Here is a 461,373-nt window from a genome sequence, read left to right as displayed (position 1 = left end):
CTGACCAAATAATCCTCGTCACGGCATTTTTGTTCGTCCATGTTCAGAACAGTATCCAACTGTTCAAGCCAAAGACGATCCCCTTTTTTATCATAAAGATGGAAAGGTTTGTCCACACTAGGAACGACATGAACGATTTCCTGCTTGGTTTCCTGTACAGCAATGAAGTAGCGCAGCAGTTCGACAAACTCTTGGTATTGCTTGTCTTCCAGATATTCATCAATGCCCGTTTCCACGAGTTCGAACAGCTCGTTCCAATGCTCCTGCAGTCGAAAGCGGATGAAACCCAATACGTTGATCGTTCTCTCCCACTCCAGATAGGTGAAGACATTGCGATATACGTTTGCCTTACGTGTCGTAGCCGTTAACAGTTCCCCGCCATCCAGCTCGACTTCTTGGCACATGCGTTGAATATAAGGAAAAATCTCAGTCCACTCGCTTTCCATCTGTTCGGCAGCGAGTAAGTCTGCGGCCATTTCTTCCATAATTTTCGGTTCCTTCACCTGAATGACCCATTCGGCTAATGTAAGAGCAACGAAGGCTCTTGCCCAATCGATGGTCTGCGCGTCATATTCACTCTCACACCAGCTTTGAAAGTAGAACAAGAGGTATCCATTCTCTTCTTGCTCCCTGTATGTAATGCGCACCGGTGCAGTGTTGACCCGCTCCGTCATCTCATTTACGATAGCCCGATACGTGTCACAATGCTCAGGGACATTCTCCAGCAATACGCGAAACGTCTGCATAACCATCCCCCCAACCCGCCATTGTAGTTACAGTATATGTCCCGTCAGGAGCGATATACTTTTAAACGGTTGGAAACTCAGGGAAGGTTGCAGGTAAAAAGTTCCTGATTAAAATACAAAAAAACGCTTCCCTGCCGGTTTCCCTTTGTTAACAGGGGACAGAGAAGCGTTTTTTGGATGTATTTTTTTTTAGTTTTGCATGACAAAATCACGTTCTGCCATCTCGCCGTCTTTGAAAACGCGCAGGATGTCATATTGTGTGTTGCGCTGTGCTGGAATTTTGCCTGCGCCACGAATGAGGTCCAAAATTTGGTTCGTGTTGACCTTGTACGTACATGCTGCTGCGGAAACAACATTTTCTTCCATCATCGTTTGGCCGAAATCGTTCGCTCCATAAGAGAGAGAAAGCTGACCGTAATGCGGACCCATTGTCACCCAAGAAGATTGGAAGTTTTCGATATTATCCAGTATAAGGCGGCTGATTGCCAGTGTTTTTAAGTATTCCTCCGGCGTGTTGTTGACAGCCTTCATGTTGGTGTTGTCCGGTTGGAAGGTCCAGACGATGAACGCTTTGAATCCGCCTGTCTCATCTTGTGCATCGCGGATGCGCAACAGAGAAAGTACGCGCTCTTCCATCTCTTCTCCAAAACCAATAACCATGGTAGCTGTACCAGGCAAGCCTGCACGGTGTGCGGCTTTTTGGGTATCAATCCACTCAGTCCAAGAGCCCTTCAAACGGGAAATCTTCCGACGTGTACGATCATCGAGAATTTCGCCACCCGCTCCCGGCAAGGAATCGAGACCTGCTGCCTTCAGCTCTTTCAGCACTTCCTCGACAGACATGTTGGAAACTTCCGCGATTTTCATCACTTCCGCCACAGACAGAGAGTGCATCGTAATCTGCGGGAAGCGCTCTTTGATCGCACGCAAGAGGTCGGTGTAATAATCCAGCTTTAGATCAGGATTGGTGCCACCTTGCATCAAGATTTCTGTACCGCCTACATCAACGGTCTCCTGAATCTTTTCGAAAATAGTCTCTCTGGGAAGAACGTATCCTTCAGAAGAGCCTGGGGGACGGTAAAAGGCACAAAAACGGCAATACGTGTCACATACGTTCGTGTAATTGACGTTGCGACTAATGACAAAAGTCGCAATCGGATCTGGATGATGCTTCTGCATAACCAGATTAGCGTAATGTCCGATCTTTTCGATTTCATTGCTCGCAAACAAAGCCAGACCGTCTTCGAGACCCAGGCGTTCACCTGCGAGAGCACGTTCCAATATAGAATCGATCATAAGGATCACTCCTTGTACCATACGTAAATTCCATCCCACATCATAACACAATACCCGGACATCGGCTATAGCCCGAGGTGCTGGCAGATACACCACCATACGCGAAAAAACCCTGCAAGAGACAGGGCTTGGAATCGCAAAGATTCTTATTCTTCTTCATATCCAATCTGTTCGTACACTTCTGGCTCCCAGTAAATCACGGTTTGCGCTAATGGCAAATTCGTTTCGCGCGCTCCGTTTGGTTTTCCATTAAAATAGATGATTTCTGTTATGGATACCCGATCACCACGTACGTCAATTTCCCCTGATACTTGCAAGTTAGTCCCGTTTGGTGCATAGAAAACGACTTTTCCCGAACCCAATGTTTTCATTGGTTCCTCCCATGATGTTTGTCCTGTTTCCCTACATTTTAGTGGATAATCTTTCCTAGCGTCAATGAAAAAGCAAGGACTTCATTACCAATATTCGACCTAGAGCTTTTGGAATGTGATAGCTGCCAATCGCCCTATTTCCTCGTTTTTCCTCACGTCATCTCACTTCCGTTGTGGTCTTTCTTTGGACAAAGTGGCATAAGATGGCTACAATAGAAAAAACCCCGTAAGGAGATGCTCATGCTCGAACATATCACACAGCTATTCATGCAATATGGGATGTGGGGACTCGCGGCCATGGCATTTTTGGACTCATTTATCAGTCCAATTCCTCCGTTTTTTATGCAAATTGCGATGAGTCTGCTGAATCCAGGCTCAGCGATTCAGTTTGCGACAGTAGCCTTTACTGCTTCCGTCCTCGGCGCTCCCATCGGATTTTTGTTGGGGAGATGGCTGGGAAAACCACTTTTGCACAAGATTCTCCCTGAAAAATGGGTTATCGTAGCGACGGAAAAATTCGCAAAAAACGGGGATGCTGCCGTACTGATTGGAGCTTTTACCCCCATTCCTTTCAAGGTTTTCACTGTGCTCTCAGGTGTATTCAATTACTCGCTGACCAAGCTCATGTTTTATGCGATCATCGGGCGGGGATTGAAGTTTTTCTTGATTGGCACCTTGTTTTATTTATACGGAAATCACGCAAAGGTTCTGATCGATGAATACTTCGAGATCACGCTGCTAGCGGTAGCAGCAGTGGTTGCTGCGGCCTGGTTTATTTGGAGCATGCGCCGCAAGCGGTACGCATAAAAATCAAAAGCGCCTTTGCCACCTCAACAAGTGGACAAAAGGCGCTTTTTGATTATTGGGTCGGAACAATAGCGGACTGTTGGGCCCACTCTTCTACGCTGACAAACTGATACTCCATCAGTTGGGTAAAGAACTGAACATCCAGCAAAGAATCGCCTTGAATCCCCCGCTTTTTTCGTGAAGGGAAATGCTTTTCGGCATACAGCTTTGCCAAAATGTACTTGCGCGCATTTCCCTCACGCGTCACCTGATCCTCTGCTTCACTGACGATGCATGATAAGGTGTACAAATCTACCATATGGTCTGCGAGCGCTTTTAATTTGTACGTTACATAATCGTGGGTCTGTTGCATGAGATAGGCGATATTTTCCTCCAGGATGGCCAGTTCTGTTCGAATCAGCTCGGCGTACGGCTGTGAAAAGGCATGCTTCCAGCCAGCTATGCGCTCCCGAAGCATTCTGCTAAACACTTCGTGGCTGTTTTCTTTTTGCATCACACGCAAAATATCGAGTGCCAGTATATTCGAGGTGCCTTCCCATACGGTCAAAACTTGCGCGTCACGCAACAGACGCGGCGTCACGTATTCCTCGATATAGCCGTTACCGCCATGAATTTCAATCGCGGTATGGGTTGATTTGACAGCTTCTTCCCCTGTACGGTATTTCAGCAAAGGAATCAGTAGGCGAGCAAGCGCGTTATCCTCTTTGCTCGCGGAATGAGACTGCAAGCGATCATAGACAGCAATCATATCAAACACTGCACCCGTACTGACCTCTGTATCCAATAAGAGGCTCACCAGCATTTCTTTTACCATCGGGTACTGATCAATTGGCTTCCCGAATGCACGGCGTTGCTCGGCATAATACCTCGCTTCGTAAAAAGCTCGACGCATAATCCCAATCGAAGCAATCGCGTTGCAAATGCGCGAGAGGTTCAGGGCTTCTGCCATGTATTTGAAGCCGTTCTGTGGCTCCCCGATTAAATAACCCTCTGCCCCGTTCAACAGTATCTCCGCAGATGGTACGGCGTTGACGCCCAGCTTTTCCTTTAAGCGGCGGACCTGGATGTGATTGCGTTCGTTGTCAGGCTTTACCCAAGGCACCAAAAACAGTCCGAGCCCTTTTGTTCCCGGTTTCTTCTCATCGATTCTTGCCAAAACAGTCACAACAAATGCTCCTGCATTGCTCGCAAAAAACTTTTCTCCTGTCAATCGGTACACTCCGGGCCGACCTGCTACTGGCTCTGCAACGGTCAAATTCGCACCGACATCCGACCCGCCCTGTCGCTCGGTCAGCCAAGTAGCCCCTTCATACAAGCGAGTGCGGTCACGAGAGGTCAGTCCTGTCAGGTACTGCTCCTTCTGCTCTTCGCTGCCGTAACGATCAAGTAAATAAGCGGCTGACATCGACAAGGTGACAGGGCAATAAAATCCCGGCTCAGACTGGCTTACGAGATAGCCCATGAAAAAGGAATAGCTGTACGGCGCTTTTCTCCCCAACTCAGGGATGTCTTGATACAAATAGCTGACGATGCCTGCTCCGTAAACCTCTGCTACTGTTTCCTTGTAGCCTTCATTGGTAATAATCTCGGAAATATCCTCGCCCAGCCGATTGTACTTGCGCAATCTTGGCTTGCCTTCTCTGTCTGTATAAGCGGCACGCTCATCGATGGGTCCTGCCACTTGCGCACCTAACCAGCTCAACTGCTGTTTGGCCCATTCATGCATGGAAGCAGGGAGATAACGTACCAGCAAGTAATTGAGATTGGGATCTGCTTTGAAAAAGTTTTCCTCCTGTGGCATACGCGGGTGCGGGATGTTGTCACTGTAAGTTCGCTGATCGATGCTCGTTTGCAAATCACTCATCGCAGCTCCACTTCCTTTTGGGAACTGACATCACGCAATACATGCTTCAGGACTTTTCCACTCGTATTCCGCGGCAGCGCAGGGACAATATGGACCTGTCTCGGGAGCTTGTAATCGGCGAGATGACCGCGCAAAAAGCTTTGGATTTCCTCTAGCCAATCTCCATTGTTATCAACTCCTGATTTTAGCACCACATAGGCCGTAACCGTCTCGCCCCACTCCACATGTGGCAAACCTACAACCACTACCTCTCCAATCAACGGATGACGCTCCAACAACTGCTCGATTTCCTTGGGGTAAACGTTAACCCCACCCGTGATCATCACGTCTTTTTTGCGATCCATCATCCATAGAAATCCATCCTCATCTACCCGTGCAATATCGCCCGTATACACCCAACCATCTCGTATCGATTCTGCTGTAGCCTCTGGATTGTTGTAGTATCCTTTCATTGTCCCTTCCCCACGTAAGCGAATTTCGCCCACTTCGCCACTGGCGCATCGCTCTCCTCGCTCGTCTACGACCTCCATTTCGACGAACAATACACCACGATTGCCTATACTGCCGATTTTATTTGGATGCTCTCTATGCAAAAGACACATTCCGGTCGGCCCTGCCTCCGTCAATCCGTAGACGCACGCCAGTTTATCGCGTCCGTAAGCTTCTTCCATGAGCGCAGCCATCTCTTTGGACAGAGGAGCCCCGCCATACATCCAATATTCGATGGAAGACAAATCGTACGCCGCAAACTCTGGATGCTTCATCGTCAGCAAATACGCCACGGGCGCCCCGAAGAAATGCGTAATCCGATGCTGCTGCACCAAGTCCAAAAGAAGCTGCGGCGAGAAGGTCAGAGCCATTACCTGAGTGGCGCCAAGCATGAGCCCTGCAATGAAAAAGAGATGGAGCGGAGCCGAATGACTCAGCGGCATCAAATGTAAAATTCGAGAACGATGTGTCATCGTCAGTTCAATCGACATCATTTTCGCGACAGTCAATACGTTTCTATGTGTATAAAGCACCCCTTTAGGGCGTCCTGTCGTTCCAGATGTATAGAGGATACTGATCTCGCTATCTTCGTTCATGTTCACCAAATAGGGCTGTAGAGAAAGCGCATTCATTTCATTAAAAGACACGTCAGTGGCATCCCAATCAGCAATGCCCTGCCAATTCCCTTGGCTCGTTCCTGTTTTGATTGCCACAAGCTGCGACGTTTGAAGGACCCACTCATTCACGATCGGCACGAGGGCATCGTGAACAAGAAGTGCCTTTGCTCCGGCATGTTCACATATATGTCGTACTTCTTCTTGAGTTGAGCGCGCGTTGATCGGCACGACGAGTGCACCAGTGCGAATGACGGCGACGTAAAAAATGGCAAACTCCGGACAATTGGGCATCAGCATGACGACCCGATCCCCTTGCTGGATGCCAAGCTCTCGCAAATAGAAAGCCCACTGTGTAGAGCGTGTATCCCACTGGGAATAGGTGACCTGTACATCTCCTGCAACCAGAGCGGGCTTGTCAGGGTATTTCCTTCCGTTTGCTGCGAGCAGAGCTGATACGTTCATCGTTTCTCCTCCTCATTTTCTTCAAGCAATTTTTGTTCAAAGTTTTGCTTGTAGACGAGAATGTCTTCTCTCAGTTGTCGGAGTTCCATGATTTTCTCGTCGATCTCACCCAGCTTTTGGTTGCCGTACTCAATCGTTCGCAAAAGCTGCGCCCGACCTGTACGATCCTCGTCGAACAACTCAATCATCTCGCGAATCTGATCCAACGAAAATCCAAAGCGCTTCCCTCGCAAAATGAGTCGCAGCCTGGCACGATCCTTGCGGTTGTAGTGCCTGCTGCCCTTCTCTGTCCGACTGGGGAAAATCAAGCCTAGCTCTTCGTAGTACCGAATCGTTCTGGTGCTGACATCTATTTGTTGAGCAAAATCAGAGATGGTCCACGATTCTTCCTTCTGTATTCCTTCTCTGTTCATGTCCAGCGCCCCTCACTTACATTTATAAAATTCAGAATTCACCGAACAAAATGATTGTAACTGCCGTTTACGTAAACGTCAACTTGATGAAAAATTTATAGGGCCAATCACCAATCTATTATTCGCCCATATATTGTTATTGTGATTTTTGGGGAAGGAGGTGAAGCAATGGCCGTCATCAAAGCGAACTCCAAAGATGTCGATATGCTTGCCAGACTGATTCGAGCTGAGGCTGAGGGTGAAGGTGAGTTGGGCATGTTGATGGTTGGCAACGTTGGGGTAAATCGGATTTTAGGTAACTGCCTTGACTTCAAAAACATTCGCAGCATGCGTGACATGGTCTATCAATCTCCGGGAGGATTCGAAGCGGTCCAGAAGCCGTATTTCTATCAACGGACCAGGGATAAAGAAAGACGATTGGCGCAGCGCGCAGTCAATGGCGAAAAGACCCGTCCGGCTAGCAACGCATTATGGTTCTACCGGCCTTCCGGAAACTGTCCAGCTACTTGGTGGGATCAACAAAACTCCGGTCGCTATAAGGCACACTGCTTCTTCGTTCCAACACCTGCAGATTGTCCACGCGTCTATTAAAAGGAATAGATAGATAAAGGAGCGAGTTCATCATGAGTCAACAAATGCCTTACACTGGTTATCCTCAACAACAATACGGCTACGACATGTACCCATCCGCACAGTATCCATACGGCATACCTCAGCAACAGCAGCAGATGATTCAGCAACAGCAACCTCAACTGGTTCCGATGCAACCAAGCGGGTCCTTGATTCCCGGAATGCCCATTACTCCTGGGCAAGTGCTGGAAGAATCGTACATCGAAAACATCCTTCGCCTGAATCGAGGCAAAGTCATTACGGTGTACCAAACGTTTGAAAACAACAGCCAATGGAACGCCAAAATTTTCCGCGGTGTCCTCGAAACTGCTGGCCGCGACCACATTATTCTCAGTGATCCGCAAACCGGCAAACGCTATTTGCTCCTCATGGTCCACACGGATTACATCACCGCAGACGAAGAATTGAATTACATCCCGCCTCAGCTTCCTACAGGAGTTCGGTAGCAAACCAAGTACAAAAAGACAGTTTCCTTCGGCTATCCCCGGGGAGAACTGTCTTTTTGACGTATCTATCATTCCATGCTATTAATGAGGGAGATACACTTTGCAAAGGATGAGGAAGAGTGGCATTTGGGATTACACGAGACGAACTAAACCGTTGGAAGCAAGCCGTTAGTCAAGGTGAATTGGCATTTCTTACCCACTATTGGCTGGACCCCCGGTTTCCTGGAATCAAAACCGTTACAAAAGTAGGCTGTGCCAATTATTCGTTACTGACAGACTGGTGCCTTGCCAACGGACTCGATCCTGCCTACATTCATAATCGTGCGCCCTTCCCGCATTTTGATTTATTTGGCGAAAAACAAGTCCATATCTTACAAAAGGAAGGTCTGTGGGATCACTTGGAGCGCTTCCGCATGCTCGAAGGTGGACGAGACTAGGACGGATCTTTTTGCACGTGATAGCCTCGATCACCATATGGCGTCAGCTTTTTCATCCATTTATCTTCGAGTTTTTCCAATGCATCCTTCAAATCAAAATACGGGTGGTCTTTCTTTTCAACCTTCTCTAGCACTTTGATTTCAAAAGCGTCCGGACCGTATTTATCCCAGTCTTTTTGCAGCTGTCGATTAGGATGCGAGCCATGCTGAAGCATGAACTTTCTACCATTGATCGTTTTTAGGTTATTCGTGCTAGCGATGAAGACTTTGTCATTTTGCTTGTTCTTTATTTGATAAACACCTGCATCGGTTTCAACTTCCTTGTACATCTGCTTGAGCTCTTGCTTGCGATTCATCTGCTGCGCCCCCCGTTGCTCTCCTTCGTTTTCCACAGCGATCCGCCAATATTGACTGCCGTCCGCCTGTCTATCCATCAATCCTGCATCGACTAAATATCTCCGCAAGGTCACATAATCATCGTAGAGACCTTCGAGAATCTCATTCACTTCCCACTCGGTGTAGAAACGATCAAGCTCGAACTTTTTAGAAATCTCTTCGAGTAGGATGAGTTTATGCTTTTGCTTGCGTGGGAAGCGCTCTAATCGACCTGATAGTCCATTCGGAAGGAATTTCTTTACGACCGCGGCATATTCTGTGGCATCGCCATCTTTCGAGGTGTTCTTTTGCTTGCTTGATTTGGCATCGTTGGACGATTGCTGTTTATCCGCTTCATGCAATAACTCCATCATTACCAGGAACACCTTGGCCTGACGTTCTTTCTCCTTGAGTGCAAAGCGGTGATTACGGATCGTCGATGCACTGCCGATCCCCATTTCATTTTGAACCTCGGCGTCTGTCTTTCCTTGGTAAAAAAGGCGAAGTAAATTAACTTGATGATCAGACAAGCCCGTCAATCGTTTATCCAACTGGCTCAGGTGGGTAAAGACAGAACCGTGCGTAACCTCGATATGATGGCGGATAAAGCGGGACGCTTCGTACAGGACACCCTCCACTGGATAAATGATTCCTTTCTCCACCTGTTCCCCGCAGAGCAAACACATAAAGTGTTCGTCTTGTTCGATGTAACCTTGCTTCCATTCTTGAAGAGAAGCGCTCCAAAATGCTTCGTGAAGACTCATATATAAACACAACCTTTATTCGTTTGAGTTATTATAGATAACTTATCATCGTGTTTATTCCGTGTCAAACAAAAAAGCTCTCCGTTGTATTCGCACAACAGAAAGCCTTTTTATCTATACTTCACTGGCTCGCATCGAAAGGCTTGCTTGAGCCAACTCTTTTAAAAATGTCAAACGGTCACCTTTGTAGAAACGTCCTTCTGTTGCTGTACGTTTCTGCCGATAGCGGATGGCCAATCGGTTTACCATGCGATTAATCTCCAGATGTTGTTCCTCTTCCATCGTAAACCGTACAGCGTATTCATAATAGTCCGTTTCCCACGGAATCGTACGAACTACGTGGCCGTACATTTTCAGAGCCTGTCCGCACAATTCCGTCGCAAACTGCAGAACGAGCTGGTCATTTGCTGGCATTTTGAGATGAGAAAGAAAACGAAGTCCACCTGCCCCAATATCCTCGATCAATACCTGCGTGCTCCCAATCTCCATGGTTTTCCCTTTGACCAGCACAATGGTCATGTCTGCACAGAGGGCGTATTCTAGACGTAAGCGAAAAAATTCACGTTGATGCCCCTCTGATCTACCTGGCATTGTTTTCTCCTTCTTTCTCATCTCATAGTGGGTAACACGCAAAAGAAAGAGCGCCTGTCATCTTGGCGCCTTTCTTTTTATTTTTTGGGCTTTCGGTATCTGATCTCCTGCTCCTTCACTTGAAAACGATTCCATAATTCCCTCTCATCATGTGTGATGGAATCATGCTTTTCCAGCCGGAAGAGGAGTCTAACGACCACCCAAACAATCAAAAGAAATGCAAAAAAGATAACCAGTGTTAGAAAGATCATAAACCCTACCTCCTCCCATTTACTAACAACATATGGGAGGAAGCAAAATAAGATAACCAAATGTGTCAAAAACGTGACGAACCTTCTTTTTCTAAAAGGTTGTCACACTTCTTGGCTTCTCGGAAACAGCAAACAGTCTATCCAAAATGGGGAGCTTTTCTGGTGCATCCAGCTCCAACTGGCCGTATTGATACAGCTTGCGGGCCGTTACTACCCCCATCACGAGTGAAGAAAAATCCGAAATATCTAGCTCCACCGAAACGTCAGACTCCGCTGCCTCTCCTACTTCCGGACGTCCATCGACAAACTTGATGAGCCATGTTCCTTCATTCTCAGGCAGGAACGAATCATGGATCGTCAGCTTTACATTCACTGTTTCCGAACCAAATCGGTGGTGGGACAGCTGACGGAAAAATCCTGGTACATCAATAATCCGATACATCAGACCGACTCCAGATACATGGCTCTCATGATAAATGCTCCATAAAATCGAATCCGTTCCATTGCCCGGGTCGGATAGCAACAAGTGAAAATCTTCGTCCGGCGTCGTGAACTCGATTCGCTGAATCTGATCGGCCTGGCTCCGTAGGAAAGAGAGCAGTTGTGCAAGTGCTTCGCGGTTCTCATATTGAAGCTCTCTTACTTCTATGTTGTTGACGAGTTTGTTTTTTTCATGAGCGCTCTGGAACTGGAAAGCGAGATAGCCGGCGAATCTCCCTTCCTTTTTGTAACCGACGACAATCATTTCAGGGACGTCGAGGAGTCTGTCCCACTCACGGTCTGTTCGCTTGATCATGCCATGGGTTTGACGGGCGATGCGATGATAGCAAGCAGACAGTTCTTCTTTGTCCTCTTTTCTTATATAAACGATTTTGTCCTTGCCTACAAACGGCAGGCTGAACGGCTTGAACTTGTATTGATGAACCTTGGTCCCTATTCCAAAACCCATTTGCTTGTAGAAATCAACACGAAACGGATAGAGAGAGACCAGCGAGATTCCCCGTTCCCGATAGCTGGAAAGAAAACCTTGAAGCATCGACATGGCGACCTTTTCCTTTTTATGCAAAAGGTCTACGGCGACCAGCCCAATTCCGCCAGTCAAAAGCGGTGTACCAAGAACATTCATAGGAAAATCGTACCATTTCATTATACCCGCTAATTGTCCATCACGGTAGCAGCCGTGGTAGCTGACATGTGGGTCGTTTTCGATCGTCTCCCTTACGCGTTCGGCAAATCGCTGTCTGCTCTCTGCACCCAGTAGATTGCTTCCTGGGTAGCTCAGCGCTGCAATTCTCACGACCTCATCGATATCGTCAATGGAAACCGGGCGAATCTCCTCCATCATCTCATGCACTCCTGTCTGCAAGAAATTGGGCATCTAGGAAAATAGTATCGATGTATGTAACGGCTGGCAATATGAAGTTTGCATTTTTTGGAAAACTGTAACCAAATATCGAAAAACGCCCGCACGCGGCGGACGTCTTCGAATTAGTGTGTCTGCTTGACTCGGTTTCCTTTTGCGATCAAAAGGGTCAGAATAAAGCTGCCTATCGCAAGCACGAAGGTGCCTGTGAAGACCACATGAACACCACTAGCCAATAAGTCTCGGATCTGTGCCAGCTGGGCTACCGGGATCGATCCGTGTTCAAACGAGGCCCCTAAATTCGTATGGCCACTTGCTACAGTCACCATGTTGAACAACATTCCAAATACTGCTGCCCCGAAGGTTTGGCTAAATGTACCCGTGAATGTATTGAGGGCAATGGCAGTCCCCCTCTTGTCGACTGCAACAGACGATTGAATTTTTACCATAACGATTGGGGAAATGAGTCCCATTCCCAAACCAATTGAGCCCACAGCCACATAAATGAGGTATCCCGCTGAGTGAATGGATAGGAAGCTCAACAATGTTGTCGCTACCGTCAGAACGGCTGTCCCTGCGATAAATAACTGTTCCGCTCGCAGCTTTCCTAACAAGTTCCCCGCAAGGATAGAGCCAATCGTCCAGCAAACTGGCATCGGTGTCAGGACAAAGCCTGCCATCGTCGCGCTTTCGCCCAAGACCCCCTGGCTCCAGATCGGCAAGTAAACCACCATGCTGATTACAATTCCATTGGTCAAGAGCGTCAGCAGATTGATCATGGTTACATTTCGATTGGTGAAAAGCGAAAGCGGAATCAGCGGCTCAGGCGATTTCTTCTCCACCGATACAAAGACCAGATAGGTCACCAAAGCAAATACGATCAAGGAAATCGTCACTGGACTGGTCCAGGATTGATTCTGGCTACCTGTTAACAAGGCATACAACAAGGCGATGGTCCCGACCGAAAAAATAAGCGCGCCCGGATAATCGATATGGCGCTTTTCTTTGACGGCAAGCTTTTCCTTGTACAAAAGAATGAGCATGAAAAACGATACAAGTCCAAAAGGCAAGTTAAGAAAAAAGATATAACGCCACGTCAGTGTATCGACCAAAAATCCTCCGACCAACGGACCTGCCACACCGGAAAGTCCCCATACAGCACTAATCCAGCCCTGCGCTTTTGCCCGGGCAGTCTGCTCCGTATACAAATCACCGATAATGGTCATCGTAATCGGCATGACGGAACCAGCACCTAAGCCTTGAATGGCACGGAAAACAATGAGCTGCCACATTGACGTCGCCACTCCACAAAGCGTAGAACCTAACAAAAAGATGCCGATCCCGATTAACAACACATTTTTTCGGCCAAATAAATCAGCTAGTTTGCCGTAAATGGGAGCAGATACGGCAGTGGCAAGCATGTAGATGGCGTATACCCAGCTCACCTGTTCAAAGCCTGCCAAATCGCTCGTAATGCGCGGTACGGCTGTACTCACAATCGTTCCTTCCATCGCAGCAAGGAATGTCGAGAGCATAAGGGCAATCATAATCTGTAGTCTCATCTCGATCTCCTCTCTCTATGTACGCATGATCGCGAGTAGCGAAAAAGCATTGTTTAGTATACCACATGAAAAAACAGTCTTTCTCGACCAACGAAAAACCTCGTCTTGTCAAATAACAAGCGAGGCATTGTTTTTCCGTTCAGGGTTATCGATTGGCTGCATTTGCTGCGCGTCGTTTCACTGCTTCAAACACCTGCTGGTAATAATGCACTTCATGCGATACGAAGTCGGCCTTGGCTGCGATCATTGCTATATCCTTTGGTTCACCATTTTCCGTTAGCAAAAATCCATTCACCGTCATCTGTCCGATCTCGCCCGCAAACAACCGCTCTAACTCAAGCAGACTGACCCAAAACAGCCCCGTGACTTCTTCTTCCTGTATACGGTACTCGCGTAACGGTTGACCGCATTCATACAAAAATGTATGGCACATTTCCTTATCAATGATAGAGGGGGCAACCATTACATCACGAATCACGCCTAACGGGTCCAATGCCTCAAAGCTCACGGACAAGCCCAGCTCCTCCTCCAATTCCCGCACGCCGTCAAATGGCTGTTCCGCGGCGAGAAGATGACCGGCAGAGGTAATGTCGAGCAGATCTGGAAAAGTATCTTTTTGTGGATGTCTTTTTTGGAACAACATTTCGATCTGGTCATCTACTACACGATAAATCCAGCAGTGAAAGGTTTGATGCCACAGCCCCAAGCGGTGCACTTCGCTACGCGCTTCTACCCCGATATGCTGTCCTGCTTCGTCAAATATGTCTAGCTGCTCTTCCTGCATGTTTTCCACCCCATGACTTGTCTCTTGAGCATTTCTCTTCCCCAAGTTACATTCCCGGTCCAGAACGTGAATTCCTCTATTGACGAAAAAAGGGACAGCGACAAGCGCCATCCCTTCTATCACCTTTAGTTGATCGATACATCATCCAGCATCAAGTAGCCAACAGGGCTCAGCCAGAAGCCATTTACATTCTTGGATGTAACCGCCACATGATCAATCGTACGAATTGGAAGAATCGGTACTTCCTTTAGCTCGATTTCTTGCAACTTTGCGTAAATTTCATTGCGTTTTTGCGCATCTTTTTCGCGACGTCCTTCTTCAATCAGCTTGTCTACCTCTGGATTGTTGTAGAACGCCATGTTACCTGCGCTGCCTTTCGAAGTGCTGTGGAAGACGTTGTACTGGTTGTAGTCGCCATCCCCTGTTGCATTGCCCCAGCCCCCGATGAACATCGCATGCTCACCATTGTCTGCGTACTCCAGATACGCACCGTATTCCATTACTTTGATCTCCAAATCAATGCCGATGCCTTTCAACTGTGACTGGATGACTTCTGCTACGTTCATGCGCTCTTTACGGTCATCTGTCACGATGGTTGTCTTGAAGCCGTTTGGGTAACCTGCTTCTGCGAGCAGTGCTTTTGCTGTATTGACGTCATACGCGTAATCCTGGAGATTCGGGTTGTAGCCGATGACTTTTGGTGACAGCGAGGAAACAGCCTGTGTTCCTACATTGTTGTATACCCCTTGTACAATGGCTTGCTTTTCGATAGCATGTGCGACAGCTTGACGTACACGTACATCATCAAATGGCTTCTTCTGCACGTTAAAGCCGATGTAATCCACACCCAAGCCTTCTGCACGCACCATGTTCATCCCAGGAGATGCCTGTGCACGCTCTACTTCCGTCACGGGAAGCTGGTCGCCGATGTGCGCTTCGCCTGCTTCGATCATCGCTACACGCGTCGTATCTTCTGGAACAACCTTATACAATACTTCATCTACCTTTGGCTTTTCACCCCAGTAGGTATCATTTTTTGCGAGTTTCATTTCTTGACCCGGCGTCCAGGATATAAATTTGAAAGCTCCGGTTCCCACAGGCTGCTTCGCCAATGTATCGGAATGCTCGGCGATTGCTTTCGGGCTGATGATGCTTCCTTCTGAGCTAGCCAAGATGGAGAGCAGCGGTGCAAAAGGATACTCCAGTACGAAATGTACAGTCTTGTCATCCACGACCTTGATTTCCTTGATCATCGAGAAGTTGGATGCACGCGGTGATGCAACCTTTGGATCGCGTACTCGTTCGAACGTCTTTTTCACAGCGTCTGCTGTAAAGGGTGTACCATCATGGAACGTAACGCCCTCACGGAGCTTAAACTCCCATGTCAAGTCATCGAGCTGTTTCCATTCAGTAGCTAGAGTAGGCTTGTACTCGCCGTTTTTATCGCGAGAAACCAAGCTCTCATACACTTTTCCATACACATAGTTTGCTGAAGGAATATTGGAGATGAAATGCGGGTCCAAATTGTTGGCGTCTGCCTTGCGAGCGACAATCAGGGTTCCCCCTTCTTTCGGAGCTTCAGCAGCAGTTGTATTCGTCGAACCGGATTGCTTCGAGCTCGCACCACCACATCCAGTCAGCGCAACACTAACCGTCAATGTCAGAGCCAACAAGGAACCGACCATGCGCGTTTTCTTCATTTGTGTCTACCCCCTGTAGAATACTGTCGAAAATTCTGAATGTATTTCTTATTTGCATTATACGGTAGATTCCCAACCGAACCTTTCAGCATCTTTACATCAATTTATAATATTTTTACTTTTATTTAATTTTGTGCAGATTAAAAAGTGTGAAAATATACTTGATACCGTTGCTTCGGTGGAGAAGCGTGTTTCCAGTCTTCGCTTCGGCCTCCGCCCAGCAAGGGGGTGAAGACTGTCCGCTCCGGTATGAATGACGGGAGCCGCTTCAAAAGTGGTTGCCTCGACGAAGTATTCGCACGTTGAAGCTAAAAACACTCCCATCATTCATCCCTCCGCTCGGTCGGGCTCCAGAGGCGCTTTGACTGGAAACACGCTTCTTTGGTGTAGTTTGCTGATTTTCCGATCTGTATATGAAAGGCCATAAGAAAATGATTGAGGGTTCTTGATGATTGTCCGCATTTTAATGAATGGATTTGTTTTAAAATCCTTTATAGTTAGTTAAGTAATCTTTTATCATCTTGTATTGCCTGGCTTTCAAGATATTACAAAAGCTACGTTGGAAGAAGTGCATTTCCAGTCCAAGCGCCTCTGGAGCCCGTCCCAGCGTAGGAATGAATGGCGGGGAATTTCAGCTTCACCTATGAGATACTTCCTGAAATTATCTACGTTTGAAGCGCTCCCGCCATTCATTCCGAAGCGGACAGTCGATCCCCCCTTGCGGGGCGGAGGCCGAAGCGTAGACTGGAAATGCACTTCTTCCTCACTACGGCCACATTTATAACATGAAAAATCCGACCTTCTGGAGAAGATCGGATTGCGCTTACTATCTTTATGATTGTTTCTGCCAAACCATCTTGCCCGAGAAAACCACCGCTTCCTTCGGAGATTGTCTAGCCACAGCCTCAGCGGAGCATTTGGCACGGACAAAAACCGCATTTGCCTCATCTCCGACTTTCGGCCAAACCTGATTTCCAGCTTGATCCAGTGGAGTCACGCCACCAGTAACGAATCCCAGTGCACGCGATAGAGATCGCTCATCGATCCACCGGAACCGTTCAGCCAGACGGTTTGCTTTTTGTAACATATCTCCGGTTCCAAATGGGTCCCAATGATCAGTAATGTTGTCATTGTCCAATCCAACATGGACGCCTTTGGCATGAAGCAACGGAATTGGGATGGTTGGCATATCAATGGGAACAGCTGACATGACAGCGATTTGCTGCTCGGCGAAAAGCTCCGCGACCTCTTCGGCCACCGCAGTCGGTACCTCTCCTAGCCCGTAAGCATGGCTGACAGTGACTCGACCTTGCCAACCCGCATCCTTCGTCATTGCAGCCAATTTTTTCATAATATAAACACCCAAATGACCAGGCTCGTGCAGGTGAATGTCCACATCCGCATTCGCTTCAACCGCTATATCCATCATCGTATCAAGTGATTTCTCGATATCATCGTCAAACGTAGCAGGATCGACACCACCGACGAGACCGGCTCCATTCTTCATCGCCTCACGAATGAGGGAAACAGAATCACTGCGCAGCAAGCCATGTTGGGGAAACGCGACAATTTCCCAGGAAAGTTTTTCACGGTAAGCTGCCAATGCCTCCAATGTGGCTTCCAGATTTTTCAGCCCAATGACCGGGTCAATGTTGCAATGCGTCCGCACGTGAGTAGCGCCGTGCGATTGCACTAACTCCAGCAGCTTTTCTGCACGCTCACGGGCGACAGGAAGCTGGCGAGGCAGCAGTTCCTGCTCTTGCTCGATTCGAAAAAAACGATTGGGAGCAGGAAGAACAGCTTGCCACGGACCTCCATAAAATGTTTTGTCTAAATGAATGTGCATTTCCCGGAAAGAGGGAAGCATCAGTAGGCCTTGTGCATCCCATACAGATACCCCGTCAGGTATATCTGACAAAGCAGGTACGATTTTCTCAACGCGACCGTCCGTGAGCAGGACGTGGAAACGCTCCGTCTTTGTTCCCGTCACGATGCCATTCTCCTCTATATAGCCACATTCCAGACTCGCATTTTTGATCCACAAGCTTGCTTTCATGCTTCGTCTCCCATCCTTTTCTCTCTAAATGTTTGCGTTATTCGATCGTAATGCCTTTGATCATCATATACCCAGAAGGGCTGGTCCAGAAGCCTTTGATGTTTTTGCTGACTGCAGCGACATGTTCAAGATTGCGGATCGGGACGATTGGTGCTTCTTGCTTTTCGATCTCCAACACCTTCGCATAAATTTGCTTGCGTTTTTCCGTATCCTGCTCACGGCGCCCCTCTTCAATCAGCTTGTCCACTTCTTTATTCACGTAGAATGTTGTGTTACCGCCTTTGCCCAAAGAGCTGGAATGGAACAGATTGTACTGGTTGTAGTCAGCGTCTCCAGTGGCATTGCCCCAGCCGCTGATGAACAGCTCTGTTTCACCGTTGTCTTCTGCATCCAAATAGGCTCCATACTCAAGCACTTTTACCTCTACTTCAATGCCGATTCCTTTTAACTGGGACTGAATGACTTCCGCAGCATTAATCCGTTCCTTGCGATCGCCTGTCCACAGGGTTGTCTTGAAGCCGTCTGGATAGCCTGCTTCTTTCAACAGGGCCTTCGCCTTGTTTGGATCGAACTCGTATCCTTTTAACGCCCCATCGTATCCAAGAACCTTCGGACTTACTGCGGAATTCGCTTTCGTTCCGACATCGTTGTACACACCTTTGATGATCGCATCGGTCTCAATCGCATAGTTGATCGCCTGACGAACACGGATGTCGTCAAACGGCTTCTTCTTGGTATTGAACCCGATGAAATCTGTCCCCAAGCCCTCTGTTCGGTACAAGCTCATATGAGGGGAATTACTGACGCGGTCAATTTCCGTTACCGGCAATGGTTCAGCGATGTGCGCCTCTCCCGTCTCTACCATGGCTACGCGGGTCGTGTCCTCCGGTACGACTTTGAAGACGGCCTTCTTGAATTTTACCTTCTCTCCCCAGTAATTGTCATTTTTTACAAGTACAATCTCTTGGCCAGGTGTCCACGATTCAAATACGAACGGTCCTGTACCGACGGGATGTTTGCTCAGGTCCTTGCCATATTGCTCTATTGCTTTTGGACTGATGATGCTGCCTTCGTGGTTGGCGAGGATCGACAGCAATGGGGAGTACGGGTAAGCTAACTTGAATTGCACGGTGTAATCATCCACTACTTTTATTTCCGAAAGCATCTTAAACTGAGACGCACGTGGAGAAGCGACTTTTTCATCGCGTACGCGTGCGAATGTTGCTTTCACCGCTTCGGCGTTAAATGGCGTACCATCGTGGAAGCTGACTCCCTGACGTAGCTTGAACTCCCAGGTGACATCGTCCAACTGCTTCCATTCCGTGGCTAGCATTGGTTTGAACGCCATGTTATCATCCCGCTGGACAAGACCTTCGTACACATTGTGATGGACCACACTCGCTGCATTGATCGCTGAAATAAAGTGCGGATCCAGATTGTTTGCGTCAGACTGCCTTGCAATCACCAGCGTCTGATCTGTTGCCGGAGCTTCCTTCGCAGTCGGAGTCCCTGCCGTACCTTGCTCTGTACCCGATGAACAGCCTGTAAGCACGAGGCCAACGCTCAGGATACCTACCAGCATTGAACCTAGCATCTTCTGTTTTTTCACTAGACTCGCCCCCATTTTATTCTTTCTGTGTATAATCAATCAGCATAGCTCGTTCCCAATGGGCGAAGCTATGCTGATCGTGAAGCACTTTTTTGCTGAAATTATGGCATGGTTACATCGTCGATCTCAATGTGTCCTGCTGGGCTGATCCAAACTCCTTCTACGCCTTTTTGAATCGCTGCGAGGTTTTCTGAGAAGCGATATGGTACCATTGCCGCTTCGTCCATTTCGATTTGCTGTGCTTTTTCGTAGATTTGCTTCCGTTTTTCTTCGTCTTTCTCTTTGCGACCCTCATCAATCAGCTTGTCCACTTCCGGATTGCTGTAGAAAGCATGGTTGCCAGCTGCCCCTTGCGACTTCGTGTGGAACAGATTGTATTGGTTGTAGTCTGCATCACCTGTGGCATTTCCCCAACCGCTGAGGAACAATTCTGTTTCGCCTTTGTTGGCTGCTTCAATATAAGCACCGAACTCTAGCACTTTGACTTCCAAATCGATATTGATTTGTTTCAGCTGTTGCTGAAGCACCTCTGCCAAGCTTACTCGTGCCTTGTTATCATTCAAGTAAATGGTTGCTTTGAAGCCGCTTCCGTATCCAGCTTCCGCCAACAGCTTTTTGGATTTTTCCAGATCGTAAGGCAAGTCTTTTACATTCGGGCTGTAACCAACCATGGACGGGGTAATGGAGGAATGGGCAACCGTCCCGACATCGTTGTAGACCCCTTGAAGGATGGTTTTCTTATCGATCGCATGTGCAATCGCTTGACGAACGCGTACATCATCGAATGGCTTCTTCGAGTTGTTAATCCCGATATGATCGCTAGCGAAAGCAGGGTAACGACCAAGTGTCATACTCGGAGAATTTTTCACCCGCTCGACTTCTGTCACTGGCAATTGCTCAGCTACATTCGCTTCTCCTGTCTCGACCATCGCGAGTCTGGTCGTATCCTCTGGAACGGTCTTGAAGACGACTTTGTCCAGCTTCGGTTTTTCGCCCCAATAGCTGTCGTTTTTCACCAGGACGACTTCTTGACCAGGTGTCCATGATTCGAATTTATAAGGCCCTGTTCCCGTTGGATGCTTGGTCAAATCTTTCCCATACTGTTCAATCGCTTTTGGTGATAAAATTCCCCCCTCTGCACTGGCGAGCACTGACAGGAGTGGTGCGTATGGATAGTGCAGGATGAATCGAACCGTAGTATCATCCACGACCTTTACTTCCTTAATGGCTTCAAACAAATTGGCGCGGTTAGACCCTACTGCCGGGTCTTGAACACGTGCAATCGTCTTTTTCACAGCTTCCGCATTGAATGGCGTGCCATCGTGGAATGTCACACCAGAGCGAAGCTTGAATTCCCATGTCACATCATCGAGCTGCTTCCATTCAGAAGCGAGTGAGCCTACATATTTGCTTTCTTTGTCCATCCGAACGAGACCCTCGTATACCTTGTGATGAATGATGGCGGCGGAATTGATTTGCGTTAGAAAATGTGGGTCAAGGTTGTTCGCATCAGACAAGCGGGCGATGACGAGTGTCCCGCCTTCTTTACCAGCTGGTGATGAAGCATTGGTTTGCCCTGAAGAATGGGAAGTCCCTGCTGCTCCAGGTGCTTGTGAGCAGCCTGCCAACGCTGTAGAAACCGCAACGGTCATGGCAAGCAGCGTCTGGAAAAAGCGCGTCTTTTTTTTCATGTAGTTATCCCCCTCTTTTGTGAAAAACGTCTCGTTGTTTTTCATCCATGTTGATGTGACCGCTTGCGGTCAAAAAAACGGTCGTGAACGCTTTTTGCGCCAGATGCACTTGAATATTTTGACCATTCGCGCATATCTCATTTTACCCACTATTCTGTCGCTTTATTTTCACTCTCTTTACTTGTATTTTTACTTTCTTTACTCTTTTTTTCACTTTTTCTACTTTTATGCGAATGATGCAATAAAAATAGACTTGGAGTATATGTTGCTGTAGTGGTGGGGAGGAAACAGGAGAAAACGCTCAGATTCTAGGGCCACCCCTTGGGGGATTGACTGCACGACTCCATGCAAAAAGCGAAACCGCGTCCAAAGTAGTCGATTCAGGAGGTTTTTCAGAGGTGGACGCTTAAGAGCGTGTTTCGCTTTTTGCATTCCGTCTCGGTCGGTGTCCCTAAGATCTTCGCTTATTTCTCCTGTTTCCTCTACGAGCTTTCCGTACTTAAACGGGTTTTTAAACAATTAAAGATTGAATAAGATCATCAGTTACGCCAGAGAAGAATATTTCCAGACGTAGCGACTTGTGGAGTCCTACCAAGCGGAGAAGGGATTTGCGGGCAAAAGAAACGCAACCGTGCCCGCGCGACGAAGCGGCTACCACTTTTGCGTTTCCCCGCAAATCCCTTCGGAGCGGACAGTCTTATCCCTCAGCAGGACGGAGCCTGGAGCCTAGACTGGAAATATTCTTCTCCCCACCGCAGCCACAATACTGGCTTCGCCAAGATTTTTGGTGAAGCCTTCGTACCCAAAGGGCAAAAGTCATCCATGTCGATATGAATTTTTATAAATTCTTATCTACTAAAAAAAGACCCTCTCCATTTGGTGGAGAAGGTCTCTAGCTCCTGCTATTGAATCGTGACTTGGCTCACATCAATGTACCCTGATGGACTGATGTACACACCTTGTACATTTTTTGCAATGGCTGCGAGGTTTTCACTGCTGCGGAATGGCAGCAACGGCACCTCCTCCATCTCGATTTGCTGCGCCTCTGCGTAGATTTCCTTGCGCTTCTCTGGATCTTTTTCCTTACGCCCCGCCTCGATCAGCGCATCGACTTTCGGATTATTGTAGAAGGAATGGTTGCCTGGCACACCTGCTGACGTGCTGTGGAAGAGGTTGTACTGGTTGTAATCGGCATCCCCGGTCGCATTGCCCCAGCCACTAATGAACATTTGCGCTTCCCCTTTTGCCGCCAATTCCAAATACGCGCCGAACTCCATCACTTGAATCTGCAAGTCGATGCCAATTCCCTTCAGCTGGGATTGCAGCACTTCTGCCACATTGATCCGTGCCTTGTTGTCATTGAGATAGATGGTTGCCTTGAATCCGTTGGCGTAGCCTGCTTCGGTGAGCAATTGCTTCGCTTTGTTCAAATCGTATTCTGGCGTTTTAATATTCGGGCTGTAGCCGATGACTTTTGGCCCTAATGACGAGATCGCTACTTTTCCGACATTGTTATAAACCCCTTTAATAATTGCTTCCTTATCAATCGCATGGGCGATGGCCTGACGAACCCGAACATCGTCAAAAGGCTTCTGCTTGACGTTCATCCCGATATGGTCAACCGCGAATGATTCGAACCGCCCCAAAGACATGCTCTGCGAGTTCTGTACCCTTTCCAGTTCAGTGACCGGTAGCTGTTCTGCGACATGAGCTTCCCCTGTCTCCACCATGGCTACACGTGTCGCATCCTCAGGAATGGTCTTGAAAACAACTTTTTCCAGCTTCGGCTTGTTTCCCCAATACTTCTCGTTTCTCACCAAGACGATTTCTTGTCCAGGTGTCCATGATTCAAAGATGAACGGCCCCGTCCCTACCGGTTTCTTGGACAACTCTTTGCCAAATTCCTTCATCGCCTTCGGACTAATGATGCCACCCTCGGCACTCGCCAGAACGGACAGGAGCCCTGCGAACGGATAATGTAAAATAATCTCTACTTTCAGTGGGTCAATGACCTTCACTTCTTTAATCATGCCAAACATGTTTGCTTTGGGAGTCGGATTGTCTTTGTCCAAAATTCGGTCGATCGTCTTTTTCACCGCTTCCGCATTAAAAGGCTCCCCATCGTGGAAGGTAACACCGTCACGCAGTGTGAACTCCCAGGTGACATCGTCTTTTTGTTTCCATTCTTTTGCCAAAAGAGGTTTGTACTCGCTATTCCGATCCATCATGACCAGACCTTCATAGAGCTTGTGCTGCGTCACTGCCATGGAGTTAATCTGGGTACTAAAATGCGGGTCCAGATTATTCGCATCGGACAGGCGGGCAATAATCAGGGTACCACCTCCACCCGTTGCGGCCGATGAAGACGCGGGGCTAGTCGAAGCTTGATTGGAGTTGGGCGCGGAATTCGTCCCACTGGATGTCTGACTGCCACCACAGCCTGCCAAGACTGTGGAAACCAAGACGGACAGGGCGAGAATGGATCGTAGCATGTGCTTCTTCTTCACTGTGAATGCCCCCTTATTCTGGATGATAGAATGAAAAGAATATGACATGACTAAATATTACTAATTTTCTCACTATTAATCTTTTCATTATCTTTACCTTTCTTTTCACTTTCTTTACTATGTCGTTTTTGAATGTTCAAAATAACTCTATTGAAGGTGCCTACATAGTGGAGGAGAAGAAAAAGCACAGTTCTCTTCGACTCTGACAGGCCCGCAAGGGGGATTCACTGGACGTCTCCACTTAAAAAAGGGGACCGTCGAGCCAAAGCCACCCTACGGGCGGACGTTTCTCGAGGAAGAAGTGTTCGACAAGCGTGGTCCCCTTTTTGAAGTTCCGACTGGGTAGGCTTTGTCAAGGTCTGAACTACTCCCCTAGAAATAGACAGTATTTAAAAAGAGCCTGTTGCAAATTAAGCAGCAATGAGATGATTTCTGGTTTCATCAGGAGTCATCTTTTTTAATGTCCACTGATAACGCTCTGAATTGTAATAGGTTACATATTCGTTGACGCGTTGACGCAACTCTTGAAGTGAAACACAGTCCTTATATTCGAGTTCGTCTTTCATATGACCGAAGAACGATTCCATTGAAGCGTTGTCCCAGCAGTTACCTTTGCGAGACATCGACTGCTTAAAACCAGCCTCAGCAATAAGGCGCCTCGTTGTAAGATGAGTGTAGTGCATTCCTTGATCCGAATGAAAAATAGCATCAGGATGGACGTTACCGTCCAATCGTTTGATTAATAAGTCTAGTGTCCGTTTCACTAGTGATAACTCCAATGTCGAAGACAGATAGTGTGCCAAAATCTGTTTGGTCGCCCCATCTTTTACGCAAGACAAATATGCCCATTGACCAGTACCATAGCGCAAATAAGTAATGTCAGTAAGTAGAACCTTCTCGGGTATACCTTGATCAAACTGACGTTTAAGTAGGTTTGGGCATGTGCGGTGTTCCTGAGTAGCCTTGGCCATTTTTCGATACGGATTCGCTTTCCGAATAAGAGTGACTAGCTTAAACTTTTGCATAAGACGACGAATCTTTTTATGATTCATCACGACACCGTTCATTCGCTCCAATCTCATTTTAATGACCAGCACTCCTGCTCTCCCTTTTCGAGTTTCGAAATGCTCCTTGATGAGCAGGAAGTCTCGTTCGTCGGCTTCTTCTCGAATTTGTCGCTGTTCCTCAGCACTACACCAGCGATAATAGCCACTTGAGCTCACTTCAGCAATCTGGCATAGATAACGGGTTACACGCTTCAAGCCATGTTTACGAAGAACTATGCTAATAAGCTGAAAGCGCTCGGGAGACGATAACGTCTTATTGGTTTGTCTTTCGAGCGCTTCTAGCTTTTTTAAAAGTTCGTTCTCTGCTTCCAGAAGCCTAATTCGTGCTTCAGCACGTCTCAGTTTTTCTTTTGCTGATAATTCTCCCTCTGACTTTCTACCGGTGCTCCCCTTGCCTCTGCGCTCCTCAATTAATCCAGCTTCACCAAAAGTCGTACATACTTTTCTCCATCGATGTAAGCATTTTTTTGGTGTATGACGACCCATTATTTCTAAGGGGAAACCTGCCTGAAGAAATATCTCAATCGGCGTTTGTCCCTCTCGATATGCCTGTACAGCGGTAAATTTGAACATAGGAGAATACGTGATGTTTTTCCCTGTTACTCGAAGTACATTTTGATTTTTTTCTAACATATGTATCTCATGTTCCGTAAAACTTATTCTGTTTTTACTCATCTAACATATCCCCACTCATTTCTCGTTAATGATGATTAAAACACAAAAAACCGTTAGACGGTCACTTTTTTCAAAGTGTCCATCTAACGGGTAGTAGTTCAGGTCTGCGAGCCCTGTGCTTTTTCTTCTCACTAGCTTTAGCGTTTATCGATAGCTACTAAATCTTAGAAAAAAAAACATCCCTCAAAAAAGGGATGGCCATGCAAAAGATTTCAAAATATGCCATTTACAGTTCAACATCTTTATCCCACCGTCTTTCCAGATCCCTCACGGTCGAACTTTTCTCGACATCCTGTTCATTCTTGTAAGTTCCCAGCATGACGTCAAAAACAGGGCTGGTAACACCGTACCAATAATGTTCATTTTTGAAGTGATGCCATAGATGGAGCTTTTTCATCCAGCGCCCCCATGGAGACATGGGTTGAACCGGGCGGTGGGCGATATAATGCGTCCATTCATAAAATAGCAGAAAACCGATCACGCCTGTAACAAAGGCATTGGTCACAATTACGTCAGAAGTGAGCAGATAACAAATGGCTCCGGTTCCTGCAATGAGCGGCAAGCTGTACCACACGGGCAAGAACAACAGGTGCAAGTTGTTGGGATCGGCGTGATGATCATAATGGAGGCGCTTTAACAAATGGAGCAAAAATGGATTTCGAGGCGGTTTGAGATGAAAGAGAAATCGGTGAATCAAGTATTCGCTTGCCGCATATCCAATCATCCCCGCCACGAGTGCCACCCATGTTTTCCACATGTACCATTCAGAAAGAGTGAAAGACAAACTAATTAGGAATAGAATGCTCATGATGAGGATATCCGGAAACGTAAAGAATTCCTTCAGAAACTTTGCCTTCATCAGAACGCCCTCCTCTTGTATTCCTTCACTTGTCTAGTTCCAACACGGTTCGGGTTCTCCACAGCTCCAAACTTTTTTCCATTGCCTTTCTGGCTACACGCTCTGCTTCGATGTAATCTCCTTGTAAAGCGACGTTCAAAAGTTCATGGTAGTAGTGCCAAGATGCCTCGCGGTGTTCCGGGATGGAAAAATACTTTCGCGCCATTTTTAGATAAAAGGAATCAAAACTGTTTACAATCAGTAAATAGACAGGATTTGGGGAAAGCCTCGTCAGATTTTTCTGCAGCTCCCAGTCAAAGGCTGCATAAGAATCAGCATCAGGTTTCAGTTGATCGAGATTGGCAAGCAATGCGACCACCTTCGGCTGATGAGCAGCAACCGCGTTACGAATGTAAACAGGCGCCAACGATATCCGCAGTTCCAGCAAGTACGAAATAAACTCATCCGTAACATCTTCGTGGTTTTGAATGATATGGACAAGGGTCATTATATTGCCTTGATGCCAATAATCATTAACAATTGCCGGATGTCCTTTCCGCACAGTGATCCAGCCATCTCTTTCCAAGCGTTGCAGTGCTTCTCTAACGGTTGGCCTGCCTACCCCGTAGTACGCTGCCAACTCCCGTTCCGGCCGCAGCGTACTTCCTGCAGGATACTCTCGGGTCAAAATTGCTTTGATTAATTTTTTCTCAATTTGATCCGACGACCGTTCTTTCTTTCCCCCTTTTTTCTCCATTGTCATGATCGCCTCCCTGCGTTGCTGGTCCTATAACAAATATTTGTGGTATTACCACAAAAGGTAATATTTTACACAACCCCCTGTCAAGAGGTGAAATACTTGGACTTACCAGTACCCACGCGAAATTTAGTGTCCCTTCTCCAGCATAAAAAAGGCATAGCCCTCTCCCGAAAAAGAGAAGGCTATGCCTCTTATGCTGCTGGCGTGACTATTCTGTCACTTTTACCGACCAGCCAAACTTGTCTTCACGCTCACCGTACTGGATTCCTGTCATCTCGTCGTACAGTTTCATCGTCAATTCCCCTGTTTTTTCACCGTTAATGATCATCTGATGTCCGTTCCAGTTCAGATCACCGACCGGGGAAATAACAGCAGCTGTTCCGGTGCCGAATGCTTCTTCCAGCTCACCATTGACGTAAGCGGTATGCAGGTCTTCCATGGAAATCCGCTTCTCTACGACTGGAATTCCCCAGTCCTTGAGCAATTGGATGGTCGAATCTCTCGTGATCCCCTCCAGGATGCTACCGTTTAATGCTGGGGTCCACACTTCCCCTTTTACCTTGAAGAACACGTTCATGCTGCCTACTTCTTCAATATATTTGTTCTCTACACCATCAAGCCATAGCACTTGCTCATAGCCTTTTTCTTTTGCTTCCACTTGTGCTTTCAGACCGCCTGCGTAGTTACCTGCCACTTTTGCGTTTCCTGTTCCGCCTCTTACCGCACGAACGTAGTTGTTTTCTACGTAAATTTTCACGGGCTTCATGCCACCCGCATAGTACGCTCCAACTGGAGAAAGAACGATCACCAATTTGTACGTATGCGAAGCGCGCACACCAAAGCATGGCTCTGTCGCGATTACGAAGGGACGAATGTAGAGAGACTGTCCGCTTTCTGTTGGAATCCATTCTTTATCTACTGCCACCAGCTGTTTTAATGCCTCGACCATGAATTCCTCGTCGATCAGCGGCATGCTCATACGCTCCAATGAACGGTTCATACGCTTGAAGTTTTGATCAGGACGGAACAAGCGAACCTTGCCCTCTTGATTGCGATAAGCTTTCAAGCCCTCAAAGACAGCTTGTCCGTAATGGAACACCATTGCTGCCGGGTCCAATGTCAGCGGAGAGTAAGGGACAATTTGTGGATCATGCCATCCTTTACCTTCAGTATAATCCATGGTGAACATATGATCGGTAAAATGCACACCGAATCCCAGCTTGTCAGAAGCTGGTTTCTCCTTTTTCTGTTCTGTCCGGGTAATTGTTAACTGACACTCCATCTTCTACATCTCCCTTAGTATGAAAACCACGATTTGAAACTTGCTATATATACAAAATAGCAACAATTTTGCATGATTTCCAGCGTAAGTTTGTCCTACCCCTACAATTTCTGGTTATTTAGCGAAAACTTCGCAAAAATTTCGTGATATTTTTTTCTTCGCAGGCAGGATGAAAGGAATAGGTATCCCGAAAAGAATGGATAGTGACAGAATGAGGAGGGATATGTATGACCACGCACCTTCGCTTGCACGGAAAAATTGCCATAGTAACAGGAGCCAGCCGCCTTCAAGGGATTGGGGCTGCTATTTGTAAAATGCTTGCCTCCCACGGTGTCGATATTTTCCATACATATTGGACTGCCTACGACCAATCCATGGCCTATAGGATGCAAAAGGATGAACCCGCCATCTTGCAGGAAGAGATCAGACGCTACGGAGTCAGATGCGCCGGGATCGAGATTGACCTGTCACAGCCTGATGCCTACAAGGAGGTGCTCGACGCAGCTACAGCACAATTGGGCGCTCCAAGCATTCTCGTCAACAACGCTTGCCATTCAACAAATGACGGCTTCGAAGCGCTGGATATCGCCAGTTTGGATGCACATTATGCCATCAATGTGCGGGCAACCACAATGCTCAGTGTGGAATTTGCACGTCGCTTCTCCCAACAACGCGGAGGCCGAATCATCAACATGACATCTGGTCAGTCCAAAGGCCCGATGGTCGGCGAGATCGCGTATGCGGCAACAAAAGGAGCCGTGGATGCCCTGACGACGACACTGGCTGCCGAAGTAGCCACGAGAGGGATTACGGTCAACGCTGTAAATCCAGGCCCCACCGATACAGGCTGGATGAACGACGAAATCAAGCATTACCTTTTGCAGCAATCTCCATCCGGACGGATCGGACAGCCCGAGGATGCAGCGCGTCTTGTCGCTTTTACTGGCAAGTGACGAAGCGGAGTGGATTACGGGACAAATCATGCATTCCGAAGGCGGGTTCATCCGGTAAGTGAAAAAGCACAATCCGCCGTTTCTAGCAGATTGTGCTTCTTCTAATTATTCAAGCTATGGTTTGCTCACGATTGGAAAAGATGGCTTGAACAACTCTTTTTCGCCTAGCTGTTGATAGTCGCGCTCGACGTAGCCTAGACGCATTTTGTCAAAGTAACGCTGTCCTTTCGCTCTGATCTCTTCCAGATCAACTCCTGGCAGGAGGCGGTCTTTCATCACGGTGCGCCCAGCGATGATGGAGAGCTTCACATCACGGCCTGAGCCACACGTGATGATCGTACGGATTGGATCATCAACCGCACCCATGTGGAAACCGTCCAGATCGATGGCAATGATATCTGCTTTTGCCCCCGGTGCCAATCGTCCCAAATCATCTCTGCCAAGGAAACGTGCACCGCCCAATGTCGCTGCGCGGTAAATGTCTGCGTAGCTGGAATCCGCGACATCGCCTTCCACTAAACGGGACAGCATGCTGGCTGTGCGAATGTTTTGGATGAAGTCAGGCGGGAACGTATCGGTTCCAATCGCGATGTTGACGCCGCGACGCTTGTAACGAGCAAATGATTCGAGTGCCTCACCGTGGCGGCCTACTACGAGCGGGCAGTGAATCACAGTCGTACCTGTCTCTTGCAGGATCGCCAAATCGTCTCCCTCACCGAATTTCGCTTTACTAAAGCCTGGAATGAAATGTGCGTGGGGAATTGCTGTTTTCTTTCCGAGGAAGCCGATCTCATTCAGGAACTGAATCGGTGATTTGTTGTGACGACGATGGATTTCCGTGTATTCATAGAGACTTTGTGCAGCGTGCAGACGGATCGGACATCCGAGCTCATCGCTGTAGCGCTTTGTGTTGATCAGGTTCTCTACAGACTGTGACTCGATTCGCTCTGGTGCCAGCATTCCTCGGATGAGTCCGTCGTGAGCCCCATCGAAATCTTTGACAAATTGGACAGCCCGCTCCAGCCCTGCTTGTCCCTCCGCTTCGTTCCACAGTACTTCGATCTCTCCGTTTGCCTTCACGACACGCATGCCGGACTGATAGCTTGGCCCCATGTACATACGCAATCCCAAGCGTCCTGCATGATCGGCTGCGGCTGCCAGCTCCTCATACGTTTCCGCCCAGCGCTTATAGAATACGGATGTAATCGGCATCGCTGTCGTTACTCCATTTAGAATCAATTGACTATAGGCGTAAAGGGATTTGAATGCCTCTTCCTCAGGCGTCATTACCTCATGGTAGCCTTTACGGTAGTAGTCTTCCGACCAGAGCATGTTTTTGTTTCGAGCAGAGGCTTGCTCCAAATGTACGATGTCGTGATCAATATCACCCAACGCATTCAGGTCAATGAAGCCTGGACTGACTACTGCATTGCCCGCATCGATCACTTCATCTACCTCGCCATCAAAATGATGCCCCACATACAAAATGGTGTCATTCTCGTAAACGACTTCCCCATCTTTGATAATCACATGATCTTCGCCGTCAAAACCGATGACATATTTTGCGGTTATTTTCTTTTTCATGATGATCCTCCCTACTCTTTCTCGTTCCGGCCTTTCCACTCCGTTGTATCTTTCGTTATTATAGGAAATATTCTGTAAAATTTGTTTCAAAACCTTTACGTGTATTTGCACAATCTTTACTCCTTTTCGAAAACAGGCAAGATTCCATACAATACGTAAAGATCATGCAAAAACTAGTAAAAAAGATGAACAACCTTGTTCGAAATATTCACTACAATTAATAAAGACAGCTAGACTGGACTCTCATCCACTACTTGCAAGATAGAGAAAGGGCTGATTTCTAGTGATACAAGCTTTTTGGTTAACCAACGTCCGTCTCGATAAAGGATTTGAAACAGGAGACGACGGCGTCTTTCACACAATCTCGGAGATCTGTCATTTGAAGATCGAAGACGGCAAAATCGCAGAGATCGTAACCGCGAACGAACCACTCGACACCCCTTTACCGCAAGAAGATGCAAAAGGTTTATTGGCCCTCCCCTCTTTTGTTGAAAAGCATAATCATCTGGATAAAACGTATGCAGGCGCAACCTGGAAATCCTGCCTCCCTCCGAAAAAACTGATCGATCGCTTGGAGTTCGAAGCAAAAGAAATGCCGCTGATAACGGGGACGACCAAAGAACGCGCACAAGCGATGCTCCAGCTCCATATCAAAGGCGGTGCCACACATGTCCGCACACACGTGAACATCGATCCATACATCGGGCTGAAAAACCTGGAGGGTGTGCGTGCAGCACTGGAAGAGTACAGCGATCGTCTGACGTATGAAATCGTTGCTTTCCCGCAGCAGGGGCTCCTGCGCACACAAGCAAGCTCCTTGATGAGACAAGCGATGAAGGAAGGCGCTACACTGGTTGGAGGTTTGGACCCGGCTGGGATTGATAATGAATTGGAAGGCTCCTTGCGTGAGATGATGGACATTGCGGTGGAAGCAGATGCGGATGTCGATATTCACCTGCATGATCCGGGGACACTCGGCTTTTATACGATCAAAAGACTGCTTGATCTAACCGAGGAAGCTGGCTGGCAGAACCGGATGGCAATCAGTCATGCCTTTGCCCTCGGAGATGTGTCGATGGAGGAGTGCTCCGACATGGCAGATCGATTGTTCCAGCTAGGAACGATGATCATGACAACCGTTCCGATTAATCGGGCAATGCCACCTGTCCCGATGCTTCATGCCAAAGGCGTACAAGTCGCACTTGGTTATGATGGGTTCTACGATTCGTGGTCGCCATATGGTACAGGCGATATGCTGGATAAGCTAAACCGTCTGGTTGAACGTTACCGTTGGGTCGATGAGAAATCATTGGTGCAATCGTTGTACTTCATCACCGGAGGAAAAACAACGCTCGATAAAGATGGCAACCGTGCATGGCCAAAGGTTGGTGACGAGGCGAGCATCGTGTTTGCAGAAAGCTCCTGCTCTGCGGAAGCGATTGCGAGAAAATCTCGTCGGGCTGCTGTTATGTTTAAAGGGAAAATTGTGCATGGTGCTTTGGAGAGAACGGAAGAAACAAAGTAGCCAGATAGACCACGGAGGCATCGCTGATTTTTCAGGGAAGCCTTTTTTCTTTGGGTTTAAATCCAGCCTTTGGTGGTGGGGAGAAAAAAGAAGAAAACGCTCAAGTTCTTGGGCTACCTGCTAGGGGTTATCCCTGCCCAGCTCCATGGAAAAAAAGAAACCCGCGTCCAAAGTCGCGCCTCTGCGAAGTAATTCAGAGGTGGACGCTAAAGGCAGGTTTCTTTTTTTCCATTGCGCTTCGGTTGGTATCCCAAAGACTTTCGCTTATTTCTTCTTTTTTCTCTTACCAGCTTGGGTGTTTGTTCGCGACTAAAAGCTTGAGCTATTGAACCCGTCATTTTGTAACCAAGCCATTTTTAAAAGCTTCACACCAAGCTGGATTTCATCAGTTGATAAATTACTGAACCCAAGTCTGACGATTGGGTGATCCGTTTTGTTTTTAATGAAGAAGAGTGAAGTCGGATAGACTTTAACTCCCTGAAGGGAAGCCTGTTGAATGAGCCATTCTTCTGAACGCTCCAGGTGTACTTTGACTAAAACGTACAGACCAGACTGCTCCCCGATGATTGAAATATGGTGTTTGAAATGCTTCCTTAATTCATAGACGAAGTGCTGCATTTTTCGTTTATAAACAAGACGCATGCGTTTAATATGGCGATTCCATTCCCCTTCTTCCATAAATTTCGCCATGGCGAATTGGCTAAGGAGTGAAGTGGTGCTCTCGAAATGTGCGAATTGATTTTTATAACAGTTGATCAGTGGCTGTGGCAATACCATATAACTTAAACGAATTCCTGGCAGAAAGCACTTCGAGAAGTTTCCGAGATAAATAACCCTCGTTGAATCGATGGAAGCGAGAGCCGGAAATGGCTGTTGGGTATAGCGATATTCACTATCATAATCGTCTTCGATAATATAGCCTTGCCTATTTTTTGCCCAATGGATGAGCGCATGCCTTTGCTGAATGGGCATACTTACCCCATATGGACTGTGATGGGACGGCGCTACATAAATCAATCGTGATTTCATTTGTTCCAGATGTGAAAAATCAGCACCTGTCTCATAAACGGGTAACGTTTCCAGTGTAAAACGATTTAATTGAAAAGCTTTCCTAGCACCATCATAACCAGGGTCCTCCACAATCACGCTAGAAAAATCATGTTTCAGGACAAGACCGAGATACACCAGCATTTGTTGGGTACTACTGCCGATAATGATGGCATCTGGTTCTGTTCTCACCCCACGAGACTGGAGTAAATAGGCTGCAATCTGCTCACGCAGGCCCCATTCACCAAAAGGTTCTCCGTACCGAAAGCTGTCCTTTTCCATCAATACCTGATTCGAAATCCTCCGCCACGTTTTTAAAGGGAAATGCGATTGATCGACAACGTCTGCGCGAAAATCAATGCGAACAGAGGGTACCGGCTCTGCTTGCTTGTGAGTAGAAAAGCGACGAGCCTCATGAAATAAAACGGGCTCTAACTCATTGACAATATAACCTTTGCGGCCTTCTCCACGAATATACCCTTCCGCAACAAGCTGCTCATACGCCATTAATGTTGTATTACGGCTTACATGTAAGGAATCTGCGAGTTGACGAATGGAGGGCAATGGCTCATCCGCCTTTATGTCGCCTTGTTCAATAAATGATTTAAATTTCTCATAGATTTGTTTGTATTTAGGAGAGCTATCCTTGAATGTAAAAATGGTATTTTTCATTTGCCCCCTCCTGACATGTATATTTGTTTGTTATTGTATCTTTTTTTATGTCAGTTTGTATCATAAGCTTGGTTCAAATACAAGTTGAAAGGATGGTTCCTATGTACATTCCTAAGCTATATCGTATGGAACATGGTGAGGCCGTTCAAATGATGAAGGCTAACCCGTTTGCCCTATTGATTACGGTTGATGAACATCGCCCGTTGGCTACACATATCCCGTTGGAAATTCGTGAAGAGGAAGGGAAAATCTATGCGACTGGGCACATCGCATACGGAAACATGCAGAAAAAAACGTTGGATAACAATCAGGATGTTTTGCTGATTTTTCAAGGACCGCACGCTTATATTTCGTCAAGCTGGTATGAGAGTGAACAGGTTCCCACATGGGACTATCTCGCTGTACATGCGTATGGGACAGCGCGTATCCTCACGAAGGAGGAACTCAAGTCGGCTTTGGATACGATGCTGACACACTATGAATCTCACCGAGAAAATGGTCGGCTCTGGGAGACATTTGATCCTGAATTGCTTGAGAGAGAAATGAAAGGAATCGTTGGTTTTGAAATTGAAATCACCTCTATCCAAGGGGCAGCCAAAATGAGCCAAAATCGCAACAACACCGATTATCAATCAATTGTGACAGAGCTTGAAAAATCAAAGGATCAAGAGGAAATTCAGGTTGCTCAGTGGATGCGTGAGCAACGAAAAGAGTTATTTAAGTGATCAGCCTATAGATACAACAAGGAGTTGCTTCTTATGGAGTTTTCAACTATTTGGCTATTTGTCGTTGCCGCTTCTACATTGTTAATCATACCTGGACCAGCTGTGCTCTATATTATGGCAAGAAGTATTGATCAAGGAAAGAAAGCAGGTCTAGTATCAGTTCTAGGAGTGTCTCTTGGTGGTTCTGTTCACGTTTTAGCTGGAGCAATCGGAGTTTCTGCGATCCTTATGACATCAGCAACAGCCTTCCATATCGTGAAATACTTGGGCGCTGTTTACCTTATCTATTTGGGGTGCAAGACATTATTTTCAAAATCTGATAGCACAGCTTCCGAAATTCCAAAAGCCCCTCGCAAAAAATTACGAAAGATTTTTTTAGAATCAGCGCTTGTGGAGGTAATGAACCCCAAGACAGCACTCTTCTTTTTAGCCTTCTTTCCGCAATTTATCGCACCTACTGCCGGGTCAGTCACCGTTCAATTTTTGCTGTTAGGAACGATATTTATTATCCTCGCTTTTATTAGCGATGGTCTGTATGCCGTTCTCGCAGCAAGTATGAGAAAGCGGATTGTGGGTAGTACAGCGAGTTCAAAGGTAATGAATCGGATCACTGGTTATTTCTATATAGCTCTGGGGATTTTCTCCGCCTTTGCGAGCCCCTCCAAAACATAATCAACGAAATGAAACGGAGAGATAGGTTATGTCCAGATTTATCATAGAAGATGATTTTTGGTCGTTATTTCCGCATGCAAAAATAGGCATCGTGATATGTCAGGGGATCGATAATTCAAATAGGGACGTTGAAAAATACGAGAAGCTACTGCGGGAGGCAGAAAAAGAAGCACACAAATTTTTACACCTGGAGGAATTCAGCAGTAATCCTGTCATTTCCGTTTGGCGAGAAGCTTTTCAGAAATTCAAGACCAAGAAAGGGGCAAGATGTTCCATTGAAGCTTTATTAAAAAGAGTGAAAAATGGCCATCCGATCGGAACCATAAACCCGCTTGTTGACATCTATAATTCCATTTCCTTGCGTTATGGATTTCCCTGTGGTGGAGAAGATATCGACACTTTTGTAGGCGATGTTCGGCTAACGCAAGCAAATGGCAACGAACCGTTTCTCCCATTGGGACAGGATGAAAATGCTTCGCCCTATGAAGGGGAAATTGTTTATAAAGATGATGAAGGTGCCATATGCAGATGCTGGAATTGGCGGGAAGCTCAAAGGACGATGCTAACAGAAAACACGAAAAATGCATTCCTCTGCATGGAATTAGTAGATGAAACAAGAATCGATGAATTCCATATGGCACTAAAAGAATTGTCTGATCTCGTACCACAACATCTAGGTGGTATGGTGAAAATGGAAGTGCTGGATATCTATCATAGGGTTTCCCACCCGACAACATGAGCTGACCTCTGGCTATAGTCCTGCTGCCTTAGCTGCGCGTGTTGCATTGAAGTCCCTCATATACTCAAAAACAAAAAGCCGCTGTTTATCAGTCAGGTCGTCTGCTTCGACTTCCACAACTGCTGGCGGCTTGTATCACTCGTTCCTTTATTGGAGCATTCCGTATTTTTCGCTCCGTTCCGTTCTTTTAATTAGAACATTCCATTTGCTTGCTCATCCCACTAGTCCTGATCTTCCTGTTCCTTCCGAGCTGTTCAGCAATGTCCTTTAGCTCCATTTCATTATTTGATTGCTTCTACATCTCTAAAGCCTTAATACGATTCGGGTCTTTCGCTCTCGCCACTACATGATCACCACCACCATTGTTTGAGTTCTTTAGCCAAAGAAAAAGTATCTTAGTCTTACCAAAACAGAAGCTCACTGAACGGAGTGCAAGAAATTAATGTCTACATTGCGCTACATTTCTGAGAGTCTTTCCTCAGGTAATAATGGCTCAATGTGTCTCTAAAAAAATTGACCCTCCGTAGAGGGTCTTATTTTTCTATTCTCAATTGTGGTTATAATTTTATTGTGGATGGAAAATTCTCAATCTCATACTGCCTGAATCGTTAGTCGTTTTTCCGGATACTTTGATATAATAAGGTTGACCTGCAAACATCTCCATTTCAACGACACCATCTACATCATTATAACCTAGTTGACTATAATTTGTATTATAAACGTGGACAGCACCATTGAAATTAAACGGTGCAAATGTGTAAATACCGGTTACTGTAGGCTGAAATCGAAAATGGATACCGTAGCCCCCAGAAGGAATAACTCCTGTGACAGATATTGCGTCACTTGGAACAATAATTGCGTCTGAGGTTAACTTACCTTTGTACGATAATGGATTTACCCAGGGAGCTACTACCAACCCATAACCGTGTTGTTTATCAACCCCATCTAAGCCTAAGTCCTCCGTATTTCCTTCAATCATCTCTCTTAATTGAAATGCTGTCTTGTTAGGGTACATTTGTTTATACAATACAGCTAAACCTGTTACATGTGGAGCTGCACACGATGTTCCTCCGAAGGTGGAGTAAACTGACCCAATTGAATTATAGTCAACCCCATTAATATTATTTTCATGTGGTTGTGTTGTCATAACATTTGATGGAGCAACTACACTCAAATTACCTCCACGTGAAGACTCTCTGTTTAAATATTTTGTCGGAGTAACAGCACCTACCGCTAAAACAAAAGGATATTTAGCAGGAGATTTAAGAATTGAATTATTAACATCAATTCCTTCAACGTTCCCCAAGTTACCGGCACTAACAATGAACAAAACGTTATGTTTAGTATACGCATCGAGATAAGCATTATATCTTGCAATTGAATCCTCTGAATCTCCAAAACTACAATTGATGATCTGCACACCTTGAGAGACTAACCAGTGAATTGCTTCAATTTCCGCCTCTACCCCCCATAGCCCTGTATTATTATCTACTTTTACTCCGTACAGTAGACAATCTGGTGCAACTCCTACATACCCTTTGTCGTTTTTCCGCATTCCGATGATCCCTGCAGCTTTTGTTCCATGCATTTGTTTATCAGCCGTTGGCGGTAAGGTGCTGTTGGGGTAAGAATTATAACGTCCCGCCCACACCAAGTCCTCGTGATTAGCACATCCAGTATCGATGACCCCAACTTTTATACCTCTTCCTGTATAACCACGAGAGTGAAATTGTTCAACTCCAATCATGCGGTGTGACCATTCTGGTGGCTGTTGAGCCATGTCCAACGTAGTCGTTTCTCTACTTTCTTCGACAGCAAGTACATCTGGATCTTTTCTTAAGTCATTAAGTAAGTCTTCCCCTGCATCCTCAATGATAAATACCCTAGGCAGGTGACTTAACTCATTTTTCATTTTGCACTTTTTGTACTTAAAATTTTGTGCATACCTCATCAGATGTCGATTAAGCTTCTCTTTGTTTTTCTGATGATCCTGCTCTCTGAATGTGATTAGATGTTTACTATTCAATATAATTCTCCCCTTTTAAAAGTGCTAAGCAACAGAAAAGCCACCCGGCGTCCCGAGTGGCACAGTTCCTATTTGCTTGTCTCCATTTTATCAGGGAGTCCTGTTCTCTCGCTGAAATCGCCTGGAGTGTAAACTTCTGTAATTAACTGTAAGGTGAATAAACTTATCCAATTGAGTTTGTTTTGCAAAAGAAAAAGCACCTCTATAGGTGCTTCAATCTGGTTTGGTTAACTTTATATCTAATTCCATTTTTTCTTTCTCGCCTATCACTTCCGCAGTCACAACATTATCCATGTTTATGGCTTTCCCATCAACCATAAACCACTTCTTGTTGTCTTGTACCACCATAATAAGTTTTTGCCTAGCATCCACATTGTACTCTCTACCACTATCGATTTCTTCAGTCTCACCAGTTACGTAATGAAACCTATACCTTGCATTACTCATTACCATCCCTCCTCTAGTCAAATTTCGACACAAGGAAAATTTTCCCTGCACATGAAACCTTAAGGAAAGCCTTGTTATTTACTGTGATCGCCCATTTCTGAGCGGCTTCACTCGACCGGGATATCCCCGATCCCTTGTTTACTGGGCCACTTCCAGATGATCCATTTCCTGATAATTACATAACACTTGATTTTTTCGGCCCAAAAGTGCCATCTTAGTGCCAATTTAACGCCATTCGAGCTTTTCTGGTATCGCCCATATGATTTCTTCTCTCCACCTAAAAGCTTGTCTTCGACTTACTTTCAACTCAACAGCGATTCCATCCCATGTAAGTAGCTGAGGTTTCTTCCATTAGCGAAGATAAATAAATCTCTTTTTATCCTCAGGCAACCTTTCGTGTACCGATTCAATTACCTCAGCAATCTATTCTATAAAGAAATGACAATCTACAGTTAAACAAACGGCAGCCAAATGCACTGGCTGCCGATCTTTGTGTTTATGAAATGAACCATGCCCATTTGCTCAACAATCATATCCTGACTTTAGAACATTCCATTCTCATTGGGGGAATCAGCCGGTATAGGTTGGCCTACATCCCACAATTCAACGATTTGGTCGTTATGGAAACGGAAGATATGAACCACAGCTCCCCCAAGATCTTCTTGGTTTTGCTTCACATGAGAATGAACGGCAACGATATCCCCCTCTTCGATGGCACGTTTCACTTCGAGAACCTTATGCGGATTCTTTGCGGCGTTCTCTTCCATTGCGAGCATGAGAGAATGAGCATCGCCACGGAAAAAGGGATTATGGTGACGGAAATTCGGACTAGCGTATCTTTGGTATGCTTCTCGCACATTCCCCGACGCTACCAGTTGCAAAAACGACACCGCATTCTCTTTGGAAGAAGTCTTCATAACCAATCATCCTTTCTTGATAAAGATACCCGTTCGTACAACACGTCTATCTATGCCCAACTTTTTGCACTTTTTAACACTCCTCGTCACTTGCTATGCTTTCAATCTTGCCATACGTATTTACTATTTCTTCTGTATACCTAATTAACCTTTTTCCCCACATCCGTTACTCCTCTATTCTGTCATTACCATTTTCTAGAGGAAACCGCTCATCTTGCCTGCTATGGTGAGGTATAATAGTCAAAGCAAAGGGGGCGGGAAGCTGTGGCATGGTTAATCGGTCTGGCCTGTAGCGCTGGGATTGCGGGGGCGGCTTATGTAAAACGGTCGCTGTCTGGTTCCGGCTTTTTGGCGGCGGTGATATTGGGCACCGTGATGTACGCACTCGGAAGCTCTATCTGGTTCGGTTCCCTCATCGCTTTTTTTGTCTCGTCCACCTTATTATCCAAGTGGAAAAAGCATAAAAAAGAAGAGGCAGAGAGTGGTTATGAGAAAACAGGGAGACGCGATGCTGGCCAGGTGCTCGCAAACGGCGGGCTCGGGTTGCTGTTATGCATAGTTAATTGGGCGTGGCCACATCCGCTTTGGTGGTACGCGTTCCTCGGCGTGATGGCAGCGGTCACAGCCGATACATGGGCGACAGAGATCGGCGGCTTAAGCCGGAAGCCTCCGCGATCGATCAAGACGGGGCAGCGTGTTCCGCCTGGTACTTCTGGCGGTGTTTCTAGTTTGGGCATGGGTGCTTCGCTTGCCGGTGGATTATATATCGGCGGCGTAGCGTGGTTGCTGCTTGCGGCAGCCGGTCAACCCGCGCCGGATGTGATCACACCTGCCCTTAGACTGGCAGCTTGGATTGGTATAGCAGGACTGGCTGGCTTGGTAGGGTCACTGGTCGATTCATGGATCGGTGCAACTTGGCAGCAAATGTACCGTTGCAGCGTTTGCGGTCGTGAAATCGAACAGGCCCGTCACTGCGGCAAGCCAGCCATGCGAATCCTCGGTCGCGCTGGTTGGAACAACGATGCCGTCAATGTCGCTGGCTCACTTGCAGGTGGTGCTTTCGCCGTCTTACTGGCGCTGGCAATCGGCTTACTGTTTGACCTATAAAAAAACGGAAAGACTTCGTATCACGAAACGATACTGAGTTTTTCCGTTTCTTTATGTTGAGGCACAAGTCTAGGCGATTTTCGCCACTTTCTTCGCGTTCTGTACCATTTTTGAAACGCACGCCCAAAGTATAAAGCCAATCAGGAGAAAGCCGACATTCATGCTGATGACGCCTCCCCATCCGTATGCGGACCAAAACATTCCTCCGATTGTTCCTCCTACACTTGAACCCGTGTAGTAGAAAAATAAATACAAAGAAGAGGCCTGTGCTTTGTTCTGTAAAGCAAGCTGTCCTACCCAGCTGCTTGCAACGGCATGCGCTCCGAAAAATCCAAAAGTAAAAAATCCAAGTCCTACGATCTTCATCAGGAGATTCGCTTCCCACGTGAAACAGACACCGATCAATGCAAGGAATAAGCTCGTGAATAACAGCCTCTGCTTACCGTGACGATCTATTAATTTTCCTGTCCAGACGGAGCTGAACATCCCGATGATCATAATTAAAAATGTCCAGCTTATATGTGATTGGCTGAGTGAATAGGGCTTCTCGAGCAATACATAAGCAATGTAATTGAACAACGCTACATTACTCCCTAAAAGGATAAAGCCGATGACAAATAGACAAATGAGACTTGGAGCCTTTAGGTGGTCCATTAAAGACAGACCTAACTTTCTCATTACGAATGGGCGTGCCTTGAAATTTTGTGAAGGTGGTAAGGTGTTCCAAAAAACCAGTGTGGCAGCCAAACTGATGAGGCCAATCCCCCCTATCGCGATCTGCCAGCCGAAGTAGTCACTCATCATGCCTGAGAAAACCCTGCCAAACACAGCACCAATTGAATTGCCGCATATATAGAGACCCATAGCCGCTCCCAAACTTTTGGATTCGATTTCTTCTCCAAGATAGGCCATTGCTATAGAGGGTAAACCCGCCAATGAAATACCTTCAATCGTTCGCAATACCAGGAGAACATGAAAATTCGAACTGAATGCTGTAAGAATACAAAACACAGACGAAGCGAGCATAGAAACGATCATGATTGGCTTGCGTCCCCATACTTCAGACAACGAACCAAAAATGAGCATACTGACGGCAAGAACCATTGTCGTAATAGAGAGGGAAAGGCTTGCAGTCGTTGGACTAACCGCAAATTCCTTTGAAAATTCTGGCATCAAAGGTTGTACGCAGTAAAGAATCGCAAACGTATTGAAACCAGCGGCAAAAAAAGCAAAGCTTGTCTTGCGGAAGAGTGATGTGCCTTGTTGTATCATATGATCACCATATCATTTCAGGATGATTATGGTTTCATGGTACCACCATTTATTTATGATGTATAATTCATTATAATCATATTTTTCATGCGTTTATGTAATAGGAAATCCGAACGGAAAGTGGTGCTTTCGAATGGAATGGCAACAGTTCGAATATTTTCAAACCCTGGCAAGAATTCAACATGTGACACATGCTGCCGAAGCTCTTTCGATTTCCCAACCTGCCCTCAGTCGTTCGATTGCCCGATTTGAGGATGAAATAGGGGTGCCTCTGTTTGACCGTCAGGGACGTTCGATTCGGCTCAATAAATATGGTCAGCTCTTTTTAAAGCGAGTCGAAAATATGATGAAGGAATTTCATGAAGGAAAACAAGAAATCATGGATTTACTTGATCCAGATAAGGGAGAGGTGTCTCTTGGATTTCTGCACACGTTAAGTACGAGTCGTATCCCTGATTTACTGGCTTCTTTTCGCTCCCACTACCCAAATATTCATTTTCGACTCGGACAAGGTCCCTCTCATACGCTTATGAATCAGTTGCAAGGAGGAGAATTTGATCTTTGTCTACTTGCTCCTATGGATATGAAATCTCCCTTTGTATGGAACCCGCTTTGGAATGAAGAGCTTTTTGTGATTGTCCCCAAAGACCATAAATATGCAAATCGTACCTCCATTACTTTAGAAGAGATTGCAGATGAATCCTTTATCCATTTAAAAGAAGGATACTCCCTTCGTATCACTGTCGAGCAACTGTTTCAAGAAGCGGGAATTACACCTCCCATTACATTTGAAGGAGAGGAAGCAGATACCGTTGCAGGGCTGGTCGCTGCTGGACTGGGAATCTCCCTTTTGCCCAATTTAAAGGGAACGGACCAGAGTAAGATCACACAAATCCCTGTCAAAAGCCCGAAGTGCCAACGAACAATTGGAATTGCTTGGGTAGAAGGGAGATATTTATCACCTGCCACTGAAAAATTTCAACAATTTGTTATGGATCATGCCTGCGATTTTGAATAAGGGATGGGTGGATCTACGACTCCCCCGCTTGCCTTGATTCCCGTCGCCAACTCATGAGTACCAAAGACAATGAGATTGTCGTGAGGATCATGCCAAGCACTTGCAATCCCTCGGCACTAAACGTATCTCCCATTACAATGCCGATCAATAATGAGGAGAGAATGGTTCCCAGGTATCTCGATGTATTAAATAATCCGGATGAGACGCCAATGATTTCTTTTGGAGAGCTTTTGAACAAGGCTGCTTGCATTCCGACGTTATTTAACCCGTTGCTAATGCCGAATGCCGCTAACGCCACACAAACACTGGCGACAGGTGAATCTTGGTTGAACATCACAAGCCACAATGACCCAAATGTCATCAGTATGGCGGATGCGAACAATGCTGGCCGAGGTCCTGAGTGATCAATCCATCGTCCCGCTAGTGGAGACACAATGAGGGAGCATAAGCCTAAGCTGAGCATGAGCATTCCTGTATGGAACTCGCTGACATGACGAACCAGTTGCAGGTAGGATGGAAGGCCGAAAAAAAGCGAATAAAAAAGGACGTTAACGAGCATGAATTCGATATTGACCCACGTCATCGCAGGGTACTTCGCGAATGTCCGCAAAGGAATAAACGAAGACGTCGTTATTAACTCATGTCGTACGAAAGCCCCCAGTGTAACGAGGCCGATCCCTCCAACCATGATATGCCACCATGAGACATGCCCAGATGATTTTGCTGACAGTAATCCAACGAGCAGTGCAACCAGACCGACCGCGAAGAGCACAATCCCTGTTGCATCAATCAGCTCCAACCATTTTCGAAAGGACATCTTATGTGCAACGGATGCTGCCGATCCATCCTTTGGAATCATCCTCCAGGCTAACAGGAAGCTAGCCACCACGAACGGAATATTAATGAGAAAGATCGCAGACCAGTCCCAATAATGAAGCAATACCCCGCCAATAAAAGGTCCAATCGCTGCTGCTCCTGATAGGAATATGGACAGTACGGAAAGCGCAGTCGCTTGCTTCTCGGTAATATGAATTCGTACAAGGGCCATTCCAACGGCAACCATCATGCTAGTTCCGATCGATTGCACAATTCGGAATACAATGAGCCACCCGAAGTTTGGGGATAATGGAGCCAATATGGAAGCAACGAAAGATACGACAAGCCCGGTAAGAAATATCTTCTTGCGGCCGAACAAATCACTTGCCTTTCCCATGACAGGTTGAGCGATAGCACTCGCAATGTAGAACGAGAAAATAATCCACGAAACAACCGTGAAATCAAGACGGTACACATTTTGCAGCCTTGCAATTGCAACAGAAATCATCGAAGAATTTAATGGGTTCAACAATATCCCTAGTCCAACGGCAATCATCAACCACCTGTTGTGAGCCCCCATTTCCAGCCCTCCTTAAAAGCGTTTTGATGATATCGTACTGGAAATCATACATTTACTCCAACGCATTTCATGTTATGATTTCATGGATTGAAAGGAATGAATGGAGGAGCTACATGGAACTTCTTCAACTGCAATACTTTCTTACCGTAGCTCGTATGGAGCATGTAACCGAAGCTGCACGAAGTCTGCATGTGACCCAATCGTCTCTAAGCAAAACGATTCAACGATTAGAAGAGGATCTGGGAGTCCCTCTCTTTGATCGTACAGGGAGAAAGCTACGACTGAATGAGTTCGGAAGCAAATTCCTTTGCCGGGTGGAAAGAGCTTTGTTTGAATTGGAACAAGGGAAACTGGAGCTTCACGATTTGTCCAACCCAGAGCATGGCACGCTTGAATTAGCGGTGACTACGGCAAGCACCCTGCCCAATATCCTTCGCGAATTTCGCAAAAAGCGTCCCGATATCCAATTCCATGTACAAATGCTCTCCACGCAGGAAATGGTTACGCTTCTTCATAGAGGAGAGATCGATTTTTGCTTGTCCTCCCCTCCTATCCAAGACGATGACATTGAATGTGAAATCGTGTTCATTGACCCTATTCTCGTAGCTGTTCCAAGGGGACATCGACTGGCAGACCGAAGTATCGTATCTTTGACAGAACTGAAGGATGAATCGTTTGTCGGTGTAAAAAAAGGGTACGGTACACGCGATTTGGTAGACTCTATATGCAAGTCGGTTGGCTTTGTACCTACCTATGTGTATGAGGGAGATGAACCTGCAAGGCTAATCCAGCTGGTGGAAGCAGAAATTGGCATAGCCTTCATCCCAAGCACAGCAAGAGATTCTCGTGAACAAATCACGTATCTAAGAGTCGAGAATGACGAATTGGTACGGGAAATCGCATTATTATGGCACAAGAGTCGGTACATTTCGCGAGCTGCCCAAGAATTCCGTGAGGTCGTTGTCGATTATTTTGGGGATGTTTGCAAACTTGAGAGGTGATGAATCATGAAATTTCACGATTGTCCTACTTGTAATACCAACAGTCAAGAATGTATGATCGTCATCGAGAATGCGTTGCACCCTACAGCAGAGAGATTAACGTGCAGGAAATGTTCCTGGAGCGGAAAGTGGTCGGACATGAAAGTGCGCGAGATTCCAGACGAACCAATCCCGGGTGTCGAACCGATTACCGACTATGGTGTGCTACATTCCGATCAAATTCGACTTCGCTATACAGGTGGTTGTTGCCCTCATTGTGGGGGAGATGATCCTTTATGCTGGTGCCATGCATTTTAGGTGCAGGCAAATGAACACAAAAACAGACACGTCACAATCGCGTGTCTGTTTTTGTTATAGATTTCCTTTCGATTTTACAAAGCCCCAGAAACGACATTCCCGCGGAACATCACAGCTTGGCGCTTCGCACGGCGTGCAACTGCTTCTGCTGCCGAGGATGCATGAACGAATACAATATCCGCTTCGTCGCCAACATTTGGCCACAGGCGGTTGCCCTCTTTATCCAGCGGCGTTTTCCCACCTGTAATGAAGCCTAGAGCTTGGGACAGGGAACGCTCGTCCTGCATGCGGAATCGCTCTGCCAAGCGGCCTGCTTTTTCCAAGCTGTCTCCTTGACCAAAAGGCGACCAGTGATCGGTAATACTGTCGTCTCCGAGAGACACAGAGACACCTTTTTCATGCAGCAATGGGATTGGAATTGTTCCTCTGTTCACTGGTACAGTGGAAGTGATCGAAATGCCCAAGCCAGCTAGCATTTCTGCTACTTCCCCTGCTTCTTCCAGGCTGATGTCAGCAAGGGAGTTGGCATGGCTGATAGTAACGCGACCTTGCCACCCTGCTTCTTCGGTCATTTTAGCCAGACGTTTGAATGTAAACACCCCGAGATGATCTGGATCATGCAAGTGAACGTCGATAGGTGCATTCGCTTCGACTGCCAGCTCAAAAATGGTAGCGAGCGATTTCTCGATGTTTTGATCCACTGTCGCCGGGTCTACACCACCAACGTAGGTCGCGCCCATCTTCAAGGCTTGGCGGATGTTTTCCACTTGGTTGCTTCGCAAAAGACCTTGTTGCGGAAAGGCCACGACCTCGCACTGCAATCTGCCGCTGAAGGTTTCCAGTGCTGCCATGGTCGCTTCCAGGTTTTTGAGTCCGATGTACGGATCGATATTACAATGGGAGCGAATATGGGTGGAGCCTGCGGACAGCAGCAATTCCAGCATTTTTTCTGCGCGCTCCTGTGCTGTTGGCAAAAGCTTCGGCATGAGCTGGCTCTCTTCTTCCAGTCGACCCAGGATGCTTTTTACTGGCGTCACGGCTTTCCAAGGGCCACCATAGTACGTTTTATCGATGTGGATGTGCATATCCCTGAATGACGGCAGTGCCAATAGACCGCTGGCATCCTTCGTTGGCAGCTCGGTTTGTGGAGCGGCTCCACTCACGATCTGTGCAATTCGTCCGTCTTCGATTAATAGATGCGCCACTTCAGTATCTGTAGCAACCACCTTGTCATTTTCTTTGCGGTATCCGCTCTCCAAGCGGACGTTGGTAATCCAATAGGCTGTAGACATCTATCCATGACATCCTTTCTATTTAAAAGTAGTACTACCACTCACCCGCGACCCGGTTGCCTTGGAAAAGAACGACCTTGCGCTTCGCACGTCTCGCAACAGCTTCTGCTGAACATGTCGCTTCGACAGCCATCAGGCTCGCCTCATCGCCAACCAATGGCCACAGGCGATTCCCGGTTTCATCGAGAGTGATCCGCCCCTCTGTCACAAAGCCGAGTGCTACGCCTAACGATCTTTCATCCGTCAAGCGGAAGCGTTCAGCCAGTCGTCCTGCTTTTTCCAACAAGTCTCCACTGCCAAAGGGGGTCCAGTTGTCTGTCAGGCTATCGTTGCCGAGCATGACGGCTACGCCTTCTTGATGCAGCAACGGAATCGGAATGGTCGGGCGATTGATCGGAACGGTCGATGCGATGGAAATGCCAAGCGAGGCGAGTCGTTGCGCCAACTCTCTGGCTTCTTCCTGCGAAACATCGCCCAATCCCATCGCGTGACTAATCGTGACACGTCCCTGCCAACCTGCCTCTTCCGTCAGAACAGCAAGACGCTTCATCGTAAATACTCCGAGATGTCCTGGATCATGTAAATGCATGTCAATGTCGGCATCCGCTTCTACAGCCAGCTCTAGCATCGTTTGCAGGGAACGCTCGATGTCGCCATCTACTCCACCCGGATCGACGCCGCCTACATGAGTGGCGCCTTGACGCAGTGCCTCTCGTACCATGTCGCGTGCTTGTGTACGGAGCATGCCATAATGCGGGAAAGCAACGATTGCGTAGGAGACGCGGTCTGCATACGTCTCAAACGCACTCTTCATTCCTTCCAAAAACCCTAGCCCAACCTGTGGGTCCACATGACAATGCGTTCTTACATGCGTAACGCCTGTTTCCACCAGCAGCGAGAGAATTTTTTCTGCTCCTGTCTGTGCCTGCTTGAGATACATCGGCAACAGCCCTCTGTCCTCAGCATGGCGTTCGAACAAGTTTTTTACGGGAGTTGTTGCCTTCCATGGGCCGCCGTAATACGTTTTTTCCAGATGAATGTGCTTCTCCGCCATAGACGGCAAAATCAGTAAGCCCTTCGCGTCCTTTTTAGGCAGCCCATCCTCCAAAATTTCACTGGAAGGGACAATGCGTGTGATTTTTCCATGCTCAATGAGCAAATCGCACAGCTCTGTCCGCGTTCCACTGATCACGCCTTCTTCCCACTCATACCCGATTTCCACTCGAGCGTTGACGATCCAATAAGGAGAAGATTTCACCGGCTTTTCCCCCCTCTTAAACGTTCACTTCTTCCACTTGACCAGAAGCGAGATTGCCTTTGAAGAATACAGCGCGTCGATCCGCACGGCGCGCGATCGCTTCTGCCGAGCAGGTCGCATCCACGAGAATCAGGCTCGCGTCTTCCCCTTGTACAGGCCACAGCTGTGTTCCGTTAGCATCCAGCGTCGTTTTGCCACCTGTGATAAAACGCAGGGATTGAGACAGAGACAGCTCGTCTAGCCAACGATTGCGTTCTGCCAGTCGCCAGAGGCGCTCCAGTACATCGCCATTTCCGTATGGCTGCCACGTGTCAAAAATGTTATCGCAGCCGACCGCAACGTCTACGCCATTTTGGTGCAGTAGCTGAACAGGTGGGATCACGCGGCTAAATGGCACGCTGGTGATAATCGTAATGCCTGCTTCCCGCAGGATCGTCGCCATCTCTTCAGCTTCTTGCACTGAGATGTCTCCGAGCGCAAACGCATGGCTGACTGCCACGCGGCCTTGCCAGCCAGCGTCTACGGTCATTGCTGCCAGTCGCTTCATCGTGTAGGTTCCCAAATGGCCTGGGTCATGCAAATGCAAGTCCACACCTGCGTTTGCTTCTACTGCCAGCTCCATCATTTGATGCAAGGATTCTTCTATATCGCCATCTACATTAGCTGGGTCTACACCCCCGACATGAGTCGCACCTTGGCGCAACGCCTCACGCAAGAGTGCTTTTGCATCTGTACGCAACAAGCCATGCTGCGGGAATGCCACGATCTCGTGGGTGACTCGATCCGCGTAGGTTGCTAATGCTGCTTTTACTGATTCCAAATTGGAGATTCCCACTTCCGGGTAAATGTCCACATGTGTACGTACGTGTGTCGAGCCATAGGACAAGAGGATCTCCAACAGATTCTCCGCACGCTCTTGTGTCGTTGTCGGCAATCCCGGCAGTGTACGCTTTTCAATTTCGCAGCGTTCAATGATATTAGATACAGGAATGACAGCCCGCCATTGCTCTCCCTGAAGCGTCTTGTCCAAATGAACATGCTTCTCTACAAAAGATGGGAGTGCCAATAAGCCTTTTGCATCCTTTTGCAAAATACCGTCTGTAAGCTTCTCTGTCGCTGATACAATACGCGTGAATTTTCCGTCTTTAACCAAAATGTGAAACAAGGATGCCTCTGTCCCCGTGACGACACCATTTTCCCGACGGTAGCCCGTCTCCAAACGAACATTGGTCAACCAATAGGTAACGCCCATCCATTATCCACCCTCTCTTTGTCTCTCTCCATTCCTTTCTCCCCCATTATCTAGGAAGCCGAAAGACTTGATTTGCACAATCTTTACGTCTATTTTCACTATTTTTACGACTTGTTCAAATTGCCTTTACTTCGTACATTTTTCTGATAACTTTGACGTAAGCAAAGGAGGGGTTACACCATGAAGGTTGAGATCGCACCAACCAATCAAGCTCTTCCGCCGAAAGCAGCGGCTACACGCCCTAGCAGATGGCGGACTTTTTACAGGAAACTACGAAAAAACAAACTCGCCATGGTAGGCGGCTGTATCGTAATTTTTTACATCGCGATTGCCCTGCTGGCACCTTTTATCGCGCCCCACGATCCATATGAGATTGACTTGGTTAACAAGTTGAAGCCACCATCTTCTGAACACTGGATGGGTACCGATGACAAAGGTCGGGATGTACTGAGCCGTCTTTTATACGGAACACAGCTCTCGATGTCCGTCGGATTTGTCGCCGTCTTTATTGGTGCATTTTTCGGAATTATTCTCGGCTTATTATCCGGTTACTACGGCGGCTGGGTAGATACGATCATCTCCCGTATCATCGATGTCCTCCTCGCCTTCCCGGGAATCCTGCTTTCTCTAGCCATTGTCAGTGCCTTAGGGCCGAGTCTCTTTAACGTTATGATCGCCGTTGGTATCTTCTCGATTCCTGTATTTGCACGGATCGTCCGCGGCTCTACTTTGACGGTGAAAAAACTGGAGTACATCGATGCGATCCGCTCACTCGGTGCCAATGACTTCACGATTATCTTTCGACACATTTTTCCAAACATTTTGTCTCCAATTATCGTACAGGCAACGATGCGCCTTGCTACCGCGATTCTTTCCGCCGCTGGCCTTTCGTTCCTCGGACTGGGAGCACAGCCTCCTCTGCCGGAGTGGGGCGCCATGCTCAGTAACGGACGCGACTTCTTGTTTACCGCTCCGCATCTGGCCATGTTCCCTGGTTTCGCTATTGCAACTCTTGTTCTCGGCTTCAACATCTTTGGGGACGGCCTCAGGGACGCTCTCGATCCACGAATGAAACAATAGGAGGGAATGCTACATGTTTGTTTACATTACTCGTCGCCTGCTGCAAATGATTCCCGTCCTGCTCGGTGTCGTTCTGGTCGTCTTTTTGATCATGCAAATGGTTCCTGGCGACCCGGCAGTATTGCTTGCTGGTGAAGGCGCTTCTGCAGAAACGATTGCGAAAATGCGTACACAGCTCGGCTTGGATCAGCCGATTATGGTTCAATACGCACAATATGTCGTCAACGTGTTCCAAGGCGATCTTGGGACATCACTTCGCTCCAACCTCCCCGTGTGGGATGAGATCATGGCACGCTTGCCTGCTACTATTGAGCTCGCCGTTGCCAGTATTTTTGTAACGGTTGTCCTCGGAATGATCGCAGGGATCATCTCTGCTACCAAGCAATACTCTGCTGCTGATATTACGATCATGGTTATTGCCTTGCTTGGTGTATCCTTGCCAAGCTTTTGGCTCGGTTTGAGCTTGATCTACACGTTCTCCGTCAAGCTGCAACTCTTCCCGGTCGCAGGCTGGGGCACCTGGAAGCACATGGTTTTGCCAGCGATCACACTCGGTACCGCCGGAGCTGCTATCGTTGCTCGTATGACCCGCTCCAGTATGCTCGACGTCGTACGTCAAGACTACATCCGCACAGCAAAAGCAAAAGGCTTGCGTGAAACAGTCATCATTTACAAGCATGCTTTGAAAAACGCCTTGATCCCGATTATTACCGTCGTTGGCTTGCAGTTCGGTTTCCTTTTGGGCGGTACGGTTCTCGTAGAATCTGTCTTTGCCATCAACGGCTTGGGTCGTCTGATCGTCGATGCGATCCGCATGCGTGATTTGCCTGTCGTACAAGGCGGCGTACTGATCGCTTCCATTATCTTCGTGTTCGTGAACCTGCTCGTCGATGTATTGTATCGCTACTTCAATAAACGAATTGATCTGAACTAAGGAGGGATCACCATGGCGGAACAACAAGATATCATCCTGGACGTTCGCAATCTGCAAACGCATTTTTTCACAGAAGATGGCGTCAGTAAAGCAGTGGACGGCGTTGATTTCTCGCTAAATAGAGGAGAGACACTCGGGCTGGTAGGAGAATCGGGCTGTGGAAAAAGTATCACTTCCCTCTCGATCCTGCGTTTGATTGCCAGTCCTCCGGGAAAAATTGTAGGAGGAGAAATCCTTTTCAAAGGGCAAGACCTGACGAAAAAATCAGAAGCAGACATGCGCGCGATCCGCGGTAACGAGATTTCGATGATTTTCCAAGAGCCAATGACCTCGCTGAATCCGGTTTATTCGGTTGGGGAGCAAATCGCAGAGGTATTGCGCCTGCACCAAAACATGGGACGGAAGGAAGCTTGGGACAAAGCAGTAGACATGCTGCGCCTGGTCGGTATTCCTTCCCCGGAAAAGCGCGCGACTCAAGAGCCGCATGAATTGTCTGGGGGTATGCGCCAGCGTGTCATGATCGCGATGGCTCTCGCCTGCCGCCCGGAGATTTTGATCGCGGATGAACCGACGACCGCTTTGGACGTTACCATTCAGGCTCAGATTCTCGAGCTGATGAAAAAGCTGCAAGTCGAAATGGGCATGAGCATTATCATGATTACCCACGATCTTGGCGTCGTTGCAGAAACATGCGATCGGGTCGCGGTCATGTACGCAGGAAAAGTCGTAGAGTACACGACTGCACAAAACCTGTTCGCAAATCCACGACATCCATATACAGTAGGGCTGATGAACTCCCTCCCCCGTTTGGATGAGGACGTAGAAGAGCTGCAAGCTATTAAAGGGAATGTACCAAGTCCGTTCAATATGCCAGTTGGCTGCCGATTCGCTCCACGTTGCCCGCATGCAACAGAGCTGTGCCATACAAAGCTTCCTGAACTCTTGGAGTATACAGACGGAAGCAAAGTACGCTGCTGGATGTATACGTCTGAGTGGGACGGCGACACCAAGACTGCTACGGAAGTGGGGGTATGACCATGATGACGACACAAGCGAATCCAACGAAAAAGCCACTGCTGGAAGTAAAAAATCTCAAGCAGCACTTCCCGATCAAAGGCGGCTTATTGGGTCGTACCGTCAACCACGTAAAAGCCGTGGATGACATCAGCTTCACGATCCATGAAGGAGAAACACTGAGTATTGTAGGCGAATCCGGTTGTGGCAAATCCACTACTGGTCGTGCCATCCTCCGTCTGGATGAACCGACGAGCGGAACGGTACTATTCGAGGGACAAGATCTGCTGGCCATGTCCAAGAAGCAAATGCGCGATATGCGCAAGCATTTGCAGGTCATTTTCCAGGACCCGTTTGCTTCGCTCAACCCGCGCCAATCTGTATCCGCTATTCTCGGGGAAGCGTTGGCGATCCAAAATATCGTACCGGCGCATCAACGCCGCGAGCGCATTATCGAGCTGCTCGGCTATGTAGGCTTGCGTCCGGATCAAATTGACCGTTTCCCGCATGAGTTCAGTGGTGGTCAACGCCAACGGATCGGGATTGCCCGTGCCCTCGCAATGCAGCCGAAGCTGATCATTTGTGACGAAGCCGTATCGGCACTCGACGTATCCATTCAGGCTCAAGTGCTGAATCTCCTGAAATCGTTGCAGAAGCAATTCAAGCTGACGTATTTGTTCATCTCCCATGACCTCGGCGTCGTTCGTCACATCTCGGATCGCGTCATGGTGATGTACCTCGGTAAAGTGGTAGAGATCGCGGATAAAAAGTCGCTGTTCGACAACCCGCAGCATCCTTACACACAGGCACTTTTGTCTGCGATCCCGGTGCCGGACATCAATAAAAAGCAGGAACGGATCATTCTGCGCGGAGATGTACCTTCTCCGATCAATCCTCCGCAGGGCTGCCGCTTCCATACGCGTTGCCCGTATGCGATTGATCGCTGCAAAACAGAAGTACCTGGACTGACAAGTCTGCACGATACGCACCAAGTCGCCTGCCACCTTGCCCAAGTCTAATCATAGAGAGATTAAAATTTTCTAAAAACACAAGAGATCAAGAAGCAGCATGATATGATGGTAACTGCAAAATCTCTCCATACAGAAGGGATCTCATGATAAGCTTCGAAGGCTTCACTTTACTCATTCTGCTGTTTATTTTGGCTCCTATCATAGGAGCTATTGCTTTATTGTTTCTGTTCATTTTCGAGAAGCGGATTGATCTGTTAGAAAACAAGAATCTGAAGATCGAGCTGGAAAAAGAGTTGCAGCAAGCACTCTACAATCAATTGAATCAACAAATCCAGCCTCACTTCTTGTTTAATACGTTAAATGTCATTCTGAGTCTGGCGCGACTGAACCGAACGAAGGAACTGGTGAGAGCGCTCGAAGTCCTCTCCCAGTTTCTCAAATTCAAATACAAATCCACCGAGCCGTTGATTTCATTGGCGCGGGAGATTACGTACACGGAGCAGTATTTGGAGATTCAAAAGCTGCGCTTCGGCGATCGGCTCCGAATTCAGCTCGATTGTGCAGATGATCTCATGCAAGCATCCATTCCGCCATTCGTCTTGCAAACGCTCGTGGAAAATGCATTTAAGCATGGATTGGAACGAAAAATGGGCGAAGCTACCATAGACATCCGCATAAGCCGACAAGATGACGATGTCCTGCTTACAGTCATCGACAACGGTTCTTCCGGACTCACAGCATTCCAAAATGAAAGTGAGATCGAAACTGAACAGCCACATGAGGAGAGCGGTCACGGGTTGGACAACATCCGCAGGCGGCTCCACCTTTGTTTTGGTGATCATGCACATCTGGAGCTTGCTCCGATAACTGAAGGAGGAACTCTTGTGTCTGTCAGGTGGCCCTGTACGTATGAACAAATCGATCTGAGGTGAGAAGATGAACGTACTACTCGTGGATGACGAACCATTGGAGCTGGACCAACTCGAGTATTTGATTCAGCCCATGTTCCCCTTGTGGAAATTCTACAAGGCCGCAGATGGCAGCAAGGCCATGGCGATCAGCCAGAAGGTTCCTCTTCATCTCGCCTTTCTGGACATTAATCTTCCTGGGAAATCCGGGCTAGTGCTTGGCGAAGAGCTGAGAGCCCAGCACAAAGACATCGAGCTCATCATTGTAACGGCTTATCAAGATTTTCATTATGCCAAGCAATCGATCCGCCTGGGTGTCGTGGATTACATCACGAAGCCCGTCATTGAGAGCGAGCTGGTCGACATTCTGAAAAAATATCAGAAGAGCCCTGCCCTCTCTGCTTACACCCGAATTATTTCTGATGCGATGAACATCATTCATCAAAAATTCGCGGAGAAGCTGAATTTGGCTGATCTTGCCGCAGAAGTCCATATCAATCCTACCTATTTGAGCCGCCGTTTTCATGAAGAAGTAGGCGTCTCATTCTCTGAGTATTTAATGCAGTACCGCATTCAAATGTCGAAGAAGTTCCTGATTGCTCATCCTGATTGGAGCATATCGACGGTTGCGGAGCGGACTGGCTTCAACAGCCAGCACTATTTCAGCACCATTTTTCGCAAGGTAGTGGGGAAAACCCCGAAAGAATACCGGGATAAGGGGAATGGATCTTGACCTACTTATCGTTTCGCGAATATGTGGTCGGTGCAGCAAAAATCGGCATTGGGCTTGGAGTCGTCTCGATCCTCGCCCGCTGGGTGACCGGAAACACGATCTTCGGTTCACCGGAAGCACTCGTCAAATACGGAATATTTGGCGGGATCGGCTTCGCTTTGATGGGAGCATTTGCCCTCAGTATGTTTGGACTGCTTGGGCGAAAGGTCCGCCGTGAGTTATCAGAAGGGATGACCATCGGGGATTACATGCGGGACAAGCTGCATCCGTTTGGTTACTGGCTGATGATTATCATCCTTTTGATTACGACGATTGAAGCGATGTTCGTCCAGGGAATGGCTGGGGGCGTATTGCTGAACATCTTGTTTGGCTTGCCGATCCCGCTCGGCTTGCTCTGCTTTTTCGGATTTTGTGTGCTGTTTGCAGGCATCGGGGGAATCCGCTCGATCCATCGTTTTGCCATCGTGCAAATAGTCATTACGTTTGCGGCCGTCATCCTGATTCCCGTCTACTTTTTCGTCGGAAAAGGTGTCGAGCACGTCTATAACGGACTGCGCCTTTACCATCCTTACCTTCTGGTGCTCAACAACAACGAGGGTCTTTTTTTTATCATTACCGGGCTGTTGATTGGGTTTGGTCAAGTATTTGTCGATCAGGCATCGTGGCAGCGGCTCTATATGATGGAAGAGAAAAAGATCGTCCCTACCTTTCTGGTGTCCGGACTCATTTTTGCTACCGTACCACTGGCGTTTTCCTCGCTCATCATCATCGTCCTTTTTACGGGCGGCTTTGATGATATTTACTCGCTGTTGTTTGATCTCGTACGCAAGATTGACACGATGATCTTACTTGTATTATTTGTCCTCTGTGCCTTTGGTGCGATCATGTCCGCTTTCGGTGCGGGGCTTCATTCCATGATCAGCCTGATGGTCAACAACGTCTATCAGCTGTTCCGCCCAGACGCTTCTGAACGGCAAAAAATACGTTTGGGCTACATCCTTGCCATCGCTATCGGTGCGCTTTCTTATGGTTTGACGATCTACTTCCATCCGACCTTGCTGGATTTGCTGTTCTTCTTTGGCATTATGTATGCCTCGCTGTTTTTGCCTATCGTCGTCATCGTGTTGACGAAGGGAAAAGCACCTACTTTCATTTTGATCAGCGCAGTAATGGGATTCGTCGCAGGCTATAGCAGCCGGATGTACGTCGATCCGATGATGGCAATCTGGATTGCCTCCTTATGTACAGCTCTGGTCTTAACCGCCTACTTGTGCATGACCTGGCTATGGAAACGGTACATCCGAACGCCGGATCACACTCGCTGACCCACAGGAAGGAACGAATCCTATGCTACGCTCCTACTTGCTGCTCATTTTTTGCGTAACCGCTTGGGGCAGCAATTTCGTCTTCGGGAAAATGCTCGTCGCTGAGTTTTCTCCACTCTTTTTATCGGCTATGCGTCTCTTGTTTATCGTGTTGTTTCTGCTCATCTGGTCCAGAGGGCGGCTGAAAATGCCAAAGCTCTCTCGAACGGACTGGCTCTTGCTCGCGGTATTGGGAGTTATCGGTGTATTCATCAACCAGTGGTCCTTCTACAAAGGGCTCGTTACAGCTGATCCGACCACCTCTGCCCTGATCCTTGCACTGACGCCGATTACAACCGCTCTCTTGGCTGCCTTGTTCTTGAAAGAGTCGTTGACTGGTCGCATGGCAATCGGTTCGGTAATCGGTACATCAGGGGTTATATTCGTCATTTATACAGGGGCAGAGCTGCATTTTGATGTCGGTATCCTCTGGATTGTATTGACGATGCTGACGTTCGCTACCTCGATCATCCTCGTCAGGTTGTTGGGACATCGACTCCCTCCACTCGTGACGACGCTCGTATCCAATTTGATCGGCTTCGGATCGATGCTGCCTTTTGTCCTGATCAGCATCCCTACGGCCACGGTAAGCACCAGCCTTTCATCCTGGCTTCTCTTGTTTGTCACCGCTGTCGTCATGCACGGCATTGTGACCTTAATCTGGAACAGCCAGCTACAGAAGGTAGGCGCTGCCAAAGCCGCGATGTTTGCCAACCTGGAACCGTTTATTGCCATGCTTTTCGGATTGTTATTGCTGGCAAAGCCTGTAACAGGCGTACAGTTTTTCGGTGCGATTCTCATCATCGCGGGCGTGACCTTGACCACAACCTCCAAGGAGTCGCGTAAAAAGAAGAACCCCTCCTCGCTTTCATCCTGAGCAGAACAGCTCGCTGCACTTTTCATAGTAAAACAGTCGGAATTGTAGTTGAGAAGTACAATTTCATTGTTTTATACTAGGAGAAAGGCTGGCGATGTCTGTGCCGTTACATCGTGAAAAGAGGAGGGACAGTCCATGTCTACCGTAAAGCTATCCCAGTGGGAAACGATGCTGTTAGAGGCAGCCCGTGCCCATGGATTCGTCGATGAAGAAATCATCCACAAGCTGAGAACAGGTGACCCTGCGCCTTTTTCGGACGTGGAGGGCGGCAAGTACGATTACACCCCTCTGTTTGAACTGTCCAAAAATGATCCCCTTACGCTGGAAGCTGCGATTCGCGAAGGCTACCAGATCAAGTTCACCACTTTTAACGGGATCAAGTTTTTGCTAAACAAACGCTACAACATCCAAGCGGAGCATGACTATCAAGTCGAGGAGACAGCACTGCACCACGTTCGCCTACCAGACGATGCATTGGCGTGGATGCGCAGGACAATCTCCCCTAACTGGCGAATTGTTGAACTAGAAAAGCTCGCAAACACCAAAGAAACGCTCGTCAGATTTGAACTGGCAGCATCGTAAATACGAAAGAGCACTTTCCTCAGGGGAGAGTGCTCTTTTTTCGAAATGCGGGGTATTGGAAGGAGAATCATGATGACAACGACAACGCAAACGTATATCCAACACATTCAAGCAACGTATCCAGAGTTGACCATCACTTCCGCCTACTTTAACGAAATGGGCCAAAACAATGATGTGCTCATCGTCAATGACGCGTACGTGTTTCGCTTTCCGAAGTACAGCTCCGGAATCGAGCAACTGAAGGTCGAAACGAGCATTTTACGCACGGTAAAACCATATCTCTCCCTGCCGATTCCGGCTCCGATCTATTTGTCCTTTGCTGAAGAAACACCTGGGCGGGTGTTTGCCGGATATCCGCTACTCGAAGGCGAGCCTTTTACCCGAGAAGCTTTTCAAGCAGCCTCGCGTCAAAATTCCGTACCGACTGTCGCTGCCCAGCTGGCACAATTTCTTCATGAGCTGCATCAGCTTCCCGTCTCCTCCTTGCTCCCGGAGCTTATCCCCGGCGATTTTGACATGGCCAAGCAGTTGACTGAGCTGTATGAACAGATTGCTTCGAAGTTGTTCCCTGCCATGCGTGAGCAAGCGAAAAAGGATGTGGCAGAGAGCTTTGAAGCATACCTGGCAGACCCTGCCCACTTTGATTTTCAGCCCTGCTTGACCCACGGAGATTTTGGCACAGGAAATATCTTGTACTCCCCCACAAAACAACGCATCACAGGAATCATCGACTTTGGCGGCTCTGGTGTAGGCGATCCGGCATACGACCTTGCAGGGCTATGTGCGAGCTACGGGGAAGCGTTTTTGCAGTATTTCACCCCGGTTTACATCCAGCTTGAGCAGGTGCTTACACGGATGAGATTTTACCGCAGTACTTTTGCCTTGGAGGAAGCGTTGTTTGGTTTGGAAAACAACGATGAAGCAGCGTACCAAGCAGGCATGCGAAACTACCTCTAGCCTTTTACAGCACCCTGTGTGAGCCCTTCCACCAAGTACTTTTGGCAAAAGGCAAACAATAGCATCGTCGGGATGACTGACAGCACAGTAGCTGCCGACATCGCTCCCCATTCGATATCGTATTTTTTGATAAAGGCGTTCATCGCGACGGGAATCGTTTTGACCGACTCTTCATCAATGAACAGAACAGCCATAATCAGCTCGTTCCAGCATTGAACGAAGGCGAAAATAAACGTTGCCGCAATTCCGGGGAGCATGATCGGCACGATGACGCGAAACAGGGCGCTCAATCGGGAGCAGCCGTCCATCATCGCTGCTTCCTCCAAGGCATTGGGTATCCGTTGGAAAAAGCCCGACATGATGATCGTACAAAAGGGAATCAGCATGACCGTGTAGATGAGCATCAACGAAAACAGACTGTTTAAGATGTGCATTTTGGACATCATCACGTACAACGGCGTCATGCCAATGAACATTGGAATCATTTGAGTGACGAGAAATCCGAACATCACCTGACGCTTTCCTTTAAACGAAAAGCGAGCCAACACGTAACCGCCGAGCATCGCGATGAACACGACCATTGCCGAAGCGACCAAGGAAACGAGAAAGCTGTTCCAGATGTACACCTGGAAGTGGGAAATCTGAAAGATCTCCAGGTAATTGTTCAACGTCACCTGTTGTGGCCAATATTGAATCGGGAGCGAAAAGATTTCCTTTTGACCTTTGAGCGACGTAATGATAATCCAATACAGCGGGAAAATCGCAAAAGCAAGAAACAAGGTCAAGACAATCGCTCTGCCAGTCCTCCACCCTAAATGTTCACGATGCATCAGAAGTCCCCTCCCTTCTCTACTTTGGTCGCTTTCACGTAGAAGATCGTGAATAACATCAAAATCACCACGATGATGACACCCACAGCCGAGGCTTGCCCGTAGTCTTGTCCAAAGATGACTTTATCGATCATGTAGGTAGCGAATATATGGGTGGAGCCTGCAGGAGCTCCATTCGTCATCGCGTAAATAATGTCCGGAAAGTTAAGAATCCAGATAACCCGTAACAGGATCGTCACCAGCATCGTAGGCATGATATACGGCAGTGTCACCCGCCAAAACTGCTGAATCCTCCCCGCTCCATCCATCGCCGCCGCTTCGTACAGCTCCTCTGGGATCGATTGAAGGGCAGCCAGAATCATGATGGCAAAAAACGCGACACCATACCAAATATTCGCGATAATGACGGCAGCCATCGCCCAAGTTCCGTCCGCCAAAAAGGAGATCGGCGCATCGATCAGACCCGTTTTCAAGAGCAAATCGTTAATAACGCCAAACTGGGCATTGAACATCCACCGCCAAATCAGCCCAATCAGAAAGCCGGACATCGCCCACGGAAAAAAGATAAATGCCTGATAAATCCCTCTCCCGCGAAATTTTTTACGCATCATAAGGGCCAGCATGAAGCCAAACAGCAATTGAAAGACAAGGGAGAAAAACACCCAGTAAAAGCTGTTCATAGCAACACGCGGGAAGTCTGGGCTTGTCAGTACATTCACAAAATTGTCCAGCCCGATGAACTGAATATTCATTAAATCAAAAAGCGTGTAGCTCTGAAAAGACATGATGATTCCACGCACGAGTGGATAATACGTAAAGACCGAAACAAACAAAATGGCGGGCAAGAGGCACAAAAATATAAAGCGACCTTCTTTGGAAATCCGGAACGATTTCTTCCCTTCCGGCACAACCTGCTTCGTCATCATGACGATGGGTTTTTGTGTATCCAAGCTACCATCCCCCCACGTCTACTTTCGCTCGGCTTTTTCTTTGGTCCAGTATTGATCCCATTTTTTCAACAGGTCCTCTGCGGTGAGCTGATCGAGCAAAAAGCTCTGGATGTCTTTATCCGCCGTGCTTTGCCAAGCTCCCCAGCCTTTGTAGTCCACAGGACGTGAAACATCGAGGAACTTCGTCGGCTGCTGGCTCATCTCCATAAACGGTTGGAAGTAACCTGTCTTGTAAAATTCATCTTCGGCCGCGCTTTTCACGACAGGAATTGTGGAAGTCTTTTTCGCAAAATGAGTACTCTGTTCAGGATCAGAGAGGAATGCCAATCAGCTTCCACGCCTCTTCCTTGTGCTTCGAATACGCAGTCATCCCCCACCCCGGTCCACCGACTACTTGTTGAGCGACACCCGAAGGACCAAGCGGAATCGGAGCGGTTGCCCACGTCCCTTCCTGCATCTTCTCCTTGGCTCCATCAATGACGTCAGGGTCTTGAATCAGCATGGCAGTCGAACCCGCTACAAAGCCCTGTACCATCTCCTGAAAACCCCAGCTCACGGAATCTTTTGGAGAGCCTTCCTTGTAAAGCTGTTTGTAATACTGCATCGCTTCCAATGATTGCGGCGTGGAGAAGAGCGTGCGTCCATCCTTCATGAAAAAGGCAGAGTCAGGGTCGACCTCCGTCCCGTTATAGGCCCACATCGTGATCAGCGCGTAATCCCACCCGGTCGCTCCTCCCCGGAAGCTGTACCCGTAGCGGTTTTTGGAAGGGTCCGTCAGCTTTTTGGCTGCGAGCAAGAGCTCATCCCACGTCTTCGGCACCTCGATCCCTGCTTCCTTAAACCAATCCGTCCGATAATACAAGACGCGCTGGTACAGTCCATTCGGAATGTAATAAGGAGTCTTGTCCACCCAAGTGGCACGCCGTTTGGCGACGTCCGTCAGCTGATCGTAATTTTTCCATTTGTCTGTGTAGGGCTTCAAATTTTCAATGAAGCCGTTCATCGAAAACTGCTTGGCATTGAATTCGCGAACTTCTAGCACGTCCAGCTCTTCTTTTGCCATCAGCATCTGTGTGATCTTCTGATCTGCTCCTTCGAATGGAGGTGAAATCAGATCGACTTTGATCCCCGGATTCTTCGCTTCAAACTGGGCTAGCATGTCTTTTAACAGCGCAGTTCGTTGTGGGCTAGTAATGCTCTCGACCATTTTTAGCGTGACGCCATTCGCACCTGACGGCGATGTTGAGTCAAGAGTGGCCGCCGGTTGACTACAGCCTACAAGCAATGCTGTCGCCATCGTTAATTGGAGCGCCACAGAAATCCAGGAACGAAATCCCATACACGAACCCCCTCATGTTCTTTTTATTGGATAGTTTGTATTATATTAAATATTCTGAATTATAAGTTTTAATATCTTTACCCGTTTTTTCGTTTTCTTTACTCTTTTTCAGTGAGGCTTTCCCGGCACTCTTTATTTGACTAACGGGAACAAATACGCTATCACCTTATATGCTATAGCATATAAATAAAGGGGTTTGGATTCTCTATGGAATTATTCAATCTAACCGGATTTCTTCTTCACCGTACAGATATGAAAATGACGAACTATTTTAAGAAGAGGTTAAAGCAATTGGAGATCACGTCAGAGCAATGGGGCATTCTCAGTGTCATGGATGGAGAAAGAGCGATCACACAAAAGGAACTTTCGGATGCGATTGACCGCGATCAGACCACCGTCGTCAGAATGATTTACTCGCTTGAAAAAAAGGGAATCGTCATTCGTACTTTAAATGACGCGGATCGACGCTCACATAACTTGTTACTGAGTGACAAAGGGATGGAGCTAAAATCAAAGCTTCTACCCGTCGTTACCGACGCGCATAACCATGTAACGCAAAACCTTACCGATGGAGAGATTGCGGAATTGCATGCTTTGCTCGACAAACTCTATCAAGTCGTAAAAGATGAATAAATAGAGGTCTGATACTTTCTCCACCAAATACATGCTATAGCATACATTTAGCTTGATACAAAATAACGAAAGTGAGGAAGCTATCATGGTTATGGCCCTAATCGTTTTGCAAGTCATTGTTGCGATCTTCTTTATGTTTACAGGTACAAAAATTATTTCCGGTAAAATGGCGAATGAATTTGACCGCTTTGGACTCCCACCCATCTTTAACTTCTTAACTGGCTTTATCGAGATCATCAGTTCCATTGGCTTGATTGTTGGAATATGCTTTTCAATCGCGGCATTATTATCTGGATTGCTTTTAGGCGTGACCATGTTGATAGCTGCCTTCATTCTACTCGTAATTGCTAGAGATCCTTTTCCGAAAGCAATACCGGCACTCGTTCTTTGCATTCTCTCCTTTTTCGTCTCGACGTATCATTATTTAGCCTAGACAGGGGAATCTCAATACAATCATAACAGCGGCGAGTTGAAGACTTTATGATCAAGTCTTCGATCGCCGCTGCTTCATTTATGGAGTCCGTCTAGAACTTGTCTCCGCTCCTACAGAGCATCCTCAGCCCCATGAGGACCGCCCATGCTTGCTGCTGTTTTTTGAAAAAGAAACGGAGCGGTTGACCATTTTGTACATCGATCAGCGTATCGTGGCTGCTGGCCCGTAACGCGTACTCCATACCAGCAACCTCTGCTACAGGAGCATCCTCTCGAAGGAAGAGCCGCAATCTTCCGCCTTCTCTTGACGTGTACGTCCCGACGAGCTTTTCTAGCTCTTCTCTCGTTGGCGTATAGAGCGGGGCTTCGTCTTCTTTGTGTGTAAGCGGTAAACCAAGGGCAGCATTTACAGCAGCCAGCCAGACGTCCCGAATCGGCACATTTTCCAGATTGGAAAGAACGGTGACGACTAGCCCTTTTTCCGGAACGAATCCGAAGTTCGATGACACCCCGGGCTGTCCGCCACCATGCTCAACTAGCGTTATTCCTGCATAACCAGGCGTTGTTTTGAGCGCATAGCCATACCAGGTGTCTTTTGTCAGTCGATGAACTGGCTGCCACATGGCTCTAAGCGAGGCCCCATCTACTACCTGCTTCTCTTGATAGCGCCCGGCATTGACATAGAGCTGACCGTATTTCAGCAAATCAACGACGCAGGAGCGGATGCCTCCCCCCACTTCATAGTTACCAAGCGTGGGCCACGACACTCTTTTCAGTTGCTGCTCCTCCCCTTTGACATAAGGGACGGAGACATCGGCGAAGCGAGCCACTTCTTCCAGGTTATAGGTCGAGCGATTCATTTCGAGCGGCGCTAGCAGGCGTTCTGTTACATAGGAACGGTAGCGCTGCCCAGTGACACGTTCGATAATAGCTCCCAGCAGGAGAAACATGTCGTTACTGTAACTGATATACTCACCCGGCATACCAAGGGGTTCAAATTGGACTTCGTTCAAATAGACAATATGCTCGGGCAGTCTCGTCAGTTCTTCACGGCGTAGCAGCGGTGGAACACCTGAAGTATGAGAGAACAAATGATGGATCGTGATTTTGTCCGTATGTATGTCTCCCTTTCCTTGTAAATCAGGCAAATAGTTGCGAATCAGGTCGTCAACAGACAGCTTGCCTTCTGCCACGAGCTGCATGATAGCGGCAGCGGTAAACGATTTGGTAACCGAAGCAATGCCGAAAATGGTCTCGGGTGTTACGGGCTGATTCGTCCCCAGATCTGTAACACCAAAGCCTTTTTGATAGATGGTCTCACCATCCCGAGAGATGCCAATGGAGAGCCCCGGCACCTTTTCCTTCTCTATGAACTGTTGTATAAATACTTCCAGAGCTGAAACGCTTGCGTGGTCCATTTCATTCCCCTGCCTTTGGTTGAAAGATTCTAGCTAGCAAAAAGAGTGTTCCAAAAGTCATTCGACCTCTTCCCACTCAAAAGAATAGGCCAACACATCGATACAAGAGTCATGCGCGCATAATACCCAATGCTTGACTCTAGGGGACGTAAATCCAAATGCTTCTTTTACTGTCGACTCCATAACTTCGTAAAATCCCGGATTTGGGCAAACATCCGTTTTATCCCATTCATCACGCAAAGATACTCTCCCATCATAGTACTGATCGAGCATGCTGAAATCATATCGCTCGTAGCCCTGCATTTTACCGTACATCGTAAAAAGACAAATTGGCCGGAAAGTAATTTTGATGATAGCACTGCCCGCCTTATTGTATTCGTCGTCTGGGATGTCCTCCCCATATTGCTCTTGCAGCTCAGACAAAACTTCATCGTAGCGCTTTTTATTATATCCACACAACACTTCCACGCTTACTTCCCGCTCCTCATAACCAGTAAAACCGACGAAATCATGTGAGGGGCTGATCATCCAGGGAACTTCGACAGGTACAACTTTCATTTGACTCATTGATTTACCCCTGCTTCAAAGAACACCCTTTCATCAAATGTCATCCCAAGATAGCTGTACTTTACATGCACTCTGTCTATTGCTTCATGATGAACGACACTTAGTCCATAAATTTCATCGTTTTTCGTAGCAGTACCCTCATCCATTTTTTTAAAATAAGCAGAAGGAGATGTGCCAGCTTTTATCGCTACATCCTCTAGATTCTGAAATCCATACGGCTTGGAGCCCGGATTATCAAAATCATCCGTTATGATGAACCCTTGCAAAGCATTACTAACCTGCACTTTTGTTATTGATGGTGTTTCATCGTTATTCACTGAAACATCTATGATTTTTACTTCACCAAAGCCCTTATTACCCATGCCCACAACAACAGATTTATGATCTTCGCTTGAAGCACGGGTGCCAATTTCCAATGGCGGATTACCTTTTACAAGAGAATAAAAACCTCCCACAACGATTGCTAGAAGTAGTATAGAAATCCACAATCTTTTCTTCAATTTTCCCATCCTTACTCGTTGTTTTTTCCAGTGCTATTGAAAACTATAATTTGGTAAGTTCTATCAGAAACAGCCGATATCCTGCACGTAAGGCAGAGAATCGGCTGTCAGTTCCCTTACGAATTATGATTGAATAAACGCCATCAGCTTCTTATTAAAGTCATCCGCCTGACATATCGGCAAGCCGTGTCCACTATTATCAAACGAAAACAGCGTAGACCCTTTGATTTGCTGCTGAGTGAGCTCGGCGCTTTTGAATGGAATCAATTGATCGTGAATCCCATGAAAAATTCCGGTCGGCACGCGGATTTGACCCAAGTCATTGATGACATTCTCTCTCACTGCTGCTTGCATGATTTTGATGAGCGCATAGGAAGCGGAATTCAGCCCCATTTTGACAAACCACTGGAGCGTAGCAGTCCCTAAATTTCGATTGAAAAACTGCAAAGACACTGTGTTTAATAACTCAGGCAAATTGGCGTACATCTGACTGATCAGCCCCTCCGCTTGCTCCTTCGTGACGCCGTATGGAGAACCCGGCATTTTTACAAAGGAAGGAGAAACCGCATCCACTAACGCTAGCTTGGAAATATGCCGCCCCTCATAACGAGACATATACCGAATCGAAATGGCACCGCCCACCGAAAAACCTAGCAAGACAGCATCCCTAATCTGTAAGGCTTCCAAAACGACATAGATGTCATCTGCTAAGCGATCATACGTATAGCCGCTCCATGGTTTGTCCGATTGGCCGTTGCCGCGTATGTCCATGGCAACACAGCGGAAACCGTGCTGGGGAAGTACGTTGAATTGGTAGGAAAACATGTTATGGTTGAGCGGCCAGCCGTGAACGAAAAAAATCGTTTTGCTATTCGGGCCAGGATTGAGGTCTTCAACGAAAACCGTGACACCCTTTTCGACTTCAATGTACATAACCCTACCTCCTGTATCACACCATGCACCTCTTTACACTCAAGGTATGTCACCAGTTGTAGGGTTATGTTACTACTGTCCTAAGCCCTGACTTGGATACGCATGAACGATGCGTCCTTTTCTTCCCTTGGTCGTGACTGCTTGCGCCAGTGAATGGTAAATGGCTTCCTCTGTCGCTTCTGCCGCAGCAACAAACAGTTCGTTCATGATCGGATGATCCTCACGTAGTTGCACGCGCGTTTCCGTAATGGTTGTTGTCTGATGGGGGATTTTTTGTGCTGTGGAAAAAGCGATGACGATGTCGCCGCTTCCATGCCCAAAATGGCTGCCCGTTCGTCCCAAGCCGATTCCTGCGCGCTTTGCTACTCGAAGCAGTTGTCGATCGCTGAGCGGCGCATCTGTCGCCAGTACGATGATAATGGAGCCATCCTCAGACTTCTCCACTGCGTTTTCATTGCTTTTGCAGCTTGTGAACAGATTTGCTCCCAAGAAATCATTTTTGTTGCCAAAGTTACTGAGTACCAAAGTCCCCAATGTATAGGTCTGCTCCTCAGCCACTACGATACGAGAAGACGAGCCGATACCACCTTTATAGCCAAAGGCAATCATCCCCGTCCCTGCCCCGACAGCTCCTTCTTCTACGGCCTCGTCCGTTGCGTTCTGAATCGCTTCTCTAGCATCTTCCGGGCGCACGACACAGCGACGAATGGAATTGAGATGACCATCGTTGCATTCGCCCACGACAATGTTGATCGTCCCTGTCGTGTCCCCGATCTCTTCATTGGTATCCAGCATGTATTGCAGAGTCCCTTGTGTAACCGCAGGGACGGAAAACGTATTGGTGAGCATGATCGGCGATTCCAAAACCCCCAGCTCATTTACTTGCACGAGTCCCGTCGTTTTGCCGAAGCCGTTGATCACATAGCTGGCTGCGGTTACCTTTTCCCGAAACAAGCTGCCGCCATGTGGCAAAATGGCTGTCACTCCTGTACATGCATAGTCGTCGTTGTCCAGCTCATGCTGTATCGTCACATGTCCAACTCGGACTCCGGCTACATCCGTAATGTCATTTTTCTCACCAACCGGCAGTCTCCCAATTGTCGCACTAAGCTGCCGCATTTTTTTCGTCATACATTCCATTCCTTTCGTGCATCTATGCCGATTGCTTACACGGGACGATTGCGCAGAAAGTTTTCATAGGCAAACCCGCGCACTTCTTCTTCCTTATAATGCTTGAGCAGCTCGTTAATCAGGTTTTGGCTCTGCCCCGCATGCTCCAAGCCCACGACCTTTGCGGTAATGCCGTCAAAGTCAGAGCCGAGCCCGATATGACGCACGCCACCGAGTGAACAAAAATGCTCGATGTGCTTAATTAGATCATCTATCGTGGTTGGTGTCGTTTCATTGATAAACTGGGTGCAGTAAACGACATGTACATTCGCGCCTTTGGCAAATAACGCTTTTGCCTGTTCATCCGTCAGATTGCGTGGATGGTCGCAGATCGCTCGTGCATTTGAATGACTCGCGATCGGATATGTAGCGAGCTCAATTGTATCCCAGAAGCTGCCCTCTCCTAGATGTGAGACGTCCGTCAACATTTTATGCTCATTGTGGAACTGAATGATTTCCTTGCCAAAGGTCGTCAGTCCGGCATTCCTCGGTTCCAGCGCACCATCTGCAGCGAGATTCGCGAAGTTCCAGGTGAGGCCCACAGAACGAACCCCTAGCTGATAAAAAATGTGCAGCTTTTTCAAATCGTTACCGATTGGCTCTACCCCTTCCAGCGTCAGCAACGCTCCGATTTCTCCTTCTTGCAAACGGTCGAGATCGCTCCAATCACGGATTTGTTTCATTTCTGGATGTTTTCCGAGAACCTCTGTATAAAAGTAATGAATTTGATCTAAAGCTTTTTGAAAACGTTGCTCCGTGGACAATTCAGGTGATGTCCAGATCGCATAGCACTGCAGCTTCACCCCGCCATCGTGTAGCCGTTTCCTGTTGACGTCCAGCTCGTCCGCATCTGCAAAGGACAGAGCCCCATTTTTCTCCCAAATTTTCAGAAGTGCATCACAGTGCAAATCGATAATCGGCATTCTGGCCATTTTCATCCATCCCTTGGGCTATTTTCTTTTGATAACTCTACCTATTCTGCTAATTTTACGTTAATGTAATTTTATAAGCGATTCCAATTAAAATTTGCAATAGGCCACTTTAAAAATTCACATAATGGAGCCACTACTTATGAATATGGAGCAAATGGAAGCATTCATCTTTGTCGCCCTGACCGGGAGCTTCAGCAAAACGGCTGATTTGCTCTATCTGTCACAGCCCACGGTTAGCATGCGAATCAAGGCACTCGAAACAACTATGGGCTGTAAGCTGTTTCAACGTACGGGTCATACGATTTCTCTTACAAAGGAAGGCGATCTGTTCCTTCCCTATGCCAAAAACATCATGCATATGCTACAAGAGGGACAGCAAGCCATTCAGCGATCGCAAGGCGATGTAGAGGGAGAATTGACCATCTCCACCGTTTTTGTCTCCGCCTTTTACATTTTGCCTGACCTCGTCCAGCAGTTCCAGCAGTTGTACCCCAAAATCAAGCTGACGATCCTCACCGGACATTCTCATCAGGTGCTCGATATGGTTCTAAACCATGAGGTGTCGTTCGGAATTGCTCGTGCCGTTACCCACCCACAGATTAACCGGATTCAACTGATGCCGGATGACATGGTCTTAGCGATTTATCCCGACCATCCGTTTGGATTCCGTCAACGGGTTTCCATTGAAGAAGTCGCACGTGAACGATTGATCTTGTTCAATCGGGGCTCGCTCGACTGGAAGCTGATCAACAATGCGTTCAGCCATTTTCAGCTGCAAAACAACGTCATCATGGAGGCTGACAATATCGAGGTCGTGAAGCGGATGGTCAAACAACGGCTGGGCATCGCCTTTTTGCCTCGGTTTGCCATCTCCAAAGACTTGGACGAAGGGGAACTCCAGGAAGTAGACGTCTTGAATCTGCCGCAAATCAACCGGAACTTCGAGCTGATTTACCTCAAGGATACACCTGTTCACGGGATTATGCGTACGTTTATCGACTTTTTGATGCAGAGCAAAGCCTTGCAGCAGTAGGAAAGGCCATCGGTTTACTCCCTAAAAAAGCTTCGCATCTGAACCAATGGAGTTGGTTGATGCGAAGCTTTTTTAAGGAAGCGCTGCGTCTCTCTCATACTTTTTTCCGTGCTCGCAATTTTGTACGAATGATGATCTCCGCCGTCACGACAAGTCCAATCAGGGCGGCATATACACCGATTGTGTAGCTAAGCTCATACGGCAAACCTATTACCTTCTCTACGATCAGCTTCATGAGATGAATCAGCATGTTGGTAAATAAGAAAACAAAACTCCGGACCATCCATTCCTTATGCTTCATGACTTGGCGCTTTTTTATTTTGACGAGCGCCGTAATAGTGATGGCCGGCCAGATAATGTTCAACAGGTGGAAGGGCCAACTCGCCACTTTTCCGCCCGTTACATAAGGAGCCATATACCCCGATGTGACTACCACAACCAACACACTAAAAAGATAAACGTACCCTGTTACTTTATGTAGCTTGCGGTTCTGGGCGAGCAGCTTGTCCGAAAAGTTAGCCACCCCACAGATTAGGGCAATCAGGGCGAAAAACAAATGGACGTACATGACCGTAAGCCAGATCGATGTGTTCATTCGCTCTTTGTTGAAATCAGACTTATGACTGAGAAAGCCTTTTGCTTCTGGGTCGATGATAAAGTTTTGCACGAGTGCATACGTGATGGCTATACAAGCGACGAAAATGACAATCGAATATGGTTTGATACGGTTCACCTGTCACACAACCCTTTGTTCGATTTTTTTGATACCGAACGGTTCGGTCTCTTTTTGATTTTACATGATTGCCTTCTTTCGTACACAAGAGAAATGTTACAATAACTTGGACGAATATAGACCGTGTTGGCCGGAATGAAAGGACTATCGCGATGCGAAAAGGCGAAAAAACAAAGCTGCATATTATCCAGAAGTCAGCAGAGCTCTTTAATCAAAACGGATATACAGGAACCTCCATGCAAGACATCATGGATGCCACGGGACTTACCAAAGGTGCCCTCTACAGAGGTTTTGCCAGTAAAGATGAAATAGCAATAGAGGCCTTCAAATATGCGGGTGAAGTGTTACAGGAACATTTTGCGGCAGCGCTGGAAAAACAGGACACGGCCACTGCAAAAATCGTAGCCATGGCAACGGTGTATTCTGATGCGGTAAACAATCCCCCGCTCCAAGGTGGCTGCCCGCTTCTCAACACAGCCGTCGAAAGTGACCATTCGTTCCCTGTTCTTCGCGATTATGCTGTCACCGCTTACCAAGAGGTCGTTTCGTTCATGCAGGGATTGCTGGAAGAAGGAATTGCCCAGGGAGAATTTCGTTCTGACATGGACGCAGAAGCCGTCGCTTCGTTTATCTTTTCTTCCATTGAAGGAGCCATCATGGCAAGCAGACTCACACACGATAACAAGCATGTCCATTTTGCCAGCAAGCATATTGAGCAGCTTTTACAGACATACAAGCCCTAGCAAAAAGAAAAGAGCAGTCGCCCAGGATGTGCTACCCCTGCCTACCTGCTCTTTTTTCGTGGACTTTTCCTGCTACTTTTTATTTGATGTAATGTACTTTTTCATGTCCGAGCAATGCTTCCAGCACTTGCTGTACTTTCACGCCTGTTTCAAATGTAACCAGTCTGGCATCGCCACCGTTTATCGCAATGGACAGCTCATCCAACAACAGGGAGAGACGGTCTTGCTGCGGAACTTCAGCCGGAACGAGCGCTTCGCCGTGTCCACCCACAAACAGATTGCTCCAGTTCACGACACTCAGCGTTCCTTTTGAACCGTACACACGATAATCCAAATGCTCCTCATTCGCGATACCCGCCAAGCCATTGATCGTAACCGGGGTACCATCTGTCAGACGCAGAATGGCCGATACACCTGTCTCACATAGCACAGGATCTGCTGGATAGTCTACCTCTGAGTGGACTACATGCAGGTCTCCGAAGAGCGCGTAAGTCAGGTGAGTGAAATGAGGCAGCACTTCACGGATGAAACCGCCTTGCTCACGACCAGCCAGCCAAGGTGTTTGCTGCCATGGACGCGGCCACTGGTGAAAATGCGTTAGGATATCGATACGACGGACATCTCCAATTGTTTCGAGTCTGCGGGATAGTTCAGGAAAAACACCTTGATAGTAGAGCGGGAAGTTCATTGCATGGACAACCCCTGCGTTATTTGCTGCTTCCAACATTTCTTGCGCTTCTGTCAAGGAATTAGCCAACGGCTTTTCACAGAGCAAATGCTTTTTGTGCGCCAGCACATCCAAGGCAATCGCGTGATGGAATTTCGGAGGAACCGCCAAATAGATGACGTCCAGCTCTACCTTTTTCAATAATTCCTTATAATCTGTGTACCAAGGCACATCGCCGGACTTTTGCGCGGCTTCCTGTGCTCTTTCCGGAGATACATCACTGACTGCGGCTACTCGAAATTTTTCGTGGGTACGGATCGCGTTCATCATGCGCTCGCCCATGACGCCTGCGCCAATAACTCCAACGTTCCATTTCACTTGGTCCATCTGCATTTCCTCACTTCCTGGTGAATGTTCGTCTTCGTGCCTCTACCCCTTTCTCCATTGATCTGAACATTCCTTCTGAAAAGCTCAGATTGTCAGCTGCTTCTGCGCTTCCTTTTTTACCCGCTTTTTCTCCTTCTGGATGGCTATGACTGTATAGAGAGAAGGAACGACAATCAGCGTAAGTAGCATCGAGAACAGTAAGCCAGAAATGATCGTAATGGCGAGCGGCTGAAACAGCACGCTTCCCGTAATCGCCATCGGTGACAGACCGGCTACTGCGGCAAAGGTCGTCAGTAAAATCGGGCGCAACCTTGCTTTCCCCGCCCTGATGACTGCATCGTTCAGAGAGACTCCTTGATGCCTCGCTTCCTCAATAAACTCGATTAGTACGATCCCGTTGCGAACGACGATACCCGCCAATGCGATAAAGCCTGCTACTGTCATGAATCCAATCGGTGTGGAAGTGATAAATAGCCCGATCAAGCTGCCCGCGATGGCGAGGTAGACTGTACTCATGACCAAGACAGGAATAGACAACGAGTTAAACTGCAGCACGATCAGCAAAAAGATGAGAAAGACCGCCACAATCGCAAGCACACCCAAATCGAGCAAAACTTCCGATTCCTCCTCTGTTTCACCTGTTACATTCCAGCCATACCCGTCTGGCAATTCCAATTGCTCCATTTTCGCTGTTATTTCGCTCATCACGTCTGCAGCCGTCCGATCTCGGACATCACTCGTGATCGTGACACTACGGGACATATTGTAACGAGGAATACTCTGCATCGATAAATCCGGCTTCATTTCTGTAATTTGCGAAACCGGAATAAGCTGCCCACGTGCATTCGGAACCGTGAGTTGCGCGAAGACTTGCTCTGTCGTCATTCCCGGCTGATCGGCTACCAGCGTAATATCGATCAAGTTTCTCCCATTGTCAAATTGTCCCATTGGAATGCCTTGGCTGATCAAACGCAACGTTCTGGTCAAATCCGCTTCGTTGATCAGCTCCTTGTCCATCTTTTCTTGATTCACATGGAATTGAAGGGAGTACTGTTCATTTCCGAGCGTGTCGTTGATGTTGTACGTTCCTTTTGACTCCATGATGAGCTGCTTGATTTGCTCAGAGATCGCGTACAGCTGTTGCAGATCATCCCCATACACCCGAATTCCAACCGGGTTACCAGAATACATCCCCGCCTTTACGCTGTACGGAATGATGTTCGCTTCTGGATACATCCTCTTAAACTGCTCCGACCACGGCGCCAGCACCTTTCGCGCATCCATTTTGTGATTGTCAAAGGTAACGATCAATTGCGCTACATGTTCACCTGTACCAACCGGCGGTGCTGAGGGCATCATCTGTGGCGCATTGCCACCTACGAAAGATGAAACCTTTTGAATGTGTGCCTGTTTCGCAATCCATTGGGAAACACCCAGGGCAATTCGATCCGTTTCCTGTAAATTGCCGCCAATCGGCGTCGTTATATTCACAACCATCTGTGGCCTGTCATCATCAGGGAAAAGCTGAACAGGAACAACCGCAGCGAGTCCGTAGATAGCAGTGGCAATCAGTACTCCGCTCACTCCTGTTTTCAGCGGATGTTTCAACATGGCTTTCAGGACACGATCGCCATACCAATTCGTCAATGCATCGATTTGTTTGCCTAATAAGCCCGCTGGCTTACGGTAGTCCGTCTCTGCTTTGCTCCGTTTCTTGTTCCTTCGCTCGTTCCATTCCCGGTAAATCGGAATGATCGTAAGTGACATGAACATCGAGGCCGCCATCGTAAAAATGATAATGAGCGGTACCGGAAAAATAAACTGACCAGCATCACCAGGCAGAAACATGATCGGCCCAAACGCAGATATGGTAGCAAGGGTAGCAGTGACAATGGAGATGGCCACTTCCTTCGTCCCGGTTACAGCAGCCGTGTACGGATCCTCGCCCAAAACAGATAATCTGCGCTCGATGTTGTCATTTACCACCACTGCGTCGTCTACCAAAATCCCGAGAACAATGATGAGCCCGAATACGGTCATTTGATTGAGCGTAATGCCAAAGAAGGGCAGAACCACCATCCCAGCTGCCAAAGAGATGGGGATCGCCAATGCAACCATCAAGGATGTCGTTACATTCAATCCAAGGATGCAAATAAAAAGTACGGCTATGATCGCAATGATCATTTCCAGATACAATTCGGAAAAAATACTGCCGATTCGATCCACTTGCAAAAACACAGGCTCTTTTTTCGCCCACGCTGGGAGACTCTTTTCCAACGTGGCAAGCTTCGTATCCACCGCTTTTTGCACAGCTGGAACATCGCTTCCCAGCTCAGCGTTGATGCTAATGGTCGCAGCAGGCTTCCCGTTGTAATAGGTTCGATACTCCACCCGTTTGGTACTGTCGGAAATGGTGGCAATATCCTTCAAATAGACGGGCATTCCTTCCTGCGTACGTGTCACGACTACCTTTTCAAAAGTCGCTACTTCATAGCTGACTGGTAATGTGAGCTGATATTTTCGCGTATCAATATTGACATCACCTAGGGGTGTTGTTTCGTTTTTCGTTTGGACAGCATGGATGACTTGCGCCCAGGAAATGCCGTATTGTTGCAGCTTCTGTGCATCGACCGCGACCTTTACTTCCTGCTCCGGCAATCCTTGGATCGAAACATCGGATACGCCTGGCACGGTTCGAAGCTGATCCTTCCATAGATCAAGCATATCGCGTAATTGGAGGATTTCTTCAAAAGAGTTGGCTGTGATTTGAAAGGTCTGGATGAAAGTCCGGCTCATGTCATCATTGATGATGGGCTGCTCTGCTTCATCGGGTAAATCGGCCTCGGCATCCTTTACCTTTTTCCGTACATCTTCAAACACCGTTTTTGGTTCAACGTCATTCTCTGTTCGCACGTTGATAATGGATACACCGGATCGGGACTCCGAACTAATGGATTTGATTCCTTGCACCTCGTTGATTTTTTCTTCCAGCTTCTTCGTGACTGTCTGCTCCACCTTTTCAGGAGTCGCTCCCGGATACACGGTGGTAATGGTAGCCATGCTGACGATAATGTCTGGTTGCTCTTGCTTCGGAAGCGTAACTGAGATGAACATACCAATCAGCACGAGCATCGAAAAGAAAACGAGGGTGATTTTGCGCTTGTTGATGAAAAACTCGATCATGGCTGATTGCCTCCTTTCACAGTGACAGAGTCCCCGCCAAGCAAACGATCAGCACCTTTCGTAATCAACATGTCGCCTGCTTGCAAGCCAGCAGTAATTTCCAAATGATTGTCAACATACTGACCAATCGTGACAGTGGTCTTGATCGCTTTTCCATCCGCTAGCAAAAAAACGTAAGGCTCAGAACCACGGCTAAAAACGGTTTTGGCAGGGACAAAAATGCCTTTCTTTTGAGACAAGGTTCGCTTTGCGCTGATGACTTGCCCTGCAAACCAATCTTTTTTGGTGTTATCAATGACGACTTCCACGCTAATCGTGCCCGTCTGCTCGTTCGTCGCAGGATAAATCGTCGTAACCTTTCCGATTCGTTTGTCTTCATACAAACGAATCTCGACCTCATCTCCCACCTTCCACGCTGAGATGTCCTTGTCCGGTACAGGCAAGACTGTTTTCAATTGTTGGATGTTGCCGATTCGATAGACAGGAGCCCCTGAACTTGCGAGTTGCCCAACATCAGCCATTTTCGCTAGCACTGTTCCTTGAATAGGTGCTTTCACTTCCGTTTTTGCCAAAGTAGCTGCAGCCTGATCGCGAGTGACCATCGCCCCTTGGTAGCTGGCATTTGTCGCGCTGATATCCTCAGTCCGAGCGCCTTCTATCACTAGCGAATACGTCTCTTGCGCTTCTGCATAATCTTTATCTGCTAGTTCAAAGGCATTCTTGGCACTTTCAAATTCGGTTTCGGAGATCGCCCCATTTTTATAGAGCTGTTCCATTCGCTGATAGTCTTTCTGTGCTTGATCCCGAGAGATTTTCTTCGCTTCGGCCGCTACTTTCGCTTGCTGAACTTCTTGTTCCCGGGCTCCGTTTTTTACTTTGGAAAGCTCGGCACTCGCACCATGCATCTCAGCGTTTGCCAATGCCAGCTGGAGAGAGTAGTCTGTAGCATTGAGGCGGGCAAGCACTTCTCCCTTTTTGACAACATCTCCTTCTTTGTACGGCAACGACTTGATTTCCCCGGCTACTTCAAAAGAAACAGTCGTCTCTTCGATAGGGGCAAGTGTCCCTGACAGTTCACTGCTCGATTGGAAGCTTTTCAGCTCGATCGGCTCCGCTTCCACAATTTTGGCCTCGGCTTGGACTTCGCTTTCCGTTGACTGCTTCATCTGATTGCAAGCCGTCCCAATCACTGCAAGGGAGATGACCAGCAACATCCCCACCACTTTTCTTCCCGTCTTAGTCATGTAGGCCTCACTCCTATTGCTTTATAGAAAAGTATTCCGGAATGAATTTTCATTCCGTTTTGTTCAAAAGAAGGATCAGAATTAATGAATTCTGATCGCATCCCAGCAAGCTTCCTCTACACCGGCAAGCAATTCCGGGGTTTCTTCGATTTCGCCAGCCTTGATGCACTTGTTCAATGCGATGAATGCCCCGTCCATAATCGCAATCAATGCATCCGCTGGCAATGGACGGATAACCTTATTTTTTTGTCCCCGTTCAATGAATTCGCATAAAAATGTTCGCAGCTTCATGTATGCTTCGCGGCTGGCTTCGTCCAGGTAGTGACCGTTTGTATGGGAATCCAGAAACAGCAAGGCATTCAAATTCTTTTTGGCGTAGCGAATCACCTGATTCGCAATATGCCGAAATTGCTCGCGTAAGTCATCAGATGTGCGAGGATAACCATCATTGATTGTCTCAAGCAGTTCCCCCACACATTCTTGAAACAGCGTATTGACGAGCGCTTCTTTGTTTTCGAAATAACGATAGATGGTACCTGCACCGACCCCTGCCTTTTCGGAGATCATCGGAACGGTCGTCCCATCAAAACCGCGATCTACAAACAAAACGAGCGCTGCATCCAAGATTAATTCGCGCTTGGTTTCAGACAAGTTCATGACTCCTCTCGTGCGGAATGAATTTTCATTCTGGAGGAAATTATAGTATACATATTGCTTGGGTGTCAAATGGCACTCGTTCAGATGTAAAATAGACAAAGCAACATGATTGGTAAAGGGGACCGATACACGTTGAACATATCGACGAATGGGCTCCCCTATATAAAAATATCTTGGATTACCTGTTGGCTGGAGATTTTTAGTTGCGGGCGATTATGAGGATGTTTGGTTTGACCCAGAGTTATTACAAAACAGCTAGGGAACCGGTGTACCAACCATGTTCCCTAGCTGTTTCTTTATCCAACCGCTTTGTTACCCGATGTGCAAGCCAAATGTTTTATCTCTAAACGAAACGGTCTCCCTATCTGCTATTTTCGCAAAAGTCACACCCGAAACGAGTACACTTTCACGCAAAACATGATCAAAACGCTCCAATGCTGCTCGTAGCTCATCGTCTACATCCAGTGTAAGCTGGACACGTTTATCGATGGGCAAATCCAGCTTTTTGCGTGCATCCTGAATGACACGGATGACTTCACGAACCAAGCCTTCTTGCTCAAGCTCTTCTGTCAGTGTCGTATTCAGTGCCACATGGAGCTGATAGCCGGATGCAGAAGCGAAGCCTTGCTTCCCTTGCTTTTCCACGAGCAGCTCATCTAGCGTAATCCGCATACTCTCGCCTGCGACCTCCACATCCAAGTAGCCATTGTCCACTGCCTTCTGTGTATCGGCTGCGTTCAATTCTTTTAGATACCCTTGGATGGGCCCAACGAGCTTGCCGTATTTTTTCCCAGCTACCTGCAGGTTGAGCTTGAAATGATATGTCACGAAGCTGCTGTCGCTTTGCTCTACCCGAATGTTTTTGACATTGATCTCGTCTTGGATAATGCCGGCAAATCGCTCGAGGTTAAATGGCTGCTCCATCGATACGATCAGCTCGGACAAAGGCTGTCTGGTCTTGAGTCCAGTTTCGTTGCGAACATTTCGGGCCAGCTCCACGATGTGTCGAGCCGTTTCCATGTCCCGCTCAAGGGTTTCGTCGATTGCTTCTGTGTTTACCTTCGGATAGTCAGTCAAATGAACGCTGCCTTCTCCCCCCAGATTGCCATACATATCTTCTGCGATCAGCGGCGCGTATGGTGCGATCATCTTCGCCAGTGTCAGCAACACTTCTCGCAGGGTCTGGTAAGCAGATACTTTATCAGGCGTCATCCCGTTGCTCCAAAAACGATCCCGTGAACGACGGATGTACCAGTTGCTCAACTCGTCGACGAACGCTTCGATATGCCCCGCCGGATTCATGAAATCGTAGGTTTCCAGACCTTTTACCACGTGCTGCAAGGTGGTATTCAAGCGGGAAAGTATCCAACGATCCAGCTCGTTCACAGGTGGTTGCGATGGATACTCTTCTGGCTTGAATGCATCGATCAAGGCGTATAACGAATAAAAAGCATGCGTGTTATGGATCGTATCGATCACTTTGTACTTCGCCTCGGCGACGATCCGCTTGGAGAATCGTTTGCTGCTCCACGGCGCACTGTCAGACAAAAGCGCCCACCGGAACGCATCCGCACCGAACTCCTCGATTACCTCCCACGGATCGATCCCGTTTCCTTTGCTTTTAGACATCTTCTGACCATGTTCATCCAAAACGTGACCGGTAGAGATGACCGCCTTGTAAGGGGCTTTTCCGTTATACAGGGTAGAGACTGCCAACAAGCTGAAGAACCAGCCCCGCGTCTGATCGATTCCTTCCGAAATGATGTCGGCAGGGTACTGCTCCTCGAACACCTTTTCGTCTCCGAATGGATGATGGTATTGAGCAAACGGCATCGAACCGCTGTCGAACCACACATCGATGACCTCAGGTGTCCGCTCCATCGTACCACCGCAAGAGCAGCGCAGCTTCACCTCATCCACAAACGGCTTATGCAGCTCCAGCTTCTCGTCGATTGGTGCCACAGATTTCTCACGCAACTCTTTTACACTGCCTGGTGCATATTCACTGCCACAATCCTGACAAAGCCATAGATTGAGCGGCGTCCCCCAATACCGGTTGCGGCTAATATTCCAGTCTACAAGCTCTTCGAGGAATTTCCCGAAGCGCCCTTCGCGCAAGTGGCCCGGATACCAGTCGATCTTGCTATTGTTTTCGATCAGCTGATCCTTGATCGCTGTCGTTTTGATGAACCAGCTCTCCATCGCGTAGTAGAGCAGTGGCGATTTGCAGCGCCAGCAGAACGGATAGCTATGCTCGTAGCGCTCCTTGGAAAACAGCAGACCGCGATGTGACAAGTCTTTAACGATATCGACGTCGCAATCCTTCACGAACCTACCTGCGAAATCTGAGATTTGATCCGTATAGCGACCAGCCAAATTCACGACGTTCACGAAATCAAGTTCATGCTGACGGGTCGTGCGATAGTCATCCTCCCCATGCGCTGGCGCAGTATGCACGATGCCCGTTCCGCTCGTGTCACTGACATAGTCTGCATCGACGACGAAATGCCCATGGTTTACCTTGATATAGTCAAAAGGCGGCTCATACGTAGTACCGACCCATTCTGCGCCTTTGTGCGTGGATAAAACCTCGTAGTCTTCCTTGAAGACTTTCTCCGCGAGATTTTTTGCTACGACGTACACTTCATCCTTGTGCTTCACCCGCACGTAATCGAGCTCTTTGTTAACAGCCAAAGCCACGTTGGCTGGAAGTGTCCATGGCGTCGTCGTCCACGCGAGGAAGATGTCATCGCTTGTCTTGCTTTTGAATTTGACCGTCGCACTCAAGTCCTTCACGTCTTCATAGCCTTGCGCCACTTCATGGGAGCTGAGCGTCGTCTGGCAATCCGGGCAATACGGACTGACACGATGGCCTTTGTACAACAGTTCTTTTTTATGGATGTCGGAAAGAATGTGCCAGACACTTTCGATGTAGTCGTTGGTCAGCGTCACATATGGATGCTCCATATCCGTCCAATAGGCGATTCCTTCCGTCAGCTCACGCCATTGCTTTTCGTACTCGAATACGCTGTTTTTGCACTCTTCGACGAACTTGGCCACCCCGTAGTTTTCGATCTCCTGCTTGCCGGAAATGCCAAGTCGCTTTTCCACCCCAAGCTCTACTGGAAGACCATGTGTATCCCAGCCTGCTTTGCGGACGACACGGTAGCCGGACATCGTTTTGTAGCGTCCGATAAAGTCCTTGATGACCCGTCCGAGCACGTGACCGATATGCGGCTGTCCGTTGGCGGTCGGAGGACCTTCATAAAAGACGAAGTTTGGCTTTCCCAGCCGATTGTCCATTGACTTGCGGAATGTATCGTCTTTCCTCCACTGATCCAAAACGCGTAACTCTCGTGTCCTTGCTTTTTCTTTTACGTCTACTTTCCTCATCATGTACACTCCTTCTTCTGTCGTTTGCGTAGAAGTGTAGGTTCATAGAACGCAAAAAAATCCCGCCCCCTAAGGGACGAGATTTGATCTCGCGATACCACCCTTGTTCCGAAATCTTCATGCAAGCATGTCATTTCGGCACCTCTACTACGTACCATCATACGCGTCCCTTGTAACGGTGGGATTCCGGGTCAGCTTACTCCAAATGCTTCGGCTTTCCTTCTCGGAGAGGATTTTCGGCTAAGTCTTGAACGTTGGCTTTCAGCACTAGGGCCAACTCTCTGGGGAACAAGGGGATTAGCTTACTCTTTCTCGTCAATGAATTTGTTGGTGTTATTTTTGTTACTTTCCTTTTTACACGGTTTTCTAAAAACTGTCAAGGGTTAGGCCACGACGCGCTTCACGCTGCGACGGCTTTCCACCTGCGACAAGAACAAGCTGAGAACCAGGATAATCGCGCCGAACAAATACGGTGCGTTCAAATGCACCCCGTACAACGTACCTGCCACTGCTGGGCCAAAAATATTCCCCAGACTCATATACGCATTGTTCATCCCCGCTACGAAGCCCTGTTCATCCCCCGCACGCTTGGAGATCAGCGTGTTGATTGCTGGACGCATAATCGACGTCAGGGTAAAGAAGAGAACCGTCATAATTAGCATATACCAGAAGTTACCGGACAATAGCATCATCACCATCGCAACAGCAGACAAGAAGAACGTCACGTTAATGAGTTTTTTCTCGCCAAAACGAGTAATGAGCTTGCCGATCAGTGCTGCCTGCACAATTGTACCGGCAAGTGCTCCCACTGTGATAATGATGGAAATATCACGTGGAGTATAAGCGAACTTTGCATCGACGAACAGCGGGAAGATAACTTCGAAGTTCGCCAAGCCAAACGTCATCGTAAAGACCAGTACCAGCATGATGAAGTACGACGATTGAAACGACTTGCCGAGCTGTACAAAGATGTTTTCCTGTTTGTCTTTGGCGTTTCGTGACGCGAGCTGCTTCTCTTTCGGAAGAGATTCTGACAAGAAGAAGATGGAACCGAGTGTAGCTACCGCACCAACTGCCGCAGAAATGTAGAACGGCATACGCAAGCCAAGCTCTGCCAAAAATCCGCCAATACCAGGTCCGATAACAAATCCGAGAGACATGGCGGCTCCGAGCATCCCCAGTCCTTTTCCACGTTTATCCTCGGTCGTAATGTCCGCTATATACGCCAGCATGGACGGAATCATCGCTGCTGCCCCGATCCCGCCGATCAGACGAGAAAGGTAGAGCACCCATGTCTGTTCAGCCAAGGCAAAAACCAGATTAGAGATCGTAAACAGGACGAGTCCCAAAACAATCATGATTTTTCTACCGTACTTATCTGACCATTCCCCGGCAATCGGAGAAAAAAGAAATTGAGTTACACCAAAAGCCGCCACCAAGTATCCAGCCGTCTCCCCACCCGCGCCGAACTCTTTGAGAAATTCGGGCAAAATCGGAATAATCAAGCCAATTCCCAGCATGGCGATAAACATGTTGATCATTAGGAAGAGAATCGGTCGCTGACTATTCTCTTGTTTACTCATATTCATTTATCCATTCCTATCCATTTAGATTTTCTTTTTAGCCTTGCAGCTTCGCTTTTACGCTTTCAATCACCGTACGCCAAATGGCAGGGTCTGTAGATATCTTTTGCTTGAAGTTGCGGTACAACTCCTTTTGCTTTTCCTCAAAATCTGGAGCGTCTGCAGCCGGCAATCCTGCACGGGCAGTCGTAATTATTTCCTGCACCTCTGGCGAACGCGGACCCCAAACTCTTGCCTCGTATCCATCCTGGTCGAGGAAAATAAAGATCGGAATCGCACGTGCTGTGCCATTGGTCAGGTATTGGTCCATCAACTCCAAATTTTCGTCGCGGATGAGAAAGCGCAATTCGATGTTGCTTTCCTCGGCAATTCGCTGAATGACAGGAACACACAAGGAAGCATCCCCACACCAGTCTGCGGTCAGCACGACCCCTTTCCAATTACGCTGGGAGAGATCCTTCCAGACAGCCAGATCCTCGTCAGTAAATGTGAGCTGATCGTACACGCGGGACAGCTCTTCTTTATTGACGTTCATGCTTTCTTTGTACGCCGTAAAGCTCATTCCTTTTTCAAACCAACTGTTATGATTCACAACAGACATACTCCGTACTCCTCCTGTATAGTGAAAAATTATTGCTCCCAAATAGCAGAAGTCCCCAAGCGGTTGCGAATGGAAGAGCTTCTTGTTTTGCGGGCTTCTTTCCCTGACTGTTTCATGGTGCTTGCCTTGGCAGTCAGGTCCATAAACCACTCTCTATCTTTGGTTGCGAGGGCGAGGTCGATCAAATCATGCATATGCTCTTCATCATCAAAAGAGCCTACTGGAATGCGATCCATCCACTGTCTCGGAATCACCACCAGCTTGCCGATCGTCTCTTCGTTGTCGCATTGAACCACATATACTTTTGCGGTACCTCGCAATGAATCATCTGTTTCGACGAAGCCTTGAACTAACTCGCCGAATTTGGTTTTGCCCAATACCCATTCTCCGACTTCCAATAACTCATCTCGATTCATTCTGGTGCACCTCCCAATTGTAACGGAAATCATTACAGTTTCCATGTTAAAAATTTGTAAGGTTACTGTTGCGAACTCTCCTGACATCCATGACGGACTTTATCTAATACGGTTTGGATCGTGATTTGTTCCAAATATTTTGTAAAGTACATCTCTGCTTCGGTAAAAATCTGATCCATAACTCCGTGCATATTCGCAGAAACCTGACACGCTTCTTGCGGATCTCCCGAACACCAATGCGGCTTCAGCGTACCATTCGAGATCGAACGATATATCTCGGCCAAGGTTACCTCATTCGGGTCGCTTGCGAGTATATAACCGCCGCCAATTCCCTCTTTTGTCTTCACAAATCCGTTCTTACGCAGAATGCTCATGATTTTGCGAATTCTGGCTGGATTCGTACATACATTTTTTGCGATGAGCTCACTGCTTGCCATATGCTCCGGGATATGAGCCAACAAAGCCAAGCTGTGAACAGCAATGGTAAATTCACTATTCACGTCACAGACGGCCTCCTTGCGAAGAGTACTGTAATATTAATTCGTACAGTTACGAATGTCAACAATTGTGTGGGGGCAAACTTTTTAAAAGGCTTTCATTCTGCGGTGGTCGGGGGGAAGCGAAGGCACATGTTTTCCAGTCGCCTTTTTCCTCTCTACGTTCGGGCGGTCTCCTTCCAAACATGTACCTTCGCTTTTCGTACAACAGTTATTTCTGCGTGGCTTTTTTAAAAGAGGTTTTTAATAAAAAGGATTTCATCGCGGATTGGGATGCCATTGTCTGCGGTAAGGGGGATTTCTGGTTTGATTTGCCGGGCCTTGTCCACAGCATGGATGTACAGCTTCTGAAACTGATAGCCTCTTTTTTGGTAAAAGCCCATGGCGTGCAGGTTATCGTTGGTGGTGACGAGCTTCATGCGGTGGCAGCCTTTTTCTTTGGCGGTCTGCTCTACTTGATTGAGAAGGGCGGTCCCGATTCCTTTGTTTTCGATCACACTGTCCAAGGAAATGATTTCACATTCCTGATCTTCGAGCACATAGGAAATAAATCCGTTGATTGTACCCTCTTCATCCATTACTGCGTAGCCGTCCAGCGCATCGCATTGGAAAACGCCACTGGAGATGACCATTTGCGGACTTCCCCAATGTTTGATGAAAAATTCAGTGATGACGTTTTTGTCCAGTTCACTTGTTGAAATCATCTGCATAGCATTCACCTCTCAAAATAATAGAGAATAAGCCCTCGCTTTTGAGTCAGCAAGGGCTCCACATCGTTACGAACGCACATCCAGCAGTACTTTTCCCGTACTCGCCCTACTCTCTACCAACGCATGAGCACTTGCTGCTTCTTCCAATGCAAAATGCTTGCCGATCTTGATGTCCAGCTGTCCATTCGCCAAATAGTCCAAAACTTGCTTCGCAGTATCCTGTAACAAGTGTGGACGCAGCTTACGTGTCGTACCAAAGCTGAAGCCTAATACAGAGCGGCAGCTTGCGTGCAAATCGATTGTCTTGATCTGACCGATTTCGCCGCTGGCATTGCCAAAATGGACGAGTCGGCCGTACCAAGCGAGGCACTCGAGACTACGCTCGCTCACCGTTCCGGAAATCGAGTCCAAAATCACATCGGCTCCCGTACCATCCGTCAGCGCGTGTACACTCTCCACAAAATCTTCGCGATCATTGCAAATCACATAGTCGGCACCAGCTGACAAGGCAATTTCCGCCTTTGCTTCATTACCGACTGTGCCGATGACACGACCTGCTCCCCAGCTTGGCTAATTGAATCGCCGTCGTCCCGATTCCGCCTGCCGCAGCGTGTATCAATACGGTTTCCCCTTTGGCAATGCGGGCAACCTTCGCCAGTAGCTGATACGAAGTAAATGACACGACTGGGCAAGCGGCTGCTGTTTCCGTGCTGATTTGATCTGGCAGTGCAAAAGTCAAACACTCATCCGCCACGATATACTCGGCGTATGATCCGTTGGCCGGAAACGCAATGACTCGTTGTCCCACCTTCAGGCTTTGCACCTCTGCCCCTACCTGTTCGATCACGCCAGTCGCATCGAGTCCCGGGATAAACGGCAGCTTGGCTGCTCCCTTTTTTCCATACCTGGATTTGATATCGGCAAAATTGACACTGGTCATCTCGACGCGGATCAGGACTTGTGTAGATGACATGGTCGGCATCTCGACTTCCGCATATTTCATCGTCTCCGGCCCGCCTAATTCCGTTACCAGGATCGCTTTCATGAGAACCCTCCAGACAAGCGTAAAATGGAATGTTAGTCTTGCAGAATCGTCATGATCGCAGCTTTTTTCGCTGCGAACTCCTCGTCGGAAAGCACAGGCGTAAACGTAGCTCGCGGTATCTCCACCAATAGATCATGCCACGATTTGCAGCCCTGATAAGCGACGTCAATCGGAATTTCTACCGGCTGCTCTAATCGATACATCCGCACGAACAAAATGTGCAGCGGCTGTTTTTTCTTCCAATGCAAGCGCACATCTGCGAAATTATCCGTCCAGATGTGGAAGGGCGATAGCGCGCGTAGCTTGGCTTCATCCATGAGTTCTAAATCGTTGGTTACTTCAGCAAAATATTTGATCGTCACGGTCTTCTTGTCCATTGTCCAGCCTTCGAGGGTCGCGTCAAACAGGTGCTGGTAGTCTGCCTTTACCATGTCTCGCTTCTGGTGCTCATAGGTCGGATACAAATAAAATTGATTGTTTTCCAAGCGGAATTCTCGTGTTTCTTCGTATAACCCACCCTTGCGGATCGTGATGATCTGCTCACCTTCTCCAAGCGCTTTGACGGCGACTGCCCATTCCTTCAAGCTAAGGGGGGATAGCGGCTGTACGATCGACTGCATGCAGCACGGCTCCCTTCTACTGTCAGAATCGTTTGATGACTTTAGTCTAGCCCAATTCCAGCTCGTTGAGAAGTCGTCTTCAACAGTTGATCGACATGTAGCATAGCTCCTTGCAGTCTTTCGGCATAATTTCCTCGCAATGTCACGTACGTAATTCCCCGCTCGTCCAGCATCTGACGCAGCTTTTCGTGATTGCGCAGGCGCACTTGCTCTTCTCCGTGCACACGCAGTCCATCATCTACCCATGCGACATCTGACTCCATCAATAGCCACAAATCATACGCTTGCTCTTCGGCAATCTGGTCAAGAACAGAGAAGGTTTGCCCCGTGTACAGTTCAGAGTAAAACTGGGTAACAATCGCTTCGGTATCGATGAACAAGAGCTTGTTGGCTTGCTGGAGCGCTTTGTATTCTTGCATTTTGTGACCATACGCGATGTGCGGGAAATACTCCGGTGTCAAAATCGTATCGCAGCCCCCAACCTCTTCGCAGATTGTACGCCCGTACTCCTCGACAAACACGGTGTTGTAGATTTTCGCAAGATAACGGGTCAAGGTCGATTTTCCGCAGCTTTCTGTTCCTACCACGACCACCTTTTTGACGAAATAGGGCTGAACAATAGCCGGGATGTGCTGCCAATGAGCGAAGACCCCTTCGTTGCGAATCTGGGTAGCGGAGATCGGTACTTGGCTGCGCGATTCATCGAGAATGATGTGCGCTGCCTCCGGGTATAAACGGCGAAAAATCGGATCATAGGCGGACTCAGAGCTGAAAACCAGATCGATTTTTTTCCCGATCTTGCGCTTGATGTCCGCTGCTCCTGCCTCCCAATCATAGCTCTCATCGCTATCCGCACGATCTTCGACTGCAAGCACACGGACATTTTCCATGTCCTTGACCAGCGTGGACAGCCATCTCAACCGTACTTCATAGGGAATGGGCTTGATTCCTGCCTCCTCACACAGCTTTCGGTCGCGAGTCGGGCTGTGCGAGAGAACGACAAACAGCTCATCGCAGCGGCAGGCCGCCTGTGTAATTGCGTATACATGTCCTTGATGCAGTGGCAAAAATTTGCCGCCAATGAAGCCTACGCTCCCCATGTTTGCTCCTCCCTTTGCTTGCGATACTGTCTTACCCAGTTCATCAAGCCGTAGATGGCATTCACCAAATAAGCGGACCACATGACCAGCATCGAGACATCGCTTCCGTCCTTCAAAAACGCTGCCAGCCACATGTAGATCGTGAACAAATCAATGATGATCCAGACCACCCACTGCTCGACCAAGCGCTTCACCATGAAAAGCATCGCGATGACCGAGAGAACAGCCGTCAAGGAATCAACAAAAGGCAAGGCCCCGCCCATTTGCTTCAATACAAACCCGTAGGCAATTGTTGCGATGATGCTCAAGATGGTCCACCAGATGCGTGCTCGGTTGGACAAAATCGCAATTTTGACGTCATTTTGTTTGACTTCGGACACGCGGTTTTTACGCCACAGGTAGAGTCCTATGAATTGCATCGGCAAAAAATAGAGAAGATTCAGCATGACTTCGCCATAGTACTTTTGCCCATAGGCGACGAACGCGTACAAAACCACATTGACGATACCCGGGTAGTAACTCCACGTCTTTCCTTTGGCGACGAGCACGACACTCAGCATCCCTGTTAAGGAGGCAATCAAGCCGATTAATGTATCATCAAGTGCGAAATACAAATAGATAGTTACGAGTGTAAATGAGATGAGCCAAATTTTTTCAAACCAATTCCAGTCAGCTAAAAAGCCGGTGCTTTTCGCATTCATGCGAATCTCTCCTTGAACGCTCGCAGGTTTTCCTGGCGCGCAGAATTGTCGTAGATGGCAAAAACGATGTGGTCAAAAAGCTGTGCATACTGTTCCTCGATCAAAACAGTCGCAAAGTAATCTGCTACGTCCTCCGCTTTGTTGCGGAATACTCCGCAGCCATAGGCCCCCAAAATGATCGTCCGATGGTTGTGAATGGCTGCTGCCCGCAAAATTTTCCGGATGCGCTCCATCATAACAGGACCAATCTTAGCGATATTTTCAGGCTCTCGCTCACGAACAACCCCCGCATTCACAGCAGGCGCTGTAACGAAAGACAAGAGATATGGATCAGGCAAAAGCTGATCGCTTTGATCGCGGAGCACGGGGACCCGCGGTGAATAAATCATGTAGTCGGAATAAAAGCAGGTTTTCAACTGGCGATGATAGGTGTACATTTCCTGCATTTGCACGATGCAAGGATACAGACCAGAGGAACGCGCCAAGCTCTCTTCCTGCGCCTGACTTCCCCCTAGAAATCCTCCGCCCGGATTTTTGGCGGAAGCAAAATTCAAGCATACGGCATCTGCTCGTTTCTCAGAAACGACAAGGCGCTTGGCTGCATCCAGGCTGGATTCCGAGGTAACCTCGATCTTGGCACGCAGTTGTGCAGCTGTTATTTGATGCGATGGCAGTTGTACTGTATCTGCAGCCAAATCATTTGGACGATACAAGACCGACTGGCTGATGGCAGCAGCGAGATCCTCCCTAATGCTCTTCTTTTCTCCCGCTTTGTTTACGTAGTAGCCCTGATCTGTGATTTGCAGCGTCTCTTGCGCGATTCGTACGCGTACGCTTCGATTGTGTCCCTGATTCATTGTGATTTCCTCCCTGGTACGAGGCTACGTCTGATCCATCCATTCCGGGTTAAAGCGGAAATACTTGGATGGACGGTGCCCGGCATGTTTTCGATATTGATTCGTTTCCAGCACTTTGTCGGCTACCTTCCTTCGAAACGCCGCTGCCAACAGCTCACGTCCCAAAATCACTTCGTACACCTGTTGCAGATCGCTTAATGTGAACAGCTCCGGCATTAAGGCAAAGGCGATATCCGTATATTCAATTTTGTTGCGCAATCGCTCCAGTGCGTATTGAATGATTTTGGCGTGATCAAATGCAAGATTGTTCGTCTCTACAATTTCGCGGGTCTCACGTACAGTTCGGCCCGTTACTGTTTTGGTAATTTTAATCGTGGCAGACAGTTGCTCTCTCTCATGTACAAGTCGCAGCTCCAGCCATTTTTCAGTAATGGAGCCGTCAATCGTCGCCGTCTTCGTTTCTTTTAGCCACCTGTCCTCGATGCGGTACCACTCCGCTTCCTCTGCATCATCGCCTGCCTGCAACTGTAAAGACGAGCTGTCTACCAAGGCCATGTACGACGTGCTAATGACCCATGTCCGTGGATCTCTGCCCGTATCGCCCCAGGTGTAGAGCTGCTCCAAGTAAATGTCATCTACGTTTGTTTCCGTACGCAGCTCGCGTCTGGCTGCCTCCTCCAGACTCTCCCCAGGTGTAACAAACCCACCTGGCAGCGCCCATTGGCCGATATACGGATGCTCACCACGCTTCACCAGCAATATTTTCAACGACTTGGGCGAGAGCTTGCGGTAATTCTCTTCCAGCTCATCCATCACGGTGAATACCAGCATATCGACTGTCACAGACGGTCGCTCGAATTGGCTGACATCATAAGCTTCCAAGTACTCCTGTTCGGTTTGACCTTGTTTATTGACAGATGGTTTATCTTTCATCCAATCGCCTCTTTTTGCTGCTGAATTGTTGTTGTCTTTTTGTTATTAACAAAATGTTATTATCAAGTTGTTGGTATCATATTACTCTTTCCTGTTTTTGGTGTCAACTAAAAAAGTTTGAACTGGGTAATTAGCAGAAATGCGCTTCTTCCTTCCACTTCAGCCACTCTATCCACGCAAAACAAAAAGCCCCCTGCCAGCTAAATTCACTGACAGGAGGCTTCTTCAAACTATTAATAGCTTAGATTAAGCAGCACTTCGATCGGCTTTTACTGCCTGAACATAATCGTCTGCTTTCTTTTTGTCGAACTGACCTTCCCAACGAGAGATCACGATTGCTGCCAACGCATTACCTACTACGTTAACAACTGTACGAGCCATATCCATCAAACGGTCTACACCGGCGATGAAAGCAAGACCTTCTACTGGGAGACCTACAGAGCCGAGGGTAGCCAACAGTACTACGAACGATACTCCCGGTACACCAGCGATCCCTTTGGACGTAACCATCAGTACGAGCATCAGCGTGATCTGTGTGCTAATTGGCATGTGAATACCATACATTTGCGCAATGAACAGAGCAGCCAGTGCCTGGTACAGTGTGGAGCCATCCAGGTTGAAGGAGTAGCCTGTCGGAATAACAAAGGACGCGATCGCCTTCGGACAGCCCATCTTCTCCATTTTTTCCATAATTTTAGGCAGTACAGTCTCGGAGCTGGAAGTTGAATAAGCCAACAACAGCTCGTCCTTCAGTACACGCAGAAGGGAAGTAATTTTGATTCCGCTGATACGCGCGATGATGCCCAATACCACCAAGATGAAGAACACCATGGCAACGTGAACCAAAATAACCAGTTTCCCCAATGGAATCAAGGATGACAAACCGAATTTGGAAACGGTAACACCAATCAGTGCAAAAACACCAAACGGAGCGAAACGCATGATGGTGTTCACAACCCAGAACATGGCGTCCGCGACTCCATTGAAAAAGTTGAGAACCGGCCTTCCCTTCTCACCTGCTGCTGCGACACCGAGTCCAAACAGGACGGAGAAGAAAATAATTGCTAACATATCACCACGAGCAAGCGAATCAAAGATATTCGTTGGTACAATCTTAACGAATGTTTCCACCATACCGTGGCTTTGTGTTGCTTCTGCCGTGTCTACATACTTGTGGATATCAGTCTTGGTAAGGACTGTTCGATCCACACCGACACCCGGTTGAAAGATATTGGCCGCCAAAAGACCAACGATAATGGCAATCGTGGTAACGATTTCAAAATACAAAATTGTCTTACCACCGATTTTGCCGAGCTTTTTCATGTCACCTACGCCTGCTACGCCCACAATAAGCGTGGCAACAACGATCGGAACGACAATCATTTTAATCAACCGGAGAAAAATATCACCGATAGGCTGTAAATAGGTCGCCACTGCCGGGTTGCCGTAAAAAATGGCACCCACCAGGATACCCAGAATGAGACCGACGACAATCTGCATCGCTAATCCAAACCGCTTCATTCCGACACCTCGCTATGAAAGAATAAGATGTGACTCTCAAGACGATATGCTTACACGCATCAAACTTGAGTGGTATATAGATGAGCATCATATCATGACTTTTTGTGTTTTCCCCTTTTTTGTATTCTTTTCAATTCTTTGTTTTTTCTGATATTCTCTATCAATTTCGCGATATGATTGGGCTCATTGTATTCATTTCTGGAAAAATGATAAAATAAGGGAATCAATTTTCAGCGACTTTTTACTCAGAATGGAGCGCAGTCATGACGATTCGGAAAATGATCATCCTGCTACTAGTTCTAGCAGTCGGGTTGTTTCTTTTGCCTTACTCCGTCCCCTTTTTGCTAGCACTGTTAACTGCAATTCTGGTTGAGCCGCTCGTCTTGTTTCTTATCAAGAGACTACGAATGAATCGGATGAGTGCGGTAATCACAGCCTTTTTCCTGTTCCTCATTTCTTTTGGGATTGTACTGTACTGGATCGGTACGCAGATTGTGATTCAGGGAATGGATTTGGCTCAGCGATTACCGGCTTATTCACAGCATATTTTTGAGTTGGTCGAGTCCTATTTGATGAGCTGGGAAACTTACTATGCGTCGTTACCTGCTGAAACCGTATCGGAAATCCAGAGTGTCTTCGCTGGGCTGAAAAGCTGGGCGCTTACTTCAGCCTCTACGGTTGCCAAAGGGATTCTCGGTGTGGCAGCCATCATTCCGGGCTTTTTGATCTCCACGATTATTTACCTGGTTGCCTTGTTTTTGATCAGTCTCGATTTCCCGAAGTTGCGTGCTGGGTTCATGAGAATGTTCACCGTATCTGCTCGTGAAAAGGTCGAGGTGGTTATCTCTCAATTGAACCGTGCCACCCTTGGTTTTTTACGTGCCCAAATCATCTTGAGTCTGATGACGTTCGCGCTGTCCTTATTGGGATTGCTTATTTTGCAGGTCAAGTATGCAGCCGTCATTTCGCTCATGATCGTTTTCGTCGATATTCTCCCCATCTTAGGCACAGGCTCGTTCCTCGTCCCATGGGCTATTTACACCTTCTTGATGGGTAACTCTTCTTTGGCAATCGGCCTGATTGTCATCTTCCTCGTGATTACGGTCGTCCGCCGCATTATTGAACCAAAGATACTCGCATCTAATCTGGGAATAAGCGCTCTGGCCGCTCTTGTCAGCATGTTCCTCGGATTTCAGGTGCTGGGATTTTTCGGGCTGATACTTGGCCCAGCGCTCGTCATTATCTACGAGGCGCTGAGAAAAGCTGGATTCTTGAATTTCAAAATCGATTTTTGATGGGCACAAAAGTATAGGTAGTGCTACCGCCGTTTTTCCGATAATGGGATCGGAAAAGCGGCCGTTGATATAGAAAGATCTGGGGGAGAGCTTATGTGTGCATACAAAGAACTGACCACCTCACACCGGACAATCATGACGCCAGGGCCCGTCGAGGCCGAGCCTAGTGTTCTCCGCGTGATGGGGTCACCCATTTTGGGACAATTCGATCCAGAATTCACAGACATCATGAACGAAACAATGGAAATGCTTCGGAAATTGTTTCAGACATCCAATCATTGGGCATTCCCTATAGATGGAACTTCCCGAGCGGGCATCGAGGCCGTTTTGTGTAGCATAATTGAACCAGGAGATCGGGTGCTTGTACCCATTTATGGACGATTCGGGCACTTGCTCACGGAGATTGCGGAAAGGTACGGCGCAGATGTGATAACGATGGAAACGCGCTGGGGAAGTGTCTTTGAACCGCAGGACGTCATTGCCGAAATCGAGCGAGTTCAGCCCAAAATCGTAGCAATGGTTCACGGCGAAACATCCACTGGCTGTGTTCAGCCCTTGAAAGAAATCGGAGAAGCTTGCCGCCGGATGGATGTTCTGTTTGTCGTTGATGCTGTCGCTTCGATCGGCGGGACAGAAGTGAAGGTAGACGATTGGTATATCGACGCCTGTATTGGCGGCACGCAAAAATGCTTGTCGGTCCCCTCTGGAATGGCTCCGCTCACGTTTAATTCTCGTATAGAAGCACTCTTGCTCCAACGGAAAAAGATTGAGCGTGGACTGGCTGATCCCTCTGCTCCGAAATCTGCTCAAACTCGACCGATCCGTAGCAACTATTTTGACTTGAGCCAGCTCATGGATTACTGGGGACCCGCACGGCTGAACCACCATACGGAGGCGACAACGATGCTGTACGCCTTGCGCGAAGGAGTGCGCATCGCCCTCACGGAAGGTCTGGAGGCGAGATTTGCCAGACATCGCTTGCATGAACAAGCCTTGGTCGCTGGTGTGTTGGCGATGGGATTGCAGCTCTATGGCGATCCGGCTTGCAAGCTTCCCGTCGTGACCTGTATTAAAATTCCTGATGAGCTCGACGGAGAGTCAGTCCGTGCTATGCTGCTCGAAGATTTTCATATTGAAATTGCCAGTTCCTTTGGGCCGCTAAAAGGAACAATCTGGCGGATTGGCACAATGGGCTACAGCTGCCGGAAGAAAAACATTTTGCATGTACTAGGGGCGTTGGAAGCCGTTCTCATTCGGCATGGAGCCCGTGTACACGCTGGGCGCGCTGTTCAGGCTGCATTGGATATCTACGATCAGGAAAAAGGACAAAACAGCTAGCCCCTCTTAAGCAGAAAAAGCCTTTGTCATCCCCACTCACTCAGGGGGCGACAAGGGCTTTTGTTCCTGCTTCACACGTGCCAATAAATCGACGATGTGCACGGCTTCCATCTTTTCTTCTAGTCCTGCTCGATGAATGCCTGCTTTCATTTGCAGCAGACAGCCCGGATTCGACGTCACAAGAATGTCTGCTTGGGTAGCCGCTACATGACCCATTTTTTCGTCTAAAAGACTCCCGGCCATCTCAGGCTGCACCAGGTTGTAAATGCCAGCCGAACCGCAGCAGCGATCTCCTTCGCGAAGCTGTACGTATGTAGCTCCCGGAATGGCTTGCAAAAGGCTCACTGGCTCTTTGGTCACCTTCATCCCGTTGCGCAGGTGACAGGAGGATTGATAGGTGATTCGTTGCGGCAATGACTGCCATTCTTTTGGCTCGACGAGGAGTGTAACTACCTCGCTAATATCCTTCACGCGTGAAGCGAACCATTTTGCTTTCTCCTGCCACAGGGCATCTTTTGCCAGCAAGTGGTCGTATTCTAGAAGCATCGCCCCGCAACCACCTGCATTGGATACAATGAAATCCACGTCAGCCTTGTGAAAAGCAGCTACATTTTTTCGCGCCAAATGGCGAGCCTGTTCACGTTCACCGCTATGTGCATGGAGAGCGCCGCAGCAAACCTGGTCTGGAGCGATGATGACCTCACAGCCTGCCTCACTCAAAAGCCGAACGGTATTGCGATTCGTCTCATTGAACAGGACATCCATGATGCAGCCGTGAAACATCCCAACACGATACTTGCGCTCTCCAACGGCCGGAATGACAGTGCCGCCAAAGTAGTCCACAATGCCTTTACTGCTTGCTTCTGGCATGATCGCTTCCATTTCCCGCATTTGCTTTGGCAGGATGGACAGCACCCCCAGCTTGCGAACGACTTTTTGCACACCTGAGCGTTGATAGAAGCGCATGAGTCCGCCGAGCTGGTACATGCGCTTCTGATGAGGAAACAGGTGGAAAAACGCGAGCTTGCGGACGGCTTTGACCCACCATGGATGCTCCTGCGCCTCTTCGATCGCTTCTCGCGTCTGCTCGATCAGCTGACCGTACGGCACACCTGCTGGACATACCGGCTCACATGCCCGGCAGCCTAGACACAGATTCATTTGATCGACGAAATCCTTGTCCGGCTCCATGACACCGTCTGCTACGGCTTTCATCAAGGCGATGCGACCGCGTGGAGAAGCCGCCTCATAGCCAGTTTCCCGAAAGGTCGGACAGGCTGGCTGACAGAAGCCACAGCGCATACAGTTGGACAGTTCATCGTAATCGAGTTTCTTTACCAAGGCTTCTTTAAGCACGCTGGACCACCACTCTGTTCCGGGACTGTTTCGCAAACATCTTGTCAGGATTCAGTAGATTGTGAGGATCGAAAGCGTGCTTGATGCCTTTCATGATCTCCATACCTGCGGCCCCTACTTTCCACTCCAAATACGGTGCCTTGACGATCCCTACGCCATGCTCTCCCGTAATCGTACCGCCCAAATCGATTGCCGCCGCGAATATTTCCTCGAAGGCATGCTCGACACGCTCGATCTCTTCCGTGTTGCGAGCGTCTGTCATACAGGTCGGATGCAAATTGCCGTCTCCTGCATGGCCAAAGGTGCAAATTTGCAGCCCGTAACGCTCTGTAATCTCTTGGATCGCGGCGACCATGGGCGCAATCGCGGCACGAGGAACGGTTGCGTCCTCCAATATGGTCGTTGGACGCATCCGGGACAATGCGGCGAGTGCACTGCGTCTGGCAGTCATCACCTCATCAGCTTCCTCCGCTGTCGTCGCTACCTTGATTTGCACGGCTGCATTCTTTTTGCAAATAGCAGCGATCTGCTCCATATCCCGATCAACCGTCTGTGGCTCTCCGTCCTGACCGATCAGGAGGATCGCCGCCACATCTGTTGGAAGCCCGATCTGTTTGAAATCCTCGACAACACGGATCGTGCCCTGGTCGAGAAATTCCAGCGTTCCAGGAATAATACGGTTGGCAATAATATCCGAAACAGACCTCGCCGCCTGTGCCATATCTGCGAACATCGCGAGCATAACTCGCTGTGTCTGTGGCTTCGGAATCAGCTTGAGAATCGCCTCCGTAATGATCGCCAATGTACCCTCGCTACCAACCAAAAGCTTGGTCAGATCATAGCCCGCTACATCCTTCATCAGCTTGCCTCCGGTACGGATGATCTCTCCGTTCGGCAACACAGCCTCAAGCCCCAGCACGTAATCCTTGGTGGTTCCGTACTTCAACCCGCGCAGTCCACCCGAATTGAGCGCAATATTCCCACCAATCGTGGAGATGACCATGCTGCCTGGATCTGGTGGATAAAACAAACCGAGTGCCTCTACCGCCTGATGGATGTCGACTGTTCGAACCCCCGGCTGCACCGTAATCGTCAAATTTTGCTCGTCAATCTCTACGATCTGATTCATCCGGCTCAACACCAAAACAATTCCGCCACCGACTGGTATCGTGCCTCCACATAGATTGGAGCCTGCTCCACGCGTCACAATCGGGATGTGATGTCGTGCGGCGACTCGCATGACCTGTTGGATTTCGGCTGTGCTCTTCGGCATGACGACCACATCCGGCAATGCTTGCTGCATCGGCGTCGCGTCATATGAATAGGCGATTAATGCTTCCTGTTTGTCGAGACAGTTTTTCGCTCCGACGATAGCACGCAGCTCTTCGCGAATAGATTCTGGCAACATGGAATCTCTTCACCCTTTCCCATGAACTTAGTCCAACTGCGAAATTGCTTCCCTGATTCTTCCATTGGTAACATTCAACAAACGAGTGGCTTCTTCCCTGCTCGATCCGGTTAGCTTCATGATAATGGCTGTCTTCGCATCACCGTCTGCCTGATCAGCCAGTTGCTCCGCTTCCTCGTAACTCGCTCCGGTTATTTCCATGATGATCCGCTTTACTCGTTCTTTTAGCTTGAGGTTGGTCGCTTGCACGCTGACCATCAAATTTCCGTACACTTTGCCCAAGCGAATCATCGTCGCTGTCGTCAGCATGTTCAGCACCAGCTTTTGGGCCGTTCCTGCCTTGAGCCTCGTCGATCCGGTCAATACTTCCGGTCCTACGACGACATTAATTGCTACATCTACGCCTTCATTGATGTACGAAGACTTGTTGCAAGCGACAGCAATCGTCTTGGCTTTGATCTTCTGTGCCTCCGCCAATACACCGAGAACATACGGAGTCCGTCCGCTGGCTGCGATCCCTACGACCACATCATTTTTGGTCACACCGTATTTATGCACATCTTCTTGACCCAGTTCAAAGGAATCCTCTGCGCCCTCTACCGCGCGTACCATTGCGGATGGCCCGCCTGCTATCACGCCTTGAACGAGCTCAGGGTGGGTACCAAAGGTGGGCGGGCACTCGGACGCATCCAAAATTCCTAAGCGTCCACTCGTTCCAGCACCAAAGTAAAACAGTCTTCCGCCCTTTTCCAGTGCGTGTGTGATAACCTCTACCGCATCAGATACTTGATCGAGGACGCGCTCTACCGCATATGGAACTTTCTTGTCTTCATCGTTCATCATTTGTACGATGCCTCGGGCACTCAATTGATCCAAATCACTGCTGCCCTCGTTTTTTCCTTCAGTCGTCAATGCTTGCAAGTTCTCCAGATTCATGCTCTATCGAACCTCCTTTTCAATCTTACTGCCCCATGTTCACTTCATGACTGATCCAAATGGCAAGTGACAAAGTGCCCTGTTGAAACCTCGCTAGCCACAGGAGCAACCGTTTTGCAAATGTCCATACAGTGGCGGCAACGCGGATGGAATGTGCAGCCAGACGGCGGATTCGCTGGACTCGGCAGGTCGCCCTCCAAAATGATCCGCTGGGTCGTCAAATGGGGATTTGGTACAGGCACCGCTGATAACAGTGCTTGTGTATAGGGATGCGTGGGTTTCTCGTACAACGATTGTTTATCCGCTACCTCCACCACTTTTCCTAGATACATAACCGCTACCCGATCAGAAATATGGCGGACGACACTCAAATCATGCGAGATAAACAAATACGTCAGATTGAACTCCTTTTGCAAATCTTGCATCAGGTTCAAAATTTGTGCCTGAATCGACACGTCCAGTGCAGACACAGGCTCATCAGCCACAATCAGCTTCGGGCGCAAAATCAGCGCCCTTGCTATGCCAATCCGCTGGCGCTGACCACCAGAAAATTCATGCGGAAAGCGATCCAGCTGCTGCTTGGAGAGGCCGACGATCTGGATCATCTCCTCGACTTGCTTGCGGCGTTCTGCTATATTGCCGATGCCGTGGATGATGAGTGGGTCCTCCAAAAGCTGTCCGATTGTTTTACGCGGGTTCAGCGAAGCAAACGGGTCTTGAAAAACGAGCTGCATGTTGCGTCTGGCTCTACGCAGCTCTGATTCATTGAGCTTGCGGATATCCTGTCCTTCAAAAAAGACTTCTCCATCAGTCGGTTCAATCAAGCGCAGGATGCATCGTCCTGTCGTGGACTTCCCACACCCCGATTCGCCAACGATGCTGACAGTCTCGCCAGGATAAACAGCAAGGTTGACTCCATCGACGGCACGAACGACTTTTTCCTTGCTGAAGAATCCTTGCTTGCTCGTGAAATGCTTGGTCAATGATTTGACTTCCAATAGTGGTTGCCTCATTGCACGTCCTCCTCGCGATACAGCCAGCAGCGGCACTTTTGGTTGTCTGCGACAGGCGTAAGCTCTGGATTTTTCTCGCGGCAAATATCCATGACTTGTGAACAGCGCGGTGCAAAACGACAACCCGCAGGCATTTCGCTCAAAAGGGGCACCGAGCCCGGAATCGCATCCAAACGCACTTGGTTGACACTGACAGAAGGCATTGATTTCAAAAGCCCTCTCGTATACGGATGCTTCGGCTCGTCAAACAGTTGCTTGACGTCGGCTTCCTCTACGATTTGACCTGCATACATGACGATGACGCGATGACACATCTCCGCCACGACTCCCAGGTCATGTGTGATAAGCAGGATGGAAGTGCCTTGCTCTTGACGGACTTTTTTCATGAGTTCCAATATTTGCGCCTGAATCGTCACGTCCAAAGCCGTCGTTGGCTCGTCGGCAATCAAGAGCTTGGGCGCACAAGACATCGCCATCGCAATCATCACACGTTGACGCATCCCGCCTGACAATTGGTGCGGATAGTCGGAAATGATTTCATCGGCACGCGGAATCCCGACTTCTTTCAAAAGCTCGATCGTCCGTCGCTTGGCTTCCTGTTTGGACAGTCCGAGATGCCGACGCAAGGGCTCGCTGATCTGTTTGCCGATCGAATGCAATGGGTTTAGCGAAGTCATCGGCTCCTGAAAAATCATCGCGATCTGATTGCCGCGAATCGCTTGCATTTGTTTTTCCGTGAGTAAGAGCAGCTCCTTGTCTTGAAAACGGATGCTCCCGGTCATCTCTACATTCCGTCCCAAGAGCTGCATGATGGACATGCTGGTCACGCTTTTTCCACATCCGGATTCACCGACCACACCGACGGTTTCACCAGGCTCTACAGAGAGGCTGACACCCTCGATCACGGTCAGCTTTTTGCCTGCTTGGATAAAAGAAGTTCGCAAATCATCAATCGTAAGCATTGCTGCCATGAGTACTCCCCCTTTTCATCAGGATGTGTGGTCAGGTTTGATTACAGAAAATAATCGGTTATGGTGAGCGGTCCGCCACGCCCCGATCAACGGGCTCGCGACAAGATGCACGCGGTTTGTCAATGTAATCAGCGTTACGTCTCTCTCCGGGTCCGACCAGATCGACGTTCCTGTAAAACCGGTATGCCCAAAGGCGCGTTCCGAAACAAGGTCTCCCCCACTACAGCCTGCGGCAAGTTGTTCCAAGGAACCGCCTGTCGGGGAAATGATCCACCCCAAACCTCTGCGATGAATCGAATGGTCTGTGAGTGAGCGAGTAGCCAAGGAACACAGCGTCGGATCAAGCTGTACGGAAGCCTTCCCACTCGTCCATATGTGGATGTAGCGCTCTGTATCAGCCAAGGTGGAAAAAAGTCCGGCGTGCCCGCTGACACCTTCCAAGCCATAGTGGGCGTTGCAATCGTGAACAGTGCCACTAATAACTCCTTCTCGCCAACCGTATTCGGTCAAAGCTTGCTGCCACTCCAGCGCCAAAGGATGTCTAGCTTCTGCTAACTCTGATAAAAAAGTCACCGCCATTTTTTGTTCAAAGGCATTGCCCTTCTCCGTAGCAGCAATGTCCATTCCTTGCAGACGTGGTTGTTCCAGCGGCAAGTAGCTTGTATGAAACATTCGGCTCGGTTGAAAAATCAGTCGCTTCGAAAGCGCGTCCAGTTCCTCCTCCCAGATGCGCTCCAGTACAAAGCCCAACAGCATGAATCCCAGATCGCTGTACACAACATTACGCCCCGGGGCATCCAGCATCGACTCGTTTGCGATGAGCCGCAAATAGTCCTCCCGATTTTTCCCTAGCAAAAAGTACGGACGCCATGCAGGAAGACCCGATGTATGTGTGAGCAGATGAATAATTTTAATCTGCCCTTTGCGTTCCTGATCGTGAGCGCTCGCTAATTCAGGCAAGTAGGTCGTCGCCGAGTCATTCAACGACAGCTTGCCTTCCTGCACACTGATGAGGATGAGCGGCAAGGTCACCATTACCTTGGTCAAGGAGGCCATATCATACAGCGTTTGACAATGAACCGGCCTTCCATCTTGTCCATAGCTTGTTTTTCCCATGCAGACCATCACAGCAGGCGCGCCTTTTCGCAGCATGCTGACAGCGCCTCCCGGAAAAATGCCCTGATGAATCCCTTGCGTCAGACTAGACTCCATTCGTTCTCTGATCTGTTGCACATTCATTCGTTCTCACCTCAGCCTATCGTTCCTATTTCCCACGATGACGCGGGTCGAGAATATCACGGACGGCATCCCCAAACATGTTGCAAGCAAGAATCGTCACCGTCATGGCAAGACATGGCCAGATGATCATGCCCGGAGCCAACTCCATGTAGCGGCGCGCCTCTGAAATCATCCCGCCCCATGACGGGTCTGGCGGCTGAATCCCCAAGCCCAAAAAGCTGAGGGCCGATTCTGTCAGGATCGCACCTGAAATCGCCAGAGAGGATTGAACCAGCAGCGGTGCCGTTACATTCGGAAAAATTTCTTGAAATAAGATACGCGGTGTACTCGCACCGATGGCACGAGCGCTTTCTACGTACTCCAGATTTTTGATAGAGAGAACCGCTCCCCTCACCGTCCGGGTGAAGATCGGGATGTTCACAATTCCGATGGCCATGATCGTGTTGAAGGTTCCCGGCCCTAATGCGGCGACAATCGCCAGCGCCAGCAAAATTTCCGGAAAAGCAAACAGAACATCCATACAGCGCATGATAAAACCGTCAATCCAGCGCCCGAAGTAGCCAGCGATCAAGCCAAACAGCGTACCGAAAACGACGCTGACAAGAACGGCAGAAAGCCCAACCACCAGCGATACGCGCGCACCGTAGATAATGCGGCTCAAAAGATCACGACCAAATTGGTCCGTACCTAGCAAAAACTCACCCGAGCTGCCTTCCATCCGATGATCCTGAAACATTTGTGTCGGGTCATGCGGAGCCAACACCGGAGCCAGCACTGCCGTCAAACAGAGCAACGCCAGCAAAATGGAGCAGAAGACGGCTGTCTTATTCGCCAAAAAACGCTTTCGAAATGTGCTCATGTCGCATTCCCCTTGTCAATACTTGATACGTGGATCAATCCAGGTATAGATCAGGTCGATGAGCAGATTGACCAGGACAAACACCAGAGCGACGAACAAAACGCCTCCCTGTACAACCGGATAATCCCGCTGATAAATTCCTTCCAGAATGTACTGGCCCAAACCAGGAATCGAGAACAGCTGCTCAACGATCACAGACCCGCCAAGCAGGTAACCGATCTGCATACCTGCGATCGTCACAATCGGAATCGAAGAGTTGCGGAACGCATGGCCCATGACGATTGTCCATTTACTGTTACCCTTGGCCCGTGCTGTCCGTATAAAATCTTTGTCCATGGTTTCCAAAAATGCAGAACGAGTCATCCGCATCACACCAGCAGCCACCACAATCCCCATCGTTGTCGCAGGCAGAATGAATACCTTGAACGCCTCGATTGGATTATCCCAGAAGTTCACCACATCAATAGGCGGGAACCAGTTGAAATAAAGTGAAAAGCCGAGCAAGAGCAGTGTCCCGATGGCAAAGTTCGGAACAGAAATGCCTAGTAGCGTAAACACACGAACCACGATGTCTGTTTTGGAATGAGCGCGAATAGCCGAGAGAATCCCGAACGGAATCGCGAGCACCCACCCAATCAGAACGCCAAATACAGTCAGTTGCATGGTAATAGCAAAACGCTTGAGAATCTGGGGCAAAATCTCTTCTCCTGTGTGGACTGATACGCCAAAATTCCCTTGCAGGATTCCTGTGACCCAATGCAGGTACTGGTTAATCAAAGGCTGATCTAACCCCATGCTTTTATTCAACGCCGCAATCGCTTCCGGTGTGGCACTCGTTCCTAGCATGATGGAAGCTGGATCGCCCGGCACCAGATGCAGGATCGTGAAGATCAAGACGGATATGCCAAACAGGATGGGAATCAGGCTGGCGACACGTTTGATTAGATAAGATCCCACGAGTTTCCCTCCATATTTAGAAACTTGGCTCCGCCTAACCTCTGGCGGAGCCTTCATCACATGTATGCTACATTACTTAATCGAAGTTTTGATCAGCGAGTATATTTCACCCGCTGCGGACGGCGTGAAATCGATGTTGTCACGGACCGCGTAGTAGTTTTTCGGAGATGTCAGGAACAGGTTGGGTGCATCTGCTACCAGCATGGATTGTGCTTGGTCATACAACTTTTTGCGCTCTGCTTGATCTACTGTCGTCAGTGCTTTTTGCACCAGCTCATCGTAGGCAGGGTTGGAGTAGTTCCACACGTTGGCAGAGCCAGTTGTCGAGAAGAAGAAACGCATGGAACGGTCAGCATCTACACCAGAAGTGTTGCGGCCTACCATCAAGTTCATATCCTTGGATTTCCACGTATCGATGTAGTTCCCCCACTCAAGCTGGTTGATCTTTGCATTGATGCCGATTGCTTTGAGCTGTTGTTGAATCACTTGTGCCGTTTCTACCATGTCTGGGTAAGTTGCTGCTGTTTCGATTTGGGTCTCGAAACCGTTTGGATAGCCCGCTTCCGCCAGCAATTGCTTCGCTTTTTCTACGTCTGTTTTGTAGGTCGGATAAGTAGCAGGGTCCAAAGCCGAGTTGGTCAAAGCAGGAGCGATCGGACCAGTCAGAGTCGCTTCCCCTTTCCAAACAGTCTGGATAATTTGGTTACGGTCAACGGCATAGCTGATTGCTTCGCGCACTTTTGGATTGTCAAAAGGCTTTTTGTTTACGTTAATGCCCAGGTAACTGTACTCCAAGGATTGGTAGTTCTTGACCTGTACGCCTGGCTTGCCTTCCAAGAGCTTCGCAGAATCAGCAGACACCATGCTGATATCGACTTTACCGGAGCGAATTGCAGCGAGACGCTCCGCCTCGTCCTTCATGATTTGGAACTTGATGGACTCTACCTTTGGCAGTTCTTTATTGAAGTAATCCGCATTTTTCTTCAGCAGGACATATTGTCCCGACTCACTTTTTTCCATTTTGAATGGACCAGTACCGATAGCTTCCTTGGTCAGGTCAGTGGAGCCTGCTGGCACGATAGAAGCATAGGCGCTTGCCGTATTTGCAACGAATGAGGCATCCGCATTTTTCAGCTTGAAGACAACCGTCGTTGGATCTTTCACTTCAATTGCTTCTACGCTGGAAAAATACGATTTCGCGATCGAACCCGTGTCTGGGTTCATGATTCGCTCAAAGCTGAATTTTACGTCATTTGCCGTCATGTCTTTGCCATTGTGGAATTTGACGCCTTTTTGCAGGAACATCGTGACCGTTTTTCCGTCCGGCGCAATCTCCCACTTCTCTGCCAGATTCGGTATGATGTTCATGTTCTCATCCAGCTTGGTCAAGCTATCGTAAATGAGCGCATAGACGCGCACACTGGATGCCGCTGGAACCTTGTGCGGGTCATAGCCCACTGGCTCTTGCTCGGCTGCCACGATCAGTTCTGTTTTTGCTTGTCCTTCCGCTGACTTGCCTTGCTCTGCGGGTGCTGTTCCTCCACCAGAACAAGCGGAAAGCACGAGAGACAATGATAGGAAAAAGCCTGCCAATACTCGTTTTTTCACGATGGTACCCCCTCTGTTGTTCTCATATTAGAAGCATATATTTCCTAACGGCACGGCCCTCTTCGCCCCTGTTACGGATGGCACATTGGATGGTCGTCCCATTAGTGTCTCATGACCCAAAATGGCAAAAGCGACGGCTTCCTTCGCATCGTCAGGCATCCCAAACTGCTGCGCCGTCATCACGGTCATTCCTGTCGGCAATTGACGCTGCAGCATGGCGAGAAGCGTCTGGTTATGAGCGCCTCCCCCTGAGACGATTACTTCCTCCACTTTGGTTGTTGGTAATACGAATTGCATGTAGGCGTTCGCAATTGTCGTGGCAGTCAATGCTGTCACGGTTGCCAACAGATCCGTCTGACTGATCCCGATTTGATTCGCATCATGGAACAGCTCTTGGGCAAAAGCTCTGCCGTATACTTCGCGGCCTGTGCTTTTCGGTGGCTTGATCTGGTAATAAGGGTCTTTCAGCCATTTTTCCAGTAACACTGAAGAGACGGTGCCGTTTGCGGCCAGCTTGCCACCCTCGTCATACCTCATCTGTCCGTTGGTCATGAGCTGGACGATTTGATCCATGATCATATTGCCAGGGCCCGTATCAAAAGCGACGACTTGATCGATAGCTGCGCTTGCAGGAAGCAATGTGACATTGGCGATTCCACCAATGTTTTGCAGCAGTCTGCCTTTTTGCGGATGGCGGAACAAAATATAGTCCGCATACGGAACGAGCGGTGCACCTTCTCCATCAGCAGCCAAGTCTCGAGCGCGGAAGTTTCCCACTACCGGTATATCTGTACGTTCTGCCAGTGTGGACAGCTCGCCGATTTGCAAGGACGCCCTGACCTGTGTCATTCCTTGTGGTCCGGGAAATGGAGTCCGCCCGGCGACATGCCAAATGGTTTGTCCGTGCATACAGACTGCGTCTACTTCGGCTGTCGTGAGACCAGCTTTTTGCAACAACTGCTGTACCGCATAGGCATACCATTCAGATAAGCCGTAATGAACCGCAGTCAGCTGATCCACTCTCGCTGTCTCTACACTGCACAGATTCATGACCCACTCACGCAAGTCATCGGAGTATGGCATATAAAAAAAGTCGCGGAGAGTCACATTTTCGATCTCGCCCTGTTCATCCGTGCGGATCGCTACGAGTGCGGCATCAATGCCATCCAGCGAAGTACCCGACATGAGGCCAATGAGTACATGCTCATTTTTCGCACGATAATCGAGCAAATTTGCAGGTTGATCCATGTCAAAAGCCCCCATTTGAGAATCGAGAATCGTTGAAAAATTCGTTCCTGTTATCGCTTTCATTATATGTAGTAAAATTACACAAGTCAATCAGTTATCAGTAAATTTTATTTCTTTAAGCAACAACCATGCACAGGTCTCACCCCTTTCAAGCTGTCTCAGCACTAACCCGTTCTATTGAGAAAAACCAGCGATGTTATGGGTATGTTTTCCTATTAAAAAGTTTTATATATCAGCCAATGTTTACGTCCACAAACACAAACAAGCCGAACCTCTTTCACAAAGGCTCGGCTTGTCTTCTTATGTAAGAATAGTATTACGCAAACAAACTGATCAAGTTCCCATCCGGGTCTTTCACGATGGCATACCGCTGACCCCAGAACGCATCCCATGGCTCACGGTGACTCTCGTATCCTTGGGAAACGATTTTCGTGTACAGCGCATCAAGCTCCGCAGCATCCCCACACAAAAAAGCCAGCTCAATCCGATGCCCGAAAGGTGCTTCCCATCCTCCATATACCCCCTTGGCAACTTCCATTGTATCGAAGGCGAGACGAACACCGTCCTGCGCTACCTCCACATGCGGCTCTTCATTTGCACCTTCGGGAATATCGAAACCGAGTACCCGATAGAAGTCCAACGCTTTTTTCATGTCCTGTACGACAATCCCTACCATATCAAGCTTGATTCCCACATCACTCACTCCTGTTCGCTCTTGATTTCTTGCTGGACGCGCTTGGGCAGTTTTTGGAGCACCGTTTCGTACGCATGCTCGATCATCCTTTCCCATAAGCCTTCGGGAATGTCAGCGTCCAAGTAGACAGAATTCCAATGGGATTTATTCATGTGATAGCCGGGTACGATCCCTTCATATGTCTCGCGCAATTCCTCCGCACGCATCGGGTGGCATTTCAAGGTGAGGATGCGAACACCTTTCGAATCGCCCCCGATCATCGCAAATATTTTGCCTCCGACATGGTAGCGATCGCATTCCCAATCCATCTGATAGTCATGGGTGGCACCGGGCTGCTTCCGGCAGTATGTATCTAATGTTTGTTCATTCACATGAATTCACCATCCTTTCATTAGGGTAACGCATCTCGCAAAAAGAAGATTGTAAAAAACGGACAACTTTTAAAGACTATCGATTCGCACGATCTGGCGAGACAATTTTGCTTGGAGCTACACCGTAAAAAGTGTGAAAGCTCTTGTTCAAGTGCGACTGATCGTAATAGCCACACTGGAGAGCTGCATCTGTAAACGAAGTGCGCGTTCTCTTTGCCAGCATTTGCAGCAGCCCTTGAAATTGAATGATTCGTCCGAGTTCCTTCGGGCTCATACCCAATTGTTGTTGAAACGTCCTGCGCAAGGATCTCTCGCTGTAGTTCACTTTCTCAGCGAGCGCGGCCATGGAAAGATTTCCTCTGTATTCATACAAATAGTTCATACTTGTCAATAGCAACGGGTCTCCTGGATCATCCATCCACATTCGTTTGATAAGCTCCCGCTCCAACAAAACGATTCGCTCCGCCGTGTCGGAGGCTTCAACCAAGCCTTCTATCACCTCATCCGCCTCTTTGCCCCAGATGTCTTCCAGATTGGGATGATGTCCGTTGATCATGGCGACGGGATAGCGCAAAAAGCGAGCTGCTCCCTCAGCGTAAAATCGAATGCCGATCAAAGATTGTGGTTCGGTTACTAGCATGTCTTCGTACGTCCGCATCAGTCCCGTTAGAAATGCCCCCTTCTTTACAGAAGTAGCTCTGAGATTGAAAATGATATCGACGCAGCCATCCGGAATGACTCGGCTCGCACGTGCGATACCCTCGCCGTTGTACTCTGAGACCCAGTAGCAGGCGATATAGTTCGCCAGGCTTTTATTGGGCATATACTCTCGGTAACGGTACTCATTTTGGACGTTCGCTCGTTGCAGAGTCGGAGGTTGCACTGGGCGATATAGCCGCATGATTTTCGCCATCCTTGTCCAATGATTAGAACATATATTCCCCCACAATTTTCGAAATCCTTCTCACTCCTCGGCATTTTTTGAAAAACGCCAGTCTCATCGAGAGCCAGCAAAAACGGTCGAGAATGTAGTTGCATATGCTGGGACGAATGGATTTTTCGTAAAGTGAGGTGCATGATGTGATCTCCTCCTCCAAGTGGAGCCTTCACCAGTTCTTTTCAAAAAGTCCTTACATTCGTCCTTACCTGCCGCCTACTGCTTTATATCAGCCCGCAAGCTTGGACTCGTATTTAGCGAAGTATTCTACCGTCTATATCAAACCGACGAGAACCCATATGGGGAAAGGCATTATTCGTGTCTGGAAAACAGATCGTGGGGACTATCAATTTGTGAAGGAGCGCGGAGAGCCTGTGCAAGCAAATTCTTTAGCTGACTTGAAGCAGAAGGTTGCCGCGCAGTGCACAGAAAAAAATTACGTCATACAAAAAGGGTTGGATTTAGCTGAAATCGACGCTCGTCCCTTTGATATTCGCGTCATGATGATGCGCAATGGCTTGGGCAAATGGCAATATGCCGGCATGCTAGCCAAGGTAGCCGGTGCCGATAGTATTATTACCAATGTCGCTCGCGGCGGCGGATATGCCGTCACAGTCCCACATGCCTTGAAAAAGTCTGGAGCTGTCACACCCGACAAGATAAAAGGGATCGTCTCTTTGTTGATCCAAGTCAGTCACCGTGTATGTGCCCACTTTAATAAATATCGGCACAGTGCGCAAATCGGCGTCGATTTTGCCATTGATAAAGCTGGAAACCTCTCCATTATTGAAGTCAATTACGACTTTCCATCCCATGGGCTGTTTGCCAAGCTCAAAGACAAGACCTATTATCATACGATTAAAAGGCTTCACTATCAGTATAAAAACCGCGTGAAACGTAAACAGAGGAAGGCATAATCGCCCTCCTCTGTTTGTCTGATTCCTGAATATGTCTTATTCGTGTGCCAATGTCTTTCCTTTTGTCTCCAGCATGGAGGTGCAGTTCGGGCAGCGTGTAGCCTTGATCGGAATCGCTGTGATGCAATGCGGGCACTCTTTGGTCGTTACAGGCGCTTGCTCCACTTCTTGCTTGCGTTTGAAACGGTTGAGCTGCTTGATGACGATAAAAATAGAAAAGGCAATAATGACAAAATCAATCACAGAGTTCAGGAACAACCCGTAGTTCAGCGTCGCAGCATGTGCTGTTTTTGCTTCGGCGATCGTCTTATAAGGAACCCCGCTCAAATTGATGAACAAGCCGGAGAAATCCACCTTGCCCAGAAGCAATCCGATCAGGGGAGTAATGATGTCATTAACGAGTGAGGTTACAATTTTCCCAAAAGCCCCACCGATCACGACACCGACAGCGAGATCCATTACATTTCCCTTTAACGCAAACTCTTTAAACTCTTTTAACATAATGACTTCCTCCTTACTCACCTAAAACATATTGTAAAAAATGGCTGACAAAGCGTTCATGATCAACCTCCAGGCATACGTCCACATTCGGCGGCTGCGCTGGATGTTCCCGCCTGTCTCCAATCGTACGGGCATCACTGGCTCCCCCGGATGTATCTACCGCAACATGCATCGGGACTGACTTCACAAACGTCGGATCAATGACGACACCTACCGCCAACGGATCATGCAGACCGCAGCCGCGCAAATTGCCCACTGTTACGTAGGCATTCATGTACACCTCACACATATCCGCGAAAAAATGACTTAAGCGTGTATCCTTCGCTCTCCATTCCTGCAAGTGTTCGCGGGTAAGCAGCGTTTGCATCGTCACATCCAGGCCTACGAGCGTAACAGGAATACCAGACTGGAAGATGTACGCTGCGGCTTCCGGATCAGCGCAAATATTCGCCTCGGCTACTGGTGTGCGATTCCCCGGCACTGTTACAGCTCCTCCCATCACGACCACGCGTTTGACAAGGGATACGATTTCTGGAGCAGCCATAATCGCCCGCGCCAAATTGGCCATGCTCCCGACGGTCACGAGTGTCACTTCGTGAGGATTTTCCTTTATCGTAGAGATGAGAAATTGTGTGGCACTCTGTGGCTGAGCCTTTGTCGATGGATCTGGAAGGACGACATTGCCTAGCCCGTTTTCACCGTGGAACAGCCTTGCTTTTCCAGTAAGCTCGCGAACAATCGGCTTCGATGCCCCCTGATAGACAGGAATCTCAGACGCACCCAGCAGCTCGAGCACCTGTAAGGTATTGCGTGTTGCTTCCTCCACCGTGATATTGCCAAAAGTCGTGGTAATCCCACACACTTCAAGAGCAGGCGAGTGAACTGCATAAGCAATCGCCATCGCATCATCAATCCCGGTATCTACATCCAAAATGATTTTTTCCATGCGCTTATACCCCTCCCTGATCCAAAACGGTTTGCAAAAAGCGCTCTGCCTCTGCCATCTCAACCTCAACACATACGACCGTATCGGTTCCTACACTCGGTTTCGCCCGTAAATCGGCTAAAATGGCACCGCGTGACCATTCGCTTTTGCACTCGACTGAGAGCTTCATCTGCTCCGTCCGTATTTTATCAGGCGAGAGAGCCGCGAGCATCGCTACCCATGCATGGAGCGCACCACCAGAAACGGCGAATGGCACGTCAGACATCGCCGTTCTATCGATCAGGCCAACTGCTTGTGCGAGACTCCCCAGCCTATGTACTTGCTCTTCCTTCAAACGAAACGAGCTGGTTGTATCTAATGGAACAAGCACAAGTGGCAAGCGGGCTGACAAAACGAGCGCAGCTGCTTCTGGATCACGATACATGTTTGTTTCGGCAATAGCCGTTACGTCTCCTGGTACGCGTATCGCTCCACCCTGCACAACGATTCTCGTAAATTTACGCGCCAACAGTGGATCACGCGTGACAGCCAAAGCTAGCGTCGTCAAACGATCAAACGTCACAAGCGTCAAGTCACTTTCCTCATCCTGCTTCGCTTCTGCAAGGAGCCGTACACCTTCCGAGGTGGTCGTCTCTATCGTTCCTGAGAAAAGGGGCTGCTTGGCACCTGTAACAATTGGAATTTCATAGCCTGGCTGTGCAAAATCAATCAGCTTGCTAGCCAAACTTGACTGCGTGTCACTGCAAATGATTCCTGCCACTTGAACATCAGGCGACCGCAAAGCATACAGCAAGGCCAACCCTTGACCAAATCCACCGCAAAACTCAATAATCAACCGGTGTTTTTTTGCCACAATCTCATCTCCCGCTTCTCGCTATTTCCATTTGTCAAAACCGCTTTTCCTATGCTATCCAAATCAAGAGCAACCGTCAAATACCCAAATGCTCATCTCTACCTTCTCTTCTCTTGCATCGAACTGATAACTATTTTACACTTATTCATAGCTTCGACAGAAATCGCCATCACGAAAGACTAATGCCCCATGCCATGCAAAAGGAGTATAACGGTCATGCTTTCGTTGAACCACCCAACCATGGATGCTATTTCTCTCACGAAAAACCAACTGATCCAAGCGATTGTTCAGCACCAAACGAAGCCCTATCTGCCTATTTGGGGAGAACTGTTTACAGCTTTGCGGGAAATCCAAAAGGCTGGCCAGCATTCCCAGAAAAATATACACGTCTATTCCATCGAGCCGACAGGCCACCTCTGGTATTTGTACCTGGAGAATGTTTTTTCTGTCGATCTGCCTGGGATGGGCATCACGATTTCACTCACACAGGAGCAATTGATTGATGCCTTGCTAAAAGGAAGCTTTCAACCTACCCTATCGATAACAGAGCCGTCATGAAAAACGGCTTTTTTTCATGTGTTTTGTTTTTGAACAAAAAAAAAGCCCCAAGATCAAATCCTGGGAGAGAGTAGTACGTTATATTCACGTGAATAAGCTTATTTTAAATCCAACTATCCACTCATTCCAGCTGTACATTCAGGTAATTGTACCTATTATATCCTATGAGTAAAAAAAAGAGGCGGCCCTTCTGCACGGATTGGGTGCCGCCATCCCGAACTTCCCCAAGTTCGTTCATATTCGAATTGTACTATGAAACAGTCCTATCGAAAAGTGTCAGGTTTTGTTTTCCTGTGAATTATTACAAACCCCTGACGCCTGCTTAAGGCCATCAGGGATCATTCTATTTGCTATCGTTGTTGAGCACATCAGCAGCTCTTGGTCCAAAAATGATATACAAATAGACATATTGGCTGACGCTAACACGAGGAAAGACGAACGCAACACTGTTCTTGCCCTCTTGTTGTCTGACAAAATAACGCAATTTGCTTGTTTTGATCCTTTGCACAATGCGTGTCGCTTCTCGCCATGGTACGGAAAATTGAACGCTTTTTTCCATCAGCACCAACACCTCTCACGGCTAGTATGCCCCGGATTGGTAAAATTACACACTCACTCATACCGTAGTGCTTCAATGGGTTTGAGCTGGGCTGCTTTTCTCGCCGGATACACACCGAAAATGACACCAACCAATGTAGAGGTCAAAAACGCATACATGATCGGCGACAGACTAATCGAAGTTGCCATCTGACCGAGCTTGCTAACCAAAAACGCAGCCCCAACCCCTAAGGCAATGCCAATTCCCCCGCCAATCAGGCTAAGCGTAACCGCTTCGATCAAAAACTGGCGGAGAATATCTCCCCGCTTGGCTCCAATCGCCTTGCGAATTCCGATCTCCCTTGTCCGCTCCGTGACGGATACAAGCATGATGTTCATCACGCCGATCCCGCCAACAATCAGCGAGATCGCGGCAATACCAGATAAAAGCGCGGTCATCGAGCTGGATACGGACTGTGCTGTACTTAAAATGTCTGACTGGGACGTAATGCGGAAATCATCGGCAGCTTGTGGCCGTAGTTTGTGATTGGCACGAAGGGCTTGCTGAATATCTTGTTGCGCCTTCTCCATCAAGTCCGACGATGCTGCCGAGACGTAGATCGAGCCCACGTTTTTGCCTCCGGTCAACCTGTTCATCGCAGTGGTAATCGGAATGATGATCCGATCGTCGTTGTTTGTCATACCTGAGCTTCCCTGGCTCTGCAATACGCCGATGATCGTAAACGGAATCCGGTTGATCTGAACGGTTTGCCCTACTGGATTCGCTCCTTTAAACAGGTTGCTGACCACCTCTGTCCCCACGACAGCCACGTTGTATTGCATCTTCACTTCAAAGTTGCTAAAGAAGCGCCCTTGTCCCACCTCTACATTTCTCACCTGGGGGAAATCGGCTGACGTCCCCTCGAGCATACTGGAATAGTTATTGCTTCCCCAGACAATCTGCCCCCGCGCATTGACGCTGGGAGCCACACCCGAAATGGACTCTTTTTGCGTCAGGGTTTCTGCATCTGCCATCGTCAACGTATTCAGAGAGCCAGCTCCAAGGCTTACCCTGCCTTGTGTCGCCTGACCAGGTGTGACAATCAGCAGGTTGCTCCCTAAACCATTGATCTGCGAAGCAACAGACGTGGAGGTTCCTTCGCCGATCGCCACCATCGCAATAACAGCAGCCACACCGATGATAATTCCCAGCATCGTGAGAACGGAGCGCAAGCCATTTGCCCTGATGCTGCGAAAGGAAATGCGTACACATTCAAGAAAGCTCATCTTCTCTACCCTCCATGGACGCCCTCCTGCGATCCTCCACCACTTCATCCGCGATAATTTGCCCATCACGGAACCGGACGATCCTCTTGGCATACTCCGCAATATCAGGCTCATGTGTCACCAAAATAACCGTTCTGCCTGCATCGTTCAGCTTTTGAAAAATACCCATGATCTCTTCACTCGTCCTTGTGTCCAGCGCTCCTGTCGGCTCATCTGCCAGCAGAATGACGGGATCATTGACGAGAGCTCGCGCGATCGACACCCGTTGCTGTTGTCCACCTGACAGCTCATTAGGCTTGTTGTTCAATCGCTCCGCCAGTCCGACACTCGTTAATGCCCGGATGGCTTTTTCTCTTCGTTCCCGTGCAGGCGCACCTCCATATAAAAGGGGCAGCTCTACATTTTCAACTGCGGTCGTACGTGGCAACAGATTGAAATTTTGAAAAACAAATCCGATTTTCTGATTGCGGATGACTGCTAATTCATCATCATGTGCTAGTGATACAGGATAGCCGTCTAAAAAAAATTCTCCCGAAGTAGGCTTATCCAGGCAGCCAATCACATTCATCATCGAAGACTTGCCTGAACCAGACGGCCCCATGATTGCCACGAAATCCCCTTCCTCAATCGACAAGCTGACACCCCTGAGCGCATAAATCTCCTGGTCTCCGATGACGTATTGTTTTCTCAGCTCTTCTATTTGAATGACCGGTTTCATCTGCCTACCGTCCCCTTATCTGGACGCCGCCCATTCCGCCGAATCCTGGCATACCGCCGCCCATTCGATTTCCATTTTGACTCGTTTCAGACGAGGTCTGTGTATTCATGAGGATGACGACACGCTCTCCTTCGGTAAGCCCCTCCGTCACCTCTACCTGATCGGCAGTGAAGTACCCCATTTTAATCGGAACAAATCGATACGGCATATTCGCTCTGCCCTCTTTTCCTCCGTTGCGGTAATTCGCTTGCTTCGCCTCAGCCTGATTCCCTTCCGCTCCTTCTTCAGCTTGTTGTGCAGTAGCATCCCGTAGCACATACACGCCATCCTTGCCATTTTGGGTTTGCAGCGCTTGCGCAGGTACCACGAGCACATTTTTATGGGTTCCTCGTTCGATCGCGACGTTCATCGTCATCCCGATCTTCAATTTGTTATCCTGATTTGCCACAGACAAAAGCACATCGTAAGTGGTGACTCCAGCGTCGGTTTTCGCTTCTGGATAGATTAGCTTTACTTTTCCACGGAACGTCTCGTCCGCATAAGAACTCGTCGTAAACGTCACAGGCAAGCCTTCCTGCACTTTTCCGATATCACTCTGGCTAATTTGAGCCACTACCTCTAAATCTCCGCTATTCGAATTATCCATGATAATGAAATCATTGCCGGGTATTTCGCCTACATTGCCGTTTACCTGGACGATCACTCCATCCATCGGCGCTTTCAAGGTGACTGCCCTCCATGCCTTTTGTGCCTGTTGCAGCCCCGCTTTTGCCTGTTCTACCGCTGCTTTGGCCGATAACACTGTGGCAGCATCTGGGCCTTCATTCGCCTCCTGTAACGCTTCTTGCGCTGTTTGATACGCAGCCCCAATGCTTGCTCTACCTTCACACTGGCCTGCCCTGTCGTCTGTCCGGCTGTCAATACGGCTGAGTTGTAATCGCGCTGGGCTTGGTCCAACGAGGCCTGGGCACTGTCGAATTCACTCTTGGCAATCGCACCTGCCGCGAACAAGGTTTGCTGGGAAGTGTACGTCTTCTGGGCACTCTCCAGGTTTGCCTTTGCCTTCTCTATGTCATTTGCCGCTTTTTTCCCGTCAATGTTTTGCTTTGCGAGCTCCCATTCGTTCTTGGTCTGATTGACGGCGGCTTGCAAAGAAGTGATTTCTGCGGGACTCTTGCGCTTTTGTGCCTCCTCTAGCTTGGCTTGCGCCGATAAAAGATTTGCTTCCGCATTCGTCACCTGGATTCTCGCTACGGAATCGTCCATCGTCGCCAGAACTTGCCCTGCCTTTACCGCATCACCAACGCCGACCTGAATGGTAGAGATCGCATCCTTCGCTTCTTCTGCATCAGAGAACGAGAGAGACGAGCGCTTGGAAGCCTGGACAGTGCCTGATGCCTGCACGACTTCTGAGATGTCTCCCCTTTTTACCGTCTCCACTTGAAAAGCGGCCTGCGCCGTTTGCGGGGTAAAAAACGACTGATGGCTGAAGATACCGCCTGAAACAATCACGACCCCGACAGCCAAAGCTCCAATGATCCATCTTCTCTTGTTGCTTCCTGCCTTCGAAAACAACTCTCTCTTTTTCTCCTTGTGAGTCACGCTCAGTCCTCCTACTGTCTGCTTGATTGAAGACTTGTCTTTTTGGTTGCGATCACTATACGGAACGAATACGTCAGGGAAAAGTCAGATGAAAACACAAAAAAACGACCAGATAACCAGGTCGTTTTATGATCATGCATGAATTATTTGCGCAAAATCAACGTGAAGGTGCTGCCTGACGCCGTACTCTCAGTCAGAATCAACATACCTCCTAACGCTTGGGCAATCATTCTGCTAAAAGACAAACCAAGCCCCAGCCCACGGACGATGTGCTTCTTGTCCTCTCCTCGGTAGAATCGCTCGAAAATCAAAGACTGTTCTTCTATTGGTATCCCGCATCCATTGTCCTTCACGTCAATGCGAATCTCCTCTGCTGATGCAGATAGTGACACGACGATCCGTCCCTCCGATTCCATCGCTTGTGCTGCGTTGTTTAGGAGATTGTACATGATTTGCTGTACACGCAGCGGGTCGGTATCTATCATGATCGGATCAGAGGTACTTTCGATGTGCAGGCTGAGTTTCTCTTCTTCTTGCAAAATTCTCCATTGATGCGTAATTTCCCGGATCAGCTCCTGCATGTTTTGAGGTTGCCTGCGAATGCGAATATCACCGACTGCAAAAGAGTTAAAATCGAGCAAATCCTCTACCATCTTTATCAGACGTGTCGTTTCCTTCGTGCAAATATCCAAAAATTCCTTGGCTTCCTCACCACTCACAACCTCTTCCCTCACGGCTTGCACCAGCCCACTGATGGACGTAACAGGTGTTTTGAGTTCGTGGGTTACCCCTGCCAACAATTCGGTACGCATCATCTCCAGTTGCTTCAATCGCTCTGCCATTTCTTCAAAGGAATGGATCAGTTCATACACTTCTTGTTCGCGCTTGTTTTTATCCAATTGAATCTCGTAGTTTCCCATTACGATTTGCTTGGCAGCGTCTGCCACATCCTTAATCGGCTGAGACAGCTTTTTCGTCAGCAAATAAATGACGAGCCACCCAAGCAAACCGAGACCTAGAAGCATGATCGCAAGCAGTTGGAACTCGGTCATGCTGCGTATCAGCTGTTTTTGTGGGGTGAACAGCATGACCCATCCAACCACTCGCTCTTCAACCTTAATGCTTTCCTTCACGAAAAGCACTTCCTCGCCCCGCGCAAGCTCAAGCTGTGACAGGCTGTCATCCGCCTCCACCAGATCAGGCGCGAGGCGCTTCAGTTCACTAGAAAAAGGACCGGGTACGCCAAATACAGGTTGTTTGTGTTCATCCAGGATCATCATCATTGGTTTGTAATTGACTCCGAGTGACTGCTGGCGACTGTCCACAATACGAAACAAGAACGGAGCCATTTTTACCTTGCCTTCCATATCAACGACCCGATCCGCTACTTCTGCTGCCATCAGTCTCATAAAATCAAGGCGCTTTTGAGTCTCGCTATAAGAAATCCAGTAGCTGGATGCAATTCCGATCACGAAAAGGCCGATACACAAAATGATCAAGTATCGCGTCGTCCAGTAGCGAAACAAAGAGGTGCGTTTTTTCTCACTCATATACGCACAGCTTGTAGCCCAAGCCACGATAAGTACGGATTTCCCCTTCGGATGTCGGCCAATTCTCCAAAGATCGCCGGATGCGCTTGATCGCGAGGTCTACTGCGCGATCACTTCCTTCGTAATCCATCCCCCACACCTGCTCGATGAGCTGTTCTCTGGTGAACGTCTGGTTTTTGTACTGCGCCAAAAAAAGAAACAGGCACAAGTCCTTTGGCGTAAACGCAAGTTCAATGCCGTGCAGCATCACAGAATACGCCTTGAAGTCGACTTTCAGACTGCCAAACTGCTTCACATGATTGCCTTCTATCAATTGTTTCGAGCGACGTAATACTGCATGTACGCGAGCGACCACTTCGTCGGCAATAAAGGGCTTGGTGATATAGTCGTCGGCGCCTTTGTTCAAGCCCGCCAGCTTGTTATCGATTTGTCCCAACGCTGTCAGCATGATGACAGGACACGAGCTTTTCGCCCGAATATATTCGAGAATACTCCATCCGCTTCGTCCAGGCAGCATCACATCCAGCAAAACGAGCGCAGGATTGTGTGAATCAAACTTCCGCTCAGCTTCCTCGCCGTTAAATGCCTGTTCAACCCGAAAGTTGTTTTTTTCCAAGTACGCCTTCAATACCCGAGAGATGGGTAGTTCGTCTTCCACGATTAAGATGCTATGCATGCTCGTACTCTCCCCTCTGCTCGGACTCATCCTCTCTTTAGCGTAGGACATGAATATGTCAAGCAGATGTCTGGAAGGAAGCATACTTTGCAAGTAAAATAAAGAGACCTGAATGCAAATAGGGAGGTTTTTCTCATGAAACGCTTAAGTACGGAAGAAAAAAACGGTTTGTATAAAGCCATCAGCAATCGTCGCGATATTCGTACCTTTCGCCAAGACCCTGTCTCCCCGGATAAGCTCGCCATGATCTTGGCCGCTGCCCACCATGCTCCTTCTGTCGGATTCATGCAGCCTTGGAATTTTGTCCTGGTGGAAGACGACGCAACCAAGCAAGCTCTGGCAGAATGTGCGGATAAAGAACGGCGGGCGCTTGCCATCCACTACGAAGGAACAGGACGAGAGTCGACCTTTTTGGAGTTGAAAATTCAAGGGATCAAGGAAGCGCCAGTCACCATCTGTGTCACTTGTGATCCTACACGTGGCGGAGACCATGTACTCGGACGCAATTCCATCCCGGAAACTGATATTATGTCGGTCAGCTGTGCAATCCAAAACATGTGGCTGGCGGCCTACGCCGAAGATTTGGCGATGGGCTGGGTCAGTTTTTACAAGAAGGCCGACGTGCGTCGTATCCTGAACATACCGCCGCATATCGATCCTGTCGCATTGCTGTCGATCGGCTACACAGATCATTATCCCGAACGTCCACTCTTGGAGCTGCACCAATGGAGACAACGTGAGGACCTGCAACAGTTGATTTATCGGGAGCAGTGGGGAAATAAGGCGTAAGCCGCGAAAAATACTAAAAAGAAAAGGTTCCCGTTTCGAGCATGGGGACCTTTTTCTTTCAGGAAAGGATTTTGAAATGAAAGAGATTCTCTTGAAATACCTTGCTAGATTTACAACCCTTTCTAAAAAAGAGCAAGGGGCAATCCTTGATGAAATCGCTACACAGGAATATAAAAAAGGAACGATATTCCTTCGACAAGGAGATATTCCCACGAAGTGTTATTTTGTATTAAATGGATGTGTTAGACAGTATTCGATAGATGAAAAGGGGAAAGAAGTTACGTCCCAATTCTACACAGAAGAACAAGCCATTGTGAATCTGGGTCAGCATAAGCCGGATCACTCATCTGCCTATTTTTTAGCTTGTCTCGAAGACTGTACATTGGTCGTGGGTAATCTTGATACCGTAAGTGACATGTTTAGCAAATACGCACAATTGGAAACCATGTCACGCAAGATGTTAGAAGAAAACCTTGGCGAGATACAAGATGAGTTCGCTTCCTTTATCGCTTCCACACCCGAAGAGCGGTATAAAACCGCTTTGCAGAAACGCCCTCACTTAATCGATCGTGTGCCCCAGCATCAATTGGCGAGCTATCTGGGCATGACGCCAGAGTCATTAAGTCGGATTAAAAAGAGGACCTCCGCTAACCAAACGTAGCGGTTTCAGCTTCTTTTGGAGGCTAACCCTCCTTTAAACAGCAGCCAAATCCCGAACCCCAACTCTCCCGCGATCATGGGCAATTGAAATATAGCGGTAAGCGTCGATATCATTCCGATATTTTGTGAAAAAAACAATTTGCTTATGTTGATCACCATATAGCCTACGGAGGCCAACAACAGTAATGAGCCAATGACCCTCGGGATGGTTTCGGATTGGAAAGCCACATAACCGACAAGCATGAGATGCCCGCCAAAGATCATTAATCCAATAGACCAAATTGACTCAAATGCTTGCAAACAAAGCATCATTTGTGCTTGAAGCTGGTCACTTGGTAATAGTGCGAATGGCTCCGTATTTTTCGAAAGGAGAAGCACAACAATCAGATTAAACAAGGCTATTCCCAAAATAGCGGTATAGATCAAACGAAACCAAGCAGCAAGTAGTGACAGGTATGGATTCATCGGCTTGAGAAAGAGATAAAAAGCCCAAGCGACGACGATATCCGTGATCAGGATAATGACCCAACCGAAAATCTCGGCTTTGAACAGCATAGGGGATGACTTGATGTTCTGAAACGTTGCGTTGGCATCTCCTTGCACGACAAGACTTTCATGAGCAAAACCGTACGAAAAAAAGGAAGCAAGCACCATGATGAAAAGTGAAATACCAGCAATCAGAGCAGATTTTCTCTGAATCGATGGCTGGATGACTGAGACCGCCATAAGATCCCTCCTCATTTACAATGTAGCGTTTATTGTAGGAGGAAAAATAGCGACGGTCATTGACTTAAATCAATGGAGCCTTTTTATGCAAAAAAAAGACTGCCTGATTAACAGGCAGCCCAGAGAAATAGAGGGGGTAGTACGTGATTCACGGTATCTTCCTGACGTACCCAGACACGGGGAAGGTTTCACAATTGACGTGACTCACGAACATCGAACTAGCAAAATGGGAAATTTCACCTGACACGGAGCTCTTCCTCTCTGCCCGAATATACCTAGCGAATCGATTTATATGCGTGGACGCGTCCTGTTTGTCGGAATAGCCGCTAGCGGATCATCCGGCCAGTAATGCTTGGGATAACGTCCCTTTAAATCTTTTTTCACCTCAAAATACGCATGCGCCCAAAAGCTCGCCAAGTCCCGTGTCACTTGTACCGGACGATGTGCTGGCGAAAGCAGGTGCAATGTCAGTGGCACTCTGCCTCTGCCTATTCTCGGGGAGTCTTGCCAACCAAACAACTCCTGTAGCCGGACCGAAAGCACTGGAGCCGCTGGATCGCTGTAATCGACAGGAATTTTGGAACCGCTCGGGACGATCACATGAGTCGGAGCGTGCTCGTCTAGCTGTCTGCGCTGCTCCCATGAGAGCATACTCTCTAGCATCGTCGTCACCGACAGCGACTGTAGGTCTTCCTTCCTTTTGAAACCATACACATGGGGAGCGAGCCATTCCTCCAAGGAAGCAAGCAGTGCCTCATCTTCCACATTCGGCCAGCCTTCCTCCAGACGATGCATAAAAACCAAACGCTCCCGATACTGTCTCGCCTGCCGATTCCACGGCAAAATCTCCAAGCCTTCTCCTTTTATTCCGTCCAAAAACGCTGTTAACACCTCATCTGGCGAAGACTCCGCAGGCATATCCGTCAACAGGATCGCGCCCAACCGTTTTTGCTTGCGGCTGCGAACTGCCGCTGCTGTATGCTCCCACCATACGTTCATTCGTTCCGTAATCTGCAACGCACAATCCTTCAACAGCTCGCTTTCTTCCACGCTAGCCGCCAGTAATATCCGACTATCTGCACCTTGATCATCGAGTTCTGCTGCCACAATATACGGCGAAGCAGCCAGTGGTTGCTGCACGGAAAAAGCCGCCCCACGCCCGTTGCGAAGCAAATAACGTCCATCCGCCCTTCGCTGGGCAATCCGGTCGGGGTACGCAAACGCCAGCAGTCTTCCCGTCGCTTCTGTTCGAGTGGAAGTGCCGGCAGACTGGTTGTTTGCCCATACCCGTTTGAAATGAGCTGCCTCCTTCCAAAGTCTTTGGCATGCTCCTACATCAAGCGGGAGTTCTGTTCCACCACTCTGTTTATTTCCTACCAGACGAAGTAGTTCAACACGCGTACGCATATCCGCATCTGCTGACGCTTGGCGCCCCCTGACAATATCTCGTTCTTCCAAGAGAACAGCAAGCTCGCAAGCAAGCTCACCTTCCCCCAGCTCATTCGCTTTCTGAATCATGTGGCCCACTCTCGGATGCACACCCATTCCAGCAAGCGCTCGTCCATGTGCTGTGATCTGCTTCCGCTCATCTAATGCGCCCAGTTGGAGCAGCAGCTCTTGAGCCTGTGCCATCGCTGGCTTCGGCGGGGGATTCAGCCAATCCAGCTCGTCCGACGACCCGACTCCCCACAAAGCCAGCTCCAATGCCAGCACAGCCAGATCCGCTTCCATGATTTCAGGTGCCTGCTGTGGTATGAGCATACGATCTTCTTGCTCTGTCCACAGTCGAAAGCAGACTCCGGGTGTAAGACGTCCGGCCCTTCCTCGGCGTTGGTCAGCAGATGCTCTCGATACCTTTGCAGTCTCCAGTCTCGTCATCCCCGTTCGCGGCGAAAAGCGCGGCACCCGTTTTAATCCACTATCAATCACGATGCGCACACCCTCGACAGTCAAGCTCGTCTCGGCAATCGTGGTAGCGAGACAATTTTGCGTTCTCCTATTTTCCCAGGCTGGATCGCCTTATCTTGTTCCTCCTGCGACAAATTTCCGTAAAGAGGCGCAATCCGTATGTTCGTGCCCACACCGCTTTGTTCAAGCAACTCTTGCACCCGGTGAATCTCTTTGGCTCCCGGTAAAAAGACGAGCATTTCTCCCTCTTCTTGTCTCAACGCCTGAAAGATCATCTGGACAATCGCTTCTTCCAGACGCCCCTGCATCGGGGATGTCAAAAAGCGCGTTTCCACCGGGAACATCCTGCCTTTACTACTAACAATGGGAGCATTCCCCATTAAGGCTGACACGGGCTCTGCATCGAGTGTAGCGGACATCACGAGTATTCGCAGGTCCTCTCGAAACAAGCTTTGTGCCTGAAGACTAAGGGCCAGCCCTAAATCCGCGTGCAAATTTCGTTCATGGAACTCATCGAAAATAACAAGACCAACATCAGATAGCTCCGGATCATCCTGTAGCATTCTCGTTAAAATTCCTTCTGTCATCACTTCAATTCGTGTGCCTGGACCTACTCTTGATTCACGCTTAACCCGATATCCGACCGTTTGTCCAACTTCTTCCCCCAGCAAGGCAGCCATGTAGGAAGCGGCCTGACGTGCGGCCAGTCGGCGTGGGACCAGCATCACAATTCGGCGATTATGTAACCAAGCTTCTTCACGCAAGGCAAGTGGTACCCGCGTCGTCTTCCCCGCACCCGGAGCAGCAACCAACACTGCGTTTGTCTCTTCACGCAGCGTGTTTACCAGCTCGGGCAATACTTCATTTATCGGCAATGCATTCATGTTTTCACCTCATACGAGCAATCATCCCTTTTCATCATACACGATATAGGAATATAGGATGAGTGTGGATCGCAAACCCAAAATGACTGAATAATCATTCAATAGTATAATGGAGCCATTACTATGGGAGGTGTGCGGTATGATTCACATTCATCACCATGAAGACGTGGCATGTCTGAAAGGGATTGTTCGCGTAACCGCCGATCATCGCGGCTTCTTCTGGCGAGTTTGACTCGCTCTATATCGTCACATCTGTTCTTGCAGAACACCTTCCTTTTCCAACGCCGAATAGTATACTAGAAGGATAATCCTTACAATTCTATTTAAAAAAAGAGGAGCGTATATGAAAGTCATCACTGTATTCCTTGCACTCATTCTGGGTTTATCTGGTATTTATCCTGTGGTTACATATGCTGCATCAAAATTTCATGATGTCGATCCGAAGAAATACGGCTGGACCATGAATTCGATCTCCTTCATGGTTGATAAGGGGGTTGTTAGCGGTTATCCTGACGGTCGCTTCCAACCCGAAAGATTGGTAGACAAAGCGGAAATGACCGTCATGATCTATCGCCTGTTTGATCAATACAGACCGTACAAACCGAATCAGAAGACGGACTATAGCAATTACCACATCGAACATTTTTCTGATGTACCGAAAAATCATTGGGCCTACAAGGAAATCAGTTCAATTGTTACACGAGATTGGTGGAATGCAGTAAGCTATACACCTGCTGGGTACAAATTTTACCCGGACGCCAAACTCAATCGAATCGGTACAGCTAACGTCCTACCCGTCTTTATGTTAGACAGGCAAGATATGCCTGCCAAGGAAGTTTTACAAATCCTTTCTGGCATGCGGGATATTCCCATCATCTTGAGTCCGTATTCGCTTGACCCAAACTCTCCTGAAGACCTTTTCCAGGAGGATGGGCGGTATAACGAAGATGGGAGAGACCAAACGAACATCCTGTATCCGCTTCTCTTTGGCCAAGATGGCGATGAAATCTTGTTTACGGATGACTACAGCGGAATCCTCGGAACCAACCTCGCCCTTTTGAAAAAAACAGGGATCATGACTGCATGGAACGGCAAGTTCGAGGGTGGAGAAATGCTGACTCGTGCGGAAGCTGTCACTATTTTGCACAGATTTTATAACCATTTGAAGCAAACAGGGACACTCCGCCAATACTCGAGCAAGTAAAAAACCTCCATCCCGGAGGTTTTTTTGCGACACCTTATTCTTTGTCGATCGGATTACTCATACGGTCCTCATACGGGTCGAAATAAATTTGTCCATTGGAGCTAATCACGGCGTAGTTCACTTCCTCGACACTCAAGCCTTTTTTGCCCACCTGTGAAAGTAGCCACTCGATGGTTAAGCTATGTTGGCGTAAATTGCTCTGGATGATTTGACCATCCATGATCAATTCAATCGGGAATATCTGTCTCTTCCCCATTTTCAGTTTTAAGTCCCCGCGAGTAACAGGTAAAAATTGCGGTTTTCTCAGGACGGATATCTCTCCATTCAACTCCAGCACAGCATATTGAACTTCTTCGATATTAAAAATGTTTCTTTCCCGCAGCTCTTGATTCAGCGTATCCAAAGACAGCTTTTGCTTACGCATGTTATCTTCGAGAATTCTTCCATCCTGGATGACCACCGTCGGCTGGCCCGAAAACCATTTTCGCATTTTCCGGTTTTTCAGGGAGAGAATCATCAACAAATAGGCGATACCACCAAAAGTGAGTAATGTCACGAGCATGTGCGATATTTTGGCCATGTTGTTAAAGGCAAGATTTGCTGTCAGCGCCCCCAAGGTGATCGCCGCGACAAAATCGTGATACGTCATTTGCGCAATCGTCTGCTTGCCCAAGATTCTAGTAATGATCATCATGATGGCAAAAGCCAGCAGTGCTCTCGCAATTACTTCCACAATAGATTCCATGCTCCACCCCGGGGATGACGAAATTTTGCACCATACCCCAATTATAGCCATGTTTATCAATGGAAAACCTATCATGACAGTTTCGCATACAGACATTTCCTACAAATTCTTCTACAATAGAAAAAAATCATACCCATGGAAAGGAATGAAAATGATATGGCGATCAAAAAGCTGGAGCATGTGGGCTTGATGGTAAAAGACTTGAACGCCTCAGTTGCCTTTTACACCGAAGTGATTGGGATGGAGCTAAAAGGAAAGCTCGCTCATTCCAACGGAGAAATTACGCTTGCTTTTCTTGGATTTCCGGGAAGCACTGAGACAGAGCTGGAGCTCATTCACGGATACAGCGATTCCCTTCCGGTAGAGGGCAAAGTCCACCACCTGGCGTTTGCTGTCGACAACCTCGAAGCTGAAATCGACCGTTTGAAGCAACGACATGTAACCTTTATCGATCAGGAAATAACCATCTTGCCGAACGGCTCGCGTTATATGTTCTTCAAAGGTCCGGATGGGGAGTGGCTGGAGCTGTTTGAAAGCACAAGAACGTAGAGGGAAAAGATTCGCCTTTTCCTTCTACGTCCCCTCTTCTACTTTACTTTGATCTCTTTTCTACGTCCCATATACCACTGATAAAACCCTTCCGCCAACTCTATCGGCACATCTGTTACCCCTTTATGACTCACTGGTTTGGCACGATTGACTGTTTTGATCGAAGCAAGCCCTAGCTGCTTTTGCAGGAGGCCTCTTTTGACGTTGACCTCAATAATCTTTTCTCGTTTGGATATATATAAGGTCGTAGTCAGGCTCCCTGTTTGGAACTGAATAAAATGATCATTCAAGGTGTATCGCGTGTTGTAGAATTCAATGACTTCGAAGGCTAGGATGATCAGTGTCAACGCAATGGATATAACCCACCAGGCTTGCTCCCACCCCCAAATATTCGGCTTGAAATAGAAAAGCGCACCTGTGCCTATAAGCCAAATCCAGCTCGATCTGACCAAGCGAACCCATAACGACTTTCTGGGGAGACTCGTCATTTTTTCCGTCACTTCATACGCAGGCAATATTTCTGCGATCATCTCATACGCACGTTTTATTGGTAGAAATGGATAGAGGGAGCTGACATCCTGTTTATCCTTATCCGAATCACTATCCCCGCCAACAACCGTCAGCTTGACTTCGGCGAGACCCAACATGCGCTTTAACAAGGATTGTTTGATTTTAATCGCTTGCACTCTCTCTTTTGCGATCGAAAAAGCCGTTTCTTCAATGACTCCTTTGGCAATGTAAATCCGGTCGTGATCCGAAGAAATTTCGTATTTTCCGTAACGAATATAAGTCGTAACCATGCCGAATACGATGGACAGGACGAGTAGTCCAACGGCAGTTAGCGTGATCCATGTCCACGAGCTCATAATCAGCGAATAAATACCTACTACCTGCTCCTCCACGTCGATATATTCGGTGAGTTTGAAGTACGCCCATATCAGTAGCGTAATCATCCCGAGGAAGCTTAGAGAAGTGAAGGAAGCCTTGATAATCTCTTTTTTCGTTGGCGTAAAGTGAATGACTCGCTCAGGAGTGATATACGGCGTACCGATTTCCTCCGTGGAATCTCCTGCTTTCCCTTCAGCCTCACGCTCTTTCTCTAATCGCACTGCCTGTTTCGTGTAGGCCTCCAGTCGATCTGCTTCGTTTACAGAAATCACCGCGAATTCCACTCTAGAATCATCGCCAACCATCCCTGTCTCAAACCGGATAGAAGTCACTTTAAAAATCCGGTGCAGCAACGTCGTATGTCGATTGACGTTTTGGATTTTGCTAAAAGGGATCGTTTGCTTTGTCTTCGTAAAAATCCCTTCGTAAAGATGGAAAGCCGTATCATCCAGCCTATACTTATACGAAACCCATTTCAAAAGCAGATAGGCCAGCATCCCTGCTACATAGATGTAAAAAACAATTCTCCCGTATGTAATGAATGCGTTTGTCGAGTCATAATTGAACACAAACAGAATCAACGCAGGAAAAAACAGATGCTTAACTTGGATGATGAGATCAAAAAGGATCGTTAGTGGATGGTATCGTTTTGCTTCCATCACTACTCCACTTCCTTTAATTTGGCGTAGTGTGCAATCTGTTCTCTCAATTGAGAAGCGACATCCCCCGGCAACCCTGGAATCTCGTGTGAGGAGCCCATTGTTTTAATCGAGATGGTGTACAGCCCGTACTTTCGCAAAATTGGTCCTTGTTTCGTTGAGACTGCTTGAATTTTCGTCATGGGAACAAGGATATGTCTCTCTGTGATCACCCCGAATTTCATTTGCAGGAAATCTTCATCGATCTCATACCGCCAGCTTTTACATAAAAAATACGGCTCGACAAAAGACCAGATCGTCCCGATCACACCAATAACGAGCAATCCGTGCAAGCACCATCCAATCCATTCCTTCCAGGCAAACCGATTATCTAGATAATAAAGAACGCCCAAAATTACAAGCCCGATTACAACCGTAATCCCCGCAGTAATAAGCTCTACCTTGAACGCATCCTTGGACAAGCTCTTCTGTGGTGCGCTAATTCGAGAAGGCATATCATCACTCCTGTATGTTTATTCCACTGTCCATGCTCCCTTTATTTCATACGTAAAACAATCCGTCTGGTTTCTACGAACGACTCGTCAATTTTTCATGCAGCAAACGAATACTCTTATGCCGTTCGAATCATACTAAATAATGGAGAAAAAGGCTTGTAAAAATTATCACATTATAATCATTATAAAAAACTTGACTTACTGAATCATTTATTAAATAATAATCATTGTAAATTATATTCAAGCATGCCTCGTTACGCATGTCCTGAATATGTACTATACAAAAAACATATAAAGGAGCTAACACTATGTCACTCATCGGAACTGAAGTATTGCCTTTTAAAGCACAAGCATTCCAAAAAGGTAAATTCCTCGAAGTAACTGAAGCAAACTTCAAAGGTCAATGGAGCGTAGTTTGCTTCTACCCAGCAGACTTCACTTTCGTTTGCCCTACTGAACTCGAAGATCTGCAAAACCAATATGCAACTTTGAAAGAACTCGGTGTTGAAGTATACTCCGTTTCTACAGATACTCACTTCACTCATAAAGCATGGCACTCAAGCTCTGAAGCAATCAGCAAAGTAGAATACATCATGATCGGTGACCCTTCCCATGTGATCTCCCGCAACTTCGACGTATTGATCGAAGCTGAAGGTCTGGCAGATCGCGGTACATTCATCATCGACCCAGACGGTGTCATCCAAGCTGTTGAGATTACTGCAGGTGGCATTGGCCGTGATGCAAGTGCTCTGATCAACAAAATCAAAGCAGCACAATATGTTCGCAACAATCCAGGTGAAGTTTGCCCAGCTAAATGGCAAGAAGGTGGCAAAACACTGAAACCAAGCCTTGATCTCGTAGGCAAAATTTAAGGTGTGATAGATAATGGCCCTTGACCAAGAAATCAAAGCGCAACTAGAACAATATCTCGAGCTCTTGGAAGGCGATATTGTACTCAAAGTCAGTGCAGGCACGGATGAGGCATCCTCTGAGATGCTTGCACTGATTGATGAGCTAGCCAGCATGTCTTTGAAGATCAGTGTGGAGAAAGCTGAACTCACTCGCACACCTAGCTTTAGCGTAAACCGTGTCGGCGAAGATACTGGCGTTGTTTTTGCCGGTACTCCGCTGGGTCACGAATTTACTTCCTTGGTATTGGCTCTCTTGCAAGTTAGCGGAAGAGCTCCAAAGGTCGAGCAAAGTGTCATTGATCAAATCAAAGACCTTCGTGGTGAATATAAGTTCGAATCTTACATCAGCTTGAGTTGCCACAATTGTCCAGATGTTGTCCAAGCTCTGAACTTGATGAGTATCTTCAATCCTGGTATTACTCATACAATGATTGATGGTGCCGTATTCAAGGACGAGGTAGAGAGCAAAAACGTGATGGCTGTGCCGAGCGTTTTCCTCAATGGTGAATTTTTCGAAAGCGGTCGTATGACCGTGGAAGAAATTCTTGCCAAGCTGGGTTCTGCTCCGGACGCATCCGAGTTTGACAATAAAGACCCTTATGATGTGCTTGTTGTGGGCGGTGGCCCAGCAGGTGCTAGTGCGGCGATCTATGCAGCACGCAAAGGGATTCGTACTGGTCTCGTTGCTGAACGCCTTGGCGGTCAAGTCAATGACACATTGGGCATTGAGAACTTCATCAGTGTGAAATACATTGAAGGTCCTCAGCTCGCAGCCAACTTGGAAAAGCAAGTGAAAGAGTATGGCATTGATGTCATGAAGCTGCAACGTGCCAAGCGTTTGGAGAAGAAGGATCTGATCGAAGTTGAACTCGAAAACGGCGCTGTTCTGAAGAGTAAGACAGTCATCTTGTCGACAGGTGCTCGTTGGCGGAATCTGGGTGTACCAGGTGAAGCAGAGTTCAAGAACAAGGGTGTAGCTTATTGCCCTCACTGCGATGGTCCTTTGTTCATAGGCAAAGATGTCGCAGTTGTTGGCGGCGGTAATTCAGGTGTGGAAGCAGCGATTGATCTCGCAGGAATTGTGAAGCATGTAACCGTTCTGGAATTCTCGCCAGAACTGAAAGCTGACGCAGTATTGCAAGATCGTCTTTACAGTCTGCCAAATGTCACAGTACTCAAAAACGTTCAAACCAAAGAAATTACGGGTACGGATAAAGTAAACGGCATTTCTTACATCGAGCGTGAGACAGGTGAAACCAAGCACATTGAATTGCAAGGTGTGTTTGTACAGATCGGTCTGGTACCGAATACAGATTGGTTGGGCGACACGATTGAGCGCACTCGCTTTGGTGAGATCGTAGTAGACAGCCATGGTTCTACAAACATCCCTGGTGTTTTTGCTGCCGGTGATTGCACGAACAGTGCTTATAAACAGATCATCATTTCGATGGGATCTGGAGCTACTGCGGCTTTGGGAGCTTTCGATTATCTCATCCGCAACTAATAACAAAGCCACTCCTCTTCAAGGGAGTGGCTTTGTTTATTTATTTGGTTACTTGGTACCCACGTTGATAAACGGAGTAGCTCCACCCGTTACGCTCGGCAGCTTTCCATCCCATTTGCGGATGGCTTCAAGTTGCGCCTCAATCTGTCTGAGCTGAATCAGCTCTGGCGTAACCTCTTGCTTTTGTAGACGCAATGCTTGTGCCTGTGCTTCTGCTCTCGTGATTTCTTGCTCTTTTTCGATCTTGATCCGCTCCAGGTCCAGCTTCGATTTGAGCGCTTGCTGCTCGGCAACCTGCTTGGATTCAATGGCGCGGTTGAATTCATCACTGAAAGTAAACTCGCGAATATTGATTTCGTCGAGGATGATGTTATAATTCGACAGCTTTTTATGCAAGACTTCTTTTACCTTTTGGCTGACCTCGGAACGCTTGGATACCAGTTCTTCTGCTGTGTATTGAGCGGTCACAGCTTTAAATGATTCGGCGATGGCAGGATCAACAATTCGGCTATTGTACTCCAATCCCACTTGCTGATACAGTTTATTGACATTTTCTGCATCCAAATGATGGTTAACAGCAATTGTCGTAGAGACGGTTTGCAGGTCACGTGAAGCAGAAGTCTGGCTCATTTCTGATTTTTGCACCCGCACTTCCATCGGCACCACCGTTTGAATGAACGGAATTTTAAAATGCATGCCCTCTTGTAACACTTTTGGCTGTACCGCTCCCAGTTGCAGCACAACCCCACTATGCCCTGCGGAAATAATCGTAAAAGATTGCGTGCCAAGCAAGACCAACGCAACCAGTATCACAATCGTTGCGATCAGCTTTCCTCCTGCTTGAAAGGGACTCATTTTTACAACATTTTTGTCGCTCATACTCGTCCTCCCTCTATCTATACATGCTCATTCATGTATACGAGAGAGTGGGCTGTAAGTTTCAAGAAATTTATGAAAAATACATGTCATAAGCGCTCTGCTTTCGAAGCTTCTAACAGAACATGCGCCATGCGCTCTGCCTCAATTTTGCATAGCTCAAATTCGACTTCACCAGATACATGCGAAATCAATTGGATAACTTCCTCACACCCGTGATTGCATATTAAAAACTGTCCCCACCGCACTTCCGAACGTGATACCTTGCGAGCGGAAAAGCCGCTTTGAAAGCCGCCAAGACTCATTTTTTTCATCTCCATCCTAAAAACAATCTATGCATCCCTCTCATCTTACCCTTTCTTTTGCAATCGAGGAAAAGATGTTTATTGAAGGAACTTCCCTTTCTCACTACTATAGAGACAAGAAGGGAGATGATTCAAATGCGAGACCCTTATGTACGAAGAGCCGAATGCGGCTCTGAGCAAAGAGTTCTTCTTTCTCTTGGTTCAGAGCCTTTCCCATATTGAGTTGAGGATCTCTTTGCTCATCTATATACGCACATCACGCTATATAGACAGGAGCAAAGCACATGAAATACAAAAATGCACAAGACCTATTGCCAGACGATCTGCTGCGGCAAATTCAGCATTACGTACAAGGAAGTTACTTATACATCCCGATCCACCACGAAAACAAACGACAATGGGGCGCGTCCACAGACACAAAGCAATGGCTAAGCGTGCGTAATCATGCGATTTGGCAAGCCTATCACGAAGGGGCTTCTGTCAAAATGCTCGCCCAGAAACATTACTTGACCGAACACAGTATTCGGCGCATTATTCGTGGACATAAATGAGACAGAGAAAAGGTCGACCGTGTGTCTGCTCTACTCTTGCGTTACACTCCTTTTTAAGATGAGTCAGTCAGGAGGACAACGTATGAACCAGATTCACTTTCTCGCCATTTCATTTATGTACAATGGATCTGCACAGTTCATTACCCCTGTGCTGCTGCAAGATGAGCATGAACTGATTCTTGTGGACTGTGGTTATCCGGACTTTTTGCCACTGCTTCAGGAGGCCGCACACAAGCAACAGCTTACGCTCGACGACCTTACGAAGGTCATTGTGACGCATCACGATATGGATCACATCGGTTCTTTGGCAGCCTTAAAAAGAACCTATCCCCACCTCGAAATCATCGCCTACGAATCCGAAGCACCGTACATCGCTGGACAAAAGACATCTTTGCGATTGGAACAGGCTCAAGCAATACTGGACCATCTGGGGTCGGGTGAAAAGCAGCACGCTGAGGAATTTATTCGCTTTTTGCAGTCCATCGAGCCCTCTACGGTTGATCGAACCGTAACGAATCACGAACGCCTGCCTTTGTGCGGCGGCATCGAGATCATTCATACACCTGGACATATGCCAGGACATATTTCATTGTATTTGATCGCAAGCAAAACGCTGATTGCCGGTGATGCTGTTGTCATCGAAAACGGTAGACTCGAAATCGCCAATCCGTCCTATACGCTGGATATGCAGGAAGCGATTCGCTCTGTCCGCCGCTTGCTCGATTATGACATCGAGCAGTTGATTTGCTATCACGGTGGATCGTTTCAGGGGGACGTCAAGAAAGCGCTGCGGGAACTACTCCAAGCCTACGACCCGACCCATGAGGTTTTGAACGAATGAAACAGAACAAATACGATGAGCCAAGTTTCTTCACCACATACAGTCAAATGGCCCGTTCGGTTGAGGGACTGAACGCCGCGGGAGAATGGCACGCGTTTCGAGAGCTACTGCCTTCCCTTCGCGAGAAAAAAGTGCTCGACCTAGGCTGTGGCTTCGGCTGGCATTGCCGATATGCGCGTGAGCAGCAGGCCCGCTCCGTTGTGAGTGTGGATGTGAATGCTAATCTAATTATTGACCACTTTGCAGTATAACGCTCAAAAAAAAATTGACCACCTGAGCACCTCTTTCCTATATCTTGAAGTTGCTGAGACTAACAAGATATAGGAGGAAAGGAAATGCTTCAGATGGCTAATTATGAGTTTATCAGGAAACAGCACTTCGTGCTAGGCAAACCGATTCGTCAAATTTCCAGAGAGACAGGATATTCTCGGCAAGTCATACGTAAAGCCTTAACAACAACAGAAATTCCTGTATACAAGCTTTCTAAACCGAAGCCGAAACCAGTCATTGAATCCGTTAAACCAATCATCTTGGAATGGCTGCGTCAAGATGAACATGCTCCTCCAAAGCAGCGACATACTGCCAAACGCATCTATCAAAGACTCGTAGAAGAATATGGCTTCATAGGCGGCGAATCAACCGTTCGTGGCTATGTTAGACAATTACGAGTTTCTCCGCCAAAAGCGTACGTTCCTCTTGAATTCCCACCAGGGAAGTTTGCTCAATTCGACTGGGGAGAGGTGGATATCCTACTGTTTGGAAAGCAAGTTACCGTCCAGGTATTCTGTTTGCGCTGCACGTATAGCCGGAAAATATTTATCCAAACATTCTTTCATCAAAAGCAGGAAGCACTTTTACAAGGTCATGTAAATGCTTTCGAGTTTCTTGGAGCCGTACCTCAAACCATTGTCTACGACAATTTAAAGACAGCTGTGAAAAAAATTCTGGAGGGGAAAAATCGAGAAGAACAGGAACGGTTTACCCAATTACGAGCACACTATTTGTTCGAAAGTTACTTTTGCGAGCCCGCAAAAGGGAATCAAAAAGGACAGGTCGAGAACCTTGTGAAAATGGTCAAACAGCAGTTTTTTACGCCAATGCCCTCCGTATCCTCTTTAGATGAACTAAATCGTTGGCTATTGGAAAAATGCGTGTCTTATGAAAAGACTAAGGTTCCGCGATCAACCATTACAGTGGCGGATGCTTTTATTGAAGATAAGGAGCGTATGTTGCCACTTCCGCCTCAGCCTTTAGATTGCTGTCGAATGGTAACCGTCAAGAGCAATTCGCTCTCCTTGATTACCTTTGAGCAAAACGCGTACTCTGTACCTGTTTCATATGCATCAAAGGAGTTAGTATGCCGAGTTTACGCTGATGATCTTGCGATCTATCATAATGGAGAGCTAATCGCTACCCATAAACGCTGTTTTGAAAAAGGAAAAGAGATTTTCGATTATGACCATTACCTCGATCTCATGTTGATCCGTCCTGGATCTGTTCTTTACGCTCGGCCCTTGCAGAAGGCCAAATTCCCTGATGTTTATCACCAGTTTCTAGATCGGTGCAAACATCGGTCTGGAGGAATGAAAGACTTTATTCGTATTCTCTTATTGCATCGGGAGTTCGAGCCCACCTTAGTGGAGAATACATTGCGCGAATCAGCCCAAAAAGGGATTTTCCAGTACGATGCCGTAAGGCAACTTCTTCTCCAACGAACAATACCAGAGCATCGGGTTCCGTCTCTTGCTTTTGAGACTGACAGCCATGTCCCTGTTATCCGAGTAAAGTCCCCTAATCTTACTCAGTACAATGACTTGTTGCGAAAAAGGAGTGTGGTTCATTGAGTACATCATTTTTACTTGAAGCCTATGCAAAACGTCTACGGTTGCCCGCAATCAAGAAATCCTATAAGGAAATGGCTCATGATGCCATGGAGCGTCAAATCCCTTATGAAGATTTTCTCTTGGCTCTTTTGGAGCAAGAGGTTTTGCAACGAGATGCGAATCAAATTGCATCCCGCACCAAACAAGCAAAGTTCCCTACAATTAAAACCATAGACCAATATGATTTTTCAGTCATGCCAGCTCTAAATAAACCGAAGGTTCTCCAGCTTTCTCGTTGCGAGTACATCGAGAAGGCTGAGAATGTAATCTTTATCGGAAATTCAGGCACCGGGAAAACACATTTATCGATTTCCCTTGGGATGGAGGCTTGCCGTCACGGTTACACTGTTCAATTCTGGACAGCAGCCAAACTGTGTAATGAGCTGATGGAGGCGCAATCAGAGAGGCGCTTGCTTCAATTGGAGAAACAATGGTTAAAAGTCGATCTAGCCATTCTTGATGAGGTAGGCTTTGTTCCTTTAAGTAAAACAGGTGCTGAGCTACTATTTCAATTTTGTGCTGCTCGTTATGAAAAAGGAAGCATGATCCTTACTAGCAATTTGGACTTCGCTAACTGGACTCAAGTGTTCAAAGATGAACAAATGACGGCCGCTTTAGTGGATCGACTTACACACCGAGCTCACATTTTTGCAATGAACGGTGATAGTTACCGATTTAAGCAAAGTCTGAAGCAATCGTGATCATGAAAAAGTTACCCACCCGTCGGGTGGAATAATTTTTGCCATGGTGGTCAATTTTTTGATGAGCACGGTGGTCAACATTTTGATTGACATTCACATGCATAATACGAGTAAGCTGTTTATCCATGTCTTCGAGCACGTTTTTTACTAGCTCCAGCATAGCTTTACTCCTCTACAATTTAATGTCACCGACATTCTAACATGGTTTAGGCTTCTAAACTATCCTGCCCGTTCGTATTATGAGGTCAGCCACTTTTTACTGGTTGACCTCATAATACGATAACCCTTCAATTTGAACTTCCACGTCCCCTAATGGATCGTCGTTTATCAAATTTGCATCGCATTTCATTTTAAAAAGATTAGCTAATTGTTCTTTATTTTTGTATAGCTCCTGGAAGGCTCCCTCTTGAACAATATTGAACTAACGGGTTCGATAGCTTAGCAAATACATCTGAGGCTGCTGGATAATGATCCGGCAGCCTCGTTTACTATTTGGCAGGATAGTTGAAAAATGAACCTATTTAACACAAGCTCAATCGTGATAAAAAAGCAACTCAATATGTTAAATCAGAGGGAAACTATGTAGAGACCAAAAAGAAAAGACTACTCGTTAAAGCAGTCTCGAGGTATCTTCCTATCGGGTAAGAGGTAGACTAGCGCGTCGAGTAGGTAGATAACACCTAGCGTGAGCTTGAACCGTAACGGTAAAAGATTCAGCCAGACAAGTGGTTAACCTACTCAACTTTTTAGTTCTAGATGAAGTAAAGGGAATGGCTTTCCTGTTCCGTCTAGTTCTGATCGTCCTATCTGTACAAAGCCATACCATTTGTAAAAAGCGAATGCTCCCTCATTTTGCTCATTGACATCAACTTGGAGATTGGAACCTTTTATTTTTTCAGCATGTTTCATTAATCGACTTCCAATACCCTGTCCATGGTATTCTGGGTCGACGAATAGCATCTCTATTTTCGTTCCATCAAGTCCAATAAATCCTGTCGGTTCTTTATTTCCATTCAATTCAACCCAAACCTCAACTGCTTGTAAAGCTCCATTTTGAACTATGTGAAGGTAAAATTGAATATCCTTATCCGTCAAAAAATTGTGGGTTTGACAAACGGCCCGATACCAAATATCTACCAATTTATCATGATGTTTTTTTTGATAAATTACAATTTCGTTAAGCATTTTTAATCATCCACATTTCATTTTTTATATAACATATTAGATTTACTGCGGGGGTAAAAAGAAGTGACCGGAATTCCCAATGATGTTCAGGTCCGTACAAAGCTCTTGGGAGTGTAGGATTTTATATTACTTTTCAATTAAGGGACTTCATTCATATGAACATTGTTACCTTCCCTTTGTTTTATCTCCACGAAGGATCATGCAAATGCATGTTCCATAGGCCACAAGACTTTGGTTCTCGTCAAATACACATTTCAAATTTCTTGGGGATTGGAGTGGCCCTCGGTCGCCTCATCTCAAACAGGACTTGACCGGGGGCAATGGATACAGGTTTTATGCCCAGCAGTTGTTCTACGGTTGATGATTGTATTCCACCTATTATCGCTTTTCGATAGCGTAGTAGAAGCTCGTCCATTTTGCTATCCTTTCTGCATTCAATCGAATAGCAAAGACGTATCCTGAGATTCATAAATATGAGCCGCGCACGTGTCCAATAACGCTTGAAGCTTCCGATATAAGGCGCCCCCGAGACTTAGCCGCTTGACTCCAAGCTCCTGAAGCTTGTTGCAACTTGTAAGCCCTGGCACAGATATAAGGTTTAGAGGAGCGGCAATTTGCGCTACAACCGCTTTGATTTCGTTATCATCCCTCAATCCAGGAACAAAAATTCCGCTTGCTCCGCTTTCCACATAGGCTTGCGCCCGGACCGTCGTTTCGTTGCTCGGGTTTATATTCAGCTTATAGGTATCTGTCCTTGCATTAATATAAAAATCTTTATAGCCGCTCTTCTCAAGTGCCATTCTTATTTTCAATAAAAGCTTGCATTGTTCGTTCAATGGTTTGAGTCTTGCTTGATCCTTGCAAGAATCCTCTATATTGATCCCCGCAACGCCTATATCCGCAAGTTTCAATACATTCTCGACTATCGTTTCCTCATCTTTTCCATAACCCGACTCTATGTCGGCAGAAACAGGGATGTTTACATGATCCAATATCGTTTTGATGCGATTTAGTATTGTGTCAAATTCAATTGTTTCACCATCCGGATAACCCAAGCTTTTCGCTATTCCCCAACTGGTTGTACCGATAGCTTTGAATCCGGCTTTCTCCAGAGACAATGCAGAAAACAAGTCCCAAGCATTTCCTAACAATAAAAGCTCGTTTGATTCATGTAATACTTTAAACTCCTGAATTTTGCTCATACCTTTATCCCCCTGCACCACTGAAATTCTTTGTAGTGAGCCCGAACGTGACAATACCAAAATGATACTGATCAGTCAGATTCAGCTTTGCAATGAATCCCATATTTTATCAAACGGATTTAACAAGCGCCCTGTCTCAAAAAAATGAATCGGCAATATAGATGCAAAGCTTAGTGGAGGTGTTATTATTCAAATTTTGTCGCATGAAAGAGAACAGATTCCCCCGTAAAACTCTACAGACGGTCTCTCTCATCCTAAACCTCGTTCAAATAACACTTATAGCTCATCTTCCAACTGCTTCCGTCCTGGATCAAGCAATTCGCCCCTGTCGTACCCATCTAACGAATCTTCTCGAAAGGAATTTCCCGACACGGGAACCCCATGCGTTGCAGGTAGTATCAGCTACGTTGGCACTATTTTGTCTCCATAATCATTTTAGTTCCAACTCCATAAACACATCCGCTCTTACATAGGGCATGGGCCCGATCTGCTCAACAGGAACGTGCTTGAACCCAACCGATTCGTAAAGATGAACAGCGTTCGGTAGCTTGGTGCTACTGCCCAAAAAGAGCGATGTTGCGCCAAGTCCGCGTGCGCGGTTAATAGCGGCATGGATGATTCTCCGTCCGTATCCGCGCCCCCGCAAGTTGGATGTCACGCTCATCTTCGAGAGCTCGAACACACCTGCCCCAGTCGGAACGAGTGCAACGCATCCGACGATCGAATCGCCATCGCGTGCGATGAGTACGTCTCCTCCTTTGTTCACGATGTTCTCCACTGGGTTATTGAGGATAACCCGGTCCTCCTCTTCGATGGCAAAGAGGAGGGCGATCCATTCCTCGTTAAGTGTTTTGAAGGCACGAGCCTCTTCGGGCGTCTGCATCGAAGTGATCGTGAGCACAGTCTCAAGCATGCTATGTTTCCTCCTCTTGTATTGTTCTACGTGTTTCTTCTCAACCTCCAAAAGTTATTTCGCCTACAACTTCTCTTGTAGCGGGATTATAAATCGTTATTATGAGGAAAATATTCACAAACGCGTGTTTCTTCTGAATTTTCTAACCTTAATACTTCGTTACTATTCTATCTCCCTTTATATTCAGGTTTGGTTTTTTCAATAAAAGCTTTGGTTCCCGTCCTATAGTCTTCTGTTGATGCAATTAATCCAAAAAAATCGGCCCCGAGGTGTGCAGATTCTTCTAGTGTTACATTTAGCCCGCGGTGAAGGGCTTCCCACGTTAGTGTAACGGCTATTGGTGATTGAGCTAAGATTTCTTGTAATAAGTTCTCGGCTTCAGGTAATAAATTCTCAGGCTCCACCACCCTATTTATAAGACCAAACGTATATGCCTCTTCTGCACTTATAGAGTTTCCTGTTAGTAATAACTCAGCAGCACGACCTTTTCCCACTAATCTTGGTAATCGAGTAGTTCCGCCAAATCCAGCTACCGCACCAATACGAACTTCAGGATGACCAATTCTAGCATGATTGACAGCAATTCTAAGCATACAAGATTCGGCTATTTCAAGACCGCCTCCTAATGCAGATCCGTTAAGGGCAGCTACTACTACCTTACCTAAGGATTCAATTTTACAAGTGACTTCAACAGCTAGTTTTGCAAAATCTCTTACCTCAAGAGGGGTAGCGGAATTAAGGAATTTAATATCAGCACCAGCAGAAAATACTTTTTCTCCTGTACCTGTTATAATAACCGCCTTTACTTCTTGGTCTATTTTTGCTTTTTCTAAGACAACTGAAAGCTGTTCAAGTACTTCTCGGTTTAAAGCATTTAATGATTCAGGTCTATTTAGCGCAATGGTTGCAATACGATTTTTAATCGAATAAAGAACGACATCATTATGTGACATCATACATCTCTCCATTCTTTTGTAAGGCTATAGGAACTAAATGGTACTAATGTAATCTCGAAAATATAATCACCTCTTATTATAAATTTTTTTCACTTGATAAGTATTGAGAACTCTCGGTGTTTTAGAAACATTTAGTACTACTTGAGACTATAAAAAATGAGTTATGGATAATCCTGGTGTATGACTAGAAATATAAAGTACTAACATTCCGGAGTCAATCCCCCTTTAGCCAAAAAAATCGTACTACTTCATTTACCTTTGAGGAGAATTTCTCTCAGAATCGGAAAGCAGGCAGATGAAATATTACTTGTTAGTAGGGATGGACATCACTAAACAAAACGGTCATGACCGTTTTTCACAGAAAAAAAGGTATTCGGAAATTATAGTGGAAAAGGGCTTATAATTCGCCCTTCTCCAATTTTTCAATCAAGGTGGAAATGTAGATACCACGAAGCTGTTCGCCACGCTCACGAACCACACCGACGGGAGGCATATTATCGAGCATCGGGAAGTTGTAGTCTCGGAGTTCGTAATCATCCATAAGCTTTTGATATTTAGGCTTACGATCCTTTGCAAGCCCCTCTGTAAAAAGAATTTTGGCTCGCAGGGCATCGAATGAATAGCCCCTACCCAAACGGTTAATGACAGGGATAAGGCTGTTCAGAGACTCCGTATAAGCGTTAGTAATGCGGTGGTCGAAGTAAGCGAATATCTCTTCGTCCCAATTCATCATGGCCTTTGTAAGAGGCTCAAAAGCGGATTGGAGTTCCTTCGGTATTTTGGCTTTCCAATCGTTATATTTGATGAATGCCTTTTGTCTTGAATCGCAATCCCAAATATCGAAGAATGATTCCTTCAAGTTATACGCAATACCGAGAGTGGGGTGATTCTTCGTCCATAGGTCAAGCGTTATTTTATCCATCTCTGTAAGCTCTTTATGGCGTTTCAGAAGGATAAATCGGTCGTGCATGAGCCCACGCCGTTCCGTTGGTGATAAATCCTCTCTTAGCTGTTTATGGATGGTTTCTAACGCTTGGTTCGCCATACGGACAACGTGAAACTAATCGACGATGATAGTAGCCTTTGGCAATACAGCCTTCACAGCGTCTCTATACGGTTTCCACATATCCATCGTGAAATACTGTATTCGCCCTTTGTTCGGAAGTCGTGAGAGATATCCAACAACTGTTTCCTTATTGCGATTAGGAAGAATGTCCAGCAATGTTCGTTCTTGAATGTTGGTTAATACGCAACGAGGCTTGATTATATGAATTTCATCTATGCCAAGCCAATTAGGTGTCACAAACCGAAATGTCATTTCGAGGTGGTTAATGTAATCGCGAAAGATATTGCGGATCGTCTTTTCGTTAAGCCCCACGTCTTCTGAAATACTGACGAATGTACGAGTAAGGCTTTCCTTCTCTACGTAGGACAGCAATCGCTTTGTACAGTTCCGCTTTGCGTCAATGGTGTGGTCCAAGCGTTCCCAAAAGGTTTGAAAGCATTCACGACAACGATACCTCTGGCGCTTTATGAGAAGCCCTACACGCTTACCGTGAATAGGTAAGTCCATACAAACATTTTCTCTGTTACCGTGCTTGTAGAGTTTCACTTTGCTTCCACAATGAGGGCAAGCTAAAGGTGGAGAGTTCGTCACTACTTGTATTAGAAATTCATATTCATTCTCACTAATACTTAGGATGTTGAATTTCGTAAGATTTAGAATATTCATCTTAATTTCTTGTATGCATTTATGATGCATAATCTTTTTCTGTTTTAGCGTGATTAGTCAAAATACCACTTGCTATAAAAGAGTACAACGAACCGGCAAAGCATATAGCCGCAAATATGCCTACGGCGAAAAACCCGTTAAATGTCGCATAAATCAAGCCGGCGAACCAAGAGCCGAGTGTTGTCGCAGCGTACATGATCGAATTGGCCAAGCTAGAGATCGTGCCACGAATTGTCGGATTTAATGAATTCAGCATTCCCATTATGAGCGGAAAGACGATGCCCATGGTTACGAATATGAAAAAGTATACCCCTTCGAAAGACGCAACCGATGGCAGGTGAGGCAAAGCAATAAAACATGCAATAGAGACGAGAATGCCCACAACCATCGTATTGAAACGATTCAACATTTTGATCACATAAGCACCGCTAAAGCTTCCCACTATATTTCCTAGGCCAAGAAAAAACATTACGTACCCCACTTGATCAACCGAAAGGTGAAAGCGGTCCGTCATCCATTTTCCAATGAAAGAAAAGGCAGCAAAAAATCCACATTGAAATAAGAAATGAGCCAGGAAAGATCTTCTCACGATTCGGCTTGTCAATAGCGGGACGTATCTTTTAAATATCGGAAGCTTGGTTCTTAGGTCTTGATTCGGTTTCATTTCGGGTAAAGCATAAGGGATAAATATCGCCACCAACAACGAGCATGAACCGATTGCAAAAAAAGGATAAGACCAATGGTTTGCAGCAAGCATGCCTCCAATCGGTATGCCGAACGCTTGGGAAGCAGCCAAGCCTGCCATTACGATTCCTGATACTTTGGCGGTCTTTGCCACAGGGAACAGAGCAGGAATAGAGGCCCAGACTTGCGGCGCTGTGAATGCTGCGCTGACTCCGGCTAAAAAACGGAATAAAAACATCGTCCAAAATCCTGTCGCAAAGCCGCATAAAATGGTTGAAACCGAGAAGCAAACCATGCCGGAAAACATTACTTTTTTGCGATCCCATCCATCGGAAAGCGGTCCGGCTATCAAAGCAAATATGGCATATCCCAACGCATATGCCCCGACCATCCAACCGGCATATTCGGTCGGGATATGAAACAATTTCTGAAGAGTGGGGATGAGCGGAGAAATCAAAAATGTATCTGTACCGATAACAAACATGATGAGAAAAAATAAAGCTGTTAACTTTATCATGAGATTCATCTTCTCCTATCGACACTAGTTTCGTTGTACAATAACTTTTGAACTAATGAAGAAAAAAAGAATTTCTTTCTACAACGTATCAAGAAATCCCGGCAAGTAAGATTCAAAGGTCTCCATGTCGATACTCGTATACTTCGTTTGAGCTTCTTTTCGTACCTTAATCAATTTCGCCTCCCTTAAAGTACGCAAATGATACGAAGTATTCGACTTCGAAGTATTGCAAATGTCCCCAACTTCCCCGCAATTCATCTCCTTCTTATTGGCGTATAGAACTCGTATGATTTCCAATCTTGTTTCATCAGCTAGTGCTTGAAACATTTTGACCCTGTGGTCATTATTCAATGATTTTTGAGTAGTCATAAAACCATTGTACTAAGATATTGCTACAAATCAAGTCTTTAGCAAAATACCACCATATTCTCCGATTTATAAGTGAGATGTTTTGAGTTTGTCTCCACTAAAAAATCCGAATACAAAAAAAACAGACTGGATTGCCTGTTTTTTATTTCGCTTATTTAGAGGTGAGCGGATGAGAAATATGTTAATCAAGAAGAAGAAAGAAGTTGTCTATTGTTTGTTTAATAAGTAAAGGGTCCTTCATCATTACTCCGAGAATAAGAGAACCTTCTAATGTGCTTAAGAATAATAATGCCATCTGTTTAGGGTGAACAGTTTTATTGAATTCATTATTATCCTTCCCTTGTTTAAATATTTTAATGACGATCGGTTCAATTTCACGGAAAAATAGAGTGATAGCATCCTTTACTTCAGAAGATTGTTCAGAAGACTTGATGTACAAAGAGATGAAGGGACAATTCCCAACTCCATTTCTTTCTATCACGCCACCTAAAAGTAATTCAGTAAAATCACTTAAACGCTCTCTGACAGGTCGATAATCTTGCTTTAAGGCTTCTATCAGACAGGTTTCATATAAACTAGTCCAATACTTTACAACAGCTAATTGAAGATCTTCCTTGTTTTTGAAGTGATAGTAAATATTGGATTTCGAAACTTTACTTATTTTCATCACTTCATCCATTGATGTATTGCCATTTTTCAAAAATAATTGTGCAGCGACTTGTATTACGTGTTCTTTATTTGTGATTTTACTATACACCGGTGTTGTCTTATCTATGAAGGATTTCGTACCGATTTTGAAGTCTTCAGTGGAAGCGACTAAACCAAAGTAATTCGCATCGAGTTGGGCAGACTCTTCTAATGTTAAATTTAGGCCGTGGTGCAGAGCCTCCCAAGTCAATTTTACTGCGATAGGTGATTGGGATAAAATTCCTCGAATCATATTTTCGGCTTCTATAAGTAATTTCCCAGGTTCAACTACTTTGTTTACTAGTCCCATATTATATGCTTGTTCCGCGTTGATAGAATTTCCAGTTAGTAACAGTTCCGCTGCTCGACCCTTTCCGATTAATCGTGGTAGGCGAGTGGTACCACCGAAACCAGCTACTGCACCAATCCGAACTTCAGGATGTCCGAGTTGCGCATGTGATGCTGCAATACGCAGCATACAGGCTTCTGCAATCTCAAGTCCTCCTCCTAATGCTGTGCCGTTTATAGCAGCAACTACTACTTTGCCCAAGGATTCTATTTTATGAGTAATCTCGACAGCAAGTTTAGCTAGATCTCTTACCTCAAGGGGAGTTAAAGAGTGTAATAGCTTAATATCAGCACCTACAGAAAATATTTTTTCTCCAGCTCCAGTTATAATTACAGCTCTTACATTCTGATCTACCTTAACTTTATCTAAGGTTTCAGATAGGCTAAAAAGTAATTCTAAGTTCAAAGCATTTAAGGATTCAGGACGATTTAAAGTGATTTTTGCTATTCCTTCATCTTGGGAATAAAGAATGAGATCTTTCATGTTTTCCATCGAAACACTCCGTTATCTCAATATTTACACTTCTATTAAGACTCAAATTTATGATGTTACTAAAGTATACATCAGATAGTTTAAATCTTGATCATTATTTTAGAACTATATAGTTCCACTTGTGAAAAGTCAATAATAATAAGCTGTTTTCACCCTCACCGATTCGACTATTCAGTCAAAAAATTCAAGCACGTAAAAAATAATAATACCACATTTCGGAAGATAAGTTATTCTCTGATCGTACGCTAATGGGGACAGAAAAAGACCATAACCTGAAGCCTGAAGCCTGAAGTCTGAAGCCTGACCTCTACACTGCCAGTTAGCGCTCTCCCACGATTGTTGATTTCACTGCCTCTGGACTGCACGAGGAGCTTTGAATGGGGGCAAATTATACATGTCGTAGTTTATCTGGATTTGCTACCGCATAGATCGTTTGAATTTGATTATTTTTAAAAGTAAATGAGTATATATACTGAATATTTTCATCTATATTGATTCGAATCCCCGGCAACCCGTTTACTATAAGGAACGAATAAGAATACTTCCCTTCATACATTCTGAGCAGATTATGATGCAAATTAATGACTTTATCAAAGTCAATGATAGGAATCTGCGCAGCTCTTACTTTGCCTTCGCCGTCTGAATAGAAAACGACATTTTCACTGACTAGCTCAAGCAGTTTGTCGTATTTCCTTGTATGAGACAGTTCACAAACTACTTTATTTGACCCTCTGCCATCGAGATCGAAGGGGGCTGAAAAGCAAGAAAGGCTTCTTGTACAATGTCTTCCGCATCCATAACACTCCCGAGCATCCGATATGCTAACGAGAAAAGAGGCGTTTTATATAATTTATACAATGTTTCTATACTCATAGTTGAGGGCTCTCTCCATTTCCTCATGCGAGAGTATATGCTGTACAGCTCTTTTAGCGCTTGCTGTCGAAGCATCGACCAGTAGTTCACCGTGAGATGCCCACTCTCCTGCTACATATAACCCACTAATTTCCGGGACAGCGGGCCCTGGGTTCTCTTGACGTTTCATATGCATAAAATCATGGCAAACCGTGACCTTTGGAAGGTATTGTTTGACAACTAATTCGTCAAATTGTTGTTTCGGTTTTGGAAGTCGGCGCAAAGCTACATCTAAACAAGCTGCTCTGACTTCAATCGCTTGTTCTTTCCAAGTATGGAGAGCGGTTGCTTCTGCATGGGGTACCAACTGGTAAGCGATCGCTGGAGAGGTTGTGACGATGATATTTCTTGCTATTACTTTCGTGCCGTCTTCACAAAGGACATGTTGAACAATTCCGTTCTCATGTTCGATACAGTTGACCTTGTTCTTGGTTAAAAAGTGCCCCCCGTATTGGGGCTGTTGACAAAAAGGGTTAGGGACCCAATGCCCTAACCCTTTTGCCGTTTTTTCACTTATACGTCGTCGGATTGTTTTGTTTCGTAACCTGTGATTAGTTTGCTTTTATCATTCGTTTAATGTTAATTGCCATTGCAGAAAAGAGGCAGTGTTCGGATACATTTCGAATGCCTCTTTTGTATGTTTCTTTTAAGTTATGCTGCCTTTTCATTGTACCGAAGGTACCCTCGCACCATATTCTTCTTTGCCTTTGGATAACACTGTACTCTTGGCTTTGCTTCCTTGCTTGGTTGCGTTCTTTAGCCTCTTGGAATAATGGTCTTTCTATTGTTTTGCGAGATGCGGTTTGTCCAAAACATTGTTGGCGTAACTCACAGGACTTACAGTCCTTTGTTTGGGCAGCATAAATTTTGCTATAACTTTGTTTCCAACTGTGCCACTTAACATGAGTAAATTGAAGTGCCTTGCCATTCGAGCAATAATAGGCATCGTTCATTTCATCAAATGTAAATTGTACTGACCTTTCGGTCTGATCAATAACACCTTTTATCGGAGAGATATAACCGGTTATCTTTAAATTTTCTAATTCATGGTGTACTCCAGAGCGATCATACCCTTTATCTGCGCCTACTTTGCCAATATGTAAACCAAATTTCTCTTTTTGTATCTGTAATCGCTTTATAAATGGTTCGTGGTCATTCACATTAGCAGCCGTAACGTGTATATCAGTTATGATTCCATGCTTAACGTCCACACTGGTATGCGCTAAATAGTGAAATCCCTTGGGTTTATTAGGACGGTTCAATAAACCTGACTCCGGGTCTGTTGTGCTCTGTTTTACTTCCTTCTCAGGAGGAGAGGTTTTAGGTTTTCTTCCTCGTTTTTTCCTAGTGGGATCGTTATCTCTGTCTTTTTTAATTCTCCGTGCTTCCTTTTCTAGCTCTTCAAGGTACTCAGTAGGCTTTTTCTCCACTAAAACTTTTTCTGACCTATTAATCGATGCATTCGCTTTGATGTGAGTAGAATCAACAACAATTATTTCCCCAGTAACTAAACCAGTTCGAATACATTCCGAGACGATGTGATCGAAGATCTCCTGAAAAATATGACTTTCTTTAAATCTACGACGGCGGTTCTGGCTCAGTGTGGAATGATCGGGAACAGTGTCAGTTAAGTCCAATCCTAAAAACCATCGATAGGCCAAATTCACTTGGATTTCTTGTTCCAACTTCCTTTCGGAAGGGATGCCATAAAGATACCCGATAAGGATCATTTTCATTAACAAAACTGGATCAACTGAGCGACGACCTACAGGCGAGTATAAGTGTTGCACTTTCTCATAGATAAAAGAAAAATCAATCTTATTACGAACAACACGTAAAAAATGATTCTCGGGTACAAGATCATCCAAATTTAAGAACATAAACTGGTGCTGTTTGTCTCCATCGATTCCCATCATGAGATAGCCCTCCAAAATAAAAAGAACCGTATAGAAATGATTTCTACACGATTCCCAGAAACCCCTATCTCTACGGCAATTTGTCAACAGCCCCGTATTCAGATGCTTTTTTCCTTAATTCATCGACCAATGCGCCCTAGCCACGATCTAGATACAAAACGCCTTGCAGGGAGTTTTGAAGTTGTTTTAAAACTGGGCCGGCAGCTTGTAAGTCAGGCGCAATCACATAACTTGCCGTTCGCAGCAGGGCGTAAAATAAATTTCGAACCATTGGATCTTGTAAATTTGCTTCGATCCATTCGCGGGTACTGATTTGATCGTATTGATGAGTATCTAGTTTTCCTAATTTCGTAAGCCAAGCGGCTATCTCCATTTTACCTTTCCAAATCCCAAAGCCATCGAGGGAAGGTTGATTTCCTTGCATATGCAATCCTAATTCATGGAACGTAGCAAGAGCATCTCCATCATACAAGGCATGCCCTCCTACGTTGAAGTACGCCCCTTTTTTCTGATTCGTAGCCTAAGCGATCCTGTTTTTCAATGATTATCGTTTGTTTGCCTGCCTTTGCTGCATAGATCGCAGTTGTTAATCCAGCGACTCCCCCGCCGACAATCACCACATCGTATTTTTCCATTTTTATCATCCCTTCGTTTTTTGTACCAGTGTGACGGGGAAGGGGCGTGGAGTGTGACAAGAAAGAAAAAGAAATTTTTTTAAGTGTCCGGTCTATGGGCTAGTGTACCGACTTTTTTTGTTAAATAAGCTCTCCGACTAACTGGTGTATTCATAGAGATAGCTTTATTGTGTTTTATTGCTTATTCTATTTTTCACAGTCTAATACTTTATTTTAATAATAAATAACCCCAGTTATGACCAATTCAATTGGTATACTATAGCTTTATAATAATTAGTTTTAGACTGAACCTAATATATTTTTATTGAACTAACGAACCCGTCCGTTTAATAAGGTATCCCCATGGGTTTGTGCGCTCCAAAAAGTTCAAGCAAGATTGCCTTAACACGGTGAAGGACTTACATTTCTTACGCGTTGAAAAAAACAATTGTAAGACTTCGGTACTTCACGTATAGTTGAAGGTAGTTATGGATCTTGCAACAATAATGGAGGTGGGGAACATGACAATGACATACATGAGCTTTATTTCAGTATGCAATCATATTCCATTTCCCCATCTGGCGTACGTGAAATCCTCCTAGTTTATCTAGCAGGTTCTCTTAGCTGTGCCTAAAACACGGGGATTACCCGTGTTTTTTTGTATGGCAACCATGTACGCGTCAAAGGCTTGGTATAGCCAAGTTTGTTTATGTTTGCCGCCGTGGGGATCGAATATCCCCACGTTTTTTTTGCTATCTACTGCCGTGGGGATTGAAAGCTCCACGGCTTTTTTCTACTCACATACTAATTGGAGGTTGAGACGATGAGTACAATTAACAACGGTGCAGGACTTGTAATAGCAAAAGGGCTTTCGGAAGAGTGGTTGAAACAGATTGTCCATTTGGCAAAAATATGCGAGGCATACGATGAATTTGATTTATCCGTCAACCTGAACGTATCGATGCTCCAAAACCGCCAACCTGAACAAACGAATGATTTTCTGTACGTCCAAGATGGGCAACTGGTTGGATTCCTCGGTATGTATGCGATCGTCAGTCCGAAAGAAGTGGAGATCAGCGGAATGGTTCATCCAGACTATCGACGCAAAGGAATCTTCCGCGCTCTGTATGAACAAGCAAAAGCTGAATGTGAAAAGCGTGAGGTAACGCAAATTTTACTCGTCAGCAATCGCAAGTCCAAGGAAGCCAGTTCTTTTGCAGAAGGCGTAGCGGCCACTTATCAATTCTCTGAATACAAGCTGGATTACTCCGCTACAGCGCACGTAACTGCTGTGGAATCGGATAACCGTCTACAGCTTTTCCCAGCCACCACGAATGATTTCCAGACACTGGTAGAGATTAGCGTAAGCGGTTTTGAGGATACAGCTGAGCTCATGACTGCGCTAGTTACACGCAATTTGTCAGAGCCATCCTTTCAAACGTATCTGGCTCAGTACGAGTCTGAACCAGTCGGGATGATTACCGTAAGCGAAGAGGATAACGAGTTTTTCATCTCAGGATTTTGCGTAAAAAAAGGGCTCCAAGGAAAAGGGCTGGGTAGAAAAATCCTCTCTCAGACAGTGCAAATCTTGAATCAAAGAGAACACATAGGAGGAATTAGCCTAGAAGTGGCTGTCGATAATCAAAACGCCTTGTCACTCTATCAATCTACAGGATTTGAAGTCGTCTCAGTCTACGACTATTATGTCGGGTGAGGCTTGACTGAATGAAAAATCATGCTTTGCTAGATTCCAATATGCTTATGATTTTCATCTATTCCTTTTTTACGAAATTTCATTTGTGGCTTCCCATCTATGTGCTGTATTTACAGCAGGTACGAGGCCTAAGTCTGGCCACAATCGGAATGGTAGAGGGATTTGGTTGGGTAGCTGCCGCTTTGGCTGAGATACCGGCTGGAATCGTTGCAGATCGTTTCGGTCGCACCCGTTCTCTTGTGATGGGAGCCTTATTAATGGCTCCTGCCATGATCCTCTACGCATACACAGGCTGGTTCCCGATTCTTTGCTTGCTGCAAATCGTATGGAGCGTGGGAGGGAGCTTTATTTCTGGAGCTGACCAGGCACTCCTCTACGATTATCTACACGAGAAAGGTAAAGAAAATCTATTTTCCAAAGCGTTGAGCTATCAATTGGCAATGATGCGTATTGCCACTGCATTTGCCGGAATCATTGGCGGGTGGTTAGCTACCTACTCGCTTGGTTTACCGTTTATTATTTGTGGGATTCTCTCCTTTGTTGCCGGGTGTGTTGCCTCTTTCATCAAAGAACCGAAACAATCGGGGGTGGGAACGAACAAAGAGCACGAACCTCTCATCCACTTCGTTTTCAGTACCTCAAGAAAGGTATGGAAGAGAAAGAGCTTACGCAATGTACTGCTCTATTCTGCTATTCTGGCTGTTCCCGCTTTTTGCTTTACGTTTTTATTTGTTTCACCTTTCCTACATGAGAAAGGAATGACTATCGAATGGCTTGGCATTGTATTTATTTTCATACAAAGCACAAGTATTCTTGGTTCTGTCGTCTCCTATCACATAGAAAAACGTTTGGGAGAAACAGCAACGGTTATCTTGTTCACCGTCATGATGGCTTTGAGTATTTTCATGCTTCCGTTGTTGCCTGAACTATCCGGGATCATCTGTATGATTCTCATCAGCTTCTTTTACTCCATCATCGAGCCTGTCTTGATCAATATGACGAATCAACGAATCTCGGGGAATTCACGCAGTACGCTACTTTCTTATTCATCCATGATTAAGACGATCATCTTGGCGGTTCTGGTTCCTTTTTTCGGAAAGCTCGCAGAAGATGTTGGCTATCCTATTCTATGTATACTGATCTCTGTCGTTCTAATCGTTCTACCTTTGGTTTTCTTACGCAAAGAAAAGGATACGGCTACGCTATGATCTGAGCATACTTTTGAAGAGTCCCACAAAGCCGGATTTCACCTTACAAAAGTCGCTGAACCTGGTCCTCCTGAGGAAATGCTGGATATACTCGGGATGCGAGACGAAATCCGTCGGCCGATCTTCTTGTTGATCGCCGCCAGCAAACCAGCATCCTAAAAAAAAGCCCCCCGTCCGGGGCTGTTGACAAATTGCCGTAGAGATAGGGGTTTCTGGGAATCGTGTAGAAATCATTTCTATACGGTTCTTTTTATTTTGGAGGGCTATCTCATGATGGGAATCGATGGAGACAAACAGCACCAGTTTATGTTCTTAAATTTGGATGATCTTGTACCCGAGAATCATTTTTTACGTGTTGTTCGTAATAAGATTGATTTTTCTTTTATCTATGAGAAAGTGCAACACTTATACTCGCCTGTAGGTCGTCGCTCAGTTGATCCAGTTTTGTTAATGAAAATGATCCTTATCGGGTATCTTTATGGCATCCCTTCCGAAAGGAAGTTGGAACAAGAAATCCAAGTGAATTTGGCCTATCGATGGTTTTTAGGATTGGACTTAACTGACACTGTTCCCGATCATTCCACACTGAGCCAGAACCGCCGTCGTAGATTTAAAGAAAGTCATATTTTTCAGGAGATCTTCGATCACATCGTCTCGGAATGTATTCGAACTGGTTTAGTTACTGGGGAAATAATTGTTGTTGATTCTACTCACATCAAAGCGAATGCATCGATTAATAGGTCAGAAAAAGTTTTAGTGGAGAAAAAGCCTACTGAGTACCTTGAAGAGCTAGAAAAGGAAGCACGGAGAATTAAAAAAGACAGAGATAACGATCCCACTAGGAAAAAACGAGGAAGAAAACCTAAAACCTCTCCTCCTGAGAAGGAAGTAAAACAGAGCACAACAGACCCGGAGTCAGGTTTATTGAACCGTCCTAATAAACCCAAGGGATTTCACTATTTAGCGCATACCAGTGTGGACGTTAAGCATGGAATCATAACTGATATACACGTTACGGCTGCTAATGTGAATGACCACGAACCATTTATAAAGCGATTACAGATACAAAAAGAGAAATTTGGTTTACATATTGGCAAAGTAGGCGCAGATAAAGGGTATGATCGCTCTGGAGTACACCATGAATTAGAAAATTTAAAGATAACCGGTTATATCTCTCCGATAAAAGGTGTTATTGATCAGACCGAAAGGTCAGTACAATTTACATTTGATGAAATGAACGATGCCTATTATTGCTCGAATGGCAAGGCACTTCAATTTACTCATGTTAAGTGGCACAGTTGGAAACAAAGTTATAGCAAAATTTATGCTGCCCAAACAAAGGACTGTAAGTCCTGTGAGTTACGCCAACAATGTTTTGGACAAACCGCATCTCGCAAAACAATAGAAAGACCATTATTCCAAGAGGCTAAAGAACGCAACCAAGCAAGGAAGCAAAGCCAAGAGTACAGTGTTATCCAAAGGCAAAGAAGAATATGGTGCGAGGGTACCTTCGGTACAATGAAAAGGCAGCATAACTTAAAAGAAACATACAAAAGAGGCATTCGAAATGTATCCGAACACTGCCTCTTTTCTGCAATGGCAATTAACATTAAACGAATGATAAAAGCAAACTAATCACAGGTTACGAAACAAAACAATCCGACGACGTATAAGTGAAAAAACGGCAAAAGGGTTAGGGCATTGGGTCCCTAACCCTTTTTGTCAACAGCCCCGTCCTCCACGTCATTTCCGTGTTTGGACGGGGTGCTCTGTTATTCCCCAGCAGCCTCCAGATTTTTAAACTGGTTGTAAAACAATTGATAGTAGGTACCTTTTTGCTCAATAAGTTCATCGTGACTGCCTTTTTCCACGATCTCTCCCCGATCCACGACCATAATCGTGTCGGCATCCCGAATGGTATTAAGCCTGTGTGCAATCACAAAGCTCGTACGCCCATCCATAATGGTGAGGAGCGCATCCTGGATATTCAGCTCTGTCCGTGTGTCGATGCTGCTTGTCGCCTCATCGAGTATGAGCAGCGAGGGCTTGGCGAGTATGACGCGGGCAATCGCCAAAAGCTGGCGTTGTCCCTGACTCAGGTTGCCCCCATTTTCCGTCAGCATCGTGTCATAACGCATTGGAAGCCGATTGATGAACACACCTGCATTTGCCATTTTCGCAGCGGCTACTACCTCCGTATCTGTCGCATCTGGCTTGCCGTACATAATATTTTCCTTGATCGTACCAGAGAACAAGTACGTATCCTGCAAAACAAAACCAAAGCTGCGCCGCAAGCTGTCCCGCGAATACTCTCGAATGTCTTTTCCGTCCAAATAAATCGTACCCGAGGTCACGTCATAAAACCGCGTGAGCAAATTCACAATGGTGGTCTTGCCTGCACCCGTCGGTCCGACTAACGCGATGGTACTCCCCGCCTGTGCCTCGAAGCTGATATTTTTCAAAATCAGTTGATCTGGACGATAGCCAAAGCTGACCTGATCGAAAACAACGTGACCCTTCGGCTGTGCAAGCACAGTGGCACCCGGAGAATCCACTGGCTCCTCTTGTTCATCCAATACCTCAAACACCCGCTCCGCCCCAGCAACACCGGATTGAAGCACATTGAAAATATTCGCGAGGTCATTCAGCGGACGGACAAACTGGCGGGAATAACTGAGAAAACTCGCAATCACACCTACTGTGATCAATCCTTTGACAGCGAGAATGCCTCCTACAATCGCCACCATGGCAAAACCGAGGTTGTTAATCACGTTCATGATCGGCATGAGAAAGCCAGTCCATACCTGTGCCTTCATCCCGACCTTGCAGAGCCGGTCATTGATCGTCGTAAAGTCCTCAATGGCTTTTTGCTCATAATTGAAGGCCTGCACTACCTGTATGCCTGAAATCGTCTCTTCAATGTGTCCGTTAAGCTTGCCTAGCTCCATCTGCTGATTTTTGAACAGTACGCTCGTTCGTTTCGCAATCGTGCGTGTGAGCAGGAACACGAGTGGCACCGTGATCAGGCATGCGAGTGTCAGGATCGGAGACAAGACGAGCATCATCACCAGCGAACCGAGGAGCACGATCCCTCCTGACATCAATTGCGTTGTGGATTGGGAAATGGAGCTGCTGACGTTGTCGATATCATTCGTGAGCCTGCTCATCAACTCCCCGTGCGTTCGCGAATCGAAATAAGCAATTGGCAGCTTTTGCAGCTTGTCAAAAAGGGCTTGCCTCAAGTTCGAGACGATCCGTTGCGAGATGCCTGCCATCAACCAGCTTTGCAAAAACGTCAGTGCCCCATCGAAGATATACGAGCCGAGCAAAGCAAGAATGAGGATAGACAAAAAGCTAAGAGCTTCCTCGCCACCTGTCATCGCATCAATCGACTTTCCGATCAAATAAGGCGCAGACAGCATGAGTAGTGCATCGACAAATACAATGGCGAATACGATCGGCAGCAGCTTCTTTTCTTTGCCAAAAGCTAACCAGAGTCTTTTTAGCGTACCCGAAAAATTCTTGGGCTTACTCACTGGACCTCTGGCAGCACCATGTCCAAAGCCTCGGCCAGGTCTCGGTGAAAAGACAGGTTGTTGTTGCTTCTGTTGACTCACCTTACTTCACCTCCCGGCCGATTTGTGACTGAAAGATTTCCTGATAGACCTGACAAGAGGTCATCAATTCGTCATGCGTACCGATGCCAGCGACTTCTCCATTGTCTAGCACGATGATTTTGTCCGCATCCATAACGGAGGTTATTCTCTGTGCAATCAAAATGCAGGTAAGACCAGCCGCATAGGCTCGAAGCGCATCCTTAATCTTCCCTTCTGTTGCCACATCTACCGCGCTTGTACTGTCATCGAGAATGAGGATTTCCGGCTTTTTCACCAAGGCCCTGGCTATGGAAATACGCTGCTTCTGTCCTCCAGAGAAGTTAACTCCTCCCTGCCCTACGCGTGTCTCATAGCCTTCAGGAGTGGCGGAGATGAACTCGTGAGCCTGCGCCATACGTGCCGCTTGCTCGACCTCCTCGTGGGTCGCCTCTGCCTTGCCCCAACGAATGTTTTCCATCACCGTACCTGTGAACAGCATAGTTTTTTGCGGCACAATCGCCATTTTTTCGCGCAATCGCTTCGGTTCGATATCGCGTACATCGATGCCATCTACTCGAATCGTGCCTTCCGTTACATCATAAAACCGTGGAATCAAACCAACCAAACTGCTTTTTCCAGAGCCTGTCGACCCGATAATCCCGACTGTCTCCCCCGGCAGACAAGTAAACGAAATCTGCTTGAGTACTGGCTGACCGCCTTCCTCATCATACGAGAAGCTGACCTTTTCGAAGTCGATGCGTCCCTTTTTACCTGGAAGCTCGTGCGATTGTTCCTCCTTCCAGCTCATTTGGTTTATCTCCGCAAATACTTCTCCGATGCGTCCTGCCGATGCTTTGGCCCGCACAAACATGTTAAATACCAAGGAAATCATCATGAGTGAAAACAGGATTTGCGTCATGTAGTTCGTAAACGCGATGATATGACCGACCTCGATGCTTCCTTGTTCTACGCCAAGCCCCCCAAGCCAGAGGACCGCGACAATTCCGAGATTCATCGTCAGCATGATCGCTGGACTGAAGATGGACATCACCCGCGTAGCCGAGACCGATTTGGACTGCAGCTCTTCGTTTGCCCGTGTAAACTTGCCACGCTCAAAATCAAAGCGATTGAATGCCTTAACGACTCGTACCCCAGATAAATACTCACGCATCGCACCGTTCACTCGGTCAAGCGCCTGCTGTACCTTCAGGAAAAACGGAAAACCGATTTTCATATTCAAGAAAATAAACAGACCCACAATGGGCACGACAACGGCGAGAATCACCGCCAAATCCACGTTCAATTGGGTTGCCATAAACAACCCGCCAATGCACATCAACGGCGCTTTGACGAATATTCGCATCATGCCGTTTACAAACATCTGCACTTGATTGACGTCATTAGTCAAACGTGTAACGAGTGAGGCTCTATCGAACTTGTTCAAGTTTTCAAAGGATAAGGACTGCACTTTGGAAAACAAATCTGCGCGCAGCTGCGCACCAAAGTTTTGCGACACGTATGTCGCCAGCACATTGCGGATCGATGCCGCGACTGCCCCCAACGCCGTAACGAGCAGCATTAGCCCGCCTGTCTTGAGCACGTAATCCATATCCCGGTTTCCGATACCCGTATCGATAATGTGAGACAGAATCGTCGGCTGCAATAGATCACATACCGCCTCCAACGCTAAGAAAAACATGGAAATCAAGGCGACTACGCCATATTTTTTTATGTATTTATTGTAGAAGCGCATCCGTTCACCCCATCTGTGTTCTTTACGTACAAGATAACGCTTAGCTAGCGATATGTCACGAGAGATTGTCAAAATGAAAGTGTGGGAATTACAGGTTTTTCCTATTATCATCGTCGAAATGATAGGTGATAGATTTTTGGTCGAATGGGAGATGATCGGATGGCTCAATCACTGTTAAAAGGCATGGAAGGGGTTTTTATACCTGTGAAGGACCCGGGTGCGTCTGCAAAATGGTATGAAGAAAAGCTTGGGTGCAGACCTTTGTTTGTAGAAGAGGAAGCGGTCACGATGCGGATTTCCGATGAATCAAGCACGGTAATCTGTCTCGTGCGCGTAGAGAACCATCAGCCGATGACATTTCCGGAAAATCAATTTGATGTAGGCAAATACTATAATTTTCTTCCCGCGGACAATGAGGCAGCACATCAGCTGTTAACAGATTGGGATGTGCCAGTATTGAATGAAAAAAAGGGCAAAAAGCTGGAATCCCTTTACCGATCCCATGCTTTTTGCCCTCAGTTCGTTTCCTTCGTCTCTTATTCCTGTGGAACAGCGCCTTGATCCATATGCAAGAACTCCCACAGATGGCCGTCCAAATCTTGAAAGCTCCACCCGTACATGAAGCCATGGTCAACCGGGTCTTTCGATGGAGTTGCGCCCGCAGCAAATGCTTTGTTTACGATCTCATCGACCTGCGCTCTGCTGTCCGCAGACAACGCGACAATGACCTCGGTACTTCTGGTTGCATCCGTCAGCTCTTTTTTCGTAAACGTTTGGAAAAACTCTTCGACGAGCAGCATAGCAAAAATGTTTTCGCCGATCACCATGCATGCTGCATTTTGATCCGTAAATTGCGGGTTAAATTCATAGCCGATCGCCGTAAAGAAGTCGATCGATTTGTTGAGGTCCTTCACCGGTAAATTAACGAAAATTTGTTTGGATTGCAATGCCATGTGTACTTCCTCCTCGGGGTTGTTTTTCCTTGATGTCTATATCCTAGCATTTCGGATTATCCGAGGCTTCTTATGGATTGCTATTTTGCCATGTAGCCGGATTCTCCATCAGCTTGTAGACCAATCGGAGCGGACGATAGGTGATGTATACGCTAGTCGCGTCTTCCAGTGACATTGCTTTGCTTTTGTTAGGAAGCGGTTTAGAATCCTCTGCATACGGAGGAATGATTCCGATCACCTGTTTCCTGTCCACATCAAAATGAACCGTATAGCCCCCCATATGATGACCTGATGTTTCATTTCTTCATACAAAGAAGCTCCTCCTTCTCTTGCTGTCGGCTGATCGACTACTTTCCTATGCGAAAATTTTCTTGGATACCCATTAGTGTCTTGAGCAGGAAAAAGGTTACAGCAGAATGTTTGAAAATGTTCAGGAATGCAACAGCGACGGATGGATCGGGTAGCCTATAATTTACATGAGTCCTGCTACTTTCCTGATAACACAAGAAGTAAGAACGGAGTGACCTGTATGTATAAACGGCTACTAGCTGTCCCGATTGCCGCTTTGCTTCTCATCCTGGCAGCCTGCGGAAATGGTGGACAATCTGGCGATTCAGCGGCAGCGAAACCGACCAGATCGATCACTTACTTAGGCAACACTTATACAATTCCGGCCAGAACCAAAGACATTGTTTTCGTTGGCTTCCCTGCTTCGTATGAAGATTCTTTCTTGCTGGGAATCCCGCCCGTCGCTGCTACGGTAGATAAAAACGGAAAGTTTCCGGCGGAATATCAAGCCATGATCAGAAATGCCAAGCAGCTCCCCTATCATATAACAGAGAACCTAGGTGAGCTGGTTGCCCTCGAACCTGACGTCATCATGACAACTGACAAGACCTCCAAGGAAGACTTGGCCAAATTGCAAACCGCTGCATCCGTCATTCCCGTCTCCACGAACGGAGCTCATTGGCAAGAAAACTTGCGTTTGCTCGCTGATGTTCGTGGAAGAGATGACAATTTGGATACCTTTATAGGGAAAGTGAAGCAAAATGCACAGGAACTCCGCGACAAGCTTGCTCCACTCCCGGAAAAGAAAGTGCTGACGCTGTGGTTCCAAGAAGGCTCCTTCTACGCCTATCCAAAGGATGAACGGTACAATCACCTGTTATATACGGACTTGGCCCTGCCTGTCCCAGATGTCGTCGTGAATATGAAGGAGCGTACCGCACTCTCTATGGATGCTTTGGCAAAAGAAGATCCCAACTACTTGTTTGTGATGGTTAACAAAGAAGACCAGCCCGCTTTCAAGCAGTTGCAAGAGCAGCCTGCATGGAAAAATCTACGTGCAGTCAAAGCCGATCAAATGTACGTGAATGCAGTTGAACCAGGATTAGCTGGTGGTACGGCCTACAGCAACCAACAGTTTTTAAATGCGATTCGAAAACAGATGCTAAAGATGAGTGAATAAAAAGATGGGCTTTGCTCATACTATACTCATCGAGCTCGGTGGTGTGTTTTCAATCAGGCTGTAGACCTTTACGGAGGCGATGTGCCATGGATGATTTACACGATCACCTAGTGAGTAAGGGAAACCGTACACTGCTTTAAGCTTCTAACTTCATACTGGAGGTAGATGCGTCGCACGTGATGATCGGTAGCACCTCAAAACTAACGAGCTCGATATATGCCGTCTCCTTTATGGGGGCGGTTTTTATTTCTTTTAAAACCCGTTTGTCGGGCGGTAGTGGTGGGGAGGAAACAGGAGAAAACGCTCAGCTTCTTGTCCCACCCGCTGGGTGATTCACTGCCCGGCTCCATGAAAAAAAGCGAAACCCGCGTCCAAAGTCGTCCATTCAGGAAGTATCTCAGAGGTGGACGCTAAAAGCTTGTTTCTCTTTTTTTCATTGCACCTCGGTCGGTGTCCCAAAGATTTTCGCTTATTTCTCCTGTTTCCTCTACGAGCATTCCGTGTTAAACGAGTTTTAAAAGCCTTAAAAGATGGAAGAATGTGTTCAGTTCCGACAGAGAAGAATATTTCCAGACGTAGCGACTTGTGGAGTCCTACCAAGCGGAGAAGGGATTTGCGGGCAACAGAAACGCAACCGTGCTCGTACTTCGAAGCGGCTACCACTTTTGCGTTTCCCCGCAAATCCCTTCGGAGCGGACAGTCTCAACCCTCAGCAGGACGGAGCCTGGAGCCTAGACTGGAAATATTCTTCTCTCCCCCGCCGCCACATTTATGTACATATTGAAATTAAAAATGGCACTTCATAGGAAGCGCCTAAGATAAAATTACTTAATCGATTCTATTACTTCTAACAAATCTGCCTCATTGATTGGAGGCAGCTCATCCGCCTTAGTTATATTTTCAAATTCAGCGTTTGACTGATTGGACCTTAAGCCTTCCGAACTGGTCATTTTAAATAATTGATTAGGTGTGTTTGGAATATAAGTATATTTCTTCAATTCGTCATCATATTCGCCACTCAAAAATAATAGATATTCACCTTTTTCTAACTCGTGATAGTCCGCGTCAACTACGTTAGCAAGCTCTTTATTGTCGCCTAAATCTAGACCTATAAGACGATAAAGTTCGATGCTTTCACCTTCCGTTATCTTGGCGTCAGAAAGGTTACTATATAATTTATCCACTTGCACTTCGTATACGTTATAAACAACAGTACCCACTTTTTCTTGCCTAAACTCAGATGGTACTTTTCCTTTTATGATTACATTAGCTTTTTTGACTATTTCTTCAGTAGAGTTGAATGTTCTAGATAGAGCAACGCTATGAGAGTTTTAATGGTTGAATTCTTTATACATCAGTGCAGAACCAACACCAGCAATTACTGCTGTCACAGACACAATAGCAATCAGTTTTTTCAATGTTCACACATCCTTTCCATAATTAGTTGTTGTCGTAGAGACCTCTAAGTTCTTTTTTGTCATACTTTGTAGGACCGTGGATATCCCAGTCAAATACATCGTTGTTATCCATTATGGAATCTACACTAGTATCTTCAGGATGAGCAAGACCAAGTGTATGACCGAATTCATGAGTCATAGTTTTTATCGTGTCATCCGTGTCAAGATCGTCACACATAGACCTTACAATTATTATGTTGGCTGACGCATATGGAGATCGATTCATCCTGCCTCTATCATCATATGGTATTCCAAGTCCATATGTACCAAGCCTATAAAGCTCCTTTTCGACTCTTGAATCTGGGTGTTGTACAGAAATATAACCAGTTTCATTAGTGTCTGCTGGCGAAAGGTTGATATTACTGATTGCGTTCCACTGGTCAGCAGCAGACCAAAGTAAATCCGAGTATTTTTCATCTAAATTGATATCTTCATATGTAACATCATAGATGTCCCATTCTCCTCCGAGATAGTCAGCAAATGCACTTGTTGTAAAGAATGAAAGCGAAGCAACGACAGTGAATAAGCCAGCAGCAACTTTTGTCCTTTTACGTGACATAAAATATCCTCCTGATCAAGAAAATTTTAACATCAAACTATATGACAGAAATAAAATTGTAAATATCTGTTTTAATTGAATGGGATAATAAGTTACTAATTATCTGTTTACTTTGATGCATTCGACCAGCTTTAAAATTGAAGATTGCATGCAGTTACGCCAGTATTTCCAGACGTAGCGACTTGTGGAGTCCTACCGAGCGGAGAAGGGATTTGCGGGGAAAAGAAACGCAACCGTGCCCGTGCTTCGAAGCGGCCACCACTTTTGCGTTTCCCCGCAAATCCCTTCGGAGCGGACAGTCTCAACCCTCAGCAGGACGGAGCCTGAAGCTTAGACTGGAAATATTCTTCTCTTCACCGCAGCCACATAAAAAAGACCTCTGTTCTTACACAAAGGTCTTCTCCATTAAAAACATTATTCACCTAAATCAACGTTATGGTACACCTGCTGCACATCGTCCAAGTCTTCCAAAGCATCGATCAGCTTTTCGAATTGCGCTTGTACGTCTTCTGTCAGCGTTACTTCGTTTTGTGGTAGCATGGTCAGTTCAGCTACGGTAAACTCTGAAACGCCACCGTTTTTGAGTGCTTCTTGTACAGCATGGAACTGTTCTGCATCTGCGTAAACGATGACAGCACCGTCTTCTTCCAAAATGTCGCGCACGTCTACGTCCGCTTCCATCAAGATTTCCAGCACTTCATCAGAGGATTTGCCTTCCAAACCAAATACCGCTGTTGGGTCAAACATATAAGCTACCGAACCGGATACGCCCATGTTACCGCCGTTTTTGTTGAAAGCGGCACGCACTTCAGGAGCTGTGCGGTTTACGTTGTTGGTCAGTGCATCCACGATGATCATGGAACCGTTTGGCCCAAAGCCTTCATAGCGCAGATCGCTAAACGTTTCATCAGAGCCGCCCTTTGCTTTATCAATCGCGCGGTCGATAATTGCTTTCGGTACGCTGTACGTTTTAGCACGCTCCAGGACGACCTTCAGAGCACGGTTGGACTCTGGGTCCGGCTCGCCTTGCTTTGCCGCCACGTAAATTTCCTTTCCGAACTTCGCGTAAATACGACTGGTGCTCGCGTCCTTAGAAGCTTTCTTTTCTTTAATATTGTTCCACTTACGACCCATAATCCCACTCTCTTTCAATATGACAGATTAAAAATGAATACTCCGGATTCCTTTTAGACACTAGCCTATTATACCTCAATCTGATGAAAGATGTTAAGCAGTGGAAGAATTTAAAAGCACAGCCCTGATTAGAGAGAGCTGTGCTTTGCTTTTACGAAGCTTATTTCTTGGTCAATCCTTCATAAATCGTCTTGATATTCCATTCCATCATTTTGATGTACGTATCGCCATCTTCTCCGGGCTTTCCGAGTGAGTCCGTAAATACTTTCCCGACAATCGGTACACCTGTTTCATTCGATACCATCTCCATGCTGCGTGGATCGATACTCGTCTCTACGAACAGAGCCGGGATTTTTTTCGCACGGATTGTATCGACCACCTGTGTGACCTGCTCTGGTGTTCCTTGGTTCTCTGAGTTGATTTCCCAAATGTATGCCGCTTCAAAATCGTACGCTTCGCTGAAATATTTGAACGCTCCCTCGCTCGTCACAAGCAAACGCTGTTCTTTCGGAATCTGATTGTACTGCTTAACCGCTTCCTCGTGTAGCGCAGTCAGCTGTTCGATGTACTTCTTGGCGTTTTGCTCATACGTTTCCTTGTGGGCTGGGTCCACCTTGATCAAGGCATTTTTTGCATTCTCCGCATACTTGATGCCATTGCGTACATCTAGCCAAGCGTGCGGGTCTTCTTCGCTCTCTTTGCCTTTGGTCGTCAAGTGCTTAGCAGCTACGCCTTCACTGAGACGGAACACGGGTGCATCCGGACCTGTTTTGCCTGCTGTGGTCATTAGCTTATCGAACCAGGAGTTACCTGCTTCCAAATTCAGTCCGTTGTAGAAAACCGCATCTGCATCCGTCGTTTTTTGCACGTCAGCAGGCAATGGGTCATATTCATGCGGATTGGAGCCAATCGGAGCGAGGCTATGGATCTCTACTCGATCTCCCCCAACATTTTTCACGATGTCATACAGAATCGAATACGTGGTTACGACCTGCAACTTGTCACTCCCTGATTTCGTAGGCTCGTTCGCACTTTGCGGAGCACCACACGCTGCCATTAATACGGTTGCTAGTAGAAAAACGAAAAACAGATTCCACTTCTTCATGACGATAATTCTCCTTTACTTTAAGAGCTCGATTCGTTTTTGCCGAGCTCGGATTGATTTCCATACCACCCCGTGTTTTCGGGAGAAGAGAAAGGCCAGGAAGAAGAGCACGGTTGCAACCACGACAATCGTGGCACCAGAGGCCAAATTATAGGTAAAGCTAAAATAAAGGCCGATAACCGAAGACAGCATCCCAAAACCGCCAGCCAACAAGATCATGATCGACAAACGGTCCGTCAAAAGATAAGCGGTAGCAGCCGGTGTAATCAACATAGCGACGACGAGCACGATTCCCACGGTTTGCAAGGAAGCAACAGTTACCATCGTCAGCAATGTCATAAGCAAGTAATGAATGAGGTTGTTACGCAAGCCGTAGGCAGCTGCAATGGTCGGATCGAACGAAGTCAGTAACAGTTCTTTGAAAAAAGCGTAGACTGTCACGATGACGATAACCCCGATGCCAACCGTCACCCACATGTCTGACGAACGCACAGCCAATACATTCCCGAATAAAATGTGATACAGATCGGTACTGCTTTTCAGCATCGTAACCATGATGATTCCGATTGCAAAAGCGGACGTGAACAAAATTCCAATCGCCGTGTCGTTCTTGATGCGGCTATTTTGGCTCACGTAGCCAATTCCAACAGCGGTGAGCACACCCGTTAAAACAGCGCCCACGAAGAAATTGATCCCAAAAGCATAGGAGAGAGCCACCCCAGGCAAAACAGCGTGCGAGATGGCATCCCCCATCAAGGACATTCCGCGTAAGATGATAAAGCTACCGATGACGCCGCAGATTAACCCAACCACTACAGATGTAAACAATGCTTTTTGCAAAAACTCATACTGTCCAATTGCCATCAAGAAGTCCATTATGCAAGCACCTCGGTCTTTTCGAGAAATGGTAGTTGATAGGAATATGCTCTCGACATGACTTCTCGATTCAGCACTTCATCGACCGTACCGAACTTGATCAATTCTTTGTTCATGAGAAGAAGCTGATCAAAATACGCATATGCTTTGGACAAGTCATGATGGACGACGACAATTGTTTTGTCCTGAAATTGCAGCTCTTTCAAGATGCGAATGATGGTGTCCTCACTCGCCACATCAATCCCCACAAACGGCTCGTCCAGAAGCAGCAGCTCCGGTTTTTGTGCAAGTGCCCTTGCCAGGAAGACACGCTGTTGCTGTCCACCGGAAAGCTCCCCAATCTGTCTGTCGCGGAAATCCTCTAGTCCTACTCTTCTCAAGCATTCCAGCGCCCACGCTTTTTCCTTTTTTTTCGGAAATTTGAATAGTCCGACGCTTGGATAGGTTCCGATCAGTACGGTGTCCATGACGGTGATCGGAAACGTCCAATCAATCATGCTCCGCTGTGGTACATAGGCGATTTTCTTCCGGAATTCATTTGTTTCTTTCCCAAAAATCCGCACATTCCCTTTATCTCTCGGAATGAGTTCCAAAAGCGCTTTGATCAGGGTTGACTTCCCTGCCCCGTTTGGACCGATGATTCCAACCATACTCCCTACTTCAATATCAAAAGAAACATCCCGAACAACTTCGTTCCCAAAGTAGGAGACATGCAAGCCCCTTACCGCGATAGCAGATTCCATGATTCTTCCCTCCAAGATAATAGCCCGTTATATGATCCCGCCCAAAAACTGATGGTGAAACGGGTAAATCCCACATGCACATATGCCTACACACAACAATGTAGTCTCGTACCAATAATATTAACCTAAACAAACTAATATGCATTCGTATAAAAAAGTTGCCTTAATGCAAAATTAAATGATTTCCATTCTCATGTCAATATATTCTTTTTTCTGAAATACAAAAAAAGTGCAGCCCTTGTTTAAAAGAGCAAACACTTCCAAAATGTTCCTATCTCGTTCATATCCAAAAGCTTTTTTTCTATAAAAATAAATAAACATATGTTAAATCGCTATAGTTATGTTAATATGAAAATTATCTGTTTGATAAAAATCTAAAAATTGAAAACTAACTAAAAATAGAGAGGTGGATCGTATGCAGGATCAAAAATTAGAGAGAGGTCTGAAAAACAGACACGTACAACTTATCGCGATCGGCGGAGCAATCGGAACAGGATTATTTTTGGGCGCAGGAAAATCGATTCATTTGGCCGGCCCATCCATCTTATTTGCTTACTTGATTACAGGCATCATCTGCTTTTTAATCATGCGCTCACTCGGGGAGCTCCTCTTGAGCAATTTGAACTACCATTCTTTTGTGGATTTCGTCAAAGACTATTTGGGGAATATGGCCGCATTTGTCACGGGCTGGACTTACTGGTTTTGCTGGATTTCCATCGCCATGGCCGACCTGACAGCTGTTGGTCTGTATACGCAATTTTGGTTTCCAGAAATACCGCAGTGGATGCCAGGCTTAATCGCCCTCGTGATTTTGTTAATCATGAACCTGGCGACAGTGAAGCTTTTTGGAGAAATGGAATTTTGGTTCGCGCTGGTTAAGGTCATCGCGATTCTCACCTTGATTTTTGTCGGCATTTTCATGATCATCAAGGGCTTTTCTACGAATGCTGGTGCGTCCAGCTTCACGAATCTCTGGAGTCATGGCGGTATGTTCCCGAACGGCTTCAATGGGTTCCTTCTCTCCTTTCAGATGGTCGTGTTCGCATTTGTTGGAATCGAGCTCGTCGGGCTGACAGCCGGTGAAACAGAAGACCCAAAACGAGTCATTCCAAAAGCGATTAACCAAATCCCGATTCGGATTTTGATTTTCTACGTTGGCGCACTCATCGTCATCATGAGCATTTATCCTTGGAACGCGATCAACCCGTTGGAGAGTCCGTTTGTGCAGGTCTTCGCAGCGATTGGCATTGCAGCCGCTGCCGGTATCGTCAACTTTGTCGTACTGACATCTGCCGCTTCTGCATGTAATAGCGCCATTTTCAGTACAAGCCGTATGGTCTACTCCCTTGCCAAAGAAAAGAATGCACCTGTGCCCCTTACCAAACTGACTGCCAACAAGGTTCCGGCAAATGCACTATTCTTTTCGACGGTTGTTATCCTTATCGCCGTTGTCTTGAATTACGTCATGCCAGAAGGCGTATTTACTCTGATCACTAGCGTTTCGACCGTTTGCTTTATCTTTATTTGGGGAATTACCGTCATCTGTCATTTGAAATATCGCAAAACGAGACCAGATTTAGCAAAAGCGAATTCGTTTAAAATGCCGCTCTATCCGTTTGCCAACTACCTGATCCTGGCATTCCTGGCCTTCATTCTGGTCGTGCTGGCACTCGCGGAAGATACACGAGTCGCCTTGTTCATCACACCTGTGTGGTTTATTTTACTCGTTGCGATTTACAAACTGCGGAAAACAAAGACAAATGAAATAGAGGTAGCAGAACACTAAGAGCGCCTCCTGTTTTCACTTTCAACAACGGTGAAAATGGGAGGTGCTTTATTTTGGTATGTCCCCGTAATGTTCCCCTTCAAATACCCCTTCAATCACAAGCCCCTTCTTGCATTTTAGGTAGTACATAAACGGAAAATAGGAGACGCAGCCAAACAAGACTGCACCCACCCCATACAGCAGCGGTACAGAAAGCAACTGCAAAGTTCCCGCTAGCCATCCTTTAACCTGCATGCTGAAGAGCAGTGCTTCCGAAGTGCTCAACTGTCCCATTACGAGTAATAATAAAAAACGGAAGGCCCCATCCAAAATCCCAATTGAAACCCCAGCGCCCACGCACAGCTTTAGGTAGGACGATATTTTGAGGTATTTGACTTTTACTCTCGTCATCCACTACACCCTCATTTTTAAAATTTTTTCTAAAAGAAAACTAGCTTCCTTCCTCCTCGATGTGTACTATATGTAAAAAACCAAATTCAGCATGAGGTGATAGTAAACATGACACAGCAGCATCCGTCCTTTGCAAGACCTCCACTCGCAGATTGCATTCCTGATCTCGTTGCCTTTTCCAGAGGGGAGAAAAAAGCGACCCTCTTCATCCATAACGGCACTCTCGTCAATGTTCTCTCCGGTGAAATCTTGCCGAATATGTCCATCGCTGTCGTTGGCACCCGTATCGCCTATGTCGGTCCTTTTGTGGAAGGAATGACGGATGAATCCACCACAATCATCGATGCAAAAGGAAAGTATATGGCACCAGGACTGTTAGACGGGCACTGTCATATCGAAAGCAGCATGCTGTCCGTGACGCAGTTCGCCCATGCGGTACTGCCGCTCGGAACGACAGGCGGTTTTTTCGACGCGCATGAGATCTCGAATGTTCTCGGACTACCTGGTTTGCGAATCATGCTGGATGAGGCGAGACAAACCCCGATGGCTGCTTACATGCAGGTTGCTTCCTGCGTCCCTTCTACAGATGCTTCTTTTGAAACGGCTGGGGCAGAATTCGGACCAGCGGAGGTCGCGGAAGCATTGAGCTGGGGACCCGATATGATCGCACTCGGAGAAGTTATGAATTTCCCTGGTGTCGTGTACGGAGACCCGAAAATGATTGGAGAGATTCAAGCTACACTGCGGGCAGGAAAAGTAGTGGATGGTCACTATACATGGCCGTCAAGTGATCCACGTCTGGCTGCTTATGCAGCTGCGGGTGTAACCGGCGACCATGAGTGCGTGACCAGCGAAGATGTCGCACAGCGTGTACGCCTCGGCATGTATGCCAAAATGCGCCGCGGTTCTGCCTGGCACGATGTTGCAGCAACGATCAAAGCACACACCGAACAGGGCATTGACTCCCGCCGGATGATGCTCGTGTCCGATGACCGCATCTGTGATTCGTTGAAAGAAGAAGGTCATATGAACTTCATCGTCAGACATGCGATCTCGCAAGGAGTCAAGCCTGTGACTGCCTTCCAGATGGCGACCATCAATACAGCAGAACGATTCGGTGTCGCACGAGATGTAGGCTCGATCGCACCGGGTATCATCGCCGATATCATTTTGCTCGACGGGAATCTGGCTGATGTAAATGTCGTGACGACGATCGCACGCGGTGAAGTAGTGGCGGAAAACGGTGAAATGACGCTCGAACTTTCTCCGTTCCCTTACCCTGAGTTTGCCATCAACTCTGTGAAAATCAAGGCTGAGCTCACTCCTTCTGACTTCATTATCAAGACTCCCGTTCCGTCCGGGACGATCAAGACACGCGTCGCAGTTGTCCGCGAAAATCACGTAGAGACAGACGAAGTGTTTGTCGATGTGGCTGTCGCAAATAGTGAGCTACAGATTACACCCGAGAGTACCTTGTGCAAGATGGCTGTTTTCGAACGCCATGGGAAAACAGGCGGCTCTGGCATCGGGATTGTCGGCAATGTCGGATTTAACCAGCCAGCAGCGATTGCCATGACTGTCGCCCATGACTGCCATAACGTGCTTGTCATTGGAAACGACGATGAGCGGATGGCACAAGCGGCCAATGCTGTGATCAGCATGCAAGGTGGTATCGCTGTCGTGACTGGAGACGGCGAAATGGTGGAGCTTCCGCTGCGTTTAGCTGGACTGATGTCGACCGAGCCTTATGAAACAGTTGTGCAGCAGTCCATGGAGATTAGCCAAGCTTTGGTGAATGCTGGCTGCACAATGAACTACGCCTTTATGACATTGTCTTTGCTTGCTCTGGTCGTCATACCGACGTTGCACATATCGGATACAGGCTTGATTCGCATTTCAGATGCGGGATTTGAGCGAGTATCACTGTTTGTGGAATAACGATGACATCCCCTCTTTTGCAAATGTGCAGGAGAGGGTTTTCTCTTTTCGCTACCCTATTCTTCGACCAACTGAACCACTTTGCATAATTGATAGAAATAGAAAACCCCACGCATTTGTACGAGATTCATCTGATCCAGATAGCACAGCGTTTCCAAAGCGATGTTTCGCGCCTCTTTTACATCCTCTTCATTCATGTTCGCGATGGCTTCCTTCAGCTCCACAACCGATAAGGAATAGACAGCAGGTCGCAGCGTGCGTAGCAGCATAATCTTGCGGATTTGCGAGCGATTGAAGAGACGGTAGCCATTTTTCTCATCGCGGGAAGTCGTAATGAGTCCTACCTTTTCCCAGTGGCGGATGGTTGAGCTCGGCAGAGAAGTCATGGTTGCTACCTCCCCAATCGTCATCCATTCGCCGTTTCCAGCTTCCTCACCCTTTCCAGCTGGACCGTCTTCAAGCATCGCCAAATTTCGTTCCGCTAACTGCTTATCCCTCTGCAAATTAGCCTGCACCTCATTCACAAGCCACAGAGCAGCCTGCAACTGTTTATCCTGGATCAGCCGCATCACCTGCGCCGTCACATCCATCCCAAAGCCAGGAGACATGGCTTGAATACAAGTAAAATAGGCGACGTGTTCCTCCGTATACTTCCGGTAGCCGCTCGCTGACCGCTCTACAGGCGGAACCAGCCCATGTGCTTCATAATTGCGCAAGGCGCTCGTGCTCAGCTTCAGCCTACGTGCAATATCAATAGGGCGTATGGCAGACAGCCCCCTTCCCGATTTTCTTCCATCAAGATTAAAGCTGAGTTGTAAAGTTACTTCAACCCAAATCTGCTTTATTCCTTTTATTTTGGAGAAACCTTTGAATTGGCACGAATGTTGTAAGATGAATGTGACAAGTGGAGGGAGGCGCATTAACCCATGCACAGAGCAGAATTCGAACGGCAACTAACAACACTCATTCAAAAGGGCTATCCTGAAATGGCAGGTATGACAGCAGATGAGTTCAGGAAAAGTCTGGACCCGCTGCAACCACTGGCAGAAGCTCTTCCCATTCAAGAAGACGAACAGCAGGAGGGCCTTGTACCCTTTGTTCTCGTGGTAAAAGGGGATTGGTTCGACGGAGAAAAAGCGATGCAAGCCATCGAGCGGCAAAAGAAAGCTGGCTTCAGTGTCATGGATACAGAAGAAATCCGGCGGTTTACACCCATCGAGGGCATTGAGATTCCTACAGGGATGGCTTACTTAATGACCGGAATTGATACTGGAAAAGAAACGCTGAACGTCAATCCGAATGACGCAATGCCCATCCTCTTGGAGCAACAGCGTTCTCCGCTCACGCTGGAGGAAGGGATTGCCCTGATCACTCACTTCCCGGATCGGGTAAAGAAAAACAACGGCTTTTCTCTCCTCGGCTCTCGTTGTGGCGACAGACGCGTAACAGCCATGTGGATCAGCGAAAATAAACCGAAGCTAGGCTGGTGCTGGGCCGGCAATCCTCATACGTGGCTCGGTTCAGCTTCCTGCCTAGCACGTTTGGACGAAAAAAACCCTTGAGGCTCACTCAAGGGTTTTTCTGTCCATGAATCCCTCCTCCTCAAGCCTGCTTGTTTCAATGCGCGCGGGCAATGGAGCTTAGTCTACCTGAGCTTTGACTGCTCGGTTACTGATAAAATCTTTGTAACCAACAATTTTACGTTCTAGCATACCATCCACATCGATTAAAGTTTTTATTTGTTGCTCAATATAGTGTTTATGATCTTCTAAAAGACTCAGTCGAGCTGAGGCAGTATGTTCCCCTTCTAAAAACAGGGAAGCGTACTTCCTGATTTTCGAGATAGGCATTTGCGTTTCTTTTAACTTGATAACAAATTGCAGCCATTGAATATGCGAATCGCTATATCGCCTGTCACCGCTTTCATCGCGATCTGGAATTATTATTTTTTCCTTTTCATAATACCGCAGCGTATGTGTGCTTATCCCTAATAGATGTGCCACTTCACCAATCGTGCGCATGAGAAACCTCCGAATAGATTTTATACCCTTGACTTAGAGTTTACTCTAATCTGTATACTCAATGAAACATCCATTCTCAATGGAAGCTATTGAATAAATTCAGGAGGGATATACATGAATTATACGGTCATTACGGGAGCAAGCTCAGGAATTGGTTTTGAAACCGCTCTGGCATTTGCTGCTCGTGGAAAAAACTTAATTTTAGCAGCTCGTCGAACAGAGGAATTAGAAAAGCTCCAATCAAAAGTGGCTGAAATCAATGCAAAATTGGATGTGGTCATTCGGACAGTTGACTTAAGTGTGCGTGCAAATGTTCATGACTTTTACGACAGTCTAAAGGATTATGAGATTGAGACCTGGATTAACAATGCGGGGTTCGGAAACTTTGCTTCTGTCGGGGAACAAGATTTGAATAAAATTGAGTCCATGCTTCACTTGAATATTGAAGCACTAACGATTCTATCTTCTCGTTATGCTCGTGATTATACACATGTGAAAGGAACGCAAATCATCAATATTTCTTCAGGCGGAGGTTACAGAATCATCGCTAACGCCGTGACTTATTGCGCGACGAAGTTCTATGTTAGTGCCTTTACGGAAGGTCTGGCACAAGAATTGAGGGAGAACGGAGCAGCCATGCAAGCAAAAGTGTTGGCACCTGCTGCAACAGAGACCGAATTTGCGAAGCGTTCCTTTGATATGGATCACTTTGAATATGCTGGTGTAGTTCCTAAGTTCCATACAGCTAAACAAATGGCTGGTTTCTTGCTCGATTTATATGACAGTGAGAAGGTCGTTGGAATCGTGAATGGAGCAACATATGAGTTCGAGCTAAGAGATCCAATCTTCACGTATGTACCGAGGGCAAGCAACTAGTTGTTTTATCACTCCTAGACGTTTTTCGCATAAAAAAGAGGATGAGCAAGTCTCATCCCCAGCCTGAAGAGAAACCCCCTTTTGGGGGATTTCTTTTTAGTATTGTTCAGCACGAAGTGCTGAAAAAAAGGATAGCCTGCACCTAACTTGCTTTCGCTAGGTGTAGCGCTATCCTTTTAATGTTTTGTACTGTTGCTGTCATCAATACCTGCTCTTGGACATTTTCACGTCCGCGTAACCTACAATAGCGAAGCCCATGCAGTTCTTTAGCATCTGCAAAGCTTCGCTCTATGGTTTGGTATCTTAATCTATATAAATATTTCCCCGATTTACTTAAACGGTTCTGTCGAACCCATTCCTTACTCTCTTCCCAAACGTGCCTGCTTATCACCTTTTGGTGATTTTTAGATCGGGTACACTCAGAAAGCCTTGGACAAGTTTTACATATTTCTTTATTGGACTTATACATCCTGTATCCGTTTCGATCGGTAGTCGAATAAGTAAGCGTATGTTTTTGAGGACATGTGTACACATCGCACTCCAGATCATATTTAAAGCGCCATTTAGCAAAAAGACCTTTAACAGGTGTAAAGGCACGATGACCGATGACAGCAAATACATTTATATCGTGAAGTGCCTTGCAGATTGGAGTAGTTAAATAACCAGCATCTAATGCAATAGCTTCAATTGTATCCTGAAACCCAAACTTCTCGATTTGGAGATTCAGCCTATCTATGTAAGGAACGGAATCATGGACATTGCCAGCAGTGACATGGACATCGGTAATAATATTGTACTTATGATCGACAGTCCGGTGATCGAGATAGAAAAAGCCTTCGGGCTTGCTGTCTCGAACCATGTAGCCACTTTCCGGATCCGTGGTACTCATCTTGATTTCCTTTTCTTCCTTCACACCCTCTCTAGGCTTCAATCCTTTTTTCCATGTACCTCACGGTCTTCATTAATTGCTACCTCTAAATCTTTGAGATAGGCACGACTCGTTTTCTCGATGACATGCTTCTTAAATTTTCGTTTATTCGCATTTGCTTTAAGATGCGTAGAATCACTTATCAATACACGTCCAGCGACCATTCGATGCTGAATCGCCAAGCGAACAATTTCATCAAAAATCTCCTGAAAAACATTTGTATTTTTAAAACGGGTTCGACGATTCCAACTGATTGTTGTGTGATCTGGAACTCGATCTGTTAAAGAAAGGCCAAGAAACCAACGATAGGCGATATTAGTCTGGATTTCTTTTTCGAGTTGCCTCTCTGAGCGGATACCGTAAAGGTATCCAATGAAAATCATTTTAAATAAAACAATAGGATCAATCGACGGTCTACCGTTATCCTCGCAATAATATTGACGTACTTTTTCTCGGATGAAGGAGAAATCTATATGTTTCTGGATGACCCTTAATAAATGGTCCTCTGGGACCAATTCATCAAGACACACAAATTCGTAATGCATTTGTGGATTTTTATCATTGGAGGTAAGCACAATAATCACCTACTATAAAATGTAATTATAAGAATTATAACAAATTAACGCGGTGTCGCTTTAAAATTAAGTGAAATAAAAATGGCTGTCGACTTTCTCGACAGCCTGAGGATGAGCAAGTCTCATCCCCTTTTTTGTGATTACACCATTACTTTGCAAATATCGTTGGTAAACTCTACCGGGTCTTGAATCGGCAAGCCTTCGATCAAGAGAGCCTGATTGTACAGAAGTGCCGTATACAAATTGACCTTTTCCTTGTCTGCGTCAAATGCACCCTTCAATGACTGGAACACCGCATGGTTCACATTAATCTCCAGGACCTTGTCTGCCTTCACACTCGGATTGTTTGGCATCGCATTCAGGATTTTTTCCATTTCAATCGTCACTTCACCCTCTGTCGACAAGCAGACAGGGTGTGACTTCAAGCGCTTGGAAGCTTTTACGGCTTTGACTTTTCCTTCGAGCAGCGATGCCATATAGTCGAACAGCTCTTTGTTGTTCTCGTTTTCGGCTTCGGCTGCTTTTTCTTCTTCGCCCGGTTCGATTCCCAAATCCCCGCTCGATACGGATTTGAATTCCTTTTCCTTGTAGTTCATCATCATTTTGATTGCGAACTCATCGACGTCATCTGTGAAGTACAGGATTTCGTAGCCTTTCTCGGATACGAGCTCTGTTTGCGGCAGCTTCTCGATTCGCTCGATTGACTCGCCGGATGCGTAGTAGATGTACTTTTGATCTTCTGGCATTCTCTCTACGTACTCTTGTAGCGTCACCAGCTTTTTCTCTTTGGAAGAGTAGAACATCAGCAGGTCTTGCAATGTTTCTTTATGCGTTCCGTAGTCGCTGTACATGCCGTATTTCAACTGTCTGCCAAATGACTTGTAGAACAGCTCGTATTTTTCCCGCTCTGTTTTCAGCAAGCTTTGCAGCTGGCTTTTGATTTTGCTCGTGATGTTTTTCGCAATTAGCTTCAATTGACGGTCATGCTGGAGCATCTCACGGGAAATGTTGAGAGACAGGCTTTCGGAGTCAACCATCCCTTTAACAAAGCTGAAGTAGTCTGGAAGCAGATCCGCGCATTTGTTCATGATCAGTACGCCGTTCGCATACAGCTCCAAACCTTTTTCGTACTCCTTCGAGTAGTAATCAAATGGCATGCTCTCCGGGATGTACAAAATCGCCTGATAAACAACGGCTCCATCTGCATTAATGTGGATGTGTCCCAGCGGCTTGTCGAAGCCGTAATGCTTGCTCGCATAAAACTGTTCGTAATCCTCTGTTGTCAGCTCGCTTTTATTTTTACGCCAAATCGGAACCATGCTGTTCACGATTTGTTCTTCCGTCACTTGTTCGTACTCGTTTTCGCTGCCCTCTTTTGGCTTATGCTGGGTAATGTCCATTTTGATCGGGTAACGAATGAAGTCGGAGTACTTTTTGATAATCGCTTTTAAACGGTACTCTTCCAAAAACTCGTCGTAGTTCTCTTCTTCTGTATTCTCCTTGATTTCGAGAATGATTTCGGTCCCGACCAAATCTTTGTGATAAGGCTCGATCGTGTAGCCATCTGCACCGCTGGACTCCCATTTGTAGCCCGTGTCGCTGCCCAGTGCTTTACTGATGACCGTAACCTTGTCGGCAACCATGAAGGCCGAGTAGAAACCTACGCCGAATTGACCGATGATGTTGTAACCATCCTTTGCGTCGTTTTCTTTTTTGAACGCCAACGAACCGCTCTTCGCAATGACACCCAGATTATTTTCCAGTTCATCCTGCGTCATGCCGATCCCGGTATCTGTCAGGGTCAACGTTCTGGTATCTTTGTTAACCGCTATTTTTATAAAATAGTTCTCTTTATCAAACACCAATTGATCATCGACGAGCGATTTGTAGTAGATTTTGTCAATCGCGTCACTGGAATTGGAGATCAATTCGCGCAAAAAGATTTCCTTTTGTGTGTAAATAGAATGGATCATCATTTCCAACAGACGCGTAGATTCTGCTTGAAACTGCTTTTTTTCCATGAAAAAATACCCACCCTTCCGGACTTCTTATGTATTCCTTTTTCAATATTAGCACTCTCACCTCGCGAGTGCTATTTACTATTTTTATAACAGCCTTAGATTTTCCTGTCAATATGAACCAGCTGATCAAGGATAATAAAGTATTAGACTAACGCACCTTTTTCACTCATCCAGTACTGAAATTGCGTAACGTATCAGGAAAAATGAACTTACTTATTTTGATTGATGCTCACAAGTCAGATCGGATTGTGATGTTTGGCGGCGACTGCTTGGAGAAATACCTATTTTAAATAAGTAAAGTTTAAGAGCTTGAGAATGAAGATGGATAGAAACAGAAACCCTCGGGTCAATTGCCCAAGGGTCTCCTTTACTTGCTACTGATTATTTCACTGGAATATAGCCCGTTTTTTCTACTAATTCTTGTCCCTGCGGAGACAAAATCCATTCGATTAGTTTCTCTGTATTCGGATTGTCCGTCCCAGCTGTCACTGCGTAAAACTCCGCCGCAAACGGATACGCTCTGTTTTTTATCGTTTCCTTATTAGGCTTTACCCCATCAATAGCGAGTAGACGAATGTTTCCGTTTCGCACCATCTCCGTGGCATAAAACAGGAACGAGTAGCCGATGGCATTCGAATAATTTTTGTAGTTGGCTGTTTGCTCGATGACTTCACCCATTCCTGTTACCACGTCTTCTTGTGGTGCTTTCATGAGCTCTTTCCCCCCCATGATCTTCTTTAGCATCGTCTGACTCCCGCTATTTTCAGGACGCTGAAAGGAGCGAATGAACTCATACCCGCCCCCGACTTCATCCCAGGAATTGATGTCTCCCGCATAAATGTCCTGAATCTGCTGGGTAGTAAGTCCCTGAACAGAATTCTCTGCATGGACAAAAAAGACAAAAGCTTCCCTTCCGATTGGGGTCAGCTTAAGCTCTACGCCTTTTTCTTTGGCTGCTAGGAGCTGTTCCTCGGAAGGAGCTGCCGCAAAGATGACATCGACTTTGCCATCCAATAAGTTTTCATACGCATTTGGCGTTTTGCTTACCATGACTTCGCTGTCGTCAAGGTCGTAATCCTTCTTGGGATAAACAGCCTGCACAAAGGAAGCGTAAAGAGGATACAAAGCGGTCGCCCCATCTATTATGGGCAAATCAGACTGTAACGACAGTGTCGCAGGTTGATCAAGCTTTTGAATTTTGGAGCCTGTACGAAACGGTTTATACTGTTCCAGATCGACCTCTGCCTCACTGACAATAGGAATGCTATTATGGTAATAGCTGCTGATCTCATATCCTGCAACTGGCAGCGTACAAAAAAGAAAATAGACAAAGAGGGCTCTGTTCCATAACCGACTCTTTTGCGGGGCGAACATTTGCCCGATGATGTAAATGATAAAAACGACTGTCGTGACAGCGACAAGGAGGGAATAAACTCTTCCCTGTGCGTTCAAGGCAGTCATTACCATCGCCACGACTCCGATCACAGTAATGATCGCCCCCAAAACGATACAGCCGAAGACTTTTCCTACCAATTCTTTATTCATTCCTTCTCCTCCCAGTTCTCCTACCGTTATTATAAATGATTGGAAGAGATTAGGAAGGAGAAGCATACCAAACGAGCCAATTCACTCGACACCTAACCATTCCTTATAGTTTGTTGCCCATTTTTGCAGATCATGGATGAACACGCTGGCGTGGTAGCCATCACAAACCGCATGATGGACCTGCAAAGAAACAGGCAATAACGTTTTGCCTTCTTGCTCGAAATACTTTCCGCTCGTAATGATCGGCAGCAAATATCGCCCATCTCCCGAAATATTCAGATTAAACCCACTGAAGCTCACCCAGGGAATACATGAGACAGGGAAAGTATAAGGCGGTTCCAACTCTTTTGCCACAAGACCTTTGTTGTCCCCATACTTTTTCATATCCGCTACGTAATTTTGATAAAACACAGGGAACTCGTCTGCGAATTCCGTCCACATCGTAGAAAAAGTTTGATCGTCCTGGTGAAAAAAAGTATAGCTGGGTATCATGCTCTCCCAATAGCCCAACTCGCCATCCGCATGAAAGGAAGTCCGAAATTCACGATGCGCATTGACAACGTTTGTCACCATATATAGAAAAGCCGGGTACAGCTTCATCCCCTCTTGCCGTAGAGCGGGGAGCAATTCCGTTATATCTATGTTGGCAGTTATACTGAAGGTGCAATTCACTCGGTTCAGATAATGCTCGAAATAAGACCTTCTGCTCCAATTATCTAGCTCGATTCGCTGAAACTTCATTGGATATCCCTCCTAAAATTGAAAACACGATAATTTTAGGAGGTGATTTTGCGTGTCCTTTTCATAACACCATCCCCTTCTCCAATCCTGCCTTACCCTTCCAGGATACCATTTCCATCTCTTCCTGACATCAGCCTGCCACAAGAAGAGTACCGCTCATTCAAGAGGCAAAGTTATTTTAAATAGCGTCGTATACCGTTGATTTCTTTCCAAATGAATGGTCCCCTGATGTAACGTTATAATTTTTTTACAAATGGCTAGACCAAGTCCGGTGCTATCTTTCACAGGATTGCTCCCTTTTATGAACTCTTCAAAAATGTGTTCCCTAACATCCTTTTGAACACCTGTACCGTTATCACCTAACCACAGAGCAACGCCGGCTTCTATTTTCTCGCATGAAACGAATAGCTGCGTTCCCGGCGGATTATGTTTTAGCGAGTTACCGATCAAATTCGTAATAACGCGGTTCATATGCATTTTGTCGAACATGACAAACAGCGGCTCCTCTGGAATTTTCACTTCCAGCTGAAATCCCCTATCTTCTATTTCCGGATAAAATTCCGCAACAAGCTGCATAAACCACTTACTAATATTCACCTTTTCTTGATCCAGTCTCACGTGCTGGTCTTCCAGCTTTGCCAGTTCGAACAAATTTTGAATCAAATGGGCCATATAAGACGATTTGTCGTTAATATATTGAACATACTGACGCCTTTGCTCTTCTTCTAGCTCCGGCCTATCCAACAACAACTGAGAATACCCGAATACAGAGGTAATCGGTGTTTTCAAATCATGAGACAAATGCAACAACATGTTTCTTTTGTTGTTCGCTACCGCTTCTTTCTCTTCAGAGGTCTGCTGTAGTCGTTCTGCCATTCCGTTAAATGCTTCTCGGATTTCTGCAAATTCCATTTCAGCCGAAAATGTAAGCCTCTTCTGATAATTGAAGCCTTCCATCTCTTTAATACCCTCTACAATTTGCCGGAGAGGTTTCTTCATCTTCAAGACGGAGTACCGGGTGTAGAAATAAAGGGCGATGAACAACAGAACGACAAACAACGCTAGTAAGATTCCAAACGCCAATGATATAATTTCCGACCGCTGAGGAATTTTCCATAACAGAACATAGGTCTCACCCTCTGGCCCTTGCGCTCGATAGGCATGGTAGAAAATTGAATCATCATTTCGCAGTATGTCCACTTTAGCGTACAGCATTCCATCGCTATATGTCATGATATTGTCTTCCTTGTTGCCTTTTACATAGATGACTGTCCCCGATTCATCCACGATCTCGAACCAGCCGCCGTACTCGTCTAACAACCGTCCATCCATCTTTTCAAAAGGGTACTGGTATATTTTACTGCCGTCCACTTGGGTCAAATCGGGCGCTTTATCAAAATAGTTGTCCATCAACAGGTCTGTCCCCAAAAGAGCAATCATAATCGTGCATAAGAACAAACCGCTTATCACAACATAGTGCCGAAAAAACAGTTGTTTTAACGGCCGCTTGTCGGGGATGCTCTCATTTTTTTTCAAAACGGTAGCCTAACCCCCTGATCGTAATAAGATAAACTGGCTTTCTTGGGTTATCCTCAATCTTCTCCCTGAGTTTGCTGATATAGACCATGATGAGGTTTTCATCCCCTATGTATTCCTGCCCCCAAACATGCTCGTAAATGGATGCTTTTGTAAAAACTCTCCCCGCATGCTTCATCAGTAAAGACAAAATCTTGAACTCGTACGATGTCACTTCTTTCTGCTGTCCATTTTTGTACAGCTTACAGCTCACCAAATCGAGCATGACATCGCCAATTTGTATGATTTCATGGTTCTGTTTTTCACCTTTAGAAAATACATCCATTCTTCTGAATAACGCTTGAACTCTGCTGACGACTTCTATGGGGTTAAAAGGCTTCCCCACATAGTCGTCAGCGCCAAGCTGCAGTCCAATAATTTTATCCATATCGTCCGATTTCGCGGACAGGAACAAAAACGGAACTTCAGAAATATGTCGCATCTTTTTTAATAACTCGTATCCATCCATCATCGGCATCATAATATCAGCAATAACCAGATCGATTTGCACGTTTGAGAATACAGCCAGCGCATCAACCCCATTACCTGCTTCATAAGTAGCAAACCCGTAATTTTTCAAATAAATACTGAGTAGTTCACGAATTTGTGCTTCATCGTCGATGATCAATATCGTTTTGATTGTATTTCCCTCCATCGCCTCATGTCGAAACGAAGCACAAATAAGAAGTCACGGCTTGTTGTACACTAAAATAATTGGTCTGCGAACCGAGATAGTAACGCAGCCGCTTCTTTCCTTACCATCGGCTGCTCTGATTTATAATCGAGACTGCCATCTCTGCCTTTCACCACTTCTGGTCCGTATAATCCTTTTGCCACTACGAAATGGACTCCCTCTAAAGCCCAAGCATCTGTCCTACCACTCAACTTGGCTTTTTTCGGCTCTGCATGAAAATAGCCAAATGCCATGCGCCATACGATGGATGCTGCTTCTTGACGCGTCAATGGCTCGTTCGGATTAAATTTGCCATCAGCTGATGCTTTTAGTAAACCTAACTCGTAAGCTGCTTGAATTTCCCGCGCATACTTGTTACCTGAAAGATCCGTGTAAATCGGTTTATGCTTTGATGGGGCAATGCCACTCCACTTGATGAACCAGCCAACAAACTCTCCTTTTGTTATCTGTTGTTCGGGCGAAAAGCGATTGTCTCCTTCCATATCAGCAAAGACACCGATCTGTTTCAGGTGATAAATATAGGACGCATATGGATGGTCATTTTCCACATCCTGATAACGTTGCGGCTCAGGCATTTTTTCTGCCCAACTATCTGATTTTAACTCGTAATAGAAAGCCCGCACATCTCCGTGATCGTTCAGCTTAAAAGCAGCTTTACTACCTTGTTCATCCTGGAATAAGAGTGGCTCCACCTCATATAGGACATGTTCTCCCAGCGAGTCTTTTACAATGAGTTTGCCGCCTTCAGCACGTATACGAGTCGTCCACATCCGGTTTCGCAAATCGCTGTATGTCCCTTCAAACTTCGTGAGTTCTTGTTTCGCTAACTCAATCCCTTTTTTCTGCTCATTTTTCGGGTAGTAATGATCCATAAACGCTTTAATCAAAGGCAGACGAATTTCGAAGTCCTTATTGACTGTAACAAATACTCCCACTTTTTCTTCCGGGATCAACCACATCCCGGTATGGTATCCTTGTAAATCTCCTCCTTTTTCAATAACATATTGTCCATTGTAATTTTGCTGGTTGGCATATTCGAAACCAAGGGCCATGTTATTCAGCTTTGGATGCACGGAAAGATGAGGTCTGTGCATTTCTGCTGCCGTTTCTTCTTCCATAATCGTCGCATTCCCAAGCTTTCCTTTATTGAGATGAGCAATCATGAATTTAGCCATATCAGAACCAGTTGAGAGCATTCCACCATCAGGAAGCTCAGTTGGTACCATTGCATAAGTCGGGATCGGCTGTCCGATAATATTATAAGGTACAGCCAACTCTTTGACTATTGAGGGTGTAAGTCGAAAATCACTATTTTCCATGCCAAGTGGCTTAAAGATGCGTTCCTGCACGTATTCACCAAATGGTTTTCCTGCTACTTGTTCTACAACATAACCTTGAATGGTGAAGCCGAGGTTGTCATATCTGTAAAACTCTCCTGGCTTGCGAATGACATTTGGGAGATTGTCCATAACGAATTTCTTTAAAGAAACCTCCCGTTTCAAGTCGGTTGTTGAACCGTCAGAAGTATCTCCAAAGTCAAATCCAGTGGAGTTCGTTAACAGATGTTTCATTGTAAGAGGAGTGCCTGTCTTATTCGGAATCCGGGCACCCCCCATATATGCGGATACATCTTTGTTCAAATCTATTTTTCCTTGCTCCGCCAATTGCATAACGGCTGTAGCTGTAATAACCTTGGTTACTGACGCTACACGGAATACAGTCCGATCAGGATCGACCGGAATCTTCTTCTCTACATCCGCATATCCATACCCTTTTTTAAAAAGGACCTTGTCTCCTTTTACAACTACAAACGTAGCTCCTGCCATGTTGTTCTTAATTTCTGACTGGTTAAAAAATTCATCTGCAAATTGCTCTACCTCTCTCGGATCATCCGGCCCAGATACAGAAGATGCGAACACTTTGGTTGGAGAAACAACTCCGCTTACAAGGCTGACGCTCATAGTAGTTACAAGTACAGTCGCCATTAATGTCTGTAACTTCAAAAACATTTTCATAAGATTGCTCCTCTCCTTTACCCTTATTTCCTTCTCTAGAAGAGTAAGCAATCAATCTTAATCGCATTTCTATACAACCTTAATGGAACATGAATTTTTGCTTGTTCATGCAAAAACCCCTGATTTCTCAGGGGCACGCTTCTTTATTCTCTCTATATCTGTCTCATATCCATATACAACACATTCCACCGATGACCATCCAAATCAGCGAAGCCTGCCCCGTACATCCCCGGACCATGCTCCCGCGGCTCACTGAAAACAGTGCCCCCAGCTTCTTTCACCTGATTCACCAATTCATCCACTGCTTCTCTGCTTTCGGCATCGATCGAAAACAATACTTCCGTGCCGCGTTTCGTATCTACCAGCTCATTTTGCGTAAACGATTGGAAGGTAGCCTCTGGAAACAGCATAATGAGCATGTTTTTCTCACCAATCACCAAGCCCGCCATCTCTTTGCTATTCTCATGGCGAGGATGAAAAGAGAATCCGAGTGCGGCAAAAAATGATTTGGACTTTTCGAGGTCCTTGACGGGCAAATTGATCCAAAGCTCTTTTGTCATGGGAATTTCTCCTTCGCTTTTTGTTTGGATGATACTCATTCTTCTCCTTTAAAGCATAGCAGAATCATGCTTGAACGCTTCTTCTCGATTGCTATTTTTTGTTAAATTATTTCCGATATTGACACTCGGAATTAGAAACGATAAAGTATTGGATAAACTCGGTTTTACAAGCGCGAAAATTCTAAAAACAGTAACGAGGTGGACACATGGCAAACGATTTGATTCAAGCAATTACCCTGTTAAAACAAAAAGAATGGGTCGATCTCACGCACACATTCGGTCCGGAATCTCCGCACTTCCACGCCTTTGACGCCGCCGAATTCCAAACACTGTTCACACATGACGACGGCTTCTTCGCCCAGCGCTTCTCTTTTCCTGGGCAGTACGGTACGCACTTGGATGCACCAATTCACTTCGTGCGCAACAAGCGTTACTTGGACGAAATCGAACTAAAAGAACTCGTATTGCCGCTCGTCGTCATCGACAAATCAAAAGAAGCCGAAGCCAACAACGACTATTCGCTTTCTGTGGAAGACATTTTGCATTTTGAAACCGAGCATGGTCAAATCGAGAGCGGTACCTTCGTCGCCTTGCGCACAGATTGGAGCAAGCGCTGGCCAGATGTGGAGGCCTTCAACAATAAGGATGCAGACGGAAACAACCACGCTCCTGGCTGGTCATTGGAGGCTTTACAATTTTTGTTCGCGGAAAGACAAATCAAAGCAATTGGTCACGAAACCTTCGATACGGATGCGACAATCGACTACCGGAAAAACGGAGCGCTCTTGGGCGAATATTTTGTGCTCGATCAAGACACCTATCAAGTGGAGCTGCTCAAAAATCTCGATAAGCTCCCGGCAAAAGGCGCTGTCATAGTTAACATTACACCCAAGCCTGAAAAAGCCTCCGGGTTTCCGGTTCGCTCGTTCGCCATATTGCCTTAAAGCTAAAGCCGAGTAAAAGCCAGGTATCATCACCGATCACCTGTCTTTCACTCGGCTTTTCAGCTGAAAATTCCCTACGTATCCAACGAGGATTTACGGATAACCGCCACACTGGACTCCCTTACAATCAGCCGCGGCTCGAACTGTACTCGTTCGTACGCTCCTGCCCCCTGCTCACGAATCCGTTTCAGCAAAAGCTCAGTCGCCAGCCGTGCCACCTCTTCTCCCATGATCGAAACAGAACTGATCTGCGGAGTCGTAATCGTCGTCCACACATTGTTGTCAATTCCCACGACCGCGACATCTTCTGGTACGCGGACGCCGAGCTCCTTGAACCGATTCACGATCCCGATTGCCACCATGTCATTGACCGCATAGATAGCGTCCGGCATGTTTTTCAGGCTAAAAAAGTATTCGGCAGCACGAAGGCCCGTCTCAAACGAGAAGTCCTCACCGAAATACACCAGCGAAGGATCGACGTGCTGAAGTGACGCCTCATAGGCAAAATATCGCTCCTCGATCTTGTCCTTCGGCGCACCAGCGTATGCGATTCGCGTACGGCCAATTTTGATCAGATGCTCCATGACGAGTCGACCTTCTTGACGCGCCATGCTGACCACATCTGCTTTCACATTGTCTTCCAGCTTTTTTCCATAGTTAATAATCGAAACGGGAACACTCGCTTTGTTAATCATCTGGACCAACGTCTTCGGATAGGCGAGTGGCATGATAATCAGCCCGTCTACATGCAGCTTTTTGACCTCACGCACAGTCTCAAGCTCCATTCGGGCATTTCCTGCTGTATTAATTTGTACGACACGGTAGCCATGCTGCTTGGCCGCTTGCTCAACTGACCAGGCGATATCCGGAATGATCGCATTGCGAATGTCAGGGACAGCCAATGCGATTTGATAGGTTTGGCGTACCTTTAGACTTTGCGCGGAAGTGTTCGGAATAAAGCCCAGCTCATCGATCACTTCCAGAATCAACGCTTTCGTCTTCGGACTGATTCCCCCACTGTCATTGATGGCCCTCGATACTGTTGCAATTCCTACGCCAGCCTTCTTCGCCACGTCTTCTATTGTCACTTTATTTTTTGTATCCAACGCCTTGCTTTCCTTTCCATACCGGAATCGTTTTCTAAGTTTCCGATCTAAATTGTGTTTTCCTACCGCAATTATAGCATACACAAAAGTAACGGTAACGAGGCGTGAGCAAAACATAGCAGACTCTTGCCTAGGAAATCAAATTGACAAGATGCTGAACTTATGACATATTAATTTTCGGAAACGTTTCCTATTTTACTTGCTGAATTTCATATAGAATCCAAATCGAACGAGGAGATGGCAGATATGAAAGCATTACGTTGGCACGGTTTGAAAGACCTCCGTTTGGAAACCATTTCGGAACCGGTTGCGAGCAAAGGTAAAGTGAAAATCAGAGTCGAGTGGTGCGGGATTTGCGGAAGCGACTTGCATGAATACGTGGCTGGCCCGATCTTCATCCCACAGGGAGCTGAACATCCACTTACAGGCGAAAAAGCCCCGATCGTAATGGGGCATGAATTTTCCGGACAAGTGGTGGAAATCGGGGAAGGCGTAACCACTATCAAGGTTGGCGATCGCGTCGTTGTCGAGCCAGTTTTCGCTTGCGGAACATGCGCTGCGTGTAGACAAGGCAAATACAATCTTTGTGAAAAAATGGGCTTCCTCGGTTTGGCAGGCGGTGGTGGCGGCTTCTCGGAATACGTGGCTTGCGATGAGCACATGGTCCACAAAATCCCAGACAGTCTCTCCTATGAGCAAGGTGCTCTTGTGGAGCCATCTGCCGTAGCCCTTTATGCCGTTCGTTCAAGTCAGTTAAAAGCTGGTGACAAAGCTGTCGTATTCGGCGCCGGGCCTATCGGCTTGCTTGTCATCGAGGCACTAAAAGCAGCAGGTGCAGCTGAGATTTATGCAGTGGAGCTGTCCCCCGAACGTAAAAGCAAGGCCTCTGAGCTGGGAGCTATCGTCATCGATCCAAATGAATACGACGTAGTCCAGGAAATTCACAACCGGACAAACGGCGGTGCAGATATCGCCTTTGAAGTCACAGGCGTGCCTCCTGTCCTCACGCAAGCCATCGAATCTACCAAAATCGCTGGACAAATCATGATCGTCAGCATCTTCGAAAGAGAAGCTTCAATCAAGCCAAACCACATCGTCATGAAAGAGCGCAACATGACAGGCATCATTGGCTACCGCGACGTATTCCCTGCTGTCATCAGCCTGATGGAAAAGGGCTTCTTCCCGGCAGACAAGCTGGTCACCCAGCGCATCAAGCTCGACGACATCATGGAGAATGGTTTTGAAGCTCTGTTGAAAGAGAAAAACCAGGTGAAAATTCTCGTTAGCCCGAGAGCATAACCGAAAACGATTCCATAAATATCGTGCTGTTTCCTTCCACATAAGGAAATACGCCATTCCGCTACAAAAAAACGGAGAGAAAGCAGGGTTCATTCCTGTTTTCCGCTCCGTTTTTTCTTGTTACCCTCTTCAATTTGTAACCTTGGGCTCAGTAAAGAGGAGGAAGTGTCATTACGCTTCCTTTTCTTGCGTATGTTTCAAAATCGCCTCGATGACGACATCCCAATCCCCATACGGAAGCTCATGCCCCGTCCCTTCCAACGTGAGCAAGACTGCTCCCGGAATGGTGTTCGCAAGATGTAATGCATGCGCGAAAGGAATGAGCAAGTCTTCTGTACCGTGAATCACGAGAGCTGGTACAGCGATTTCTGCTGTCCGCAACAAATACGGTTCACTGGCCGTCACGAAGGCGTGGTTGTTTCTACTCGCATAATGGTTGCTTCTGGCGATATCGATTTTGGCCAATTCATGAACGCGCTGCTCGTCAAAAGGATGTTTGGAACCACTGAGAACTTTCCAACTCGCAACCGCCGCCTCTAACGCCTCCTTCTCATCCTCCCAATTGATCTCCCCCATCTTGCTGAAAAACTCCATCAGCTTCTCATCGATTGGTGGTAGGCCAGGAGCAAAATTCGACGTTGCGTGCAATGTGATCGTGCGAACTCTTTCGGGATGTCGCAATGCAATCATTTGTGTCAACATTCCGCCCATCGACATACCAACGAAGTGTGCCTGCTGTACACCGAATGCATCCAAGACGTGAACAGCGTCATCCGCCATATCTTCAAACGTATAACCTGGATGGCCAACCTCGTACGTCGTGGAGCGCCCGACATCCCGATTATCAAAACGAATAACAAAGCGCCCAGCGTCAGCTATTCTCTGACAAAATTCTTCCTCCCACCAAAGCATAGACATCTGGGCTCCCATAATCAGTAAAATCGCCGGATCTGTGGGCTTCCCGAAGCTTTCCGCGCATATTTCCACACCGTTTACTTTTAAAATCTGTTCTGCCATTGTACGTTTTCCTCCTCAACGAACTGAAATAAAAAAACACAGGCTAGGCTGCCTGTGCTTACGTCATCGAAAAAGAAAGAAGAAACGGAAACCATGAACATCAGATACCCGCATCTGATTGTACAGGATGGGTTCCATTCTCTTCACAGATCATCCAAACAGAAGGGGCAGCACGCTTGCCTTCCTCACTCCCATTTGCCCATGATTCAATTGGGTTACCGTAGCGGCAATCCATTTCTCGATTCGTATGCACACAACATAGCCTTTTTGCGCTATTACATCGATTGTGTTGTGCGAATAAAGTATCGAAAAACTAATTTGCCACACGTAACCCTCCGTTCTTGATAAGTTGTGCCCATCCTACCACATGCTTTTTCATCTGTCAACGATTGGCAGTTTCAACGGTTATTCGTAGCTATCATTTTTCTTCTTTGGCAGCGAAAAGCAGCTTTCGCACCCGCTCATCCCGCAGCCCCAATCCGCCCCACATTAAAATCGCGAGGTAGACAGCAAACAGTGTATGCGTAAAAAGCGGCGCATCGACACGGATCTGGGTCGCAATAACCCCACCGAAAAATCCAGTCAACAGAAGCGCACCCAAAACTGCTGTCCGGGGTATCGCATACAACACCGTTGATACAAGGGCGAGAATTCCAATCACACCAATGTGATGCTGCGCATAGCCGAGTACGAGGGTTCCCTCTACGACAGGAGCAGGCTGGATGAGTTTAAATACACCGTCAAAAAACATAAAAAGAATAACAAGTCCACTCATAATCCGTGCAATCCACAGACGTGTTTTCGAAATTTGACTCCGCATGGGGGTCCCACCTTTCATTTTTTTCCTAAGCAGATCGTAGCACATTCTATGCGGAGAGATTTCTTCTGAATTGCTCTTTTGGGGAATGTTCACTCGGTAACCTGTTTTTTGGGAGCAACAAAAAGAAGTGCCAGCCTGCGCGCCGACACTTCCTATTCCAGCTCTTATTGCAATTGTTGCACGTGATAGCCCTTGGCTTTCAAATGATCGATAACCATGCCTTTCATGGAGAAGTGGGCAGCACCGACCACGACAAAAGAAGTCGTTTCTCCTTTTTTCTCCAACACTTCTGCTAGTTTAATAGCCATGTTTTTGTCTCGCTCACCGAGCAGGCGCTGGTTCACTTCGCCTTCACCAAAATCGCCTTTCGTCGTCATGATCTGGGTAAAGCCATTGAGATCGCCTTCTACCCATTCCGTCTGCATATCTTTTAAGAGCTTTGTGCCTTCCTCCAGCCCTTTTTCGGTCATCGCACTATCTAAAATAATGTTCAATTCTTTCTCCTGCTGCTCAGCCGGTACACCTGACAGCAAGTCTGCTTGCAGCTTAATGCCTTCCAGCTCCTTAATCGGCTTCTCATCCAGCATCGCCTTCGTCAGGAAGTACCTGTCGATGCCAGTCAGCATCGCGAACTGAAGATCCGTTTCACCGTCTGCGTAGCCGAGCGTTGGCACAGACAACGCAATAGCAAATGGCTTGTAGGCATCAAAAGAATTGGCTGGCAGTTGCAGCTTTGCAAGCAATTTTTGCACCTTTTGGTACGTCTCAGCGGATACGTGATCCTTCAGTGTGGTGCCATCTGTGTATACCATCTTTTGTGTTAAATAGTCATTGTCACCGTTGATAATATCGGCTTCGACCCACAGTTCATCCGACTCTTCATACGCTTCCCGGATGTCTTTTTGCATCGGGTACATATCTGCGATCCCCATGTGAATCGAACCGAGCAAGTACATGGTATTTTTGCCATTAGTCACTTTCCACATGAGACCTTCGGCACCGCCGCCCACCGTATCGAATGCGAACTCGACCAGTCGACTCGCCATCACTGTCGCTTGTTCAACCGTGCTTGGCTGGTTCAGCTCCAGACCTGTGCTTGTCCCTTTGACCAAGCCTTTTTTCTTCATATAGTCAATCGGGTTATCCCCGGTCATTTCGAATGCTGCTGGCAATTCGTAGTTCGCCAGGAGTTTGTACAATGAAGTAATGACTGCTTCTCTCGTAATGACCTTATCAGTCGGAAAGGATAAGGAAGCGTTCTTTTTCTTCAATCCCAGAAGATCCAGCTTTTTCGTCGTTCCTTCCATCAACGAAATAAATTTGTCAGCAGGAATCGATTGCTGAAATGAACCATCTTCATACCACGCCAGTGGAAAAATTCCGTATTTCTCCCCTTCGTTCAACGTGGTCACCGACCAAGGGCTGATTACGGGAGCTACGGGAGTTTGCCCGTGAACCGGAAGCACATACCCTAGCAAAAGCGCCAAACTGAGTGCACCTGTACCTGCCCAACGAGTCAGTTTGCTCCAGCGTTTGTTTAATTTCATGAAACTTTCTCCTCTCGATTCTAAGCTGAATGATTTTATGCCATTCCATCTTAGTGGTAGATTATACCACAATCTTCTGGAAGAGATAACCGAATGATAGAAAAGAATAGAAAACAGGGCCTTTTTCACTATACATAAAAAGCAGCGACTCTGATCGTCAGGATCATGTTCATTACCATAAAAAAACTCACCCCCTATTTTACAGAAGGGTGAGTCCTTTTTCGAAATCGTTACTGAATGGATGCTTCTTCAATTTCTTTATACGCCCAATGACCAGGTGCGACATCCGGCCATCTTTGCGGACCAGCTTGGTTCTCTGGCACGCGATTCAGCACGCGATTGAGAATCGTTACGGCTTCGGCACGAGTCAGCGCTTTCTCTGGCTGGAAGGTGCCATCGGGGTAACCTGTCATGTAGCCTTTCGCAACAACCGCTGCAATAATTGGAGATGACCAGTGATCTCCCCTCACATCAAAGAAGGCAGTGCCCCCTCCTCCACCTTGCAAGGCCTTGTATTTATAGATGACCGCGGCTATTTCCGCCCGGGTAATGTTGGCCGATGGGCGGAATGTGCCATCGGGGTAGCCGCTCATCATACCCGCCGCACTTGCTTGATGAATCGGATTTACTGCCCAGTAGTTGTCGGCTACATCGAAGAACCTTCCCTTATTCACAGAAGACTGGCTCACCATTCCAGCGTTCAGTAAAATGGCCGCCATCTCCGCACGTGTCACCGTGCGATCCGGTTGAAACGTTCCGTTTGGATAGCCGTTGATATAGCCACGTTGGCTCTTACTTTTCTTATTGGTTGACGGGCGTTCCTCTTTCTTATCTGTAGAGCTGCCTCCCGTAAAAAAGCTGTTTGTCGGCGTGGTATAGGAACCTTTTTTACGGCCTTTGTCCCGATCCCGGTCTCTGTCCCGATGTTTGTCATCCTCTAGATCTCTCCACGCTTTCTTCAAATCGTACAGAGCATCGTCTACCTCCGACTGCGTGGCATGTGGATCGCCGATGACATCCCATGCTTGTTTGAGTGCATCTTCCAAATCACGCCAACTTGATCTGGTGTAGTCGTCTTTATCCAAGTCTTTGTCCTCGATCTCTTCGACTTTGGCTCTCAATTCTCTTTTATAGACCGCGTCATCCTGTCTCTTCAAATCTTGTCTTGCTTTGATCAGTTTCTCAAGGGCAACATCTACGACAATCTGGCTCGCATGCGGATCATCTAGCACAAAGTAAGCATTCCCTAGTCGATTCTGTAGCTCTTTCCAGCTGGCCCTTGTGTAATCTTTTTCTTGCAGCTTTTCTACTGCAATTTCCTCTACTTTCGTTTGCAGTTTACTCTTGTCGACTGTACCCTCCTGCTTCTTTAGCCCGTCTCTTGCTATGACTAACACGGACAAGGCACCATCAATTTCTGCTTGGGTGACGTTTGGCTTCGTCAGTACCGCTTTTGCAGCATCCAACGCATACACAAGCTTGCTCCAACTGTCTGGCGTATATTTTTCCTGGATTAAGTTCTCGGCGTTAATTTCATTGACTTTTCCTTGTAAGTGACGAAGATCTACAGTGGATTCTACCGCGGCAGGTGTTTCCTCTGCACTTGCTGCTTGGCTTACAGGCACGAATATCGATGCTTGGAAGATCAAGCAAAAGAGGCTAAAGAAAACAAGACTCGTTACGGCTCTGTGAAAACGTCCCAATTCCCATCCTCCGTTCTTTCCGATGACCTATCTGATCATCTTTTTTCCAACCATTTACATTGTATGATGGAGACCGATAAGAGGATTCATATTTTTAGAGGCCAAAAAACAAACAAAAAACCAAGTAGCCAATATCACAGCTGCTTGGTTTTTATTTTCTGATGCTAAGCAGAAACAGGTTTTTCCCGGCGTTGCTTTGTCTTGCCGGAGAACGAAAAATTTGTCCACATACGCAATAGTCGTTCCACTGGACCATAACGGAATCGTTTTAGATACAGTGGGCTTAAGAAAAGCTGTGCCACATAAATCACGATCGCTAATCCACAACCAGCCAATATCCCGATCTTTCCGAACCATCCGAGTCCATATCCATAGAAGATCGTCGTACAAATGACGGTTTGCAAAAGATAATTGGTTAAAGAGAGTTTCCCCACAGCTTCAAATCTTGGCAGCCAAGTTGATTCCGTGCCTCTGGAAAAGAACCAAACAAAGGCGAAAATGTAACCGATGGCAAGGATGTTTTCCCCCGTTATATCACCGACGCCACTCCACCAAGCTCCTGGCAGATACACATGTAGCGCTTTTAACAGAAGTCCCGCTGGCAAGAAGATCAGCATGTTTCGGAGATACGAGGTTCGTTCTTGCTCTGGCTTTTCGAACCACCTGCGCTTCGCAGCATGCATCCCAAAAAGAAACATGGGTGCGCTCATAAGCGGCGCGATCAATAGCAAAACAAACATCATGTATTCTGGCAAATCAAGCGGATCTTCGTTGCTTCTGTGATGCACGATCTCCTCGTACGTTCCCGTGCCGTAGACGGTCATGGTTTTGACCACATAGGCTTCCATACGGGCAGAATCGGTAATACTCGCAGGATCATTCGGATCATCTGGAGCAAGCCCCATTAAACTGACAAGGCAGAGTAAGACAATCCCCCAAATGAGTAGAGTTTTCGGTTTCCGGTTCATAAACAGCAACAAAAAGAAGCCCATCATGCCATAAAACCCCAAGATATCTCCTTCCCACAGGAAGTACGAATGAAGGAAACCAAGTCCGATCAGCATCAAAAACCTGCGGGTAAGGTAGCGTTTTTGTCTCAAGCCTTTGGTAGCCAAGCTTTGCTGCATTTTGATCATGCCAAAACCAAACATGAAGGCAAAAATCGGCATAAAGCTGCCTTCCACAAATATTTTCACAAGCTGATAAGCTGTCATTTCATAATTGGGGAGGGCGTACAAATCCATTTCTTGGCTTCCCCAAATCCCATACTGGAAAATCAGCATATTCGCCATCAAAATCCCTACTAAACTAAATCCCCGCAAGCCATCGATGATGCGAACGCGGTTCTGCTTTAGCTCCATGACAATCACCTCAAGCCTAATTGTAACGAGCTAAGCTTAATGGCTTCTAAATCGCACCTTACCGTTACCTTACTTTTACATTTATCGCAACTTGCGTATGATAGACGATCAGGAGAACTTCAACCGATCAAATATTTCGACGAATATTTTAGCGATGTTTCTGGCATCATCCATTCCACGATGATGCGTACCTTCGAGAGGGATATTTAACATTTGCAATGCCTTCCCCATCCCGACACCGCGCTCGGCTCCAATCATTTTGCCGTGTTGGTGCTTGATGCTGATATGGTGACGAATCCAGCTTGACGACACATTGTGTAATTCACAATCCATTTTCAATTGCTTTTTATCGTAGAAGCCCCATGAACAAAGGTGATACTCACTGCCTATCCAGTTTTGAAAGTGGCTGATTGCTTCACCAAAGCTCGGCGCTTGATCCACCTCTTTTTGAGAAATGGATGTTAATTTTTTGCAAAAGTCTGAGAGAATAGGGTTTAGCTTTGGCTTGATAAAAGTTTGAAACTCACCGATTACGGCAAGGTGCTCATTCAGCTTTACCGCTCCAATTTCTATGATTTCATTTTGTTTCGTCCTGTCGTTTTCCCAGCACGTAGCTTCCAGGTCAAAGATGATGTAATTCATAGTCATTCCTCCCACATAAAACATTTCATCATAAACCTTGTATGGTTTCTCTGCAAGTATACCAATTTTTTCCCTAAAAGCTACTACCGCCGGCAATTGCACCTTGTCCAACTTGAAGCAAACCAATGCCTCCTGCCCCTCGTCTGCACCCAATATTGATCTCATCTGCACCCGATATTGATTTCTCTCTTCTATGATTTGGCTATCTTGCAAGAAGGAGAAATTGAGAATGAAAATGGTACAACGATGGGTAAGTATTTTTCTGTCAGTGGCGATACTATCGGCTCTCGTCGCCTGTGGTGCGTCCGACGACAAGGGGCAGACTCAGCGCACTACGACACAGGCGCCTGCAGGTAGCTTTCAGGAATTGTTCGGCGGCAGCTTGTTCGTAGGCGACTCCATTATCGGAGGACTAACGAACGATGACCTACTACCTGAAGCGAACGTTATGGGGGGATTGGGCGGAACGGTCCAATCTACGCTGGACAACGTCGAAGAGATCACGAGCCGCAAGCCGTCCTATGTATTCCTGTCAATGGGACAGAACGATCTTGGGGAACTGCTAGAGGAAGCGGAGAAGACATTCGTACAGAAATACACGCGGCTGGTCGATCGTATAAGGGAACTCCTTCCGGCGACTCGCGTCTACATGCTGTCGATTACGCCGGTAGATACCGCATCGCCGTTCGGCTCGTCCATGAACCCGCAGATTGAAACATTCAACGCAGCCTTGCAGAAGATGGCCAAGGAGAAGGGAATCGACTACATTGACCTTGCCCCCATTTTCCGGCAGCACAAGATTCAATACGATGAAGACGGCTCTCATTTCACGAACGCATTCTACCCAATCCTGCTGAATTATTTGAAGGAGCGGACGGATCTGACCAATCAATCGCGCGGTCCGGCGCTCATCGATACGAACGAAGCCTACAAAGCAGCTTTCAAGCACAGTGTTTTCCTGGGGGATTCCATCTTGGGGGCGTTGTCCTATCTGAACAAAGTGGATTCGGCGAATGTCATCGCCCCGAGCGGCGCGACGCTCTCTCTCGCCCTCATGAATGTCGAGAAACTCGCCAGCCGGACACCGGAGCATGTATTCATTTTGCTGGGCAGCAATGACATTACATTGTCGGACAAGCAGGAATTCGTCGAGCGCTACCGCCAGCTGATCGACAGCATCAGAAACAAGGTACCGAAGGCCAAGCTCCACATCCTGTCGATCCCGCCAGTCGCCGAGGAAACCTTGAAGCAAGTGCCGCAGTATGCGAACATTACGGACTTCAATCAAGCGCTTGAACAGCTGGCCGATGAAGTCAAAGTCGATTACGTGGACCTGTCCCCCCTCTTCACAGCCAACAAAATCCAATACGCAGACAACGGCGTTCACTTCAAACCCCATTTCTATCCGCTGCTCCTGGACTTCTTGAAGGGAATTGTAAAGTAAGGAAATGGTCGTTTCGTTGGAAAGCGTCGAACAGCCCCCACCTTTTAACTAGGGTAGGGGCTGTGTATTTTAACATTTGACAAAGTGGTTCCTGTATCCATCCGTATTGATTTCCAGAGCATTTAGTTGTCCTCCAGAATAGCCACACCCGCCATCTATCCCTATTTTATCCCCTTCTGTTGAATACCAAATTTGATTAGGTTCTGGATTCGATTTTATTCTCGAAGTTGGGGTATGTCCAAATACCACAACTTTATCAATGCCTGTTGGACTTTCGATAAAATCCTCACCTATCCAGACAAAATCAGCAGGTGTTGTTTCTCGCCAATTCCCTGGAGAAACTCCTTCGTGTACAAAAATATGTCCCTCATCTTCAAAGTAATAGGGCAAATGATTGATAAAATCAATTTCTTCTTTACGCTCTACTTTGAGTGTTCTTTTAACAAGCTCTATATCGTTAAAAACTAAATCATTCACACCTTGAAGAAAGCTTTCTATTGCATTCATACCACCCATTTGATGTAGAAAAAATAAATCAAAGGAAGGGTTCCGAGAGTCTAAAAATTCAATCAAAGAATATTCATGATTCCCCATTAACGCAATTGCATCTTCTTCCTCCACCATTCTTTTTATCTCTGAAACAACTTTTAGGGATTCAGGTCCTCGACTTATATAATCTCCAATAAAAATAACTTGGTCCTGTATAGGCCTATAATTTACTTTTTCCAGTAGCTGCTTACGTACATGAAAATATCCATGGATATCACCAATAATAAATTTCCGTTTCATAGCTATCTCCTTCCCGCTTACTCTTATTATCCCATATTCAGATTCTTTTTCCGAAAACTAGCAACAATTTTGTCGATCATACGTACAACTCTTATAAGATACATCATTTAACAATGTAATCGAGGTGTTAACAAGCATGGAAGCATCAATCTCAATTGTCACCTACCGCCCTGAGCTGGCCGCAGCGGTCGCAGATATGTGGAATGCCAGCCGAGATAGCTGGGGAGGCGGAAATTCGATTACGACAGCCGAACAAATCAGACAAGAAGAAGCAGCATCTGACGCTATCACTGTCTATCTCGCAATGGAAGGTGAAACGGTCGTTGGTTATTGCAGCCTGGCCGAATATCGGGAAGATACCGGCGCCCTCTACATCCCGTTGCTCAATGTACGTCCCGACTATCACGGAAAAAAGGTCGGCCGGATGCTACTCTCATGTGCACTGGAAAAAACGATTGAGCTCGGCTGGCCGAGACTTGATCTGTATACATGGGCAGGAAACACGAAGGCTGTTCCGTTGTATAAAAAGTTCGGCTTTTTCTGGGAAGACCGGGACGACGCCACCCATCTGATGAACATGATTCCTTCTGTGCTCCGTACCGAAGCAATCGCCCATTATTTTGAAGAGCTTGACTGGTATCAGGACTCCACGCGGGAGATCGTCGTTGAGCCGGATGGACGCAAGGAAAACGGCTTTGATTACTTCACCTACTCCTGGGCAAAAGGAGAACAGAGCTTGCGCGTGGAGTTTGAGCGGCGCGGTCGAGGCATGCGCCTCATCGAGACAGAAGATTATCTCGTGTCCGCCGAAGTGGAAAAGCTGGAGCTGGTCTTTGGACGGGAGTATCAGATTCACTACCGAATCATCAACAAATCAGGCAAGCCGTTACAAATTTCGTTAAACGGGCAACCGAGCGACACGATCCGCTTTGATTATCAGCACGAGCTGGCTGTGACAGGGGAAACCACGCTGTCCGCAACCTTTTTTGTCGATCCAATCACAGAAGAGCAAAGCATCTGGCGCACCCATCCGCGTGTCTGCACCCACCTGCTGATCAACGGTAAGGCAGCTCTCTTTGAGGTAGGAATCCTTCCCAAGTTTCCTGCTACCCTTTCCTTGCATGTACCTGGCCTCTCCTATCCGGGACAGACAAAACTGTTTTATTTGGACGTGGAAAACAACTTTGCGGAAGAAGCGGAATTTTCATTCAATCTGCCCGCTTGCTCATTTTTCAGCTTACAAGAGCACCTTCACATACTGAAACTGTCCGGCAAAGAGCGCATGTCGCTTCCACTTAACGCTGACCTGTATGAACACGGCTTTTACGAAGCCAACGTACAGGTGGAGACAAAGCTCGCAGATGGCAGAGCGGTTTCTTTTGTCAAAAAAATCGGAGCTGCCTTTACCGGGCTAGGTGCGATGGTGTCGGGAGAAACGGAACAGGCTTGGCAAGTTCACCATGGCCGCCATTCGCTCTACTTGAACAAAGAAGATAATGAGATGACCGTTGTCGCCGGGACAGGCGGGGACCCAACCACTCTCTACTATCCCAAGCTCGGCAAACCGTTTTCCAGCGAGTTCTCGAAGAAGCGTGCCGAGAAAGTTGTGTTTATCGCTGAAAAGGGAGCGATCGGAATCCATGCGACGTATCTCTCCAGTGCCTACCCGCAAATAGCGTTAGTTAGCAAAACGCTCCTGTTCGGAGATGGCACTGTAGAACACGGATTGGAGATAGAAAACCACTCGGCTGACAAGCTGGCTGCTGAGCTTTGGCTTAACCAAGGCTTTCATCACAGTTTTCTTCGCCCCATTGTGCCGTACCAAGGTCGTTATGTTGAAACACCCTCCTCCTATGGTAGCGATATGGATTATTGGGATGCTGAGTTAGTCAGTGAAAACTGGCTGTTTACACAAGATGAAACAGCCCCATGGGGAATGTGCTGGCCTCCTGAATACCGTTTCGATATTCAAGGCTGGTACGTCACACTGGAAACCAATCTCGGCATGCTTGCCCCACATGAAAAAAAATCGTTCGGCCCAGTCCACTTCTCGCATGGTGGCTATGCCGACTGGAAAGAATTCCGCGCCTTTGCCCGTAAGGAACCTATGCCAGCAGACCTGATCTTGACCTCTCACCTGGAGTTGAGTGCGAATGGGCAAAATCCGTTTGTCTCAAGCACAGACGTGGCTGTACAGGTGAAAGAGTACAAGCAGCAGTACTTGGAAGGTGAACTGATGGCATCTCTTATGAGTGAGTCAGCCTCCGGACAAACGCAGAGTTTTACAGAAGATGAGGAAGAGACGGAATCTGGCTTCTCCTTCAAGACACCGGAAAAACCATATGACCTCGTGCAAGTAGAGGGACGTTTTGCTACGCATGTGTCGCATTTGCAGAGCGCCATTTTCCCAATCGGTCAAGGTAAGGTCATCCAGGAGCAAACAGTGGAAGAAGGACAGCAGGTCTATATCGCCGACAATGGACGATTGCGGATCAAAGCTGCTCCAGATTTTGCTCCGACACTCTACTCGCTTACAAGCAATGGGCAGGAGTGGCTGGACAGCGCCTTCCCTGAACGGAAGCCGAAATCTTGGTGGAATCCATGGACAGGTGGAATCGGCAACTATATGGAGGAGTTAAGTGCGTTTTCATTGGTTAAGGAAGAGCGTACTGCTTCGTTTGTCGAGCTAGTCGACAACAAGCAAAATGCGTGGCAGGGAATCAAGGTGAGCTACCATGTGAAAAAGCAGGAGAAGTATCGCGGGTTGACTTGCCACCAGTATTACTTGCTGCTGCCAGGAGTACCTGTCCTCTGTCATGCCGTAGAGATTGAGCAGAATACCGGAACGTACTTTGCTGGCAAAGAATTGGCCACTGACATCTTTTTGCAGACAGGAACCGTGGACGAGGCGGTATGGCTGAAAACGGTCGGTACAAACGGCGAGGAGCTCAATTACACGCTGGCACAAGGTGAATTGGATGTCCTTGAAGTCTCCGATTATGTCCTCGGGCGAGCTAACAGCAAGGATCAGATGCATATCGTTACTGACCTCGATACTGCGGACCTCCAAGTATACGCAAACAAAGAAGTGGCCGTAGCTTCTGTCATACGCGAACTGAATCTGCCAAACAACAGTACTACCTTTACTCCGCCAGTCTTTTTCCTGTTTGCCGACAACACGCTTCCATCGAATGCCTTATCTGACTTACGGGCGATTCGCTTTGCCAAATAAGGGAGGGCTTCACAATGAAAATCATTGATGCGCATATGCATTTATCCCATATCGAGGAATTCAAGCGGACGGCAGCTGAAAAATCGTTTGTCGATTACTCTGTCGCTGGTCTCTTGCAAGAATATGCCGAAAATGGCGTGGTTCTTGGGATAGGCATGGGCTTGACAGAGACTCAGCCAGACGGCTTTCCCGATGTGGAAGCACTCACTCCCATGGGACTAGACCTGTCAGACGAGTTGCCGCCACAGTTCGTCTACTGTCTGGGAATCAACCCGTTCAAGCTGGATGAAGCAGCAGTGGCACGCTTGGAAGCTGATTTGCAAAAAACCAACGTCGTCGGGTTGAAAATCTATTTGGGCTACTATCCCTTCTACGCCTATGATAGCGTCTACGATCCCGTCTATGCACTCGCTGCCAAATACCAGGTGCCTGTCGTCTTTCACACTGGCGATACGTACTCGGAGCGTGGGCTCTTAAAATATTCCCACCCTCTCACCCTGGACGAGGTGGCAGTGAAACATCGAGACGTCAACTTCATGATGGCCCATTTTGGCGACCCGTGGGTACTCGATGGGGCAGAGGTTGTTTATAAAAACCGCAATATGTTTGCAGATCTCTCCGGCTTAATGGTCGGTGACGCAGCCAATTGCAAGCGACTCGCGGAATCTCCTCTCTTCTTCTCCCATCTGCGCCACGCGATCACTTACTGTGATCATTTCGACAAGTTTTTGTTCGGAACAGACTGGCCTTTGGCACCAGTGAAGTCGTATATCCAGTTTGTACAGGACCTGATCCCAGCGGAATATCACGAGGATGTGTTTTACAAGACAGCATTGAAGGTGTTTCCCAAAATCAAGCCGTTAGTTGAGTAGACGATACAAATCCTAAATCCCATGTCTCTTCCTCTCGAAGAAACATGGGATTTTTCATTTGTTCAAGAAAACTTCTTCTATTTACGACAAAAAACGACAGTTTCCGTATTATGATACATATATGCGAGTTTACTTATACATCGTCAGGTTCGGACAACCATGACCCAAAGCTTTCGAGAGTAAAGAGATAGCAAGGTTTCTACTAAATTGGGGGAGGACATGTTTCCTTGAAGAAAAAAATTGCCTGGGTTACAGACAGTACCGCGCTCATACCTGAACACGTCATGGAAGAGCATGACATCTACGTCGTTCCACTGGAGATTATCTTTGAAGATGGCACTTATGAAGACGGCATTGATCTAGCACCTGAACAGCTTTATCAAAAAATTATGCAGGCCAATCATGCTCCCAAAACGTCGCAGCCTTGCTTAGGAAAATTTGTGTCTCTCTACGAACGATTAAAGGAAGAGTATGAATGCGCGATTGCTGTCCACCTCTCCTCTGATCTGAGTGGGACCTATAATACAAGCGCAACAGCAGCCAAGATGGTAGACTTCCCTGTCGAGTCGGTAGATTCCAAGCTGATGTCGTACCCGATTACCTCGATTATCTTAAACGGAATCGAACAAGCCAAGGCAGGAAAAGGCTACCAAGAGATTGCCGCTTCCTTGCGCGAAGAATACAAATCTTTCGAGAACTATATCCTAGTCGGCAGTCTCGACCAGTTTTACAAGGGCGGACGAATGACCGGTTTGCAGTATTTCATCGGCAATCTGCTTCAGATCAAGCCGATTTTCCAAATTAAGGATGGGCTGTTTGAAGTATATGAAAAGGTTCGTACCGAAGGAAAAGCGGTCAAGCGCATGCTGGAACAGCTGGAGACCGCCAAACAGAACTACTCCGTGAGGCACGTGCAGATTTTGCATGGCAACGTCTTGGACAAAGCGCTGGAACTGAAAGAGAAAATTCAGAGCAAGTACGCCGATGTCGAGGTGTTGGTTGGGCCGATCAGTTCTACGATTGGGGCGCATGCTGGGATGGGGACGCTGGCGTTGGCTTGGCGGAATGAGTAGGAATTGGTGAGTTAAGAAATGTGAAAAAATCGCTCATACTTTACTTGAGCGATTTTTTGTCGTCTTCTCTTACTTCCATTTCTAAAATCCTATCTAGTTGATTACGAATTTTCGTTATCTCATTGGAGCCCGTAGTTGGAAGCCTCAACAACGGAATTTGATATTTATTGCAAATCCCGTTTTTCAGCTTGTCCCGCTCAGTTTGTTCCGGTTTATTTCTATGGAAACCAAAGCCGTCTACTTCGATTGCTAGAAGTGGTTGCTTGTTAATTGCGTCATAAATAACAAAATCAAAAGAAGCCCTGTTATTAATATACCGCTTCTCCGCTTCGACAAGCCGTTCAGTATCGTAAAAAATATCCTTGAGATACACCTGCATACTAAATGTGACGCCCTTATAGCTCTCCTCCCCCATTAAATCCGATAGAACTCGCCAGATTATATTTTCCGACTTGTGACTGGATTTATAGATTAAACGGCTCTGCAAGTCGTTTAATCGTTCCGAGTATTCACTATACAACAAATCAAATACAGATATCAGATTGCTATGAGTGATATGCTCATGCAGTGTATGATACTCAATGTAACGTATTAAATTCCCGATATCTTTTCGGGAGTTTCGAAATAAAGAATGATCTGTTACAAGAATGAACTGTTTCTGCGCCCTGGAGACGGCTACGTTGACCAAACAAGAATTTTCAACAAAGTTTTTTCCAATTTGTCCGCTTTTTGTTTGATCCAAAACGGTAGACATAATTATGATGGGTTTTTCACGACCTTGGTACCTATGAACCGTATCAATCTCCATTTCGTCTTCTAGCATTTCGTTCGCCTCTCTCACCTGCAAACGATACGGGGTTGTAAAACCGATATCCTCTAACGGATAATTTTGAAGCTGTAGCTCTTTTAAAATCTCCTCTTTTACTGTTTCAATTTCCCTGTGGTTAAATCTCCCTGTTTGCTTTCCTGCAGTCACTTTTCTCATATGATTGCCTATTGCTGTGTAATGCACCCGGATTGAGACATCGGATTCTTCTTCTGAACTCAACGGAATCAATTCGTTGTTATAATATTGATTATTACAAAAACCAATTATGCTAGGTCGGCATCTATAGTGCTCCTTCAACATCACTTTTGGGACTTTCTCTCCATATATCGCTAGCATGGATGATAACAAACTCTGCTGAAAGTAATCATACATGACTTGTACTTCCTGAACCTTCAGCTTGCTTTTTATTTTCTCATCTACAACTTGGGGTAATTGCTTCATGTCACCTACAATAATCATTCGCCTGCAGCAAGACATAGCAAGCACTCCGGTCAATAAGTCTACCTGAGACGCCTCATCAACAATCACATAATCAAACAGGTATCCTTCCGGTATACAAGAACGCAGAGAGTGGGTTGTACTTAATACAATAGGGAAATACTCGAGGAACTCCTCGAAGTTTCTTGTATAATTTTTGGCGTTACCACGAAAGCCTGATTTTCCTTGATATCTGTGATAGAGCTTCTGCCTGAACAAGAGGGATGAATTCACTTCGTGTTGAAGTAGCAGATCATCGAAGGATTCGGTATCTAGTTTCTGCTGGATATCTTTTCTTTCCTGTTCCATTTCTGCCAATTTAGATTCGTAGTACTTCATTTGCAAGCGTGTGACTAGCTCCAAGCGATTCTTTTTCAGTTTTTTAAAATCGATAAATCCATATTTAAACAGTAGTTTTACTTTATGTAAAAAGCGGAATGATCGGTTCCCTAAAAAGTACTCATCCACTAAAAAAGATATAATGGTCTCGGATGTTTGACGGCGAAAAAACAAGCGCTCCATCTCTTCCATATTTCGTTTTTCATTATGAAAGAGAAAATGCTTTTGTTCCAAACGATAAGCAGCTATTTCTTGATCTAGTCTCGCCTTGCGATTGACAAGGGTTAATAACTCGTCTAAACGTTGCGACAAGTGTATTAACGTTTCCTGTAACTTCTCTTCTTGAATTTTGTTATCCCATCCTTCAATCTGGTATGTGGGCAAATTCTTAAAAAAGGCTTCTCGATTCTCCACTTTTCCTAATAATGCTGCAAGAAACCCATATCCAGACTTTTGAAGCTTGTCTTTCACATTTTGGACAGCCGCATTATTACCCGAGACAACAGCTACAGATTTATTTTGCATAATCGTCAAGTTAGCTAAAATATTTAGGATTGTTTGTGTTTTCCCTGTACCAGGTGGCCCTTGAATAATAGAGATATTACTAAGCATCGCTTGTTCAAGTGCCTCTTTTTGACTCAAATTGAATCGAAATGGATAGATGGGAGCAACTGAATTGAGTGCCGAATGCTCTATCTCTCCACATTTTAGATAAGTGGCAAGCACACTATTTTGATCGATAAAGTTAATCTTCGAGAATTGTTTCTTTAAAAACGATTCGGACTCGCCCTCTGTATTTGTGTATTGAGCAACGTCATTCCAATAGTCCAGTAGACAATTCACTTCATTATTAGAATGACTTCCCAACTCCATACTGATCAAAGAGGAATCAAAGATTTTTGATTTGTCATTATTAAAAAAAACCTTTGTGGTACCATCAAAATCTAAAACTTCCTTTATGTTTCTGAGCGGTATTCCTGCATATAGTACGGTCTTATTTTCGATATCTACAAGTTTAGGATTCATTTTGATAACAACATTATTGTATTTGTATGGCTCTTCTCTGCCCTTAAACCAAATACACACCTTACCTTCATGAAAGGAGTATTTCACGATTTCACCCGTCTGATCTCCTTTACTTGTAATAATTAATACCTTACGTTCATCCATAGTGAGAATTCCTCTGTATTTGAAAGATTTACTTGCACGTAGTGAAAATTTTGTTTAAATAGGAATAATATGCCTCGTTTAAATTATAGTCGAGTTCAATGTGCATTGCCCAAATTTTTCACTTGGATAACACCCGGATCGTGAAAATGGGGCAGTCCCAAAAGCCGTTTTTCAGCTTAGGTCTGCCCCATTTTGAATTTCATGTTTACGGTATTCCGTCTTATCCCACCGCAATCACTACATTCCCCTTCTTCCGCCCTGTCTCCACATATCTGTGAGCCTCCGGTACTTGTTCCAGCGAATAGCGTCTATCAATAACCGCTTTTATCTGTCCTGCCTCCATCAACTCTTTAAGGAAAACCAAATCCTCCGTCCGCACCTTCGCAATCCCTAGCCCATCCACTGTCAGGAATATCCCGTTGGGCACCAATGCTTTTACACAATGGGACTTCGTTGCTTTCCCAACCGCATCAAATATAACGTCATACCGCTCTTCTTTTTTCGTAAAATCCTCTTTCGTGTAATCGATGACGGTATCGGCCCCCAACGATTTCACCAAATCGAAATTGGCGGAGCTACATACCGCTGTCACCTCAGCCCCAAAATACTTGGCAAGCTGTACCGCTGAGGTCCCTACCGACCCAGAAGCTCCGTAGATCAGCACTTTCTGTCCTTTTTGCAGCTTTCCTTTTCGAAAAAAATGCAAGGCAGTCGTTCCCCCAAAAGGAATCGCGGCGGCTTCTTCATGTGTTACATTTATCGGCTTTAAGCCCACGATTGTGTTTTCTTGCAGACAGATGTACTCCGCGTGCGCACCGCATCGCATCCCGGTTAATGCATAGACTTGGTCGCCTATTTTAAATCGTTTTACCTGTTTGCCGATCGCTTCGACTTCCCCAGATAGCTCCACACCAAGAATCGGATTTCTCGGTTTGGTGAGGCCGAGCACGAGGCGGATGGGAATCCAGAGCAAAAACGGACTTTTGAAGGCGCGTATTCTACAGTCTCCAGAAGTAACCGTTGTGGCATGAATTTTTATCAGAATTTCATTATCCTTTGGCTTAGGCTTCTCTACTTCTCTTAGCTCCAAAACATCTGGCGATCCGTATTTTGTACATATCACGGCTCTCATTGGCATCTCCCCCATCCACTTTGCCATGAGTATAGCGGGAGCACGGTATTGGTATACAGATACTTAAGTATTGTTTTGCAATTTACAACAAGCCCAACTTGCGAGCTCGTGCGACTGCTTCCGTACGCCGCTGTACCTGCAGCTTGTCAAAGATATTCCGGTTATGCCCTTTCACCGTGCTGAGTGCGAGGAATAGCTGCTGGGCAATGTCACGATTCGATAATCCTTTTTCGATGAGCTGCAAAATTTCAAGCTCTCGCTCACTAAGCGGCTCGATCAGGGAATCAGCATGGTGGGACTCGAATTCTGCAAGCAGTTTTTCTATATAGCGTGGCAGCATTCTATGGACTGTCGCATCACGCAATATTCTTTTCATCGGGCTACCTTCGTCGACAAAAGTGCGAATGAAGCCACCCAGCTCCGCTATCACCAATGCGTCTTTCATTATTTGCGCAGCTTTTGCTTGATCACCCTGCACATGCAGAGCAACCGCTTGCAAAAGCATGATTTTGAGCCGTTCATCTTCAATCTGTTTTGCCTCCGCGTGCACAAGTAATGGCTCGAGCACCGCAAGTGCTGCGGACGTTTCTCCCTGTGCCAGAAGTACACGGGCTTGGAGTATGGGAAGGTCGTGCTTCTGTGCCAATCGGGCTGCCGCTGTCAGGTTTTCCTGCTGAAGCAAAATACGGACTTGTACTTCGGCAATAGGAGGCATCTGCATGACAAAGCCTTGCTTGCGAGCCACATACTCAGCATTTGCAAGCATGGTAGCCGCTCCGCTAACGTCTCCCTGTGCTAGCTTCAGTCTTGCGAGAAACACCTGCGCTGCTACGACTCTATCCGTTTGTTCCAGCTGACGTGCTAATTGAATGGACTGTTGACCATGAAGCTCCGCTGTATACAGGTCGTTCCATTCATAAAAAATCCGGGCCAAACCCAGATGCGCTTCACAAGCAGCTGGCAACGGTGGAGAACCCGCCAATATTTGTACATGCTGATAAGTCTCAGCCGCCATATGGAGCTGATTATCTGCCTCCTGTAGCTTCGCTAGTCCAAGCGTAGCCATCATGCTGATCACAACATGACCAATCTTCTTACTGATTGATAATGCCTCCTGGTAATCCTTGGTAGCTGCGGTACGATTCCCTTGGAGGTAATAAGCATACCCCAGCGACCATGTAGTGGCTGTGCGGACAGGCAAGTTGTCGGGGTGCAGGTACGCTAAGGCTCGCTTGGCCTCAGCCATGATTTCCTCTGCTTGGTGCATGCTCACAGCCAATGTGGCACGTATAGCAGCGATATGCCCAAGAGTATCTCTGGACCCGGCATCTGGCTCCAACCCTTGTAGGGCTTTTTCGGCGGCTAGTAGCTTCGGTTCAACGCCGGTTATTTGACCAGTCATCAGCAAAGCCGAGGCGTACATCACCCACAGCGCTGGCCTTACATCCAGCTCCTCGCGTGGTAACGACTCCAGCCAGTTCAGTACAGGGACTACCCCTCCACGAAAGAGCAGCGGCATCCTCTCGCCCTCCACCAGTCGTGCTGCTCGCGATAGATCATTGGCTGCTACTGCATGGTGAAAAGCTTCCATTTCAAATCCATTGTCTTCATACCAAATGCTAGCACGGGTGTGTAATTCTGCGAGAATTCGCTCGCACTCTCCTATTGTCGATGAAAAACGCTGCCGGAGCCTCTGCCTCAGCAAATCAGCAAAAAGATGGTGATAGCGGTACCAACGCCGTTCGCTGTCCAACGGGACGATAAACAAATTGGCGCGTTCGAGGAATTCTAACGTTTCCTGGCCTGAACCTGGGTAGATATCACTTTGACTAAAAACGGCGTCACAAAGAGGACCGGATAATCGGTCGAGGATGGATGTATACAGCAGGAATGCTTGAGTGCTTGCAGATTGCTTGGTAAGCACTTCTTCAACCAGATAGTCGAGAATAAAAGGGTGACTGCCCGAAAAAGTTGGAAGGAAGGTTGTGACATCTATTTGTTCTTTCATGGAAAGAGCAGCTAACTGTAAACCGGCAATCCAGCCTTCTGTGCGGGCATCGAGCAGGGCGATGTTTTCTGGTAATAGCTCTAACCCCATCACTTTCTCCAGAAATTGAGCTGCTTCCGAATAGGTGAAGCGCAAATCGGATGCGCGGACTTCATTCAATTGGTTCCGTACTCGTAGGCGGGCAATAGGCAATCGTGGTTCCTCACGGGTTGCAATTACCAGATGCATCTGCCGGGGCATGCGTTCAAGCAGAAGAGAGATGGCATCGTCAAGTGGCCCCGTTTTCAAAACGTGGTAATCATCCAAGACAAGAACAAAAGGGTTGGGTATTGCGATTATTTTATGAAGCAGAGTCGAGATCATTAATTCGATTGGTAGAGGTTGAGGAGAATGGAGCAAAGGAAATATGCCCGATCCAATATTCGGGCCAATATTTTGCAGAGCTGTGAAGAGGTATGTAAAAAAATGCGCAGGGTCATTATCCCCTTCATCCATGGAAATCCAGGCGAAGGGTCGATCACCGCTAGCGAGCCATTCACTGACAAGTGTTGTTTTCCCGGAGCCTGCTGGTGCTGAAATGACCGTCAGCTTACGGTTTAGGCCCTCGTTTAACTGCTCGATTAGTCGATGACGGGTAACGGTCTTCAACCGTGGCGGGGGCATATACAGTTTGGTGGTTACAATTGGAATCGTCATAAAGAAATTATATGTACCGCTGTCTCTAAGCGTCAACTCCGCCGACTTTTTGATTTACTCTCTGCTTTTTTCAGGTTGCTCGCTACACGGTATTGGACGATTTTTCTAATCAGATCATAAGGTAAGGGCTGATCGATCGGAAATTGCAATGTCCCTTTCGACTTGTGATATTCCTTCACTTCCTCTTTGAATTCCTCTATACCACCTGGGGATGGATAAAAACCGATATGATTTTTGAAAGCAGCAAAATGCACCAGATTTCCATGGAGGGCAAAGGTAGGCATCTGGTAGCTGATCTTTTCCTTCGCATCCGGCGCCTCCTCCTTTATTATCTCCCAATCGTGCATGACAAAAAAAACACGCCGCGCTGGCGTGTTTCGTTTCGTTTTGGTGGCAAGGATGCTATTTCGTTATACGTTTTCCAATAGCCTCCACGAGCTCTCTCGTTGTATTGGGCAGATTGGATTTTAAAATCGAATTAATCATAGGACCCTTCACACCATGGGCGGTGATATCCAGACACCCCGTCATTTTCGTCCGTGCCTCATCCAATGCCTTCGCTTTGAAGTAGCCATGACCGGTAAAATTCCCACTAAGCCCGGTCAAGGTAAACCTCACCTCGGTCGGAGGCGTCCATTCGGTGATATCCACTTGCAGGCTGATGGTCTTCTTCATGATGCCGATATCGCCTGTAAACGTCCAAGCGACACGACGTTCATTGATTACCTCGTGGCTGATGTAGCCAGGTACCAGTGGAACCCAATTCTCCACTATACTCACAAACTGCCATACCGCCCCGATGGGCTGGTTCAGCTCCACATCATGTATTCCTTGAGGCATGATTTGCTCATTCCTTCCCCCAGTGTTCTTTGGTATCTTGTTATGTTTATTGTCGGAACACGGGAGATATTTCAGGAATATGGCGGGTTAATCCCACCAAAAATGCCATACATCCTGTCTCATTAAATAATCCGCGTAATGCCCTAATGAAGGAAACTCATCCAAGACGTACTGACAAAAGATGAAATGCTCTTTTGCCAGCTTAATTGCCTCCTCGTAGGTCTGCGGTCTTGAACCGGCTTGAAAAATCCACGTATCCTCTGTCACAGCGAGAATCTTGATCCCATAAGCCTCCTGCCAGTGCGTTACGATAACGGACTGGTAAACGGGCAGTGGGCATTCATTATAGCCGCCCATCGGGACCCACAACGGTGCTTCATAGCCGGATGCTTTCGGCAATTCCAGGACAATCAGGGCGTCATCTTGTAATCGATCCTGCACCCATTTTTCACTTATGAGGAAGGACTCCGTCTCTGTTTCACTGAGTTGTTCATTGATCAGCTCGTCCCCTTCCCATATTAGGGAATATGCCTGATAGATGCCTTCAAAGTTCTTTCCTTCCAAACTTTTCAACTCGGATTCGATGTCTGTATACAAAAGGCGAGATTTCACAATCCGCCGAAAGACATCCTCCACAGATAAGCCGTGAACCTCCTCTAGCTGTTTATGTACATAATCAGAGAGTGATCCCTCTTCGTCCACTGCTTCTTCTATCATCTCTAGTATATTATAGCTAGGCAGAACCAAAATGCTGTGCTTATCTTCCTTTGTAGCAGGTACCGTGAAATCCTCCGCAGCAACCACTTTTATGTCACATTCTTTTAGGTAATTCGACAACTCTCCTACCATCGTCACACCTCTTTTTTCTGTTGGTTTGTGCTAATCATAGAATTGGTGCAGTTTATACGCTTATTCCCTCTCCATCATGGAGAACTTTTGCCTGATTTCATTCAGAACTTCTTCCCAATGAAGCTTCATTTGCTCCCGTGTGTTCATGTGATCCAAGTTCTCTTGATGAAAACTAATGGTCGTTCGGTCAGGCTTGTCGGATAGTAGCCGAATTTGCAATGTGGATGGCTTTTCCCATTCCTTCATCGACCACTTTAAACGAAACTGCCGAAACGGCTTCACCACACGAAATTGACCCGATATTCCATCTCTGGAAGTAAAGGTCTCCCCCTCGCTAAAGGTAAGGTTCGCTACATCTCCAAGCCATAACTTCGCCCCTTCAGACGAGGTTAAAAACGCCCAAGCCTGTTCTGGGGTAATGGGCATCGTCCTGCGTATACCTACCTGAAAGCCTGTCGCTGCCGTTTGACCAACGATTTTGTTAGATTCGGGATTTTGACTCTTCATCGAGACACCTCGCCAATCCTATTTGTTAGGACGAACTTTTCACGAGTAAATTGTAAACAATCACCAAGAAAATGTCACTCCTATACAGAAGACCAACACCTCGATAGTATCTCGATTGGGCGTCGATGGTTTGTTCTCCTATCGTTATGAGAGGAGAACAGCTGCATCTGAACGAATCCTAAGGAATACGCTTGATATATCCCTGAAGAGGAGCATGACCATGACGAATGAAGAGGTAAAAGGAATCATCGAAAATTATGTGCAAGCCTACAATTCATTTGATGTCGAAGGTATGGCGAGACTCTTGCATACGGATATTGTGTTCAGGAATTATTCCAACGGTGAACTGAACACAGAAACAAAAGGAATAGAAGCGTTTAGAGAGCTAGCTGAAAAGTCTGCGAAAATTTTCTCGAGTCGGCGTCAGACGATTATCGCCTGCCTCGTGATGGATGACAAAGCAGAAGTGCAAATTGATTATGAAGGAACACTCACGATTGATTTGCCAAACGGACTTAAGGCTTGAGATACGCTCCAATTAAAAGGGAAATCGATTTTTATGATAAAAGAAGGAAAAGTCTCCCTGATTGAAGATTACAGTTAAGAACACGGCAAAAGAAATACACCGCCCTCATGATATCGACACAGGAATGACCCGAATTTGTTCACTTTCTTCCTCAAAAAAAATGGTAGGATAGAGGCATCACTTCATAAAAAATGAGGAGAGTCACAAGTGCGGGTACATCCAATTTACTTTTTACGTCTTACAGGCCTACTCGATGGCCTTTCTTTATTAGTATTGATGGGCATCGCGATGCCCTTGAAATACGTGTGGGGCCTAGACAAAGCCGTAACCATCATAGGGAGTATTCACGGTGGGATATTTTGCTTGTATGCTCTGGCGATACTCTATTCAGCCATTCGCGTGAGATGGAGCCTGCTCTGGACTCTTGCTGCGTTACTCGCCGCTTTTGTACCGTTTGGGAACTTCTTTCTGGATCGCAGACTGAAAACGGCACAGGATGTGTATCCTCTGAAGCCGTTTAACAATGCCCTGCTCGTATACGCCATCGTTTTTTTCTCGTTCTTTGATTTGTTCTCGCAACTGCCGGTCATGAGTACATTTGCTGCTTCCGTAGGTGCCAGCTCATTTGTTATAGGGTTTGTCATCGGTCTGTATTCGCTAGCCAATACCTTTGGCAATATTATCTCAGGCATACTGACAGATAAGGTTGGTCCATCCAAACCACTGTTGATCGGCTTGGTTTTATCCAGCTGTGCCTTGCTGCTGTATCACATCGTCGATCAGCCGTTTCTGTTGATTATCGTGCGAATCATTCACGGATTTGTCGCCGGTTTGATCGTTCCTGCTGCTTTTACTTTTTCTGCGAATAACACGACACATGAGCAGCAAGGACGAAAGGTTGCCTTCACTGGTACCTTTGTGGGACTCGCAGCGATTATCGGACCTGCATTCAGCGGCATTATGGCAAGCAAAACCTCCGTGCCCTTTGTCTTTACATGTGTAGCTGTTATGGGCTTTTTCCTAACCATCCTGTCCGTCATTTTTCTGAAATCCACTCAGGCTTGCAAGAAAGAGAAGCTTAAGAAGGACGTTCCGACCTCAGCCTTGATCTTCAATGCTGGGATAATCAAGGCTTACGGCGGTGCCTTTTTGCTCATGTTTTCACAAGGTGTGATCGCTTACCTTTTGCCCTTGCATGTGCAATCGCTTGGATACGATTCGAAATTAAGCGGTACATTAATGAGCACTTTTGGGATCATTGCCGTCCTGCTTTTTGTGCTTCCGACCAACCAGATTTTTGATCGTGTGGCCCCTTCCAAAACGATGTCCATCGGAATTGGCTTCATGGGCGTGAGTCAGCTGCTTATTGGTCAATCCAACACGACATTGGCACTGTACTGCATGTTAGGACTATATGGGATTGGCTTTGCTCTTTTGTTTCCCTCTGTCAATACGATGCTCATTCAATCGACGCCACAAGAATTGCGGGGGAAAGCACACGGTTACTTATACGCCTTTTTCTCTCTCGGTGTGGTCGTCGGCTCAGGCCTTTTAGGTTGGCTGCCCTTCTCCATCGAGGAAGGGTTTCTGTTCACAGGATGTCTGTTGCTCGTGTTTGCCGCTTTCATTGCCGTGTATAAGCGGCGAGAACGCTTGCTGAATCAACAAAATAATCAATAGCAGCCATCGTTTCTAACAACAAAACCTCCTCAACCACTAAGCTAGTGGCGAAGGAGGTTTTGTGCTACTACTTTCAACTGCAGAATCACTGCGAATCAGGCATGCAGCCAACAGACCAATTCCTAGTACGATTGCAAGCAGGACAAAAGTAAGTTCATAGCTTCCAAAATTCATTAATCGGATGGACAGAACCGGCCCAAGACTTGTTCCCGAAAACAGGATAAACGTATAAACCGAAACCGCAATTCCCCGCGATTTGCCCCCTAGCTGTCCAACAAGCGAGATCACGGAAGGAACGGATAACGCAATTCCTGCAACGAAAAGCACACTCGTACCAATCAAAAGAGCCAAGTTAGATATCATACCGAGGGAAGCCATACTGACCACTGCCAGACCTAATCCGAAGCGGAGCACGGTACGTAAGCCAAACCGTTTTGCCAGCCCGCCCGCCAGCGGAGAAATGAGCATACCCACTACACCAATCGTTCGAACAAGCAGCATCTCCTTGTTGCTAAGCCCAAAATCAGATCCCGCCAAATAACTGCCCAAGACCGTATACATATTAACGAATGACATAAGCAATACAAGAGCGATTATGTAGCTCAAGACGATATTTTTTTGTTTGAACAGGGAGGGAATTCGCTTAATCGGCTCCCAAATATTAACGGTAGCAAGGGGGCTCTCTTCTTTTGGCAGCCACCTTATCACCACAAACAACGTCACGAAATAGATAGCAGCAAGCATATAGAATACGGCGTGCCAACTGTATTGTTGACTCATTACGGTGCTGAGCACTTGACCAATGATTCCTGCCGCCAAAAATCCCGTGCTGATAAATCCGATTGCCGTTACCCGCTTTGCCGCAGGGAACATTTCCACAGCATAGGCGAGTGCAACAGGCGAGAACGTAGCAGCGGCAGCACCTTGCAAGCCCCTGAGTACAATGATCCATACGAAATCATTTGCACTACCAAGCAACAAAGAAAGTAGAGCCAGGGCAATCATCCCGATCACAATAACGTTCTTGCGGCCATACTTTTCGGACAGCGGTCCATAAATCAGACACCCAATGGCAAACCCAACCGAAAATGCGCTGCCTACTGCTGCAGCCTGTGTCAACGTAATACGGAAAAGATCGGCAAATAGGGTCATAAGGGGAATCGTAACGTATAAGCTCGACATGACGACGATTCCAGACCAACATAAGATTGCCGTCATGAGTGAGTAGTTTCGCTGTGACATCGCACACCTCTTTTTCGAATATTTACACACATTCTAGTTAGATTATCTAATTATATTCACAAAAAAATATGATCTTATCTTCCCACCCCCAGTTTCTCTTCCATGCTGTTATTTAACTTCATCAAGATTTTTTCCAACAGCATCCGTTCTTCCTCTTCTAATTCGCTCATAATGGAGGAGCAAGCAGACCAAAAAACTGGCAGTACGCTGGTTACCAATTCTCTGCCTTCTTGCGTTATTTTGACATGAATCTTGCGACCATCCAGCGTGCTTTGCTCCCTGATGATCCAGTGCCTTTTTTCCAGCCAGTCCAGCAAAGCTGTAACAGAAGCACGCCGAATCCCCAGCCTGTCTGCAAGCGAAGAAGGGGTGATAAGTTCCCTGTCTTTATGTAACGTAAGCAACAGCAATACGTCCCATTTACACTCCGTTATGCCGAATTTCTCCAAATTCAAATCAATGACGTCTATGGCGTTATCCCCCAGCCATAGCATCAATAATCCCAAATGAGCCAATTTGCGATCCGTATTTTGCAGAGCAGTTGTTTCCATCAGATGCAAATATGGCTGAATACCAAGTTTCGGCAATTGATCGGATGTATGCTCACACTTGTTTTTTCTGCTCATAATCCACCTTGAATATAATTAGATTATCTAACTAAAATCAATATAAAGGATTTCTTTGGATTTTGCAACCCCCCCTGGCAAGACGAAAGCCGAGATCATCAATTCGAAACGTGGGGTGACTGCGTCTGCGGCACGTCGCCCCACAGCCTCTGGCCTCTTCTGCCCAGCTGCCACCGCGAAAAATTCGGTAGGAGCCATAGACGTTTACATCGTAAAGGTCCCAGCACCACTCCCAAACATTTCCCAGCATGTCATAGAGCCCCCACGCATTCGGCAGCTTTTGTCCTACCGCATGTGCTGTACCTTCAGCATTCCCTTGGTACCATGCGATCTCATCCAGCTCGCCGTACCGATAACCGCCCGTCCCTGCTTTGCAAGCGTACTGCCATTCCGCCTCTGTCGGCAGACGATAGCCATCCGCTTCCTCGTTCCAACCAACACGCTCACCATCTTCACTTATCGAGTAGCATTCCGTGAGACCTGCTTGCTGAGAAAGCAGATTGCAAAACGAAATCGCATCGTTCCACGAGACATTCACGACAGGAGCCTCTGGGTGGTCACTCGGTCCAGCTGCTTTTTGTACAACCGAGAAATATAACGCATTCGTAACAGGAACCGGTGCGAGTAAAAAAGCGTTCACCTCGGTTGTCCATTTGGCCTTGATTCGATCGTCTCGTAATTCGATATGCCCTGCTGGGATGCTTACCATGGTGTACGGCCGCTCCATCTCTATTTCACCTGGCTTAACTTCTCGATCGCCTGCTCTTCGGTTGGCAAGAAAAAGATGTCGTTTCCGTTGTTCGATTCATAGATGAAGTCTTTTAGACTTTTACTTGTGTACACCGAAAAATCTCCTACAATTGCCACTTTCACCCGATAATTGATGAACTTCTGAAGGATTTCACCAGCAAGGCGTGTTTTCAAATCGAAAAAGCTTTCGTTCAGCAATGATTTGTTGAGAACAATACGCTCACTGTCTGCTTGATAATGTACCGTTGCGATCAGGTCCAATGCGGACTGTACATCCCCTATAAGTACCTCGCTACCACTCACAATGGCAATATTTTTCCCGCCAGCTTCTACCTTTGTAATATTCATGTGTACCCTCCTCATCTTTTAGTCGTCATCTGCCTCACATAATCCTCACAAATATATCGGTTGTCTTCACCGGTTGCTGGCGAAACGCTCGCCACTCGAAAGAAGCTCAAGCCAACAACCATCGCCATGAGTCCATAGGCAGCGTTTTGTGAATCCTCTACAGACATAAGCCCGGTTTGCTTGCCATATTCAAAAATCTTGGTGATGCCCTGCAAATCTCGCGCATAACTCTTCGCAACCACTTCTTGCAGCTTGGGGTCCAACGCTGCTTTGGAGAAGAATTGGACAAAGAGTCTTGCTTGATCTTCATGCGGGATGTACATCTCAGCGATGCCATCCAGCTGCGAAACATTGATCCGTTTTTCCTTGTCATTCACGTATGGCGGCAAGATGTGCGTAAGCGTGACGTCCATCATTTCCTGGGCGGTCATGGTGCTCTCAATGTCAGATTCGATTTTCAAGCCATAATAGGCCAAAAATGCCTGAAAGGCTTCACTCGTCAAATTATCCTTATTCTTAAAGTAATACGTGACGACACCCTTTGAGCAGTCCGCATACTCCGCCACCTTATCCAGCGTCATGCCATCAATCCCGTGTTTGCTAATACAAGTGAGGGTCGCATTGATGACATCTGCTCGGCGCTTTGGTTCCATTCCTAATTTGGGCATGATTTTACCTCGTTTATTTATACTGTACAGTCGGAATAAAAAAAGTGTACACCATGATTTTCCAACTTGTCAAATGAGGAGGCTCCACAACACAAAAAAACACGCTTACGCAGCGTGTTCGATCATGACGTTACATAGCAAGTGCTTGGCGACTGATCCGATATTGCCCCGGCGTCAGCCCCGTCCATTTCTTGAAAGCATTTTGAAAGGCGCTTGGATCTGAAAAATGAAGCAGGTATGCAATCTCTCCAATGGAATGCTCCGCTTGCTGTAAATACCCCATCGCCATTTCTTTGCGGACATTCGTGGACAATTCATGATAGGAAGTGTCCTCTGCCTTTAGTTTCACTTGCAGGGATCTCGTACTCATATGAAAAGCAGCGGCAGTCTCCTGTAAGGTCGGAAAAGCCGCAGGCATACATCCCATCATCCATTGAAACACACGGTCCGAAAATTCCCGCCCCCTGTTCAGCCTCGCTCTAATTTCTTCCGCGATGGGTTCGAAAGCTTTCCGCAGCCGGACATCTGAATACAGGATCGGGTATTGCAAAACTTCTTTGCCTACCAAGAGCCCATTTTCTTCTTCACCAAAGTGAGGCTCCATCCCGAACAATTTCAAATACGGAGCGATATCATCCGTAGCGTCGTGTGTGAAATGTATGGACTGTAACGGAATAGCGCGGTGACTCATACGGACAATCAAGTGGTACAAGGAGCTGACCATATCCTCCATGCAATGTCGGGATACGCTCCCAGGGCTTTGCCTATGAAACCGCAGGAAAACATCCTTCCCCCGCTCTTCCCAATCCAACTCGTACCCGCTGCAAAGGATCACGTGATACCGCTGATAAGCCTTCCATGCATCGACGATTTTTTCCGAATGCATCATGACATAGCCAAGAATGCCCAGATCGGCAATATCAGTTAACTGCCCTTGATGCAGTCCGAAATGATCATCCTGCGTGTAAATGGCAGCTTCTTTCATCAAGCGCTCAAGCTCTACTTCATCAATCCGCGCCTCTACATCCTTTAGCAAACTACTGTCGAAAGAAATATGCTCACAAAAACGCTCAAAATCAAGCTTCTTGTGAGTAATTGTTTTCATAATCGGATACACCATCGAAATCGCAAACCCATGCGCATTTTCCAAGTACGGAACCTCCTTTGCGTGAATCCACAACATTTATGCGCCTTCGATCATTCCTCTGTTTCCTTCCACACGATATGCTGAATACAGTTCAGTTTACCACGATCTGTCGGTTATGGAATCGACTCTACAGGGGGACATGAAAATGAACATACTCGTTATCATCGGACATCCAGATCCCGAGAGCTATTGCTCCGCGTTGGCGCATGCCTATATGCAAGGAGCCGCAGACAAAGCAGCACAGATTCGCACCATTGATTTGAGCCAAATCGCTTTCGACCCAAATTTGAAGTACGGATATCGGAAAAGAACAGAGCTGGAGGATGACCTAAAAGAAGCGCAGGACCTCATCCGTTGGGCGGATCATCTGGTCATTGTCTATCCGACTTGGTGGGGTACGATGCCCGCTATCTTGAAGGGATTCTTTGATCGTGTCTTATTACCCGGATTCGCCTATAAATATCGGGAAGGCTCACCTCTATGGGATAAACTGTTAACGGGCAAAACCGCCCATGTGATTGTGACCATGGATACTCCCTCTTGGTACAACCGATTGATCTACTGGCAAGCCGGACACCTCGTGATGAAACGCAACATTTTAAAGTTTTGCGGGATTAAACCTGTGAAGGTTACGGAGATTAGTGGGGTGAATGCCTCGGCGGAGGAAAAGCGCAAGAAGTGGCTGGAGAAAGTGAAACAGCTTGGGGAGAGGCTAGCCTAAGCGTTACGAGAAAAAAACGAATCAAAGCGACAAAAAACTCAAGCTGAAAAAGACTTGAGTTTTTCCTATTCGCTTACTGATCAAGATGCGTTTGCACACTTTCCAAAAACTTAATGCGGGGCCGCCTTCCAGCAGCGGATCAGCTATTTTATCCAAAGCTGTCACTGTCCTGCACCTGCTTCCTAGCCTTTCTCCAGCGCATCTCTTTCGTTGGAATGATTTACCTAGGCAAATAAATCGTGCAAAGTGTATTTATTATGTAGCTGATTGTGAGTATGATAATAGTAAAAATAATAAAGAAAGAGGCTATCATATGGATTCTACTTTTTCACCAAGAAAAACAACAAAGACGAAAACCTTAGTTATTAACGCACTCTTCATCGCTTTTACTCTCGCAGCCACCATGTTTATCAATCTAAGACTCCCGATCATGGGTAACGGTGGCCTCATTCATCTCGGTAACGTGCCTCTTTTAATCGCAGCCTTTGTGTATGGCAGAAAAACAGGAGCTATCGCTGGAGCTTTTGGTATGGGCCTCTTTGACCTTATCTCCGGTTGGACAGCATGGGCACCGTTTACCTTCGTAATCGTGGGTGCAATGGGCTATGTAGCTGGTCTCATCGCCGAGAAGGTGCCTGGCAATCGGGTATTTGTGTACGCACTCGCAGTTGTCGCTGCATTGGTGATTAAGATCGTGGGCTACTACTTTGTTGAGGTTATTCTTTACGGGAACTGGATTCAGCCGTTTGGCTCCATTCCGGGGAACGTTTTGCAGGTGGTTGTAGCAGCGGTTATTGTCATCCCGCTGGTAGGACGCTTGAAGAAGATTGTGGGACAAGGTTAAAAAAGATCGGGAACCGCGTGGGGGCAGCATAAAACCAGATTATCGCCCATGACTCCAAAGCCGTCTTTCCTACTCCTTGCCCAGATCTAACTGATACAAGGCGATTTTGTGCTAGAGCATACAATACTTCTTGTTACCAATCGTCTGGTTCAACACCCAACATATCCTCGACGAAAGCAACTGGATCATCCCAGTACAATTCTAGCAAGTCTAGTACGACATTATATGGCTCGCTACTCATTTGCAGTTAGCTTCCCTCGACGCCGAGCTGCAATCTCTTGAATACCATTAACCCACTCTTTCACTGAATCTCGCTCATCATCTAGATAGCAGAGTGATCGGTCCGGTTCATGTAAATCAAATATTAGGCAAGATGACAAACAAGTTACCCTCAAATTAATTAGTCTTTATTTTTCCACGCTCCATTTAAAGTGCGTGGATTTTTTTACTCCTGAAATAGTATGTAAAATTGACTTTTTACTTTAAAAGGAAACAATAACCATACTTTCACGTATAACATGTAAACGAAATATTGGAGTGATAATAGAATGTTCGCAAATGACTTTGGACCATCTTTCTCTAGTGGTTTTAGTCCGCCCTGGTGGTTTATAGTGATTGCTGGAATAATTGTACTTTTCATCTTAGGAGCGATCATAAATGGTATCAGGATTTGGATCTCAAATAATGCCTCCCCAATCTTAACTCAACCTGCAAAAATAATTAGTAAACGCACAAGAACTTCAGGTGGCGGTAATGATACTAGTGTATCAACATACTATTACCTTACTTTTGAACTAAGCAATGGAGAAAGACTAGAATTCCATGTAAAAGGTAGTGAGTATGGCTTACTGGTCGAAGGAGATACAGGCATATTAACTTATCAAGGCACCAGATATAAGGAATTCAGCAGACGACCTTTGTAAAATAGGGTCGTCTTTCTACATTCCTGTCTCCTTTCTATACCCCCTCATCACAACTTCTCTTTTGTTAAATCAGTGAAACCTATTACTCCCTGTGACGTAAACTTGGGTAATACTAACAAGGGGAGTTCATTGGTTCCAAGGGTGGAGCTGTAATTAGTATCGAAAGTGTTTCCTTAGATTCAACACCGTTCCCCGTCTATTCCGAAAATGGGCGACGTAGGCTGGAGGCAGGGCATCAATTTTCTAAAGTTACCTACACAAAAAACGGAAGTGAATATACTGTCTGGTACCGTGGTGTCAATGGGCCGTTTGCAATACATAAACAAACTCAGACAAGATCAGGTGTACCTATAAAAGAAACACCAGAGAACGAGCAATTTATTTATAGTTATGGAGAACGCTGGATCTTTTCTGACTAAACACAAGTAATGTTAAGTTAAGTCCTCTTCCCCAAAAGCTGCGCCAACTTTGGTATTCGACACCATCTGAACTTTTCGTCTTCTTGAGAAATCCATCTTTCCATAATCGACATCGAAGGAGAATCCGTTATAAACGATCTGGTTTGCTACTGGAAGGATCGTCACCTGATCGACCATAATCACCGAGACACTATCAGGGTCTTCAATCAAAAAGCGCTGGTTTTCATCGAGTTCTAAAACGATTTCTGTCATGCACGAACCTCTCCTTTACAAATCGATTATTTTGTTAATCCCTCATCACTTGGATCCATCATGTTGAAATCAAAATCTGTAAATATTGACATATTTGTAGTACGCTTATTTTGCCCGTTGTAAAAATCCTTCTTATCCGTTGATGGAACGCCGTGTGCGATGAAAGTCGCCCGCACGGTGTAGGCTCGAACGAAAACCCTCACGAAGAGAAGGGAATAAGTCGAGAATAGCTATACTGATCCAATATTCACTTTGCAAGACAATCTAAATGGTCAATATCCCTACCATTTCGTTGAAGGCTCCTCCCAATACCTTATGCCAAAATTTCTCGCCACCCAGCCATTAAGAAACGCGACTCTAACTTTTGATTTGAATGATGTTTTCACTCCAGATGCAACCGATTTGTATTACATTGCTTCTGATCGCAATGAAATTGGTGCTGATAAAATTAATGGCTCCGTAATTACGATTCCTAATGTTACTCTTGATAAAGGACAGTTAATCATTTTTGACTTAGGATCTTACACAATGCCTTCTGCAGGAACGTATAAATTTTTCATTTCTGTTGATTCAAAACACACGCAAGAAATGGTATTGGATATTTCTAAAAATTAATTATCCATCAACAGCCCTCGGGTTGGACCCGGGGGGATATTTTTTCGTCGAGACTGAAGGCTCGCCCCCCCGCTGCAACTGCCCCTATTTATCAAATCGTGTGTTTTGTTAACCTCAGCTCTTTAATAACACAATCACAGAAAGTTATAACTTTAGTTAGCGGACAATTTAGATTGATTGGCGTAGCGTTATATTTGCCCGTTGTAAAACATTCTTTCTTATCCGTTGATGGAACGCCGTGTGCGATGACAGTCGCCTGCACGGTGTAGGCTCGAACGAAGACCCTCACATTTAGTAGGGAATAAGTCGAGAATAGCTATGAATTGATTGCCAGACCTGCTCAAATTTTGCAACCAGCTGGACTTGCGATTAGCCAAGCAAACGTCATCGTTAAGTATGGTGAGTATACGTATTGGTCGTATACCCCTTCATCGAATGACCTTGTTTTGGTTGTCGTCGCATTTGATTCCAACAATCAGGAAGTCAAACGCTGGGAAGTTCCTGGTTATAGGTATACAATCGACATTGGGATCGATAACCAAAATAAAACAGTGGTGTTCTACATGTGGCAAAAGGTAGGAGTCTTTGAAAACGGTTCTTATCCGGTTTCGTTTACCTGGGAACAGTTGAAAATCAACTAATCCACCATCAACGGCCCCCGGGTTAATCCCGGGGTATTTTTCTCACCAAGTTGGGGAATTTCCTACTTTCTACAATTACCGTTTTGTTAAAGTGACCACTTTCAGTGCTGTGTTACAGATCGCTTCTTGTACCGTCATCCCAGTGCCGATCTTCTGGACAGACACATCATCAAAGTCTGCTTGCCAAGCGTACTTTTCATTGTCCTCGGCGTAACTAAGGACAAAGAAGTGCGTTTGTTCTTTGATCTTCTCCAACACTTGCCACGCATCGGCTATGTTTTGGAGTGGGTTCCAGTCTTTTTCCTTTGTTGCCAAGCTCCCATCCCATCACCTTCGTTGCCAGCGTTTCTATGATTTGTTTTTCGGTCATTGTCATTATCCACCCAACCCTATTTTCATCGGCTCCAACACTTCCCTTGTGTCCACATCTACAATCTGCCACTTGTAAAAGCTGTCGGCGTACCACCTAGCTACATACGAAACGTGCCTGAAGTCGCTCCAATGAGTAGCTTCCTCGATACTCTCCACATCATCATACGGATAGGCGCACGGATTGTAGTTCCCGTTATGCTTCAGAAACGACTTACTCTCCTTGTTTTGAACTGCGTATTTCTTCGGCAATTTGATCTCCCTTTCATTAGCCATCATCGTACTTTCTACAGCTAATAAAATGTCTTCGATTTCCTTTCGGGTAGGTCGCCAACCAGCAGCCCACATCTTGATCCTGACTTCTTCCAGCATAGCGGGAGGTAATCTCCAACCCTTTATTGCATCTTCCGCGCTAGCTCTAGGAAACATATCTTTCGCCCCTGATTTTTGTTTGGAAAGAAACTCGGTAGTTTCTTATGTTTGTCGCAAGCGTTGACGGTTACAGGTGCCAGTCTATCGCTCTTGCCCTTCTTCGTGAACACCGTTCCTTTCGTCGTAGCCTTTTCGGTGCATCCGTTGTAATTGCAGTTGCCAACTTGTCGTTTCCCACCCGGTTTTCATTACTGTGATATAATGAAAATAAAAACAATGGGGTGTATTGTTGAAGAGACAGTTTTTGATGATTGTAAGTGATGTAACAAAACCACAAATGGATAGAGTCACCGAAGCAGTAAAAGATTTTAACGAATTCATTGACTTGATTCCAATTGAGTCTAAATCTGATGGAGGCTATAGCCTATACATCGATATTCAAAAAGGCGATGTTGCTATCACAGTCTCAGATACACGAACATTCCTGAAAAATTGGTTTAAGCCTTTAAAAATAGAATGTGATTCAAATCCACGAGACTTTTATTAAAAGTCCTTTTTAAATACACAGCTTGTAAAACCATATCCCTTCTTGTTTCTAATACTGATGTACAGTAAGATTTAGGAAAAACCATTAGGGAGTGGAAAAATGGTCACTTGTTACTTGAAATATGTTATTGATCCATATCAGGTAAGTGTTTTTGAAGAATATGCAAAGATGTGGATACCTCTTGTCAACAAGTTTGGCGGACATCATCATGGCTATTTCCTTCCTCATGAAGGTGCTAATAATATTGCTTATGCCTTATTTAGTTTTCCTAGTTTGGCAGAATATGAGGATTATCGAAAGAGAATACTGGTCGATGAAGATTGCCAACTTGCCTTCTCACTCGCAGAGCAGACAAAGTGCATCATCAGTTACGAGCGAAGTTTCTTGCGTCCGGTGTTTGAATAATTTTCCTTCAACGTTGTCCATCCTTGGATAGGATGGGCTTTTTTATATAATGAGCATTTAGTATCCATCCGCTATATGCCGGGCAGCGAGAAGATTGTCTGCTGCCCCACTTGATCAGCTGCCACTGGATTGATCCAGATAACTTCTGTTGATGTGCGCCATTTCGCCAAAGCTACCCTTCTCCTCCTCGTCAAGTCGAGCAACTGCGTCTCTACTGTTTACAATCTCAAGGACAGCGCAAACGCCACGGGCTACAAACCAAGGTTCTCCATCCTTTACCACTACTCGAATCTGTTTATCTTGATAGTTAAAAACGTTTTGAAGTGCCTGCATTGTATATTCCTCCCCTAACTTCCCGTTGTCCTTGAACTTCTCATGCGATCCAGCATTCCCATCAGTTTCGGGTCATCCCGTAACAAGCCCGGTGATTCCCGTGACTGGAAAGCCCCTGCAGGCCGTTTAGGAGGCTCTAAAAGAGAAGGGAAAACCTTCTGTCCGCGTAAGAGTGGCTTTCTTTTTTGCGTTCGTACGAGATCGGCGCGGAAATACGAAAAATCGCTCAGAGGATCATCTATCCCTTGAGCGATTTTTCGTATTTCAACGATATAAAATGATTGATTCCAATTTTTTGAGCTCTCTTTAAAAGGACAGGCTTCCGGCTATATACTTGGAACCCTAATTTCTGGTATAGCTTCATAGCGGGAATATTTCGTATCTGCTACTTCTTCGATGAGAAATTGTTCATACGGGGTATTTTCCATCATATGACGGAGAACCATCATTGCCGCCCCCTGCCCTCTGGATTCGGGAGCGGCTCCGACGAAATCGATTGAGCATTTCACGGGAGAAGGATCAGCCAGAGTAGCTTCAAATTCGACCGAAGAGACAGTGCCATCCGTGCATGCAGCCATACCAGCAACTTTGCGATCCTCCGTTACCGCTACATAAAATTGATTCAAAACGAACATGTGAGCAAAAGCTCTTGCAATGGTTAGCTTGTCATTGAAAAAAAAGCCAAGCCACTGCGTGAATCCCTCCGCAAAAATCTGAGACATTTGCTCTCTTGCATCGAATTCTACTTGATCCGCCCTGATCACTGTAAACATGTACGGTTATTCTCCTTCCTTGTATAGAAAAGAAGTGAGGATAGAGGATGAAGGCATCGTGAAGTGGTTTTTTCGCATCATTTTCATCATAGCTAACCCGTGTAGTGTCGAATAGAAAAATACGACCATTTCATCTGGGTCCCCTGATCGGAATTCGCCGAGCGCCTGACCTTTTTTGACAAGCTGGGCTGTGGCGTGAAACAACTTGTCGCTAAGGCGAGCTACCTCGGTTTGTTTTTCGCTTGTTCCTCCCCCCGCTAGAAACGATTGAGCCATCAATATCAGCAAATTCGCAAACTCTTCGCCTGTCGTCATGTCGCTGTGAATTTCTTTCACAAACTGATCCAATGCTTGTTTGGGTGAAATAGCTGACTCGAAGAAATCGATGTTTTTCTTCAAGCCTGCAAGTGCGTAATCCACCAGGTCGTCAAACAAGGTTTCTTTCGATTTGTAATGCCGATACAAAAGCCCGATGCTGATGCCAGCCGTATCCGCAATGTCCTGGACATTCGTCGACCCGAATCCTTTTTGAACGAATAACTGCATGGCTGCTGATTGTATTTTCTGCTTTGTCGCGTTGCGCATTTGTTCGTATTGTTCTTTAGTGCGGGGCATTGGGGGACCTCGTTTTTCGAGTGAGTTTTTACTCATTATAAAAGCAGGAGTTTTGAAATGCAATCTTATACAGTTCGGTAATGCAAAAAAACGGCATCTCTGCCGTTTTTCGTTGCCCCTCTATTCTTCCATCTAGTCCTTTGCAGTGTTCAGCTCAGCTTCGATCTTAGAGTTTTTCGAAGACTCGTCCATACGCCAGTAAACGAGAAGGCTTATGGCAATACAAGCTGCTACATAGTAATAGAAGAGAGACTCGTTCCCGATGCTTTTGAACCATAGCGCGATGAACTCCGCTGTTCCCCCAAAAATCGCGACGGTCACCCCGTATGGAAAGCCTACACCCAGAGCGCGAATGGCGGTAGGAAACATCTCGGCTTTCACGATCGCATTGATGGACGTATAACCAGTAACAATGATAAGACCAGACAGCATCAGCAGGAAAGCAACATATGGGCTAGTGGTTTGTTCCAGGAGCATAAACATCGGTACGGTCCACAATGTTCCAAGAATACCGAAACCAATCAACAGCGGGCGCCGTCCAATTCGGTCGGACAGCATACCAGCAAGTGGTTGCAAGACGACGAATACGAGCAATGCGGTAAAGTTAATCCAGCTAACTACATCTTTCGGCATTCCTACCGTAATCACCATGAATTTTTGCAAATAGGTCGTGTAGGTGTTAAAGGCAATGGTTCCCCCGAGTGTAAGACCGACGACTGCCAGCACCGCCTTCGGATGCTTCATCAGCTCTCGAAGCGTACCCGCCTTCTCCTTGTTTTTCGACTCCATTTTGGTATACTGCTCCGATTCGTCCATACTGCGGCGCAGCCACAACACGGCTACTGCGCCAAAGGCTCCAATGATGAATGGAATTCGCCAGCCCCATGCCATCATCGCTTCTTCCGTGAGTATTTGCTGCAAGATAATTTGCACACCCAGTGCCAGCAATTGTCCACTGATCAGCGTGACGTACTGGAAGCTAGAATAGAACCCTCGGCGACCACTGGAAGCCATCTCGGACAAGTACGTTGCAGATGTTCCGTATTCCCCGCCAAGCGAGAGACCTTGGAGCAGGCGGGCAAGAACGAGAATGATAGGCGCAAACACGCCGATCGTTTCATAGTTTGGTGTTACGGCAATCACCAGAGAACCACCCGCCATGATGGTAACAGACAGCGTCAGCGCAGCACGGCGCCCATGACGGTCAGCGTATCGGCCCAGGAGCAAGCTCCCGATCGGTCTCATTAAAAATCCGATAGCAAAAACAGCGGCAGTATTCAGCAACTGGCTGGTAGCGTCGCCCTTTGGAAAAAATTGAGACGAGAAATACACTGCAAAAGCTGCATAGACATACCAGTCGTACCATTCAATCAGATTCCCTAGTGAACCTTTAAAAATGTTGCTTGTGATGCGCCGCGTATTTTCACGATCACTCGATTGACTCATTGCTGTCCCCTCCTTGTGATTGACCCGAATCCATCGTTTAACCGCTTACAAATCAAACAATCCTTTGAAAGGGGTTACATATTTACCCGGATGGATTCTCGAAGAACTGTTTTTATTCTAAGTTGTTTGTTTTGCTAGAATCTATCGAATACTTCCGGATGTGCAAAAACGGCATCCGAGCTGCCGAAAAACCCAGTTGAGTTACATTGATTTTTCGACCAGTTCGGGCTACCCTTTTCCATAGGGAGGGCTGTTATGACAATCACTATGCTTCTGGGACTGCTTGAAGACATCTCTGTAATTGCAGTCATCGCCCTTATCATCGGCCAATTAGATTACTTTCGGAACATCATGTACGGGAAAAACAACTGGATGCGGATCGTGATCCTCTCAACGCTGTTCGGGTTCCTGTCAGTAATCGGAACGGAGAATGGGCTACGGGTCAATGACGCACTCGCCAATACGCGCATTGTCGGTGCCGTCGCTGGCGGGTTGCTCGGAGGGCCAGTCGTCGGTTTTTTGGCCGGCCTAATAGGAGGTATTCATCGCTATTCGATCGGTGGATTTACCGCATTCGCCTGTGCCATCTCGACCGTAATGAACGGCTACTTGGCCGGAATCGTCAGTACGAAAATGAATATGCTGCGTCTGAAATGGCAGCATATCGTACTGATTGGCGTTACAGCCGAGCTCATTCAAAAAGTCATGGTGCTGCTCATGGCCAAACCTTTTTCAGCGGCACTCGAACTGGAAGTAAAAATCGCGATCCCGACCACCATTATGACCATTGCAGGTCTGCTGCTCTTCACGCGCGTTTTCCAAAATCTCAAAATGATGCAAGACCAGTCCGGCGCATTGGGGGCAAACCTTGCCTTGTCGATTGCCAGTCAGACGTTGCCTCATCTGCGGACGGGGCTAAATGAATATTCTGCGAAAAAAACCGCTGAACTGATCCGTGAAATGGCCAAGGTGGATGCAGTTGCCATTACCAACCGCGAAAAGCTGCTCAGCGCAAAAGGCCATGAACTGGAGAATCATGTGCAGAAAGAGACGCTGTGTGCACAAGTAGCGGAGGCTGTTTTGACCCACCCTACAGGGGTATGGCGCGACAAAGATTTTGCTCTTCCGCGTCCACCTCGCCTAAAATCGATCAGCGCCGCATCGTTGTATCATCAAAACCAGAAAATCGGGACGTTGCAATTCTACTATAAGACCTCTTCCTCCAAGACGTCCCAGACCAACGAGAAGCTAGTGGACGGCTTGGCCAAGCTGCTGTCGGTCCAAATTGAACTAGCGGAGATCGAGCATCAAGCGAAAATGCGAAAGCAAGCTGAAGTGAGCGCCCTGCAAGCACAAATCAACCCGCATTTTCTGTTCAACACCTTGGGGACGATTATGTCCTACTGTCGTACAGACCCTGATCAAGCGAGAAGCTTAATCGGTCATTTAAGCGACATCTTCAGGCGCAATTTGAAAAGCAAGGGAAATCATCACAGCTTGCAGGAAGAACTAGACGGAATCAAGTCGTATTTGGAAATCGAGAAGGTCCGATTTAGCAACCGTTTAAAGGTGAACATGGAGATCGACGAAACCCTGCTGGAGTGCAAATTGCCTGTCCTGACTTTGCAGCCGATCGTGGAAAATGCCATTCACCATGGACTTTCCCCAAAAGTTAGCGATTGTCTGCTCACGATTCGAGTGAAACCGTACGACCATGAAGTGAAAATCAGCATTGAAGACAATGGCGTTGGAATCAGTGAAGAGCGTTTGGCCGAAATCTGGAACAGCCAATCGAAAGGCATCGGCCTTATCAATGTCCATTCACGGCTGCAATCCATATATGGCAAAAAATACGGCCTCACGATTCAAAGCAAGCCTGGTTTGGGAACAGTCGTATCCTTTGTCGCTCCGTTATCCGCATTTGAAAAGGAAGTGCATCCAGATGCTCCTGAAAACGATCATCATCGATGACGAGCCAGCCATTTGTTCCGAATTAGAATATTTGCTGAAAAAGTATATTGATATCCAGGTGGACGCAATCTATACCAATCCACTGGAAGCATTGCCTCATATGATCAATTCCGAGCCTGATTTGCTTATGCTCGATATTCAGATGCCCGGGATGAATGGGCTTGAATTTGCCAAAACTTTGAATCAGATGTCCAATCCCCCATTGATCGTTTTTTCGACTGCCTATCATGAACACGCTCTGGAGGCTTTTTCTACGCTGGCTGTGGGCTATTTGACCAAACCGATCATGGAATCGAAATTGGACGATGTGATCCAAAAAGTGCGGACACTGAGGAAGCGAGCGGCCATGAATGACCGCGCTGCGGCAGTTCTCCCGATGGAAGAGCATGTCTGCATCCGGAAGACCAACAAGATCATCCCGATCCCTGTGGGGCAGATTTACTTTGCGTTTGTGCGTGAGAAAGATCTATATGTGGCGACAAAAGAGAGTATCGACAAGTGTGATTTGTCCTTAAATGAGCTGGAGGAGATTTTGAATCGGTCTCGCTCTTTCTTTAGAAGTCATCGGAACTATATTTTGAATGTGAAGCATATTAAAGAGATTATTCCGTGGTTTAATCATACGTATTTGATTAAGATGAATGATGATAGTCAGACGGATATTCCTGTTAGTAGGGGGAGGATGAAAGCGTTTCGGGGGTTGATGAATTTGTGAGTTTTTGGGGGAAGAAGATTGCTGGATGGAGCGGGGAGAGAGTATCTTTTCGCTCCGTTTTTCATAGAAGCAGCGTATATTCGATTTCCAGAGATGGATACTCAAAGCTATAACGGTATCCGAAACCTCCAACTGACTAGGGGATTTGTTATACAAAAGATACAAAAAGAAAAAACGGCATCTCTGCCGTTTCCGTAGTTACTTATATGGTGGAGCATAGCGGGATCGAACCGCTGACCTCTACACTGCCAGTGTAGCGCTCTCCCAGCTGAGCTAATGCCCCATATGTATGGTACTTCCAGCGTTTACCGCCTCAGTGAAATCAGTATAGCATACGCCCGCCGTACACTGCAAGCGAAAAAATCAGATAAATCCCCGCCCCTGCTGAAAAAACTCAACAAAAAAAGCCAACCGATCCCACCCGGTTGGCTTTCCTCTTTTCCCTACGAACCCACTATCTCACCGTTACCACAATCGGAGTCTTCTTCCCACCATACTGCACATAAATCGTCGCTTTCCCCGACCCTGTCGCCTTGATGACGCCGTCTTTCACATCGGCTACCAACAGGCGAGAAGTGGTCCAGAGAGCTGGCTTGGAGACATCTTGCTCAGAGCCATCCATGTACGTCGCAATGGCTTTCACTTGTTTCACTTCGCCTTTGCTCATCACGAGCTGAACAACATCTGTCTTCAAGTATTTCAACGTATCGACATCGACTGGGATGGAGACGCTCTTGTCGTTGTATTTCGCTATAATCGTCGCTTTTCCGAAGGCACGTCCTGAAACGAGGCCTTTGGTTACGTCAGCTACCTTGTAGTTGCTCGTCTTCCAGTCAGCCAGATTGGTAACATCCATGGTGCGGCCATCGGAGAAGGTAGCTGTCAAGGTTACTTGTACATTGCTGTTTGACTTCGTAGATACAAAGCGCTTGTCTGCTTCCAGCTTGCTCACGATTCCGACTTCTACCGGGATGCTGATCGATTTGCCGCCATATTTCGCGGTGATCGTCGCACGTCCGTTTGAGAGACCTGTTACGCGACCGTTTACCACATCCGCTACTTTCAGCGAGGACGAGGACCATTCAGCATCTTTGGTCACATTGTCCGAATTGCCAGCAGAGTTTGTTGCGCTCAGCTTGATGTCTTTTGATTCATTGACGTTCAAGATCAGCATGCGAGGATCAACAGAGAGATTCGTCGCTTGGTCTACTTCTACAGCAATTGAAACCGACTTGCCATCAAAGGTACCTGTTACGGTCGTTTTCCCTGCTCCTGTCGCCGTGATCTTTCCGTTCATTACTTCTGCTACAGCAGCAGAAGCTGTGCTCCATGTCGCTGTATCTGTTACATCCTTGTTCGTTCCATCTGCGTAAGCTGCTGTCAGCTTAACCGTTTCGGACTTGCCATTGGCGAGCACGATCTTTTTCTTGTCTACGGTCAATGTCTGCATGACGCCAACGGATACGGAAATGTTCACTGTGCGTGTTCCGTATGTAGCGGTCACGGTCGCTGAACCTGTGGACACACCAGTGATCAAGCCTTGACGCACGCTTGCTACATTAGGTGCACTCGATGACCAAACGACTTTTTGTGTGACATCTTCAGCAGAGCCTCCACTTGGATACGCAGCCTTTACCGTTACTTGCTTCGCGCCACCCACTGGGATTGCTACTGTCGTGATATCTGCGGTCAAGTTTTGCGGTACATCTACATCGACAACCAGTGTCGCTGTTTTTCCGCCGTATTTAGCCGTTACATTCGCTGTTCCAGCCTTGTACGCGGATACGGTCTTGCCATTTGCAAATACGACATCTGCATTATCCGAAGACCACTCTACTTTTGAAGTGACATCTTCACTTGTACCGTTTGCAAAGGACGCGTTTACAATTACGTCTTTTTTATCCCCGCTTTTCATCGTCAAGAAAGCAGGATTGATATACAAGGAACGGGGTACTTCTACATCTACGCGTACCTGAACGGATTTGTTTCCGTATTTCGCAGTAATCACCGCTTCACCGGACTTCACCGCATGGATTTTTCCGTTGCTGTAGTAAGCAACATCCTCGCGATCCGAGGACCATTCGGCCTTATCATTCACTACTGTGGAACCGCCATTATTGGCATAGGTTGCCTTCAGCTCGATGTCTTCTTCCTTGCCTACATTCATGAAAATGTTTTGCTTGTTGAGTTCCAGCTTTTGCGTTGTATCCACATCGACTTTGATCGTCGCTGTTTTTGTTCCATACTTCGCCGTAATGGTTGCTGTACCCGCGCCATAAGCCTTGATCGTGCCCTTGAGCGCATCGGCTACAGCGGTATTGTCTGAAGACCATTCAGCCTTGTCCGAAACGTCTTCCGTTACACTTCCATCCGGGAAAATGGCCTTGAGCTTGATTGTTTCTTCGCCGTTCAGCAAGAGTGAAACCTGGTTTTTGTTTGGCTCCAGTCTGTGGGCGATCTCGACGTTTACAGAGATCGTTGTCGACTGGCTACCGAATTTTGCTGTCACTGTACCTGATCCTGAATTCAGACCTTTGATTGCTCCATTTACTACTGTCGCAATCGTAGGATTATCGATGGACCAGTCTGCTTGAGTCGTTACGTCTTCTGTTGTCCCATCGCTGTATACAGCGGTCAGCTTTACGTTTGCTGTGTTGCCGATCCTTACGTTCAACGTTTGATCTTCTGTCGTCAGTGCCTTTACCTTTTTGGTTACAGTCACACCCACTACGACAGGCTTACCCATGTAAGTAGCTGTAATGGTAGATTTCCCTACCGATTTGGCTGTGATCTGTCCGGCATAAACAGTAGCGATATTCGCATCCTGTGTCGTCCATTCTGTCTTGACAGTGACGTCTTCCGTTTTTCCGCTCACATAAATAGCGGTAGCCGTCAGGTTAGTAGAATCTCCGTTTTCCAGTGTTACCTCGTTCTTGGACAGAACGAGTCGGCTGATTTCATCGGCAGCCAATCCTACCCCTGCGTTTCCAGTCCCCACTAATAGAAAGACGGCCAGAAACAAGAGCATCGTTTTTTTCCAGAACATTGCTAGCCTCCCTCGCAAGTATGAAATTTGCTGTTCTTCGAAACCATTCCACCATTACTATATCGGCAAAGTGCAAGAAAGAATTTACTAGTTTTTCGTGTCAGGCATATGTCAAACCTTGTAACTAGACCTTATTTCAAACGTCTAAATAGAGAGAGACTACGAGGGAGATTTCGAAGAATGAAAAATCGAACGATAAACGCACAGCGTCCTTACTGGCGCAGGATATGGATCATGTTGGAGCTTGTCATCCTTCTCGGTCTACTATGGACGGGATACAACTGGTACCGCATCGAACAGACGATTGAGAAGGCCAACGCACGCCACGCAACCGTCGGCATTGTCCTCGGTGCAGCTGTCTGGGGTGAGGGACCTAGTCCTGGTCTGCGCGAGCGTCTGGAGCAGGCGGCGATCCTGTATAAAGAAGGTTATGTATCGAAGCTGTTGGTCACTGGCGGCCTTGGTGAAGGCAAAACGATTACGGAAGCTGCTGTAAGCAGAAATTACTTGGTGGCCAAAGGAATTCCCCAAGAGGACATTTTGCTAGAAAGCAAGTCTACCAGCACATACGAAAACCTGCTGTACGGCCAGCAGGTCTTGGAGGAACATCATATTCAAGACGCCCTGATCATCAGCCACGACTACCATTTGGCCCGTGCCATGGTCATGGCTGATTCACTGGGAATTGTCGCCTCGCCTGTAGGAACGACGTCACACGTCCTGTTTGGACCGTATCATAAGGCGAGAGAAGTACTCGCCCTCACGTATTGGGAGCTCTCTCGCCTCTTTACACAAGTGCTAGGAACGGTGGTTCTCGCGTAAAATTTCATACACATCGACAAAATGGCGGATTCGCTCCATGATGCGAGCCGCTTTTGTTTGTTCGATCCGATTTCCGTTGGAGATAGACATATGCTCTTGCAGTTCATTCAGCGCGTAGTTTGAAGTAAACAGCGTAGGCAAATGGTTGTTTGCCCGCTGATTCAGTATAACCCCCAAAATCTCGTCGCGAACCCATGGCGTCAAGTTCTCCGCGCCGATATCATCGAGGATCAGTACAGGTACTTCTTTCAGCAGCTCCAGCTTCCCTGCGTACGATTGATCCGAGATAGAGTCCTTCATCTCCCGAATAAAGTCTGGCACATAAACCAGCAAGGAAGCGACGTTTCGCTCCGAGAGCTCGCGACCGATTGCTCCCATGATGTAGCTTTTTCCAACACCAAACGGACCGTGCAAGTAAAGTCCTTTTACCCGCTCGCCTGTTCCGACTTTTTCACAGAACTGAATCGCGGCATCTACGGTAGCCAAATTCCCGGAGTCAATGACCAAGCCTTCAAAGCTCGCGTTCAAGGTCTCTTCGGAAACATAGTAGCTGCGCATCAGCCGACGGCGGCGAATCTCTTCCTCGTGCGACAGTTGCTTGGAACAGGGCGTCATCGAGCTGATAATATGCTGGTGAGCGAGCTCCAAATGAGTGCTATGCCCTTTGACCAAATTCGGGCATTCGCCAAGACCCGGGCAACGCTCACACCAATACTGCTCCTTGACTGCCGTATAGATATTGGAGAGCGAGCGAAGGTAATCGTCCCTGGTCAATGCGGGGTGCTCTTGTTGAAATGCTTTTAAATACGCTGACGAACGGAACATTTTATCTAACTGCTGGTCTGGTGTCAGTAACTGACGCGGTGTTCGTTTGGCGAGCTCTTGCATAAACTCACTGATAGACTCCACGTTCCCTCACACTCCTTATTTCCGTTTTCGCAAGGTTTCCAGTCTTTTCTGCAAGTCTGGAAAATCCTGAATGGACTGTTTCTTTTCAGCGTCCGATGTGGTTTTCTCCTGCGACAGCTGCCACTCGACAGATGCCGGCAGCTTGTCCTGCAAGATGGCTCTACCGTTGCGTCTGACCGGAGCCGATTCCTTCTTGCTCGTTTTTGCCTTCTCGGCTGTTTGTGCCCGTTGATCCGCACGTTCGAGAATCTGCTTGACTGCCTCGTCCACTGTCGCAATCCGCTTCGCTTTCCAGCTGTCACGAATCGTCTCCATGTACGCTTTTGGCAGCTCCATTTGCATGCTGGCTAGCGTATGGAGCAGCAGCGCATTGACGACATCCGGCTGCATCCCATCCGCAAATACAAGTGTTTCAGCCCGTTCCAAAAACACCTTGCTGATTCTGCCACCAACGACCTTTTCCAACAGGGTCACCGGAGATAGCTGGCGACAAGCACGAATAAAGGCTTCGCTTCCAGGCTCAGGCAAGCGACCGGGTCCCCATCCATCCTCTGTCGGGTCAGTTGCAGGCGTAGTTCGGTACAGCTTGTCTTCCGTGTAACGTTGTACCAAACGCTTGCGCAAAACTTCTCCGTCCAAACTCCGATCCGATTTGTACAGCGTCCAATCACGCAGCTCCTGCCCCATCCCCCAGCTGTCCAGCTGATAGAAATGGCACAGCGAGAACAACAGCTCCATGCTCTTGCCTTCCAACACTTTGACCGAGTCGGCATTATCCGGCAAGTACAGGCGCAAGGACGATACACTCAGCGAATGGTTGACCTGTGCCTCGTAGCCAGATTTCATCGGCGCTTGCGGGAAGCTGGTGTCCATCTCGGTTAAAAACTGATCCCGCTCCGATCCTTTTTTCACTTCCAGCTCCGATGGTTTCAACGACTGGAACACATCGTGAAAGTCTTTCGTGACGTTTTCCACAATGGAGTATTCTTGATCCAACTGACTGCCAAGTGTGTCTGCATAATGCTGGCGCAGTTGCGAAAAGCGAACGTTTTCGATTTTGTTTAACAACATCAACGACAGTACATAGTCTGCAAAAAACTCAGCCGGACTAAGCGGCGGTTTGATCAAATACTCGTAATAATAGTCACGCTGCTGATTTTCCCTGCGGCGCACCTCAACTAGCCCGATTGCCTCCAGACGTTCACGCGCATCCAATAGCCGATCCAGAGAAAGTGAAGTCGTCAGCATCAAACTGCGATGGGTCCCCTCCGAAGAGGCTCCGCTCACCTCCTGCACGCCATGAACGAGCAGTTGGTAGAGAGAGTACGATTCGACACCGATGATCGGCAAGTATAGTTGCGTAACAAAGCCCATTTCGGCAAAGCCAATCGGTCTTGCCATCCGCACCAGATAACGATCCTTCGGCAACAACTCGTTCCAAACTAAACGACGCATCAGATCTTTCCTTCCTGACAAAATTCGATTCTTTTATTATAGCATGACAACCCATTCATTCGCGGAAAAATGAGTTGGAAAACCAAAGAAGCCCTGGCGGATTGGCCGCAAGAGCGAGAAAGAAGCTGCCAGTCTGGCAGAAAAAGCTTATCTATTCTTTCGGAAACGAGCTGTTTCGTGCTTGAGCCAATAGCTCCTCCAGCTCTTTCATAAATACATTGATATCTTTGAATTGACGGTATACAGAGGCGAAGCGCACATAGGCGACCTCATCAACATGGTATAAACGCTCCATGACCTTCTCCCCAACATCATTGCTCTGGATCTCTGCTTGCCCGCAGCTGCGCAATTCTTTTTCAATGTCATTTACTACATTTTCAAGCACTTCCAACGGTACCGGACGCTTTTCGCAAGCACGCACCAACCCGCGCAATATCTTGTCTCGACTGAATTCCTCGCGAGTTCCGTCCTTTTTCACAATTAACAAAGGTGTTTCTTCCACCATTTCAAAGGTAGTAAAACGGCGCTCGCAGGCTTCGCACTCACGGCGGCGACGAATGGATTTATTATGATTGAAAGGACGTGAATCCAGGACTCTAGTCCCATTATATTCGCAAAATGGACAACGCATATCAGAATCAACTCCAATACTGACAATACTTGTCTACAGTGTCCCTCATATTCCTGTCAGAAGTCAAGTCAATCCTTGTACCTATTTAAAGGATAAGTCGAATGGAGTACAATTATGGTACTGTTGGAGGGATAGTCATGCGTTTAGTATCTTTAAAACAACTACAGCCTGGAATGAAATTAGGGCGTACAGTCTTCACAGAAGATGGAAAGGTGCTGCTTGGAACCGGGATGGAATTAACGGAACGACTCATTTCCGGATTAGAGCGAGCTAAGGTTGATTCGGTGTATATCGATGATCCCCTTACTAATGACATCGTCGTAGAAGAAGTGATTCGCCCACAAACCAGACAGGTAGCTGTGGAAGCCATCGAGAAGACGATCAAACAAATTACAAACTCAAACAAGCTGGCCCGGAAAATTTCTTTAAAAGAAATGGGCCTTCATTTTCAGCGCGCCTTTAGTTCAATTTTGGACGACCTGATGCAAAACAAGCAAATGGTTGGACATTTGACGACGATCTCTTCTCATTCACCATCCCTATACCATCACTCCGTGAATGTTGCCGTGCTGGCGACTGCTGTGGGTATGTCTCTGGGCTACAATCGCACTCAGCTCATAAACCTTGGGGTAGGGGCCATGCTGCACGATATCGGCAAAGTGAGCCTGCCTGACGAGATGTTGCAAAAAACAGAGCGCTGGACGGAAGAAGAGAGAGAAATTGCCAAACAGCATACGATGCTTGGATTTAATTTGTTGAGAAAGCAGCATGACATTTCACTTTTGTCAGCACACGTCTGCTTGCAACACCATGAACGGCTAAATGGAAGCGGCTATCCACAGGGATTATCCGGCAAGCAAATACACGAATTCGCGCAAATTGTCGGTCTCTGTGATATTTATGATTCATTGACTTCCCCACGTCCATGGCGCAAGCGGTATATGCCACAGGATGCTATCGAGTACCTGCTAGGCTCTGGCGGTACGCTGTTCGAGCATCATCTCGTAAATGCCTTTATCAAGCACATTGCTATCTTCCCGATTGGGAGCAGCGTCGTTTTGAATACCGGAGAAGTCGGGGTAGTAAGTCGGGTTGATCCGGATTATTCGCATCGTCCTACTGTTCGCGTGATAAAAGACGGCCGAGGAAACGACGTCCCTAGCCCTTTTGACCTCGATCTCAAGACGAACATCCGGCTGTTTATTGTCAGCTTTGAAGATGATGATCTATTTAACGTGAACTCATTAGAAGATTCTCCTACCTCATCGTAAATACGAAGCAACGAAAAACCCCTTTGCTCGAAATATCGGCAAAGGGGTTTTGTATATACTACTTATTTTACACCAACAGCAGCAGCTTCTTTTTTTGCAGCTTGATTGTGCTGCTCGGATACGTGGCGAACCAAGTCTACGACACGGCAGGAGTAGCCCCACTCATTATCGTACCAAGCAATGACTTTGACTTGATTGTCTCCCATTACCATCGTAGACAGACCGTCGATGATCGAGGAGTGATCGTTGCCATTGAAATCGCTGGATACGAGCGGCTCGTCGCAGAACTCGAGGTAGCCTTTCATGCTGCCTTCGCTCGCTTCACGCAGGACGCGGTTTACTTCGTCCAGTGTAACTGGCTTCTTCGTATTGACCACCAAGTCTACTACAGAAACGTTTGGAGTCGGTACACGCAAGGAAAAACCGTTCAGCTTGCCATTCAATTCTGGCAAAACGATTCCTACTGCACGAGCAGCTCCTGTCGTCGTTGGAATGATGGACTCGCTAGCTGCACGTGCACGACGCAGGTCTTTATGCGGATTGTCGAGATTCACCTGATCGTTTGTGAACGAGTGAATGGTAGTCATGAGACCTTGTTCGATACCGAATGAATCGTTGAGCACTTTTGCCACAGGTGCGAGACAGTTGGTTGTGCAGGAAGCATTGGAGATAATGTGGTGATTGGCGTGGTCGTAGGTGCCTTCGTTTACACCCATAACGATTGTCACGTCTTCTTCTTTCGCTGGTGCTGTAATCACAACTTTTTTCGCACCGCTTTGCAGGTGCTTGCCAGCGCCTTCTCGATTGTTGAACTTACCTGTAGCTTCTACAACGATCTCTACTCCGAGGTCACCCCAAGGCAGCTTTAGCGGATCACGGTCAGACAGTACAACTGTTGCTTTTCCATCTACGATAATCTTGTTGTCTTGGACTTCCACTTTATTTTGCAGGCGTCCGTGGATCGTGTCATATTTCAACAAATGTGCAAGCGTCTCCGCTGGATAGCTGGCGTTGATTGCAACGATTTCAATGTTGGGGTCCTGGATAGCGCGGCGGAATACCATTCGGCCAATACGTCCGAAACCATTAATACCGATTTTAATTGTCATATATAGAAACCCCTTTCGAATTGAGTTACGCTTATCTGATACTTTTATTATAATAAGTATGACACAATTATCAATGTGTTTTACTGAAAAATAAATATTTGGACGATTTACCCTACCCAAAAAAAGAGAAAAAGCCGCTCTCTAACCCGTAAGAGAAGCGGCTTTCATGATTTTTAACGTAATTGAAAGTCGTATATATTTTTGTAACGATCATGATAATAGAGCACTCGCTGGACATATTGACGGGTCTCCCCATATGGAATGTCCTCAACCGTGTCTCGAGTTCCGTCCCATTGCTCACTCGCGAGCCATCCATTTACTTTTCCCGGACCAGCGTTGTAGGCGGCAATGACTTTGACGATATCGCCATCATAGCGGGACAGCAAAAAATCGAGATACCATGTCCCAATCTCGATGTTCATGACAGGGTCGTACAAATATTGACTGTCCTTTGGACGGAAGCCTGCCTCATTGACAATCCATTGCGCTGTTTCCGGCATGAGTTGCATGAGCCCGACCGCACCTTTTTTCGAAACGCGATCTGTCGCAAATCCACTCTCGGAACGAATGATAGCCAATACCAAATGAGGGTCCACCTTATATTTCAGTGCAGCCGTCACAATCTGTTGCTCATATTTGATCGGGTACATCCATTTCCACACCACTGGCGTGTTTAGCAGCAAAAATACACTCGCCAAAACGAGCAGAATCCATGCTGCACGTTTGCCAAAACTCATGATTGACGCTCCGATCGAATCGCGGCTAATACAGCCTCCACTTGACGCTCGGTTTCTTCACGCGAACCAGAATTATCGATCAAAAAGTCTGCGCCCTGCTTCTTCTGATCAATGGGAAACTGTGCCCGCAGTCTTTTTCGTGCTTGTTCTTCTTCCAATTCGTCGCGCTCCAGCATTCTCGCTAATTGCATCTCGTAGGGGGCATAGACGACCACGATTTTTTCTACCATATGCGTAAGCTTGCTCTCATACAGCAGAGGAATGTCCATAAAGACGATCTCGGCTCCATTCGCTTCCGCTGATTCGGCCTCTTCCCGCATGACGCGGCGTACCTCGGGATGGACGATGGCGTTCAGCTTTTGACGCTCGGACTCGTCCGAAAACACGATCTCTCCTAGTTTTTTCCGATCAATTTGACCATCTTCCAATAGGATTTCTCTTCCAAAATGGCGCACGATCGCTTCATAGGCCAGTTTACCTGGTTCTACGACCTCTCTGGCGATTTGGTCAGCGTCAATGACAGGAATTCCACGCTCTCGAAGCATACCTGTCACCGTGCTTTTCCCAGTGGCAATTCCGCCTGTTAACCCTAGTATCATGCCCATCCTCCTCCCTTGGTCGAACTGTTATAACTTTTGGCAGTTCGGGCAAATATGTGTCCCTCTGCCGCCGACTACAAACCGAATGATTTCGGCTCCGCACTTCGTACACGCCTCATCTTTTCGTCCATACACTAATAGAGATTGCTGGAACATTCCCATCTCGCCCTGTCCGTTCACATACGACTTGATGGAGCTACCACCTTGTTCTACCGCTTCGTGCAAAGTGGAGACGATGCTTTCGTGCAGTCGAATAACTTCTTTATCTGTCAGCTTTCCTGCTGGTTTCTCCGGATGAATGCCTGCTTTAAAGAGTGACTCGTCCACATAAATATTCCCCAGCCCTACAATACATTCCTGGTTTAGGAGAAGCGGCTTAATTTTTGTTGACCGTCCTTTTAACAATTTCCCCAAAACTTCAGGGGTAAAACTCTTATCTAGCGGTTCTACCCCCAGTTTTGCCAAAGGTCCGACGGTTGTTTCCTTCCCCTTAGGGAACAGATCCATCGTCCCGAACTGGCGAACATCCCGATAACGCAGCTCCGTTCCGTCCGTAAAATGGAAGACGACATGGGTATGCTTCTCTACGGGATCATCCGCCTGATACACGCCATAGCGCCCTTCCATTCGCAGATGGGACACGAGCACGTCCTCGTTTAAGAAAAACTGAATGAATTTTGCCCGCCGTTGGATATCCTGGATGGTTTGTCCCACCAAGAGAGATTTGAAAGCTTCCACGTCATCTGGCTGGCGTACAATACGCGCCAAATGAACACTTACTCTCTCGATCGTTTTTCCCATAACCAAGCCACGCAAAGTCCGTACGACGGTTTCTACCTCCGGCAATTCTGGCATATGCCCTCCTCCTCTCGCTGTCTATCGATCCTTATGTTCTAGGCATGCCTACTTCGCATCGTACCAGGTACGTCCGTCACTGACGTCCACCTTGAGCGGCACGTTGATGGACAGCGCACTCTCCATCACTTCTGGTACCAGCTTGCGCATGACCTCAAGCTCGTTTTCTGGCACTTCAAATACAAGCTCATCGTGCACCTGCAAAAGCATGCGGCTAGCGAGACCTTTCTCCTCGAGCGCTTCCTGCATGCGAATCATCGCGAGCTTGATCACATCGGCAGCAGTCCCTTGGATCGGCGTGTTCATCGCGGTACGCTCGGCAAACGAACGCAGGTTAAAGTTGCTGCTGCGAATATCAGGCAGGTAGCGGCGGCGATTCAACAAGGTCGTCACGTAGCCATCCCCCTTCGCCTGCTGAACGATCTCATCCATCCAGCGCTTCACACCGGAGAAGACATCAAAGTAACGCTCAATGAAGTCCCCGGCTTCTTTGCGGGTAATATTGAGGTTTTGCGACAGACCGTAGTCGCTGATGCCGTATACGATCCCGAAGTTGACCGCTTTTGCCTGACGGCGCATCAGCGAGGTCACTTCTTCCTCACTTACACCAAATACGTCCATCGCGGTGCGGGTATGAATATCCATTCCTTTTTGGAAGGCGTCAATCAAGTTTTCGTCTTGCGAAATATGGGCCAAAATCCGCAACTCAATCTGGGAATAGTCAGCCGCCAGCATGTACCAGCCATCCTCTGATGGGATAAACGCCTCGCGAATCTTGCGTCCTTCTTCCATGCGGATCGGGATATTTTGCAGATTCGGGTCTGTACTGGACAGGCGTCCTGTCGCCGTAGTCGCTTGGTTGTAAAGCGTATGCACCTTACTCGTCTTCGTATGGATTTCCTTGGTCAAACCTTCAATATACGTCGAACGGAGCTTGCCGAGCTGACGGAAGGTCAGGATCGCATCGATGATCGGATGATACGGGGCGAGCTTCTCCAATACATCCGCACTGGTAGAAGGCCCGGTTTTGGTCTTTTTCAATACAGGCAGAGACAAGCGGTCAAACAAAATTTCACCCAATTGCTTCGGCGAGTTGATGTTGAATGTCCCACCCGCCAGCTCGTAAATCTGATCTGTCAGACCCGCGAGCTTTTTATCCAAGTCTTCCCCCATTTGAACGAGACGCTCACTGTTTACCTTCACGCCTTGCTTTTCCATGAGAGCCAATACCATACTCAGTGGTGCTTCCAATTCGCCGAGCAGCTTTTCCATTTCGTTTTCCGCCAGCTGCTCGCGCAAGACAGGCACGCTCTGCCAGATGGCTGCCGCTTTATGTGCCACATGCTCGCTCAGCACGTCCATTTCAGGAACAAGACGCTTGGCACCCTTGCCGTACACCTCTTCATCTGACAATACCCGTGTCTGTGCGTATTGTGCCGCAATGCTATCCAAGGTCGGGTTGCTCTCAGCCGCATTCAGCAGGTAAGAGGCGAGGTACACATCAAAGCTAATGCCTTTTATCGCAAAATCATGCCAAGCGAGTCCAACCGTATCTCGCTTGCCATCAAATACCCACTTTTCCTTTGCCGGATCAGCCAGCCACTCACAGAGCACCTTCCATTCCTTGGCTACGTCCCACGGCACGAACATCACCGTATCTTCCGCAGCCAATCCAATCCCGAGGAAAGGCGCATGATGATAGTTTTCCCCGTCCATTTCGATGTAAAGAGCCATTGGCGAAGTCAGCTTGGATTCGTACGCCGCTTTGTTTTCCTCTGAAATCATCTCAAATGAAAATGGCTTGGCGTCTGCTTGTCCGCTTCCATCTGCTGGCTGTGTCACTTTGATCTTGGACAAGAGCGATTTGAACTCCATCTTTTTAAAGAACTCGCTGACAGGTAGGCCATCATAGCCTTCAAAGCCAGTCTCTTGTACATCCAGCTCCACAGGCGCTTCACGCAAAATGGTTGCCAAGGCTTTACTCATATTCGCCTTGTCTACATTCTCACGTAGGTTCTCTTGCAGCTTTTTACCTGATACTTTATCGATGTTTTCCAGTACTTGCTCAACAGAACCGTATTCGTGTAGCAGCTTCAGCGCTGTTTTTTCCCCGACACCAGGAACACCTGGAATGTTGTCGGACGAATCACCCATCAAGCCCTTTAGATCAATTATTTGCAGCGGCTTAAGGCCGTACTTTTCGTGAATTTCTTCCGGAGTGTACAGCTCGATTTCGCTAACTCCCTTGCGCGTCAAAGCAACGGATACATGCTCAGACACCAGCTGTAGCATATCTTTGTCTCCGGTAATGACAGTCGTTTTCCAAGCTTGCTCATCTGCCTGCTTCGTCAACGTACCGATAATGTCATCCGCCTCATAGCCTTCCAGCTCGAAGCGTTTGATTGAGAAGGCATCCAACAGCTCCCGAATCAGTGGAAACTGTTCAGACAGCTCCGGCGGAGTTTTGCTGCGTCCCCCTTTGTACTCGGCATACTCGCTATGGCGAAACACGACTTTTCCCGCGTCAAAAGCAACCATGATATGCGTCGGCTTCATTTCCTCCAACACTTTTAACAGCATAGTCGTAAAGCCCAGCACTGCGTTCGTATGCAGTCCTGCCGATGTGGACAACAAAGGGAGCGCATAAAACGCCCGGTTCGCAACACTGTTTCCATCAATCAACACAAAATGACTCAAGGAATTCGACCCCTCTCGTTACAAAACTACTATCTTTAATCGTAACATAGGGCAAACATCAAAGCCAAGCCGTAGATATGGCGGGTAAAGCACAAGGTGATTGAACAGACTATGAAAAAAATGGACAAGGAAGGTGATCTTATGAATGGGAGAAATTTGATTCCGATCTTGCTCACGCTTTTGCTTTCCCTTGGGGCGATTCCAGTGACTGCTAACTCCACCCCAGACCCTGCACCCGTTGTCAAAAAGCTGATGGCATTTGTCATTGATGATTTCGGGAACAACATGCAAGGGACGGAGGAAATATTAGCAATGCCAGTCCCTCTAACTGTTGCCGTCATGCCGTTTATGCCCAGCACGAAGCAGGATGCCGAGCTCGCTCATCAAAAAGGACATGATGTACTCGTTCACATGCCAATGGAGCCAATGAAAGGAAAACGCTCCTGGCTCGGTCCTGGAGCCATTACGGCTGATCTGTCCGACGATGAGATTCGCAGTCGCGTGGAGAAAGCGATTGACGATGTGCCACATGCAATTGGCATGAATAACCATATGGGCTCAAAAATTACGGCTGACGAGCGAATCATGCGCATCATCATGAAGGTCGTCAAAGAACGCGGCCTTTTTTACCTGGACAGCAAGACTACCGATAAAAGCGTGGCGGCGAAAGTCGCAGCCGAAATGGGCGTCCCCCATGCAGTAAATCAAATTTTTCTGGATGACGTATACTCTGTCCCACATATTACAAAGCAGATGGAGCTCGTCTGCAAAAAAATCCACAACCATCCCCTATGTATCGCAATTGGTCATGTTGGACCTCCTGGCAAGAAAACAGCCTCCCTTCTGCGCCAGTACATCCCGCGAATTCAGAAGGAGGCCGAATTTGTAACCATTTCAACGCTTATCCAGCAAACTACTCATTAATTTTCTCCACCAGCTCTCCTGCACACTAGCCTCCGTTTTCAGATTTCCCGACAGCTTTACGTATTCGCTCACGGCCTCAGTAATGGCCTGAGCGATTTTTTCTTGTGCTTTGGGATTCGTTAACATTTCGCGGTCCTTCGCGTTGCTGATAAACCCCATCTCCACGATGACAGACGGACAGTAGTTATGACGGAGCATGTAGTACGTTTTACCCCTGACTGGCTTTTCGGTAGACCCTGTGAGCTTGTTCAGCGAGTTTTGTAGCAGCTCTGCCAACAGGTAGCTTTCTTCTGTGTTTTGATGCAAAATAATCGCTCCCCTGCGCCGTGGACTCGGTGACCAGTTTACATGCAAGCTGAGCATCATCTGCGGGCCAATTTCTTTTGCCAAATTCTTGCGCTGAGCCAGGTCACGTATATGGCGGGATCGGTTGTCCAACCAACGATTGTCATCACTCAGGGCAACATCCTTGTGGCGGTTCAAAGCCACGGTGTAACCCGCAGCTGTGAGTTGTTGATAGAGTCGTTTGGCAATTTGCAGATTGATGTCTTTTTCGTACAAATCCCCAAAAGAAGTTCCCGAATCTATACCTCCATGTCCAACATCAATCAAAATATGAAAGGGGGTGAGCGGCAATGCCTCGCTCCGTGTCGGGATACAGATGAGGATAAGCATGAAAGCAGCGATACGGAAAAAAGCCTGTAAGTTTCTCATGCCAGTAGGATAACCGGATTGAAAAGAAACCTTTCAAGCGGCGAGGTACACATAACATTGTGAATTTTTTAATCCGACTGTACAATTACAATTAATGAACCATGACCTTACCCGCATAAGAAGGTGTACTGATGAACCAATCTTTGGAAAAACCGTTATTTCCCCCGTATTTAGCTCTCTTAATCGGGGTGATCGCCATTTCCTCTTCTGCGATTTTTGTAAAGCTATCGGATGCGCCTGCTCCGATTATTGCTACGTATCGCCTCATTTTTTCCGTTCTTTTAACGCTTCCTTTTTTATTCTGGAATCGTGGTGCGCTAACAGAGATTGGAGCAATATCCAAGAAAGTGTGGCTACTCTGTATTTTATCGGGAATCTTTTTGGCAAGCCATTTTCTGTTGTGGTTTGAATCACTGAACTACACATCTGTAGCCAGTTCTACTGTGCTCGTAACGTTACAGCCATTATTTGCCTTCATCGGCGGTTACTTCTTTTTTGGTGAAAAAGTTCGATTTCTGGCTTTATCCGGCGGCTTGCTGGCGATTGCAGGTAGCTTTGTGATTGGCTGGGGAGATTTTCAAGTAGGCGGCATGGCTCTGTGGGGGGATTTCCTCGCATTGATGGGAGCTGTCACCGTGACGGGCTACTGGCTGGTCGGGCAGTACGTTCGCCAGCATATGTCTTCCTTTGCCTATACACTCGTCGTCTATACGGCAACCAGCGTGATTCTGGTCGCCTATGATCTGGCTCTCGGGTATTCGCTCGTCGGTTACCCTGGGGCGGATTGGGGCTGGTTCTTCTGTCTCGCCCTGTTCCCGACCTTGCTTGGACATTCTATTTTTAACTGGATCATTAAATGGCTCAATACGACGACGATCTCCATGGGGATTTTGGGAGAACCGATCGGGACTGCGATTCTCGCTTACTTCATCTTGGGTGAAGTGGTAACGCCTCCGCAGTGGATCGGCGGCTTGATCATTATCGCCGGCATTTATGTGTTCATTCGTTTTAACCAACCTGCTAAAGGAGTGTCCTCCATTGAACAAGCAACCGGAGAACCGCAAAAGCTTGCGTGAATTCATCAAGGGACTGAGTATTTGGGCGAAGATTGGCTGGACAATTCTGCTTGGCTACATCGTAGGACGTATTTTGTACTGGTTATTTAAAATGATGTCCTAACAGAAAAAGGGGCAATTCCAAAGAAGTCTTCGATAAGACTTGCGGAATTGCCCCTTACTATTAGGCTGTAGCCTTCTCGGTTGCTGGCACCTGTTGCTGCGTTTTTTTCGGCTTTTTATGCAGGAAGTACAGAAGTGGAATCGAGAGGACAATAGGGATTACTGAGACGAGGAAAGTATCCCCGATACCTTGGACCAACGATTCTTTTGCCATCATTCCGTACAAAATCGCGCTGGCTCCCCCTGTCGCGTTCGCTGCATCTACCCCTACTTGTGCATACATTCCTGAAATGCCACTGATAAACTGCGTCGCCATATCCGTATTCAAGTTGTCAGAGATTGAGGCCATGTGGAAATTTTGACGTGCCTGCATGATCACTGTCAAAATCGCAATGGCAAACGAACTCATGACCTGACGCAATACGTTGGACAGCGGAGAGGCATCCCCTACACTTGTACGCGGAACGGCGTTCATCCCTACGGTGGACAGCGTCATCATACACAATCCGATTCCGATCCCGCGAATGGTCAGGATCATATCGATCCACGAATGCATGCTGTCAGCAGATAGATTGTGCAATTCATACGTCGTGATGCTCATAATGGTCAAGCCGACCAATCCAATCGGGCCGACCCCATATTTATCCATCAGCTTTCCGCTGATTGGCATCATGATCGCCATGGCAATCGATTGCGGCATCAGCAAGATTCCAGACTCCATAGCCGTCAAGCCCTGAATGTTTTGGAGGAAAATCGGCATCAGGAAGATACCGCCCATCATTCCCATCATGACGAAGCCGGAGGTCAGAATACTGATGGTGAAGGTAGGAATCTTCAAAAGCCGCAGATCGAGCAGCGGACTTTCCTTCCCCAGCTCGACCCAGACAAACAGGATCAAGCTCATTACCGCAATGAAAAACAAGCTGACGATGAAAAAGGAGGTCCAGCCCTCTGCTTGCCCTTTACTCAAAGCGAGCAACAGCGTCCCGAAACCGACGATGGCAAGAAATGCTCCCAAGAAGTCGAACTTTAACTCTGGCTTTTTCGGCGTTTCCTTAAGCAGTACAATACTCATGATCACCGCAAAAATACCAAAGGGTACACCGACCAGAAAAAGAAATTGCCAGCTTAAAAATTCGATGAGATACCCACCCAAGGTCGGGCCTAGCGCAGGGGCTGTCATGGAAGCAATCCCGAATATCCCCAGTGCCATTCCGATCTTTTCACGCGGAACGATCATGTAAATCATCGACATCCCGATTGGCATGATCATCCCCCCGCTGACGCCTTGCACGACGCGAAAAGCAATCAACGAAGAGTCACTCCACGCCAATGCACAAAGGATGGACGAACAAGTAAATGCCGATAAGGAAAGTACAAATATTTTTTTTGCGCCGAATTTAGCGGACAACGAGCCGCTCATGGGAATCATGACGGCGTTTGCCAGCATATATCCGGTCAATACCCACTGCATGGTCTCGGTACTCGAACCAAAAATATTGACCATGGCAGGCAGGGCAACGTTAATCAAGCTATTGTTCAGAATCGCAACGAAGGTTCCTGAGAGGATTGCGACAAGAGACAGCCACATGCCGCCGTTCCCGCTTTTCTCCTCTCGGTGTGCCACCGCTTCCGCCATGTGTCAACACCCCCGTTAGTTTGCGATCACCTTGCTGCCCTCGGACAGTTTGTCTGTCGGGTTCAGCACAATTTGATCATTATCTTTGACGCCATTCGTGACAGTTGTCCAGTCGCCGCTTGCGTTCTCTACTGCAACTTCCACTTGGTGCACAACGTTGTTATCTACCGTATAAATGTAATGCTTACTGTCCTTTTCCAGCACGGCTGAGGTAGGCAATTTTGTTCCTGGTGTTGCCTGTCCTTGGAGCATAACCTCTGCTACCATACCTGCGCGCAGCAAGCCGTCCTGATTATTTACCTTCACTTTGATTGGGAATGAACTGCTGTTGGTATCCGAAATCGGAGAGACAAACTCAACGGTACCTTTCAGCACTTTCCCACCCAGACTGCCTACCTTCACATCAACAGTAGAGCCGACCTTCACTTGGTTGATCTGGTTTTCCGGTACGCTTGCTTCTACTTTAACATCTGCCATATTCACTAGCACCAAAAGAGGTGCCCCCGCTGCTGCCATTTCTCCCGGGTCAACCGCACGCTTGGCGACGATACCTGTGATTGGCGCACGAATAATGGTATTGTCATAATTGCTTTTCGCCAGCTCGAGACTGGAACCCAAACGGCTCACTTCTGCTTGCAGAGCCGCTACCGTGTCGGCAGTTGGGCCTGCTTTTGCCAGATCGTATTGGGCTTGCGCCTGTTCAAGACCTGTGCGCGCCTTTTCCAATTCCAGCGAAGATTTCTCCAACTCAGCCTGGGACAATGCGCCTGCATCAAACAGTGCTTTCATCCGATTGTAGTTGCTCTCGACCACCTTCAGGCTGGCTTCTGCCTGCGTGACAATACTTCCAAGCTGCGTCAGTTGCTCATTGCGTGCACCTGCTTTTGTATCTCGCAGTTTTGCCTGAGCGCCTGCAATAGCTGCCTGTGCCTGATTAATCTGCTGCTGATAATCGGCTGCCTCCAGCGTGACCAGAACATCGCCTTGCTTGACGACTGCACCTTCTTTTACATTCACGCTCGCTGCTTTTCCAGATACTTTAGAAACGACTTGGATCTCCTCAGATGCTGCCACCTTACCATTGGCGATGACACCCGTAGAGCCAGAAGTCACCTTCCACGTCTTCACAACAGGGATGTTCTCACTCGTTTGCGTTGCTGAAGATGTCTCGCTACAGCCCGCTGCAATAAGCGAAACGGCTGCCATGACTGCAGCGATTGTTTTCCATTGTGCTGTCTTTTTCATGCTTCATTACATCTCCTTCACGTGCACTTTGATCTCGGCGTTCAATCCGGCCACGAGGTCCAGACCTGCTGTGTCATCTATGGCGATTTTGATCGGGATACGCTGGGTTACCTTGGTGAAGTTCCCACTCGTGTTGGCTGCTGGCATCAAGGAAAATGTAGAATTCGTCGCCTTTCCGATCTCCATCAAATGACCACCCAATTTCTTACCTGGGTAAGCGTCAACCGTAAAATCGACTTTTTGGCCGAGTTTCAAGCGTTCGATCTCAGTTTCTTCCAAATTGGCGGAGATGTACAATTTGCTTTCGTCAATCACGAGAGCTACCGATTGCCCTGTTGAAACAATCTCTCCCTCTTTGGCTTGCGTTTTAATCACCGTACCTGTAATGGGGGAACGCAACACGCTGTTTTCCAGCATTGTCGTTGCTACATTGCTTGTATCTTGCTGCCCTACGATTTGATCCGCTATAACGGTGTCGCCTTCTTTGACAGCGAGTCCGGTCAGTTTGCCTGTCATTTTGGGCATGACCCGATAAATGTCTCCCGCAATCCGGGCATCTTGTGTGGTCACATAATGTGCACCTTGATACCAATAGTAGTAACCGATTCCTCCACCACCTGCCACGAACAGGAGCAAAATGACATACAAAACCAGTTTTCGCTTCATGGTTTCTCCTCAACTTTCTCGTTCTTCTAGTTTCGCAATCAATGTTTCCATCGACTGAATAATGATGTCTAAATCCTCATCGGAAAATCCATGGAAAATACGCTTGTAAAAGTTCTCTGAGAAAAAATCAACCTTTGCGAACAGCTCGGAAATCTTCGGTGTTTTACGAATCCAGACAACACGTCGGTCATTCTCATCACGTACACGTTCTACGAGTTGTTCTCGTTCCAAACGATCAATGATGCCAGAAACGGTACTGTAGGATAAGTCTACGGCTTTGCTTATCTGACCGATCGTTTTGGGATCAGGATGTATTTCTCGAATGACCATTAGCTGCGGGACAGTCACACCATATTGGGACAGTTCTTTTGTGGCCATTGTGCCAAAAGTCTTGTTCAACCGTTTTAACAAGTCCCGAATATGCAGTGATTTATTCATAACGCACTCCTTTCTTAAGTAATATTTCGTGCACGAAATTTATCACATGAAAACTATACGATGTTTTTCTATCCGTGGCAACTATTTCTTTAGGTGAAACTTTAACTAGGCAAGCTTTTGTTAGACGGGGTGTCGTGGTGGGGAGGAAACAGGAGAAAACGCTCAGATTCTAGGGCCACCTGCTGGGGGATTGACTGCCCGGCTCCATGAAAAAAAGCGAAACCCGCGTCCAAAGTCGTCCATTCTGGGGGTGCCTCAGAGGTGGACGCTAAGGGCTTGTTTCTCTTTTTTTCATTGCGCCTCGGGCGGTGTCCCTAAGATCTTCGCTGTTTTCTCCTGTTTCCTCTACGAGCTTTCCATGCTATAACGAGTTTTAAAAATCTTAAAAGAATGTAGAATGTCCTCAGTTACGACAGCGAAGAATATTTCAGACGTAGCGACTTGTGAGTCCTACCGAGCGGAGAAGGGATTCGCGGGCAAAAGAAACGCAACCGTGCCCATACGACGTAGCGACTACCACTTTTGCGTTTCCCCGCGAATCCCTTCGGAGCGGACAGTCCCAGCCCCCAGCGGGACGGAGCCTGGAGCCTAGTCTGGAAATATTCTTCTCCCCACCGCAGCCTCGTACTAAAAGCAAAAAACCGACACCCCTTCTCATCTCTAAGGGATTGTCGGTCCATTTTCATTCAAAATAGATGGAGCATCCGGTGCTTCTTCAGGGGTCGTGCGGCGTACGCTTGGTACATTTCGTGGCTCATGCTCCATTTCTGGAAAAGAGTGAACCGTCACGTACATGCTTCCATTGCTCGCGATCGCACGAATCAAGACGGGATAAGCGTATTTGTTTTGAAACACAAAATCAGGGCCGTACCAGCTCACGGTTGCATCTCGACCTGGAGGTACGTACGCTACGTTTCGACTGTGAGAATAGCGCTGCACAATGTGCAAACCTGCCTGGTCTACCGCATTGAACAACGTAGATGATACTTGGCAGATCCCTCCCCCGATGCCTTCCGACAGCTCTCCTCTGACAATGATAGGCGCCTGCAAATACCCTTTTTCTTTCGTACGCTGGCCCACTACCTTATTAAAAGAAAAAACTTCTCCTGGTAACACCACGTAATTGTTAATCGCCTGCGAGGCGAGCTTGATGTTGTGTACACGATTACGGTTGCCTGCATTAAAATAAGTCGCATATTGTCCGATCCTTTTTTTCCGAACCTGACTCATGAGAGCCTTGTCTACCTTCGGGAATATCTCTTTGTAGCTGACATTCATGCTTGCGGCTCCCGTACCGTAAAAATAATCATAAAAACGTGCGTGAAATGCCAGATCATCTAACCTTCTTCCCTTGGCTTCTGGAACGATGGCCCCGGCGTTATTAATCGTTGCATTGATCGGCTCGATGTATGCTTTTTTCGACAACTCTTCCACCATTCGCGCAAGCTTGCTGTCATCCACTAAAGGAACGCCCTCAAAGGGAAGAGCATAATCAGCCCGATTGAGCATAGCTACTGTCTTGCCCTCGATCTCTACCTGCAAAAAATTAGTTGGGTCGAGGGGATTGATTAACAGTAACAGAGCCATCGTCATAGCAAAACCCATCCGGCTGCTCACCTCCATTCTCCAACAACGATCCTCTTCCGTTCTTGTAGTATGAGCAGTCGAACGGGTTTCATTCTACGACTTGAATACGTTTAGCTCATCTTCGTCAGTCTGCTGACAATTGCTTGCGTAACTGCCCTGAGACGCTGCTGATCCACCGCTTCCTGGTAAGCATTGTTCAACTGGTCGCGCAGCTCCTTGGCAGCGAGAAGATTCGCCGTTGCTTCCTTCACTTTTTGCTTGTATCTGACCTGAATATCCATTAATTCTTCTTCATATACCTCATCTGTGCCAGGTTCAATTGCCCGTTCATACATATCGATAACCTCATCTGTCTCTTTGCTTGGAAAATACTCATGAGGAGCGGTGCTGTCAAAAATAGCGAGGCCCTTCTCAGGAACAATTACCATATCAAGGCTGTGCGGGTCTAGTCCACAGTGGTACACTTCCACGTCAAAGCCACGTGTTTTGGCTTCCTCCACCAACTTTTTCAGCATAGTAGACTTGCCAGAGCCTGGTCTGCCCTTGATAAAGTAGCGCTTCTCCAAATGGTCGGTCAGCTTCATGATATGATCTACGGGCCCCTGCGGCGTCGCTGCCCCCAAATACATACGCCTTACCTTTGCTTTCTTTTCCAGTTGCTCCTCGCCGAAGAACAAGGCTTTTACTTCTTCCGTGACGTTATTTGCTTCTTCTCTGTTGAGGTGCTCAATGTAGGGAGCCTCCCACTCATCGTGGATGCGCAGCGCCTCGCCAAAAGCTTGGTATGCCTCTTCACTCTTCCTAAAAATCTCTTCGTACCAACTGGCAATCTGGTCTTTTTCATCCACCAGCTGATCAATGTTGACCATCGACTGCAAATTGACCTGAATTTCCTTTACACCGGGAGAAGCGGGTCTCCAAATCCGGGGATAGCTTCCATCCATGATCGCCACTTTATACTTTGGAAAAATAACACCATCAAACTGCCCGTTCACAAAAGGCGAATGAATCCACTCCACTTCATCGGTCGCTCTTGCTATTTGATTGCCAATCGCCTCTATGAGCGGTGAAGTAATTCCTTCTACTGTCCCTGTCAAAATATAAACACGCTCCAAGCCTTCCAATACGGAGTCGTAAAACGTCTTGTATCCTCGCGCAGTATTCCCTGCGGCATATATATGGCGGACTTTTGTGGTCATTGCCTTTCCCTCCTGTACTTCATCTAGCTGCCAATGAATCGATGTATTGTATGCACAAAAGGGAGAATAGGCGTCTGTCTACAACCGTGAAAAAACCGCTGCCAGCTAATATTCATAGCTCACAGCGGCTTTTTGTTATTCGGGCATTATTTATTCAAATCCGTCATTTTTCCAGTAGACATATAAATAATCCATTCGCAGATGTTCGTAACATGATCGGCAATCCGTTCCAAATATTGCGCGACCAAGAGCAAATGCGTTCCTTGCGAAATGGCCTGACTGTTTTTCGTCATCAATTCAATCAGATCATGGAAAATCGTGGAGTACAGTTTATCAACAATGTCGTCGCGTGAGGCAATCTCTTCTGCCGCTTCTTTGTTGCGTGCAATATAGGCATTTAAACAATCACGCACCATAGCCTTGACGTGATCAGCCATCATCGGAATATCGATGAGAGGTTTCACGTACGGGTCCGCCATCAAGCGTCGGGTCGTCTTGGCAATGGAAACGGCATGATCACCCATGCGCTCCAAATCCGTCACCAGCTTCAACATTGTTCCCAAGCGTCGCAAGTCACCACCGACTGGCTGCTGTAGCGCAATGAGACGGAAGCAATCGCTCTGTATTTCTTGCTCCAACTCATTGATTACAGGATCGCTTGCGATAACCTGTTCAGCCAGTTGGGCATCCCGCTCAACCAGACTCTTAATCGATTTATGAATGGCTTCTTCCACCAATGTGCCCATCGTCATGAGCTTGCGGTGCAGTACATCCTGCTGTTCTTCAAAAGCATGCCGTGACATTTCCCTCTTCCCCCTTCTTGTGTCTGACATGTCAAATGGTACAAGGCGATTGTATTGTAGAAGTAAAGCTACTATTTTGTTTGTGTAAATCTTTTTGCCGTTGTTTTTTAGGTAAGGGGAAGTGTAACTGTGAAGGTTGTCCCTCTTCCTTCCTTGCTCTCCACACTAATATGCCCGTGCAAATTTTCCACGAGATGCTTCACAATTGCGAGGCCCAAACCTGTTCCACCTGAATCGCGGCTGCGGGCTTTGTCTACACGATAAAACCGCTCAAAGATACGCGTGAGCTCCTTTTCCGGAATGCCGATCCCGGTATCCATGACTTGAATAGTGATGTTTTCGCTATCTGCTTCTGTCTTGATGCTGATTTTTCCACCTTCTTGCGTGTAGGCGATCGCATTCGTCAACAGATTCAGGATGATCTGCTGCAAGCAATCCTTATCGGTCATCAGCCAAATATCTGGCTTCGGTGAAGGAAGCGTGATCGTCAATTGCTTGCGCTGTGCCTGGTCATGCATGATGGCAACAGCTGAACTGATCAAATCCTGCAAGTGAACCTGACTCAGATGCAATGGGATTCGCTTTTGCTCGATTTTGGAGAGATCCAAAATATCGCGTATCATTCGGTAGAGCCGCTCGCTCTCATCTGAGATGATTTGCAGGAAATTGCGACATGTTTCCTCGTCCTGCATCGCGCCTTCAAGCAAGGTCTCCGTAAAGCCCTTGATCGAGGTAATCGGCGTACGTAGCTCATGCGATACGTTTGCTACGAATTCACTGCGCATCTTCTCCAGGCGGCGAATGTCCGTGATGTCATGCAGTACCACGACCACACCCCGCGACTCCCCCTTAAAGTTGATATAGGGAGCAAAATTCACGTCAAGGATTCGTTCCTGCGGGTAATAGATGTGTACCTCTTGACGGAACTTCTCGCTTCTGTCGAGGCACCTGTCGATGTATTGGCTGAGCCCAAAGCTTTTGCCTGCCTCGATATGCAGCTTCCCTACGATCTCATGTCCAGCAGTCCCCAACAGCTTTTCAACGGCTGGATTGACCAGCATGATCCGACGTTGCTCTGAAATGAAGATCACGCCACTCGTCATATTGGTCAGCACCCCTGCCAGACGCTGCTGATTCTCCGAAATTTCGTACATCTGCTGCTCCAGGCTCGATGCCATGAAGTTGATCGCTCCCGCAAGCTGACCGATCTCATCCTTTGCTTTGATTCTCACACGGCTCTCATATTGGCGCTGTGTAATGTTGCGGGCTACCCGGGTGATCTCCTCGATCGGACGAATAATGGAAAAGGAAATGCGGGAAACGACAATCGATCCGACTACCAAAGTAACCAATAAACCAGTGAGTAAGCTGTACCACATTTTGTGGATCGTATCAGTAATATCTTTCATCGACATCGCTGAACGAACAACACCGAATATTTCGTTGTTCAGTTCAACAGGTACTGCAACATACATCATGTCATAGCCGAGCGTCTCACTGAAACGGCGGGAAATCCCTGTTTCTCCTTGTAACGCTGCCTTCATCTCTGGTCGGTCATGGTGGTTTTCCATCTCTTCCGAATGGGAGGAGTTGTCGTACATCACCTGACCATCCTTGTCGATAATGGTGATCCGTACTTCATCTGCTGGCGCTACTTGTTTGACCCGATCCTCTAACGTCGCCTTATCAGAAAAGACGTCCGGGAATCGGACTGCCTGAGCGATGAGCTTCGACTCGCGGGACAATAGCTCATTCAGTGATTGGAGGTAGGAATTCTCAAGCACTTTGGCAAAATACATACCCATCACCAATAGTACGAGAGAGATTAAACCCAAAATAGTCAAAGTGAGTTTGATTCGAAAGCGAGTCAAGGTAAATCCTCCGTTATCCTTCCAGTTTGTATCCTAATCCGCGAACTGTTTTAATGTATTTCGGGTTCTTCGTGTCATCCTCAAGTTTTTCGCGCAAATGGCTGACATGCACGTCCACAATTCGCGAGTCCCCGATGAAATCGTAGTTCCAAACAGCGTTCAACAATTGATCGCGCGTCAGTACACGCCCTTGGTGGCTCGCTAAATAGTTGAGCAGCTCGAATTCCTTTGGCGTCAGCTCGACCTTGACGTCTTTACAGAACACCTCGTACTTCTCCGGGTAGATGCGAATATCCCCGAATTGGAGCAGCACCTCTTGAGGCCCTGTAGTCGCTTCTGGCGTGTTCTGAAACCGCCGCAAAATGGCTTTCACGCGGGCAATTACTTCTCGCGGGCTAAAAGGCTTTGTCAAATAATCATCGGCACCAAGCTCAAGGCCCAAAATCTTGTCGAGCTCATCATCTTTCGCTGTAAGCATCAAGATCGGCGTATTATTGCGTTCTTGGCGCAAGGTTTTGCATACGTCCATCCCATCCATTTTGGGAAGCATCAAATCAAGAATGATAAAATCAGGCTGCTCGCTTTTAACCACTTCCAAGGCCTGTTTACCGTCAAAAGCAGTTACGACCTGAAATCCTGATTTTTCAAGATTAAATTGCAATAGCTTTACAATAGAAGCTTCGTCATCCACTACCAATACTTTGATCATCTGTCTGTTTCCCCCTAGCGTTGCAATGCTTGCGCTCGATTTTCTATCCTACGTCCCCTGAAAAATACTTCTCTCTACAATACTCAGTCTGCCAATGCTGATTGCGGAAAACAAGTAATTTTTTTGTAAAGACATGCTGTTCGTACATAGAACTTAGTTGCTTGGCAATAGTATTCCTCTTTTAGGTAAAGGTACTATATTAAATATGCCTTCAAACTGTAGTGGTCGGGAGAAGCCCTGCCACATGTTTTCCAGTCGCCTGTATCCTCTCTGCGTTCGGGCGGTCTCCTTCCAAACATGTGACAGTGCTTTCGGACAGATGTGGATGTATATATTGCTTTTACAACGTTTTGCAAGTGGGCTCAGTGAAGTTTTCTAGAGTTTAAAATCACATCCCTTTTTCATTAAGCGCTTTTAAAAAAACTGAAAAGCTACGTGGAAGAAGCGAATTTCCAGTCCAAGCGCCTCTGGAGCCCAGCTCAGCTCCGGAATAAATGGCGGGGAATTTCAGCTTCACCTATGAAATCCTCCCTCGAAACTTCTACGCTTGAAGCGCTCCCGCCATTTATTGCGGGGCGTAGGCCGAAGCGTAGACTGGAAATTCGCTTCTTCCACCACCACAGCAACTTTAATAAAAAAGACGCCTTCCCAAAGAAAGGCGTCTTACATGTATTGATCTTATTTCAAAACAGCCATTACGCTGCGTACGGAGTCAGCAGATTTGTCGAGCGCTGCTTTCTCTTCGGCAGTCAGATCCAATTCGATCACTTTCTCAATCCCGTTTGTGCCGAGCAGAGTCGGTACTCCCAGGTAGAGATCGTTGTAGCCGTATTCTCCTTGCAGAAGAGCGATGGATGGCAGAATGCGTTTTTTGTCCTTGATGATGGCTTCAGCCATTTGTACCAAGGAAGCCGCAGGTGCATAGTAAGCGGAACCGTTCCCCAAAAGGTTTACGATCTCGCCGCCGCCCTTGCGGGTACGCTCTACGATCGCATCCAGACGGTCTTTCGGGATTAATTTTTCCAATGGAATACCACCAGCGTAAGAGTAGCGAACCAGAGGAACCATATCATCACCGTGACCACCCAGTACGAAGCCCGTTACGTCTTCTACAGATACGTTCAACTCCATAGCCACGAAGGTACGGAAACGAGCTGTGTCCAGAACGCCGGATTGACCGATTACGCGCTCTTTCGGAAAGCCGGACGTTTTGAAGAAGGTGTACGTCATCGCGTCAACTGGGTTGGACAGTACGAGCACGATAGAGTTAGGTGCATATGTTTTTACTTGCTCTGCAACAGATTTCATAATGCCAGCATTCGTGTTAACCAAGTCATCGCGGGACATGCCAGGCTTGCGGGCAATACCAGCTGTGATGATGACGAGATCAGCATCTTTGATGTCTTCATAGTTCGCAGTACCTGTGATGCTTGCATCAAAGCCTAATACTGGCGCGGATTCCATCATGTCGAGCGCTTTACCTTTTGTTGGGTTTTCCAGTTGCGGAATGTCAACCAATACGATGTCGCCCAGTTCTTTTTGCCCCAAAATGAATGCAGTTGTTGCACCAGTGAAGCCACTACCGATAACAGCGATTTTTTTACGGTTGAATGCCATGAACTATTCCCCTCCAAAAATGTAAGTGTAAAAATTTGTACCCAAATCTATCTTACATGTTTTGAATCAGAGCGTCAGCAAACTCGGAGCATTTCAGTTCTTTTGCGCCTTCCATCAGACGAGCGAAATCGTATGTTACTGTTTTCGCAGAGATGGTTTTTTCCATGGAGTTGATGATCAGATCAGCTGCTTCGTTCCAGCCCAGGTGACGCAGCATCATTTCTCCGGACAGGATCACGGAGGATGGGTTTACTTTGTCCAGACCAGCGTATTTCGGAGCTGTACCATGAGTTGCTTCGAAGATCGCATGACCAGTCAGGTAGTTGATGTTTGCACCTGGAGCGATACCGATACCGCCTACTTGTGCAGCCAATGCATCAGATACATAGTCACCGTTCAGGTTGAGTGTTGCTACTACATCGTACTCAGCTGGACGAGTCAGGATTTGTTGCAGGAACGCGTCAGCGATAACATCTTTTACGATGATTTTGCCAGCTGCTTCTGCTTCTTTTTGTGCTTTATCAGCGTCGCCGCCTTCAGCTTTGATGCGATCGTATTGTGCCCAAGTGAACACTTTGTCGCCGTATTCTGCTTCAGCCAGTGCATAACCCCAGCTTTTGAACGCGCCTTCCGTGAACTTCATGATGTTACCTTTGTGTACGAGGGTAACGGATTTGCGCTTGTTGTCAATTGCATAGTCGATTGCTGCACGAACCAGACGCTCTGTACCATCTTTGGAAACAGGCTTGATACCGATACCAGAAGTTTCTGGGAAGCGGATTTTCTTCACGCCCATTTCGTTTTGCAGGAAGTCGATTACTTTTTTCACTTCTGGAGTACCTTCAGCCCACTCTACGCCAGCGTAGATGTCTTCAGTGTTCTCACGGAAGATTACCATGTCAGTCAATTCAGGATGTTTCACTGGGGATGGAACACCATCGAAGTATTGAACAGGACGTACGCAAGCATACAGATCCAGCTCTTGACGCAGTGCTACGTTGATAGAACGGATACCGCCGCCTACTGGTGTAGTCAAAGGACCTTTGATTGCGATCAGGTATTCACGAACAGCAGTCAGCGTATCTTCTGGCAGCCACTCGCTGTATTGGTTGAAGGATTTTTCACCTGCGAATACTTCGAACCAAGCGATTTTTTTCTCGCCCTTGTAAGCTTTTTCTACAGCTGCATCCAGAACGCGAACAGAAGCTTTCCAAATGTCAGGGCCAGTACCGTCACCCTCGATGAAAGGAATGACTGGATTGTTTGGAACTACCAGTTTACCGTTATCCACAGTAATTTTTTCGCCTACAGTTGGTTGCGTCAGGTTTTTAAACACAAAAAATCCCTCCAGTGTTCTATATATTTAGTGATTATGAATATTTCCAGACGTAGGAGAACTACCACTCACTTGTGGTAGTTCTCAAGCTTGCGCTCAGGAGCGATCAGCCTGGCTGACCACCTGCCCTCCACGCTCGAAAATAGCGAGTTCTTAGCGGCGGTCAATTGGAACGTAGTGTTGGTTGACCGGACCGGTGTAATCCGCGCGAGGACGGATCAGGCGATTATTTTCATACTGTTCCATGATGTGTGCTGTCCAACCGGACATACGGCTGATAGCAAAAATCGGTGTGAACAGGTCCGTTTCGAGGCCGAGTGAAATGTAAACAGATGCGGAGTAGAAGTCAACGTTTGGCTTCAATCCTTTTTCACCGGAAATCATTTCATCGATCTTCACAGACATCTCAAACAGCTCAGGGCGACCGATTTGCGCGGTCAGTGCTTTGGACATTTCTTTCAGCCATTTCGCACGAGGGTCACCATCTTTGTATACACGGTGTCCGAAGCCCATGATTTTTTCCTTATTATCCAGCTTGGTGCGGATGTAGGATTCTACATTAGCCATGCCGCCGATTTCGTTCAGCATTTTCGCTACTGCTTCATTAGCGCCACCATGCAGAGGGCCTTTGAGCGTACCAATTGCAGACACGATACCGGAATAAATATCAGTCAGAGTCGCAACAGATACGCGAGCAGAGAATGTAGATGCATTAAACTCATGGTCAGCATGCAGGATCAGAGCAACGTCAAACGCTTTTACTGCTGTTTCTGTTGGCTCCTGGCCTGTGAGCATGTAGAGGAAGTTTTGTGCAATCGTGAAATCTGCACGTGGAGCTACTGGCTCCAAACCTTTACGCATACGCTCGTAAGCTGCGATCAAGGTAGGAGTTTGTGCCATCAGACGGATCGATTTCCGATAGTTGGCTTCTGGAGACATATCTTGCGCTTCTGTGTCGTAGAGCGCTAACGAAGAGACAGCTGTGCGCAACGCCGCCATTGGGTGTACGCCTTTTGGATAGTGGCGAATGCTTTCCAGCACTTCTTTGGCCACTGCTGCATTTTCACCCAATTGTTTTTTCAAAGCGTCCAGCTGATCACGCTTCGGTAACGCTCCATGCCAGAGCAAGTATACAACCTCTTCAAAAGTTGCATGTTCTGCCAGCTCATCGATGTTGATCCCGCCATAGCAAAGAACCCCATCGACGATCGAACAGATAGATGATTGAGCGGCAACAACGCCTTCAAGTCCACGAGTAGTTGTCATAGAACTCCCTCTCCTTTTCCACTCAAGTAGTAGTGCTTATCTAGTCTTCGCTTGTCCGCCATGACTGATAAACAGCCTGATCAAGTTCAAAATAGACGACTTTTTGAACATCCTATCTATGAAATTGTAAGCAGCGGTTTCTTTCATCCACCACTCTTGACAGGGAATGTATCCACGCAAATCCTCACAAGGTCGTACATGAAAATGACGCTCGTGTAAGGGGAGAGGCGAGAGAAAAGAATCCACTAAGACGACCCAATTATAAAAGATTATTGCGATTTTGTGAATAAGGTTAGCGAAAAAATGTTTCGAAGGGTGAAACGGAGTTTTGTTTTTTCGCGTTCTTGCTCCACCTATGAGGCATGCTGCATAATAGAAACATCAGTATTATGTTCGCACCTTTGCGGCGGAAAGGAGAAATCGTTTGAATCAGGAAAACTGGGTAGAGCGCCTCTTTCAAATCATTCGCTTGTTATGGGTCTGCCTGCTTGTCTATGTAGGGATTTGGGTATTCCAATACGCAACACCTTTACTGTACCCATTTATAATCGCTTTAATCATTGCGCTCATCATCAACAAGCCCGTTACGTTTATGACTAGAAAGTTCCGGATTCCCCGCTGGCTTTCGGTCATTATCGCGCTCTTGGTTTTGATACTGCTCGCTGGCGGAGTGGCCACACTGATCATCACGGAAACGGTCGTGGAAATCGGAGAGCTGGCCAAGCGTTTGCCAGTCGTTGCACAGGAGCTGGCCCATTATTTGCAAACTACAATTTCTCAAGACTTTTTAATGGGACTGTACAATCAGATTCAGTGGTTTTATGCTCAGCTTGATCAAGGATACCAAGAGAAGCTCGCCAGTACGGTAGGCAGTGCAATCTCGACCATCACGAATGTCGGGCAGAACTTGATCGTCAAATTCCTGGATGGATTGAAAAACCTGCTTCTCTCACTCCCTAATATGGCAACAGTTTCCGTTATTTCCATCATGGGTGCCTTCTTTATCTCTAAAGATTTTGCCCTTTGGGAAGCGCGGGCTCGTCGTCTTTTGCCAACTGGGGTAAACAGCCGTCTCGATCAAATTTTCATCGATTTGCGCAATGCCTTGTTCGGATTCGTCAAGGCGCAGTTGACCCTCATCTCCTTAACCGCTGCCATCGTCATCATTGGCCTGTTGGTCATGCGTGTCGAGTACGCGATTACGATTGGCTTGATCACGGGCTTGGTCGATCTCTTGCCTTATCTTGGGACAGGGACCGTCTTTGTTCCTTGGATCATCTACATGTTTTTCAAAGGCAATTACACGATGGTCATCGGCTTATCCATTTTGTACGGGGTCGTCTTGATTTTCCGTCAAATTATCGAACCAAAAGTCGTTGCGGAAAACGTCGGTCTCGACCCGCTCCTCACGCTAGTCGCGCTGTTTGTTGGTCTCCAGCTATTCGGATTCCTGGGCTTGATCATCGGACCTGTTTCACTCGTCATGATCAATGCTTTGGTAAAAGCCAACGTCTTCGTAGATGTATGGGGCTACATCCGTGGGCGGAAAACCTGACCTCATGTAAAAAGAACCGCTTGCGAGCAGCTTGTACGTAGCTCGGAGCGGTTCTTTTTCATAGGGAATATTTGTATTAGCGGCGGAAAAACAATTGAACACGGCCAGACGAGATAAGGTTCCACAGCCAGCGCTTTAATAGATGACGAATAATCATCCGTGTGTACGGAATGAGGAAGACCAACCCAATCACATCCGTGACAAATCCAGGCAATAAGAGCAAAATGCCACCGATCAGGATCAAGACACCATCGATGAGCGAATCTGTAGGCATTTGGCCACGCGACAACTGGTGTTGAACCATGCGGAATACTTGCATCCCCTGCTGCTTTGCAAGCCAAGCACCAAAGATCCCCGTGAGAATGACCAGTACGACTGTATTCCAGCCGCCGATCCATGATCCAATAGTAATAAGCCCCCAAAGCTCTAAACCAAACGCGACGACAAATAGAATGACAAAAAAGCGGAACATGCCTATTCCCCTCCTTTATGCTGGGAGTCCAACCAATCATAGATGTCAGGTACCGCTCGCGACAAGCGAATCGGCTTCAAAGCTGTGTTGGTAAATACATGCATCGTCTCACCTAACACCAACAGCTGTTGGTCAGGCAATCTAACAATCTCGTAAGCAAATGTGAGCCGGACAGGACTGATTTCTTTTACACGTGTCCGTATTTCTACCTCGTCGTCATAGCGGGCGGGCTGTTTGTAAGAGATGTTCGCATCTGTGACAGGCAGAAGTACACCTTTTTCCTCGAGCTCACGATAGGTGATTCCCGCATGGCGAATCAGTTCTGTTCTTCCTACTTCAAACCAGTTCAAGTAATTCGTATGGTAGACCACACCCATTTGATCGGTTTCGCCATAGCGGACACGCAAACGATGGGAATGAATAAACGGAGTCATTTTGGATCGCTCCTTTCTCTATAAAATGATTGTACCATACAAGGACAAGAAAATACGTTGCTGTAGTGGTGGGGAGGAAACAGGAGAAAACGCTCCAGCTTCTAGGGCCACCCCCTGGGGGATTGACTGAACGACTCCATGCAAAAAGCGAAACCGCGTCCAAAGTGGTTCATTCAGGATGTTTCTCAGAGGTGGACGCTTAAGAGCGTGTTTCGCTTTTTGCATTCCGTCTCGGTCGGTGTCCCTAAGATCTTCGCTTATTTCTCCTGTTTCCTCTACGAGCTTTCCGTGTTAGACGTGTTTTAAATGCCTTAAAAGATTGAAGAATCTCATCTGTAACGCTAGAGAAGAATATTTCCAGACGTAGCGACTTGTGGAGTCCAACCGAGCGGAGAAGGGATTCGCGGGCAACAGAAACGCAACCGTGCTCACGCGGCGTAGCGGCTACCACTTTTGCGTTTCCCCGCGAATCCCTTCGGAGCGGACAGTCTCACCCCCCTGCAGGACGGAGCCTGGAGCCTAGACTGGAAATATTCTTCTCTCCCCTACAGCCACATAAAAAAACAGAGGCAGACTGATTTCTCAGTCTGCCTCTTATGATTCAGATCGCTTAACGAATCGGGCAAGCTCCGCCTTCGCAAGATTCAGCCGTGGACAGGTCAGCCTCGCCGCCAGTTTCATACTGCTGCAAAATCGCAGGATCAAACGGCTTCATGGACTGCTTCAATGCCTCGTACTGTTCTTTGGTGCACTCTTCATATGGAGCCAATTGGTAGTTTCCGCCATCCAATTGCAAGAAGGATACCCCTACGAAATTATCCCAGTTATCGTAAACGATGTCTTCTACTTCTGCCCACTCTTCCTTGCGTACCGTAATGGTGTTCGAAGAATTATGCTCCGTATATTCTTTCTGGAAACGGAAGTACGTATCGAATTGGCGCTTTGCACTTACTTCGTTCTTTGTTTCTTCTGCGCCTGATGCTACAGGGAAATCGATTACGAGTGTACGTGCATTTGCCATGCGCTCTTCATACGTTTCGCCTGGTGTTCCTACCTCTGGGTTGACTGTCCATCCAAGATTTTGTACCGCTTTTGCCAATGGATCCTCAGCATTGATACGAATGCGGCGGATGTAGTACGGCGAATGGGACCAGTGCAGACCGCTGGAGACACCACCAGCCACTTGAGACAGCGTACCTTCCGGCTTCACAGTCGTTACCAAGAGTGGAGAGTTCACACGCAGCTCATACGCATAACGGTTCGCCTCATCACGAGCAGCATCGCCTAGCTGGCGCAGCAGTTCGAGCTCTTGCTCTTCTGTATAGCCAAGGGATGCCAGCGCATCCTTCACACCAGTAAGGGAAGTTCCGAGCAAACGGTCACGCTGTTGAACGGTATCCCAATGCGGCAGCTCCAGCGTTACCAGCGTCATGCGCAGTCCAGCGCGAGCAGATTTGCGTTGTGCTTCCAGCAAGCCATCGAGATCCAGATACTTGGAACCATCCCCGCGATCCTTCACGAATTCAACCAGATTGACTGTTGTCAGGTTGCAGACGCCATAAGAATCGAGCAGGATTTCTGCACAAGGGTTCAAGCCCTCTGCATTTGGGCGGCGACGGTTTGCTTCTTCCAGGTTGATGAAGCCTGGTTCGCCTTCCAATTGCATCAAGGTGAACACGAGGTTCAAGAATGGCTTAGTTGGTTGTTTGGTAAAGGCGATGGAGTTGTTGGACATACGGCGGTGATCCAGACCAAAGCGTCCGTCCCCTACATTTTGGATGCTGTCAAACCATACAGGTTTGTGCTCTCCCAACAGCTCGCCTACACGACGGTGATGGTTCAGCTGATCCTCCGTCCAGAAGCCATTGATGCCGTATTTTGCAAGCATGCACTCGTAGTCATCGTGATCAAACAGGAAGATTTCCGCTGTACGGCGCACGCCACCTACGACGACGTTTGCTCCGATGAGGTTTCCAATGTCGAGGATATGTATCGGACGGATTTTACCGTATCCTTTTTCATCACTCTCGATTGGTGCCAAATGCTGGTCGATTTGGTTTTTCAACACTTTATCGATTCCTTCAAACATTTCGCGAAGCGGCTCATGACCACTAGCCGTACCGCCAAAGCGCTTCAGTCGCTCGCCTTTCGGACGCACGCTGTTATAAGAGATTTTCACTGTGTGAATGTGTTCGTAAGTGGAATCTGTCAAAATTTGCAGGTAGAGACGGAGGGATTCTACCCAGCCTTCTTTACTATCGCCCACATAAATTTTGGCAAAGCCGTTATCCAGCACATTCAGTTCAGAACGCTCCAGGCGCTGATGCTTTGGCAGCGGTCTGTATTCAGAAGAAAGCAGCGAAACATTCGTGCGAATCGGGCCCAGTCCAGCAGCCATTTCCTGCGTGCATTTGAAGCCTACGCCAGTTCCTACCAAGAGAAGGTAGAACAAATCGCCCAAGTCATCCCAAGACCTGATGTTCAGGAAGGAGCAGTTGAAGTTCGCCAACGGATACAAATCCGCTACACCATTGTCTGCACCACCAACCCACAAGGTACGGCCAGACAAAAACTGGCGAAGGTTGAACATGTTGTCAAACAAACCTTCTGCCTCTTTTTCCATTGCGCGGGAATCGGCGTTCATTCCGATTTTGTTCAAATGCTGATAAGCCAGCTTAATATTGTAATCCACCGAGCGGCGGCAAGTTTCTTTCCACGTTTCCCGTCTTCCTTTTTCCGGTACAAAGCGAGAATAAGTACGGTAGTAAACAAATTGTCCCAGAGGACTCATATGGTTCGGAAAATCAGGATATTGATCTAAGAATTCATCCCGCAAAAATTGAGTTCGGGATACGGTTTCGGTCGCCAGCATATCGTTCCTCCTTCAAATCTATCCTCTCTAGTTTAACTATCTTTATCTGTAAAACTCAATAGTTTTACCTACATATTGTGCGAAATAATTTTCGACAATACTAGATGTTGTGTTTACCCCAAAAAAACACTTGACACAAAATCCCGAACATTGGACGTACAGAAGGGCAGCTCTATGTTCAGCCTTTTCCTGGCAACGAGCGCTACAACATCCCTTCTGGCATGATTTGGAAACCCCGAACGTATGGATTTCATCCGTTCTTACACAAAGCCACCGACCGATTTTAACAGATTCCCACTCGCTTTGCATCACCTAATAATCACCGTTATCTGGTAATACTTATCAGGTAGTTCGTCGGCTAATCCTTTTTACACCAAGCCAAAAAGGGTGACCCTTTGGTCACCCTTCAGAGGTACTCTCCATTAAAGATGAGTAGTTTTACCTACAGAATCCGGGCGTGACCTGAGTAAATATGCCCGCGCTCGGAATCCACTGTAACGATTTGTCCGTCCTTCAATACATCCGTAGCAAATTGCACTCCTACGATGACTGGAACGCCGAGATTCAGGCCTACGATAGCTGCGTGAGAGGTAAGTCCGCCCTCTTCGCAAATCACCGCTCCTGCCTTGCCAAACGCTTCGATCATATCGGAGTCCGTACCGATGGTTACCAGGATTGCTCCTTCTTCTACCTTTGCCAGTGCCTCTTCAGCTGATCTAGCAATCACTACCTTGTTTGTGACAACTTTGCGGCCGATACCCTGTCCTTTTGCTACTACATCGCCAATGACGTGGATTTTCATCAGGTTCGTTGTCCCAACTTCACGCACAGGCACGCCTGCTGTGATCACAACGAGATCGCCATGACGAACGAAGCCTGCATCAAGCGCCTCTTGAACAGACATCTCCAGCATTTCATCGGTTGTATTCGCCATTTCGCCCTTCACCGGATACACGCCATTTACGAGTGCAAGACGGCGAATAATCGCTTCATGTGGCGTTACAGCCACGATTGGTGCTTTCGGACGGAACTTTGATACCATGCGAGCAGTGTGTCCGCTTTCGGTCGCTGTAATAATTGCTGCTGCGTCCAGATCCAATGCTGCATTGGATACAGCTTGGCTGATCGCATCCGTAATCGTCACTTGTTTAAGCTGTGCTTGTGCATACAAGATCTCACGATAATTCAGCTCTTGCTCTGCACGTACAGCGATCCGCACCATGGTCTCGACAGACTCAACCGGGTATTTACCGGCAGCCGTCTCTCCGGAGAGCATGATTGCGTCTGTCCCATCGAAAATGGCGTTCGCAACGTCACTTGCTTCCGCACGCGTTGGACGTGGGTTGCGCTGCATAGAATCAAGCATTTGTGTTGCCGTAATGACTGGCTTCGCGAGTTCGTTACATTTTTTGATCAGCTTCTTTTGAACAAGAGGTACTTCTTCTGCCGGAATCTCTACGCCCAAATCACCACGCGCAACCATGATTCCATCTGTTACTACCAGAATTTCGTCTACGTTATCGACGCCTTCCTGGTTTTCAATTTTCGCGATAATATCGATACGCACGTTATGGCGCTCCAGAATTTGGCGAATCTCCAAGATATCTGATGCTTTTCGGACGAAGGAAGCTGCGATGAAATCGACTCCTTGTTCGATACCGAATTCGATATCCTGGGCATCCTTTTCTGTGATACCTGGCAAGTTGATTTTGACACCAGGAACATTGACGCCTTTTTTGCTTTTCAGTGTTCCACCGTTTTTGATTAAGCAGATGATTTCGGTGCCACGCACTTCTTGTACAGTCAACCCGATCAAGCCGTCGTCGATCAAGATCGTATCGTCGATTTTCACATCACGTGGCAATTCCGGATACGTAATGGAGACGCGCTCTGCGGTACCCGCTACTTCCTCAGTGGTGAGGATTAGCGTATTTCCTTCTACAAGCTCGACTGCATCTACTGCCAGCGTACCCGTGCGAATTTCAGGACCTTTTGTATCCAACAGGATTGCAACGGGTTTCCCGGTTTCTTTTGATGCCTGACGAATGTTTACGATTCGCGCCGCATGCTCCTCGTGGGAACCGTGCGAGAAATTCAAACGCGCTACGTTCATTCCTGCTTCAATTAGTTTTTTCAGCGTTTCAACCGATTCACTCGCTGGTCCGATGGTACATACAATTTTTGCTTTCCTTAACATAGGATGTAGGCCTCCTCGACACTCGTAAAAACTGTCAGTTTTATATAGATAGCGTGCGCGCCAATTGATAAATGGATAAATCCAATTGATGCTTTTTCGCCAATGCTTCCTGAAAATCAACATCAACGATCTGGTTGTTCTGAACCCCAACCATTCGGTCCTGCTTGCCTTCCAGCAACAAATCGACAGCTGCGGCACCCATTCGGCTTGCCAGCATTCGGTCCATCGCAGTAGGGGAACCACCACGTTGAATATGACCCAGTACCGTCACGCGAGTCTCCCAGCCTGTCTCTTTCGTGATCGCTTCGGCGTAAGAAGCGGCACTTCCTACCCCTTCCGCCACAATGATGATGGAATGCTTTTTACCACGGCGTTGTCCAGCATGCAAACGTTCAATAATGTCGTCCATATCCTGCGACGCTTCTGGGATAATAATGGACTCGGCACCAGCTGCAAGCCCTGCCCACAATGCCAGATCGCCAGCATCTCGCCCCATTACTTCAATAATGTACGTGCGTTCATGCGAGGTGGCCGTATCGCGGATTTTATCGATCGCTTCCACAACTGTATTCAATGCCGTATCAAACCCGATCGTGAAATCGGTGCATGGAATATCATTATCAATCGTACCCGGTACGCCGATGGTGGGGAAACCTTTTTCGGTTAGCTTCTGTGCACCGCGAAACGATCCGTCTCCCCCAATGACAATCAGACCCTCAATTTCATGAGCACGTAATTGTTCCACCGCTCTTTGCTGTCCGGCTTCCGTCTTGAACGCCTCACTGCGAGCGGAGTAGAGAATGGTTCCTCCCCGTTGGATAATATCCCCAACAGAGCCTAGAGACATCTCCTTGATATCTCCCCTCATCAGCCCTTCATATCCGTGGTAAACCCCAAACATTTGTACCTCGTGAAAATGAGCACGACGTACAGCCGCACGGACTGCGGCATTCATTCCAGGAGAATCTCCACCGCTAGTGAGAACTGCAAGTTTCCGCATGGAATCCACCTCTCCAATCGTATCGTCTTTAGCATGTCATTTAACGGAAACAGTATGTACCATACTTTGTATGAAACATGCTGTATCACCCAAATCCTCATATCTGTTATACACTCAAAAGATATGTGCCATACTTTTTGAAAGCTCTGATAACTCTTTCATTCGACTTCGATTGTAGCAGATTTTCCTCAGAGAAAAAAGAAAAAAACGCCCCCCTGTTTCTTACAGGGAGGCGAATTGTCCGATCTGTTTAAACTTCTCGTAACGTTCCTGTATCAATTCATCTGGAGTTAAACGGCCTAGCTGTTCTAGTTGTTCCGCGATGACCGCCTTGACCATTCCTGCCTGCGCGATCAAATCACGATGGGCTCCTCCGAATGGTTCATCAATAATTCCGTCAATGACTCCTAATTCCAACAAATCAGGTGCCGTAATTTTCATCGTCTCCGCTGCACGCATACCCAAGCTGGAATCTCTCCAGAGAATCGCCGCTGCACTCTCTGGTGCAATCACGGAGTAATAGGAATTCTCCAGCATATAGATGCGGTTACCTACGCTGATCGCCAAGGCTCCACCGCTTCCGCCTTCCCCGATGACGATACAAATAATTGGCACGCCAAATGTCGCCATTTCACGCAGATTGCGGGCAATCGCTTCGCTCTGACCGCGCTCTTCTGCCGCTTTTCCAGGATAGGCCCCTGATGTATTAATAAAGCAGATGATCGGGCGACCGAATTTATCCGCCTGCTGCATAATGCGCAATGCCTTCCGATAGCCTTCTGGATGAGCCATCCCGAAATTACGCTTGATGTTGTCTTTTGTGTCTTTCCCTTTTTGGTGACCGATGACCGTAACCGGACGTCCATCCAACTTGGCAATTCCACCCACAATCGAATGGTCGTCTCCGAACAGACGGTCTCCATGAACCTCGATAAAATCAGTAAAAAGTAGTTGTATATAGTCCAAAGTCGTTGGCCGTTCCGGATGACGAGCCAGCTGTACGCGTTGCCATGGAGTCAAATTGCCGTAGATTTGCTCAGCAAGCTCTTTTGATTTTTGTTCGAGACGCTGTACTTCTTCAGAGAAGTCAATTCCCTTTTCTTCAGTAAAACGGCGCAATTCCTTAATCTTATCTTGTAATTCTACTAATGGCTTTTCAAAGGAGAGCTCGCCTGCCATGTTTCTACTCCTTCCCGAGACGTGTGCATCTCTACCAGTTTGGACAGCGTATTTCGCATGTCCTTACGGTGTACCACCATATCGAGCTGCCCGTTTTTTAACAAGAATTCCGCTGTTTGGAAGTCTTTTGGCAACTCCTGACGGATCGTTTGCTCAATGACTCGACGCCCAGCAAAACCGATCATAGCTCCCGGTTCTGCGATATTGTAATCTCCCAACGAAGAAAAACTGGCTGATACCCCACCATATGTAGGATTCGTCATGACCGAGACAAACAGTAAGCGTTCGCGATCCAATCGAGACAACGCTGCGCTGGTTTTCGCCATTTGCATCAGGCTCAATACGCCCTCTTGCATGCGTGCTCCACCGGATGCACTGAACAGAATGAAAGGCAAACGCCGTTCGATCGCTTGCTCAATTGCGCGCGTGATTTTTTCCCCGACGACTGAGCCCATGCTCGCCATACGGAAACGAGAATCCATGACCCCAATCACAATGCGGTTCCCACCTAGGAAACCTTCGCCTGTAATGATCGCCTCGTTCAAATTGGTGTTGGCCATATCTTGCTCCAGTTTTTCCAAATAACCAGGAAAACCGAGTGGATTGGCTGTTATCAAATTGGCATCAAATTCTTCTTTCAGAACCCCATCATCCAGAAGCGCTTGCAGGCGCTCAGGAGCGGACATGGAATAATGGAACTGGCAGCCTTTGCAGACGCGCAAGTTCTTCTCCAAATCCTTCGAGTAGTGAATCGTCCCACAATGTGGGCATTTATTCATCAATCCCTCAGGGACTTCCTTTTCTTTCGTACCCGCTTCCTTGCTAATGTTGGTGGAAGCAGGGACACGTGCTAGTGTCTCAGAAGGAACTGTAGCGAATTTGCGCTTTTTCCCAAAAAGATCTTTAAGCACAGGTAACCCACCTTTCTCTTCAGTGAAGGATCGTGCCGAGTACATCCCGGACTTCGTTTAGTTCGCTCTCAGGCACGAGAATCTCGTATTGCTTAGAGACCTTGCCTTCGCGAATTTTTACCAAAAATCCTTCATCTGTCAAACGTTGCTGTATCCGTTCTGCAATTCTAGCGCTAGGAGCGATGTAGATGACCGTCCACATGCTGGCTTCCTCCTCAATCGTCCAATACAGGTCTGCATCATCATATCACAGCGCCAGCGCCCCTCGCAAATTAGGGGAAAACTATAGCTTACTGTTCTCCAAATGCTTTTTCATTCTCTCTAATGCCACGTTCACATCGCCTTCGCGAATGGCTTCCATAATCTGCCGATGCTCTACGAGTGCTGCACTCGCTCTACCTTCGCGCGATAGTGATTCAATACGAATGCTGTTGCTGTACTCAACCAAAGGCGTCCAGATGCGATGCAGAATCGAGTTACGGCTGGAGCGACATATGACACGATGAAACTGATAGTCTTCCTCCGCAGGTACCTCGCCTCTTGCTACTCTTTCCTCTGCAATGGCCAGGATGCGCTCCATTTCATCAAAATGCTTGTCAGTCGCCCGTCTACAGGCTAGGCGGACAGCATCCAGCTCTAGCATTCGCCGCATTTCGATCAAGTCCTTCTTGGTTTTCGTATCCCGTAGGATAAAAAAGCCAAGAATATCGATCAGCCGATTGTGTCGGTAATGCTTGAGGAAGGTGCCTTCCCCGCGGCGCGTCTCAATGAGTCCGAGCAGCTCCAGAGCCCGAAGAGCCTCGCGTACAGAGGAACGTCCTGCTCCCAGTTGCTCGGACAGCTCCCGCTCAGACGGCAGCTTGTCCCCGGGCCGCAAGTTTTGCTCCTGAATGATTTCATGAAGTTGCAGGAGAATTCCTTCGTAAACCTTTCGATCTTGGGAAGAGTCGAGCACGATTATCCTCCTTACTCGTACCTTCAACGAGGAGCACCCTCCACGTTTGTAAAATACCTACGTTTTTTCGCGGAGGGTGTCATCGGTGCCTCGATAAAGAGTATTTTACGCTTTTTGGTAAGAGATAGCTGTCAATTTCATCGTTTTTTGTTTTACTTCTTCCGGATCAACCGTGATGCGAGCAACACCCGTTTCCATCGCTGCTTTTGCTACTGCCGCAGCTACGTTTGGCGCTACACGTAGATCGAATGCGGAAGGAATTACTTTATCCGCAGTAAGCTCTTCTGGCGTGATCAGGTCTGCGATTGCATATACAGCAGCCAGCTTCATTTCTTCGTTGATCTCCGTTGCACGTACATCCAGAGCGCCACGGAAGATTCCCGGGAATGCCAGTACGTTGTTTACTTGGTTCGGGAAGTCGGAACGGCCTGTACCGATTACTGCCGCACCTGCTTCTTTTGCCTCTTGCGGCATGATTTCTGGTACTGGGTTTGCCATAGCGAAAATGATTGGATCGCGGTTCATCGAACGAACCATGTCTTGTGTAACAGCACCAGCTACGGATACACCGACGAATACGTCAGCGCCCTTCATGGCATCAGCCAGGTCACCTTGCAGCATGCTGCGGTTTGTAATTTTTGCCATCTGTTCCTTCACTGGGTTCATACCGAATGGACGGCCTTCGTACACGATTCCTTTTGTATCAACCATGATCACTTCTTTCACGCCCATGGAAATCAAAAGCTTCATGATCGCGATACCAGCTGCACCTGCCCCGTTTGCTACTACGCGGATATCTTCCAGCTTTTTGTCCACCACGCGCAGAGCATTGATCAGACCTGCCGCTGTAACGATCGCTGTACCGTGTTGGTCATCGTGGAAAATCGGGATGTTTGTTTCGCGCTTCAGACGCTCTTCGATTTCGAAGCATGCAGGAGCCGCGATATCTTCCAAGTTCACGCCACCAAAAGTAGGCTCGAGCAGTTTTACTGTCTCTACGATTTTATCTACATCTGTTGTATTCAAGCAGATCGGGAATGCATCTACGCCTGCGAAGGATTTGAACAAAACTGCTTTCCCTTCCATAACCGGCATTGCTGCTTCTGGTCCAATGTTTCCGAGACCAAGTACAGCAGTACCGTCGCTGACTACTGCAACCAGATTGCCTTTCATCGTGTAATCGTAGACTTTGGACTTGTCATCAAAGATATCTTTGCAAGGTTCAGCAACCCCTGGAGAATAGGCAAGACTCAGATCGTAAGCATTGCGAACGGGTACCTTGGTCACTGCCTCCAATTTTCCTTGATGTTTTCTGTGAAGCTCCAGTGCTTCTTCTCTCAGGTTGGACATGAGATCCCACTCCATTTCACGATAATAGTTTCTATGATGGCTTGTAGGCAGTAAAAATGCCTGGGTTATTCCAAGTGGTCTGACCACTCATTGAGTTATGCTCTCAATATAATAAAAATCTGTTCTCCTGTAAACCTGCCGAAAACGGCGAAAAAGGGAGGACATTCCTCATCCTCCCCAATTTATAGGCATTTCTTTCCGAATTACGCTGTCAGGCCCCACAATTTCTCGCGCTTGCTCCAAAAATGACTCATCTACATCTACCCAATTTGCTTCTGGCAGGCGAATTGTCTGTCTTTTTCCTTCGTAGAAAAGGATAACGGGAATCGTTCCTTTTTTTTCGACAAACAAGCGTGAAAGTTTTTGTAGCGTCGAATCGTGCTCTTGCTCTGCCGATATTTTGACAAATAATACAGTCTCAGACTTCGGCTGCGGCAGCGTTTGTGCATCCCAGACACGGGAAGCCAAGAGCTTGACCATGTCTTCCTGGTGATCGACTCGGGCTTCTGCCACGATGATTTGCTCGCGCTCGAGCAGTTGTGCATATTTCGCATACACCTGCGGGAAAACGACCAGCTCTACTGGTGCCGTTTTGTCCTCTAGCGTAATAAATGCCATCGGGTCCCCTTTTTTCGTTTGGATGCGTCTGGCTTCCGTTATCATTCCAAATACTTTTACCGTCTTGTCGCGCGGCACATCCCCCAACGAAGAGATCACTGTTACTTCCGAGCGACTTGCGACATGGGCAAACTGATCAAGTGGATGACCGGAGATGTATACCCCGATCAAATCCCGCTCCTCTTTTAATTGCTGCGTATGTGAGAGTGGCGGTACCTCGGGATATTCTGCTGGCTCCCGTAAAGGTGCCGCATCTTCTTCTCCCGCAAAAAGATTGAGCTGGTTGGCGTCACGCTCGATTCTCTTGCTGTTTGCCTTCCCTACCGCTTCATCCAGCAATAGCAAAAGCTGACTGCGATGTCCTGGTAACGAGTCCAGCGCGCCGCATAAAGTGAGCGACTCTACTACTCTGCGATTGACTAACCGTGCATCCACGCGCGCACAAAAATCAAAGACGTCACGATACGGTCTGCCTTTGCGCTCTTTCACGATCGATTCAATGGCACCGTAGCCGACGTTTTTCACTGCGGCCAAACCAAAGCGAATCGCATCCTGCTCCACTGTAAAGTAGGCCAAGCTCTTATTCACGTCAGGTCCGAGTACGGTAAGCTGCAGTCGCCGCGCTTCCTCCGTGTATTCGGCAATTCTCGTTTGGCTGCCAATGGATAAGGAGAGCAGCGCTGCCATGAACGCAATCGGATAAGTTGCTTTCAAATAGGCCATCTGATAGGCGATGATTGCATAAGCAACCGAGTGGGCTTTGTTAAAGCCGTAATCGGCAAAGCGCACGATCAAATCGTAAACCTGATTGCCCAACTCATCTCCGTACCCTTGCCGGACGCAACCAGCCACGAACTTCTCCCGCTGCTCCGCCAATAGCTCCCGTTTCTTTTTCCCGACCGCTCGGCGTAGAATATCTGCCTCACCAAGACTGAAGCCTGCGAGTGTCGAGGAAATCTGCATGATTTGCTCCTGATAAATCATAAAGCCGTGTGTCTCCCGCAAAATTGGCTCGAGTACAGGATGAGCGTACTGTACTTTGCTAGTCCCGTGTTTGGCGGCGATATACTGCGGGATGATCTCCATCGGCCCCGGACGATACAATGCGAGAACAGCAATGATGTCATCAAGGCTGCTCGGCTTCAAATCTCGCAGCACATTGCGCATCCCTGAGGATTCCAGTTGAAAAATGCCGGTTGTCTCCCCACGGGAGAGCATACGAAACGTTTTCTCATTGTCTGTCGGCAGCTTATCCAGATCAAGTGATATTCCCTGCTCCTGCAAATGACGCAACGTCTCCTGAATGATTGTCAAATTGCGCAAGCCGAGGAAGTCCATCTTCAACAGACCGACTTCTTCGAGAATTTCCATCGGATATTGAGTAAGCGCCAAGCCTTCATTGCCCGTCTGTAATGGGACGTAATTCGTCAGCGGTTCACGCGAAATGACGACACCTGCCGCATGCGTAGAGGCGTGACGCGGCAAACCTTCTACGCCCCTTGCCGTTTCGATCAGTTGCGCTGCCTGTTTGTTTTCCGCGCATAGCTTGCCAATATCCGGGTTGATCTGCATGGCTCGTTCAATCGTCATGCCTGGCGATTGCGGAATCATTTTGGCAACGCGATCCACGATGCCCAAAGACAAGCCTAGCGCCCGCCCAACATCACGCACCGCTGCACGAGCCGCCATCGTACCAAAGGTAATGATCTGGGCGACGCGATCCTGACCGTACTTGCTCGCTACATAGTGAATGACTTCGTCACGGCGCTCTACAGAAAAATCGATATCAATATCGGGCATCGTCACCCGCTCCGGGTTGAGAAAGCGTTCAAAGAGCAACTGAAAGCGAAGGGGATCGACATTCGTGATTTTCAAAACGTACGCGACCAGACTACCTGCCGCAGATCCGCGTCCAGGTCCAGTCGGTATCCCGTTTTCGTGAGCGTACCGCATGAAATCCCAAACAATCAGGAAGTAATCGGTGAAGCCCGTCCCTGTAATGATCGCCAGCTCGTGATCCAGACGCGCTTGTGCCTCTGGCGTAATCTCGCCGTATCGCTCCCGGCAGCCCTTTTCACACAGTTCACGCAAATACTGCGTCGAATCTTGCCCCTCTGCCAAGGGAAATTCCGGCAAAATATGCGCGCCAAAGGTAAGGTCCAGCTTGCACCTTTCTGCAACAGCTACCGTATTCGCTAGCGCCTGTGGAGCAAAAGCAAAGAGCGCCGCCATTTCCTCAGCGCTTTTCAGATAGTACTGATCCGTCTCGTAACGAAAACGGTTTTCTTCGCCGATGGTCTTGCCTTCTTTGATCGCCAACAAGATATCATGCTGCTGGTGATCTTCCCTGTGGATGTAGTGAACGTTGTTCGTCGCAATCAGCGGAATCCCCGTCTCCTGGCTTAGTTTCACGAGACGAGTATTCAGCCTGCGCTCCACTTCCAGTCCATGATCAGCCAGTTCCAAATAAAAATGCTGCTCACCAAACATTCGCTGATACCGGAGGGCTGCTTCTTTGGCAGCGTCCACTTCTCCAGCCAGTAACAGCTTGGCTACTTCCCCTTGCTGACAGCCGCTCAGTGCAATGAGGCCGTCCGTATGCTTTGCCAACACCTCTTTGTTGAGACGCGGAAGGATGTAGTTGCCATCTGTATTCGCGATTGTTGCCAACCTCAGTAGATTCCGGTAGCCTGTTTCATTTTCAGCGAGAACGATCAGATGACTAGGTGGCGGTGCATTTCGCACGCGATCTTGAAGATTCCCATCTATTACGTATAATTCCATCCCGATAATCGGTCGGATGCCTGCCTCCAGACAAGCTTTATAAAACGGGATTGCCCCGTACAAGTTGGCATGATCTGTCATTGCCAGTGCATGCATGCCCAATTCGCTGGCTCGCTTCACTAGCGTATCGATACGTGCTGCTCCATCCAGCAGACTATACTCCGTATGAACATGCAAATGGACAAAGGAGGTCATGATATTACCCCTCTCACTTTTCACGATTGAAACTTTCTTCCTTACATTATACCGGAAGTATAGCGCATACGGACGATAAGAACAAACGTTCTTGCCTATATTTGACCGTTATCCCCTGATTTTGGTAGGATGGGTAATACCAGAATGGCTAGAAAGGATGAATCCATCTATGTGGTCTGCCTTTTACATGACCGGTGTTCTCGCTTCCCTAGTAGCCAGTGTCTACTATAGTATCCAAGCTCGCAGGCGAGGCATCCATCCGCTTGAATCGCGTATGGTGCTGGGGAAGATGAATGTGTCATTGGGGATACTCGTTTCTTTGTTCGGCCTCAATCAGTTTACTTTTGATTCTCTCGATACGATCCGCATTGTCGTTGCATTGATCATGCTGATTGTAGGGGTTATGAATTTATTTTTGGGAACTCGCAATTATTTCCGTTATCGTACGGCTTGGCAGACAGAATTGAAAAAAGGGGTATAAAAAAAGGCATGGGAACAGCTTTACGTTCCGCATGCCTTTTTCATTTTTGGGAAAACGATGATTGGAAATACTTTTCCTCTATTCCCAGCCGTTTATCATACAAACCTGCTAGAGCTCTCGCTATAATGAATTTGTGTGACATTCTATTGCTTCGACAACCTGAGCGGCAGTGCCGAAGGTTGTCCTTTTTTCTGTTCGAGTCAGGAGGGAATAATTCCCATTATTGCAGGTCCTCGTCTTTTGCCCACATTTCCTCCGGGTTCAGCTCGTAGATCCCCTCTTCTCGATACATATAATGATTCATAATGAATTCCCGGCGAATCGTAGCGTAATCCTCATGGAATTGGCGAATGTATTCGTTGATCTCTTGTTCCTTGTATTTGCGGTCTTTTTCTAACCCACGGACCATGTATTCAAAGACGATCAGCTTCTTCTTACGCTGGGACGGGATTTGTTTCAGCTTGCCATCTGGCGTAATGAAGCTGCGAATGACCTGCATTTTTTCCGCTGCCATCTGGTGCCTCCTTTGAACATGTGAGTTGTCTTGCGTAAAAATGTCCTCTGCTGTCAAATCCTTTGCTTTTTCCATGACGTTCACGATTGCCTGCGATTGGCGTTTTACATTGGCTTCATGCAGGTAAAAGTAAATAGTGTTTTTATCACGACGTTCGTAAACGACACCTGCTTCTCGAAGCTTTGCCATATGGTGGGTGATGGTGGGAGGTGTCACACCGAGCTTGCCTGCCAACGCCTGTCCATGCAGGGGGCCGTTTGCCAAAATCGCGAGAATGCGTACGCGCGTCGGGTCTCCGAGTGCTTTGTAAAAGGTGACGAGTTGGTCTAATTGCAAAATGGGGTGCTCCTTTCTTTAGTTTAATCGCACGGATTAGATAATGTTCTAATTAGATGATATGTTGGATTTCTTTGGCTGTCAATTCGAGGGCGTATAAAACATCCTTGACCGTTGCTGCTGGTTGCAGCGGAAAAAGGAGAAAACGCTCGAGCTTCTTGGGCCCTCTGCATGGGGTCATTCCTGCACGTCTCCGTGGAAAAAGGGAAACCGCGTCCAAAGTAGTCCTCCCATGATGCATGTTCAGAGGTGGACGCTTAAAGGCGTGTTTCCCTTTTTCCACTGCGCCTCGGCTGGTGTCCCAAAGAGCCTCGCTTATTTCTCCTTTTTACTTGAATCGGCTGTCTGTTTAGTCGTGGCTTGATTTGTTCGTTTATCAGGATGATTTTCGCCTCATGAATTAACTTTCAGGATGCCTTTACCAAAGCTGCGTAGAAGAAGCGCATTTCCAGTCCAAGCGCCTCTGGAGCCCATCTCAGCTTCGGAATAAATGGCGGGGAATTTCAGCTTCACTGATATGAACGAGGACTGTCAATAGCATGACGGCCCCGTTTTTTCTTTTTCCTTTTTTCTTGTTGCTTTATATGGAGAGGCGGGCGTGGTAGACTGCTCTGTTGCGGTCAGCGTAAAGAAACCCACCGCGTTTTACGCAAAGATCATGCCCGCAGAGGCTCCATGTCAAGCAACAAGAATGGGTAAAGACACGGCACGAAGGCAAAAACTTTTCGACGGTGAGCAGTCTGATATCCGTGGGTTCTCACATTTTATCTCTCCGTTCGGGGGAGCTTCCACAAACTTATGACGCACATAGTTGTTTTTAAACAAGTGTGCAAGTGAAGCACGTGGTTTCTCCCTACCGGTTCTTCCTTTTGCCTTCGAGCCCTATCTTCACTGCTTGATTCTAGGTTAACTTTTTATGACGCTTGTTCCATTTGTCGAGTGATCGCCCAAATAAAACCCAACAATTCACGGGCAACAGCTGTCACTGCTTTTCCGCCTGGCTTTCCTTTCGCCATGAGGCGACAATATTTTTTATGCAATCGATTTTGTGCTTTCCATGAAATGGCTTGAACTTCCTTCGACTGGCCTTCCTGTCTTTTCCGAATCTCCCCTTTTAACGCAGGTGGATAACGGTAACTCCAAGCAGCCTCTACCAGAACACGACGAAGATGAGTGTTTCCTGTTTTAGTAATGGCCCCTTGTCGACGGAGATCCCCACTTGACGATTCGGAAGGAACCAATCCAGCATAAGACATCAGCTGACGAGGGTGGGCAAATCGGGAGAAAGAACCGATTTCTGCAACCAAGCTGGTAGCGGTTATTTCTGCGACACCACGTAATGATTGGAGAGCTTGAATCATAGGAGCATGAACACTTTCTGTCGCTTGAGCGTGAATTTCCTCATGAAGACGTTTTAAACGTTGCTCGATCTCGTCTAGTTGATGCAAATATTCGCGAAAAACGGTACGTGAGCTGTTTTGTGAAAAGGTTAAACGATCAAGCCACTCTCTGTACCTAACGGTCCATTTTCTAATTCCTACAGGAGGCCGCAAATCGTGACGAAGAAGAAATTTCGTTAAACGGTGTCTGGCTCGAAGCTGGTCTTCTTTCGCATCTTCCCGAGCACGAACTAAGTCACGTAGAGCTTCATCTTCTTCCGTCGGTACATAAATCGAAACCAACTCACCTGCACGAAGCAACTGAGCCAAACGGAGTGCATCTCGCCGATCCGTCTTTACTCGATCTCCTGGTCTTTGCGGGATAAGAGAAGGAGCAACAACTATACAATCGATTCCGAGACGAAGAAAAAGCCGATATAGTTCATAACCGGTAGCACCTGCTTCATAGCACACTTGAAGAGAGTGAAAATCTCCTAGTTGTTTCATGAGTTTACGAACAGCTTCAGGTGTATGAGCAATCATTCCCCAATAACGTGGGGCTTCTCGGCCATCTTCAGCTATTGCCACCGCAATTTTATCTTTTGAAACGTCTAAACCAACGTATTTTGTGAAATCCTTCATAAGTAGCAGCTCCTTTCGTATTGTAGCGCTCTGTCTATTGGCGTACTTGCCCTTAGTGTAGCCAGAGTAACCTACGAAGTTACGAATAGGGGCTGTCCTCGTTCATAATAACTTATGGAATACTTCCTCGAAGCTGCAACGTTTGAAGCGCTCCCGCCATTTATTCCGAAGCGGACAGTTCACACCCCTTGCGGGGCGGAGGCCGAAGCGTAGACTGGAAATGCGCTTCTTCCTTCCACCACGGCCAGTAACAAAAAAGAACAGTCATAAAGAGACTGTTCCCAGCCTGAAGAGAAACCCCCTTTTGGGGGATTTCTTTTTAGTATTGTTCAGCACGAAGTGCTGAAAAAAAGGATAGCCTGCACCTAACTTGCTTTCGCTAGGTGTAGCGCTATCCTTTTAATGTTTTGTACTGTTGCTGTCATCAATACCTGCTCTTGGACATTTTCACGTCCGCGTAACCTACAATAGCGAAGCCCATGCAGTTCTTTAGCATCTGCAAAGCTTCGCTCTATGGTTTGGTATCTTAATCTATATAAATATTTCCCCGATTTACTTAAACGGTTCTGTCGAACCCATTCCTTACTCTCTTCCCAAACGTGCCTGCTTATCACCTTTTGGTGATTTTTAGATCGGGTACACTCAGAAAGCCTTGGACAAGTTTTACATATTTCTTTATTGGACTTATACATCCTGTATCCGTTTCGATCGGTAGTCGAATAAGTAAGCGTATGTTTTTGAGGACATGTGTACACATCGCACTCCAGATCATATTTAAAGCGCCATTTAGCAAAAAGACCTTTAACAGGTGTAAAGGCACGATGACCGATGACAGCAAATACATTTATATCGTGAAGTGCCTTGCAGATTGGAGTAGTTAAATAACCAGCATCTAATGCAATAGCTTCAATTGTATCCTGAAACCCAAACTTCTCGATTTGGAGATTCAGCCTATCTATGTAAGGAACGGAATCATGGACATTGCCAGCAGTGACATGGACATCGGTAATAATATTGTACTTATGATCGACAGTCCGGTGATCGAGATAGAAAAAGCCTTCGGGCTTGCTGTCTCGAACCATGTAGCCACTTTCCGGATCAGTGGTACTCATCTTGATTTCCTTTTCTTCCTTCACACCCTCTCTAGGCTTCAATCCTTTTTTCCATGTACCTCACGGTCTTCATTAATTGCTACCTCTAAATCTTTGAGATAGGCACGACTCGTTTTCTCGATGACATGCTTCTTAAATTTTCGTTTATTCGCATTTGCTTTAAGATGCGTAGAATCACTTATCAATACACGTCCAGCGACCATTCGATGCTGAATCGCCAAGCGAACAATTTCATCAAAAATCTCCTGAAAAACATTTGTATTTTTAAAACGGGTTCGACGATTCCAACTGATTGTTGTGTGATCTGGAACTCGATCTGTTAAAGAAAGGCCAAGAAACCAACGATAGGCGATATTAGTCTGGATTTCTTTTTCGAGTTGCCTCTCTGAGCGGATACCGTAAAGGTATCCAATGAAAATCATTTTAAATAAAACAATAGGATCAATCGACGGTCTACCGTTATCCTCGCAATAATATTGACGTACTTTTTCTCGGATGAAGGAGAAATCTATATGTTTCTGGATGACCCTTAATAAATGGTCCTCTGGGACCAATTCATCAAGACACACAAATTCGTAATGCATTTGTGGATTTTTATCATTGGAGGTAAGCACAATAATCACCTACTATAAAATGTAATTATAAGAATTATAACAAATTAACGCGGTGTCGCTTTAAAATTAAGTGAAATAAAAATGGCTGTCGACTTTCTCGACAGCCTGAGAACAGTCATAAAGAGACTGTTCCTTTAACGCTCAATAATTTGCGCAGTAATCATGGCCTGCCCCACGAGCTGTTCGCCGTGGAATACGGATACTTCGACTTTTCCGAAGCGTCGGCTGATATCTAAAAGTCGCGGTTTTACTTCGATATGGCTTTCCATCTGGACTGGCTTTAGGAAATAGACAGTGATATTTTCCGGTACCATGTCTCCTCGACGATGGTGGCGCAACAGGTTACAAGCAGCCTCGACCATAACCGTCGTCATGATTCCGCTGGCAATCGTACCGAGATGGTTGGTCATTTGTGGGCTCACATCACCCAGGTAGACCATCTCATCTGCCTGTCGCTCCTCACGGAAATGGGACATGATCAGATTCGGGAACGTCTCACTCATCTGTGGTTGCTTAGCTGTAAATTGCAGCGCTTTTAACACGTCGTTGCGGCTCAAGACCCCTACGAGCTTGCGATGGTTGTCTACGACAGGCAATAGCTCGATTCCTTCCCACACCATGGTGTGCGCAGATGACGCTACGGATACCCGCGGCGAGGTGGTAATCGGGTTCTTCGTCATGACCTTGTCGATTATGGCCGTCTCCTCATGACCGATGATGTCTTTGGAAGTAACAATCCCGATCAGGCGCATCTGCTCGTCAACAACGGGGAATCTCGTGTCCTGATACAGCTCCGTATATTGATGCCACTTGGCAACAGAATCTGATGTCAATAAGACAGGCGTTTCTGCAAGCGGCTTTAAAATATCCTCAACCATTACGATTTCTTTTTTGATCAGGCGATCGTAAATGGCTCGGTTAATCATCGAAGCAACTGTAAAGGAGTCGTAGCTGGAGGAGATGATTGGCAGCGCTAAGCGATCCGCAAGCTGCTTAATTTCCTCACTTGTATCGAATCCTCCGGTAATTAATACAGCAGCCCCTTGCTGCAAAGCGATTTTATGTGCCTGATAGCGGTTACCGACAATCAAGAGACTCCCGGCATCGATATAGCGCATCATGGCTTCGAGCTGCATGGCTCCTATTACAAATTTATTCAAGGTCTTGTGTAAGCCTTCACGTCCAGCCTGCACATGACCATCAACGATGTTCACAACCTCCGCAAAGGTCAAACGTTCAATATTTTCCTTCTGCTTCTTCTCGATTCTCACCGTACCGACACGCTCAATCGTGCTGACGTATCCTTGCGTTTCCGCTTCCTTGATCGCGCGGTATGCAGTCCCTTCACTCACATCCAGGTCTTTCGCGATCTGCCGCACGGAAATCTTCGAACCGATCGGAAGGCGATCAATATGTTGCAAGATTTGTTCATGCTTCGTTGCCATATTGCTATTCCCCCTTCCTTTTCTCCCACCCGTTCCATATACGTGCGCTCCTTCGACCAATATACCCGAAGGCGGGGCAAAAAAAAAGGGTAGCTTTTTCGAAAGCTACCGACCAGAAAGTATATCATTAAGGGGGTTTTCATCGTGCTTTTATCATACCCAAGGAATATTACAGGATTATTACAACACAGTTACAGTTTCTTTTCAGTTTTGTTTAACTAACCAAATTTGCCAATATACCTTGGACAAGCCCAATAATCCCGCCAAGAATAAATCCAAGCACGGTGATCATGCGGAATTCCTTGCCTGAGATTCCGACTACCATCTCTTCAATTCTTTCAATCGGGAAACCCTCTACTTGCCGGGTAACAATATCCCGGATGGCCAGGCGCGAAAATATTCTCTCTATATTTTGTTGCAGCGTGTCCACCATCCACTTGGCCAAACGAGGAACGAGTTCCGTTGTCACCGTCTCAGAAATAGGCGCCGTCAAACGAGACAGAGGTTCGTCCACGATACGCAGGCTTTGCTCCTCCAGCTTGGCAAAAAGCTTTCGCGCCCAATCGTCCACTTGATCTCGCCCAATCCAGGCAACCACTTCGCCCACATTTTTGTCCAAGAGCTTGTCCGCTTCCTTATGCAAAAAGTAGTGCACGCGTTCCGAAAGCTCTCTGCTTTGCAAAAGCTCATCGAGATACGGGAGAATCTTGCCCAAAATCTTGTCATCCCCAAGAAACATCCCGACCAAGCCACCAAACATGCCTCCGCCTCCGCCGAGCAATCCGCGAACCATGTTTTGCAAGGTTTGCTGACCTTCCGGGGAATGCAAATATTCACGAAAACGTTTCAAGAGCAGTTCGCTCACACTGCCAAGTGCAGCATCCAGACGCTCTCGTCCGTTGTCCGAAACCAACTCTCGCAGTTTTTTCTCTTCATATTGTGCCAAAACCTGATCGACAAAGGCACCCCATTTCGCCTCGATAGGCGCTCGGACACCCTCACTCCACGTTCCATCTTCCTTAAATAACTGTGGCATCACTGTGAGCAATGCTTGACGTAGACTACGCTCATCTGTCATCCAATCGCGAGCGATGGTGTTCATCCATCCTGTCAGTGTACTCTCCAGACCACTCTGGTTCAGCGCACGCTTGACCCCCTCCGTCGTCAACAAATGCTCTTCGACGAGTCTGCCCATTTGTATTGCGATATCGTCCCGTCTTCTTGGGATCAATCCCGGAGTAAATGGCACTTTCCATCCGCCTATATACCACGGTTTTACTGGTTTAAACAGCATTCGGATGGCTAACTCATTCGTCACTCCACCGATGACAGAGCCTACTGCAATGTTCACTAATAGTATCCAAGCGTTCATAAATCCTAACAACCTCTCTTCTCTACATGGCACCAAACGTTTTAGATGCTCATACCATAGACTAACTTTGCCTGATGGGAAGGGGATACTCATGTCCTACGTTCCAACAATCGTTGTCGAAAACGAGATAATATCGGAAGTAGACCTTTACCTGCCCCAGGCGCACTTGCGCAAATGGAATCTTTTAACACCGTCCACCATTTCGGTCCAATTTGGGAACAAAACCGTTTCCGCACGCGTAGGCGGTTGGGAACGGGGAGGCAAAACCTCGGGCAAAACCTTCATTCGACCCTCTTTAGCTCAATCACTCTATCTACCCAAAGGCGTTCCACTCTTAGTCCGTTATGATACGAATCAGAAAACAATCGTTTTCGGACCGTATGTAGGTGTTCTAGTTTCAAGCTACAATGCAGCGTCCTCGCAAGGACCGTTTGGACACCTAAACAATTTCTTTCACGAGATGTCCGATATCACCCGTAAACGCGGAGGAATCCTTTGCGCATTTCGGCTTCAGGATGTCAACTGGGATGCAGGAACTGTGCGCGGCCTCGTTAGAAAAGGAGGCCTTTGGAGACAAACCTTACTTCCGCTTCCACAATGCATTTACAACCGACTCGTGTCCCGCCAACGCGAACGAAGTGAGCAGATGGCCAACTGGGTCCAACGCTGCAAGGAAGCTTCTATTCCCTTTTTTAACGAGCGTTTTTTGAATAAGTGGCATGTACACGCCGCTCTCGAGAATCAACCGACAGCCTCCGAGCATCTTCCCAGCATGGTTCGTTATTTGAATCAAGAAGACCTGCGACAAATGCTATCTACCTATCGCACTATTTATGCTAAACCAGCTAACGGCAGCATGGGGCGCGGGATCATTCGAGTTCGCAGTTCGCCCGAGGGATACCAGCTCGCGTTCCCCGGAGGATTGCGCAAATCATTTGCTAGCATTCAGGGCTTACATCAGTATTTGCAAAAAAGGACAAAAGGCACATCCTATTTGCTGCAGCAAGGGTTACCGTTAATCGGCATCCAAGGACGACCGACAGATTTTCGTGTATTGGTGCAAAAAGACCGAAAAGGCGAATGGTCCGTCACTTCCATGGTAGCTCGCCTGGGATTAAACCGCATTGTTTCCAATATATCCAGAGGCGGGCAGATGATGACTCCCCTTCAGGCACTGCGAGTATGTGGACCACGGGCGAGCGCGATACGACCATCCCCTCAAACGTTACACACAGTAGCACTTAAGCTCGCGATCCTTTTAGAAGAATCACTGCCTGGGCATTACGGAGAATTCGGAATTGATTTGGGAGTCGATGTCCATGGACGGGTGTGGCTATTGGAGGTCAACAGTAAGCCATCCAAGTCAGCCAAAACAGTTCCGTTGCCTGAGGGTGCCGAAGAGCTGCCTCGGCGTGCTCGCCCTTCTGTCATTCGCATGCTGGATTATTCCGCCTTTCTAAGTGGTTTTCCCCGGACCATTCAACCACAAAAGCCCACAAAAAGAAGACCGAAACGCAACAATAACAGGCGAAGGTGACCTACATGACAGCATCAGAGAGAAGTCTTGGCATCATGGCCCGGTGCCAAGGCTCCCACTTTGTAGACAAAGGGTACTACAAAAAGCTTACGCTCTATGGACGCAAGCACGGCATACGCGTCTTCGTTTTTTCACCACGTCAGGTTAACTTTTCCACCCGTATGGTAAAAGGCTTCGAATATCGCAATGGGTCCTGGCACGCGAAAGACTTCCCAATCCCCGCCTTTATCTATGATCGTTGCTTTGTGGGCCCATCTTATCGCCACTATAAACCATTTGTGGAAAAGTTGCAAAACGATCGCAACATTACGTTTTTGGGGCATGGTCTGTCTGGAAAATGGCAGGTGCACCAAATGCTCGCTAAGTCTCCTCTTCTTGCCCCGCTGCTACCACCTACTGAAATATTCTCATATCCTGTGCTTCAGGCAACCTTGGAAAAATACGGGGCAGCCATCATCAAACCAATGGCGGGAACTCACGGTATTGGCGTCGTGAGAATCAAAGAAGTACGCAGTGGCTATGAAGCTTCTGGACGAAACCGGGACAATCAACCTTTCACCAGGCGAATTCGTGACACTGCCGGATTAAAAAGTTTTGTGTCTGTCTTTACAGCCGGCCGCAAGTTCCTGGTACAGCCCTATTTGGAGTTGCATACCCCGGATGGTACCCCATTCGATGTCCGTGTTCTGGTTCAAAAAAACGGACTAGGTAAATGGGCGACAACTGGCAAAGCTGTGCGCCTGGGAGACAAACGCAGCATCACCTCCAATTTGCACGGAGGAGGGAAAGCAACACCTCTGACCTCTTTCCTGCCCCTTCACTTCAAATCCGCTAAAGCGGCACGCATCGAGCAAACAATCAACCGAGTGGCGGAAGAACTTCCCCGTTTTTTGGAAGAGTCACACGGCAGACTCGTTGAGCTGGGAATCGATATTGGCATCGACACCGCAGGTAATGTTTGGATCATCGAGGTAAACAGCAGACCAGGGCGAACAGTTTTTCGAATGATTGACGACCCAACTGCACAACGACATTCGATTACTCAGCCTGTTCGCTACGCCCACTATCTCATGAAAGAGCGTGTAGGAGGTTAAAGCATGGAAACGTTCAGAATGCGGCTTCGCTTCCTTTCCAACCCACGTATCAGTGGGATTATCCTGCCAGCTACTCTCTTCCAACAGCTACAGCTACGGCAACGCCAAAAAATTAAAGTCTTACTGGGTAAAAAGGAAGTAGTCGCAACTGTCTTACAAGATAAACGCAATCCGGATACGAACGTCATGAAAGTGACGACGCTCTTGCAAACGGAGCTGGGCATTCCTCATCCTGGCTTGATCCAGCTCAAACTAGAGGGCTCCGCACTCCGGATCGGTCCTTCCATCGGGATCGTTACAACTGGCATCAGACGCGATCCCAAGCAGCCAATCGGCTCACGCACCTCGTTTTTTTACAATCTGTTACAGGCACAAGAAGGGAAGGGCGTTTTCTACTATATATTTTCTCCAACCGATGTAGACTGGGAATCGAATACGGTCAAAGCGTGGTTTTTGCGCAGAAACAAATCAGGCAGCTACTTTTGGAAAAAGCATGTTACCGCCATGCCCGATGTCGTCTATGATCGTATTCCCTCTCGTTCAGCAGAAAAACATGAAGCCGTTCAGGAATTCAAGTATCGACTCGCCAGTTACCCCAATTTACCGATGTTCAATCAGGGCTTTTTCAACAAATGGGGCGTGCACCAACTGCTGTATCCGAATCCAGAAGTGAATGAGCATATCCCGGAGACTTATACCTCTCCTTCCCTTACAACGGTTCGAGACTTGCTGCGTAAATACCCTATCGTTTATTTGAAGCCCAAAAACGGAAGTCTCGGGTACGGCATTGTCAAAGTTGTTCGCCAGGCAGGCGGTGGTTTTACTGCCTCCTATCATACAGGCAGCGGCAATGTAAAAAAACAATTCTCCAAGCTGTCCAGCCTTTATCAGCATGTCTTCCGTAGTCGTCGCGTCAGTTCGTATCTGGCACAACAGGGCATTTCGCTCATGACATTCCATGGACGACCGTTTGATTTTCGTGTTCACTTGCATAAAAATCAACAAAACGAATGGGTCGTTTCCTGCACGGCAGCCAAAGTTGCCGGTTCTGGCAGCGTAACTACCCACGTACGGACAGGTGGAACTGTCATCCCTGGCGATGACCTGTTGCAACACCTGTTTGGCAAGCAAAAACCCCTCATGACTCAGCGCATTTCTGACGCTTCAATCCGACTCGCTACCGCAATTGAACTGGCAAAAGGGATTGATTTAGGAGAATTGGGGCTAGACATGGGGATCGATACACAAGGCCATGTCTGGATGTTCGAAGCGAATTCCAAGCCTGGCCGTTCTATATTCAAGCACGCCCGTCTCAAGCAGGCTGATCAGGAATCAAGCAAGTTGCTCGTCGATTATAGCTGTTACTTGGCCAATTTCTAGTCGCACGCGATCTGTACCGTTTTTCAGGAAGGAGGAACACCATGCTTCAGCAGCGCTCCGGGTGGCTGACGATCCTCCCTAGCGGTAGATGGTTCGTACAGTTACCTCGGCTAGTCCTTAAACGCTCGCCAAAGCCACTGGTCGCCAGTCTCGGTCCCTTTTCTCATACGAAACGGATATACGCTGGTTTGCCCCGCGTGCAAGCAAACCGTATTCGTACACGCATTAACTGGAAAATGGCGGACGACTCCCTGAAGCTTGGCCCATTATTTGGCATATTGACCGTTGGTGAAGGGGCAACATTTTTAGGAAATCGCGAGAACTTCAAGGATATTTCTCAATCGGGAAAGCAATGGGGTGCACTCGTATATGTGTTCACTCCACAAGGAATCAATTGGGAGAAGAAAAAAGTGCGCGGCTATTTGTACAACAATCGTCTAAACTCGTGGCAAGAGGTGATTCTACCTTTCCCCCATGTGGTTTACAACCGAATTCCGACGAGAAAAGCAGAACGGCGACCTGAAGTCCGAAGAACATTGAACCGCATCCATGAGATGCCAAATGTCACTTTGTTTAATCGCAGCTTTTTTGACAAGCAACAGCTGTTTACGATGCTTGAGTCCCATCTGGAAGTGCAAGCTTTTCTGCCGGAGACGAAACAGCTGGACACCTTGGCCCGCTTTCGAAGCTTTTGCACGGAACATCGCTTTGTCTACTTGAAACCTGTGCGCGGCAAAGCTGGTCAGGGAATCATGCGCATTGATTTCAAAAACGATAAGTGGTTCCTGCAACGGTTAAAGGAGCATAAGGCCATTACTCGCCGCTTTTCCAATTTGAATGACGTATGGAGGCATATTAGACTTCATGTCAAACAGCAGAAGTACATCATGCAGCAAGGCATCCGTCGTGCCCGCTACAACGGCAAACCTTTTGATGTGCGCGTCCTCGTACAGAAAGATGGTGAGGGCGAGTGGAGCGTAACCGGAGTTGGCATCAGAAGGTCTGGCTCGCAAAGTATCACTACTCATGTGCCACGCGGTGGCTCGATCCACTCGTTATCAACCGTTATGCAAGCCTTGTTTTATAATAATCACGAGCAAATGGAAAGACACATTCACGATACGGCGCTCGCCATCGCACGATCATTAAATGCAGAATGGACGGATTTGGCTGAGATGTCGATGGACCTTGGCTTGACAGAAGAAGGAAAGCTATGGCTCTTTGAAGCAAATGCAAAGCCGGAGAAATTCGATGAACCATCGATTCGACAATTGTCGTTAGCAAATTTGATCCACTACGCACAGCATGTCTCCCATATGCAAAGTAAGCCAGGGAGTGCCGCAGGATAAGGGAGTCGAACAGCACTAGCTGATTCACAGACGACCTTGGTGCGATTTGCCCGTCAGGAAGGGGAACAGCGCGTCACCCACTGACGCGATTGACCCCCAGGCTGTTGGCTCATAATGGGTCAATCCTTCCTGGTTGTAGATAAACGCTACCGCAATAAGTGAATCGGCATGCTGGCTGCACCGTGCGGGTAGCACTGAACAATGAGGCAAGTCTCACATTTTGATCTAAAGGAACATGCCGTCTAGACTCCGGCATGTTTTTTTCGTTTCGAATGCATGACCTGATCAACCTTGGAAAAAATACTCCATGGAGGTGGTCTTAACCATGACCTACACAAATAACAATATGATGCAATCCCAGCAACAACCGCAATTTTTTGGAGCGGTAGGCCCTGCAGGTTCGATGTTCCAACCAGGCTTCGCCGGAACCAACGTACAAGAAGTACAGCATTGGAACCACGGCGGTCATGCCCAATCCATCGGAACTCCTTCATTGGGGATGTCCTCCGGTGGGGCACAAGCGATTTTCTCCCCAGGTTTTGCAAATACGAATGTCCAAGAAGTGAGACAACTAAATAACACTGGCTATCCACAGCAGCAACAGAATTTCGGCTATGCTCAAAATCCAGCACTTCACTCCTTGCAAAACCAATCCACTGGCTATGCACAAGGCCAGCAAGCTGGCTACATACAAGCACAGCCTTCGTATCAGCAATCGGTTGGACAAGGCTCCATTTTCTCTCCGGGCTTTGCCGGCACGAATGTTCAAGAGGTTCAAGCCCGCAATCAGGTTGGCTATAGCGGCTACGGTGGACAAGCTGGCTATACGAATCAAACAGCCTATCCGCCAGCGATGACTGGCAGTATTTTTTCGCCTGGCTTTGCCAATACCAATGTTCAGGAAGTTCGCCAGTTGAATAACACTGGCTATGGCTTGCATGCCCAGCAAGGTCAGCTGCAACAATCTCAGTTACAACAATCTCAGCTGCAACCACAGGCATATGCCAATCAGGCGTACAGCAATCAGGCTGGCGCAGGAGCACAAGCGATTTTCTCTCCTGGCTTTGCAGGCACGAATACGCAAGAGGTTCAACAATTGAACACCCCAGGCCAAATGGCTCCTCACACAGGCTCCATTTTCCCTGGCACATTCTAAATGAGAAAAGCGTGACCATCCATCGCGACGGTCACGCTTTTTATTATGGGAGATGGTTCAGCGGTCTACCTTTTCCACAATCGCCTGAAACAAGGCGTGCAAATCTTGCAAACTCTGTTCATCCACTGTAAAAATGATGCTGCCAAACGCGTAGGCATCCTTCTGCACGCTGGACCATCCATCCCCGGTTGGTTGAAACTGCGCCTCCACGCACGCCTCTGTCTGATCTAGCAGTTGCCGTACCGCTACATGCTTTTCCAACGATGGTCGATAGTTTTCCATCACTTGTGCAAGCCGTTCATCCTGACGCGCCAGCCGATACAGGGCAAGCTCAATCTGGAGCCAGCAGGTCACATAAAAATGGAACTCCAAAAATAACGTGTGTACAGCTACACGGATTTTGTCATGGTCACCCGTTTCCAAGGCTGCACGTGCTTCCTGCTTTTTCTCCTGAATCAGATCAAAATGACTGACTGCTCCACGGTAAAACTTGCGCACCATGTTGTACAACATTTCTGGTGTACGCGGCGGAAGATTTCGATGTCGGTTTTGCACATCTCGCATGGCTTGTTCTCCTCTTTCCGACACTCGTTTTCTTCTATTGCGAGTTCAAAAAGTTGGCTTTTCAGCACCGAGAAAATGGCGAGAACCGAACGAAGGAGGAGCGGAGTGTAGGTAATCTACATGAGCACCAGACTTCGGAGGTGAACGCCATTTTCGATGCCGAATTAGCTTTCTTCACTACTTCGTGATCAAAAGACGACTTTTTGAACAACCTCTTCTATTGTACAACAATGATGCACGATGCTGGCAGCCTACTCTTTCCCGTTTTTCCAGTAGTCATAGGCATGAATAGCGAGCCCCCAATAAGAGGAGTATCGATCCAGCACTTTTGTCACCAGATCCAGCTGCCTGTCCATTTCGCCCATGCCTTCCTCGTGAAAGGTAATCCCGTTCCCTTCGTGACTCTCTTTCGTTTCCACGGCGACGACCAGCTTTTTTTGGAGGCTCTCTGCGTACTTCATCTGATTTTCAACCAAGCCGATGATGCCAGGGGCGCGATCGCGAAAGGCCATCAAGGTCGTATGATCAAGCTGTTTGATCATCCAATGCGAAAACGGCAATTCCGGCTGACCCGGAGTTGGTGTTTTGTCCAGCCAGGCGGCGAGATCGACGCTTGCTTCCAAGGATGTTTCTTTCTTGGTCTCTTCGACAAATGCTTCGATATTGCCCATCCATTGGCGTAAAACTGCCTCTTTATCCTCGCGCCAGACAGGAAGGACATACGGCTCAATGTCTAAGTGAATGCCGTGAAACTGCTCTTCTGTCGAGACAGCCTCATTGTAGGCTTTCACCCAATTCACGAGCTTCATGATCTTGCTTCGACTTTCAGACAGAGCCCAAATCGGATGGCCCCCCATCGCATGAACCTCGATACCCGCTTCACGAGCCTCTTTCACGAAATCGCGATAGTAGGAAATCGGCTGCTCCAAATCTAGACGAACATAGAGGAGATTCAACCCGTTTTGTTCTGCAAAGGAGAGAATTTCCTCCTTTTCCGTGTCAATCAATTCTGCACGCCATATGTAGGTGCCTTTGTAGCGTTGCTTCGTTGCTGGGGGCAATGGAGATGCCTCCTTCCAGTAACGATAATCGTGGATCGCGACGCCAGAGAAGGACGGATGCTGTGCCAAAAGGGCAGGTAATTGCTCTAATTGCTGTTGCATGAGAGCGGAGCCTTCCTCTGCAAAAGAAGCGTGGTCTTCATCAAGCGGCTTCATATTCACAGCAACCAAGACACGCTTCTCTAACTCATCCGCTTCCTTCATTTCCTGATCAATCAAATTCAGGATGCCGTTTTGACCTGACAGTGTGTCACGATACGCCATGATACATACCGTATCAAACTGACCTATCATCCATTTGGACAGAGACATCTCTTCTTGTCCCGGAACAGGAATATCGTCCAGCCAAAATGGAATGGCTGCACTGGAAACCAATTCCTGTTCTTTTGATACCTCGGCTACGAACGCCTGCACATTGGTTTGCCATTCCCGGATAATCCGCTTCTGATCGTTCTCCCAAAATGGCAGAAGATACGGCTCGATGTCTAGCTGAATCCCGCGAATTCGCTCATTCTTCTGGGCTTCATGGTTGTAGCTTTTTACCCAGTGGACGATGTTCATCATCCGCTTTTCATTGCTTTTGAGTGCCCATGCGGGATGACCAGCAACCGCATGCACCTCGATTCCCATCTCTGTCGCTTCGCGGATAAAATCGCGGTAGTATTCATAGGGCTTGTTCATTTCGATCCGCAAGTAGACGAGATTAATATCGTTCCTTTTGCAGAAATCGAGAATCTCTTGTTTCTCTCTCCCGATCATTTCGGATTGCCAGATCCACGTTGCTTTACTCTTCTTCTCCGCGGGGGAAAAGCCAAATAGAAAGCCGACCGTCAGGCAGAGAACACTCAAATAGATGCGCGCAGCTTTCATTCGTCAAAGTTGCTCCTCTCGTTGACTTGCGTGCTTCCAGCTCTCGTAATCATGGATCGCACTTCCTGCAAACGCCGGATTGTTTGACAGCTCCTCCTGTAAAATGGCCAACTGGTTATTCATCTCTTTTGTGCCTTCTTCATAAAAGCTCACATGAGCGCCTTCCATCGTTTCCATGATGTTGACGCCTACGATGACCGACCCTTTTTTGCGTACATTGGCATCATCGACGATCTTTTCTACGATTTCGACGATCCCATTTTGCCCAAGGGCTTGATTCCGGTAGGCCATTAATGTAATACTGTCGAGTCGCTGCACCATCCAGTTGCTCACTTTTTCATCACTGCCAGGAACGTTTACGGAGTCGATCCAAAAAGGCAAGTCGGCACCGACAGCAAGATCCGTATCCTTCTTCGTCTCCGCTGCCAAATAACTGACATTCTTCAGCCATTGCACGACGATTTCTGCCTGGTCTTCCTTCCATGCAGGCAACAAATACGGCTCGATATCGACGTGAATCCCCGAAAATTGTTCATTTGGCTTGGCACTTCGATTAAACGCCTTCACCCATGAGATGAGATCGTCGATACTCTGTCGATTTGCTGTTAACGCCCAATTTGGGTCACCGCCAAGCGCCTCTACCTTGATGCCTGCCTGGTTGGCTTTTTCAATGAAGGTACGATACGTCTCTGGCGCAACTGCTGCTGGTTCGACGTGAAGATAGATCAGGTTGATGTCGTTTTTCTCGGCAAACTCGATCATTTCATCCGTTTGGGTCTTCATTTGCTTGACATCCCATATCCAGGTTGCTTTTGTCAGGGCGGAGCGGGTGCTTGCCAACGACAGCATGATGATCGAAGTCACTGTCACAAGGAGTAGTGCTATCCAAAGCCAGCTATATCGACGAAGTACCTGCATCAGCGCTGGTCGATACCGTACGGTTGTGTCGTCGCTCCCACTCCAGCAAAAGCCCGCTCACCAAACGTACTGCCATCAACCGCTGAAAACGGCGGAATTCTCGTGTAATCCTCGATACTCTTGTTTTTGACCAGCGCGTGCGGCCCGATTTGGCAGCCTTCACCGATCTGTGTGTCGCCAAAAAGGCAGGTTCCCGGATAGAGCACCGTATCACGCCCGATCATTACGTCCGAATCGATGTACGTCGAGCTCGGGTCTATCATCGTCACTCCGTTTCGCATATGGAAATCGTTGATTCGCTTGCGCATCAGCTGTTCCAAATCTGCGAGCTGCACACGATCATTGACGCCATTGCCTTCTGCGGGATCATCCGTTGCAAACGCCGCTACCAAATGACCTTGCTCTTGCAATAGCCCCAGAACGTCCGGCAAGTAAAACTCCCCTTGCGCGTTTTCGTTTGAGACCATCGGCAGCATCGAAAACAGCTTTTGGTTGTCAAAGCAAAAGATTCCGGTGCTGATCTCGTTCACCTTTTTTTGGCCCAAGGTCGCGTCTTTTTCCTCGATAATTTTCCGGACATCGCCGTTCTCGTCGCGAATGATCCTGCCATAGCCTGTAGGCTCGTCCACAATGGAGGTCAAAACCGTGGCTGCTGCTTGTTTGAGCTGATGATACTCGAGCAAGCTTCGCAGCGTCTGTTCTTGTACGAGCGGTGTATCTCCATTCATGACAATCGTTATGCCATCCTGCGCCCCGAGAATTTCGTGGCTCATCCAAACAGCATGAGCGGTCCCCAGCTGTTCCGGTTGATACGCATACTGAACACGGTTTTTCAGCTGTTCTTTGACCACTTCGGCTCCGTGACCGACAACGACGACCAAATGCCGAAGTGACAATGGTTCCAATGTTTTTACGACATGCTCAATCATCGGCTTCCCGCAGATTGGATGCATGACCTTGTAGAGCGAAGATTTCATTCTGGTTCCTTTTCCTGCTGCGAGTACTACTGCATGTATGTTCATCCTATCGCCTCCGTCTTGGTCAGCTCCCCTTTTGCAAGCTGACCTTGTTGGATTTGCTGATCGAAGTATGGTTTCAATTCATAGGTCAGTGTGTCAATCATCATGCTCAAATTAATGTCTTTCCTCTGCACGCCCAGCTGATAGGCCTGAAGCATAATCTCCAGTAATTTCTCCTGATTCAACGTCCGCTTCGAGGTGTTCATTCATCTTTCCCCCTTTTTCCAATTACTCTCTAGCCTTAGTACGACTGACGTTTGTGTTTACTCAACTGTTACACTTTTGGCCAAATTCCGTGGACGATCTACGTCATTGCCGAGCGCAACAGAAGTGTAATAGGAAATGAGCTGGAGGGGGATCACGCCTAACACCGGTGTAAACAAGGCATCTGTCTGCGGAATCAGGCATACGTCATCAACCGAGCGATGCAGCTCTACATGTCCATCTAGAGTAATACCGAGAACCTTTGCTCCACGGGCTTTTACTTCTGTAATATTACTGATCATTTTCTCATGCAGCTCATCTTGTGTAGCCAAGGCGATGACTCTCGTTCCCTCTTCGATCAGCGCCAGTGTGCCGTGTTTTAGCTCCCCTGCCGCATACGCCTCCGAGTGAATGTACGAGATTTCCTTCAGCTTGAGCGAGCCTTCCATCGATACGGCATGGTCGAGTCCTCGTCCAATGAAAAACAGATGCTGCTCGTCCTTGATCGATTCAGCGAAATGACGTATCTCATCCGCATGTTGGAGAATATGCTCGACTTGTTCCGGGAGTGCGGTCAGTTGTTGAAGCAGTGAGGCACGGGTGTCAGCATCCAGTGTACCCTTCGCTTGCGCCAAATAAATGCCAAGCAAGTAAAACGCAATCAGCTGCGACGTATATGCCTTCGTCGAAGCAACCGCGATTTCCGGACCTGCATTTGTCGTAATCACGTCATCGGCGTCACGGGCAATCGAGCTTCCGACTACATTTGTAATCGCGAGTACTGCTGAGCCATTTCGTTTGGCTTCACGCATGGCTGCCAATGTATCTGCTGTCTCCCCTGATTGGCTGACAGCAATCGTGAGCGTATTGGGCGCAAAGAGTGGGCGACGGTAACGAAACTCCGACGCTACATCTACTTCTACCGGAATTTGTGCCAGTCGCTCGATTACATGCTTCCCGATCAAGCCTGCATGATAAGCGGTACCGCATGCGACAATGTAGATTTTCTCCACACGCTTGGCACTCTCTTCTGATAACTGAAGAGTAGGGAAAACAACCTTTTGCTCGGTAGCATCGATTCGACCTGTCATTGTATTGCGCAGGGCACGCGGCTGCTCGTAAATTTCCTTTTGCATATAGTGCGCAAAGCCGTCTTTTTCCGCTTGTTCCTTGTCCCACTCAATCCGCACCAGCTCTCGCTCGATTGGTTCCGTCGTATCCAGACGCATCACGTGAACGGAATCTTTGGTCAGAATCGCCAGGTCTCCGTCTTCCAAAACGTACACATCACGCGTATGCTCCAGGATCGCCGGGATATCTGAGCCAATGAAATTCTCATTCTCCCCTACCCCGATAATCAATGGGCTCGCCATACGAACCGCAATCAGCTTGTCAGGCTCATGCTCCGTCATCACACCGAGGGCAAAGGCTCCGCGAATTTTGCCAGCGACCTTCTGCACTGCCGCAACCAGGTTGTTATCGTATTCCTGCGCCAAAAGATGTACGATGACCTCCGTGTCCGTCTCCGAAGTAAACGTCACACCTTTTTCGATCAACTCCTGCTTGAGATCCAGATAGTTTTCGATAATGCCGTTATGCACGATCGAAAACTTGCCGGACTGATCAAAGTGAGGATGAGAGTTTTCGTCAGATGGTCGTCCGTGTGTCGCCCAGCGCGTATGACCAATGCCGATGGAGCCCTGCAAGCCGGACTTTTGGGTTTGGCTCTCCAGTACATCAATTCTGCCTTTTGCCTTGCGAATGCCGATCGTTGCTCCGTCACAAATCGCAATGCCAGCGGAATCGTAGCCTCTGTATTCCAGCTTTCGCAGCCCATTGATTAGAATCGGCTGCGCTTCCCTGTTCCCGATATATCCCATAATTCCGCACATGTCTTTGGTTCCTCCCTTGTTGCGTATAATGTTGCGACTTTGTATTATGCGAGCAAGCTGACGACTTCCTTCTCCTGCTTGATAGCCACGGAGGTTCCGATGCGATACACATTCGGATTCGTGATGCCCTCAAACGCATTTCGTGTATCGATAATAGCCACTCCCAAATCCGCCAACTCCTGATAGGCAAAGCATTGGTGATTCGTAATGAGCACCATGCAATCGTAAGTCTTGAACGCCTCGTAGTCATTGGCAATGGAATGGACGATCTCCCCTTTTTTATTCACAAAGCTCTGCGCATACGGGTCGTAATAGTCAACCGTCGCTCCGCTATTGGTGAATAGCTCGTAAATCTCCAGCCCAGGTGATTCCCGCAAGTCATCGACTTCCGGCTTGTAGGCCATGCCAAGAATCAAGATGCGCGAGCTGTTAATCGCTTTGGCGTAAATATTGAGTACTTGTGCTGTCTTGTTTCGCACATAGTCCGGCATGTTGTCGTTAATCGACTGGGCGATCTCAATAAATTGACTGTGAAAACGAAAGCCCTTGGCCTTCCACGACAAATACATCGGATCGAGCGGTATGCAATGCCCACCGATTCCGGGTCCCGGGTAAAACGGCATGAACCCGAAAGGCTTGGTCGATGCGGCCTTGATTACTTCCCAAACATTGATGCCCATTCTGTCGCACATCATCGCCATCTCATTCATGAAGGCAATATTGACGCTACGGAAGGTGTTTTCCAAAAGCTTGGACATCTCCGCCACCTTTGGCGAGGAAACCGGTACGACGGTTTTGACCAGACTGCCATACAAGAGTGTGCCTAACTCCATGCAACGTTCTGTCGTCCCGCCGATCACCTTTGGCGTATTGTACGTACTGTATTTGCGATTGCCCGGATCGACCCTCTCTGGCGAGTAGCAGAGGAAAAAGTCGATCCCAGCCCGATAGCCCAGCTTTTCAAATTCGCGCTGGATCAGTTCCTCCGTTGTTCCCGGATAGGTTGTGCTCTCCAGTGTAATGAGCATTCCTCTTTTCATGAATCGCTTGATTTGCTCGACAACGTTTATAATGTAAGAGGTGTCCGGGTCCTGATTGGGACTGAGCGGTGTCGGAACGCAAATGCTGATCGCATCCAGCTCTTCGATTACGCTATAATCAGTCGTTGGAAAAAAGCGGTTGGTCGCGAGGCATTCCTGCAAGGTTTCATTAGAAATATCCTGGACGTATGACTCTCCTCTTTTCAGGCTCTCGATTTTTCCACCATGCAGATCGATTCCGATTACGGTATAACCGCTCTTGATCGTCTCTACGGCAAGCGGCAGCCCTACATACCCAAGCCCAATGACACCCACTCTCGCTGTCTTTCGTTGAATCTTCTGTTGCAGTTCCTCGTATCTCGCCATCCTCGTTTCTCTCCCTTTCTCTTTCTAGAATTATGAAATCAGCCTTTTCACCCTAGCTTCCAGTTCTACCGGGGAGAATGGCTTCGTAATGTAGTCAGATGCTCCCATCGCAAACGATTTTTGCACATCTTCTTCCAGACGTTTGTCTGTAAGCACCATAATCTTGCTCATGGAAGCGCTGATATGCTTGATTTTTTCCATGAGCTGGTATCCATTGAGGATAGGGAGATTCAGGTCGGTAATCACGAGATCAGGAGCGACCTCCTGATATTTTTCCATACCATCCATCCCGTCATTGGCTACCGTAACGAGATACCCTTTGCGCTGAAAGTAGATGCTCAAAAACTCGTTGACAGTCTCATCATGGTTAACCAGCAAAATACTTGCGGGTTCTTCTCTTTGAGCGGGATTCTGCTCGTAAATCTTGATCTCCCCGTGAGCGCCTGGCTCTCTCATCTCTTGGATCATCCGCATCAGCATTTGACCGGACGAGCGGGAGCTTTCGGGAAAACTCGCAATCAACAGGCTGCCCGCAAGCAGTTTGTGCTCTTGCAAATAGTCTTTGACACGCAAAGCATAGAAATGAGTGTTCGAAAGCTTCTGTCCTTCAAGCAGGATTCCGAAGAGCTGCTTGTTTTTGTCATACGCGTAGTGCAAAGCAATCTCGGAGCCGTCTCCTGAACTGGTGCCCAGGTCTTGCTTGATCAGCTCCATGGACTCTTTTGTGAGGTTTTTGCAAGCCGCTAGAATAACCCCACACGCCAATTGTTTCTCTTCCATCTTGCTCAGATGCTCGTAAAAAACAGGTACGAGATTACTCATGATCTAGCCTCCAAACTTGAAATGTTTTCGCTGCCCTTCGTCTGCCAGCTCGTCCGCGTCATCGTTCCCCAGGAGTTGTTGTTGCGCAAGTATTCAATATGACCGAGGAATCTCCAGATGACGCCGATTTGCCGATAGCCGAAGAACATCAGAATCGTATAGAAAAGCATTTTGACGATGTCCTGAAAGCGTGGATACCGCCGAAACGCGATTTCCTCCAGCAATAAGGAGCCAATGCCAAGCAGCATGCCATACAGCACATTGAGCAAGCCGTAGAGTAAGAGGACATAGCCGTTGGTCATATCCAGTAAGGTGTAACCGATGAGGGCTAGTAGACCCGTGATGCGGAAGTATGGATTCAAGGTTTCAAACAGAATATTGAACGGTAGCGTGAGCATCCCGAACAGCTTGTACTTGGGGCGGAACGCCATATGTCTGCCGTACTCAATCATGTTTTTCAGATTGCCGCGTCCCCATCTGCGCCGTTGACTGCCCAAAATTTTGAGTGTATCCGGCGCTTGCGTCCAGCAGACCGCATCGGGGCAGAATGCCACTCGGTACGGCAGCTTGTTTTCCAGCATGTACTTGTGCAGCTTGATGATGATGTTCATGTCTTCACCCGGATACCCTTCGCGATAGCCGCCTACCTTGATGATGTAATCCTTGCGAAAAACACCGAACGCACCTGAGACGATAATCAATCCGTTGATTGCACTCCAGCCGATCCGTCCCCCGAGAAACGCCTTGAGGTATTCGACAGATTGCATCATCGGCAAAAACTTATCTGGCAGACGAATGTCTTTCACGACACCGTCTTCGATCTTGCAGCCGTTAGCAATGCGGATATCTCCGCCGATAGCCACTGTTTCATCCGGGTTTTCCATATACACCTTCGCAATGCGAATCAGCGCGTCTTTTTCCAGCAAGGAATCTGCATCAATGGATGCGATCAACGGATAGTGGGAGAGATTGATCCCCGCATTGAGCGAGTCAGCTTTTCCTCCGTTCTCTTTGTCGATCAAATACAGATTCGGAAAAGCCGGATTGTGGTAGATTCCCCTGATGTTCGACGTATGCAAAAGCGGCTGCACGGGCATGTGTTCGGAGTAAACCAGCGAAAACTCGTCAATCAATACCTGCAAGGTAGCATCCTTCGATCCATCGTTGACCACGAGCACCTCGTAGCGAGGATAGTTCAAGGATAAGAGCGACCTCACATTTTCAATAATCGTCAGCTCCTCGTTGTACGCTGGCACGAGAATCGAAATCGGCGGAACGTGCTCAGAGCCTGAAAGTGTCTGGAATCTCGAATAGATGGAGCTTTTTAAAATTCCCATGATGCTCTTGAACGAGAACAGCATGATGATGAAGTACAAAGAGTTGATCGCGATGACGTAATAGACCGCAAACACCCCGTAGTAAAGTAGAAAATCTCTCATGGCAGCCTCCTTTCGCTCTATCTTTCCAGCGCCTGAACCGTGGAGATCGTTTTGCGATACGACTTGCGGTACAGATGCAGCTTTTCGTTGTATTGCACGAGCTTCTCTGTCGCGGTTGCTGTTGCACCCTGTAGAACCAGCTTCTCTTTTTCCAGCTCCTCCTGGATCACTTGATGAGCCATCTCGCTCTTATGACCGTTTCTCTCTTCCTGCAAAATTTCACACAGGGCAGCAAAGCCTTCGACCTCCAGCTGCGCCAGGCTGCGTGCACTGTGATGACGAACCCACCAGTTCGCATCGCCAACCGCCTTTTTTAGCGAGGGAATGTACGCATGCAATTTCAGTGAGCCAATTGCCTTCGCTGCCATTGCCCGAATTTCCCAATCCTTGTGATTCATAAAATCCGTGAGTGTCTGCTCATTCATATAGCGGATATCCCGACACATGAGCTTGACTGCCTTGATTCGGACTTCCTTGTCAGGCGATTGAATGAGCTGGTATAGCGCAGGCTCAATGCCAGGCTGGGCATGCACGGCGTAGCCAATCAGTCCGATTTTGACCAGTTCAGCATCGGAATCTTGTAAAAACTGTGCAAAAAGTGGTGCTGTATCCACCTGCGAATCACTGATGATGTCCACGATGAGCTGGTGGACATTGTTCTTCGCTCGGACAACGTGGGTCGCCATTTCCCGCAAATCTTCAGTATTGCGTGCACATTTGGCGACAGAGCGTGCAATGATAAAAACACTGGTGTCATTCGTGTTTTTTTGCAGGAGCGTCATGAGAGCAGGTACAGCGAGCTTGGAGCGCATGATCCCCAAATTGTAAGCGGCATCTACTCTCGTCCATTTCCACTTGCCATTTAGTCTTTGCATATCCAGCTCTACGAGTCCCATATCCTCGCAAAGCCAGATCAGCTTGTCCCGATGAATACCTGTGAAGCACTCCATCAGCTCAAACAGCTTTTTCTGAATGATTTGCTTTTCTTTTTGCGTCACATCGCCATAAGGCACTTGCAAGCGCTCCTCTTCTTCCCCGTGTGCTTGCAGGTAAACGAAGTAATCGCGATATTTTTCCAGACAGCGCATGGTCTGTTTCTCCACCGAAATGTTGCGTAGCTTCAGTGCGAACAAGACAAGCAAGCCTAGTACTGTCAATCCACATAGCGCGTACAGAAAAACAATTGCCGTCGCCAATGGTGTTTGCACGTTTGCCACTCTCCTATCCAATCAAGGCTGAGTCCCGGTCTTCACCGGAGCCTCAATCTCGTGGAATGCTTTTTTTAGTATGGAATAGCTCTGTTTTTTTCGTTCGTGATAACCGACCTGCTCCCAGCCTTGCCATGTATACATCGGGAGCTTCGTCAGTGCATAAGCGTTTTGTCCGACGATTTGTTTCGTCGCCGTATCCACGAGGAACGGCAGGATACGTATGCCTTTCGTCGTCTTCGTTGTGAAGCTTTTGCCATCATCTTCATAGCTCATGACGGACAAGGAGCTCGGGTCTGTAAATCCAAGCAGCATCCACGGCACTCTCAGCTCTACCACTTTTCCCTTCGCTTGCCACGAGGTTCGTGAGTCGTACTTCGGGTCTTGGGCATCTGTCGTTCCCCGGGTCAGCTTTCCGACCTCGACTTCCTCCAACGGATAGTACTTCTTGCTGTCTGGCGGCTCCATCTCCAGGCTAACGGCCAGCTTCCACGGCTTGAATATCCCGGAATCGTCTTTTTTCTCCTCTTCCTTGACTGCAAGCATGCCGTAGCGTTTCCCGTATAAGCGTGCATGAAAGTCGTAATTGGCAGCGATTTGAATCTGGCTTTCATCTGCTTTTCCCAACGCGATTAACGTCTCTAGCCCCTCATCCAGTGTCAGGCCGGGAAGCTGCACAGCATGCTTGTTCCCGCCAGGAAGCGTATCAACACCTACATAGAGCTGTTGTTTAGCCGGGTCAAACTCTTCCTTCAACTGAGCAAGGAAATAGACGTACCCTTCATCGTGTGTCATCCAGATTTCGTCAACACCTGGAACTTGAACATCGAGGCGTTGCTTCTCTTCCGGCAAGAGCTGATCCCAATCTGTGCGATTCCCATCAATGGTCAGCACGCCTTCTTTGTTCGGGTACATGCCCAGGACTCCAAACAGAGACTCGTTGGTCAATACGTTGATCCACAGGGAGCGCCGATCTTCCGGCAACTCAAAGCGCATCGTGTTCCATGTTTTTTTGAACCACTCGTCCTGCCAGACAAATACGATTGCTCCCGCATACCCTTCTTGATGGATTTCTTGCAAAAGCTCGGCGTCAATCTCTCCCTGCTGCTTTTCTGAATGCCCCCCCTGATTGCGCCCCAAATTTCCCAGATGGGCGACTCCCACCGATGCCGGGACCCCGAATTCCGTCACCATGATCGGCATGTTTTTGTGATACTGCTTCAGTTGTCGCAAATACGCTTTGTACGTATCGATTTGCCCTGCATCGTTCTTCAACTGTTGCAGGGTAGTGTCGTAACGGAAGAAATCCGGATAATACGGGTACACGTGATAGGAAGCGAAGTAGCCTGCCTCCCACTGTGTTGGCTCTATATGGGTAGAATCGACACTGACCAAATCTTCATGATGGATCGGCTCTCCCGGATGCGATAAGGGGTCTGTTGTCACCCAATTGGTGAAAGTCATCGGATGCTGCCAACCGTATTTGCTCTCCTCCGTTGCGACGGTATCCACCATTTCAGCAATCCATGTCTCAAAAGCGGTTGCATTCGGTGTCCCGTGGAAGTACTTCCCTTGATAGGATGCAACTTTTTGATGCAGGCGGTTGGTGTTTTTCACCATCACGGGGTCCCACTCGGTCCCTGTGTGCCAACCGATCAAGTATTTGCCCGCATTGGCACGGTATGTACCACTTGCCTTTCCCGGTTTTCCCGGCAGGGTGATGTCTCCGTAGACAGCACCGACTGCATCCTTGATTTCCTGTCGAAACTCCTCGCGAATCTCTGGCAAATAGGCGTCTTTCTTTTCAATCAACAGCTCTTCTGGACTCCAAATGCCCTGCATCAAATAGAGAGGGTCCCCTTCTTTTTGCCGATTGTAATCGACCAGTGCTTCATAAAAGACAGGAGAATGGATCGTATACACACGAATGACGTTCGCTCCCATCTCGTCGATCATCGCGAACCAGCGCATGTAATCCTCTCTAGATATGGGAAGCTCACCCGGATAATGACCCGGTAGCGATGCCCCCAGATTGACACCTTTCGCAAAAAAGGGCTGCCATTTCTGATTCTGATAGACTTCGAACAGCTCACCATTCGTGCGAAATTTTAATTGAGCACCTGTAGTCGTCTCCATGCTTTCGACACGATCTGCTGCCCAAAACCACCAGAAGGCACTTGCCCCCACCACGATCAGCATGGTCAAGCTCATCCAGCGCCATCTTTTCTTTTTTGTTGGCTCCATTTCTCGTCAACCTCCGATATGTTGCCACGTCACAGTCATTGTAAACATAGGGAGCAAATCGTTCCCATAGACAAAATTCACTATAGTGTCTTTTTCAGATTTGTCATGAAAATGTAATATTGGGACAGATTCGCCTCCATTGTCCTACGTTTTTTGGAGGGAAGTCCTGCAACCGGGACGGTCTTCTGACCCACATTTTTTGCCAACTAGGTACATTTACTCCTTCCTTTTTTTTCCTTTTTACTTGTAAAAATAGTAGGTTGCTACTATTTGAAAGGCGTTGAATTTTTTCGATTTAAGGGATTATTTACAAAAAGAATACAAAGTGTTTCGCAGCTTGATTCTGAAGAAGGTTTGTTTATAATAGACATAAAAGGTCTATAAAGGTGGCAAATAAACATGAATCAACATATCGATGTAGGGATTATTGGTGGAGGACCAGCAGGTATGAGTGCCGCTCTCGCACTTGGCAGGGCAAGAAAAAGTGTCGTCGTTATCGATGAAGGCCATCCGCGCAATCGCGTTACACGTGAGTCGCATGGCTTTCTTACGAGAGACGGCATCACTCCGAGCGAATTTCGTCGCATTGCAAGAGAGCAAATCAGCGCCTATCCTTCCGTTCACTTTGTGGAGGATACAGCGGTAACGATTACGGGACAAGATGGAAATTTTCTCATAACGACTGCACAGGGAACGACTTATCAAAGCAAAAAGCTACTGTTCGCAGTGGGAATGAAGGATCTTCCTTTACCTGTTAACGGATTAGCAGAAGTATATGGAAAAAGTGCTTTTGTCTGCCCTTATTGCGATGGATGGGAATTACGCGACCAACCACTTGTCTTGATAGCAAACGGAGGGAAAGCATTGCACTTGGCAAAAGTGCTATCTGGTTGGACTAATCATTACACCCTCTGCACCAATGGACCAGATGAATTCACGGAAGAACAAAGGCTGGAGCTGTTGCAGCATCGCGTTCCTGTCTTTGACTCCCCGATCGAGCGGATTGTATCTGTCGATGGGAAGGTGCAACGTGTTGAGCTTACAGATGGCAATAGCATCTCGTGCACAGGGATCTTCTTTGCCCCAAAACTCGTCACTGGATCTGACTTGCCACAAGCATTAGGCTGCCAGGTAACGGAAGCCGGAACGGTCATCGTCGACAGCTTTGGGAAAACGAGCGTACCGGGTGTCTACAGTGCAGGCGATGCAGCAACTACACAATACCAAGTGATAACTGCTGCTGCTCTAGGCTCTGCGGCTGGAATGAGCATCAACAACGAACTTCTTGTAGAGGCATGGAATCGTCAAAGCTAGCTCTATCCCTGGCGCGTTCTTTCTATAAAAAAGGAAGGACAATCCCTCCGACTGTAATAGACGGGTGGGATTGTCCCTCTTCTTTCTATATAGAAGCAATGCTCTTTCTTTTATTACAGCGTCTTCTGTCCTGGCTTCCAATTCGCCGGGCACAGACCCCCAGCTTGCAGGGCTTGCAAAATACGAGTTGTCTCTGTCACGCTGCGGCCCACGTTCATGTCAGTTACCACTTGGTAGCGCAGAATGCCGTCTGGATCGATGATGAACAAGCCACGGTGAGCTGCACCGGTCTCTTCATCAAGAACGCCATAAGCTTGTGCCGTCTCTTTTTTAAAGTCGCTCGCGAGCGGGAAGTTTACTTCACCGATGCCGTTTTCATCGCGCGGTGTTTTGATCCATGCCCGGTGCGTATGTACGCTATCCGTGGATACACCCAATACTTCGCAATCCAAATCTTCGAACTCTTCCATGTTGTCACTAAACGAAGTTACCTCTGTCGGGCAAACGAACGTGAAGTCGAACGGCCAGAAGAACAAAATCAGCCATTTTCCTTTGTAATCAGCCAGCGACACACGTTCTTCCAGTGTCTCGAGGTTTTTGGTCGTGAGCATGTTAAAGTCAGGTGCCGGTTTTCCTACTTGAAGTTGTACAGTTTGCTGTGTTGTCATGGTTGTCATGATACATCTCTCCTTTTATATGGTACCTGATGAAATTTACTTCGCAGCCTCTTCCAATACTGCCAGTGCTTTTTTGATACGGGTCGGGTTGAAGCCCAAAATTTGCTTTTCACCAATGACTGTCAAGGGAACAGACATCACGCCTAAACGGCTCAGCTCCTGAAAGTACTCTTCTTTTTCATCGATGTTTCGCTCTTCGAAAGAAATGTTTTGTTCTGTCAAATACGATTTTAATTGCTGGCAGAAGTTGCAATGTGTGCTGGAGTATACGATTGCTTGAGCCATGTTTGTTTCTCTCCTTTTTCTTCTATTTGTACTGTGGAACAACTTTGGAGCGCTTGTTGATGTATTTGTCTACAGCCATAGCCGCAATGGCACCGTCTGCCGCAGCGACTACTGCTTGCTTCACAGGTGTTTTGCGCACCTCACCCGCTCCAAATACGCCTGGAACAGAAGACTGCATGAACTCATCTAAAATCATAAATCCTTCCTCATCGAGGGAAACTTGCCCATCCAAGAAATCGGTACCCGGCTTGCTGCCTGACAGGAAGCCGAAAACCCCGTCTACGGACAGCATTTCTTCCGTTCCTTCTGCTGTGCGAATGCGCAACCCTTCGACTGACTTCTCTCCCACAATTTCTAATGGGCGGGTACGAAAATGTATTTCCGTGTTCGGCAGCCGAGGTAGTTCATCGACCCCTTGAAGATCAGCGCGCGGCACCAAGAAAGTGATTTTGTCCGTAAATTTGGTCAGTGCATGCGCTTCTTCCAATGCTTCCTCCGTATCACCGATGACCGCAACATGCTTGCCTTCATAAAAAGCTCCGTCGCATGTCGCGCAAGTGCTCACGCCTCGTCCGAGCAATTTCTCTTCACCTGGAAGCATACGGTTACGTCCTTTGGAACCAGTCGCGACGATCACGGCCTTCGCTTGGAAAGTACCATGAGCCGTGAAGATGCTTTTTTCCTCATCCTCCACATCTACCGCAGAAATCGTAGTCTGGATGAATTCTGCACCGAAGCCCTCCGCTTGTCTGCGCATTTTATCCAATAGTTCTTTCCCTGTCATCTCGCCTTCTACCCCTGGGTAGTTGGCGATTTTATGTGTCAGGGCAAGCGCACCAGTTCCGGGTGCCTTATCAATGACAAGCGTCTTTAGATTTCCACGAGCTGTATATATGGCAGCAGAAGCACCAGCTGGTCCTCCGCCGATGATGATGACATCATACATGAACGGCCCCCCCTTTTCTCATCAGTAGATTATAATCATTATCAATTAGGAACAATTATCATTGTACTTGATATAACTTTAAAGTCAATATCTTTTTATAATAATTTTAAATAGGGACAATAAGGTTCGTCACACTCAGCCCCTGCATACTTGTCTGTATTATTTTACGATTCCGAATTCAACCCATTTCGTTGACGAAACAAGTAATTCAGGATAAAGTACCACTAATACTTGAACGCACAAAAGCAAAGAAGCAAGAAAGCGCAAAAGTGCGAAAGCGAAAATATACTTTCTCACTGCTTTAGGCTGATTTAACAAGGAGTTGCCATTATGAACAAGCCATTATCTTTTTCGCAAAGTATTTGGGTGCTTGTCACCGTATTCGGAATCTTGTTTCCTGCCCTTTTTTGGGGCAAAGTTGAGCCGCATATGCCGCTCTTCCTCGCAACCATAGGAGCTGCCACTCTTCTCTTCCTGTTCGGCGTTCCGTGGAAGCAAATGGAGGAGGGCTTGATCAAAGGAATTCAAACCGCGATCGCCCCCATGCTGATTCTTTCCTTAATTGGAATTTTGATCGGGGTGTGGATGATGAGTGGAACCGTTCCGATGATCCTGCACCTCGGCATTTCGCTGATCTCACCGGAGTACTTCACACTCTCCGCCCTGTTTCTGACGGTGGTCGTCTCCACTGTTACAGGGAGCTCTTTTACCACCATTAGTACGGTAGGGGTCGCTATGATGGGGGTCTCGACAGCACTCGGACTTGATCCGTTGATTACAGCTGGGGCCATTATTTGTGGAGCTTGCTTTGGGGATAAAATGTCGCCGCTCTCCGACACGACCAACTTTGCAGCAGCCATTGCAGGCGTTTCCTTGTCGGAGCACGTCAAGTTCATGTCACGCACTGCCCTTCCTGCCCTTGCCATCACCGCGATTTTCTTCGGAATTCAAGGACAAAGCGCCAATGTGAATCTAGACGCCATTCAAGAAATCCAGCATGCTTTGGAACAAAATTTCTCGCTTAGCCTCTTATCGCTGCTGCCAGCATTCGTCGTCCTGTTATGCTCAGCGCTGCGAAAACCGATTTTGCCTACATTGGTATTCGGGATTTTGAGCGGGATTGTCACAGCTGCTCTTTCCGAAGGAGTTACCTCTCCGGTCCAATGGATGACTGTCATGCAAAAAGGCTTCACCAGCAATATCGCCAATGAAGCCGTTGCATCGATTGTGGACCGCGGTGGACTGTTGTCGATGACCTGGTCCCTCGCCTTGATTTTGATTGCCTTGTCGTTAGGCGGCATCCTGCAATACAGCGGTGTGTTTCATGCACTCTTTTCCGGATTCATCAATCGAATCAAACGAGACGCTGAGATGGTTGGACTTGCCGGATCTTCTTCTATTCTCGTGAATCTGCTGACAGGAGAACAATATTTGTCTATCCTGCTCCCTGGGCAGATGTTTCGGGAAGCATTCACAGCTCGCGGAATGGTGGGCAGACGACTGTCTCGTACTCTCGAAGACTGCGGGACACTCGTCAACCCACTCATTCCATGGGGGGTAAGTGGTGCATTCTTTACCGCTACCTTGCACGTATCTACAGTGGAATACTTGCCTTATGTCATCTACCTGTGGATCTCGCCAGTTTTGACGTTTCTATTCGCCATGCGTCAGCAAAAAGCTTAGCCGGCTGCATACACAGTCGTACAGTTTTTCCCTTTGCGCTTGGAGCGGTACAGTGCCTCATCTGCTGCCCGCTTCAAGCCATCTGCCGTGTTTGCGTCTTGAGGGTAGCGCGCAATGCCAACACTGACCGCAATCAAGATGCAGCAATCGTCCTGTGTTAAGGGACGCAAGAGCAAATATTCCCGAATGGCACTCGCCTTTTCCTCCGCCATCTCCATCGACGCCCCCGGGCAGAGCAGCATGAATTCATCTCCCGCATAACGATACGCAGTATCCTCTGGTCCCGCTACTTCTTTCATCGCTTCGGCAATTTGCTTAATCAATGCGTCCCCTGCATGATGACCATAATGATCGTTCACCGCTTTTAAGCTGTCTGAATCCAGCATGATCAAAGAGACAGACGTATTCTCTTCACTCAGCAGCTTTTCCAAATCACGATGGAAAGCACGATAATTCGCAATCCCTGTCAGCTCATCCTGAAACGACATCTGGTACATTCGCTCATACAAGCGCGCCGTTTCAATAGCACTTGCTACCTGAAAACCAATGATTTTCAGTAGTTCCTCGTGCTCTTTTTTATAGGCGAATTCCCGATAAGACTGGGCAGAAACAACGCCTTTGATCTGATTCCCCAGCATGAGTGGTACGAAAATGCATGTATTCGTATCCATTTCCGGGCTTCCCCAGCGGATCATTTCTAGCTCGCTTGGCTCGTTCTTCATCGTCTTGATATGGATGGTTTCCCGTGTATCAATCACTTTGGACACCATCGCTTGTCCGTAGGGAATCGTGAGCGGACCGTAATTGACCCCATTATCGATGCTGATCGGAATTTTGATCTCACTGTCGCCCTCATCATAAAAGGCAATAAAGAAAGCATCTGCACGCATCACGCGCGAGACCAGCTCAAATGCTTTCCACAAAATTTCACTTTCCTCAAACGTTTTCGCAAAAATGTGGCTGAGGTCATGTAAAATCTTCATGTGCTCGGAGATCCACATCATTTCGGTTACCTTATTTCGCAGCTCTACAATCTGCTTCAGCAGTTCTGCATGCAAGACACTGTCTTGTTCTGCCAGCATACTATCTACCTCACGAGATAGCGCTTCAACCTCACCAAGCTCGACTGCTTCTATGTTGCCGAGCCATTGGCTATAACGCTCCAACAACTGTCTTGCATACGCTTCTCTAACGTCGTGCTTCTCATGCATATTCAACCCTCCGGCTATTGGGTAGCTTTACGCTTTTTTTTCATGATATCGCTCAATAGCTGCACGGATGGCTTGCAAGACAGCTCCCTGACCAGGTGCTAAAAAACGTTCTTGGATCGCCTTCGTGATCTCCTGCATGCCATCTGCAACTGTCTTGCCTACAAGCAAGCTAACCAAAAACTCACTCGTCTTGTCCATGACAAAGGTAAAGCTGGCGTCGCAAATCACTTCGGCGTCTACATCAATGATGAGTACACAGCCTACCATGGTTGAAACCTCGTACAAGGTAGTTCCCTTGGGGATTTGGGCGAAGCCTGCTGTCAGTACTGTATTTTTGTTCATCCAGTCGTCCTCCTAGCTGCTGATGGGCAAGCATACCTCGACTGCCGTTCCGTTACCTGGGGTGCTTATCAACCGCAGCGTCCCCCGATGGTTCTCGATGATTTTGCGGCTCACCATCAATCCCAGGCCCGTCCCCGTTTCCTTCGTCGTGAAAAAAGCCTCTCCCAATCTCGCCAGCTGATGGGCTGGGATCCCCACTCCGTTGTCTTCAAACCGAATGACGACTCGATCATCTTCACATCGCAGTCGAATCACAATTTCTCCATTCCCTGCGGTCGCTTCGATCCCATTTTTCAAAAAGTTAATGAAAGCTTGCTTCAACTGATTCTCATCGCAATGGATCAAGGGGACTTCCGATTCGAAAACGACCTGAATCATGACCTTTTTCAAAATCGCCTCCGTCTCCAAGAGCGTAACCACATGCGTGATCAGGTTGGACAGATCGCGGGCTTCAAACACAGCCGTATGCGGCTTCGCCAAGACCAACAGCTCTGAGACAATCATCTCAATTCGCGCCAATTCCGAGCTCATGATCGAAAAATACTCCGGCTTTCTCATGCCATCCTTTTGCATTAATTGCACAAAGCCTTTTAGCGAGGTAAGCGGATTGCGTATCTCATGCGCGATCCCTGCTGCCAATTGCCCGACCAGCGCGAGTTTTTCCGAGTTTTGCAAAAATTCTTGCGCCCGTTTGCGTTCCGTAATATCCCGGATCAGTATGTACATGGAGAGCTTGTCCAGCATCGTCATGGATGTTCCACGCACTTCTACCTCCGTCCGACTGCCATCCAAACGGATTAGCTCGACCTCAATTGGCGAGGCTGTTTCCCCTTCTTCCAAAGTGCGGATGAGGCCCTTGATCTTCGGTACATCACGGGGATGGAAAAACGACTGAAATGGATACCATAACAGCTCGTCCAAGCCGGAAGCCCCAACCAGTTGCATTCCTGCTTGGTTGACGTATTGAAGCTCCCCAGCACGGAAAATGAACGCACCTTCACCGGAAATATCCAATACTCTGCACTGTTTGGAACCATAGCTGTCACCAAACGGGGCCGGGAGCCTCTGCACCATCGCATAATACCCAATTGATGTGCCTTCCTCCCCAAAAGCTCCATATGTAATATGCACGGGGATACTTGTGCCATCCTTATGACGAAAAGCGGTGAAAAAAGGTCTCGGATCACCATTCATCGCAAATTGTGTTTGAAGGCGTACCATCTCCTGTTCTTCCGAAATAGCCAGCTTCCAAAAGGAGGCTCCTTCCCATTCTTCTACGGAGTAGCCAGTCAACACTTGGCAGGCAGGATTGCCTTTAAAAACTCTACCAAATTGATCGAGCAGAAAAGTGGCCTGAATCATTTGATCAAAGAAGGAACGATAGAGATGACCACTTCTCCATCCACTGTCCAATAAATTTTTCATCGTGCCCCTCCCTCCTGGGACGAGAAAACGGCTACTCCAAATTACGGAAATAGCCTACAACGTTCTCAAATCCTATTCTCACCCAATTTTACCCTATTCGTTCTGTTGTTTCCATCCCTCGGAAAATTTAATTGTGTGATTTCTCTTCCAGTACCTCTGCACTGACTCGTAGTTGCTCTGCCATTTTTTCGCCAACAACGAAGCCCAGCTTTGTGAAAGCCGCTACCAGCGCTCCGACGACAGGTGGTACGGTGGGAATGATCGTTTGAAACGAAGCTCTCCCAATCAGTTGTTCGCGAAGGATTGTGCTGGACGTTAACAATCCTCCCGCTAAAACGACTGGTACAGGCTCCTGAACCTTTTTTAAGCAAGCATCGGCCAATTCTAGTAAATCCTCCACTGCTTGCATGATCAGTGTATTCGCCACCGGATCGCCTAGTGTCGCGGCTTGTTCTACGAGCTGACTCGTTTTTGCCAGCTCCATTCGCGGATTGCTTCCCCCGTATATCAGGCTGATCAGTTCATCAGGACGCTCAACGCCATAGTGGTCCATAAACAGTTGTGTCAGCATTGTCGATTCACCGCGCCCATCGTATTCGCGCAATACAGCGCTTGCCGCTTTTTTGCCCAAATCAAACCCGCTGCCCTCATCTCCTACCAGATACCCCCATCCGCCTACACGGTGCCGCGCCCCCTCTTTTGAAAAGGCACAGGCAATTGAGCCCGTACCAGCAAGGAGTACGATGCCCGGCTGCCCCCACGTCCCTGCGTAAAGAGCAGCGATGACATCGTTATCAATCAATAGCCGTTCTCCCCACTCATTGGTAAAGGCATACTGAATTCTTTCCTTGATCTGCGGACGATCTGCACCGCCAAGCCCAATAAACAGACCGGCTACTTCCTCTTCCTTGGCACCTGCCTTTATTCTCACAGCATCCATGAGTTGACGTAGTGTAGCTTCCACATCCCCCCAGCTTCTGGAGAGCGGGTTTGATGATTCCCCCACCACGATTGCCCCCACCTGTCCTGCCTCATTGCAGATGGCTGCTCTGGTTTTGCTTCCGCCCCCATCAATCCCGATAAACCACTTTTCCCCATTACTTGACTGCACCTGCCGTCAACCCCTCCATAAACTGCCTCGATGCCAGCAAAAACACGACGATCATCGGTAAAGCAGACAACGTGAGCCCTGCAAACAACAGGCTCCAATCCGTTTCATATTCTCCAAACAGCACCATCATGCCTACCGGGATCGTCTTGAGCGCTTCCTCCTGAATGAAAATCAACGGGAAGAAAAAGTCGTTCCACGCATGGATGAAATTAATTATGACCACCGTAGCCAAGGCCGGACGAATCAGCGGCAAGAGTACGCGCCAAAACACCTGAAAATGGCTACATCCATCGATCCGCGCCGCTTCCTCCAGCTCAATCGGCAACGTCCGAAAGAAGCCCGTCAAAATAAAAACAGAGATCGGAATCCCACTCGCCGTATAAATCAGAATCAGCGACCACAGAGAATTCAAGAGGCCGAGATTTTTCATCAGCAAAAACAAAGGAACGATCCCCAGCTTGATCGGAATCATCAAACCAATAATGAAAAAGAAGTAGAGCCCCGCTGTCCATGTAAAGGAAAAACGCGACAAGTAAAAGGCCGCCATCGCTGAAAAAACCGTAATGAGCAAGACAGACAGAGCACTGACGAATACACTGTTCCATAAAAAGTCGGCAAACGGCACGGCTTCCCACAGCTTTTTGTACGTATCCAAACTAAACGTCTTCGGAAGGGAGAGCGGACTCGCGAATATCTCCCTATTCGTTTTTAAGGAAGAAGAAATCATCAGTACGATCGGATATAGCGCGAGTAGCGCAAATAAATACGCCAGCACATAAGATACAGCTCTCCCACCCACAGTCATCTTCACATCGCATCCTCCTTTCCACTCAGGAACACGCAATTAGTGTTGGACCTCTCGTTTCCTCATCAAATAGAGCGACAACGCCGACACAGATCCGACGATGAAAAACAACACGACAGCCAATGCCGAACCGAGTCCAAGTGTGACATCCCCAGCTCCGCTGCTAAACGCCATGCGATAAAAGTAAACAGCTAGCGTATCCGTCGAATAAAACGGCTCACCCATCGAGCCTTGCATAGCGTAGACGAGCTCGAACGCTTCAAACGCCTGAATGAACGTAAATATCGTCATAATCGTAATGGCTGGCATGCACAGCGGCAAAATCATTTTCCACAGCATCCGCAAGCCTGTTGCCCCATCCAATCTCGCCGCCTCGATCAAATCCTCAGGAATCGACTGAAGCCCCGCCAAAAAGATCAGCATGGCAAAGCCTATGCCAAACCAGCAGTTAATCAAAATAATCGCAAGAAGCGCTGTATCTGGGTCCCCCAGCCATGGTCTGGCCCACTCCCCTAAACCAATTTTTGCCAAAAACGTATTGAGTGCCCCATAATTCGGATTCAATACTAGCTTCCATAAAAAACCAATTACAATAACAGACAACAGCCTTGGCATGAAATAAGCAATCTTGAGAAAGCCGGAACCTCGTATTTTGCGATAGATGAGAAAAGCCAGACCGAAGGCAATCCCATTTTGCACAATCATTTCGACCACAAAGTAGAAGACGTTATGCCGAAAAGCATTCCAGAACATTTCGTTGAAAGGCTCTACCGTAAACAGCGTAATGAAATTTTGCAGTCCGACAAAAACCCCGCGCTTGATGCCATTCCAGTCGTACAGGCTGTATAAGAATGCCGAGAAGATCGGGTACACGACAAACAACGTATAAATAACAAGCGCGGGCAACGGAAACAAGTGAATCAACCAGCGCACCTGCCCCTTTGTTCGAATGCTTTTTCGGTTTACTGTCTCGATGATACCCACCCCTTTTTACGAAAATCATCGCGGCCTGTTCAGAAGCCGGGAGTGAACCCATCTCAGGTCCACTCCCCCTTTCTGTCTGCTATTTTCTACTTTTTAAAGGGAGGGAACCAGGTAGCAGCTGACTTTTGTACTTCTTCTACGACCTGCTGAGGGGTGAGCTTGCCTAAATACATGCCTTGGAGGGCGTTTTCCAATGTTTGCTTCGTGGTCGGTTTTCCTTCCGCGAAGCTGACGACCATCAAATAGGGTGTAGCGCTTGATTGGGACAGCTCTGCCATCTTGTTTACCAATGGATCGTCAGTCGATACACCTGGCACCGCGCTAATTCGTTTGAACTGATTGGCGAATAGCTCCCCAAACTTTTTCGTCGCCATGAATTCCATGAACTTCAATGCCTCTACTTTGTGTGTGGACTTGGCATTTACAGCATAGGAGCCATCGACCCAGGTTGTCAGAACTTGTTTTCCGTCATCGGTTGGCATCGGGAAGAAATCAAGCGGCAAATCAGGGTTGAGCTTCTTGATGCCTTCCAGTTCAAAGCTACCATTGATGAACATCGCTGCTTTTTCCGTGGCAAACAACGTCCGCATATCATTCAATTCGAGACCCACATAATTTTCCGGGAAATAAGGGATAAGTTCTTGCATACGCTGCACGGATTGGAGGAACTCGGCGCTTTTTAAGTCACTTTCTCCTTTTAGTAGCTTGTCGAGATAGTCCGTACCGCTATAGCTAGCTGGAGCAATTACACCATGACTGAGAGAGAGGAGCCAGCCTTCCTTTGCTCCGAAAGAGATCGGGACGATTCCTTTCTCTTTTAATGTTTTGGCTGTCGCAATCAGCTCATCCCAGCTTTTCGGTGCCTGGAGGCCATTTTGCTCGAAGATCTTCTTGTTGTAGTAAAATTGCGTGGAGTTCAGGGATAGTGGGACACCGTAGACTTTACCATCTTTACCTGTGGCCGCTGCGAGGACGTCTTTTGGTATGGTAGATATGCCTGGCACATTGTCGAGAGGCTCCAGATGTCCAGCTTCAGCCAAGGCAATCCCCGGAGCATAGGGACGCAGCTGCAAAATATCTGGGCCACTGTCGCTTTGGAGCGCCGTGTTGAGGATGGTATTGTACTCCGTTGCTTTGAATGGTTTGAATTCGATCTTGATATTCGGATGGTCTGCCTCAAAAGCTTTGATGATGGCTTTGTAGCCCTCCGTGTCTTCTACTCGCCAACTGTGCATGGAGAGTGTTACCTGCTGTCCTCTACCTTGTCCGCCGACTGACTCTGTTTCGGTTCCTCCACTGCTACATCCTGTCACCACCATAACCGCAGTCAACACCAGAGAAGCTACATAGCGAAAACGAAATTGCTTCATGCGAAACCCTCCCCTTTTTCTTCCCTTAGGTCTGCAAAAGCTGGGCCGTAACAGCATCGTGCAAAATCGGTCGTAATTGCCGAAGCTGATGATTGCGGCCTAGATGAACGGCGTTAGTGAGAAAAATGACAGCAAACTGCTGCTCTGGGTCAATCCACATACTGGTTCCAGTAAAGCCCGTATGCCCAAAGCTCCTACGATGCAAGCCGCTTCCACAGCTCAAGGTGGTGGATGCTTGATTGAGCTCCCAGCCATACCCTCTACTCCCCCCTGCTTGCTCTGTATGATTGCGAATCGCCAGTTCGTACCATTCGCCAGCAAGTATTCGAGGATCTTGGTACAACCAGCTCATCGCGTATCGGCACAGATCGTCAGCTGTTGAGAACAGTCCAGCATGTCCTGCAACCCCTCCCATCGTAAATGCTTTCTCATCATGAACCTCTCCTGTGATGTAGGCGTTGGTGAGGCTACAATATTCAGTAGACGCAATATTCCGATAAATCTGTTCGTTCGGACAGAAAACAGTATGTGTCATGCCCAATGGGGTGAAGATGCGCCGGGTAACAAACTGGTCTAAACGCTCTCCTGTTACTTGCTCAATAACGAGGCCCAACCAGATCATGCCCAAATCACTGTAAACGACCTGGGCCCCAGGCGCGTGAATCAATTCTTGCTCATACAACAGTTCTGGCAAATGGATCTCGCTATCGCGCCTTCTCACTGCCAAATCTGCCGGCATTCCTGAGGTATGCGCAAGCAGCTGTTCGAGTGTGATCCGCTTTTTGTCAGCGGGACAATCGGGGAAAAATTGACCAATCTGATCATCCAGCGCTACCACTCCCTCCTGCATGAGCAAGAGGATAGCAGGTAGCGTCGCAGTCACTTTCGTGAGCGACGCCAGGTCAAACATGGTGTTCGGCGTCACTGGCTTGTCTTTGGCAATACTCGTCGTTCCGACATCACACGCATACCAGATACGACGATCACGCACGATTCGCAAGGCAGCTCCCGGTAGCAAACCGCTGTCCACCCATCCTTGCAAAAGCAGCTCCAGGTCGTCCATGTCTACCCTCCCTTCTCCTACGTCGAGGAGCGTTTCGTTCGACTAACAGCAAGCCTTGATTTTTCCAACAGGGGAATGACTCGCTCTTGCATCCTGCTGATCATGGTAATAAACAAAATATCGATGACGTTCAATTGGGCAATGCGCGAAGCCATGGCTCCGCTACGAATGCTTTTTTCTACCGAGCTGGTGAACAACCGAATGTTGGCTAGTTCGGCTACAGGCGAGGGACCAAATTTGGTCAGGGTAATAATGGTCGCTCCCTGCTGCTTGGCCTCCGTCAACGATTGAATAATGTCTTCGGTCTGTCCTGAATAAGATATGCCGATGACCACGTCTTTTTCCGTTAAAGTGACTGCCGACGTCAATTGTGCGTGAAAATCCGAATAAGCCTCACACCACAAGTTAATCCGCGAAAATTTTTGCCGGATATCGTCAGCGATGACCGCCGATGCACCGACACCGTAAACATCGATCTTCCTGGCTACCGACAGCACGTCGACTGCTTTCTTTACTTCTTCGTTGGACAAGACTGAGAGCGTATCCTGAATGGATTGAATATTGTTCCAGCTAACCGCTTGCATAATCGATTCAACTGAACCCTCCATCATGATCTCCTGATAGCTGCCCATCGCCGTCTGTTTCGTCAAATCTCCTGCGACGCGCAGTTTTAGCTCCTGATACCCCTTCATATTAAGAGAACGAGCCAAACGGATGATCGTCGCCTCGGATACCCCACTATATTCCGCCAATTTTTGGACAGAGAGCTTCACGACATCTTCCGGGTGAGCCAGGATATAATCGGCGACTTTTCGCTCCGAAGGCTTTAATTGATCCAAGATTGCTTGTAGGCCGACAAGCCCTCCATTTAACATATGTGACATCACTTTCTTCCCCCAAATCTTATCTACATTTTATGTAGCATTATTTCTCTCGTCAATTGTTATCTAATAAACAATATTTCAAAATCACGAAGCTCAGCACAACGCTTCTGAATTTGTTCTCTCTTTTCCAAAAATTCCCTCCTTGACTTTCTCGCGGCGTCAAGCTTTACGCTTGCATCGCTACCAGGAAGAAAAAGGAGGATTTTCCCATGAAAACGTTACTGATTAAAGACTGCATGATATTGACGATGGTTGAGGGAGAGAAGCCATTTCTCGGGGATATTTGGATTGTGGATGGGCGAATCGCCAAAATTGGCCCATCCCTTGAAGAGGAGGCAGACCGTGTCATACTGGCTAAAAATAGGGTTGCGATGCCCGGTCTCATCAACGCTCACAACCATGCCAGTATGTCCTTGCTGCGTGCTTTTTCCGATGACCTCAAGCTGATGGATTGGTTGGACAAAAAGATGCTCCCGGCTGAAGCCCGGATGACAAGAGAAGATGTCTACTGGGGAACGACACTGGGGATTGCAGAAATGATCGCTTCTGGCACGACCGCTTTTGCCGATATGTATGTGCATATGGATGCAGTTGCCCAAGCCGTACTTGATTCCGGGATACGCGCTTCTTTAACACGTGGAATGGTCTTTCTTGAGGATGATGGAGGACGCCGAATGACCGAAGCCTTAGACCTTATCGACAACTGGACGGGGGCTGGCGATGGCAGAATCACGACGATGCTCGGTCCGCTCGGTCCGCACGCTCCTTATACGTGTCCGCCGGAGCCTTTGCAAGGAGTCATCGAGCTTGCCCGCAAGCGCCAAATCCCTCTCCACATCCATCTGGCTGAAACGATTGAGGAAGGAGAGAAAATCCGGGCCAAGTACGATCAAACGCCTACGGAGTATTTGCATGAACTGGGCATGTTTCACGATACGCACGTCTTGCTCGCGCATGCTGTTCATCTGAATGAATCCGATATCGCGCTTCTTTCCGGGATGAGAGGCGGTGTCGCACATAATCCTGTCAGCAATTTGAAGCTCGGCTGCGGCATCGCCCCTGTCAGAGAGCTGATCGAGGCCGGGGTCACCGTCGGGATGGGAACTGACGGTGCCGGCAGTGCTACGACCCTCGATATGTTTGCGGAGATCAAAGCCGCGACTTGGATGCAAAAGCTCAAGCACGGCGATCCGACTGTACTGCCTGCCGAAGCGGCCTTGCGAATGGCTACCATCGAAAGTGCGAAGCTGCTTGCGATCGATCACGAGGTCGGAACCCTGGAAGCCGGGAAGCGAGCTGATCTCATCCTGGTCGATCTGGATATACCTCACCTGTTGCCTGTCCATGACATCCATGCCCTGCTTGCATACAGCGCAACGGGAGCCGATGTGGATACAACCATTGTGAACGGAGAAATTTTGATGCATCAGCGCCAATTCCAAACCCTTCATTGGGAGGAAATAAAGCGAGAAGCGACAGCCCGAGCCAGCCGACTCGTCGAGGGCCTGTAATTACTTTTGTACTCACAGGTTGAGTAGGCAGAAGCCAATTGCTAGACACATAAAAAACACGCTCCACATGAAATAGGGAATGAGTAGCGAGGATGCGATTTTGTGGTGGGGGCGAATGGCGCGAATGAGTACCCATGTGGAATACATCACTAGAATGGTATCCAGCGCAGCCAACACGAGCAATTGATAACCGATAAACAACACGAAAAACAGTTGATGAAAAAACCAATTAATCCCATAGAGGAGCAAAAGCTCGCGGTCTATCTGCTTTGTTCGAATCAAAATCACAAACGACCATGCTATGAGTGCATATAATATGAGCCAGATGATGCGAAACAAGTAGATTGGCGGTGTTCCATCGGGCTTGGCGAGGGAATCATACCAGGCCCCACCGTCTGGAAAAGCGATACCACCTAGTGAATAGAGGACCACTCCCGCAAGAAATAGAAGACTATTGTGCACCAATCTCATCCAGGTAGTCACCCTTTCTTCTTTCTCTTCTTTCTCTTCTTTACTCTTCTATATCTATGAGTGGTCCTGCTCTTTTCATGCTAGTTTCAGAGATTTCTTTTTGGGATAAAAAATCTCGGTTCGTGCTGTGGTGGTGGGGAGGAAACAGGAGAAAACGCTCAGATTCTAGGTCCACCCGCTGGGGGATTGACTGTCCGGCTCCATGAAAAAAAGCGAAACCCGCGTCCAAAGTTGTCCATTCTGGGAGCGTCTCAGAGGTGGACGCTAAGGGCTTGTTTCTCTTTTTTTCATTGCACCTCGGGCAGTGTCCCTAAGATCTTCGCTTTTTTCTCCTGTTTCCTCTACGAGCTTTCCCTGTTAGATCGGTCTTAAATGCCTTAAAAGATTGCAGAATCTCATCTGTAACGCTAGAGAAGAATATTTCCAGACGTAGCGACTTGTGGAGTCCTACCGAGCGGAGAAGGGATTTGCGGGCAAAAGAAACGCAACCGTGCCCATACGACGTAGCGGCTACCACTTTTGCGTTTCCCCGCAAATCCCTTCGGAGCGGACAGTCCCAACCCCCAACGGGACGGAGCCTGGAGCCTAGTCTGGAAATATTCTTCTCCCCACTGCAGCTAGTTAATAGGAACCTCTATTTGTTGCTGTAGTGCTAGGAGGAAACAGGAGAAAACGCTCAGATTCTAGGGCCACCCGCTGTGGGATTGACTGTCCGGCTTCATGAAAAAAAGCGAAACCCGCGTCCAAAGTTGTCCATTCTGGGAGCGTCTCAGAGGTGGACGCTAAGGGCTTGTTTCTCTTTTTTTCATTGCACCTCGGGCGGTGTCCCTAAGATCTTCGCTTTTTTCTCCTGTTTCCTCTACGAGCTTTTCGTGCTTAAACCGGGTCTTAAAAGCTTTAAAAGATGGAAGAACGTGGTCAGCCACGCTAGAGAAGAATATTTCCAGACGTAGCGACTTGTGGAGTCCTACCCAGCGGAGAAGGGATTTGCGGGCAAAAGAAACGCAACCGTGCCCGTACGACGTAGCGGCTACCACTTTTGCGTTTCCCCGCAAATCCCTTCGGAGCGGACAGTCCCAACCCTCAGCGGGACGGAGCACTGAGCCTAGACTGGAAATATTCTTCTCCCCACCGCAGCCACATACAAAAGAACTCCATAAAAAAACCGCTAATCTCATCCTAAGTAGATTAGCGGTTCTATGTATCTAGAGCGAGTTATGGCAGACGCAATGTCTCCCCTGGCTTCAAAGCCTTGCCTCTGATGTCTTTCTCGGCCAGCTCAGCCACGAATGCTTCCCCATCCTGTTTGATCGGCGGGAATGTATCGTAATGAATGGGCACAACAAAATCGGCTTGTACCCACTCGGCAGCCACGAGTGCATCCTCAGGTCCCATTGTGAACACGTCTCCAATTGGCAGGAACGCCAAATCGATGTTATGACGCTCTCCGATCAGTTTCATATCACCGAACAGTCCTGTATCCCCTGCGTGATAGATCGTTTTTCCTCCCAGCTCGATCACAAAGCCTCCTGGCATTCCCATGTACACGATTTGTTTCTCATCATCCAGCACGACACCAGAGCTGTGGAACGCTTGGGTCATTTTCACTTTTCCAAATGGAAGTTTTACAGAGCCTCCCAGATTCATCGAGATGGTCTTGGCTCCCTGCCAGCTTAAATAGGTAGCAAGCTCATGGGTTGCAACGATTGTCGCATCGTTTTTCTTGGCCAATTCTACTGCATCCAAAATATGATCTTGGTGTCCATGTGTCAGAAGGATGTACTGAACCGAGATGTCTTCCAGCTTGGTTGCTGCCACTGAGCTTCCTGAAATAAATGGATCGATCATGATCGAATGCCCTTCACTTGTTACCTGCACGGCCGAATGCCCGTGAAATCGAATATCCAACATAGTGGTACCCCCTCTATTCGCAACGTTTTTTCACTCCCTTTTATGTTACCATGCCGCAGGGTGTAAAGAATAGGAAAGGCCGTCGATCACTCGACAGCCTGAGAAACAAATCCTACTTTTCTACAATCACAACTTAGCAATCGTCGCCGTCATGCTCTGTAACAGCAACAATTTTCGAATCACGAATAATGGTGCGGCGATTACCATTTCGCTCTTCCAAAATAATGGTGGTCGATTTTACTTGTACCAGACGACCGAAAAAAGTACCGTCTACAGTGGCAACCCTAACATTTCTGCCTTCAAATTTTTTTACTTGGTCTTTGAATGCCATGGTTAATCCCTCCTTCTCATGCATCCTATGAACATTTGGCATAGCCCTATTGAGCAAAAGCGGAGTCAAAGAGAAAATGTACTTGTACCCGTCCGTCATTTGTCCTTTTTGCCAAACAACTTTGTCGACTGGTGACAAATTGACGCCAAACCAGCACGCTGCTTACGAACACTGTGAGATTTTGTCGCACGATTCCAAAAGGAAAACCTTTTTCACGTACAGAAACGGTATAGCAAGAGATGAGCGGACTTACGCCAGAGGAGGGATTTCCATGGGAGAGGTTATCGAGTTGTTGGCACGGGAAAGAACATACAGTGGCAGAGATGTGGCAGGACTGTTAGGTATTGGGGCCAGCACCTTGCGCAAGTGGAGCATGCTCTTAGAACAGCACGGCTACTGGTTTTTGCGGGATAGCCAGAATCGTCGGGAGTATCGACAGGCAGATATTACGTGTCTTCAGCGGTTTTATAGCTTAACAAAGGATCAGCTCATTCCGCAAGATGAAGCTGCCCGAATGGTTGCTACGCAAAGCTCACCTGAACCCGCCCGAAAGGAAACGGCCGTTGCGGTTGCATTCCCCTCTGCCCCTGTTTCCTCACATCCGGCTTTGGAGCATACTGCTGTCCTCGAAGAGCTGGATGAAAAGCTGCATGCCTTGGCTTCCCATGTCCAGCAACAAGACGCCGCCTACTTAGCGCTGTTAGCGCGTGTAGAAAAGCAGGAAGCCTATATTACCAACAATCTGAAGGAACGAGATCGCCGCTTGACCAAGGCGATGAATGACATTATGGATGCCAAAATCGAGTTGGCAAAGATCAAAGACGCGAGTAGAAAAACTTCCTTTTGGCAAAAGCTGATTCGTCTGTACTAGTTTCGTTGTCACTAGCTAGAAAGAAAAAAGTTATCCCCTATTACACCATGGTGGAATAAGGAATAACTGGTCTTTTTACTCGTTGTCTTGAAACAACCCTTCTGGTATTTTAGCGTCCCAATTTGCAGGCAATTCCAAGCGAAGCGCATGGGCTACTACGGCGGCAGTGTCTATGTTTCCTACCTCTGAGAGCTCTGTACCTGGCGTGATGGAGCCACCTTTTGCCGCCCAGAAAATCGTCTGTTCTCCCGGTGAAGAACCCCCATGCCCTGTTCCTTTCCCACCGTGGTCAGTCGCAACGATAATCAGGCTATCCTCCATCAATCCTTCCTCTTCCAGTGCCTCGAGGATATTCCCTACATACTCATCTGCTTTTTGGAGCTTTTTATAAAATGCCGGTGTGAAATAGCCTTGATTGTGGCCAGCACCGTCCACTTCATCTAAATGAACGAAAATGTTACGAGTATTTTCACCCTCTTTTTTGATATAATCGACTACTTTTTTCGCAGTCTCTTCATCCGACTTGCTATTTTGCTTGTAAGAACCTGCTGAATCTTCAATGATACCGATATTGATCGGGCCCCATGTAGCGAAGGAAGCTTGTTGGAGTTTAGGACGCTCTTGTTTCAACAGCTTCAAATAGGAAGGAAACTCGCTTTTCTCCGGATAAGGAGTAGCCGCTACGCTATCGTTAGTCAATTGATGCTTGTCAGGAGTGACGCCGTGCAGGATAGATCCCCAGTTTTGCGCACTGATCGTGGGCAGCTCTGCTTTGGCTTCAAATGTTCCAGCACCTTCTTCGATCAGTTTCAAGATATTCGTCGCTTTTGCTTCCGGATCTTTGACTGCATTCCCTGCACCATCGATGCCGATAACTACGACACGTCTGTAAAGGAAATCGTTCTCATAAGGAGCCAGCTTTTCTTTCATCATCTCCACATCGGCTTTGTCCACTTTCTTGTCATTGTTAATATCCGCGTGTTGCGCTTTTTCCCAACGCCGGTCACCGATACGGCTTTTCTGGTTGTCCAAGATGACGTTCAGATCCTCCTCGGTTAAGAGACCGTCTCCCGATACGTCAATCGAATTCGTAACGGTTACTTCCGCTTTCGCTGTTTTGCCTCCACCGACAGTTTTCACCGTGATTTTTGCTTTGCCTGGCTTGCCTGCTACAACAGTTGGGCGTCCATTGATCATTTCGACCTTCGCGACCTCTTTGTTGTTGGAACTCCATTTGACATCCTGAACGGACGCTTCTTTCGGAGAGATCACAACTGTAACAGGCATCGTTGCTCCAGCCTTCAATTTGAACTCCTTCTGATCCAATGAAAGGCTCTTCACTGGAATTTTCGGAGCACTTGCGTAACTATCAGCTACTTCTTTATCTGTAACGGTGCGACTCAGAATCTGCAACTGGTCCAACTGCACGTCATAGCGATTTCCAAAATGGTTTCCAGCGCCATCTACTCCAATCTTGGTAGTAAAGCTAGTGTCGATTGTTCCCTTGGATTGGCTGATATCGATTGTTTTTGCTACTTTACCGTCGACGTAGATCGTTGCCAGTTCATCCCGATCATGAGAAACGACGACATAGTGCCATGCATTATCCGCAATGTTTGGAATCGTTGCATCGAGACGGGAGCTGTCGGATGTGCGCCAATTCCACTTTAACGTAGACCCTTGCAGTCCGATGAACCAACCCACGTTACCACCGCTTGACCAGTTTTTATTGGAGATAATGCCAGGATCAGCATCAACGCCAGGAGATTTCACCCAGAAGGCAATAGTGAAATCTTGTGTTTCCCCAAACTTCATCTCGTCATTTTCACCTAAATCTATCCAGGTTGCATTGTCTTTTGAGGTCGACTGGAAATGAATGGATTTCCCCAATCCTACACGTCCTTCCACGAACGTTGGTGTTCCGGACACTTGCACAGGATGGTGAGATTCTGAGCTATCCTCTATGCTATTTTCAAACAGGAAACGATAGAGTTGCTTTTCAGATGAGAGTTCTTTCGCCTCCTTTGCTGCGGCATAAACTGACGAATTCAGAAATGGCGCTTGTACGATGACTCCACCGGTAACGAGAGTTGTAGCTGTTAAAAGCGCAGCAATTCCTTTTGGGTTCAGGATTTTTTTCATGGTGTCTCTCCTCCTCGGATCTCAATTCATTTTCTTTTCATCGTCTTGATTTGCTTCATCACTTGTTTACATAATGATCAAGCCTCCCTTTTCTGCCCCGATTCCTATCACTGAGAAAGAATCCAGGTCTGTTTGCATTCATTTTATAGCTGCATTGTTGAGGGTTTATTAAAACCAAAAGAAAAAACAATGAATTCCAAGTTAAATACACAACTATACAACCTTAAACACAACTAAATACACATTCCGTACCACAACCTGAGTCCCAGATTAGAGAGAAACGTAAAAAAGCAGCTTGCCGCATTGACAAGCTGCCTTACTTTTGGATTAGTTTACGCCATTTTTCATTCTGCCTATTCCATCACGATTTTTCTTGCCGCGTTGACGAACATTTTGACGCCGACTTCGAGCGCATCCTCGTCGATTGTAAAACGTGGATGATGGTGCGGATATGTGATGCCTTTTTCTTTGTTTCCGGCAGCGACGTAGAAGAAGCAGCCTGGCGCTTTTTGCTGGAAGGCCGAGAAATCCTCGCCACCCATGGTTGGGCGCATATGCTCTACCCATTCCGCTCCCAGAGATTCCTCTACGACCTCTTCCATCCATTTCGTCACTTCGGCATCGTTGATAACCGGGCGATAGCCAAATTCGTACTTGAACTTATACCCTGCGCCGTGTGCTTCTGTAATGCCTTTGATCACGCGTTCCATGAGTCCTGGAACAGACTCGCGCAAATTTTTGTCAAAGCTGCGGACTGTCCCGCAAATCTCTACCGTTCCCGGAATGACGTTATGTGTCGTTCCCCCCACAAATTGCGTGACAGAGAGAACCAGATTATCGAGCGGATCGGCATTGCGGGATACGATGTGCTGGAGATTGGTCACCACTTGTGCCGCAATCGCAATGCTGTCGATCGTTTCATGTGGGAGCGCCGCATGTCCGCCTTTTCCAAGAACAGTGATCCAGAACGTATCAGGAGCGGCCATCATCGGACCTGGGCAGATACCTACTGTCCCAAACTCCATCGTCGACCACAGATGCGTACCAATTACCATGTCTACGCCGTCCATGACGCCTGCCTGTACCATTTCTTCCGCTCCGCCCGGGTATACTTCCTCCGCGTGCTGAAAGAAGAAACGAACCTCTCCCTTGATCTGATCCTTCATCCCAGACAGTAGCTTTGCCGTTCCGAGCAGCATGGACGTGTGACCGTCGTGTCCGCATGCGTGCATGACGCCGGGATTTTTTGATACGAATTCAAACGTATTCTCTTCCGTAATCGGCAATGCGTCCATGTCGGCGCGCATGGCGAGGACTTTCCCCGGCTGGGAACCGATCAATCTGGCCATCACACTGTTTTTCGTCGGTCTGGATATTTCCAGATTGCCAAAAGAAAGAAGTGTCTCGTATACAAACTGTGCTGTTTTTTCTTCATGGAAAGATAATTCAGGGTTTTCGTGCAAATACCGTCTCCATGCGATTACCTGATCCTTGATTTCTTCGACCGCCTTATTAAGCGTTACCACTGCCGTTGCTGTCATGCCGCTCTCCTCCTGATTTACGTGGCTCCCCCACTTACTATCTCTTATACCTATTTTGCTAAGGATAAAACGGTGCGGTACAGTACTTGTGCGCCGTTCGCACAATCCTCTTTTGTCGTGAACTCTGCCGGGTTGTGGCTAATGCCATCCTTGGACCTGGCGAAAATCATGCCAACCGGGCACAGCCCAACGAGCTGCATGCAATCATGCCCTGCGCCACTCGGCAGTCTAAATGCTTCCAAGCCTTCTGCCTCACACGCTTCGGCTACAGCATGCTGGATATCGTCCGAGCATACAGCAGGAGCTATGCGTTGCAGTAGCTCTACCTTCAACGTCACATTACGCTTTGCACAGATCGCTTCTGCTCGTTCGTAAATGCGCTGTTCCACTTCATCGCGGATCGCTTCGTCCACATCGCGCAAATCAAGCGAAAACTCGACTCGTCCCGGAATAACATTCACCCCGCCCGGGAAAGCTTGCAGCCTTCCAACCGTCCCTACACTGGTTCCTGTCCGTCCGGCTTCTTCCTCGATGACAAGCATCACTTGAGCGGCTGCTGCCAACGGATCACGGCGCAAATTCATCGGCGTTGCCCCGGCATGACCGGCTTCTCCCTCCAACACGAAATTCAACCAGAGCGGGCCCGCCACTCCTGTCACGATCCCAACAGATAGCCCACGGCTCTCCAGTACCTTGCCTTGCTCGATATGTAGCTCCACATACGCTTTCACACTTCCAGGCGTTCTCGCGGCGAGACTGGTGCGGTCCGGATCAAGCCCCGTTTGCCGCATTGCTTCGGCAATCGTGACCCCATTCTTGTTTGCTTGTTCCAGCTCGTCACGCTTGATCAGACCAGCGATACCACGACTGCCGATCATCCCATAACCAAAACGCGTTCCTTCTTCATCCGTGAACGCGATGACTTCGATCGGATGCTCTGTTTCGATTCCCTGTTCCTGCATCGTCTGTAAAACTTCTACCCCAGCCAGTACGCCAAGGGGACCGTCATAATCGCCGCCATTTGGTACGGAGTCGATATGCGAGCCAACCAAAACGACAGGAGCGGCTGGATTTTTCCCTTCTTTTCGGCCAATCAAATTCCCAACCTCATCTTCGCGAACGGTGAGACCCGCTTCCTTCATAAAGCCTGTGACGAGATCTTTTGCCGCCCGCTCCTCAGGCGTAAAAGACAACCGCGTAATGCCGCCCGCCTCTTGCTTCCCAATGTTGCCAAGCTGTCCCAATCGATCCCACAATCGATCCGAATTGATCATGACGAGTCACTCCCCCTTTCTATGTAGAGTCAATAACGGTTGATTAACGGTTATGTCCTTAATTGTATAATAGTCTGTCTATTTTGAAAAGGAGGCATAACTCGACAAGAAGCGCTGAATAATCTTTTCAAATAAGTAACGTCGATCATGTTCGTCTCCTATCAACCTTACTCAATTCTCCTTTCAAATGCCTAATCGTCCCTACTCGATCCTCTTCCTCCTGCTCATCAAACAAAAGCTGCTCTAGCAGTTCACATATATCTTCCAACCTACGCCGGATTTGATAGAATTCCAGCGCTTGTCGATTGACGACATAATTTGTATGTGTCTTCAGATAGGTAGCCATAAACTCCTCTAAAAACGGCTGATCTACCAAAAACATCAGATCTGCTTCTACTGGAGCCAGCTTCAATCCTTCCCAGTCTATGAGAATGAGCTGTTGACCAGATTGCATTAGGTTCCAGTTGTGAATGTCCGTATGGCAAAGCTTCATTTTCACCTCACTGCCTCGCAATTCCTCGGCAATCATCTCCAAATCATTCAAGCGCGTAGCCAGTATGCTGGCAAAAGGTTTGACAATTTCACTCACATCATCTGGCAGACGATAGATATCTTCGTTCAGCATTTCTCTAAACTGCTCGGCGAATAGGATGTGGAAGTCTTCCTTGATCGCAGCCGTACTGACCGGGATCTCTTCCCCGTACAAATGCAACTGCGCGATGATTTCTGCTAGCTGGCTGACTTGCATCGTGCTTAATGCTTGGCTCCCGATGGTTTTCCCCTCCATATATTCAAACAGTTGATAGATGCCCATGTCGTCTTCATGTTTATACGCTGCATTTCTTGTCAGTAGTGGAACTGGAAGTTTGCCTTGTAGTCTGGTCTGGCGTGATAGCCACTGGATAATGGGAACGTACTTATCGATCAGCGCTGTCCACTTGGGCGTTGATGCTCTGCTTTTTTCATAGACCTTCAAGAAATAGGAATGCTGGTCGCTGATGACTTTATAAGCAAGTGCTGACCATCCTCCTTGTTGAGGAAGAACATCAGCAGCGTCTATATCATAATGGTGTCGCAATATGGTTTTGAAATGATCCATGAGCTACTCCTTTCTAACTCCATATTCACACGCTGTAAATTACTACCAACATACAAAAAATTGCCTTACCCCACAAGGAGCAAGACAATTTTTACTAGTATGGAAATTATTTCGTGTCACGAAATATCTCAGTGATTATTGCACGCCTACTGCATCATACGCAGCTTTTACTGATTTTACTTGTTGGGAATTAGCACCGAAAAGAGCTGTTGCGGATTGAATGGCTGCTTGTCGCATAGCGGAGAAATTAGAGTTTGGATTGAGATAGTTTGTTAGGGCGTAGTAGTAGATTTTTGCTGTGTCATTGCGACCAATGCCTGTGACCGTTACACCGGTGTGTGTACCACCCTCTGCGAGGAGATATGCTGCTTTGTTGTTGATACCGCTGTTCGTGTGTACGCCTCCGTTGTCATTTGGACCTGTGTATCGATCACTGTAGTGATCAGGATCACCAGCAACGGTTGGATCTTCGAGAGAGCGCAGTGCATCTCCAGGCGTTCCTGGCGTGTATACATCTTCACCCATGAGCCAATCGTCGTCGTCAATCATGGCCCCGAAGATATCAGAAATGGATTCGTTCAGTGCACCTGACTCGTTTTGATAGATCAGATTGGCTGTTCGTTCTGTGACAGCATGAGTTAATTCATGAGCAACGACATCCAATCCAGCGGACAATGGGCGGAATACGCTTCCATCTCCATCCCCGTATACCATTTGCGTACCGTTCCAGAATGCGTTGTTATATCTGTTGCTGTAGTGGACTGTGGAGATCAATTTCGCACCATTATTGTCAAAGCTGTTGCGGTTATGTGCGTTTTTGTAGTAATCGTAGGTTTTCTGTGCATACGCATGTGCGTCGACAAGCGCTCCATCTGTCCAATTGTTATCTGTGTCAGAACCAAGAGTACCTGGCAGGCTGGTTCTATTGCGTGCAGTGTACGTCTCAATTCCCTTGCCGCGAGTCGTGTCTTTCGCCGTGTAGTTGTTATTGCTTACTTTCGTTACTTCGAACGATTTGGTGTCACCCAGTACTCCTGTACCCGTTCCTGTAATCTCATGAAGCATATTGTATTTGTTAATGACTTCACCAGAATTTGCATCGATGAAATACTTCCAACGCCCTGGCAGCGGATCGAGGAAATTCAGTTCCACTTCGTAAGCCAAATACGATTCATCTTCGTGGATGTACACGTAGAGTTCCCCTTTTGGCTTCACCTCGAACTTCTCGACTTTTTCGTTAATCTCATCCTCCAAATCCTTGATGGCCTCTTTGACCGCCTTGTCTGCCTTGAGTTTTGGTTTTTCCGTCAGCGTATCATTGTTTGACAGGTCAGGCGCGTAGTTACCGAGGAATGCCGTTACATTTCCATCCTCGTTTACGTGAATCGTCTGCTGGTAACCATAGACCGGGATGCCCTCGTACATTTCTTGTACACGGTAGTGAGTCATGTCTGTCTCATTGTCTGTCACTTCATCTAGCACTTTAAAGTGATCTTTCACATCTCCATCAATACGGAAGGAGTCTTGATACTGCTCCAGGAATCCCCAAACTTTTTCTTCGCCATCCAGCTCTTCTGCTTCGAACTCTTCTCCGATAAATTCGGGGGTATCCCACTCAGCGCTATACACGATGCTTTCGGATGCGGCCTGCGTTGTCAACGGAAGGAATGTAGTGGTACCTAATGCGAAGCTGAGTGTTACTGCAAAAACCGATTTCTTCATACTCGTTAACTCCTCCTTGGAAAATATTCTTTTTTATGTAAATTCATAGTTGTTTACATCTCTTATTATTTGTCATAAATGTGAATTTGAGAACAATTTTTTAACGACAAAAAAATCATTTCCTGAAAGAAATGATTTTTTGTAAATTTATTACAATTACGATTGTAAGCTGATCCGATACACCTTGCGCGGTCTGCCCCGCGGGTGCGGATTTTCTTCCCGGATGACCTGCGCAAGACCCTTTGACTCCAGCTCAATCAGTATGCGTCTGGCACTTCGTGGCAATATTTGTAGATGCGATGCCAATTCGTGGGCATGAATCTCCTGAGACCCGCGCTTTTTCAGGATGGATTCAAGCTTCGCCAGTGTCATGACGCTGAGTGAGGTAAGCTGGCTAAGTGCTTGCAGCTTCTCTGAGTCGTACCGATACGTGAGTTGTTCGTCTCGCCCGAGCGGCCCCACGACGCTTTTGTCATCGAAAAAGACCATCCAATTGCCGCTCCCTCGCTCTTTGGCGTGTAAGAGGGCCGCGCCACCGTGGATTTCCGCTTCATAAGCAGTCTTGCCGATCCCGATCCCACATGTTACCAGATCAGCACGAATGTCGAACATCTCATCCAAGTCGGGAATTGTCGAATAATCGCGAGTAACTTCTTGCAAATTCCCCCGCGTTGTAAAAATAACGTAGCGTCCGGGACCCGCTGTCTTCAATGAGCCTTGCAAATGCTTCGCGTAACGCAACAGCTTTTCCATCGTCTTGATCTCGGCATTTTGCCATTCATCTGTAGAAAAATTGCCACCGGCAAGCTCGCGAAAGGGATCAATCTCCATCATCTGTACGGCAATCTGGGTATCTTTGAAGTGAAGCATTTCGTGTGTTCGCAAGAGCATGTGAATGACCGAAATCACGCCTGCACGCGTCGGCACGACCCGATGTACAGGGACACCTCTTCGTGTCAGCTCTAACTCTGCTGTCCGCAAGCAGGTGACAGCCACCTTTGTCTTGCCTGCTCTCCAGAGCTGTTCGTGGTAATCCGCCAGTTCATCGGCTGAAATCGCTCCCTCGTAATGCTTGAGCCACTTGTAGCCGCCAGCGATGCCCGCTTCGTCCATAAAATGCTCCAGTTCTTCTGATGAAAATGTATCAAAGCTCACTTCCTCCACCCGGACTCCCAATTGATGGGACAGATGAAGCAAGGTTCTGTACAAGCTCGCACCGAGATGAGGCACATACGCCATCGGCACTTGAACCTTGCCTGACTCGCTCACCATGGCATAAGGGACCTGTCCGGAGAAAAGCCACATATCCACCTCATCCACATGTGGCATGATCAGATCGAGGATTTCCTCCTCTTTCCAATAGACAATCGGCAAGTATTCAATTTCAGGAAACTCTCGCATGACTGATTCGATGATGGCAAGTGAATCATCGGCGCCTATTACGCCTAGTCGCAGCTTCAACAAAACTCCCTCTTTCACACCAATCTCTTCCTACTAGGATAGCATACTCCCTTTCTTTTTCTCATCGGGGGATCATTTTACCTGCTGCCTCCCCAATCCGGTGTGCCACGTACAAAACAGGTATGATCAACAAGCTGTACGGCAATGTACTCCATAGCAACGGCCACGTCACAAAGCCAGTCTCAAGCAATCGATCATACGTATATAAACTATACGGCAAAACGAATACCACGGCCGTTACCACACCAGGTGTGTACGTGCGAAGGACAACGGTATGACCAACATGTATGAACACATGGAGAAACATCACATGCAGACAAACCAGGAAAAACGGAAGGTACGTTCCAGACGAAAGTGTCATGACAGTCAGGATAACCGCTGCCGATAAAACCGCGAAAATACAAGAGACTGCGACGGCAAATTGCGCCGTGTTCATCGAAAGCGACGGCTCCAGCATCTTCATAAGCCGTTGCGGCACAGTCCGTCTAATGATGTCTTTCTTGGCTCGCACCCAACCTTCTACCATCACGATCTCCTCGAAATCATGAAACATGAAAACGACTAAAAACAGCCAAATCAGATGAGACAGCTCCAGCATGCAAGCACCCTCTTCCTATTCGTTTGTCTGCAAAATACCATATGCCAAAAAAGATACCGCGTCATCTGCAAGCTCCTCCGCTGTTTTCTCACCCGTCAGCAAATACCGCGTCGTCATCCGGTCTACGACTGCGATCATTGCCTCTGCCGCTACCTCCACAGACAACTCGACACGGACATGCCCAGCAGTCTGATTTTGTCGCAAGTTGTCAGCAACAATAGAAGCCAGCTTACGATGCAGCTCTTCGGCCTCTTCTGCCTGATACAGCACAATCCGGGTCAAGTCAGGCTGCTCCTGAAAAAATTGGAACAAGGCGAGCAAGTTTTCCCGTACCTGATGGAAGACATCTGCCTTCGTCAAGGCCGTTACCTTTTGACCGCTGTCCGCCAATTCCCACAGCTTGGTGACGAATGTGTCCGTCAACTGCTGATACAGACCTTCCTTGCTGTCGAAATACTGGTAAAACGACGCCTGTGTCAAGCCTGCTGCTTTCACGATGTCACTCACCCGTGTGCGATGAAAGCCTTTTGCCGCGAACTCAGAAGCTGCCGCTGCAAGCAACCGACTGCGACTCAACTCTCCTTTTGACAGTTTGTCATTGGTCATTTTTCCACCCCAAAAGTAACTCATCAGTTATGTAACTATTGAGTTATTTTTACAACTTCTGGATTTTCTTGTCAAGACCTACTTGCTTTTTTATTCCACTCTATGTAAAATATTTGCTCAAAGGGTATCATTTGATGGCAATGAGGAAGAAGAGTAGTCATTTTGCGAGACTTCAGAGAGCTGATGGTTGGTGCGAATCAGTGTTGAGGAAATGATGAATGGGCTTCCGAGCTCCAAACCGAACCCGCTCTCATGGCGGCAGTAGGCTTTGGCGTTACGTCCGTACGTTACAATGGACACCGTATCAAGCTGTCTTACACAGAAACGGTACGGATCAAAGAGATTTTGCGTATGGAGATTCCATGCGTGAAATAACAAGGGTGGCACCACGGTTCATTCGTCCCTGTCCAGGGCGGATGGACCTTTTTGTATTTAAAGCGGACATTCAAAAAATCGACTTTTGATCACGAAGAAGTCCTGAAAAGTCGACTTTTTGAATTCATATCTCACGATTGAAAGGAGCAACTTTCCCATGAAAACCATCTTTTCCGGCATTCAGCCGAGCGGCATTATGACACTCGGCAACTACTTGGGCGCAATGAAGCACTTCGTTCCGCTTCAAGATCAGTTCAACTGCTTTTACTGCATCGTAGACCAGCATGCGATCACCGTTCCACAAGAGCCTGCTGTCCTGCGCGAGAACATCCGTCGTCTTGCGGCTCTCTATTTGTCCGTTGGCCTCGATCCGAACAAAATGACGCTGTTCGTCCAATCCGAAGTACCGGCCCATGCCAAGCTCGGCTGGATCATGCTGTGTACCTCTTACTTGGGTGAATTGGAGCGCATGACTCAATTCAAGGACAAATCCGATGGACGCGGCGAATCCATTCCAGGCGGTCTGCTGGCTTATCCTCCATTGATGGCTGCTGATATTTTGCTGTACGGCACTGATTTCGTTCCTGTGGGCGAGGATCAGAAGCAGCATCTGGAGCTGACTCGTGATTTAGCCGCTCGTTTTAACAACCGTTATGGCGACATTTTCACCATTCCAGAGGTTCGCCTGCCGGAGACTGGCGCACGCATCATGTCCCTTGCTGAAGGCACCAAGAAAATGAGCAAATCCGATCCAAACCAAGGCGCCTTCATCTCCATGCTGGATGATGCAGACACCATCACGAAAAAAATCAAGCGCGCGCAAACGGATTCCGACAGCGTTGTGCGTTATGACAAAGCAGAGAAGCCTGCTGTCTCTAACCTCATGACCATCTACTCCCTCTGCTCTGGAAAAACGCTGGATGAGATTGAAGCGATGTACGAGGGCAAAGGCTACGGCGCATTCAAAACCGAGCTGGCAGAGGTTGTCGTAGAAACACTCCGTCCGATTCAAGAACGCTTTGAGCAGCTGTTCCACTCCTCTGAGCTGGATGGTATCCTGACTGCCGGGGCAGAAAAAGCGAATAAAGTCGCGAACGAGATGTTGTACAAAGTTGAAAAAGCGATGGGGATGGCACGTATCTAATCCATTTCCACAACAAAAAAACGGGCTGGGAAGCTTTCTCCCAACCCGTTTTCTTTTCGTTAATTGCTCTTAACCGTGACAGTTACCTTGGCTGTTTTGCCAGCGTAGCTGATCGTGATGGTCACTCTTGTCCTTGGTTTGGCTTCATCCAAGACAAGAATACGTCCAGACTCATCAACCTCTACCAGTTCGGGCTTGCTGGATGTGAACTCGATACCCTCCGCTTCAGTAACGTCTTCTTCTGCATCATTACCAAGAATCGCCATTACCTTGAGCTGGGCTTCTTCCCCTTGGGCTAGCTTGAGAGATTTCGGCTCGATCTCAATCCTTTTCAGGGCACTCTCCCCGACGACATAAGAGGCCGCGGTCGTTACTGAAAAGATCCCTAGATCGTCTTCTTTTGTCACCTGAATCGCTTTACCCTTGAGTCCAATTGCTGGTCTCCATATATTGCTCTTGTATGAGAAAGCTTGGAGCTTGGAGCTTGTGTCATCAGCGACTGGCAGACCCAGTGTAAAACCTGTTTTACCGAAGCTGGTCACCTTTTTGCCATTGCTCCACACTTGCAATTGATACGCTTCTCCAGGGTTCGGCACACCTTTCCACCCGTTCCCATTTTCTTCTGTCAGAGCGAGGGCAAACTTCCTTGCACGTTGAGCCGAAAAATATGCGCTTGGAACCTCTACCCATGCCTCGCTCTCCAAGGTTACGCGAATGCCTACCTCTTTTTCCTTTAATTGTTCAACGAGCTTCTGTTCTAGGGTCACCGTCGGATCAGCAGATTCTCCCTTGCGAGAACCCGTATCGCTCGCATCTTTATCGCCTTTTTTCACCTGAACGAACAGCACAGGTGCAAAGCCGATCTTTTCTTTCACGGACTCGACTGCTTTCATGAATTCCCCGAGTATCTCCAGAAGTTCATCTACTTGTTCATCATCTGCCTTGATCTCATCCCCATCATCTACGACGACAGTGCCAAGCTTTTTCAAAAGCTCTTCTGCCAGTGTGCGGACATGTTTGGCTAGCTCTTTGGAAATATCCTTTTCATCGAGCGGCTCCAGTGCTGTTTTCGCCAAGCTCGTCAAGGAGGCAAGTGCCAAGCGGGCAATCTCTTCATCCTCAATGCCATCTTCAGTGAGCGGGTCAAATGCTTTGTCCAAAAAGCTCTTCGTTACATCTTGGAGTGTCTCTTCACTGATGGTTCCCCGCTCGGCCTGCTCGGCTACTGCCTCGAGTACAGTCTTGATTGTATCCGTGACTGTCTCCCATTTCTCAGTTGGCGTCCATTGCTTGGCCTCCAGAAGTTTTTCCAGATGGCTGAGCACTTGATCCACCTGTCCTAAAATGATTTTCTCCTCGCTGCTTGTAGAGATGGCCTGAGCTGCTTGCTTGTTCAACTCTCGCTGCGAGTCCGGTGTCGGTGTTCTGTCCGGCGGTGTCACTGGCGGTGGGGAATCCGGCTTGGCTGGAACCTGCACGGTCAAGGCTGTAGTTTCCGCTGTCGATTGATCGGACGCTCGCGTGACCTCCAAAACAAGGTCTACATTCGTCTGGCGATATGGCGGTGTAATTTTGCCGTCCAGCGCAATGACTGCTGGATCACTAGACGACTTGATCGCGATAGTAAAGCCTGGAGGTACTTCTGGTAGCTTCAAGCGTGTCTCACCCGCTGCGGGCTGTGTGAGCTGCGTAATGCTTTCCGCCACTTCTTGTGCTGTTTTTTCCGGCGTGCCGCGATCCTTCAAGTCCAACTGGACAAGGACAGGATTATGGTCACTCACACGCCCCTCGTTCTCGGTCAAGCCAGCGTTGATGTGAACGATGTCAACCTTCGTGTCATCCTCCAAATGGTTGCTGACCAAAATTTGATCCAAGACCTGAGAGTTCCCTTGGTACACGTACGTATACTGCTCACCCTTCGGCAGTTTCTCCACCATATTGGTCAAAACGCCATCTGCCAATTCCTGCACCGGGTTTGAAAACGGGAAATCATTGAGATCACCCAGCACCACAACATTTGCGTTCGCTTCCGCTGCATGAATTTCTTTTACAAAGCTATTTAACACACGGGCAATCTTCATTCGCTGAACTTCACTGACCAGCTGTGGCGGCTGATCTTTTCCAAACAGCGCTTGATCTCCACCCTTGGAGTTGAAGTGGTTGGCGATGACAATGACTGGCTCGCCTTGGAAAATGAACTCCGCTGCCAGTGGCTTACGGCTCGAAGCAAAAGCTGCATTGGTCGGATCTACCCGTCCTGGATTGTGTGACAAATGCGCTACACTATCTCGTGTCTCGATTTGCACCGCATCAGTCGCGCCGCCTGGCGTTCCTGCTGCCAGCTGTACCCGTCCTGGGTTGTAGAAGAAGCCGACACGGATGTTTCCGCCTGGCTGTCCACCATCCTGATTGTTCTGTGGCGCGATATCGATGTATCGGTAAGTCGGGCCATTTTTGTTTTCCATTGCTTTGATCAATGCATCCGCAGACTGTGTCGCATCTGTTTGCCCATTGTCCGTTGGTCCATTATTATCCTGCATTTCCACCACACCGATAATATCCGGCGCCTTCATGTTGTCCACAATCGTCTCGGCGATGCGGTTGATTTTGGCGGAATCGGTTTTTGCCGAGAAATTCTCGATGTTGTACGAAGCGATTGTCAGCTTATCATCTTTTGGCGAAATACTTGTCACTTGCGGCTCATAATGGCTTGGCTGTACCGTAAATGACCGTGTATGGAACAGCTTGTAATTCGCAAAGCTGTAGTCGATGATGCCTACCAGCGGTCCGTCAAATTTGTCGCCGACTTTTACCTCTCCGGTAATCGATTCGAGTTTGTCCGATACCGTGATGCGCTCAGGGTGAAAATCATTGGCTTCCAGTACCACTCCGCCGGCTGGCGTACGCGGCTGACTCGGATGGGCTCGATCATCGATGACGACAAATTCTGTTGCGCGTGGATTGGTAAACGTCTTGGTTTCGCCAACCACGATTGGATTGTCGATTTGTACCAGCATGCCCTCGAGGCTTTCCCAGAAGTCGATGCCGTCTTGGTCTGGATCGAATTTGCCGAGGCTGTCGTTGTCGATAATTCCTTTCGGATATTCGTAGTTGTCTTTACCCAGGATGAGTGGTTCTGGGAGTCCCTTTGCTGGATTTACAACGGCGTACGAGGTTGCATCAATTTGCGTCTGGGTGAGGTCTGTGCCCGCCCTGTTCGATGGTACGTATTCCTTAACCGTGCCGCTAACCGTTACTTCATCACCAGGGGCGACCGTTGCTTTTGGCTCGTAAACGTAAATGCCTTCAGAGGTAAAGGGGTCTGCGTCCGGTTGCGGGTCTTGCATATAAAAGCCTTGTACATTGCTGCCGCTTCTGACGATAGCCGTTACGATTCCCGGAACATTGGTCACCGTTCCATCCGCCATCGGTGAACGGTGCGTGGCTCCTTGAATGTCATGGATACGAATGTGATCTTTTTGAATCACATAGCGGAAGGTCGTTAGATTGCTGTCTGTGTAACCATCCTTGACAGCTATGGCTGAAAGGGTCGTATCCGCATCAATCTGGATCGGTCCCGTATACTTGATGCTCCCTCTGCTCGGCGTTGAACCATCTACCGTATAGAGGATCGTAGCGTCAGCCATCGTCGTCGAGAGCGTGACTTTTGTTCCTTTTGTCACCATAGGACCAGCTGGGCTGGCTGTGACCATCGGGACTTTATTCTCGTCCTCGACGAGATCAGCCACAGTGCGCGGCACCAGCTTGTAAACATTGCGGTCGTAGTTCACCACGCCTGTTATAGCTGCATAGCTCTTGTTCACTGGAAGTGTCAGAGAGGCATCCGGTCGAGACACAAACGTACCGTGCTGATCCTCCAGCGTGTAATTGCCACTTGATGCTGTTTTGACAGTAACCACCTTCACAGTTACCAGCTTGCCTTCCAAAGCCTCTCCTGTAGCAGCTGCAAAATCAGTAGAAGTTACTACTTGCGGGCTAGGCACACCTGCTTGCTTTTGCACCATTTCCACGTTATCGGTGAGCGCTTCGAGTTGAGCAAGTCCATAATAATCACTCATTTTTCCGGTAGCTCGGATCTTGTCTCCCACCTCAATTTTGCCAGTCAGCCCTGACGCACGAAGTACGAGTCCTGCCGTATCGTCTTGGAAGTAGACGTTGTTTTGGCCGCCCGCTTCAAACATCGCCGTCACCGTTCCGACGACAATCACGTTCGTGCCTACCGGAGTGTTTCTTGCTTCTGCAATCGTAGTCGAACCTACGGCTGACTTGGTAATGCTAACTTCCGGGCTCTCAAACGACTTGCCATATTCCCCAGTTGTTTGCTGCGTTATGAGAATATAATCCAACTGGTCAATGTTTGGAATTGTAAAAGAAAATGACCCGTTCGCCTGTGCCGTTCTTGTTTCTTTGTTACTAAGCATTAGCGGTTGTTTTTGCGGATCGTATGCACGCAGGATCGCATTCCCTGCTGCCGCACCTGCTACTCCTCGCAGCTCGCCCACACCGTTCAATGCTTGCAGGCTGACTTTATCCTGAATCATAGCTGGGCTGGTTACCGCTGGCCTCAGCTCGATGCTCGTGCTTTCCTTCTTGCTCCCTTCCGTTGCTGTGAGATAGACTCCCTGCGCATTTGGATCGGGATTGGCAAAAGTCAGCTCGATCAGTCCGGACGCATCCGAATCTTGCTGGGCCAAAGGAGTGTCGTTACCTGTTCCTGCAGGCTGACTCGCATAAACCTTGATAGTTCGCCCCAGACCGACATAGCCGCGAATTGTTGCTTGGATAGGATCAGTATGATCAAAAATAAGTTCCGTAGCGTTCAACTTATCGGTCACGTCTGTTGGTAGCGGCGCTTCTACTGGGCTTTGCGTGTTTTTTGGGGTAGGAGCCCCCGTGATAAAATCATTGCCGTTGTTATTGGTATCCCAGCCATTTCCTCCGTTCGGCACAATGCCGCGCTCGTCGCTAATGCGTTGGATGCTGGTCGTATTCGAGGGAGCTGGTGCTGATGAGTTGCCTTCAGATGAATTGGCAGTACCAAAGCCAACCATATCTACGACACTGGCCTGGGAGGTGACATCTGCCCCTGCTAACGGGTCACCATTGTTAACCAGCGCAACCTTCCCATTCGTCCCTGACAAGTTCAAAGTCCCGCTATCGTCAGGAGTTGGCAGTTCCCCTCCTCCTGCACCCGATGTTGCTAGCTGAACCAAATAGAAGCCGTAAGGGGCTATGCTTCCAGTCAGCCCTGCCTTTTGCCACGCCGTTCCTGTAGCAGAAGCATACTGCACTGACCAGCCTCCAACCGAAACAGCCTTGACTGTCGGGTTATACAGTTCAATGAAGTCATTCTTGTAATGGGCACCAGAGTTTCCCCCACCTCCATACACCTCACTAATCACCACATGATCAGCCCGCGCAGCTTTTGCCTGTGGCATCCACCCGGTCGGTAAAACTGTTCCCATCATGACTGCGGCTATTAACGCCAGCTTCGGCCATCGGGAAGCACTTCTTCTTTTTTTCATCATTCTTGCATCATTCCTCCTCACATCATTCGGAAGTAGCTACTATAAGATGGTAAATGTATAACCTGAATCTTATGTAAATTTGATGTAAAGTTTGTATAATCCTTCTAAACATGGAAAAATAAAAACCGCCAAGCTCCATCTTCCTTGGCGGTTTTTCTCTGTTTTTGTCAATTAGCTTTCGTCTACTTTCATACTGCGTGCGATATATAGAACCGGTGTCGAAGCTGCCGATACGACAAACTTGATCAGGTAGGTAGTCAATAGGATTTGCCACCATACGTCCATCGGGAATTCTCCTAAAAAGGCAATCGTACAAAAAGTAACGGAGTCAAGCATCTGACTGAAGAGCGTGCTTCCATTATTGCGAATCCAGAGCTGATTTGGACCTGGACATTTTTTCTTCAACCACGAATAGATTTTTACGTCGACAAATTGGCTGACAAAATACGCACACAAGCTACCCAATGCCACTCTTGGCATCAAGCCAAAAATCGTCTGCAAGGAACCTTGGGCGATATCTGTTTCCTGTGGTTCAAACACCAGCACGAGCTGCATGATGATCGTTGCCGCAATTAAGGTAAAGAAGCCGAACCACACGGCTTTTTTCGCTTCTCTTTCTCCATACTTCTCGTTCAATAGATCGCTTACCAAATAAATAGATGCATAGATCGTATTGCCGAGCGTCATGACCAAACCGAACATCTCGATTGTTTTGACAACCTGAATGTTGGCTAGCACAGTAGCCATTCCGATCCACGCGTACAGTCCCATTCTGCCGAATAATCGGTAGCAGAGCAGGAACAGCCCGAAGTTAACCAGAGCAAAAAGCACTCCGATCCAAAAATTAAACATATGATTTCCTCCTAGTTTTGATAACGCGGGAGTTTACGAACCGCGGCCCGTTTTGAGCATTCAATCATTTTACTTGCATTCGCTTATTTTATCAACCATTCTCGAGGCATGCACAGCAATCGACATGCGGGACACCAACACTATTCCCTCATCGACTAAACCGGCTAATGCTAATGAAACGGTTTCTCTAGTCGCCCCCACCATGTTGGCAATCTCCTGATGGGAGAGAGATACGGTCAATTTCCAAAACGGCTCTTCTGCTTTTCCAAACCGCTGACATAATTGAACCAACAAATGCAATACGCGATCCCTAACCGATTCCAAGGCCAGCTTTTCCATCCTCTCCTCTTGTTCCCCCAATCGTTTTGACAACTGCAACATCATTTCTTTCAGGCTTGGTGGACATGCTTTCAGCATTTCTTCCATCCGAGTCGCACTCCAATGAGTAAGGGTCGTTTTTTGCATCGCTTCAATGTAAACAGCGCGTGACCCTAACACCATTTCCTCAATCTCGCCAAAAACAGCTCCTGGTCCCAGCAATCCCACGGTAAAGGACTTTCCCTCCTCGTTCAGCCGGGAAAGACGCAGGAGTCCCTTTTGAATGAAGAAAATGCCCATTCGAGTGTCGGTCGGTGTCTGAAATACTGTTTTCTTGGCTAGAACGATTTGCTCACTCATGATGCAACCCTCGCCATTCCAAATAACTAGTTGCCTATACTTTTATGTATTTAGATCTATTTGTCAATCACCTCTTCCTCCTCCAATCGAGTAGGAGGGAGTGACTAACTCCCGTCCTCTCACACCACCGTACGTACCGTCCGGTATACGGCGGTTCATCAAGCTTGACGAAGAACAGAATATCGTTGTACTAAACTTTTCAGCCCTTGTTGTTGCCAGTATGCAACTCCGAGGGCTTTGTGTATTTGAGGAGTCTTTGTGGAACGCCACGCACCCTTTCGGGTGTTTGCAATTTCTATTGCTTGGACGTGTGATAAACCCAGAGAACGAAGTTCTCGATATCGGGTTTTTATTCGCTTCCACTGAGACCACAAGCAAAGTCGGAGTCTACGCCGTATCCATTCTTCGATGGATTGTAGAATTTTCTTTGCATCTGCAAGGGCGAAATATCCAACCCATCCCATGAGATACTGGTTTAGCTTCCGAATCCTTTCATCCATAGAGATGCTCCATACCGGATTTGTGATGAAGCGGATTTTCTCTTTCAACTTCAGAAGTGATTTTGGATGAAGCCGAATCCTTGCTTGCTTTGCGTTAGTGAAACTGAAACCGAGGAACTTACGTTTCCAAGGTCGATCCACTGCACTTTTCTGCTCATTTACTTTTAGCTTAAGTACCTTCTCCAAGTAGTTTTGGATACTCTCTTTTACCCGTTCTCCCGCCCGCTTTGTTTTCACGTAGATGTTGCTATCGTCTGCGTATCTACAAAAGCGATGTCCTCTCTTTTCCAGCTCTTTATCCAAGTCGTCAAGCAGGATGTTCGCCAATAACGGACTAAGCGGGCCACCTTGTGGTGTGCCTTCTACTGCCGAGAGGCAGACTCCATTGATCATGATGCCTGCTTGTAAGTATGCGCGAATAAGTTTCAACAAAGCTTTGTCTTTTACTTTTCGGGCAACCCGACTCATTAAAATATCGTGATTTACCCGGTCGAAGAATTTCTCTAAGTCCATATCTACGACAAAGCGATATCCTTCGGAAATATAAGATTGTGCTTGTCTCATAGCGTCATGCGCACTGCGATTCGGTCGGAATCCGAAACTGGATTCTGAAAAGTGGGGATCGAATATGGGAGTAAGAACTTGGAGAATGGCTTGTTGGATTAAGCGATCTATCACGGTAGGAATACCTAATAACCTTACCCCTCCGTCAGTTTTCGGGATTTCGACTCTGCGGACAGGGGAAGGTTTATAGGTTCCTTTCATAATCTGTTCTTTAATGGTTAACCAGTGTTCACGGATATAATCGCGCAGTTGTTCGGTTGAAACACTGTCGATTCCCGCCGATCCTTTGTTTCTTTCCACTCTTTCGAGCGCCACTAATAGATTTTCCCGTGATAGGACTTTCTCCAACAACTCCATGACGATACCCTTTCCTTCGCACGCATCCTTCTAGTCTTGTCGGTCAATACTCAGCCCTCTCTTGTACCCTCAGGGCTTCACCCTTATTCTCCAAGAGTAGTTCCTTACGGAATTCTGCTTCACAGTTTGATCACGAAAGTGATTAGCGGATGTGTTGACTTAATGTTCAGCCCTTCCCCGTTCAAGCGTCCTATACTTGGGTACTATGGCTTCTGCTGACTTCTGCATGTTCAGCGACTCCTTACGGAGACGGTTACCAACATTTGAAGGCACTTCATGCAGACCTCCCCAGGTAAGAACGATAACTTTCATCCCATGTACCTGCCCAAGTTTACTGCTGTATTCCTTGGCTGTATAGGGCTTCGTCTTGTTCAGCAGACTCGCCCGAATACAACAGCCTCAAATTGGATTCGTGTACCTCAGGTCGGGACTTTGCCGCCGGCTTCCTCCAGATTCCACCTCACGGTAGACACCCTTGCCTTGAGCTAACGGTTGGTACAGCCAACCCCCGTTCGGGACTTACACCCTAGAGTTATCGCCCATGCTGGGCGCACTGAAAAAATGACCACCTCATAAAAGGCGGCCATCTCTTACCTTGATACAGCTATACCCAAAACACAGGATAAGCACGTTTCTTATGCATGTTATTAACGAACAGAGCAATCAGCACAACTACTACTGCACCGATAAGTACCGGAGACAATAAAAACTCCCACCCCTTGCCATCCATGACAATGACGATCGGATTGGCACCCGCAGGAGGATGCGTCGTTTTCGTCACATGCATAGTGACAATCGCAAGACCGACACTTAGAGCTACTACCCACAGCTGCGATCCGCCTATTTGATAGAGCAGCACACCAACCAAGCTGGTGAAAAAATGCCCCCCGATGATATTGCGCGGCTGAGATAACGGCGAATCCCAGGCCACGAAAGCAAGCACACAGCTTGCTCCAAATGAAGCCATCAACCAGACCGCAGTAGTTAATTCCGTCAGCATGCCCAGTACCCCTATCGTCACTAATCCGCCAAGGCCCCCAATCAAAGCAACCGAGCCAGATATTTTCAAGGGCGTTCTACTTCTCCCCTTCATTTTGGCTACAAAATCCTTTATGCTCCATTCACCATTCATCACAGCCACCTCCTGCTCACATCGTAGCAAGTGACCCTTCCTTGTTCTGTAAGCTATCGTACAAAAACATAAATAATAGCTAGTTACCTAGATATTTAGTAAAATAAAATACAAACCCCAAACTGTGAGGCGAATATCCATGACTCAATCACTTGTGCGGCTAAATGCAGACTTTCCAATCCCGATCCATGTGCAAATCAAAGAACAATTGAAGCTTCTCATTGGCTTAGGCCACCTTCAATCGGGTGAAATGCTTCCACCTGCTGCCCAATTAGCCGATCAGCTGCAAGTCAACCGCAACACCATTAATGCTGTATACACACAGCTACGGGATGAAGGTCTCGTCCATATGCAAAAGGGTCGTGGTACCTCTATCGCCGACAAAGCTGCGATTGCTGCCTTTCGCATGCGTCAGCAATCGCTTTATGATCACGCCAAAACCATCATGACTGAAGCACAGCAGCTTCCGTTTTCGTTGGATGAGCTTATGCTTGCTTCCATTGCTTACGGACACTTGTTTCTTTCCCGGTCCAAAAAAGAAGCCCGATGGCTCTTGGTGGAATGTCACGAGCATGATCATCCTTTTTATCGTAAGAAAATAGAAGAGATCATCGGTCACCCCATTCAGGTTGCCTATCTTGAAAACCATTCAGATGTCCTCTCTGCCTTACAAGATGCCGACCAAATTGTCACCACCGTCAACCATGCAGAGGAAGTAAAAGAATCAGCTGTTCGTTATCATAAATCGGTCCTCATCATTGGAGCAAATGCCCAGACGAGCACCCTTTTGGAAATCGCTCGCCTGGAGGCAGGCCGGGCAGTTGGGTTTGTTTGTCTCGGAAAAAAAGGCGGAGAATGGATGGCGGGACGCGTACAAGAGGCAGGTATCGAACAGATTCAACACATGACCGCAGGATTCGCTGATGAACGCTCCTTGCACCAGATTATCCACGATTCTGATTTGCTCTATGCCTCCTCTGCGGTATATGATCAGCTCCTCGCGCTAGCTCCAGACAAAACACGTCTCTATCCTATGCTGTTGGAGCAAAGCAGCGAGGCACTGCTAAAAGAAGCGAGCAACCTCCTAGCACCTTAACCTTTACCTGTTACTGATTTGTAGGATTTATGTCGATAGTCTGTAACCAATGCATCCGCCCTATCGTACATAATGAACGTATAGCAAGGACAAGCACAAAATACAGCAACGACACTTTTCATCATGATCAGTCAGCAAGACTGGGGAGGAGATTCATCACATGAAACACATGAAACACTTGAACAAACTCGTAACAGGGACGGTACTTACTTCTGCACTTTTCACTGGTGGGTATGCCATTACAGCAGATGCAAGCAACACAGCCGCTACACCAAAAGGCTTGCAAGAGATTACGAAAAAAACAGCAGACGTAACGGGTGACAAGACCGTAGACACAGTCGTTCTGTACGGAAAAAAAGAGAAAAACAGCCCATACGTGAAGGATCTCACTATCAAAGTAACAGATGGCAAAACGAAGAAATCTTTTAACATTGACGTGAAGGACGACGGCTACGAGCCGAAGCTGTCCGTTCAAGATTTCACTTACGATAAAAAAGGCGAGATCATGGTTACTGCAAGCACGGGCGGAAGCGGCGGCTACACAACCAATCACATTTACACTATTAAAGATGGAAAAGCGAAAGAGCTCAGCCTGCCAGGTCTGGATAAAAACAAAGCAGGTGTAGTCGGAGCGGACTTCGTCGAACTGAAACCAATCGATCTAAACAAAAATGGTCTCTACGTACTGGAAGGTACAGAGCGTCTGACTGGTGATTACAATGCAGATGTTCGCGGCTACCTCAAATCAAAATGGAAGTGGAACCAAAGCAAATGGGAATTGATGAGTGCCAACTTCGAACCAGCTGTAACACCACTCGAAGTCTATCATGATACTTTCAAAAGCCAAGACTCTGCCTTTGCTTTTAAAGGTCCAAAATCTTGGAACGGCAACATCCTTGTCGAGGAAAAAACTGGCCCACATGCAGACGAATTCTTGCCAGAAGCAAAGAGTGTAACCCGCTTCATCTTCAATGCTGACAAAGCAGAAGATCGTGCAACTGCTGTCGTTATCACTGCGTTTGACCTGAATGACTGGAAAAAACTGAACAACCCGGACGAGCCGCCAATCGGTGTCGAAATTGCACGTAACCAAGCAACCAACACGGCTTATGTAGTAAGCTTGCCACAAGACTCCGTATTTGACCCAGCAAGCAAAGAAGGGAAAAAATTCATCCCTCTGATGATGTCTCTAGACCAAGTAAAACAAGCATTTACGCTGGTAAAACGATAATCAATCCGCATCTCTCCACGCAATAATCCCTTTGCCTCTCTCATAGGCAAAGGGACTTTTTTTGTTGTTAGGGAGGTTTTCTGCTTACAGCTTCGCAAGTCTTTTTTGCCTCTCCTCTTTTTCAGCCGCATCCAGGTACTCGAACAACCCAAGACGATTTCCCCATGGATCGGCGAACGTCCCCCACTTGACTGGTACTTCTTCTCGTTGAAAAATTTCAAACGGTTCGATTTGTAGCTCGTTGATCAGTCTTTCTTTTTCCGCTATTTCACAACCCTTGCGCCACTTTCTAGAGAACAGAACAAAAAACCCCCCGACTCAAGTCGAGGGAAAACTACTCTTTTATGTGAATATCGGTAGCATGAGATTCAGCAAGAATAATCCCGCGATGACGTACATGAGCGCAGGCACTTCGCGACGTTTGCCCAATGCGAGCTTCATGAGCGGATACGCTACGAATCCAAACGCAATTCCATCTACAATGCTGTAGGACAACGGGATAATTGCGATGATCAAAAAAGCAGGGAAGCCTTCCGAGAAGTCCTTCAGATTGATATTCTGTACGTTTTGCAGCATCAGTGCGCCAATGATAATGAGCACCGGAGCAATCGCTCCATCTGGAATCATTTTGATGACAGGAAGCAAACCAAGTGAGAGCAGGAACAAGGTACCTGTTACAAGCGCGGTCAGTCCTGTCCGTCCTCCCGCTGCGATTCCTGCTGCGGTCTCCACTGTCGATACTGTAGGACTGGTTCCCAAAAGGCCAGAGATGGCAGCCGACAACGCGTTTGCTTGCAGCGAACGGCGGAACTTCTGCGGCTGTCCAAGCATCGCGGTATGCCCATGAATCAAGCCAATATTTTCAAAGACGATGACCATCGCCAATGAGAAGGTCGCGATCCAAAATGGCAACGTCCAAATGGCGGAAAAGGAAAGACCCGCAAATACTCTTCCGTAATCCGCGAACGAGAACGTTCCTCCCCCTCCTGGCTCGACAATCCCGAACAAAAAGCCAAGTCCTGTACCAACCGCAATTCCGATCAGGAAGTTGCCCGGTACATTTCGAACAAACAAAATCAACGTAACAATCAAAGTAATCAGCGTGACGATCACATGCGGGCTGGACAAGTCACCCAGCGCGACAAATGTAGACGGATTCATGACGATCAGCCCGCCTTTTTGCAGACCGATGAAGGTTAAGAACAACCCAATCCCTACGGTAATCGCTTCTTTTAGCGAAGCAGGAATCGCATTGGACAATATCGTCGCAGCCTTGGTAAAGGCAATCACAGTAAAGATCAGACCCGAAACAAAAACAGCAGCCAACGCTTGTTGCCAAGTGAGGCCCATGGATTGGCATAATGTGAACGTAAACAGAGCGTTGATCCCCATGCCGGGAACCAGAATAATAGGAGCATTTGCCCAAAAGGCCATGAGAAGTGACCCGATAAATGCCGTCAATACTGTCGCCAGAATGCCTGCTTCCATCGGTATTCCAGCATCATTTAAAATCGAAGCGTTTACGGCAACAATGTAGACAATGGTGACAAAGCCAATAAATCCGGCGATGAGTTCCCTTTGAAACGTCGTGTCGTAAGCGCGCAAGTGAAATAGCTTTTCCATCCACGTACGCACAGATTTTCCCTTCTTTCCTTTATGTCTATTCCATGAAGTGAAGATTCACAGGAAACATGCTATCATAGCTTCATCAATATGAAAAATATCCATAAAATCTAATTTTCATATCGTTTTCATATGGAACCATTCTCGTAAGGAAAGAAGGGCGTGTGTGTGGATATTCGGCAATTGCGTTACTTTATTGCCATAGCAGAAGAAGGTCAGATAACGGGGGCAGCTAAAAGACTGAACATGGCCCAGCCGCCTTTGAGTCAGCAGCTGAAGCAAATGGAGGAGGAGCTCGGAACCATGCTTGTTGAGCGCTCAGGAAAACAAATGGTCCTGACAGAAGCAGGCATCACTCTTTATAAACAGGCGCTTAATATCGTTCATCAAATGGAGGAAGCTCTCTCCGAGGTAAAAGAAACAGGCGAAGGCATTCGTGGGACACTTTCCATCGGTGTCAGTGCACTGTCGGCCTATCGCCTGCCAGAACAAATTCGTGTATTTCAGCAAAAATACCCGCTCATCACCTATAAAATTTGGAAAGGCGATACGCAGCTTCTCAATCAGTGGCTGGAGCGAAGAACCATAGAAGTCGCTATCGTACGCCTTCCCCACTCGTTGAACAACTGCACCATGATTCCGTTGGAGGAAGAGGATTTTGTGCTCATCGTTCCAGCCACCTCTCCCTATGCCAATCGCACAGAAATCGAAATGCGCGAGATCGCCGAGCTCCCACTCATCATGCCGAGCACACCAGGATTGGGCATTTACGACTTGATTATCAAGGAATTCTCCCGTCTAGGTGTAGAACCGCACGTCATCTGCGAGTGCCCGGACATCTCTCTCATCGTCAGCATGGTCGCCTCCTCGGTCGGTTCCTCCATCGTCCCCATCTCAGCGTGGGAAACGCATCAGAGCGAACAAATTCGCGGGATTCGACTCTCCGGAACTTCCATTTATTCTTCCGCTGCTGTCGTTTGGCAGTCTGGACGCCATTTGTCCAAAGCAGCGAATCGGTTTATCGAGACGTTTTCATCGTAACTCCATTCAAGGGCGGCCCATCCGGAATAATCTTGGAAATCCCGCGGGATGATAACTATTACCATTTCTTGTAGATTCCCGGGAGGATAAAGATGACTTTCCTGATATCCTTGGTCATTGTATTTGTTATTGTGCTGTTCGGCGCGATTTCTCCTGAGCTTTTCGCCTCTGCGGCTTCTCAAGTCCTGAAAGTGACCACGACGAATTTTGGCTGGTTTTATTTAATCGTGACTTTCGGTTTTCTGATTTTTTGCATCTTCCTTGCCTTTAGCAGATACGGACAAATCCCTTTGGGGAGCGACGATGACGAGCCGGAATATTCGCTCCCTACCTGGTTTGCTATGTTGTTTTCTGCTGGGATGGGGATCGGTCTTGTCTTTTGGGGAGTGGCAGAGCCCGTCTCTCATTACTTCGCTCCGCCAGCAGGTGTGACTGGACAAACGACCGAAGCCGCACAAACTGCTCTGCGCTATGCGTTTTTTCACTGGGGCCTGCATCCCTGGGGGATCTACGCTCTCATCGCGCTCACGCTCGCGTATTTTCAATTTCGCAAAGGGGCGAAGGGCTTGATTTCCTCCACCTTTGGCCCGCTGCTCGGTGAACGCATACACGGACCGCTCGGAAAAGGGATCGATATTTTGGCTGTCATCGCCACGGCATTCGGTGTCGCAACCTCACTTGGCCTCGGAACTCTGCAAATAAACGGAGGCTTGTCTCACCTCTTTGGACTGCCGTCCAGCACCACCGTGCAAATCGTCATTATTTCCGTGATTACCGTGCTATTTCTGCTCTCTGCTACGACCGGACTGGATCGGGGTATCAAGTATTTGAGCAATACGAATCTGGTATTCGCCTTGTTGCTCCTCCTGCTAACGCTCGTATTGGGACCAACCTCGTTTATTTTTGACGCCTTCACCAGCACGCTGGGCAGTTATTTGAATAACCTCATCTCGATGAGCTTGCGGCTGACCCCTTTTACCCAAGGAACATGGGTAGCCAACTGGACGTTGTTTTACTGGTCGTGGTGGATTGCCTGGGCGCCGTTCGTCGGCATGTTTATCGCACGCGTCTCCAAAGGTCGCACGATCAAGGAATTCGTCATTTGCGTGATGCTCGTCCCCAGTTTGTTGAGCTTTATTTGGTTTTCGGTGTTTGGTGGAACTGCGCTTCATCTCGAAATTTTTGATCAAGCGCCTATAGGGGCAGCGGTACAAAGCGACATCTCGACTGCGTTGTTCCTCGCACTGGAGCAGTTGCCCATGGGGTACATTCTCGCTGTCGTTGCAATTCTGTTGATCATCACGTTTTTTATCACATCAGCGGATTCGGCTATTTTCGTGCTCGGTATGCTGTCTTCTGATGGGAATCTGGACCCGTCGAATCGGGTAAAAATCACCTGGGGCGTCCTCCAATCCGCAATCGCGATCGTTCTATTGTTAAGTGGTGGCTTAGAAGGACTGCAAACAGCCTCTATTGTGGCAGCGCTACCCTTTACCGTCATTATGGTCCTGATGTGCTTTTCCCTTGTCATGGCACTACAGGAAGAAGACCGGATTGCGAAAAAGAAACGGAAGGATCAGCAGAAGAAGCTGGAGAGGTTGTTGAAGGAGTTGTAAAAAGGGGACGCTGTCCATCGCGTCCCCCCCTTGTTATTCATTGGTTGCTTTCGCCTCAGATGTTACCTCAATCCCGTTTCTGCGAAACAGCGCCGCCGTCAGCCCGACACCCGGCACTTTTTTCCCGGAAAAACTGCCATCGTAAACGAAGGAGCTTCCACAGGACGGGCTGTTTTCCTTTAAGATGGCGGATGTGGCTCCAACCGTTTTCGCCAGCTTTAGCGCTTGGTTCGCCCCCATCAAAAATTCCTCGGTGACGTCTCGGCCTGTGTCGTCTATGATGCGTGCTTTGCCATCCAGAACATCTTCTCCAGTTCCCCCGATGATTTCTGCTGGCGGTCGCGGTGTTGGCAAACCTCCCAGCTGTTCAGGACAGACGGGAATGGCCTTTCCTTCCCGGAGCAATTGCTCCAGCTCTTGGTCCAAGCATGACTTCTGATCGTAACGGCATTCACAGCCGATTAAACAGGCACTAATCACTTTCATAACAACCGTCCCCCACCTTTTTATCTATCTACAGCTTGCGCAGCTTCACGCTTTGCACCATATGATTCTGCCCTTTGTCCAAAATCAATTGCGCGCGAACACGCGTCGGCAAAATGTTTTGGCGCAGGTTGGCTCCATTGATCTCCGTCCAAATCCCGGTGGCTACCTCAGTCGCCTCTTCGTCAGACAAACTCGCGTAACGCTTGAAATACGAGGATGGATCGGAGAACGCAGTCTGACGCAGTAGCTTGAATCGCTCTACATACCATTGCAGGATGTGTTTCTCTTCCGCATGAACGTAAATCGTGAAGTCAAAGAAATCGGAAACAATGACCTCGGAAATACGAGCATCGTTTTCGTCACCTTTAGGCGGTTGCAGCACATTCAAGCCTTCGACAATCAAAATGTCAGGCTGTCTGACGGTCTGCCATTCATCTGGCACGATGTCATATACAAGGTGGGAATAAACTGGCGCTTTCACTTCAGGCAAACCCGATTTTACTTCGGATAAAAAGTTGATAAAGCGGCGCAAGTCATAACTCTCCGGAAATCCCTTGCGCTTCATGATTCCTCTGTCTTCTAGAACCTTGTTCGGATACAGGAATCCATCGGTCGTTACCAAATCGACCTTCGGATGATTCGGCCAGCGGGATAACAGCGTCTGCAAAATGCGAGCCGTCGTACTTTTGCCCACAGCCACACTGCCTGCGATACCAATAATGAATGGAACCTTGCCATCCTGGTTCCCTAAAAAAGTGTGGGTCGCCTGGTACAGCTCCTGCGTGCCCCCGACATACAAATTCAGCAGACGGGACAAGGGAAGGTAAATGTCGGAGACTTCGGTCATGGACATTTTCTCATTCAAGCCCTGCAAAAGGGAAAGCTCGTTATCAGATATGGTCAACGGCGTGGAAGCCCGCAGAGCACTCCACTGCTCGCGATTAAATGTAACATAGGGTGATGCCATGGGAATGTACATCCTTTCCATCATGAAAGTGCTTTCTTTAAATCATCACAAAGTTAGTTTACACCAGCATGTCTCTCTTGGGAACAAGGGGGTTGTCCCAAATCAGACCAGCTCTGCACTTTGCTTTCCTGAGTACATAGGAAAAAAGCCGATACCCCATGGCATCAGCTTTGCTTGTAAAAGAATTTCTCGTTATTTTCCCAAGTGGGCTTGCAACATCCACACATGCTTTTGCAAGCTGTCCATGATCCCTAAGAACATATCCCCAGTCGCTTCATCGTCCCCTGCCTCCGCGGCTGTAATCCCTTCTTTGAGCTCTTTGATCAGCAGTGTAAAATCGCTTACGACTGCCTCTACCATCTGATCCGCAGACTCTCCACCTGTCGCTTCCTTAATGGATGCCTGCTCCATACAAGCCTTCAACGTCGAAACAGGCTTGCCCCCAACCGTTAACAGCCGCTCCGCCAGTGCATCTACATTTTTCGCTGCCTCGTTATATAGCTCCTCAAATTTTTCATGCAGGGTAAAAAAATTCGGGCCTTTAACAAACCAGTGATAATGATGCAGCTTCATATACAGCACAGACCAGTTGGCCACCTGTTTATTAAGTACGTCGGTCACGGGCCGACTCATTGTCATACTCATCCGGACGCTCCACCTCTCATGGTATAGATATAGCGTTTGTAGTATGTGGTGGATTGGGCGGTTCTATTCTTTTCATGTACAGAGCCGCATCTAATTTTTGATAACGTACTACTTATTCAATAAGCTCCGCGTATTTAATTTTCACAAGAAAATCCTCTAATACTCCCCTAGTCGCAACGCCAGCTCTGGGAAGCAATTCATTTACGCGAACGAGCATGGCAGGATTGTCACGTATCATTTGTTTCGCTTCTAGAGTCGTATAGCTTCTCAATGTATCTACACAGATCACGAAAAGTTCCTCATCATCCGTATCCAGCAACGATAGTAGGATGTTCAGTTCATGCTCGTTACAAGAACTGTCCAGACAGTACGCGAGTTTTCGCTGCCATTCTAACGGCTTCATCAGCACATGACTGGACAGGTCTTCCCAATCCTGTTGGCTAAACTTTGCTAGCATGTCAAACGCTATTATGCAACCAACGTCATACCAATAATCAACGGTATTTTGGCAGCCTGTTATGAAAACATCTAATTCTTTGTACATGCTAGTCACCTCTTTTCAATATTAAAGTTTTTCTCATATCTTCCAAATATAGTTCTATCTCTTTCTTGTTGTGCGTCATCTGAATGTAATAACATTTCCATTTCCCTTTCCACGGCCAGCGATCAAAATTACAGTGGATGACCGTAAAAATACTTTTGACCCTTCTCCCATTTTTTGTTTGCCAGACCTTTCACATAGCTTACATAATCTTTATAATTCTCGTTCGTGATTACGGTGTGGTAGTCCCCAGGTACTTTTTCACCTGACCAAGTCGACAATAAAGATGGAATAAGTTCCATTCGGAGCATTTGTTCATGATTGGCAGCGATAAATACCCTTTGCATGAGTATTTTTGTCAGATCCCCAAGAAAGGACAAATTTTGATGATAGTAATATTGCCCCGCATCGCAATCTTCCATGAAATCTTTGTAATACTCACCAATCTCATCAACTGTCGCATTATCACCCAGGTGTTCTTTGAAATTGATAAAGCAGTCAATCGAATCTCTGATCATTACCGAAGTGTCACGAATGGAGTCCCACTCTTCCAGCAAGGCCATCAGATATGGAATGACTTCAAGGGAAAGTGTCGTAATAGCCTCAGACGCAAAGGTATCCACTGCCGCTTTGTTCCCTTCTCCAAGGGGTACCGCCAGCAAAACGCAGATTTACAACGCTAAGGACTTCTGGACACAAAAATAGCCGGTTTTCACCACGTTAAGGGTGTTGTTTGGTAAAAATAAAGTATTAGACTGACGATAAATCATTAAGCTAACGGGTAGTTTTGTTCATTTAGTGGCAGAAATTTCGGTATAATATTAGTGCTTGGTTTTGTGGAGGGGCATTAGACCTTACAACATGAAGAGGAGAATATCTCAATGAAATTAACCGTGCTGGTTGATAATAATACTTATATCGACCGCTACTTTGTTGGTGAGCCAGCTGTTTCTTATTTAATCGAAGATGAAGGTAAGAGGATACTGTTCGACGTAGGATACTCAGATGCGTTCATTCGCAATTCAGAAAAGATGAGAATTGATTTAAGAAAACTCGACTACGTTGCGCTGTCACATGGACATAACGATCATACCTGGGGATTGGATCCGCTCATCCGAATGTTTTCTGAAGCGAAACTTGAACATTTAGAATTCAGACTTCCAACCATTATTGCTCATCCCGATGTATTCTACAGCAAACTCTTGAATGGTGAAGAAATAGGGAGTTTGCTAACTGCTGAGAAAATCACTAGGCACTTTAAATTGGAATACACAAAAAAGCCGGTGTGGCTGACGGAGAAGTTGGTCTTCCTAGGTGAAATTGAAAGGACTATGCCTTTTGAAGAGGATAACGCTATTGGACAAATTGTAAGAGATAGCGAAATTTCAGAGGACTACCTGCTGGATGATTCTGCACTGATTTATAAAGCTGAAAACGGTCTTGTCATCATTGTTGCATGCTCACACTCAGGAATCTGCAATACCATTGAGTATGCCAAAAAAGTTTGTGGAGACGATAGGATTCTCGATATAATCGGAGGATTTCATCTCCTAAACCCTGGAGAATATCAGATGAACAAAACCGTGGAATATTTTCAGACTGTCAAACCGAAATATTTACATGCTTGTCATTGTACAGATTTGAAATCGAAAATTGCATTATCAAATGTGGCGAATGTATTGGAGGTTGGAGTGGGTTTAACTCTTGAATTTAGATGAGACTCATTACGCTAACGAGTAACGTTAGTTGAATGACAATAGCGGCAGTCTAAGACTTGCTATTGTGATATGATCCCCTCATAGTGGACAGAAAAAAGTAAGCACCTTACTCTGTCTATTATGAGGGGATTTTCTCATGGGAAAAATCAGAAGAACTTTTGACGCTGCCTTTAAGAAAAAAGCAGTGGATTTATATTTGAGAGATGGAATGGGTTATAAAACCGTAGCAAAAAAATTAGGTATCGAACCTTCTGTCTAGCCGAAGTCTCCAGAAGTGGATATTACAGATGGATGAAAAGGCAAGCCATCACCTCTCCAAAGCAGCTTGAAGATGAGCAGGTAAAGGAGAAGATCGCAGAGTGTTTTCATAAAGTCCGGGGAATCTATGGGTATCGTCGGATTAAAGTATGGATCGAGAAGAAATATGAACAGCATATAAACCGCAAACGTATTCATCGATTAATGAAGGTTATGGGGCTTTTTGACAGTAATCGGGGGATCGCCAACATTCCCAAATATTTCACAGGTTAGTAGCTCGAAAGGGTCATATAGTTTGGCAGGATCAGCGTATATAATGATCCTTGCAGATGAAATAAATAGATTAAGGAGCTACCAGAACCATGAGTGGATTAACAGATAATGATTTACAGTTAAAATCAGTGGTTCAGAAGGGAACGAAACCCTCTATATATCTAACAATGTGGAGATGGCATTTCTATGCCGGGCTTATTTGTGCTCCCTTTATTTTTATACTTGCAGTTACGGGAGCCGTTTACTTATTTAAACCACAGATTGAACAGTGGATATATCATGATGATTACTATGTCGAAGCACAAAATGAAAAATTACCGGCTTCTAAGCAGATTGATGAAGTGATGAAAAAATACCCCGAAGCAAAAGTGACAAAATATCGTCCGGGGGAAGAGGCGACTCGTTCGGCTGAAGTTAAAATCAACCTTAAAGGTGAGTCCGTCACTGTTTTCGTGAATCCTTATACCGGTGATTTAATTGGTCAACTCAATGATAAAGACCGTTTGATGGATAAAATTGAAGAATTTCACGGTGAATTGATGTTAGGCACAGTGGGGGACAGAATTGTAGAATTGGCTGCTTGTTGGTCGATCATCTTAATCGCTACAGGCATATATTTATGGTTTCCAAAACAAGGAAAGATACGGGGAGTTATTATCCCCAGATTAACAGGCGGCAGAAAAAATCTGATTAGAGACTTACACGCAGTTCCAGCATTTTGGATTTCAGCGGGTATGCTTTTTTTAGTTATAACGGGTTTACTTTGGTCTGGTTTTTGGGGGAATAAGGTTCAGTATCTTGCTACAAATGCAGGGGTTGGCTACCCCCCTTCTATTTGGGTAGGCAGCGCACCAACTACCACGGTAAAGACAAAAGAAATTGCCGAAGTTCCTTGGAATGCTCAAAATCTGGACGTACCTTCTTCCAAAATCCAGGGATATGTTCCGGTATCTGTTGATGATGTTGTGGATATTGCGACCAGTTTAAAAATTCACCCGAGTTATACGGTCATTTTCCCGAAAAAGCCAGAAGGGGTCTACACGTTATCTGTTTTTCCGCCAAAAGCCAAAGACGAAGCAACCATACACATTGACCAATACACAGGAGCTGTATTAGCGGATTACCGATATGATAACTATAAGCCGATAGGCAAATTGATGGCATGGGGGATTACTGTTCACAAAGGATTAGAGTACGGGCTCCCCAATCAACTTATCGGTCTTTTGGTTTGTATAGGAATTGTGGGCGTTGTTGTCAGCGGTTTTATCCTGTGGTGGAAACGTAAACCAAATGGTCATATAGGAGCACCAAAAGTACCGGAATTAAAGAAAATGAAAGGCTTAGTCGTTATCATTGCACTCTTCGGGATATTGTTTCCGTTAATTGGATTATCCCTGATCCTGGTTTACTTGATTGATTGGCTTATTATTCAACGAGTCCCGATTTTCAAAAGATACCTTAACGCATGATAATGTTACGAAGCAAAGGCGGTAATAAACGAGTGAAAATTTACGTTCAATTTCTTTCCATCTTGCTTTTCAGTTTATTCCTAACCGCATGTTCGGTAGATAAAGAGGCAGTTAGTCTTTACAAGCAAGAAAAACCCCTTGAAATAGATATTTCTGTGCCTCATCCGGTTTTACTGAATAAACCACAGCTGTTTAAAGCAGTTCTTCATCAAAACGGGAAAGTTGTGGATGATGCGGAGGAAGTTCGTTTTACTATCTGGAAAAAGGATAGTTCCAACAAAAATGAAACCATTGCTGCCACTAACGTTGACAACGGAGTGTATACCGTAGAGAGAACAATTGATAAAGAAGGTGTATACTATGTCAAAGTAAATGCAAGTGCAAATGGTTCTAGAATAATGCCAACAAAGCAATTCATTGTAGGTGAAATAACGGAAGAAATTGACTCGGTAAAAAAACAAGATCCAGAACAAAATCACGAGCACCATTAACAGAATATCTATTGAGGGTCGGGTGAAATCCCGGCTTTTTTCTTTTCGAATTCTCTATAAAGTCTGTACAAAGTCCAACATAGGGACTTCGGTGGGGGCTGTAAATCCTTGCGGCCTGCTTGAAAACCGGCTACTTTTGGGACAGATCCCTTAACGTTGTAAATCTGCGTTTTGCTGGCGGTACCCCTCCAAGAAAAAGAAGATGATTGGAATCTCTCAAGTCTTCGTGTGTTGAGATGGAGCAAAACACTCTAATACACAGGTTTAATAGAGCCTCGTCATTCGTGTAATTCATGAGCTGAATAAGTAGTCGTTTTTGCGTGAAATCTCCCAATTTGAATAGTTCAATCAGATGAAATAAGGCTTCGTGCTCTGTGGTTGCACGTAACAGGTTTTCTTTTATAGTAGATGGGCTGGAGGATGATGGTTGCCCAAACCAAATGTTGTTTGAAATGCTGGTGTTTTGTTCCATTCCCTATTCACCGTCCTCAGTCCATTATCGTGGCTTTTTGATGTACGTTGCTGTGTGGATATCATTCTGCACTACCCACTCCTCAACTCCTTTTGCATCTACAAATCGTGTTTTATAGAGAAGCGCTCCATCTAGGACTGCACCTTTCAGATTAGCATGAGAAAAGTTGGCGTAGCTCAAATTTGCTCATGTCAAGTCAGCATAACTAAGATCGGCATCATCATGATATTTATCCTATAACCCCCTCTACGAGTAAATCATCAGAAGTGTGCTTAGGGAGAACAACTAGGACCTAGAATGAAATCTGTGTCTTTTTCATATAAAAAAACCACAAATTACTCATTTCCCTTTTTACTGTCAATCATAAGCTATTTCTAGATTGACAAAAGGAGGATTACTATGGCGCATAAAGCGAAAGCGAAGGTTAGCCCCCAATTCAAAAGGCTCTGTACCCGATTTGGAAGAATATTAGGGGGCGAGTCGGAAGTTGAGAGTGGGCCGGTTTGTTTTGTCATGCGGCTTGCAAATCTTCGAGAAACAATCTTGGGAAGACGAACGCTTTCCCCTTTAGTTCGAGCTCAAATGTTTTCGTTTGAATCCCTTGATAGGTCGGGCCGTGCCCTTTGTTTGGGAGAGACTGCCGTTCACCAAAATCAAGTGAACCGCTTGATGTCGAATCTCCGCAAGCGTGGGATTAAAGTGACGGCACTTCACAACCACTGGCTAAAAGAAAATCCGCGCTTAATGTATATGCATTGGGAAGCGATAGAGAATCCTATCGTATTCGCCAGGAAAACCAAAGAGTCCATCGCATTCCTGGGTTAACATGGTGGAGCCATGAAGTTTTCATTTCATCATAATCGAAAGGATGACGAATATGGGCAAAGCAAAGGCAAAAGCAAAGGCAAGTCCCCAATTTAGAAGACTGTGTAACCGATTTTCAGCCATTTTAGGTGGAACTGAGCATGAAATTACACGAGGTCCCGTCTGTTTCGTTTCCAGAAATAGAATATTCAATGCGTCCATATTAGGCAGAAAAACAACATCCCCGTTGGTCCGCTATCAATTGTTCTCATTCGAATCCTTGAACAGTTCAGGACGTGCACTATGTCTAGGGGAAACGGCTCTCTTCCAAAACCAAGTAAACCGTTTGCTGTCAAATCTTCGCAAAAACGGGATAAAGGTAACAGCAGTCCATAATCACTGGCTCTTTGACAACCCGCGTCTTATGTATATTCATTGGGAGTCGATCGATAATCCCATTGCATTCGCCAGGAAAGTGAAGCGTTCTATTGCGTTTTTGGGGTAATCATTGGTATTGATACAGAAAACAGCAGCAGTATGACGTGGTAATATCGTCCAAGACTGCCGCTCAGTTTCAAACCAAAAGCCCGAGATTTCGTAAAACGGCAATCCACGAATAGTATCCCCTGAATCTCCGTACAATTGCGGATTCACGGGATATTATCATTTTCGTTACTACTTTCACCTTTTCTTATTGTCTCGCGCGTTTTGTTTCACGAGTTGCTGTGTAATTGTATTTCCAATCAGGTAGGCTGGTGCAGACGTGTTGCCATCCACTGTGAATGGAATAATCGAATCATCAGCCAGCACGATTTTCAACGGATCATTGCTTTGGATTTTTATGGAACCACGGCTTTTTGGTTTTAGGAAAAGGATAGCGACCGTCAGTTTCCCTTTTGAGCCAATTCCAATCAGTTGGACTGCCCGACGAGTTTTGTTTGAGCCTGGAGTGGGATCTGGCAAAAAGGCCCCACCTGTAAAAAGCGCATTTGGATCATCCTCAGGCAATGGATTATCTTTCGGATTGGCACTAAACTCAGCAAAGTTGAGCGTGTGGTTTCTAAGACCTTTGCCTACATGAGGGTTGGCGAAAACAACCGGGATTCCTTCGTCCTTAAGCATTTTGGCGGGACCGATTCCAGAAAGCATTAGAAGCTGAGAACTATTGATGCCTGCTGAGATGATTACTTTTTTCCGAGAGTAGGCTCGCACGCATTTACCCTCTTTGAGAAATTCTACGCCAATTGCTCGCTTATTCTTAAATAACACCCGAAGAACCGTTGATTTAAAGAAAACTTGCAGCTTTCGACAATTGGCTCCTTGACCAGCAGTAGTCATGATATCCGATGATAGAAAAGCGGTGGAAGCACTTTCTCGATGGCTGACACTAATTTTTTGGACATGGGTGTTGGATTTTCAGGTGCTTGCCGAATGTCGATCAATCCCTTATAGCCACGAGCCTCTTTATTGTTTGTCTTTCCATTGTAATTCTCCATTTTTCGGAAAGTGCGAGTTGCATTCTTTGGTGACCAAAGAGGCCCCAGCAGCTTCTCCCATTGCTGAAAAACTGCTGACGTAGGTCTTACATACTGTTGTGTGTTAATAGAGGTGCCTCCACCCAATAATCGCCCCGTCGTCCATTCAAAACTTCGTTCATTTACTTTTTCCTGAGGTACTCCTTCTCCTTGCCAAAAATATTGAGGAAGATACATCTCCTCCAGCTCTAAAGCAAATGTTGAGTTGCTAATTGGCGTGTCCCTATCATTATTTTCTCCTGCTTCCAATACGAGAACGGATGTTTTTTTATCGTCCGTTAGTTTTCTTTGCAATAACAGATCCTGCTGGACCGGTGCCCACAACAATGTAATCAAAAGTGATTTTCCCATATGTGATCTAAAGGAAATTGGGTTAATGTAGGGTATTATTCATGAATGATGATGGTGAATGATTTAAAAAAGCTCATTCCGTCTACCACGATAAACGGAATAAGCCTACTTCACTTCCTATGCTGTTTCTATTTTTTCGATGTTGGACTTGGCAAACTTTCAAACGCGTACCCATTAATCCCGGCAAAATCCATCTTTTTACGCAAATCACTGACGAACTGCGTAAAATAAAGCCCACGATCCATGCTGCCCGCATATTTTCTCAGGTCGTAATCGTAGGATAATGAATCGTATATGTGCTGTAAATCATCGACCAGCACCTTTTTCATATCCGCTTTTTTAATAGATGGATCGATACTGCATTCGTTCACGAGCGCCTGTAATGTTTCCTTGAGCGCATCGTTGTCATAGGACGGGTGGGAAAGTAAAAATTTCAAATCGTACAAGTCTTTAAACCTCGGCCTGACAATCGTTTGATGCAGCTTCCAAGCAACCTGGATGGACAGGGGCACAGTGTACGGAACCAAGAAGCTTTCCCCAATGGCAGGTTGGTACTGTAGCGGAACCGGTTCTGCATCCATTTCCAGGTTAAACGAAATATCCAGATCAAGCTCGTTATAGTCATTCGCTTCCCTTGTTTGACCTGTGAAATAATAGGCAATATCCGTATTGATCGTCGGAAAATCATCTGCCATTGCGTAATCGATATATCTCCAAAATGCATTTTTTCGAAAACTTCTAAACACCACGCCGTCGTTCAGATCCATTTCGGTTACTTGGATCATCCATTGTGTAAATACTTCATGGGCATGTTCAACGTCCCTGATCTTCCCCGCATACAATAAGTCGATGTCATTCGCGTCCCGAATCTCTCGGTTGTCCAAATATTGTCTGGTTAGAAGACTGCCTTTTAATACAAAGGGCATATTCACAAGAGCAATTCTTCTCAACAGTGCTTCCAAAACAATGAGCTCTCTCGCCTCGTATTCCAACTCTGCTACATCGTCGTATGTAATCATCATGATCCTCCCTCTACTCATTAGGAAATCCAGCCGCTGTCCAGTTCTTCCCGGCTGTCATAAATGCATAGTTCGTACTGTTCTTTGATTAGCACGATCTGATTTGCTTGCAAAATGGTATGGATCTTTTCTACTCGGTCATAAAACTGTTTCGGGCTTTCATATTCTCGAACGGTGATAAATCTCACTTTTCCATTCGCATTCAAAGAGTTTCTCGAGATATGTCCGCCATGACCCTCACATAAATTTCGTAACGCCGCGACATCATCAACCTGTACTTTGCCATGCCATTCGAAGTAAGGCTTCGAGTTTTTTAGGATGGGCTGGTAAAAGTACGTTTCTTCTTTTGGTGAAATCTCTACTTTTTTTCGAACGATGGTAAAACCGTTGTTTTGAAACGTAGCTGCAATCTTTTCCATCTCTTTATTCGCTTCCTGAAAATCTGCTCGCTTGATTACTCCTGTTATCATCGGTTGATTGATGTAATTTCCCTGATCCAAAACGATCATGACCGGTTTCACTTGTTGCGATTGGCAAAGATCGATAAAAGCTTCCTTTTCATCAAGTTGGAGATCGTTGAAGGTAACATGAAACTCAAATTCCATTGCTTCACTCCCTGACTTTCTTGTATGGCACATTCAATTCATTTCCTTTTCTTCCTATTTGTATCGTCATAACTTTTCTATTTCTTAACCGTTTCGTTTAAATAAAAAAGTAGAGGTACGTTGAAAATCATTTCTCAACATATCTCTACTTTGTATGAGTGCTAGTTGCTAACCATTTAGCTTGGTGGTTGCTGAAAAGTCCAGAGAGTGTACTTTTATGGACCAATGCCCCAAGATTTCATCGAGTCTTAAAGCCTAAGTCCTGAGCTTTGAGCCTAAAGAGCTTTGAGACGTAAGTTTTGAAAGCTGAGCTCTCATCTTTGAGCTTTCATCCTCATATTCGCCAAATAATTATAGGATGGCCTAGTTAACCCACTAGGCAAGGGACTCTCGTTTATCCGCTATTCAAATGATTAGCAAATTACACGACTGTTAATCCACAAGATTGATTTTGGTAATCGTATTGGATTCGCTTAAAATAAAATCGACTTCACACTCAAACTCGTCAATTTCTTTACTAAGCGTATCCATTTTCTCTTTCAATTTCAATGGGTCTACGAGCTTCGCTTCATTCTGCTCTTTAAACGGTTTGGAGATCGCCTCCATTTCTGTATCCTTCACCTTGGAATCTTTGCCAAAGTTTGCTTCTAGCAGCTTTTCTAATCGCAGCTGTACTTCTTCATTTTTCTCTTCAACCTGCGTGACAGCGTGGTTGTAATCCCTTCTCATTTTCTCCAGCAGTGATTTCTCATATTGAATGGAGGTTTTTCGCTCGATTGCTTCGGCTACTGTCATTCTCTTGCCACTGATCGTTACCATTGTCTTCGCGTTGGATTCGACGATAAGCGACTTAATTTTTTGTCTTCTTTTTATTAGATCAATGGTGGATTGGTAGTTTCGCTCTGTTGTTTCCACATATAGTTCTGTTGACGTGTAACCAGATACTGGCTTAGGTCCAATAGCCGAAGTTATGAAAGTCGTTTCATTGATTCCTTTTTGGATTCGTTTATCGAGTAGTTTTAATTCTGACAGACCTCTTGTGATAGACATTTCCATCGTGTCGTTCCTCCTCGTGGAGTTTTGATAGGAGAATTGTAATGTATATTTTGGGTGCATTTGGTAGTTTACTATACAACTTTTTGAAAATACCTGTCAAATTTCTTGGGAGATTGGTTTGAAAATTTCCACTTAAACTATCTTATCTAAATGATAGGCAGTTGGCTTCTCTTCAATTTTTTCTACTAACAAGGTTTTTCTTGTAATAAGATCATCGAATTGTTTCAGCGACAAAGATACTAAGACTCATTGTTGTTTCAAATTCGCCAAGGGTCATGCAAAAAGGCTCATTCTCCCTCATCATTCAAGTTTGAATAAGCCTTTCTCATTTTATTAACAGTATCAAAGCTGTAAATATAGTCGATACAGCATTCGAGCAGCTTCCCCGCGAGTAACAGCCTCGCCGGCCCTAATCTGTTTATCAGCAGGGACATCGATCAAGCGCTGCTTCACAGCCAAAGCCATCGTTGGTCTCGCCCACTCGGAAATCGTGTGTTGGTCTGTGAATTGACTCAAGTAGTCCTCCGTATTCGAAGGGTAGTAATAATTTTTCTTTTCATGTAATGATCTTGCACCAATCGCAGCCATTTCTTCCCGGGATATGGTATGATCCGGCCTAAACGTGCCGTCCGGATAACCTTTGACGATATCCTTTTTCTCGGAGGATGCGATAAATGGAACATGCCACTGCGGCGAATTCACGTCTGAAAAGCTCTCCGTCGCCGTTTCGTCCAAAGCGTAAAAAGCTCTTACAAGCATAGCCGTGAACTCTGCACGGGTAAGCGGTGAATCGGGCTCAAAGTTGCCATCTTCTTTCCCGGTTACGATTCCTTTCGATCCCAGAAACTGTACGGCTTGCTGTAACTCAGGATCCTTATTGTCAAGATCAGGGAACGATTTTGTGTTATCGTCCACGAAATAGGTTCCGGAACGGTTTATTTCGGCTTCCATGCCGTTATTGTACGGATTGAACTTTCCTCCGATAGGCTGCGTTACTTTCCCATTCGTATAAAATACGCTAGTATGTGTCGCGTCCGCCTGATTTGCAGGCAAAACGAGCCCGATGTTGCTTGATACGTTCGAAAGCTCCTGCCCTTGCTCATCTAAAAATTGTACGTGATATCCGCCGTTATTGTTTTCGACCAAGCGAATAACGATAACCGGGAGCGAGCCGAACAGGCGATTTACAGTCGCAAGGTTAAACGTCAGTTTCGCATCCCCCGTATGAACGGTAAGATAGTCGACATCCTTACGATTCGTGAAGCTATCCTTGTAAAGTTTGACTGTAAAACCTTTTTGTTCAGGCAAAGACAAAACTTCCCCGTTCACGACTATCTCTCTAGCAAGGGCAATGTTGTTTTCCGATAGCGTCTGCTCCACGGCAGTCTTAGCCTTTCGCGCATTGTCAGCTACGCGGTCAATCAACTCGGGCGTGATGACGAGTTGGCCGTCAACAAGCTCCGGCTTTTCGCTGCTTGCGGCTGTAATCACAAGCTCTCCTGCTTGGGTCAGTCCCTCTACAATAAACGGACGCTGTCTGTCAGCCACAGGAACCGACTGGACGGCAGTGTAATACGTCTCGGACAGCCTATTACTGTCGACGACGTACAACAAAAAGTAAGCAGTCACGTCCGGAGAACCAGCTCTGCTTGCAGTTGCCCGCACAATGGTCTGCCCGGGTTTGTTCGCTTTTACGACTTGTGTACCATTCACATTCGCTAAGGTTCCTATGCTCGGATCGTCAATGGTGTACGTCATTTTTGTCCCAGGAAGCAAATTATTTACCGCAATGAACTGTTTGTCGCCAGGTTGCAGCATCGTGACATACGGATAGAGACTCATTTCCGGCGTGGTTCGTATCACAGCCTGGGCATTTGTTCCAGAGCGATTGCCCGTTGGTTTGTCTGCTGTCCCAGGGCGTTCGGCTGCTGGATTGTCTGCTTTCTCTGAACGATTACGCGCTACCGTTTCATCCATGAAAACAACTAACTTCGGCAAGGCAATCGAATCTGCCCAAGCCCACAAAGTCTGATCCTTTTTTAATACATAGTAATACCTAACTTGTGGGGAATAGTCATTTTGGTATATAGAAGCGATGTTCGTAAACTCTGGGAAAACTTTATCGTTGCTGTCCACTGACCAAAGCTGATCGTCTTCTCGGAAGGCATACGTTTTATCGATATTCCGATCGCTCATGGAGTCTAATTGCACGATCGTTCTCGCGTCTTTTGCTGCATGTAAATACAAAGGATATTTTTTCGTGTCAGCAGTTGGCCAAGACAAGACAGTGCCATCTTTCATATAGGCATAGCTGGTAGAAATGCCAGGCTCTATCTTGACGATATCAGCAAATCCGTTCATCAGCTCTGGACTTGTGTTTTTCGAGCGGTTATTCGGTAGATACGAATTTGCCTTCCATCTCCAAATCGTACCGTCCTTTTTCAAAGCGAATACGATGCCGGCAGCCATTTTTATGGATACGACATCATCTAGCAGCTTGGTTCGGACTGGAACGGCTGAAGCCCCCTTCGTGGTACCTATTTCACTTCCTAAACTCCATACGGAACCGTCTGATTTTAGTACGAACAAGACCTTGTAGGCACTATTATAATTCGCGACTAGTGACGTTACATTTTTCAAATCTTTGATTTGCTTCGGAGCACTAGTCGTACTTGTTTCAAGAGTAGTGCCGGGGGCGGCGTCCCAATACCACACCGTTCCGTCATTTTTTAGGGCCGCGTAGTTAACAATATAGTTTCCCCGGGCCGACTTCCTTTTGACTGTCATCTCCTTCACATTCTGCAAGCCCGGAATTTGCATCTTCTTGGCTTTATAGAATGGATCTGAAGAACTAAGAGGATGTCCATAGATGTACCAAGACCATACGGTTCCATCTTTTTTTGACAGTAGCACATTATCGTTAAGGATGTGGTAATCCTCCCCGATACGTGTATATTGCTGTTCGTAATCAACTCTTGTGTCATTCCCATTGGCTTGAACCGTATTAAATTGGGCCGTCAGGATTAACACAAGGCTTAACAATGCTGCCATCAATCGTTTCATAGTTGTCCTCCACCAAATATCTCCCCGATAATCTCTTTGCTCTGTCTTCCAATTACCATATTTTTCACCAAACTTCATATTAACAGAACAAGAAATATTTACAATAAACCTACTATTTTTTAGCAGAATGCATTGGCCCTCCATCTATTAGGACAGGAAAAAGCAAAAAAACCAGGGCCTACTCTCCCTGGCTATCACACGTTACAGAAGTCCTTCCATTTTCCCTTTTTGTACCGCGTCATCCCGATTCCGCACTCCGAGCTTGTCATACAGAGCAGATGCATAGTTTCTCACGGTCCCGTCTGACAAATACAGCTTGGAAGCGATTGTTTTATAGCGCATGCCTTGGGAGAGCATCTGCAAAATCTCCTGCTCCCGCTTCGTTAAACCATAAGCATTCTCGTCTTTTTCGCTTTGTTTCGGCGCAACGAGCAAATCTTCCTGTTCGTTTACTGGCTGTCCATCCAGCATTTTATGAAACAGGTCCTGAGCAATCATCGTACCGCCGCGATGGACGAGGCGAATTGTTTCCGCTAGCTCGCGTGATTCAATCGATTTCAAGAGATAGCCATCTGCACCACTACGCATAATTTCCTTGGCTTTTTCAGTATCCTGAAACGTAGACAGGACAAGAATACGGATACCGGGCCATTTTTCCTTTATTCGTTTTGTCGCAGTAATCCCGTCCATATTCGGCATCTCTAAGTCCATCAGCACTAGGTCTGGTTCTAGCTCCTCGCACAGCTCTACAGCCTGCGCCCCATCCTCGGCTAACCCGACTACCCGCAGGTCCCGCTGTCCCTCGAGTATCGAGCGCAAGCTTTCCCGAATAAACGAGTGATCATCTACGATAACCAAACGAATGATTTCGTCGGCGCTCTCGACCATCCTCGGCACCAAACAAGTAACGAGCGTTCCTTCTCCTCGCTCTGAGAATACGGATACTCTTCCTTGCAAATGAGCCGCCCTCTCTTTCATCGTCGTGATCCCGAAGCCATCCTCCCAATTTTCTACCCCGTGACCGTTATCCTGTACTTCCAGCCTCGTCTGTTGCTGCTCAAAATGCAAGGAAACGACGATGTCCGTAGCGTGCCCGTGGCGTACGGCATTCGTCAATGACTCCTGCAAGCAACGAAACAAGGTCATTTTCACCTGCTTACTAACAGGATGCTCTTCTCCAATCGCACGAAATCGCACATTCACTTTTGCATGTGTCTGAAACTCCTCCGCAAGCTGCCTCAGCGAATGACCCAAGGGAAGAGTCTCTTGCGGTGACCCCATCTGGTGCAAGTACCCTCTCACTTCCTTCATGCCTTTTCGTGCAAGCTGCAAGAGGGATTCGAGCTTTTGCAACCCTTCCTGCGACGCTATATCCTGACGCAAGGTTTCCATCCCCATGATGATCGAGACATAGGAATGCCCCATCGTATCATGCAGGTCCTTGGAAAGCCGATCCCGCTCCTCCAGCAGAGTCACTCTCTCGATTTGGGTGAGGTATTGCTCCAGCACACTGTTTTGCTTGCGAATAATTTCATTTTGCCGATGGTTGACGATGAGCAAATGAAAAGCAAACCCTATCGCATAAGCAAGCCCGACTTGCGAAAAAATCACGAAGACATCAAATGCACGAGAAAAAAACATAATCACCAGTGGGATAAAAACAATCGTAATGGGAGCCGACCAGCGAAACGATTTCTCCGCACTATTGGCGGCAATCAAAAAAGCAGGCATCAATAAAGTAAGGTACGCCTCCGGAAACATAGACGTGAGATAAATCGATAATCCGCCAAACAAGAGCATTTCTGCTATCAGATAGTAACGATAGCTCAGCATTAAACAAATCCACGGGACGGAAAACACCATCATTTCCCAAAGTATAACCATCCATAAGGGTAGCGTGATATAATCTCCAAATTTTACAGTCGTAACGGTGAGTGAAAAGCAAACGATCAGACGTAAAAAAACATCACCCAGTCATACCAGGCCCATTGTTTCACGATATCTAACAAACCATCATCTCCTAATTGCTTTGAACATCAAGCGGGTGTACCCACCAACTAATTGTACCAGACCGTTCCCTAGCTTGGAGCATCCGATCATGAGTATGAATCCTAAACTCATGATTTGCAATGCCTTCAGCTCTGAATCCACTACGCTCCCGAAAAAATGTATCTCCATGAAAGGATAGAACAACGGTACGATCGCAAAACATACGGGTGCAATGTAGATGAGTACTCCTATCACCAGGCAGATACAGCCTAGGACAAATTTTTTCATCAGCCAATAAACGGATATCCAGTTTCTTACATTCAATAATTCCGCCTTTGCCTGCATCCATTGATTTCCCTTTGCTCTTTCTCTCATTGCCAACGGTTCTATGGAAATATCGGTATAAATCTTCGTCTGAATACGTTCATGCTGGACAAAGGTTTGAGTTGTACGCAACACATTGGTGAGCAACGGAATTCCCACTACGGTAAATGACAAGGCCAGGCCAAGCACGATACTGACCAAGTAAAAACATAAATAAAATACTCCCGAGACAAATGTATACAGCAAAAAGATAACATTTTGAACGTTCCGCATGATCGCTCTTTTCATTTAAGCTAATTCTCTCCTATCTATATCTTTTCCGACACGATGATGATGGTCTGCCATTACCGTAAACCACTGCGCGTCACATGAGCCAGTATCAAAATGTCATATGACAGGCTAAGTCCTGTCATTTCATCAAAATCATTTTGTCAGTCGGAAAAGTGATGACAAGAAGTAACTACCGAGTATGACACGAGCTTTGCCATACTGTGCTCAAGCACTCACTCTCAGAGTCGGTGCGCCAAAACGAGTTGCCAACACAAAAAGGAGAATCACACATGAAAAAAGTGATACAAAAAATGAGTCTCGTCGTTTTTCTTCTCTCCACAACCTTGATTTCCGCATGCACGCAGTCGCTCGGTGCTGTTGAATCCACTCAAACTGCTTCCATTGCTGCCCAAGGACCGATGGATGCCAAAGAAATAGAAGCGTTTGCCGATCCACTGTTTGCAAAAAAAATGAAAGAATATAATGTGGCTGGTTCCAGCTTTGTTGTCGTCCGTGATGGCAAAGTCATCGTGAACAAAGGCTACGGCTTTGCTGACAAGGAAAAGAACATCCCTGTTGATAAAGACACGGTGTTCCAAATTGGCTCTGTAACGAAAACCTTTACCGCCTTGGCTGCCATGCAACAAGTCGATGCGGGTAAAATTGACCTGCATGCCAATATAGAGGAATATCTCGGTGGGCTAAAAATTCCGAATAAGACAGGAAAACCAGTCACCATGTACGACTTGCTCACCTACACACCCGGCTTCGAATTGCCGGACGAAACTACCTTTACCGGTCCACAATACATCGGGCAGGACATCTCCATGGATGAATTCCTTCCAAAGCACATGCCGACTATCATCCGACCACCTGGCGAAGCCTATACGTATGATAATACCGGTTTCTTACTCGCTGGCTACGCCGTGGAAAAAGCAAGTGGAATCCCCTTTGCCCAGTATATGGATGAAAAAGTGTTCAAGCCTCTCGGAATGGCCTCGACCAGTGTACGTTTGAAGCCTGAGCTCATGAAGAGAATGGCTGCCAATTACGATCTTAATGGCGAGCAACGTCCGCTAGAAGGACACGCTCCAACTGATGGTCCGCAGGGAAGCATTATATCAACCGCAGAAGACATGGCAAAGTACATGATCATGCAGCTGCAAAACGGAAAATTTGACGGCAAGGAAATCGTCAGCCAGAAAAGCTTGGATTTGATGCATACGCACCAGGTTTTCGCGGATGACATCCCGATCACAACCGTAGGCTTTGAAAACTATTTTCCAGAGTATACAAATAGTCAGCATGTTGTTTTGAAGGGCGGAAACATGCCAGGCCATTCTTCCCTGATGGTATTGATCCCGGAACATAAAACCGGCTTTTTCATGTCCTACAACAATGATTCAATGATTAGCGCTGATATTTACAAAGAATTCATGGATCATTATTTCCCAGAAACAGAAAAAAAAGCTGAGCCTGTTTACATGACCTTGAGTGAAGCGGATGCGCAAAAATATTTCGGGCTGTATCGAAATACGCGTGCCTATTGGACACGCACTTCTATTACCTATGAGAATGGATCACTCGTGCTTGAGAGTGAGGCAACAGGAAAACAAAAGCTACGAATGATTCGCCCATTGCTATTTGAAGATGAGGCAGGCGAAAAAGTCTCGTTCAAGGAAGACAAAAACGGTAACATCAAATACTTCTATTATACAACGATGAATGGCTTGAGCCTTGTTGCCCATTCACAAAAAATGGAAATGGAAATGGAAAAGACCTACTCAGACGTCCCTAACACTAGCAGCTATAAGACCCATATCAACAACCTCAGCGCCTTTTCCATTATGGGAGCGAAATCAGGAAATAAATTTGATCCTACAGGGACCATGACACAAGGCGAATTTGCTGACGCCCTGATCAAAGCAGAAGGCCATAACGTATTGGCCGGGATGGAAGACGTGCTTAGACAGCAATTGACCGCGGGCATCCCTAATTTGAACCCATCGGCACCAATCACAAGACAAGTCGCTGCTGCCATGATCCAAAATTTAAAGCAGCTTGAACCTGTAGCAACCAGCAAAGTGACGCTGCAAGACACAGCCGACGCATGGGCAAAAGATGCGATCACTGCTCTCGTTTCACAAGGCATCGTCGATCCTGACACGAAGGTAAACGCAGATGGCTCTTTCACATTCCGCGCAAAAGATTTACTGAAGCGTCAAGAAGCCAGTGCCTTGCTTGACTTAGCATTTGGTTACTATTCATTGCCGATTAAACGATAAGCATCCTTTTCCTCTTTTTGGGATAAAGTAGGGACTTGTTGTATACCCTACTCCTTTGAGGGAGGTGACTGGTCGTGGAAAATAGCGATAAACACAGGGGACAAGCTGAGCAAAAAGTTTCAAGTGACTTGAATGAGAAGGAAATCGAGCTTCAGCATCAATTTCAAATGTTCCCTACCCCTGATGAAAAACGCGCCTCAAAAGTGATTACTGAGCTGAAAGATTAATAACTACTCTCTCCCCACTTTAAGGCTGTCGAGAAACTCGGCAGTCTTTTCATCTGCTCCGGAACCTGCGTATGAGCCAGTGACAAATTGTCATATGACAGAAAGTTACTACCGAGTATGACATAAGCTTTGCCATACTGTGCAAAGCGCTCACTCTTGGAGTCGATGCGCCAAAACGTATTAGCAAAACCCAAAGGAGAATCCCATATGAAAAAAGCTTTTCAAAAAATGAGTCTCGCAGTTTTTCTTCTCTCTACGAGCTTGATTACCGTATGCACGCAGCCGCTCAGCGCAATGGAATCCAATCAGACTACTTCCATTGCTGCCAATAACATAAAAGGACCGCTGGATGCCAAAGAAGTAGAAGCGTTTGCCGATCAACTGTTTGCAGAGAAGATGAAAAAATTTAATGTCAATGGTTCCAACTTTGCTGTCGTCCGTGATGGCAAGGTTCTCGTGAACAAAGGTTACGGCTTCGCTGACAAGGAAAAGAAAATCCCTGTTGATAAAGACACCGTGTTCCAAATTGGCTCTGTATCGAAAACCTTTACCGCCATGGCCGTCTTGCAGCAAGTCGATGCGGGCAAAATAGACCTGCATGGCAATGTAGAGGAATACCTCGGTGGGCTAAAAATTCCTAATAAGACCGGAAAACCACTCACCATGTACGACATGCTTACCTACTCAAGCGGCTTCGATATGCCTGACATCACTACCTTTCTTGGTCCACAATACACCGAGCAAGACATCTCGCTGGCTGAATTCGTTTCAAAGAATAATATGCCGACCGTCATCCGACCACCTGGCGAGGTCTATACGTATGATAATACTGGATTCTTACTCGCTGGCTACGCCGTGGAAAAAGCAAGTGGAGTTCCTTATAACGAGTATATGGATGAAAAAGTGTTCAAGCCTCTCGGAATGACCTCGAGTAGCGTTCGCTCAAAGCCTGAGCTCTTGAAGAGAATGGCTGCCCATTACGGTCCTAATGGCGAGCCACATCCGGCAGATGGATTCCTTCCAACTGATGGTCCGCAGGGAAGCATTCTATCAACGGGAGAAGACATGGCCAAGTACTTGATCATGCACCTGCAAAACGGAAAATTTGACGGCAAGGAAATCGTCAGCCAGAAAAGCATGGACTTGATGCATTCTTATCAAATTTTCGCAGAAAAGGACATCCCGGTCACAACAGTAGGCTTTGAAAACCTTTATAGAGATCTGGCAAATGGTCAGCACGTTGTTTTCAAGGGTGGAAACATTACTGGACATGCTTCCCTGATCGTTTTGATCCCTGAACAAAAAACTGCCTTTTATATGTCCTACAACAATGATTCAGACATGAGATCCGATATTTTCAAAGAGTTCATGGATCATTATTTCCCGGAAAAAGAAAAAGCGGAGCCTGTTTACTTGCCCTTGAGTGAAAAGGATGCGCAAAAATACATCGGGCTGTACCAAAATACGCGTGGCTTTTGGAACCGTACTTCTATTGCCTACGAGAATGGCTCACTTATGGTGGAAGATGCAACCATTGGAAAACAAAAGCTGCGCATGATTCATCCACTACTGTTTGTAGATGAGGAAGGCAGTAAAATCGCATTCAAGGAAGAGAAAAACGGTAACATTACATACTTCTATTATTCCACCCCAAAAAACGTCTCACTTGCCGTTGCCCATTCACAAAAAATGGATAGGAAAGAGACTTACTCAGACGTATCTAATAGCAGTAGCTATAAGACCTATATCAACAATCTCAGCGCTCTTTCCATTATGGGAGCAAAAACAGGAAGTCAATTTGATCCTACAGGTACCATGACACAAGGAGAATTTATTGACGCCCTGGTCAAAGCAAATGGCTGGTACGGATTTCCCGGGGATGAAACCAACAATAGAAAGCAATTGGCCGCGAGCATCCCTGATTTGAACCTTTCGGCACCTATCTCAAGACAAGCCGCTGCTGTCATGATCCAAACTTTGAAGCAGCTTGAACCGGAGGCAACCAGCAAAGTGAAGCTGCAAGACAAAGCCGATGCATGGGCAAAAGATGCGATCACTACTCTTGCTTCACAAGGTATTGTCGATCCTGATACGAAGTTAAGCGCAGATGGCTCTTTTACATTCCGCGCAAAAGATTTGTTGAAGCGTCAGGAAGCAAGTGCCATGATTGATTTAGCGTTTGGCTACCATTCTTTGCCGGTTAAGCGGTAAGTAGCTGTTTCCTCATACAGTAGGTACCCTTCTCCCTTGAATTTTTGGCATGCTTCAAAGGCTTATTCCTCCTCGTCGTTCGAGTTGGAATAAGCCTTTGAAAAATAAGAAAAAGACGGTCACCAGATTGACAACCGCCTTGAAAAATTTAAATTTAATTACATTTTATATTAGTTATCGTCTAGGGAAATAAATAGTTGTGATTCATTTCCCAGTTCATCAGATGAAATAAAAGTATACACGACACCGTCGAGTTTATAATCAATTTTATAAGCCACATTATCTTCTGTTGAGACCCACGTTTTCTTGACCTGTGCATTTTCAAGTTTACTCATTATATCTTTAAAATTCATTCCTGGCATTGCGCCTTTTACATTAACATTTCTAATGTTTGTAGCCTTGTTTACATTCAGGTAGGTTGGATTTATATCATCTGTATCATTTGGAAAAATGAATGAAACCCCTAAGCTTTTCACAAATACAAACGGAAATACCATATGGGATTCCATAACTGAAATAGTCCCTGTCTCATTGTCTTTCTCGGTTATTGCTGAGATGTCTGATTTTACTGAGTTTAAATATTGTTTTAGTTCTTTGCTAGATAAGTCTGTTGTTTTCGTATTCGAAGCTTGATTTACAGTATTAATTAATCCATCTGTTTTGTTCACTGGCGTAACCTGTTGACTCATTTCTGTTGTATTAGAATTAGGCTTTTGGGAATTACAAGCAGAAAAGATTGTCGCAGATAGTAGGATTAAAGAAACTAACAATTTTTTCATTGCTTACTCTCCCTCAATCAAAAGATCTGAAAATGTCTTGCCAATCACCGAACGTACTTTGATAATTTCCATTCGTTACCCAGGTATTCATTGTTGATTTTTATGTATCTCATTCCATCATACAAGGCACTTGTTACCGCTTTAACTATGCCTTCCTTTGCTCTTATCAGTCCTTCAAATATCTCGTCAGAATGTGCCATCATATCATGCAAATCATTTAACATAATCAGATACAATCAACTTTGCTAATGTTCTTATGTTAAACCTTCTCTAGACAGGCAGAAGAACATGTAAAAGAAGACTGTCCCAAACTCAAATTAATGACTGAGGGATAGTCTTCTTTGATTTATTCCTTTTCTTCTACCTTTTCAATAACCCAATCGCCTTCGCCATCTTTTTCACGACTTGACGATGCCTTGTTGTTTTTGGTGCTATTTTCTTTACCAAAGTAAACAACTACTTTTTCACCCTTACCACGCTTTAGCAATAAGAGTGCCTTTTTTTCCTTCTCATGCACTAATATCAAAGGAACACTATCTCCACCCTTTTTGGGGAATTCTACTGATTGGACAAATAATGAGGTAACATCCTTAGAGGTTAAAGAACCCGGAGGTTGCTCTTTTAGCGATTCATATTGAGAACTGTCACAAACAATCCACTCATCTTTATTTAAATTGTGTGCTTCCATGATGTCATCCCAAGTGTTCTCTAACTGCTCTTGATATTCTGCTGAACGTAAATGTTGAATGTCACCCTTTTTAGAACTTGATTCTTCAGCGCTCTCTGGCGCAATTGCTTCCGCACCCTTTTTAAGTTTATCCTCACTGAACTCCTTGACGTAATCTCCATTTTTATCATCTATTCGATGTACAGCATTTACCTCCCAATTACTACTCTTTTTCTTATTTGGATGGTCTTCTGTGATTGTTACCCTAAAACCATTTCTTGTATTGGATGCCTTGTCTAAATATTCACCATCACGGAAAACTTCGTAATAAACCTTTACAGATTTAACATCTCCTTCGCCTCGTGTATATCCAAACACATCTGTAACTGAATCCAGAGGATCTCCATCGAAAACATCTATTCCATAAGAATCGAACCAAACATCTTCTGAATATGCACTTGCAAAATTAGAAAGTCCAATAACCCCAAGAAGGGTCGTCGTTGCTAAAGATGCAGTTACAATTTTTTTGACTTTCATCTTTGCCATTCCTTTCCACTGTGTATCATTATATTTGTTATGACGCATTAGTTGTTTTTACGTTTCATTGGGATATGCTCATTTCACAACAATTTTCCCTTCCGAAACCTCCTATTTTTTTCCATACAAATAAAACGTAGCACATTTTCCTATTGTTGTCTACATTTGTCAAATGTATTTTTACTTGGACGTATCGGTTAATTCTGTCGATTAAGCATCATGCTCAGTTACTGCACTTTTGTGATTAGTGACTTTCTTGATATTTTATAGCTCAATTAACTGAGCCTTCACGTTGTCTTACCTGTTATATGTAAACTGATCGTCATCAGATTTTTAACTCTTACACTGTTAGTAGGCGGAGCTTCCCCTCTGTTAGTTGCGAAAATTCTTTTTGGCTGGCTTTACACCCTATACATCGTTTTATATACGTGCATTTTTGCGATCATTTAAAAAAACGCAAGAAAGCGAAGATAACAAAAAACAGGTCAATCATGGTGGTATCTGACCATAATCGACCTGTTCGATGCAATGCTATTACATTAAATTGGGTATAAAATTCAATCTCCATGTGCGTACAACTGAAATGAAGAAATCTCTATGCGGGTATTACATGGGTTAAGTCTGCCTGAGCTTAGCCACCCGATGCATTCCGCACTGGGTGGGTTCTATCCATCAACCGCTGAGACGGTGACAGAAACAAAGAAGACCACAACACGGCGGTTAGCTCGCATTGTGGCGTTTGGGTCTGTCAAGATTTTTGTGTAAACTCAATCAACCGATATATGAAAAGGTTTCATCCCCCTAATTGGGACCTCTTTTTCGAAGCCAATAGAGTCAAGGGCGTAAGGCGAAGCGAACCCTTGACGCATTGGTGGAGAGAAAGATAATCCCTTCGGGGATGAAGCCTTTCATTTGTTACCGAATGTACGGCTGTACTCGATCTTCAAAGAAAACGGATAGCTGCAAGAGAATCTGTCCCCAGTTCTGGACGCGTCCCGTCCACTTTCGCAGAACATCCATGGTCACGAGATATAGCATCTTCAGAAGGGCATCGTCTGTGGGAAACATGGCTTTTCCCTTTGTCACTTTTCGGAGCTGTCGATGATAACTCTCGATGACGTTGGTTGTATAGATCAGCTTTCGAATCTCTGGGGGATATTTAAAGAAAGTCGCAATCTCATCCCAGTTATTTCGCCAGGAACGAACCATCAAGGGATATTTACTGCCCCAGGCTTGTTCAAATTGCTCGAGTTCTTCCAATGCAGCTTGCTCCGTTGGAGCCTTATAGATGGGTTTCAGTTCGGACGTAATCTTTTTTAGATCCTTATAGGAAACATACTTGATGGAGTTTCGGATTTGATGGATGACACATTTCTGAATCTCCGTCTTCGGATAACATGCTGAAATGGCTTCTGTAAAGCCTCGAAGGTTATCGACGCTCGTAATGAGAATATCCTGCACTCCACGATTTCTCAGTTCATTGAGTACATGCAGCCAGAATTTTGCTGATTCATTCTCCCCAATCCAGATCCCGAGCACATCTTTATGACCGTCAAGGTCAATACCAATGACCATATAGGCGGCTTTATTGACGATAGCTCCGTCCTGTTTTACCTTAAAGTGAATGGCGTCAAGGAAAACAACAGCATAAACCGCTTGTAAGGGGCGATTTTGCCACTCTTTGATCATCGGTACAATCTTATTCGTTACATTGGATATGAGCGTTGGTGAGACTTCGATGCCATAGAGCTGTTGCAGATGGTCTTGGATATCGCGTGTGGATACGCCTTTGGCATAGAGGGCGAGAATTTGATCTTCGATCCCTGTCACATTGGATTGATGTTTCTTTACAATGTTCGGCTCAAAATCACCCTCTCGATCCCGGGGTACTTGGATGTCAACATCCCCATACTCAGAGCGGACGGTTTTCTTGCTATACCCATTGCGGCTGTTGGTTGTCCGCTTGTTTTTCATGTCATGCTTGGCGTATCCAAGAGAGGACTCAATTTCAGCTTCCAGCATTTCTTGGATCGTGTCTGCGAATAGATCCTTTAACGCTGACTGTACGTCGTCCACTGACTTCATGTTTTTCTCTTTGATCCACTGCTTGATCTGCTCTTTTGACATCATAAAAATCTCCCAACCTTTCTACTCCTAATTGTAGTTTAGAGGTTGAGAGTTTACACAAAATATTTTACAGACTCTCTAATACTTCCTTAATTCGGATAGACAGGTCTAGCTTCTCAAATTCTGATAATTGTTTCCCAACATTATTCAAATCAAACTGTTCCAGCTCACTTCTGATTTTTACAATTTGTTCATTCGACTTAATTCCATGCCTAATTAGTAATTCTGCAAGCGTAGTTTTAACAACAATATTTTCACTAAGTGTATTATCACAATCACGTTCGAAACGCTCGATTATTTTTTCAACAAGCTCGCTTTCATCTTCACATATAATATTTCCAAAATAACTCTTAACTTCTTTTTCCATCTCAAAGCTATACCATCTTGCATAAGGATCGTAGTCAATTTGTATATTATCAATTTCATCTAGCACCATATCTCTTCGTTCTAGAATGTCTTGGTATTCATCTAGAGAAGTTTCCAGTTGAAGTTTTTCTAAGTCTATTGAATTTAAAACCTCAATTAATTGGTCTTTTACTTTATAATATGTCCGCGTATGTGATAAGATAATATTTCCTATCGCAATGTGAACTACAGCATTTTCCATTTCACCTAATTTTAATACACCTTCAAAATCATTGGAGGTTCTTGCAAGTGCTTCATCATTACTCATTTTCATATTTTTGAACTCAAAATATTTTCCATAAAATGCACCAAGTAAAGCCTCGTAATTTCGTTTCATCCTCAAACCACCTCTTATAGTTATTCTGGTACGATAATATTTCCATCGTTATGAATTACTTCAATATCAATTCCCGGATAATCTCTGTGGAACTGCTCAATAACCCTACTACAACTTGCACATGTATCAATTTCAGTGAATAATTTTATTTTCCCACGAGCCTTTGAAGGATCTGATAATTTATCTAGTCTGGCTGCCAAATCATTTAGAATTTTATACTCTGTATCCATGTCTCTTTTAAAAACTTTACCACTTCTATCTGGTGCTTGAGTAGCCTCATACTTAGGTTTATTTGGTTTTAATGAATACTCAGCATAATCTTTTGCCTTGTTATCTCCATTTAAACCACTATGTGCATAAAACTCTTTTTTATCTATACCTTCTATATTTACTTCTGAGTAAGCAAAATTAGAATCTTTTTTCAGTCTATTAGAAAGCTTGCTCCTTAACTCTCTAACTCTATCAATAATGTGTCCTTCTGTCTCTAAATCAATTAATCTTGTTGGAAACACCTTACCATAGCTTACATTTGGATCAGTCTTACCCGTCCCCTCAGTATCCCTTTGCTCTTGTTCTCTTCTCTCTTTTTCTTCTCTTTCTCTTCTCTCTTTTTCTTCTCTTTCTCTTCTCTCTTTTTCTTCTCTTTCTCTTCTCTCTCTTTCTTCTCTTTCTCTTCTCTCTCTTTCTTCTCTTTCTCTTCTCTCTCTTTCTTCTCTTTCCCTTCTCTCCCTTTCTTCGCTGTCCCTTCTGTCTCTTTCTTCTCTCTCCCGGTCTTCCTCCCCATCCCTACGACGATGATTCCCACCACCACCGCCTCCATTACCAGGCAAATCATCATGCCTAGCCCAATAAACCATAAGTTGACCCGTAGTAGCATTTCGGAGAACAACAATTCTTCCACCAAACACGTTCCCCATCTGCTTAAGAAGCTTATCAACCTCTTTTTGTAATTCCTCGATCGATTTTGGAAAACTCTTAGCCTGCGTCTTTAGCTTTCCACCCTTTAGGGATGCGCTACTGTTCCGGTTGTTATCAACGCCATCGAGAAGTAATCCCTTTCCATTTCCACCGTCTCGTTTTCCACGTTGGGCATCCCCATCTGGTAAGTCAATTGCCTTTTTTACTCCTTGCTTATAGGCAGACGCAGCCCCACGGCTTAGTAGCAGCTCGGCGATAGCCAAATCTCTCTTGCCTTGATTGCTACCTTTTTCGTAGCTTTCTTCAATCGACCTGGTCCACATGCCGCCTTTTACAGTGTCATCCAACATGTATTCCGCATCTTTTACAAAAGGCTCTACGTAGTCGCTGTATAAATCTTTTGCGCCCGCCTTGCCTACTTCGTACAAATCTGTTCCCATTTCTCTCAGCGATTTATCCCCTGAAAGTACCTGCCCCGCATAATTAATGGTATCGGTAGCGCTTTGCACGACTCCTTTTGCGATTTGATTTCGCTCTGTTAGTGATCCTACCTCTTTACCACTTACCCCTTCATAAAATTCTTCTGCGTGGCCGAGCATTAATGCGGTAAACACAATATCTGCTGAATCGACCACACCACTCCAAAGCGCAGATAAATTATCCTCCCAGTATTGTTTATTCGCTGCAGTTTCTGCATCGAAATTGGCCCGTATTCGGTCGTTCTTCACCGCTTCAATACCTTTAGCCTGTACTTGTTTTTCAAATTCACTAAATAGCTGGTTGTACTTCGTTCGTTTGCTCGCCTCCAGCTTAATCTCCTCACTGCTGGATTTGTTTTCCTTCAACAATTCTATCGTATCCGACGCCGTTTTCACGTTCAAGCTCTCCGTCCCGGACAAAGACACGGCTGCCCCTTTCAAGGTCAGGGCACCACTCGCACTGATATTCACATTCGAGGTGCTTTTCAGACTGACGCCTACATCCTTATTCATCGAGATGTAAAGCATCCCTTCCTTGGCGGTCATCGTCAGCTCTTTATCCCCGAGCGTGAACTCTTTCCCCTGCGGATTCCCAAATGTCTTCACACCGGGGTCTTGCATTTGCCGCTCCTGTTTCTCGGCAGCGGCTCCTTTGGGCGCATGGCGCACGGAGTTCATGACCATGCCGTCGTCTTCATCGGCGCTTGGGAAGTACAGCTTTACCTTTGAGCCGAGCTCGGGCATGAGGTACAAAATTTGGTTTCCTTCCGCTGCGTACGGGAACCACTGGGCCTTGCTTGGTTCTTGCTTTTTGTCCATGTTCAGATGGAGCTTGACCTGATTCCGTCCGATTTGAATCACTTTTCCGTCGATTGCCGCACCGATGATAGCCTTGTTGTACAGCTTCGTTTGCTTGACGGCTTCTGGCACAGCGCAGACGTAGCTCCACCTCAGGAGCCCCTGCTCCAGCTTCCCAGTCACTTTTGTAATGACAAACGTTTGCCCTTCCCGCTGCACCTCATCTCCGATTTGCAGCAGGTCGTCGTAATCGAAGGCGTACGTCGTGTACTGGTACTCGCTGACGGACGAGGAGCCGTTTGCGGCTTTTTTCATGTACGGCGCGATGGCCCGGTTGACCTCGTATGGCGATTCTTCTTCCAGCTTGATTTGCTTGCGTCCCTCGGGCATGCCGATCCACAAGCGTACCTTATGCGCACTCAAATCTGGGACGAGGACGGCTCCGACATGGGAAGCGATTCGTTTTAAAAAAGTCCAGTCTGTCTCCTCGTACTGCATGATGTATTTGCCCTGCTGGCGGTCGTCGAAGGCTTGATCGATGACATCTCCACCATGATAGACGGACATGATTTCATCTACGACATCCCGGTACAACCGATTCACCTGTTGAAACGAACGTGTTTTCACGCTCAGATCCAACGCATTTGTATGCGACACGGCCTTTATTGTGACGTAGTGAATGTCTCGTACGACCTTGATCTCCACATGATCCAGCCGCCCCATGAAAATCGGCTGTTTTTCCCCGCCTTCCACCTTGTACAGCTCGATGGGATCGTGGGTGCCGGCACGATTGATGATCTCGTCCTCTTTGTCTTCCGGGACAATTCCTGTGATCGTGAGCTTGGCATGCGCGCCTGTTTGATGGACGAACTCTAGCTGATCTAGCCGGATCGGTCCATATGGCCAGACGACTTTTATATCCTGATAGGTCATGACGCCGTTCGTACGCTGCATGTTCTCTCCCCTCCTTCTCTAGCAAGCGCGGGAAGCGTCAATCCTGACCGTCTTTTTCAATCGTGATAATGCCTGAACGATTGCAAACGAGCTGCGACCTGCTCAGCAAGGCATGCTCGTTGTCGATGAGCACATCGTGTTTTCCATCTGTCCATTTCGAGAACGTCTGTGGTACACACTTATCTCCTCCTACCGCTTTACAAAACCCAAAGCATCCGATATTCACGCCGGGGACGTGATCGGCGACATTCATGACAGGCTTGTTAAGGCTGTAAACGCCATGGCACCAGGGTAAATTCAAAATGCCGGGGTCGGTTCCCTGACTGCACTTGAGGGTCGCTCCCCGCACGACATATGAGTACTCGGGGCTGAACAACCCCATTGTAAGTGCTTGAAGTAACGCTAGCATCATTAGACCTATCTCCCCTTCCAAAAAAATCCTACGCAAGCAACTTCCATATTCCGTCTTATTTTTACATTCCATCTAATAATCGGGATATATTGGAAAATAATTTATGGGTCAAACGTCCTGTTTCCTTATTTTTCTAAGTAACCCAAAAAGGCTCCCACCAACGCTACACGTGTTGGGGGAAGCCTTCTTGAATTCAAACATATTCACACTATATGGTTACGCTCTCCTCGATCACCAGTTCACCGTTTGTCGCATCGAGACTAGCCTCTACGCCCATAGGGAGAGCGATGTTGCACGCTCCATGTCCGATCTGAATGTTCCAGATGGTCGGCTTTCCGTACGGTACGACGATATGTTGAAACACATCCCAGACAGAGAAGCCTTCGCGCTTTTTCGGCTCACAATCGGTCCATGTCCCGATGACGACGCCCGCACAATCATCAAACAAGCCACCCTGGGCAAGCTGTGTCAGCATGCGGTCAATCCGGTACGGCTCTTCGTCGATATCCTCCAGGAACAACAGCTTGCCTCTCGTATCGAGCTGGTAAGGCGTGCCCATCAAGGCGGAGACGAGGGCGAGATTCCCGCCGACTACGGGTCCTGCTCCCTGACCTTCGACGAGACAGACGATTTCTTCCCCCGGCGGATTCATGATTGCTCCCAATGGCTCGGGGCGAGTCATGGCGCGCAGCAAATATTGCTTGGACCAGTCATCCAGTCCATGCGCGATGTCTGAGGTAGCCATTGGTCCGTGAAGGGTAGCCAGATTCGCACGCTGTCCGAAAACGGTATGCAGCGCCGTAATGTCGCTATAGCCGATAAACAGCTTCGGGTTTTGGGCGATGAGGTCATAATCGAGCAAAGGCAGGATTTGCGGGGAACCGTAACCACCGCGCATGCACATGATCCCGTCCACTTCCTCGTCGACGAACATGGCATTCAGCTCAGCCGCCCGTTGCTCAGGAGTTCCCGCCAAATACCCACCGTACGATTCTCGGCACGTATCCGATATTTTCACCTTGTATCCCAGACCTTGCAGCTCTGCCATTGCTTTGTTCAGCACTTCTTCTGTAGCAGGGCTAGAGGTTGCCACTACTCCGATTGTATCTCCCGCTCGCAATGCTTTCCCTTTGTTCATCTGTCAGTCTCCTCCTCCGGGTTCTCTCCCCATTATCGTACATCTGTGTCAAATGGTGCATAGCCATTTTCGCAGCTTGCGACTTGCAGACGGCTGGCTGATTCCGAGCGCTTCCGCCACCTTTGTCGTCGTCTTATGCTGCTCATACGCCCGGTGCACGAGCTGCCGCTCCACCTCGTCCATTGCTTCCTGCATCTGCATTACACGATCGACCTTGATCCCTTTGTACTCCCTGTACTCTTGGTTATGTATGTAACGCGGAATTTGCGCGGGCGTAATGAGGACATCGTGAGACGTGACGACGAGCCGTTCCACTACATTTTCCAACTCCCGCACATTGCCAGGCCAATCGTATTCACTGAGGATGCGATAGCAGGTATCTGCGAGCTGTCTCTCCAAACAGTACTTTTGCGAAAAGACATTCAGAAAATAATGGACGAGCACGGGTATCTCTTCCTGCCGTTCGCGCAGCGGCGGAATCTCCAATGGGACGACGTGAATGCGATAGTACAAATCCTCGCGAAACTTGCCTTCCTTGACCATTTGTCGCAGGTTTTTATTCGTAGCCGTGATCAGCTTTACATCGACTTTTCGCGAAACAGAGCTGCCTACGGGCGTAATCGTTTTTTCTTGCAACACATTCAACAGCTTCACTTGCAAGGAGAGTGACATCTCCCCGATCTCGTCCAAAAACAGCGTGCCTCCGTTTGCCTTCTCAATCAAACCTGCCTTACCATCTTTGAATGCTCCTGTAAAAGCACCCTTTTCATAGCCAAACAGCTCTGACTCAAGCAATGTCTCGGGAATGGCTCCGCAGTTGATGTGCACGAATGGCTTGTCCACTCTCGGACTACACTCGTGGATATATTTTGCCAGCACGCCTTTTCCGACACCTGATTCTCCTAGCAGGATCATGGATGATTCTACCTGCGACAGTTTTTTGGCCAACATGGCGACCTGCTCCATGGACTGACTGCGGTAGATCAAGCTGGTCTCTCCTTTTTGTCTGTTGTTCTCCTTGGTCATTTCACTTTGCAAGACCGTCCCGACGTACTTGACTTCATTTAATTCCTGCTGCAGTTGCTCCTGGCTCGTTATATCAATGAAAGTATGGACCACTCCGCTAAAATTCCCGTCCTGATCCCAAATCGGTGTGCCTTCCACAAAAAGCTTTTGATTTTTGCGGGTGGTTTGAATCGTGTGTACCTTTTTCTTGTCGCGAATGACCCGCATCGTGATCGTTGGCGCAAAGTAGCCGAGGTGATAAAACTCCTCGATCGGTTTGCCTATCATCTCCCTTGGATCGATTCCGAAAAATTCCTCATATCGTCCTGAGCCATGCAAGGTTCTGCCTTCTGCGTCTGTTACGTGCACGATATCAAACAGCGAACCTAATAACGATTCATAATCGACCATGGCGCTCTCTACCCCCCATGCCCCCCGCATCTTGTGGAGTGACACGTACATAGCGATTCGTCGGTCTGCCTACCCCACCATAGCTGACATCCATTCTGACACTCCCGCTCTTCTCCAGATAGTCCAAATAGCGTCTGGCCGTCACTCTCGCGATCCCTACGCGTTCGGCCACGTCATCTGCCGATAGCGGTTGACTCTCTTTCTCGATCTGGCGCATGATCTGCTCCATAGTGACAGCGTGTAGTCCCTTCGGTAGCACTGCTCTGGCTGGAGTGGCATCGGCTTGTTCCTTTTCCCGGCTTTTGCGGAATAGCAGCTGGTCGACCTCATCCTGGGACGCGGTTCCCTCCCACTCAATCCGTCGGCGAAACTCTCGATAGTTTTCCAATGACTGCTTGATCCGTTCAAACTGAAATGGCTTGATTATATAGTCCATCGCCCCATTGCGCAGCATGGACTGGATCGTGGTTTTGTCCTTGGCAGCTGTTACGACGATGACGTCCACTGCATGTTTGGCGGCGCGCAGCTCCATCAGCGCCTTCACCCCGTCCTGGATCGGCATGAAAATATCAATGATCACCAAGTCAGGAGTGAGCTCTTTCACTAGCTTGAGTCCATCTGCCCCGTTGGCTGCAATTCCAACCACGACAAAGCCCGGGACGCGCTCAATGAACTGCTTGTTGATTTCCTGTACCATCGGATCGTCTTCCATAATCAGTACGCGAATGTGATCGTTATCCTTCTCCATGACTGTCCACCTCCCCCATCGGAAACGTTATGAGAAAGCTGGCCCCTTCTCCGCGTGCCGAATGGCAAACCAGCTCGCCTCCCCCTTTATTGACCAACTGATGCACCAGATGCAGACCAAGTCCACGGTGCACACGCTCTTTCGTAGAAAATCCCCGTTCCAGCATATGTCGGCGCGTCTCTTCGTCCATGCCGATTCCATTGTCCTCCACCAAAATGGAGCAAATCTCATCGTCTTGCTCGATACTGATCATGATCTCCTTCTCCTCGCGTTCGATGCGCTCTAGTGAATCAAAGGCATTCTCGATCAGATTTCCCAATATGAGCACGAAATTATGATGATCCATGTACGGCGGAAAACGTTCCAGATGACTCCTGCGATCAATGACAACACGGATGCCCAGCTCTCTTCCGCGACTTACTTTGCCGATCAAGAGCCCAGATAAATTCTCATCCATGATCCTTGTTGTTAAAAAGGAGGTGAGCTCCTCCTGCTGCTCGTTGACCTCGAACAAATATGTGAGTGCCTTTTCATGCTGATGGAGCTGAAGCAAGCCTGCGATAGTATGCAAATGATTCATGTGCTCGTGATTTTGTACCCGTAGTGCACCGACGAATTCTTTTACGCCCGTCAGCTCCTCCGCCATTCTCGCCACTTCTGTTCTGTCCTGAAAAATCGCAATGGCACCGACGATCTTTTCCTCGACCTTGATCAGAAAACGGTTGGACCAGAGCAATGTATTGCCGACGTGAATTTCCGTGTTCGTAAAATTCTGGCGAAGCTCCAACACTTCTGGTAATCTGGTGTCGTGCAGGACAGACCGTATGTGCTTGCCCAGCACCTCTCCTTCTATGCCAAAAATTTGCTTCGCCCTGTCGTTAAAGATCGTGATTCGCTCCCGATTATCGATAGCGATTACTCCCTCATGCATGGCATGGAAGGTTGCGGTTCTCTCTACCAGGATTCGCGCGATTTCGTCCGGCTCCAAGTCGAGCATCTGCTTTTTCATGTGACGGGCCAACTGATAGGAGCCCCACACCCCGAACAATAAGGAGAGGAAAAAGGTCAGCGCGATATTGTTTCGCTCGCTGTACAAGATCCCCCAGACATCAGGCATGACACGTCCGACCAAGACAACACCCACCTGATGATGCTGGTCATCCATGATCGGCACGTATGCCCGCAGAGCCGTTCCCATCTCTCCTATGACTTTTTGAAAATAGGAGTGCTCGGCATAAGCCTCATCAACCGCAGGGTCCATAAACACCGTACCAATCCGCTCATCTAATGGGTCTGAATAACGAACACGCTCCCTATTCAGTACGACGATATACGTCACATCATTGACGACGCGCAGGTTGTTGGCTGTCGGTTGGATCACCTTCCACCCGTCTGGTTCCTGAATGCTTTTTTGTACATTTGGAATCGTCGCAACCGTGCGCGCTGTGGTCATCAGCCGTTGTCCCAGTTGGGTTTCCGTAATCCGAATAATCCCTCCGGCCATGATCAAGTTTCCGATGATCAAGGAAAAAAGAACGATTCCGACGGAGAGCAGCATAATCTTCCATTTAATTGTTAATCGTTCGAGCAGGTTCGTTCTTTCCTTTCCATTGGGTTTGCAACTCACTTACATTCATTCAACATAAGCAGGTGTTTGAAAATGAAATCATTGGTAACCAGTACATTCATAGTCATACTCGGACTTGTGAGCGCTGTCATTATCGGCTTCGGTCCAGATTTCCTAATGGACAACAGAGGATACGACGAAGAACAGGTAGGGCTGTCCAATCAAATTATCATCAAGTTCAGCCACGTGATCGCGGAAAACACGCCGAAGGGTTTGACTATCGAACGTTTTTCCCAGCTCGTGAAGGAAAAGACAAACGGACGTGTAGAGGTGCAAGTCTTTCCCAACAGTATCCTTCACACAGAGAAAACCGAGATGACTGCTTTGCAAAACGGCGAAATCCAGATGATCGCCCCTGCATTCTCCTATGTGTCGAACACGATTCCCGAGTGGGCTGTCCTCGATCTGCCTTATCTGTTTCGATCGCAAGAGGACGTCGAAACTGTATTCAATGGGGAAATCGGCCAAATACTATTCGATAAGCTTGAAGATTCCGACATGAAAGGGCTGGCCTTTTGGGCAAGCGGCTTTAAGCAAGTGACAGCCAACCGCCCGTTGATTATGCCTTCCGATTTTGTCGGCCAACGTTTGCGCATCATTCCAGGCAACGTGATCGAATCCCAGTTTCGCACGCTCCAGGCAATCCCTGTAGGCTCTTCCTTCAATGAATTATACAGCATGCTGGCTGCCGGAAAAGTAGACGGCGAAGAAAATACGATCTCCAATGTGTACACCAAACGGCTTTACCACGTTCAAAAGCACATGACGATCAGCAATCACAGTTATTTGGGCTACGCCGTCGTGATTAATAAAACGTTTTGGAACAATCTCCCCGCCGATATTCAGCAGGCGATATCAGAAGCGATGCAGGAAGCGACAGCTTACAATAATCAGTTGGCTGTTTCGATGAATGACAAACAACTACGCTTGCTCCAAGAAAATGGGGGGATGAACATCCACATGCAGACAGCAGAAGAACGTGCGGCCTGGATCGAAGCATTGCAGCCAGTCTACGATCAATTCGCCCCGAGTATCGGAGAACCCTTGATGCAGAAAATCAGAGAGCTCCACCAACGCCGGTGAAGCTCTCAAGCAATCTCCTCGCACTGCTCCTTGCGCATGGGCAAAATGAGCGTAAACACCGATCCCTCTGACGTGCTATTTGCGAGGAGGAGATCTCCACCAAGCGCCTTCGCGATCATGCGAGAATAGGACAGCCCCAAACCGAGTCCACGTACTTTGTCTTTTTTATTGCTTCCCCGGAAAAAGCGCTCAAACACAAGAGGCTGTTCCTTTGCGGGTATTCCTGGTCCATCGTCTTTGACGTCGATTCGTAAATCGGTGTCCGTTTCGTAGAGAGTCAGCGCTATGCTTCCCTTCCCACCAACAGCCTGTTTCGCGTTGTTCAAAAGGTTAATCAGGATTTGCTGGACACGGCCCGGATCGACATAGATCATCGTCTGCTTGTCCAGAACCCCAACGGTAAACGTAACGTAACTGAGGTCGTTAACAATCTGCCATTGTGAGGCGATCTCGCGGACCAGCTTGTTCACGTTTTGCTCTTCCTGACAAACAGTGATCGCTCCTACGGCAAATGAATTGAAGTCTAGCAAATCCTCTACCATTTTTTGCAGGCGCTTTGTTTCCTTCAGACAGATTTCCAAAAACTCCTTCTGCTCCTCACCGGAAACCACCTCGTCGTTAATTGCCTGGATTAATCCGCTAATCGACGTAACGGGGGTTTTCAGCTCGTGTGTCACTCCAGCCAATAGCTCTGTTCGCATGCTTTCCAACTGCCGAAGACGGTCGGCCATTTCCGCAAATGTATGCACCAGCTCGTGAATTTCTTTTTCCTTGATCGTTTTATTGAGCAAGACGTCGTAGTTTCCTTCTACGATCTGTCGTGCGGACATCACCACATTTTGAATCGGTTCAGACAGCTTGCGTGCATGAAAATAAATAACCGCCCAGCCAAGCACACCCAAACTCCCCAGCATGATGACCAAATACTGGATTTCCTCTTTCCCTACCTTGATATCTGTTTCTGGGAAAAGCAAGATCACCTTGCCAATGATTTGGTCATTGAACTCCAAATTTTTCCTGATTACATACAGGGTCTCACCTGACGGATGCCTCACTTTATCCCGCTTATCTGCCTGCTCCAACAACTCAGGTGCTGCCTGCTGCAATGGAGGCGGAAGCTTGGTTGGCCGACTGTATACGACCTTTCCTTTTACATCTTCAATGAATAAAATCAGATTGCGATCCACACCCATAAACTTTCGCCGATTATCCAATACCTGATGAAGCTTTTCCCCCACCAAAATATTTCCAACATCATCGACGACTCGATCAGCTACTTCCTCCGCAAACAGTCGCGTGACCTCGATCTGCTTTTCAATCGCAGCGTACTTGATCCAATAGGCAGAGACAGCCCCAATGATGAGTAATCCGATCACGAGGGTGAGCAGATAGCGTGTAGTCCAATAGCGCAGCAGCGATACGGGCTCATTGTTTTTTATAAACACAGAATTGATACCCAACCCCTCTTTGCGTCTTGATCTCGCCTTCCTGAACTGGCCAATTCTCCAGCGTCTTTCTGACCCGCTTGATCGCCAGGTCTACAGCACGGTCACTCCCACCATAGTCCATTCCCCATACTTGTTCGATCAATTGCTCCCGGGTAAAGGTCTGATTCGGATTTTGTGCCAGAAAAAGCAGCAAGGACAAATCGCGCGGGTGAAACGTCAGCTCGAGACCGTGCAGCGTCACGTGGTGGGACTGAAAGTTTATTTTTAAGCTTCCAAATAGTCGGGTTTCCTGATCTTTCACCAAAATAACAGAGCGGCGAAGCACCGCATTGACTCGTGCAACTACTTCATCCGCGACAAAAGGCTTCGTTATGTAGTCATCTGCCCCTTGATTCAGTCCTTTGAGCTTTTGGTCTGTTTGACCGAGCGCCGTCATGATAATGACCGGACAGGAGCTCTTTTCGCGAATGTACTGGAGAATCTCCCAGCCGTTGCGTTCAGGGAGCATGACATCCAACAGAACCAGATCCGGCTTTTTTTCGTCAAAAAGCTCCATCGCCTCGATTCCGTCGTTCGCTTGCCAGACCTCATACCCTGCCTTTTGCAAGTAAGCCTTTAGCACGCGCGCTATCACCAGTTCATCTTCTACCAATAATATGCTTTTCATATCTTCCCTACCTGATATACAGACATATGATCATTCCTATTCGAGAATTCTCGCATGGTCTCTCTAATAGTCTACCTATTTCTATTCTATCAGTTTACAACCTTGTATTTAAATTTGGCTGTGATGTTTTTGGAAAATAGGAAAAAAGCCTTGCATCCTGTGAAAAGGAGCAAGGCTTTTTTTGTGAGAAACGTCCCCACTTCAGATTATTTTACACGTCAAAGTTGATGTCTTGATCGCTAGCATCGCCTTCGAACTCATAAAGCGTATCGTCAGAGTCGCTGTCGATGATTTCACCTGTAATGTCGGCATCTTCGAAATCCTTGTCGTCCCAGATATCTTTGATAATATCTTCAACGAGAGCTTCTACATCGCCATCATCATCCAGATCATCGAATTCATCTTGGTATTTATCCAGATTGATCTCGATTTCTACATCGATATCATCCTCATCGCCCTTCAGGGAGATACTCCATTTGAGGTCTTTGTAGTCATCGTAATCAGAGTTCAGATCATCTTCCAGATCATCCAAGGCATCCTGAATATCATCATCTTTGCTACTATTGTTGTTTTTCTTGTTGTTTTTCAAATCAGAGATCTCTTTGTTCAGGCTATCGATGGTGCTTTGCAGACTTCTGATTTGAGCATCACGTGCAGCCAACTCGTTTGCGTGTTGGGAGTTAGGCAAGTCTTTTACCGTAATAGTGTACTTCGCGCCATCCCATGCTACATCCTTGCTGAATACGCCAGCCATCATGCGAAGTGGAATGTACGTGGTTCCGTTTACGATGAATGGTTCGATTGTTGTTGGGACAGCTGCACCGTTATAGATAACTTTAATGTTGTTGTACTTAGCTTGCAGATTCTTATTTCCAGTCGCTGCTTGAGAGCTCGTCGGAATAAGTGTGGTAGTCAGAATCAACGCTGAGGCAATTGCCAGATATTGCTTCTTGAACATAGAAAATCCTCCATTCTCCCGGTTGTCTATTTCTTTCGTGTCACTATGTACCTCTCTTACTTTACCTATCGTTCGTGTCGAGAGTATGTCAATGATTGATTTTTTCCTTTCCAATTTGAGGGGATTTCTATGACCAAAATGACCAAAACAACCAATATGACCGCATCATTTTCAATTTTCCACACCATCTATACAATGCGAAAGAGAGGGATAAAGCGCTTTCAAATCTTGGAGGAGGAATGGATTCGATGCGGATCAACTTTAAAAATCTGACCGTACAGGTCGTTATAGCCATCATTCTCGGTATTTTAGTTGGTCATTTTGCACCCAAATTCGGCGCAGAGCTGAAGGTGTTGGCCGATATTTTTGTCAAACTGATCAAAATGGTCATTCCACCGATTGTCTTCTTCACCGTGGTGAATGGAATCGCCAGTATGGGAGACATGAAAAAAGTCGGAAAGATCGGCGGAAAAGCGCTACTCTATTTTGAAATCGTTACCACAATCGCATTGGCGATTGGACTGTTGGTTGTCAACTTGATCAAGCCTGGAACAGGCTTTGACAAAACAGGACTGACCAGTGGGGACGTCTCCAAGTATACGGAGGCTGCTGCTCAGAGTAACAACGGTTTTATTGATTTTATTACGGGGATCATCCCGGAAAACGTCGTCGGGGCTATGGCAAAAGGCGAGCTGTTACCCATTCTGTTCTTCGCTATCCTGTTTGGTCTCTCACTCGCTGCCATGGGGCAAGCGTCCCAGCCTGTCATCAAGCTGTTTGACAAGCTGACACACGGATTTTTTGGTGTCGTCAACATGATCATGAAGGTTTCTCCAATCGCTGCATTTGGAGCAATGTCGTACACGATAGGCAAATTCGGCATCGGGTCGCTAACCAGACTGGGTCTTTTGATGACGGCTGTCTATATCACGATGTTTTTGTTCATTATTCTCGTATTGGGCGGGATCGCGCGCTACTACAAATTCAGCATCTTCTCGTTTATCAAATACATTCGGGAGGAAATTCTGCTCGTGCTCGGAACATCCTCTTCAGAGTCCGCTCTTCCGAGAATGATGGACCGGCTGGAGAAGTACGGCTGCTCCAAATCCGTTGTCGGTCTGGTCGTACCGACGGGCTACTCGTTTAATCTGGATGGCACCTCTATTTATTTATCTATGGCCGCCATTTTTATCGCCCAGGCATATGGCATCGAGCTCAGCTTTTGGGAACAGGTCACTCTTTTAGGAATTCTGATGATTACGTCAAAAGGGGCTGCCGGTGTCACAGGTTCTGGTTTCATTACACTCGCCGCTACCTTGGCAGCCTTCCCTGTCATTCCAGTCGAAGGTATTGCCCTCTTGCTCGGCGTTGATCGATTCATGTCAGAAGCTCGTGCCATCACGAATCTGATCGGAAATGGCGTAGCTACCGTGGTCATAGCCAAGCATGAAAATGAGTTCCATCCGGGACGCGTCCAGCAAACAGATGAAACGGCCATCGAGTCGAACAACGAGTCAGAAGCAAAACCGATCATGGCCTAGTTTCAATAAAAAAGAGGTTCTCCGATTGGGAGAGAACCTCTTTTTGCTTTAGTCATTCGGCCATGTTTTGCGAAGCTCAACCTCAAATTGGCGCAGGTGATTAATTCGCTTCTGTGCTGCCTGATATTCCTCCTGCCAGCCCTCTTTCTCGCGCTCTCTGATCAGCTCCGCCTTTTTCTCCAGCTCCCTTACCTCATTGCGCAATGCGATCACGATGTCCAATAGCTCATCCATCTCCATGGATCGCATGTCTTGAATAAAGACCCATTCCGCTTCTGTTAATCGATACTGTTTGTTCGCCATGTTTCATCATCCTTAAAATAACCTCTATCGAAGTCCACTCATAGAGGAGCGACCGCGCTTTAGAGGATAGTTAATATTCGTACTCATTTATAAGTGTGTCATTTTTAAATAAAAATGTTTCATTTCAAAGAAAAACGATGTCATTTCGTGTATAATAGTTGTTGTAGGTATGAATGTCGACAATAATCCGCACAACAGGGGGGATTATTACTAAAATATCACCGGGCTGGAGATAATTCCAAATAATTATTGACGACTTGTTGCTCACTGGGAAAAAGAGCAGCTATCTATGCCAATACAGTGTTTTGCGTGAAGGAGGATCTTACATGTTCTCTATTAGAGAATCCGATTTGCCTGGAATCGGCAGGAAGTACCAGGTCGAGACCAGGAGTGGCGACAAGCTGGTTATCGTCATTCACGATGACGGCCGCCGGGAAATGTATCACTTTGACCGTGATGATATAGACGAAACGCTCTCCATGGTTACCCTTGACGATGATGAGGCGAGACAAATTGCTGCCATCGTAGGCGGATTGACGTACAAACCATCTGCACTGGAAACAGTCGAGGTTGCGTTAGACAAACTCATGATCGAATGGTACAAGATTGAATCGAACGCTCCTGCCATTGGCAAGACGATCGGGGAACTCAACATTCGTCAAGAAACAGGCGCTACGATCATCGCCGTTATCGAAAAAGACCATAATCAAACGATTAATCCCGGCCCCGAGTATGTCCTTTGTACAGGATCTACTTTGGTCGTTGCAGGTGAACGGAAGCAGGTGAAGGCTCTCAAGACTATTCTCAGCAACGGAGGTGAGTGATATTGGAGCACATCGTTTTTGAAGTCGGTCTTGCCCTCGCACTCATAGCTATCGCGGGGTTCCTCTCCATGAAGTTAAAATTCTCCATCGTACCCTTCTACATTCTCGTCGGGATGATCGTGGGTCCACACGCTCCCGACATCGGTTTGTTTGATCTCCGCTTTATTTCAAGCGCCCCGCTCATCGAATTTATGGGCAGACTCGGCGTACTCTTCCTGTTGTTTTACCTCGGACTTGAATTTTCAGTAGGCCGCCTGATCAAGGCTGGTCGATCTATTGCCGTTGGCGGTACCATTTACATTGTCATCAACTTTACCCTCGGCCTCTTGTTTGGTTGGGCCGCTGGATTTCCACTCAAAGAAGTTTTGATTATCGCAGGTATTACCACTATTTCCTCCAGTGCCATTGTGGCAAAAGTACTGGTGGATCTCAAACGTACAGCAAATCGCGAAACAGAGATGATCTTGGGGATCATCATGTTCGAAGACATATTCTTAGCCGTCTATATCTCAATCGTGTCCGGCTTGGTGTTAAGTGGTGCAACTTCTCTTGCTGGCGTACTCTCATCCGCATTGATTGCACTCGGCTACATGCTCCTCCTCATTATCGTAGGCCGCAAGCTCGTTCCTTTCCTGAATCGGGCACTGAACATCAAATCAAACGAAGTGTTTATGATTACAGTGTTTGCCGCTTTGTTTCTGATTGCGGGTTTTTCCGAAACGATCCATGTTGCCGAAGCCATCGGAGCATTACTCGTAGGTCTCGTCTTGGCAGAAACACAACACATGAAGCGCATCGAGCACCTCATCCTGCCGTTTCGAGACTTCTTCGGGGCCATGTTCTTCTTCAGCTTTGGTTTGACAATTGATCCATTGTCATTAGGTGGAGCCGTATGGTTGTCCATTGGTGCAGTTGCCCTTACCCTTTTCGGTAACATTGTCGCCGGGCTATTGGCTGGGCGAAGTGCCGGATTGCCTCCGAAGGCTTCTACCAATATTGGACTGACCATCGTATCTCGCGGTGAGTTCTCCATCATCATGGCTAATCTCGGAAAAGCGGGCGCACTCATGGAAATTTTGCAACCATTTGCGGCTCTTTACGTTTTGATACTCGCCATTTTGGGTCCATTGCTGACCAAGGAATCCAAGCATATTTACAAGTTGCTCAATGCTGTGTTTCGTCTGGATCGAAAGACACCCGTCAAAGAACCAGCAAACAAAGTAGACGCTGGATAATCAGAGAGACATGACTACCGACAGCAATATGCCTGCTGTCGGTTTTTCTATTGGATCGCAGACAGCATGTTCTCCATGATTTCTTCACTCATCGGGCCGATGTATTTATTCTGGACCACGCCGTTCGAATCAATGATGTAGCTGGTCGGAATCGAAATGGCTTTGGACACATTCGCTACTTTTTTATCGGGATCGAGCAAGATCGGGAAGCTGATGCCGTACAACTTCACGAAATCCGCCACTACTTCCGGGCTCGTCTCCGTATCGGTCAGATTGACCCCGAGAATAACTACACCTTTTTCCTTGTTCTCTTCGTAGTAACGCTGCATGTCGGGGATTTCTGCGCGGCAAGGAGGACACCACGTCGCCCACAGATTGAGAATGACTTTTTTCCCGCGAAAATTGGACAGCTTGACCGTACCGCCACCTAACTGCTGCAATTCAAAATCCGGAGCGGTATTTCCTTTTTCCATTCCAATCTGCCCGTTGCCTTGCTCGCCAGATGAAGCGATGGGGTCCTGCCTGTTCAAGATTTCCGCATCGAAAATGCCCCATCCCAAAAGCCCCAGGAGTACGACAATCGCCCAAACATTATGATGCTTCTTCATCGGTCGCTCCCCCTAACGGCTTCACTCGCCTGGACAAAAAGAGCAGCAAGAGAGCGAAAGCATAGTACAAGAGCTGATCGCCGGAAAGTCCTGCAAACACAGCTTCTCGATTCGGAACAAAAAAGTGCACATAGACTTGGCTAATAGCAAACCACATTACGGGTGCAAGCCAAGCCACCAGATGAATGAGTCCTTCCTTTGCCCGATGCAGCCACCAAAGAAAGAAGGCGCATATGGCGATCTGCTGTACGTGATACCACATGCTGCTCTGTTCGAACACGACCGTGAGCAGCTGGTAAACGCCCGTTGCAGCAAGAAAACCTGTCGCCATTGCCAAGGCGACGAAATGAACAGGAATCGCTTTTTTTCGTACTGTCTTGGTGAGGTAGACGACAACTACCACGACCGCCAGCATGGCTCCGTTTTCTCCCCCAGAAAAATAAAGAATGGATGAGGGGTTCTCCAGCGCTTTGGAAAAATCAAACAGGATGTAGCTGAATTTCCAAACGAGAAAAGCCAGCACCAGTGCATGACTCAACAGCTCAATCACCGCTGACTTCCATTCCCTACTATGTGTAAGCTGAGCGGATATAGCCACAAAGCCGAGCGAAAGCGAAACAACGACCGCCAGCATGCTCATTTTCAACAAAAAGGGGCCTATTTGAAAAGCATCCGACATTTTCGTTTCCTCCTTTAGGAAAATGGCTTACTCTAGGGAAGACAAGTATTCAAACAACTATCACCATATCAGGAAATGGGGAATAAAGGAATGCTCACGAATATTTTTACTTTGCAGGAGCGCTATGCCCTTGCTTTTTCTACGCGAACCGAGCATCCACAAGTGCGCGTATATCGGGATGAATCGGTCCCGGACATGTATAGCCATAATTATACAGAAATCATGTCGGTGCCCACGCAAGACTGGCTACAAGCTTACATCGAGCAAGAGCTTCGGCGTGCCAAAGAGCAGCAGCTCGGCCACTTGAAGCTGGAATTGCACCCGTCGCTACCTTTTTCAGAAGAGTTCGTGTCTTTTGCGAACCAGCTTGGGTTTGAAGTGAATACGATGCTGTACATGCTCGCTCCGTTGGAGGTTGCCGATAAACTGGCGCCGAATCCACAATGCTCCGTTTTACGAGGGGATTCTACTGACGTCATGGAAGCAGGCATACGCTGCCTTACTGCTTATGATTCGGTTATGATCAATCCTGATTTTGCTGTCCGTAAAGCGAACCGGAAAAGAGAGGTCTATGAAACCGGTGAGATCATCCCGTATGTGTGCTTTGTCGATCAGGAGCCCGTCGGCGCATGTGAATGGCATCTTTACAAGGAGCTCGTTCGTATGGAGGAATTTTTTATACTGGATGCCTGGCAGCGTAGGGGACTCGGTACGGAAATCATTCGGGTCATGATGCAGGACGCCAAAAAGCTCGGCGCCACCCATATGTACTTGACGACCTATGCAGATGATACGCCACAAGAAATGTACAGAAAGCTCGGCTTTCAAGAGGTCGGGAGGCATTTGGAAATGATCTGGCGTAAAAACTAGAAAAAAAGCTCCCACCAAGTCGCTTAGTGGGAGCCATCCAATTTTTTGCGTTGAGCTACTCTTTTCTCTTGGTAAGTAGTGCTTCAGCCTCCCGATCTCTTCGGTCGGTTTCGCCATTTTTGGTCCATTGTAAAAATCGGTCGTCCAAAAGCTCTGCCAAAATTGCCCGTTTGTCCGTTTCGCTCACTGCCAGCGAGAGTACTTGTCTTCTCATGCTGCCGAGAAAAAGCGTGTAGTCTTCGTATTCCGGTCCCACCCAATCTTCGAGCTGGCGGCGCATTTTCTTTGCCAGACCCGGGTTGTTTCCACCTGTAGAGATCGCAATCTGCAAGTCTCCACGTGCAACGACAGATGGAACGGTAAAGGAACAGAGGTCTGGGCGATCAACGATATTGATCCACTGATGCGGACGACACGCTTCGTATACCGCCAGATTGACGGCGGGATCACTCGTCGCTGCGATGATGAGGACTGCCTCTTCGACGTCCTGTGGGGTAAAGCGGCGCAGTGCTACCGTCATTTTCTTGGCGTGTGCCCATTCAAGAATAGTTGCCGTACAGGAGGGACTCACAACGGTGACATCCGCACCAGCAGCAAGCAGACTGCCGATTTTCCGCTCGGCTACTTGCCCGCCACCGACCACCAAGCAACGCTTGTTTTGTAGATTGACCATCATGGCATAGTGCGTCACCAGCGTTCCCTCCCCCTCGGTTTCCTATGGCTGCACGTGCTCGATTCCAAGCGTAGCTTCAAACCAGTTTATTTTCTCACGCATCTTCACGACTTCACCGACCAGAATGATAGCTGGATTCGTGATGTGACTGTTTTGGGCCAAACGTTCCTCAATATCAGCCAAGGTACCCGTTACTACTGCTTGCTGCGGGAGTGTTCCCCACGAGATGACGGCTACTGGCGTATGTGGATCGCGTCCGTGCTTGATTAATTGGGTGCGGATCAACGGCAGGTTGGCGACTCCCATGTAAAAAGCAACTGTGTCGATGCCATTCGCGAGAGCACTCCATTTTTCTACCGCCAACTCCGGCTTGTCTTCGCGCAAATGTCCCGTCACGACAGCAAATGACGAGCCGTGATCGCGGTGTGTCACCGGAATACCCGCATACGCCGAGGCTGCAATTCCAGCTGTTACTCCCGGGACGATTTCAAAGGCAATTCCTCGCTCAGCCAAAAGCTGCGCTTCTTCTCCCGCACGACCAAACACACAAGGATCGCCGCCTTTTAGCCGTACGACGACTTTTCCTTCCAGCGCTTTTTCCGCTAACAGCTCGTTAATCGATTCCTGTCTCATCGTATGATGATCCGGCAGCTTGCCGCAGTAGATGCGTTCTGCCGTCTGTGGCGCGTACTCCAGCAAAGCTGGATTTGCCAGACGGTCATACACAACCACCTCTGCCTTTTGCAGGCATTCCATTCCTTTTACGGTAATCAGCTTTGGATCGCCAGGGCCAGCTCCTACGAGATAGACTTTCCCCGCGCCGCTCATCGGTCACTTACTCCTGCTGATGCAAATGTCGCCATCTCACGAACCATCCGTGTCGCTGCTTCCACGATTGGAAAAGCCAATGTTGCTCCGCTTCCTTCGCCCAGTCGCAATTTCAGGCTGAGCAGTGGCTCCTTGCCTAATTCTTGCAGGACAAAATCATGCCCTGGCTCCTCAGAACGGTGACCCGCGATCAAGTAATCTGCAACGAGTGGCTCCAATCGAACAGCAAGCAAAGCCGCTACCGTAGCGATAAAGCCGTCCAGCAGCACAGGGACACGACGAGAGGCTGCTCCCATGATCGCTCCAGCCATTGCCCCGATTTCCAGTCCGCCGACTTTTGCCAAAACGTCCAACGGATTGGTTGCATCCGGGCGATGCAAGGCAAGTGCTTCGCGAACAACTGTCTTTTTACGCTGCCAGCCTGCATCATCCAGCCCTGTTCCTCGTCCGACGATTTGCTCAGGATCAGCTCCGGTTAAGGCTGACAGAATCGCACTGCTGGCTGTCGTGTTGCCAATGCCCACTTCACCGACGATCAGGACTTTGGCGCCTTCTCCGATCATTGCTTCTGCCATCTCGAGGCCAACTGCGATGGAGCGTTGTGCTTCGTCTGCGGTCATCGCTGCTTCTTTCAGCATATTGCCCGATCCTGCCCTGATTTTCTTATGATAAACACCCGGTGCTTCGACCTCGACCGCTACACCGACATCTACGATTTTTTGAATGGCTCCGATTTGTCTGGCGAAGACGTTGACCCCAGCTCCACCATGAACCATATTCAGCACCATTTGCGCTGTCACTTCCTGCGGATAGGCAGAGACACCTTCCCGTGCCACACCGTGATCGGCCGCAAAAACAAGCACGCCCGGCGGTGTTACAACAGGCATGGTCTCACCTGTCATCCCAGCCAGCTCAATAGCCAATTGCTCCAGGCGACCAAGGCTGCCAAGCGGTTTGGTCAACTGATCCACATGCTGTCTCGTTTGCTCACTTGCTTCCTGATTTCGTGGCTCAATCGCCGGATAAATGACTGCCATTATACTTGCACCTCTTTTTCTTGAAAAGCCTTCATGTACTCTTCGATCGTATCCAACTTCACATGGCGACGAACGGTATCCGCCAACAGATCGTACCCCTGCTCTCGTAGAGCGACAAAAGATGGGCGATCCGTAATGGGTGAGAGTCCTTTTTGCTCACGGATGGCATTCAGCAACAGCGTGCGGAAGTGGTCATTGTGGAACAAGCCATGGAAATACGTGCCGATCAACTGCCGCTCCTCCTGACAATAGCCCTCCGTACGCCCCTCCATCTGGATAAAAGGAAAATCATTACACGAATAAGTCGATTGCCCCATGTGAATCTCGTAGCCTTCCACCGTCAGCTTTTCCTTCGCAAATACTGCTTCTCCACGGGACAAAACGGTCGTTTTCTTCTGCTCCATCGTCGTAATCATCGGGATAAGACCCAGCCCATCAAGCTGCTGCAATGGAGACTCGACCCCAGCAGGATCATGAATGGCTTCTCCCAACATTTGATAACCGCCGCACAAACCGACGATATATGTCTTCCCTTTATGATGAAGGTCTTTGACCGCCGCGGCAAGACCTGTCTCTCGTAAGAATTGCAAATCCTCGAGTGTATTCTTGCTGCCCGGCAAGACAATCAGGTCAGGTTCCCCCAGCTCTTCCAAACGTGTCACAAACCGCATCCGGCAATCCGGCTCTACAAAAAACGGGTCCACGTCTGTAAAGTTAGAAATTCGTGGGTAGCGCAAAACCGCAATGTCAATCTCCCGCGGTGTCTCACGCTGCCCTTGATAACGGTGCAAAATCAACGAGTCCTCCGCATCGATCCACAAGTCTGGAATAAATGGCACGACACCAAGGACAGGCTTGCCCGTATATTCCTCGAACCAGTCGAGTCCCGGCTGCAAAAGCGTCAAATCACCGCGAAAACGATTGATGATGACGCCGATCACGCGGTCCCGATCTTCGGGCTCGAGCAGTTGAAGGGTACCGACCAAGCTGGCAAACACTCCCCCTCGTTCGATATCTGCCACCAAAATGACGGGCGCATTCGTGAGACGAGCGACTCGCATATTGACGAGCTCACGGTCATTCAGATTGACCTCTGCCGGACTGCCAGCCCCTTCAATGACGATCCGCTCGTAGGAGCTAGCGAGTCGTTGATACGCTTCCTCAATGATCCGCAAGCCCTTGTCATAAAACTCCGTCCGATAGGCAAAAGCCTTCATGTTGCCGTATGGCTCGCCGTTAACGACAATTTGCGATTCGGAATCTCGTGTCGGCTTGATCAAAATGGGGTTCATGTCAGTCGTCGCCAGAATTCCTGCCGCCTCTGCCTGAACACCCTGTGCCCGCCCGATTTCTTTTCCATCCAGCGTCACGTAGGAATTCAGAGCCATATTTTGCGATTTGAACGGAGCTGTCTTGTAGCCATCTTGGGCAAAAATCCGGCACAGCGCTGTTGCAATCGCACTTTTTCCTGCATCCGAGCTGGTACCTTGCACCATCAATGGGAGGGTCTTAGGCACGCTCGGCCACCTCCGCGCAACGGCTCAGCCAACGTTCGACCAGGTCAGGATTGGAGCCGAAATGCAAGTGTGTATAGCCTGCGACCAGATTTTCTTGGACATAGCCCTCCGGTTTCGTACCGCGGAGCCCTTTCGTCTCATATGCTGCTGGCAGCTCTTGATCCGAAGCATACGTAGAGTAATGGAATTCATGCCCTTTTGCCTGTTCCTCTGTACCGATCAAAAAATTGCCTTCCTTGCCACGCACTTCCCGATAGCCAAGCGCTGCGAGCTTTTTCTGCATGGTCACCTTGCCTGGGATGAGCCCCACCATTGGATAGCTGTCGCCATCGGTTGTGACGATCGCCTCTGTCAAAAACATGTAGCCGCCGCACTCAGCCAAGGTAGGCAAGCCTTTTGTGATCGCTGATCGGATCGATTGTTTCACCGCTTCATTTTGCGATAGCTCTGCTGCAAACTCCTCCGGGAAGCCTCCCCCGATGTACAAGCCATCTGCGTCCTCAGGCACTCCCTCTCCGGCAAGCGGAGAAAAGAACGCGAGCTTCGCGCCATATGCTTCGAGCAGCTCCAGATTTTCCGGATAGTAAAAATGAAAAGCAGGGTCCTTCGCTACAGCAATGGTGACATTGGCAGATGCTTTTCGCGGAGCAAACAGCGCAGGTTCTGCTTGCAGCGGCTCTGCCTTTGCCAGTTCCCAGATTTGCTCCAAATCGACTGTCTCTGCGATCAAGTCAGCCAGCTTTTCAAACAAAGGAGTCAACTCTCCACGCTCGACAGATGGTACCAACCCGAGATGACGTTCCGGTATTTCCAGCTCATTCTCCCGTTTTAGATAGCCTACGACCGGAATCCCGCATTCCTGCTCGATCGCTGCCTTCACAATTTTGTGATGCCCTTCACTCCCGACCTTGTTCGCGATAACACCGACGATTCTCGCCTGTGGATTGAGCAGTTGAAAGCCTTTGACAATCGCAGCAGCACTGCGTGCCATGCTCTGGCAATTGACCACCAACAGAACCGGAGAGCCAGTCAAGATGCTGATTTCTGCCGTGCTGCCTTTATCGCTGGTCGCTTCCTTGCCATCGTACATGCCCATGACACCCTCGATAATCGAGATGTCAGCACCCTCGCTACCGCGGACAAAAATCTCCTTCACGATCTCGTGCTCCAGCATGAAGCTGTCCAGATTGCGCGAGGCTCTGCCGGTCACAGCCGTATGATACGTAGGATCGATGTAATCAGGTCCGCACTTGAAGCCCTGTACGGTATGCCCTTTTCTTTTCAGAGCAGCCATCAGTCCGATAGTAACGGTTGTCTTACCCGCTCCGCTGCCTGTTCCTGCAATCACAATACGGCGGCTGTCCGTCATGCGCGCTCCTCCTCATGATAGGGCATCAATCCGACCGAAATGGTGGTGTTGCCCGACTTCTTCTTGGTCAAAACGAGCTCGCCCGCGCCAGCGTACAGCTTCGCGGCAGGCTCACTCACTCCGTACGCTCCCGTGAACTTAAAGACGGTATCCGACGGATCGCTGATCTCTACCTGATTCAACTCTTCGGGCGAATACCAGACGAATGGCCAGCCGTATTTTTCGCAAACGGCGATTAGACCTGCTTCATCCTTTTTCAGCTCGATGGTCGCCAGTGCTTTTACACTTTTGATCGAAAATTGCAGTTCATCCAGCGTTTCCTTGATGACTGACTCGATCTCCTCAGCGGAGGTTCCCCGGTTGCACCCCATCCCGAGCACGATTACCTTCGGACGATAAAGGACGCCGTTGTCCAAAATCGATTGTTCCTCCGGTATGAGCAGGCGATGAGAAACGACAAGAGCAGCTTGCGGCTGATCGGCTTGTGCCTCAGCGATTGTCGCGTATTCCTTGATAGATGGTGGCATCGGTGTGTCATGCATCCACCAGTCGCGTTCACCGGATTCATTGATGACAGCTACGCGCTCCTCGTTTACGACAGAAGCACTAACAGGGGTCAGCTTTTCAGCGGAATCCCACTCCCAGCCAAAACGTCTACCGAATAGATCGACGGGAATCGTCTTTTGTACATCAGATGCTGTGGTGATAATCGGACGAGCCCCCATGACTGCCGCTACCTCGCGAGCTAGCTCATTGGCACCGCCCAAATGGCCAGACAGCACACTGATGACATTCTCCCCACGGTCATCGACGACGACGACACCTGGGTCTTTCTTTTTGTCTTCGAGCAAAGGTGCGATCATCCGAATAACCGCACCCAGTGAAATAATGATGATTAAACCTTTATAAGCAGGCCACAGAGCGGGAAACAGCATCCGGACACTGTTGGAAAACAGCTGGATGCCGCGCGCTTCCTCATCTCCGCGCTCGAACTTGCTCATGTAGTACAGGTCTGTCCCAGGGAATTTCTGTGCCAGATCGCGCGCCATCTCTACACCGTGCTTCGTGATCGCGACGATCGCATAGTCTCCGCGCTGCTCGATAACAGGGATTTCTCCCTCGATCAGTTCGATGATCTTCATTATTCCTTCACACCTTTTCTGAACCCGTGTGTAAAGGTTTTATCGTACAGCTTGGAACGGTATTGCTCGCTCTTGTCGTGGATGTTCGGGTCCAATGCCCAGCCAGCCAAAATCATCGCGTGTTTGCGAATACCGTTTTTGCCCATGTCTTCGTCCAAATTTTTCAGCGTGGTGCGAACGATCAATTGATCCGGCCAGCTTGCACGTTGTACGACTGCAACTGGTGTATCCTCGCTCCAGCCTGCATCGACCAGCTCACGGACTACTTTTTTCGTCAAAGTCGCGCTAAGGTACAGAGCCAACGTACAATGATGCTCAGCGAGCGCACGCAGCTTTTCTCTTTCAGGCACCGGTGTGCGACCTTCCGCGCGGGTGAGGATGATCGTCTGTGTCAGATCAGGAATCGTCAGCTCGGCTCCTACTGCTGCCGCTGCCGCAAATACTGAGCTCACACCTGGAACGATTTCTACCTCGATGCCTTTTTCTTTCAATAGGGCGATCTGTTCCATAATCGCGCCATAAATGGACGGATCACCTGTATGCAGGCGTACGACTGTTTTTCCGCTGCTAATCCGTTCTACCAATTGTTCTACCATTTCTTCCAATGCCATACCCGAGCTTTGCAGTACCTCGGCATTCGGATTGCTGAGCGCAACCAAATCCTCGTTCACGAGAGAGTCGGTATACATAATGACGTCTGCCTTTTGCAGCAGCTTCAAGCCTTTTACCGTAATCAAATCAGGGTCGCCGGGACCCGCTCCCACTATGTACAGTTTCATTATTTTTTCACCACCATCAGTGTAAGATAGCTAAGCTCTGCCCGCTCCAGTTCACGCATATCGGTCCAAACCATTTCCTCAGAGGAAGTGACCTTGGTCGCTACCGCTGCCTTTTCAGCCAGACCCATTTCTTTCAGCAAGCCAATGATCATTGGCAGTACCTTTGCTACCTTCAGGAACACGACGGTATCGTGGTTCTCAAGCGCTTTGCGCATGGCTTCCTTGTCTTCTGTTGCTGGGATGATGCCGATCTGTTCGTCCCCATCCGCCAACGGCAGATTGAAGCGGGAAGCTGCTCCCAGAAACGAAGAGACGCCTGGTACGGTCACGATTGGTACTTCCGGGTGCTCCTCATGCATGACGCGCATCATGTGAATGAACGTACTGTAAAACATCGGATCGCCTTCCGTTACAAAAGCAACATCCTTGCCTTCAGACAAACGCTCCCAAACGATCTCCACTGTGTTGTTCCACTCGCGCTCCAAAATTTCTTTGTCCCGCGTCATCGGGAATACGAGCCCAAGCATTTCCTTGTCTGGGGTCTGCACATACAGCTCTGCGATTTGATGCGCATAGCTTTTGCTGCCCATCCGTTTTTTCGGATACGCAACCACTGGTGATTGCTGTAATAGACGAAATGCCTTGACGGTAATCAATTCAGGGTCGCCGGGACCTACTCCCAGTCCGTACAATGTTCCGATCTTAGTCACTTGCTGTCTCCTCCTTGTTCTTCTGCCTGCTTGGCCCAGGCCGTAATGATGTAGATCGGATTCAATGCTTCAAAGCGCGTCAGGGACAAAATCGGCTTGCTGCGCGATAGCTGCGCCAGTGTCACCGATGTCTCGAATCCTTCTTGCGCGAATGCTTGTGTCGCTTCGTACAATGTCTCAATGGTCGCTGCATTCACCACGATCCGGCCATTCGGGCGCAGTCGTGTGCAGCAGATGTTCAACAGCTCGCGCAATTCTCCACCGCTGCCGCCGATAAATACGGCATCCGGGTCCGGGAACTCATCCAAGCCATGTGGGGCGCGTGCGTTAATCACTGTCAAATCCGTGCGAAACTTCGCCATGTTCTGGCGGCAGTTTTCCAGATCGTCCACGTTCTTCTCTACGCCGTACACTTCACCCTCACGCGCCATTCGTGCCGCTTCAATGGCGACAGAGCCTGTGCAGGTGCCGATGTCCCAGACGATGCTTTTCGCATGCAATTGCAACTGCGCAATGCTTAAAATGCGCACTTCCTTTTTCGTAATAAGTCCCTTGTCCGGCTTGCGCTGGGAGAACTCCTCGTCTGCGATTCCGAACGGCCACACCGGGCTTGGACGGCGTTTTTTCAAAATCACGACATTCAGATCAGAGAAGCTACCATCAGCCATTTCCTCAAGGGAATACCAGCCTGTCCGTTCTTCGGCACTTCCCAGATTCTCCGCCACGAACGCATCATACTCGGTCATCTGAAACGAAAGAAGGTACTTGGCAATTGCTGCTGGCGAGTTTTCCCGATCCGTCAAAAGAGCGACCTTATCCTTCCCGTCGATCCGTTGCGCCAGACCTTTGATACTGCGTCCGTGCACACTTGCCAATGTTGCATCCTGCCATGATTCGCCCATTTTGGCAAAAGCAAGCTGAATGGAGCTGAGGTGCGGGTAAATCTCCACGTTTAGCTTTTTGGAAAGTAAGCCGCCAATCCCGTAAAAGAGCGGATCGCCTGACGCCAGAATGACCGTCTTGCGTGTCTCTGTGCGTAGCTCTTCTACCATCGCGGTCAGTCCGCCCTTTAGTACACGCTTTTCTCCTGTATACTCCGGGAAAAAGCTGAGGTGCCGCTCTCCTCCAACCAACAGTTCACTTTCCTCTATCCAAGTCCGGTACAACGGCAGCAGGCTCTGCTGTCCATCATCCCCGATTCCAATTACTTTCATCGCCTGTGTCATTGATCGTCACCCTTCCCAACAGGGACCCTTTCATTGTGATGATGATGGTTTCGACCTCGATGCCGCCGCCCACTTCCTTAAGTGCAGCGCGACAGCAGTTTTCGCACATGATCTCAAAAAAGGCTGGTGTGTCCACCATCATATCGCCTACCTGCGAAGCGGTGTTGGCTCCCAAAATTTCGTCAATACGCTCCTGTGAAGCTCCTGCATCTGCTGCCATCTGAGCGAGGAAGCCGAAATCGACGGGTGCGCTTTTGGAATGAACCATCATGACGCCCTGCGCCACCTTGGAAAACTTGCCCATCATCCCGACCAAGGTCACTTTGCGCATCTTTTTGTTCTTGCACTGCTTGAGGGAAAAACCGACGAAATCGCCCATCTCCACGAATGCTTCTTCCGACAGCTCTGGATAAGTAGCTACCCCATAGGATTCACTCTTACCGCCCGTCGACAACACAATATGATCGCAGCCGGCTTCCTTGGCGACATTGACCGCTTGTGCCACGCTTGCCTTGTAGGCAGAAGTGGAAAACGGCACCACGATTCCACGCGTCCCCAAAATGGAGATGCCGCCGAGTATGCCGAGTCGTCCATTCAAGGTTTTTTTGGCGATTTCCTCACCCGCAGGCACGGAGATGACGATTTTGATCCCGCGCTGGGTCCCGTACTCATCCAGAACAGCCTGCACGGTTTCCCTGATCATTTTGCGCGGGACGGGATTGATCGCTGCTTCGCCAATCGGAACGGGCAACCCTGGCTTGGTCACCCGTCCCACACCGAGTCCGCCATCCAAAATAATCCCGGGCTCATCCGACCATTCCACCGTAGAGAGAATAAGGGCACCGTGTGTCGCGTCTGGGTCGTCTCCCCCATCCTTGATCGTGCTTGCGGTCGCCTTCTCCAATGAAAACTCGCAGCTCTCCATCTGAAAGGTGACGTCCTCACCGATTGGCAGGCGAATCGTCGCTTGGCTTTGCTCTTCCTGAGTAATCAGCGCGATCAAAGCAGCCTTGGTCGTCGCCGTTGCACATGATCCAGTCGTATATCCGTGGCGGAGGGGCTTTGCCTCTTTTTCGTCCGTTGCTGCTTTGGCTGCCATCTGCTTAGCCCAACCGTTCCGCCATAATTGAAATGGCATTCAATGCTGCTACCGTTACTGGGCTTCCGCCTTTACGTCCCATGTTTGTGATGAATGGGATATCGAGCTTCGCCAGCTCTTCCTTGGATTCTGCCGCGGATACGAAACCAACTGGCATCCCGATCACCAGACCTGGCTTTGCTTCGCCTTCCTTCACCATACGGATCAGCTCCAGGAGTGCCGTAGGTGCGTTTCCGATGCAAAAGATTCCACCATCTGCTTCCTTGATCGCTTTGCGCATGGAAATGATCGCACGAGTCGTATTCAGACGCTTCGCTTCTTCCATCACATCGCGATCAGAGATGTACACCTTTACTTCTCCACCGAATTTTTCAATGCGGTTTTTGCTGATGCCGACTTGCACCATCTGTACATCTGCTACGACGATTTTGCCGCTGCGGATCGCTTCGATTCCCGATTTTACTGCGTCCGGGTGGAAAACAAGGCTGCGTCCAAGATCAAAGTCTGCGGATGCGTGGATAACGCGTTGTACTACTGGATATTGTTCTTCTGTAAAGGAATGCTCGCCCAGCTCATCTGTAATGATTTGAAAGCTCAAGTCCTCAATCTCTTGCGGTTGTACGGTCATCGGTTTAAATTCCGTTTTGAAATCCATGGTTAGTTTCCTCCAGTCACTTGTTTGAGTTGAGTCAATACGCTTTCGAAATCTGAAAACTTCGTTCCATAATCGATCTTTGGACGACCGATGACGATTGTTTCGATGCCCATTTCCAGTGCCGCTTCCACCTTTTCATCAAAAGCACCTACTTTGCCGCTCTCCTTGGTGATCATCAGCGTGACACCATAATGCTCGTAGAGCGCTTTGTTCAGCTCCTTGGAAAAAGGGCCTTGCATCGCAACGATGTTTTTTTGCTCGACACCGAGCTCTTCGCATTTCTGCATATTGTCAAGACGCGGCAGCATGCGAGCTACCAGCGTCGTATCCGGTAGGCCCAACAGCCGATCCGTGAACGTCTTCAGCGTCTTGCTGCCTGTCGTCAGCATGATGACACCGCGCTTTTTTGCCGCCAGTTCAGCCGCTTGTACATAATCTTCTACTACAATCAGCTTTTCACTGCCCGGTGAGGAGAGGCTTTCCCGCTCGTAACGAATGTATGGGACTCCCGCTCCTTGGGCTCCTGCCATGGCGTTCTTGGAGGCTTCCTCTGCGAAGGGGTGACTCGCGTCGACTACGCATTGGACGGCTCTGTCTTGGATCAGCTGCTGAATATCGTCAGCAGTCAGGCGTCCGACCTGAACGGGCACACCCGCTTCCTCCATACTTTTCGCCGCATTGTCGGTGACGACTGTCGTCAACAGATCGTGGCCCTTGTCCTTGATTTGCAAAGCCAACTCGCGCGCGTCGCTCGTTCCAGCCAGTACCAGAATCATGCTGTCTTCCTCCTACTTGGTAACGTGGTCGTGCTTGTGATCATGCTTGTGGTCATGATCGTGGTCATGATCGTGGTCGTGGTCATGGTCGTGATGATGATGGTGACCATGGTGGTGATGATGTCCATGCTCGTCATCGTGGTGGTGATGGTGATGGTCGATATGCTCCATCGCCGCCAGCCTGTACTGACAGGTATCACAGTTCAGCTTCACTTCACCGTGCAACGCTTCTACCACACGATCCTTGAGCACTTCTTTCAACAACGGATGGAAGCCAAAATACTCGGCCATTTCGAACTGGGCTTCTGGATATTGCTCACGGAACTTCTCTAGCTGGTCGCTCATCCGTTTGATCAACACACCCGTGAACAAGAAATACGGCAAGAGTACGATGCGCTTCGCACCCAGCTTCAAGCAACGCTCAACGCCCTCGTCGTACAAGGGATATGTCACGCCCATGAAAGCGGTCTCTACCCACTTCGCTTTGTAGCGCTCCCAGAACAGTCGGGACATTTTGTAAATATCGCTATTGGCATCTGCATCGCTGCTGCCGCGCCCGATTACAAGTACAGCCAGGTCATCGTTGTCTTCCCCGGAGGCAAAGCCTGCCTCTTCCATGCGAGCGGTCAAAATATTGATGACTTCGTCGTGAATACCGATCGGGCGTCCGTAGATGAACTGAACGTGTGGGTGCAGCTCCTTCGCCTCATCGATAGCAGCTGGAATATGGATTTTTGCATGTCCGGCAGAGAACAGGATGATTGGAATCACCGCCACGCGGGTTGCTCCCCGAGCCACGCATGTATTCAAGCCTTGCAGCATGTCAGGACGGGCAAACTCCAGAAAGCACGTCTCGATAATCGGTACATCCAAGTCCGGTGTTAGCGTCGCCACAAACTGGCGAATCTCTTCATTGCCTTCCGGGTCCTTGCTTCCATGACCTACAAATAATACTGCGTCCATTTTATGTCCCCCTCGTTTTTAGTGGTGTTCTTGCATTAATCTCCGCATGCAGCATTCTCGATTTCAGCTTTGGCTGGCTCGTACCATGCAAAGCCCTCTAGCTCACCTACACGTTGGAAAAACTTGTGGAACCTTTCGTTCGGAAATGCGTCTTTTTTGAATCGGTTCACAATTCGCTCCACGAGTGGAACAATCTCTTCTTTTTCAATGCCTTCTGCTACCGGAATACCGGAGTGTGCATTGCGTCCCACCGTTTTGGCTCCCAGGAATAAATCGAACTTTCCTTTGCGGAATACGATCCCAATATCCTCTTGAACCGCGCCATAGCACGCCATCCCGCAGCCGTTGAAGCCGATCTTCAGTTCTTTTGGCATTTCTTTTCCACCCAGCTTTTGGTGCAGCTCCTCGGCATATGGGATGCTGTCTTTTTTCTCGCCGTCGCAGAAATCACACGCTTTTACCTGCAAAACGTCTCCGATCGGGCTGAGAATCAATCCAAGCTCTCGCAAACGGCTAGTGATGCTCTCTGGGTTGGCAGTCGGCACGCGCAAAATCATTTGGTGGTGTGGGGTGTATTCGATCTCGCCTTTTTCTCCTGCCACCTCGGCAATCGCCATCATTTGCAGCGGCGTGATTTTTTTATTGGCAACACCTGGACTTACCGCGCATTCAAAAATCATCTCTGGCGTAAAGGTAGACACCGGACGATTGACTTGACCTACAGCTGGCTTGGTTTCAATGCCTTTCGCTGTATTGATAGCCGTCAATGCCTCCATGGCCCATGCGAAAGGAGCTTTTGGTGCGGCTTCTTCTGTTACAGGCGGTGCTTCCAGTACTGCCGTGCTTGTTGCTACACGATTTGCTGGTTCTGTAGCAGGTACTCTATCCTCGGTAACGGCTACTGGTCTTTCTGTGTTCGGTGTTGCTGGTGTTGCTGGAGCTGACGCAAGGCTTTCCTCAGAGGCCTCGAGCGACCAAGGCTCATTTTCTACACGCAGACGCTGATGCGGCTTCAGTGGCTGCTCATCGGCAGACAGCGTGTATTTACGCTGGTAACCGCGCGGTGTAATCATTTTGCCGTCGTATACAAATGTCGATGTATTTCCGATAATCACGGTGGTCAACATGCCGATATCATGCTCCAGCATTTGGGCCAGGGTCGTCACGACAACCGTTTCGCGTTCGCGATAGGCACTTTTCACGATACCGACCGGCGTATCTGGTGAGCGATACTGCAAAAGAATGCGTTGCGCTTCGACAATCTGGCGTGTGCGTCGTCCGCTGCGCGGGTTGTACAACGCGATCACAAAGTCAGCCATCCCTGCTGCGTCAATCCGTTTGGCAATCAGTTCCCACGGCGTCAAGTGATCGCTCAGACTGATCGTGCATGCGTCGTGCATGATAGGTGCACCGAGAATCGCCCCACAGGAATTGATCGCCGAGATGCCCGGTACGATTTCGATGGGTACGCCGTTTGCTTCTGTCCAGCCTTTTTCCACCAACACCTCGTATACGAGACCTGCCATCCCGTAAACACCTGAGTCTCCACTGGAAATGACCGCTACCTTTTTACCTTCCTCTTCCGCCTGACGTACAGCTTCCCGTGCACGCGCTACTTCTTCCGTCATCCCTGTGCTGACGATTTGCTGATTCGTCAAAAGTCCACGGATTAAATCTACGTAGGTGGAATAGCCGATAATGACATCGGACTCTTGCAGGGCTTCCCGCGCCCGCTTAGTGATATGTTCAAAACTCCCTGGACCAAACCCGATCACAAACAACTTGCCGCTCATAAGGCCCCTCCCCTTTTCGCTTCCTGTTTATAATAAAATCGATATCATCACGCTTACGAGCAGACATAAGAGCGAAACGAGATACATCAAACGAATCGTCGCGACAATATCACTTGCCTGCAATGGTCGTTTCGCATCTCCCATTTTTGCCCGATTCGATGCAACGCCTTGGTAATAATTCAAACCCCCGAGCTGCACGCCTAATGCACCAGCGACTCCGGCTTCCGGCAAACCGCTGTTTGGACTCGGATGCAAGTGCGCATCTCTTCTGATCATTGCCCAGCACTGCTTCCCATCCAATCGCTGCAGCCAGCTTGCGGCGACGAGCAACAAAGCCGTCAAACGGGCGGGTATGTAGTTCAGTACATCGTCAAAGCGGGCAGACGCCCAACCGAGATTCAGATACTTCTCGTTTTTATAGCCAACCATGGAATCGAGGGTGTTGGCGGCACGATACGCCATTGCCAACGGTGCTCCCCCAATCGCTGCGAAAATCAACGGAGAGACGATCGCATCGACGATGTTTTCCGCCACGGTTTCTACCGCTCCCCTACATACTTCCGGTTCATCTAGTCGCTCCGTATCACGTCCGACTACCATGGACAAGGAGCGTCTCGCCGCTTCCATGTCCCCAGCCACAAGATGACGGGCAATCTCCATCCCGGCATCGGCCAAGCCTTTTGTCGCGATCGTCGTAGAAATCAACCAGGCACCCAATATCCAGGCAAGCACCGGATGGATAAACGTCGCTCCCCACAGAATCAGCCAAACGACAGCGTAGCTTCCCCCAACGATCACGAGCGGGAACAGGACTCCTGCCAGCTTCAAATGCGACTCCTCTTTGACGAGAGAACGTATGACGCGTTCCAATCGTGTAATCCACCAGCCCATGATGATCACTGGATGCGGCAAGCTCCGGGGGTCACCTACCACCCGATCAATCAAGTATGCCGCGCATAATATCCATACTTCTGTCATGTTGTCCCTCTCTTACTCTTCAGGGGTTGTGCCATCCAACTCTTCTCTTCCGCATCCAAGCATTCCGCTACCAGCGCCTCTCCATGCTTCATGCCGTCGACCTGCCAATATTGGTCAGGATTGTTTTCGAGCCAGGCGGCCTGGAACCAGCGGATCACGCCGCCATGTGTGACGATGACGACTGTATCGGATGCCTCCTCCTTGCCCGCTCTCTCCAACAAGGAACGTAGCCAACGATCCACGCGCTTCCCTAGCTCTTCCAGACTCTCCCCTTGTGGAGGTCGATTTCGAAAAGGATCGTCGTACCAACTCGTGGCCCGCACAGGGTCCGACTGCATCAGCTCATCGTAGGTCATCAGCTCCCACTCGCCAAAAGACAGCTCTCTCAAAGCTGGCTCCGAAATAATCGATAGCCCCCAAGCAGCTGCGAGTGGTTCGGCAGTCTGCATGCATCTGAGCAGGTCACTCGAGTAAATCGCAGCAGGTCGCCGGATCAGCACTGGTAATTCCTTGGTCAAATCACTCGCGTGCAGATAACCGCGCTCATTCAAAGCAACGTCGCTATGCCCCAAATATCGATGCTCTCGATTGCTGTCTGTCTCCCCGTGACGTATCCAAACCAGTTTCATAACCACCAGCTCCCGACTAACACCAACAGAACGACCGCTTCACTGCTTTCGATAACAGCCCCGTAGCAGTCTCCATTTAAACCGCCCAGTTTTTTTGCAACCGAGCGTGAAAACCATAGAGCGAACAACAGCGACAGGAAAATAGCTGTCATGACTTGCAAGCCCCCAAGATACCATCCTGCTGCAAAGACGATGATGTAGCTCACGATGATAGAGGAAACGGAAAGCCCGGAACTGATGCCTTTTCCGATTCCTTTGTCCGCCGAAAGATACGGCCAGAGCTTGATCGACAATAGTACATGTGTCCGCGCTGCTACTGGCGCTACGATCAAAAAGCTGCCCCATCCCGGATGTGCGAGCTCTGCGACCGCACCCGCCTTGATCAGCAACAGCATAATCGAAGCAAGTACGCCCATCGCACCAACGCGACTGTCCTTCATAATCGCAAGGATTTGCTCTCGCGGCCTGCTACTGCCAAGACCGTCCGCGAGGTCCATCCACCCATCCATATGAAGACCACCGGTCACGTAGACCCATGCGATCAGTGTCAAAATAGCGGCGATCCATGGACTAAACAGCACCAGTCCTGCCTGATGCACACCCCATAGCAATAAACCGATGACCAAACCAACCGCGGGATACCAGTTGACGCTTGTTCTCCACGCCTCCTCAGAAGGACGAAGCCACGGGACCGGAATACGCGTAAAAAACGAGATCGCGTGTAAAAATGCATTCATCCTTTGATCCTCCACGGTATCCCCGACAAAACCGCGTAGACGGCGTCCGCTTGTCGTGCACTTCTCTGATTGACATCGCCCAGCACATCCGCGAACCATCTGCCCAAACGACTCAAGGCTACACCGCCCAATCCGACCTCGCTTGTGACAGCAATGACTTTTTGCGGGGAATTCTGAACGAGGGTCAGCCACGCCTCTGCCTCCTGCAGCAGGGCTTGCGTGTGTGAAGCACTTCTCCATTCCGACTCATCCACGCTCATCAATCGATTACTCACCCAAGTGGACAGACAATCGATCAACACCACATCATACTGCTCACGAAATGCGTGGTAATCGGTTAATCGCTCTCCTACCTCCACACAGCCCCATTCCAGCGGACGACGTGCCTGATGCTGCTCGATTCTCTGCTTCATTTCATCATCCCAAGCCTTGCCTGTCGCCACGTACAGGACTCGACTGCCCAACGTCATCGCGAGCTCTTCCGCGTAGCGGCTTTTTCCTGAACGGACACCGCCTGTTACCAGCACCAAGCTCATCGCTGTTCACTTCCTTCCGCATGGACCTCGCGAAGCGCTACCAAAAGTCGTTCATTTTCCTCTCGTCCACGCACTGCGATTCTCACATCATGGGCCGTCAAACCGGGATACATCGCACAATTGCGGATCAGAACGCCTTTTTTGCCGAGTCGTGCCTGCAATTGCTCAGCTGGCAATCCTTCTGACGAGCGCAGTAGCAAAAAGTTTGCCTCCGAAGGCCATACCTGCCAGCCCAACTCACTACAGATGCAATCAGTCAAATACGCACGTTCTGTTTTGATGAGCCTGCGCGTCTGTTCCTCGTATGCCTGCTCCTGCAAGCACAGTTCTCCTGCCAAAAGGGCCAGGGCATTCACGCTCCAGCTCACTTGCTTTTGGCGCATTTTCGCAATGACATCCGGGTGCGCAATCGCATAGCCCAAGCGCAATCCCGGGATCGCGTACATTTTCGTCATCGAGCGCATCAAAATCACACGAGGAAAGTGCTCCAGCTGCGTCGCCAATGTATACTGCCGCTCTTCCTCCACAAAATCGAGAAAAGCCTCGTCCACGATGAGCCACGTATTGGTCTCTTGCGTCCATTCCGCCATTTGGCGCAGCTCTTCCGGTTGATACAGGATTCCTGTCGGATTATTAGGTGACCCGACAAATACGAGATCCGTCTGCGTGAAAAGTGTATACAGCTCTTCAGGATCGGGCTTGTACCCGTTCGCTTCCTTCCCGAAGCAGCCAATGACACGAGCTCCATACTGCTCGGAAAGTTGCGCGTATTCCGAAAAGCAAGGATACACCACACCAACTGTTTGCGGCGAAAGACCGAGGATGGCCAGCGCCATTGCCTCCGCTGCACCATTCGCAGGCAGCAACCATTCCTCCGACATTTGCAGCCGTTTCGCCAGCGCACGTCGAAACACACGATGTCCAGGGTCTGGGTAATGCGCGACAGCAGCCAACGAAGCCAGTAGCATCTCACGGACGCTTCGTGGCATCCCCAGCGGATTAATATTGGCACTGTAATCCAGAAGCTGCCCAGGCTCTCGACCAAAGCGCTGCGCTGCGGTCAGCAGGTCTCCACCATGACCGAACGTCTCTATTACACCTGCGCTTGTCAAAACTCTACCCCCAGCACAGCTGGAATCCCTTCATCGTAGTAATGCTTGATTGGCTTCATCTCTGTCACCAGATCTGCGATGTCTAGGATCTCCTGCTTTGCTGCCCGTCCCGTAATCACGAGGTGGATATGACTTGGCCTATTTTGAATCGCTTCCAACACAGCGGACAATGGCAGCACATCGTCAATCGGGAAGCGGTCAATCGCCAATGCATTATTCAGCTCATCCAGAATGACGACATCGTACGCTCCGGAAGAGAGCTTTTCGCTTGCAAACGCCCAAGCTTCCTTCAATGCCTCACGATGCTCCTCCGGTGTCTTTGTCCAGGTGAAGCCGACGCCCATTTGCACGATTTCAATGCCCAATTTATCAAAAATAATCTTTTCTCCGTATGTTCGCTCCGGCGACTTGATGAATTGAACCATCAGCACCTTTTTCCCGCGCCCTGTCGCCCGTACAGCCAATCCGACTGCTGCTGTCGTTTTTCCTTTGCCGTCCCCTGTGTAAACGAGGGTCAAGCCCCGCTTCTTATCGTTTTTCTCCATCCTGACCACCTCAAAAAGTGACGTATTTTACTCCGCTGTTCTATCCATACTTTCCGAAGCAACAAAACGGTCATGACCGTTTTGTTGACCGCAAGCGGTCGCATCCACTTTTATGAAAAACGTCAAGACGTTTTTCACAGAAAAAAAGCGCTCTGTTTCCCCCAGTACGTAAGGAAAAACAAAGCGCGGATAGCTGAAAAGCAACAATCCTCACCTCTTCCTTTGACCCGAAGGAAATCAGTGTAAACATAAAACAGGCAGGTCTCCTGGCTTGAGGATCATCGCTCTTCTTCTCCTTCCCGCTCCCGGATGGGCAGTGGATGGCATGATGCCTTGAAGAATAGCTACTCTCTTACAGTGGCGGGACCGCGTTGGCTTTTCACCAAACTTCCCTTTTAACCTTGCTCCGGCGAATCGGTTTCGCAAAAACAAGGACCTGTTTCTCTTCCATATGTAAATGTCATTCGTTTCGTTGACAAGCACTTGCTTTAATAATAGCAAAAGCTACCGAGGATTCAAGCAAAAGCTGCCGATTCCTCGCAGGTGGCTATTGGCAGAAAATTTAAGATAATCCCCATTTACTTACCTGAAAATTTTCGTTACCCTATTGGCAAAACTATCGAAAGGGGTGTGCAGTCATGCTATATCCTCCGATTCCAAAAATAACAGACATGGACCTGCCCAGCCCACTGCCGATCAAGGAATGCGGCGAACCGATGATCCCCCTTTCTTCCCTTTCGGAACAAATCACGGTCTATCCAGCCTACTACCACGAGGGCTATGCCGGAACACAGCCAGAAGCCTTTTTGCGAGAAGGGGCAGCACGCAAGCTTGCCACGGCAGCCGCCCAACTGCCTGTTGGCTACAAACTCGTCGTGCTAGATGGCTGGCGCTCGTTCGAGGTACAGGCATCTCTGTATGAACGTTTTCGTGAAGCTCTGCTTTTACAAGGCTGGCAGGAGGGACCCGCCCTCACGGAAGAATTGAGCAAATTCGTTGCTTATCCAACAACAGACCTCTCCAAACCGTCCCCGCACCTATCCGGTGGTGCAGTCGATCTGACTATCGTAGGACCCGATGGCTGGATGGAGATGGGGACAGCCTTCGATGATTTCAGTGAAAGGGCGAATACTCACTATTATGAAGAACTCGTACAGCCTACCCAAAAAGACATCGAGATTCGAGACAATCGCCGACTGCTCTATCATTTGATGACTGCTGCCGGATTCGTCAACTATCCGCAGGAGTGGTGGCATTTTGAGTATGGTACGCGCACTTGGGGACAAAAAACGCAGCAGGAGCCGATCTATGGCGGGGTTTTGTCGATGTAACCACAAATACTCAAGTATTCAGCCGAAAAAGGCATGAGCCTGGTCTATACCGTACTCATGCCCAGATGGCCGCCCACTCCTCAATAAATTCCTGTACCTTTTAGCTCACTGGTATTTCAGAAGAAGCTGCTGAAACCAAAAGGCTTTTGTTGTATTCAGGTGACAATACAATATTTGTATAAGTTCCGCGACCAGACACATAGTGATAGGAATGCTCGACCCCTGCTGGGATAAAAATAGCTGCTGGACTCTCAACAGTCTTCTCTTCTTCACCGAGTTGAACATGACACACCAGCCCAGTGCCATCAGGTGCATCTCCCCAAAAGAGGAAGGCACTGTCACAATGATGCGCATGTCTGTCTACATGCTTTTCAGGAATACCGGACAAATCGCATAGTCCAAACATCCTTTGGATCACATAGAATGAGGCTCGCTCATCAACACGCGAATCCATCATAACCCAGCGTATCCCTGGACCGTCACGATGATACTGTAGCTCTGAAGCACCCTTGGGAAACGGCTTTCCTACCTGTAAGGAAACAGGTAGCTTTGGACTTCCTATTGGAGGACGCTTTTCTTCTAGAAGCCGTGTTCTTCCAATTGTTTCGGGAGGTAATGGCTCATACGCTTTGGAATTTCTCTTTACGGCTTGGACATGGTAAGCCGATGTATGCGTAAAGGCATTTTGCCCGGTGATAGGGCGCAGTTCGTCCGGCCTATACCCTGTCGTCAGACGTATCGCTTGGACAAGCTCGGGAATTCTATCCAAAGAATATCGATGATCATTTCGCAGCTTTTGCAACGCAACAGTAAGCTGGATCAAGTCAGTAATGCCTGCTCTTTCACCGATCCCTAAAATTGTCGTATCAATGACAGAAGCGCCTGCATCAATAGCCGCCAGCGCATTCGCTTGAGCAAGACCGAAATCATTATGCAGATGAACTTCAATTTCGCATCCAAACTCCTCAATGGCACGAGTTACGATTTTTTTGCATGTATCAGGCTCCCAAATCCCGACAGTATCTGCCAAACTAATGCGATCTGCACCTGCCTGCAAAGCAGCATGACCTAAGCTGGATATCTTTTCCCACTCTGTCCGTGAAGCGTCTTCAATCGTGAATCTAACCTGTAATCCAAGCTTTTTTGCTTCGATAACTGCTTGTTGGACTTTCTCATGTATATAGCTTTCCTCGTGATGTCTGAATTTGGTTTGGATAGACACATCATTAATGGAAGCCCATATCCCCACCCAGTCTGCTTTGGCGCGCTTTGCAGCATGTACTTCTTCAACAGTAGCTCTCGCATGCATTAGTATTTGCGCTCGTCTTGCCGATTGAGCCACTTTTCGGCAGATTTCTTCATCCAGAGCAGAAATTCCGGGATGGCCCACTTCTATGAGGTTTATTTGATAGCTTTCCAAGAGATGCAGTATGCGAATCTTGTCTTCGCATGTGAAGCGAACGCCTGCTTGCTGCTCTCCTTCTCGCAGTGTTGCATCCAAAATTTGAAACGCCTTCATTTCCAGCACATCCTTACGAGTTTACTTACTTTTTCAGGAATTCGTCTGTTTCACGCAAGAGCTGATCACGATTTTTTTCATACAACACCCAATGTGTGGCATCTTTGATAACCACTTCTTGTTTTGCAGATGAATTGGTCAGCTTATGGAAGAGGGACTTATCGGCAAAAAAGTCCAGATCTCCTCGAATGATCAACACTGGCGTCGTAATTTTCGCCGCATCAAAAATGGGTCTGTCAGTCCATATGTAATACAGATCTACCAAAGGTCCCATTGGACGGCGGATGGACTGTTCAGGTTGCTTGCTGCTGTTAGGATCAGCGTTTACGAAGACCTTGGATACAGCATTCATTGCCTCACTAGAAACCAGATCACGTTTATCTAGCATCATGTGCCAATGGTGCATGGCCTTGTCAAACTGGACAACCTGATAAGCTGGTAATTGGGGATTAATTTCATCTGGCTTCCCTTTTGCTTCAAATGGAGTTGCCATCAAAGGCAAAGAAAAACCATGCATAACACCATAAAGCACGAGTTTTTCAATATCATCGGAATGTTTAGTCGCGTACATCCCTGCAACAACTCCACCCCATGACCATCCTACGATACTGATTTTATCCACTTGTCGGGTTTTCTTTATGTGCTGGACGACAGCCTCCAGATCTTTTACCGCCTCAGTAGCACGGACAACAGGAGCATTCTTTACAGGTGGTTGATCCATTTCAACTGGTCGGGTAGAATGCCCAAACCCTCGGAAGTCCATCGCCCAAGTGTCGTAGCCTTGCTTTGCGTATTCCTCCATCCAGGAGAATCCCGGAACATCGAAAGCTTCGGCAGTAGGTACGCTAAACGGTTCAAGAAACAACACAACCTCTTTGCTGGCGAACTTTTCCTTGTTTTTGGCACTCATATGCCTCACATATAAGGAGACGTCCTGATCGATGCTTGGCACTTTCAGTTCTTCCGTTACGATCTCACTGGTTGATTCCACCACTGATTGAGCTTGTGTTGTACTATTTTGATGGGGGGAATCAGGAGTTGAACACCCTTGAACAAGCAGCCCTAAAGATATGACTAGCATAAGAAAATGATTTTTCATTTGATGATTGAGATTCATAGTTTGGCACTTCTTTCAAAGTAGATTTAGAGGGCGCTATAAATTGAAGATTCTTGACAGCAACGCAATGCATCCAGCTGCAATGATTAAGCCTGCGGGCAGCCCATTTGACAGTAGCACGGCCAAAAGTGTTCCAATTGTTACGCCTATGAAAACAACCGGTTGATCTGGCAAAATACTTAAGCCTTTTCCCCCGACATAAGAGATGATAAAACCTGCTATAATAGCTATCGTTGCTTTCCAACTGACCATTTCCTTACCAAGGGAGATGAAATCATATTTTCCTTTGGCAATCGGAATCAACAAGAATACCATTAGACAAAACAGACCCACATGGAAAATTGGTTTTTGGATTGCATCCATGACAGGCACTGCTTTTAGCAGAGATAATCCGAGCAGCAAGAGGGAAGCGTAGACGAGAACCAGATCCTTTGCCACTAATGACAAGAGGACGATTACCAGTAGGATAATGGTCGTATGCAACATAGGAGTCCTTTATAGTAGCGTGTTATCCCAGCTTCCCTCTGCCGGGGCTTCCACCTGTACCATTTGGACGGAAGCTAAATTGACTTTGATTAGATTGGGAGCAACGGCTGGCAATAGGTTTGGTCTCTGAATGATTAGTTTGAATGCCTCAAAGCTAGCCAATACGCCGACGATATTCGCTACCGGAGCAAGCACTGCCCATGGAGCCTCTCCTTTTACATAGGCATCTGCCCATTCAGGCAAAGCGCCTTGCGATACGGAATACTTTGCACGCTCGTCTTTGATCTGACTAATTTTTTCACGCATCTCTGGTGTGAGAGGCTGTTGATAAGAAGGGTGTCTCATGGCGACCTCATAGGGCAAGGAGTCCGGGGTCATGCACATGACTCCTCCACGGAAAGGTGGTGTTACCGCAATCCAGATGGAGGGGATTCCCATATCAGCTGCTGTTCTATGGATGATTACCCGTGCAACCAGATTATCCGTAGCATCTACAATCACATCTGTATCACCCAGCAGATCATGTGCATTTTCTTCGGTAACAAACTCCCTTGTTACCTTTACTTCCAGCTCTGGATTGATATCGTGAAGTATTTCCTTCGCTACTTCCGCCTTGGGAGAGTTGATTTTGCTGACAAAGCTGAGCATTTGGCGATTGAGATTACTTTCCTCAAACGAGTCTTGATCGATGACATGAAGCTTCCCTACACCCATCCGGGCGAGTTGAATCAATGTGATTCCTCCCACGCCGCCTGCACCTACCACCGTTACTCTAGCATTTCGCAGTTTGGCTTGCTCCTCACTCGTAATGATTCCGAAATTGCGGGTGAAACTATTGTTATATAATTGGCTATTTTCTATCAATGACACACGATCATCTCCTTTGTTCTTTCAAAATCGTTATAGTGTTGCATAGTTCCACGTTCCATCAGGGGGAGTTGTCACTTTTACCGGTGTTTCCGTATCTAGATTAATGAGAACTCCTTTGGGTGCACGTGCCAACGGTTCTCTGCCCGTCAAGATTTGCACGGCTTCATGAAAGCTGAAAAGCGATATGAGATGAGCGCGAACTGGTGTAATAATCCAGCCAGCCTTTCCCTCACAAAAATCCTCTGCCCATTCCTTTGGAGCTCCTTCTTTGACAGAGTGCCAGGCCCTGGCTTTTTTTATGTCAGCAATCTCTTGGCGTAACGCTTCATTGGTCAACTTTTCCCCTGCTCCTGGGATGTTCAATGCTGTTTCGTACGAGATGCCGTCTGGAAAAAAGGAAGAGACAAACCCACGATTTGGGGGACTTCCTGACATGCCCACACTTGGTATCCCCAGCTCACGAGCAGTCCGGTGGATGATGACACGGGAGGGTATATCGTCCACTGCTTCGATCACCAAATCGTGCCCTTTCATCAGTTCAAGCACATTGTCTTCATCAACATTTGCCTGGACGCATCGAACAGATATGTACGGGTTGATGGATTGGAGAACTTCTTCAGCCGTCGCCGCCTTTGATTTACCCAATGAATGTACCGTAGCCAGCATCTGACGATTGATGTTAGAAACCTCGAATTCATCAGGATCTACTCCGGTGACATGCCCGATCCCCATGCGGGCGCAAAGAATCGCCTCCATCCCCCCGACCCCACCCAGTCCAAATATGATGACCTTTCCGTCCTTTAAGCGTTTTTGTTCCTCAGTGGTATACACCCCAATATTTTTCTTGACCATTTCCCAATAAAAGGAATCCACTTCCATTTCTTTTTTCCTCCTCTTTCCAAATTGAATTGTCCATTTACATTTGACATTATAGAGTTCCAGTTACTAGCAAAAAAATAGCTCGTTATGACTATTAATTGGGTTTTATTTGAAATTTTCATGAACATAGGAGAAAAATTTTTAGCTAGAATAGACAAAATAAAAAGGCTTGAGTCCGGTACAATACCGAACCCAAGCCTTACACTCCCCTAACCTTACTGCATAAAATCCGCCATGATGATCTCCGTATCAAACGGCGTAATCCCTTCCTCCAAGGAAAATACCGTATCTGCCTCTTCTGCTTGATCAATCAGCGTCCCTCTCGCCTGCGCGTGAAGCATGAACAACTCATGCAGGGTAGGCTTCACCAACGAGGTGAGCGCTCTTCCCATCAGCTCTACCCCTCCGGCATTGGACTCCACATTGTTGGCAAAACGCGGATCGGAATTCAGGGCGATATCCGTCCAAATCACTTTTCTCTCCACGAGATCCAAAATGACCGGGATACAGACCCGCGTGTTTGCGGCGAGATCAATCTTGTCTTGTACCGTCTGCGGCTCGAAAATTTCTCCCGTCTGTGGCGCCGACCGAATCATCCAGCCTGCGTAGCATTCAGGCAAATCGCAATAAGGCTGACTCGAAAACGAATACAGGTTCATTACGACGTATCGACCGCCATAGCGGATGACAGAATCAATGCCGATGTCGATGAACTCGCACGCGCCTTCGGGAGCCTCCACAATATCCCCGCTATGGAACGCTTGATACTTGTCGGAACGCAGATTGGTATAAGAAATATGCTCCATGTACTTCCAGTCTTCGTTATAGAGCACGGCAGACAAATCGATATCGACTCTGCCTGTAGGCACATCGTTGACAACCCCTTCCCTCCACCACAGGAAAAAGCGAATCGTTCCTCCATCCGGGATCGATAGTCGGGAGCCGCGTGCAATCGTGCGCAATGCTTTGCTGGCGGATCGCAACGAAAACGGAACGAGATGCTCCTGTAGCCGTGGATCGATATAGACGTTGCCCAGCGACGGCAATTGGCCAAAACGGTTCAACAACGCTGTCCGGCAAATATCCGCTGCCTTCTGTCTAATGTCCGCTTGCAAGCCTGGCACTCGGTTTTCGATTGCCTGTACTTTCGCCACTTGCCCTTTCGGAAAAAAGGTCCGCCATTCCCCGTAGCTGTCCCGTTTGTCGAAGTGATTCATAACTTGCAAAAGAACTGGAGTTGATACACCATCCGCAATTTTTTCGAAGGCAGTAAGGACTGGACTCCCCTGCTCCGTCACACGCAGCAAATGATCCAGACGACGGGCAAATTCCCCAGGACGCTGTTCGAGCAGCTTGATCGCCGTTTTCACATCTGCACGGACCAGCGCCAGCTCTACTTGGCTGTTGAACGTCTCGACCTTGTGATTGTTTCGCAAAATATCGAATGCTTCTGCCGCTTTCGGATAGCGATCCTTATATTCAAACGGATGCAAGATTTCCCCGAGACGAATCCATCTGTTTTTGTAACGATTCATGTCTTCTACGATATTCGAGCTGGCTTCCAGCAGGCTAAGGAGCAGTCTTCTTTCCCCGCGTTTGAACTTGCGAAATTTTGCAGGCTCTGCCAAGCTCACATCTCCATCAGACAGCGCCACTGCCAGACGCAATACATCTGTTGCGGTCTTGTAATAGTGGGCAAAAAAAGCAGCGGGAAGCTTGTCATACTTGAGCAGCAGGCTAGCAGCGATCGCTACGTTTTCCTTTTGAGGAATCTCTGCTGGCAGAGCTTCTGCGACTCCTTCATAGCCCTGAATCAAGCCCTCCAAGTCTTCCTTGTCAGTAGCGGACAGTGAGCTATTGGCGCGCAGCAAGTTCATTCCTACCTGCAGCAGCTCTTCATCTGTGCCCAAATGAATCAGCTTCAGTCGAGATTCTCTTAGCAAAGGCAAACGTTTTTTCACTTCGTGCACAGGTAGGTCTAACGTCAAATAATGAATGATCGCATTTACAAACAGCTCACCCTCGCTAGCCTCCATGACTTGCTTAGGAAAATTCGGATACATCGGCTTGTACTGGCGGGATGCCCCGATCTTTTCCTTGAGTACAGCGACCACATCCGAATAGAGCGCAAAAAACTCTCCTTCCGACAGCGTCCGGATTCTTTCTAGCAATTCCAGCGAAAAGGTATAGCCCAAGCTCTCTATATTGCGCAAAGCCGCAGCTAAATAAGAGGTAGGCAGTTCATGCTGCCCCTGCTGTACGATGATTTTATTTTTCCGGCGAAGGTAGATTTGATTTTTCATTGGCATCACGAAAAAAATCAGGAAACCTTTCGCTTAGAAAAGGTGTACATTAGCCTGATTTTTTATTCCCTTTTGTAATTTTTAACCATCTTACTTCAATTCTCCCTGATGGTAAAGCTCTCCCTCAGGAACTACATATAAATCCGTCCCCAGTCCTAATTCGATTTCATTCCGCTGCCCGTTATTCCGCAATCTTCATCCCTGTAAAGTGAGTAGCAGAGTACCAAAACTTTACTGGAGGGAGAACTCGATTCATGAAGCAATCTGTTGTGAAAAGTCATTCGGCACCCCCTTTTTTTCAAGGGGAGAAATGGTTAGTGTATACCGGCTTGCTCGGCTTCTTACTCGCTGCCATATGCGCGATCTGGGTCATGTTGCACGGGGGACCCATCGCTCCTAAAGGCGATGTCTCGAAAGCGTTTTCCTTTAATGCCGCACTCGGAATATTTTTATTGACGACAGCCGCAATCATTCCTTTATCTACCTTGGGTACACGAAGTAGAGCTTTCTTTCGCTGGTCTTATATCCTGCTTGCTCTCTATTCTTACGGAGCGGAAACCGTACAAAACTTCCGCGGTTTGGACCCGAGGTTCGTCAAAAATGGTACACCCTTCGACGTCGCCGTTGGTTCCATTTTTACTTTTGTGGCTCTTCTGCTGGTCCTCTTTTATGTATTCATTGCCATTCAGTTTTTCCGCAGAAAAGCTTATTCCCTACACCCAGAGCTAGCCGTTGGTATCCGCTATGCCATGATTGCGATTATGCTCTCGTTTGCGGCAGGCCTCTGGATTTCATTCAACTATGGTCGAGTAGTCGGAGAGGAAGGGAATATCATTTGGCTCCATGGCATTGGTTTTCATGCTTTGCAAGCAGTACCTTTTGTCGCTTGGTTAGCGGAACGTAAAAAGCATGTGTCCACTGCTCGTACTGGATTCATCCATCTCACAGGCATCGCCTACTTGATCGGTTTAGCTGCAATCGGCTGGCAAACCTATCTCGGTCGTGCTGTTTTGGAAATGTCCGTATTTCCGATTATCGCCGCCTGTTGTTTCTTGGTTTCCTTTATTCCAATTGTTTTCTTCCTTCTCCAAAAGAACGATGCAAAAAAACTCCACTACACTTCTGATATTCCGAACTAATTGATTCTCCTTATCATTCGTGATACTTTGTTACCAGTACCTGACATACGGTATCAGAAACGAGGAGATCGGACTATGACAGCACGTATTGGACTTCCTGCACCTGATTTTACGATGGACACCGTGACATTTGACAACGGATTTCCCCTGCCAAAGAGCTTGGTAGACTATCGTGGAAAATGGCTTCTTTTGTTCTTTTATCCGTTTGACTTTTCGAAAGTATGCCCAACCGAAATTCTCAGCCTCAATCGCCGGATCAAGGAGTTCACGGATTTAAATGTCGAGGTACTTGGCATTAGCGGCGACAGCATACATACACACAAAGCATGGATGAGAGCGAGTGAAGGCATCGGACCACTCTCCTTCCCTATCGCTTCTGACTACAGCAAAGAAGCTACCATGGCATACGGTGTGCTAGACGAAGCAACCAAAGCTCCGCTGCGCGGCAGCTTCATCATCGATCCAGAAGGCATCCTGCAATACGCAGTCATCTCCAACTCCAAGGTTGGCAGAAGCGTAGACGAGACGCTCCGTGTGATCGAAGCTCTGCAATCAGGCGGATTGTGCCCAATGGACTGGAAGCCTGGGCAAAACACGATTTCCTAATCGATAGACATAAACAAAGGCCGCATGATCGCTTGCACAGGATCATACGGCCTTTTTCATTTTTTAATAGGCATAAGAAAACTTCTATCGAGGCCTATTCATGGAGGAGCGATCGCGTTTTAGCAGAAAGTTTTCATGCGCTCCGGAATTCATAAGCGTACCGCTTATAAATTCCTATACGTTAAAAAAAATCAGGAAAGCAGTACCCCTAATCGCCAGTTGAGTTAGAAGGAAGGTGTACTATAGCCTGATTTTTTCACCATACCATTATTTATCTTCTCTGTAAATACTTATCTAGACGCGACCGGATACGGAAACAAGTCAACCACACGTATGGTCTCCCCGCTTTCGTTGGTAAACACAACATGCTCTCTCCGAAGCTCGGTCGGACTCTCCAAACCACATGCTGCCGCCAGCGAGAACAAGCCTTCCCTCAACTGTAAAATATAGTTCATGACACGCCACTGCTTTTCTGCTGGAACCAGCGCCTCCTGGTATTTGGAATCCGTCGTAGTGACTCCTGTCGGACATTTACCTGTATGGCATTGCATCGCCATGATGCAGCCAGTTGCAATCATGAAGCCTCTCGCGGAGTTGACGCAATCCGCCCCCAATGCCATGGCGATCGCTACTTTGTCAGGAGTGACGAGCTTGCCGGAAGCAAAAATCCTGATGCGGTCCCGGACACCGAATTTCCGCATCGTATCATCGAGAATGATGAGCGCGGCGAACAATGGCAAGCCCATGCCATCTGCCATTGCCTTGAACATTGCGCCTGAACCGCCCTCAGAGCCGTCAACCGTAATGAAATCCGGGTAAATGGACAGCTCCAGCATTTTCTCAAAAAAATGCTCCAAGCGCTTTGGATCGCCGACAACGATTTTTACTCCCACCGGCTTGCCTCCCGCCTCCTGCAAACTACTGATGAAATGCAAGGCTTCGTCCGGATTGCTGAGGAACTCGAAGCGGTTCGGTGAATTGACTGTTTGTCCCACAGGTACCAGCCTTGCTGCTGCGACTTTTTCCGTGACCTTGGCGCCCTCGAGGTGCCCTCCGCGTATTTTGGCCCCTTGATGAAATTTCAGTTCGAACGCTTTGATGTTCGGGATGCTTGCCTTTTTCTTGAATTCTTCGATGGAAAACTTGCCCTTGTCATCACGGAAACCAAACATCCCAGGCCCGATTTGCGAAATAATATCTACACCTGTAGAGAGGTGAACTTCTGCAACGCCACCCTCTCCTGTATTGATCCAAGAGCCGCCTGCCATACGTGCCCCATACCCAGCGGACATGATATAGTTTTCTCCCACTGCTCCAAAGGAGGTAGCTGATGCACCGAACATCCCTTTTAGCCGCCAGGGCTGCCTTCTGTTTTCGCCCACGACAATGACATCCTCGTCATGCAGCATCCACGGCTTAACCTCTAGTTCCTCGATAAGCTTTTCTCTTCTTGTAAACAGTCCTTCATGGGTAATCTCATACTTTTTGCCAGGGACCACTTTCTCGTTATCTACCCGCAGCTCACTCGTCAGCCTCGGGAACATCGCATTGGACAAATAGAAGCCGGGCTCCTCGTAATCGCGTTTTCCACCAAACGAGATCAGGTCGGTCCTGTATTTGGCCGCATAAACCATCCCGACAAAGTCAGAACGGGAGAACGGCTTCCCTTCTGTATCCGATTCAAACCAATACTGGCGAAACTCAGGCCCGAGCTTTTCCAGCAAATAACGCATCCACCCCAAAAAAGGATGGGAACGAATAATGGAGTGCTTCGGCTGTTTAGACAAGGCGTACATATAACCGAAAAATACAATGGGTGGCAGAAGAAGGATGATGATAATGACGCATAACAGAGTAGGTACCACTTGTGCTTATCCTCCCCAAACACAATATTCTAGTAAATCATGTCAAGGATAGGATGCGACAAGTTCTCTGTTTTTAATCGTATTTCTCATCATCCTCCCTTATTAGTCCATCTACGATTAATTCCAGCTCTGTTTCAAAATTCAGCATGATTTCTACAGGCAGCTGCTCTGCAACCTCTGTCATGTCTGGAAGAAGCAATGCATCCTCTACCGTACCAGGCTTCGTCTCCAACTGATCGTACCACTCTCGAATATGATCCATCATGCGGTAAAACGAGGCCTCAAACTGATTCGCGTCATCCTCCGCGTCGTCCTCATGGCTCTTTTTCATCCGATCCCAATATTCCAGCGTCGTGCGCAGTGCTTTCTCTATGTTTGCATCCATTTATCGTCTCTCCTTTTCGTCTCTTCCTTCTCTCTCCTTTAGTATGACCGCATCGATTGCACAATGCCACCTCAGGTGTAAACCTCTTGCCCCTTCCATTTTTTCATAATCGTTGCGTTTTTTGACACGTTTTATAGCCCGGTTGAGTCATACGAAAATGAAAAGAGGCTGTTATCCTAAATGTAGCTAGCAGCCGATGATCCGGCAATAAACAAGAGAGCTCTCTAGTGGAATAGGGGAGGATGCACCCTGTCATTACGATGGAACAATCGAAAATTATCTCTCCCGCTACTTTTCGTCTCCGTCATTTGTATCGTTGCTCTACAGCTGCCTATCGCAGCCAAGGCGACGCCTGCCGATACTGACTCCTTGCAGGCGATCATTGATCAAGCACGCCCTAACGATACCGTTACCATCCCGTATGGTTTGTACAAAGGTCCGATCCGAATTACCAAGCCGATTCAATTGGTAGCCAATGATCCAGTGAAGATCATCAATCCGACTGAGGAAGAGGCAACGCTCACGATTGAAAGCGACAATGTGAGCGTGCAAGGAATCCATATCGTGGACAAGCGAATCAACAGTGACGTAGCCGCTCTTGTCATCCGAGGCGATCAAAACTTCCTGGAGAATGTCATCGTTGAAACGAAAGGGATCGGTATTCAATTACGGCAAGCAAACTACAACACGCTGCATAACGTTCAAGTCATCGGAAAAATCAAAGGTGATGGCAGCCCAACGACCAGTTCCGGACATAATCACGGAGCACAGCCTGAAGTAAAGCCAAAGCAAACGGAAAAAGCGAGACGAGGAAACGGAATTGACGTGCGTGAATCGGATCATAACCGTTTCATTAAAAATCAGGTGACGAATGTCGAAGATGGCTTTTACATCGAAAATAGCGATCGAAACCATCTGGAACAAAATCTGGTGACGAGCTCGCGGTACGGCTATCACTTCATGGGGACCTCTGATACGACGGTCATCAACAACATTGGAATGGAAAATGTCACAGGCTCCCAGCTTATGGAGTCGCGCAAATTGACGGTTACCGGGAATCAATTTTTGAAACAGCAAAAAAATCCTGGTTCGCAAGGAATTCTTCTCATTACCGTACAGGATACGCTGATTGCAAACAACACGATTGAGGGGAACCGCGTTGGACTGTATTTAGAGCAATCATCCGGTATTACAGTAAAAAACAATTTACTCAGTCTCAACTTTATCGGCATGCAGTTTTTGTCCTCTTCTGACAACGTATTAACCGATAATCAATTTGTCTCCAACGTCATCCAAGCGCAAGCCCAGGATAGTCAGAACAACAACTTAAACAAAAACTACTGGGACAATCTGCAAGGACTCGATGTAAACGGGGATTCTCGCAGTGATTTACCGTACGAGATGAATCCTTTTTACCTAGGTTTGACCGATGCGGTTCCTGCCTACCAGTTGTTTTTCCAAGCCCCGGGATTTGTGTTTCTGGAAGGCTTGTTTACAAGTGGGGCCGGCTCAGCAATCAAGGACGCATCTCCTTTAATGCAACCCTCGGACACCGTGTTACTTGAATCTGGGGAAACAAGCAGTTGGGGTGCAGGCATTCTTGGACTTATTTTGTTAGTAGGAAGCTGTTCCATCATTTATATAGGAGTGAGAAAATCATGAACAAAATGAAAAAATGGGGTACAACAATCGGAGCAATTCTCGGCATTAGCCTGCTTATGGTCGGCTGCGGAAGCGAAGAGCCGAAACCTGTGGATATCGCGGAAGGCGTAGACAAATGTGACCTTTGCAAAATGCATGTCCCTAACGATCACAATGCTACTGAAATCGTCTTAAAAGATGGAAAAGCACTGAAGTTCGATGATCTCGGCTGCATGAACAACTGGACGAAAGAGAATGGAACCGATAACGTGGCTGTACAATTTGTCCGCGATTACTACACAGCAGAATGGACAAAAGCAGAGAAAGCTACCTACGCTTACGACAAAGACTTCAAAACGCCAATGACATATGGCATCTATTCATTCAAAGAGAAGTCTGCTGCAGACAGCTTCGTTCAGGAACAAAAGAAAGGTATTGTCATGAGTGCGGATCAGTTGAAAAATCATAGCTGGGAAAATGGCATGAGCAAACACATGAACAAAGACGGTCAGTCTTCCGAAGGTCAACATAATGGCGGTCACGAAAGTAAGCCAGCAGATCACGGCAGCAATAGTACTACCCCAACCACACATAACTAACAGAGGGAGTGGAGTCTTTGCACATCAATCTGATTGCCAAACGAGAAGTGAAGGTAGGCTTTCGCAATCCATGGTCCTACTCGTTTATGGCTCTGTTCTCCCTGTTTAGTTTGGGGCTCTTGATTATCCAATCGCAGTCCTACATGAAGGGTTATACGTATACGACAGGTACCATGCTGAATCTGATTTTGTATTTGCTGCCACTGATGACGATGCTTCTCTCCTCTTTTTCCTTGACGGCGGAAAAAGAAGAGGGAAGCTGGCAGCTCCTCTCTACCTACTCCATGACGACCTTTTCGTTTTTGGTGGGGAAATATTTAGGACAAGCACTCGTGTTGGTTGCGATCGTCAGCTTCGGGTATGGGTTGTCTGGTGTAGCTGGTATGCTGTTAGGAAAAAGCTTTGCATTCTCGACACTTTTGTTTTTGCTTGCCTTTTCCATCTGTCTCATTCTTTTATTTTTGGGAATTGCCATGCTGATTGGGGCCATTAGTAAAAACCGTTGGCAGGCTTTGACGATGGGAGTCAGCATCTGGTTCTTCTATATTCTGGCATGGCCTACTCTTCTCATCTCTGTGCTCAGCTTCGTCCCTTATACATGGATCAAGCCTCTGCTTCAGCTCGCAACGTTTCTCAACCCGGCGGAGTTTGTACGAATCTTTTCCGTTGCCAGATTAGGCGGTGGCTCGATCTTTGGACCTGAATACTACAAATGGGTGTACTGGGCTGATTCTCCGCTTGGTGATCTCATCTTTGTCGCACTCAGTCTGCTCTGGATCAGTGCGACCTTGTTCATAGCCATCCGGGTATGGGAAAGAAGGTAATGCAATGAATACGTTAGGACTTACCATCGACCAGGTCACTAAGGAAATCAATGGGAAAACAATCGTCCACCCATTCAGTATGAACATTCCACCGGGCCAAGTCGTCGCCCTATGCGGCGGGAACGGTGCAGGGAAAAGTACGATCCTGCGGATGCTGGTCGGTATTCTCCCGCCTTCTTCGGGAACCATTCAGCTCAACGGGTTAAACTGGAACGATAATCGCGTAGAGTATCTTCAAGAAATCGGTTATATGCCGGATCACTTTACGTTTTCTGCCGGACTTACCGCGAAAGAAACGCTCGAGTTTTACGCTTCCCTGCGCAATCGCACCGCCGAAGAGGCGGATCGGCTGCTGAAAATGGTGGGACTGCATGAAGTGAGAAACAAACGGGTGTCCCAGTTCTCCAAAGGCATGCAGCAGCGTCTCCTGTTTGCCCAAGCGATATTGGCAAAGCCTGCACTCGTCGTTCTCGATGAACCGACCAACGGACTCGATCCGTATTGGATGGATGCATTTGTCGATCTCGTGCGGGAAGTAAAGCTAGCGGGTCAATCCGTTCTCTTTACGACACACCAGTTGCAGGTGGCAGATGCGGTAGCGGATCGGGCAATTTTCTTGATGAATGGGAAAATCGTGCGTGATGGATCGATAAAGGAGTACCAGCAGCAGTATGGGGCAATTGGTTTGTATGGTGCCTTTTCCGAGCTTGTGAATCAGGCAAAGGCATGAATAAAAAAACGCGGGAGATTTGATCGTTTAGATCGACTCCCGCGTTTTTGCTATTTATAGCGCCTTTGCTTCCATATAAAAGACAGATAAAAACTTTTTCACACTAATCCGGCACTTCGTCGTTTTTTCGCCCGCCTCCAGCTCTTGCATCCGCTGGCGAATTTCTTGAAAGTCAAACAGTCGTGGTGCAAAGTGTTCAAAGGTCGGGTTGGCATAGTCGGTCAACCCCAATGAGGAAAGATGCGTAAAGGCTTGCAGGACCATCCGGCGAATCCGTTGTTCCATGGCACGCACCTCTTTGGTAATGCCATGCTCATTCAGGGTGGCATGCACCTTCAGCAGAATTTGTGTGTACAGTTCCTTGAGCTGCAATTCGTGCAGCTTGTCTCCTTGCCGCTCATCCTGTACGAGCCATTCTATGATCAATAGCAGATCGGGAGCCCCGGCTTCACCTGCGATCCCTAGCTGCAACAGCAGCTTTCTCGCTTTTTGTGCCAGAATATCCTGATCGGATGACTGACTTTTCAAGCCGCTGGTATGTGGTTCTTTTGCTTTGACGTCGAGGATTTGTAAGGATTTGCGGATGGTTTGCAGAGAGGCTTCCAGCGTCAAGTAATCCGATACTCGCTTTAGCACAGCCATGACTTCAAGGCGGTTGATCGGCTTTTGAATAAAGGTATCAATTCCTTGCAAATAAGCCTCCCCGATCATTTCCTTGTTCTCCACCTGTGACACCATAATGAAGCGGCCCGCGAAGCCATCTGCCTGCAACTTTTTGATCGTTTGGATGCCATCGAGTCCTGGCATTAACAAGTCGATCAAAATGACATCGACCCCATACAGCTGATCAATCGATACGTGACTGCCGTCGCTGGCTTGTCCTACAATTTCACCCAACCCGCTGTCTTGAATAATTCGTTCGAGCATGCGGCGCACTACGGCATCATCTTCAATTAAAAAGAAACGTATCATTGCTTACACTCCCTCCTTTCCGAGCAATTGGTCAGTCGGAATTTGCACTTCTAAGTGCGTCATTTGCTTCTGATCAGGTAAAATACGCAGGCTTCCTTGTAGGCTTTGGACAATTCCTCGGGCATGCGTCAGTCCAATTCCGGTAGATGCATTTCCCTTTTCATCGTATTTCGTCGTATACCCGGGCTGAAACACCCATTCCTGCTCTTCCAGCGGGATTCCCGGACCACTGTCAAGTACACTGAACACCAGATGACGATGAATCAGCTTCACATTCAGCTCAATCCGTCCCGACGTGGGAATCGCCTCTACTGCATTGGCTACCAGGTTGTTTAGCACGGAGAGCAGCGCATAGATTTGGCTGGTAGACAGGTTGATGTTACAGCTCCAGTCGATTTGAATTTCCCTTCCCAACATCTCGGCGTACTTCTGATTCGCCCGAGCAACCAGTTCACACAGCTCTTTGATCGGTAGCTGTGGTGCTAGTCCCTCCTGATTGATTAGCTTGGAAATGCCCGCCAGCATCCGCTGCGAATCTTTTTTTACTTCATGTACATTCTCTGCAATCGCCAAAGCTGTCGGGGATTCCGCATGATCAGAGGTGAGCAGACGTCTGTAGAGCTGATAGCTCTCGCGCGTGATTTCCTCCAGATGCGTCATTGATTTTCGCAAGTAAAAGGCTTCCTCATACAGCTCTGTATTGATCATCCGCAGACGCTCCAACTCTTGCTGACGCACCTCTCCCACTGCCCGCAACTGCCTGATTGAAAAGCTGTTGTACAAACCAACAGCAAAAAAGCTGCGCAAGACCCCAAAGAAGAGAAGCATCAAAAAGCTCTGCCAAGTGATCGGCGGAAAATCAGTGAAATACTGTCGCACTTGGATCTCTACCACATTGGAGATGAAATCAATGGATGCACCTATCAGCCCTAACCATAGAGGGAACTCACGATACCTTCGCGCACGGAGCAAATAAAACAGAACCGTAAAGCTGAAATAGTAAAAGGCGGAGGGAAGATGCGCAGCCACGCTCTCCATGTATGGACGGTACGCAAAAAAGACATCCATTCCGACGCGAAATCCGAAGATAAACGTCCCTGTAAAAAAACCCGTCAACAATACAGGTACAGACGAAAACCACAGCAATCCGAAAAAGAAAGCAGCGATGCCCAAGGAAAAACGAAAAGATCCTCCTACGGGGTTTACCTTCATCTCTCCAAAAAAGGCAGTTGCCAGCATGATAATAAACAGGATCAAAAGGCGTTCTCGCATAGCTGCTCCTTTCACACGGAAAAAGATCTCCTATTCTTATTTTACTAAGAATCGGAGATCTGCAAAGATAAAACGTTTACGCGTGCTTGTTTTCCAGTCGCTTGGAGACGACTGACAGCGCGTAGTTGACGACGAAGTACATCACTGCCACCATAAGGAAGGTTGGGATGACGTAGTTGACATTGCGTCCGTTGATGATTTGCGCATGGTTCATCAGCTCTGGCAAAGCGATTACGACAGCCAGTGACGTATCCTTCAAGAGCGAAATGAATTGGCTCACAATCGGCGGAACCATTCTTCTGAGAGCCTGTGGAAGGACAACATGCCACAGTGTCTGGACATAATTCAGACCAGAAGAGCGTGCAGCTTCAATCTGTCCTTTTTCGACCGAAGTTAAACCGCTTCGCACGATTTCCGACAACATCGCTGCTTCGAAAATAACCAACGCCAGAACAGCGGCCCAAAACTTGTCCAGCTTGAATCCCACTTCAGGGAGAGCAAAATACGTAAAGAAAATAATCAACAAGAGCGGCAAATTGCGAATCAGCTCTACGATTGTCCCGAGAACTTGTGAGACTCCGGGAATTTTTGCGTAACGCAAAACCCCTACGATAATCGCAATCGTAAAACTGAAGACAATTGACAAGAAAGCGACCTGCAAAGTGACCCAAAAGCCTTCGAGCAGGAAGGTCAAATGACTGGGCGCATATGCTCCGGTAAAGTCCATGATGTCCCCTCCTCCTTAGCGGCTTCCAGCCAAGCGTCGCTCCAAATAACTGACGAACGCGCTCAACGGAAGGGTCAGAATCAGATAAAAAACAGCTACAAAGATGTACACATCAAAAGTAACAAACGTATCAGCGGAAATCAGATCTCCATAGTACATCAGGTCAAGACCTGCAATCACACCTAATACCGAGGAGTTTTTTACGAGATTGATAAACTGGTTGCCCATCGGCGGGATCACGACCTTGATCGCTTGTGGCAAAATGATATAGCGCATCGTTTGTCCGTACGTCAATCCCGAGGAACGAGCGGCTTCTGTCTGTCCTTTTGGAATCGCCTGAATGCCTGCGCGGATCGTCTCCGCGATAAATGCAGCCGTATACACTGTCAACCCAAGCGTACCCGCAATAAAGGGCTCCAGTATGATACCAATGGCCGGCAAGCCCACAAAAAAGAGGAAAACGACGAGAATCAACGGGATATTCCGCACAAACTCGATGTAAGCCGTAGCGATCCACTTGAGTGGTCGAATCGGAGAAATCCGAAAGATCGCAAAGAGCGTCCCCAGTACAAAGCTCCCGACGAGAGCAAGTAGGCTCGCCTGTAAGGTGTTCCAAAAGCCTTTGAGATACATATCCATGTGATCAAACAAGATAGAAAAATCGATCATCTCTTATGCGATCCTCCTTGTGTGCAAAATTCTGTTAGGAATATAAGGGAATGAGCGGCAGAGTAAACCGCTCATTCTTTATGGAGTCGAACCGCATTATTTTTTAGGTTTTGTTCCGATCCATTTTTCGTAAATCTTGTCGTATTCGCCGTTTTCTTTCATTTCTTTCAGCAGATCGTTCACGGTTTTCACGAATTCAGCATCACCCTTGCTGATTGCAATACCGTATGGCTCTTCCGTGAAGGTCTCTTCTGTTACACGGTAGTTCGGATCTTGCTTCGCCATGCCGTACAGGAGAGCGTTATCAGTTGTCAGCGCGTCACCTTGCCCAGCTTTGAGTGCTGTGAAGGCTTCCGCGTAGTTTTCGAATTCAAGTACTTCTACATCAGGAGCACTCGCTTTGATGTTTTTCGCAGATGTAGAACCTTTTGCGGTCACGATTTTCATGCCTTTTTTCATGTCTTTCAGACCGTTGATTGAGCTGTCCTTTTTCACCAAGAAAGATTGACCTGCTAGGAAGTACACGTCAGAGAAGTCTACTTCTTTTTTACGGTCTTCTGTAATAGTCATCGTTGCGATGATCGCGTCAATTTCTCCGTTTTTCAGCATCGGAATACGCGTTTTGGAGGTTACTTCCTTCAGCTCAATTTTGTTTTCGTCCCCGAGTACTTTCTTTGCGATCGCTTTCGCAATATCGATATCGAAGCCTTCTACATTTCCGGTTGCCGGGTCTTTCAAGCCGAACAAATTCAGGTCGTACTTCACTCCGACTACGAATTTGTCTCTTTCTTTGATTTTTGCCAATGTGCCTGTTCCTGCTGCAGCTGATGTACCTTTTGCGCCGCCTTCTGTTGTACTACCCCCACCACAGCCTGCCAACGCAGTTGCGCTCAGCATCAGAACGAGACCCATACCTGCTACCTTTTTCCACAGCTTGTTTGCTTTCATCTGAATACCCCTTTTCTCTATCGTTTTCTTTTTTAGTGATTCAAAATCCGACTCAAGAACAAACGCGCACGTTCTTCACGCGGACTTGCGAAAAACTCCTCTGGTGTCGAATCTTCGAGAATCGTGCCCTGATCCATAAACACGATGCGATCTGCGACTTCGCGGGCGAAGCCCATTTCATGCGTCACGACCACCATCGTCATGCCTTCCTTCGCCAGCTTCTTCATGACATCGAGCACTTCTCCGATTGTCTCGGGGTCCAGTGCAGAGGTCGGTTCGTCAAACAGCATGATTTTTGGTCGCATAGCTAGTCCACGCGCAATTGCTACGCGTTGCTGTTGACCGCCAGATAGTTGCGTTGGGAACATTTCCGCCTTTTCCGGAATCCCTACCTTTTCCAAATAGTAGAGAGCCGTTTCTTCGGCTTCCTTCTGCGATACGCCTAGTACCTTGGTTGGTGCCAGCGTAATGTTTTGCAGTACGGTCTTGTGTGGGTATAGATTGAAGTGCTGGAACACCATGCCGATGTCCCGACGCAGCTTGTTGATATCGGTGTTTTTATCATTCACTTTCACCCCGTCTACCACCAGCTCTCCGTCTGTAACCGTTTCCAATCTGTTGATACAGCGAACCATCGTGCTTTTACCCGATCCTGACGGGCCAATGACCACGACGACTTCTCCCTGGTTGATATGCAGGTTGATGTTCTTGAGGACATGAAAGCTTCCGTAATGTTTATTTACTTGGTGAAAACTAATCAACCTTAAATCCCCCCTTGCTCTATGTCTTATTTTGTATACTAATGTCGAACTACTCAAAACTACTGAAAAAGACAAAGAAAAGTTTTTCTGTTTAAAATTTTCTAATAACACACAATAAAGAAACGAAGTGAACCTCCCAGTCAAATGGGAGCCAATATATTATGTAAGACCTGAATGGAGGCCGGCCTATGAAAGAAGAAAATGTAAAGCCTTGGCTCATCCGGATGCGCCAAGGAGAGGAAGAAGCTTTTCAAGAAGTCTATCGAGCAACTCGCACGTATGTCTACAACCTGATCTATTTTCTGGCGCCACACAAACAGGATGTAGACGACATGATGAGTGAAGTGTACGTGGAGTTGATTCGAAGCATCGACAGGTACGATGTGGAGCAGCCCTTTATCCCATGGTTTAACGGATTGATAGTGCGGCAGGTTCGCAACTGGAATCGGAGCATTTGGCGAAGATTCCGCCTGCTAGAGCGGGTAAAGGAAAAAGGCTACGAAGCACCTGTTGCAGGTATGGAGGATAAGCTGGGGGCGATCAGTGATGAGCTGGAAGTCATTCCTGCCGTAGAGAACTTATCCTTCAAGCTCAAGGAAATCGTCGTACTGCGTTACTATCAGAACTGTTCCTTGGAGGAAATTGCTGCGATTCTTCAAATCCCGCTCGGAACGGTGAAATCGAGACATCACTTGGCAATGAAAAAGTTGAGAGAGCATTTTGAGCATCAAACCAATCGTGAGGAGGCATCTTTTCATGTTCATTGAAAAAAAGCTAAGAAATGAGTATGAGTTGGTAGCAGGGAAGGTCCACATTGATCCTGCATTGGATAGCAAAATCGAACGATTAGCCAAACAGGAGTTCGCTGGCAAGCGGCGTTTGCACAAAGGGATGCGCTTTCGTCCAAAGCTGGTACATGTTGCAGCAGCGTTCGCCCTGACTACTGGTTTTGGTTATGCGACACACAGCTTGTTGTACAAAATGGATGAAGGCTCTGTCCAAATGGAAGTTCAAGCACGTAAGGATTTTACATTGACACAAATAACCCCTAAAGAAATACGTCTGGAATTGGCAAACGTTGAGAACAAACTGGCAACAGGCGAAACTGCCCTTGTCTACTTCGCAGCGCTTGAAAAAGAGAAGCACCCTCTCTTTCAACAAAACCCCATGATCGGCATCGAAAAGCCGGATGTGGTGAAAGATTGGAAAGCATGGACTGCCGTCCTCAGTGAAGAAGCTTCTCTCTCACATGCCTTGCCACACCAGCTTCCTGACAGCTTTTCCTTCCTTGAAGGCAAACAGGGTACCCCATACGGTGTCATGATGGGTCAAGAAGGAAAGCAGTGGCTGCATGAGCTTCAAGAAGAAAGCAAGGAAACAGGTAAAAATGTCGTATGGAAAGTAGTTCCACAAGCGACTTCTCCTATCGAAGCGTATACCAGTCTGTATGAGAACAAGCAAAAAGAACGTATCTTTGTTACGATAGAGAAATTCCCGAAAGAACAACTAGATGTACAATTGAGCACACCAGAAACAACGAAATACGATGCAGTAACTGTCAGCGGAAAAAAAGCGCATTACACGAAAAACGACCACTTCCTGTTTAGTGAATCCGGTCAGTATCAAGAGCTGTCTTGGTTGGATCAAGACGGAGAGCAACCGATTATGTATCGTATAGCTACCGATTCGCCAACCGTTTCCAAAGAAATGCTGCTCCAGGCTGCAAAAGCAAGCCAGCAGTAACAAATAGGAAAAAAGATAAAAAAACCAGTTCAACGCTCTTTATGCGATGACTGGTTTTTCCTTTTTAACTATTACGCATTCAGATCATACAGTCCTGGGCTGTGTTCATTTGGCTGTTCCGGCATGATAGGAACCGGGAAGCCCTCAGGTGGCGGAACTACTTCCAAACTGCCGCCATTTCTACTCGGCGACTGTCCGTTGAAGATTTCTCCAATACGAGTGTTATCCAATCGGAAATTGAACTGAGCATTGTGGAAGCCCATTTCTACATACTTGCGGCACTCAGGATACTTGTTTATGTCGTAGTTGGGGATAGGGAACAGCTTGCCTCAGTTCACGCCTAATGTCTCCAATGCCTTTGCGAAGGCGTTTTGATGGGCGTTATCCCGAACGATTAGGAAAGCAAGCGTTTCACGGAATGTTTTGTTCGAGCTCATTTCGTAAATGCGTGACTTTTGCAGGACACCGGTTGATTCCAGCACCAGGTTGTCGAGAAGATCACTTATCAAATTGCCATGATTATACACATAATTCCCCATCCATGGATTTCCTGCTGCATCGACGGGTAAGGAGCTTTGCGCACCCACGATGAAATGGTGCGCATTTCTCCAAAACGACCACCCAAAATCTCCTGGATGACTTTAGCTGCCGCCGGGTCGGGTTTATCTGGAACAATCATGTTAATCAAATCTTCCTTGTAAAAGTACAAAATGGATGACCTCCCTCCAAAGTAGATGAATGCTAGGTCTTAGTTTGGATGATGACGAACTACTTTAACCGGAAAAAGCAAGAAAACGGCCCTTGAATAAACCCGACTATTTTGTAAAACAGTAAGCACCATAAGGACTATAAAGGAGAATAAAAATGACTCGATTTTTAATTAAGGCTGCTGTTAACGGTATTATTGTTGTCGCTTGTTTATGGTGGTTTGCAAATGCATCCTGGACATCCGCCATTTTAACGGCACTCGGGTTAACCGTCATCGCATATCTGATTGGCGATCAACTGATATTACGAGCTACCAATAATGTTACGGCCACGATTGCAGATGCAGTGATCGCTGGGATTTATTTATGGGCAGTTGCCAGATGGCTGAATTGGCCACTAAGTTTTGGCGAGTTAATCATTACGGTAGCCCTTTTAGGTGTGGCAGAGCTTGTGTACCATCGCTTTTTGGGGATATACGATCATAATCGTATCAAGAAAGAACCCGGAAAATAATTCTCCTCTTCCTTTGAGGGGATATATCCTGTCCCTCTTGTAAATCTTATCTTTGGGTTACATCACAAAGTTAGGAGAACCCGAATGGATATCAAAACTCTACTGAGTACTGGGAGGACATTAATGGGTATTTTATCAGGCAATCCGCAAAATGAACCTATGCATTATGGCGAGGTATTTGGAGTATGGATGTATCTTTCAACAACGAAGGGCTTGCTTGCCAGTTATCAAACAGCGCTCAACCATACTGGTGATCATGATCTGAAAAGCTTTCTCGAGGACATTACGCGAAGCATGAAACAAGAAGTAGAGCAACTGGATGAATTGCTCAAAGTGAATGGGATTGGATTGCCACCAGCACCACCGGATCGACCAGTAGCGAATCTGGAAAACATACCGGCAGGTGCTCGTATAAGTGACCCAGAGATCGCTGCTGGTGTTACAAGAGACATCGCAGCCGGACTGGTTTCCTGCAGTCAAATTATGGCTCAGTCCATCCGGGAAGATATCGGAATGCTTTTTGGTCAGTACCATGTTGCAAAAGCCCAATTTGGCCTCAGATTGCTCCGCATTTCAAAAGAAAAAGGCTGGTTAGTTCCGCCGCCTCTTCATATACAAACTCCAGAACTTGTCCATGCCTAAACAGAAGGATAAGCACTGCCTGATGGTAGTGCTTATCGTTTTTTATTTATGTTCGCCTGAGAAATAAGGACGTTAACGGGTAGCGTGCTCGTACAATTTCCGCGCGAACTCCTCCATCAACTCTCGCTTAGCCAACAGCTTACGCATCTGTTGAGGCAAGCCCTCTACTCCGTAATAGGCACCTGCCAATTGACCGTAGACAGCTCCCGTCGTATCCGCATCATCTCCGAGGTTTACCGCTAGAAACAGGCCTTCTTCAAAAGAACTACTGGTATAAAAAGCCCAAAGCGCCGCTTCAAGCGAATCGACGACATACCCCGATCCTTTGATCTCTTTTTTCGTTTTCGCTTTATAGGAACCATTCGCGACTCGGGCGATATCAGGATCAAGCGGTTGCTTTTCCCATAGACCCGCTACTGGAGAAAACGAATCAGTGAGCAACTCCTCTTTCGAAATACCCTGCAGAGCCCCCAGAAGTAATGCCCCGAAAAAACGACAGCCATCTACTGCCTTTGCCGTCGCGTGTGTGGTGCGAGAACTTTGCGCACAGTAATCAATGGCGAGCTCTGGTTGATTGGCATAATAGAGTGCGACAGGTGCTAGCCTCATAATGGAGCCATTCCCTGCCGACATCGGATGATCCGATCCGCTGAATGGATTTTTTGTCTGCTCAAAACGCCACAGCGCTTCTTTGGTGATATTCCCGATATCGAAGCAGTGATCCTTGCAGCTCATATAACCCTCTCGAAACCAGGCTACATATCGGTTCATCTGATCAACCGGATCGAAGCCGTTCTGCGTAATCAAGCTCTCAGCCAGGCACAACGCCATCGACGTATCATCCGTCCATTCTCCCGGCTTTAAATCGAACGGTCCTCCCCCGACCATTTCTGTAAGCGGCTGAAAGGTACCCGGTTTGCGAAATTCTAAAGTAGTGCCGAGTGCATCTCCAACGGCTAATCCTAGCAAACTCCCAGCATAGCGGTCACGCAGTTCCACGCTTATCCACACCCTTTTTTCAGAATTATCTGTTCATATCAAACAAAGCATCTGGCAATAACATTTTGACCGACAAATTGTTCGCCCAATTCATCTGTCGCTACCTTTTCTTCTGTGCTTGCAAGCGTGATAATCTGCGGCAAAACCAGCTTGTAACGGTCCTCCATCACGGTTTCAAGAACGTACTGTTCCTCTTCGTCCCACAAAAGAATTCCTGCTAAAATTCTGGTCTCCACACAGATCCCCTCCATTTTTTTCTCTTTTGAATATGTACGAAAGACGGGTACGATGACCCGCCTTCTAGTGCCTTACATAATGTGTAATGTGTATACTTACTGCTCTTTTTTCAGGCGTGCATCCAGAACAAAGTTGCCGAATGGCAGTAATGAAGCGATAAAAGCCCCGATCACTTTCAAGAAGGACCACTTATTGGTCATTGTAACATGTGCCAGCGCCAAAATATACAGGACAAAAAACAATCCATGAAGCGAACCGGCAATTTTAACTGCAGCCGGGTAATCCATAAAATACTTAAGCGGCATAGCAATCCCGAGAAGTACCAAATACGAGACGCCTTCGATCAGGCCGATGAGACGGAAGCGTCCGAGGGCAGAGTTCATCATGTGCGGGTACCATCCTTGCCATTGAAATTACCACTATTATAAACGAAAAACTATCATAATGTTGAAAATAGTCCAATGTTCATAATAAATTCAAAATCAACGGCCCCACGCTTCTTCTCGGATGCGTTCCATCCAGCGCATCTCTGCGTGCAAATGCTCAACGGCACCGATCAGAATCGCTCGTGCTCCCCAGCTAAGCCTCTCTCTTTTTTCCTCCTGGATCGATTCCAACAATTCAGCTAACCGTCTTACCTCCTGGATATTAACTTCCAAGGCCTCATCCATTTTTTGTGGATCACCGTACGAAGCAAAAGTCAGAGCCGCGTAGATCGGATTGGTCAGCTGCATCGGTTTTTGCAGTTCTTCCAAGAGAAGCTGTTGGAATTGCTCTTCGCCTTTTGGCGTGATCCCATACATCTTCTTATCTGGGCGGCTAGTCTCACGAATGACTTCTTTGACCTCAATCATCCCGCTCTTTTCCAGTTGGTCGAAGGCATAGTAGAGGGAGCCCTTGGCATATTTCATGTAACAATCCATTCCCCTTGCCTTCACCTGCTGCTGAACCTCATAGGGATGCTTCTCCCCTTCCATCAGCAATCCCAGAACAAGCAATTTTAGACTCATGACGATTCTCCTCTATCCGCGTTCCGGTTTCGGTGCGCCAGGCGATTTCCCCAATGCCCGATCATTTCCCATCAGCAAAATGCATACGAGAGCAAGTGCAGCAGGAACGAGCGCCCACATAAACGTATTCGCAATCGAAGAAGCAAGAATATCAATCATTTTATCCAAAATAGGAGCCGGAATGGATTCGCGCGCTTCTGGTGTCAAAATCGCTCGCGGGTCTGTAATGGCATTCGTCATCCCTTGACCCCCGAAGGCAGAGAACAAGCCGTTTTCAAACGAGTTACGTTGCAAGATCCCAAATACGGTGATCCCCAATGTCATTCCCAATGAACGGGAGAAAGAGTTTGTCGAGCTGGCCGATCCTCTTTGACGCATATCAAAGCCATGAATTGCTGAAATTCCCAAGGTGGAGAAAGAGAAGCCCACGCCAAACCCTGCAATCACCATATAAAGTGTAACGATTGAACGAGGAATCTCAGGCGTCAGTGTACTCAAAAGAAAAATACCTGGGATGAAAAAGACTGCGGACAGAAGCATAATATTACGGAAGCTGGTCTTCGTCGTCAGAAATCCACCTAGCTGGCTACCCGCAACCGAGCCGAGCATCATCGGTGTCAACAGTAATCCGGCATTCGTCGCTGACCCGCCATAGACCCCTTGGATAAAAATCGGCAGGTAAACTGTAGCGATAATGAAAGCAGCTCCATACAACAATGCAATCGCATTTGTCGTGGCAAATAACCGCTTCTTGAACATGGAGAACGAAATAATCGGATCAGATGCCCGCTTCTCGACAAATAGAAAAATCACAAACAACAAGAAAAAGGAAGAGAACAATCCAATAATCTGCATTGAATCCCACGCGTATTGATTGCCGCCCAGCTCAAGTGCAAACATCAGACTCACTACAGCACCGACCAGCGTAATCGCTCCCCACCAGTCAATGCTCTGCTTGCGGTATTCCAGCGACTCCTTGTAATACATCGAGATCAACCAGAGGGAAACAGCACCAATCGGTACATTGATGTAAAAAATCCAATGCCAGCTGACATATTCGGTAATATACGCTCCCAGCAAAGGTCCCAATACGCTGGACGTACCGAATACAGCTCCGAAAAGTCCCGTCATCTTTCCACGCTTCTCCGGCGGGAATACGTCAAAAATAATCGTGAAGGCAATCGGCATCAGCGCTCCGCCGCCAATCCCTTGAATCGCCCGATAAATGCTCAACTCAACGATGCTGTTTGCCGTCCCACATAAAATAGACCCTAACAAAAATACGATGAGACCAAATACGTAAAAACGTTTTCGCCCATACATATCGGAGAGTTTACCGAATATCGGCATCCCCGCCATCGTAGCGACCATGTACGCTGATGTCACCCAAACAAACTTATCCATGCCGCCCATCTCACCGACAATCGTACCCATAGCCGTCGCGACAATGGTATTGTCCATGGAAGCCATCAGGAGACCAAGCAGTAGCCCCGCTAACACCATATTCACTTTACTTTCTCTTGCAATCATTGCTTCGCCCTCCTGGGTGGTTAAATCAAAGTACTATACGTTATTATATTCAAATTTGACTACATATCAAAAAAATGCTCCTTTTTCTCGGAGCATTTTTTCGGTTTATTATCGCCCGAACGGTGACGGGCTGAATGGAGATGGCTGCTGGGCTTGATTGCCCTTCCACATTTTATACGCCGCTTCCGACATCGGTTCTACAGTCGGCTTGATCTCTCCAGTGAATGGATTCTTATTATAGGGCAGGTTAAACGTCCGTGTCCCGTCGCTCTTACGCATCAAAGAACCATCCGACAGCTCCACCCAACTACTTCCTGGTCCTCCATCGTCTACGACATAGAGGCCGTTATCATCCCAAGCAGGATACGTTGGCACATTTTTTACCGGAGGGCGCGTAGTCTGTTTCTTGACTGGTTTTGTTGAGGCTTTCGTCTTTTGTGTTTTCTTCTTCGGTGTGCTCGTTTTAGCAACTGCTACCGCTTTTGTTTTTGGCTTCCATTCGCTTTGTTTTTGCGCCGACGCTGGGGTAGGTGCTGATACAGCTACAGGCTTTTCAACCGGATAGGCGGAAACGTTAGCAGCGCGCGGGCCTTGATTAGCTAAATCCATAGCAGGCTTGGCAGTACCTGCTTTTTGAGAGACAGCTGCTGTTTTTGTATCCGTTCGTCCATCTGTTTTTACCGCGTGAATTAATGTCGGCCACAAATAGGCATTGAAGCCTAGTAAAGCGACCATCGAAGCAATACCTACGATTTTTTTCATTATAAGGGCTCCTATGACTGAATGATTAGGAAATAGAGTAATGACTTCTGGCCTATATCAAAATTTTAGTCGATTGGAAGAAAAAAGAAAACACCTTACATAAACAAACTCCTTCTCATGTTGGTGTTGAGAAGGAGTTCGTTTTGCAGGAGTTTCTCTCACCTGAATTTTACTTTCCCTCATTCAAACATCTAAGCGATATCCATATCGCGGAATCGTCGTGATTTGCTGCCCGTAGCGCAGAAGCTTTTTCCTTAAGCGATACACGAGCGCATTGATTTCCACCCGTCCGACATCTGGGACATTCCCCTCATGCAGCATTCGCTCCGGCCAAACGGTCAGCATAATTTCTTCAAAACTAACGGCCTTGTTCGCCTTTTGGTAGAGAAGCTTCAGCAAATCCATGTCTTTTCCGGTTAAAGGAAGTCTTGTTCCGTCGATACGAACTTCTCGTCTCTCCAAATGAATTTCCAAACCTGGCAAAAGCGACGCATTCTTCGGCTGCGTGAAAGGGAGCTCTACTGTATCATCCAGTTTATTGACCTCTCGTAAAAAGACGAGCTCAGCTACCCCTTTTGATAAGCTTATTTGATCCCCGTGACGAAGAATGTGAGAGGAGAAATGAAGCGGCGTCCCGTTTACCTCTGTGCCATGCTTGCTTTCCAAATCGATAATTTTGTAATCGTTCCCGATCCTTTGAAAGGCTGCATGCATTCTCGAAATGTACGGACTGGAAAAGGTAATGTCCAGTTGAAAACTAGTCCCCCTCCGCCCGATTGTACAGCGATCCTTCGTGAGATATTTGCGCGTGGCAACTTGGCTAGGGTCCCCTTTTTTTACAAGTAAGTATGCACCATTATCTATCATCTGGTGATCACCTCACGTGTTGATCGATTACGGTTTTGCAGCTGTCAGTGCGTCAACAACAATCTTGGTAGCTTCAGCAATGAGCGCATCATCATACGTAGCGTCCTGCTTATCTCTGCTAGACAGCACGGCAATGACAATCGGCTTTTTATTCGGTGGCCATATGATCCCTATATCGTTTCGCGTTCCATAGCTCGCTGCTCCTGTCTTATCTCCGACCTTCCAGTCTTTGGGGACGCCCGCTCGAATCAGCTTGGCTCCCGTCGTGTTGCCTTGCAGCCACTCGATAAGAATCTTCTGCTTGTCAGACGACAGCGCATTCCCTACCGTATAGGCTCGGAGGCTCGTTGCAAGTGCTTTCGGTGTGCTTGTATCGCGGGTATCTTCTGGCTTAGCCTCATTCAATTCCGTCTCATAGCGCTCGGATGTCGTAACATCATCACCAATCTGTCTCAGAGCTGATTCAAAGCCTTTAGGTCCACCCAATTCTTTGAACAACAGATTTCCCGCTGTGTTGTCGCTATAGCGTACTGCGGCGTCCGCAACCTCGCGAAGAGTCATCCCGGTGGCTACGTGTTTTTCTGTGATCGGTGAATAAGTAACGAGGTCGTCCTTGGTGTAGGTGATGACTTTGTCGAGCTCTTCCAATGGTTTCTGATGCAAGACTGCACCTGCGGCTAAAGCCTTGTACGTAGAGGCAAAAGCGAATCGTTCATCTTCGCGATAAGCAACTGCCAAATCTGTTTCGGTGTCGATCGCATATACGCCGAGCCTCGCACCAAACTGTTTTTCCAGTGCAGCGAACTTTATATCCATTGCAGATGCGGGCGTTTCCGTTTTTACGACAGGCGTTTCAGCAGAAGAGCAACCAGCAAGCGTGAGAACCGTGAGAAATATTGTTTTCACTGTGAATCCAAACAGTCTCGATGTGTGAACTTTCATGGATGACAAACCTCTTTCTTTTGAAATTAATCACAATACTACATGTGTAATACTGTACTACATTTGTAATCAACTGAATTCACGATAATATTACACGCGTAATCCACTAGTGTCAATCTCCTTTTTCTTGCAAAGCTTTTGAAAAAAAGACGCCCTTTCAAGCAAATTGGATAACCGGAAATGGTTTTTCCAAGTCAGCTTGAAAGGGCGCGCTTTATTTTTGGTGAGGATCGGTCGATGATTGTTTCGCATCCAATATGGAACGCAGCTCCTGAATCTCCTCGTCCGATAAGGATTCCTTCTGAATGAACTGAACCAACATTGATTTTAGAGCCCCGCTGTAAATCCGCTGGAGAAATGACTGTGCCTCAGCGTGCTGGCATTCGTTTTGGGAGTACAACGGATAAAATGTATAGACTCTTTGGTTTTGATTGACGCCAACAGCATTTTTTTGAACCAAACGATTCAAAAGAGTACGTACTGTTTTGGGATTCCAATCTGTTTGGCCTTGCAAGGAGGAAATAATTTCGTTGGCGGTCAGCGGCGACTTATCCCATAGTACGTTCATGACTCGCCATTCCGCTTCTGAAATACTTGGTATGGATGTAGACACTGAAGTCTCCCCCTTTCGAAAATAATGACTGTAAGAGCAATAGTTAGTAGAGACCTTTGGCTTTCAAAATAGACAAGGTTATTTCTGCTGCTTTAGGTCCATTCGCGTCGTCTTCGTTTTGTATATTGGTAGCAAAGAAGTAGGTGCCTTCCTCGTTCTCTACATACCCGACAAACCAACCGTTGACATCTTTTTGATTGACGGTGCCCGTACCTGTTTTCCCGGAAAGAATCGAGCCCGCCTTTTTCGATAACCGGATAGAGTCTTTCACTGTCTGGATATTGTTTTCTTGAAAGCCAAACTGATTCGTATAGAACGCTTTTAGTAATTGTACCTGCTCCACCGGAGAAATCTTCAAGGAAGATTCTATCCAATATTCGCCGATTCCACCAGATATATTGGAATTCCCGTAGTTCAATTGTTCCAGAAAAGCTTGAATCATATCCGGAGAGATGCTATGATCCATCTCTTTAAAATACCAGTTCGTGGAGTATCGCATCGCTGTAAATAGATCTTGATCCCGGTTCCACTGCTCATACGGATAGTGGATTCCATCCCATTTTAACAGCGAATCTTCTCTCGAAATCACACCTGCCTCTAAACCAAACAAAGAGAGAAAAATCTTGTAGGTGGAGTTGGGTGAAACTCGTTGTGTACTTCCTGCCTCGTTATAAATCCGATACTGGTCTGCTTTCAAATCATATAAGACAAAACTGCCTTCAAAGCCACGGAAATAGTTGTCCAAATCCTCGTAAATGGTTCGATCATCTTGAAAATGATAGCGGCTGCGATCGTCGGCTAAAGCGGAGCCAACAAGAACCTGACTGGCAACCAATACGACCACCATGGAAAAAATGACTGTGCTTTTCAACTGCAACAGCTTTGATTCTGCCTTGTGGGACGCGATTTTCTCGATTCGTTTTTTAACTGCCTTTTTGGAACCGTTTAGCTGATTGGCAAAAACGACATTCCCGGCTCCACTTTCTTGATCCAAAAACTTAATGATGGTATGACCATATTCCAAGTAATTTCGCTTGTCTAAAAAGTTCAATACAGCTACATCGCAAGCAATTTCACGGTCCACCCTCATTTCCCGAAAAGCCAGCCAAACCAATGGATGGAACCAATACAAAAGCTGATACACGACGGTCACATAGTTCATGAAGATATCATGGTTTTTTTGGTGCATCAGTTCATGCAAAAAGATATACTTCATTTCGTTGATCGACAGCCATTCATCAAAATGACTGGGCAGGACAACATACGTCTTAAAAACGCCAAACGTCATCGGAGATTTGACCTGATTGGATTCAGCTAGCACGATATGCCGCGTTATTTTTACATCCTTCTTGCATTGTTCAAACAGCTCGATGACTTCTTGATTGGTGATCACAGATGATGTCCGTTTGATCTGCTGGATTTTTAACCAGGCTGATATCGTGATCGAAGCACAAACGATCATCCCGACTACCCATATGCTGACGAAAATCGTAGAAAGGGAGTCTGGTGTATAGCGACTTACCGACAACGATAAATCCTGTACCCAATTCGCATTTTCAAACGTAGGAGCTTGTGCAGCGAGCGTCGAACTGCCAACTTCATTACGCTGAATCATCCCTGAAGCAAAAATATCTCCAAAATCCAAAAAGGATTTCGGGATGAAAACTGGCGTCAAAGCGACCAACAAGAGAAACCACAAATTGTACTTCCATTTAGCTGACAAGTGGGAGCGAAATACTTTTCGAATCAAGAAAATTAGCGCGATCGTGCAGGAAGAAACGATCAAGCTTATCACCACATGATTGACAAACATGCTACCTGTTTCCCTCCCTACTTATACTGGATAATCTAAATAAAATAGAATCCGTATCAATTCTCCAGAGCAGCAGGAACGCTCTGCAACCTGACAGGATTCTTCACGTCGATTCGCACAATTAGCTTCATTATGTCAAAAACGAGACTACGATACAAGCTATCGTCAATTGTAGAAAAAGGAAAACACCTTCTCTACAAAGGTAAGAAGGTGTTTCCTAACCTGATTTAGTTTGTTTTCAAAACATCGTGATCGACGTAACGTTCGCCATTCATTTCGCTGATGACATTAATTGCAACCTTGGCACCATCACCAGATGTAATAATTGTATGTACGCTTACTCCTGCGCACGTACCTGCTGCCCAAATTCCTTCGATGTTCGTCTTCCCTTGTGCATCGACATCGACAACGGTTTTGATCCTTGGTTCTGTGCCTTCTTTGGTTTTTACCCCAATCGCTTCTGCCAAAGTCACGAGCGCTCCAGTTGCAAGAATCACATGCTTAGTCTCAAAGCTCCCTTTTTCCGCTGTCTCTACGAGCAAGCCTTGCTCTGTTTTGGTAATGTTGCTGACTTGATCGGCTACCAGCTCCGCACCGAATTTCGCTGCTTGCTTTTTACCGATCTCAATAAGGTCTGGGCCTGAGATTTCCATGATGCCGTAGTGATTTTCCATCCACGCGCGCTTGGTCATGCTTTTGTCATTATCAATCAGCAACGTCTTCTTCCCTGCTTTTGCAGCAAACAACGCTGCACTACCTCCTGCCGGGCCTGCTCCAATAATTACGATATCAAACAAAGAAATCTCTCCCTTCCAAAATAACTTTCATAACATAATTATATACTAAGTATGGTAAATGTGGCAATATCTTTGATAAGTTTATGCTGTCTATAAGAAAAATATTTATTATGATAAGGGTAAGAGAATGAAGTTTCAGATAAAGAACATGATCTAAGGAGTGAATACTATCGAACTTCGAATAGGCTTTGTGATCGGGGAAAAATTGGATTTGAAAAGAATCGACGAGATTCTATACACCCATGAAAACAAACAAGCTCCATCTTGCAAGGTAGTATTAGACTTTATGGAGATGGACTCAGAGATTTTTTTAAATCGCCCTTTCTCTTCCACAGAACAGGTACCCATTAAAGATCCCGATCTCCTTGAAGCTGAACTTTCCCAATTGTACGATTTTGTATGGGTTGAAGTATTAGGGGGAATTGAGAGGCACGGGCACCCTTCTGTCACTATCTCTGGTACAGAATATGAAGGAAAGCTCATCCATACATTAGACAAGCGAATGTTCATCTTTTTACGAGACATCATCAGTGACGATCAAGGAATACAACTTCTTGAGAAAATCTGCCATGTCCCAAAACCATTACAATGGCTCGTCCTCCCAAAAAAAGACGGAAAAACCCCACCCCCAGACTATATTCTTGACGAGATGGAGCAATGGGTACGAAAGTTGATTGCATACAAGGTAGATGAATAAACAAGAAAGGGCTATCTCAAAAGTCTTGTGAACGGACAATGAGATAGCCCTCTTCTTTTACGAAGGTCGCGTAATCCAGAAGCGACGAATTAACAATCCATCGTCGTCTGTACATTCTGACTCAAAAACGCCTCCGTTCTTCCGAATCGTTTTCTCCGAAGCAACATTATCATAGTCGCAAATCACCAATACTTCGTTTATACCCAACTCGCTCGTAATAGTTAGGGCTTGCGCTAAAATTTCCGTCGCATATCCTCTGCGTCTCTCAGATGGCCGGATTCCATATCCGATATGCCCGCTGTTTTTTCGTAGACGCTCGTTGAGACGATGCCGAATATTCACCGCCCCCACTATGCGTCGCTCCTCATTCACGAGCCAATACGTCGAATGAGGAACATAGCCATCCGAGAGATTTTCCGCTCTGCTCTCACCCTCCAGAAATTCCAGATACGCAGGAAAATCATAGGGCTCCCGATCCACCACCCACGGTACGATAGGCTCTCCACTTTCTTTCCACTCTTCGTAGAAGGAGATATACTCCGCTTGAAGTTCTGCACAAGGCTTCGTTACATACAGCTGCCCAGCCATCGACTTCACTCCCCTTGCACATTTTTTGGCGTAAAATTCTCTCTATTATAGCTACAAGGAGGGAGTGTTACCAGCTAAACAATTTTTCACCTTCTTGAATGACTTCCATTAGTTGACTAAATGCCGCGTAGGAAGAAGCGCATTTCCAGTCCAAGCGCCTCTGGAGCCCAACTCAGCTTCGGAAAAAATGGCGGGGAATTTCAGCTTTTATTACATACAAAAACGCATTCGCGTTTTCTGGTTTGAAGCGTAGACTGGAAATGCGCTTCTTCCCTCCACTAAAGCAACGTCAAAAACAAAAAAACGTGACACAAGCAACGAATCGCCTGTGCCACGCTCTTAACTGATTAATATTTGTTAAACAACATGATCCAGAGGGAACCTGCAACGATTGTAAATACAATCACAAGTCCAAGAATCAATGTCTGTACGTTGTAGCGTGGTTTTTCTCCTTCGCGGATGTGCATGAAGAAGACCAACTGAATTACGAACTGCAAGACCGCCATTATCAAGATCGCAATCATGGTCGCCGTTTTACTCAAAATCGAGTTCATGACCAGCACGAGTGGGATAATGGTGAGCACGATCGACAGGATAAAACCGATTACGTACTCTTTCATCGATCCGTGACTATGATGTCCGCCTTGGTTTTGATGTTGTGCCACCTTACATCACCCCCATCAAGTAAACGACTGTGAAGAGGAAGATCCACACAACGTCAAGGAAGTGCCAGTACAAGCTAAAGTTGGTAATTTTGCGGCGAGTAACCGCAGAGATTCCACGACGCTTCAGCTGGATCATCAGCGCAGTCATCCAGAACAGACCAAGCGTTACGTGCAATCCGTGTGTACCAACCAGTGTGTAGAAAGCGGACCAGTAGCCGCTAGTCGCCATGGTTGCGCCTTCGCTCATCAAGTGCATAAACTCAGTGACTTCCAACACTACGAAAGACAGTCCCAAAAGACCAGTTACAGCCAGCCAACCAATCAGCTGTTTGACATTGCCTTTGTTCATTGCCAGAACAGCGAGACCGCTGGTAAAGCTACTTGTCAACAAGATAAAGGTTGAAGCAATAACGCCTGGCAGCTGGAACAATTCTTGTCCAGTTGGTCCACCAGCAAAACTATTCATCATTACCGAATAGGTTGCAAACAACGTACCGAACAACACGCAGTCTGTTACAACGAAAATCCAAAAACCGAGAACCTTAAGTTGCTCATGCTCTTCATGATGGTCGTGGTCGTGGCCGTGACCATGGTCATGATTCGTAGCCATCGTTACACCACCCTCCCCAGTGAAGCCTCAGTGCGACGCACTTCCTCCACCGGTACATAATAATCCGTGTCGTATTGGAAGGAGCGTGCCCACATGCATGCGAATACGCCAATGAATCCAATAACGGCCATCCAAACCCATCCAAATGTGAAACCAAAACCTACCAGGAACCAGAAGTTCGCCATGATAAATGGAATTCCAGAGTTCTTCGGCATATGAATCGGCTCCAGTTTGGCCGGTTGTTCTTTATAGGTGCCATTTGCTTTTGCTTCTTTCGTTGCCCACCAGTCATCCATTTCTTTCACTTGTGGAACAACAGCAAAGTTGTAGAACGGTGCAGGTGATGGAATCGACCACTCCAGTGTACGACCATTCCATGGATCGCCTGTCGTGTCGCGCTCACCATGCTTGATGCTGTAAGCGATTTGCCATACTTGGAAGATGAAACCGATACCCATCATGAATGCCCCAACAGTGGATACCAGGTTCAGGTCTGCCCAACCGCGATCCCAACCGTACGTGTAGTAACGGCGAGTCATACCCATGAAACCGAGCGCGTATTGCGGCATAAAGCACACGTAGAAACCAATATTCCAGAACCAGAAGCCCCATTTGCCCAGTTTCTCGTCGAGCTTGAAACCGAACAGTTTTGGCCACCAGTAGTAAATACCAGCCAAGTAACCGAACACTACCCCACCGATCAATACTTGGTGGAAGTGGGCAACCAAGAAGTAACTGTTGTGATACTGATAGTCTGCCGGAGCTACTGCTAGCATTACCCCTGTCGCTCCACCAATTACGAAGCAAGGGATAAAGGCAATGGTCCACAGCATTGGTTGTTTAAAGGATATCCGACCACGGTACATTGTAAACAGCCAGTTAAAGACCTTAACACCGGTCGGGATACCAACAATCATCGTTGATATCGCAAAGAAGGCGATAACACTTGCGCTCGTACCCATTGTGAAGAAGTGGTGAGCCCATGTAAAGAACGATACAACGGCAATGATCATCATCGCCCAAACCATTGATTTGTAGCCGAAAATCTTTTTACGTGAGAACGTAGCCACGATTTCAGAGAAAATACCGAAAGCTGGTACAACTACGATATATACCTCAGGGTGACCCCACATCCAGATGAGGTTGAGGTACATCATCGGATTACCGCCGCCGTCCATTGTGAAGAAATGGGCACCTGCGAAACGATCAAGGAACAACAGAGCCAATGTTACAGTCAAAATTGGGAAAGCGAAGATAATCATAATGCAGCTGGACAATACGGACCAGCTAAACAATGGCATTTTGGAAAGCTTCATGCCAGGTGCACGCATTTTGAGAATCGTTACGATAAAGTTAATCCCTGTCGCCAAACTACCGATCCCGGAGATTTGAATCCCCCAAATATAGAAGTTTTGACCTGGTCCAGGGCTGAAATCATTTTGTGACAGTGGCGGGTAAGACAACCAACCAGCGTCTGGGGAGCCCCCGATTACGAACGAAAGGTTGAACAGCATCGCACCGAGCATAAACAGCCAGAAGCTGAGTGCGTTCAAGAACGGATACGCTACATCTCGAGCACCGAGTTGAAGCGGCACTACCATGTTAAACAAGGCAAACATCATCGGCATCGCCATGAACAAAATCATGATCGTACCGTGAGTCGTAAAGATGGCATTATAGTGATCCGAGTGCAGGAATTCTACGTTCGGGAATGCCAGCTGCACGCGCATCAACAGGGCGTCAACCCCACCGCGGAACAGCATCAGAAGCGATGCGATCAAATACATAATACCAATACGCTTATGGTCAACTGTAGTCAACCATTCGCGCCACAGCCAACCCCATTTTTTATACTTAGTCAGAACGAATACGATCGCAACCATGGTCAGTACAATCGATACGTCCGCACCGTAAATCAGTGGGTCACCTGTTACAAAGAACGTGGATGCAAAATCCTTAATGTTCTCCCACACGTGGTATTCCTCCTCCCTCTCGCCTAGTGGTTCATACTGGAATGATTCATTCCAGGCATGTTGTGCGATTCAGTCTTATGCTGCATATGCTGCATATTTAGCGAAGTCTCATTAGAAGACTTGTCACCTGCGGGCGCAGGGTTTTTCTCCATCACATAGTCCATATCGTGACCATGACCATATTTCGCAACGATCTCTTCAAACATACCTTCTGGGAATGCAGAGTACGTAAACTTATCTGTCACGCCAGGCTTGCGAAGTTCTTCATAATCTGCCTTCGTCATAGCTGGAGTCGTACCTTTTACTTCTTTTACCCATTTATCGAACTCATCTTTTGGTTTTGCCACTACATCGAACTGCATTTTGGCGAAACCTTCACCTGAGAAGTTGGAGCTAAATCCAGCGAATGTACCTGGTTCATCTGCTTGCAGATAAAGTTCGGTAGCCATTCCCGCCATCGCATAAATCTGTCCACCCAATTCTGGAACCCAGAAAGAGTTCATCGGTGCGTCAGCAGATACCTGGAAGCGAATCGGTACGCCTGCTGGAATCTCCAGATGGTTAACAGTTGCGATATTTTGTTCTGGATACGTAAACATCCATTTCCAGTCCAAAGCCGTAACCTGAATGGTCATAGGGGCAACTTCTTTATTCGGGTTCTCTTTTAACACATAAACATCACGGACAGTAAAGTAACCCAGCAATGCAACGATAACGATAGGAATAATCCACCAAATTACCTCTAGGGTTGTACTGTGTGCCCACTCCGGCTTGTAACTTGCTTTATTGCCCGGTGTATCCCGATAGCGGTATACAATGAAAGCGGTAAGCGCAATAACCGGAACGATAATGACAGCGACCAATATCGTGGAAATAATAATGAGATTGTACTGCGTTTCTGCTACAGGTCCTTTTGGATTCAAGACGAGGTATTCGCTACCACAGCCTGTCAGCAGAACGGTGCCCAACACTGCCAAGATCCAAAACTGGATATGCCTCAGCATTTTTCCTCCGCTCATTCTCCTAATCCCTCCTAGTCACAAACAACGAGCATGTAATACTTTGGATGTCGATAGTGCAGTCACTCTCTATGGAGAGGTCTCGAACGAGGTTTTGGAAAACCTTCTTTCTTCAACGTGCATTCACACTTTTCGAGAGTTCCTCACAATAGGTTTTTCAACACAAGTGAACTTCACTATTTGCCGCATATACATACTATCAGAGTCTGCGAGATTTTGTACTCGTTTTTAACGACGTTCAATATTTCGTAGCTTTTCTGTTACAAAGTGTTCACATTGCAGTCACGAGTTGATCATATTCTTGTTAGGATTCCCCTCTAATGACCCCATCCACCCATTTTTGGTCATTACACCCAATTCCAATTGTCAAGATTTCTTTTTCACTTTTAATAAAAAAATAAAAAAACGCCAGCTTATTTCGCTGACGGCAAATTTCCGTATAAATAAAAAACCTCTCATTATAATGAAGAAAATGAGAGGTACTATAGGACTATTTTTAACTAACTTAGGCGTCAGTTCTTTTTAGTGTCATCAAGCGAAACACCGTGCTCATAATGAAGATATTCATGCCAGCGATCAAAAATCCGATCGACACCATCAACGGCAAGTTCTCCGATCTGAAATCGTTTGCAGTGAAAGCCATAATAACAGCACCGACGAACAATACCGTCCAAGCCATCCATCTTAACACATCTGCTGCTTTTCGATCGTTATTCATAACACAAAACCCCTATCATGATAGATTTTTTGCGTGACCGTTTCTGTTATATGCTCTTATTGTAACACAATATTCACTTGTTGTTCATATTTTGTTCAATTTTTTATAAAAAATTTGTCAAAACTTTTTTCATAAACCTATTGGCTATCATATTGTTACAAATTTACTTTGTGTCACAAATGTGAAAGCGTTATTGTTATAATGAATATAGTAAACGTTTTCATACATGTATAGCATCTTGATCTGTCATCGAAGGTGGTTTGCCCATGGTTCATACTCCAAAAAAAGCCCGCATCAGCCTCTTGACCCAAATGGTTCTGCTCATTTCCATCGTTGTCCTGATTAGCATGGGGATAGGAACTGCCTTATTTTCCTTCATATTAGATGACATTTTGGATCGCTATATTGGGCAGCAAGCCATGACGGTCGCCAAGCTATCTGCCATGAACGAACGCATCATTGCAGCCTTTGAGACCGATCATCCCTCCAAGGTGATTCAACCGATAGCCGAAACCATTCGGAAGGAAACAGGGGCCAGCTATGTGGTGATTGGAAACAAGGACGGTATTCGGTACTCTCACTATGACCCAAAGCAGATTGGATTACCGATGGGAACCAGCAATGACCCCGTCTTTTTAGAAAACCGCTCGGTCATTTATCGGGGGACAGGCATTTCTGGTCCTGCCATCAAAGCGAAAACACCGATCGTCAACAAGAACGGCGAAACAATCGGAGTCTCCTCTGTCGGCTATGTCATGAGTGATGTAGAGAAAAAGGTCGCGGAATACAAGGAAAGGGTCGTCGCCTTATCGCTCGTGCTGCTGGTTATCGGAATTATTGGTGCAATTATTATTGCCAGACGAGTCAAGCGGTTGATCTTTGGTCTGGAGCCAGAGGAAATCTCATTTTTGTTTACGGAAAAAGCAGCTATTCTTGAATCGATTCACGATGCTACGGTAGCAGTCGATATGCAAGGGCGTGTTGTCTCGATGAATAAACGAGCACGTTCCCTTCTCCAAGAGGATTTGGCCGTAGGGAAATCGATCGCTAGCCCGCAATTGCGCGACATCATTCATTCTGTCAATCGAAATACGCAAGAAATGAACTACAAAATTTTGCTAGGGCACGAAATTTTTATAACCGACTACTCTCCAATTTTGAGCAACAATGAAATCAGAGGCGTGGTCTTCACATTTCGTCCAGAGTCTGAAATCGAGCAACTCACTGAAGAAATTACGAAGATCAGTTCCTTTTCGGATAATATGCGTGCACAAAATCACGAATATTTAAATCGTTTGAACACCATTTACGGTCTCCTCAAGCTAAAGGAGTACGACAAAGCAATCGAACTCATCACCGATGAAGTAAAGGAACGGCAGGATATTCTCGCCTTCATTATGAGTTCAGTCAAAGAGCCCTTCATCGCTGCTTGTCTGCTAGGGAAAATCAATCGCTCCAAAGAACTGAAGGTATTACTCGAAATTGATCCGGACAGCTATTTGGGAAATGTACCTGACAGCTTGGATACAAAGGTATTGGTCACTATTCTCGGCAATTTGATCGACAACGCGATGGAAGCTGCACTCGAATACAAAGGCACTGACGCATTGGTTCACGTATCCTTCACTGATTTAGGTGGCGATATCATTTTTGACATCGAAGATAATGGACATGGGGTATCAAAAGAATTGGAACCCCGCATCTTTGAAAGTGGTGTCACTACGAAATCAGGTGAAAATCGAGGACTCGGTTTGGCTATTGTGAAAAACGCCATCGAGCTATTAGAGGGGCAAATCTCACTCGGAAAAAGTGATCTAGGCGGAGCGCGTTTCACCGTAGTCGTCCCCAAGAAATGGGACAAAGCAAGTAGTGAGGAGGCAATCCACAATGTCTGAGAAACTTATTACCGTCATGATCGTGGAAGATGACGAAATTGCAGCTAGAATCTATGAACAATTCACAAGTAAACTGGAGGGATTCCAGATTATTGCCACGGCCACGACAGGAAGACAGGCACTGGAGATGCTTCACGTCGTTACGCCAGATGTGCTGCTTTTGGACATTTATTTGCCGGATATGAACGGGATTGACTTGTTGCGTGAAGTACGGAAGCATTTTCGCGGGATCGATGTCGTTATGATCACAGCCGCAAACGATGTGGAAACGGTGAGAGAAGCGATACGTGGCGGTGCATACAGCTACATCATCAAGCCGATCATGATCGATAAATTCATGTCTACCTTGGAACAATATGCAAATACGAGACATCAGCTGCAGCAGCATACAACCATTGATCAAACAGCAGTGGACAAGCTGTTCACGAAAGCCGCACACACTCCTGCTACCAAAACCGTTGGGACTGTCACCTCGCTCCCGAAAGGCATCGACAAGCTGACATTAAAGCTGATCCGGGACAAGATGCAGGAGACCACCCAAAGCATGAATGCCGATGATCTGGCTGCACTGGCTGGCATGAGCCATTCAACCGTACGCAGATATCTCGAATTTCTCGTCTCTATTAATGAAGTAACTGTCGAGACGTTTTATGGAACCGTCGGACGTCCGGAAAGAAAATACCGCTGGGTTCCGCAAAAAACAACCAAATAAAGCCTGATGGCAAAAAGAAGGGGAAGCTTCATTTATGAACCTGAAGCTTCCCTTTTTCTTTTCTTGCTATCGTTTGTGTCCCACCTGGACTCTTCTTTTCCCGAAACATCGTGATGATGGCAACGGCTGCGATGATCATGACAGCAGCAATCAAGGTTTGGCTTGTCAATTGTTCATCAGCGATCAGCCAGCCTAGAAATACTGCGACAATCGGGTTCACATAGGCGTATGTGGAGACCAAGGAAGGCTCTGCATTTTTCAAAAGCCAAATGTATGCTGTGTAGGCGACAATGGAACCAAATCCAACTAAATAGCCAAAAGCAATCCAGGAACGCAGGGTGATCTCCGATAGGTGCAGCTTCGTCCAATCGTCGAGAAACAGCGAAGTGATCCCCAGCAAACTCCCTCCGATGATCATTTGCAAGGCCGTCGCCATTACCGGTGATGCAGGGAGCTTTGCATTTCGCGAATATAACGATCCCACTGCCCAACTGATTGAGGCAAACAGGAGCGCAAATATTCCGACGGTATCGATCCCTTGATTGCCTGAGCTCTCGGGATGGACAACCAGCACTGCGATCCCAGCCAAGCCAAACAGGATTCCTCCCATGACTCCAACCGTTGGCTTCTTCTTGCTGCCACCGACCCAGTTGAAAACGAGAATCCATAATGGAACGGTAGCGATCAGCAAGGACGCGATTGCTGACGGTACCTTGAGTTGCGCCCATGCAACTACACCGTTACCTCCGAGAAGCAACAACGCCCCAACAATTCCGGCCCCTCTCCATTCTGCTACACTGGGCAGCTCTGCCCCTTTCCAACGCCCGATCAAAAACAGGATCGATCCAGCCAGAAAAAATCGCACCCCCGACATAATAAAAGGTGGCATCGATTCAATGGCGATCTTCATTCCAAGATAAGTACCTCCCCAAAACAGGTAGACCGCTAGCAACGCAATCGTAACGCCAAATAATTTCGAATCTTTTTTTCCTGTCATTGTGTTTCCACCTTGGTTGTCAAATTTCTTTCCGTCCATCCTCGTAGATCGTGGACAAGATGAAAGTCGTAGAGGTTTCCAGTATTTCGTCATACTGGACCATTTCATCGATCAGATTGGTGATATCTTCTGGGGCCGTTGCACGTACTTTTAGCATCATGCACCACTCTCCCGCGAGCCGCTGGCATTCAATGATGGTCACGTTCGGTACCTGAACGTTCATAATCTTTGCTGTGATTTCTTTGAAGTCCTGACATCTTGCTTTGACGAAAATCAATACCTTCAGCCTTTGCTCTAATTTTCTCCAGTCAATGATGCCACGGTATCCCTTGATCACACCATTTTTTTCAAGCTTGGCAACCCGTTGGTGAACAGCCGGCCGCGAGATGTGCAGCAGCTTGCT

General features: G+C 47.3%; 426 protein-coding genes, 1 tRNA gene, 13 pseudogenes, 1 riboswitch and 2 other annotated features (2 of these 443 only partly in view). Of the genes and pseudogenes, 119 read left to right on the top strand and 321 right to left on the bottom strand.

The genetic code is table 11. From position 1 onward, the window contains the following. The 3 genes from ytxC to ACUUHJ_RS08830 form a co-directional block, all read right to left on the bottom strand. Window positions 1-746 carry the 5' portion of a putative sporulation protein YtxC gene (gene ytxC / locus ACUUHJ_RS08840; RefSeq protein ID WP_289676938.1) on the bottom strand. Its footprint begins 175 nt before the window's first position, so 746 of the gene's 921 nt are visible here — the first part of the coding sequence; it begins with the start codon at window positions 744-746; its stop codon lies beyond the left edge, outside the window. Window positions 747-935: 189 nt separating this feature from the next. Beyond that, window positions 936-2,042 carry a cyclic dehypoxanthinyl futalosine synthase gene (gene mqnC / locus ACUUHJ_RS08835; RefSeq protein ID WP_472298712.1) on the bottom strand — a complete coding sequence of 369 codons (1,107 nt, stop codon included), beginning with the start codon at window positions 2,040-2,042 and terminating at the stop codon, window positions 936-938. Window positions 2,043-2,188: 146 nt separating this feature from the next. Next, a complete protein-coding gene (locus ACUUHJ_RS08830) occupies window positions 2,189-2,413 on the bottom strand; it encodes a hypothetical protein (protein ID WP_012685327.1) in 225 nt (74 codons plus the stop codon). 240 nt (window positions 2,414-2,653) lie between these two features. On the opposite strand from ACUUHJ_RS08830, the gene ACUUHJ_RS08825 reads away from it, so the two are divergent. Continuing rightward, window positions 2,654-3,220: a YqaA family protein gene (locus ACUUHJ_RS08825; RefSeq protein WP_289676936.1), complete on the top strand. Its 567-nt coding sequence runs from the start codon at window positions 2,654-2,656 to the stop codon at window positions 3,218-3,220. A gap of 52 nt (window positions 3,221-3,272) precedes the next feature. Here ACUUHJ_RS08825 and ACUUHJ_RS08820 read toward each other — a convergent pair whose 3' ends face one another. From ACUUHJ_RS08820 to ACUUHJ_RS08810, 3 genes are read right to left on the bottom strand one after another with little or no spacing between them, the layout of a single operon-like run. Further along, the gene (locus ACUUHJ_RS08820) at window positions 3,273-5,084 is read right to left on the bottom strand and encodes an acyl-CoA dehydrogenase family protein (protein WP_472298711.1); all 1,812 of its coding nucleotides are present in this window, start codon (window positions 5,082-5,084) and stop codon (window positions 3,273-3,275) included. Further along, window positions 5,081-6,652, bottom strand: a complete 1,572-nt coding sequence (locus ACUUHJ_RS08815; protein ID WP_472298710.1) for a class I adenylate-forming enzyme family protein — start codon at window positions 6,650-6,652, stop codon at window positions 5,081-5,083. Before ACUUHJ_RS08815 ends, ACUUHJ_RS08820 begins: the two co-directional genes overlap by 4 nt. Further along, window positions 6,649-7,065: a MerR family transcriptional regulator gene (locus ACUUHJ_RS08810; RefSeq protein ID WP_472298709.1), complete on the bottom strand. Its 417-nt coding sequence runs from the start codon at window positions 7,063-7,065 to the stop codon at window positions 6,649-6,651. Before ACUUHJ_RS08810 ends, ACUUHJ_RS08815 begins: the two co-directional genes overlap by 4 nt. A gap of 168 nt (window positions 7,066-7,233) precedes the next feature. On the opposite strand from ACUUHJ_RS08810, the gene ACUUHJ_RS08805 reads away from it, so the two are divergent. From ACUUHJ_RS08805 to ACUUHJ_RS08795, 3 genes are all read left to right on the top strand, one after another. Beyond that, window positions 7,234-7,656, top strand: coding sequence for a cell wall hydrolase (locus ACUUHJ_RS08805; RefSeq protein WP_064200996.1), 423 nt, complete (start codon window positions 7,234-7,236; stop codon window positions 7,654-7,656). Between the two features lie 32 nt (window positions 7,657-7,688). Further along, window positions 7,689-8,141, top strand: a complete 453-nt coding sequence (gene gerQ, locus ACUUHJ_RS08800; protein ID WP_289676932.1) for a spore coat protein GerQ — start codon at window positions 7,689-7,691, stop codon at window positions 8,139-8,141. A gap of 119 nt (window positions 8,142-8,260) precedes the next feature. Next, a complete protein-coding gene (locus tag ACUUHJ_RS08795; protein ID WP_472298708.1) occupies window positions 8,261-8,578 on the top strand; it encodes a hypothetical protein in 318 nt (105 codons plus the stop codon). On the opposite strand, the gene ACUUHJ_RS08790 is transcribed toward ACUUHJ_RS08795, so the two are convergent. The 15 genes from ACUUHJ_RS08790 to ACUUHJ_RS08720 form a co-directional block, all read right to left on the bottom strand. Further along, on the bottom strand, window positions 8,575-9,717 hold the full coding sequence (locus tag ACUUHJ_RS08790) for a DUF2087 domain-containing protein (RefSeq protein ID WP_472298707.1): 1,143 nt from the start codon (window positions 9,715-9,717) through the stop codon (window positions 8,575-8,577). The two genes, ACUUHJ_RS08795 and ACUUHJ_RS08790, sit on opposite strands and share 4 nt — an antisense overlap. Window positions 9,718-9,831: 114 nt before the next feature. Next, entirely contained in the window at window positions 9,832-10,308 is a 477-nt protein-coding gene (locus tag ACUUHJ_RS08785) for a PilZ domain-containing protein (RefSeq protein WP_472298706.1), read from the bottom strand. A gap of 77 nt (window positions 10,309-10,385) precedes the next feature. After that, the gene (locus tag ACUUHJ_RS08780) at window positions 10,386-10,559 is read right to left on the bottom strand and encodes a hypothetical protein (RefSeq protein ID WP_016739076.1); all 174 of its coding nucleotides are present in this window, start codon (window positions 10,557-10,559) and stop codon (window positions 10,386-10,388) included. A gap of 91 nt (window positions 10,560-10,650) precedes the next feature. Beyond that, a complete protein-coding gene (locus ACUUHJ_RS08775) occupies window positions 10,651-11,901 on the bottom strand; it encodes a GNAT family N-acetyltransferase (protein ID WP_472301162.1) in 1,251 nt (416 codons plus the stop codon). A gap of 146 nt (window positions 11,902-12,047) precedes the next feature. Then, window positions 12,048-13,484 carry an MDR family MFS transporter gene (locus ACUUHJ_RS08770; protein WP_472298705.1) on the bottom strand — a complete coding sequence of 479 codons (1,437 nt, stop codon included), beginning with the start codon at window positions 13,482-13,484 and terminating at the stop codon, window positions 12,048-12,050. Between the two features lie 145 nt (window positions 13,485-13,629). Further along, window positions 13,630-14,268: an NUDIX hydrolase gene (locus tag ACUUHJ_RS08765; protein ID WP_472301161.1), complete on the bottom strand. Its 639-nt coding sequence runs from the start codon at window positions 14,266-14,268 to the stop codon at window positions 13,630-13,632. A 125-nt stretch (window positions 14,269-14,393) separates the two neighbouring features. Continuing rightward, a complete protein-coding gene (locus ACUUHJ_RS08760) occupies window positions 14,394-15,968 on the bottom strand; it encodes a glutathione ABC transporter substrate-binding protein (protein WP_472298704.1) in 1,575 nt (524 codons plus the stop codon). An 832-nt stretch (window positions 15,969-16,800) separates the two neighbouring features. Then, window positions 16,801-18,024 carry an amidohydrolase family protein gene (locus ACUUHJ_RS08755; RefSeq protein ID WP_472298703.1) on the bottom strand — a complete coding sequence of 408 codons (1,224 nt, stop codon included), beginning with the start codon at window positions 18,022-18,024 and terminating at the stop codon, window positions 16,801-16,803. Window positions 18,025-18,061: 37 nt separating this feature from the next. Then, a complete protein-coding gene (locus tag ACUUHJ_RS08750; protein ID WP_472298702.1) occupies window positions 18,062-19,633 on the bottom strand; it encodes a glutathione ABC transporter substrate-binding protein in 1,572 nt (523 codons plus the stop codon). Window positions 19,634-19,734: 101 nt separating this feature from the next. Continuing rightward, entirely contained in the window at window positions 19,735-21,324 is a 1,590-nt protein-coding gene (locus ACUUHJ_RS08745; RefSeq protein WP_472298701.1) for a glutathione ABC transporter substrate-binding protein, read from the bottom strand. A 902-nt stretch (window positions 21,325-22,226) separates the two neighbouring features. Beyond that, the gene (locus ACUUHJ_RS08740) at window positions 22,227-23,831 is read right to left on the bottom strand and encodes a glutathione ABC transporter substrate-binding protein (RefSeq protein WP_289676921.1); all 1,605 of its coding nucleotides are present in this window, start codon (window positions 23,829-23,831) and stop codon (window positions 22,227-22,229) included. Window positions 23,832-24,241: 410 nt separating this feature from the next. Further along, entirely contained in the window at window positions 24,242-25,531 is a 1,290-nt protein-coding gene (locus ACUUHJ_RS08735) for an IS3 family transposase (protein ID WP_289673973.1), read from the bottom strand. Window positions 25,532-25,799: 268 nt separating this feature from the next. Further along, window positions 25,800-26,432: a sterol desaturase family protein gene (locus ACUUHJ_RS08730; RefSeq protein ID WP_472298700.1), complete on the bottom strand. Its 633-nt coding sequence runs from the start codon at window positions 26,430-26,432 to the stop codon at window positions 25,800-25,802. 25 nt (window positions 26,433-26,457) lie between these two features. After that, the gene (locus ACUUHJ_RS08725; RefSeq protein ID WP_289676918.1) at window positions 26,458-27,174 is read right to left on the bottom strand and encodes a GntR family transcriptional regulator; all 717 of its coding nucleotides are present in this window, start codon (window positions 27,172-27,174) and stop codon (window positions 26,458-26,460) included. A gap of 205 nt (window positions 27,175-27,379) precedes the next feature. After that, window positions 27,380-28,453, bottom strand: a complete 1,074-nt coding sequence (locus ACUUHJ_RS08720) for a branched-chain amino acid aminotransferase (protein ID WP_289676917.1) — start codon at window positions 28,451-28,453, stop codon at window positions 27,380-27,382. 227 nt (window positions 28,454-28,680) lie between these two features. Here ACUUHJ_RS08720 and ACUUHJ_RS08715 point away from each other — a divergent pair. Beyond that, window positions 28,681-29,464, top strand: a pseudogene (locus ACUUHJ_RS08715) (SDR family oxidoreductase). 56 nt (window positions 29,465-29,520) lie between these two features. Here the strand turns inward: ACUUHJ_RS08715 and ACUUHJ_RS08710 are convergent. Next, window positions 29,521-30,990: an amidohydrolase family protein gene (locus ACUUHJ_RS08710; RefSeq protein WP_289676915.1), complete on the bottom strand. Its 1,470-nt coding sequence runs from the start codon at window positions 30,988-30,990 to the stop codon at window positions 29,521-29,523. Window positions 30,991-31,273: 283 nt separating this feature from the next. Here ACUUHJ_RS08710 and ACUUHJ_RS08705 point away from each other — a divergent pair, with 283 nt between their 5' ends. After that, the gene (locus ACUUHJ_RS08705) at window positions 31,274-32,515 is read left to right on the top strand and encodes an amidohydrolase family protein (RefSeq protein WP_472298699.1); all 1,242 of its coding nucleotides are present in this window, start codon (window positions 31,274-31,276) and stop codon (window positions 32,513-32,515) included. A 309-nt stretch (window positions 32,516-32,824) separates the two neighbouring features. Here the strand turns inward: ACUUHJ_RS08705 and pdxR are convergent, their stop codons facing one another. Further along, window positions 32,825-34,234 (bottom strand): MocR-like pyridoxine biosynthesis transcription factor PdxR, encoded by a 1,410-nt coding sequence (gene pdxR, locus ACUUHJ_RS08700; protein ID WP_472298698.1) that lies wholly within the window; start codon window positions 34,232-34,234, stop codon window positions 32,825-32,827. Window positions 34,235-34,335: 101 nt separating this feature from the next. Here pdxR and ACUUHJ_RS08695 point away from each other — a divergent pair, with 101 nt between their 5' ends. From ACUUHJ_RS08695 to ACUUHJ_RS08685, 3 genes are read left to right on the top strand one after another with little or no spacing between them, the layout of a single operon-like run. Continuing rightward, the gene (locus tag ACUUHJ_RS08695; protein WP_472298697.1) at window positions 34,336-34,959 is read left to right on the top strand and encodes an FMN-binding negative transcriptional regulator; all 624 of its coding nucleotides are present in this window, start codon (window positions 34,336-34,338) and stop codon (window positions 34,957-34,959) included. Between the two features lie 33 nt (window positions 34,960-34,992). Beyond that, window positions 34,993-35,631, top strand: coding sequence for a LysE family translocator (locus ACUUHJ_RS08690; RefSeq protein ID WP_472298696.1), 639 nt, complete (start codon window positions 34,993-34,995; stop codon window positions 35,629-35,631). A gap of 28 nt (window positions 35,632-35,659) precedes the next feature. Further along, on the top strand, window positions 35,660-36,370 hold the full coding sequence (locus tag ACUUHJ_RS08685) for a B3/B4 domain-containing protein (RefSeq protein ID WP_472298695.1): 711 nt from the start codon (window positions 35,660-35,662) through the stop codon (window positions 36,368-36,370). 12 nt (window positions 36,371-36,382) lie between these two features. Here ACUUHJ_RS08685 and ACUUHJ_RS08680 read toward each other — a convergent pair whose 3' ends face one another. The 4 genes from ACUUHJ_RS08680 to ACUUHJ_RS08665 form a co-directional block, all read right to left on the bottom strand. After that, window positions 36,383-36,430, bottom strand: a complete 48-nt coding sequence (locus ACUUHJ_RS08680) for a hypothetical protein (protein ID WP_472301160.1) — start codon at window positions 36,428-36,430, stop codon at window positions 36,383-36,385. A 505-nt stretch (window positions 36,431-36,935) separates the two neighbouring features. Beyond that, entirely contained in the window at window positions 36,936-38,396 is a 1,461-nt protein-coding gene (locus ACUUHJ_RS08675) for a S8 family peptidase (RefSeq protein ID WP_472298694.1), read from the bottom strand. A gap of 213 nt (window positions 38,397-38,609) precedes the next feature. Further along, a complete protein-coding gene (locus tag ACUUHJ_RS08670; protein ID WP_472298693.1) occupies window positions 38,610-38,843 on the bottom strand; it encodes a hypothetical protein in 234 nt (77 codons plus the stop codon). A gap of 542 nt (window positions 38,844-39,385) precedes the next feature. After that, window positions 39,386-39,760: a nuclear transport factor 2 family protein gene (locus ACUUHJ_RS08665; protein ID WP_472298692.1), complete on the bottom strand. Its 375-nt coding sequence runs from the start codon at window positions 39,758-39,760 to the stop codon at window positions 39,386-39,388. A 264-nt stretch (window positions 39,761-40,024) separates the two neighbouring features. On the opposite strand from ACUUHJ_RS08665, the gene ACUUHJ_RS08660 reads away from it, so the two are divergent. Then, window positions 40,025-40,867 carry a DUF92 domain-containing protein gene (locus ACUUHJ_RS08660; RefSeq protein WP_472298691.1) on the top strand — a complete coding sequence of 281 codons (843 nt, stop codon included), beginning with the start codon at window positions 40,025-40,027 and terminating at the stop codon, window positions 40,865-40,867. Window positions 40,868-40,936: 69 nt separating this feature from the next. Here the strand turns inward: ACUUHJ_RS08660 and ACUUHJ_RS08655 are convergent, their stop codons facing one another. Next, entirely contained in the window at window positions 40,937-42,139 is a 1,203-nt protein-coding gene (locus ACUUHJ_RS08655) for an MFS transporter (RefSeq protein WP_472298690.1), read from the bottom strand. A 133-nt stretch (window positions 42,140-42,272) separates the two neighbouring features. Between ACUUHJ_RS08655 and ACUUHJ_RS08650 the strand changes: the two genes are divergently transcribed. Further along, on the top strand, window positions 42,273-43,157 hold the full coding sequence (locus ACUUHJ_RS08650) for a LysR family transcriptional regulator (RefSeq protein WP_472298689.1): 885 nt from the start codon (window positions 42,273-42,275) through the stop codon (window positions 43,155-43,157). Between the two features lie 13 nt (window positions 43,158-43,170). On the opposite strand, the gene ACUUHJ_RS08645 is transcribed toward ACUUHJ_RS08650, so the two are convergent. Then, window positions 43,171-44,553 (bottom strand): MFS transporter, encoded by a 1,383-nt coding sequence (locus tag ACUUHJ_RS08645; protein ID WP_472298688.1) that lies wholly within the window; start codon window positions 44,551-44,553, stop codon window positions 43,171-43,173. Between the two features lie 113 nt (window positions 44,554-44,666). Here ACUUHJ_RS08645 and ACUUHJ_RS08640 point away from each other — a divergent pair, with 113 nt between their 5' ends. Next, window positions 44,667-45,554, top strand: a complete 888-nt coding sequence (locus ACUUHJ_RS08640) for a LysR family transcriptional regulator (protein WP_472298687.1) — start codon at window positions 44,667-44,669, stop codon at window positions 45,552-45,554. A gap of 6 nt (window positions 45,555-45,560) precedes the next feature. Then, entirely contained in the window at window positions 45,561-45,851 is a 291-nt protein-coding gene (locus ACUUHJ_RS08635; RefSeq protein ID WP_142495493.1) for a hypothetical protein, read from the top strand. A gap of 74 nt (window positions 45,852-45,925) precedes the next feature. Here ACUUHJ_RS08635 and ACUUHJ_RS08630 read toward each other — a convergent pair whose 3' ends face one another. The 3 genes from ACUUHJ_RS08630 to ACUUHJ_RS08620 are packed head-to-tail and all read right to left on the bottom strand — an operon-like array spanning window position 45,926 to window position 49,653. After that, complete coding sequence (locus ACUUHJ_RS08630) at window positions 45,926-47,143, bottom strand: amidohydrolase family protein (protein WP_372677326.1); 1,218 nt, start codon at window positions 47,141-47,143, stop codon at window positions 45,926-45,928. A gap of 34 nt (window positions 47,144-47,177) precedes the next feature. Then, entirely contained in the window at window positions 47,178-48,401 is a 1,224-nt protein-coding gene (locus ACUUHJ_RS08625) for an amidohydrolase (protein ID WP_472298686.1), read from the bottom strand. 16 nt (window positions 48,402-48,417) lie between these two features. Beyond that, a complete protein-coding gene (locus ACUUHJ_RS08620; protein ID WP_472298685.1) occupies window positions 48,418-49,653 on the bottom strand; it encodes an amidohydrolase in 1,236 nt (411 codons plus the stop codon). Between the two features lie 180 nt (window positions 49,654-49,833). Between ACUUHJ_RS08620 and nikC the strand changes: the two genes are divergently transcribed. The 10 genes from nikC (at window position 49,834) to ACUUHJ_RS08570 (ending at window position 59,073) form a co-directional block, all read left to right on the top strand. Beyond that, window positions 49,834-50,733, top strand: coding sequence for a nickel transporter permease (nikC, locus tag ACUUHJ_RS08615; RefSeq protein ID WP_012685286.1), 900 nt, complete (start codon window positions 49,834-49,836; stop codon window positions 50,731-50,733). A 13-nt stretch (window positions 50,734-50,746) separates the two neighbouring features. Next, a complete protein-coding gene (nikB, locus tag ACUUHJ_RS08610) occupies window positions 50,747-51,667 on the top strand; it encodes a nickel ABC transporter permease (RefSeq protein WP_012685285.1) in 921 nt (306 codons plus the stop codon). Between the two features lie 12 nt (window positions 51,668-51,679). After that, window positions 51,680-52,702, top strand: coding sequence for an ABC transporter ATP-binding protein (locus ACUUHJ_RS08605; RefSeq protein WP_289676897.1), 1,023 nt, complete (start codon window positions 51,680-51,682; stop codon window positions 52,700-52,702). 2 nt (window positions 52,703-52,704) lie between these two features. Next, window positions 52,705-53,700, top strand: coding sequence for an ABC transporter ATP-binding protein (locus tag ACUUHJ_RS08600; protein WP_041749311.1), 996 nt, complete (start codon window positions 52,705-52,707; stop codon window positions 53,698-53,700). 95 nt (window positions 53,701-53,795) lie between these two features. After that, the gene (locus tag ACUUHJ_RS08595) at window positions 53,796-54,584 is read left to right on the top strand and encodes a sensor histidine kinase (protein ID WP_289676896.1); all 789 of its coding nucleotides are present in this window, start codon (window positions 53,796-53,798) and stop codon (window positions 54,582-54,584) included. A gap of 4 nt (window positions 54,585-54,588) precedes the next feature. Next, window positions 54,589-55,293, top strand: coding sequence for a response regulator transcription factor (locus ACUUHJ_RS08590; protein ID WP_289676895.1), 705 nt, complete (start codon window positions 54,589-54,591; stop codon window positions 55,291-55,293). Then, window positions 55,290-56,618, top strand: a complete 1,329-nt coding sequence (locus tag ACUUHJ_RS08585) for a sodium:solute symporter family transporter (RefSeq protein ID WP_472298684.1) — start codon at window positions 55,290-55,292, stop codon at window positions 56,616-56,618. Before ACUUHJ_RS08590 ends, ACUUHJ_RS08585 begins: the two co-directional genes overlap by 4 nt. Before the next feature lie 22 nt (window positions 56,619-56,640). Beyond that, window positions 56,641-57,534 (top strand): DMT family transporter, encoded by an 894-nt coding sequence (locus ACUUHJ_RS08580; protein ID WP_289676891.1) that lies wholly within the window; start codon window positions 56,641-56,643, stop codon window positions 57,532-57,534. Between the two features lie 135 nt (window positions 57,535-57,669). Then, window positions 57,670-58,116: a hypothetical protein gene (locus ACUUHJ_RS08575; RefSeq protein ID WP_012685278.1), complete on the top strand. Its 447-nt coding sequence runs from the start codon at window positions 57,670-57,672 to the stop codon at window positions 58,114-58,116. A 72-nt stretch (window positions 58,117-58,188) separates the two neighbouring features. After that, window positions 58,189-59,073: a phosphotransferase family protein gene (locus ACUUHJ_RS08570; RefSeq protein ID WP_472301159.1), complete on the top strand. Its 885-nt coding sequence runs from the start codon at window positions 58,189-58,191 to the stop codon at window positions 59,071-59,073. Here the strand turns inward: ACUUHJ_RS08570 and ACUUHJ_RS08565 are convergent. From ACUUHJ_RS08565 to ACUUHJ_RS08550, 4 genes are read right to left on the bottom strand one after another with little or no spacing between them, the layout of a single operon-like run. Further along, window positions 59,070-59,903 (bottom strand): carbohydrate ABC transporter permease, encoded by an 834-nt coding sequence (locus tag ACUUHJ_RS08565; protein WP_289676889.1) that lies wholly within the window; start codon window positions 59,901-59,903, stop codon window positions 59,070-59,072. The two genes, ACUUHJ_RS08570 and ACUUHJ_RS08565, sit on opposite strands and share 4 nt — an antisense overlap. Then, the gene (locus tag ACUUHJ_RS08560; protein ID WP_472298683.1) at window positions 59,903-60,853 is read right to left on the bottom strand and encodes a carbohydrate ABC transporter permease; all 951 of its coding nucleotides are present in this window, start codon (window positions 60,851-60,853) and stop codon (window positions 59,903-59,905) included. The genes ACUUHJ_RS08565 and ACUUHJ_RS08560 overlap by 1 nt, the downstream gene beginning before the upstream one ends. 18 nt (window positions 60,854-60,871) lie before the next feature. Then, window positions 60,872-61,180, bottom strand: coding sequence for a hypothetical protein (locus tag ACUUHJ_RS08555; RefSeq protein WP_472298682.1), 309 nt, complete (start codon window positions 61,178-61,180; stop codon window positions 60,872-60,874). Then, window positions 61,164-62,192: an ABC transporter substrate-binding protein gene (locus tag ACUUHJ_RS08550; RefSeq protein ID WP_472298681.1), complete on the bottom strand. Its 1,029-nt coding sequence runs from the start codon at window positions 62,190-62,192 to the stop codon at window positions 61,164-61,166. The genes ACUUHJ_RS08555 and ACUUHJ_RS08550 overlap by 17 nt, the downstream gene beginning before the upstream one ends. A gap of 207 nt (window positions 62,193-62,399) precedes the next feature. Here ACUUHJ_RS08550 and ACUUHJ_RS08545 point away from each other — a divergent pair, with 207 nt between their 5' ends. Beyond that, window positions 62,400-62,825, top strand: coding sequence for a MarR family winged helix-turn-helix transcriptional regulator (locus tag ACUUHJ_RS08545; protein WP_472298680.1), 426 nt, complete (start codon window positions 62,400-62,402; stop codon window positions 62,823-62,825). A 91-nt stretch (window positions 62,826-62,916) separates the two neighbouring features. Continuing rightward, entirely contained in the window at window positions 62,917-63,258 is a 342-nt protein-coding gene (locus tag ACUUHJ_RS08540; RefSeq protein WP_289678056.1) for a DoxX family protein, read from the top strand. Between the two features lie 91 nt (window positions 63,259-63,349). Here ACUUHJ_RS08540 and ACUUHJ_RS08535 read toward each other — a convergent pair whose 3' ends face one another. The 6 genes from ACUUHJ_RS08535 to ACUUHJ_RS08510 all read right to left on the bottom strand — a co-directional run bounded on the left by ACUUHJ_RS08535 (window position 63,350) and on the right by ACUUHJ_RS08510 (window position 68,777). Further along, entirely contained in the window at window positions 63,350-64,675 is a 1,326-nt protein-coding gene (locus ACUUHJ_RS08535; protein WP_472298679.1) for a serine hydrolase domain-containing protein, read from the bottom strand. 57 nt (window positions 64,676-64,732) lie between these two features. After that, window positions 64,733-65,242 (bottom strand): hypothetical protein, encoded by a 510-nt coding sequence (locus ACUUHJ_RS08530; RefSeq protein ID WP_472298678.1) that lies wholly within the window; start codon window positions 65,240-65,242, stop codon window positions 64,733-64,735. Further along, window positions 65,239-65,751 (bottom strand): hypothetical protein, encoded by a 513-nt coding sequence (locus ACUUHJ_RS08525; protein WP_289676883.1) that lies wholly within the window; start codon window positions 65,749-65,751, stop codon window positions 65,239-65,241. Before ACUUHJ_RS08525 ends, ACUUHJ_RS08530 begins: the two co-directional genes overlap by 4 nt. 114 nt (window positions 65,752-65,865) lie before the next feature. Beyond that, complete coding sequence (locus ACUUHJ_RS08520) at window positions 65,866-66,675, bottom strand: alpha/beta fold hydrolase (protein ID WP_472298677.1); 810 nt, start codon at window positions 66,673-66,675, stop codon at window positions 65,866-65,868. Between the two features lie 72 nt (window positions 66,676-66,747). Continuing rightward, on the bottom strand, window positions 66,748-67,806 hold the full coding sequence (locus tag ACUUHJ_RS08515; RefSeq protein ID WP_472298676.1) for a DmpA family aminopeptidase: 1,059 nt from the start codon (window positions 67,804-67,806) through the stop codon (window positions 66,748-66,750). Between the two features lie 35 nt (window positions 67,807-67,841). Then, window positions 67,842-68,777, bottom strand: coding sequence for a dipeptidase (locus ACUUHJ_RS08510; protein WP_041749308.1), 936 nt, complete (start codon window positions 68,775-68,777; stop codon window positions 67,842-67,844). A 139-nt stretch (window positions 68,778-68,916) separates the two neighbouring features. On the opposite strand from ACUUHJ_RS08510, the gene ACUUHJ_RS08505 reads away from it, so the two are divergent. Next, window positions 68,917-69,810, top strand: a complete 894-nt coding sequence (locus tag ACUUHJ_RS08505) for a LysR family transcriptional regulator (RefSeq protein ID WP_472298675.1) — start codon at window positions 68,917-68,919, stop codon at window positions 69,808-69,810. A 94-nt stretch (window positions 69,811-69,904) separates the two neighbouring features. Here the strand turns inward: ACUUHJ_RS08505 and ACUUHJ_RS08500 are convergent, their stop codons facing one another. Beyond that, a complete protein-coding gene (locus tag ACUUHJ_RS08500) occupies window positions 69,905-70,543 on the bottom strand; it encodes a DUF2306 domain-containing protein (protein ID WP_472298674.1) in 639 nt (212 codons plus the stop codon). A 152-nt stretch (window positions 70,544-70,695) separates the two neighbouring features. On the opposite strand from ACUUHJ_RS08500, the gene ACUUHJ_RS08495 reads away from it, so the two are divergent. Beyond that, window positions 70,696-71,286: a TetR/AcrR family transcriptional regulator gene (locus ACUUHJ_RS08495; RefSeq protein ID WP_289676876.1), complete on the top strand. Its 591-nt coding sequence runs from the start codon at window positions 70,696-70,698 to the stop codon at window positions 71,284-71,286. Window positions 71,287-71,365: 79 nt separating this feature from the next. On the opposite strand, the gene ACUUHJ_RS08490 is transcribed toward ACUUHJ_RS08495, so the two are convergent. From ACUUHJ_RS08490 to ACUUHJ_RS08475, 4 genes are all read right to left on the bottom strand, one after another. Then, complete coding sequence (locus ACUUHJ_RS08490; RefSeq protein ID WP_472298673.1) at window positions 71,366-72,340, bottom strand: Gfo/Idh/MocA family protein; 975 nt, start codon at window positions 72,338-72,340, stop codon at window positions 71,366-71,368. A gap of 84 nt (window positions 72,341-72,424) precedes the next feature. Then, on the bottom strand, window positions 72,425-75,523 hold the full coding sequence (locus ACUUHJ_RS08485) for an efflux RND transporter permease subunit (protein WP_472298672.1): 3,099 nt from the start codon (window positions 75,521-75,523) through the stop codon (window positions 72,425-72,427). Beyond that, complete coding sequence (locus ACUUHJ_RS08480) at window positions 75,520-76,767, bottom strand: efflux RND transporter periplasmic adaptor subunit (protein ID WP_472298671.1); 1,248 nt, start codon at window positions 76,765-76,767, stop codon at window positions 75,520-75,522. Before ACUUHJ_RS08480 ends, ACUUHJ_RS08485 begins: the two co-directional genes overlap by 4 nt. Window positions 76,768-76,848: 81 nt before the next feature. Next, window positions 76,849-77,418 (bottom strand): TetR/AcrR family transcriptional regulator, encoded by a 570-nt coding sequence (locus ACUUHJ_RS08475; protein ID WP_217366078.1) that lies wholly within the window; start codon window positions 77,416-77,418, stop codon window positions 76,849-76,851. A 128-nt stretch (window positions 77,419-77,546) separates the two neighbouring features. Between ACUUHJ_RS08475 and ACUUHJ_RS08470 the strand changes: the two are divergent. Further along, a pseudogene (locus ACUUHJ_RS08470) lies at window positions 77,547-77,668 on the top strand (immunity protein Imm33 domain-containing protein); the annotation flags it as partial. A gap of 68 nt (window positions 77,669-77,736) precedes the next feature. Here the strand turns inward: ACUUHJ_RS08470 and ileS are convergent. The 13 genes and pseudogenes from ileS to ACUUHJ_RS08405 all read right to left on the bottom strand — a co-directional run bounded on the left by ileS (window position 77,737) and on the right by ACUUHJ_RS08405 (window position 91,401). Next, complete coding sequence (ileS, locus tag ACUUHJ_RS08465) at window positions 77,737-80,817, bottom strand: isoleucine--tRNA ligase (protein ID WP_472301157.1); 3,081 nt, start codon at window positions 80,815-80,817, stop codon at window positions 77,737-77,739. Window positions 80,818-80,886: 69 nt separating this feature from the next. Continuing rightward, window positions 80,887-81,145 (bottom strand) — a binding site (T-box leader). A gap of 55 nt (window positions 81,146-81,200) precedes the next feature. Further along, window positions 81,201-82,406: an MFS transporter gene (locus ACUUHJ_RS08460; RefSeq protein WP_289676872.1), complete on the bottom strand. Its 1,206-nt coding sequence runs from the start codon at window positions 82,404-82,406 to the stop codon at window positions 81,201-81,203. Between the two features lie 31 nt (window positions 82,407-82,437). Further along, window positions 82,438-83,001 (bottom strand): thioredoxin family protein, encoded by a 564-nt coding sequence (locus ACUUHJ_RS08455; RefSeq protein WP_472298670.1) that lies wholly within the window; start codon window positions 82,999-83,001, stop codon window positions 82,438-82,440. A gap of 29 nt (window positions 83,002-83,030) precedes the next feature. Beyond that, window positions 83,031-83,417 carry an IDEAL domain-containing protein gene (locus ACUUHJ_RS08450; protein ID WP_199929222.1) on the bottom strand — a complete coding sequence of 129 codons (387 nt, stop codon included), beginning with the start codon at window positions 83,415-83,417 and terminating at the stop codon, window positions 83,031-83,033. Between the two features lie 62 nt (window positions 83,418-83,479). Next, complete coding sequence (locus ACUUHJ_RS08445; protein ID WP_289676870.1) at window positions 83,480-83,917, bottom strand: RrF2 family transcriptional regulator; 438 nt, start codon at window positions 83,915-83,917, stop codon at window positions 83,480-83,482. 227 nt (window positions 83,918-84,144) lie between these two features. Further along, entirely contained in the window at window positions 84,145-84,624 is a 480-nt protein-coding gene (locus tag ACUUHJ_RS08440; RefSeq protein ID WP_289676869.1) for a GNAT family N-acetyltransferase, read from the bottom strand. Window positions 84,625-84,690: 66 nt separating this feature from the next. Beyond that, window positions 84,691-85,669, bottom strand: a pseudogene (locus ACUUHJ_RS08435) (quinone oxidoreductase family protein). 32 nt (window positions 85,670-85,701) lie between these two features. Further along, on the bottom strand, window positions 85,702-86,289 hold the full coding sequence (locus tag ACUUHJ_RS08430; protein ID WP_472298669.1) for a DUF1802 family protein: 588 nt from the start codon (window positions 86,287-86,289) through the stop codon (window positions 85,702-85,704). A gap of 41 nt (window positions 86,290-86,330) precedes the next feature. Beyond that, window positions 86,331-87,389: a multifunctional transcriptional regulator/nicotinamide-nucleotide adenylyltransferase/ribosylnicotinamide kinase NadR gene (gene nadR, locus ACUUHJ_RS08425; protein ID WP_472298668.1), complete on the bottom strand. Its 1,059-nt coding sequence runs from the start codon at window positions 87,387-87,389 to the stop codon at window positions 86,331-86,333. Continuing rightward, window positions 87,377-88,090 (bottom strand): nicotinamide riboside transporter PnuC, encoded by a 714-nt coding sequence (gene pnuC / locus ACUUHJ_RS08420; protein WP_289676864.1) that lies wholly within the window; start codon window positions 88,088-88,090, stop codon window positions 87,377-87,379. The genes nadR and pnuC overlap by 13 nt, the downstream gene beginning before the upstream one ends. Then, window positions 88,087-88,947 carry a TIGR02452 family protein gene (locus ACUUHJ_RS08415; RefSeq protein ID WP_472298667.1) on the bottom strand — a complete coding sequence of 287 codons (861 nt, stop codon included), beginning with the start codon at window positions 88,945-88,947 and terminating at the stop codon, window positions 88,087-88,089. The genes pnuC and ACUUHJ_RS08415 overlap by 4 nt, the downstream gene beginning before the upstream one ends. 24 nt (window positions 88,948-88,971) lie before the next feature. Beyond that, window positions 88,972-89,880 (bottom strand): NUDIX hydrolase, encoded by a 909-nt coding sequence (locus tag ACUUHJ_RS08410; RefSeq protein ID WP_289676862.1) that lies wholly within the window; start codon window positions 89,878-89,880, stop codon window positions 88,972-88,974. A 246-nt stretch (window positions 89,881-90,126) separates the two neighbouring features. Beyond that, the gene (locus tag ACUUHJ_RS08405) at window positions 90,127-91,401 is read right to left on the bottom strand and encodes a cation:dicarboxylate symporter family transporter (RefSeq protein WP_289676861.1); all 1,275 of its coding nucleotides are present in this window, start codon (window positions 91,399-91,401) and stop codon (window positions 90,127-90,129) included. Window positions 91,402-91,664: 263 nt separating this feature from the next. Here ACUUHJ_RS08405 and ytvI (ACUUHJ_RS08400) point away from each other — a divergent pair, with 263 nt between their 5' ends. Both ytvI (ACUUHJ_RS08400) and ACUUHJ_RS08395 read left to right on the top strand, forming a co-directional pair. Then, window positions 91,665-92,696 (top strand): sporulation integral membrane protein YtvI, encoded by a 1,032-nt coding sequence (gene ytvI / locus ACUUHJ_RS08400; RefSeq protein WP_064201222.1) that lies wholly within the window; start codon window positions 91,665-91,667, stop codon window positions 92,694-92,696. A 93-nt stretch (window positions 92,697-92,789) separates the two neighbouring features. Further along, window positions 92,790-94,034: a pyridoxal-phosphate-dependent aminotransferase family protein gene (locus ACUUHJ_RS08395; RefSeq protein WP_472298666.1), complete on the top strand. Its 1,245-nt coding sequence runs from the start codon at window positions 92,790-92,792 to the stop codon at window positions 94,032-94,034. 36 nt (window positions 94,035-94,070) lie between these two features. Here ACUUHJ_RS08395 and ACUUHJ_RS08390 read toward each other — a convergent pair whose 3' ends face one another. The 13 genes from ACUUHJ_RS08390 to ACUUHJ_RS08330 all read right to left on the bottom strand — a co-directional run bounded on the left by ACUUHJ_RS08390 (window position 94,071) and on the right by ACUUHJ_RS08330 (window position 107,595). Next, window positions 94,071-95,390, bottom strand: a complete 1,320-nt coding sequence (locus ACUUHJ_RS08390) for a (Fe-S)-binding protein (protein ID WP_472298665.1) — start codon at window positions 95,388-95,390, stop codon at window positions 94,071-94,073. Next, window positions 95,383-96,798: an FAD-binding oxidoreductase gene (locus ACUUHJ_RS08385; protein ID WP_472298664.1), complete on the bottom strand. Its 1,416-nt coding sequence runs from the start codon at window positions 96,796-96,798 to the stop codon at window positions 95,383-95,385. Before ACUUHJ_RS08385 ends, ACUUHJ_RS08390 begins: the two co-directional genes overlap by 8 nt. A 27-nt stretch (window positions 96,799-96,825) precedes the next feature. Continuing rightward, a complete protein-coding gene (murQ, locus tag ACUUHJ_RS08380; RefSeq protein WP_289676853.1) occupies window positions 96,826-97,734 on the bottom strand; it encodes an N-acetylmuramic acid 6-phosphate etherase in 909 nt (302 codons plus the stop codon). Window positions 97,735-97,778: 44 nt separating this feature from the next. Next, window positions 97,779-98,747 (bottom strand): ABC transporter ATP-binding protein, encoded by a 969-nt coding sequence (locus ACUUHJ_RS08375; protein WP_289676851.1) that lies wholly within the window; start codon window positions 98,745-98,747, stop codon window positions 97,779-97,781. After that, window positions 98,744-99,718 (bottom strand): ABC transporter ATP-binding protein, encoded by a 975-nt coding sequence (locus ACUUHJ_RS08370; protein WP_173608746.1) that lies wholly within the window; start codon window positions 99,716-99,718, stop codon window positions 98,744-98,746. The genes ACUUHJ_RS08375 and ACUUHJ_RS08370 overlap by 4 nt, the downstream gene beginning before the upstream one ends. 18 nt (window positions 99,719-99,736) lie before the next feature. Beyond that, window positions 99,737-100,957 (bottom strand): serine hydrolase domain-containing protein, encoded by a 1,221-nt coding sequence (locus ACUUHJ_RS08365; protein WP_472298663.1) that lies wholly within the window; start codon window positions 100,955-100,957, stop codon window positions 99,737-99,739. A 25-nt stretch (window positions 100,958-100,982) separates the two neighbouring features. Then, window positions 100,983-101,816: an ABC transporter permease gene (locus ACUUHJ_RS08360; RefSeq protein WP_173608748.1), complete on the bottom strand. Its 834-nt coding sequence runs from the start codon at window positions 101,814-101,816 to the stop codon at window positions 100,983-100,985. A gap of 15 nt (window positions 101,817-101,831) precedes the next feature. Then, window positions 101,832-102,773 carry an ABC transporter permease gene (locus ACUUHJ_RS08355; RefSeq protein ID WP_251254492.1) on the bottom strand — a complete coding sequence of 314 codons (942 nt, stop codon included), beginning with the start codon at window positions 102,771-102,773 and terminating at the stop codon, window positions 101,832-101,834. A gap of 72 nt (window positions 102,774-102,845) precedes the next feature. Next, a complete protein-coding gene (locus ACUUHJ_RS08350) occupies window positions 102,846-104,381 on the bottom strand; it encodes an ABC transporter substrate-binding protein (RefSeq protein WP_289676848.1) in 1,536 nt (511 codons plus the stop codon). Between the two features lie 27 nt (window positions 104,382-104,408). Then, on the bottom strand, window positions 104,409-105,629 hold the full coding sequence (locus tag ACUUHJ_RS08345; protein ID WP_289676847.1) for an anhydro-N-acetylmuramic acid kinase: 1,221 nt from the start codon (window positions 105,627-105,629) through the stop codon (window positions 104,409-104,411). A gap of 316 nt (window positions 105,630-105,945) precedes the next feature. Beyond that, window positions 105,946-106,323 carry a VOC family protein gene (locus ACUUHJ_RS08340; RefSeq protein ID WP_472298662.1) on the bottom strand — a complete coding sequence of 126 codons (378 nt, stop codon included), beginning with the start codon at window positions 106,321-106,323 and terminating at the stop codon, window positions 105,946-105,948. 5 nt (window positions 106,324-106,328) lie between these two features. Then, a complete protein-coding gene (locus ACUUHJ_RS08335) occupies window positions 106,329-106,694 on the bottom strand; it encodes an MmcQ/YjbR family DNA-binding protein (RefSeq protein ID WP_472298661.1) in 366 nt (121 codons plus the stop codon). Between the two features lie 76 nt (window positions 106,695-106,770). After that, window positions 106,771-107,595: an AraC family transcriptional regulator gene (locus ACUUHJ_RS08330; RefSeq protein WP_472298660.1), complete on the bottom strand. Its 825-nt coding sequence runs from the start codon at window positions 107,593-107,595 to the stop codon at window positions 106,771-106,773. Between the two features lie 170 nt (window positions 107,596-107,765). On the opposite strand from ACUUHJ_RS08330, the gene ACUUHJ_RS08325 reads away from it, so the two are divergent. Beyond that, the gene (locus ACUUHJ_RS08325) at window positions 107,766-108,548 is read left to right on the top strand and encodes a YheC/YheD family protein (RefSeq protein WP_472298659.1); all 783 of its coding nucleotides are present in this window, start codon (window positions 107,766-107,768) and stop codon (window positions 108,546-108,548) included. A gap of 36 nt (window positions 108,549-108,584) precedes the next feature. On the opposite strand, the gene mscL is transcribed toward ACUUHJ_RS08325, so the two are convergent. From mscL to ACUUHJ_RS08310, 3 genes are read right to left on the bottom strand one after another with little or no spacing between them, the layout of a single operon-like run. Beyond that, complete coding sequence (gene mscL, locus ACUUHJ_RS08320) at window positions 108,585-109,049, bottom strand: large-conductance mechanosensitive channel protein MscL (protein ID WP_472298658.1); 465 nt, start codon at window positions 109,047-109,049, stop codon at window positions 108,585-108,587. A 13-nt stretch (window positions 109,050-109,062) separates the two neighbouring features. Further along, entirely contained in the window at window positions 109,063-109,995 is a 933-nt protein-coding gene (locus ACUUHJ_RS08315; protein WP_472298657.1) for a nucleoside hydrolase, read from the bottom strand. A 4-nt stretch (window positions 109,996-109,999) separates the two neighbouring features. Further along, on the bottom strand, window positions 110,000-110,848 hold the full coding sequence (locus ACUUHJ_RS08310; protein WP_472298656.1) for a nucleoside hydrolase: 849 nt from the start codon (window positions 110,846-110,848) through the stop codon (window positions 110,000-110,002). Between the two features lie 216 nt (window positions 110,849-111,064). Between ACUUHJ_RS08310 and ACUUHJ_RS08305 the strand changes: the two genes are divergently transcribed. Continuing rightward, a complete protein-coding gene (locus ACUUHJ_RS08305; protein WP_012685236.1) occupies window positions 111,065-111,406 on the top strand; it encodes a hypothetical protein in 342 nt (113 codons plus the stop codon). A gap of 343 nt (window positions 111,407-111,749) precedes the next feature. Here ACUUHJ_RS08305 and ACUUHJ_RS08300 read toward each other — a convergent pair whose 3' ends face one another. From ACUUHJ_RS08300 to ACUUHJ_RS08270, 7 genes are all read right to left on the bottom strand, one after another. Next, window positions 111,750-111,965: a hypothetical protein gene (locus ACUUHJ_RS08300; RefSeq protein ID WP_472298655.1), complete on the bottom strand. Its 216-nt coding sequence runs from the start codon at window positions 111,963-111,965 to the stop codon at window positions 111,750-111,752. Between the two features lie 53 nt (window positions 111,966-112,018). After that, window positions 112,019-113,230, bottom strand: coding sequence for an ABC transporter permease (locus ACUUHJ_RS08295; RefSeq protein WP_472298654.1), 1,212 nt, complete (start codon window positions 113,228-113,230; stop codon window positions 112,019-112,021). Next, a complete protein-coding gene (locus tag ACUUHJ_RS08290) occupies window positions 113,217-113,948 on the bottom strand; it encodes an ABC transporter ATP-binding protein (protein ID WP_472298653.1) in 732 nt (243 codons plus the stop codon). The genes ACUUHJ_RS08295 and ACUUHJ_RS08290 overlap by 14 nt, the downstream gene beginning before the upstream one ends. A gap of 4 nt (window positions 113,949-113,952) precedes the next feature. Continuing rightward, window positions 113,953-114,750 carry an efflux RND transporter periplasmic adaptor subunit gene (locus tag ACUUHJ_RS08285; RefSeq protein WP_472298652.1) on the bottom strand — a complete coding sequence of 266 codons (798 nt, stop codon included), beginning with the start codon at window positions 114,748-114,750 and terminating at the stop codon, window positions 113,953-113,955. Further along, window positions 114,726-115,550 carry an HlyD family secretion protein gene (locus tag ACUUHJ_RS08280; protein WP_472298651.1) on the bottom strand — a complete coding sequence of 275 codons (825 nt, stop codon included), beginning with the start codon at window positions 115,548-115,550 and terminating at the stop codon, window positions 114,726-114,728. The genes ACUUHJ_RS08285 and ACUUHJ_RS08280 overlap by 25 nt, the downstream gene beginning before the upstream one ends. Before the next feature lie 143 nt (window positions 115,551-115,693). Then, window positions 115,694-117,127 carry a HAMP domain-containing sensor histidine kinase gene (locus tag ACUUHJ_RS08275; protein ID WP_472298650.1) on the bottom strand — a complete coding sequence of 478 codons (1,434 nt, stop codon included), beginning with the start codon at window positions 117,125-117,127 and terminating at the stop codon, window positions 115,694-115,696. Continuing rightward, the gene (locus ACUUHJ_RS08270; RefSeq protein WP_472298649.1) at window positions 117,093-117,776 is read right to left on the bottom strand and encodes a response regulator transcription factor; all 684 of its coding nucleotides are present in this window, start codon (window positions 117,774-117,776) and stop codon (window positions 117,093-117,095) included. The genes ACUUHJ_RS08275 and ACUUHJ_RS08270 overlap by 35 nt, the downstream gene beginning before the upstream one ends. A 135-nt stretch (window positions 117,777-117,911) precedes the next feature. Here ACUUHJ_RS08270 and bluB point away from each other — a divergent pair, with 135 nt between their 5' ends. Next, window positions 117,912-118,565 carry a 5,6-dimethylbenzimidazole synthase gene (bluB, locus tag ACUUHJ_RS08265; RefSeq protein ID WP_173605378.1) on the top strand — a complete coding sequence of 218 codons (654 nt, stop codon included), beginning with the start codon at window positions 117,912-117,914 and terminating at the stop codon, window positions 118,563-118,565. Between the two features lie 76 nt (window positions 118,566-118,641). Continuing rightward, a complete protein-coding gene (locus tag ACUUHJ_RS08260; RefSeq protein WP_472298648.1) occupies window positions 118,642-119,226 on the top strand; it encodes a Crp/Fnr family transcriptional regulator in 585 nt (194 codons plus the stop codon). Between the two features lie 5 nt (window positions 119,227-119,231). Here ACUUHJ_RS08260 and ACUUHJ_RS08255 read toward each other — a convergent pair whose 3' ends face one another. Next, complete coding sequence (locus ACUUHJ_RS08255; protein ID WP_289676828.1) at window positions 119,232-119,951, bottom strand: DUF4386 domain-containing protein; 720 nt, start codon at window positions 119,949-119,951, stop codon at window positions 119,232-119,234. Window positions 119,952-120,239: 288 nt separating this feature from the next. Continuing rightward, a pseudogene (hrpB, locus tag ACUUHJ_RS08250) lies at window positions 120,240-122,743 on the bottom strand (ATP-dependent helicase HrpB). Between the two features lie 343 nt (window positions 122,744-123,086). Here hrpB and ACUUHJ_RS08245 point away from each other — a divergent pair. Beyond that, window positions 123,087-123,947 carry an S-layer homology domain-containing protein gene (locus ACUUHJ_RS08245; RefSeq protein WP_472298647.1) on the top strand — a complete coding sequence of 287 codons (861 nt, stop codon included), beginning with the start codon at window positions 123,087-123,089 and terminating at the stop codon, window positions 123,945-123,947. Window positions 123,948-123,981: 34 nt separating this feature from the next. Here the strand turns inward: ACUUHJ_RS08245 and ACUUHJ_RS08240 are convergent, their stop codons facing one another. Then, entirely contained in the window at window positions 123,982-124,692 is a 711-nt protein-coding gene (locus ACUUHJ_RS08240) for a DUF421 domain-containing protein (protein ID WP_064201249.1), read from the bottom strand. Between the two features lie 156 nt (window positions 124,693-124,848). Between ACUUHJ_RS08240 and ACUUHJ_RS08235 the strand changes: the two genes are divergently transcribed. After that, a complete protein-coding gene (locus tag ACUUHJ_RS08235; RefSeq protein WP_472298646.1) occupies window positions 124,849-125,241 on the top strand; it encodes a VOC family protein in 393 nt (130 codons plus the stop codon). A 38-nt stretch (window positions 125,242-125,279) separates the two neighbouring features. Here ACUUHJ_RS08235 and ACUUHJ_RS08230 read toward each other — a convergent pair whose 3' ends face one another. Continuing rightward, window positions 125,280-126,791, bottom strand: a complete 1,512-nt coding sequence (locus tag ACUUHJ_RS08230) for a PH domain-containing protein (RefSeq protein WP_472298645.1) — start codon at window positions 126,789-126,791, stop codon at window positions 125,280-125,282. Beyond that, on the bottom strand, window positions 126,791-127,282 hold the full coding sequence (locus ACUUHJ_RS08225) for a PH domain-containing protein (protein WP_472298644.1): 492 nt from the start codon (window positions 127,280-127,282) through the stop codon (window positions 126,791-126,793). The genes ACUUHJ_RS08230 and ACUUHJ_RS08225 overlap by 1 nt, the downstream gene beginning before the upstream one ends. Window positions 127,283-127,590: 308 nt before the next feature. Between ACUUHJ_RS08225 and ahpC the strand changes: the two genes are divergently transcribed. After that, on the top strand, window positions 127,591-128,154 hold the full coding sequence (gene ahpC / locus ACUUHJ_RS08220; protein WP_016741021.1) for an alkyl hydroperoxide reductase subunit C: 564 nt from the start codon (window positions 127,591-127,593) through the stop codon (window positions 128,152-128,154). A gap of 13 nt (window positions 128,155-128,167) precedes the next feature. Further along, window positions 128,168-129,697 carry an alkyl hydroperoxide reductase subunit F gene (gene ahpF, locus ACUUHJ_RS08215; RefSeq protein ID WP_234127254.1) on the top strand — a complete coding sequence of 510 codons (1,530 nt, stop codon included), beginning with the start codon at window positions 128,168-128,170 and terminating at the stop codon, window positions 129,695-129,697. Between the two features lie 48 nt (window positions 129,698-129,745). Here ahpF and ACUUHJ_RS08210 read toward each other — a convergent pair whose 3' ends face one another. Together ACUUHJ_RS08210 and ACUUHJ_RS08205 are read right to left on the bottom strand one after the other, a co-directional pair. Then, window positions 129,746-130,576, bottom strand: a complete 831-nt coding sequence (locus ACUUHJ_RS08210; protein WP_012685219.1) for a prohibitin family protein — start codon at window positions 130,574-130,576, stop codon at window positions 129,746-129,748. A gap of 86 nt (window positions 130,577-130,662) precedes the next feature. Then, window positions 130,663-130,878, bottom strand: coding sequence for a hypothetical protein (locus ACUUHJ_RS08205; RefSeq protein ID WP_012685218.1), 216 nt, complete (start codon window positions 130,876-130,878; stop codon window positions 130,663-130,665). 284 nt (window positions 130,879-131,162) lie between these two features. On the opposite strand from ACUUHJ_RS08205, the gene ACUUHJ_RS08200 reads away from it, so the two are divergent. From ACUUHJ_RS08200 to istB, 5 genes and pseudogenes are all read left to right on the top strand, one after another. Further along, window positions 131,163-131,429 (top strand): CD3324 family protein, encoded by a 267-nt coding sequence (locus ACUUHJ_RS08200; protein ID WP_289676816.1) that lies wholly within the window; start codon window positions 131,163-131,165, stop codon window positions 131,427-131,429. An 82-nt stretch (window positions 131,430-131,511) separates the two neighbouring features. Beyond that, window positions 131,512-132,270 (top strand): MBL fold metallo-hydrolase, encoded by a 759-nt coding sequence (locus tag ACUUHJ_RS08195; RefSeq protein WP_472298643.1) that lies wholly within the window; start codon window positions 131,512-131,514, stop codon window positions 132,268-132,270. Beyond that, window positions 132,267-132,500: pseudogene (locus ACUUHJ_RS08190) on the top strand (class I SAM-dependent methyltransferase); the annotation flags it as partial. The gene ACUUHJ_RS08195 and the pseudogene ACUUHJ_RS08190, both read left to right, overlap by 4 nt. Before the next feature lie 105 nt (window positions 132,501-132,605). Next, complete coding sequence (gene istA / locus ACUUHJ_RS08185; protein WP_472298428.1) at window positions 132,606-134,114, top strand: IS21 family transposase; 1,509 nt, start codon at window positions 132,606-132,608, stop codon at window positions 134,112-134,114. Beyond that, window positions 134,111-134,854, top strand: a complete 744-nt coding sequence (gene istB / locus ACUUHJ_RS08180; RefSeq protein ID WP_087349016.1) for an IS21-like element helper ATPase IstB — start codon at window positions 134,111-134,113, stop codon at window positions 134,852-134,854. Before istA ends, istB begins: the two co-directional genes overlap by 4 nt. Here istB and ACUUHJ_RS08175 read toward each other — a convergent pair. From ACUUHJ_RS08175 to ACUUHJ_RS08115, 13 genes and pseudogenes are all read right to left on the bottom strand, one after another. After that, a complete protein-coding gene (locus ACUUHJ_RS08175; protein WP_472298642.1) occupies window positions 134,829-135,014 on the bottom strand; it encodes a hypothetical protein in 186 nt (61 codons plus the stop codon). The two genes, istB and ACUUHJ_RS08175, sit on opposite strands and share 26 nt — an antisense overlap. Window positions 135,015-135,592: 578 nt before the next feature. Continuing rightward, complete coding sequence (locus tag ACUUHJ_RS08170) at window positions 135,593-136,039, bottom strand: GNAT family N-acetyltransferase (protein ID WP_173625441.1); 447 nt, start codon at window positions 136,037-136,039, stop codon at window positions 135,593-135,595. 434 nt (window positions 136,040-136,473) lie between these two features. Beyond that, entirely contained in the window at window positions 136,474-137,241 is a 768-nt protein-coding gene (locus tag ACUUHJ_RS08165) for an isocitrate lyase/PEP mutase family protein (protein WP_472298641.1), read from the bottom strand. 430 nt (window positions 137,242-137,671) lie between these two features. Next, window positions 137,672-138,154 (bottom strand): GNAT family N-acetyltransferase, encoded by a 483-nt coding sequence (locus tag ACUUHJ_RS08160; protein ID WP_289676811.1) that lies wholly within the window; start codon window positions 138,152-138,154, stop codon window positions 137,672-137,674. A gap of 167 nt (window positions 138,155-138,321) precedes the next feature. Beyond that, window positions 138,322-139,110 (bottom strand): enoyl-CoA hydratase/isomerase family protein, encoded by a 789-nt coding sequence (locus ACUUHJ_RS08155; RefSeq protein WP_289676810.1) that lies wholly within the window; start codon window positions 139,108-139,110, stop codon window positions 138,322-138,324. A gap of 397 nt (window positions 139,111-139,507) precedes the next feature. Beyond that, a pseudogene (locus ACUUHJ_RS08150) lies at window positions 139,508-140,842 on the bottom strand (ISL3 family transposase). 19 nt (window positions 140,843-140,861) lie between these two features. Further along, window positions 140,862-142,043 (bottom strand): MFS transporter, encoded by a 1,182-nt coding sequence (locus tag ACUUHJ_RS08145; protein ID WP_472298640.1) that lies wholly within the window; start codon window positions 142,041-142,043, stop codon window positions 140,862-140,864. Between the two features lie 78 nt (window positions 142,044-142,121). After that, complete coding sequence (locus tag ACUUHJ_RS08140) at window positions 142,122-142,370, bottom strand: ArsR/SmtB family transcription factor (protein ID WP_411829895.1); 249 nt, start codon at window positions 142,368-142,370, stop codon at window positions 142,122-142,124. A gap of 223 nt (window positions 142,371-142,593) precedes the next feature. Further along, window positions 142,594-143,940: an enoyl-CoA hydratase-related protein gene (locus ACUUHJ_RS08135; RefSeq protein WP_472298639.1), complete on the bottom strand. Its 1,347-nt coding sequence runs from the start codon at window positions 143,938-143,940 to the stop codon at window positions 142,594-142,596. Window positions 143,941-144,699: 759 nt separating this feature from the next. Beyond that, window positions 144,700-144,813 (bottom strand): annotated as a pseudogene (locus ACUUHJ_RS08130) (sigma factor); the annotation flags it as partial. Between the two features lie 590 nt (window positions 144,814-145,403). Further along, window positions 145,404-146,768 (bottom strand): IS1182 family transposase, encoded by a 1,365-nt coding sequence (locus tag ACUUHJ_RS08125; RefSeq protein WP_472298067.1) that lies wholly within the window; start codon window positions 146,766-146,768, stop codon window positions 145,404-145,406. A gap of 136 nt (window positions 146,769-146,904) precedes the next feature. Then, the gene (locus ACUUHJ_RS08120) at window positions 146,905-147,240 is read right to left on the bottom strand and encodes a hypothetical protein (protein WP_472298638.1); all 336 of its coding nucleotides are present in this window, start codon (window positions 147,238-147,240) and stop codon (window positions 146,905-146,907) included. Continuing rightward, a complete protein-coding gene (locus ACUUHJ_RS08115; RefSeq protein WP_289676805.1) occupies window positions 147,233-147,403 on the bottom strand; it encodes an FAD-dependent oxidoreductase in 171 nt (56 codons plus the stop codon). Before ACUUHJ_RS08115 ends, ACUUHJ_RS08120 begins: the two co-directional genes overlap by 8 nt. Window positions 147,404-148,205: 802 nt before the next feature. Here ACUUHJ_RS08115 and ACUUHJ_RS08110 point away from each other — a divergent pair. The 3 genes from ACUUHJ_RS08110 to ACUUHJ_RS08100 all read left to right on the top strand — a co-directional run bounded on the left by ACUUHJ_RS08110 (window position 148,206) and on the right by ACUUHJ_RS08100 (window position 151,939). Further along, on the top strand, window positions 148,206-149,096 hold the full coding sequence (locus ACUUHJ_RS08110) for a GNAT family N-acetyltransferase (RefSeq protein ID WP_472298637.1): 891 nt from the start codon (window positions 148,206-148,208) through the stop codon (window positions 149,094-149,096). Window positions 149,097-149,107: 11 nt separating this feature from the next. Beyond that, a complete protein-coding gene (locus ACUUHJ_RS08105; RefSeq protein ID WP_472298636.1) occupies window positions 149,108-150,304 on the top strand; it encodes an MFS transporter in 1,197 nt (398 codons plus the stop codon). A gap of 270 nt (window positions 150,305-150,574) precedes the next feature. After that, a complete protein-coding gene (locus ACUUHJ_RS08100; RefSeq protein WP_472298067.1) occupies window positions 150,575-151,939 on the top strand; it encodes an IS1182 family transposase in 1,365 nt (454 codons plus the stop codon). Window positions 151,940-152,076: 137 nt separating this feature from the next. On the opposite strand, the gene ACUUHJ_RS08095 is transcribed toward ACUUHJ_RS08100, so the two are convergent. Together ACUUHJ_RS08095 and ACUUHJ_RS08090 are read right to left on the bottom strand one after the other, a co-directional pair. Further along, window positions 152,077-153,921 (bottom strand): ABC transporter ATP-binding protein, encoded by a 1,845-nt coding sequence (locus ACUUHJ_RS08095; RefSeq protein WP_472298635.1) that lies wholly within the window; start codon window positions 153,919-153,921, stop codon window positions 152,077-152,079. 1 nt (window position 153,922) lies between these two features. Next, the gene (locus ACUUHJ_RS08090; protein ID WP_472298634.1) at window positions 153,923-155,653 is read right to left on the bottom strand and encodes an ABC transporter ATP-binding protein; all 1,731 of its coding nucleotides are present in this window, start codon (window positions 155,651-155,653) and stop codon (window positions 153,923-153,925) included. 159 nt (window positions 155,654-155,812) lie between these two features. On the opposite strand from ACUUHJ_RS08090, the gene ACUUHJ_RS08085 reads away from it, so the two are divergent. Further along, the gene (locus ACUUHJ_RS08085; protein ID WP_472298633.1) at window positions 155,813-156,214 is read left to right on the top strand and encodes a VOC family protein; all 402 of its coding nucleotides are present in this window, start codon (window positions 155,813-155,815) and stop codon (window positions 156,212-156,214) included. Here the strand turns inward: ACUUHJ_RS08085 and ACUUHJ_RS08080 are convergent. Both ACUUHJ_RS08080 and ACUUHJ_RS08075 read right to left on the bottom strand, forming a co-directional pair. After that, window positions 156,190-156,606 (bottom strand): VOC family protein, encoded by a 417-nt coding sequence (locus ACUUHJ_RS08080; RefSeq protein WP_016741012.1) that lies wholly within the window; start codon window positions 156,604-156,606, stop codon window positions 156,190-156,192. The two genes, ACUUHJ_RS08085 and ACUUHJ_RS08080, sit on opposite strands and share 25 nt — an antisense overlap. A 70-nt stretch (window positions 156,607-156,676) precedes the next feature. Next, entirely contained in the window at window positions 156,677-156,886 is a 210-nt protein-coding gene (locus ACUUHJ_RS08075; protein ID WP_472298632.1) for a hypothetical protein, read from the bottom strand. Between the two features lie 249 nt (window positions 156,887-157,135). Here ACUUHJ_RS08075 and ACUUHJ_RS08070 point away from each other — a divergent pair, with 249 nt between their 5' ends. Next, window positions 157,136-158,074, top strand: coding sequence for an ABC transporter substrate-binding protein (locus ACUUHJ_RS08070; RefSeq protein ID WP_472298631.1), 939 nt, complete (start codon window positions 157,136-157,138; stop codon window positions 158,072-158,074). Between the two features lie 824 nt (window positions 158,075-158,898). Here the strand turns inward: ACUUHJ_RS08070 and ACUUHJ_RS08065 are convergent. The 6 genes from ACUUHJ_RS08065 to ACUUHJ_RS08040 all read right to left on the bottom strand — a co-directional run bounded on the left by ACUUHJ_RS08065 (window position 158,899) and on the right by ACUUHJ_RS08040 (window position 163,948). Continuing rightward, a complete protein-coding gene (locus ACUUHJ_RS08065) occupies window positions 158,899-159,294 on the bottom strand; it encodes a hypothetical protein (protein WP_472298630.1) in 396 nt (131 codons plus the stop codon). A 220-nt stretch (window positions 159,295-159,514) separates the two neighbouring features. After that, window positions 159,515-160,090, bottom strand: a complete 576-nt coding sequence (locus tag ACUUHJ_RS08060) for a zinc metalloprotease (protein WP_472298629.1) — start codon at window positions 160,088-160,090, stop codon at window positions 159,515-159,517. Window positions 160,091-160,504: 414 nt separating this feature from the next. Continuing rightward, a complete protein-coding gene (locus ACUUHJ_RS08055; RefSeq protein WP_087344937.1) occupies window positions 160,505-161,224 on the bottom strand; it encodes a YebC/PmpR family DNA-binding transcriptional regulator in 720 nt (239 codons plus the stop codon). A 160-nt stretch (window positions 161,225-161,384) separates the two neighbouring features. Then, window positions 161,385-162,329, bottom strand: coding sequence for a metal ABC transporter substrate-binding protein (locus ACUUHJ_RS08050; protein ID WP_472298628.1), 945 nt, complete (start codon window positions 162,327-162,329; stop codon window positions 161,385-161,387). A 15-nt stretch (window positions 162,330-162,344) separates the two neighbouring features. After that, window positions 162,345-163,205 (bottom strand): metal ABC transporter permease, encoded by an 861-nt coding sequence (locus ACUUHJ_RS08045; RefSeq protein ID WP_142495419.1) that lies wholly within the window; start codon window positions 163,203-163,205, stop codon window positions 162,345-162,347. Continuing rightward, on the bottom strand, window positions 163,205-163,948 hold the full coding sequence (locus tag ACUUHJ_RS08040) for a metal ABC transporter ATP-binding protein (protein ID WP_289676790.1): 744 nt from the start codon (window positions 163,946-163,948) through the stop codon (window positions 163,205-163,207). The genes ACUUHJ_RS08045 and ACUUHJ_RS08040 overlap by 1 nt, the downstream gene beginning before the upstream one ends. Window positions 163,949-164,363: 415 nt before the next feature. On the opposite strand from ACUUHJ_RS08040, the gene ACUUHJ_RS08035 reads away from it, so the two are divergent. Next, the gene (locus ACUUHJ_RS08035) at window positions 164,364-165,734 is read left to right on the top strand and encodes an amino acid permease (RefSeq protein ID WP_289676789.1); all 1,371 of its coding nucleotides are present in this window, start codon (window positions 164,364-164,366) and stop codon (window positions 165,732-165,734) included. Between the two features lie 48 nt (window positions 165,735-165,782). On the opposite strand, the gene ACUUHJ_RS08030 is transcribed toward ACUUHJ_RS08035, so the two are convergent. Next, complete coding sequence (locus tag ACUUHJ_RS08030; RefSeq protein WP_472298627.1) at window positions 165,783-166,124, bottom strand: hypothetical protein; 342 nt, start codon at window positions 166,122-166,124, stop codon at window positions 165,783-165,785. A gap of 108 nt (window positions 166,125-166,232) precedes the next feature. Here ACUUHJ_RS08030 and ACUUHJ_RS08025 point away from each other — a divergent pair, with 108 nt between their 5' ends. Continuing rightward, the gene (locus tag ACUUHJ_RS08025) at window positions 166,233-168,062 is read left to right on the top strand and encodes an adenine deaminase (protein WP_472298626.1); all 1,830 of its coding nucleotides are present in this window, start codon (window positions 166,233-166,235) and stop codon (window positions 168,060-168,062) included. Between the two features lie 56 nt (window positions 168,063-168,118). On the opposite strand, the gene ACUUHJ_RS08020 is transcribed toward ACUUHJ_RS08025, so the two are convergent. Continuing rightward, on the bottom strand, window positions 168,119-168,826 hold the full coding sequence (locus tag ACUUHJ_RS08020) for a MerR family DNA-binding transcriptional regulator (protein WP_289678051.1): 708 nt from the start codon (window positions 168,824-168,826) through the stop codon (window positions 168,119-168,121). Between the two features lie 162 nt (window positions 168,827-168,988). On the opposite strand from ACUUHJ_RS08020, the gene ACUUHJ_RS08015 reads away from it, so the two are divergent. Beyond that, window positions 168,989-169,624 carry a DUF5701 family protein gene (locus tag ACUUHJ_RS08015; RefSeq protein WP_289676786.1) on the top strand — a complete coding sequence of 212 codons (636 nt, stop codon included), beginning with the start codon at window positions 168,989-168,991 and terminating at the stop codon, window positions 169,622-169,624. 78 nt (window positions 169,625-169,702) lie between these two features. Here ACUUHJ_RS08015 and ACUUHJ_RS08010 read toward each other — a convergent pair whose 3' ends face one another. Further along, window positions 169,703-170,083, bottom strand: coding sequence for a MerR family transcriptional regulator (locus ACUUHJ_RS08010; RefSeq protein ID WP_289676785.1), 381 nt, complete (start codon window positions 170,081-170,083; stop codon window positions 169,703-169,705). A 114-nt stretch (window positions 170,084-170,197) separates the two neighbouring features. Here ACUUHJ_RS08010 and ACUUHJ_RS08005 point away from each other — a divergent pair, with 114 nt between their 5' ends. After that, the gene (locus tag ACUUHJ_RS08005; protein ID WP_472298625.1) at window positions 170,198-170,959 is read left to right on the top strand and encodes an SDR family NAD(P)-dependent oxidoreductase; all 762 of its coding nucleotides are present in this window, start codon (window positions 170,198-170,200) and stop codon (window positions 170,957-170,959) included. 142 nt (window positions 170,960-171,101) lie between these two features. Here the strand turns inward: ACUUHJ_RS08005 and ACUUHJ_RS08000 are convergent. The 8 genes from ACUUHJ_RS08000 to ACUUHJ_RS07965 form a co-directional block, all read right to left on the bottom strand. After that, a protein-coding gene (locus ACUUHJ_RS08000) for an IS1182 family transposase (protein ID WP_472301122.1) occupies window positions 171,102-172,432 on the bottom strand; the annotation gives its coding sequence in 2 pieces (ribosomal slippage) (window positions 171,102-171,892 and window positions 171,892-172,432; 1,332 coding nt in all). A gap of 170 nt (window positions 172,433-172,602) precedes the next feature. Then, entirely contained in the window at window positions 172,603-174,483 is a 1,881-nt protein-coding gene (htpG, locus tag ACUUHJ_RS07995; protein WP_173625467.1) for a molecular chaperone HtpG, read from the bottom strand. A gap of 381 nt (window positions 174,484-174,864) precedes the next feature. After that, window positions 174,865-176,028, bottom strand: a complete 1,164-nt coding sequence (locus ACUUHJ_RS07990) for a PstS family phosphate ABC transporter substrate-binding protein (protein ID WP_472298624.1) — start codon at window positions 176,026-176,028, stop codon at window positions 174,865-174,867. Between the two features lie 81 nt (window positions 176,029-176,109). Beyond that, entirely contained in the window at window positions 176,110-176,769 is a 660-nt protein-coding gene (gene catA / locus ACUUHJ_RS07985) for a type A chloramphenicol O-acetyltransferase (protein ID WP_472298623.1), read from the bottom strand. Window positions 176,770-176,925: 156 nt separating this feature from the next. Beyond that, window positions 176,926-178,305, bottom strand: coding sequence for a HAMP domain-containing sensor histidine kinase (locus tag ACUUHJ_RS07980; RefSeq protein WP_472298622.1), 1,380 nt, complete (start codon window positions 178,303-178,305; stop codon window positions 176,926-176,928). Then, a complete protein-coding gene (locus ACUUHJ_RS07975; RefSeq protein WP_208636175.1) occupies window positions 178,292-178,999 on the bottom strand; it encodes a response regulator transcription factor in 708 nt (235 codons plus the stop codon). The genes ACUUHJ_RS07980 and ACUUHJ_RS07975 overlap by 14 nt, the downstream gene beginning before the upstream one ends. Before the next feature lie 50 nt (window positions 179,000-179,049). Then, complete coding sequence (locus tag ACUUHJ_RS07970; protein ID WP_472298621.1) at window positions 179,050-181,053, bottom strand: serine hydrolase; 2,004 nt, start codon at window positions 181,051-181,053, stop codon at window positions 179,050-179,052. Window positions 181,054-181,205: 152 nt separating this feature from the next. Then, window positions 181,206-181,613 (bottom strand): VOC family protein, encoded by a 408-nt coding sequence (locus ACUUHJ_RS07965; RefSeq protein WP_289676779.1) that lies wholly within the window; start codon window positions 181,611-181,613, stop codon window positions 181,206-181,208. A gap of 206 nt (window positions 181,614-181,819) precedes the next feature. Between ACUUHJ_RS07965 and ACUUHJ_RS07960 the strand changes: the two genes are divergently transcribed. After that, complete coding sequence (locus ACUUHJ_RS07960; protein ID WP_472298620.1) at window positions 181,820-182,557, top strand: cyclase family protein; 738 nt, start codon at window positions 181,820-181,822, stop codon at window positions 182,555-182,557. A gap of 74 nt (window positions 182,558-182,631) precedes the next feature. Here the strand turns inward: ACUUHJ_RS07960 and ACUUHJ_RS07955 are convergent, their stop codons facing one another. After that, the gene (locus ACUUHJ_RS07955; RefSeq protein ID WP_289676776.1) at window positions 182,632-183,663 is read right to left on the bottom strand and encodes a LacI family DNA-binding transcriptional regulator; all 1,032 of its coding nucleotides are present in this window, start codon (window positions 183,661-183,663) and stop codon (window positions 182,632-182,634) included. 246 nt (window positions 183,664-183,909) lie between these two features. On the opposite strand from ACUUHJ_RS07955, the gene ACUUHJ_RS07950 reads away from it, so the two are divergent. Next, complete coding sequence (locus ACUUHJ_RS07950; RefSeq protein ID WP_472298619.1) at window positions 183,910-184,962, top strand: 2,3-butanediol dehydrogenase; 1,053 nt, start codon at window positions 183,910-183,912, stop codon at window positions 184,960-184,962. A 171-nt stretch (window positions 184,963-185,133) separates the two neighbouring features. Here ACUUHJ_RS07950 and mle read toward each other — a convergent pair whose 3' ends face one another. From mle to ACUUHJ_RS07915, 7 genes are all read right to left on the bottom strand, one after another. Continuing rightward, window positions 185,134-185,979, bottom strand: coding sequence for an alpha/beta fold macrolide esterase (gene mle / locus ACUUHJ_RS07945; protein WP_472298618.1), 846 nt, complete (start codon window positions 185,977-185,979; stop codon window positions 185,134-185,136). Between the two features lie 100 nt (window positions 185,980-186,079). Then, entirely contained in the window at window positions 186,080-186,232 is a 153-nt protein-coding gene (locus ACUUHJ_RS07940) for a hypothetical protein (RefSeq protein ID WP_289676772.1), read from the bottom strand. Window positions 186,233-186,397: 165 nt separating this feature from the next. Continuing rightward, window positions 186,398-186,799 carry a DoxX family protein gene (locus ACUUHJ_RS07935; RefSeq protein ID WP_472298617.1) on the bottom strand — a complete coding sequence of 134 codons (402 nt, stop codon included), beginning with the start codon at window positions 186,797-186,799 and terminating at the stop codon, window positions 186,398-186,400. 164 nt (window positions 186,800-186,963) lie between these two features. Continuing rightward, window positions 186,964-188,346 carry a TraB/GumN family protein gene (locus ACUUHJ_RS07930; RefSeq protein ID WP_472298616.1) on the bottom strand — a complete coding sequence of 461 codons (1,383 nt, stop codon included), beginning with the start codon at window positions 188,344-188,346 and terminating at the stop codon, window positions 186,964-186,966. 230 nt (window positions 188,347-188,576) lie between these two features. Next, window positions 188,577-190,049 (bottom strand): S-layer homology domain-containing protein, encoded by a 1,473-nt coding sequence (locus tag ACUUHJ_RS07925; protein ID WP_472298615.1) that lies wholly within the window; start codon window positions 190,047-190,049, stop codon window positions 188,577-188,579. Window positions 190,050-190,213: 164 nt separating this feature from the next. Further along, complete coding sequence (locus ACUUHJ_RS07920) at window positions 190,214-191,410, bottom strand: DUF418 domain-containing protein (protein ID WP_472298614.1); 1,197 nt, start codon at window positions 191,408-191,410, stop codon at window positions 190,214-190,216. 108 nt (window positions 191,411-191,518) lie between these two features. Beyond that, a complete protein-coding gene (locus ACUUHJ_RS07915) occupies window positions 191,519-192,052 on the bottom strand; it encodes a 3'-5' exonuclease (protein ID WP_472301156.1) in 534 nt (177 codons plus the stop codon). Between the two features lie 193 nt (window positions 192,053-192,245). Between ACUUHJ_RS07915 and ACUUHJ_RS07910 the strand changes: the two genes are divergently transcribed. Continuing rightward, window positions 192,246-193,496 carry a GDSL-type esterase/lipase family protein gene (locus ACUUHJ_RS07910; RefSeq protein WP_472298613.1) on the top strand — a complete coding sequence of 417 codons (1,251 nt, stop codon included), beginning with the start codon at window positions 192,246-192,248 and terminating at the stop codon, window positions 193,494-193,496. A 69-nt stretch (window positions 193,497-193,565) separates the two neighbouring features. On the opposite strand, the gene ACUUHJ_RS07905 is transcribed toward ACUUHJ_RS07910, so the two are convergent. Next, window positions 193,566-194,285, bottom strand: a complete 720-nt coding sequence (locus ACUUHJ_RS07905; protein WP_472298612.1) for a metallophosphoesterase — start codon at window positions 194,283-194,285, stop codon at window positions 193,566-193,568. A gap of 136 nt (window positions 194,286-194,421) precedes the next feature. Here ACUUHJ_RS07905 and ACUUHJ_RS07900 point away from each other — a divergent pair, with 136 nt between their 5' ends. The 3 genes from ACUUHJ_RS07900 to ACUUHJ_RS07890 all read left to right on the top strand — a co-directional run bounded on the left by ACUUHJ_RS07900 (window position 194,422) and on the right by ACUUHJ_RS07890 (window position 199,462). Further along, the gene (locus ACUUHJ_RS07900; RefSeq protein ID WP_472298611.1) at window positions 194,422-197,517 is read left to right on the top strand and encodes a GNAT family N-acetyltransferase; all 3,096 of its coding nucleotides are present in this window, start codon (window positions 194,422-194,424) and stop codon (window positions 197,515-197,517) included. A gap of 14 nt (window positions 197,518-197,531) precedes the next feature. Next, entirely contained in the window at window positions 197,532-198,389 is an 858-nt protein-coding gene (locus ACUUHJ_RS07895; RefSeq protein WP_289676763.1) for an amidohydrolase family protein, read from the top strand. 227 nt (window positions 198,390-198,616) lie between these two features. Further along, complete coding sequence (locus tag ACUUHJ_RS07890) at window positions 198,617-199,462, top strand: DegV family protein (RefSeq protein WP_472298610.1); 846 nt, start codon at window positions 198,617-198,619, stop codon at window positions 199,460-199,462. Window positions 199,463-199,502: 40 nt separating this feature from the next. On the opposite strand, the gene ACUUHJ_RS07885 is transcribed toward ACUUHJ_RS07890, so the two are convergent. The 7 genes from ACUUHJ_RS07885 to ACUUHJ_RS07855 all read right to left on the bottom strand — a co-directional run bounded on the left by ACUUHJ_RS07885 (window position 199,503) and on the right by ACUUHJ_RS07855 (window position 208,309). Beyond that, the gene (locus ACUUHJ_RS07885; RefSeq protein WP_472298609.1) at window positions 199,503-202,277 is read right to left on the bottom strand and encodes an AAA domain-containing protein; all 2,775 of its coding nucleotides are present in this window, start codon (window positions 202,275-202,277) and stop codon (window positions 199,503-199,505) included. Window positions 202,278-202,497: 220 nt separating this feature from the next. Continuing rightward, window positions 202,498-203,409, bottom strand: a complete 912-nt coding sequence (locus tag ACUUHJ_RS07880; RefSeq protein WP_472298608.1) for an NAD(P)-dependent alcohol dehydrogenase — start codon at window positions 203,407-203,409, stop codon at window positions 202,498-202,500. Between the two features lie 82 nt (window positions 203,410-203,491). Continuing rightward, window positions 203,492-206,113, bottom strand: a complete 2,622-nt coding sequence (locus ACUUHJ_RS07875) for a winged helix-turn-helix domain-containing protein (protein WP_472301155.1) — start codon at window positions 206,111-206,113, stop codon at window positions 203,492-203,494. Window positions 206,114-206,145: 32 nt separating this feature from the next. Further along, on the bottom strand, window positions 206,146-206,460 hold the full coding sequence (locus tag ACUUHJ_RS07870) for an iron chaperone (RefSeq protein ID WP_472298607.1): 315 nt from the start codon (window positions 206,458-206,460) through the stop codon (window positions 206,146-206,148). Between the two features lie 55 nt (window positions 206,461-206,515). Beyond that, window positions 206,516-206,953: a CoxG family protein gene (locus ACUUHJ_RS07865; RefSeq protein ID WP_472298606.1), complete on the bottom strand. Its 438-nt coding sequence runs from the start codon at window positions 206,951-206,953 to the stop codon at window positions 206,516-206,518. 87 nt (window positions 206,954-207,040) lie between these two features. Next, a complete protein-coding gene (locus ACUUHJ_RS07860) occupies window positions 207,041-207,802 on the bottom strand; it encodes a DUF4253 domain-containing protein (RefSeq protein WP_472298605.1) in 762 nt (253 codons plus the stop codon). Between the two features lie 60 nt (window positions 207,803-207,862). Next, entirely contained in the window at window positions 207,863-208,309 is a 447-nt protein-coding gene (locus tag ACUUHJ_RS07855) for an SRPBCC family protein (protein WP_472298604.1), read from the bottom strand. Window positions 208,310-208,529: 220 nt separating this feature from the next. On the opposite strand from ACUUHJ_RS07855, the pseudogene ACUUHJ_RS07850 reads away from it, so the two are divergent. Together ACUUHJ_RS07850 and ACUUHJ_RS07845 are read left to right on the top strand one after the other, a co-directional pair. Next, window positions 208,530-208,913: pseudogene (locus tag ACUUHJ_RS07850) on the top strand (nuclear transport factor 2 family protein). Window positions 208,914-209,042: 129 nt separating this feature from the next. Further along, on the top strand, window positions 209,043-210,515 hold the full coding sequence (locus tag ACUUHJ_RS07845) for an MFS transporter (RefSeq protein ID WP_472298603.1): 1,473 nt from the start codon (window positions 209,043-209,045) through the stop codon (window positions 210,513-210,515). 36 nt (window positions 210,516-210,551) lie between these two features. Here the strand turns inward: ACUUHJ_RS07845 and ACUUHJ_RS07840 are convergent, their stop codons facing one another. The 6 genes from ACUUHJ_RS07840 to ACUUHJ_RS07815 form a co-directional block, all read right to left on the bottom strand. Further along, a complete protein-coding gene (locus ACUUHJ_RS07840; protein WP_472298602.1) occupies window positions 210,552-211,757 on the bottom strand; it encodes an MFS transporter in 1,206 nt (401 codons plus the stop codon). A gap of 74 nt (window positions 211,758-211,831) precedes the next feature. Beyond that, window positions 211,832-212,383 (bottom strand): MarR family transcriptional regulator, encoded by a 552-nt coding sequence (locus tag ACUUHJ_RS07835; RefSeq protein ID WP_012685158.1) that lies wholly within the window; start codon window positions 212,381-212,383, stop codon window positions 211,832-211,834. A 37-nt stretch (window positions 212,384-212,420) separates the two neighbouring features. After that, entirely contained in the window at window positions 212,421-213,110 is a 690-nt protein-coding gene (locus tag ACUUHJ_RS07830) for a formylglycine-generating enzyme family protein (protein ID WP_472298601.1), read from the bottom strand. A 2-nt stretch (window positions 213,111-213,112) separates the two neighbouring features. Further along, window positions 213,113-213,481 (bottom strand): DUF4180 domain-containing protein, encoded by a 369-nt coding sequence (locus ACUUHJ_RS07825; protein WP_012685156.1) that lies wholly within the window; start codon window positions 213,479-213,481, stop codon window positions 213,113-213,115. Window positions 213,482-213,492: 11 nt separating this feature from the next. Further along, the gene (locus ACUUHJ_RS07820) at window positions 213,493-214,149 is read right to left on the bottom strand and encodes a TetR/AcrR family transcriptional regulator (RefSeq protein WP_472298600.1); all 657 of its coding nucleotides are present in this window, start codon (window positions 214,147-214,149) and stop codon (window positions 213,493-213,495) included. A 130-nt stretch (window positions 214,150-214,279) separates the two neighbouring features. After that, the gene (locus ACUUHJ_RS07815; protein ID WP_472298599.1) at window positions 214,280-215,299 is read right to left on the bottom strand and encodes an AraC family transcriptional regulator; all 1,020 of its coding nucleotides are present in this window, start codon (window positions 215,297-215,299) and stop codon (window positions 214,280-214,282) included. A 142-nt stretch (window positions 215,300-215,441) separates the two neighbouring features. On the opposite strand from ACUUHJ_RS07815, the gene ACUUHJ_RS07810 reads away from it, so the two are divergent. Both ACUUHJ_RS07810 and ACUUHJ_RS07805 read left to right on the top strand, forming a co-directional pair. Further along, the gene (locus tag ACUUHJ_RS07810) at window positions 215,442-216,017 is read left to right on the top strand and encodes an NAD(P)H-dependent oxidoreductase (protein WP_472298598.1); all 576 of its coding nucleotides are present in this window, start codon (window positions 215,442-215,444) and stop codon (window positions 216,015-216,017) included. A gap of 313 nt (window positions 216,018-216,330) precedes the next feature. After that, window positions 216,331-216,861, top strand: a complete 531-nt coding sequence (locus tag ACUUHJ_RS07805; RefSeq protein WP_472298597.1) for an ECF transporter S component — start codon at window positions 216,331-216,333, stop codon at window positions 216,859-216,861. 31 nt (window positions 216,862-216,892) lie between these two features. Here the strand turns inward: ACUUHJ_RS07805 and ACUUHJ_RS07800 are convergent. Continuing rightward, window positions 216,893-217,102, bottom strand: a pseudogene (locus ACUUHJ_RS07800) (terminase B); the annotation flags it as partial. A 307-nt stretch (window positions 217,103-217,409) separates the two neighbouring features. Here ACUUHJ_RS07800 and ACUUHJ_RS07795 point away from each other — a divergent pair. Further along, complete coding sequence (locus ACUUHJ_RS07795; RefSeq protein WP_472298596.1) at window positions 217,410-217,784, top strand: DUF2500 domain-containing protein; 375 nt, start codon at window positions 217,410-217,412, stop codon at window positions 217,782-217,784. A gap of 431 nt (window positions 217,785-218,215) precedes the next feature. On the opposite strand, the gene ACUUHJ_RS07790 is transcribed toward ACUUHJ_RS07795, so the two are convergent. Continuing rightward, the gene (locus ACUUHJ_RS07790) at window positions 218,216-218,455 is read right to left on the bottom strand and encodes a hypothetical protein (protein WP_472298595.1); all 240 of its coding nucleotides are present in this window, start codon (window positions 218,453-218,455) and stop codon (window positions 218,216-218,218) included. A gap of 315 nt (window positions 218,456-218,770) precedes the next feature. Here ACUUHJ_RS07790 and ACUUHJ_RS07785 point away from each other — a divergent pair, with 315 nt between their 5' ends. Both ACUUHJ_RS07785 and ACUUHJ_RS07780 read left to right on the top strand, forming a co-directional pair. Next, window positions 218,771-219,070 carry a hypothetical protein gene (locus ACUUHJ_RS07785; protein WP_087344793.1) on the top strand — a complete coding sequence of 100 codons (300 nt, stop codon included), beginning with the start codon at window positions 218,771-218,773 and terminating at the stop codon, window positions 219,068-219,070. A 323-nt stretch (window positions 219,071-219,393) separates the two neighbouring features. Then, window positions 219,394-219,711: a hypothetical protein gene (locus ACUUHJ_RS07780; RefSeq protein WP_007717182.1), complete on the top strand. Its 318-nt coding sequence runs from the start codon at window positions 219,394-219,396 to the stop codon at window positions 219,709-219,711. A 75-nt stretch (window positions 219,712-219,786) separates the two neighbouring features. Here the strand turns inward: ACUUHJ_RS07780 and ACUUHJ_RS07775 are convergent, their stop codons facing one another. Both ACUUHJ_RS07775 and ACUUHJ_RS07770 read right to left on the bottom strand, forming a co-directional pair. Beyond that, a complete protein-coding gene (locus ACUUHJ_RS07775; protein ID WP_472298594.1) occupies window positions 219,787-220,026 on the bottom strand; it encodes a BC1872 family protein in 240 nt (79 codons plus the stop codon). Between the two features lie 60 nt (window positions 220,027-220,086). Then, window positions 220,087-220,509, bottom strand: coding sequence for a hypothetical protein (locus ACUUHJ_RS07770; protein ID WP_472298593.1), 423 nt, complete (start codon window positions 220,507-220,509; stop codon window positions 220,087-220,089). A gap of 250 nt (window positions 220,510-220,759) precedes the next feature. Here ACUUHJ_RS07770 and ACUUHJ_RS07765 point away from each other — a divergent pair, with 250 nt between their 5' ends. Continuing rightward, a complete protein-coding gene (locus ACUUHJ_RS07765) occupies window positions 220,760-220,999 on the top strand; it encodes a hypothetical protein (protein ID WP_087344785.1) in 240 nt (79 codons plus the stop codon). Between the two features lie 99 nt (window positions 221,000-221,098). Then, window positions 221,099-221,404 carry an NIPSNAP family protein gene (locus ACUUHJ_RS07760; RefSeq protein ID WP_173608843.1) on the top strand — a complete coding sequence of 102 codons (306 nt, stop codon included), beginning with the start codon at window positions 221,099-221,101 and terminating at the stop codon, window positions 221,402-221,404. 114 nt (window positions 221,405-221,518) lie between these two features. On the opposite strand, the gene ACUUHJ_RS07755 is transcribed toward ACUUHJ_RS07760, so the two are convergent. The 4 genes from ACUUHJ_RS07755 to ACUUHJ_RS07740 all read right to left on the bottom strand — a co-directional run bounded on the left by ACUUHJ_RS07755 (window position 221,519) and on the right by ACUUHJ_RS07740 (window position 224,571). Then, window positions 221,519-221,737, bottom strand: coding sequence for a BRO-N domain-containing protein (locus ACUUHJ_RS07755; RefSeq protein WP_472298592.1), 219 nt, complete (start codon window positions 221,735-221,737; stop codon window positions 221,519-221,521). A gap of 326 nt (window positions 221,738-222,063) precedes the next feature. Continuing rightward, entirely contained in the window at window positions 222,064-222,510 is a 447-nt protein-coding gene (locus ACUUHJ_RS07750) for a hypothetical protein (protein WP_472298591.1), read from the bottom strand. Window positions 222,511-222,516: 6 nt separating this feature from the next. Then, on the bottom strand, window positions 222,517-223,125 hold the full coding sequence (locus ACUUHJ_RS07745; RefSeq protein WP_472298590.1) for a TetR/AcrR family transcriptional regulator: 609 nt from the start codon (window positions 223,123-223,125) through the stop codon (window positions 222,517-222,519). Window positions 223,126-223,257: 132 nt separating this feature from the next. Next, window positions 223,258-224,571: an MFS transporter gene (locus tag ACUUHJ_RS07740; protein ID WP_472298589.1), complete on the bottom strand. Its 1,314-nt coding sequence runs from the start codon at window positions 224,569-224,571 to the stop codon at window positions 223,258-223,260. A gap of 255 nt (window positions 224,572-224,826) precedes the next feature. Here ACUUHJ_RS07740 and ACUUHJ_RS07735 point away from each other — a divergent pair, with 255 nt between their 5' ends. Continuing rightward, window positions 224,827-226,542 (top strand): LytS/YhcK type 5TM receptor domain-containing protein, encoded by a 1,716-nt coding sequence (locus ACUUHJ_RS07735; RefSeq protein ID WP_472298588.1) that lies wholly within the window; start codon window positions 224,827-224,829, stop codon window positions 226,540-226,542. Beyond that, window positions 226,514-227,257 carry a LytR/AlgR family response regulator transcription factor gene (locus ACUUHJ_RS07730; RefSeq protein ID WP_472298587.1) on the top strand — a complete coding sequence of 248 codons (744 nt, stop codon included), beginning with the start codon at window positions 226,514-226,516 and terminating at the stop codon, window positions 227,255-227,257. Before ACUUHJ_RS07735 ends, ACUUHJ_RS07730 begins: the two co-directional genes overlap by 29 nt. A 207-nt stretch (window positions 227,258-227,464) precedes the next feature. On the opposite strand, the gene ACUUHJ_RS07725 is transcribed toward ACUUHJ_RS07730, so the two are convergent. Both ACUUHJ_RS07725 and ACUUHJ_RS07720 read right to left on the bottom strand, forming a co-directional pair. Then, window positions 227,465-227,540 (bottom strand) — tRNA-Ala (locus ACUUHJ_RS07725). Window positions 227,541-227,711: 171 nt separating this feature from the next. Next, the gene (locus ACUUHJ_RS07720) at window positions 227,712-230,303 is read right to left on the bottom strand and encodes an Ig-like domain-containing protein (RefSeq protein ID WP_472298586.1); all 2,592 of its coding nucleotides are present in this window, start codon (window positions 230,301-230,303) and stop codon (window positions 227,712-227,714) included. 180 nt (window positions 230,304-230,483) lie between these two features. Between ACUUHJ_RS07720 and ACUUHJ_RS07715 the strand changes: the two genes are divergently transcribed. After that, window positions 230,484-231,125 (top strand): YdcF family protein, encoded by a 642-nt coding sequence (locus ACUUHJ_RS07715; protein WP_472298585.1) that lies wholly within the window; start codon window positions 230,484-230,486, stop codon window positions 231,123-231,125. Here the strand turns inward: ACUUHJ_RS07715 and dnaI are convergent. The 3 genes from dnaI to nrdR form a co-directional block, all read right to left on the bottom strand. Continuing rightward, on the bottom strand, window positions 231,102-232,034 hold the full coding sequence (dnaI, locus tag ACUUHJ_RS07710) for a primosomal protein DnaI (protein ID WP_012685139.1): 933 nt from the start codon (window positions 232,032-232,034) through the stop codon (window positions 231,102-231,104). The two genes, ACUUHJ_RS07715 and dnaI, sit on opposite strands and share 24 nt — an antisense overlap. Before the next feature lie 15 nt (window positions 232,035-232,049). Beyond that, window positions 232,050-233,489, bottom strand: coding sequence for a replication initiation and membrane attachment family protein (locus tag ACUUHJ_RS07705; protein WP_289676741.1), 1,440 nt, complete (start codon window positions 233,487-233,489; stop codon window positions 232,050-232,052). Window positions 233,490-233,640: 151 nt separating this feature from the next. Further along, a complete protein-coding gene (gene nrdR, locus ACUUHJ_RS07700) occupies window positions 233,641-234,120 on the bottom strand; it encodes a transcriptional regulator NrdR (protein WP_007717214.1) in 480 nt (159 codons plus the stop codon). A 137-nt stretch (window positions 234,121-234,257) separates the two neighbouring features. On the opposite strand from nrdR, the gene ACUUHJ_RS07695 reads away from it, so the two are divergent. Beyond that, window positions 234,258-235,391 (top strand): HD-GYP domain-containing protein, encoded by a 1,134-nt coding sequence (locus ACUUHJ_RS07695; RefSeq protein WP_289676740.1) that lies wholly within the window; start codon window positions 234,258-234,260, stop codon window positions 235,389-235,391. 62 nt (window positions 235,392-235,453) lie between these two features. Here the strand turns inward: ACUUHJ_RS07695 and ACUUHJ_RS07690 are convergent, their stop codons facing one another. The 5 genes from ACUUHJ_RS07690 to polA all read right to left on the bottom strand — a co-directional run bounded on the left by ACUUHJ_RS07690 (window position 235,454) and on the right by polA (window position 241,388). Beyond that, on the bottom strand, window positions 235,454-236,500 hold the full coding sequence (locus ACUUHJ_RS07690; protein WP_472298584.1) for a glyceraldehyde-3-phosphate dehydrogenase: 1,047 nt from the start codon (window positions 236,498-236,500) through the stop codon (window positions 235,454-235,456). Between the two features lie 173 nt (window positions 236,501-236,673). Then, window positions 236,674-237,237, bottom strand: a complete 564-nt coding sequence (locus tag ACUUHJ_RS07685) for a lytic transglycosylase domain-containing protein (protein WP_289676739.1) — start codon at window positions 237,235-237,237, stop codon at window positions 236,674-236,676. Next, complete coding sequence (gene coaE / locus ACUUHJ_RS07680) at window positions 237,234-237,842, bottom strand: dephospho-CoA kinase (RefSeq protein WP_012685133.1); 609 nt, start codon at window positions 237,840-237,842, stop codon at window positions 237,234-237,236. Before coaE ends, ACUUHJ_RS07685 begins: the two co-directional genes overlap by 4 nt. Before the next feature lie 21 nt (window positions 237,843-237,863). After that, window positions 237,864-238,691, bottom strand: coding sequence for a DNA-formamidopyrimidine glycosylase (mutM, locus tag ACUUHJ_RS07675; RefSeq protein WP_289676738.1), 828 nt, complete (start codon window positions 238,689-238,691; stop codon window positions 237,864-237,866). Window positions 238,692-238,739: 48 nt separating this feature from the next. Then, window positions 238,740-241,388: a DNA polymerase I gene (gene polA / locus ACUUHJ_RS07670; RefSeq protein WP_472298583.1), complete on the bottom strand. Its 2,649-nt coding sequence runs from the start codon at window positions 241,386-241,388 to the stop codon at window positions 238,740-238,742. A 141-nt stretch (window positions 241,389-241,529) separates the two neighbouring features. On the opposite strand from polA, the gene ACUUHJ_RS07665 reads away from it, so the two are divergent. Further along, a complete protein-coding gene (locus ACUUHJ_RS07665; RefSeq protein ID WP_289676736.1) occupies window positions 241,530-242,312 on the top strand; it encodes a divergent polysaccharide deacetylase family protein in 783 nt (260 codons plus the stop codon). Here the strand turns inward: ACUUHJ_RS07665 and ACUUHJ_RS07660 are convergent. Then, window positions 242,283-243,026: an N-acetylmuramoyl-L-alanine amidase family protein gene (locus tag ACUUHJ_RS07660; RefSeq protein ID WP_289676735.1), complete on the bottom strand. Its 744-nt coding sequence runs from the start codon at window positions 243,024-243,026 to the stop codon at window positions 242,283-242,285. The genes ACUUHJ_RS07665 and ACUUHJ_RS07660 overlap by 30 nt on opposite strands. Before the next feature lie 131 nt (window positions 243,027-243,157). Here ACUUHJ_RS07660 and ACUUHJ_RS07655 point away from each other — a divergent pair, with 131 nt between their 5' ends. Then, window positions 243,158-244,102, top strand: coding sequence for a DMT family transporter (locus ACUUHJ_RS07655; protein ID WP_472298582.1), 945 nt, complete (start codon window positions 243,158-243,160; stop codon window positions 244,100-244,102). Further along, the gene (locus tag ACUUHJ_RS07650) at window positions 244,065-244,205 is read left to right on the top strand and encodes a hypothetical protein (RefSeq protein WP_289676732.1); all 141 of its coding nucleotides are present in this window, start codon (window positions 244,065-244,067) and stop codon (window positions 244,203-244,205) included. Before ACUUHJ_RS07655 ends, ACUUHJ_RS07650 begins: the two co-directional genes overlap by 38 nt. Window positions 244,206-244,265: 60 nt before the next feature. On the opposite strand, the gene ACUUHJ_RS07645 is transcribed toward ACUUHJ_RS07650, so the two are convergent. The 13 genes from ACUUHJ_RS07645 to citZ all read right to left on the bottom strand — a co-directional run bounded on the left by ACUUHJ_RS07645 (window position 244,266) and on the right by citZ (window position 258,580). Beyond that, window positions 244,266-245,843, bottom strand: a complete 1,578-nt coding sequence (locus ACUUHJ_RS07645) for a DHA2 family efflux MFS transporter permease subunit (RefSeq protein WP_172140971.1) — start codon at window positions 245,841-245,843, stop codon at window positions 244,266-244,268. A gap of 15 nt (window positions 245,844-245,858) precedes the next feature. After that, entirely contained in the window at window positions 245,859-247,088 is a 1,230-nt protein-coding gene (locus ACUUHJ_RS07640) for an efflux RND transporter periplasmic adaptor subunit (RefSeq protein WP_472298581.1), read from the bottom strand. A gap of 6 nt (window positions 247,089-247,094) precedes the next feature. Next, on the bottom strand, window positions 247,095-247,754 hold the full coding sequence (locus ACUUHJ_RS07635; RefSeq protein ID WP_289676729.1) for an HlyD family secretion protein: 660 nt from the start codon (window positions 247,752-247,754) through the stop codon (window positions 247,095-247,097). 9 nt (window positions 247,755-247,763) lie between these two features. Beyond that, window positions 247,764-248,192, bottom strand: a complete 429-nt coding sequence (locus ACUUHJ_RS07630) for a MarR family winged helix-turn-helix transcriptional regulator (protein WP_012685124.1) — start codon at window positions 248,190-248,192, stop codon at window positions 247,764-247,766. A gap of 660 nt (window positions 248,193-248,852) precedes the next feature. Then, entirely contained in the window at window positions 248,853-249,797 is a 945-nt protein-coding gene (locus ACUUHJ_RS07625; RefSeq protein WP_289676727.1) for a VanW family protein, read from the bottom strand. A gap of 92 nt (window positions 249,798-249,889) precedes the next feature. Continuing rightward, on the bottom strand, window positions 249,890-250,978 hold the full coding sequence (locus ACUUHJ_RS07620) for a PRK06851 family protein (protein ID WP_289676726.1): 1,089 nt from the start codon (window positions 250,976-250,978) through the stop codon (window positions 249,890-249,892). A 146-nt stretch (window positions 250,979-251,124) separates the two neighbouring features. Continuing rightward, window positions 251,125-251,781 (bottom strand): phosphate signaling complex protein PhoU, encoded by a 657-nt coding sequence (gene phoU / locus ACUUHJ_RS07615; RefSeq protein ID WP_016738714.1) that lies wholly within the window; start codon window positions 251,779-251,781, stop codon window positions 251,125-251,127. A 107-nt stretch (window positions 251,782-251,888) separates the two neighbouring features. After that, window positions 251,889-253,652, bottom strand: coding sequence for a two-component system histidine kinase PnpS (pnpS, locus tag ACUUHJ_RS07610; protein ID WP_289676725.1), 1,764 nt, complete (start codon window positions 253,650-253,652; stop codon window positions 251,889-251,891). A 13-nt stretch (window positions 253,653-253,665) separates the two neighbouring features. Next, a complete protein-coding gene (locus tag ACUUHJ_RS07605) occupies window positions 253,666-254,361 on the bottom strand; it encodes a response regulator transcription factor (RefSeq protein ID WP_064201329.1) in 696 nt (231 codons plus the stop codon). 388 nt (window positions 254,362-254,749) lie between these two features. Further along, the gene (locus ACUUHJ_RS07600; protein ID WP_289676724.1) at window positions 254,750-254,878 is read right to left on the bottom strand and encodes a hypothetical protein; all 129 of its coding nucleotides are present in this window, start codon (window positions 254,876-254,878) and stop codon (window positions 254,750-254,752) included. Window positions 254,879-255,039: 161 nt separating this feature from the next. Further along, window positions 255,040-255,978, bottom strand: a complete 939-nt coding sequence (gene mdh, locus ACUUHJ_RS07595) for a malate dehydrogenase (protein ID WP_173607445.1) — start codon at window positions 255,976-255,978, stop codon at window positions 255,040-255,042. Window positions 255,979-256,030: 52 nt separating this feature from the next. Beyond that, on the bottom strand, window positions 256,031-257,314 hold the full coding sequence (gene icd, locus ACUUHJ_RS07590; protein WP_289676723.1) for an NADP-dependent isocitrate dehydrogenase: 1,284 nt from the start codon (window positions 257,312-257,314) through the stop codon (window positions 256,031-256,033). A 153-nt stretch (window positions 257,315-257,467) separates the two neighbouring features. After that, complete coding sequence (citZ, locus tag ACUUHJ_RS07585) at window positions 257,468-258,580, bottom strand: citrate synthase (protein WP_289676722.1); 1,113 nt, start codon at window positions 258,578-258,580, stop codon at window positions 257,468-257,470. A gap of 424 nt (window positions 258,581-259,004) precedes the next feature. On the opposite strand from citZ, the gene ytvI (ACUUHJ_RS07580) reads away from it, so the two are divergent. After that, a complete protein-coding gene (ytvI, locus tag ACUUHJ_RS07580; RefSeq protein WP_472298580.1) occupies window positions 259,005-260,135 on the top strand; it encodes a sporulation integral membrane protein YtvI in 1,131 nt (376 codons plus the stop codon). Window positions 260,136-260,211: 76 nt separating this feature from the next. On the opposite strand, the gene ACUUHJ_RS07575 is transcribed toward ytvI (ACUUHJ_RS07580), so the two are convergent. The 11 genes from ACUUHJ_RS07575 to ACUUHJ_RS07525 form a co-directional block, all read right to left on the bottom strand. Continuing rightward, a complete protein-coding gene (locus ACUUHJ_RS07575) occupies window positions 260,212-260,607 on the bottom strand; it encodes an FxsA family protein (protein WP_472298579.1) in 396 nt (131 codons plus the stop codon). Between the two features lie 2 nt (window positions 260,608-260,609). Continuing rightward, window positions 260,610-261,041 carry an acyl-CoA thioesterase gene (locus tag ACUUHJ_RS07570; protein ID WP_012685112.1) on the bottom strand — a complete coding sequence of 144 codons (432 nt, stop codon included), beginning with the start codon at window positions 261,039-261,041 and terminating at the stop codon, window positions 260,610-260,612. A gap of 610 nt (window positions 261,042-261,651) precedes the next feature. Beyond that, window positions 261,652-263,913 (bottom strand): ribonucleoside-triphosphate reductase, adenosylcobalamin-dependent, encoded by a 2,262-nt coding sequence (gene nrdJ, locus ACUUHJ_RS07565; RefSeq protein WP_472298578.1) that lies wholly within the window; start codon window positions 263,911-263,913, stop codon window positions 261,652-261,654. Window positions 263,914-264,355: 442 nt separating this feature from the next. Then, window positions 264,356-266,110 carry a pyruvate kinase gene (pyk, locus tag ACUUHJ_RS07560; protein WP_289676716.1) on the bottom strand — a complete coding sequence of 585 codons (1,755 nt, stop codon included), beginning with the start codon at window positions 266,108-266,110 and terminating at the stop codon, window positions 264,356-264,358. Window positions 266,111-266,150: 40 nt separating this feature from the next. Continuing rightward, entirely contained in the window at window positions 266,151-267,110 is a 960-nt protein-coding gene (pfkA, locus tag ACUUHJ_RS07555; protein ID WP_087348819.1) for a 6-phosphofructokinase, read from the bottom strand. A 222-nt stretch (window positions 267,111-267,332) separates the two neighbouring features. Next, complete coding sequence (gene accA / locus ACUUHJ_RS07550) at window positions 267,333-268,289, bottom strand: acetyl-CoA carboxylase carboxyl transferase subunit alpha (RefSeq protein WP_016739101.1); 957 nt, start codon at window positions 268,287-268,289, stop codon at window positions 267,333-267,335. Further along, complete coding sequence (accD, locus tag ACUUHJ_RS07545; protein WP_064202468.1) at window positions 268,256-269,200, bottom strand: acetyl-CoA carboxylase, carboxyltransferase subunit beta; 945 nt, start codon at window positions 269,198-269,200, stop codon at window positions 268,256-268,258. The genes accA and accD overlap by 34 nt, the downstream gene beginning before the upstream one ends. A gap of 19 nt (window positions 269,201-269,219) precedes the next feature. Beyond that, entirely contained in the window at window positions 269,220-269,402 is a 183-nt protein-coding gene (locus tag ACUUHJ_RS07540) for a hypothetical protein (RefSeq protein ID WP_012685106.1), read from the bottom strand. An 81-nt stretch (window positions 269,403-269,483) separates the two neighbouring features. Continuing rightward, entirely contained in the window at window positions 269,484-270,155 is a 672-nt protein-coding gene (locus ACUUHJ_RS07535; protein ID WP_012685105.1) for a FadR/GntR family transcriptional regulator, read from the bottom strand. Window positions 270,156-270,260: 105 nt separating this feature from the next. Beyond that, window positions 270,261-271,505 carry an NADP-dependent malic enzyme gene (ystJ, locus tag ACUUHJ_RS07530; protein ID WP_472298577.1) on the bottom strand — a complete coding sequence of 415 codons (1,245 nt, stop codon included), beginning with the start codon at window positions 271,503-271,505 and terminating at the stop codon, window positions 270,261-270,263. 168 nt (window positions 271,506-271,673) lie between these two features. Beyond that, entirely contained in the window at window positions 271,674-275,102 is a 3,429-nt protein-coding gene (locus tag ACUUHJ_RS07525) for a DNA polymerase III subunit alpha (protein WP_472298576.1), read from the bottom strand. A 169-nt stretch (window positions 275,103-275,271) separates the two neighbouring features. On the opposite strand from ACUUHJ_RS07525, the gene ACUUHJ_RS07520 reads away from it, so the two are divergent. After that, window positions 275,272-275,583, top strand: coding sequence for a YtpI family protein (locus tag ACUUHJ_RS07520; protein WP_289678049.1), 312 nt, complete (start codon window positions 275,272-275,274; stop codon window positions 275,581-275,583). A gap of 220 nt (window positions 275,584-275,803) precedes the next feature. On the opposite strand, the gene ACUUHJ_RS07515 is transcribed toward ACUUHJ_RS07520, so the two are convergent. From ACUUHJ_RS07515 to ACUUHJ_RS07495, 5 genes are all read right to left on the bottom strand, one after another. Then, window positions 275,804-276,433 (bottom strand): DUF2087 domain-containing protein, encoded by a 630-nt coding sequence (locus ACUUHJ_RS07515; protein ID WP_472298575.1) that lies wholly within the window; start codon window positions 276,431-276,433, stop codon window positions 275,804-275,806. Window positions 276,434-277,347: 914 nt separating this feature from the next. Next, window positions 277,348-278,454, bottom strand: a complete 1,107-nt coding sequence (locus ACUUHJ_RS07510) for an IS110 family RNA-guided transposase (protein WP_472298574.1) — start codon at window positions 278,452-278,454, stop codon at window positions 277,348-277,350. A gap of 365 nt (window positions 278,455-278,819) precedes the next feature. After that, window positions 278,820-280,150 (bottom strand): IS1182 family transposase gene (locus tag ACUUHJ_RS07505; protein ID WP_472301122.1). Its coding sequence is split into 2 segments (ribosomal slippage): window positions 278,820-279,610 and window positions 279,610-280,150, totalling 1,332 coding nucleotides; the frame shifts between segments, so codons are not numbered across the junction. A 164-nt stretch (window positions 280,151-280,314) separates the two neighbouring features. Continuing rightward, entirely contained in the window at window positions 280,315-281,625 is a 1,311-nt protein-coding gene (locus ACUUHJ_RS07500) for a DRTGG domain-containing protein (protein WP_172140986.1), read from the bottom strand. Between the two features lie 214 nt (window positions 281,626-281,839). Continuing rightward, window positions 281,840-282,997 carry a DUF445 domain-containing protein gene (locus ACUUHJ_RS07495; RefSeq protein WP_472298573.1) on the bottom strand — a complete coding sequence of 386 codons (1,158 nt, stop codon included), beginning with the start codon at window positions 282,995-282,997 and terminating at the stop codon, window positions 281,840-281,842. A gap of 91 nt (window positions 282,998-283,088) precedes the next feature. Here ACUUHJ_RS07495 and ACUUHJ_RS07490 point away from each other — a divergent pair, with 91 nt between their 5' ends. The 5 genes from ACUUHJ_RS07490 to ACUUHJ_RS07470 all read left to right on the top strand — a co-directional run bounded on the left by ACUUHJ_RS07490 (window position 283,089) and on the right by ACUUHJ_RS07470 (window position 289,513). Continuing rightward, on the top strand, window positions 283,089-284,534 hold the full coding sequence (locus tag ACUUHJ_RS07490) for a YheC/YheD family endospore coat-associated protein (protein WP_472298572.1): 1,446 nt from the start codon (window positions 283,089-283,091) through the stop codon (window positions 284,532-284,534). A 5-nt stretch (window positions 284,535-284,539) separates the two neighbouring features. Then, entirely contained in the window at window positions 284,540-285,628 is a 1,089-nt protein-coding gene (locus tag ACUUHJ_RS07485) for a YheC/YheD family endospore coat-associated protein (protein WP_289676709.1), read from the top strand. Between the two features lie 3 nt (window positions 285,629-285,631). Continuing rightward, complete coding sequence (locus ACUUHJ_RS07480; RefSeq protein ID WP_289676707.1) at window positions 285,632-287,008, top strand: YheC/YheD family endospore coat-associated protein; 1,377 nt, start codon at window positions 285,632-285,634, stop codon at window positions 287,006-287,008. Window positions 287,009-287,049: 41 nt separating this feature from the next. Further along, window positions 287,050-288,357 (top strand): YheC/YheD family endospore coat-associated protein, encoded by a 1,308-nt coding sequence (locus tag ACUUHJ_RS07475; protein WP_289676706.1) that lies wholly within the window; start codon window positions 287,050-287,052, stop codon window positions 288,355-288,357. A 325-nt stretch (window positions 288,358-288,682) separates the two neighbouring features. Further along, the gene (locus ACUUHJ_RS07470; RefSeq protein WP_472298571.1) at window positions 288,683-289,513 is read left to right on the top strand and encodes a hypothetical protein; all 831 of its coding nucleotides are present in this window, start codon (window positions 288,683-288,685) and stop codon (window positions 289,511-289,513) included. A gap of 57 nt (window positions 289,514-289,570) precedes the next feature. Here ACUUHJ_RS07470 and ACUUHJ_RS07465 read toward each other — a convergent pair whose 3' ends face one another. From ACUUHJ_RS07465 to ACUUHJ_RS07415, 11 genes are all read right to left on the bottom strand, one after another. Continuing rightward, window positions 289,571-290,077 carry a hypothetical protein gene (locus ACUUHJ_RS07465; RefSeq protein ID WP_472298570.1) on the bottom strand — a complete coding sequence of 169 codons (507 nt, stop codon included), beginning with the start codon at window positions 290,075-290,077 and terminating at the stop codon, window positions 289,571-289,573. A gap of 251 nt (window positions 290,078-290,328) precedes the next feature. Then, complete coding sequence (locus ACUUHJ_RS07460) at window positions 290,329-292,008, bottom strand: hypothetical protein (RefSeq protein ID WP_289676703.1); 1,680 nt, start codon at window positions 292,006-292,008, stop codon at window positions 290,329-290,331. Between the two features lie 3 nt (window positions 292,009-292,011). Further along, window positions 292,012-292,878 carry a hypothetical protein gene (locus ACUUHJ_RS07455; protein ID WP_289676702.1) on the bottom strand — a complete coding sequence of 289 codons (867 nt, stop codon included), beginning with the start codon at window positions 292,876-292,878 and terminating at the stop codon, window positions 292,012-292,014. A gap of 47 nt (window positions 292,879-292,925) precedes the next feature. Beyond that, complete coding sequence (locus ACUUHJ_RS07450; RefSeq protein WP_472298569.1) at window positions 292,926-293,948, bottom strand: sugar phosphate nucleotidyltransferase; 1,023 nt, start codon at window positions 293,946-293,948, stop codon at window positions 292,926-292,928. After that, window positions 293,945-294,151, bottom strand: coding sequence for a hypothetical protein (locus ACUUHJ_RS07445; RefSeq protein WP_012685087.1), 207 nt, complete (start codon window positions 294,149-294,151; stop codon window positions 293,945-293,947). The genes ACUUHJ_RS07450 and ACUUHJ_RS07445 overlap by 4 nt, the downstream gene beginning before the upstream one ends. A gap of 57 nt (window positions 294,152-294,208) precedes the next feature. After that, window positions 294,209-296,041 (bottom strand): glutamine--fructose-6-phosphate transaminase (isomerizing), encoded by a 1,833-nt coding sequence (gene glmS, locus ACUUHJ_RS07440; RefSeq protein WP_472298568.1) that lies wholly within the window; start codon window positions 296,039-296,041, stop codon window positions 294,209-294,211. A 44-nt stretch (window positions 296,042-296,085) separates the two neighbouring features. After that, window positions 296,086-297,447: a nucleotide sugar dehydrogenase gene (locus ACUUHJ_RS07435; RefSeq protein ID WP_012685085.1), complete on the bottom strand. Its 1,362-nt coding sequence runs from the start codon at window positions 297,445-297,447 to the stop codon at window positions 296,086-296,088. Window positions 297,448-297,477: 30 nt separating this feature from the next. Next, window positions 297,478-298,269: a response regulator transcription factor gene (locus ACUUHJ_RS07430; protein WP_064202483.1), complete on the bottom strand. Its 792-nt coding sequence runs from the start codon at window positions 298,267-298,269 to the stop codon at window positions 297,478-297,480. Next, window positions 298,266-299,708, bottom strand: a complete 1,443-nt coding sequence (locus tag ACUUHJ_RS07425) for a glycosyltransferase family 2 protein (protein ID WP_142495342.1) — start codon at window positions 299,706-299,708, stop codon at window positions 298,266-298,268. Before ACUUHJ_RS07425 ends, ACUUHJ_RS07430 begins: the two co-directional genes overlap by 4 nt. 17 nt (window positions 299,709-299,725) lie before the next feature. Continuing rightward, window positions 299,726-300,916: a HEAT repeat domain-containing protein gene (locus ACUUHJ_RS07420; protein WP_289676696.1), complete on the bottom strand. Its 1,191-nt coding sequence runs from the start codon at window positions 300,914-300,916 to the stop codon at window positions 299,726-299,728. 21 nt (window positions 300,917-300,937) lie between these two features. After that, on the bottom strand, window positions 300,938-303,160 hold the full coding sequence (locus ACUUHJ_RS07415) for a hypothetical protein (RefSeq protein WP_472298567.1): 2,223 nt from the start codon (window positions 303,158-303,160) through the stop codon (window positions 300,938-300,940). A gap of 399 nt (window positions 303,161-303,559) precedes the next feature. Between ACUUHJ_RS07415 and ACUUHJ_RS07410 the strand changes: the two genes are divergently transcribed. Beyond that, on the top strand, window positions 303,560-304,474 hold the full coding sequence (locus ACUUHJ_RS07410) for an NAD(P)/FAD-dependent oxidoreductase (protein ID WP_472298566.1): 915 nt from the start codon (window positions 303,560-303,562) through the stop codon (window positions 304,472-304,474). 113 nt (window positions 304,475-304,587) lie between these two features. Here the strand turns inward: ACUUHJ_RS07410 and ACUUHJ_RS07405 are convergent, their stop codons facing one another. Genes ACUUHJ_RS07405 through ACUUHJ_RS07395 form a run of 3 tightly spaced genes read right to left on the bottom strand, consistent with a single transcriptional unit; the run spans window position 304,588 to window position 306,382 of the window. After that, window positions 304,588-305,142 carry a peroxiredoxin gene (locus ACUUHJ_RS07405; RefSeq protein WP_064202527.1) on the bottom strand — a complete coding sequence of 185 codons (555 nt, stop codon included), beginning with the start codon at window positions 305,140-305,142 and terminating at the stop codon, window positions 304,588-304,590. Between the two features lie 45 nt (window positions 305,143-305,187). Continuing rightward, on the bottom strand, window positions 305,188-305,436 hold the full coding sequence (locus ACUUHJ_RS07400) for a glutaredoxin family protein (protein WP_012685077.1): 249 nt from the start codon (window positions 305,434-305,436) through the stop codon (window positions 305,188-305,190). A gap of 22 nt (window positions 305,437-305,458) precedes the next feature. Next, window positions 305,459-306,382: an NAD(P)/FAD-dependent oxidoreductase gene (locus ACUUHJ_RS07395; RefSeq protein WP_472298565.1), complete on the bottom strand. Its 924-nt coding sequence runs from the start codon at window positions 306,380-306,382 to the stop codon at window positions 305,459-305,461. 330 nt (window positions 306,383-306,712) lie between these two features. On the opposite strand from ACUUHJ_RS07395, the gene nhaC reads away from it, so the two are divergent. After that, window positions 306,713-308,065, top strand: coding sequence for a Na+/H+ antiporter NhaC (gene nhaC / locus ACUUHJ_RS07390; protein WP_289676690.1), 1,353 nt, complete (start codon window positions 306,713-306,715; stop codon window positions 308,063-308,065). Here the strand turns inward: nhaC and ACUUHJ_RS07385 are convergent. From ACUUHJ_RS07385 to ACUUHJ_RS07345, 9 genes are all read right to left on the bottom strand, one after another. Further along, on the bottom strand, window positions 308,062-309,276 hold the full coding sequence (locus ACUUHJ_RS07385; protein ID WP_472298564.1) for a sensor domain-containing diguanylate cyclase: 1,215 nt from the start codon (window positions 309,274-309,276) through the stop codon (window positions 308,062-308,064). The two genes, nhaC and ACUUHJ_RS07385, sit on opposite strands and share 4 nt — an antisense overlap. A gap of 27 nt (window positions 309,277-309,303) precedes the next feature. Next, the gene (locus ACUUHJ_RS07380; protein ID WP_007725309.1) at window positions 309,304-309,618 is read right to left on the bottom strand and encodes a DUF3870 domain-containing protein; all 315 of its coding nucleotides are present in this window, start codon (window positions 309,616-309,618) and stop codon (window positions 309,304-309,306) included. A 12-nt stretch (window positions 309,619-309,630) separates the two neighbouring features. After that, entirely contained in the window at window positions 309,631-311,043 is a 1,413-nt protein-coding gene (locus tag ACUUHJ_RS07375; RefSeq protein WP_289676688.1) for an ATP-binding protein, read from the bottom strand. Between the two features lie 127 nt (window positions 311,044-311,170). Next, entirely contained in the window at window positions 311,171-312,154 is a 984-nt protein-coding gene (locus ACUUHJ_RS07370; protein WP_289676687.1) for an N-acetylglucosamine kinase, read from the bottom strand. Then, window positions 312,141-312,965, bottom strand: coding sequence for a carbohydrate ABC transporter permease (locus ACUUHJ_RS07365; RefSeq protein WP_472298563.1), 825 nt, complete (start codon window positions 312,963-312,965; stop codon window positions 312,141-312,143). The genes ACUUHJ_RS07370 and ACUUHJ_RS07365 overlap by 14 nt, the downstream gene beginning before the upstream one ends. A gap of 33 nt (window positions 312,966-312,998) precedes the next feature. Beyond that, entirely contained in the window at window positions 312,999-313,892 is an 894-nt protein-coding gene (locus ACUUHJ_RS07360; RefSeq protein WP_289676685.1) for a carbohydrate ABC transporter permease, read from the bottom strand. Between the two features lie 137 nt (window positions 313,893-314,029). Continuing rightward, on the bottom strand, window positions 314,030-315,313 hold the full coding sequence (locus ACUUHJ_RS07355) for an ABC transporter substrate-binding protein (protein WP_472298562.1): 1,284 nt from the start codon (window positions 315,311-315,313) through the stop codon (window positions 314,030-314,032). Between the two features lie 25 nt (window positions 315,314-315,338). Beyond that, window positions 315,339-316,376 (bottom strand): serine hydrolase domain-containing protein, encoded by a 1,038-nt coding sequence (locus tag ACUUHJ_RS07350; RefSeq protein WP_472298561.1) that lies wholly within the window; start codon window positions 316,374-316,376, stop codon window positions 315,339-315,341. 17 nt (window positions 316,377-316,393) lie between these two features. Further along, entirely contained in the window at window positions 316,394-317,251 is an 858-nt protein-coding gene (locus tag ACUUHJ_RS07345) for a MurR/RpiR family transcriptional regulator (protein WP_472301154.1), read from the bottom strand. Window positions 317,252-317,469: 218 nt separating this feature from the next. On the opposite strand from ACUUHJ_RS07345, the gene ACUUHJ_RS07340 reads away from it, so the two are divergent. Then, complete coding sequence (locus ACUUHJ_RS07340) at window positions 317,470-318,771, top strand: amidohydrolase (RefSeq protein WP_472298560.1); 1,302 nt, start codon at window positions 317,470-317,472, stop codon at window positions 318,769-318,771. A gap of 12 nt (window positions 318,772-318,783) precedes the next feature. Here ACUUHJ_RS07340 and ACUUHJ_RS07335 read toward each other — a convergent pair whose 3' ends face one another. From ACUUHJ_RS07335 to ACUUHJ_RS07325, 3 genes are all read right to left on the bottom strand, one after another. After that, entirely contained in the window at window positions 318,784-319,242 is a 459-nt protein-coding gene (locus ACUUHJ_RS07335; RefSeq protein WP_142495331.1) for a TspO/MBR family protein, read from the bottom strand. Between the two features lie 1,215 nt (window positions 319,243-320,457). Next, on the bottom strand, window positions 320,458-321,153 hold the full coding sequence (locus tag ACUUHJ_RS07330; protein WP_289676680.1) for a metal-dependent hydrolase: 696 nt from the start codon (window positions 321,151-321,153) through the stop codon (window positions 320,458-320,460). 133 nt (window positions 321,154-321,286) lie between these two features. Then, complete coding sequence (locus tag ACUUHJ_RS07325) at window positions 321,287-321,484, bottom strand: hypothetical protein (protein ID WP_048031656.1); 198 nt, start codon at window positions 321,482-321,484, stop codon at window positions 321,287-321,289. A 271-nt stretch (window positions 321,485-321,755) separates the two neighbouring features. Between ACUUHJ_RS07325 and ACUUHJ_RS07320 the strand changes: the two genes are divergently transcribed. Then, window positions 321,756-322,355, top strand: a complete 600-nt coding sequence (locus tag ACUUHJ_RS07320; RefSeq protein WP_472298559.1) for a MerR family transcriptional regulator — start codon at window positions 321,756-321,758, stop codon at window positions 322,353-322,355. Between the two features lie 75 nt (window positions 322,356-322,430). On the opposite strand, the gene ACUUHJ_RS07315 is transcribed toward ACUUHJ_RS07320, so the two are convergent. From ACUUHJ_RS07315 to ACUUHJ_RS07280, 8 genes are all read right to left on the bottom strand, one after another. Then, window positions 322,431-324,497, bottom strand: a complete 2,067-nt coding sequence (locus ACUUHJ_RS07315; protein ID WP_472298558.1) for an alkaline phosphatase family protein — start codon at window positions 324,495-324,497, stop codon at window positions 322,431-322,433. 353 nt (window positions 324,498-324,850) lie between these two features. Further along, window positions 324,851-326,038 carry a M20 family metallopeptidase gene (locus ACUUHJ_RS07310; RefSeq protein ID WP_289676677.1) on the bottom strand — a complete coding sequence of 396 codons (1,188 nt, stop codon included), beginning with the start codon at window positions 326,036-326,038 and terminating at the stop codon, window positions 324,851-324,853. A 50-nt stretch (window positions 326,039-326,088) separates the two neighbouring features. Beyond that, a complete protein-coding gene (locus ACUUHJ_RS07305; RefSeq protein ID WP_472298557.1) occupies window positions 326,089-327,312 on the bottom strand; it encodes a hydantoinase/carbamoylase family amidase in 1,224 nt (407 codons plus the stop codon). Window positions 327,313-327,457: 145 nt separating this feature from the next. Beyond that, complete coding sequence (locus ACUUHJ_RS07300; protein WP_472298556.1) at window positions 327,458-328,411, bottom strand: aminoglycoside phosphotransferase family protein; 954 nt, start codon at window positions 328,409-328,411, stop codon at window positions 327,458-327,460. Window positions 328,412-328,546: 135 nt separating this feature from the next. Next, window positions 328,547-330,133 (bottom strand): M4 family metallopeptidase, encoded by a 1,587-nt coding sequence (locus ACUUHJ_RS07295; RefSeq protein WP_289676674.1) that lies wholly within the window; start codon window positions 330,131-330,133, stop codon window positions 328,547-328,549. A 156-nt stretch (window positions 330,134-330,289) separates the two neighbouring features. Further along, window positions 330,290-331,612 carry an ArsR family transcriptional regulator gene (locus ACUUHJ_RS07290; RefSeq protein ID WP_472298555.1) on the bottom strand — a complete coding sequence of 441 codons (1,323 nt, stop codon included), beginning with the start codon at window positions 331,610-331,612 and terminating at the stop codon, window positions 330,290-330,292. 43 nt (window positions 331,613-331,655) lie between these two features. After that, entirely contained in the window at window positions 331,656-332,192 is a 537-nt protein-coding gene (locus ACUUHJ_RS07285; protein ID WP_472298554.1) for an HXXEE domain-containing protein, read from the bottom strand. 15 nt (window positions 332,193-332,207) lie between these two features. Then, window positions 332,208-332,798, bottom strand: a complete 591-nt coding sequence (locus tag ACUUHJ_RS07280) for a TetR/AcrR family transcriptional regulator (protein WP_472298553.1) — start codon at window positions 332,796-332,798, stop codon at window positions 332,208-332,210. A gap of 131 nt (window positions 332,799-332,929) precedes the next feature. Next, window positions 332,930-333,206 (top strand) — a binding site (T-box leader). 124 nt (window positions 333,207-333,330) lie between these two features. On the opposite strand from ACUUHJ_RS07280, the gene trpS reads away from it, so the two are divergent. Further along, window positions 333,331-334,317 carry a tryptophan--tRNA ligase gene (gene trpS, locus ACUUHJ_RS07275; RefSeq protein WP_472298552.1) on the top strand — a complete coding sequence of 329 codons (987 nt, stop codon included), beginning with the start codon at window positions 333,331-333,333 and terminating at the stop codon, window positions 334,315-334,317. A gap of 59 nt (window positions 334,318-334,376) precedes the next feature. Here the strand turns inward: trpS and ACUUHJ_RS07270 are convergent, their stop codons facing one another. The 5 genes from ACUUHJ_RS07270 to ACUUHJ_RS07250 form a co-directional block, all read right to left on the bottom strand. Next, a complete protein-coding gene (locus tag ACUUHJ_RS07270) occupies window positions 334,377-339,866 on the bottom strand; it encodes a chitobiase/beta-hexosaminidase C-terminal domain-containing protein (RefSeq protein WP_472298551.1) in 5,490 nt (1,829 codons plus the stop codon). A 171-nt stretch (window positions 339,867-340,037) separates the two neighbouring features. Then, the gene (locus ACUUHJ_RS07265) at window positions 340,038-340,718 is read right to left on the bottom strand and encodes a queuosine precursor transporter (RefSeq protein ID WP_472298550.1); all 681 of its coding nucleotides are present in this window, start codon (window positions 340,716-340,718) and stop codon (window positions 340,038-340,040) included. Window positions 340,719-340,787: 69 nt separating this feature from the next. Then, on the bottom strand, window positions 340,788-341,396 hold the full coding sequence (locus ACUUHJ_RS07260; protein ID WP_142495322.1) for a Crp/Fnr family transcriptional regulator: 609 nt from the start codon (window positions 341,394-341,396) through the stop codon (window positions 340,788-340,790). A 158-nt stretch (window positions 341,397-341,554) separates the two neighbouring features. After that, the gene (ltrA, locus tag ACUUHJ_RS07255; RefSeq protein ID WP_106834678.1) at window positions 341,555-342,817 is read right to left on the bottom strand and encodes a group II intron reverse transcriptase/maturase; all 1,263 of its coding nucleotides are present in this window, start codon (window positions 342,815-342,817) and stop codon (window positions 341,555-341,557) included. Window positions 342,818-343,421: 604 nt separating this feature from the next. Then, a complete protein-coding gene (locus ACUUHJ_RS07250; RefSeq protein WP_142495321.1) occupies window positions 343,422-343,949 on the bottom strand; it encodes an HPP family protein in 528 nt (175 codons plus the stop codon). Between the two features lie 139 nt (window positions 343,950-344,088). On the opposite strand from ACUUHJ_RS07250, the gene ACUUHJ_RS07245 reads away from it, so the two are divergent. Together ACUUHJ_RS07245 and ACUUHJ_RS07240 are read left to right on the top strand one after the other, a co-directional pair. Next, entirely contained in the window at window positions 344,089-345,045 is a 957-nt protein-coding gene (locus tag ACUUHJ_RS07245) for a GntR family transcriptional regulator (RefSeq protein ID WP_472298549.1), read from the top strand. A 160-nt stretch (window positions 345,046-345,205) separates the two neighbouring features. Beyond that, window positions 345,206-346,276, top strand: coding sequence for a hypothetical protein (locus tag ACUUHJ_RS07240; RefSeq protein WP_472298548.1), 1,071 nt, complete (start codon window positions 345,206-345,208; stop codon window positions 346,274-346,276). An 84-nt stretch (window positions 346,277-346,360) separates the two neighbouring features. Here the strand turns inward: ACUUHJ_RS07240 and ACUUHJ_RS07235 are convergent. Together ACUUHJ_RS07235 and ACUUHJ_RS07230 are read right to left on the bottom strand one after the other, a co-directional pair. Beyond that, window positions 346,361-346,537 (bottom strand): annotated as a pseudogene (locus tag ACUUHJ_RS07235) (VOC family protein); the annotation flags it as partial. Between the two features lie 81 nt (window positions 346,538-346,618). Next, on the bottom strand, window positions 346,619-347,911 hold the full coding sequence (locus ACUUHJ_RS07230; protein WP_472298547.1) for an NCS2 family permease: 1,293 nt from the start codon (window positions 347,909-347,911) through the stop codon (window positions 346,619-346,621). A gap of 156 nt (window positions 347,912-348,067) precedes the next feature. Here ACUUHJ_RS07230 and ACUUHJ_RS07225 point away from each other — a divergent pair, with 156 nt between their 5' ends. Continuing rightward, window positions 348,068-348,940: a LysR family transcriptional regulator gene (locus tag ACUUHJ_RS07225; protein ID WP_173625549.1), complete on the top strand. Its 873-nt coding sequence runs from the start codon at window positions 348,068-348,070 to the stop codon at window positions 348,938-348,940. A 92-nt stretch (window positions 348,941-349,032) separates the two neighbouring features. Further along, window positions 349,033-350,556 (top strand): glycine betaine uptake BCCT transporter, encoded by a 1,524-nt coding sequence (locus ACUUHJ_RS07220; RefSeq protein WP_472298546.1) that lies wholly within the window; start codon window positions 349,033-349,035, stop codon window positions 350,554-350,556. Window positions 350,557-350,589: 33 nt separating this feature from the next. On the opposite strand, the gene ACUUHJ_RS07215 is transcribed toward ACUUHJ_RS07220, so the two are convergent. The 5 genes from ACUUHJ_RS07215 to imm47 (ACUUHJ_RS07195) form a co-directional block, all read right to left on the bottom strand. Then, window positions 350,590-351,042: a 2-thiouracil desulfurase family protein gene (locus ACUUHJ_RS07215; RefSeq protein WP_142495314.1), complete on the bottom strand. Its 453-nt coding sequence runs from the start codon at window positions 351,040-351,042 to the stop codon at window positions 350,590-350,592. Between the two features lie 28 nt (window positions 351,043-351,070). Further along, window positions 351,071-352,009 carry a type I pantothenate kinase gene (coaA, locus tag ACUUHJ_RS07210; protein ID WP_472298545.1) on the bottom strand — a complete coding sequence of 313 codons (939 nt, stop codon included), beginning with the start codon at window positions 352,007-352,009 and terminating at the stop codon, window positions 351,071-351,073. Window positions 352,010-352,201: 192 nt separating this feature from the next. Beyond that, on the bottom strand, window positions 352,202-352,654 hold the full coding sequence (locus ACUUHJ_RS07205; protein WP_081437224.1) for a Dps family protein: 453 nt from the start codon (window positions 352,652-352,654) through the stop codon (window positions 352,202-352,204). Window positions 352,655-352,766: 112 nt separating this feature from the next. Further along, window positions 352,767-353,198, bottom strand: coding sequence for a hypothetical protein (locus ACUUHJ_RS07200; protein WP_472298544.1), 432 nt, complete (start codon window positions 353,196-353,198; stop codon window positions 352,767-352,769). 128 nt (window positions 353,199-353,326) lie between these two features. After that, entirely contained in the window at window positions 353,327-353,857 is a 531-nt protein-coding gene (imm47, locus tag ACUUHJ_RS07195) for an Imm47 family immunity protein (RefSeq protein ID WP_472298543.1), read from the bottom strand. A 219-nt stretch (window positions 353,858-354,076) separates the two neighbouring features. On the opposite strand from imm47 (ACUUHJ_RS07195), the gene ACUUHJ_RS07190 reads away from it, so the two are divergent. The 5 genes from ACUUHJ_RS07190 (at window position 354,077) to ACUUHJ_RS07170 (ending at window position 357,404) form a co-directional block, all read left to right on the top strand. Next, window positions 354,077-354,913 carry an MBL fold metallo-hydrolase gene (locus ACUUHJ_RS07190; RefSeq protein WP_289676656.1) on the top strand — a complete coding sequence of 279 codons (837 nt, stop codon included), beginning with the start codon at window positions 354,077-354,079 and terminating at the stop codon, window positions 354,911-354,913. Window positions 354,914-355,049: 136 nt separating this feature from the next. After that, complete coding sequence (locus ACUUHJ_RS07185; RefSeq protein ID WP_289676655.1) at window positions 355,050-355,172, top strand: transposase; 123 nt, start codon at window positions 355,050-355,052, stop codon at window positions 355,170-355,172. A 32-nt stretch (window positions 355,173-355,204) separates the two neighbouring features. Further along, on the top strand, window positions 355,205-355,444 hold the full coding sequence (locus ACUUHJ_RS07180) for an IS3 family transposase (RefSeq protein WP_289676654.1): 240 nt from the start codon (window positions 355,205-355,207) through the stop codon (window positions 355,442-355,444). 89 nt (window positions 355,445-355,533) lie between these two features. Further along, the gene (locus ACUUHJ_RS07175) at window positions 355,534-356,913 is read left to right on the top strand and encodes a PepSY-associated TM helix domain-containing protein (protein ID WP_436406352.1); all 1,380 of its coding nucleotides are present in this window, start codon (window positions 355,534-355,536) and stop codon (window positions 356,911-356,913) included. Next, window positions 356,910-357,404 carry a FixH family protein gene (locus tag ACUUHJ_RS07170; RefSeq protein ID WP_472298542.1) on the top strand — a complete coding sequence of 165 codons (495 nt, stop codon included), beginning with the start codon at window positions 356,910-356,912 and terminating at the stop codon, window positions 357,402-357,404. The genes ACUUHJ_RS07175 and ACUUHJ_RS07170 overlap by 4 nt, the downstream gene beginning before the upstream one ends. Before the next feature lie 181 nt (window positions 357,405-357,585). Here ACUUHJ_RS07170 and imm47 (ACUUHJ_RS07165) read toward each other — a convergent pair. Both imm47 (ACUUHJ_RS07165) and ACUUHJ_RS07160 read right to left on the bottom strand, forming a co-directional pair. Next, a pseudogene (imm47, locus tag ACUUHJ_RS07165) lies at window positions 357,586-357,876 on the bottom strand (Imm47 family immunity protein); the annotation flags it as partial. 24 nt (window positions 357,877-357,900) lie between these two features. Beyond that, window positions 357,901-358,056: a pentapeptide repeat-containing protein gene (locus ACUUHJ_RS07160; RefSeq protein ID WP_354142417.1), complete on the bottom strand. Its 156-nt coding sequence runs from the start codon at window positions 358,054-358,056 to the stop codon at window positions 357,901-357,903. Window positions 358,057-358,275: 219 nt separating this feature from the next. Here ACUUHJ_RS07160 and ACUUHJ_RS07155 point away from each other — a divergent pair, with 219 nt between their 5' ends. Together ACUUHJ_RS07155 and ACUUHJ_RS07150 are read left to right on the top strand one after the other, a co-directional pair. Then, the gene (locus ACUUHJ_RS07155; protein ID WP_289676651.1) at window positions 358,276-358,701 is read left to right on the top strand and encodes a DUF1259 domain-containing protein; all 426 of its coding nucleotides are present in this window, start codon (window positions 358,276-358,278) and stop codon (window positions 358,699-358,701) included. Between the two features lie 52 nt (window positions 358,702-358,753). Further along, complete coding sequence (locus ACUUHJ_RS07150) at window positions 358,754-359,185, top strand: DUF1259 domain-containing protein (protein WP_289676650.1); 432 nt, start codon at window positions 358,754-358,756, stop codon at window positions 359,183-359,185. Window positions 359,186-359,361: 176 nt separating this feature from the next. Here the strand turns inward: ACUUHJ_RS07150 and ACUUHJ_RS07145 are convergent, their stop codons facing one another. The 8 genes and pseudogenes from ACUUHJ_RS07145 to ACUUHJ_RS07110 all read right to left on the bottom strand — a co-directional run bounded on the left by ACUUHJ_RS07145 (window position 359,362) and on the right by ACUUHJ_RS07110 (window position 368,910). Continuing rightward, window positions 359,362-360,018, bottom strand: coding sequence for a GMC family oxidoreductase N-terminal domain-containing protein (locus ACUUHJ_RS07145; RefSeq protein WP_436406351.1), 657 nt, complete (start codon window positions 360,016-360,018; stop codon window positions 359,362-359,364). After that, a complete protein-coding gene (locus tag ACUUHJ_RS07140) occupies window positions 360,015-360,551 on the bottom strand; it encodes a GMC family oxidoreductase N-terminal domain-containing protein (RefSeq protein WP_472298541.1) in 537 nt (178 codons plus the stop codon). Before ACUUHJ_RS07140 ends, ACUUHJ_RS07145 begins: the two co-directional genes overlap by 4 nt. 143 nt (window positions 360,552-360,694) lie before the next feature. Then, window positions 360,695-361,588 (bottom strand): nucleotidyl transferase AbiEii/AbiGii toxin family protein, encoded by an 894-nt coding sequence (locus ACUUHJ_RS07135; protein WP_472298540.1) that lies wholly within the window; start codon window positions 361,586-361,588, stop codon window positions 360,695-360,697. 17 nt (window positions 361,589-361,605) lie between these two features. After that, complete coding sequence (locus ACUUHJ_RS07130) at window positions 361,606-362,190, bottom strand: hypothetical protein (RefSeq protein WP_472298539.1); 585 nt, start codon at window positions 362,188-362,190, stop codon at window positions 361,606-361,608. A gap of 432 nt (window positions 362,191-362,622) precedes the next feature. Beyond that, window positions 362,623-363,246, bottom strand: a complete 624-nt coding sequence (locus tag ACUUHJ_RS07125) for a hypothetical protein (protein ID WP_472298538.1) — start codon at window positions 363,244-363,246, stop codon at window positions 362,623-362,625. A gap of 342 nt (window positions 363,247-363,588) precedes the next feature. Beyond that, window positions 363,589-366,309 (bottom strand): S-layer homology domain-containing protein, encoded by a 2,721-nt coding sequence (locus ACUUHJ_RS07120; protein ID WP_472298537.1) that lies wholly within the window; start codon window positions 366,307-366,309, stop codon window positions 363,589-363,591. Window positions 366,310-366,510: 201 nt separating this feature from the next. Continuing rightward, window positions 366,511-368,318: pseudogene (locus ACUUHJ_RS07115) on the bottom strand (response regulator). Between the two features lie 4 nt (window positions 368,319-368,322). Then, window positions 368,323-368,910 (bottom strand): sensor domain-containing protein, encoded by a 588-nt coding sequence (locus tag ACUUHJ_RS07110; protein ID WP_289676644.1) that lies wholly within the window; start codon window positions 368,908-368,910, stop codon window positions 368,323-368,325. A 272-nt stretch (window positions 368,911-369,182) separates the two neighbouring features. Here ACUUHJ_RS07110 and ACUUHJ_RS07105 point away from each other — a divergent pair, with 272 nt between their 5' ends. From ACUUHJ_RS07105 to ACUUHJ_RS07095, 3 genes are all read left to right on the top strand, one after another. Then, window positions 369,183-371,177, top strand: coding sequence for a serine hydrolase (locus ACUUHJ_RS07105; RefSeq protein WP_472298536.1), 1,995 nt, complete (start codon window positions 369,183-369,185; stop codon window positions 371,175-371,177). A 74-nt stretch (window positions 371,178-371,251) separates the two neighbouring features. Then, window positions 371,252-371,404, top strand: a complete 153-nt coding sequence (locus ACUUHJ_RS07100) for a hypothetical protein (RefSeq protein ID WP_172141946.1) — start codon at window positions 371,252-371,254, stop codon at window positions 371,402-371,404. 207 nt (window positions 371,405-371,611) lie between these two features. Beyond that, window positions 371,612-373,615 (top strand): serine hydrolase, encoded by a 2,004-nt coding sequence (locus tag ACUUHJ_RS07095; RefSeq protein ID WP_472298535.1) that lies wholly within the window; start codon window positions 371,612-371,614, stop codon window positions 373,613-373,615. A gap of 170 nt (window positions 373,616-373,785) precedes the next feature. Here the strand turns inward: ACUUHJ_RS07095 and ACUUHJ_RS07090 are convergent, their stop codons facing one another. The 10 genes from ACUUHJ_RS07090 to ACUUHJ_RS07045 form a co-directional block, all read right to left on the bottom strand. Continuing rightward, window positions 373,786-374,394, bottom strand: a complete 609-nt coding sequence (locus ACUUHJ_RS07090; protein ID WP_472298534.1) for a hypothetical protein — start codon at window positions 374,392-374,394, stop codon at window positions 373,786-373,788. 346 nt (window positions 374,395-374,740) lie between these two features. Beyond that, the gene (locus tag ACUUHJ_RS07085) at window positions 374,741-375,598 is read right to left on the bottom strand and encodes a hypothetical protein (RefSeq protein ID WP_472298533.1); all 858 of its coding nucleotides are present in this window, start codon (window positions 375,596-375,598) and stop codon (window positions 374,741-374,743) included. 915 nt (window positions 375,599-376,513) lie between these two features. Beyond that, window positions 376,514-377,728 carry an IS256 family transposase gene (locus ACUUHJ_RS07080; protein ID WP_289673754.1) on the bottom strand — a complete coding sequence of 405 codons (1,215 nt, stop codon included), beginning with the start codon at window positions 377,726-377,728 and terminating at the stop codon, window positions 376,514-376,516. Between the two features lie 64 nt (window positions 377,729-377,792). Continuing rightward, entirely contained in the window at window positions 377,793-378,467 is a 675-nt protein-coding gene (locus ACUUHJ_RS07075) for an Imm3 family immunity protein (RefSeq protein ID WP_472298532.1), read from the bottom strand. 20 nt (window positions 378,468-378,487) lie between these two features. After that, a complete protein-coding gene (locus ACUUHJ_RS07070; RefSeq protein ID WP_472298531.1) occupies window positions 378,488-381,616 on the bottom strand; it encodes a deaminase domain-containing protein in 3,129 nt (1,042 codons plus the stop codon). A 37-nt stretch (window positions 381,617-381,653) separates the two neighbouring features. Next, window positions 381,654-382,028 (bottom strand): DUF4280 domain-containing protein, encoded by a 375-nt coding sequence (locus ACUUHJ_RS07065; RefSeq protein ID WP_472298530.1) that lies wholly within the window; start codon window positions 382,026-382,028, stop codon window positions 381,654-381,656. Window positions 382,029-382,236: 208 nt separating this feature from the next. Then, window positions 382,237-383,166, bottom strand: coding sequence for a S66 peptidase family protein (locus tag ACUUHJ_RS07060; protein ID WP_472298529.1), 930 nt, complete (start codon window positions 383,164-383,166; stop codon window positions 382,237-382,239). 48 nt (window positions 383,167-383,214) lie between these two features. Further along, entirely contained in the window at window positions 383,215-384,582 is a 1,368-nt protein-coding gene (locus tag ACUUHJ_RS07055; protein ID WP_472298528.1) for a sigma-54 interaction domain-containing protein, read from the bottom strand. Continuing rightward, complete coding sequence (locus ACUUHJ_RS07050; protein ID WP_472298527.1) at window positions 384,569-385,330, bottom strand: response regulator; 762 nt, start codon at window positions 385,328-385,330, stop codon at window positions 384,569-384,571. The genes ACUUHJ_RS07055 and ACUUHJ_RS07050 overlap by 14 nt, the downstream gene beginning before the upstream one ends. Then, window positions 385,317-386,888, bottom strand: coding sequence for an ATP-binding protein (locus ACUUHJ_RS07045; RefSeq protein WP_472301152.1), 1,572 nt, complete (start codon window positions 386,886-386,888; stop codon window positions 385,317-385,319). Before ACUUHJ_RS07045 ends, ACUUHJ_RS07050 begins: the two co-directional genes overlap by 14 nt. Window positions 386,889-386,990: 102 nt before the next feature. Here ACUUHJ_RS07045 and ACUUHJ_RS07040 point away from each other — a divergent pair, with 102 nt between their 5' ends. Continuing rightward, window positions 386,991-388,040 carry a DctP family TRAP transporter solute-binding subunit gene (locus ACUUHJ_RS07040; RefSeq protein WP_289676629.1) on the top strand — a complete coding sequence of 350 codons (1,050 nt, stop codon included), beginning with the start codon at window positions 386,991-386,993 and terminating at the stop codon, window positions 388,038-388,040. Between the two features lie 5 nt (window positions 388,041-388,045). Here ACUUHJ_RS07040 and ACUUHJ_RS07035 read toward each other — a convergent pair whose 3' ends face one another. From ACUUHJ_RS07035 to ACUUHJ_RS07025, 3 genes are all read right to left on the bottom strand, one after another. Beyond that, the gene (locus ACUUHJ_RS07035; protein WP_289676626.1) at window positions 388,046-389,500 is read right to left on the bottom strand and encodes a HAMP domain-containing sensor histidine kinase; all 1,455 of its coding nucleotides are present in this window, start codon (window positions 389,498-389,500) and stop codon (window positions 388,046-388,048) included. Beyond that, entirely contained in the window at window positions 389,466-390,155 is a 690-nt protein-coding gene (locus ACUUHJ_RS07030; protein ID WP_289676625.1) for a response regulator transcription factor, read from the bottom strand. Before ACUUHJ_RS07030 ends, ACUUHJ_RS07035 begins: the two co-directional genes overlap by 35 nt. A 211-nt stretch (window positions 390,156-390,366) precedes the next feature. Next, window positions 390,367-391,113: a copper amine oxidase N-terminal domain-containing protein gene (locus ACUUHJ_RS07025; RefSeq protein ID WP_289676624.1), complete on the bottom strand. Its 747-nt coding sequence runs from the start codon at window positions 391,111-391,113 to the stop codon at window positions 390,367-390,369. A gap of 248 nt (window positions 391,114-391,361) precedes the next feature. On the opposite strand from ACUUHJ_RS07025, the gene ACUUHJ_RS07020 reads away from it, so the two are divergent. Continuing rightward, complete coding sequence (locus ACUUHJ_RS07020; protein ID WP_472298526.1) at window positions 391,362-392,654, top strand: dicarboxylate/amino acid:cation symporter; 1,293 nt, start codon at window positions 391,362-391,364, stop codon at window positions 392,652-392,654. Window positions 392,655-392,702: 48 nt separating this feature from the next. Here the strand turns inward: ACUUHJ_RS07020 and ACUUHJ_RS07015 are convergent, their stop codons facing one another. After that, window positions 392,703-392,957: a hypothetical protein gene (locus ACUUHJ_RS07015; RefSeq protein WP_173608954.1), complete on the bottom strand. Its 255-nt coding sequence runs from the start codon at window positions 392,955-392,957 to the stop codon at window positions 392,703-392,705. A gap of 326 nt (window positions 392,958-393,283) precedes the next feature. On the opposite strand from ACUUHJ_RS07015, the gene ACUUHJ_RS07010 reads away from it, so the two are divergent. Both ACUUHJ_RS07010 and ACUUHJ_RS07005 read left to right on the top strand, forming a co-directional pair. Continuing rightward, window positions 393,284-393,781 (top strand): cation:proton antiporter regulatory subunit, encoded by a 498-nt coding sequence (locus tag ACUUHJ_RS07010; RefSeq protein WP_012684991.1) that lies wholly within the window; start codon window positions 393,284-393,286, stop codon window positions 393,779-393,781. A 2-nt stretch (window positions 393,782-393,783) separates the two neighbouring features. Continuing rightward, window positions 393,784-395,016 carry a cation:proton antiporter gene (locus ACUUHJ_RS07005; RefSeq protein ID WP_289676622.1) on the top strand — a complete coding sequence of 411 codons (1,233 nt, stop codon included), beginning with the start codon at window positions 393,784-393,786 and terminating at the stop codon, window positions 395,014-395,016. 47 nt (window positions 395,017-395,063) lie between these two features. Here the strand turns inward: ACUUHJ_RS07005 and ACUUHJ_RS07000 are convergent, their stop codons facing one another. Next, window positions 395,064-395,624: a peroxiredoxin family protein gene (locus ACUUHJ_RS07000; RefSeq protein WP_289676621.1), complete on the bottom strand. Its 561-nt coding sequence runs from the start codon at window positions 395,622-395,624 to the stop codon at window positions 395,064-395,066. Then, window positions 395,608-396,303 (bottom strand): hypothetical protein, encoded by a 696-nt coding sequence (locus ACUUHJ_RS06995; RefSeq protein ID WP_289676620.1) that lies wholly within the window; start codon window positions 396,301-396,303, stop codon window positions 395,608-395,610. Before ACUUHJ_RS06995 ends, ACUUHJ_RS07000 begins: the two co-directional genes overlap by 17 nt. A 90-nt stretch (window positions 396,304-396,393) precedes the next feature. On the opposite strand from ACUUHJ_RS06995, the gene ACUUHJ_RS06990 reads away from it, so the two are divergent. After that, window positions 396,394-397,173 carry a GNAT family N-acetyltransferase gene (locus ACUUHJ_RS06990; RefSeq protein ID WP_064201787.1) on the top strand — a complete coding sequence of 260 codons (780 nt, stop codon included), beginning with the start codon at window positions 396,394-396,396 and terminating at the stop codon, window positions 397,171-397,173. 55 nt (window positions 397,174-397,228) lie between these two features. On the opposite strand, the gene ACUUHJ_RS06985 is transcribed toward ACUUHJ_RS06990, so the two are convergent. From ACUUHJ_RS06985 to ACUUHJ_RS06885, 21 genes are read right to left on the bottom strand one after another with little or no spacing between them, the layout of a single operon-like run. Next, on the bottom strand, window positions 397,229-397,864 hold the full coding sequence (locus ACUUHJ_RS06985; protein ID WP_289676619.1) for a precorrin-2 dehydrogenase/sirohydrochlorin ferrochelatase family protein: 636 nt from the start codon (window positions 397,862-397,864) through the stop codon (window positions 397,229-397,231). Between the two features lie 24 nt (window positions 397,865-397,888). Then, window positions 397,889-398,674 carry a uroporphyrinogen-III C-methyltransferase gene (gene cobA / locus ACUUHJ_RS06980; RefSeq protein ID WP_289676618.1) on the bottom strand — a complete coding sequence of 262 codons (786 nt, stop codon included), beginning with the start codon at window positions 398,672-398,674 and terminating at the stop codon, window positions 397,889-397,891. Next, on the bottom strand, window positions 398,671-399,711 hold the full coding sequence (gene cobT / locus ACUUHJ_RS06975) for a nicotinate-nucleotide--dimethylbenzimidazole phosphoribosyltransferase (RefSeq protein WP_289676617.1): 1,041 nt from the start codon (window positions 399,709-399,711) through the stop codon (window positions 398,671-398,673). The genes cobA and cobT overlap by 4 nt, the downstream gene beginning before the upstream one ends. After that, complete coding sequence (locus ACUUHJ_RS06970) at window positions 399,711-401,228, bottom strand: cobyric acid synthase (protein ID WP_472298525.1); 1,518 nt, start codon at window positions 401,226-401,228, stop codon at window positions 399,711-399,713. The genes cobT and ACUUHJ_RS06970 overlap by 1 nt, the downstream gene beginning before the upstream one ends. Beyond that, on the bottom strand, window positions 401,221-402,597 hold the full coding sequence (locus ACUUHJ_RS06965; RefSeq protein WP_289676615.1) for a cobyrinate a,c-diamide synthase: 1,377 nt from the start codon (window positions 402,595-402,597) through the stop codon (window positions 401,221-401,223). The genes ACUUHJ_RS06970 and ACUUHJ_RS06965 overlap by 8 nt, the downstream gene beginning before the upstream one ends. Next, on the bottom strand, window positions 402,594-403,739 hold the full coding sequence (locus tag ACUUHJ_RS06960; protein WP_472298524.1) for a cobalt-precorrin 5A hydrolase: 1,146 nt from the start codon (window positions 403,737-403,739) through the stop codon (window positions 402,594-402,596). The genes ACUUHJ_RS06965 and ACUUHJ_RS06960 overlap by 4 nt, the downstream gene beginning before the upstream one ends. Continuing rightward, the gene (gene cobM / locus ACUUHJ_RS06955; RefSeq protein WP_289676611.1) at window positions 403,739-404,518 is read right to left on the bottom strand and encodes a precorrin-4 C(11)-methyltransferase; all 780 of its coding nucleotides are present in this window, start codon (window positions 404,516-404,518) and stop codon (window positions 403,739-403,741) included. Before cobM ends, ACUUHJ_RS06960 begins: the two co-directional genes overlap by 1 nt. Beyond that, window positions 404,518-405,228: a precorrin-2 C(20)-methyltransferase gene (gene cobI / locus ACUUHJ_RS06950; RefSeq protein ID WP_016741771.1), complete on the bottom strand. Its 711-nt coding sequence runs from the start codon at window positions 405,226-405,228 to the stop codon at window positions 404,518-404,520. The genes cobM and cobI overlap by 1 nt, the downstream gene beginning before the upstream one ends. Beyond that, entirely contained in the window at window positions 405,225-406,454 is a 1,230-nt protein-coding gene (cbiE, locus tag ACUUHJ_RS06945; RefSeq protein WP_406798196.1) for a precorrin-6y C5,15-methyltransferase (decarboxylating) subunit CbiE, read from the bottom strand. The genes cobI and cbiE overlap by 4 nt, the downstream gene beginning before the upstream one ends. Next, window positions 406,417-407,553 (bottom strand): cobalt-precorrin-5B (C(1))-methyltransferase, encoded by a 1,137-nt coding sequence (locus tag ACUUHJ_RS06940; RefSeq protein ID WP_289678046.1) that lies wholly within the window; start codon window positions 407,551-407,553, stop codon window positions 406,417-406,419. Before ACUUHJ_RS06940 ends, cbiE begins: the two co-directional genes overlap by 38 nt. A gap of 4 nt (window positions 407,554-407,557) precedes the next feature. After that, window positions 407,558-408,208, bottom strand: a complete 651-nt coding sequence (locus ACUUHJ_RS06935) for a precorrin-8X methylmutase (RefSeq protein ID WP_012684976.1) — start codon at window positions 408,206-408,208, stop codon at window positions 407,558-407,560. 2 nt (window positions 408,209-408,210) lie between these two features. Then, entirely contained in the window at window positions 408,211-408,984 is a 774-nt protein-coding gene (gene cobK, locus ACUUHJ_RS06930) for a precorrin-6A reductase (protein WP_472298523.1), read from the bottom strand. A gap of 12 nt (window positions 408,985-408,996) precedes the next feature. Then, the gene (locus ACUUHJ_RS06925) at window positions 408,997-409,947 is read right to left on the bottom strand and encodes a sirohydrochlorin chelatase (protein ID WP_472298522.1); all 951 of its coding nucleotides are present in this window, start codon (window positions 409,945-409,947) and stop codon (window positions 408,997-408,999) included. A gap of 35 nt (window positions 409,948-409,982) precedes the next feature. Then, window positions 409,983-411,740 (bottom strand): precorrin-3B C(17)-methyltransferase, encoded by a 1,758-nt coding sequence (gene cobJ, locus ACUUHJ_RS06920; protein WP_472298521.1) that lies wholly within the window; start codon window positions 411,738-411,740, stop codon window positions 409,983-409,985. Window positions 411,741-411,767: 27 nt separating this feature from the next. Next, entirely contained in the window at window positions 411,768-412,718 is a 951-nt protein-coding gene (cbiB, locus tag ACUUHJ_RS06915; RefSeq protein ID WP_289676606.1) for an adenosylcobinamide-phosphate synthase CbiB, read from the bottom strand. Next, entirely contained in the window at window positions 412,715-413,347 is a 633-nt protein-coding gene (locus ACUUHJ_RS06910) for a histidine phosphatase family protein (protein ID WP_472298520.1), read from the bottom strand. Before ACUUHJ_RS06910 ends, cbiB begins: the two co-directional genes overlap by 4 nt. Continuing rightward, a complete protein-coding gene (cobS, locus tag ACUUHJ_RS06905) occupies window positions 413,344-414,084 on the bottom strand; it encodes an adenosylcobinamide-GDP ribazoletransferase (protein ID WP_472298519.1) in 741 nt (246 codons plus the stop codon). Before cobS ends, ACUUHJ_RS06910 begins: the two co-directional genes overlap by 4 nt. Then, window positions 414,081-414,620, bottom strand: coding sequence for a bifunctional adenosylcobinamide kinase/adenosylcobinamide-phosphate guanylyltransferase (gene cobU / locus ACUUHJ_RS06900; RefSeq protein ID WP_472298518.1), 540 nt, complete (start codon window positions 414,618-414,620; stop codon window positions 414,081-414,083). Before cobU ends, cobS begins: the two co-directional genes overlap by 4 nt. Beyond that, the gene (cobD, locus tag ACUUHJ_RS06895; protein WP_472298517.1) at window positions 414,617-415,732 is read right to left on the bottom strand and encodes a threonine-phosphate decarboxylase CobD; all 1,116 of its coding nucleotides are present in this window, start codon (window positions 415,730-415,732) and stop codon (window positions 414,617-414,619) included. The genes cobU and cobD overlap by 4 nt, the downstream gene beginning before the upstream one ends. After that, window positions 415,729-416,277: a cob(I)yrinic acid a,c-diamide adenosyltransferase gene (cobO, locus tag ACUUHJ_RS06890; protein ID WP_012684967.1), complete on the bottom strand. Its 549-nt coding sequence runs from the start codon at window positions 416,275-416,277 to the stop codon at window positions 415,729-415,731. The genes cobD and cobO overlap by 4 nt, the downstream gene beginning before the upstream one ends. Before the next feature lie 27 nt (window positions 416,278-416,304). Beyond that, the gene (locus ACUUHJ_RS06885; protein ID WP_289676601.1) at window positions 416,305-416,481 is read right to left on the bottom strand and encodes a hypothetical protein; all 177 of its coding nucleotides are present in this window, start codon (window positions 416,479-416,481) and stop codon (window positions 416,305-416,307) included. 35 nt (window positions 416,482-416,516) lie between these two features. Further along, window positions 416,517-416,732, bottom strand: a riboswitch (cobalamin riboswitch). A gap of 183 nt (window positions 416,733-416,915) precedes the next feature. On the opposite strand from ACUUHJ_RS06885, the gene ACUUHJ_RS06880 reads away from it, so the two are divergent. Beyond that, window positions 416,916-417,608, top strand: coding sequence for a M15 family metallopeptidase (locus ACUUHJ_RS06880; protein ID WP_472298516.1), 693 nt, complete (start codon window positions 416,916-416,918; stop codon window positions 417,606-417,608). A gap of 100 nt (window positions 417,609-417,708) precedes the next feature. Here ACUUHJ_RS06880 and ACUUHJ_RS06875 read toward each other — a convergent pair whose 3' ends face one another. The 6 genes from ACUUHJ_RS06875 to ACUUHJ_RS06850 form a co-directional block, all read right to left on the bottom strand. Then, a complete protein-coding gene (locus ACUUHJ_RS06875; RefSeq protein ID WP_289676598.1) occupies window positions 417,709-419,127 on the bottom strand; it encodes a LeuA family protein in 1,419 nt (472 codons plus the stop codon). 25 nt (window positions 419,128-419,152) lie between these two features. Beyond that, a complete protein-coding gene (locus ACUUHJ_RS06870; RefSeq protein ID WP_289676597.1) occupies window positions 419,153-420,244 on the bottom strand; it encodes an alpha/beta hydrolase in 1,092 nt (363 codons plus the stop codon). A gap of 36 nt (window positions 420,245-420,280) precedes the next feature. Beyond that, window positions 420,281-420,730, bottom strand: a complete 450-nt coding sequence (locus ACUUHJ_RS06865) for a DUF441 family protein (protein ID WP_289676595.1) — start codon at window positions 420,728-420,730, stop codon at window positions 420,281-420,283. A gap of 9 nt (window positions 420,731-420,739) precedes the next feature. Further along, entirely contained in the window at window positions 420,740-421,600 is an 861-nt protein-coding gene (locus ACUUHJ_RS06860; protein WP_472298515.1) for a HesA/MoeB/ThiF family protein, read from the bottom strand. A 30-nt stretch (window positions 421,601-421,630) separates the two neighbouring features. Next, window positions 421,631-422,479: a HesA/MoeB/ThiF family protein gene (locus tag ACUUHJ_RS06855; RefSeq protein ID WP_289676594.1), complete on the bottom strand. Its 849-nt coding sequence runs from the start codon at window positions 422,477-422,479 to the stop codon at window positions 421,631-421,633. 215 nt (window positions 422,480-422,694) lie between these two features. After that, window positions 422,695-424,782 carry a TerD family protein gene (locus tag ACUUHJ_RS06850; RefSeq protein ID WP_472298514.1) on the bottom strand — a complete coding sequence of 696 codons (2,088 nt, stop codon included), beginning with the start codon at window positions 424,780-424,782 and terminating at the stop codon, window positions 422,695-422,697. Window positions 424,783-425,036: 254 nt separating this feature from the next. Here ACUUHJ_RS06850 and ACUUHJ_RS06845 point away from each other — a divergent pair, with 254 nt between their 5' ends. Further along, window positions 425,037-425,921: a hypothetical protein gene (locus tag ACUUHJ_RS06845; RefSeq protein WP_472298513.1), complete on the top strand. Its 885-nt coding sequence runs from the start codon at window positions 425,037-425,039 to the stop codon at window positions 425,919-425,921. 75 nt (window positions 425,922-425,996) lie between these two features. Then, on the top strand, window positions 425,997-426,527 hold the full coding sequence (locus ACUUHJ_RS06840) for a peroxiredoxin (protein ID WP_472298512.1): 531 nt from the start codon (window positions 425,997-425,999) through the stop codon (window positions 426,525-426,527). Between the two features lie 290 nt (window positions 426,528-426,817). Here the strand turns inward: ACUUHJ_RS06840 and ACUUHJ_RS06835 are convergent, their stop codons facing one another. Together ACUUHJ_RS06835 and ACUUHJ_RS06830 are read right to left on the bottom strand one after the other, a co-directional pair. Further along, window positions 426,818-428,392 (bottom strand): FMN-binding glutamate synthase family protein, encoded by a 1,575-nt coding sequence (locus ACUUHJ_RS06835; RefSeq protein ID WP_472298511.1) that lies wholly within the window; start codon window positions 428,390-428,392, stop codon window positions 426,818-426,820. Between the two features lie 73 nt (window positions 428,393-428,465). Continuing rightward, on the bottom strand, window positions 428,466-428,777 hold the full coding sequence (locus ACUUHJ_RS06830) for a hypothetical protein (RefSeq protein ID WP_289676589.1): 312 nt from the start codon (window positions 428,775-428,777) through the stop codon (window positions 428,466-428,468). A gap of 369 nt (window positions 428,778-429,146) precedes the next feature. Here ACUUHJ_RS06830 and ACUUHJ_RS06825 point away from each other — a divergent pair, with 369 nt between their 5' ends. The 4 genes from ACUUHJ_RS06825 to ACUUHJ_RS06810 are packed head-to-tail and all read left to right on the top strand — an operon-like array spanning window position 429,147 to window position 432,571. Beyond that, complete coding sequence (locus tag ACUUHJ_RS06825; RefSeq protein ID WP_289676588.1) at window positions 429,147-430,439, top strand: right-handed parallel beta-helix repeat-containing protein; 1,293 nt, start codon at window positions 429,147-429,149, stop codon at window positions 430,437-430,439. Continuing rightward, on the top strand, window positions 430,436-431,017 hold the full coding sequence (locus ACUUHJ_RS06820) for a nitrous oxide reductase accessory protein NosL (protein WP_289676586.1): 582 nt from the start codon (window positions 430,436-430,438) through the stop codon (window positions 431,015-431,017). The genes ACUUHJ_RS06825 and ACUUHJ_RS06820 overlap by 4 nt, the downstream gene beginning before the upstream one ends. A 17-nt stretch (window positions 431,018-431,034) precedes the next feature. Further along, the gene (locus ACUUHJ_RS06815; protein WP_064201759.1) at window positions 431,035-431,841 is read left to right on the top strand and encodes an ABC transporter permease; all 807 of its coding nucleotides are present in this window, start codon (window positions 431,035-431,037) and stop codon (window positions 431,839-431,841) included. 4 nt (window positions 431,842-431,845) lie between these two features. Beyond that, window positions 431,846-432,571 (top strand): ABC transporter ATP-binding protein, encoded by a 726-nt coding sequence (locus ACUUHJ_RS06810; protein ID WP_012684950.1) that lies wholly within the window; start codon window positions 431,846-431,848, stop codon window positions 432,569-432,571. A gap of 54 nt (window positions 432,572-432,625) precedes the next feature. Here ACUUHJ_RS06810 and ACUUHJ_RS06805 read toward each other — a convergent pair whose 3' ends face one another. From ACUUHJ_RS06805 to ACUUHJ_RS06780, 6 genes are all read right to left on the bottom strand, one after another. Next, window positions 432,626-433,543: a response regulator gene (locus ACUUHJ_RS06805; protein ID WP_289676584.1), complete on the bottom strand. Its 918-nt coding sequence runs from the start codon at window positions 433,541-433,543 to the stop codon at window positions 432,626-432,628. Between the two features lie 3 nt (window positions 433,544-433,546). After that, window positions 433,547-434,815 carry a sensor histidine kinase gene (locus ACUUHJ_RS06800; protein ID WP_472301151.1) on the bottom strand — a complete coding sequence of 423 codons (1,269 nt, stop codon included), beginning with the start codon at window positions 434,813-434,815 and terminating at the stop codon, window positions 433,547-433,549. Between the two features lie 76 nt (window positions 434,816-434,891). Beyond that, on the bottom strand, window positions 434,892-435,542 hold the full coding sequence (locus ACUUHJ_RS06795) for an amino acid ABC transporter permease (RefSeq protein WP_289676583.1): 651 nt from the start codon (window positions 435,540-435,542) through the stop codon (window positions 434,892-434,894). Between the two features lie 15 nt (window positions 435,543-435,557). Continuing rightward, on the bottom strand, window positions 435,558-436,211 hold the full coding sequence (locus ACUUHJ_RS06790) for an amino acid ABC transporter permease (RefSeq protein ID WP_012684946.1): 654 nt from the start codon (window positions 436,209-436,211) through the stop codon (window positions 435,558-435,560). A gap of 96 nt (window positions 436,212-436,307) precedes the next feature. After that, window positions 436,308-437,159, bottom strand: coding sequence for a transporter substrate-binding domain-containing protein (locus tag ACUUHJ_RS06785; protein ID WP_472298510.1), 852 nt, complete (start codon window positions 437,157-437,159; stop codon window positions 436,308-436,310). A 32-nt stretch (window positions 437,160-437,191) separates the two neighbouring features. Then, entirely contained in the window at window positions 437,192-437,920 is a 729-nt protein-coding gene (locus tag ACUUHJ_RS06780) for an amino acid ABC transporter ATP-binding protein (protein ID WP_016741740.1), read from the bottom strand. A 188-nt stretch (window positions 437,921-438,108) separates the two neighbouring features. Between ACUUHJ_RS06780 and ACUUHJ_RS06775 the strand changes: the two genes are divergently transcribed. Together ACUUHJ_RS06775 and ACUUHJ_RS06770 are read left to right on the top strand one after the other, a co-directional pair. Next, window positions 438,109-438,687: a sigma-70 family RNA polymerase sigma factor gene (locus tag ACUUHJ_RS06775; RefSeq protein ID WP_289676581.1), complete on the top strand. Its 579-nt coding sequence runs from the start codon at window positions 438,109-438,111 to the stop codon at window positions 438,685-438,687. Continuing rightward, window positions 438,677-439,663 (top strand): hypothetical protein, encoded by a 987-nt coding sequence (locus ACUUHJ_RS06770; protein ID WP_472298509.1) that lies wholly within the window; start codon window positions 438,677-438,679, stop codon window positions 439,661-439,663. The genes ACUUHJ_RS06775 and ACUUHJ_RS06770 overlap by 11 nt, the downstream gene beginning before the upstream one ends. Window positions 439,664-439,734: 71 nt before the next feature. Here ACUUHJ_RS06770 and ACUUHJ_RS06765 read toward each other — a convergent pair. Then, window positions 439,735-440,372 (bottom strand): annotated as a pseudogene (locus tag ACUUHJ_RS06765) (manganese catalase family protein). A gap of 155 nt (window positions 440,373-440,527) precedes the next feature. Here ACUUHJ_RS06765 and ACUUHJ_RS06760 point away from each other — a divergent pair. Together ACUUHJ_RS06760 and ACUUHJ_RS06755 are read left to right on the top strand one after the other, a co-directional pair. Continuing rightward, entirely contained in the window at window positions 440,528-440,884 is a 357-nt protein-coding gene (locus ACUUHJ_RS06760) for a DUF2512 family protein (RefSeq protein ID WP_289676578.1), read from the top strand. A 123-nt stretch (window positions 440,885-441,007) separates the two neighbouring features. After that, window positions 441,008-441,526 (top strand): DUF3231 family protein, encoded by a 519-nt coding sequence (locus ACUUHJ_RS06755; protein ID WP_472298508.1) that lies wholly within the window; start codon window positions 441,008-441,010, stop codon window positions 441,524-441,526. Window positions 441,527-441,598: 72 nt separating this feature from the next. Here the strand turns inward: ACUUHJ_RS06755 and ACUUHJ_RS06750 are convergent, their stop codons facing one another. The 11 genes from ACUUHJ_RS06750 to ACUUHJ_RS06700 all read right to left on the bottom strand — a co-directional run bounded on the left by ACUUHJ_RS06750 (window position 441,599) and on the right by ACUUHJ_RS06700 (window position 451,096). Continuing rightward, window positions 441,599-442,525 (bottom strand): ADP-ribosylglycohydrolase family protein, encoded by a 927-nt coding sequence (locus tag ACUUHJ_RS06750; RefSeq protein WP_289676576.1) that lies wholly within the window; start codon window positions 442,523-442,525, stop codon window positions 441,599-441,601. A 38-nt stretch (window positions 442,526-442,563) separates the two neighbouring features. After that, the gene (locus ACUUHJ_RS06745; protein ID WP_256973702.1) at window positions 442,564-442,761 is read right to left on the bottom strand and encodes a hypothetical protein; all 198 of its coding nucleotides are present in this window, start codon (window positions 442,759-442,761) and stop codon (window positions 442,564-442,566) included. A 96-nt stretch (window positions 442,762-442,857) separates the two neighbouring features. Next, on the bottom strand, window positions 442,858-443,148 hold the full coding sequence (locus ACUUHJ_RS06740) for a DUF3817 domain-containing protein (RefSeq protein ID WP_289676575.1): 291 nt from the start codon (window positions 443,146-443,148) through the stop codon (window positions 442,858-442,860). A gap of 96 nt (window positions 443,149-443,244) precedes the next feature. After that, window positions 443,245-443,772 (bottom strand): PadR family transcriptional regulator, encoded by a 528-nt coding sequence (locus ACUUHJ_RS06735; protein ID WP_472298507.1) that lies wholly within the window; start codon window positions 443,770-443,772, stop codon window positions 443,245-443,247. A 12-nt stretch (window positions 443,773-443,784) separates the two neighbouring features. Then, window positions 443,785-445,302: an MDR family MFS transporter gene (locus ACUUHJ_RS06730; protein WP_472298506.1), complete on the bottom strand. Its 1,518-nt coding sequence runs from the start codon at window positions 445,300-445,302 to the stop codon at window positions 443,785-443,787. Window positions 445,303-445,410: 108 nt separating this feature from the next. After that, on the bottom strand, window positions 445,411-446,064 hold the full coding sequence (locus ACUUHJ_RS06725) for a hypothetical protein (RefSeq protein WP_472298505.1): 654 nt from the start codon (window positions 446,062-446,064) through the stop codon (window positions 445,411-445,413). A 183-nt stretch (window positions 446,065-446,247) separates the two neighbouring features. After that, window positions 446,248-446,931, bottom strand: coding sequence for an FHA domain-containing protein (locus ACUUHJ_RS06720; protein ID WP_472298504.1), 684 nt, complete (start codon window positions 446,929-446,931; stop codon window positions 446,248-446,250). A gap of 27 nt (window positions 446,932-446,958) precedes the next feature. Then, the gene (gene blaBBI / locus ACUUHJ_RS06715) at window positions 446,959-447,873 is read right to left on the bottom strand and encodes a BBI family class A beta-lactamase (protein ID WP_472298503.1); all 915 of its coding nucleotides are present in this window, start codon (window positions 447,871-447,873) and stop codon (window positions 446,959-446,961) included. 214 nt (window positions 447,874-448,087) lie between these two features. Continuing rightward, the gene (blaI, locus tag ACUUHJ_RS06710; protein WP_472298502.1) at window positions 448,088-448,486 is read right to left on the bottom strand and encodes a penicillinase repressor BlaI; all 399 of its coding nucleotides are present in this window, start codon (window positions 448,484-448,486) and stop codon (window positions 448,088-448,090) included. 43 nt (window positions 448,487-448,529) lie between these two features. Then, on the bottom strand, window positions 448,530-450,299 hold the full coding sequence (locus tag ACUUHJ_RS06705) for a BlaR1 family beta-lactam sensor/signal transducer (protein ID WP_472298501.1): 1,770 nt from the start codon (window positions 450,297-450,299) through the stop codon (window positions 448,530-448,532). A 227-nt stretch (window positions 450,300-450,526) separates the two neighbouring features. After that, the gene (locus ACUUHJ_RS06700; protein WP_472298500.1) at window positions 450,527-451,096 is read right to left on the bottom strand and encodes an FAD-dependent oxidoreductase; all 570 of its coding nucleotides are present in this window, start codon (window positions 451,094-451,096) and stop codon (window positions 450,527-450,529) included. A gap of 211 nt (window positions 451,097-451,307) precedes the next feature. Here ACUUHJ_RS06700 and ACUUHJ_RS06695 point away from each other — a divergent pair, with 211 nt between their 5' ends. Further along, the gene (locus tag ACUUHJ_RS06695; RefSeq protein WP_472298499.1) at window positions 451,308-451,793 is read left to right on the top strand and encodes a hypothetical protein; all 486 of its coding nucleotides are present in this window, start codon (window positions 451,308-451,310) and stop codon (window positions 451,791-451,793) included. Between the two features lie 57 nt (window positions 451,794-451,850). Here ACUUHJ_RS06695 and ACUUHJ_RS06690 read toward each other — a convergent pair whose 3' ends face one another. From ACUUHJ_RS06690 to ACUUHJ_RS06665, 6 genes are all read right to left on the bottom strand, one after another. After that, complete coding sequence (locus ACUUHJ_RS06690; RefSeq protein ID WP_289676562.1) at window positions 451,851-452,381, bottom strand: GNAT family N-acetyltransferase; 531 nt, start codon at window positions 452,379-452,381, stop codon at window positions 451,851-451,853. A gap of 347 nt (window positions 452,382-452,728) precedes the next feature. Next, window positions 452,729-453,046 carry a cytochrome o ubiquinol oxidase subunit IV gene (gene cyoD, locus ACUUHJ_RS06685; RefSeq protein WP_199930149.1) on the bottom strand — a complete coding sequence of 106 codons (318 nt, stop codon included), beginning with the start codon at window positions 453,044-453,046 and terminating at the stop codon, window positions 452,729-452,731. Between the two features lies 1 nt (window position 453,047). Next, on the bottom strand, window positions 453,048-453,656 hold the full coding sequence (gene cyoC, locus ACUUHJ_RS06680; RefSeq protein WP_087344344.1) for a cytochrome o ubiquinol oxidase subunit III: 609 nt from the start codon (window positions 453,654-453,656) through the stop codon (window positions 453,048-453,050). A 2-nt stretch (window positions 453,657-453,658) separates the two neighbouring features. After that, entirely contained in the window at window positions 453,659-455,629 is a 1,971-nt protein-coding gene (locus ACUUHJ_RS06675) for a cbb3-type cytochrome c oxidase subunit I (RefSeq protein WP_012684921.1), read from the bottom strand. 23 nt (window positions 455,630-455,652) lie between these two features. After that, window positions 455,653-456,648 carry a cytochrome aa3 quinol oxidase subunit II gene (gene qoxA, locus ACUUHJ_RS06670; protein WP_234126940.1) on the bottom strand — a complete coding sequence of 332 codons (996 nt, stop codon included), beginning with the start codon at window positions 456,646-456,648 and terminating at the stop codon, window positions 455,653-455,655. A gap of 505 nt (window positions 456,649-457,153) precedes the next feature. Continuing rightward, window positions 457,154-457,366: a hypothetical protein gene (locus ACUUHJ_RS06665; protein ID WP_173609011.1), complete on the bottom strand. Its 213-nt coding sequence runs from the start codon at window positions 457,364-457,366 to the stop codon at window positions 457,154-457,156. 266 nt (window positions 457,367-457,632) lie between these two features. On the opposite strand from ACUUHJ_RS06665, the gene ACUUHJ_RS06660 reads away from it, so the two are divergent. Further along, entirely contained in the window at window positions 457,633-459,261 is a 1,629-nt protein-coding gene (locus tag ACUUHJ_RS06660) for an ATP-binding protein (protein ID WP_472298498.1), read from the top strand. Further along, window positions 459,254-459,973 (top strand): response regulator, encoded by a 720-nt coding sequence (locus ACUUHJ_RS06655; RefSeq protein WP_289676558.1) that lies wholly within the window; start codon window positions 459,254-459,256, stop codon window positions 459,971-459,973. The genes ACUUHJ_RS06660 and ACUUHJ_RS06655 overlap by 8 nt, the downstream gene beginning before the upstream one ends. Before the next feature lie 28 nt (window positions 459,974-460,001). Here the strand turns inward: ACUUHJ_RS06655 and ACUUHJ_RS06650 are convergent, their stop codons facing one another. Continuing rightward, complete coding sequence (locus tag ACUUHJ_RS06650) at window positions 460,002-460,970, bottom strand: EamA family transporter (RefSeq protein WP_472298497.1); 969 nt, start codon at window positions 460,968-460,970, stop codon at window positions 460,002-460,004. 19 nt (window positions 460,971-460,989) lie between these two features. After that, window positions 460,990-461,373, bottom strand: the 3' portion of a protein-coding gene (locus ACUUHJ_RS06645; RefSeq protein WP_016741717.1) for an Lrp/AsnC family transcriptional regulator. 69 nt of this gene lie beyond the right edge of the window; the window shows 384 of its 453 coding nt (coding positions 70-453); the start codon falls outside the window, past its right edge; the stop codon is at window positions 460,990-460,992.

This window comes from Brevibacillus schisleri (assembly GCF_055685845.1).
This window is presented reverse-complemented; position numbering and strand designations above follow the sequence as displayed.

What these genes read in the sequence shown, in the direction of transcription:
- ltrA (WP_106834678.1), bottom strand. Translation starts at nt 342,817, where the DNA reads ATGGAGTTGTTGGAGAAAGTCCTATCACGGGAAAATCTATTAGTGGCG.
- ACUUHJ_RS08510 (WP_041749308.1), bottom strand. Translation starts at nt 68,777, where the DNA reads ATGGCCAGAATGCCGATTATCGATTTGCACTGTGATGCACTTCTGAAA.
- ACUUHJ_RS06870 (WP_289676597.1), bottom strand. Translation starts at nt 420,244, where the DNA reads ATGAATCTCAATCATCAAATGAAAAATCATTTTCTTATGCTAGTCATA.
- ACUUHJ_RS08100 (WP_472298067.1), top strand. Translation starts at nt 150,575, where the DNA reads ATGATGGGAATCGATGGAGACAAACAGCACCAGTTTATGTTCTTAAAT.
- pfkA (WP_087348819.1), bottom strand. Translation starts at nt 267,110, where the DNA reads ATGCGGAAACTTGCAGTTCTCACTAGCGGTGGAGATTCTCCTGGAATG.
- ACUUHJ_RS08505 (WP_472298675.1), top strand. Translation starts at nt 68,917, where the DNA reads ATGAATATGGAGCAAATGGAAGCATTCATCTTTGTCGCCCTGACCGGG.
- ACUUHJ_RS07245 (WP_472298549.1), top strand. Translation starts at nt 344,089, where the DNA reads ATGACTCAATCACTTGTGCGGCTAAATGCAGACTTTCCAATCCCGATC.
- ACUUHJ_RS07840 (WP_472298602.1), bottom strand. Translation starts at nt 211,757, where the DNA reads ATGTCACAGCGAAACTACTCACTCATGACGGCAATCTTATGTTGGTCT.
- nikC (WP_012685286.1), top strand. Translation starts at nt 49,834, where the DNA reads ATGAAGGTTGAGATCGCACCAACCAATCAAGCTCTTCCGCCGAAAGCA.
- ACUUHJ_RS07960 (WP_472298620.1), top strand. Translation starts at nt 181,820, where the DNA reads ATGGCAAACGATTTGATTCAAGCAATTACCCTGTTAAAACAAAAAGAA.
- ACUUHJ_RS06840 (WP_472298512.1), top strand. Translation starts at nt 425,997, where the DNA reads ATGACAGCACGTATTGGACTTCCTGCACCTGATTTTACGATGGACACC.
- ACUUHJ_RS07870 (WP_472298607.1), bottom strand. Translation starts at nt 206,460, where the DNA reads ATGCACGATTGGGAGATAATAAAGGAGGAGGCGCCGGATGCGAAGGAA.
- ACUUHJ_RS07500 (WP_172140986.1), bottom strand. Translation starts at nt 281,625, where the DNA reads ATGGCAACGAAGCATGAACAAATCTTGCAACATATTGATCGCCTTCCG.
- ACUUHJ_RS07375 (WP_289676688.1), bottom strand. Translation starts at nt 311,043, where the DNA reads ATGAAAAATTTATTGGACAGTGGATGGAGAAGTGGTCATCTCTATCGT.
- nadR (WP_472298668.1), bottom strand. Translation starts at nt 87,389, where the DNA reads ATGGGGAGCGTAGGCTTCATTGGCGGCAAATTTTTGCCACTGCATCAA.
- ACUUHJ_RS08245 (WP_472298647.1), top strand. Translation starts at nt 123,087, where the DNA reads ATGAAAGTCATCACTGTATTCCTTGCACTCATTCTGGGTTTATCTGGT.
- ACUUHJ_RS08670 (WP_472298693.1), bottom strand. Translation starts at nt 38,843, where the DNA reads ATGAGTAATGCAAGGTATAGGTTTCATTACGTAACTGGTGAGACTGAA.
- ACUUHJ_RS06855 (WP_289676594.1), bottom strand. Translation starts at nt 422,479, where the DNA reads ATGGAAGTGGATTCCTTTTATTGGGAAATGGTCAAGAAAAATATTGGG.
- ACUUHJ_RS08550 (WP_472298681.1), bottom strand. Translation starts at nt 62,192, where the DNA reads ATGGGATTTCGTTCCTGGATTTCTGTGGCGCTCCAATTAACGATGGCG.
- ACUUHJ_RS06660 (WP_472298498.1), top strand. Translation starts at nt 457,633, where the DNA reads ATGGTTCATACTCCAAAAAAAGCCCGCATCAGCCTCTTGACCCAAATG.
- mle (WP_472298618.1), bottom strand. Translation starts at nt 185,979, where the DNA reads ATGGCAGAACAGATTTTAAAAGTAAACGGTGTGGAAATATGCGCGGAA.
- ACUUHJ_RS08640 (WP_472298687.1), top strand. Translation starts at nt 44,667, where the DNA reads ATGGAACTTCTTCAACTGCAATACTTTCTTACCGTAGCTCGTATGGAG.
- ACUUHJ_RS07935 (WP_472298617.1), bottom strand. Translation starts at nt 186,799, where the DNA reads ATGCGGAGTCAAATTTCGAAAACACGTCTGTGGATTGCACGGATTATG.
- ACUUHJ_RS07335 (WP_142495331.1), bottom strand. Translation starts at nt 319,242, where the DNA reads ATGAGATTGGTGCACAATAGTCTTCTATTTCTTGCGGGAGTGGTCCTC.
- ACUUHJ_RS07785 (WP_087344793.1), top strand. Translation starts at nt 218,771, where the DNA reads ATGCCAAAATTTCTCGCCACCCAGCCATTAAGAAACGCGACTCTAACT.
- trpS (WP_472298552.1), top strand. Translation starts at nt 333,331, where the DNA reads ATGAAAACCATCTTTTCCGGCATTCAGCCGAGCGGCATTATGACACTC.
- ACUUHJ_RS07055 (WP_472298528.1), bottom strand. Translation starts at nt 384,582, where the DNA reads ATGGTCGATTATGAATCGTTATTAGGTTCGCTGTTTGATATCGTGCAC.
- ACUUHJ_RS07730 (WP_472298587.1), top strand. Translation starts at nt 226,514, where the DNA reads ATGCTCCTGAAAACGATCATCATCGATGACGAGCCAGCCATTTGTTCC.
- ACUUHJ_RS06755 (WP_472298508.1), top strand. Translation starts at nt 441,008, where the DNA reads ATGGGTATTTTATCAGGCAATCCGCAAAATGAACCTATGCATTATGGC.
- ACUUHJ_RS07575 (WP_472298579.1), bottom strand. Translation starts at nt 260,607, where the DNA reads ATGTTCCGCTTTTTTGTCATTCTATTTGTCGTCGCGTTTGGTTTAGAG.
- ACUUHJ_RS07875 (WP_472301155.1), bottom strand. Translation starts at nt 206,113, where the DNA reads ATGACGATTCCAATTGTAACCACCAAACTGTATATGCCCCCGCCACGG.
- htpG (WP_173625467.1), bottom strand. Translation starts at nt 174,483, where the DNA reads ATGGAAAAAAAGCAGTTTCAAGCAGAATCTACGCGTCTGTTGGAAATG.
- ACUUHJ_RS07470 (WP_472298571.1), top strand. Translation starts at nt 288,683, where the DNA reads ATGACCTACACAAATAACAATATGATGCAATCCCAGCAACAACCGCAA.
- ACUUHJ_RS08125 (WP_472298067.1), bottom strand. Translation starts at nt 146,768, where the DNA reads ATGATGGGAATCGATGGAGACAAACAGCACCAGTTTATGTTCTTAAAT.
- ACUUHJ_RS07720 (WP_472298586.1), bottom strand. Translation starts at nt 230,303, where the DNA reads ATGTTCTGGAAAAAAACGATGCTCTTGTTTCTGGCCGTCTTTCTATTA.
- ACUUHJ_RS07865 (WP_472298606.1), bottom strand. Translation starts at nt 206,953, where the DNA reads ATGCCTCAAGGAATACATGATGTGGAGCTGAACCAGCCCATCGGGGCG.
- ACUUHJ_RS08665 (WP_472298692.1), bottom strand. Translation starts at nt 39,760, where the DNA reads ATGAAGACTTCTTCCAAAGAGAATGCGGTGTCGTTTTTGCAACTGGTA.
- cobJ (WP_472298521.1), bottom strand. Translation starts at nt 411,740, where the DNA reads ATGAGCGGCAAGTTGTTTGTGATCGGGTTTGGTCCAGGGAGTTTTGAA.
- ACUUHJ_RS08110 (WP_472298637.1), top strand. Translation starts at nt 148,206, where the DNA reads ATGAGTACAATTAACAACGGTGCAGGACTTGTAATAGCAAAAGGGCTT.
- ACUUHJ_RS07385 (WP_472298564.1), bottom strand. Translation starts at nt 309,276, where the DNA reads ATGCATGAGAAGCACGACGTTAGAGAAGCGTATGCAAGACAGTTGTTG.
- ACUUHJ_RS08260 (WP_472298648.1), top strand. Translation starts at nt 118,642, where the DNA reads ATGAAAGAGATTCTCTTGAAATACCTTGCTAGATTTACAACCCTTTCT.
- ACUUHJ_RS07295 (WP_289676674.1), bottom strand. Translation starts at nt 330,133, where the DNA reads ATGAAGAAATCGGTTTTTGCAGTAACACTCAGCTTCGCATTAGGTACC.
- ACUUHJ_RS07355 (WP_472298562.1), bottom strand. Translation starts at nt 315,313, where the DNA reads ATGAAGCAATTTCGTTTTCGCTATGTAGCTTCTCTGGTGTTGACTGCG.
- ACUUHJ_RS07155 (WP_289676651.1), top strand. Translation starts at nt 358,276, where the DNA reads ATGGCGCATAAAGCGAAAGCGAAGGTTAGCCCCCAATTCAAAAGGCTC.
- ACUUHJ_RS08040 (WP_289676790.1), bottom strand. Translation starts at nt 163,948, where the DNA reads ATGGAATCTGCTATCGCGGTAAGGGGCTTGCATGTCTCCTACTTTGGG.
- ACUUHJ_RS08030 (WP_472298627.1), bottom strand. Translation starts at nt 166,124, where the DNA reads ATGACGAGAGTAAAAGTCAAATACCTCAAAATATCGTCCTACCTAAAG.
- ACUUHJ_RS08050 (WP_472298628.1), bottom strand. Translation starts at nt 162,329, where the DNA reads ATGAAGAAGTGGAATCTGTTTTTCGTTTTTCTACTAGCAACCGTATTA.
- ACUUHJ_RS07400 (WP_012685077.1), bottom strand. Translation starts at nt 305,436, where the DNA reads ATGGCTCAAGCAATCGTATACTCCAGCACACATTGCAACTTCTGCCAG.
- ahpF (WP_234127254.1), top strand. Translation starts at nt 128,168, where the DNA reads ATGGCCCTTGACCAAGAAATCAAAGCGCAACTAGAACAATATCTCGAG.
- ACUUHJ_RS06820 (WP_289676586.1), top strand. Translation starts at nt 430,436, where the DNA reads ATGAACAAAATGAAAAAATGGGGTACAACAATCGGAGCAATTCTCGGC.
- ACUUHJ_RS08405 (WP_289676861.1), bottom strand. Translation starts at nt 91,401, where the DNA reads ATGAAGCGGTTTGGATTAGCGATGCAGATTGTCGTCGGTCTCATTCTG.
- ACUUHJ_RS08805 (WP_064200996.1), top strand. Translation starts at nt 7,234, where the DNA reads ATGGCCGTCATCAAAGCGAACTCCAAAGATGTCGATATGCTTGCCAGA.
- ahpC (WP_016741021.1), top strand. Translation starts at nt 127,591, where the DNA reads ATGTCACTCATCGGAACTGAAGTATTGCCTTTTAAAGCACAAGCATTC.
- ACUUHJ_RS07350 (WP_472298561.1), bottom strand. Translation starts at nt 316,376, where the DNA reads ATGGACGACCTGGAGCTGCTTTTGCAAGGATGGGTGGACAGCGGTTTG.
- ACUUHJ_RS07450 (WP_472298569.1), bottom strand. Translation starts at nt 293,948, where the DNA reads ATGAACATACATGCAGTAGTACTCGCAGCAGGAAAAGGAACCAGAATG.
- ACUUHJ_RS07205 (WP_081437224.1), bottom strand. Translation starts at nt 352,654, where the DNA reads ATGAGTATGACAATGAGTCGGCCCGTGACCGACGTACTTAATAAACAG.
- nikB (WP_012685285.1), top strand. Translation starts at nt 50,747, where the DNA reads ATGTTTGTTTACATTACTCGTCGCCTGCTGCAAATGATTCCCGTCCTG.
- ACUUHJ_RS07070 (WP_472298531.1), bottom strand. Translation starts at nt 381,616, where the DNA reads ATGCAGCGTACGAACGGCGTCATGACCTATCAGGATATAAAAGTCGTC.
- ACUUHJ_RS08580 (WP_289676891.1), top strand. Translation starts at nt 56,641, where the DNA reads ATGCTACGCTCCTACTTGCTGCTCATTTTTTGCGTAACCGCTTGGGGC.
- ACUUHJ_RS06875 (WP_289676598.1), bottom strand. Translation starts at nt 419,127, where the DNA reads ATGAAGGCGTTTCAAATTTTGGATGCAACACTGCGAGAAGGAGAGCAG.
- ACUUHJ_RS08075 (WP_472298632.1), bottom strand. Translation starts at nt 156,886, where the DNA reads ATGGGGGGCTATACGGTTCATTTTGATGTGGACAGGAAACAGGTGATC.
- ACUUHJ_RS07105 (WP_472298536.1), top strand. Translation starts at nt 369,183, where the DNA reads ATGAAAAAAGTGATACAAAAAATGAGTCTCGTCGTTTTTCTTCTCTCC.
- ileS (WP_472301157.1), bottom strand. Translation starts at nt 80,817, where the DNA reads ATGAGGAAAGTAGACGTAAAAGAAAAAGCAAGGACACGAGAGTTACGC.
- murQ (WP_289676853.1), bottom strand. Translation starts at nt 97,734, where the DNA reads ATGAATCTGGAGAACTTGCAAGCATTGACGACTGAAGGAAAAAACGAG.
- ACUUHJ_RS07570 (WP_012685112.1), bottom strand. Translation starts at nt 261,041, where the DNA reads ATGACTCCGTTTATTCATTCCCATCGTTTGCGTGTCCGCTATGGCGAA.
- ACUUHJ_RS08430 (WP_472298669.1), bottom strand. Translation starts at nt 86,289, where the DNA reads ATGCAGTCGATCGTACAGCCGCTATCCCCCCTTAGCTTGAAGGAATGG.
- cbiE (WP_406798196.1), bottom strand. Translation starts at nt 406,454, where the DNA reads ATGACACAGGCGATGAAAGTAATTGGAATCGGGGATGATGGACAGCAG.
- ACUUHJ_RS07485 (WP_289676709.1), top strand. Translation starts at nt 284,540, where the DNA reads ATGACAGCATCAGAGAGAAGTCTTGGCATCATGGCCCGGTGCCAAGGC.
- ACUUHJ_RS06720 (WP_472298504.1), bottom strand. Translation starts at nt 446,931, where the DNA reads ATGATAGATAATGGTGCATACTTACTTGTAAAAAAAGGGGACCCTAGC.
- ACUUHJ_RS08345 (WP_289676847.1), bottom strand. Translation starts at nt 105,629, where the DNA reads ATGGATCAACCTGCAAATTTGCTCGATTATCGTGCGAAAAATGAGCAT.
- ACUUHJ_RS06735 (WP_472298507.1), bottom strand. Translation starts at nt 443,772, where the DNA reads ATGAGTCTAAAATTGCTTGTTCTGGGATTGCTGATGGAAGGGGAGAAG.
- ACUUHJ_RS06830 (WP_289676589.1), bottom strand. Translation starts at nt 428,777, where the DNA reads ATGGATGCAAACATAGAGAAAGCACTGCGCACGACGCTGGAATATTGG.
- mqnC (WP_472298712.1), bottom strand. Translation starts at nt 2,042, where the DNA reads ATGATCGATTCTATATTGGAACGTGCTCTCGCAGGTGAACGCCTGGGT.
- ACUUHJ_RS07085 (WP_472298533.1), bottom strand. Translation starts at nt 375,598, where the DNA reads ATGAAAGTCAAAAAAATTGTAACTGCATCTTTAGCAACGACGACCCTT.
- cbiB (WP_289676606.1), bottom strand. Translation starts at nt 412,718, where the DNA reads ATGACAGAAGTATGGATATTATGCGCGGCATACTTGATTGATCGGGTG.
- ACUUHJ_RS07170 (WP_472298542.1), top strand. Translation starts at nt 356,910, where the DNA reads ATGATAATGTTACGAAGCAAAGGCGGTAATAAACGAGTGAAAATTTAC.
- ystJ (WP_472298577.1), bottom strand. Translation starts at nt 271,505, where the DNA reads ATGTCCAACCTGAGAGAAGAAGCACTGGAGCTTCACAGAAAACATCAA.
- ACUUHJ_RS07110 (WP_289676644.1), bottom strand. Translation starts at nt 368,910, where the DNA reads ATGAAAAGAGCGATCATGCGGAACGTTCAAAATGTTATCTTTTTGCTG.
- ACUUHJ_RS08830 (WP_012685327.1), bottom strand. Translation starts at nt 2,413, where the DNA reads ATGAAAACATTGGGTTCGGGAAAAGTCGTTTTCTATGCACCAAACGGG.
- ACUUHJ_RS07315 (WP_472298558.1), bottom strand. Translation starts at nt 324,497, where the DNA reads ATGAAAAAAATCCTGAACCCAAAAGGAATTGCTGCGCTTTTAACAGCT.
- ACUUHJ_RS08140 (WP_411829895.1), bottom strand. Translation starts at nt 142,370, where the DNA reads ATGTTTCAAGCACTAGCTGATGAAACAAGATTGGAAATCATACGAGTT.
- ACUUHJ_RS08725 (WP_289676918.1), bottom strand. Translation starts at nt 27,174, where the DNA reads ATGACAATGGAGAAAAAAGGGGGAAAGAAAGAACGGTCGTCGGATCAA.
- ACUUHJ_RS08105 (WP_472298636.1), top strand. Translation starts at nt 149,108, where the DNA reads ATGAAAAATCATGCTTTGCTAGATTCCAATATGCTTATGATTTTCATC.
- ACUUHJ_RS07510 (WP_472298574.1), bottom strand. Translation starts at nt 278,454, where the DNA reads ATGAAGGATTTCACAAAATACGTTGGTTTAGACGTTTCAAAAGATAAA.
- ACUUHJ_RS07805 (WP_472298597.1), top strand. Translation starts at nt 216,331, where the DNA reads ATGGATTCTACTTTTTCACCAAGAAAAACAACAAAGACGAAAACCTTA.
- ACUUHJ_RS08200 (WP_289676816.1), top strand. Translation starts at nt 131,163, where the DNA reads ATGAAATACAAAAATGCACAAGACCTATTGCCAGACGATCTGCTGCGG.
- ACUUHJ_RS08440 (WP_289676869.1), bottom strand. Translation starts at nt 84,624, where the DNA reads ATGCAGATGATTTCAACAAGTGAACTGGACAAAAACGTCATCACTGAA.
- ACUUHJ_RS07735 (WP_472298588.1), top strand. Translation starts at nt 224,827, where the DNA reads ATGACAATCACTATGCTTCTGGGACTGCTTGAAGACATCTCTGTAATT.
- ACUUHJ_RS06810 (WP_012684950.1), top strand. Translation starts at nt 431,846, where the DNA reads ATGAATACGTTAGGACTTACCATCGACCAGGTCACTAAGGAAATCAAT.
- ACUUHJ_RS07480 (WP_289676707.1), top strand. Translation starts at nt 285,632, where the DNA reads ATGGAAACGTTCAGAATGCGGCTTCGCTTCCTTTCCAACCCACGTATC.
- ACUUHJ_RS06880 (WP_472298516.1), top strand. Translation starts at nt 416,916, where the DNA reads ATGCTATATCCTCCGATTCCAAAAATAACAGACATGGACCTGCCCAGC.
- ACUUHJ_RS07015 (WP_173608954.1), bottom strand. Translation starts at nt 392,957, where the DNA reads ATGGCGAACAAACAGTATCGATTAACAGAAGCGGAATGGGTCTTTATT.
- ACUUHJ_RS08060 (WP_472298629.1), bottom strand. Translation starts at nt 160,090, where the DNA reads ATGTCACGTAAAAGGACAAAAGTTGCTGCTGGCTTATTCACTGTCGTT.
- ACUUHJ_RS08790 (WP_472298707.1), bottom strand. Translation starts at nt 9,717, where the DNA reads ATGAGTCTTCACGAAGCATTTTGGAGCGCTTCTCTTCAAGAATGGAAG.
- ACUUHJ_RS08455 (WP_472298670.1), bottom strand. Translation starts at nt 83,001, where the DNA reads ATGTCTGTTGTGAATCATAACAGTTGGTTTGAAAAAGGAATGAGCTTT.
- ACUUHJ_RS08765 (WP_472301161.1), bottom strand. Translation starts at nt 14,268, where the DNA reads ATGCAGGAAGAGCAGCTAGACATATTTGACGAAGCAGGACAGCATATC.
- ACUUHJ_RS06805 (WP_289676584.1), bottom strand. Translation starts at nt 433,543, where the DNA reads ATGATACGTTTCTTTTTAATTGAAGATGATGCCGTAGTGCGCCGCATG.
- ACUUHJ_RS08825 (WP_289676936.1), top strand. Translation starts at nt 2,654, where the DNA reads ATGCTCGAACATATCACACAGCTATTCATGCAATATGGGATGTGGGGA.
- qoxA (WP_234126940.1), bottom strand. Translation starts at nt 456,648, where the DNA reads ATGAGCGGAGGAAAAATGCTGAGGCATATCCAGTTTTGGATCTTGGCA.
- ACUUHJ_RS08710 (WP_289676915.1), bottom strand. Translation starts at nt 30,990, where the DNA reads ATGAAAAAGAAAATAACCGCAAAATATGTCATCGGTTTTGACGGCGAA.
- ACUUHJ_RS07495 (WP_472298573.1), bottom strand. Translation starts at nt 282,997, where the DNA reads ATGAACGCTTGGATACTATTAGTGAACATTGCAGTAGGCTCTGTCATC.
- ACUUHJ_RS07250 (WP_142495321.1), bottom strand. Translation starts at nt 343,949, where the DNA reads ATGAATGGTGAATGGAGCATAAAGGATTTTGTAGCCAAAATGAAGGGG.
- ACUUHJ_RS06770 (WP_472298509.1), top strand. Translation starts at nt 438,677, where the DNA reads ATGTTCATTGAAAAAAAGCTAAGAAATGAGTATGAGTTGGTAGCAGGG.
- ACUUHJ_RS07705 (WP_289676741.1), bottom strand. Translation starts at nt 233,489, where the DNA reads ATGCGTCGTTTAGTTTGGAACGAGTTGTTGCCGAAGGATCGTTATCTG.
- cobS (WP_472298519.1), bottom strand. Translation starts at nt 414,084, where the DNA reads ATGAATGCATTTTTACACGCGATCTCGTTTTTTACGCGTATTCCGGTC.
- ACUUHJ_RS08520 (WP_472298677.1), bottom strand. Translation starts at nt 66,675, where the DNA reads ATGTACATTGAAGTCGAAAAGGGTGTCACGGTTTTCGTTGAAGACCTC.
- ACUUHJ_RS08160 (WP_289676811.1), bottom strand. Translation starts at nt 138,154, where the DNA reads ATGCTTGAGACTGTGCTCACGATCACTTCGATGCAGACGCCCGAAGAG.
- ACUUHJ_RS08630 (WP_372677326.1), bottom strand. Translation starts at nt 47,143, where the DNA reads ATGTCTACAGCCTATTGGATTACCAACGTCCGCTTGGAGAGCGGATAC.
- ACUUHJ_RS07265 (WP_472298550.1), bottom strand. Translation starts at nt 340,718, where the DNA reads ATGTTTAATTTTTGGATCGGAGTGCTTTTTGCTCTGGTTAACTTCGGG.
- ACUUHJ_RS08210 (WP_012685219.1), bottom strand. Translation starts at nt 130,576, where the DNA reads ATGAGCGACAAAAATGTTGTAAAAATGAGTCCCTTTCAAGCAGGAGGA.
- cobT (WP_289676617.1), bottom strand. Translation starts at nt 399,711, where the DNA reads ATGGCAGTCATTTATCCGGCGATTGAGCCACGAAATCAGGAAGCAAGT.
- ACUUHJ_RS07030 (WP_289676625.1), bottom strand. Translation starts at nt 390,155, where the DNA reads ATGAAAAGCATATTATTGGTAGAAGATGAACTGGTGATAGCGCGCGTG.
- ACUUHJ_RS08565 (WP_289676889.1), bottom strand. Translation starts at nt 59,903, where the DNA reads ATGCATCGTGAACATTTAGGGTGGAGGACTGGCAGAGCGATTGTCTTG.
- ACUUHJ_RS07715 (WP_472298585.1), top strand. Translation starts at nt 230,484, where the DNA reads ATGAAAAATCGAACGATAAACGCACAGCGTCCTTACTGGCGCAGGATA.
- ACUUHJ_RS07745 (WP_472298590.1), bottom strand. Translation starts at nt 223,125, where the DNA reads ATGCCCCGCACTAAAGAACAATACGAACAAATGCGCAACGCGACAAAG.
- ACUUHJ_RS08035 (WP_289676789.1), top strand. Translation starts at nt 164,364, where the DNA reads ATGCAGGATCAAAAATTAGAGAGAGGTCTGAAAAACAGACACGTACAA.
- ACUUHJ_RS08720 (WP_289676917.1), bottom strand. Translation starts at nt 28,453, where the DNA reads ATGGAGTGTCAGTTAACAATTACCCGGACAGAACAGAAAAAGGAGAAA.
- ACUUHJ_RS07215 (WP_142495314.1), bottom strand. Translation starts at nt 351,042, where the DNA reads ATGAAAGTGATTAGTGCCTGTTTAATCGGCTGTGAATGCCGTTACGAT.
- ACUUHJ_RS07330 (WP_289676680.1), bottom strand. Translation starts at nt 321,153, where the DNA reads ATGTTGGATATTCGATTTCACGGGCATTCGGCCGTGCAGGTAACAAGT.
- ACUUHJ_RS07820 (WP_472298600.1), bottom strand. Translation starts at nt 214,149, where the DNA reads ATGCCCAAATTAGGAATGGAACCAAAGCGCCGAGCAGATGTCATCAAT.
- ACUUHJ_RS07405 (WP_064202527.1), bottom strand. Translation starts at nt 305,142, where the DNA reads ATGACAACACAGCAAACTGTACAACTTCAAGTAGGAAAACCGGCACCT.
- ACUUHJ_RS07645 (WP_172140971.1), bottom strand. Translation starts at nt 245,843, where the DNA reads ATGGCGGAAGCGGTGGCACACCGAGAGGAGAAAAGCGGGAACGGCGGC.
- ACUUHJ_RS06795 (WP_289676583.1), bottom strand. Translation starts at nt 435,542, where the DNA reads ATGGACTTTACCGGAGCATATGCGCCCAGTCATTTGACCTTCCTGCTC.
- ACUUHJ_RS08820 (WP_472298711.1), bottom strand. Translation starts at nt 5,084, where the DNA reads ATGAGTGATTTGCAAACGAGCATCGATCAGCGAACTTACAGTGACAAC.
- ACUUHJ_RS07475 (WP_289676706.1), top strand. Translation starts at nt 287,050, where the DNA reads ATGCTTCAGCAGCGCTCCGGGTGGCTGACGATCCTCCCTAGCGGTAGA.
- blaBBI (WP_472298503.1), bottom strand. Translation starts at nt 447,873, where the DNA reads ATGAAAGTTCACACATCGAGACTGTTTGGATTCACAGTGAAAACAATA.
- ACUUHJ_RS07240 (WP_472298548.1), top strand. Translation starts at nt 345,206, where the DNA reads ATGAAACACATGAAACACTTGAACAAACTCGTAACAGGGACGGTACTT.
- ACUUHJ_RS07345 (WP_472301154.1), bottom strand. Translation starts at nt 317,251, where the DNA reads ATGTTAAATGGAGGGCTTGTCGGCCTACAAGCAATCTTGGATCAATTA.
- ACUUHJ_RS07540 (WP_012685106.1), bottom strand. Translation starts at nt 269,402, where the DNA reads ATGTGGACGGTCATCTACATCGCTCCTAGCGCTAGAATTGCAGAACGG.
- ACUUHJ_RS08635 (WP_142495493.1), top strand. Translation starts at nt 45,561, where the DNA reads ATGAAATTTCACGATTGTCCTACTTGTAATACCAACAGTCAAGAATGT.
- ACUUHJ_RS08015 (WP_289676786.1), top strand. Translation starts at nt 168,989, where the DNA reads ATGCACAGAGCAGAATTCGAACGGCAACTAACAACACTCATTCAAAAG.
- ACUUHJ_RS06790 (WP_012684946.1), bottom strand. Translation starts at nt 436,211, where the DNA reads ATGATCGATTTTTCTATCTTGTTTGATCACATGGATATGTATCTCAAA.
- ACUUHJ_RS06760 (WP_289676578.1), top strand. Translation starts at nt 440,528, where the DNA reads ATGACTCGATTTTTAATTAAGGCTGCTGTTAACGGTATTATTGTTGTC.
- ACUUHJ_RS07930 (WP_472298616.1), bottom strand. Translation starts at nt 188,346, where the DNA reads ATGAAATTAAACAAACGCTGGAGCAAACTGACTCGTTGGGCAGGTACA.
- ACUUHJ_RS08315 (WP_472298657.1), bottom strand. Translation starts at nt 109,995, where the DNA reads ATGGAAAAAATCATTTTGGATGTAGATACCGGGATTGATGATGCGATG.
- ACUUHJ_RS08360 (WP_173608748.1), bottom strand. Translation starts at nt 101,816, where the DNA reads ATGAGCACATTTCGAAAGCGTTTTTTGGCGAATAAGACAGCCGTCTTC.
- ACUUHJ_RS06925 (WP_472298522.1), bottom strand. Translation starts at nt 409,947, where the DNA reads ATGGACGCAGTATTATTTGTAGGTCATGGAAGCAAGGACCCGGAAGGC.
- pnuC (WP_289676864.1), bottom strand. Translation starts at nt 88,090, where the DNA reads ATGAATGCGAAAAGCACCGGCTTTTTAGCTGACTGGAATTGGTTTGAA.
- ACUUHJ_RS08195 (WP_472298643.1), top strand. Translation starts at nt 131,512, where the DNA reads ATGAACCAGATTCACTTTCTCGCCATTTCATTTATGTACAATGGATCT.
- ACUUHJ_RS08780 (WP_016739076.1), bottom strand. Translation starts at nt 10,559, where the DNA reads ATGATCTTTCTAACACTGGTTATCTTTTTTGCATTTCTTTTGATTGTT.
- ACUUHJ_RS07120 (WP_472298537.1), bottom strand. Translation starts at nt 366,309, where the DNA reads ATGAAACGATTGATGGCAGCATTGTTAAGCCTTGTGTTAATCCTGACG.
- ACUUHJ_RS07765 (WP_087344785.1), top strand. Translation starts at nt 220,760, where the DNA reads ATGATTGTAAGTGATGTAACAAAACCACAAATGGATAGAGTCACCGAA.
- cobM (WP_289676611.1), bottom strand. Translation starts at nt 404,518, where the DNA reads ATGAAACTGTACATAGTGGGAGCGGGTCCCGGCGACCCTGATTTGATT.
- ACUUHJ_RS08165 (WP_472298641.1), bottom strand. Translation starts at nt 137,241, where the DNA reads ATGAGCAAAATTCAGGAGTTTAAAGTATTACATGAATCAAACGAGCTT.
- ACUUHJ_RS08620 (WP_472298685.1), bottom strand. Translation starts at nt 49,653, where the DNA reads ATGGGCGTTACCTATTGGTTGACCAATGTTCGTTTGGAGACGGGCTAC.
- ACUUHJ_RS08775 (WP_472301162.1), bottom strand. Translation starts at nt 11,901, where the DNA reads ATGGAGGAGATTCGCCCGGTTTCCATTGACGATATCGATGAGGTCGTG.
- ACUUHJ_RS06935 (WP_012684976.1), bottom strand. Translation starts at nt 408,208, where the DNA reads ATGGATTTCAAAACGGAATTTAAACCGATGACCGTACAACCGCAAGAG.
- ACUUHJ_RS07430 (WP_064202483.1), bottom strand. Translation starts at nt 298,269, where the DNA reads ATGAGTAATCTCGTACCTGTTTTTTACGAGCATCTGAGCAAGATGGAA.
- ACUUHJ_RS06995 (WP_289676620.1), bottom strand. Translation starts at nt 396,303, where the DNA reads ATGTCGGATGCTTTTCAAATAGGCCCCTTTTTGTTGAAAATGAGCATG.
- ACUUHJ_RS08415 (WP_472298667.1), bottom strand. Translation starts at nt 88,947, where the DNA reads ATGAATCAGGGACACAATCGAAGCGTACGCGTACGAATCGCGCAAGAG.
- ACUUHJ_RS07075 (WP_472298532.1), bottom strand. Translation starts at nt 378,467, where the DNA reads ATGAAACGAAATTACGAGGCTTTACTTGGTGCATTTTATGGAAAATAT.
- ACUUHJ_RS07380 (WP_007725309.1), bottom strand. Translation starts at nt 309,618, where the DNA reads ATGAACAAAAATACAGTACTGACAGCAGGCTTCGCCCAAATCCCCAAG.
- ACUUHJ_RS08155 (WP_289676810.1), bottom strand. Translation starts at nt 139,110, where the DNA reads ATGATGTCACATAATGATGTCGTTCTTTATTCGATTAAAAATCGTATT.
- catA (WP_472298623.1), bottom strand. Translation starts at nt 176,769, where the DNA reads ATGAAGTTTCAGCGAATCGAGCTAGATAATTGGAGCAGAAGGTCTTAT.
- ACUUHJ_RS07200 (WP_472298544.1), bottom strand. Translation starts at nt 353,198, where the DNA reads ATGTACAAAGAATTAGATGTTTTCATAACAGGCTGCCAAAATACCGTT.
- ACUUHJ_RS08495 (WP_289676876.1), top strand. Translation starts at nt 70,696, where the DNA reads ATGCGAAAAGGCGAAAAAACAAAGCTGCATATTATCCAGAAGTCAGCA.
- ACUUHJ_RS08570 (WP_472301159.1), top strand. Translation starts at nt 58,189, where the DNA reads ATGACAACGACAACGCAAACGTATATCCAACACATTCAAGCAACGTAT.
- ACUUHJ_RS07185 (WP_289676655.1), top strand. Translation starts at nt 355,050, where the DNA reads ATGGGAAAAATCAGAAGAACTTTTGACGCTGCCTTTAAGAAAAAAGCA.
- ACUUHJ_RS08810 (WP_472298709.1), bottom strand. Translation starts at nt 7,065, where the DNA reads ATGAACAGAGAAGGAATACAGAAGGAAGAATCGTGGACCATCTCTGAT.
- ACUUHJ_RS07895 (WP_289676763.1), top strand. Translation starts at nt 197,532, where the DNA reads ATGAAAATCATTGATGCGCATATGCATTTATCCCATATCGAGGAATTC.
- istA (WP_472298428.1), top strand. Translation starts at nt 132,606, where the DNA reads ATGCTTCAGATGGCTAATTATGAGTTTATCAGGAAACAGCACTTCGTG.
- ACUUHJ_RS07630 (WP_012685124.1), bottom strand. Translation starts at nt 248,192, where the DNA reads ATGAATAAATCACTGCATATTCGGGACTTGTTAAAACGGTTGAACAAG.
- ACUUHJ_RS08375 (WP_289676851.1), bottom strand. Translation starts at nt 98,747, where the DNA reads ATGAGGCAACCACTATTGGAAGTCAAATCATTGACCAAGCATTTCACG.
- ACUUHJ_RS08545 (WP_472298680.1), top strand. Translation starts at nt 62,400, where the DNA reads ATGGAATTATTCAATCTAACCGGATTTCTTCTTCACCGTACAGATATG.
- ACUUHJ_RS06960 (WP_472298524.1), bottom strand. Translation starts at nt 403,739, where the DNA reads ATGAAGATCATCGAACTGATCGAGGGAGAAATCCCTGTTATCGAGCAG.
- nrdR (WP_007717214.1), bottom strand. Translation starts at nt 234,120, where the DNA reads ATGCGTTGTCCATTTTGCGAATATAATGGGACTAGAGTCCTGGATTCA.
- ACUUHJ_RS07970 (WP_472298621.1), bottom strand. Translation starts at nt 181,053, where the DNA reads ATGAAAATGTTTTTGAAGTTACAGACATTAATGGCGACTGTACTTGTA.
- ACUUHJ_RS07525 (WP_472298576.1), bottom strand. Translation starts at nt 275,102, where the DNA reads ATGACCTCCTTTGTCCATTTGCATGTTCATACGGAGTATAGTCTGCTG.
- ACUUHJ_RS07095 (WP_472298535.1), top strand. Translation starts at nt 371,612, where the DNA reads ATGAAAAAAGCTTTTCAAAAAATGAGTCTCGCAGTTTTTCTTCTCTCT.
- ACUUHJ_RS07145 (WP_436406351.1), bottom strand. Translation starts at nt 360,018, where the DNA reads ATGACTACTGCTGGTCAAGGAGCCAATTGTCGAAAGCTGCAAGTTTTC.
- ACUUHJ_RS06725 (WP_472298505.1), bottom strand. Translation starts at nt 446,064, where the DNA reads ATGAAAAAAATCGTAGGTATTGCTTCGATGGTCGCTTTACTAGGCTTC.
- ACUUHJ_RS07920 (WP_472298614.1), bottom strand. Translation starts at nt 191,410, where the DNA reads ATGGAGCTAAAGCAGAACCGCGTTCGCATCATCGATGGCTTGCGGGGA.
- ACUUHJ_RS08025 (WP_472298626.1), top strand. Translation starts at nt 166,233, where the DNA reads ATGACACAGCAGCATCCGTCCTTTGCAAGACCTCCACTCGCAGATTGC.
- ACUUHJ_RS07855 (WP_472298604.1), bottom strand. Translation starts at nt 208,309, where the DNA reads ATGAAGAGTCAAAATCCCGAATCTAACAAAATCGTTGGTCAAACGGCA.
- ACUUHJ_RS08395 (WP_472298666.1), top strand. Translation starts at nt 92,790, where the DNA reads ATGTGTGCATACAAAGAACTGACCACCTCACACCGGACAATCATGACG.
- ACUUHJ_RS07635 (WP_289676729.1), bottom strand. Translation starts at nt 247,754, where the DNA reads ATGAAGCGAAAACTGGTTTTGTATGTCATTTTGCTCCTGTTCGTGGCA.
- ACUUHJ_RS08695 (WP_472298697.1), top strand. Translation starts at nt 34,336, where the DNA reads ATGTACATTCCTAAGCTATATCGTATGGAACATGGTGAGGCCGTTCAA.
- ACUUHJ_RS07305 (WP_472298557.1), bottom strand. Translation starts at nt 327,312, where the DNA reads ATGATCAATTCGGATCGATTGTGGGATCGATTGGGACAGCTTGGCAAC.
- ACUUHJ_RS08045 (WP_142495419.1), bottom strand. Translation starts at nt 163,205, where the DNA reads ATGGACTTCTTGATGGCAATTGGACAGTATGAGTTTTTGCAAAAAGCA.
- ACUUHJ_RS08300 (WP_472298655.1), bottom strand. Translation starts at nt 111,965, where the DNA reads ATGGAAAAAAGCGTTCAATTTTCCGTACCATGGCGAGAAGCGACACGC.
- ACUUHJ_RS08010 (WP_289676785.1), bottom strand. Translation starts at nt 170,083, where the DNA reads ATGCGCACGATTGGTGAAGTGGCACATCTATTAGGGATAAGCACACAT.
- ACUUHJ_RS07640 (WP_472298581.1), bottom strand. Translation starts at nt 247,088, where the DNA reads ATGAAAAAGACAGCACAATGGAAAACAATCGCTGCAGTCATGGCAGCC.
- ACUUHJ_RS07050 (WP_472298527.1), bottom strand. Translation starts at nt 385,330, where the DNA reads ATGGAGAAGGATAACGATCACATTCGCGTACTGATTATGGAAGACGAT.
- cobU (WP_472298518.1), bottom strand. Translation starts at nt 414,620, where the DNA reads ATGAGCTTGGTGCTGGTAACAGGCGGTGTCCGTTCAGGAAAAAGCCGC.
- ACUUHJ_RS07130 (WP_472298539.1), bottom strand. Translation starts at nt 362,190, where the DNA reads ATGGAATTTGAGTTTCATGTTACCTTCAACGATCTCCAACTTGATGAA.
- ACUUHJ_RS07520 (WP_289678049.1), top strand. Translation starts at nt 275,272, where the DNA reads ATGTGGTCTGCCTTTTACATGACCGGTGTTCTCGCTTCCCTAGTAGCC.
- ACUUHJ_RS06740 (WP_289676575.1), bottom strand. Translation starts at nt 443,148, where the DNA reads ATGATGAACTCTGCCCTCGGACGCTTCCGTCTCATCGGCCTGATCGAA.
- ACUUHJ_RS07270 (WP_472298551.1), bottom strand. Translation starts at nt 339,866, where the DNA reads ATGATGAAAAAAAGAAGAAGTGCTTCCCGATGGCCGAAGCTGGCGTTA.
- ACUUHJ_RS07125 (WP_472298538.1), bottom strand. Translation starts at nt 363,246, where the DNA reads ATGGAAATGTCTATCACAAGAGGTCTGTCAGAATTAAAACTACTCGAT.
- ACUUHJ_RS07810 (WP_472298598.1), top strand. Translation starts at nt 215,442, where the DNA reads ATGAACATACTCGTTATCATCGGACATCCAGATCCCGAGAGCTATTGC.
- citZ (WP_289676722.1), bottom strand. Translation starts at nt 258,580, where the DNA reads ATGACAACTACTCGTGGACTTGAAGGCGTTGTTGCCGCTCAATCATCT.
- ACUUHJ_RS08255 (WP_289676828.1), bottom strand. Translation starts at nt 119,951, where the DNA reads ATGGCGGTCTCAGTCATCCAGCCATCGATTCAGAGAAAATCTGCTCTG.
- ACUUHJ_RS07885 (WP_472298609.1), bottom strand. Translation starts at nt 202,277, where the DNA reads ATGGATGAACGTAAGGTATTAATTATTACAAGTAAAGGAGATCAGACG.
- ACUUHJ_RS07490 (WP_472298572.1), top strand. Translation starts at nt 283,089, where the DNA reads ATGTCCTACGTTCCAACAATCGTTGTCGAAAACGAGATAATATCGGAA.
- ACUUHJ_RS07825 (WP_012685156.1), bottom strand. Translation starts at nt 213,481, where the DNA reads ATGAATATTACAAAGGTAGAAGCTGGCGGGAAAAATATTGCCATTGTG.
- ACUUHJ_RS07260 (WP_142495322.1), bottom strand. Translation starts at nt 341,396, where the DNA reads ATGAGTGAGCAAATCGTTCTAGCCAAGAAAACAGTATTTCAGACACCG.
- ACUUHJ_RS08365 (WP_472298663.1), bottom strand. Translation starts at nt 100,957, where the DNA reads ATGAATGTGCAACAGATCAGAGAACGAATGGAGTCTAGTCTGACGCAA.
- ACUUHJ_RS07830 (WP_472298601.1), bottom strand. Translation starts at nt 213,110, where the DNA reads ATGGAGCGGCCGTACACCATGGTAAGCATCCCAGCAGGGCATATCGAA.
- ACUUHJ_RS08290 (WP_472298653.1), bottom strand. Translation starts at nt 113,948, where the DNA reads ATGAAACCGGTCATTCAAATAGAAGAGCTGAGAAAACAATACGTCATC.
- ACUUHJ_RS07795 (WP_472298596.1), top strand. Translation starts at nt 217,410, where the DNA reads ATGTTCGCAAATGACTTTGGACCATCTTTCTCTAGTGGTTTTAGTCCG.
- ACUUHJ_RS07010 (WP_012684991.1), top strand. Translation starts at nt 393,284, where the DNA reads ATGTTCTCTATTAGAGAATCCGATTTGCCTGGAATCGGCAGGAAGTAC.
- ACUUHJ_RS07025 (WP_289676624.1), bottom strand. Translation starts at nt 391,113, where the DNA reads ATGTTCAAGAAGCAATATCTGGCAATTGCCTCAGCGTTGATTCTGACT.
- ACUUHJ_RS07880 (WP_472298608.1), bottom strand. Translation starts at nt 203,409, where the DNA reads ATGAGAGCCGTGATATGTACAAAATACGGATCGCCAGATGTTTTGGAG.
- ACUUHJ_RS07625 (WP_289676727.1), bottom strand. Translation starts at nt 249,797, where the DNA reads ATGGGTTTTGCTATGACGATGGCTCTGTTACTGTTAATCAATCCCCTC.
- ACUUHJ_RS07620 (WP_289676726.1), bottom strand. Translation starts at nt 250,978, where the DNA reads ATGACCACAAAAGTCCGCCATATATATGCCGCAGGGAATACTGCGCGA.
- ACUUHJ_RS07220 (WP_472298546.1), top strand. Translation starts at nt 349,033, where the DNA reads ATGACTTTCCTGATATCCTTGGTCATTGTATTTGTTATTGTGCTGTTC.
- ACUUHJ_RS07950 (WP_472298619.1), top strand. Translation starts at nt 183,910, where the DNA reads ATGAAAGCATTACGTTGGCACGGTTTGAAAGACCTCCGTTTGGAAACC.
- ACUUHJ_RS08530 (WP_472298678.1), bottom strand. Translation starts at nt 65,242, where the DNA reads ATGAGTCAAATGAAAGTTGTACCTGTCGAAGTTCCCTGGATGATCAGC.
- ACUUHJ_RS08330 (WP_472298660.1), bottom strand. Translation starts at nt 107,595, where the DNA reads ATGCGGCTATATCGCCCAGTGCAACCTCCGACTCTGCAACGAGCGAAC.
- ACUUHJ_RS07655 (WP_472298582.1), top strand. Translation starts at nt 243,158, where the DNA reads ATGAACCAATCTTTGGAAAAACCGTTATTTCCCCCGTATTTAGCTCTC.
- ACUUHJ_RS07690 (WP_472298584.1), bottom strand. Translation starts at nt 236,500, where the DNA reads ATGACAATTAAAATCGGTATTAATGGTTTCGGACGTATTGGCCGAATG.
- ACUUHJ_RS08785 (WP_472298706.1), bottom strand. Translation starts at nt 10,308, where the DNA reads ATGCCAGGTAGATCAGAGGGGCATCAACGTGAATTTTTTCGCTTACGT.
- cyoC (WP_087344344.1), bottom strand. Translation starts at nt 453,656, where the DNA reads ATGGCTACGAATCATGACCATGGTCACGGCCACGACCACGACCATCAT.
- ACUUHJ_RS07740 (WP_472298589.1), bottom strand. Translation starts at nt 224,571, where the DNA reads ATGAGTCAATCGAGTGATCGTGAAAATACGCGGCGCATCACAAGCAAC.
- ACUUHJ_RS07605 (WP_064201329.1), bottom strand. Translation starts at nt 254,361, where the DNA reads ATGATCAAAGTATTGGTAGTGGATGACGAAGCTTCTATTGTAAAGCTA.
- ACUUHJ_RS07175 (WP_436406352.1), top strand. Translation starts at nt 355,534, where the DNA reads ATGAGTGGATTAACAGATAATGATTTACAGTTAAAATCAGTGGTTCAG.
- ACUUHJ_RS07040 (WP_289676629.1), top strand. Translation starts at nt 386,991, where the DNA reads ATGAAATCATTGGTAACCAGTACATTCATAGTCATACTCGGACTTGTG.
- ACUUHJ_RS06650 (WP_472298497.1), bottom strand. Translation starts at nt 460,970, where the DNA reads ATGACAGGAAAAAAAGATTCGAAATTATTTGGCGTTACGATTGCGTTG.
- ACUUHJ_RS07415 (WP_472298567.1), bottom strand. Translation starts at nt 303,160, where the DNA reads ATGGAGCCAACAAAAAAGAAAAGATGGCGCTGGATGAGCTTGACCATG.
- ACUUHJ_RS08760 (WP_472298704.1), bottom strand. Translation starts at nt 15,968, where the DNA reads ATGAAGAAAACGCGCATGGTCGGTTCCTTGTTGGCTCTGACATTGACG.
- mscL (WP_472298658.1), bottom strand. Translation starts at nt 109,049, where the DNA reads ATGTTAAAAGAGTTTAAAGAGTTTGCGTTAAAGGGAAATGTAATGGAT.
- ACUUHJ_RS07090 (WP_472298534.1), bottom strand. Translation starts at nt 374,394, where the DNA reads ATGAAAAAATTGTTAGTTTCTTTAATCCTACTATCTGCGACAATCTTT.
- mdh (WP_173607445.1), bottom strand. Translation starts at nt 255,978, where the DNA reads ATGGCATTCAACCGTAAAAAAATCGCTGTTATCGGTAGTGGCTTCACT.
- ACUUHJ_RS08055 (WP_087344937.1), bottom strand. Translation starts at nt 161,224, where the DNA reads ATGGGTCGTAAGTGGAACAATATTAAAGAAAAGAAAGCTTCTAAGGAC.
- ACUUHJ_RS08305 (WP_012685236.1), top strand. Translation starts at nt 111,065, where the DNA reads ATGCTTTCGTTGAACCACCCAACCATGGATGCTATTTCTCTCACGAAA.
- ACUUHJ_RS08535 (WP_472298679.1), bottom strand. Translation starts at nt 64,675, where the DNA reads ATGGACCACGCAAGCGTTTCAGCTCTGGAAGTATTTATACAACAGTTC.
- ACUUHJ_RS07280 (WP_472298553.1), bottom strand. Translation starts at nt 332,798, where the DNA reads ATGACCAATGACAAACTGTCAAAAGGAGAGTTGAGTCGCAGTCGGTTG.
- ACUUHJ_RS08485 (WP_472298672.1), bottom strand. Translation starts at nt 75,523, where the DNA reads ATGATCGAGTTTTTCATCAACAAGCGCAAAATCACCCTCGTTTTCTTT.
- ACUUHJ_RS07990 (WP_472298624.1), bottom strand. Translation starts at nt 176,028, where the DNA reads ATGAATAAAGAATTGGTAGGAAAAGTCTTCGGCTGTATCGTTTTGGGG.
- ACUUHJ_RS08460 (WP_289676872.1), bottom strand. Translation starts at nt 82,406, where the DNA reads ATGAATATGAGTAAACAAGAGAATAGTCAGCGACCGATTCTCTTCCTA.
- ACUUHJ_RS07340 (WP_472298560.1), top strand. Translation starts at nt 317,470, where the DNA reads ATGAAAACGTTACTGATTAAAGACTGCATGATATTGACGATGGTTGAG.
- bluB (WP_173605378.1), top strand. Translation starts at nt 117,912, where the DNA reads ATGAAACGCTTAAGTACGGAAGAAAAAAACGGTTTGTATAAAGCCATC.
- ACUUHJ_RS07695 (WP_289676740.1), top strand. Translation starts at nt 234,258, where the DNA reads ATGCGTTTAGTATCTTTAAAACAACTACAGCCTGGAATGAAATTAGGG.
- ACUUHJ_RS08385 (WP_472298664.1), bottom strand. Translation starts at nt 96,798, where the DNA reads ATGTTGCCAGAATCTATTCGCGAAGAGCTGCGTGCTATCGTCGGAGCG.
- ACUUHJ_RS08655 (WP_472298690.1), bottom strand. Translation starts at nt 42,139, where the DNA reads ATGATACAACAAGGCACATCACTCTTCCGCAAGACAAGCTTTGCTTTT.
- ACUUHJ_RS08115 (WP_289676805.1), bottom strand. Translation starts at nt 147,403, where the DNA reads ATGGAAAAATACGATGTGGTGATTGTCGGCGGGGGAGTCGCTGGATTA.
- ACUUHJ_RS06910 (WP_472298520.1), bottom strand. Translation starts at nt 413,347, where the DNA reads ATGAAACTGGTTTGGATACGTCACGGGGAGACAGACAGCAATCGAGAG.
- ACUUHJ_RS07410 (WP_472298566.1), top strand. Translation starts at nt 303,560, where the DNA reads ATGAATCAACATATCGATGTAGGGATTATTGGTGGAGGACCAGCAGGT.
- ACUUHJ_RS07975 (WP_208636175.1), bottom strand. Translation starts at nt 178,999, where the DNA reads ATGGAGGGAAATACAATCAAAACGATATTGATCATCGACGATGAAGCA.
- ACUUHJ_RS08240 (WP_064201249.1), bottom strand. Translation starts at nt 124,692, where the DNA reads ATGGAATCTATTGTGGAAGTAATTGCGAGAGCACTGCTGGCTTTTGCC.
- ACUUHJ_RS06775 (WP_289676581.1), top strand. Translation starts at nt 438,109, where the DNA reads ATGAAAGAAGAAAATGTAAAGCCTTGGCTCATCCGGATGCGCCAAGGA.
- ACUUHJ_RS06690 (WP_289676562.1), bottom strand. Translation starts at nt 452,381, where the DNA reads ATGGCTGGGCAGCTGTATGTAACGAAGCCTTGTGCAGAACTTCAAGCG.
- ACUUHJ_RS06705 (WP_472298501.1), bottom strand. Translation starts at nt 450,299, where the DNA reads ATGTTTGTCAATCATGTGGTGATAAGCTTGATCGTTTCTTCCTGCACG.
- coaA (WP_472298545.1), bottom strand. Translation starts at nt 352,009, where the DNA reads ATGGCATCACCCTATGTTACATTTAATCGCGAGCAGTGGAGTGCTCTG.
- nrdJ (WP_472298578.1), bottom strand. Translation starts at nt 263,913, where the DNA reads ATGCTGGCGACCGAAACCGTATCCCGAACTCAATTTTTGCGGGATGAA.
- ACUUHJ_RS08370 (WP_173608746.1), bottom strand. Translation starts at nt 99,718, where the DNA reads ATGGCAGCAATGCTTACGATTGATGATTTGCGAACTTCTTTTATCCAA.
- ACUUHJ_RS07000 (WP_289676621.1), bottom strand. Translation starts at nt 395,624, where the DNA reads ATGAAGAAGCATCATAATGTTTGGGCGATTGTCGTACTCCTGGGGCTT.
- ACUUHJ_RS08270 (WP_472298649.1), bottom strand. Translation starts at nt 117,776, where the DNA reads ATGCATAGCATCTTAATCGTGGAAGACGAACTACCCATCTCTCGGGTA.
- ACUUHJ_RS08145 (WP_472298640.1), bottom strand. Translation starts at nt 142,043, where the DNA reads ATGATAAAGTTAACAGCTTTATTTTTTCTCATCATGTTTGTTATCGGT.
- ACUUHJ_RS07180 (WP_289676654.1), top strand. Translation starts at nt 355,205, where the DNA reads ATGAAAAGGCAAGCCATCACCTCTCCAAAGCAGCTTGAAGATGAGCAG.
- ACUUHJ_RS07460 (WP_289676703.1), bottom strand. Translation starts at nt 292,008, where the DNA reads ATGAAAGCTGCGCGCATCTATTTGAGTGTTCTCTGCCTGACGGTCGGC.
- ACUUHJ_RS08605 (WP_289676897.1), top strand. Translation starts at nt 51,680, where the DNA reads ATGGCGGAACAACAAGATATCATCCTGGACGTTCGCAATCTGCAAACG.
- ACUUHJ_RS06655 (WP_289676558.1), top strand. Translation starts at nt 459,254, where the DNA reads ATGTCTGAGAAACTTATTACCGTCATGATCGTGGAAGATGACGAAATT.
- ACUUHJ_RS07135 (WP_472298540.1), bottom strand. Translation starts at nt 361,588, where the DNA reads ATGATGATTACATACGACGATGTAGCAGAGTTGGAATACGAGGCGAGA.
- ACUUHJ_RS08135 (WP_472298639.1), bottom strand. Translation starts at nt 143,940, where the DNA reads ATGGAAAACATGAAAGATCTCATTCTTTATTCCCAAGATGAAGGAATA.
- ACUUHJ_RS07060 (WP_472298529.1), bottom strand. Translation starts at nt 383,166, where the DNA reads ATGAACAAAGGGAAAGCATTGCGAGCGGGAGATACAATCGGAGTAGTG.
- ACUUHJ_RS08595 (WP_289676896.1), top strand. Translation starts at nt 53,796, where the DNA reads ATGATAAGCTTCGAAGGCTTCACTTTACTCATTCTGCTGTTTATTTTG.
- ACUUHJ_RS06845 (WP_472298513.1), top strand. Translation starts at nt 425,037, where the DNA reads ATGAAGCAATCTGTTGTGAAAAGTCATTCGGCACCCCCTTTTTTTCAA.
- ACUUHJ_RS08650 (WP_472298689.1), top strand. Translation starts at nt 42,273, where the DNA reads ATGGAATGGCAACAGTTCGAATATTTTCAAACCCTGGCAAGAATTCAA.
- ACUUHJ_RS07790 (WP_472298595.1), bottom strand. Translation starts at nt 218,455, where the DNA reads ATGACAGAAATCGTTTTAGAACTCGATGAAAACCAGCGCTTTTTGATT.
- ACUUHJ_RS07080 (WP_289673754.1), bottom strand. Translation starts at nt 377,728, where the DNA reads ATGATGTCAAAAGAGCAGATCAAGCAGTGGATCAAAGAGAAAAACATG.
- ACUUHJ_RS07395 (WP_472298565.1), bottom strand. Translation starts at nt 306,382, where the DNA reads ATGTATGATGTCATCATCATCGGCGGAGGACCAGCTGGTGCTTCTGCT.
- ACUUHJ_RS08080 (WP_016741012.1), bottom strand. Translation starts at nt 156,606, where the DNA reads ATGGCATTGCAATCCAAACAAATTTTCGTTAATTTACCGGTGAAGGAC.
- ACUUHJ_RS07320 (WP_472298559.1), top strand. Translation starts at nt 321,756, where the DNA reads ATGGGAGAGGTTATCGAGTTGTTGGCACGGGAAAGAACATACAGTGGC.
- ACUUHJ_RS08070 (WP_472298631.1), top strand. Translation starts at nt 157,136, where the DNA reads ATGTATAAACGGCTACTAGCTGTCCCGATTGCCGCTTTGCTTCTCATC.
- gerQ (WP_289676932.1), top strand. Translation starts at nt 7,689, where the DNA reads ATGAGTCAACAAATGCCTTACACTGGTTATCCTCAACAACAATACGGC.
- ACUUHJ_RS07445 (WP_012685087.1), bottom strand. Translation starts at nt 294,151, where the DNA reads ATGAACACCTCGAAGCGGACGTTGAATCAGGAGAAATTACTGGAGATT.
- ACUUHJ_RS07770 (WP_472298593.1), bottom strand. Translation starts at nt 220,509, where the DNA reads ATGTTTCCTAGAGCTAGCGCGGAAGATGCAATAAAGGGTTGGAGATTA.
- ACUUHJ_RS06785 (WP_472298510.1), bottom strand. Translation starts at nt 437,159, where the DNA reads ATGAAAGCAAACAAGCTGTGGAAAAAGGTAGCAGGTATGGGTCTCGTT.
- ACUUHJ_RS07065 (WP_472298530.1), bottom strand. Translation starts at nt 382,028, where the DNA reads ATGATGCTAGCGTTACTTCAAGCACTTACAATGGGGTTGTTCAGCCCC.
- ACUUHJ_RS07665 (WP_289676736.1), top strand. Translation starts at nt 241,530, where the DNA reads ATGAATGGGAGAAATTTGATTCCGATCTTGCTCACGCTTTTGCTTTCC.
- ACUUHJ_RS07425 (WP_142495342.1), bottom strand. Translation starts at nt 299,708, where the DNA reads ATGAGAGATTTTCTACTTTACTACGGGGTGTTTGCGGTCTATTACGTC.
- ACUUHJ_RS06965 (WP_289676615.1), bottom strand. Translation starts at nt 402,597, where the DNA reads ATGACGGACAGCCGCCGTATTGTGATTGCAGGAACAGGCAGCGGAGCG.
- glmS (WP_472298568.1), bottom strand. Translation starts at nt 296,041, where the DNA reads ATGTGCGGAATTATGGGATATATCGGGAACAGGGAAGCGCAGCCGATT.
- ACUUHJ_RS08175 (WP_472298642.1), bottom strand. Translation starts at nt 135,014, where the DNA reads ATGCTGGAGCTAGTAAAAAACGTGCTCGAAGACATGGATAAACAGCTT.
- ACUUHJ_RS07285 (WP_472298554.1), bottom strand. Translation starts at nt 332,192, where the DNA reads ATGCTGGAGCTGTCTCATCTGATTTGGCTGTTTTTAGTCGTTTTCATG.
- ACUUHJ_RS08170 (WP_173625441.1), bottom strand. Translation starts at nt 136,039, where the DNA reads ATGCTTAACGAAATTGTAATTTATCAAAAAAAACATCATGATAAATTG.
- pdxR (WP_472298698.1), bottom strand. Translation starts at nt 34,234, where the DNA reads ATGAAAAATACCATTTTTACATTCAAGGATAGCTCTCCTAAATACAAA.
- ACUUHJ_RS08235 (WP_472298646.1), top strand. Translation starts at nt 124,849, where the DNA reads ATGGCGATCAAAAAGCTGGAGCATGTGGGCTTGATGGTAAAAGACTTG.
- ACUUHJ_RS06940 (WP_289678046.1), bottom strand. Translation starts at nt 407,553, where the DNA reads ATGGCAGCCAAAGCAGCAACGGACGAAAAAGAGGCAAAGCCCCTCCGC.
- ACUUHJ_RS08205 (WP_012685218.1), bottom strand. Translation starts at nt 130,878, where the DNA reads ATGAGTCTTGGCGGCTTTCAAAGCGGCTTTTCCGCTCGCAAGGTATCA.
- ACUUHJ_RS08490 (WP_472298673.1), bottom strand. Translation starts at nt 72,340, where the DNA reads ATGGACCAAGTGAAATGGAACGTTGGAGTTATTGGCGCAGGCGTCATG.
- ACUUHJ_RS06730 (WP_472298506.1), bottom strand. Translation starts at nt 445,302, where the DNA reads ATGATTGCAAGAGAAAGTAAAGTGAATATGGTGTTAGCGGGGCTACTG.
- ACUUHJ_RS06665 (WP_173609011.1), bottom strand. Translation starts at nt 457,366, where the DNA reads ATGAATAACGATCGAAAAGCAGCAGATGTGTTAAGATGGATGGCTTGG.
- ACUUHJ_RS08085 (WP_472298633.1), top strand. Translation starts at nt 155,813, where the DNA reads ATGGCTCAATCACTGTTAAAAGGCATGGAAGGGGTTTTTATACCTGTG.
- ACUUHJ_RS08645 (WP_472298688.1), bottom strand. Translation starts at nt 44,553, where the DNA reads ATGGGGGCTCACAACAGGTGGTTGATGATTGCCGTTGGACTAGGGATA.
- ACUUHJ_RS08090 (WP_472298634.1), bottom strand. Translation starts at nt 155,653, where the DNA reads ATGCGCTTCTACAATAAATACATAAAAAAATATGGCGTAGTCGCCTTG.
- ACUUHJ_RS08225 (WP_472298644.1), bottom strand. Translation starts at nt 127,282, where the DNA reads ATGCCTTCTCGAATTAGCGCACCACAGAAGAGCTTGTCCAAGGATGCG.
- ACUUHJ_RS08730 (WP_472298700.1), bottom strand. Translation starts at nt 26,432, where the DNA reads ATGAAGGCAAAGTTTCTGAAGGAATTCTTTACGTTTCCGGATATCCTC.
- ACUUHJ_RS07465 (WP_472298570.1), bottom strand. Translation starts at nt 290,077, where the DNA reads ATGCGAGATGTGCAAAACCGACATCGAAATCTTCCGCCGCGTACACCA.
- ACUUHJ_RS07915 (WP_472301156.1), bottom strand. Translation starts at nt 192,052, where the DNA reads ATGAATTACATCATCTTTGACCTGGAAGCTACGTGCTGGGAAAACGAC.
- ACUUHJ_RS07910 (WP_472298613.1), top strand. Translation starts at nt 192,246, where the DNA reads ATGATTTGGCTATCTTGCAAGAAGGAGAAATTGAGAATGAAAATGGTA.
- cobK (WP_472298523.1), bottom strand. Translation starts at nt 408,984, where the DNA reads ATGATTCTGGTACTGGCTGGAACGAGCGACGCGCGCGAGTTGGCTTTG.
- ACUUHJ_RS07150 (WP_289676650.1), top strand. Translation starts at nt 358,754, where the DNA reads ATGGGCAAAGCAAAGGCAAAAGCAAAGGCAAGTCCCCAATTTAGAAGA.
- ACUUHJ_RS07435 (WP_012685085.1), bottom strand. Translation starts at nt 297,447, where the DNA reads ATGGCGAGATACGAGGAACTGCAACAGAAGATTCAACGAAAGACAGCG.
- ACUUHJ_RS08540 (WP_289678056.1), top strand. Translation starts at nt 62,917, where the DNA reads ATGGCCCTAATCGTTTTGCAAGTCATTGTTGCGATCTTCTTTATGTTT.
- ACUUHJ_RS08600 (WP_041749311.1), top strand. Translation starts at nt 52,705, where the DNA reads ATGATGACGACACAAGCGAATCCAACGAAAAAGCCACTGCTGGAAGTA.
- ACUUHJ_RS08005 (WP_472298625.1), top strand. Translation starts at nt 170,198, where the DNA reads ATGAATTATACGGTCATTACGGGAGCAAGCTCAGGAATTGGTTTTGAA.
- ACUUHJ_RS08690 (WP_472298696.1), top strand. Translation starts at nt 34,993, where the DNA reads ATGGAGTTTTCAACTATTTGGCTATTTGTCGTTGCCGCTTCTACATTG.
- ACUUHJ_RS07860 (WP_472298605.1), bottom strand. Translation starts at nt 207,802, where the DNA reads ATGGTAGGAGAGTTGTCGAATTACCTAAAAGAATGTGACATAAAAGTG.
- coaE (WP_012685133.1), bottom strand. Translation starts at nt 237,842, where the DNA reads ATGGGCATGATACTAGGGTTAACAGGCGGAATTGCCACTGGGAAAAGC.
- nhaC (WP_289676690.1), top strand. Translation starts at nt 306,713, where the DNA reads ATGAACAAGCCATTATCTTTTTCGCAAAGTATTTGGGTGCTTGTCACC.
- ACUUHJ_RS08410 (WP_289676862.1), bottom strand. Translation starts at nt 89,880, where the DNA reads ATGAAAGATAAACCATCTGTCAATAAACAAGGTCAAACCGAACAGGAG.
- mutM (WP_289676738.1), bottom strand. Translation starts at nt 238,691, where the DNA reads ATGCCAGAATTGCCGGAGGTAGAAACCGTCGTACGGACTTTGCGTGGC.
- ACUUHJ_RS08815 (WP_472298710.1), bottom strand. Translation starts at nt 6,652, where the DNA reads ATGAACGTATCAGCTCTGCTCGCAGCAAACGGAAGGAAATACCCTGAC.
- ACUUHJ_RS07685 (WP_289676739.1), bottom strand. Translation starts at nt 237,237, where the DNA reads ATGAGTTTTGGCAAACGTGCAGCATGGATTCTGCTCGTTTTGGCGAGT.
- ACUUHJ_RS08755 (WP_472298703.1), bottom strand. Translation starts at nt 18,024, where the DNA reads ATGAAAGCAAGCTTGTGGATCAAAAATGCGAGTCTGGAATGTGGCTAT.
- ACUUHJ_RS06800 (WP_472301151.1), bottom strand. Translation starts at nt 434,815, where the DNA reads ATGCGAGAACGCCTTTTGATCCTGTTTATTATCATGCTGGCAACTGCC.
- ACUUHJ_RS08735 (WP_289673973.1), bottom strand. Translation starts at nt 25,531, where the DNA reads ATGTTAGAAAAAAATCAAAATGTACTTCGAGTAACAGGGAAAAACATC.
- ACUUHJ_RS07190 (WP_289676656.1), top strand. Translation starts at nt 354,077, where the DNA reads ATGAAATTAACCGTGCTGGTTGATAATAATACTTATATCGACCGCTAC.
- ACUUHJ_RS08685 (WP_472298695.1), top strand. Translation starts at nt 35,660, where the DNA reads ATGTCCAGATTTATCATAGAAGATGATTTTTGGTCGTTATTTCCGCAT.
- phoU (WP_016738714.1), bottom strand. Translation starts at nt 251,781, where the DNA reads ATGTCACGGCATGCTTTTGAAGAACAGCAGGATGTACTGCACCGCAAG.
- ACUUHJ_RS07325 (WP_048031656.1), bottom strand. Translation starts at nt 321,484, where the DNA reads ATGGCATTCAAAGACCAAGTAAAAAAATTTGAAGGCAGAAATGTTAGG.
- ACUUHJ_RS07965 (WP_289676779.1), bottom strand. Translation starts at nt 181,613, where the DNA reads ATGACAAAAGAGCTTTGGATCAATTTGCCCGTCAAGGACCTCGAAAAG.
- ACUUHJ_RS07750 (WP_472298591.1), bottom strand. Translation starts at nt 222,510, where the DNA reads ATGTTTACAGTGATCAGGGCGGATCAAGTAGAATTCGATGCAAGAGAG.
- ACUUHJ_RS08515 (WP_472298676.1), bottom strand. Translation starts at nt 67,806, where the DNA reads ATGACGAAAAAAATGCGGCAGCTTAGTGCGACAATTGGGAGACTGCCG.
- ACUUHJ_RS08745 (WP_472298701.1), bottom strand. Translation starts at nt 21,324, where the DNA reads ATGAAAAAAAAGACGCGCTTTTTCCAGACGCTGCTTGCCATGACCGTT.
- ACUUHJ_RS08295 (WP_472298654.1), bottom strand. Translation starts at nt 113,230, where the DNA reads ATGAGCTTTCTTGAATGTGTACGCATTTCCTTTCGCAGCATCAGGGCA.
- cobA (WP_289676618.1), bottom strand. Translation starts at nt 398,674, where the DNA reads ATGAGCGGCGCGGGGAAAGTCTATCTCGTAGGAGCTGGCCCTGGCGAT.
- accA (WP_016739101.1), bottom strand. Translation starts at nt 268,289, where the DNA reads ATGGCAGGCGAGCTCTCCTTTGAAAAGCCATTAGTAGAATTACAAGAT.
- ACUUHJ_RS08590 (WP_289676895.1), top strand. Translation starts at nt 54,589, where the DNA reads ATGAACGTACTACTCGTGGATGACGAACCATTGGAGCTGGACCAACTC.
- ACUUHJ_RS07900 (WP_472298611.1), top strand. Translation starts at nt 194,422, where the DNA reads ATGGAAGCATCAATCTCAATTGTCACCTACCGCCCTGAGCTGGCCGCA.
- ACUUHJ_RS07045 (WP_472301152.1), bottom strand. Translation starts at nt 386,888, where the DNA reads ATGCTGCTCTCCGTCGGAATCGTTCTTTTTTCCTTGATCATCGGAAAC.
- ACUUHJ_RS06850 (WP_472298514.1), bottom strand. Translation starts at nt 424,782, where the DNA reads ATGAAAAATCAAATCTACCTTCGCCGGAAAAATAAAATCATCGTACAG.
- ACUUHJ_RS07020 (WP_472298526.1), top strand. Translation starts at nt 391,362, where the DNA reads ATGCGGATCAACTTTAAAAATCTGACCGTACAGGTCGTTATAGCCATC.
- ACUUHJ_RS07660 (WP_289676735.1), bottom strand. Translation starts at nt 243,026, where the DNA reads ATGAGAAACTTACAGGCTTTTTTCCGTATCGCTGCTTTCATGCTTATC.
- ytvI (WP_064201222.1), top strand. Translation starts at nt 91,665, where the DNA reads ATGACGATTCGGAAAATGATCATCCTGCTACTAGTTCTAGCAGTCGGG.
- ACUUHJ_RS08770 (WP_472298705.1), bottom strand. Translation starts at nt 13,484, where the DNA reads ATGAGACTACAGATTATGATTGCCCTTATGCTCTCGACATTCCTTGCT.
- ACUUHJ_RS06990 (WP_064201787.1), top strand. Translation starts at nt 396,394, where the DNA reads ATGCTCACGAATATTTTTACTTTGCAGGAGCGCTATGCCCTTGCTTTT.
- ACUUHJ_RS07760 (WP_173608843.1), top strand. Translation starts at nt 221,099, where the DNA reads ATGGTCACTTGTTACTTGAAATATGTTATTGATCCATATCAGGTAAGT.
- ACUUHJ_RS07300 (WP_472298556.1), bottom strand. Translation starts at nt 328,411, where the DNA reads ATGGATCATTTCAAAACCATATTGCGACACCATTATGATATAGACGCT.
- ACUUHJ_RS07755 (WP_472298592.1), bottom strand. Translation starts at nt 221,737, where the DNA reads ATGCAGGCACTTCAAAACGTTTTTAACTATCAAGATAAACAGATTCGA.
- pyk (WP_289676716.1), bottom strand. Translation starts at nt 266,110, where the DNA reads ATGTTAAGGAAAGCAAAAATTGTATGTACCATCGGACCAGCGAGTGAA.
- ACUUHJ_RS08525 (WP_289676883.1), bottom strand. Translation starts at nt 65,751, where the DNA reads ATGGGAAAATTGAAGAAAAGATTGTGGATTTCTATACTACTTCTAGCA.
- ACUUHJ_RS07905 (WP_472298612.1), bottom strand. Translation starts at nt 194,285, where the DNA reads ATGAAACGGAAATTTATTATTGGTGATATCCATGGATATTTTCATGTA.
- ACUUHJ_RS07835 (WP_012685158.1), bottom strand. Translation starts at nt 212,383, where the DNA reads ATGAGCAGAAAAAACAAGTGTGAGCATACATCCGATCAATTGCCGAAA.
- cobO (WP_012684967.1), bottom strand. Translation starts at nt 416,277, where the DNA reads ATGGAGAAAAACGATAAGAAGCGGGGCTTGACCCTCGTTTACACAGGG.
- ACUUHJ_RS08450 (WP_199929222.1), bottom strand. Translation starts at nt 83,417, where the DNA reads ATGAATCGAGATGAGTTATTGGAAGTCGGAGAATGGGTATTGGGCAAA.
- ACUUHJ_RS08575 (WP_012685278.1), top strand. Translation starts at nt 57,670, where the DNA reads ATGTCTACCGTAAAGCTATCCCAGTGGGAAACGATGCTGTTAGAGGCA.
- ACUUHJ_RS06865 (WP_289676595.1), bottom strand. Translation starts at nt 420,730, where the DNA reads ATGTTGCATACGACCATTATCCTACTGGTAATCGTCCTCTTGTCATTA.
- ACUUHJ_RS07310 (WP_289676677.1), bottom strand. Translation starts at nt 326,038, where the DNA reads ATGACAGCAACGGCAGTGGTAACGCTTAATAAGGCGGTCGAAGAAATC.
- ACUUHJ_RS08480 (WP_472298671.1), bottom strand. Translation starts at nt 76,767, where the DNA reads ATGACTAAGACGGGAAGAAAAGTGGTGGGGATGTTGCTGGTCATCTCC.